The sequence below is a fragment of the Pedobacter sp. AC163 genome (assembly GCF_979258665.1).
Genome location: NZ_OZ409872.1, coordinates 3,633,303 through 4,094,675, shown reverse-complemented (window position 1 = coordinate 4,094,675; position 461,373 = coordinate 3,633,303). Strand labels below are relative to the sequence as shown.

Annotated in this window: 373 protein-coding genes, 6 tRNA genes, 1 pseudogene and 1 riboswitch (2 of these 381 running past the window's edge); of the genes and pseudogenes, 134 read left to right on the top strand and 246 right to left on the bottom strand. The window is 37.8% G+C overall.

The window, feature by feature from the left end:
• The 4 genes in view from ACZZZK_RS17655 to ACZZZK_RS17640 are tightly spaced (at most 25 nt apart) and all read right to left on the bottom strand, a layout consistent with a single transcriptional unit that may run on beyond the window.
• Positions 1 to 1,900 carry the 5' portion of a polysaccharide lyase family 8 super-sandwich domain-containing protein gene (locus ACZZZK_RS17655; protein WP_463485261.1) on the bottom strand. The gene continues 185 nt to the left of window position 1, outside the view, so 1,900 of the gene's 2,085 nt are visible here — the first part of the coding sequence; it begins with the start codon at positions 1,898 to 1,900; the stop codon falls past the left edge of the window.
• A 25-nt stretch (positions 1,901 to 1,925) separates the two neighbouring features.
• Entirely contained in the window at positions 1,926 to 2,849 is a 924-nt protein-coding gene (locus ACZZZK_RS17650) for a DUF5017 domain-containing protein (RefSeq protein ID WP_463485260.1), read from the bottom strand.
• Between the two features lie 18 nt (positions 2,850 to 2,867).
• The gene (locus tag ACZZZK_RS17645) at positions 2,868 to 4,772 is read right to left on the bottom strand and encodes a RagB/SusD family nutrient uptake outer membrane protein (RefSeq protein WP_463485259.1); all 1,905 of its coding nucleotides are present in this window, start codon (positions 4,770 to 4,772) and stop codon (positions 2,868 to 2,870) included.
• Between the two features lie 20 nt (positions 4,773 to 4,792).
• Entirely contained in the window at positions 4,793 to 7,990 is a 3,198-nt protein-coding gene (locus ACZZZK_RS17640; RefSeq protein ID WP_463485258.1) for a SusC/RagA family TonB-linked outer membrane protein, read from the bottom strand.
• 233 nt (positions 7,991 to 8,223) lie between these two features.
• Between ACZZZK_RS17640 and ACZZZK_RS17635 the strand changes: the two genes are divergently transcribed.
• On the top strand, positions 8,224 to 12,258 hold the full coding sequence (locus ACZZZK_RS17635) for a two-component regulator propeller domain-containing protein (protein ID WP_463485257.1): 4,035 nt from the start codon (positions 8,224 to 8,226) through the stop codon (positions 12,256 to 12,258).
• 14 nt (positions 12,259 to 12,272) lie between these two features.
• On the opposite strand, the gene ACZZZK_RS17630 is transcribed toward ACZZZK_RS17635, so the two are convergent.
• Both ACZZZK_RS17630 and ACZZZK_RS17625 read right to left on the bottom strand, forming a co-directional pair.
• A complete protein-coding gene (locus ACZZZK_RS17630; RefSeq protein ID WP_463485256.1) occupies positions 12,273 to 13,019 on the bottom strand; it encodes a LytR/AlgR family response regulator transcription factor in 747 nt (248 codons plus the stop codon).
• Between the two features lie 10 nt (positions 13,020 to 13,029).
• Entirely contained in the window at positions 13,030 to 14,952 is a 1,923-nt protein-coding gene (locus tag ACZZZK_RS17625) for a tetratricopeptide repeat-containing sensor histidine kinase (RefSeq protein WP_463485255.1), read from the bottom strand.
• A gap of 318 nt (positions 14,953 to 15,270) precedes the next feature.
• Between ACZZZK_RS17625 and ACZZZK_RS17620 the strand changes: the two genes are divergently transcribed.
• The 5 genes from ACZZZK_RS17620 to ACZZZK_RS17600 all read left to right on the top strand — a co-directional run bounded on the left by ACZZZK_RS17620 (position 15,271) and on the right by ACZZZK_RS17600 (position 20,220).
• On the top strand, positions 15,271 to 15,609 hold the full coding sequence (locus tag ACZZZK_RS17620; RefSeq protein WP_463485254.1) for a hypothetical protein: 339 nt from the start codon (positions 15,271 to 15,273) through the stop codon (positions 15,607 to 15,609).
• A 60-nt stretch (positions 15,610 to 15,669) separates the two neighbouring features.
• Positions 15,670 to 16,008, top strand: coding sequence for a hypothetical protein (locus tag ACZZZK_RS17615; RefSeq protein WP_463485253.1), 339 nt, complete (start codon positions 15,670 to 15,672; stop codon positions 16,006 to 16,008).
• A 51-nt stretch (positions 16,009 to 16,059) separates the two neighbouring features.
• Entirely contained in the window at positions 16,060 to 16,899 is an 840-nt protein-coding gene (locus tag ACZZZK_RS17610) for a GLPGLI family protein (RefSeq protein WP_463485252.1), read from the top strand.
• A 10-nt stretch (positions 16,900 to 16,909) separates the two neighbouring features.
• The gene (locus tag ACZZZK_RS17605) at positions 16,910 to 19,582 is read left to right on the top strand and encodes a carboxypeptidase-like regulatory domain-containing protein (protein ID WP_463485251.1); all 2,673 of its coding nucleotides are present in this window, start codon (positions 16,910 to 16,912) and stop codon (positions 19,580 to 19,582) included.
• A 119-nt stretch (positions 19,583 to 19,701) separates the two neighbouring features.
• Positions 19,702 to 20,220, top strand: coding sequence for a hypothetical protein (locus tag ACZZZK_RS17600; protein ID WP_463485250.1), 519 nt, complete (start codon positions 19,702 to 19,704; stop codon positions 20,218 to 20,220).
• Between the two features lie 182 nt (positions 20,221 to 20,402).
• Here the strand turns inward: ACZZZK_RS17600 and ACZZZK_RS17595 are convergent, their stop codons facing one another.
• From ACZZZK_RS17595 to ACZZZK_RS17580, 4 genes are read right to left on the bottom strand one after another with little or no spacing between them, the layout of a single operon-like run.
• Positions 20,403 to 21,461, bottom strand: coding sequence for a hypothetical protein (locus tag ACZZZK_RS17595; protein ID WP_463485249.1), 1,059 nt, complete (start codon positions 21,459 to 21,461; stop codon positions 20,403 to 20,405).
• 16 nt (positions 21,462 to 21,477) lie between these two features.
• On the bottom strand, positions 21,478 to 22,947 hold the full coding sequence (locus ACZZZK_RS17590) for a hypothetical protein (RefSeq protein WP_463485248.1): 1,470 nt from the start codon (positions 22,945 to 22,947) through the stop codon (positions 21,478 to 21,480).
• 17 nt (positions 22,948 to 22,964) lie between these two features.
• Complete coding sequence (locus ACZZZK_RS17585; RefSeq protein WP_463485247.1) at positions 22,965 to 23,810, bottom strand: XAC2610-related protein; 846 nt, start codon at positions 23,808 to 23,810, stop codon at positions 22,965 to 22,967.
• 22 nt (positions 23,811 to 23,832) lie between these two features.
• On the bottom strand, positions 23,833 to 25,935 hold the full coding sequence (locus ACZZZK_RS17580; RefSeq protein WP_463485246.1) for a WG repeat-containing protein: 2,103 nt from the start codon (positions 25,933 to 25,935) through the stop codon (positions 23,833 to 23,835).
• 334 nt (positions 25,936 to 26,269) lie between these two features.
• Between ACZZZK_RS17580 and ACZZZK_RS17575 the strand changes: the two genes are divergently transcribed.
• Positions 26,270 to 26,710: a hypothetical protein gene (locus ACZZZK_RS17575; protein ID WP_463485245.1), complete on the top strand. Its 441-nt coding sequence runs from the start codon at positions 26,270 to 26,272 to the stop codon at positions 26,708 to 26,710.
• A 243-nt stretch (positions 26,711 to 26,953) separates the two neighbouring features.
• Here ACZZZK_RS17575 and ACZZZK_RS17570 read toward each other — a convergent pair whose 3' ends face one another.
• The 3 genes from ACZZZK_RS17570 to ACZZZK_RS17560 all read right to left on the bottom strand — a co-directional run bounded on the left by ACZZZK_RS17570 (position 26,954) and on the right by ACZZZK_RS17560 (position 32,787).
• Positions 26,954 to 27,859: a glycerophosphodiester phosphodiesterase family protein gene (locus ACZZZK_RS17570; RefSeq protein ID WP_463485244.1), complete on the bottom strand. Its 906-nt coding sequence runs from the start codon at positions 27,857 to 27,859 to the stop codon at positions 26,954 to 26,956.
• A 106-nt stretch (positions 27,860 to 27,965) separates the two neighbouring features.
• The gene (locus ACZZZK_RS17565) at positions 27,966 to 29,489 is read right to left on the bottom strand and encodes a RagB/SusD family nutrient uptake outer membrane protein (protein WP_463485243.1); all 1,524 of its coding nucleotides are present in this window, start codon (positions 29,487 to 29,489) and stop codon (positions 27,966 to 27,968) included.
• 31 nt (positions 29,490 to 29,520) lie between these two features.
• Positions 29,521 to 32,787, bottom strand: a complete 3,267-nt coding sequence (locus ACZZZK_RS17560; protein ID WP_463485242.1) for a SusC/RagA family TonB-linked outer membrane protein — start codon at positions 32,785 to 32,787, stop codon at positions 29,521 to 29,523.
• A gap of 303 nt (positions 32,788 to 33,090) precedes the next feature.
• On the opposite strand from ACZZZK_RS17560, the gene ACZZZK_RS17555 reads away from it, so the two are divergent.
• Complete coding sequence (locus tag ACZZZK_RS17555; protein WP_463485241.1) at positions 33,091 to 34,395, top strand: peptidoglycan DD-metalloendopeptidase family protein; 1,305 nt, start codon at positions 33,091 to 33,093, stop codon at positions 34,393 to 34,395.
• Between the two features lie 8 nt (positions 34,396 to 34,403).
• A complete protein-coding gene (locus ACZZZK_RS17550) occupies positions 34,404 to 34,826 on the top strand; it encodes a secondary thiamine-phosphate synthase enzyme YjbQ (RefSeq protein WP_463485240.1) in 423 nt (140 codons plus the stop codon).
• Between the two features lie 105 nt (positions 34,827 to 34,931).
• Here the strand turns inward: ACZZZK_RS17550 and ACZZZK_RS17545 are convergent, their stop codons facing one another.
• The 3 genes from ACZZZK_RS17545 to ACZZZK_RS17535 all read right to left on the bottom strand — a co-directional run bounded on the left by ACZZZK_RS17545 (position 34,932) and on the right by ACZZZK_RS17535 (position 38,648).
• Positions 34,932 to 35,909 carry a YihY/virulence factor BrkB family protein gene (locus ACZZZK_RS17545; protein WP_463485239.1) on the bottom strand — a complete coding sequence of 326 codons (978 nt, stop codon included), beginning with the start codon at positions 35,907 to 35,909 and terminating at the stop codon, positions 34,932 to 34,934.
• A gap of 581 nt (positions 35,910 to 36,490) precedes the next feature.
• Positions 36,491 to 37,810: an alpha/beta hydrolase gene (locus tag ACZZZK_RS17540; protein WP_463485238.1), complete on the bottom strand. Its 1,320-nt coding sequence runs from the start codon at positions 37,808 to 37,810 to the stop codon at positions 36,491 to 36,493.
• A 421-nt stretch (positions 37,811 to 38,231) separates the two neighbouring features.
• Positions 38,232 to 38,648, bottom strand: a complete 417-nt coding sequence (locus ACZZZK_RS17535) for a VOC family protein (RefSeq protein WP_463485237.1) — start codon at positions 38,646 to 38,648, stop codon at positions 38,232 to 38,234.
• Between the two features lie 235 nt (positions 38,649 to 38,883).
• Between ACZZZK_RS17535 and ACZZZK_RS17530 the strand changes: the two genes are divergently transcribed.
• Entirely contained in the window at positions 38,884 to 39,870 is a 987-nt protein-coding gene (locus ACZZZK_RS17530) for a GlxA family transcriptional regulator (RefSeq protein WP_463485236.1), read from the top strand.
• A gap of 208 nt (positions 39,871 to 40,078) precedes the next feature.
• Here the strand turns inward: ACZZZK_RS17530 and ACZZZK_RS17525 are convergent, their stop codons facing one another.
• The 22 genes from ACZZZK_RS17525 to surE form a co-directional block, all read right to left on the bottom strand.
• Positions 40,079 to 40,468 (bottom strand): LiaF transmembrane domain-containing protein, encoded by a 390-nt coding sequence (locus ACZZZK_RS17525; RefSeq protein ID WP_463485235.1) that lies wholly within the window; start codon positions 40,466 to 40,468, stop codon positions 40,079 to 40,081.
• A gap of 150 nt (positions 40,469 to 40,618) precedes the next feature.
• Positions 40,619 to 41,299 (bottom strand): ribose-5-phosphate isomerase RpiA, encoded by a 681-nt coding sequence (gene rpiA / locus ACZZZK_RS17520; protein ID WP_463485234.1) that lies wholly within the window; start codon positions 41,297 to 41,299, stop codon positions 40,619 to 40,621.
• Positions 41,300 to 41,723: 424 nt separating this feature from the next.
• Positions 41,724 to 44,012 (bottom strand): GH92 family glycosyl hydrolase, encoded by a 2,289-nt coding sequence (locus ACZZZK_RS17515; protein WP_463485233.1) that lies wholly within the window; start codon positions 44,010 to 44,012, stop codon positions 41,724 to 41,726.
• Positions 44,013 to 44,114: 102 nt separating this feature from the next.
• Positions 44,115 to 44,786 (bottom strand): basic secretory protein-like protein, encoded by a 672-nt coding sequence (locus ACZZZK_RS17510; RefSeq protein WP_463485232.1) that lies wholly within the window; start codon positions 44,784 to 44,786, stop codon positions 44,115 to 44,117.
• 199 nt (positions 44,787 to 44,985) lie between these two features.
• Complete coding sequence (locus tag ACZZZK_RS17505) at positions 44,986 to 45,657, bottom strand: basic secretory protein-like protein (protein WP_463485231.1); 672 nt, start codon at positions 45,655 to 45,657, stop codon at positions 44,986 to 44,988.
• A 4-nt stretch (positions 45,658 to 45,661) separates the two neighbouring features.
• Positions 45,662 to 46,642, bottom strand: coding sequence for a basic secretory protein-like protein (locus ACZZZK_RS17500; protein ID WP_463485230.1), 981 nt, complete (start codon positions 46,640 to 46,642; stop codon positions 45,662 to 45,664).
• Between the two features lie 164 nt (positions 46,643 to 46,806).
• The gene (locus ACZZZK_RS17495) at positions 46,807 to 48,639 is read right to left on the bottom strand and encodes a RagB/SusD family nutrient uptake outer membrane protein (RefSeq protein ID WP_463485229.1); all 1,833 of its coding nucleotides are present in this window, start codon (positions 48,637 to 48,639) and stop codon (positions 46,807 to 46,809) included.
• Between the two features lie 10 nt (positions 48,640 to 48,649).
• On the bottom strand, positions 48,650 to 51,853 hold the full coding sequence (locus tag ACZZZK_RS17490) for a SusC/RagA family TonB-linked outer membrane protein (RefSeq protein ID WP_463485228.1): 3,204 nt from the start codon (positions 51,851 to 51,853) through the stop codon (positions 48,650 to 48,652).
• A gap of 28 nt (positions 51,854 to 51,881) precedes the next feature.
• Complete coding sequence (locus tag ACZZZK_RS17485) at positions 51,882 to 52,442, bottom strand: discoidin domain-containing protein (protein ID WP_056848621.1); 561 nt, start codon at positions 52,440 to 52,442, stop codon at positions 51,882 to 51,884.
• A 785-nt stretch (positions 52,443 to 53,227) separates the two neighbouring features.
• Complete coding sequence (locus ACZZZK_RS17480) at positions 53,228 to 54,115, bottom strand: ROK family protein (RefSeq protein ID WP_463485227.1); 888 nt, start codon at positions 54,113 to 54,115, stop codon at positions 53,228 to 53,230.
• 57 nt (positions 54,116 to 54,172) lie between these two features.
• Positions 54,173 to 56,440, bottom strand: coding sequence for a GH92 family glycosyl hydrolase (locus ACZZZK_RS17475; RefSeq protein WP_463485226.1), 2,268 nt, complete (start codon positions 56,438 to 56,440; stop codon positions 54,173 to 54,175).
• A 369-nt stretch (positions 56,441 to 56,809) separates the two neighbouring features.
• Entirely contained in the window at positions 56,810 to 58,987 is a 2,178-nt protein-coding gene (locus ACZZZK_RS17470; protein WP_463485225.1) for a hypothetical protein, read from the bottom strand.
• Positions 58,988 to 58,995: 8 nt separating this feature from the next.
• A complete protein-coding gene (locus ACZZZK_RS17465) occupies positions 58,996 to 60,162 on the bottom strand; it encodes a glycoside hydrolase family 76 protein (protein ID WP_463485224.1) in 1,167 nt (388 codons plus the stop codon).
• Between the two features lie 106 nt (positions 60,163 to 60,268).
• A complete protein-coding gene (locus ACZZZK_RS17460) occupies positions 60,269 to 62,089 on the bottom strand; it encodes a RagB/SusD family nutrient uptake outer membrane protein (protein WP_463485223.1) in 1,821 nt (606 codons plus the stop codon).
• Positions 62,090 to 62,101: 12 nt separating this feature from the next.
• Positions 62,102 to 65,287, bottom strand: coding sequence for a SusC/RagA family TonB-linked outer membrane protein (locus ACZZZK_RS17455; RefSeq protein ID WP_463485222.1), 3,186 nt, complete (start codon positions 65,285 to 65,287; stop codon positions 62,102 to 62,104).
• Between the two features lie 91 nt (positions 65,288 to 65,378).
• A complete protein-coding gene (locus ACZZZK_RS17450) occupies positions 65,379 to 67,823 on the bottom strand; it encodes a glutaminase family protein (protein ID WP_463485221.1) in 2,445 nt (814 codons plus the stop codon).
• Between the two features lie 204 nt (positions 67,824 to 68,027).
• A complete protein-coding gene (locus ACZZZK_RS17445; RefSeq protein ID WP_463485220.1) occupies positions 68,028 to 69,029 on the bottom strand; it encodes a LacI family DNA-binding transcriptional regulator in 1,002 nt (333 codons plus the stop codon).
• A gap of 204 nt (positions 69,030 to 69,233) precedes the next feature.
• On the bottom strand, positions 69,234 to 70,877 hold the full coding sequence (locus ACZZZK_RS17440; protein ID WP_463485219.1) for a RagB/SusD family nutrient uptake outer membrane protein: 1,644 nt from the start codon (positions 70,875 to 70,877) through the stop codon (positions 69,234 to 69,236).
• Positions 70,878 to 70,887: 10 nt separating this feature from the next.
• Positions 70,888 to 73,989, bottom strand: a complete 3,102-nt coding sequence (locus ACZZZK_RS17435) for a SusC/RagA family TonB-linked outer membrane protein (protein WP_463485218.1) — start codon at positions 73,987 to 73,989, stop codon at positions 70,888 to 70,890.
• A gap of 249 nt (positions 73,990 to 74,238) precedes the next feature.
• Complete coding sequence (gene lpxB / locus ACZZZK_RS17430; protein ID WP_463485217.1) at positions 74,239 to 75,348, bottom strand: lipid-A-disaccharide synthase; 1,110 nt, start codon at positions 75,346 to 75,348, stop codon at positions 74,239 to 74,241.
• Between the two features lie 100 nt (positions 75,349 to 75,448).
• Entirely contained in the window at positions 75,449 to 75,721 is a 273-nt protein-coding gene (locus tag ACZZZK_RS17425; protein WP_463485216.1) for a stationary phase survival protein SurE, read from the bottom strand.
• Positions 75,722 to 75,740: 19 nt separating this feature from the next.
• The gene (gene surE, locus ACZZZK_RS17420) at positions 75,741 to 76,586 is read right to left on the bottom strand and encodes a 5'/3'-nucleotidase SurE (RefSeq protein ID WP_265798956.1); all 846 of its coding nucleotides are present in this window, start codon (positions 76,584 to 76,586) and stop codon (positions 75,741 to 75,743) included.
• Between the two features lie 205 nt (positions 76,587 to 76,791).
• Between surE and ACZZZK_RS17415 the strand changes: the two genes are divergently transcribed.
• Entirely contained in the window at positions 76,792 to 79,725 is a 2,934-nt protein-coding gene (locus tag ACZZZK_RS17415; protein ID WP_463485215.1) for a M16 family metallopeptidase, read from the top strand.
• 346 nt (positions 79,726 to 80,071) lie between these two features.
• On the opposite strand, the gene ACZZZK_RS17410 is transcribed toward ACZZZK_RS17415, so the two are convergent.
• From ACZZZK_RS17410 to ACZZZK_RS17380, 7 genes are all read right to left on the bottom strand, one after another.
• On the bottom strand, positions 80,072 to 81,787 hold the full coding sequence (locus ACZZZK_RS17410) for a hypothetical protein (protein ID WP_463485214.1): 1,716 nt from the start codon (positions 81,785 to 81,787) through the stop codon (positions 80,072 to 80,074).
• Positions 81,788 to 81,839: 52 nt separating this feature from the next.
• Positions 81,840 to 83,126 (bottom strand): MFS transporter, encoded by a 1,287-nt coding sequence (locus tag ACZZZK_RS17405; RefSeq protein ID WP_265798959.1) that lies wholly within the window; start codon positions 83,124 to 83,126, stop codon positions 81,840 to 81,842.
• A complete protein-coding gene (locus ACZZZK_RS17400) occupies positions 83,116 to 84,174 on the bottom strand; it encodes a glycoside hydrolase family 130 protein (protein ID WP_463485213.1) in 1,059 nt (352 codons plus the stop codon). The genes ACZZZK_RS17405 and ACZZZK_RS17400 overlap by 11 nt, the downstream gene beginning before the upstream one ends.
• Positions 84,175 to 84,283: 109 nt before the next feature.
• Entirely contained in the window at positions 84,284 to 85,768 is a 1,485-nt protein-coding gene (locus ACZZZK_RS17395; protein WP_463485212.1) for a RagB/SusD family nutrient uptake outer membrane protein, read from the bottom strand.
• Between the two features lie 20 nt (positions 85,769 to 85,788).
• Positions 85,789 to 88,863 carry a SusC/RagA family TonB-linked outer membrane protein gene (locus ACZZZK_RS17390; RefSeq protein WP_463485211.1) on the bottom strand — a complete coding sequence of 1,025 codons (3,075 nt, stop codon included), beginning with the start codon at positions 88,861 to 88,863 and terminating at the stop codon, positions 85,789 to 85,791.
• 115 nt (positions 88,864 to 88,978) lie between these two features.
• Positions 88,979 to 93,109: a hybrid sensor histidine kinase/response regulator transcription factor gene (locus ACZZZK_RS17385; protein WP_463485210.1), complete on the bottom strand. Its 4,131-nt coding sequence runs from the start codon at positions 93,107 to 93,109 to the stop codon at positions 88,979 to 88,981.
• A 151-nt stretch (positions 93,110 to 93,260) separates the two neighbouring features.
• Positions 93,261 to 93,446 carry a CsbD family protein gene (locus ACZZZK_RS17380; RefSeq protein WP_056848604.1) on the bottom strand — a complete coding sequence of 62 codons (186 nt, stop codon included), beginning with the start codon at positions 93,444 to 93,446 and terminating at the stop codon, positions 93,261 to 93,263.
• 197 nt (positions 93,447 to 93,643) lie between these two features.
• Here ACZZZK_RS17380 and ACZZZK_RS17375 point away from each other — a divergent pair, with 197 nt between their 5' ends.
• Entirely contained in the window at positions 93,644 to 96,649 is a 3,006-nt protein-coding gene (locus ACZZZK_RS17375; RefSeq protein WP_463485209.1) for a SusC/RagA family TonB-linked outer membrane protein, read from the top strand.
• Between the two features lie 20 nt (positions 96,650 to 96,669).
• Positions 96,670 to 98,040 carry a RagB/SusD family nutrient uptake outer membrane protein gene (locus tag ACZZZK_RS17370; protein ID WP_463485208.1) on the top strand — a complete coding sequence of 457 codons (1,371 nt, stop codon included), beginning with the start codon at positions 96,670 to 96,672 and terminating at the stop codon, positions 98,038 to 98,040.
• Between the two features lie 68 nt (positions 98,041 to 98,108).
• On the opposite strand, the gene acs is transcribed toward ACZZZK_RS17370, so the two are convergent.
• Positions 98,109 to 100,019: an acetate--CoA ligase gene (acs, locus tag ACZZZK_RS17365; RefSeq protein ID WP_463486302.1), complete on the bottom strand. Its 1,911-nt coding sequence runs from the start codon at positions 100,017 to 100,019 to the stop codon at positions 98,109 to 98,111.
• Positions 100,020 to 100,224: 205 nt separating this feature from the next.
• On the opposite strand from acs, the gene rpmB reads away from it, so the two are divergent.
• The 6 genes from rpmB (at position 100,225) to rimO (ending at position 103,823) form a co-directional block, all read left to right on the top strand.
• A complete protein-coding gene (rpmB, locus tag ACZZZK_RS17360) occupies positions 100,225 to 100,458 on the top strand; it encodes a 50S ribosomal protein L28 (RefSeq protein ID WP_010599806.1) in 234 nt (77 codons plus the stop codon).
• A gap of 44 nt (positions 100,459 to 100,502) precedes the next feature.
• Complete coding sequence (gene rpmG, locus ACZZZK_RS17355) at positions 100,503 to 100,685, top strand: 50S ribosomal protein L33 (RefSeq protein ID WP_010599807.1); 183 nt, start codon at positions 100,503 to 100,505, stop codon at positions 100,683 to 100,685.
• 82 nt (positions 100,686 to 100,767) lie between these two features.
• Entirely contained in the window at positions 100,768 to 100,923 is a 156-nt protein-coding gene (locus tag ACZZZK_RS17350) for a DUF4295 domain-containing protein (protein ID WP_010599808.1), read from the top strand.
• Between the two features lie 82 nt (positions 100,924 to 101,005).
• The gene (gene ftsY, locus ACZZZK_RS17345) at positions 101,006 to 101,968 is read left to right on the top strand and encodes a signal recognition particle-docking protein FtsY (RefSeq protein ID WP_463485207.1); all 963 of its coding nucleotides are present in this window, start codon (positions 101,006 to 101,008) and stop codon (positions 101,966 to 101,968) included.
• A 65-nt stretch (positions 101,969 to 102,033) separates the two neighbouring features.
• Positions 102,034 to 102,408: a GxxExxY protein gene (locus ACZZZK_RS17340; RefSeq protein WP_463485206.1), complete on the top strand. Its 375-nt coding sequence runs from the start codon at positions 102,034 to 102,036 to the stop codon at positions 102,406 to 102,408.
• Positions 102,409 to 102,491: 83 nt separating this feature from the next.
• The gene (gene rimO / locus ACZZZK_RS17335; protein ID WP_463485205.1) at positions 102,492 to 103,823 is read left to right on the top strand and encodes a 30S ribosomal protein S12 methylthiotransferase RimO; all 1,332 of its coding nucleotides are present in this window, start codon (positions 102,492 to 102,494) and stop codon (positions 103,821 to 103,823) included.
• A gap of 66 nt (positions 103,824 to 103,889) precedes the next feature.
• Here the strand turns inward: rimO and ACZZZK_RS17330 are convergent, their stop codons facing one another.
• From ACZZZK_RS17330 to ACZZZK_RS17315, 4 genes are all read right to left on the bottom strand, one after another.
• Positions 103,890 to 104,231, bottom strand: coding sequence for a hypothetical protein (locus ACZZZK_RS17330; protein ID WP_056848597.1), 342 nt, complete (start codon positions 104,229 to 104,231; stop codon positions 103,890 to 103,892).
• A 201-nt stretch (positions 104,232 to 104,432) separates the two neighbouring features.
• Positions 104,433 to 105,431, bottom strand: a complete 999-nt coding sequence (locus ACZZZK_RS17325; RefSeq protein WP_463485204.1) for an NAD(P)H-dependent glycerol-3-phosphate dehydrogenase — start codon at positions 105,429 to 105,431, stop codon at positions 104,433 to 104,435.
• A gap of 172 nt (positions 105,432 to 105,603) precedes the next feature.
• A complete protein-coding gene (locus ACZZZK_RS17320) occupies positions 105,604 to 106,944 on the bottom strand; it encodes an efflux RND transporter periplasmic adaptor subunit (RefSeq protein WP_463485203.1) in 1,341 nt (446 codons plus the stop codon).
• Between the two features lie 134 nt (positions 106,945 to 107,078).
• On the bottom strand, positions 107,079 to 108,491 hold the full coding sequence (locus tag ACZZZK_RS17315; RefSeq protein ID WP_463485202.1) for a TolC family protein: 1,413 nt from the start codon (positions 108,489 to 108,491) through the stop codon (positions 107,079 to 107,081).
• Positions 108,492 to 108,511: 20 nt separating this feature from the next.
• On the opposite strand from ACZZZK_RS17315, the gene ACZZZK_RS17310 reads away from it, so the two are divergent.
• The 3 genes from ACZZZK_RS17310 to ACZZZK_RS17300 all read left to right on the top strand — a co-directional run bounded on the left by ACZZZK_RS17310 (position 108,512) and on the right by ACZZZK_RS17300 (position 114,841).
• Positions 108,512 to 109,168, top strand: a complete 657-nt coding sequence (locus ACZZZK_RS17310) for a polysaccharide deacetylase family protein (RefSeq protein WP_463485201.1) — start codon at positions 108,512 to 108,514, stop codon at positions 109,166 to 109,168.
• A gap of 437 nt (positions 109,169 to 109,605) precedes the next feature.
• Positions 109,606 to 112,371: a bifunctional aconitate hydratase 2/2-methylisocitrate dehydratase gene (locus tag ACZZZK_RS17305; protein WP_463485200.1), complete on the top strand. Its 2,766-nt coding sequence runs from the start codon at positions 109,606 to 109,608 to the stop codon at positions 112,369 to 112,371.
• 190 nt (positions 112,372 to 112,561) lie between these two features.
• Complete coding sequence (locus ACZZZK_RS17300) at positions 112,562 to 114,841, top strand: aconitate hydratase (protein WP_463485199.1); 2,280 nt, start codon at positions 112,562 to 112,564, stop codon at positions 114,839 to 114,841.
• A 204-nt stretch (positions 114,842 to 115,045) separates the two neighbouring features.
• Here ACZZZK_RS17300 and ACZZZK_RS17295 read toward each other — a convergent pair whose 3' ends face one another.
• Positions 115,046 to 115,459, bottom strand: coding sequence for a putative signal transducing protein (locus ACZZZK_RS17295; protein ID WP_463485198.1), 414 nt, complete (start codon positions 115,457 to 115,459; stop codon positions 115,046 to 115,048).
• A 111-nt stretch (positions 115,460 to 115,570) separates the two neighbouring features.
• Positions 115,571 to 116,908, bottom strand: a complete 1,338-nt coding sequence (locus tag ACZZZK_RS17290; RefSeq protein ID WP_463485197.1) for a GH1 family beta-glucosidase — start codon at positions 116,906 to 116,908, stop codon at positions 115,571 to 115,573.
• A gap of 97 nt (positions 116,909 to 117,005) precedes the next feature.
• Between ACZZZK_RS17290 and ACZZZK_RS17285 the strand changes: the two genes are divergently transcribed.
• Positions 117,006 to 119,552 (top strand): PKD domain-containing protein, encoded by a 2,547-nt coding sequence (locus ACZZZK_RS17285; protein WP_463485196.1) that lies wholly within the window; start codon positions 117,006 to 117,008, stop codon positions 119,550 to 119,552.
• A gap of 1 nt (position 119,553) precedes the next feature.
• Here ACZZZK_RS17285 and ACZZZK_RS17280 read toward each other — a convergent pair whose 3' ends face one another.
• Positions 119,554 to 121,368, bottom strand: a complete 1,815-nt coding sequence (locus tag ACZZZK_RS17280) for a MutS-related protein (RefSeq protein WP_463485195.1) — start codon at positions 121,366 to 121,368, stop codon at positions 119,554 to 119,556.
• A gap of 43 nt (positions 121,369 to 121,411) precedes the next feature.
• Here ACZZZK_RS17280 and rlmH point away from each other — a divergent pair, with 43 nt between their 5' ends.
• Together rlmH and ACZZZK_RS17270 are read left to right on the top strand one after the other, a co-directional pair.
• Entirely contained in the window at positions 121,412 to 121,885 is a 474-nt protein-coding gene (rlmH, locus tag ACZZZK_RS17275) for a 23S rRNA (pseudouridine(1915)-N(3))-methyltransferase RlmH (protein WP_265798984.1), read from the top strand.
• 68 nt (positions 121,886 to 121,953) lie between these two features.
• Positions 121,954 to 122,076: a hypothetical protein gene (locus ACZZZK_RS17270; RefSeq protein ID WP_463485194.1), complete on the top strand. Its 123-nt coding sequence runs from the start codon at positions 121,954 to 121,956 to the stop codon at positions 122,074 to 122,076.
• A gap of 55 nt (positions 122,077 to 122,131) precedes the next feature.
• Here ACZZZK_RS17270 and ACZZZK_RS17265 read toward each other — a convergent pair whose 3' ends face one another.
• Complete coding sequence (locus tag ACZZZK_RS17265; protein WP_265798985.1) at positions 122,132 to 122,674, bottom strand: DUF5606 family protein; 543 nt, start codon at positions 122,672 to 122,674, stop codon at positions 122,132 to 122,134.
• A gap of 73 nt (positions 122,675 to 122,747) precedes the next feature.
• Positions 122,748 to 123,206, bottom strand: coding sequence for a peptidylprolyl isomerase (locus ACZZZK_RS17260; RefSeq protein ID WP_010601314.1), 459 nt, complete (start codon positions 123,204 to 123,206; stop codon positions 122,748 to 122,750).
• Positions 123,207 to 123,440: 234 nt separating this feature from the next.
• Here ACZZZK_RS17260 and ACZZZK_RS17255 point away from each other — a divergent pair, with 234 nt between their 5' ends.
• Together ACZZZK_RS17255 and ACZZZK_RS17250 are read left to right on the top strand one after the other, a co-directional pair.
• Complete coding sequence (locus ACZZZK_RS17255; protein WP_463486301.1) at positions 123,441 to 124,622, top strand: asparagine synthetase B; 1,182 nt, start codon at positions 123,441 to 123,443, stop codon at positions 124,620 to 124,622.
• 238 nt (positions 124,623 to 124,860) lie between these two features.
• On the top strand, positions 124,861 to 125,568 hold the full coding sequence (locus tag ACZZZK_RS17250) for a porin family protein (protein WP_463485193.1): 708 nt from the start codon (positions 124,861 to 124,863) through the stop codon (positions 125,566 to 125,568).
• 82 nt (positions 125,569 to 125,650) lie between these two features.
• On the opposite strand, the gene ACZZZK_RS17245 is transcribed toward ACZZZK_RS17250, so the two are convergent.
• Genes ACZZZK_RS17245 through lpxK form a run of 3 tightly spaced genes read right to left on the bottom strand, consistent with a single transcriptional unit; the run spans position 125,651 to position 129,498 of the window.
• Positions 125,651 to 127,663: a putative porin gene (locus ACZZZK_RS17245; RefSeq protein ID WP_463485192.1), complete on the bottom strand. Its 2,013-nt coding sequence runs from the start codon at positions 127,661 to 127,663 to the stop codon at positions 125,651 to 125,653.
• The gene (locus tag ACZZZK_RS17240) at positions 127,650 to 128,465 is read right to left on the bottom strand and encodes a purine-nucleoside phosphorylase (protein WP_463485191.1); all 816 of its coding nucleotides are present in this window, start codon (positions 128,463 to 128,465) and stop codon (positions 127,650 to 127,652) included. Before ACZZZK_RS17240 ends, ACZZZK_RS17245 begins: the two co-directional genes overlap by 14 nt.
• A complete protein-coding gene (gene lpxK, locus ACZZZK_RS17235) occupies positions 128,437 to 129,498 on the bottom strand; it encodes a tetraacyldisaccharide 4'-kinase (protein WP_463485190.1) in 1,062 nt (353 codons plus the stop codon). The genes ACZZZK_RS17240 and lpxK overlap by 29 nt, the downstream gene beginning before the upstream one ends.
• Positions 129,499 to 129,925: 427 nt before the next feature.
• Here lpxK and ACZZZK_RS17230 point away from each other — a divergent pair, with 427 nt between their 5' ends.
• The 9 genes from ACZZZK_RS17230 (at position 129,926) to pruA (ending at position 138,279) form a co-directional block, all read left to right on the top strand.
• Positions 129,926 to 131,065 (top strand): sterol desaturase family protein, encoded by a 1,140-nt coding sequence (locus tag ACZZZK_RS17230; RefSeq protein WP_463485189.1) that lies wholly within the window; start codon positions 129,926 to 129,928, stop codon positions 131,063 to 131,065.
• Positions 131,066 to 131,141: 76 nt separating this feature from the next.
• Entirely contained in the window at positions 131,142 to 132,272 is a 1,131-nt protein-coding gene (locus tag ACZZZK_RS17225; protein ID WP_463485188.1) for an NAD(P)/FAD-dependent oxidoreductase, read from the top strand.
• Complete coding sequence (locus ACZZZK_RS17220) at positions 132,272 to 132,985, top strand: methyltransferase domain-containing protein (protein ID WP_463485187.1); 714 nt, start codon at positions 132,272 to 132,274, stop codon at positions 132,983 to 132,985. Before ACZZZK_RS17225 ends, ACZZZK_RS17220 begins: the two co-directional genes overlap by 1 nt.
• Entirely contained in the window at positions 132,982 to 134,034 is a 1,053-nt protein-coding gene (locus ACZZZK_RS17215) for a type III polyketide synthase (protein ID WP_463485186.1), read from the top strand. Before ACZZZK_RS17220 ends, ACZZZK_RS17215 begins: the two co-directional genes overlap by 4 nt.
• A gap of 1 nt (position 134,035) precedes the next feature.
• Positions 134,036 to 134,482, top strand: a complete 447-nt coding sequence (locus ACZZZK_RS17210; RefSeq protein ID WP_463485185.1) for a 3-hydroxyacyl-ACP dehydratase FabZ family protein — start codon at positions 134,036 to 134,038, stop codon at positions 134,480 to 134,482.
• Positions 134,475 to 135,755 carry a beta-ketoacyl-[acyl-carrier-protein] synthase family protein gene (locus ACZZZK_RS17205; RefSeq protein ID WP_463485184.1) on the top strand — a complete coding sequence of 427 codons (1,281 nt, stop codon included), beginning with the start codon at positions 134,475 to 134,477 and terminating at the stop codon, positions 135,753 to 135,755. Before ACZZZK_RS17210 ends, ACZZZK_RS17205 begins: the two co-directional genes overlap by 8 nt.
• Positions 135,748 to 136,008 (top strand): acyl carrier protein, encoded by a 261-nt coding sequence (locus tag ACZZZK_RS17200; protein ID WP_463485183.1) that lies wholly within the window; start codon positions 135,748 to 135,750, stop codon positions 136,006 to 136,008. Before ACZZZK_RS17205 ends, ACZZZK_RS17200 begins: the two co-directional genes overlap by 8 nt.
• The gene (locus ACZZZK_RS17195) at positions 135,998 to 136,546 is read left to right on the top strand and encodes a 4'-phosphopantetheinyl transferase family protein (RefSeq protein ID WP_463485182.1); all 549 of its coding nucleotides are present in this window, start codon (positions 135,998 to 136,000) and stop codon (positions 136,544 to 136,546) included. Before ACZZZK_RS17200 ends, ACZZZK_RS17195 begins: the two co-directional genes overlap by 11 nt.
• A 98-nt stretch (positions 136,547 to 136,644) precedes the next feature.
• Positions 136,645 to 138,279, top strand: coding sequence for an L-glutamate gamma-semialdehyde dehydrogenase (gene pruA / locus ACZZZK_RS17190; RefSeq protein ID WP_463485181.1), 1,635 nt, complete (start codon positions 136,645 to 136,647; stop codon positions 138,277 to 138,279).
• A 262-nt stretch (positions 138,280 to 138,541) separates the two neighbouring features.
• Here the strand turns inward: pruA and ACZZZK_RS17185 are convergent, their stop codons facing one another.
• The gene (locus ACZZZK_RS17185; RefSeq protein WP_463485180.1) at positions 138,542 to 138,778 is read right to left on the bottom strand and encodes a hypothetical protein; all 237 of its coding nucleotides are present in this window, start codon (positions 138,776 to 138,778) and stop codon (positions 138,542 to 138,544) included.
• A gap of 666 nt (positions 138,779 to 139,444) precedes the next feature.
• On the opposite strand from ACZZZK_RS17185, the gene ACZZZK_RS17180 reads away from it, so the two are divergent.
• Positions 139,445 to 139,705 carry a hypothetical protein gene (locus tag ACZZZK_RS17180; protein ID WP_463485179.1) on the top strand — a complete coding sequence of 87 codons (261 nt, stop codon included), beginning with the start codon at positions 139,445 to 139,447 and terminating at the stop codon, positions 139,703 to 139,705.
• A gap of 53 nt (positions 139,706 to 139,758) precedes the next feature.
• Here the strand turns inward: ACZZZK_RS17180 and ACZZZK_RS17175 are convergent, their stop codons facing one another.
• From ACZZZK_RS17175 to ACZZZK_RS17165, 3 genes are all read right to left on the bottom strand, one after another.
• The gene (locus ACZZZK_RS17175) at positions 139,759 to 140,415 is read right to left on the bottom strand and encodes a carbonic anhydrase (RefSeq protein WP_463485178.1); all 657 of its coding nucleotides are present in this window, start codon (positions 140,413 to 140,415) and stop codon (positions 139,759 to 139,761) included.
• A 5-nt stretch (positions 140,416 to 140,420) separates the two neighbouring features.
• Positions 140,421 to 142,025 carry a SulP family inorganic anion transporter gene (locus tag ACZZZK_RS17170; protein ID WP_463485177.1) on the bottom strand — a complete coding sequence of 535 codons (1,605 nt, stop codon included), beginning with the start codon at positions 142,023 to 142,025 and terminating at the stop codon, positions 140,421 to 140,423.
• Between the two features lie 125 nt (positions 142,026 to 142,150).
• Positions 142,151 to 142,453 carry a hypothetical protein gene (locus tag ACZZZK_RS17165; RefSeq protein WP_463485176.1) on the bottom strand — a complete coding sequence of 101 codons (303 nt, stop codon included), beginning with the start codon at positions 142,451 to 142,453 and terminating at the stop codon, positions 142,151 to 142,153.
• Between the two features lie 418 nt (positions 142,454 to 142,871).
• On the opposite strand from ACZZZK_RS17165, the gene ACZZZK_RS17160 reads away from it, so the two are divergent.
• The 5 genes from ACZZZK_RS17160 (at position 142,872) to ACZZZK_RS17140 (ending at position 147,962) form a co-directional block, all read left to right on the top strand.
• Positions 142,872 to 144,413, top strand: coding sequence for an acyl-CoA carboxylase subunit beta (locus ACZZZK_RS17160; protein WP_463485175.1), 1,542 nt, complete (start codon positions 142,872 to 142,874; stop codon positions 144,411 to 144,413).
• Positions 144,414 to 144,508: 95 nt separating this feature from the next.
• Positions 144,509 to 145,672 carry an MFS transporter gene (locus tag ACZZZK_RS17155; RefSeq protein WP_463485174.1) on the top strand — a complete coding sequence of 388 codons (1,164 nt, stop codon included), beginning with the start codon at positions 144,509 to 144,511 and terminating at the stop codon, positions 145,670 to 145,672.
• A 16-nt stretch (positions 145,673 to 145,688) separates the two neighbouring features.
• Positions 145,689 to 146,273 carry a hypothetical protein gene (locus tag ACZZZK_RS17150; RefSeq protein ID WP_463485173.1) on the top strand — a complete coding sequence of 195 codons (585 nt, stop codon included), beginning with the start codon at positions 145,689 to 145,691 and terminating at the stop codon, positions 146,271 to 146,273.
• Positions 146,274 to 146,275: 2 nt separating this feature from the next.
• Positions 146,276 to 146,689, top strand: coding sequence for a GNAT family N-acetyltransferase (locus tag ACZZZK_RS17145; protein ID WP_463485172.1), 414 nt, complete (start codon positions 146,276 to 146,278; stop codon positions 146,687 to 146,689).
• A gap of 136 nt (positions 146,690 to 146,825) precedes the next feature.
• Positions 146,826 to 147,962, top strand: a complete 1,137-nt coding sequence (locus tag ACZZZK_RS17140; RefSeq protein WP_463485171.1) for a M42 family metallopeptidase — start codon at positions 146,826 to 146,828, stop codon at positions 147,960 to 147,962.
• Positions 147,963 to 148,160: 198 nt separating this feature from the next.
• Here ACZZZK_RS17140 and ACZZZK_RS17135 read toward each other — a convergent pair whose 3' ends face one another.
• The 4 genes from ACZZZK_RS17135 to xth all read right to left on the bottom strand — a co-directional run bounded on the left by ACZZZK_RS17135 (position 148,161) and on the right by xth (position 153,725).
• Positions 148,161 to 149,285, bottom strand: coding sequence for a PKD domain-containing protein (locus ACZZZK_RS17135; RefSeq protein ID WP_463485170.1), 1,125 nt, complete (start codon positions 149,283 to 149,285; stop codon positions 148,161 to 148,163).
• 21 nt (positions 149,286 to 149,306) lie between these two features.
• Positions 149,307 to 150,416: a YncE family protein gene (locus ACZZZK_RS17130; RefSeq protein ID WP_463485169.1), complete on the bottom strand. Its 1,110-nt coding sequence runs from the start codon at positions 150,414 to 150,416 to the stop codon at positions 149,307 to 149,309.
• A 6-nt stretch (positions 150,417 to 150,422) separates the two neighbouring features.
• A complete protein-coding gene (locus ACZZZK_RS17125) occupies positions 150,423 to 152,456 on the bottom strand; it encodes a TonB-dependent receptor plug domain-containing protein (RefSeq protein ID WP_463485168.1) in 2,034 nt (677 codons plus the stop codon).
• Positions 152,457 to 152,553: 97 nt separating this feature from the next.
• A riboswitch (cobalamin riboswitch) is annotated at positions 152,554 to 152,747 on the bottom strand.
• Between the two features lie 195 nt (positions 152,748 to 152,942).
• On the bottom strand, positions 152,943 to 153,725 hold the full coding sequence (xth, locus tag ACZZZK_RS17120; protein WP_463485167.1) for an exodeoxyribonuclease III: 783 nt from the start codon (positions 153,723 to 153,725) through the stop codon (positions 152,943 to 152,945).
• 193 nt (positions 153,726 to 153,918) lie between these two features.
• Here xth and ACZZZK_RS17115 point away from each other — a divergent pair, with 193 nt between their 5' ends.
• From ACZZZK_RS17115 to ACZZZK_RS17100, 4 genes are all read left to right on the top strand, one after another.
• Positions 153,919 to 154,362: an RNA polymerase sigma factor gene (locus ACZZZK_RS17115; protein ID WP_463485166.1), complete on the top strand. Its 444-nt coding sequence runs from the start codon at positions 153,919 to 153,921 to the stop codon at positions 154,360 to 154,362.
• Positions 154,352 to 154,855 (top strand): hypothetical protein, encoded by a 504-nt coding sequence (locus ACZZZK_RS17110; protein WP_463485165.1) that lies wholly within the window; start codon positions 154,352 to 154,354, stop codon positions 154,853 to 154,855. Before ACZZZK_RS17115 ends, ACZZZK_RS17110 begins: the two co-directional genes overlap by 11 nt.
• Before the next feature lie 73 nt (positions 154,856 to 154,928).
• Positions 154,929 to 155,510 carry a DUF1543 domain-containing protein gene (locus ACZZZK_RS17105; protein WP_463485164.1) on the top strand — a complete coding sequence of 194 codons (582 nt, stop codon included), beginning with the start codon at positions 154,929 to 154,931 and terminating at the stop codon, positions 155,508 to 155,510.
• A gap of 78 nt (positions 155,511 to 155,588) precedes the next feature.
• A complete protein-coding gene (locus ACZZZK_RS17100) occupies positions 155,589 to 156,176 on the top strand; it encodes a DUF4142 domain-containing protein (RefSeq protein WP_463485163.1) in 588 nt (195 codons plus the stop codon).
• Positions 156,177 to 156,220: 44 nt separating this feature from the next.
• Here ACZZZK_RS17100 and ACZZZK_RS17095 read toward each other — a convergent pair whose 3' ends face one another.
• Complete coding sequence (locus tag ACZZZK_RS17095) at positions 156,221 to 157,939, bottom strand: FAD/NAD(P)-binding protein (protein ID WP_463485162.1); 1,719 nt, start codon at positions 157,937 to 157,939, stop codon at positions 156,221 to 156,223.
• Between the two features lie 114 nt (positions 157,940 to 158,053).
• Positions 158,054 to 158,452 (bottom strand): LytR/AlgR family response regulator transcription factor, encoded by a 399-nt coding sequence (locus tag ACZZZK_RS17090; RefSeq protein WP_463485161.1) that lies wholly within the window; start codon positions 158,450 to 158,452, stop codon positions 158,054 to 158,056.
• A gap of 142 nt (positions 158,453 to 158,594) precedes the next feature.
• On the opposite strand from ACZZZK_RS17090, the gene ACZZZK_RS17085 reads away from it, so the two are divergent.
• The 7 genes from ACZZZK_RS17085 to ACZZZK_RS17055 all read left to right on the top strand — a co-directional run bounded on the left by ACZZZK_RS17085 (position 158,595) and on the right by ACZZZK_RS17055 (position 167,537).
• Positions 158,595 to 159,011 (top strand): DUF1810 domain-containing protein, encoded by a 417-nt coding sequence (locus ACZZZK_RS17085; RefSeq protein WP_463485160.1) that lies wholly within the window; start codon positions 158,595 to 158,597, stop codon positions 159,009 to 159,011.
• Between the two features lie 983 nt (positions 159,012 to 159,994).
• Positions 159,995 to 162,412, top strand: coding sequence for an alpha/beta hydrolase family protein (locus ACZZZK_RS17080; RefSeq protein WP_463485159.1), 2,418 nt, complete (start codon positions 159,995 to 159,997; stop codon positions 162,410 to 162,412).
• 160 nt (positions 162,413 to 162,572) lie between these two features.
• Positions 162,573 to 163,460: a DnaJ C-terminal domain-containing protein gene (locus ACZZZK_RS17075; protein ID WP_463485158.1), complete on the top strand. Its 888-nt coding sequence runs from the start codon at positions 162,573 to 162,575 to the stop codon at positions 163,458 to 163,460.
• Positions 163,461 to 163,465: 5 nt separating this feature from the next.
• Positions 163,466 to 163,762 (top strand): chaperone modulator CbpM, encoded by a 297-nt coding sequence (locus tag ACZZZK_RS17070; RefSeq protein WP_463485157.1) that lies wholly within the window; start codon positions 163,466 to 163,468, stop codon positions 163,760 to 163,762.
• A 104-nt stretch (positions 163,763 to 163,866) separates the two neighbouring features.
• Entirely contained in the window at positions 163,867 to 165,438 is a 1,572-nt protein-coding gene (locus tag ACZZZK_RS17065) for a helicase HerA-like domain-containing protein (protein ID WP_463485156.1), read from the top strand.
• A 135-nt stretch (positions 165,439 to 165,573) separates the two neighbouring features.
• Entirely contained in the window at positions 165,574 to 166,473 is a 900-nt protein-coding gene (locus ACZZZK_RS17060; protein WP_463485155.1) for a nucleotidyltransferase family protein, read from the top strand.
• On the top strand, positions 166,464 to 167,537 hold the full coding sequence (locus ACZZZK_RS17055; protein ID WP_463485154.1) for a phosphotransferase enzyme family protein: 1,074 nt from the start codon (positions 166,464 to 166,466) through the stop codon (positions 167,535 to 167,537). The genes ACZZZK_RS17060 and ACZZZK_RS17055 overlap by 10 nt, the downstream gene beginning before the upstream one ends.
• 64 nt (positions 167,538 to 167,601) lie before the next feature.
• On the opposite strand, the gene ACZZZK_RS17050 is transcribed toward ACZZZK_RS17055, so the two are convergent.
• The gene (locus ACZZZK_RS17050; RefSeq protein WP_463485153.1) at positions 167,602 to 168,093 is read right to left on the bottom strand and encodes a hypothetical protein; all 492 of its coding nucleotides are present in this window, start codon (positions 168,091 to 168,093) and stop codon (positions 167,602 to 167,604) included.
• Between the two features lie 378 nt (positions 168,094 to 168,471).
• Positions 168,472 to 170,376, bottom strand: a complete 1,905-nt coding sequence (gene dnaK / locus ACZZZK_RS17045) for a molecular chaperone DnaK (protein WP_056848543.1) — start codon at positions 170,374 to 170,376, stop codon at positions 168,472 to 168,474.
• Between the two features lie 729 nt (positions 170,377 to 171,105).
• Between dnaK and ACZZZK_RS17040 the strand changes: the two genes are divergently transcribed.
• The gene (locus ACZZZK_RS17040) at positions 171,106 to 171,468 is read left to right on the top strand and encodes a DUF1304 domain-containing protein (RefSeq protein WP_463485152.1); all 363 of its coding nucleotides are present in this window, start codon (positions 171,106 to 171,108) and stop codon (positions 171,466 to 171,468) included.
• Between the two features lie 229 nt (positions 171,469 to 171,697).
• Here ACZZZK_RS17040 and ACZZZK_RS17035 read toward each other — a convergent pair whose 3' ends face one another.
• Entirely contained in the window at positions 171,698 to 172,885 is a 1,188-nt protein-coding gene (locus ACZZZK_RS17035) for a class I SAM-dependent methyltransferase (protein WP_463485151.1), read from the bottom strand.
• Positions 172,886 to 173,165: 280 nt separating this feature from the next.
• Between ACZZZK_RS17035 and ACZZZK_RS17030 the strand changes: the two genes are divergently transcribed.
• The 3 genes from ACZZZK_RS17030 (at position 173,166) to ACZZZK_RS17020 (ending at position 177,040) form a co-directional block, all read left to right on the top strand.
• The gene (locus tag ACZZZK_RS17030; RefSeq protein ID WP_463485150.1) at positions 173,166 to 174,902 is read left to right on the top strand and encodes a GMC oxidoreductase; all 1,737 of its coding nucleotides are present in this window, start codon (positions 173,166 to 173,168) and stop codon (positions 174,900 to 174,902) included.
• A gap of 11 nt (positions 174,903 to 174,913) precedes the next feature.
• The gene (locus tag ACZZZK_RS17025; RefSeq protein WP_463485149.1) at positions 174,914 to 175,546 is read left to right on the top strand and encodes a gluconate 2-dehydrogenase subunit 3 family protein; all 633 of its coding nucleotides are present in this window, start codon (positions 174,914 to 174,916) and stop codon (positions 175,544 to 175,546) included.
• Between the two features lie 75 nt (positions 175,547 to 175,621).
• The gene (locus tag ACZZZK_RS17020) at positions 175,622 to 177,040 is read left to right on the top strand and encodes a TlpA family protein disulfide reductase (protein ID WP_463485148.1); all 1,419 of its coding nucleotides are present in this window, start codon (positions 175,622 to 175,624) and stop codon (positions 177,038 to 177,040) included.
• Here the strand turns inward: ACZZZK_RS17020 and ACZZZK_RS17015 are convergent, their stop codons facing one another.
• The 34 genes from ACZZZK_RS17015 to ACZZZK_RS16850 all read right to left on the bottom strand — a co-directional run bounded on the left by ACZZZK_RS17015 (position 177,041) and on the right by ACZZZK_RS16850 (position 196,734).
• Positions 177,041 to 177,910: a glycoside hydrolase domain-containing protein gene (locus ACZZZK_RS17015; protein ID WP_463485147.1), complete on the bottom strand. Its 870-nt coding sequence runs from the start codon at positions 177,908 to 177,910 to the stop codon at positions 177,041 to 177,043. It lies immediately after the preceding gene.
• An 86-nt stretch (positions 177,911 to 177,996) separates the two neighbouring features.
• Positions 177,997 to 178,530 carry a 50S ribosomal protein L17 gene (gene rplQ, locus ACZZZK_RS17010; RefSeq protein ID WP_265799048.1) on the bottom strand — a complete coding sequence of 178 codons (534 nt, stop codon included), beginning with the start codon at positions 178,528 to 178,530 and terminating at the stop codon, positions 177,997 to 177,999.
• A gap of 119 nt (positions 178,531 to 178,649) precedes the next feature.
• The gene (locus tag ACZZZK_RS17005) at positions 178,650 to 179,642 is read right to left on the bottom strand and encodes a DNA-directed RNA polymerase subunit alpha (RefSeq protein ID WP_056848536.1); all 993 of its coding nucleotides are present in this window, start codon (positions 179,640 to 179,642) and stop codon (positions 178,650 to 178,652) included.
• Positions 179,643 to 179,727: 85 nt separating this feature from the next.
• The gene (rpsD, locus tag ACZZZK_RS17000) at positions 179,728 to 180,336 is read right to left on the bottom strand and encodes a 30S ribosomal protein S4 (protein WP_056848535.1); all 609 of its coding nucleotides are present in this window, start codon (positions 180,334 to 180,336) and stop codon (positions 179,728 to 179,730) included.
• Between the two features lie 61 nt (positions 180,337 to 180,397).
• On the bottom strand, positions 180,398 to 180,787 hold the full coding sequence (gene rpsK / locus ACZZZK_RS16995) for a 30S ribosomal protein S11 (protein ID WP_010599885.1): 390 nt from the start codon (positions 180,785 to 180,787) through the stop codon (positions 180,398 to 180,400).
• 151 nt (positions 180,788 to 180,938) lie between these two features.
• Complete coding sequence (gene rpsM, locus ACZZZK_RS16990) at positions 180,939 to 181,316, bottom strand: 30S ribosomal protein S13 (RefSeq protein WP_010599886.1); 378 nt, start codon at positions 181,314 to 181,316, stop codon at positions 180,939 to 180,941.
• Positions 181,317 to 181,386: 70 nt separating this feature from the next.
• Positions 181,387 to 181,503: a 50S ribosomal protein L36 gene (gene rpmJ, locus ACZZZK_RS16985; protein ID WP_010599887.1), complete on the bottom strand. Its 117-nt coding sequence runs from the start codon at positions 181,501 to 181,503 to the stop codon at positions 181,387 to 181,389.
• 1 nt (position 181,504) lies between these two features.
• Positions 181,505 to 181,723, bottom strand: a complete 219-nt coding sequence (infA, locus tag ACZZZK_RS16980; protein WP_010599888.1) for a translation initiation factor IF-1 — start codon at positions 181,721 to 181,723, stop codon at positions 181,505 to 181,507.
• Between the two features lie 71 nt (positions 181,724 to 181,794).
• Entirely contained in the window at positions 181,795 to 182,580 is a 786-nt protein-coding gene (map, locus tag ACZZZK_RS16975; protein ID WP_463485146.1) for a type I methionyl aminopeptidase, read from the bottom strand.
• Between the two features lie 99 nt (positions 182,581 to 182,679).
• Positions 182,680 to 184,020: a preprotein translocase subunit SecY gene (gene secY / locus ACZZZK_RS16970; RefSeq protein WP_056848533.1), complete on the bottom strand. Its 1,341-nt coding sequence runs from the start codon at positions 184,018 to 184,020 to the stop codon at positions 182,680 to 182,682.
• Between the two features lie 7 nt (positions 184,021 to 184,027).
• On the bottom strand, positions 184,028 to 184,474 hold the full coding sequence (gene rplO, locus ACZZZK_RS16965) for a 50S ribosomal protein L15 (protein WP_056849255.1): 447 nt from the start codon (positions 184,472 to 184,474) through the stop codon (positions 184,028 to 184,030).
• Between the two features lie 136 nt (positions 184,475 to 184,610).
• Positions 184,611 to 184,790, bottom strand: coding sequence for a 50S ribosomal protein L30 (rpmD, locus tag ACZZZK_RS16960; protein ID WP_010599892.1), 180 nt, complete (start codon positions 184,788 to 184,790; stop codon positions 184,611 to 184,613).
• 4 nt (positions 184,791 to 184,794) lie between these two features.
• The gene (gene rpsE / locus ACZZZK_RS16955) at positions 184,795 to 185,313 is read right to left on the bottom strand and encodes a 30S ribosomal protein S5 (RefSeq protein WP_056848532.1); all 519 of its coding nucleotides are present in this window, start codon (positions 185,311 to 185,313) and stop codon (positions 184,795 to 184,797) included.
• Positions 185,314 to 185,330: 17 nt separating this feature from the next.
• Positions 185,331 to 185,684 (bottom strand): 50S ribosomal protein L18, encoded by a 354-nt coding sequence (rplR, locus tag ACZZZK_RS16950; protein WP_025145211.1) that lies wholly within the window; start codon positions 185,682 to 185,684, stop codon positions 185,331 to 185,333.
• A gap of 5 nt (positions 185,685 to 185,689) precedes the next feature.
• Complete coding sequence (gene rplF / locus ACZZZK_RS16945) at positions 185,690 to 186,247, bottom strand: 50S ribosomal protein L6 (RefSeq protein ID WP_056848531.1); 558 nt, start codon at positions 186,245 to 186,247, stop codon at positions 185,690 to 185,692.
• Positions 186,248 to 186,265: 18 nt separating this feature from the next.
• Positions 186,266 to 186,664, bottom strand: coding sequence for a 30S ribosomal protein S8 (gene rpsH / locus ACZZZK_RS16940; RefSeq protein WP_025145213.1), 399 nt, complete (start codon positions 186,662 to 186,664; stop codon positions 186,266 to 186,268).
• 148 nt (positions 186,665 to 186,812) lie between these two features.
• On the bottom strand, positions 186,813 to 187,082 hold the full coding sequence (rpsN, locus tag ACZZZK_RS16935) for a 30S ribosomal protein S14 (RefSeq protein WP_025145214.1): 270 nt from the start codon (positions 187,080 to 187,082) through the stop codon (positions 186,813 to 186,815).
• Positions 187,082 to 187,648, bottom strand: coding sequence for a 50S ribosomal protein L5 (gene rplE, locus ACZZZK_RS16930; RefSeq protein WP_086547740.1), 567 nt, complete (start codon positions 187,646 to 187,648; stop codon positions 187,082 to 187,084). Before rplE ends, rpsN begins: the two co-directional genes overlap by 1 nt.
• Positions 187,645 to 187,986 (bottom strand): 50S ribosomal protein L24, encoded by a 342-nt coding sequence (gene rplX / locus ACZZZK_RS16925; protein WP_029282701.1) that lies wholly within the window; start codon positions 187,984 to 187,986, stop codon positions 187,645 to 187,647. Before rplX ends, rplE begins: the two co-directional genes overlap by 4 nt.
• A 1-nt stretch (position 187,987) precedes the next feature.
• Positions 187,988 to 188,356, bottom strand: a complete 369-nt coding sequence (gene rplN / locus ACZZZK_RS16920) for a 50S ribosomal protein L14 (RefSeq protein ID WP_010599900.1) — start codon at positions 188,354 to 188,356, stop codon at positions 187,988 to 187,990.
• A gap of 1 nt (position 188,357) precedes the next feature.
• Complete coding sequence (rpsQ, locus tag ACZZZK_RS16915; RefSeq protein ID WP_010599901.1) at positions 188,358 to 188,612, bottom strand: 30S ribosomal protein S17; 255 nt, start codon at positions 188,610 to 188,612, stop codon at positions 188,358 to 188,360.
• A gap of 13 nt (positions 188,613 to 188,625) precedes the next feature.
• Positions 188,626 to 188,838 carry a 50S ribosomal protein L29 gene (gene rpmC / locus ACZZZK_RS16910; RefSeq protein ID WP_025145217.1) on the bottom strand — a complete coding sequence of 71 codons (213 nt, stop codon included), beginning with the start codon at positions 188,836 to 188,838 and terminating at the stop codon, positions 188,626 to 188,628.
• A 71-nt stretch (positions 188,839 to 188,909) separates the two neighbouring features.
• Positions 188,910 to 189,332 carry a 50S ribosomal protein L16 gene (gene rplP / locus ACZZZK_RS16905; protein ID WP_010599903.1) on the bottom strand — a complete coding sequence of 141 codons (423 nt, stop codon included), beginning with the start codon at positions 189,330 to 189,332 and terminating at the stop codon, positions 188,910 to 188,912.
• 40 nt (positions 189,333 to 189,372) lie between these two features.
• The gene (gene rpsC / locus ACZZZK_RS16900) at positions 189,373 to 190,218 is read right to left on the bottom strand and encodes a 30S ribosomal protein S3 (RefSeq protein ID WP_056848530.1); all 846 of its coding nucleotides are present in this window, start codon (positions 190,216 to 190,218) and stop codon (positions 189,373 to 189,375) included.
• A 9-nt stretch (positions 190,219 to 190,227) separates the two neighbouring features.
• Entirely contained in the window at positions 190,228 to 190,587 is a 360-nt protein-coding gene (rplV, locus tag ACZZZK_RS16895) for a 50S ribosomal protein L22 (RefSeq protein WP_056848529.1), read from the bottom strand.
• 7 nt (positions 190,588 to 190,594) lie between these two features.
• Positions 190,595 to 190,861 (bottom strand): 30S ribosomal protein S19, encoded by a 267-nt coding sequence (rpsS, locus tag ACZZZK_RS16890; RefSeq protein ID WP_010599906.1) that lies wholly within the window; start codon positions 190,859 to 190,861, stop codon positions 190,595 to 190,597.
• Positions 190,861 to 191,685 carry a 50S ribosomal protein L2 gene (gene rplB / locus ACZZZK_RS16885; protein ID WP_056848528.1) on the bottom strand — a complete coding sequence of 275 codons (825 nt, stop codon included), beginning with the start codon at positions 191,683 to 191,685 and terminating at the stop codon, positions 190,861 to 190,863. The genes rpsS and rplB overlap by 1 nt, the downstream gene beginning before the upstream one ends.
• 20 nt (positions 191,686 to 191,705) lie before the next feature.
• The gene (rplW, locus tag ACZZZK_RS16880) at positions 191,706 to 191,996 is read right to left on the bottom strand and encodes a 50S ribosomal protein L23 (RefSeq protein WP_056848527.1); all 291 of its coding nucleotides are present in this window, start codon (positions 191,994 to 191,996) and stop codon (positions 191,706 to 191,708) included.
• Position 191,997: 1 nt separating this feature from the next.
• Entirely contained in the window at positions 191,998 to 192,627 is a 630-nt protein-coding gene (gene rplD / locus ACZZZK_RS16875) for a 50S ribosomal protein L4 (RefSeq protein ID WP_010599909.1), read from the bottom strand.
• 4 nt (positions 192,628 to 192,631) lie between these two features.
• Positions 192,632 to 193,249, bottom strand: coding sequence for a 50S ribosomal protein L3 (gene rplC / locus ACZZZK_RS16870; RefSeq protein ID WP_056849254.1), 618 nt, complete (start codon positions 193,247 to 193,249; stop codon positions 192,632 to 192,634).
• Positions 193,250 to 193,421: 172 nt separating this feature from the next.
• Positions 193,422 to 193,817: a DUF1634 domain-containing protein gene (locus ACZZZK_RS16865; RefSeq protein ID WP_463485145.1), complete on the bottom strand. Its 396-nt coding sequence runs from the start codon at positions 193,815 to 193,817 to the stop codon at positions 193,422 to 193,424.
• Between the two features lies 1 nt (position 193,818).
• Positions 193,819 to 194,652: a sulfite exporter TauE/SafE family protein gene (locus ACZZZK_RS16860; RefSeq protein WP_463485144.1), complete on the bottom strand. Its 834-nt coding sequence runs from the start codon at positions 194,650 to 194,652 to the stop codon at positions 193,819 to 193,821.
• A 244-nt stretch (positions 194,653 to 194,896) separates the two neighbouring features.
• On the bottom strand, positions 194,897 to 195,478 hold the full coding sequence (locus ACZZZK_RS16855) for a hypothetical protein (RefSeq protein WP_463485143.1): 582 nt from the start codon (positions 195,476 to 195,478) through the stop codon (positions 194,897 to 194,899).
• Positions 195,478 to 196,734, bottom strand: coding sequence for an NAD(P)-binding domain-containing protein (locus ACZZZK_RS16850; RefSeq protein WP_463485142.1), 1,257 nt, complete (start codon positions 196,732 to 196,734; stop codon positions 195,478 to 195,480). The genes ACZZZK_RS16855 and ACZZZK_RS16850 overlap by 1 nt, the downstream gene beginning before the upstream one ends.
• A gap of 173 nt (positions 196,735 to 196,907) precedes the next feature.
• Here ACZZZK_RS16850 and ACZZZK_RS16845 point away from each other — a divergent pair, with 173 nt between their 5' ends.
• A complete protein-coding gene (locus tag ACZZZK_RS16845; RefSeq protein ID WP_056848522.1) occupies positions 196,908 to 197,519 on the top strand; it encodes a hypothetical protein in 612 nt (203 codons plus the stop codon).
• A gap of 65 nt (positions 197,520 to 197,584) precedes the next feature.
• Here ACZZZK_RS16845 and ACZZZK_RS16840 read toward each other — a convergent pair whose 3' ends face one another.
• Positions 197,585 to 198,928 (bottom strand): deoxyguanosinetriphosphate triphosphohydrolase, encoded by a 1,344-nt coding sequence (locus tag ACZZZK_RS16840; RefSeq protein WP_463485141.1) that lies wholly within the window; start codon positions 198,926 to 198,928, stop codon positions 197,585 to 197,587.
• A gap of 114 nt (positions 198,929 to 199,042) precedes the next feature.
• On the opposite strand from ACZZZK_RS16840, the gene ACZZZK_RS16835 reads away from it, so the two are divergent.
• On the top strand, positions 199,043 to 199,405 hold the full coding sequence (locus tag ACZZZK_RS16835) for a hypothetical protein (protein ID WP_463485140.1): 363 nt from the start codon (positions 199,043 to 199,045) through the stop codon (positions 199,403 to 199,405).
• Positions 199,406 to 199,415: 10 nt separating this feature from the next.
• Positions 199,416 to 199,610: a YtxH domain-containing protein gene (locus tag ACZZZK_RS16830; RefSeq protein WP_463485139.1), complete on the top strand. Its 195-nt coding sequence runs from the start codon at positions 199,416 to 199,418 to the stop codon at positions 199,608 to 199,610.
• A gap of 263 nt (positions 199,611 to 199,873) precedes the next feature.
• Here the strand turns inward: ACZZZK_RS16830 and ACZZZK_RS16825 are convergent, their stop codons facing one another.
• The gene (locus ACZZZK_RS16825; RefSeq protein ID WP_463485138.1) at positions 199,874 to 200,143 is read right to left on the bottom strand and encodes a hypothetical protein; all 270 of its coding nucleotides are present in this window, start codon (positions 200,141 to 200,143) and stop codon (positions 199,874 to 199,876) included.
• A 308-nt stretch (positions 200,144 to 200,451) separates the two neighbouring features.
• On the opposite strand from ACZZZK_RS16825, the gene ACZZZK_RS16820 reads away from it, so the two are divergent.
• Positions 200,452 to 201,111 (top strand): response regulator, encoded by a 660-nt coding sequence (locus ACZZZK_RS16820; protein WP_463485137.1) that lies wholly within the window; start codon positions 200,452 to 200,454, stop codon positions 201,109 to 201,111.
• A 3-nt stretch (positions 201,112 to 201,114) separates the two neighbouring features.
• Here ACZZZK_RS16820 and ACZZZK_RS16815 read toward each other — a convergent pair whose 3' ends face one another.
• The 10 genes from ACZZZK_RS16815 to ahcY form a co-directional block, all read right to left on the bottom strand.
• Positions 201,115 to 201,360 (bottom strand): hypothetical protein, encoded by a 246-nt coding sequence (locus ACZZZK_RS16815; RefSeq protein ID WP_463485136.1) that lies wholly within the window; start codon positions 201,358 to 201,360, stop codon positions 201,115 to 201,117.
• 228 nt (positions 201,361 to 201,588) lie between these two features.
• Positions 201,589 to 201,894 carry a 30S ribosomal protein S10 gene (rpsJ, locus tag ACZZZK_RS16810; RefSeq protein WP_008244591.1) on the bottom strand — a complete coding sequence of 102 codons (306 nt, stop codon included), beginning with the start codon at positions 201,892 to 201,894 and terminating at the stop codon, positions 201,589 to 201,591.
• A 140-nt stretch (positions 201,895 to 202,034) separates the two neighbouring features.
• Entirely contained in the window at positions 202,035 to 204,149 is a 2,115-nt protein-coding gene (fusA, locus tag ACZZZK_RS16805; RefSeq protein ID WP_056848516.1) for an elongation factor G, read from the bottom strand.
• A gap of 131 nt (positions 204,150 to 204,280) precedes the next feature.
• On the bottom strand, positions 204,281 to 204,748 hold the full coding sequence (gene rpsG / locus ACZZZK_RS16800; protein WP_056848515.1) for a 30S ribosomal protein S7: 468 nt from the start codon (positions 204,746 to 204,748) through the stop codon (positions 204,281 to 204,283).
• A 17-nt stretch (positions 204,749 to 204,765) separates the two neighbouring features.
• Positions 204,766 to 205,179: a 30S ribosomal protein S12 gene (gene rpsL / locus ACZZZK_RS16795; protein WP_010599925.1), complete on the bottom strand. Its 414-nt coding sequence runs from the start codon at positions 205,177 to 205,179 to the stop codon at positions 204,766 to 204,768.
• Positions 205,180 to 205,370: 191 nt separating this feature from the next.
• A complete protein-coding gene (locus ACZZZK_RS16790; RefSeq protein ID WP_463485135.1) occupies positions 205,371 to 205,781 on the bottom strand; it encodes a RidA family protein in 411 nt (136 codons plus the stop codon).
• 419 nt (positions 205,782 to 206,200) lie between these two features.
• Positions 206,201 to 206,659, bottom strand: coding sequence for a hypothetical protein (locus ACZZZK_RS16785; protein ID WP_463485134.1), 459 nt, complete (start codon positions 206,657 to 206,659; stop codon positions 206,201 to 206,203).
• 92 nt (positions 206,660 to 206,751) lie between these two features.
• Positions 206,752 to 209,565 (bottom strand): TonB-dependent receptor, encoded by a 2,814-nt coding sequence (locus ACZZZK_RS16780; protein ID WP_463485133.1) that lies wholly within the window; start codon positions 209,563 to 209,565, stop codon positions 206,752 to 206,754.
• A gap of 135 nt (positions 209,566 to 209,700) precedes the next feature.
• Positions 209,701 to 210,036 (bottom strand): DUF6370 family protein, encoded by a 336-nt coding sequence (locus ACZZZK_RS16775; protein ID WP_463485132.1) that lies wholly within the window; start codon positions 210,034 to 210,036, stop codon positions 209,701 to 209,703.
• A gap of 342 nt (positions 210,037 to 210,378) precedes the next feature.
• Positions 210,379 to 211,695, bottom strand: coding sequence for an adenosylhomocysteinase (ahcY, locus tag ACZZZK_RS16770; protein WP_463485131.1), 1,317 nt, complete (start codon positions 211,693 to 211,695; stop codon positions 210,379 to 210,381).
• A 318-nt stretch (positions 211,696 to 212,013) separates the two neighbouring features.
• On the opposite strand from ahcY, the gene ACZZZK_RS16765 reads away from it, so the two are divergent.
• Positions 212,014 to 212,442: a CBS domain-containing protein gene (locus tag ACZZZK_RS16765; RefSeq protein ID WP_463485130.1), complete on the top strand. Its 429-nt coding sequence runs from the start codon at positions 212,014 to 212,016 to the stop codon at positions 212,440 to 212,442.
• A 147-nt stretch (positions 212,443 to 212,589) separates the two neighbouring features.
• On the opposite strand, the gene ACZZZK_RS16760 is transcribed toward ACZZZK_RS16765, so the two are convergent.
• The 4 genes from ACZZZK_RS16760 to ACZZZK_RS16745 form a co-directional block, all read right to left on the bottom strand.
• Entirely contained in the window at positions 212,590 to 214,038 is a 1,449-nt protein-coding gene (locus ACZZZK_RS16760; protein ID WP_463485129.1) for a M20/M25/M40 family metallo-hydrolase, read from the bottom strand.
• Positions 214,039 to 214,571: 533 nt separating this feature from the next.
• Positions 214,572 to 214,799 (bottom strand): hypothetical protein, encoded by a 228-nt coding sequence (locus tag ACZZZK_RS16755; protein WP_463485128.1) that lies wholly within the window; start codon positions 214,797 to 214,799, stop codon positions 214,572 to 214,574.
• Between the two features lie 300 nt (positions 214,800 to 215,099).
• Entirely contained in the window at positions 215,100 to 216,149 is a 1,050-nt protein-coding gene (locus ACZZZK_RS16750; RefSeq protein WP_463485127.1) for a TerC family protein, read from the bottom strand.
• Entirely contained in the window at positions 216,149 to 217,120 is a 972-nt protein-coding gene (locus ACZZZK_RS16745) for a polyprenyl synthetase family protein (protein ID WP_463486300.1), read from the bottom strand. The genes ACZZZK_RS16750 and ACZZZK_RS16745 overlap by 1 nt, the downstream gene beginning before the upstream one ends.
• Before the next feature lie 282 nt (positions 217,121 to 217,402).
• Between ACZZZK_RS16745 and ACZZZK_RS16740 the strand changes: the two genes are divergently transcribed.
• Together ACZZZK_RS16740 and ACZZZK_RS16735 are read left to right on the top strand one after the other, a co-directional pair.
• The gene (locus ACZZZK_RS16740; RefSeq protein ID WP_463485126.1) at positions 217,403 to 218,434 is read left to right on the top strand and encodes an alpha/beta hydrolase; all 1,032 of its coding nucleotides are present in this window, start codon (positions 217,403 to 217,405) and stop codon (positions 218,432 to 218,434) included.
• A gap of 23 nt (positions 218,435 to 218,457) precedes the next feature.
• Positions 218,458 to 219,270, top strand: coding sequence for an alpha/beta hydrolase (locus ACZZZK_RS16735; RefSeq protein WP_463485125.1), 813 nt, complete (start codon positions 218,458 to 218,460; stop codon positions 219,268 to 219,270).
• Here the strand turns inward: ACZZZK_RS16735 and ACZZZK_RS16730 are convergent.
• The 8 genes from ACZZZK_RS16730 to ACZZZK_RS16695 all read right to left on the bottom strand — a co-directional run bounded on the left by ACZZZK_RS16730 (position 219,267) and on the right by ACZZZK_RS16695 (position 231,447).
• Positions 219,267 to 220,175 carry a YpdA family putative bacillithiol disulfide reductase gene (locus tag ACZZZK_RS16730; protein ID WP_463486299.1) on the bottom strand — a complete coding sequence of 303 codons (909 nt, stop codon included), beginning with the start codon at positions 220,173 to 220,175 and terminating at the stop codon, positions 219,267 to 219,269. The genes ACZZZK_RS16735 and ACZZZK_RS16730 overlap by 4 nt on opposite strands.
• 274 nt (positions 220,176 to 220,449) lie before the next feature.
• Positions 220,450 to 221,862 carry an MBL fold metallo-hydrolase gene (locus ACZZZK_RS16725; RefSeq protein ID WP_463485124.1) on the bottom strand — a complete coding sequence of 471 codons (1,413 nt, stop codon included), beginning with the start codon at positions 221,860 to 221,862 and terminating at the stop codon, positions 220,450 to 220,452.
• Positions 221,863 to 222,194: 332 nt separating this feature from the next.
• Positions 222,195 to 223,214, bottom strand: a complete 1,020-nt coding sequence (locus ACZZZK_RS16720; RefSeq protein ID WP_265799077.1) for an asparaginase — start codon at positions 223,212 to 223,214, stop codon at positions 222,195 to 222,197.
• Positions 223,215 to 223,715: 501 nt separating this feature from the next.
• Positions 223,716 to 224,483, bottom strand: coding sequence for a TatD family hydrolase (locus tag ACZZZK_RS16715; protein WP_463485123.1), 768 nt, complete (start codon positions 224,481 to 224,483; stop codon positions 223,716 to 223,718).
• A 121-nt stretch (positions 224,484 to 224,604) separates the two neighbouring features.
• Positions 224,605 to 227,532 carry an excinuclease ABC subunit UvrA gene (gene uvrA / locus ACZZZK_RS16710; RefSeq protein WP_463485122.1) on the bottom strand — a complete coding sequence of 976 codons (2,928 nt, stop codon included), beginning with the start codon at positions 227,530 to 227,532 and terminating at the stop codon, positions 224,605 to 224,607.
• Positions 227,533 to 227,644: 112 nt separating this feature from the next.
• Positions 227,645 to 228,553 (bottom strand): hypothetical protein, encoded by a 909-nt coding sequence (locus ACZZZK_RS16705; protein ID WP_463485121.1) that lies wholly within the window; start codon positions 228,551 to 228,553, stop codon positions 227,645 to 227,647.
• Between the two features lie 759 nt (positions 228,554 to 229,312).
• Positions 229,313 to 230,356, bottom strand: a complete 1,044-nt coding sequence (locus ACZZZK_RS16700; protein ID WP_463485120.1) for a 2Fe-2S iron-sulfur cluster-binding protein — start codon at positions 230,354 to 230,356, stop codon at positions 229,313 to 229,315.
• Between the two features lie 308 nt (positions 230,357 to 230,664).
• Positions 230,665 to 231,447 (bottom strand): lytic transglycosylase domain-containing protein, encoded by a 783-nt coding sequence (locus tag ACZZZK_RS16695; protein WP_265799082.1) that lies wholly within the window; start codon positions 231,445 to 231,447, stop codon positions 230,665 to 230,667.
• Positions 231,448 to 231,712: 265 nt separating this feature from the next.
• Here ACZZZK_RS16695 and ACZZZK_RS16690 point away from each other — a divergent pair, with 265 nt between their 5' ends.
• The 4 genes from ACZZZK_RS16690 (at position 231,713) to ACZZZK_RS16675 (ending at position 235,495) form a co-directional block, all read left to right on the top strand.
• Entirely contained in the window at positions 231,713 to 233,311 is a 1,599-nt protein-coding gene (locus ACZZZK_RS16690) for a pseudouridine synthase (RefSeq protein ID WP_463485119.1), read from the top strand.
• 137 nt (positions 233,312 to 233,448) lie between these two features.
• Complete coding sequence (locus ACZZZK_RS16685) at positions 233,449 to 234,558, top strand: lactonase family protein (RefSeq protein ID WP_463485118.1); 1,110 nt, start codon at positions 233,449 to 233,451, stop codon at positions 234,556 to 234,558.
• A gap of 4 nt (positions 234,559 to 234,562) precedes the next feature.
• Positions 234,563 to 235,057, top strand: coding sequence for an SRPBCC family protein (locus tag ACZZZK_RS16680; protein WP_463485117.1), 495 nt, complete (start codon positions 234,563 to 234,565; stop codon positions 235,055 to 235,057).
• A 141-nt stretch (positions 235,058 to 235,198) separates the two neighbouring features.
• Complete coding sequence (locus ACZZZK_RS16675) at positions 235,199 to 235,495, top strand: GIY-YIG nuclease family protein (RefSeq protein WP_463485116.1); 297 nt, start codon at positions 235,199 to 235,201, stop codon at positions 235,493 to 235,495.
• Between the two features lie 172 nt (positions 235,496 to 235,667).
• Here ACZZZK_RS16675 and ACZZZK_RS16670 read toward each other — a convergent pair whose 3' ends face one another.
• From ACZZZK_RS16670 to tilS, 7 genes and pseudogenes are all read right to left on the bottom strand, one after another.
• Complete coding sequence (locus tag ACZZZK_RS16670) at positions 235,668 to 236,114, bottom strand: KTSC domain-containing protein (protein WP_463485115.1); 447 nt, start codon at positions 236,112 to 236,114, stop codon at positions 235,668 to 235,670.
• Between the two features lie 237 nt (positions 236,115 to 236,351).
• Positions 236,352 to 238,232 carry a glycoside hydrolase family 35 protein gene (locus ACZZZK_RS16665; RefSeq protein ID WP_463485114.1) on the bottom strand — a complete coding sequence of 627 codons (1,881 nt, stop codon included), beginning with the start codon at positions 238,230 to 238,232 and terminating at the stop codon, positions 236,352 to 236,354.
• Between the two features lie 247 nt (positions 238,233 to 238,479).
• Positions 238,480 to 239,622 (bottom strand): N-acetyl-alpha-D-glucosaminyl L-malate synthase BshA, encoded by a 1,143-nt coding sequence (bshA, locus tag ACZZZK_RS16660; protein ID WP_463485113.1) that lies wholly within the window; start codon positions 239,620 to 239,622, stop codon positions 238,480 to 238,482.
• 244 nt (positions 239,623 to 239,866) lie between these two features.
• Positions 239,867 to 240,265 (bottom strand): annotated as a pseudogene (locus tag ACZZZK_RS16655) (GxxExxY protein).
• Positions 240,266 to 240,305: 40 nt separating this feature from the next.
• Positions 240,306 to 240,764, bottom strand: coding sequence for a hypothetical protein (locus ACZZZK_RS16650; protein WP_463485112.1), 459 nt, complete (start codon positions 240,762 to 240,764; stop codon positions 240,306 to 240,308).
• A 135-nt stretch (positions 240,765 to 240,899) separates the two neighbouring features.
• Positions 240,900 to 241,388, bottom strand: coding sequence for a hypothetical protein (locus ACZZZK_RS16645; RefSeq protein WP_029282618.1), 489 nt, complete (start codon positions 241,386 to 241,388; stop codon positions 240,900 to 240,902).
• A complete protein-coding gene (gene tilS / locus ACZZZK_RS16640; RefSeq protein ID WP_463485111.1) occupies positions 241,389 to 242,720 on the bottom strand; it encodes a tRNA lysidine(34) synthetase TilS in 1,332 nt (443 codons plus the stop codon).
• 65 nt (positions 242,721 to 242,785) lie between these two features.
• Between tilS and ACZZZK_RS16635 the strand changes: the two genes are divergently transcribed.
• Positions 242,786 to 245,101 (top strand): OstA-like protein, encoded by a 2,316-nt coding sequence (locus tag ACZZZK_RS16635; RefSeq protein ID WP_463485110.1) that lies wholly within the window; start codon positions 242,786 to 242,788, stop codon positions 245,099 to 245,101.
• A 193-nt stretch (positions 245,102 to 245,294) separates the two neighbouring features.
• Here the strand turns inward: ACZZZK_RS16635 and ACZZZK_RS16630 are convergent, their stop codons facing one another.
• Positions 245,295 to 245,870 (bottom strand): non-canonical purine NTP diphosphatase, encoded by a 576-nt coding sequence (locus ACZZZK_RS16630; RefSeq protein ID WP_463485109.1) that lies wholly within the window; start codon positions 245,868 to 245,870, stop codon positions 245,295 to 245,297.
• Positions 245,871 to 245,929: 59 nt separating this feature from the next.
• Positions 245,930 to 246,586, bottom strand: a complete 657-nt coding sequence (locus tag ACZZZK_RS16625) for a hypothetical protein (RefSeq protein ID WP_463485108.1) — start codon at positions 246,584 to 246,586, stop codon at positions 245,930 to 245,932.
• 167 nt (positions 246,587 to 246,753) lie between these two features.
• Here ACZZZK_RS16625 and ACZZZK_RS16620 point away from each other — a divergent pair, with 167 nt between their 5' ends.
• The 4 genes from ACZZZK_RS16620 (at position 246,754) to ACZZZK_RS16605 (ending at position 250,243) form a co-directional block, all read left to right on the top strand.
• Positions 246,754 to 247,278, top strand: coding sequence for a hypothetical protein (locus ACZZZK_RS16620; RefSeq protein ID WP_463485107.1), 525 nt, complete (start codon positions 246,754 to 246,756; stop codon positions 247,276 to 247,278).
• Positions 247,279 to 247,329: 51 nt separating this feature from the next.
• Positions 247,330 to 248,697: a peptidylprolyl isomerase gene (locus ACZZZK_RS16615; RefSeq protein WP_463485106.1), complete on the top strand. Its 1,368-nt coding sequence runs from the start codon at positions 247,330 to 247,332 to the stop codon at positions 248,695 to 248,697.
• A gap of 5 nt (positions 248,698 to 248,702) precedes the next feature.
• The gene (locus tag ACZZZK_RS16610; protein WP_463485105.1) at positions 248,703 to 249,665 is read left to right on the top strand and encodes an AAA family ATPase; all 963 of its coding nucleotides are present in this window, start codon (positions 248,703 to 248,705) and stop codon (positions 249,663 to 249,665) included.
• 377 nt (positions 249,666 to 250,042) lie between these two features.
• Positions 250,043 to 250,243, top strand: a complete 201-nt coding sequence (locus tag ACZZZK_RS16605) for a hypothetical protein (protein ID WP_463485104.1) — start codon at positions 250,043 to 250,045, stop codon at positions 250,241 to 250,243.
• 107 nt (positions 250,244 to 250,350) lie between these two features.
• On the opposite strand, the gene ACZZZK_RS16600 is transcribed toward ACZZZK_RS16605, so the two are convergent.
• The 3 genes from ACZZZK_RS16600 to ACZZZK_RS16590 form a co-directional block, all read right to left on the bottom strand.
• On the bottom strand, positions 250,351 to 251,235 hold the full coding sequence (locus ACZZZK_RS16600; protein WP_463485103.1) for a glycerophosphodiester phosphodiesterase family protein: 885 nt from the start codon (positions 251,233 to 251,235) through the stop codon (positions 250,351 to 250,353).
• Positions 251,236 to 251,457: 222 nt separating this feature from the next.
• Entirely contained in the window at positions 251,458 to 252,315 is an 858-nt protein-coding gene (locus ACZZZK_RS16595; RefSeq protein ID WP_463485102.1) for a DUF4440 domain-containing protein, read from the bottom strand.
• 80 nt (positions 252,316 to 252,395) lie between these two features.
• Entirely contained in the window at positions 252,396 to 253,376 is a 981-nt protein-coding gene (locus ACZZZK_RS16590; protein ID WP_463485101.1) for a M28 family peptidase, read from the bottom strand.
• A 15-nt stretch (positions 253,377 to 253,391) separates the two neighbouring features.
• On the opposite strand from ACZZZK_RS16590, the gene ACZZZK_RS16585 reads away from it, so the two are divergent.
• Positions 253,392 to 253,556, top strand: a complete 165-nt coding sequence (locus ACZZZK_RS16585) for a hypothetical protein (RefSeq protein ID WP_463485100.1) — start codon at positions 253,392 to 253,394, stop codon at positions 253,554 to 253,556.
• A gap of 21 nt (positions 253,557 to 253,577) precedes the next feature.
• Here ACZZZK_RS16585 and cysS read toward each other — a convergent pair whose 3' ends face one another.
• Positions 253,578 to 255,038, bottom strand: coding sequence for a cysteine--tRNA ligase (gene cysS, locus ACZZZK_RS16580; protein ID WP_463485099.1), 1,461 nt, complete (start codon positions 255,036 to 255,038; stop codon positions 253,578 to 253,580).
• A 335-nt stretch (positions 255,039 to 255,373) separates the two neighbouring features.
• The gene (msrA, locus tag ACZZZK_RS16575; protein ID WP_265801735.1) at positions 255,374 to 255,973 is read right to left on the bottom strand and encodes a peptide-methionine (S)-S-oxide reductase MsrA; all 600 of its coding nucleotides are present in this window, start codon (positions 255,971 to 255,973) and stop codon (positions 255,374 to 255,376) included.
• Positions 255,974 to 256,219: 246 nt separating this feature from the next.
• Here msrA and ACZZZK_RS16570 point away from each other — a divergent pair, with 246 nt between their 5' ends.
• The 5 genes from ACZZZK_RS16570 to ACZZZK_RS16550 all read left to right on the top strand — a co-directional run bounded on the left by ACZZZK_RS16570 (position 256,220) and on the right by ACZZZK_RS16550 (position 260,212).
• Entirely contained in the window at positions 256,220 to 257,182 is a 963-nt protein-coding gene (locus ACZZZK_RS16570) for an isopenicillin N synthase family dioxygenase (protein ID WP_463485098.1), read from the top strand.
• Positions 257,183 to 257,281: 99 nt separating this feature from the next.
• Positions 257,282 to 258,124 carry a DUF6929 family protein gene (locus ACZZZK_RS16565; protein ID WP_463485097.1) on the top strand — a complete coding sequence of 281 codons (843 nt, stop codon included), beginning with the start codon at positions 257,282 to 257,284 and terminating at the stop codon, positions 258,122 to 258,124.
• Positions 258,125 to 258,137: 13 nt separating this feature from the next.
• Positions 258,138 to 258,731 (top strand): Crp/Fnr family transcriptional regulator, encoded by a 594-nt coding sequence (locus ACZZZK_RS16560; protein ID WP_463485096.1) that lies wholly within the window; start codon positions 258,138 to 258,140, stop codon positions 258,729 to 258,731.
• Positions 258,732 to 258,798: 67 nt separating this feature from the next.
• Positions 258,799 to 259,518: a sterol desaturase family protein gene (locus ACZZZK_RS16555; protein ID WP_463485095.1), complete on the top strand. Its 720-nt coding sequence runs from the start codon at positions 258,799 to 258,801 to the stop codon at positions 259,516 to 259,518.
• A 91-nt stretch (positions 259,519 to 259,609) separates the two neighbouring features.
• Positions 259,610 to 260,212, top strand: a complete 603-nt coding sequence (locus ACZZZK_RS16550; RefSeq protein WP_463485094.1) for a tetratricopeptide repeat protein — start codon at positions 259,610 to 259,612, stop codon at positions 260,210 to 260,212.
• A 109-nt stretch (positions 260,213 to 260,321) separates the two neighbouring features.
• Here the strand turns inward: ACZZZK_RS16550 and ACZZZK_RS16545 are convergent, their stop codons facing one another.
• Positions 260,322 to 262,139, bottom strand: a complete 1,818-nt coding sequence (locus ACZZZK_RS16545; RefSeq protein ID WP_463485093.1) for a serine hydrolase domain-containing protein — start codon at positions 262,137 to 262,139, stop codon at positions 260,322 to 260,324.
• Entirely contained in the window at positions 262,126 to 263,760 is a 1,635-nt protein-coding gene (locus ACZZZK_RS16540; protein ID WP_463485092.1) for an amidohydrolase, read from the bottom strand. The genes ACZZZK_RS16545 and ACZZZK_RS16540 overlap by 14 nt, the downstream gene beginning before the upstream one ends.
• A 275-nt stretch (positions 263,761 to 264,035) precedes the next feature.
• Here ACZZZK_RS16540 and mutL point away from each other — a divergent pair, with 275 nt between their 5' ends.
• From mutL to ACZZZK_RS16510, 6 genes are all read left to right on the top strand, one after another.
• Positions 264,036 to 265,871: a DNA mismatch repair endonuclease MutL gene (mutL, locus tag ACZZZK_RS16535; protein ID WP_463485091.1), complete on the top strand. Its 1,836-nt coding sequence runs from the start codon at positions 264,036 to 264,038 to the stop codon at positions 265,869 to 265,871.
• Between the two features lie 175 nt (positions 265,872 to 266,046).
• Positions 266,047 to 266,751, top strand: coding sequence for a rhomboid family intramembrane serine protease (locus ACZZZK_RS16530; protein ID WP_056848468.1), 705 nt, complete (start codon positions 266,047 to 266,049; stop codon positions 266,749 to 266,751).
• Positions 266,744 to 267,598: a rhomboid family intramembrane serine protease gene (locus tag ACZZZK_RS16525; protein ID WP_463485090.1), complete on the top strand. Its 855-nt coding sequence runs from the start codon at positions 266,744 to 266,746 to the stop codon at positions 267,596 to 267,598. The genes ACZZZK_RS16530 and ACZZZK_RS16525 overlap by 8 nt, the downstream gene beginning before the upstream one ends.
• Entirely contained in the window at positions 267,598 to 268,704 is a 1,107-nt protein-coding gene (locus ACZZZK_RS16520; RefSeq protein ID WP_463485089.1) for an endonuclease/exonuclease/phosphatase family protein, read from the top strand. Before ACZZZK_RS16525 ends, ACZZZK_RS16520 begins: the two co-directional genes overlap by 1 nt.
• A gap of 113 nt (positions 268,705 to 268,817) precedes the next feature.
• The gene (locus tag ACZZZK_RS16515; protein WP_056848465.1) at positions 268,818 to 269,450 is read left to right on the top strand and encodes an NAD(P)H-dependent oxidoreductase; all 633 of its coding nucleotides are present in this window, start codon (positions 268,818 to 268,820) and stop codon (positions 269,448 to 269,450) included.
• Positions 269,451 to 269,622: 172 nt separating this feature from the next.
• The gene (locus ACZZZK_RS16510; protein ID WP_463485088.1) at positions 269,623 to 272,349 is read left to right on the top strand and encodes a carboxypeptidase regulatory-like domain-containing protein; all 2,727 of its coding nucleotides are present in this window, start codon (positions 269,623 to 269,625) and stop codon (positions 272,347 to 272,349) included.
• A gap of 895 nt (positions 272,350 to 273,244) precedes the next feature.
• On the opposite strand, the gene ACZZZK_RS16505 is transcribed toward ACZZZK_RS16510, so the two are convergent.
• The 8 genes from ACZZZK_RS16505 to ACZZZK_RS16470 all read right to left on the bottom strand — a co-directional run bounded on the left by ACZZZK_RS16505 (position 273,245) and on the right by ACZZZK_RS16470 (position 283,247).
• Positions 273,245 to 274,204, bottom strand: a complete 960-nt coding sequence (locus ACZZZK_RS16505; protein WP_463485087.1) for a 2-hydroxyacid dehydrogenase — start codon at positions 274,202 to 274,204, stop codon at positions 273,245 to 273,247.
• A gap of 49 nt (positions 274,205 to 274,253) precedes the next feature.
• Complete coding sequence (locus ACZZZK_RS16500; RefSeq protein ID WP_463485086.1) at positions 274,254 to 275,054, bottom strand: DUF4249 domain-containing protein; 801 nt, start codon at positions 275,052 to 275,054, stop codon at positions 274,254 to 274,256.
• 4 nt (positions 275,055 to 275,058) lie between these two features.
• Entirely contained in the window at positions 275,059 to 277,383 is a 2,325-nt protein-coding gene (locus ACZZZK_RS16495) for a TonB-dependent receptor (protein ID WP_463485085.1), read from the bottom strand.
• A gap of 52 nt (positions 277,384 to 277,435) precedes the next feature.
• Positions 277,436 to 278,098 carry a GDSL-type esterase/lipase family protein gene (locus ACZZZK_RS16490; protein WP_463485084.1) on the bottom strand — a complete coding sequence of 221 codons (663 nt, stop codon included), beginning with the start codon at positions 278,096 to 278,098 and terminating at the stop codon, positions 277,436 to 277,438.
• Positions 278,099 to 278,190: 92 nt separating this feature from the next.
• On the bottom strand, positions 278,191 to 278,556 hold the full coding sequence (locus ACZZZK_RS16485; protein ID WP_463485083.1) for a hypothetical protein: 366 nt from the start codon (positions 278,554 to 278,556) through the stop codon (positions 278,191 to 278,193).
• Between the two features lie 111 nt (positions 278,557 to 278,667).
• On the bottom strand, positions 278,668 to 281,115 hold the full coding sequence (locus ACZZZK_RS16480) for an outer membrane beta-barrel protein (protein WP_463485082.1): 2,448 nt from the start codon (positions 281,113 to 281,115) through the stop codon (positions 278,668 to 278,670).
• A 45-nt stretch (positions 281,116 to 281,160) separates the two neighbouring features.
• On the bottom strand, positions 281,161 to 282,897 hold the full coding sequence (locus ACZZZK_RS16475; RefSeq protein ID WP_463485081.1) for a PspC domain-containing protein: 1,737 nt from the start codon (positions 282,895 to 282,897) through the stop codon (positions 281,161 to 281,163).
• A 14-nt stretch (positions 282,898 to 282,911) separates the two neighbouring features.
• The gene (locus tag ACZZZK_RS16470; protein WP_056848457.1) at positions 282,912 to 283,247 is read right to left on the bottom strand and encodes a PadR family transcriptional regulator; all 336 of its coding nucleotides are present in this window, start codon (positions 283,245 to 283,247) and stop codon (positions 282,912 to 282,914) included.
• Positions 283,248 to 283,749: 502 nt separating this feature from the next.
• On the opposite strand from ACZZZK_RS16470, the gene ACZZZK_RS16465 reads away from it, so the two are divergent.
• Together ACZZZK_RS16465 and ACZZZK_RS16460 are read left to right on the top strand one after the other, a co-directional pair.
• Positions 283,750 to 285,183: an amino acid permease gene (locus ACZZZK_RS16465; RefSeq protein ID WP_056848456.1), complete on the top strand. Its 1,434-nt coding sequence runs from the start codon at positions 283,750 to 283,752 to the stop codon at positions 285,181 to 285,183.
• Between the two features lie 191 nt (positions 285,184 to 285,374).
• Complete coding sequence (locus ACZZZK_RS16460) at positions 285,375 to 285,539, top strand: hypothetical protein (protein WP_463485080.1); 165 nt, start codon at positions 285,375 to 285,377, stop codon at positions 285,537 to 285,539.
• Positions 285,540 to 285,552: 13 nt separating this feature from the next.
• Here the strand turns inward: ACZZZK_RS16460 and ACZZZK_RS16455 are convergent, their stop codons facing one another.
• The 7 genes from ACZZZK_RS16455 to recO all read right to left on the bottom strand — a co-directional run bounded on the left by ACZZZK_RS16455 (position 285,553) and on the right by recO (position 289,970).
• Entirely contained in the window at positions 285,553 to 286,449 is an 897-nt protein-coding gene (locus ACZZZK_RS16455; RefSeq protein ID WP_463485079.1) for an NAD(P)/FAD-dependent oxidoreductase, read from the bottom strand.
• A 67-nt stretch (positions 286,450 to 286,516) separates the two neighbouring features.
• Positions 286,517 to 287,143, bottom strand: coding sequence for a class I SAM-dependent methyltransferase (locus tag ACZZZK_RS16450; RefSeq protein ID WP_463485078.1), 627 nt, complete (start codon positions 287,141 to 287,143; stop codon positions 286,517 to 286,519).
• Positions 287,144 to 287,164: 21 nt separating this feature from the next.
• Positions 287,165 to 288,076, bottom strand: coding sequence for a UbiA prenyltransferase family protein (locus ACZZZK_RS16445; protein ID WP_463485077.1), 912 nt, complete (start codon positions 288,074 to 288,076; stop codon positions 287,165 to 287,167).
• A 104-nt stretch (positions 288,077 to 288,180) separates the two neighbouring features.
• Entirely contained in the window at positions 288,181 to 288,456 is a 276-nt protein-coding gene (locus tag ACZZZK_RS16440) for a GIY-YIG nuclease family protein (protein ID WP_463485076.1), read from the bottom strand.
• A gap of 182 nt (positions 288,457 to 288,638) precedes the next feature.
• A tRNA-Val gene (locus ACZZZK_RS16435) sits at positions 288,639 to 288,713 on the bottom strand.
• Between the two features lie 49 nt (positions 288,714 to 288,762).
• A tRNA-Val gene (locus ACZZZK_RS16430) sits at positions 288,763 to 288,837 on the bottom strand.
• A 407-nt stretch (positions 288,838 to 289,244) separates the two neighbouring features.
• Entirely contained in the window at positions 289,245 to 289,970 is a 726-nt protein-coding gene (recO, locus tag ACZZZK_RS16425) for a DNA repair protein RecO (RefSeq protein ID WP_463485075.1), read from the bottom strand.
• A gap of 121 nt (positions 289,971 to 290,091) precedes the next feature.
• On the opposite strand from recO, the gene ACZZZK_RS16420 reads away from it, so the two are divergent.
• Complete coding sequence (locus ACZZZK_RS16420; RefSeq protein ID WP_463485074.1) at positions 290,092 to 292,443, top strand: efflux RND transporter permease subunit; 2,352 nt, start codon at positions 290,092 to 290,094, stop codon at positions 292,441 to 292,443.
• 68 nt (positions 292,444 to 292,511) lie between these two features.
• Complete coding sequence (locus ACZZZK_RS16415) at positions 292,512 to 293,117, top strand: transposase (RefSeq protein ID WP_463485073.1); 606 nt, start codon at positions 292,512 to 292,514, stop codon at positions 293,115 to 293,117.
• Positions 293,118 to 293,144: 27 nt separating this feature from the next.
• On the opposite strand, the gene ACZZZK_RS16410 is transcribed toward ACZZZK_RS16415, so the two are convergent.
• Positions 293,145 to 293,417, bottom strand: coding sequence for an isoleucyl-tRNA synthetase (locus ACZZZK_RS16410; RefSeq protein ID WP_463485072.1), 273 nt, complete (start codon positions 293,415 to 293,417; stop codon positions 293,145 to 293,147).
• A 268-nt stretch (positions 293,418 to 293,685) separates the two neighbouring features.
• On the opposite strand from ACZZZK_RS16410, the gene ileS reads away from it, so the two are divergent.
• The 4 genes from ileS to ACZZZK_RS16390 all read left to right on the top strand — a co-directional run bounded on the left by ileS (position 293,686) and on the right by ACZZZK_RS16390 (position 298,859).
• Positions 293,686 to 297,117: an isoleucine--tRNA ligase gene (ileS, locus tag ACZZZK_RS16405; RefSeq protein WP_463485071.1), complete on the top strand. Its 3,432-nt coding sequence runs from the start codon at positions 293,686 to 293,688 to the stop codon at positions 297,115 to 297,117.
• 30 nt (positions 297,118 to 297,147) lie between these two features.
• On the top strand, positions 297,148 to 297,531 hold the full coding sequence (locus ACZZZK_RS16400; RefSeq protein ID WP_056087634.1) for a TraR/DksA family transcriptional regulator: 384 nt from the start codon (positions 297,148 to 297,150) through the stop codon (positions 297,529 to 297,531).
• Positions 297,531 to 298,205 carry a lipoprotein signal peptidase gene (locus ACZZZK_RS16395; RefSeq protein ID WP_463485070.1) on the top strand — a complete coding sequence of 225 codons (675 nt, stop codon included), beginning with the start codon at positions 297,531 to 297,533 and terminating at the stop codon, positions 298,203 to 298,205. The genes ACZZZK_RS16400 and ACZZZK_RS16395 overlap by 1 nt, the downstream gene beginning before the upstream one ends.
• Positions 298,206 to 298,340: 135 nt before the next feature.
• Positions 298,341 to 298,859 (top strand): DUF4269 domain-containing protein, encoded by a 519-nt coding sequence (locus tag ACZZZK_RS16390; RefSeq protein ID WP_463485069.1) that lies wholly within the window; start codon positions 298,341 to 298,343, stop codon positions 298,857 to 298,859.
• A 118-nt stretch (positions 298,860 to 298,977) separates the two neighbouring features.
• Here ACZZZK_RS16390 and ACZZZK_RS16385 read toward each other — a convergent pair whose 3' ends face one another.
• The 4 genes from ACZZZK_RS16385 to ACZZZK_RS16370 form a co-directional block, all read right to left on the bottom strand.
• Entirely contained in the window at positions 298,978 to 299,337 is a 360-nt protein-coding gene (locus ACZZZK_RS16385; RefSeq protein ID WP_463485068.1) for a ribosomal maturation YjgA family protein, read from the bottom strand.
• Positions 299,338 to 299,616: 279 nt separating this feature from the next.
• Positions 299,617 to 300,846: a 2-oxoglutarate dehydrogenase complex dihydrolipoyllysine-residue succinyltransferase gene (gene odhB, locus ACZZZK_RS16380; RefSeq protein ID WP_056848445.1), complete on the bottom strand. Its 1,230-nt coding sequence runs from the start codon at positions 300,844 to 300,846 to the stop codon at positions 299,617 to 299,619.
• 105 nt (positions 300,847 to 300,951) lie between these two features.
• Complete coding sequence (locus ACZZZK_RS16375; RefSeq protein ID WP_463485067.1) at positions 300,952 to 303,750, bottom strand: 2-oxoglutarate dehydrogenase E1 component; 2,799 nt, start codon at positions 303,748 to 303,750, stop codon at positions 300,952 to 300,954.
• Between the two features lie 262 nt (positions 303,751 to 304,012).
• On the bottom strand, positions 304,013 to 305,287 hold the full coding sequence (locus ACZZZK_RS16370) for a DASH family cryptochrome (protein WP_463485066.1): 1,275 nt from the start codon (positions 305,285 to 305,287) through the stop codon (positions 304,013 to 304,015).
• A gap of 175 nt (positions 305,288 to 305,462) precedes the next feature.
• Between ACZZZK_RS16370 and ACZZZK_RS16365 the strand changes: the two genes are divergently transcribed.
• The 3 genes from ACZZZK_RS16365 to ACZZZK_RS16355 all read left to right on the top strand — a co-directional run bounded on the left by ACZZZK_RS16365 (position 305,463) and on the right by ACZZZK_RS16355 (position 309,548).
• Complete coding sequence (locus ACZZZK_RS16365; RefSeq protein ID WP_463485065.1) at positions 305,463 to 307,070, top strand: DUF4139 domain-containing protein; 1,608 nt, start codon at positions 305,463 to 305,465, stop codon at positions 307,068 to 307,070.
• 241 nt (positions 307,071 to 307,311) lie between these two features.
• On the top strand, positions 307,312 to 308,217 hold the full coding sequence (locus ACZZZK_RS16360; protein WP_463485064.1) for a TIGR01777 family oxidoreductase: 906 nt from the start codon (positions 307,312 to 307,314) through the stop codon (positions 308,215 to 308,217).
• A gap of 32 nt (positions 308,218 to 308,249) precedes the next feature.
• Positions 308,250 to 309,548 (top strand): cryptochrome/photolyase family protein, encoded by a 1,299-nt coding sequence (locus ACZZZK_RS16355; RefSeq protein WP_463485063.1) that lies wholly within the window; start codon positions 308,250 to 308,252, stop codon positions 309,546 to 309,548.
• On the opposite strand, the gene ACZZZK_RS16350 is transcribed toward ACZZZK_RS16355, so the two are convergent.
• From ACZZZK_RS16350 to ACZZZK_RS16310, 9 genes are all read right to left on the bottom strand, one after another.
• Positions 309,545 to 310,468: an FKBP-type peptidyl-prolyl cis-trans isomerase gene (locus tag ACZZZK_RS16350; protein WP_463485062.1), complete on the bottom strand. Its 924-nt coding sequence runs from the start codon at positions 310,466 to 310,468 to the stop codon at positions 309,545 to 309,547. The genes ACZZZK_RS16355 and ACZZZK_RS16350 overlap by 4 nt on opposite strands.
• On the bottom strand, positions 310,469 to 310,960 hold the full coding sequence (locus ACZZZK_RS16345; RefSeq protein ID WP_265798401.1) for an FKBP-type peptidyl-prolyl cis-trans isomerase: 492 nt from the start codon (positions 310,958 to 310,960) through the stop codon (positions 310,469 to 310,471).
• A 174-nt stretch (positions 310,961 to 311,134) separates the two neighbouring features.
• The gene (locus tag ACZZZK_RS16340) at positions 311,135 to 312,928 is read right to left on the bottom strand and encodes an acyl-CoA dehydrogenase family protein (RefSeq protein ID WP_463485061.1); all 1,794 of its coding nucleotides are present in this window, start codon (positions 312,926 to 312,928) and stop codon (positions 311,135 to 311,137) included.
• A gap of 153 nt (positions 312,929 to 313,081) precedes the next feature.
• Positions 313,082 to 314,257, bottom strand: coding sequence for an acetyl-CoA C-acyltransferase (locus tag ACZZZK_RS16335; RefSeq protein ID WP_463485060.1), 1,176 nt, complete (start codon positions 314,255 to 314,257; stop codon positions 313,082 to 313,084).
• Positions 314,258 to 314,435: 178 nt separating this feature from the next.
• Positions 314,436 to 316,841 (bottom strand): 3-hydroxyacyl-CoA dehydrogenase NAD-binding domain-containing protein, encoded by a 2,406-nt coding sequence (locus ACZZZK_RS16330; RefSeq protein ID WP_463485059.1) that lies wholly within the window; start codon positions 316,839 to 316,841, stop codon positions 314,436 to 314,438.
• Positions 316,842 to 317,017: 176 nt separating this feature from the next.
• Complete coding sequence (locus ACZZZK_RS16325) at positions 317,018 to 317,452, bottom strand: MarR family winged helix-turn-helix transcriptional regulator (protein WP_056848431.1); 435 nt, start codon at positions 317,450 to 317,452, stop codon at positions 317,018 to 317,020.
• Between the two features lie 133 nt (positions 317,453 to 317,585).
• Complete coding sequence (locus ACZZZK_RS16320; RefSeq protein ID WP_056848430.1) at positions 317,586 to 318,902, bottom strand: OmpA family protein; 1,317 nt, start codon at positions 318,900 to 318,902, stop codon at positions 317,586 to 317,588.
• Positions 318,903 to 318,995: 93 nt separating this feature from the next.
• A complete protein-coding gene (ggt, locus tag ACZZZK_RS16315; protein ID WP_463485058.1) occupies positions 318,996 to 320,717 on the bottom strand; it encodes a gamma-glutamyltransferase in 1,722 nt (573 codons plus the stop codon).
• Positions 320,689 to 322,464 carry an AMP-dependent synthetase/ligase gene (locus tag ACZZZK_RS16310; protein WP_463485057.1) on the bottom strand — a complete coding sequence of 592 codons (1,776 nt, stop codon included), beginning with the start codon at positions 322,462 to 322,464 and terminating at the stop codon, positions 320,689 to 320,691. The genes ggt and ACZZZK_RS16310 overlap by 29 nt, the downstream gene beginning before the upstream one ends.
• 269 nt (positions 322,465 to 322,733) lie before the next feature.
• On the opposite strand from ACZZZK_RS16310, the gene ACZZZK_RS16305 reads away from it, so the two are divergent.
• Positions 322,734 to 323,198, top strand: coding sequence for a hypothetical protein (locus tag ACZZZK_RS16305; RefSeq protein ID WP_010600581.1), 465 nt, complete (start codon positions 322,734 to 322,736; stop codon positions 323,196 to 323,198).
• A gap of 119 nt (positions 323,199 to 323,317) precedes the next feature.
• On the opposite strand, the gene ACZZZK_RS16300 is transcribed toward ACZZZK_RS16305, so the two are convergent.
• Positions 323,318 to 325,099 carry a M61 family metallopeptidase gene (locus tag ACZZZK_RS16300; protein WP_463485056.1) on the bottom strand — a complete coding sequence of 594 codons (1,782 nt, stop codon included), beginning with the start codon at positions 325,097 to 325,099 and terminating at the stop codon, positions 323,318 to 323,320.
• A gap of 410 nt (positions 325,100 to 325,509) precedes the next feature.
• Here ACZZZK_RS16300 and ACZZZK_RS16295 point away from each other — a divergent pair, with 410 nt between their 5' ends.
• The 6 genes from ACZZZK_RS16295 to htpG all read left to right on the top strand — a co-directional run bounded on the left by ACZZZK_RS16295 (position 325,510) and on the right by htpG (position 334,791).
• Positions 325,510 to 326,607: an efflux RND transporter periplasmic adaptor subunit gene (locus ACZZZK_RS16295; protein WP_463485055.1), complete on the top strand. Its 1,098-nt coding sequence runs from the start codon at positions 325,510 to 325,512 to the stop codon at positions 326,605 to 326,607.
• Positions 326,608 to 326,609: 2 nt separating this feature from the next.
• Positions 326,610 to 329,720, top strand: coding sequence for an efflux RND transporter permease subunit (locus ACZZZK_RS16290; protein ID WP_463485054.1), 3,111 nt, complete (start codon positions 326,610 to 326,612; stop codon positions 329,718 to 329,720).
• Position 329,721: 1 nt separating this feature from the next.
• Positions 329,722 to 331,032 carry a TolC family protein gene (locus ACZZZK_RS16285; protein ID WP_463485053.1) on the top strand — a complete coding sequence of 437 codons (1,311 nt, stop codon included), beginning with the start codon at positions 329,722 to 329,724 and terminating at the stop codon, positions 331,030 to 331,032.
• Positions 331,033 to 331,049: 17 nt separating this feature from the next.
• A complete protein-coding gene (locus ACZZZK_RS16280) occupies positions 331,050 to 331,943 on the top strand; it encodes an N-acetylglucosamine kinase (RefSeq protein WP_463485052.1) in 894 nt (297 codons plus the stop codon).
• Positions 331,944 to 332,025: 82 nt separating this feature from the next.
• Entirely contained in the window at positions 332,026 to 332,418 is a 393-nt protein-coding gene (locus ACZZZK_RS16275; RefSeq protein ID WP_056848422.1) for a response regulator, read from the top strand.
• 486 nt (positions 332,419 to 332,904) lie between these two features.
• Entirely contained in the window at positions 332,905 to 334,791 is a 1,887-nt protein-coding gene (htpG, locus tag ACZZZK_RS16270) for a molecular chaperone HtpG (protein WP_463485051.1), read from the top strand.
• 127 nt (positions 334,792 to 334,918) lie between these two features.
• Here htpG and ACZZZK_RS16265 read toward each other — a convergent pair whose 3' ends face one another.
• Positions 334,919 to 335,407, bottom strand: a complete 489-nt coding sequence (locus ACZZZK_RS16265; RefSeq protein WP_056848421.1) for a type I restriction enzyme HsdR N-terminal domain-containing protein — start codon at positions 335,405 to 335,407, stop codon at positions 334,919 to 334,921.
• 389 nt (positions 335,408 to 335,796) lie between these two features.
• Between ACZZZK_RS16265 and ACZZZK_RS16260 the strand changes: the two genes are divergently transcribed.
• Positions 335,797 to 336,540 (top strand): LytR/AlgR family response regulator transcription factor, encoded by a 744-nt coding sequence (locus tag ACZZZK_RS16260; protein WP_056848420.1) that lies wholly within the window; start codon positions 335,797 to 335,799, stop codon positions 336,538 to 336,540.
• Between the two features lies 1 nt (position 336,541).
• Here the strand turns inward: ACZZZK_RS16260 and ACZZZK_RS16255 are convergent, their stop codons facing one another.
• The gene (locus ACZZZK_RS16255; RefSeq protein WP_463485050.1) at positions 336,542 to 336,685 is read right to left on the bottom strand and encodes a hypothetical protein; all 144 of its coding nucleotides are present in this window, start codon (positions 336,683 to 336,685) and stop codon (positions 336,542 to 336,544) included.
• Positions 336,686 to 336,825: 140 nt separating this feature from the next.
• Between ACZZZK_RS16255 and ACZZZK_RS16250 the strand changes: the two genes are divergently transcribed.
• Positions 336,826 to 337,947, top strand: coding sequence for a sensor histidine kinase (locus tag ACZZZK_RS16250; RefSeq protein ID WP_463485049.1), 1,122 nt, complete (start codon positions 336,826 to 336,828; stop codon positions 337,945 to 337,947).
• Here ACZZZK_RS16250 and ACZZZK_RS16245 read toward each other — a convergent pair.
• The 4 genes from ACZZZK_RS16245 to ACZZZK_RS16230 form a co-directional block, all read right to left on the bottom strand.
• Positions 337,937 to 340,723, bottom strand: coding sequence for a lantibiotic dehydratase (locus tag ACZZZK_RS16245; RefSeq protein ID WP_463485048.1), 2,787 nt, complete (start codon positions 340,721 to 340,723; stop codon positions 337,937 to 337,939). The genes ACZZZK_RS16250 and ACZZZK_RS16245 overlap by 11 nt on opposite strands.
• A 116-nt stretch (positions 340,724 to 340,839) precedes the next feature.
• On the bottom strand, positions 340,840 to 342,840 hold the full coding sequence (locus ACZZZK_RS16240; RefSeq protein WP_463485047.1) for an OmpA family protein: 2,001 nt from the start codon (positions 342,838 to 342,840) through the stop codon (positions 340,840 to 340,842).
• A gap of 9 nt (positions 342,841 to 342,849) precedes the next feature.
• The gene (locus ACZZZK_RS16235) at positions 342,850 to 343,851 is read right to left on the bottom strand and encodes a PorP/SprF family type IX secretion system membrane protein (RefSeq protein ID WP_235527259.1); all 1,002 of its coding nucleotides are present in this window, start codon (positions 343,849 to 343,851) and stop codon (positions 342,850 to 342,852) included.
• Between the two features lie 41 nt (positions 343,852 to 343,892).
• The gene (locus ACZZZK_RS16230) at positions 343,893 to 357,401 is read right to left on the bottom strand and encodes an Ig-like domain-containing protein (RefSeq protein WP_463485046.1); all 13,509 of its coding nucleotides are present in this window, start codon (positions 357,399 to 357,401) and stop codon (positions 343,893 to 343,895) included.
• Between the two features lie 216 nt (positions 357,402 to 357,617).
• Between ACZZZK_RS16230 and ACZZZK_RS16225 the strand changes: the two genes are divergently transcribed.
• Positions 357,618 to 360,194, top strand: coding sequence for a tetratricopeptide repeat protein (locus ACZZZK_RS16225; RefSeq protein ID WP_463485045.1), 2,577 nt, complete (start codon positions 357,618 to 357,620; stop codon positions 360,192 to 360,194).
• Positions 360,195 to 360,250: 56 nt separating this feature from the next.
• Here the strand turns inward: ACZZZK_RS16225 and ACZZZK_RS16220 are convergent, their stop codons facing one another.
• From ACZZZK_RS16220 to ACZZZK_RS16105, 24 genes are all read right to left on the bottom strand, one after another.
• Positions 360,251 to 361,090: an OmpA/MotB family protein gene (locus ACZZZK_RS16220; RefSeq protein ID WP_463485044.1), complete on the bottom strand. Its 840-nt coding sequence runs from the start codon at positions 361,088 to 361,090 to the stop codon at positions 360,251 to 360,253.
• Between the two features lie 92 nt (positions 361,091 to 361,182).
• Positions 361,183 to 361,845 carry a DUF2461 domain-containing protein gene (locus tag ACZZZK_RS16215; RefSeq protein ID WP_463485043.1) on the bottom strand — a complete coding sequence of 221 codons (663 nt, stop codon included), beginning with the start codon at positions 361,843 to 361,845 and terminating at the stop codon, positions 361,183 to 361,185.
• A 102-nt stretch (positions 361,846 to 361,947) separates the two neighbouring features.
• Positions 361,948 to 362,343, bottom strand: a complete 396-nt coding sequence (locus tag ACZZZK_RS16210) for a hypothetical protein (RefSeq protein WP_056848411.1) — start codon at positions 362,341 to 362,343, stop codon at positions 361,948 to 361,950.
• A 2-nt stretch (positions 362,344 to 362,345) separates the two neighbouring features.
• Positions 362,346 to 362,621 (bottom strand): hypothetical protein, encoded by a 276-nt coding sequence (locus ACZZZK_RS16205; protein WP_265798424.1) that lies wholly within the window; start codon positions 362,619 to 362,621, stop codon positions 362,346 to 362,348.
• 581 nt (positions 362,622 to 363,202) lie between these two features.
• On the bottom strand, positions 363,203 to 364,006 hold the full coding sequence (locus tag ACZZZK_RS16200; protein ID WP_463485042.1) for a DUF4302 domain-containing protein: 804 nt from the start codon (positions 364,004 to 364,006) through the stop codon (positions 363,203 to 363,205).
• 12 nt (positions 364,007 to 364,018) lie between these two features.
• Positions 364,019 to 364,924 (bottom strand): zinc-binding metallopeptidase, encoded by a 906-nt coding sequence (locus ACZZZK_RS16195; protein WP_463485041.1) that lies wholly within the window; start codon positions 364,922 to 364,924, stop codon positions 364,019 to 364,021.
• A 2-nt stretch (positions 364,925 to 364,926) separates the two neighbouring features.
• A complete protein-coding gene (locus ACZZZK_RS16190; protein ID WP_463485040.1) occupies positions 364,927 to 366,516 on the bottom strand; it encodes a RagB/SusD family nutrient uptake outer membrane protein in 1,590 nt (529 codons plus the stop codon).
• 15 nt (positions 366,517 to 366,531) lie between these two features.
• Positions 366,532 to 369,906: a SusC/RagA family TonB-linked outer membrane protein gene (locus tag ACZZZK_RS16185; protein ID WP_463485039.1), complete on the bottom strand. Its 3,375-nt coding sequence runs from the start codon at positions 369,904 to 369,906 to the stop codon at positions 366,532 to 366,534.
• 261 nt (positions 369,907 to 370,167) lie between these two features.
• Positions 370,168 to 370,704, bottom strand: a complete 537-nt coding sequence (locus tag ACZZZK_RS16180) for a DUF420 domain-containing protein (RefSeq protein WP_463485038.1) — start codon at positions 370,702 to 370,704, stop codon at positions 370,168 to 370,170.
• Between the two features lie 56 nt (positions 370,705 to 370,760).
• Entirely contained in the window at positions 370,761 to 371,456 is a 696-nt protein-coding gene (locus ACZZZK_RS16175) for an SCO family protein (RefSeq protein WP_463485037.1), read from the bottom strand.
• The gene (locus tag ACZZZK_RS16170) at positions 371,456 to 371,812 is read right to left on the bottom strand and encodes a cytochrome C oxidase subunit IV family protein (protein WP_463485036.1); all 357 of its coding nucleotides are present in this window, start codon (positions 371,810 to 371,812) and stop codon (positions 371,456 to 371,458) included. Before ACZZZK_RS16170 ends, ACZZZK_RS16175 begins: the two co-directional genes overlap by 1 nt.
• Before the next feature lie 24 nt (positions 371,813 to 371,836).
• Positions 371,837 to 372,544 carry a cytochrome c oxidase subunit 3 gene (locus ACZZZK_RS16165; protein ID WP_056848400.1) on the bottom strand — a complete coding sequence of 236 codons (708 nt, stop codon included), beginning with the start codon at positions 372,542 to 372,544 and terminating at the stop codon, positions 371,837 to 371,839.
• A gap of 31 nt (positions 372,545 to 372,575) precedes the next feature.
• The gene (locus ACZZZK_RS16160; protein WP_463485035.1) at positions 372,576 to 373,142 is read right to left on the bottom strand and encodes a cytochrome c oxidase subunit 3; all 567 of its coding nucleotides are present in this window, start codon (positions 373,140 to 373,142) and stop codon (positions 372,576 to 372,578) included.
• A gap of 15 nt (positions 373,143 to 373,157) precedes the next feature.
• Positions 373,158 to 374,066, bottom strand: a complete 909-nt coding sequence (gene cyoE, locus ACZZZK_RS16155) for a heme o synthase (RefSeq protein ID WP_463485034.1) — start codon at positions 374,064 to 374,066, stop codon at positions 373,158 to 373,160.
• An 11-nt stretch (positions 374,067 to 374,077) separates the two neighbouring features.
• A complete protein-coding gene (locus tag ACZZZK_RS16150) occupies positions 374,078 to 375,136 on the bottom strand; it encodes a COX15/CtaA family protein (RefSeq protein WP_463485033.1) in 1,059 nt (352 codons plus the stop codon).
• A gap of 82 nt (positions 375,137 to 375,218) precedes the next feature.
• A complete protein-coding gene (locus tag ACZZZK_RS16145; protein WP_463485032.1) occupies positions 375,219 to 377,096 on the bottom strand; it encodes a cytochrome c oxidase subunit I in 1,878 nt (625 codons plus the stop codon).
• 23 nt (positions 377,097 to 377,119) lie between these two features.
• Positions 377,120 to 378,358, bottom strand: a complete 1,239-nt coding sequence (locus tag ACZZZK_RS16140; protein WP_265798438.1) for a cytochrome c oxidase subunit II — start codon at positions 378,356 to 378,358, stop codon at positions 377,120 to 377,122.
• A gap of 66 nt (positions 378,359 to 378,424) precedes the next feature.
• The gene (locus tag ACZZZK_RS16135) at positions 378,425 to 379,645 is read right to left on the bottom strand and encodes a hypothetical protein (RefSeq protein ID WP_056848394.1); all 1,221 of its coding nucleotides are present in this window, start codon (positions 379,643 to 379,645) and stop codon (positions 378,425 to 378,427) included.
• Positions 379,646 to 379,660: 15 nt separating this feature from the next.
• Positions 379,661 to 380,284 (bottom strand): c-type cytochrome, encoded by a 624-nt coding sequence (locus ACZZZK_RS16130; protein WP_265798439.1) that lies wholly within the window; start codon positions 380,282 to 380,284, stop codon positions 379,661 to 379,663.
• A complete protein-coding gene (locus ACZZZK_RS16125; RefSeq protein ID WP_265798440.1) occupies positions 380,256 to 380,792 on the bottom strand; it encodes a DUF3341 domain-containing protein in 537 nt (178 codons plus the stop codon). Before ACZZZK_RS16125 ends, ACZZZK_RS16130 begins: the two co-directional genes overlap by 29 nt.
• Before the next feature lie 2 nt (positions 380,793 to 380,794).
• Positions 380,795 to 382,267 (bottom strand): NrfD/PsrC family molybdoenzyme membrane anchor subunit, encoded by a 1,473-nt coding sequence (gene nrfD, locus ACZZZK_RS16120; RefSeq protein WP_265798441.1) that lies wholly within the window; start codon positions 382,265 to 382,267, stop codon positions 380,795 to 380,797.
• Between the two features lie 26 nt (positions 382,268 to 382,293).
• A complete protein-coding gene (locus tag ACZZZK_RS16115; protein WP_463485031.1) occupies positions 382,294 to 385,323 on the bottom strand; it encodes a TAT-variant-translocated molybdopterin oxidoreductase in 3,030 nt (1,009 codons plus the stop codon).
• Positions 385,324 to 385,371: 48 nt separating this feature from the next.
• Positions 385,372 to 386,670, bottom strand: coding sequence for a c-type cytochrome (locus ACZZZK_RS16110; protein ID WP_463485030.1), 1,299 nt, complete (start codon positions 386,668 to 386,670; stop codon positions 385,372 to 385,374).
• A gap of 254 nt (positions 386,671 to 386,924) precedes the next feature.
• Positions 386,925 to 387,905 carry a deoxyhypusine synthase family protein gene (locus ACZZZK_RS16105; RefSeq protein WP_025144047.1) on the bottom strand — a complete coding sequence of 327 codons (981 nt, stop codon included), beginning with the start codon at positions 387,903 to 387,905 and terminating at the stop codon, positions 386,925 to 386,927.
• 727 nt (positions 387,906 to 388,632) lie between these two features.
• Here ACZZZK_RS16105 and ACZZZK_RS16100 point away from each other — a divergent pair.
• Positions 388,633 to 389,760, top strand: a complete 1,128-nt coding sequence (locus ACZZZK_RS16100; protein WP_463485029.1) for a BamA/TamA family outer membrane protein — start codon at positions 388,633 to 388,635, stop codon at positions 389,758 to 389,760.
• An 89-nt stretch (positions 389,761 to 389,849) separates the two neighbouring features.
• Here the strand turns inward: ACZZZK_RS16100 and ACZZZK_RS16095 are convergent, their stop codons facing one another.
• The 5 genes from ACZZZK_RS16095 to ACZZZK_RS16075 form a co-directional block, all read right to left on the bottom strand.
• Complete coding sequence (locus tag ACZZZK_RS16095; RefSeq protein WP_463485028.1) at positions 389,850 to 392,159, bottom strand: outer membrane beta-barrel protein; 2,310 nt, start codon at positions 392,157 to 392,159, stop codon at positions 389,850 to 389,852.
• A gap of 80 nt (positions 392,160 to 392,239) precedes the next feature.
• Positions 392,240 to 393,790 (bottom strand): N-acetylmuramoyl-L-alanine amidase, encoded by a 1,551-nt coding sequence (locus tag ACZZZK_RS16090; protein WP_463485027.1) that lies wholly within the window; start codon positions 393,788 to 393,790, stop codon positions 392,240 to 392,242.
• On the bottom strand, positions 393,787 to 394,155 hold the full coding sequence (locus ACZZZK_RS16085; RefSeq protein WP_463485026.1) for a BlaI/MecI/CopY family transcriptional regulator: 369 nt from the start codon (positions 394,153 to 394,155) through the stop codon (positions 393,787 to 393,789). Before ACZZZK_RS16085 ends, ACZZZK_RS16090 begins: the two co-directional genes overlap by 4 nt.
• Before the next feature lie 327 nt (positions 394,156 to 394,482).
• Complete coding sequence (locus tag ACZZZK_RS16080; protein WP_463485025.1) at positions 394,483 to 395,142, bottom strand: DUF1345 domain-containing protein; 660 nt, start codon at positions 395,140 to 395,142, stop codon at positions 394,483 to 394,485.
• 10 nt (positions 395,143 to 395,152) lie between these two features.
• Complete coding sequence (locus tag ACZZZK_RS16075) at positions 395,153 to 395,941, bottom strand: O-methyltransferase (RefSeq protein WP_463485024.1); 789 nt, start codon at positions 395,939 to 395,941, stop codon at positions 395,153 to 395,155.
• Between the two features lie 44 nt (positions 395,942 to 395,985).
• Between ACZZZK_RS16075 and ACZZZK_RS16070 the strand changes: the two genes are divergently transcribed.
• Complete coding sequence (locus ACZZZK_RS16070; RefSeq protein WP_463485023.1) at positions 395,986 to 396,849, top strand: transglutaminase-like domain-containing protein; 864 nt, start codon at positions 395,986 to 395,988, stop codon at positions 396,847 to 396,849.
• Between the two features lie 12 nt (positions 396,850 to 396,861).
• Entirely contained in the window at positions 396,862 to 397,974 is a 1,113-nt protein-coding gene (locus tag ACZZZK_RS16065; protein ID WP_463485022.1) for a glycoside hydrolase family 18 protein, read from the top strand.
• Positions 397,975 to 398,016: 42 nt separating this feature from the next.
• Here the strand turns inward: ACZZZK_RS16065 and ACZZZK_RS16060 are convergent, their stop codons facing one another.
• From ACZZZK_RS16060 to ACZZZK_RS16030, 7 genes are all read right to left on the bottom strand, one after another.
• On the bottom strand, positions 398,017 to 398,847 hold the full coding sequence (locus ACZZZK_RS16060; protein WP_463485021.1) for a hypothetical protein: 831 nt from the start codon (positions 398,845 to 398,847) through the stop codon (positions 398,017 to 398,019).
• Positions 398,848 to 398,929: 82 nt separating this feature from the next.
• On the bottom strand, positions 398,930 to 399,859 hold the full coding sequence (locus tag ACZZZK_RS16055) for an alpha/beta hydrolase (RefSeq protein ID WP_463485020.1): 930 nt from the start codon (positions 399,857 to 399,859) through the stop codon (positions 398,930 to 398,932).
• Entirely contained in the window at positions 399,852 to 400,250 is a 399-nt protein-coding gene (locus tag ACZZZK_RS16050; RefSeq protein WP_463485019.1) for a type II toxin-antitoxin system VapC family toxin, read from the bottom strand. Before ACZZZK_RS16050 ends, ACZZZK_RS16055 begins: the two co-directional genes overlap by 8 nt.
• Positions 400,232 to 400,432, bottom strand: coding sequence for a hypothetical protein (locus ACZZZK_RS16045; protein ID WP_463485018.1), 201 nt, complete (start codon positions 400,430 to 400,432; stop codon positions 400,232 to 400,234). The genes ACZZZK_RS16050 and ACZZZK_RS16045 overlap by 19 nt, the downstream gene beginning before the upstream one ends.
• Before the next feature lie 69 nt (positions 400,433 to 400,501).
• Positions 400,502 to 401,576 (bottom strand): peptide chain release factor 2 gene (gene prfB / locus ACZZZK_RS16040; RefSeq protein WP_463485017.1). Its coding sequence is split into 2 segments (ribosomal slippage): positions 400,502 to 401,515 and positions 401,517 to 401,576, totalling 1,074 coding nucleotides; the frame shifts between segments, so codons are not numbered across the junction.
• A 63-nt stretch (positions 401,577 to 401,639) separates the two neighbouring features.
• Positions 401,640 to 402,944: an amidohydrolase gene (locus ACZZZK_RS16035; RefSeq protein WP_463485016.1), complete on the bottom strand. Its 1,305-nt coding sequence runs from the start codon at positions 402,942 to 402,944 to the stop codon at positions 401,640 to 401,642.
• Positions 402,945 to 403,124: 180 nt separating this feature from the next.
• Positions 403,125 to 403,649: a hypothetical protein gene (locus ACZZZK_RS16030; RefSeq protein ID WP_463485015.1), complete on the bottom strand. Its 525-nt coding sequence runs from the start codon at positions 403,647 to 403,649 to the stop codon at positions 403,125 to 403,127.
• Positions 403,650 to 403,807: 158 nt separating this feature from the next.
• Between ACZZZK_RS16030 and pgi the strand changes: the two genes are divergently transcribed.
• From pgi to ACZZZK_RS16010, 4 genes are all read left to right on the top strand, one after another.
• Complete coding sequence (gene pgi, locus ACZZZK_RS16025; protein ID WP_463485014.1) at positions 403,808 to 405,454, top strand: glucose-6-phosphate isomerase; 1,647 nt, start codon at positions 403,808 to 403,810, stop codon at positions 405,452 to 405,454.
• Positions 405,455 to 405,653: 199 nt separating this feature from the next.
• The gene (locus ACZZZK_RS16020; RefSeq protein ID WP_463485013.1) at positions 405,654 to 406,967 is read left to right on the top strand and encodes a M16 family metallopeptidase; all 1,314 of its coding nucleotides are present in this window, start codon (positions 405,654 to 405,656) and stop codon (positions 406,965 to 406,967) included.
• Between the two features lie 29 nt (positions 406,968 to 406,996).
• On the top strand, positions 406,997 to 409,078 hold the full coding sequence (locus tag ACZZZK_RS16015; protein ID WP_463485012.1) for a M16 family metallopeptidase: 2,082 nt from the start codon (positions 406,997 to 406,999) through the stop codon (positions 409,076 to 409,078).
• 149 nt (positions 409,079 to 409,227) lie between these two features.
• The gene (locus ACZZZK_RS16010; protein WP_463485011.1) at positions 409,228 to 409,758 is read left to right on the top strand and encodes a DUF4251 domain-containing protein; all 531 of its coding nucleotides are present in this window, start codon (positions 409,228 to 409,230) and stop codon (positions 409,756 to 409,758) included.
• Between the two features lie 822 nt (positions 409,759 to 410,580).
• On the opposite strand, the gene ACZZZK_RS16005 is transcribed toward ACZZZK_RS16010, so the two are convergent.
• The 12 genes from ACZZZK_RS16005 to ACZZZK_RS15950 all read right to left on the bottom strand — a co-directional run bounded on the left by ACZZZK_RS16005 (position 410,581) and on the right by ACZZZK_RS15950 (position 423,708).
• Positions 410,581 to 411,663, bottom strand: a complete 1,083-nt coding sequence (locus tag ACZZZK_RS16005) for a glutaminyl-peptide cyclotransferase (RefSeq protein ID WP_463485010.1) — start codon at positions 411,661 to 411,663, stop codon at positions 410,581 to 410,583.
• Positions 411,641 to 412,006, bottom strand: a complete 366-nt coding sequence (locus ACZZZK_RS16000) for a YraN family protein (protein WP_463485009.1) — start codon at positions 412,004 to 412,006, stop codon at positions 411,641 to 411,643. The genes ACZZZK_RS16005 and ACZZZK_RS16000 overlap by 23 nt, the downstream gene beginning before the upstream one ends.
• A gap of 109 nt (positions 412,007 to 412,115) precedes the next feature.
• The gene (dnaG, locus tag ACZZZK_RS15995; RefSeq protein ID WP_463485008.1) at positions 412,116 to 414,104 is read right to left on the bottom strand and encodes a DNA primase; all 1,989 of its coding nucleotides are present in this window, start codon (positions 414,102 to 414,104) and stop codon (positions 412,116 to 412,118) included.
• Between the two features lie 145 nt (positions 414,105 to 414,249).
• Complete coding sequence (locus ACZZZK_RS15990) at positions 414,250 to 414,909, bottom strand: SGNH/GDSL hydrolase family protein (RefSeq protein ID WP_463485007.1); 660 nt, start codon at positions 414,907 to 414,909, stop codon at positions 414,250 to 414,252.
• A 16-nt stretch (positions 414,910 to 414,925) separates the two neighbouring features.
• Complete coding sequence (locus tag ACZZZK_RS15985) at positions 414,926 to 416,503, bottom strand: serine hydrolase (protein WP_463485006.1); 1,578 nt, start codon at positions 416,501 to 416,503, stop codon at positions 414,926 to 414,928.
• A gap of 57 nt (positions 416,504 to 416,560) precedes the next feature.
• On the bottom strand, positions 416,561 to 417,502 hold the full coding sequence (locus ACZZZK_RS15980) for a hypothetical protein (protein ID WP_463485005.1): 942 nt from the start codon (positions 417,500 to 417,502) through the stop codon (positions 416,561 to 416,563).
• A gap of 57 nt (positions 417,503 to 417,559) precedes the next feature.
• Complete coding sequence (locus tag ACZZZK_RS15975; RefSeq protein ID WP_463485004.1) at positions 417,560 to 418,744, bottom strand: M20 metallopeptidase family protein; 1,185 nt, start codon at positions 418,742 to 418,744, stop codon at positions 417,560 to 417,562.
• Positions 418,731 to 419,174 carry an SPOR domain-containing protein gene (locus tag ACZZZK_RS15970; protein ID WP_463485003.1) on the bottom strand — a complete coding sequence of 148 codons (444 nt, stop codon included), beginning with the start codon at positions 419,172 to 419,174 and terminating at the stop codon, positions 418,731 to 418,733. The genes ACZZZK_RS15975 and ACZZZK_RS15970 overlap by 14 nt, the downstream gene beginning before the upstream one ends.
• A gap of 136 nt (positions 419,175 to 419,310) precedes the next feature.
• Positions 419,311 to 419,586 carry a Txe/YoeB family addiction module toxin gene (locus tag ACZZZK_RS15965; RefSeq protein WP_463485002.1) on the bottom strand — a complete coding sequence of 92 codons (276 nt, stop codon included), beginning with the start codon at positions 419,584 to 419,586 and terminating at the stop codon, positions 419,311 to 419,313.
• A 3-nt stretch (positions 419,587 to 419,589) separates the two neighbouring features.
• Positions 419,590 to 419,853, bottom strand: coding sequence for a type II toxin-antitoxin system Phd/YefM family antitoxin (locus ACZZZK_RS15960; RefSeq protein ID WP_463485001.1), 264 nt, complete (start codon positions 419,851 to 419,853; stop codon positions 419,590 to 419,592).
• A 115-nt stretch (positions 419,854 to 419,968) separates the two neighbouring features.
• Positions 419,969 to 423,271, bottom strand: coding sequence for a preprotein translocase subunit SecA (gene secA / locus ACZZZK_RS15955; protein ID WP_463485000.1), 3,303 nt, complete (start codon positions 423,269 to 423,271; stop codon positions 419,969 to 419,971).
• A 137-nt stretch (positions 423,272 to 423,408) separates the two neighbouring features.
• Positions 423,409 to 423,708: a hypothetical protein gene (locus tag ACZZZK_RS15950; protein WP_463484999.1), complete on the bottom strand. Its 300-nt coding sequence runs from the start codon at positions 423,706 to 423,708 to the stop codon at positions 423,409 to 423,411.
• A gap of 247 nt (positions 423,709 to 423,955) precedes the next feature.
• Here ACZZZK_RS15950 and ACZZZK_RS15945 point away from each other — a divergent pair, with 247 nt between their 5' ends.
• From ACZZZK_RS15945 to ACZZZK_RS15920, 6 genes are all read left to right on the top strand, one after another.
• Entirely contained in the window at positions 423,956 to 424,459 is a 504-nt protein-coding gene (locus tag ACZZZK_RS15945; protein ID WP_463484998.1) for a hypothetical protein, read from the top strand.
• A 2-nt stretch (positions 424,460 to 424,461) separates the two neighbouring features.
• Positions 424,462 to 425,148, top strand: coding sequence for a pirin family protein (locus ACZZZK_RS15940; protein ID WP_463484997.1), 687 nt, complete (start codon positions 424,462 to 424,464; stop codon positions 425,146 to 425,148).
• Positions 425,149 to 425,391: 243 nt separating this feature from the next.
• Complete coding sequence (locus ACZZZK_RS15935) at positions 425,392 to 426,489, top strand: vWA domain-containing protein (RefSeq protein WP_463484996.1); 1,098 nt, start codon at positions 425,392 to 425,394, stop codon at positions 426,487 to 426,489.
• Positions 426,490 to 426,566: 77 nt separating this feature from the next.
• Positions 426,567 to 428,054: a magnesium chelatase gene (locus ACZZZK_RS15930; protein ID WP_463484995.1), complete on the top strand. Its 1,488-nt coding sequence runs from the start codon at positions 426,567 to 426,569 to the stop codon at positions 428,052 to 428,054.
• Positions 428,055 to 428,093: 39 nt separating this feature from the next.
• Positions 428,094 to 428,840, top strand: coding sequence for an AAA family ATPase (locus ACZZZK_RS15925; RefSeq protein ID WP_463484994.1), 747 nt, complete (start codon positions 428,094 to 428,096; stop codon positions 428,838 to 428,840).
• Positions 428,841 to 428,894: 54 nt separating this feature from the next.
• Complete coding sequence (locus ACZZZK_RS15920; RefSeq protein WP_463484993.1) at positions 428,895 to 430,139, top strand: metallophosphoesterase; 1,245 nt, start codon at positions 428,895 to 428,897, stop codon at positions 430,137 to 430,139.
• 90 nt (positions 430,140 to 430,229) lie between these two features.
• Here the strand turns inward: ACZZZK_RS15920 and ACZZZK_RS15915 are convergent, their stop codons facing one another.
• The 3 genes from ACZZZK_RS15915 to ACZZZK_RS15905 form a co-directional block, all read right to left on the bottom strand.
• On the bottom strand, positions 430,230 to 430,919 hold the full coding sequence (locus ACZZZK_RS15915) for a response regulator transcription factor (protein ID WP_056848356.1): 690 nt from the start codon (positions 430,917 to 430,919) through the stop codon (positions 430,230 to 430,232).
• A 143-nt stretch (positions 430,920 to 431,062) separates the two neighbouring features.
• Complete coding sequence (locus ACZZZK_RS15910) at positions 431,063 to 432,736, bottom strand: sensor histidine kinase (protein ID WP_463484992.1); 1,674 nt, start codon at positions 432,734 to 432,736, stop codon at positions 431,063 to 431,065.
• A gap of 3 nt (positions 432,737 to 432,739) precedes the next feature.
• Positions 432,740 to 434,626 (bottom strand): S9 family peptidase, encoded by a 1,887-nt coding sequence (locus tag ACZZZK_RS15905; RefSeq protein ID WP_463484991.1) that lies wholly within the window; start codon positions 434,624 to 434,626, stop codon positions 432,740 to 432,742.
• A 267-nt stretch (positions 434,627 to 434,893) separates the two neighbouring features.
• Between ACZZZK_RS15905 and ACZZZK_RS15900 the strand changes: the two genes are divergently transcribed.
• Complete coding sequence (locus tag ACZZZK_RS15900; RefSeq protein ID WP_463484990.1) at positions 434,894 to 436,717, top strand: tetratricopeptide repeat protein; 1,824 nt, start codon at positions 434,894 to 434,896, stop codon at positions 436,715 to 436,717.
• A gap of 65 nt (positions 436,718 to 436,782) precedes the next feature.
• Positions 436,783 to 437,289, top strand: coding sequence for a GNAT family N-acetyltransferase (locus ACZZZK_RS15895; RefSeq protein WP_463484989.1), 507 nt, complete (start codon positions 436,783 to 436,785; stop codon positions 437,287 to 437,289).
• Between the two features lie 3 nt (positions 437,290 to 437,292).
• Here ACZZZK_RS15895 and ACZZZK_RS15890 read toward each other — a convergent pair whose 3' ends face one another.
• The 3 genes from ACZZZK_RS15890 to era all read right to left on the bottom strand — a co-directional run bounded on the left by ACZZZK_RS15890 (position 437,293) and on the right by era (position 440,306).
• On the bottom strand, positions 437,293 to 437,802 hold the full coding sequence (locus ACZZZK_RS15890; protein ID WP_463484988.1) for a GNAT family N-acetyltransferase: 510 nt from the start codon (positions 437,800 to 437,802) through the stop codon (positions 437,293 to 437,295).
• Positions 437,803 to 437,979: 177 nt separating this feature from the next.
• The gene (der, locus tag ACZZZK_RS15885) at positions 437,980 to 439,281 is read right to left on the bottom strand and encodes a ribosome biogenesis GTPase Der (protein ID WP_463484987.1); all 1,302 of its coding nucleotides are present in this window, start codon (positions 439,279 to 439,281) and stop codon (positions 437,980 to 437,982) included.
• A gap of 128 nt (positions 439,282 to 439,409) precedes the next feature.
• Positions 439,410 to 440,306: a GTPase Era gene (gene era, locus ACZZZK_RS15880; protein WP_463484986.1), complete on the bottom strand. Its 897-nt coding sequence runs from the start codon at positions 440,304 to 440,306 to the stop codon at positions 439,410 to 439,412.
• A 114-nt stretch (positions 440,307 to 440,420) separates the two neighbouring features.
• Here era and ACZZZK_RS15875 point away from each other — a divergent pair.
• The 4 genes from ACZZZK_RS15875 to ACZZZK_RS15860 all read left to right on the top strand — a co-directional run bounded on the left by ACZZZK_RS15875 (position 440,421) and on the right by ACZZZK_RS15860 (position 440,963).
• Positions 440,421 to 440,496 (top strand) — tRNA-Met (locus ACZZZK_RS15875).
• A gap of 80 nt (positions 440,497 to 440,576) precedes the next feature.
• A tRNA-Glu gene (locus ACZZZK_RS15870) sits at positions 440,577 to 440,648 on the top strand.
• An 86-nt stretch (positions 440,649 to 440,734) separates the two neighbouring features.
• Positions 440,735 to 440,807 (top strand) — tRNA-Met (locus tag ACZZZK_RS15865).
• 84 nt (positions 440,808 to 440,891) lie between these two features.
• Positions 440,892 to 440,963 (top strand) — tRNA-Glu (locus ACZZZK_RS15860).
• 62 nt (positions 440,964 to 441,025) lie between these two features.
• Here ACZZZK_RS15860 and ACZZZK_RS15855 read toward each other — a convergent pair.
• Genes ACZZZK_RS15855 through ACZZZK_RS15845 form a run of 3 tightly spaced genes read right to left on the bottom strand, consistent with a single transcriptional unit; the run spans position 441,026 to position 443,555 of the window.
• Positions 441,026 to 441,265 (bottom strand): hypothetical protein, encoded by a 240-nt coding sequence (locus ACZZZK_RS15855; RefSeq protein WP_463484985.1) that lies wholly within the window; start codon positions 441,263 to 441,265, stop codon positions 441,026 to 441,028.
• A gap of 10 nt (positions 441,266 to 441,275) precedes the next feature.
• Positions 441,276 to 442,277 carry an SPFH domain-containing protein gene (locus ACZZZK_RS15850; protein ID WP_463484984.1) on the bottom strand — a complete coding sequence of 334 codons (1,002 nt, stop codon included), beginning with the start codon at positions 442,275 to 442,277 and terminating at the stop codon, positions 441,276 to 441,278.
• A 3-nt stretch (positions 442,278 to 442,280) separates the two neighbouring features.
• On the bottom strand, positions 442,281 to 443,555 hold the full coding sequence (locus ACZZZK_RS15845; protein WP_463484983.1) for a hypothetical protein: 1,275 nt from the start codon (positions 443,553 to 443,555) through the stop codon (positions 442,281 to 442,283).
• Between the two features lie 230 nt (positions 443,556 to 443,785).
• Between ACZZZK_RS15845 and ACZZZK_RS15840 the strand changes: the two genes are divergently transcribed.
• The 4 genes from ACZZZK_RS15840 to ACZZZK_RS15825 all read left to right on the top strand — a co-directional run bounded on the left by ACZZZK_RS15840 (position 443,786) and on the right by ACZZZK_RS15825 (position 446,031).
• Positions 443,786 to 444,229 carry a GNAT family N-acetyltransferase gene (locus ACZZZK_RS15840; RefSeq protein WP_463484982.1) on the top strand — a complete coding sequence of 148 codons (444 nt, stop codon included), beginning with the start codon at positions 443,786 to 443,788 and terminating at the stop codon, positions 444,227 to 444,229.
• A gap of 342 nt (positions 444,230 to 444,571) precedes the next feature.
• Positions 444,572 to 444,796 (top strand): hypothetical protein, encoded by a 225-nt coding sequence (locus ACZZZK_RS15835; protein WP_463484981.1) that lies wholly within the window; start codon positions 444,572 to 444,574, stop codon positions 444,794 to 444,796.
• 127 nt (positions 444,797 to 444,923) lie between these two features.
• Entirely contained in the window at positions 444,924 to 445,316 is a 393-nt protein-coding gene (locus ACZZZK_RS15830; protein ID WP_463484980.1) for a winged helix-turn-helix transcriptional regulator, read from the top strand.
• Between the two features lie 127 nt (positions 445,317 to 445,443).
• Positions 445,444 to 446,031, top strand: coding sequence for a hypothetical protein (locus ACZZZK_RS15825; RefSeq protein WP_463484979.1), 588 nt, complete (start codon positions 445,444 to 445,446; stop codon positions 446,029 to 446,031).
• A 254-nt stretch (positions 446,032 to 446,285) separates the two neighbouring features.
• On the opposite strand, the gene ACZZZK_RS15820 is transcribed toward ACZZZK_RS15825, so the two are convergent.
• The 6 genes from ACZZZK_RS15820 to ACZZZK_RS15795 form a co-directional block, all read right to left on the bottom strand.
• Complete coding sequence (locus ACZZZK_RS15820) at positions 446,286 to 447,173, bottom strand: glycoside hydrolase family 16 protein (RefSeq protein WP_463484978.1); 888 nt, start codon at positions 447,171 to 447,173, stop codon at positions 446,286 to 446,288.
• A gap of 52 nt (positions 447,174 to 447,225) precedes the next feature.
• The gene (locus ACZZZK_RS15815; RefSeq protein WP_463484977.1) at positions 447,226 to 448,629 is read right to left on the bottom strand and encodes a PKD domain-containing protein; all 1,404 of its coding nucleotides are present in this window, start codon (positions 448,627 to 448,629) and stop codon (positions 447,226 to 447,228) included.
• Positions 448,630 to 448,640: 11 nt separating this feature from the next.
• Positions 448,641 to 450,149 carry a RagB/SusD family nutrient uptake outer membrane protein gene (locus tag ACZZZK_RS15810; RefSeq protein WP_463484976.1) on the bottom strand — a complete coding sequence of 503 codons (1,509 nt, stop codon included), beginning with the start codon at positions 450,147 to 450,149 and terminating at the stop codon, positions 448,641 to 448,643.
• Positions 450,150 to 450,159: 10 nt separating this feature from the next.
• Positions 450,160 to 453,516, bottom strand: a complete 3,357-nt coding sequence (locus ACZZZK_RS15805; protein ID WP_463484975.1) for a TonB-dependent receptor — start codon at positions 453,514 to 453,516, stop codon at positions 450,160 to 450,162.
• A gap of 212 nt (positions 453,517 to 453,728) precedes the next feature.
• Positions 453,729 to 454,901: a FecR family protein gene (locus ACZZZK_RS15800; RefSeq protein ID WP_463484974.1), complete on the bottom strand. Its 1,173-nt coding sequence runs from the start codon at positions 454,899 to 454,901 to the stop codon at positions 453,729 to 453,731.
• A gap of 357 nt (positions 454,902 to 455,258) precedes the next feature.
• Positions 455,259 to 455,837, bottom strand: a complete 579-nt coding sequence (locus ACZZZK_RS15795) for an RNA polymerase sigma factor (RefSeq protein ID WP_463484973.1) — start codon at positions 455,835 to 455,837, stop codon at positions 455,259 to 455,261.
• Positions 455,838 to 456,013: 176 nt separating this feature from the next.
• Between ACZZZK_RS15795 and ACZZZK_RS15790 the strand changes: the two genes are divergently transcribed.
• From ACZZZK_RS15790 to ACZZZK_RS15775, 4 genes are all read left to right on the top strand, one after another.
• Positions 456,014 to 456,316 (top strand): ArsR/SmtB family transcription factor, encoded by a 303-nt coding sequence (locus ACZZZK_RS15790; protein ID WP_056848339.1) that lies wholly within the window; start codon positions 456,014 to 456,016, stop codon positions 456,314 to 456,316.
• Between the two features lie 11 nt (positions 456,317 to 456,327).
• Positions 456,328 to 457,428 carry an NADH:flavin oxidoreductase gene (locus ACZZZK_RS15785; protein ID WP_463484972.1) on the top strand — a complete coding sequence of 367 codons (1,101 nt, stop codon included), beginning with the start codon at positions 456,328 to 456,330 and terminating at the stop codon, positions 457,426 to 457,428.
• Positions 457,429 to 457,817: 389 nt separating this feature from the next.
• Positions 457,818 to 458,708: a pirin family protein gene (locus tag ACZZZK_RS15780; RefSeq protein WP_463484971.1), complete on the top strand. Its 891-nt coding sequence runs from the start codon at positions 457,818 to 457,820 to the stop codon at positions 458,706 to 458,708.
• A gap of 1 nt (position 458,709) precedes the next feature.
• Entirely contained in the window at positions 458,710 to 458,991 is a 282-nt protein-coding gene (locus ACZZZK_RS15775; protein ID WP_463484970.1) for a GNAT family N-acetyltransferase, read from the top strand.
• Positions 458,992 to 458,996: 5 nt separating this feature from the next.
• On the opposite strand, the gene ACZZZK_RS15770 is transcribed toward ACZZZK_RS15775, so the two are convergent.
• Both ACZZZK_RS15770 and greA read right to left on the bottom strand, forming a co-directional pair.
• Positions 458,997 to 459,395, bottom strand: a complete 399-nt coding sequence (locus ACZZZK_RS15770; protein WP_463484969.1) for an HIT family protein — start codon at positions 459,393 to 459,395, stop codon at positions 458,997 to 458,999.
• Positions 459,396 to 459,470: 75 nt separating this feature from the next.
• A complete protein-coding gene (gene greA / locus ACZZZK_RS15765; protein ID WP_029276724.1) occupies positions 459,471 to 459,944 on the bottom strand; it encodes a transcription elongation factor GreA in 474 nt (157 codons plus the stop codon).
• A gap of 287 nt (positions 459,945 to 460,231) precedes the next feature.
• Here greA and ACZZZK_RS15760 point away from each other — a divergent pair, with 287 nt between their 5' ends.
• A protein-coding gene (locus ACZZZK_RS15760) for a M1 family metallopeptidase (RefSeq protein WP_463484968.1) crosses the window boundary here: on the top strand, positions 460,232 to 461,373 show its 5' portion. The gene runs 739 nt beyond the window's last position; 1,142 of the gene's 1,881 nt are visible here — the first part of the coding sequence; it begins with the start codon at positions 460,232 to 460,234; its stop codon lies beyond the right edge, outside the window.

Genomic DNA, 461,373 nt, shown 5'->3' with positions numbered 1-461,373 from the left:
TGCAGGGCTTATCTACCTTCACCATTATACCATTATAACTAAGCTCCCCGGCCTGGTAAAAAACGACTTGTAACATGCTCAATCTGCTATGTATTACCGCTTGGATAGCCTTTGTATTTTGGATAATTTTAATCGCATCGAGCGGATACTTTTGCACAGCGGCTGCTCCAATACCAGGAACCACAACGTAGGCAAAACTCGCATCATGAGGTTGTACACCATGATTAAACCAGCTTTTAAAAACCTTCCCCGAAACTTCCTTTCTGTTTTGAAACTGATTGATGCGATACCAAGTTCCGACCTGGTTTTGTTGGGTAACTTTTACATCTCCACCAGCAGGAAAAAAATAGCCAATACTATCATGAAGCAAGTAATTTTTATCCTCAATAACCTTTCCCCGCAACCAGGATTGATTAATAGTTGTTATAATGGCTTGTGAAGAAGCGCTATTAATCCCGGCGCCAAGGCAAACAACTTCTTTATCGAAGAAAAACCAGGCCTTTTTTGCCTGCACACTATCATAGTCCAGATCATAAGCAGAAGCGCCATACACACCATCGCTTACCCCGCCTACAAATTTGGTTGTTCCAGGAATCCCCCATTCTTTTTTGATGGTTGACCCCTTATCGTCAGCATAATCTCTGCTTGTAGTTCCTGGAATTTTATCCCATTCCCATAGCGGCATAATGTTGGCATATTCTGATCCGCTTCGTTGAATATTTGTTGCACCATCCGACAAGAATTTACCAAGTACATTTTCATTATTTCCTCTTTCGGTACGTAAGGTTCTTACAGAAGCCGTTTGTACACTAAAAGTATATGGAGAGCGAACTTGCAGGGTATAACCGCTTTTCCAATAAACCGTATTCGACGGGTCGATTTGATAGGTCGCCGGGCGTTGATGCGAAGTTCTCAATACTGAAGCTTCCCAATAGGCAGCATTTTCCCTGTCGAACATTTTTATTTTGTTCACCATTCCAGATACAAAGGCATTTAACGAATCCTGCCGACTGATTCCTCTTCCCCTCACATTAAAATCGTAAAAAGAGCCTCGAATGGTTTTCAAAAAAGTATCCTTTAGGTAATTCACCAAAATATCGAGTTGGGCTTTTGGTAAAGCATATTCCGTATCCCTCAAATAATAGGCTGCGTTGACCGAATTACCGGCAAATACCCGTCCGTAACTCGCGATGGCCTGCTGCTTACCATGCTGATAATAACTTCCATCTGCCTGAACACCTTCTTTACCATCTTCAACCGCAATGGGTTCAAAAAGATATTTTGCAGCCGAATCCAAAGTGTTTTTATTTTGCGTTAAACAAGCACGGTACAAATAATGTAAAGCTTCATCTGATGTATTGGCTCCATCGCCAACTTTTAGTTTGCGAACCATTCTCTGGATTAGAGCTTTTTCCAGCTCAACTGGCAGCTGAGTTTTGGCATTCCTCATCAGAATTAAGGTTTGTCCGATAGCCTGCGGATAAAAAATATCATTGTACCACCAGTTTTTATTTTTTGGATTTCTATCCAGCCAATTTTGAAGCGCTTTGGTTATTGCACCATAAATTTCTGTGTTTCCATAAAATTTATTGGCCGGACGGATATAAGCCATAGCCATTTCTTTGATTCTTTTCAAAGGATCATATTGTGCATCGGCATAATTGATATCTGTCCAGCTTCCATCGGCTTTTAATTTTGTCAAATCCTTTGCAATCCTTTTTGCTAGAAAGACATCATTAATACCGGTCTGTAAATCTGCGCTGATGCGCTTTTCTATAGTTGAAAAGGGTTCTTTCTGCGCAAAAGCTGATACACTAATCATCAATAAAAACATGAGTAAAAGTTTTCGCTTTAGCCAAAGCAGATTAACCGGTAATAAGGAAGGGATCATTTTGTTCATAAGTGATGAGATACAACTCTTTCGGTTACAAAATAACTTTAACATTAAATTCTTTCAGCACCATTTGGCTGTCGTTTGGTGTGGTATTATAACTTGCAAACGTAATTTTGTACCTGCCAGCAGCCGCGTATTTATAAGCGTAGGCAGACAATGCCGAAGCGGTAATATTTTTTACAGTTGCCGTTGGAATATCTGGAGCGATTCTTCCGACAAAGATTGGTTTACTGATGATCCAGCTCATATTGGATGGAGCGGTAGCCGCACCACCAACAATAGTTAACGCCGTAGTTGTAGCCACCCACCTCGAGCTGGCAGGCGACCAAACATTTCCGAATCTAGTCCAAAAAGCATTATCTGCCGCCAATGAACTTAAATTGTAAGTATAATCGCTAAGCACATTATTAACCAGAAAATTAGTAATGGTCCAGGTTCTTTGTGTTGATCCGGTAAGGCCCGTATATTTAAAGGCGATAAATAAACTATCATTGGCATCACTAACCAAATCGGACAGATTTACCTGCCCGGTGTTAACTGCTGTAGCGCTTGTTGCAATGGGTGTTCTTGCTGTGATATTGGTCCAGGCTGCATTTACCACACTTGCCGAATCTTTGGCTGGCAGTTTATTGGTAGCCAAAACCTGGAGCGTATTATTTTGAGCACCAAATTGCGCTGTACTGGTAAAAGATAAGGTGGGTGTTCCAAATGCGGATGAACGGGTTTTAAATTCGTATTTATTACCTGGCGTTCCTGCCCAGAAAACAACGTTATCTGCATAACCACCAAAGTTGAATTTACAGGTATCGCCCAGTTTAAAAACCAGCGTATCGCCAATTGTGGAACGGGCATTTGTTAAAGCAATATCAACCGTTGGTACATCAGTGGTAAGATCTTTTTTGCAAGCTAAAAAACAAGTGCAGGCAATTAAGATAACATAGAATGAATTTTTCATTTCCTAATAATTTAGTGATTAATAACCTGGGTTTTGTTTCAGTGCTTTATTCAGATTTAGCTCGTATGTTGGTTTTGGCATCAGGCTATATCTAGGCGTTACGGTAATCAAACCCTGGTATCCGTTGATATTTCCATTGCCTGCAGTTACTCCATTGGCGGCCGCATAATTCCCGAAAGCCTGTAAATCGCCAGCGAAATTTCCCCATCTTACCAAGTCGTACTTTCTGGAGGCTTCAAAACACATTTCACGCATGCGTTCATCACGAAGTGCCAATTGGAAATCTGCTTTATTTAAACCCGGAGTTAGCAAATGTTCCGATCCGTTAGTAATGGTTGCGGTAGCCGTTGCCGTAACCCCTGTAGTTGGTGCCGCGATAGTAACTGTAGGTACTGAGGTAAAATAAGGACCGGCAGTTGTTAGGTTTCCGCGGGTCGTTAGTTTAATTCCTGTTACCACACCTGCGGTTGAAACCACTGCTGTAGCGGTTGCTCCTGCCCCGCCACCGCCGCTAATGTTAACCACGGGTGGATTAGCTGCTGAATAACCTGAACCCCCATTAACTACCGAGATATTTTTAACAATATTGCCGTACATGGTTCCATAACCGCGTTTGCGCACTTGGTTAATGGCATCGTAAGCAGCGGCGTTTGGTCCGTTCACCTGGTTTTCAGCTTCAGCTTTAATTAACAATACATCTGCATATCTAATTACCGGCCAATTGGCATTGTAAGTTCCGGTATTACGCATTTCTGCTGGTGCATATTCTCTCCTAAATTTGCCCGTATTCATTTGCCAGGGCGCTGAGCGATCTGTTTTTATCCTCGTTCCGGCTGATGCATTGGTTGTCCAGATAAAATCCGGGCAATTCCAATCTCTCCTGGTATCAAGCGAAGCTTTATTAACCAATGTGCTGCTAGGTTCAACTTCATAGCTATCAAATAATTTCTTAGTAATCCGTACCCAACCAGCCGCTGAATATGAATTTTGTTCAAAAGTTCCGTTTATCAACAGAATAGCTGAAATGATTCCATTGAAATTACCGATATCATTACCTGTTTTATTGGTTACTCCGGCAGCGGCTCCTGCAGAACCCCACTCTAAAATATCTTCTTTTAAATCGTACTTATCCTGAAAAAGATTGATGAAAACTTGTTTATAATCTGGATTCAAAGCATGCTGACCAGAAGCAATAACCTTATCGGCATACGTAATCGCATCAGCATATTTACTGGTATCGTTAACCGGATAACCCGCCCAATAGAGGTAAACTCTAGCCAACATGGCTTGTACTGCTGTAATGGTAACCTGATCATTGTAACCTAAACTGGCTGCCGTGCGACCCTGTAATAAGGTTTCTGCTTCTTTTAAATCGGAAACAATCTGGGTGTAAATGGCCGGTTGAGACGCCGCCGGAATGTTAACTTCAGAGATACCTGGCTGATGCAATACCAACGGAACTTCGCCAAATTGAATGGTGAGCAAAAAGTAATTGTAGGCTCTCAAAAATAGTGCTTGTCCCTTGATATAGCCACGCTGCCTTTCATCCATGCTGGGTTTAGTAATATTATCAATTAAAACATTGGCGTTATTGATGGCGATGTAAGGATATTGCCAGCAATCCTGAACGTAAGAGTGCCCGGCGTCATAAGTGTAATACAACCCACGGGTTTCATTGCTGGTCGCCCGATCGGGCAACATTTCGTCAGTTGTACTTACAAAGTTAAAGTGATGCACCTGTCCGTACATTCGCTCCAACATCATGGTGCTATAAACACCGTTCAAAGCGACCTGTAGCTGATCAGCAGTGCTGTAGAAATTTACGGGCGAATAAAAATCAGTTGGTTCGGTATCAAGAAATTTTTTGCATGATGACGATAATCCCATCACGAATAAAAAAGCCAAAATATATTTATGTTTCATTGTCTTATTTTTAATGATGATTAAAATGTTGCGTTTAAACCAAATGTTACGGTAAATGATTGCGGGTAAGTGCCATAATCAAAACCTGGCGTTAAGTTACCCGGACGGGCAGAAGCTTCGGGATCCAAACCTGAATAATTGGTAAAAGTGAGTAAATTTTGTGCTGAGGCGTTTAATCGTAATCTAGACATGCCAATGCTTTTTACCAGTTTATTGCTGAAGTTATACCCAAGCTGAACGGTTTTCAATCTTAAATACGAACCATCCTCCACAACTCTTGAAGAATAATTGGGATTCACAAACCGCCCTGCTTTATAAAGTTCGTTACTTGGGTTGGTTGGCGTCCAACGGTTCTCGTAAGTTGCGTATTGGTTAAGGGTGAAATTTCTTACAATTCCGCCTTCAAAAACATAACGGTTGGCGTTGATGATATTATTGCCATAACTCCACTGCAGGAAAACACCCAGATCCCAGTTTTTATAGCTGAAGTTATTGCTAAAACCACCTGTGTGGATCGGTAATCCCCTACCGATGATGGTATAATCATTTGCGTTAATGGTTAAATCGCCATTTAAATCTTTGTACTTAATATCACCAGGTTGAACTGCTGCACCATTATTCGGGATATTGGGTTTAAGCGAATAAGTGCCGTTTGGCATCCGATCAAAATCGCTGTACTGGTAAATGCCATCGAAAATTAAACCATACATCTCTCCTACCGAGCGACCTTTTACCGAAATGTATGGCGATAAACCTCTAAAACTGGTATCGAAGAAAGTTCCCGAGCCTGAAAGTAGTGAATTCTGCCCCTCGGTTAATTCCAGAATTTTATTTTTATTAAAGCTGATGTTAAAGTTGCTGCTCCAACGGAAGTTCTTGGTCACAATATTTGTACTGTTCAACGTAATTTCCAATCCCCTGTTCTCTAAACTTCCAATATTTTTGAAACCCGTTCCACTTTGCACACCATTTGCGAAAGGCAGATTTGCATTCAACAATAAATCGTTGGTAGTGCGTTTGTAAACATCAAGCGTTAAACCCAAACGATTTTTAAGAAAGCTAAGGTCTAAACCGATATTCGTTTGCACGTTGGTTTCCCATTTTAGATCGTAGTTTCCGGCAGCGGTAATTACCGAACCTATGGCTACAGGTTTGCCATTAAAAGAGTACCAGTACTGTGTATTCGCTAAATTTAATTGAGGCAAATAGGCAAAGTCGCTTACCCGGTTATTTCCTGATTCGCCATACCCAATACGGAGCTTAGCATCCGACAGCCATTTCTGATCTTTTAAAAAGTTCTCCTGACTAAATCTCCAGCCTATACTTGCTGATGGAAAATAACCCCAACGGTTAGCTGGCGAAAATTTCGAAGATCCATCCGCCCGGAAACTTGCTGTAACGAGGTATTTTCCTTTAAAATCATAATTTAACCGACCTAAAAACGACATCAGTGTCCAACGAGAACTGTTTACAGAAATCACCGTATTCGCCGCCGGAACAAGATCAAGGGCATCGAGTCCTAAACTTTCGTTGGCTACCTGCGTAGCATAAATTGATCGAAATGAACTTTTATTTCGCTGTGCGGAATAACCCGCCAAAACAGTTAAATTATGATCTTTGTTAAAGGTATTTTTATACGTTAAGGTATTATCACTTAACCAATTAAATACCGGACTACTGGAAATAGTACCATTTGGGCCTGATGAATTCCATTTACTGCCCGATTGCGTTTGGGAGTTATTGAAAATATTGGTTTCATTCACATTATTATTTATCCCGCCGGCTACTCTTAATTTTAATTTTGGCGTAAAAGCATATTCTGCATAACCATTGGCTGCAAGGTTGGTTGTTTTGTATTTTGTTTGTTGGTTTGATAAACTGATCAATGGATTTACCCGGTAATCTTGTGCCGAATTTCCTTCATTTGCCGGATCGTACAAACCGCCTAATAAATCAGAGTTAGCATCCTTTCCAGATAAAGCATTGGTTGGGCGATATCCCCAAACCGAATATAATAACACGGATGAAGCATAAAAATTGGTGGCAGAAATTGGCGTACCGAAGCTTTCGCTGTAAGCATAATTTACATTGATACCTGCTTTAAGTTTATCGTTTACCTGCTGATCCAATACAAATCTGCCCTGGTAACGCTTAAATCCACTATAGATAATAATTCCTTTCTGATCGTTAAAATTCCCGGAAATGGAATAAGTAGTTTTATCGTTTCCGCCACGTAAAGCAATATCGTGATTTTGGTTTTGCCCGGTTTGATAAACATAATCCTGCATATCCAAACCCTGCACATTTCTGTAATCGTTTAGTGTTGTTCCACCTTTAAGATAAGTAGAATCTGCAATCGCCTGATCGAGATCGCGAAGATATTTCACGTATTCATAAGGCCCCATTACCGGGATTTTTTCTGGTGCCTTTTGCAAACCATAATAAGCATTATAGCTGAGTTGAGGTTTGCCAGCTTTTCCTTTTTTAGTAGTAATCAAAATTACGCCATTCGATCCACGGGCACCATAAATAGCTGTTGCAGAAGCATCTTTTAAAACATCAATGCTTTCGATATCTGATGGATTGATGGAATTTGAATTCGCGTTTTCAGAGGGAAAACCATCAATTACATAAAGCGGAGAATTATCCTGAGAAATTGATCCCGCACCGCGGATCACAATATTTGCTGTAGCGCCAGGCTGACCATCACTGGTGGAAACCTGAACCCCGGCAACACGACCTGCTAAAGCCTGATCGAATGATTTTACTGGCGCCTGTTCCAAATCCTTCATGTTTACCGAACCAATTGCCCCAGTTAAATCGGCACGTTTGGTGGTTCCATAACCTACTACAACCACATCGCTTAAACCCGTGACTGCTGATTTCAAGGATACATTAAGGATGGTTCTGTTGCCAACGGTTATGGTTTGCGAGGCATAACCTACATAGTTAAACACCAGTTGATCAGTGCTTAATACCTGAATTTTGAACCTTCCGTTTCCGTCAGTTTGCGTGCTGGTTTTAGTGCCCTTTACCGAAATGGACACACTCGGCACAGTTTGATTGGTTTCATCTGTAACCACACCGACAATGCTTTTGCTTTGCGCAAAAACGGTTGAAGTGCCCGTTAAAAAAATCGCAATGACTAACAATAGTGTTGAATAATGAGGCAAACGCTTCCGCATGTTCTCCTTACCCTGATTGTAGAGTTTATTCATAATTAATAGTTTATATTGGTTATTTCTTGCTTTCGCACAACCCAGTTAAGATTGCGCTTCTTGCTTGAACAAACATAAGCGGAAAGCCATTTTAAGGAGGGATAAATTTCTAAATAAATAGGGTGAATTTTCTAAAAATTTGGCAGAAATGCTTTTAAACCATACTTTTAAGGGATCACAACCAAATTCACCAATTATTCCTTATGTTTTCGAATTCCTTTAAAAACTTGCTATTGGCAATCTTATTTTTTGGAATTACTTTTTCTGCAAAAACACAACAACCTATTTTATTTGATCATCTGGGAGTAGAGAAAGGATTATCGCAAACTTCAGTACTCTCTATTAGCCAGGATAAGAATGGCTTTATGTGGTTTGGTACACGTTACGGCCTAAACCGTTACGATGGTCATCATATTAAAATTTATCAATACGCTGAAAGCGATAGCAATTCGCTATCTAACAATTATGTAACCTCTATATTCTCCGATTCAAAAAAAAGGCTTTGGATTGGAACCAGCGTAGGCTTAAATCTTTACGATGAAAGAAATGATGCCTTTAAAAGAATTGCAAGCCAGCCGAAAACAGCAAAAGGTTTAAGCAGTCATGTTATTAATTGCCTTACTGAAGATAGCAAAGGGAATATTTGGATCGGAACATTGAATGGATTGAACCTGTTAACAAACGGTAAATTATCTGTTATCACAAAGTTCTTCAACACTAAGAATGGCGATGGTCTTTTCCATAATGTACGGTCAGTGAAGGAAGATCATCAAGGAAATATTTGGGTAGGCACTTCAAATGGTCTACTTAAAATGGTGCTGATAAAAGGCAAATATCAAACTACTGTTTTTAAAAACAACGGAAGCCCTGGAGATATCAGTGCGAATTACATTTCAAACATCACCGAAGATAAAAACTATAGAATTTGGGTCAGCACACAAAGTAACGGACTAAATTTATTCGATCCTGTAACTCAAAAATTTAAACGTTTTGAATTTTCAGCTGCCAATAAAAATACAATCGTGAGCAATACCATTCGGAATATGGTGATTGACGATGCAGGCAAGTTATGGATTGGCACACTGAATGGGATTAGCATCATGGATACCCAAAAGTTCACTTTCCAAAATCTGCAATTTGATCCTGACAATAAAAAAAGTTTAAACCAGAACTCTGTTCACAAATTATATAAAGACAATAATGGATCGATCTGGGTGGGTACTTATTTTGGAGGCATTAACATTAATTATCCCTACACCACAGCCTTCACCGTTCATGATAGAAGCCGAAGTAAATCGAGCATTAACAACAATGTAATTAGCGGGTTTGCGGAAGACCAAAACAAAAATTTATGGATTGGTACTGAAGGCGGCGGGATTAGTTTATATAACAAATCGACTCAAACATTTAAAGCCTATCAAAATACTGGCGGTTCAAATGCCCTGAAATCCAACCTGGTTAAAACAGTTTTGTTTGCCAGCGATGGAAAATTATGGGTTGGTACGCATTCTGGAGGCCTAAATGTTTTAGACCCCAAAACCGACCGTTTTAAAAGCTTCAATTTCAGCAATCAAAATGAAGACGTACCCGATGAAATCAGTGCAATTGTTGAAACCAAATCTCATCGTTTAATTGTGGCTACACAACGCAATGGCATCAAAATCTCCAATCCAGATAAAACCGAATTTAAAGATTTGAGGCTACCTGCTTCTATTCCTTCCTCTACGAAAGTAAAAGCTTTAATGGTTAACGATGCTAAAATCTATTTCGGTACAACAAATGGTTTTTTTATTTATGATGAAAATACGAATAGATTTTATTCCGTTCTTGATCATCAGTTGAATAAACCGCTCAATTATTATGTAAACTGCATATCAAAAACCAAAGCGAATGAAATTTTTCTTGGCACTTACAATAGTGGACTATTGTTCTACGATCAGAAAAAAAATTCCATTAAGTCTTATACCAGCAGAAATGGTTTGCCCCACGATAACGTTTTGGGCATGATAGAGGATGACCAGGGAAACCTTTGGATTAGCACAGCCAATGGACTTTCCATGTTCAACCGATTGAAAAAGACTTTTAAAAATTATACGGTGGCCGATGGTTTACCAGGCAATGAATTTAATGCAAATGCGTTTTTTAAAAGCAGCAGTGGCGAACTGTTTTTTGGAGGATACAACGGTTTTATAAGCTTCTTTCCTGATCATATTCAGAGCAATGATAAAGCATCCAAAGTGATCATCACGGAATTGAAACTTCAGAATAAAACGGTTAAAATTAATGGTAACGACGGGCTACTTGATGAAAACATCAGTTTGAAAGATAAACTGATTTTTGAAAGTGATCAGAATACATTTAGCTTAAGCTTTGCGCTTTTGAATTTCATTAAACCAGAAAAAAACAGATATGCCTATAAGTTAGATGGCTTTGAAAAAAGCTGGAACGAAGTAAGTATGCCAACAGCAACCTACACTAATCTGCCTGCTGGAAGCTATACTTTTCTGGTTAAAGGCATTAATAACGATGGTGTTTTAAGCGCCAATACCGGAAAAATAAAAATCATTGTAAATCCTCCGTTTTACCGCACCTGGTGGGCATATTTATTTTATTTCTGCATGGCTGCCGCCGTGCTGTTTGTAATTGCCCGCTATGTTTTGATCAAGGCACTACTCAAAAAAGAGAAGGAAGTGAATGAACACAAGCTGGAATTTTTCACCAATATTTCACACGAAATCCGAACTCCATTAACGTTAATTGTTGGGCCATTGGAGCAATTGATTGAGAACGCAAAAGATAACCCCACATTAAACCGCGATTTACAACCGATTAAAAACAATGCCGATCGTTTGATGAATCTGGTAACAGAACTGCTCGATTTTAGAAAGGCTGAAAGTGGTAAAATGGCACTTCATGTGAGTCCCGGAGATTTTGTAAAGTTTTGCAAGGAGATTTTTATGGCCTTTCAAAATATGGCATTATCAAAAGAAATCGACTACACTTTTCAAGCGGCAAGCCCTCAGATAGAACTGTATTTTGATAAAGTACAACTGGAAAAGGTATTGTTCAACTTACTTTCAAATGCTTTTAAGTTTACGCCAAACGGTGGAAAGATCAGTTTGGAAATCTCTCAGGAAAATGAGCTGGTTACCCTTAAAATTTGTGATAATGGAAAGGGAATTCCTATGGAAAATCAAGCCAATTTATTCAACAATTTTTACCAGGCAAATGCCAATACCACCATTGGCACTGGTTTGGGTTTATCTTTTTCGAAAAGCATTGTAGAATTGCACCATGGTAAAATTTCATTTCAAAGTTTGCCGGCAAATGGTAGTCAAAACGACCAAACCTGTTTTAGCGTAAAACTGAAAACGGGAAAGGCGCATTTTAATTCTTCGGATTTTATTACAGATTACGTGTATTACGATGATGCCGTAAATTACAATTTACAAGAAAGGTTTGAACCTCAACCCGAAGAAACGACACCCGCCTTTCAGGATAAAAAAAGATATACGCTTTTGCTGGTGGAAGATAATGCCGAGGTAAGGAGCTTTATTAAAAATGCTTTATCTGCAGAATATAATATCCAGGAAAGTGAAAATGGAATGGAAGGATTGGAAAGCGCTATTGAACTCATCCCCGACCTTATTATTAGTGACGTGATGATGCCCGTGATGGACGGGTTGGAGCTGTGCCGCAAAATCAAAACCGACGAAAGAACCAGCCATATCCCTGTTATTTTATTAACCGCCAGATCAGCTTATGTTCATCAAATTAATGGTCTTGAAAATGGTGCAGATGCCTATATCATGAAACCTTTTAATTTAAAAATGCTGGAACTGAATATCAAAAACACATTAACAGCAAGAGAAACCATTAAACATAAGTTCGCCCAAGTAATTACGCTTGAACCCAGCAATCTGATCATCAATAAAACTGAAGAAGGTTTCCTGATGAAGATTATGCAAATCATCGAAAATCACATCTCCGACCCCCAGTTTGATGTACCTACCTTAGCTTCAGAGATTGGCATGAGCCAGCCCATATTGTACAAAAAAATCAGGGCACTTACTGATCTTTCGGTAAACGACTTCATTAAATCTTTAAGGATTAAAAGGGCAGCACAATTATTGAAACAAAACGCTGGTAATATTGCCGAGGTAGCTTACGCAGTAGGCTTTAACGACCGGAAATACTTTAGTTTGGAGTTTAAGAAACATTTTGGTAAAACGCCAAGCGAATTTATACAGGATGAAAAATTCATTTAAGTTGAAATAACCTATTAAGCAATATTCTCCAGATAGCGCAAAACCTCTTCTTTCTTCCTGCTTGAAACCAGGATGTTTTCCTTATTTTCCATTTGCAAATAACCTTCCCGATAATATTTTTTTACGTATTTAAAATTAACCAGATAGGATTGATGACACCTTAAGAAGCCAAACGGCGTAAGCAAACTCTCATATTCCTTCAGGCCTTTTGATACCACAATTTCACGCCCGTCATTTAGAAAAAAGCTGGTATAACCTTTATCGCTTTTGCAAAACATGATGTTTTCTATCGCTACCACTTCAATATATTCGACACTTTTTAAAGCAATACGCTTGCTTGCCCCTACACCTTGTGCCAAATAATGGTCCTTCGCAATGGCCAATTGTTGCTGACCGAAACTTTCATGCTCCCGGTGGTGGTAACATTTGTTTAAAGTGGTGGTTAGTGATACCTCATCAATGGGTTTAAGCAAATAACCAAAAGCACCCAAATTTAGAGCCTGAATGGCATATTGATCATAGGCCGTGAGAAAAACTACCTGAAAATCGTTTATTCCAATGGTATGAAACAGATTAAAACTGTCACCATCCTTTAAGCGGATATCAGCTAAAATAATATCTGGCTTTAATTCAGGAATTTCCTTTTCGGCCACTGCTATTTCAGCAGCAAATCCAACTACTTCCAAATAATCTATCTTTTTAACAATTTGCAAAATATGTTGCAAAATGCGTATTTCATCTTCCAAAATATAAAGTTTCATATCAATCTTTTTAATCGTTAATAACTGGTATTGTAATTTCGACGCTAACACCCCTCCAACCATGTGCTTTTTTGTCTTTTACTTCAAATGCTGCATGTTGGTTATTTGATTTAAACAGTAATTCAAACCGTTCTTTTAATATAATTTGAGCCAAGGATTGTTTTTTCGGCGTATTTGCTGGCTTTTCTACCAATCCACTACCATTATCATCCACCTCAATCAACAATAAATCACCCTTTAATTTAAAAGAAATCAGGAGCAAGCCTTTATAGGCAATATTTCGGAAACCATGCTCAATGGCATTTTCAACGAAGGGTTGAATCAACATCGGCGGAATGAGTGTTTCGTTCACATCAAGTTGCGGATCTACATCAATTTGATAATCGAATACACCTGCATAGCGCATTTGCTGCAGTTGGATGTAATTGTTTAACGAAGTTACCTCTTCAGCTATTTCAATAAAATCTTTCCTGTTTTGTTCTAAAATGCCACGTAGCAAACCCGAGAATGATTTAAGATAGCGTACCGATTCATCAATATGTCCTGATGCTACTATACTTTGCAAATTGGCAATGGCATTGAAAATAAAGTGCGGATTTAACTGAGCTTGAAGCATTTTTTGCTCCATGTTAAGGCGTTGATTTTCTGATTTCAATAAATTATTTTTCGATTTCAGTCGCTGCTGGCGATAGATAATAAAAAAGAAAGAAATTACCCCTATAAAAATAAGTACGAGTAAAAACATCGATGAACGTTGTTGCTTAATAATCGTTTCATTCAGTTTATTCCGCCCTTTTAATTCTGCAATATTCCGATCTTTTTTTTCCGTTTCGTACTGCTCATGCATTTCTGCAACCTTAACAGCTTCGATGGCTTCATTATTTTTAAGTTCAATTCTGTGCGATGCTTGCGCAGCTTCCAATGCTTTGGCATATTCTCCCTTTGATTTATACGCATCAATCAGCCCATTGTAATAAACGCTTTTTTGCTTTCCAGATAAATCATTTTTTTCTAATGCAATACCTTCTTTGTAATACTTGATGGCCGAATCGGGTTGATTGTTCCTGGTAAAACTCGTGGCCAAATTGTTAAAAGCAATATCGTTGAGGTTATCGGTTCTCTTGAGATAGTTAAAATATCGTTTACTGGAAGCCACAGCTTTTGCCGATAGGCCTTGCTGACTATAAATCTGCGCCTCATTATCGTAAGTGCGGGCCAGTGCTAAGCTATCGCCAATTTGCCTGGCCAATATTCGAGCCTGATTGTTGTAAAACTCCATTTTTTTGAAGTTTGCCAACCGGGAAGCCAATAGAAAAGAGATATCAAAATAGCGTTGTTTAACTGCCGGATGAGATTTAAACGGATGATTATTAAAGTAAACAGCTGCATATTCCAACGATTTTTTTGCGTTCTGATTTTGGAAGTAAGCCTGTGCCAGCAAATCGTAAAAACGATAAGTTAGTCGGCTATTTGCACCTTCTGCTAATTTCATGGCAGCAAATATTTTGCTTGTCAACGCAGACTCAACCATTGAGCCATTACCCATGTTTTGTGCCAGAATTCCATAGGTTTTTAAAAGCGCTAATTCATCATTCGGTTTGGTCGATTTTATCTTTTGATATTCGTTTATGGCACTATCGCGTTTTTTTTCCATGCCATATTTTCTGGCTTTGAAATAGTGATAATATGGATTAGCGGCTTTATTTGCAGAATTACTTAATAGACTATCCTCCTTAAAAATCATTTTTTTAACCTTAAACGCCGGGAGCGTATCTAGAGCAATGATGAACGATAAATAATCTTTTTTACCAATAACAACCTGATTGGCCTTTTGCTGGCCGTTGCTTTTATCATCCCTATTTCTGCAAGAGGAAATAAAAAGGAAACTCAAGATAGCGCAAATGGCTAATGCAGTTCTTGCAGTGATATTCATTAATGCGGAGGTTGACTTCTTTAAAATCTGTAAATATTCTCTAAATATATAAATAGAAATTTCGCTAAAAGAATCAGTTGAACATTCGCAGTTTTTCATTCCATATCCGTATTACTTCAATACTTATTTGATTTTTCAAGGACCTTATTCAACTCGAACAGCAGAAATAGAAAGAAACCAAACGAATATCAGTTGCACATCAGCGGCTATAGGTTAGTCGTTTTTTTGAAACACATTTCTCTACAAATTCAAATCGGAAATAAGAAACCATCCTCTGATTTCTAAAAACTATTAACCATTTACTTAAAACAAAAAATCATGAAAAAACTATTCTTTGCATTGATTTGCACCGCAATTGGCTTTAGCGCTTCAGCTAATAATTTAATATCAAAAAGAGATGCAACTACAGAAACTAAAATTGAAGCTACACCAACATTTAAAAGGAATAACAGCATTGAAACTGGAAAGCTAAGCGCAGAAAAACTGGGTTTCTTTCGCAGACAAATGAATTTCACTTTTACTGATGCCTGTGGCAAATCATACGTGGTATACGTTTCTGGTCCGAGTAGCGCATCTAACTACTCATTATGGGAAACCGCAAACATTCATTTTCGTGGAAATGTAATGGCTGACTATTGGGGTTGCTACAGAATGTAATCGTTTTTAAGGTTACCTGCCAACAAAATAGTATTCAATCACAAAATTAAATAAACAATCATGAAAAAAATATTAATCGCACTGGCCTTTGCCATGCTAGGAACTGCATCATTCGCCAGTGATGCTAAACCCGTGAAAACAACATCTATCATCAATAGTACCGCTGAAACAAGTTCATTATCTACAAAAATATTGAAAGTAAATGTTGGAAGTGAAACCAGCGCTCTATTGCGCAGAGAGAAAGTTTTCCTATATACGGATCCCTGTGGTGTTAAATGGCAAATTCACGTATTTGCTCCCGACGGTACCGATAACCTGAGCATGTTCCTGGTTGGCAACAACTTTTTTTGGCAAGGCGTTAATTCAAGTTCTGACGGTTGCTACCATAACCAACCATAATTTGTAAAAATTAAATAAAGTAAGAGGATGGTTTCTTTAATTAAAAATAAAATGAAAAAATACTTCAAGTTTATATTACCGGCATTACTATTAGGCGCTTTATATTCCTTTAAATATAAAAGCAGCGGGCAAGAAGATCAACCTACCGCAATGGCTTACTATCATTTTTACCACATTAAAGATAGTACCCAAACGGGTAGATTATATAGTGAAGATTTTATCCTGGCTTTTAATTCCCAAAAAAGTGTTTACAGTAGTCAAACCCGAGTTAAGCAAGATTCTACCGTTCAGGCTATTTTAGCCGCAGCAGAAGCCAAAAATAGCGACGTAGTTGATATGGGCACCTATTTACCCGTCACCGAAGATGATATCTACGCCAACAATGGTAAGATTTCAATTGTAAAAAATACTCCCCAACAACGTTATTTAATTACCGAAATTCCTGATAAAATTGATTGGAAGATTGATAAGGAAACTAAAGATTTACTGGGTTACACTTGCCAAAAGGCTACCGGCATTTGCAAGGGCAGAAAATATACGGCCTGGTTTACAACAGATATTCCGGCGAGCTTTGGCCCATGGAAACTACAAGGTTTACCCGGATTAATTTTAGAAGCTTATGATGACCGTCATTTCATCAAATTTACCTGTACAAAATTGGTCACTCAAGAGAATCTGCAAAACGTTAAACCAATCAATATTCCAGCAGATGCAATTTCAACAAATATGAAAGAGTATGAGCAAATGAAGAAAGCACAGGCTGATGGTTTTAATATGTTCGGCAATGATAGCGGAATTACCGTTGATAAGATCACTTCAAGCGGAGGAAATGGTAATGCTGCCCCAAGAAAAAAGTTTACCATTAATTATCCCTTGGAATTAACCGATTAAGCTCAAAGATTTGTTAACGAAAGGCTTCCTTTTATTTTTACCACTATTATTTTGTGCGGTATTTTTATCCGCACAAAATACAGTATCTATAAGTGGTTCGGTAAAAGATAGTATCGGCAATCCCGTTGCTTCGGCATCAATAGCTATCGTAAACCAAGCTGGGGCAGGCGTTACCTTTGGTACAACAAATGATAAGGGTTTGTTTAAATGTGATTTCCAAAGCGGTAATGAAAGCTACTCTATAAAAGTAACCGCAATGGGTTTCCAGCAGTTTTACCAGGCCATTGAACAAAAGAACAACGAGCTGGTAAACGTGGTGCTTAAGCAAAAAAGTTATAAACTTGCAGAGGTTACCATCAAATCAAACGCTAAAATCAGCCTATCGAGTGATACCTTGAAATACAACGTTAAAGGTTTTCAGGAATCTAACGATCGGGTAATTGGTGATGTGATCAACCGCTTACCAGGAATTAAAATCGATGAAAATGGCGCCATAAGTTACAACGGAAAGCGCATTACCAATGTTTATATAGATGGTGATAATTTATTAGATGGCCGATACAAAATGGCCACCAATAATGTTCCTGTTGGTGCTGTAGAGCAGGTGCAGGTGATAGAACGGGATCAACCCGTAAAGGCACTGAATGGTTTTGTAAGCAGCAATAATGTTTCGCTAAACATTAAACTTACCGATAGTGCCAAAACGATGATGGTGAATTCGGCTTATCTGGGTGCAGGCAATAAGGCTTACGTGGCCGAGCTAAATAACCTAATCTTCAATAAAAAAATTAAAGCCATTAATACCTTTAAAACCAACAACATTGGCGAAAATCTCGAAGCCGAACAAGCGGTTTTAGGGCAGTCTTTTAATAATGAAGTTTCATTAAAACTACCTAAAACCTTCCTATCAATGGAAAGTGAAACCCTGCCTAACCTGAAAGAAAAGTATTATTTATTGAATAATGACTATGCTGGCAGCCTAAATGCTTTGATAAAAATGAAAGCCGATTGGGGCTTGCGCTTAAATTTATCTACACTCCAATTGAAACGAAAATTTCAATACAATAACACCGTAAATTATTTTCTAGGCAATACCGATACCATTCGGTTTAATGAATTTCAAGACAACGTTTACAAATTAAATCAATGGCACGCCGAAGCGCAACTTGAAAAAAACAGCAAATCCATTTATTTGAAATCAATTACAAAATTCGAAATTCCAAAATGGAAAAGGAATGGCAGTACCATACAAAATGAGCAAGATTTCGGGCAGAGCCAACCTACAAATCAGTTATCCATTAGTAATGAAACCAATTTGGTAAAGGCTTTAGGCGTGAATAACATTTTGCAATACAATGGTTTGGTACAATATTATAAAATAGATGAAAACCTGAAAATTGCGCCAGGCATTCAGCAAGAGATTGTAAATGGTCGTGCTGACTACTTAGCGTTAAACCAGCAAGCCAGCACTAAAAACATATTCATCAATCAATCTGCCACTTTTAAAACCAAGTTTAATCGCTTTGTTTTATCGGCAGCAGCCGGTGCTTCTTACGAACATAATCGATTAAACAGCCAACTATATAAAACCGATAGCACCAATAATATCACATCGGTTGGGAACCAATTTAAAAACGATATTGGGTTTGATAATTTAGGCTTATATGGACGAATTTCGGTACTTTATCTTTTGAAAAAAGGATCAATTAATTTGGAGGCAAGTCCAACTCTTAACAACATCGATTATTCCGAGGCAGAGAAAAGCACTGCTAAAAAGAACACGTATTTTGTGTTGAACCCAATTATTGAGTTTAGAAAAAACCTGGGAAAGTATAGTGAGCTGAATGCAAGATTTGCCCAACAAACGCAATTTGGACAAGTTAACGATGTTTACAATGGCACCATCTTAGTGAACTACCGGCAATTTAATTTTAACGACACACCTTTACCGAAAACAGATCTGACTAACATTAACTTCAGATATTCTTACCGAAAGCCACTAAAAATGCTTTTTTACAACCTTATGTTCGGCTTCGACAGAACAAATCAAAACTTTATCAATTCTTATACTTTGGATAGCGGACTGACAAAATCAGTGGCTATCGATTTCAGGAATACTATCGATCAGTATTCCTTAAATGGCAACATTTCTAAATACATCTTTCCACTCGAAATAAATATTGCTGCAAATGGAAGCCTAAGTATGCAAACAGGAAACAATTTTTATAACGGTGAGATTACGCCCTTTAAAAGCTATCAATTGAACACGGGATTAAGTCTAAGAAAAAAGCTGTTTTCGAAAGTTACACTATCGTTGGCCGGAGACTTAAGCAGATCATTAAATAAACAGGAAAGTTTAAGCGGACCAATTGAAAATGAATCGGCAAACGAAAAAATAAAGGGCGAATGGCTACACAATTTGAGTTCAGCGCTTTCTTATGCCCTAACTTATAATTTCGTTTCTTACCGCCAGTTTTCGCAAGAACCCATCCGCAATCAGTTTTTAGATTTCAACTTAAAATATGCCCCCACCAACTGGAAAAGCTTCTTCGAATTTCAATGCGTCAACTTGATTAATCAGCGAGCCTACCAACAAATCACTTCTTCTGCAAACCAATTATCAACTTACCAAATGCCATTGCGACCAAGAACTTTTCTAATCAAGTATTCATTTACTTTTTGAGTAAAAATTTTCAAATAATCGTAAAGAACGATTAAATAATAATGTAGGGATATCAAATATAAACCTTTGGCTTTTGTAGCGATGATTAGTACTACATTTAAATTTAAATCAGAAAAAATATGAAAACCTATAATTACCTGGAAGTAAATCAAGGCAAGGGCGTTGGCTTTGCATTGGCATACATTGCCCTAATAGTTATAATTTCATCTGTGGTTTTCGGAGGTTTTGGAGCCCTTGCAGATGCTGTAAATAATTTTGGCAGCAGTAAGGTGTTGGGATTTTTGGTAGGTATAGTGCTCATTCTACCCATTTTCTTTCTGATCAGGTTGATTTATCCAAAAGTAAGCATTCACACCAGTACGACTATGCTGACCATCGTAAAGAAAAATCAGCCAGATTTACTTATTCATTACAATGAAATTTATGCAGTTGCACTTAATGCACAAAGTTTAAATACACTTTCGCTTTACGGGAAATCGAACGACGTGCTATTCCATATCCAGCCATTTAACAATCACCAGTTGATGCCTGAATTGGTTAATGAGATTACGAAAAGCAATACGTTCAGGAAATCGGTTACACAAAAGAGACTGTTAAACACCACCTACGATATGATCGTTTATCAACGCAGTTATTGATTGTAAAGAAGTTCGCCACACCTCTAAAATCGACTACCATACTTTGAAAATTTAGCCAGAAAGATTGGTTAACATCGAAACCAATAAACGACACACCAAAACCCATTAGCATTAAAATTAGCCCAATTAAAGTAGCCCTAACACTAGATAAATAATAAATTTTTTCAGGCATATTTCTCATGCTATTGCCTTACTTTAACCAGATACAATAATTTGGCACTTGGCGAGTAAAAGGAAAATCCATTTGGCGAATGATAAAATGCCGGATTAAAAAGATCAGTGGCAGAACCAGCTTCCTCAACAGTAAACAAACTTGGTTTAAAGCCATTGTGCCGTTCTTTTTCTACAACCAGCTTTGGAACCATAAATTCAAATTTTTTCCCGGCAATTTCAGTTTCAAAAAAACCTTTCCCTCGCCAATTATATACGCTAAAACCGCCATCGCCACCACCAATAACATGATAATATTTCATCTTCTCCTCTTGGTAAAAGTATAAAAGCTTTACATCTTTAGGGATCTGGAAATCGACCTCTCCACTCCTGAAAACCTCTTTTCGATACCTAAATGGGCTCTCTTCATCTGGCACATTAAAATATCCCGGCAGTTGTTGCCACAACAACTGCCACTGTTTATCCTCATAAAAATACGTCTGAAGATACCATACATCCTGATTTACGAGTGAATTAGAAAAATGATACTTTCCAGTTGCCTTTATCGCTTTCATTTTAGCTGATATTCTTTCGTTCGTCCAGCTATTATCTTTATTCCATTCAATCACTTCATGTCTGGTAGTATCGCCATCTAATGGCCAGGAATTATAATAGCCACCTTTATCGCTGGTGTACACAATAAATTCCCCTATAAAGTTGCCCCAATGTCTACTATAAGCAACATAAATAGAATCTAAAACTTTGCCGGCCTTATCTATTTTATAATATCGATTATCATGTTTGGTATCTTCATCAACCTTGGCGTCACAATCAACAATTAGCTGATCATTTACCGATTCGAAAATCCGAATAGGGTTGGGTGAAGCGGCGCTCGATACCACTACCCGGGCCATCAGTTTTACGTCAAAAACAGCAGAGCGATAATGTTCGTTGATCTCTTGAAATGAAGCATATTGTCCTTCTAGAAGAGTGTCGTTGCGGTCGATAATTAGCCTGTTGTTATAATAATATAGCGATACCGCCAAACCAATTGGCAGTGTAATACCAATCCCCAGCCACATCTTTTTCATTTATTAAAACTGAAAATTATTTAAAAAACGTATAAACAACCTTAATTTCATTTGGTGTGGAATAACTATCATCGCCTCGTTTTTGAACACTTTGGAAAGCTTTAATGATCCCGTTTTCGAGTTGATAAACCATTTTAGATGATTTATATTTGTTTATATTTTCAACCACCAATACTCCTTCGTTGTTCATGGTAAAGGTCTTCGTTTGAGAATCTCCACCATAGCTTTCGGTCACGGCTAGTGGTAAAGTAAATTGGTTGTTGCTGTAACAAACACTAGAATTTCGCTCTGCATCGCTATAATCCAAACAAGTCTGGCCGTTTCTCGCTTTAATTTTATAGGTTTGACCACTATTAATTTTCATTTCTTCGTAATCTGCCTTTTCGATCGAGTATCTATCAGATTCAAGAAACAACCTGCCAACCATCTTGAAAGTCTCCAACCTGTAATCATCCTTCGTAATGATCACATCCTCCTGATAAAATAAGCGGGTTTTAATCTTTCCATCTCGGGAAATAGTTTGAGGCAAATTACTACTGTATTTTATGATTAGATGCTCATCACCTTCATCAATATATTCTGTCAACTGTCCCATCTCGTTAAACTTAAAAGTAAGTTTTTCCTTTCCGTTAGGCAACAAGGAAATGCTGCTCACATTTTTTAGATTGATAAACTGAAAAGGTATAATGTACTCTCCTAATATTTCCTGTTGCAAAAAGGCATTGATATTGGGCTCAACATCTTTGGCCGCACCGGTAGTTTGCATCAGTTTTTCAACCGTTAAGCTGTCTTTTTTAAAGCTGGCATAATAAGATGATGTTTTATTTACGTTCGCAGCTTTCCCAATTTGCTCTGTTAACTTAACCATTTGGTTGCCCTTCAAAATTTCGGCTTCAGGCTTTCCGCTCCAATAAATAAAACCTTCATGGCGCAACTGCCTGTCAAGAAGATTCAAATCTTGCTTACTATTGTTGGCTACTTTGATAAAAGTATTTCGGTAAACATGGTGGTAATTGACTTCGCTTTCGGGAAAATTTTGATGCAATTCATCCCATTCCCTTTTAACCAAACCACGCATGCTATAATAATCCGTACTTAAATCGGCGGCCTTTGGCTGACTGCGATAAGTTCTGCTTTCGCGATCTGCCATCCATTTCACATCATAAATAACAATCTGAGGTTTTCCTGCTTCCAACACCAAGGTATCACAGTCGGTACAAATCTTTTCTTTTTCAAATTTAGCTTCTTGCGGAGAAACCATAATCATCGGAGGTGCAGCATATCCTGGTTGTTTACTGTCAGAAAGTGAAGGCGGAGGTGGAGGTACTTCAACAACGTCTTTAACAATGGGTGGCGGCGGTCCAAAATATTTCCTAACCGTTTTTACAGCTTTTTTCTTTACTGTTTTCTTTTGAGCAGCAGCTGTTCCTACTACTAATAAAGCAGTCATCATAAACAGCATTCTTCTTAAATATTTATTGAGCATAGCTTCTATCTTTAGGTTTATTTACTTAGATCTTTTGAGCGAACCCACACAAGCTTATTATTCGGTGCGAAACGATATACATCCTGCCACCACCTAGCTCCTCCGCGACAAGCCGTAAACAACAATTTCTTTTTTGGATCTAAAGTCACATCGCAAAGGCAATTGCATTTGGCGTTGGAGTTGTCGGGTTCCAATAATTTTTCGAAACGCTTAGAATTTTGGTTGTATAGAAAAATGCTAAACTCCTGGTATACGCCCATTCCCGCATCAGGGATCGAGAAAGCGATATCGTCATATCCATCAAAGTTATAATCGGCAATGTAGCTTCTACGGACTGGATTAGGCGAATCCAACGCCGGAAGGAGTGTATTGAACAACTTACCATCAGCATATTGGATGCTTAATTTATGATGATCAAAATGATTAAAACTGATTAGCGCACCATGCAAAAGATATCGGTCGTTCTCCAGTGTCCCCTTCCCTTCCAACTGAACGAGATTAAACTTCTTGGCATCTTTCTTTCTCCAATACGAAGCCTTTTCTACAGCGTTTATATTATGCATCAGCGTGTAAGTTCCATTCACTTTACCATCAATCATTTCATCCCAGATAAAGGTTTCATCATCTGGCTGCCCATCACTCCTGCCGCTGGTGTCTCTTTTATAGCTTTTGATTCGCAGGGCGATATTTCCTGTTTGGCCCACATATTTAACAAAAGCTCCTTTACCTTGATCGCCGAAGTATAGATTTAATTGAAATGGCTTTGCTAAACCCACAGATTGCAGGATGTAAGGCTGAGCATTGCTTTTACAAAAAGCAAAAACGATTAAACAGATTAATATTGTAGAACATTTGTTGAGCATGAATTCTGATTTTTAAACGCTTTTAAAAGGAAGTATATTCTACCTGTTCACCATACTCATTGTAGCTGGTTCTATCTTTAAATTTGATTCGCGTTTTTTTGTCAGCGCTTTCCCTGTCTAAATCGTATAATTCGCTATCAAAGCGTTTTACTACACTACCCTTTTTATTAATAAGCGCATATGAATTATCTTTCATTTGTACCAGAGCGAGTTTTGAAGTGGTGAAGAAGCTATGTGCATATTGAAATTTAAAAGGAATAGCCAGCTGCCCGGCTGGGTTGATATATCCTTTTTCATTATTGCTATTTTCGACCAAAGCAAGGCCTTCGCTAAAGGGTTTTGCATCCTCCCAGCCTTTGGCCTCTAAATTAATGCGGATATTGTTCTGTTTATCTACAAAATAATATTTACTATCGGTATTGCCGTTTGGCTCTTTTTTGGCTTTTCGCACAAGTAGTAAACCGCTGTTATAACCACCGTAAATATCGTCGTACTTGTTCTGCGTTAAATTCGTTCCGTTTAGATCAAAAACATTGATTTTGTTATTGCTCTTGGCCAGGAAAGAAGTTCCATCTATCTCAACATCGTCATACCTAAAAGGCAGTACTATTTTGAAATTCCTGTCCAACACACCCTCCTTTCCATCCTCTGTCTTTCCCCACCAAAATTTCGAGCTTGTAAATTTTAAATTATCGTACTCCATCGGAAGAACAATTTTTCCGGTATTAATGTCAGCTACTCCGTTTAGCCCATTTGTTCTGGGTTCTATCTTCACATACCTACCATCAAAAATCTCCGTATCATCTATTTTATAAGCGACCTTTTCAACCGTTTGTGTTTTATAATTTATCCAGTAAGTGTTGTCAACATCTCCATATTGATCCCAGTAATAATAGCGGTTTAACTTACGGAAATGCTCGTTAAACTGTGGCTGAATTACCCACTTGCCTTCTTTATTTAAAAAACCAGCCTTTTGTTTAGCAAAATCCATTGCAAGAAAATATTCCCCTGGCGCTTCGTCATATTTAAAGGTATAGTCAACATCGAAATTTTTCATTTGAGGCACACTATCGCTCACGGAGAAGCCAACGCTACTTACCGGACCTGCAAAGGTATAGATTGCCGTTTTTCTACTTCCTTTTTCAGCATCTGATAAAGCTGCCGGTGCCTGTGCTTTAAGCCATTTATCGAGGTCCTTTTCAGTTTTAATCTCGTCGGCTTTAACCCCATCTTTTGCTTTCTCTAGTATCTTAATATAATTTTCGTAAAGCTTTCTTTTTGCCGGCGTAATTTCGGTATTGCTGCTGCTTCCTTTTTCCGCTAAAACCCTTCCATCTTTATAATAGGCTTGTATTTTGATATCCCGATCGTTCTCTACATCAGGTAAACTACAATGTACCTGATTGCCAACAATGGTATCTAACCGGATGATTCCATAAGGCGTTTTCACTTCAGGACTGTTCAGTGAAACTTTGTAGAGTGTTTTGCTGGCCACTGGAAGGCTTATTTTGTATTGAATACTCCGGATCGGTTTTGATGACATCAACGCAATATTATCGTTGAAGCTACTGGCCTTGTAAATGTATTTCTCCAGGGCATTCATTCCTCCTTCATCAATAAACTCATATTCTTCGCCCTTATCTTTCTCTATTTTAGTATGTTTTTTACCGATACTGTCGAGCGTCAAATAACCCTTATTCGTTTCAGTTCCATCCATAAAAACAAATTTTTGAGGGGTAAAAACGGGTTCCATATCTGCATTATGCATGAAATAGCTACTCTCCTCACCCATTAAAGTCAGCAAATCATATTCATCTTTATCTAATGAAATCATATTGTAGGGATACTGCAAGCTAGTACTCACTTCTAAATTTTTGAAAAAACGATAGAGTGCGCTATCACTAACGGCTTCTGTCCGTGTTGACTGGAAATTACTGGCTTTCTCTGCTGAGAATTTCTCAGTAGTACCAGCGGTAATCATAATCCTGGTATCGCTTAGCTTGATAATGCCTTTCAAATTATTAATATCATCATCTATTTTTGCCAGCAAATCTTTTTTCGATTGCGCCATACAGGAACTAAAGAATACAACACTTAAAACGAGCAGGTATTTGTTGATTTTCATGATACAGGATTAAATAAGACGATGCAAGATAGATTTTGGAGCATGCATCTCTACGAATTTATCAATCTTTAAGAAGTGAAAAAAAAGCGATTAGAATTCGTAGGGGTTGGGATGATATCTGGTGGGTTTTGGCTATTATTTGTATAGTAATTTGCAGGTGAATGACATAAATCTAGCTGTATATCAATCTATCAATCCTTTCAAAACAATTCTGCCGATTCTCTGCTTTTATAAATATGAAACCATCATGATTTTTCGACCCATATAGTGGGATGAATAAATCTGATACCTGCTTGTAATAGCAGCGTTTCATCACTCATTAAATTTATAAAAGATGAAAATTCTAAAAGCAATTTTGGCTGGCTTCGCTGGCGCAGCCGCCTTAAATATATTACACGAAACGGTTCGCAGGCTTGATGCCGATGCACCAAGAGTGGATTTGGTTGGAGAAGAAGCATTAACCCGCTCCATGAACAGCCTCAACCTCGAAGCACCAACAGGCAAAGATCTGTATGCCGCTACTTTAGCCGGCGACATTGTTAGCAATACCATCTATTATAGTGCAATTGGTATGGCTGGAAGTAAAAATGTTTATTTAAAAGGAGCGCTTGCTGGTTTAACTGCTGGCCTGGGCGCCATTAAACTCCCGAAAGAAATGGGTTTAGATGATGAACCTGTAACCAAAACAGATAAAACCAAGTTGCTCACTGTAGCATGGTATTTAATCGGTGGCTTGGTAACCGCAGCGGTATTGGATCAGTTTAAAAAGAAATAACCGTAGAACGGCTACTCTTCGTTCGAGACAACATTACACGTTGTTAACCCGTTGCTAACCCTTTCTATACCTATCGTTAACCCCTTTTTAACCCTTTGCTTACCCAAATAGCTAACCTAAACACTAGAAATGGAAAACTTTAGGTTATTAAGTGTTAACCTCATCATCCTCCATCGCTTGCCCATTGCATGCCTATCCCAATCGTAGGGCATCATGATTGCATTTTAACGCATCTATAAATTCCTATTGATGCAGTTTTCGTTCCTTTAGATATTTGATTAAATCTGCCGGGCGATCGCTTTGAATAAACACAGGGTTAAAATCTAGTAACCAACCCCAGCTATCGGGTTTTTGATTTTGCTCCACTGCCCGATCATCATCGTGACCGCCATTGAGTGATGGCCACAAGCTATTAAGCCAAACGATTTGATTTTTAGCAATCTGCGGAAGTTGTTTGAGATTAGATAAGGTATCTGTATTAAAAATCGGTTGGATAACACTTTTCCTTGAACCTGCATAACCTTCTATAATTTTTAAAGCGTCAGGATTGGTCATATTAACCACCACCATAATGTAAGCTTCAGCAGGGATTTTCTCTGTTGAAATCAGTTTTTCATAAGGAATATTGTCGCCAACATTTACAACTGCTTGCTTTAGGGTTCCGGTTTCCTGCAAAACCTTAAATACCTCTGGCAAGTGATCGTTGCCCTTATCCACATTAATCAGAATTTTATCTTTCGCTACCATCATCAACTCTTTAAAGGTAGGAATTGGGTTTGCGGTTACTCTGCCTAATCCATTTCTCAGCTTAAATTTTCTAATTTCTTCTAATGTAAAATCACTCACTTTACCTTTTCCATTGGTGGTACGATCGATTGTATTATCATGCATCACCACCATCTGGCTATCTTTGGTCATTTTTACATCAAGCTCCATCATATCGAAACCTTTATCAATGCTATTTAACAAAGCATGCAGCGAGTTTTCAGGCGCATTTCTCCAGTCGCCACGATGCGCTACCACCAGAATTTCTTTATGGGTACGATTAAAAACCTGCTCCAGTTTTTGGGCAGGATTTTGCGCAATAGCAGAAGTTAGATTTATCGCACCCGCGAAAAACACAAGAAAATAAAATCTGATTTTCATCATTTAATTTTGATAAAAAGCGCCTGTATCACCATTTTAATCCTTCGAAAAGCTCAGGATGAAAACCTTAAATGATGATACAGGCGCTAATGTTTGCTAATAAAAATAATTAATATCCTGGGTTTTGGTACATTTTTGCAGGATCTAACTTGAACTCATCAAAAGGAATAGGGAAATATCTATCTTTTGTGGTGAAATTACTCAACTTGGCATTGCCAAAGTTAGCTTGAGATTTTGCTCTGAAATAAGTAACCAGTTCAGCAGTGGTAAAGTTACGCAGCAAATCAAACCACCTTTGGTTTTCAAAAGCCAACTCTACCCTACGCTCATGTAAAATTGCCAGTTTTAGTGTTGGATATTTGGAGCTATAAGCCGTGTTGTTACGGGCCGCAGCGTACAAAGGCACACCAGCTCTTGCCCTAACCATATCCAAATATTGTATCGCAACCGCATCATTGCCTTGCAACATATTCACTTCAGCCAACATTAAAATAACATCTGCAAAACGCATTAAAGGGAAATTATTTCCGCCGTAGCCGTTAACCGTTGCCGCTTCACTTGCGTCGCGGTATTTGGTAATAAACCAATCCAGCACCCTGGTATCAGCAGCATATTTAATAGAAAAATCTTTACGTGGATCGCCGGTTTCATAATCTAAAACTAAATCAGGCGTTACGTTGCCTCCAACTCCCGTTGGTGCTCTTCTCGAATTAATGGTTTCGCCGAAAGCTTGGTTATTTGCGGCGATGCTTGAAGCGTAAGTGATGTTTCCCTGAAGGTTTACTATTTCGAATATCACCTCTGGATTATTTGTTTTCTTCGTTACATCAAACACATCTGCATAAGAAATACCTGCAAGCGTGTTGAAAGTCTTCAGGTTGTACGCTGCTAATAAGTATGTATTTGCATTGGTTAAATTCTCTGCTTTGCCATTTTCTAACGTAGTGGCCATCGTTAAATAAACCTGACCTAGCAATCCATTTATAGCAGCTTTAGAAGCTCTGCCTGCTAGAGCACCCGTAGCCAAATTTGGAAGATTACTATTTAATGCATCTTTCAAATCAGTTACAATTTGTGCATAAACCGTTGCTTGTGGTTGTCTGAAAGTATTTTCAACCACTTCATTGTTACTCGTTAGTTGTTTGGTTACCAATGGCACATCGCCCCATTTTCTTACCAAATGAAAGTAGATTAATGCCCTAACAAATTTCGTCTCCGCCAAGTATTGGGCTTTCAAATTGGCATCAGTAAATGGCACTTTATCAATATTCGAAGTAATTACATTACATCTGGTAATTGTGGAATAGAGACTTACCCAATGGTTTTTTAAATAAGTGTTACTGGGTAGAATACTAAAATCTCCAAATTGGAAAGGCTCTCCTGCATTCGATTGATTATCGTTTATACCGGTATTATCTGAACGTTGCTCGGTATATAAATTGCTGCTTTCTCCAATGTTGTTGCTGCTTCTTAATGATTGATAAACGCCATTTACTGCAAGCAAAACATCATTTGGCGAAGTGAAGAACTGTTCAACCGTTACCGCATTGGGATCGGTTTGTTCAAGGAAATCTTTTTTACAGGCTGATAAAGAAATCAAGCCTACAAAAATTAAGAATATACTTTTTTTCATTTTGATCTATTTTAATGATTTCAGGACTAGATTAAAAAGTTAATTTAATACCTAGGTTATAGGCTCTGGCCAATGGATAATTACCGTAATCTACGCCAGGGGTTAAGTTTGCACCAGCATTATAATCTACTTCAGGATTGTAACCTTTGTAATCGGTAATGGTAAATGCATTATCAACACTTCCAAAAACTCTTATATTTTCTACATGAAGGGTTTTGGCAACCATTTTCGGGAAATTATAACCTAATGTGATGTTTGTACACCTTAAATACGATCCATCCTGTACATAAAATGAGGACAAACGCGTACTGTTACTTTGCGTACCTGCACGGGAAGCACGGTAATTTAAACCGCTCCCGGGATTTGCTGCATTGCGGTAACGATCTGCAACTTCTGCGTACTGATTGCCTGATCCTTCAAAGTTATACAGGTAATAATCCTGACCATCCAACACATCGTTACCTTGCGATCCATTGAAAGAAGCCCTGATATCAAATGATTTATAATTTGCATTTACTGCGAAACCGTAGGTAAAATCCGGGTAAGGGTTACCAATTACTTTCTTATCAGCATCGTTAACCACGCCATCGCCATTGGTGTCTTCAAAATATAAATCGCCTACCTTGTAAGGATTAGATTGTGCAGAAGATGGTGCAACTTTACCTAATAATTCTGGTGTTACCCTACCGGCAACCTGGTAACCATAAAACATACCAATCGATTGACCTTCTTGTGTAATATGCGTAATGTACTGTCGCTCTGCACCCACACTAAAAATGGTACTGTTTCCACCCAAATTAAGTACTTTGTTGCTGTTAAAAGAGATGTTTCCGCTTAAACCTAAGTTGAAATTATCAGTGCTGACAACACGACCGTCCAATTGGAAATCGAAACCTTTATTTCTGACTTTACTATCTCTTAAATTAGTTAAGATGCTTGATGAGCCAGAAATTGCAGAAATAGGCTGGTTGAATAATAAATTGTAAGATAAACTGTAATAGTAGTTGGCAATAAATGAAAGGCGACCATTGAAGAAACTTAAATCCGTACCGAAATTGTATTGTGATGTAGACTCCCAACCTAAGTTCTGATCTTTAATACCGCCAGCCCAAACTGCAGTTGCAATCGCATTTCCAAATACAACACCACCTGGGCTGCTCATGGTTTGCGTATGGTTGTTATCTCCAATATTGTTGTTACCGCTTAAACCCCAACTTGCTCTTAATTTAACGGTAGAACCGTTACCTAGGAAGTCGTTATACCAGCTTTCCTGAGATAGATTCCAGCCTGCCGCTGCTGATGCAAAAGCACCCCATTTATTGTTCGGACCAAACCTTGATGAACCGTCCATACGGAAAGTACCACTCAAATAGTATTTGCTATCGAAATTGTAGCTGGCACGACCAAAATACGACAATAAGGTGGTGGCGTATTTATTTGCCGAATTCAGCACAAAATCTGTATTCGCGGCACCTTTATCAGATATTTCACCGATTTTATCGCTTGTAAAACCCGTTGCGGTTACCCTTACTAAATCACTTGTGGTATGTTGAGCAGAATATCCACCCAAAATATCCAGATTATGTTTGCCAAAAGTTTTGTTGTAATCCAATGTAAATTCGGCCAGCTTATCTACCTGCGTTAAGTTTTGTGCTACTGCATTTGCAGCCGCAATTGATGATGGAGAACCGGGTGCATTTCCGCCGCCGTTACTTAAGCTGGTGGGGCGATAATAATCATACTTTTCACTGTAGTTGTTCGTACCTAAATTGGCTTTGAAGTTTAAACCAGTTAAAATTTCGAAGTTAGCATAAGCATTATAAGTGTTTCTGTTTCCAAGACGATTTACTTTCGTTTCATTAACCGTTGCTACCGGATTTTCTAAACCTTGATAACCAAATTGATTGGCCAAAGCAGACATGCCGTATTTTATCGGGTTACCGTTTGCATCTCTTGCAGGCAGGTATGGCAAGTAAAGCAATGCCGACATCATCGGACTGAAGCGACCTTCTCCAACCTCTTTATTATTGGTTTGCGTAAGCGAGATATTGGCGCCTACTTTTAATTTCTTACTGACCTGCCCTTCAATATTCGAGCGGAAATTTAAAGCCCGCATAGCGGTATTGGTTACAATACCATCTTGATCCTGGTATCCACCACTTACAAAGTATTTAATGTCTTTGTTTCCGCCAGAAAAGGCCAGGTTATGGCGCTGGAAAAATGCGTTTCGATACAATTCATCCTGCCAGTCGGTATTAAATGCAGGTGCCTTTGCCGTTTGACTAGCAAAATCATAAATATCTTCGGGTATACTTACCGATGATCCATTACCGACATTCGAAGTTCTGGCGGTATTATTGTCAGAAAACATCGAATCATTCCAAGGTTTGCCAGCATTTACTACTAAATCTTTATAAGCATTGTTTCGGCCATCAATCATCAGTTGAATAAACTGTGATGCATCCAATAGCTTCACCTTTTTATGCAATTGAGTTACCCCAGCTTGCACATCATATTGGAAACGGCCTTTACCATCCTTACCTCTTTTGGTAGTAATCATCACCACACCACCAGAAGCCCGAGAACCGTAAATAGCAGCAGAAGCCGCATCTTTCAAAATATCAATGGTTTCAATATCTTCAGGATTGATGAATACATTATTTCCAGAAGGATAACCGTCTATTACATATAACGGATTTGAACTTGCATTGATTGAGCCTACACCCCTAACCCGAATTTTAGTTCCAGCGTATGGTGCACCACTGGTTTGCGATACCTGCACACCAGCAACCTTACCTACTAAAGCTTGACCAACAGTTGGCGCACTTAGATTCATTTCGCTTGCCTTTACACTGCTAATGGCTCCTGTTACATCCGATTTTCTAATCTTTTGATAACCGATTGCCACTACCTCATTTAAAGTATGGTTACTTTCTTTTAGTTTAACATTAATCGTTTTACCTCCTGACACTAAAATTTCCTGCGTTTCGTACCCTATAAATGAGAAAACCAAGGTCGCACCATTCGCCACATCTATCGTAAATCTTCCATCGCCATCGGTTGAAGTTGTTCTTTTAGTTTGTTTGTCATAAATGCTAACGCCTGGAAGTGGCTGGCCTTTTTCGTCAGTAACTGTTCCGCTAATAGCAGCCAGGCGAATGTTTAATTTAACGATTGAAGAATTTTCGCCAGAAATAACGGCAAAGGCTGTGGAATTGCAAAGAGCCAATAAACCAATGGGCACAAGCATTTTCCTACAGGTATGTTTAATACCCGCTGCTGAAAAAAATGATATCATCTTTTTTGTATTAGTTTGTTTTTAGAATTTAATATTTGTTGATGTTTTGAAGGGTTGTAAGCTTTAATTTACATAGGCTAATTATTTTGGCAAAAGCTATTCGGAGCGCCTTTTACGGACGCAAAACTAGGCGTGTACTTTTAACACTATGTATGGAACATATTAACTCTACAATAACAACAGCCGGGCATTGTTAAGCCTGTGTTAAATAATTTTCAATCGATAAAATTAAGCTGCTGAACGGGAGTAAGATGATGAAAACTTGTAGTGCGAAATTTTGTTTCCTTAAGTAAATCATCCGGTATGCAGCTACGTTTTATATTTATTTTCTTCGTCTATATCTCGCTCGTTTCTTGTAAATCAGGCACTGTAAATTTATTTAAAGCGGCTAGTCCGCATGAACAATATAAGCGCAAATTAGAAACCGCAGGCCTGGATAAAACCGCCATGGGATTAGCCTGGATTAATGCCTCATCGGCCAGTATGCAGAAAGCACTGACTATCAAAATTCCTTACAAGGAAACGGGTTATTTTGACGCCGGAAAAATTCCAGCAGCCGCTTATCAGTTTTCAGCCACAAAAGGACAAAAACTCACCATCAGTTTGGAGAAAAAACCTGCAGCATCAGCGCTTTATTTGGATCTGTGGTACCTCGCCGATATCAACAACCCAAAAAGAATCGCTTCGGCTGATACCCTTAACAGTCCCATCCAGCATGAAATTGAGGATACCGGAAATTATTTGATCAGATTGCAGCCCGAACTATTACAAAGTGTGGAATACACGATAACCATTACTACTGGCCCATCGCTGGCTTTTCCGACCACATCAAAAAGCAAAAGTATTGGCAGTTTTTGGGGCGATGGACGAGATAACAATGCCCGTAAACATGAAGGTGTTGATATTTTCGGACCGGCGAGAAGTCCGGTTTTAGCGAGCGCCGATGGAACCATCACCCGGGTAAATGAGAATAATTTAGGTGGAAGAGTGGTATGGTTGCGCCCAAAAGGAAAAGATTACACCCTCTATTATGCGCATTTGGACAAGCAAATTGCAGTGGAAGGCCAGGAAATAAAACTAGGAGATACCTTAGGTTTAATGGGGAATACAGGGAATGCAAAAACTACCGCTCCTCACCTTCATTTTGGCATTTACACTTTCGGTGGTGCAATAAATCCCTTACCGTTTATCGATCCGGTGACCAAAACCCCAGCTAACATTTCTGCCGCCATTTCAAACCTGAACAAAACTTTGAGAACATCATCAAAAAGTACTTTCTATAGCTCCACCCAAAAAAGTGGCACTATCGCAACGCTAAATTCGGGTACAATTATTAACATTAACTCCGCAACAGAAAATTTGTATAAGGCGGAACTGCCGAATGGGACGACTGGTTTTATCGACAGTAAATCACTTATTCAAACTACCAAACCATTAAAAAAGATAAGAATAAATATGAGCCAGCAAAAAGTGTTCGATCAGCCAGACAGCCTTGCAGCAGTGAAGCTGAATTTAAAAACTGGAGCCACGGTAAATGTTTTGGGTAATTTCAACAGCTATCAATTAATCAGCGATGAAAATTCGCAAATTGGCTGGATAGTTAAGTAATTTTGGGCATGAAAATATTTCAGCAAGCCTTTGCGCTTCGAGAGAGAAGACGTGGTTTCCATATCATTACTGACGAAATAGAGGATGCTCTTCCCGAAATTTTGGAACTAAAGGTGGGCATTTGTCAGGTATTTATTCAGCATACTTCCGCTTCGCTAACGATAAATGAAAATGCAGATCCAACGGTTCGGATGGATTTTGAAATGTTTTTTAATAAAACAGTTAAAGAGAACGATCCGGATTATGAACATGATTACGAAGGATCGGATGATATGCCAGCGCATTTAAAATCGGCACTTTTGGGAAGTTCGGTTACAATTCCTATCCGTAATGGAAGATTGGCGTTGGGTACCTGGCAAGGTGTTTATCTTTGTGAACACCGAAATAGAGGCGGCCAGAGAAGATTAGTGGTAACATCCTGGGGCGAATAGAACAGGCTCATCATTGCGAAGCCAATTCTTCATTTGGCTGTGGCAATCTCATTTACAAAATCCTAAACCATATTACTCAATTGTGAAATGAGGAATTGATAGAATCTATTTGTCTTCTTCTTTTTTTACCTGCTCTACTATCTCGGGATGATTATCCTGAATCGATTTTCTGGTTGACTCCACCTCCACTTCTTTTGTGGTAACAGCATAGTGTGCCGGGTAAATTTCCGATCCGTAGGCAATGGCATAAGCTTTAGTAAATTCTGCTCCGAAATATAAAATGATGGAAGAATAATAAGTCCATAAAAGCACAATAATTAATGAGCCTGCTGCACCATATGTACCCCCAACATCGCTTTGACCAATATAAACCGATATGGCAAACTTGCCAATCATAAAAAGCACAGCCGTTACAACCGCTCCGGCCAACACATCTCTCCATTTGATAATGGCATCTGGCAAAACCTTAAATATAACTGCAAAAATTAAAGTAATTACGCTCAAGGTAACCACCAGGTTAATCACATAAAATACGTAAAAAGAAACATCGGCAAAACGGGCTTGGAGCCTGTCGCTAAATCCATCTAAAACTGATGATATCGCTAAGGAAACCAATAGTACAAAGCCCAAACTGATAATAACTGAAAAAGATAAAAACCTATTTTGTAGCATTTTCACCCAACCATGTTTTGGCTTGGCTTTTAAGCCCCAAATGGTATTAATTGAATCTTGTATATCGCCGAAGATAGTGGTAGAACCAATAAGCAAGGTCACAATACCAATGATTAGGGCAATAGTACCTTTGTCATCCAAATAGGCATTTTTAATTAGTTCTTGTAGTGAGGTAGCTGATTCGCGACCTAGAAAACCAACCAATTGTTCGTAAACCTTACCTTCTGCAATTTCTCTACCTAAAAAGATGCCGCATAGCGAAATGATCACAACCAATAGCGGAGCCATAGAGAATACGGTATAATACGCAAGAGAGCCACTTAGTTTGGTTACTTTATGATCGCCAAAGCCAGTAAATGATGCTTTTAATACGCCCCAAATTCCTTTTAATGTTACCTTTTGCTTTGCCATAAATACGTAGAGTAAGATGAATGATCTAAACTCTAAACCGCATATATTTTGAATTGTTTGTATTTTATCGATTTATCAAAAGAGGAATGAGATATCCGGCCACTTATACTTCTGCCATGGAGATGCTCAAACTAACATTCAAAACATTCTTTCTAACCGATTTACAAATGATGATTCAAGCGGTTTTGAATATAGCAGATAAGATTGTGCTGAAATTCTAAGTAAAAATAAAAGAGGCTGTATCATAAATAGGAATGTCATCCTGAGGGTTAATTTATTTCTTAAAAATCAATATAAATGACGTTTTGAGGCGGTTTGTCATCCTGAGGCACGAAGGATCTCTAACCGATTAGCACAGTCTCCGCATTTTCATGTTCGTTGTTTGTGGCATTTTAACGGAAGGTTTGTATAGCTTGCAGATTCTTCACTGCGTTCAGAATGACACAAAACGGGATAACGTCAATGGTAGCCTGTCGAAGGACTTGCGAAATACGCCTTTGGGCGTTTCGACAAGCTCAACGTGACAAAATTCAAAGATAAACTGATTTATGAGACAACCTCTTGGTAACGAGTATTTTTATCTATTTCACCTTTATCCAAACGGCCAGGTCATTTACCAAACCTTCGGATACATTTACTGGTGTTTGATATTGGCCCATACTACCTTTTTCTGTTTGCGGACTTAACAAGTGATTCAAATCCGGATAATATTTTAGTGTGACATTCTTTTTCTTCGATAACGCCGAATTCCATAAATCGAAATCAGTTTTGCTTACCTGGAAATCATTTCCACCTTGCAGCACGTAGATCTTTTTAGTTAAACTTTTAGCGGTATTCACCTGATTGTAGGTGTTTAAATCGACCCAATATTTAGCAGGCAAACCTAATATAGATGAATCTGGTTTAATGGTTGTACCCAACTGTGTGATTCTGCTTTTATTGATTTGTACGATGGCATCATCCAGATATTTTTTGTTTTCTGCAGTCGTATCCTTCGACAAATCGAACATATATTTGTTTTGTTCTGCAATAATATCACTCAACTTTCTGGCAGGGGCAGCGGCCAATATAATTCCAGCCACATCTGGAGAGGTTGCTGCAAGTTTTGGTGCCAACATGCCACCTAAACTGTGGCCAAAAACATAAATGCTTTTAGGGTTTGCACCCACAATGGCTTTAGCAGCTGCAATTGCTGCTGCTGCATCGTCCAAAACCTCTTCTTTTACAGTGTAAGGTTTCGAAAATTCATTAGGATATACTAGAGTTCTTTTTACATAACGAACAGAACCAATCCCTTTGGAGGCCAAACCGCCTGCTAAATCTTTAAAAGGCTTATTGGCACCTATAGTTTCGTCCATATCGCTGGGGCCCGAACCATGCACAAAAACCACCATCGGAAAGTTTTTTACATTCTTAGGCGTGGTTACTATTGCCGCTAACTGCTTGCCGGCAACACCTACATACACCTGTTTCTCGCTATATAAGTTGGTATCGGCATAAACCGGTTTAGCATAAGCCACATTACTTTTAGCTGGCGCAAGAAAAATACCAACAATTTTTTGTGCTTTATTAAACCCAAGGATAAAGTTTTGTGCGCCGTTTGCAAATTTTCCTTCAACAGTTACTGCGAAAAACTGACCTTGTGCTTTACTTTGAATGGCATCGAAACTTTCTGCCTTACCATATTTGGTACCAATATCAAACCAGAGTTTCTTTAAATTATCTTCACTGAGTTTCGTTTTTAAGGTATCATCAAAAAAAGCATGCGCATCAGCAAATTTTTCTTCCTGTAGCACCTTAAAAAAATCGTTTGCACTGTTAAACAATTGTATTACATTCTGAGAAAATGCTGTGGTGGTAAATAGCAATGCAATAACAAATAAAATACTTCTCTTCATCATAAATCTTGTGTCGGTTTGGAATTCACAAGTATCAAAGTTAAGAATATTTGCCTTTTAAAAAGGGATTAATGAAGGGAGAATAGCTTTTAACGTTTTTTAACATTTCACCTCTCTACCATAAAGTTAGCCGTCAAATACAATCCTAAAACACGCTTTGTTTTTTTTGAAATTTATAGGTGACTCATTTGTAAAAAAATCGGGCTGTAGGATCTGTTCAGCACCAAATGCACCTGGCTAGAGTATTGCCGTTTAACGCCCCACGTTAAAAAACAGTACAATTTTGGCCACTTAGCCCTGGGCGAAGCGGTACCCTGCAGCAAGGTGGGGAAACCACCGAAGCGAAGCGTACAAGCAAAGCACAGGAAGAAAGGAAATGACTAGAACAAGTTTTGCGCTTCACAAAAATGGGAATCAAACGTTTTTAAATATACTTTTTATCGAAATTAATTAACCAGGTATTGCCAAATCGATCTACCAAATCGCCAAACAAGGCGCCCCAAAAAGTTTTCTGTAATGGATTTACTGGTGTCCCTCCTTTTGAAAGTTTTTCATAAATGGCTATTGTTTCTTCTTCCGAATCGCAATTTAACATCAGTGAAACCGCATTGCCCTTAACCAAACCAGCATCAACCACCAAATCGGTTCCCATAATTACGATCTCGTTGGAGGTAAGCATAGCATGCAAAATTTTATCTGCCATAATTCGAGGCATATTGCCTGCCATTGGCGATTCGCCGATGCTTTGGAGTATTAATTCGCCACCAAGGCAATCGTGGTAAAAGCGCATGGCCTCTCTACAATTTCCGTTAAAAGTTAAATATGAGTTGATGTTAGCCAATTTAATTCCTCCTTTTAATCTCCAACCATGCAGCGCAAATCGCGACTCTGTTGATATTGTTCTCTTCCATACTCAGGCACCATACTTTTAGCTTAAACAAAAATAACTGCTTGGTGTAAGATCAGAAGAAGAAGAAACGACAAATATTGGGTTTGTTTACGACAAAGCCCATTGTTATATTTGTTTAGTCGAAACCGATGAAAACCAAGTAGATAACCAAATACAAGAAAATTGAATGAAACACGTATCGATTTTAGTTCCGGAAACTGCTGTCATTGAGGCCATCGCGGATCCTAGATATTTATTTACTGCAGTGAATGAATTTTTACAGGCATCTGGAAAACAACCTCTTTTTAAAGTGGAGCTTGTCGCCGCATCAAAAGAAGTAAGATTAAACAATAATCTATTTTCGGTCCACCCAGATAAGCTTTTAGAAGATATAGATCAAACTGACTTGATTTTTATACCTGCCATAAGCGGAAACGTGAATAATGCAATTGAATCAAATGAAATCCTTTTTCCATGGATTGTAAAACACCACGCCCGGGGTTCGGAGGTGGCATCACTTTGCATGGGTGCATTTTTATTGGCATCTACAGGTTTGTTAGACGGTAAAAAATGTTCTACCCATTGGTTATTTTCCAGCCAGTTTAGATCCATGTTTCCGAATGTAGATTTGGTTGATGGAAGTATTATTACCGAATCGCAGGGAATCTACTCCAGCGGAGGCGCCAATTCGTACTGGAACTTACTTTTGTACCTGGTAGAGAAATATACGGACAGGGATACCGCGATTTTAGCAGCTAAATATTTTGCGATAGATATTGATAGAGAGAGTCAGCTGGCTTTTATGATGTTTCAAGGCCAAAAAGGCCATGAAGATGAAAAGATAAAAAAAGCCCAGGAATTTATTGATGGCAATTACCAGGAAAAAATTACGGTAGACCAATTAGCCGATCTTCTGGCTTTGGGAAGAAGAAGTTTTGAGCGCCGTTTTAAAAGTGCCACGAAAAATACAGTAATCGAATATATTCAACGGGTTAAAATAGAAGCCGCCAAACGGAGCTTTGAATCGAACCGAAAAAACATCACTGAGGTGATGTTTGATGTGGGCTATACCGATAATAAATCTTTCAGAGATGTTTTCAAGAAGATTACAGGTTTAACCCCGATTGAGTATAGAAATAAGTATCATAAGGAAGTTCCGGTGTTGCAAGCTTAACTTTTTTTCAAAAAAAAGATACCACCATACAATAATTTCAATTCTCAGCGTTTATGTATGTGAGAGCGTTAATTTAGATGACGGGGACACTGCCTTAATGGTGGGATCCCCGTTTCTTTTTGCACTAGTTTTTTAGAAATTATAGGGCATGAAAAAAGGGACAATTTTATAAAATGTCCCTTTTTGATATATGATGGAGGTAAGAATTTTAATTGTTCACATCAGAAAAATCAGCTGTTTTCTTTTGAGTATAATCATTAACACTTTTCAACCTTTTTGGTTTTAATATTAAGTATAAACCTACTCCAATAAAGGCTAAAGCCGCTGTAATTCTGGAGATTTCAAAATCGAAAACAACAATATGCTTTAACGTAAATATTGCGCCGATAACAGTTAATGCCAACCAGCTACTGCCTTGATAATTTTTGCGGTAACCGAGCCATAAGCCAGCGCCCAACATAATGGTATGCCAACTCAAAATCCAATGAGGAATATCTAATCCTGAATTTCTTAATAAGAATACTGATCCGATAGCGACAATTAAAATGCCCAACCCTAATTGTTTATCTGCTTGATTGTTTTTGAAGAAAGTTTCCATAACCGTTTTGTTTTATGATTCAAATGTATCACAGAAACAGAAGTTGGGAAATGGCTTTCCTTTGAATAAGTTTAAAACGTCGGTAAGTGAAATAAAACCGTCGGTTAAAATATTTTTATTTTTTTGAAGGAGGTTATTTTCTCGGTAAAATTATTCGAAAATGATGATTTCATCACCTTTACTCATGATCACAGTAGAAGTAAGGTCAATGAAAAGCCCGTGAGCGAGCAAACCATCAATTTGATTAAGTTCATGGCTTAATTGAGCTGGATTATTGATGAGCCCGAAATTTGCATCGATAATAAAATTACCATTGTCGGTGATGAAAGGCTGACCATTTTTACTTCTTTTATTTCCTTTACCCCCTAGTTTTTCTATTTGATTAAAAACGTATCGGTAAGCCAGCGGAATCACCTCGATTGGAACGGCAAAAGCACCAAGTAAAGTCACTTTTTTTGAAGCATCGGTAACAATGATTGATTTCTTGCTTAAGGATGCCATAATTTTTTCGCGGAACAAGGCTCCTCCTCCACCTTTAATCAAATCGAGCGATTCGGTAAATTCATCAGCACCGTCGATACTAATATCAATAGATGATAAATCTCCAAGTGGTAGAATTTCGATACCAAAAGATTTAGCTAATTCTTCGGTATGAATAGAACTTGCAGCAGCTTGAATTTTAAAGCCATTTTGTACCATTTTACCGAGTTCTTTTATAGCAAATGTTGCCGTAGAGCCCGTACCTAAACCAACTAAATCTCCTTCTTTTACAAATTTTATTGCGGCTTTAGCTGCAGCTAATTTTTCAGCATCTTGTTGAGTGGTTTCCATGGAAGTAAAAATAGAGAATTATGCGTTTTTGTAGCCACAGATTTGCAGATTATTTTTATGCTATTACTATTATTTTAAGCGATTAAATCGCTTTGCTATTAATTCGCTCGTTAGAAACGAGCGCATGCAAGAATTTTGGGGATGCTCACGCTCGATTCTAAGGAGCGTGGAATAGTTAATCGTGTTTTACGATTGTTTAAAGCGTTTAAATCGCTGTTATCGATGCACTCGTTAGAAACGTGCGCAGGCTAAAACAAAAAAATTATTGCTGTTAAGCAATAATTCCTTTTTCTAACGTTTATATAATTGAGAGCGTTAATTTAGATGATGGGGATTCTGCGATAATGTGGAATCCCCATTTCTTTTAGATCTTATTTTTGGGTTAAAAATCGGACTGTAGGTAGCAAGCTTCAGTCCGATTTTTTTATTTCTCCGTAGACATAGAGTAAGGGAAATCAGCAGGTTTTGAACCTCTAACTTTATTTGGAGTTGCTCCCATGCTAAAGTTTAATACTGCTCCCTTTTGCAATCCACTGTGGCTGATCCAATTTTTAGAATATGGCTTACCATTCATTTGCAGCGACTGTACATAACGGTTGCTATCGCTGTTTGCAGCAGCATTTATAACCACTTGTTTACCGTTCTCTAGTGTTAGCGTTACCTTTTTAAATAATGGCGCACCCAACACATATTGATCAACCGCAGGCGTTACCGGATAAAATCCCATGGCTGAGAAAACATACCAGGCAGAAGTCTGTCCGTTATCTTCATCTCCGCAATAACCATCTGGCGTAGCTTTGTACATTCTATTCATCGTTTCGCGAACCCAATATTGTGTTTTATAAGGCGCACCACCATAGTTGTACAAATAAATCATGTGTTGAATCGGTTGGTTTCCATGTGCATACTGACCCATGTTTGCAATCTGCATCTCACGAATTTCGTGAATCACACCCCCATAAGCACTTTCATCAAACACTGGAGGCATAGAGAAAACTGAATCCAGTTTGGTTACAAATTTATCGTGACCACCCATCAGCTTCGCTAATCCGTCAACATCCTGGAAAACCGACCAGGTATAGTGCCAGCTATTTCCTTCTGTAAATGCACCACCCCATTTAAAAGGGCTAAACGGACTTTGGAAAGTTCCATCCTGATTTTTGCCTCTCATTAATCCCGAAGCCGGATCAAAAAGATTTTTGTAGTTCATTGCTCTTTTTTTGTAGATATCAATCTCTGAAGCTGGTTTACCTAAAGCCCTACCCAACTGATAAATTGTAAAATCATCATAAGCATACTCCAAAGTTTTAGCTGCATTTTCGTTTTTCTTTACATCAAATGGCACGTAACCTAATTCGTTGTAGTACTTCACACCATCACGACCAACGGCTTCCACCGGACCTTCATTATTGGCACCATGTTTTAGTGCATCCCATAAAGTTTGAATATCGTAGCCACGCAAGCCTTTAATGTAAGCATCAGAAACTACCGAAGCCGAGTTGTTACCCACCATAATGTTTGCATAACCTGGGCTGCTCCATTCTGGCAACCAACCACCTTCTTTATAATCATTAATTAATCCTTCCTGCATCTCTTTGTTAATGGATGGATAAACCAAGTTTAAGAAAGGATATAATGCCCTGAATGTATCCCAGAAGCCAGTTCCAGCGAACATATAACCAGGAAGTGTTTTTCCATTATAAGGGCTCCAGTGTACAACTTTGTTACTCGCATCAACCTCATATAATTTATTCGGGAAGAATAATGTACGGTATAAGCAAGAATAAAAAGTACGCATTTGATCAATTGAACCACCTTCAACCGCAATTTTGTTTAACGTTTTGTTCCAGATTGCTCTGCCTTTAGCTTTTGTAGCATCGAAGCCATCGTTCGCCAATTCTCTTTTTAGGTTCAAATCAGCTTGCTCAAAACTGATAAATGATGAAGCTACTTTAGCAGTAACCTGCTCACCCTTTTTAGTACTGAAACCAATGATGGCACCGCTATGGTCGCTTTCCAACTCGAGCTCATTATCTTTAAGATTTTTCCCACTCCAGGTTTTTGCCAGTTTGAAATCTTTATTGAAATAAACTACAAAGTAATTTTTAAAGTTTTTCGGTAGCGGACCACGGGCATATTTAGTTGTGTAGCCAATAATCTTGCGTTCAGCAGGAATAATTTTAATGTACGATCCTTTGTTTAAGGCATCTACAACTACGTAAGAACTGTCCGTTTTAGGAAAGGTAAATCTGAATTGAGCAGCTCTTTCCGTAGGGGTAATTTCAGTAGTTACATCTGCATCAGCCAGATAAACACTATAATAATAGGGCTTGGAAACTTCTGCTTTATGGCTAAACCAGCTCGCACGGTCGTCTTCATTGAACCGTAATTTACCAGTAACAGGCATAATGGTAAAAGCCGCGTAGTCGTTCATCCATGGCGAAGGCTGGTGCGTTTGTTTAAATCCACGGATTTTGTCAGCATCATAAGTATAGGCCCAGCCATCGCCCATTTTGCCGGTTTGTGGCGTCCACATATTCATTCCCCATGGTAAACCGATGGCAGGATAAGTGTTTCCGTTTGATAAACTAGGTTTAGATTGTGTTCCCATTAAAGGATTGATCCAATCTACCGGATCGGTAATTTTGCCAACTGTTTGCGCAAAACCAGCAGTAGCTGCAAAGCTTAACAGAGCGATAAATAACTTTTTCATTTATTTGGTGTGTTTGAGATAATATTGAGATTATTGTTAACAGTCGCTGACCGTACATTTGCTGATGCAATAATCATCATTGATTTGTATGTTGATATGGGTTTAAATTTCTGGGTTTTTGATGTAATCTGACCAAAGCGTATCTAAATCTTTACCTGTTAATTTAGTCCAAATGTCAGCTTTATAGCTATGATCTCTTAATGATGCATCGACAGCCTTGATGGTTCCAGCTTTTACATTTTTCTCTATCCAGGCAAAAAAGCGAGCTGTAATTCTATAGCTGTTTTTGTAGGTGTGCTCTGGTTTTAAAGCAGGCAGTGTCCAGTTAGCACCAGCATTGTCTACACCAAATTTATATCGGGCATAATCTGCAATGCCTTCGGTTAACCACCCTGGCCCTACACTGCTACCATAATCCTGAACAATATGCATCACTTCGTGAGTAACTACATCAATATCTTCCGGGTGTTTTACCATCCAAATAGAACTGTAAGTTACCACGCCATTGGCCGTTGCGGCAACACCTTTGTATGCAGTATCAACGAAGAACTTAACAGTTTTCAACGTTTTAGGATTATATTCCTTTGCTAATTTAGGATAGACCTCAAAAAAAGTTTCGATCATGCGTTTTTTTAGTTGTGGATCGAGTGCAGCAAAGTTACTTTCAAACGTTAAAGTATAGCCTTTACGCTTAATGATTTCTTGTGCTTTTAAATGAAATAACGAGGCGCTTATTATGGTAAATAATAATATCAGGACTGATGTTTTTTTCATTGGATATCTAAGTTTTTGTTGTGGTTAGCATTATTATCCTGCAAAATAAAAATAATATGTAAAACGTTTTAGTAAACTGCTATTTATTTTTATAACATTTTCGATTGGGAGGATTTAAAGGCTAAAAAAAACCTCAAACGATAAAAGAGCCATCGAGTATTAAATCCGTTGGCTCTTACAAATTCATTTCGAGATAAAACTAATCTATGTCCTTATTTGTAAGATATAAGGCCCATAATTCGTCAACATTCTTCCCAGTAATTTGCTTCCACGATTCGGATGTGTAGATATTATTTTTAAGTTGTGTATTAAGCTGAGCAATGGTATTTGGCTTCTGGTATTTATCCACCCATAGTAAGAATCGGGCAGTTACCCTATAGCCCATTCTGTAATGTTGGCGAGGATCAACTGGGGGTAAACTCCAATCTGCTGCAACATTATTAAGTCCATACTGAAAACGGCCACAATCTGCCAGGCCTTCTAAAAGCCACTCCGGACCCATCGCTTTAAAATCTTGCACAATATGCATCAGCTCATGGGTAACCAGATCGGTATCTTCCTGATGCTGCGATAGCCAGTTGGCACCAATCAATATTTTGCCCTTGCCTGAAATAGCCACTTTTTTATAATTGGTATCAATAGAAAGGATAACCGTTTTGGTGGCATCAGGATTAAAAGCCTTAACCATTTTAGGGTACACCTCGAAGAAAGTATTGGCTAGTTTTTGCGTCAGTTCCTCTGTTATAAATGTGGAGTTATCTAAAAATTCAAGGGTATATTCCCCACGTTTGATCCGTTGATCACCTTGTGCAAATGTTTTTGAGTTTAGTAGAAAAACAATGAAAGAGAGTATTAAGATAGATTTTTTCATATGATTAATTTGATTTTTTGTCGCTGTATTTTAATTCCACCTGATTCGGGTTTTTACTGTAATCTTCCCAAAGTTGATCAATAGTTTTATCCGTTAAGTTTGTCCAGGATTCTCCCGTATATTGGTGGGCTCTTAACTGCTGATCCAATGCCGCAATTAAACCCGGTTTCACATTTTGTTCCAACCAGGCGAAGAATCTGGCTGTAATCCTGTAGCTATTGGTATAGCTCTGTTTATCATTAAATGCAGGCAAACTCCATTTTGAACCCACATTGTCTACGCCATATTTGTAACGAACGTAATCGGCAATTCCTTCTGTTAACCATACCGGACCAGCTGAATAGCCGTAACCCTGAACAATATGCATCGTTTCATGTGTAACCACATCAATATCAGTCGGATGTGCCTTCATATACCCTGCGCTAAACAAAATTCTATTACCGCTGGCTTCTGCAACCGCTTTATAAGCCGTATCAACCACAAAAAGGACGTCTTTAGTTGATTTATTATTGAAGGTCTTAACCAGGGTTGGATAAATTTCAAAATAAGTATCGATTAGATTTTGTCTTACCGTTGGATCAAGATTTGGATCTTTGCTAATGAACGTAAGCTTATAACCTTTCTTCTTTTTGGTACTGTAAAAAGACCAGTTTCTGGTTAGAGCTACCTGCAACTCCTTATTAATCTTTTTTAAAGATTTTCCCTTAACCCAATCGCTGTTTACTTTAATCTCTCCTGCTTTCGCTTTAATCGTTTCTGTTTCGCCATTGGCGATTTCTAGCACTACATCACGTTTCGTTCGGTAACCATCAGCTGATGCAAAATAAGGGTATTGCATATTGAAAGCTAATGTTAAATGGCTTTTCGTTTCAGTACTTAATAAATTTGAAGGATCGGTGATTGTAATGGCAAATTCTCGTTTTTTCTGAGCCAATGCACCTAAGGAGCAGGAGATCAGAACGAAAAGCAATATTCTTTTTATCATTATTTTTGTTTTTATTTTAACTACCACCATTCGAGGTATCATTTATTGATGATTTGCATTTAAAACATCAATAGAATTTAAGTTGAATGAAGTTATCGAACTAATATTATATTATTATTGTTCATAAATAAAAAAACACCGGGCCTAAACCCGGTGTAAATTATTTACCAACCTGTATTTTGAACAATTACAGGAACTTTTTGAATTTCTCCATTTGGTATTGGCCACAGATAGTGTTTCTTTTGAAATACCCTATTTTCAACCACCACCGGAGTAAAAAATCCTGGTGCATTTTGCGAAATGTTTAGGCCTCTAATTTGAGTATCAGTTGTTTCTGCAATCTTCCATTCTCTGGTATAGAAATAACGATCCCACTCAAAAGCTAACTCAACACGTCTTTCTCGGCGGATAGCTTCTCGCATATTTGCAGGAACTGTAATTGCTCCTGCGCCGCTTCCATAAGGGGCTATGCCCGCTCTTGTACGGATTCTGTTTAGGTACACCAGAATATCTGGATCAGATGGATTGGATTCTTGCAAGGCTTCAATATAATCCAGATAAATTTCTGCCAATCTGATCACAGTGAAAATCGGTCTACCAGTTGTCCATCCTGCAACAGTAAGATGCTTTCTTGATGTGTAACCCGTTTTTGTATAGTCATTATTCGCAATAGCACCTTTACCAGCATTACCGCTATTGGTAAAATCTGTAATGATGTTTGATTGAGGATTGATCCATTTACGGCCACTATAAGTAATGCTCGAGTAGAAACGAGGCTCGCGATTTACGAACATATTGCTGATTGACCTGGTCGCATTTTGATCATTGGGATCAGGCGCCTGATAATTAGAAAATCCGTTAGCAGTATAGGTTGGATCATTTTCTATCGGTAAACCATTTGCTGTAAAAAATGCATCAACCAGTTGTTGCGATGGAGATAAAAATGAGCCGCCTTTATCACCTCCGGATGCACCGTTATGATTCGGTGCCAAAGAATATTGGTAAAGCGTTACATCACCACCTCTACCAAAGATGATTTCTGAATTCCATCCATTTAAAAACACATCTCTTGTAGCGATAAAAGCCCTATTGAAAGCTGTGTTTGGTAACCCAGATGGCGTTATCGAAATATTATAAAGTGCATAGCTAGAGTAATTTGGGTTATCTAAAAATGCTTTGGCAGCAGTAGCCAATCTGGTCCATTTGGCTACACTATATGTTTGATTGATCAATTGTTTTCCATCTTGATTTCTCAAACCAGCGTAATCTGCGTTTCCATTAAATAACGGACGAGCAGCCGTTAGTAGTGTTTTGATTTTATAAGCATCGGCAACTGATGCTGTGATGTGACCAAAATCTTCATTTGCCTGTGGTGTAGCTGGAAGACCAGCAGCTGCAGCTGTTAACTCGCTTACCACATAATCTACACATTCATCCATCGAGTTACGCGGCTTACTAATGGCCTCAAGCGGTGCATCCGATTGAATTGGCTCATTACCCAATAAAACCACAGGGCCGTATTGTCTGATTAAATGGTAGTAATAGATCGCTCTAAGTGCTCTAGCTTCATTTAAATAACGGGTTACCAAATCGATACCGCCAATATTACAATCGGTACATTTGGCAACATTGGCCATAAATGTACTAGCCGCCTGAATACCGCGGTAATAGTTTTGCCAATGATAATTCACTTGTCCACTGGTTGCATCCCATGCACCGGTATTAACATTTTCGGTGAAATTTGGCAAGGTGTAATCTGCTTCATCAGATGCGGCTGTCCAAGGACCACTATTGCCCAATGCACTTGGTGAACGATCTTGATTTTGATCAGGTAAAGTTGAATAAACGTTTGCTAAGGCCTGATCTACAGTGCTTTTTCGTTGATACTGTTGTTCGAATGTCAACCGATCATCAGGCACTTGATTCAAAAATTTCTTACAGCCGTAATTACCAATGATCAGTAAAGTTCCAACTGTATATATAAATATCTTTTTCATGCTGTTATTATTAAAAATTAGCGGTTAAACCCAAAGAGTAGTTAGACGTTAGTGGATAACGGGTACCATTATTTGTGTTAAGCTCTGGATCCCAAAGTTTAAATTTACTGATGGTAAACACATTGTATCCCATGCCGTAAATTCTTAGGCGTTTGATACCTAATTTTTTGATGCCTTCTTTTAGGGTGTAACCGAAATCTGCGTTTTTCAATCTAATGAAACTGATATCGCGAAGCCACCAAGTACTCGACTGATAGTTGTTGCTATTTGTTCCACCGTACGATAAACGAGGATAAACAGCATCTTGACGAGGGTTGGTTGGCGTCCAACGATCTGCTGCAACCGCTAACATATTGCCTAAACCACCAGAGTTTGCGAATGAAGGAATGTTTAAAAGAATATCGGCATTATCCTGACCTTGGAAGAATAATCCGAAATCGAAGTTTTTGTACGTCAACGAGAAACCAAAACCATAGGTAGTACTTGGAAGGTCTCCTCTACCAATAATTGTTCTATCAAATGAATCGATTTTACCATCGCCATTTAAATCCTTATATTTTATATCACCTGGCATTAGGGTACCAAACTGCGTTGGACTTGCATTGATTTCTGCCTGACTATCGAACAATTTCTCGGCGATATAACCTACACGTGTAGCTGCCAACACATTAAATCCACGTTGTTCCATCCATGGGTAAGCTTGTGGTGCCTGATCGTTTTCAATTACTTTATCTTTATTAAAAGTAACGTTAGCTCTTAAATTTAAGCCCCAATCTTGCCCCAACTGTGCATCATATTGAATCGTTCCATCGATACCTTTATTTTCTACCACACCGAGATTTCCAATTGGCGTGTTCGCCAGGCCAATGTAATTTGGCACTGTTCCCCTGGTAATGAATTGATTTTTTCTCCTCTCCTGAAAGAAATCGACAATTAACGATAGGTTATTGTTAAATGTTTTTAACTCGAAACCTAAATCCTGTTTACGTGTTTCTGCCCAGGTTACATCTACACCGTAAGCCGTTACACCTAAACCACCCGGAGAAATGCCTCCATTTTGACCGAAAGTATAACCGCTTGCACTGCCTACCTTGGTTAAATAATAAAAACGTTGACTTTCATCAATTACATAGTTTCCGCCACTGCCTCCACTACCAACAATACCATCAGAATAGCGGAATTTAACCATTTGGATTGCATCTTTTAATGGCTCAAAGAATTTCTCGTTTGATAATAGCCATCCCAAACCAAATGCGGGGAAAAATCCGTAGCGTTTATCTGGCGCAAAGTTTTCAGAACCGTTGTAACCCACGTTTGCTTCAAAGAAATACTTATCATCATAAGCATAAGTAGCACGACTGGCAATACCTTGTAAACGATATGGGAGCGAAAGCGTTAAATTACCTGCAAATGGCGTAGTATTATCATTTTGGTTATACAACAATAAACCCGTTACGGCATGTTTACCAAAAGTACGGTTGTAATTAATGGCAGCCTCCACATATATTTTCTTATCTCCACCATTACCAATACCATAATTTAAAAATTCCTGGCCTTGAAGGATCAACCCATATTTGTAGCCCGAAGCTGGATTTCCAGGTACGATATATGGATCGTTAGGATTAATTCTATACAAACTTTCTCTTCTGGTTCTGTTCACCGAACTATTGGTATTCACATCAAACGAGAACATGGTTGTAGCTGATAAACCCGGAGTAATTTCTTTTAAATCCTGAGTTAAACGGATGTTCGAATAAAGCTGAGTACTGTATCCTACTCTATATCCATTTCTGGTTACATCACCATAAGGGTTACGTTGATCGGCCTGTGGACTGATTCCTGGCAAACTTCCGTTTGGATATAGTATCGGGAATGAAGTTGGATTGATTAAAAACGCCTGATTAAAAATATCTTGTGCCAGCAAGTTACTTGGATAACTGGTTTGGGCCAAAATCCCTTTAATCCCTAGATCTAACTTAGTAGTACCGGTAATATCCCAGTTTAAGTTAGCACTTACATTATAGCGTTCAAAATTTTGTTTAGCAGCATCATTTACGGCTTCATCGGTTTTAAATAAACCATTTTCTCCATAATAACCTAATGAAACATAATATTTTGCATTACTTACACCACCAGATAAGTTGGCGGTAACCGATCTGTTTCTACCAAAATCTCTGTAAATGGCATCGAACCAGTCAACATTTGGATAGAGAATTGGATCTGCGCCCGATTGCGTTTTTTGGATGGCATCAATGGAGTACGCTGGCGTAAAAGCACCTGCAGCACCAGCTCTTAAATAGTCAGAATATTTGGCTTCGTTGGCTAAATTCATATAATCTACCCCATCAATCAAATCTGGTTTTTTAGTGAATCTGCTAATGCCTTCGTAATACTCCACATTAATACGAGGGGCGCCAATTTTACCTTGTTTGGTATTGATCAAGATTACCCCATTTGCACCACGAATACCGTAAACGGCTGTTGCAGCAGCATCTTTTAATACAGTGAAGTTTTCTACATCATAAACACTGATGTCATTTAGGTTACGGTTTGGAACCCCATCAATAATTACCAGCGGGCCTCTATCGTTTGCGGTTAAAGAGGATACTCCACGAATAAAAATATCTGAGCCGGTAGCACCAGGCTCACCATTTCTTGATACGTTTACCACACCCGGAATACGACCAGCCAATAATTGACTCATACTAGAAACTGGTTGTCTTAATTCGGAAGCTTTAACAGAAGACTGTGCACCAACTAAACTTTCCTTTTTCTGCGTACCAAAACCTACAATTGCAACCTCTTGCAAATCAGCTCCTGTAGTTTCTTTTAAGCGAATATCTAATACTGTCTGGCTTCCTACTGTAATTTCCTGGGTATCGTAACCCACATAAGTAATAATAAGTACAGCATTTTGATCTGGTACTGTTATCGTAAAGGCACCATTTACATCGGCTGCAGCACTAATAGATGCACCCTTTACTTTAACTCCTGCACCTGGTAATGGTAAACCAGCAGCATCTTTAATAATACCACGGATCACGATATCGGCTTTGGCCTGCGATAGCAAAACCGAACTATTTATTTTAATAGCAGATGCGTTGGCTGTAGCATAAAAACCGCTGCTCAAAGCCAATGCAACTGCAATAGCCTTGGAAGCAAAATTTTTAAACCTGAGCTTACCCTCCGTTAAATTTGTAAGTTTTTTCATCATAATTTTTTGTTAGTATAAATTGTTCAGGTTATTGTTGTTCTTCAGGTACTTCAATTAAACGCCATTCTGATAGCTGGAAAAGCGAACCACTCCCAACAGCAGAAATGCTGATGCGATAATGGTTGTAAAGCACTTTGTTCTTAAAGCTGTAAGTTTTCGTCAGATTACGACCAGAAAATGTTTCGCCAGTTCTGGTGTCTAAATCAACCCAAGTGGTTCCATCTGTAGATCCACTAAACTTCCAATCTTTCGGATCTCTGCCGGGTGCATCACCACCCGATGTTAAGGTGTAAGAAGCCACTTGTTGGGGTGATGGAAAAGATAATTGCATGTAGAAATTAGTCTGGTAGGGATTGATTAAAAATTTCGAATTGAAATCGTTATCAATCACTTTTGCAGATCCTTCGCCTCCTGAGGATCCGGCGCCATTTTCGATGTTTACCGATAGTATTGCTTTTGCGGTAACATCTACTTTGGCCTTCCAGGTAAAAAGATCGACGGTAGGATATTCCTCCTTACCACACCCAAGAAGCAGGGTAAATACTGCAAGAAGGCAGAAAGCTTTCTTGGCATTTTGTAAAAAAATCATAATTAATAAATTAAAATTGTTAGTTGGTTGCGTTTGAGAATACAGCAGATAAAACCTTTTGCAGAATTTTTAAGAATTTAGCACGCAAACTTCGTCCACATGAATACATTACGTGGTTCTTTAGCTTTATTGCTATTTCCATCGTAAAAAGTATTCACTCAAAAATTACTTACCCTAATATCAAGTACCTTGATGATGATTTTTCTTGTTAGTCAAATCCATTTGGCTCTACTTGTCAGGCAGCTTATTTTAAGGATTAAGATATACCATAACATCACTAATCTTTTACTATTAATGAGTCTTGATAATTATTGAATTTCTGTAGTTCGTTTGGTAACTTCTCTAATAAGAATCTGATTTAGGTAATTTAATCGCCATATCATTCGAGATGTTAGTTATGCATCTCTACAATCCTTCTTGCTGGAAAAAGAATTGCGATCGTTCATCCTTATCAGGGAAATGGTGTGAGTTTGGTTTTTTTCATATTGGTTGGCTTAGGTTGTTGGTTAAATTATATTAAGCTTATTATTGGAACAGGGATACATGTTAAAGAATACATACTAAAACATGCTAAAACGTTTTAGTATAAATCTCTAAAAAAAACCCGCACATTGGCGGACATTTAAGAAATCGAAAAATGCTAAAACGTTTTATTACCCAATAATAAGCACTTTAAGAGTTTTTGCAAAGTCAAAAATTTGTTACAATGAAAAAATAAAGCTTTAAATCAGATTTTACCTAAAAAAACCTCCTGAAGTTGTACTATTTACTTGTTCTTCCAAGGTTTAAGAACTAATAGAGTTAAATTTTTCATCGCAACAGCTTGCTGCGCCAATTAATGCTGCATGCTCTTTCAATTCTGAAATTTTGATTGCTGCATGAATACCATTTCCTTTTAAAGTTGCAATAAGTTCTGGCGAAAATTCATTAAATGCCTGAGCAATATTTCCTCCAACGATTACCGTATCAATTTTATTTTTATTGATAATTGGAATTAAGAATTGTGCAAGATTATAACCAAACTCCATAAAAACCTGAGTAGCCAGATGATCAGTCTTAACTGCTTCTACCAGTTCCTTTACGCCATCTAGATTAGTTCCACTCAAATGTTTGTACCTTTTTACAAACCAACGGGTTGCCAGATAATCTTCTGCAATACCATCTAAAAATGATGAGTTCCATAAATCAGCATCGGTTGCTTTCTGGTTGATACAAATGGATGAACCTAAGCCAGTACCTAATGTTAGGCCTAAAACATTTGCGTTACCTTTGGCTGCTCCCGCAAATACTTCGCCCTGCAAAAAGCCTGCAGCATCATTAATAAAATGAATATGGTCACTTGGGATATCAAGACGGCCAGCTAATTCATCTTTCACATTTATTTGATAAAGCGACTTAAATTTATCCTGATCTTTTATAAGTGAAATGCCATTCTCATAATCAAACGGCCCTGGCATCGCAATTCCAACAAACCTTGAATCTTTTGCAACACCCTCAAAAGCATCATTAATAATTTCTACCCAAGCCTTTAATATAACTTCTTTACCCTCTTGTGAGTTGACAGCACTACGTTTAATTGAATTCGTAATTAAGCTTCTCGTTTCTAAATCTATCAGTGCGGCCGTAATATGCGAACCGCCAATATCGACACCTAATGCCACAGGCTTTTCCATTCTTTTCTCTATATTTCTGTAAAAATAATCATTTCTAGCTATTACTAAAACGATAAACTAATTAGTTAACGAAAATGGCTTATCAGCCTTCAATAAACCTCTATTTAAATCAGGCTTGTTGCTCATTTCCAGTTTTAATGTACCCCCATTAATTAAATCCTGGTGTGTTATAAAATTTCGGGTGTATGTTTTACCATTTAACGTTGCCGATTTGATATACACATTTTTTGCGCTGTTGTCTGGCGCTTCAATAATAAATTGCTTGCCATTCTCCAGGTTAATAGTTGTTTTCTTAAACATCGGACTGCCAAAAACATATTCGCCTGTTCCCGGTGTAACACTGTAAAAACCCAGTGCACTTAATACATACCAAGATGAGGTCTGTCCCTGATCTTCGTCGCCCGGATAACCATTTTCAGTTGCATTGTAAAGCTTGCTCATCACCTCACGGGCGTGAAACTGTGCTTTCCAAGGCTGGTTGGCATAATTATACAGGTATACCATATGCTGAATGGGCTGGTTGCCATGCGCATATTGGCCCATGTTTGCCATTACCATTTCTGTCATTTCGTGAATCATACCGCCGTAAGTACCCACCTTTACATCATTAGGCTGCGAAAATACGGAATCTAACTTAGCAACAAAATTTTCATTTCCGCCCATCATGTTGATCAGGCCTTTTGTATCTTGAAAAACCGACCATTGCCAGTGCCAGGCATTACCTTCGGTAAAAGGCCCACCCCATTCAATAGGATCAAAATTTGGTACCCAGTTTCCATTTGAATCTTTGCCTCTCATAAACCGGGTGGCAGGATCGTAAACGTTTTTATAATTATACATCTGGCGCTCAAAAATATCCATGTAAAACTTATTTCCCGTCATTTTAGCCAGTTCATATCCACAATAATCATCGTATGCATATTCTAATGTTTTAGCAGTTGCTTCGCGATATTTTGGATAAGGCACATAACCCAATTGATAGTAGTCACGCCAACCATCACGGCCATTTGCCGGCCCCCAAGGCCCTTTATTGGTAGCTTCGTGCAGGTAGGCTTCCAATGCTTTTTTCGGATCGAAAGTGCGTAAACCTTTGGCCCATGCATCCGCAAATAAAGAAATGGCATGGTTCCCGATCATACTTCCAGCCTCACTTGGAAAAGACCAGGAGGGCAACCAACCACATTGTTCGTGAGCTTCAATCATAGCCTGCATGTATCGGCCATGCATTTCAGGATGAAGTAAAGTATTTAGCGGGAACTGCGCCCTGAAGGTATCCCAAAAACCCGTGTCGGTGTACATATAGCCTGCATGTACCGTTCCATCGTAAGGACTAAAATAATGCGGTTTGCCACTTGCATCTATCTCGTAAAATTTTCGTGAGAAAAGGCTGGCACGGAAAAAACACGAATAAAATGTTTCCATATCGGCTTGCGTTCCACCTTCTACAACGATTTTCCCTAGCGATTTATTCCACACCGCAGCTCCTTTTGCCTTTGTTTGCTCCAAAGTTTTGTCGCCACCTAATTCGGTTTTTAAGTTTAACTCTGCTTGCGCTAAGCTGATATAAGACGAAGCCGTTTTAACCTGCACCTTGGCGCCTGCTTTAAATTCTATATAGGCGCCTTTGCCTAATCCATCAGCAAACGTCGAATCTGCTTTAACCGTATTCCCTTTATTTTCCCAAGTGCCATACGCTTTTATCGGCTGATCAAATTTTAATACGAAATAACTTTTCCAGCCTTTTTTAAAGCCTTCGCCATTGTTTACATAACCGGTTATTTTGTTTTCCTTCGGATAAATCTGAACCCCGCTTAACCTGGTGTAGCCATCAAGAATTAAAAAGCTTTTTTTGCCTTTTGGATAAGTAAAACGTAAATGTGCCCCACGTTCTGACGGTGAAATTTCAGTTGTGATTTTGTTCTCAAACGTAACTTTGTAATAATTTGGCTTTGCAATTTCATCCGCATGAGTAAATTTTGTTTCACGCTTATTTTCATCAACAACTAACTCATCTATAATCGGCATCAAAGAAAAAACCGCATAATCTCTACTCCATGAACTGCATTGGTGTGCTTGCTGAAACCCCCTTATTTTATCTTTAAAATACTGGTACTTCCATCCATCGCCATTTCTACCGGTTTGAGGCGTCCACGTATGCATGCCGAAAGGCAAAGCCGTGGTTGGATAAGTATTGCCTCTTGTTAATTCGTGCCTGGAATTGGTTCCTTGCAGGGTGTTTACATAATTAACCAAATCTTTTTGCTGTGCCAATAACCCTTTGGCTGCAAGGCAAATTAAAATGGTAGTTAAAAATTTAAGTTTCATTTGTGTGTGTTTGTTTTTACTAATTACCTCGTACGAAATCAATCTTTAATTATCTATCGTCATTTCGAACGAAATTAATTTTCGCTCTTTTCTCGTCATCTCGAACGAAATCAACTTTCATTGATTGAGGAGAGATCTCACTTCAAAAAATCAATCCTTCTAATGAGATTTCTCAATCGCGAAAAGCTCATTTCGAAATGACGACCTAAGGAAAAACTGTCATCGTGAATAAATAAATCTTCACTCAATAATCGTCATCTCGAACGAAATCAATTTTTCATTGATTGAGGAGAGATCTCACTTCAAAAATCAATCCTTCTAATGAGATTTCACAATCGCTAAAAGCTCAATTTAAAATGTTTATTCTGCTTACCAGCTGATGTTAACCTGTACACCTTCACTGAAATTCGCAAAGCCCAACAGCAGTGTTTTTGATTTTTCATCCCACTCATTTTTGGTAAGGGATAATTCTTTTCCGCTGGAGCTTGCCGTAACTTTTGTTGGTTTATTCGCCAAAAGAATGCGCATGATGTTATTGGTTTTTGAAGGGCTTTTAGTTAAAAATTGATAAGATTTTTTTGTCGAAACCTCATCTGTTACCCTTGCCGCCGCAGCCAAAACCTGAGGTTTGCTTTTATTCTCTGCTTTATTTACATCAAATAAATAAGCCTGTGAATTGGGCTTAATGGCTTTTGTATTCAACACAGGAAGTGTCGGATCGAAAAGATCGATAAAAGTTCCCGTTAAGGTTACTGGCAATTTGCTTTGACTTTCATCCAATACTGCGGCAATAACAAATGGTCCACGTTCTAAAACAAAGTTGTTTTTTAAAACCAAATTTCCTGCTTTCGCATCATCTTCATAAGCTCTTTTAACTGTAGCCATAAATTCCTCATCACCGCTCTTTTTCATAATCAGCTCTTTTGGGTCTTTGCGTACCAGGTAAACTTTGCCTTTACCCACTTCATAAATCCCGCCACTTTCGCTTAAAGGTACACCCAATAAGCCGAATAAATGCTCTGATGGGGCTTTGAAGGTGTTTCCATTGCTATTCCACCATTCTTTCACATTTTGGAATGGATCGTTATCTCTACCGTAATAAAGCAAAACGCCGCCCGCTTTTACCCATTTGCTTAACTCCTGGTGGAAATCAGCAGAAAGCGGTTTCATATTAGCGTAACTCATGATCAAGACCTTAATATCTTTTAAAGTATTTTTATTAGCGAGGTTTTCAATATGAACAGTTTCTACCGGAATGCCTTGTTTAAGCAATGGAATGGCCATTCCATAAAAGTTAGACAACTGGGGATCATCGTAGCCCTGATGAGTTGGAAAACGTTGAAACATCATCGAGTTGGAAAGTAAAACCCCAATACCATGGCTCCCATTCAACGTATTTTTTGAAAGTGGCATTTGGTTTAACGAGTTGACCATAATTTGCATTTGAGTGGCGTAGGCTGGGGAAATCGGCTGACGCTCTTTCATTCCTTCCACCGGAAACTTACCTCTATAAATGCGGTTTGGCCATGGCATTACTTCGTAATTATCGACCATTGGATACAATAATTCAGCAGTGAATGTAGCCTCATAATTCACTTTGTAGTCATCCCACGATCTTGCTCTATCTTCAATCGGATCTGTCAAAAAATAAATTTTCCTACCAGTTGGTGCCGTCATCGAAACCATAGAACCATACTCCAAAAATGCATTTTCAAATACCCGTTCTTTCATCAATCCATCGTAATAAATCGGCTCCCGAGAGGTACCTGTCCAGACCTGAGCAATGTATCCATCCATTCCATCTAAATTAGCCAAACTTGCTTCCGGACTTACAATTTGCCATGAGGAATAATTAATGAGCGAGTGCGTTGGCACGAAACACTTTACTCTTTTTCCTTTGCTTTCGCTATAGGTTTTTACATAGGTAAACACTTCTTTTAATGCATTGAAATAGAGTTGATATTTAAGTTTGGAAGATAAGTAAGTGGCCTCAGGCGATTCATGCTGGGCCATCCAGGGGAAACCGTAGTATTTTTGCCATTCATTTTTGAAGGTTTGGCTATAACCTGCACGGGCCCAAAACTCGGGTTCTTCCAAATAAATCGCAGTTACACCGGCATCAATGGCCCGCTTTACATGGCTCTTCATATAAGTTAGAAAACTCGCTGTAGGAACGATATAGGGCACATCTTTTCCATGCCAAATGGTTTCGCCATTATGCATCATCTGGCCTTCATCCAAGTGGTTTTTTCCGTCCCATTCGCCTAAGAAATAATCTTTGTACTGGCCCCAGGCAATACCGGTCATAAATTGTACTTCATAACCTTTATCGCGATAGCCTTTCACCCGTTCTTCAAATTTCCCGCCATCATCGTTAATGCCGTAAACCATTGCAATGTCCGATCGTACATCGTAATCCGGGCTCCATGGTGCCGAAACTTGAAATGAAGTTTTCTGCTTCGATTTGATTTGGGCAAATACATCGCCTTGCGAAGTTAAAGCAGTCGCCAATGCCGAAAGAGCCACATAAAACTTGAGGTTTTTCATATCGATGTCTAGTTAGCAGGAGCGAATAATTGCATGAAAGTCACCGCACTACTCGATTCGTAAGATTGAACAATGCCTGTTGGGCAGGGTGCTTTGTAATTGCGGTGCATAATCCCACGACCGAAATCGCGGTTTCCCCAGGCGGTATTGGCGTTAAAAATTGCCCATTTTGCGTAATCACCTGCTGGATAAGCTTTGGCCAGATCGGATAAATATTGGGCAAAAATTGCTTTTAGTACCCCTTGCTCATTCCAATCTCCTTCGGCAGGCAGAATACCACTCGGGTCGCTCATGGTATTTTTGGTATAATTGGCGGCGATTTTTGCATCGTCTAAATAACTTTGCGTATTGGTATTTTTATACAATAAAACCGCAGCGCCAATGAGCGTTCCCTGGTTGTAAGTGTAATCTTCGAAGCCAGGGTTGCTATCGCCAACCTTATGATCGGCTACTCTGCCTTTGGCAATATCAAACAGATTTATTCTAGACCATGCGTAAATTTCTTTCGCTTTGGTTAAATAAGCTTCTTCTTTTGTGACATTATACAATCGCATGGCCGCAATTACGGTAGGGAAATTTATGCAGGCATTTTTGCCACTGTGCTTAAAATCCCAAAACATACCGCCTTTAACCGGATCGTAAGAACCGCTCCACACTTTAGCAAAGCCAGATTTAGCCTTGTCAAGGTAGGCTTGATTTTTGGTGATTTCATAAGCACGGGTAAGCGACATAATCCACCACATCATGTCATCATAAATAAACCACTCAACCGAGTTATCCCAATTGTAATTATCGTAACGTTTAGCCCCTCCGTCGTACATATCAGTAATCAATTTGTAGTAAGCGGGGTCTTTAGTACGCTCGTAAATATTCATTACGTTGTCCCAGTAAATGGCTTGGGTCCAAATGGCGGCTAAACCTTTTTTTTCGGTAGTGCTGTAATAAAGTTTATCCGCGGGGCTATAGTAAATGGTATTGAAAGAATTGAAGGCGATAGTGGCTTCGGCAGCAGTAAAACTTGTTGGGGTGGGTGGCGGTAAAGTTGGTGGTTTTGTTGCAGGCTCTTCAGTGCCTTTTTTGCTACAAGAGCTGATTGAAATTGCGATAGTTAAACTTAAAAACGCAATCAGTATTTTAAGTTTGCGAAGATTTTTAGGTAAAGATTTATTTTCCATAATATGTGGTTCTTATGGCATGAAAAGAATATCAGGGCGGCACTTACATAGGTAAATCATGTAAGCACCACCTGATTTTAGTTATTTTGATGTTTCATTTCTGAAACTACCAACCTGGATTCTGCACCATTAAATCATCAGAGTTAACGTCTTTTGCAGGGATTGGGAATAAGTAATGCCTCTTAGTGAAAGTTCTGGTTTCGAAAGGAATCACCGTTAAAAAGTTTGGTAAATTTTGAGTGATATTTAAGCCATAGATTGGTCCATTATCTGTAGTCTCAGCAATTTTCCATCTTCTGGTATCAAAATATCTTACGTTTTCGAAAGCTAATTCCGATCTGCGCTCATTTCTGATGGCTTGTCTCATTGCAGCCTGATCTGCCGGAGCAGGAATTTGACCAGTACCTGAACCATATTGAGGAATACCCGCTCTTTGTCTGATTTGATTTAAATAATTTAAAATATCAGGATCGCCTGGAGTAGCTTCATTTAGAGCTTCTACATAATCTAAAAATAAATTACCTACACGATACAGGATACCAGCACGGTTACTCTCATTCCAGTTGCCTAAACCCATTGCTTTTCTAACCGCATAACCAGTAACAGTATAATCGTTACCACCAGTGGCCTTACCAGAGTTACCATTGTTATTGAATTGTGTGATCACATTACCAAACCTGGTATTCAGCCAAACACTGTTATGGTAGGTAATATTTACATAAAAACGTGGTTCACGGTTAACCCATTGGTTATAAGTTTCTGTTGCAATCGGACTCCCTGGCGCTTGATAGTTAGTAAAACCAGAAGTTACGTAACCTGATAGCGGATCGGTAATGCTACGACCATTTGCAGTAAAAAAAGCGTCTACCTGATTTTGGGTTGCGCCTAAGCCTGCAGATCCCCTTACTTCAGAGTTTGAACCACTGTGGTAAGGTGTCATTTCATATTGCCTGCCACCAATTGAAGCATCCAATCTGGACATGATAATTTCACTATTGAATTTATCTAAAAAGACATCACGACAAGATAAATAAGCATTTAAGCTTCCATCTGCATTGTTTTTTCTATACAAATTGTAAGTTCCAGGAACAAATTGAGTAATGTAAGCTTTATAAGCATCAGATGCCCTTTTCCATTTTGTTGCATCGTAGGTTTGACTAATCAGTTGTTTTCCGTCTTTGTTTTTAAGGTTAGCTAAATCGGCGTTGCCATTGAAAAGTGGACTTGCTGCCAACAAATAAGCTTGTAAGCGATAGGCTAATGCTTGTCCTTTGGTAATTCTTCCATAATCCCTGTCGTTACCTGCTGCAACTGGTAAATTATCTGCAGCACTTTGCAATTCAGAAGTGATATAGTTGATGCATTCATCAAAGCTATTTCTAGGTAAACGGATACTTTCAGTTGGCGCATCAGGTTCGATTACATTTTCGCCTAAAATGATTACCGGACCGTAAATACGAACTAAATAAAAGTAATAAATTGCTCTAAGTGCTCTTGCCTCATTTTTGTATTGATTGATTAACTGAGGCGTGATATCCTGGCTAACTTTATCAATGTTTGCCATAAAGAAACTCGCAGAACGAATACCTCTGTAAAAATTGTTCCAATACCCATTAACGAAGCCGGAGTTTGCATCCCAACTACCAATATTTACGTTGTTGGCCTGGTTAAAGCCCCAAACGAATTCAGCTTCGTCTGATGCGCCTGTCCAAACACCAGCGCTTCTACCTACATCCGGATTTCTTTGACCAAATTCATCAGGAATTAAACTGTAAACGTTTGCTAAAAATTTCTCTGCCGTAGCACGGTTAGTAAAGGTTTCTTCGAGGGTTAGCCTATCATTAGGCACCTGATCTAGAAAACCTTTTTTACAAGATGTAGCCAAAGTTAAGCAAGCTACAAATGCAATAAATATGTATTTTTTCATGATTTCTGATTCTTAAAATTTAACATTAATACCTAAGGACAATGTTTTGGTGATTGGATACTTCGAACCATTTGCTCTTCCGCCAGTATTTAACTCCGGATCCCATAGTTTCCAATCACTGAAGGTTAACAAGTTGTTTCCAATCAAATAAATGGCTGCATTTTTTAGATAAATTTTCTCAGCAAATTTTGTTGGAAGATTGTAGCTCAATTGAGCTGATTTTAAACGCAAGAAGTTAACATCTTTAACCCACCATGAGCTCTCTAAAGTATTGTTAGTATTGTCAGCTTCACCATAAGCTAAACGTGGATAAAAAGCATCTTGTCTTGGACTCGATGGTGTCCATCTGTCGGTTGCAATTTCATAAGCATTACTTAAACCGCCACCACCATTAAATGGAAAGATACCTGATCCACCTAACATAATGTCAGCACCGTGAGTACCTTGGAAAAACGTGCTTAATGCAAAACCTTTGTATGATGCACTTAAGCCAAAACCATAAACTTTATTTGGAACATCACCTCTACCGATTTGAGTTTTATCATAATCGTTGATTAATCCATCACCATTTAAATCGCTGTATTTGATATCACCAGGACGTAGATTGCTTTTTGATCCTGGCGCTGCACTTGCATCGATCTCGGCTTGTGTATCATATAATTTCTCTGCAACGTAACCAAATCTTGATAATACATTCGTTCCAACACGGTTCATCCATGGATAAGGTTGTGCAGGACGATCATCAGCAATAATTTTATCTTTATTATAAGTAAAGGTTCCTCGTACACCAAAATCAACTTGACCCACTTTAAAGTTATACTCCAAAGTCGCATCGATACCACGGTTATCCACTTCACCTAAATTACCATAAGGCTGATTGGTTAACCCAACATAACCTGGGATAGACTGACGCTGAAAGAAAATACCGGTACGTTGCTCTTTAAATAAATCGACAATTAAATAAAGATTGTCTTTCAATGTTCTGATTTCCATACCTAAATCTTGCTTACGCGATTCGGCCCAAACTACATCAACACCATAATCAGTTACGTTAATTCCGCTTATTCCGTTATCGTAGCCTTTACCATATTGATATCCGGCAGCACCATCAGATACTAACGTCAAATAAGCAAATCTTCTTCCAACCAAATCAGCATTGGAGATTTTACCAATACCGGTTATACCATCAGAGTACCTAAATTTTAAGAATGAAATGGTGTTTTTCATGCCTTCCCAAAATTTCTCGTTTGATGGAATCCATCCCACTCCGAAAGCTGGGAATGTACCGTATCTGTTATCTGGCGAAAATAATTCTGAGCCGTTGTATCCAAAGTTGGCTTCTACAAAATAGCGGTCATCATAAGAATATGTACCACGAGCGGCAACCCCAATAAATCTTTCCGGAATTGAAGCGGTAAAATCGCCTGCAAATGGATTGGTATAATCCTGTGTGTAAGCTAAAATCAAACCTCCAACGCGGTGTTTTCCAAAGGCTCTATCATAGTTTACGGCACCTTCCGTATAAAACTTTCTGTTCCCACCTCTTGATGGCTCGAAACTTAAATAGTTACCCCCACTGGTAAACGATTGAAATAAATCTAAACTTCCATCTGCTTTGTAAGGATTATTAATATCTCTAATGAAGTAAGTACTCTCTCTTTTTGATCTTCTGATAAAGTTTTCATTATAGTTATCAAAAGCTACCATTGCAGTTGCAGTTAAACCTTCAGTTACCATCTTCAAATCCTGAGTTAACCTCATGTTGGTGTACAATTGATTTCTAAATTCTGTACGATAACCTCTTCTGGTTAAATCAGCATAAGGATTTCTAAAACCTCCGTTAGAAGAACGACCTGGAATTAAACCACCTGGATAAATTTTTGGATATTCTACTGGAGATACATCCAATGCTGATGTAAAGATACTTTCGGTATTTTCTCCAGGATAATTACCCGTTGAAACATAACCTTGGATGCCTAAATCCAATTTGGTGGTATTAGTCAGCTTTAAATTTAAATTACTGGTGAAGTTGTAACGGGTATAATTTAATGCTGAATTATATTGGGCCAAATCATCCGTTTTTAAGAAACCACCTTCGTTGTAATACGCTAAGGAGACATAATATTGGGCATTATCAACACCACCACTTGCATTTAAGTTTGCTCTTCGAGTACTGCTATATTTATCAAACAACTCATCCATCCAGTTTACATTAGGGTAAACCAACGGATCTACACCTGAAGCCGTTCTGTTAATATAGTCTTGCGAATATTTTGCAGCCTGACCTCTTCCCGTCAAGGCTTCATTCGCAAGATTCATGTAAGTAACACCATCTAAAGCTTCAGGATGTCTAACGAATGTACTTAAACCTTCGTTATAATCGAAAAAGATGGCAGGTTTACCCACTTTACCAGTTTTAGTTTTAACAATGATTACCCCGTTTGCACCTCTAACTCCGTAAACGGCTGTACCAGATGCATCTTTTAGAACGGTAAACGACTCAATATCTTCTGCATCAATTGCCGAAATCGAACGTTCTACTCCATCTACCAAAACTAAAGGCGCACTAGAACCACTAAAAGTTGCAATACCACGAATCCAGATATCTGCGGTACTTCTTCCCGGCTCACCAGATCTTTGTACTCCAACTACACCCGCAATTCTACCTGCTAATGATTGAGTTACGCTTGCTACGGGTTGCTTTAATTCTTTTGAATTGATGGTAGATTGTGCACCAATCAAGGAAACTTTACGTTGCGTACCGAAACCCACAACAGCAACTTCTTCAAGGGAATTAGAACTTGGAACCAGTTGAATCGCAAGATTTTTCTGACTACCTACAGTTACTTCTTTTGGTTCGTAGCCTACATAAGAAATGATCAATACAGAAGATTCTGAAGGCACACTAATGCTAAATGCTCCATTTATATCAGTAGCCGCAACAGCTAAAGATCCTTTGACCTTCACACTGGCACCTGGAATCGGAGTTCCGGTTTCATCTTTAATAATACCTCTGATTACAATGTCGGCAAAAGGTGTTTTTAGTTCCTTTGTTGCCTTTGGCGATGTATTAATATTTATCGCATTTGCCGATGCATTAAATGTTAATCCGAGTGCCAAGGATAGTGCACCTAACTTGCAGGCGCTCTCCTTCGTCATAAGCGTGAGCTTAATGAGCCTAGTAAATTTTTTGTTCATATTGGTTGGTTTTGTACTTGGTTAGTTATCTTTTCAGATGGGTTTGTTAGTTTTTTTGTTCGTTTATGTATTTAGTAAGTGAATAATTTGTTTATTTATTAGCCCAGTGATCAGCAAGCATTTTGATGAAGTATCCGCCTACCACACTCCTCGCCTGAAAACCCGCTTTTTTTCCGCTGATGGTTTCATGCCAATCGCTTAATGGCACCTTATCCGAAGTTTCACTGGCAAATTTGTGTATGGGTTTGATAAACTTTTGAAATTCCTGCTGATTGTCGCTCAAGGTTGCTGTCCACATAATCCAATCAGATTTTGTATAGGCTTTGCGACTATCAAGCGGTAAACCAAAAGCATTTTGCTTGGTTAAATAGTAGTTGATTTCTTTGCGGTAAACATCATTCGGAAATAAATTCAGTTTCAATAATTTATCCCAAATCAGGTTATATTTCTGGCTCCAGGTATTTTTATCATTGAAAGTTAATGCGTAATGGTCGCCGGCATCGGCATGTTTTTGCCAATTTTTGGCCATATCCAATGCAGCGTTTCTATACTTCAAGGCTACATCTGTTTTGCCCAACTGCTGCGCAAGCTGTGCATAAACACCCAAGCCAACAATTGCTTTTACCGATAAATTCGCATTTCGAGCCAAATGACCAGCGAAATCATCGGTGCATAATTGGTTCTCTGGATCGAAACCTTCTTTCAAAAGATAGTTAGCCCATCTCGACATTTCTTTCCAGTGCTTCTCTGCATAACCGGCATTACCTTCAGCTTTGGCAATGGCACCCACCAAAATGATCATATTTCCGGCTTCTTCCACTGGCATATCTTCGCCATAAATTTGTCCGTTGGCTATTGGATATGTGCCTATATCATGTGCAGGATAATCTTTGTTCCATTTTCCGCTTTCTGAATAGTAGAAAATTCCATTGAGCATTCCTTTTAATAATTCAGGGTTGTAAAGCAAATATTGCGGTGCCGATGGATAAGTAACATCTACCGTATTGATAAAACCGCCGCTGAAATTTTCCTTCGACAGAAATAAAATATCGCCATTTGGGGCATAGACAATTTTGTGCGCTGCAATACTTTGGCGATAAGCCAACTTGCACATATCGGCATATTCTTTACCACCAGCTTTAGTTGCATCAGCCACTAATTTGGCATCAAAAGCCTTTGTTTTAACTTTAAGTGTTGAGTAATCGTTGTTAGCTTGCGTAAGTTGGCTCTCGAAAGTGCTTGATGGAGAAGTTCTCCAAATAGGCAACAATTGATCTCCAAAATATTCAATTGACTTTAAGTCATCATAACCCAGCATCACATATTTTTCTACCGACTTTGCGCCAACCGAACCAAAAGGGATAACAGTGCTCAAATCTTGTGTTTTAACATTTACAGCTTGTGAAGCTTGCGGGTATTGACCAGACTTAAAACTATTTAAATTCGCAATTTGATTACCGATGAACTGTTTTGCACCAAATTTAGTTGGAACAGCAACATACATGTACCCCCAGTCAATTCGTAAATCATCATTTTTCTTTTTTAGAATCGGTTGTTCTACCGTACCTGCTTTTAAAATGGATAAATTATTGTTGGTATTTTTCCAAACGGAAACAGCCTGATTAGGCGTATTAACGGCTAAATTGGATGAAGCACTAAAATAGATATCAACCTTGTGTGCTTTCCCATCAGCAGATTTTGCAGCATAGCTGATGTAGCTGATCGGCCTTGCCGTTAATTTGATATCGTTTAATAACAGTGGCGAAGTGAAAGTTACTTTTAAGTTTACACCACCGCATTTAAAATCGTAAATGGTATTGGTGGCTTCAACGGCTACATTGGTTTGTGTTGCTTTTAATACTTGAGAACCATTCGGAATTTCTTCTACAATTCCTGCGTCAAGATGCCTTCCCCCTGCTGTATTTTTACAGTTAATAGCTAAAAGGTTTTCGCCAGGATTTAAAATGCCCTCTTCAATAGGAATATAAATGTATTCGTGTACCCAACCGTCTTTCTCATAAATCGTTTTACCATTTAGATAAACGATAACATTGTCATCATGACTAAGTTTTAAATATTTTTTAGCTGATGAAGATTTCCTAACTGAAAACTTTCTGCGATAATAAATTTCATCTGTATTCCATTTTGTCTTGGCCGTATTATCGTCGCCAAATGGAGCCTCATTCTTTTTCCAATCGCTGTCATCAAAACCTAAGCTGTTCCAACCTGTTGCCGGCTTTTTAAATGTATAACTAGCCTGGTAACCGGTTTCATCGGCAGCTGGCAAAATTGTTTTATAGTTTTTCGATTCAGCACCTAGAAAACGATAAAACTTGCCATCAACTTTAGCCACACCTAAAAGCGATTGTTCTTTGCCTGTCCAATGTTTGGTTACCGAATTGTTTAATCCATCGCCAAAAGACCAAATGCTTAAATAGGTATCGTGAGCAATTAAGGGATAAGCTGGAGCCTTATCTTGAGCTTGAACATTAAAATGTAAGATGCAGCAAAACGCAAAGAAGTATAGTTTTCTCATAAACAGAATATTTGGTTACGTTAAACGTTTTACTAATCTGACAAATCACTTCCTTTTAATTTAAGTTAAAAGAAAAAAATTAAATATTGATTTGAGATTGACCTAGGCCTTAAAACATAAAACGTTTTACTAATTCAATATTAAAGAATTAAATTCCATATTAAAATAGCGAATTCGCAACATTTTAGTTACAGGAAACAGAAACTATCTTTCAATGAGTTTTGCAGGAATAATCACCTTTTGATTTTCTGCTTTGGCTTTAGAAGAGAGCTGATTTAGAATGAGTTGTATAACAGTTTCGGCAATTTCTTCGAGGGGTTGTTGAACAGCAGAAATGCTAGGCGTATGAAGTTCGAAAACCTCATGATCATCATAGGCAATAACCGAAAAGTCATCTCCAATTTGCTTGTCAAGTTGTTTTAAGGCTTTTAAACCACTAATGGCTAAATAATTGGTAGCAAACAGCACCGCATCAATTTCTTTTGAAAGAAAGAGGTTTTTCATTTCTTCAATCGTTTCCGTTTCATCCTGATTGAAATGAATTTTGAGTACCAACTCCTCCGAATAGGTAATCTGGTGGTCGATCAAAGCTTGTTTATAACCATCAAAACGCTCCACAATTTGTTCTACATCGATATCGGTTGTTACAAGTGCGATTTTTCGCTTACCATTTTTGATGAAACTTTCTATAGATTGATAAGAGGCTTTAAAATGATCGGCACCTACATAATGAGTTTCCACATCCGATAAATTTCTATCGAACAAAATCACAGGTTTATTATCCGCCAGTAAAGCATTAATATCTTCTTCGATTCCTTTTGTAGGTGAGATGATATAACCATCAACCTTCCTCGATTTAAACATGTTGATTAAGTCTTTAGCCTTTTCAACATCATTTTCGGTACTGGAATAAATGATTTTATAGCCCTTTTTATACGCTTTATCTTCTATTAAGCGAGCAATACGGGAAAAGAATGAGTTGGAAATATCTTCAATAATTAATCCGATAATGTTCGAGTTACCTGTACGTAAACTCCTGGCAATTTGATTGGGTTTATAACCACTTTCTTTAATAATCTCTTCCACTTTCTTAATCACAGCTTCGCTAATCGATTTCTCTTTTGCTTTACCATTTATGATAAATGAAACTGTTGTGATAGATACACCTGCCTTAACGGCGATATCTTTTATGGAAAGGGTTTTCATTTTTTAGCGCTTCAGATAATGTATTGTGATAAGTCTCCCGTATTTATACCGGGATTTTTCAATTTTTGCTAATATAAAGCATCTTGATTAATATTTTCTTAATATTAATGGATTTAGGTTCTGCGGTTTTGTAAAATATTCATACCTGATTGTTAAGGTTTAGTTAAAACAGAAAAGGCACATTTAAGTGCCTTTTCTGTTGAATTAATAACCTGGATTTTGTTTTAGGTTTGGGTTAAGTGCAATTTGTTGCTGTGGTATTGGATATAATTGTCTGTTTGCATTGGTTGGCTTATGATCCCACCAATCCGTTGTTGCAAATTTTCCAAAACGTATCAAATCGTCGCGACGGAATCCTTCAAAAATGAACTCACGTCCACGCTCTACCAACAATTCATCTAAAGTTAACGTTGTCGTTGTATATTGATTTGCAGGCCAATCTGCTGCTGCAAAAGCTCTTACTTTGCAATCGTTAATCAACTTTACCGCCTCCGCAGTGGCCGTGCCCCCATTTTTACGCATTAAAGCTTCTGCTTTGGCAAAATAAATCCATGTTAAACGATAGATGTTCCAATCCGTATTGTTATAAACATTACTCGGTTGTGTAGTTGCGTTTGCAACTTGATTACCCAGTTTATATTTATTAAAACGTACACCGCTGTTTTCTTCACCTTCGCTCATGTTAGAAACAGTAGATCCAGTTTTATTTTTCTGTATATTATCCACAAACTCCAACTGCTTACCATCATATTCATTTCCACCAGTTGCAATTAGTGGTTGGCCGTTATCAAAACGTGTCATTTTACCTTCCAGTAACCATGTTCTTTTTCTTAAATCGGCATCAACATACTTGGTAAAATTTCCTGGCACAACTACAATACCATCATTACCATTTCTACTTCCGCCATAAATAAACTGCTGATTAAAGTGGTAAAAATCGCTTGGAAAACCTGGTTGAAAATTAGCTCTCTGAAATTCGTATGCTACAGAGAAAATAGTTTCTTTACTTAAATCATTATCAGGTTTAAACTGATCGGTGATATTAGGATCCAAAGCCATGTTGCCGTTCATTCCACCAGCTTGGTTGGAAATTATTTTATCCGCAGCTGCGATGCAATCATCCCAACGGGCAGTGCCTGTCCATGCTTCAGCATTTAAGTAAAGCTCTACCAGCATGGCATAACCTCCAGCCTGGCTCATTCTACCTAACATGGCTTTTGATAGTTTTGGCGCTTTTTCTATATTATCCTTAATTTCTTTTTCAATGAAATTAAACACTTCAGTTCGGCTCATTGTAGATGGCCTAGCTGGCTCTCCAACCACAGTAACTACCGGGATGTTACCAAACAAATCCATCAATTTTAAATAATGATAAGCCCTGAACAACTTAAGTTCGGCTAGAAAAGCATCCTTCTCCTGTTGAGTAATTCCCAACTGTCCAGCATCCCGTTTTTCTAAATTTTCGATTGGCACGTTACATAAACCCACACCCCAATACATAAGCGACCAGGCATTATTTATTCCACCTTCATCAACCGTCCAGGTGTGGTAATGTAGTCTTTTCCATTTACCACCATCCTCACCGTGGCGACCTTTGGTTGGCCAGGCAAGTTGATCGGCAGAAAGCTCGGCTAAGCGCCACCAGCCATCCTGCCCTGCTGAAGTTCCCCATGCATTTGCATGCGTATATGGCCTCAAAACAGCAGAGATAATTTCATTTTTGTTGGTGTAAAAATTCTCACTACTAATGGTATCATACAAATTCTCATCTAGTTTTGTACAACCGTTTGCCGTAATTAACAGCATTGCTGCTAAACACGATGAATATATTTTATTTAATGTTTTCATGTTATTCAGTTTAAAATCCAAAGCTTACACCTAATAAGAAAGATGAGGTGCTTGGGTAAGGCCCTCTACCATCTACACCTAAAACACCATCGTTTGCTGGTTGGCCTAAGCCTGTATCCTTAACAAAATCCGGGTCGTTACCTGTGTATTTTGTAAAAGTGGCCAAGTTTTGTCCAGTGATATAAGCTCTCAAATTTCGGATGTTTTTCGATTTCAGCTTGAAAGTATATCCGAAGGTTACCTCGTCAATTTTTAAGAAACTACCATCCTCGATATAATAATCGGAGTACATGTAGGTATCATTAATCTGAGCATACTTATCAAATGCAGAACTTAACAAATTGGTACCCGAAACTTTGTTACCGTAAGAAAGTGCAGTAGTATTTAAAATTTGGTAATCAAATTTACCTCTTAAGAAAACACGCAAATCGAACTGTTTATAATTAAAGCTATTGGTTAACGATAAATAATATTTTGGGATAGCATTACCGATCACCGCCAAATCTGTTTGATCTCTATTAAATGAGTTATTGATTTGGTCATTCCTCACCGGCTGACCATTTCTATTAAAGAATAACCATTTTCCATCGGCAGTAAAGCCAGCGAAGCGTTTACCCCAGAAATCGCCAATCTTACCGCCTTCGTAAATACGGATGGAGTTACCTAAATCTCCAAAACCGCCTATCCCAGATGTAGAAAGATAATCTCTTTTATATTCGCTATTTGAATAAGAATCTAATTTATTGCTTGTGGTACTTGCAGCTAAATCAATGTTGTATTTAAAATCTTTTCCCTTAACGGCTTGATAGCTTAATGCCAGCTCAATACCTTTTGCAGAAATCGATCCTACGTTTGTATAAATCGACGAACGCACAAATGGCGGTTGTGGTGAATCGTAATTATCCAATAAATCTTTGGTTACGCGTTTAAACAAATCTAATGATCCGGAAAGACGGCTCGAAAAAAGCGTGAAATCTAAACCTAAGTTAATCTCTTGTTTCTTTTCCCATCTCAAATTTGGATTTGGGTTGGTGTTCGGACCATAGGTTTCGCGATATTGGCCATCAGGATAAAGATAAACTCCACCGGTACCTAATGTTACCAAAGATGCATAGTTCGAAATACCTGAATTACCAGTTTCGCCATATCCAACTCTCACTTTCAAATTATTCACCCATTTCACGTTCTCCATAAATTTTTCTTCGGTAACTGTCCAACCGGCAGAAACGGCAGGGAAATTTGCCCATTTATTATTTACACCAAAACGTGATGAGCCTTCTCTACGCAAAATGGCTTGTAAGTAATACCTGTTTTTGAAGGTGTAGTTCACCCTTCCGAAAAAAGCAATTAGCGTATTGTCATTTTTAAAACTTCCTAGAAATGCTTTACCAGCAGACAATTGATTACCTGCATTTAAATTATTTTCTTGGAACTGGTCGTTTAAGAAACCTAAGTTTCCGGCGTTAAAACCCTCATTAACTTCATAGCGGTAACTATAGCCACCAATTGCGGTCAAGCTGTGGTCGTCGCCAAATGTAGTTGCATATTGTAAAGTTGGCTCTACGTTAAAATTCTGCTCCAAAACAGTTGACCTGGCGGCATAACCTCCATTTTTATAAATGTCATTCTCTAAGGAATATTCGCCAAATACCGAGCGATATGATCCATCAATGTAGCTGTTGCGTTGAACGGCACCAAAAACGGAAGCTTTGAAACCTTTAAAAATCTCGTATTCTGCTTTAGCATCAATAGAGCTGGTTTGTTGTTGTCTTTTGTTGGTTTCTTGCTCTAACCTGGCCAATTCGTTGGTTGCATTCGGATCAAAAAACCAGCTCCCGTCAGGGTTGTAATAAGATTGGGTAGGGTTCCTGGTTAACTGATTTTCCCAGCCACCGCCGCCCAGCAAATCTCCTTTATTAAAATTGGTCGATAAGTTTACCTGTGTAAATAATTTATCGTCAAGACCTTTAGAGTTTAAGTTCAATCTTATCCCGTATTCCGTACGACGATTATTTTTTGCAAAACCCTGTAAATCGCGATAGTTGATACTGGCCCTGTAACTTGTCTTTTCAGAACCGCCAGACATAGAAAGGTTATGGTTCTGACTTAAGTTTTCCTTATTCACTAAATCATTAAATGGATCAAGCGAAGCACCATAATCCTGGCGATCGAACTGTCCACTTCGGATTTTCTCTCTGAATTCATCTACAGTTAAAAAATCTGGTCTTTGATACAAATATTCTTTACGCAAATAGCCTGAATAATCGAAACGTGCTGGCCCTGCTTTACCTTTTTTAGTGGTAACTAGAATTACGCCGGCATTTGCCCTTGTACCATAAATTGCGGCACCCGAGCCATCTTTAAGCACACTAAATGATGCGATATCATCTTGCTGCAAAAGATCTAAATTTCCTCCCGGAATTCCATCAATAACAATTAGCGGACTTTGGCTACCCGTTACAGATGTTACCCCACGAAGCTGCACACCTACACCTGAATTTGGGTTAGATCCGCCCGTTCGGGTAATTTGCAAACCTGCAACTTTACCTTGTAATAAATCCAGCGGGTTTCGCGACCCACTTTGCCTAAATTGAGAAGTATCTACCGTGGCAATTGCCGATGTTACCTCTTTGGCCTTTAGGGTACCATAACCCACTACTACCACTTCATCCAATTTTTGCGAAGCTGATGGTACAAGATTGACTGTTAATGGTGCTGTACCATTACCAGCAGGAATAGATTTGGTTTGATAACCGATATAACTGAATACTAAAACATCAGTTGGAGCAGTAACAGCTATAGAAAATCGCCCATTTTCTTGAGTCACAGAACCGCCGGTTTTACCTTGAATTTTGATTCCAACTCCAGGTAAACCGATTTTTTTTTCGTCTAAAACCACGCCGGTAATTGTCTTTTGTCCGGCGGCACTGGCTGGTGCAGTAGCGGGGCCATCTTTTGGCGGTGCTGCCTGCACCGGACTTGCACCACCTAATGGATTTACCGGTGCCTTAACAGAATCTGCAGGTACTGGCGTTGGGACCTTTTTAGTAGTGTCTCTTTTTGTGGTGTCTTGCTGAAAATAATAATGATTGAAACTTTTGGTTTCTCCCATCGATTTAGCAAACAACAGGGGGCTCGAAATTAGGAACAGGCATAGGAATCCTGCAATCCTGAGTAGAATGTTTCTCATTGGCACTCATTAGTTTAGTTTATAATTAGTTACGCTATGCGTCTAACTTTCTCTTAATTAACGAGGGCGAGGGATGATTAATTAGGTACGATTAGAATTACGCAAAACGATTTAGTAACGCTTAAAAGAGACATTTGTTTTAAAAAAAATGAAAAAGTTTTTTTTGAGAAACTATTTTTTCGATGAATATTGATAAATCAGCTTCGCGGTTTTGGCAGATGCGCCCGGTTTTCCCATCAAACGGAGTAACTCCTGGTAGTTGTGAAGCATTATTTCTCGGCCATCGCCTTCCACAATAATTTGAAGCTCTTCGCCCACTTTTTTAGTGTTACAATCTTCCTGAATAAGCTCGGTTACAATCTTTTTATTCACGATTAAATTTACCAGGGAAATGAATTTAATTTTCACTAACATCCTGGCGATAGCAATAGAAATTGCCCCTCCACGATAAACCACCACCTGCGGAACTTTAAACAAAGCAGTTTCTAAGGTAGCTGTGCCCGAGGCCACAATTGCAGCATGGGCATGATGCAATAAGTTATAGGTGTTATTAAATAAAAGTTTAACTTTTTTGGAGCCTATAAACTGCTGATAATAACGTTCATCGAAAGTTGGTGCGGCAGCAATGGCGAATTGATAGGCGGGAAATTGATCTGTAATGCTGAGCATTACCGGTAATAAACGCTCAATTTCTTGTTTTCTGCTCCCAGGCAATAACGCAATGATTTTCTGTTCAGCTAAATTGTTTTGGGAGATAAAATCTGGATCAGGAGAAAAGGCAGCTTGCTCATCCAAAAGTGGATTTCCAACATAATCCACTTTCATACCCCATTCTTTATAAAAATCTACCTCGAAAGGTAAGATGCAAAACATATGGTCAACAACCTTTTTGATTTTAAGCACCCGCTTCTGATTCCAGGCCCAAATTTTTGGAGAGATATAATAACAAACCCGGATGTTATTTTCTTTGGCAAATTCAGCTATTTTTAAATTGAAGCCTGGAAAATCAATTAGGATCAATACATCGGGTTGCCAGCCTAAAATATCAGCTTTGCACTTTTTAAGGTTTTTAAAAATTGTTCTTAAATTCAACACTACTTCCGTAAAACCCATAAAGGCCATATCAGCATAGTGCTTTACTAACTCGCCCCCTTCGGCCTGCATTTTATCGCCGCCAAAATAACGAAACACAGCCTCACTGTCTTCGAGCTTTAATGCCTTCATTAAGTTTGCACCATGTAAATCGCCTGATGCTTCGCCGGCTACGAGGTAGTATTTCATTTTGGTATATCACTTATCATCATTGTGAGGCACGAAGCAATCTTAAGGCGGATGTACTTCATGAGATTGCTTCGTGCCTCGCAATAAACGGTTATATTTATTAAAAAACCTTGTAGGCGAAGAAAATAAATGCACACAAAAATGTTGCAGCTAAAATTCCTCTGCCAATATTAAGCTTATTGTATTTAAAAAAATGTTGCATCGCGTAAGCATTAACAGCAATGCCACCGATGTAAAGCAAATCGGCCTTAGCCAGCGATGCCACGTGATGAATGATATACCAAGCCAGTCCACATAAAATGGCTGGTAATATTAAACCTATCGCCAGACCAATCCAGACAGAATCAGTGAGTTTCCTTAACTTATCGCTCATACTTATGTAGAGATTAAGATTAGCCTAAATTGATTCCATCAGGAGCAGAAATAGTGGTTTTTCCTTGATCGGATTTCGAAATATCACCATCAATAAAATTCCATCCATTTAAAGTTTGAATGGCATGATGCGCCGTTAAATCGAACTGTACTGGCACAACTGAAACATAGCCATGTTCCAATGCCCAAACATCTGTATCTTCACCCTTATCAAAATTTTCAAAAACACCTGTTAACCAATAATATGGTCGTTTGTATGGATCAACACGCTCATCAAATTCCTCCATCCACTTAGCATTAGCTTGCCTACAAACTTTTACGCCTTTGAGTTGATCACCCTTCGGAAAATTTACGTTTAACAAAACGCCTTCTGGCAAACCATTTTCAAGCACCTGGAGACAAATATCTTTAATGTACTTTTTGGTATGACTAAAATCCGCATCGGCAGCAAAATCATCCATTGAAAACCCAATAGAAGGGATTTTTTCGATGGCACCTTCAACCGCGGCAGACATGGTACCTGAGTATAAAACATTAATGGAGTTATTTAAACCGTGATTAATACCCGAAACGCAAAGATCGGGCTTCTTGCCCTTGAAAATTTTATTTACTCCAAGCTTTACACAATCTACTGGAGTGCCGCTACATTTGTACATCTCCACACCATCATAAAGATTTACTTTATCAAAACGAATGGGTTTACCGATAGTAATTGCATGCCCCATTCCGCTTTGTGGACTATCCGGCGCAACCACAACCACATGTCCAATTTCCTGCATTACCTCCATCAAATTTTTAATTCCGGTAGCGGTAATACCATCGTCATTTACTACTAAAATAGTTGGCTTTGCTTTGTGCTTTGTCATGCTGGTAAAAATACAGATTATAAAATCAAGGCACAATAAAGCGCTATTTTATCTGCGAAAATCATTTATTAACTATCTAAAAGAATATATTTTTTAAAGCATTTCATTCGATGCCGGAAAGCATATATATTTGATTAAACAACTTATTAATGTGAGGATTGGATTTAAAAGTTCAGTACTTCAATCACTATCATAAACCAAACGAATGAAAATCAAACTATTTACATTAGCTTGTTTTCTTGTTGCAAGTTCGGCGGCTAAGGCCCAAACTGCTTACCAATGGAAAACAGGAACCTCAGGCGGTTACAGCTATAAATACGTAACCAACGATCCTACAAAATCTCGCTTCTACACGCTAAAAAACGGACTTACTGTAATTTTATCGCAGAATAATAAAGAACCAAACATTACTTATAAAATGGCTGTAAGGGCTGGTAGCAATACAGACCCGAGAACAAATACCGGCTTAGCCCACTACTTGGAGCACCTTCTATTTAAAGGGACCGATAAATTTGGAACCCTAAACTATGCGAAAGAAAAACCTCTGCTAGACAAAGTGGAGGCACTTTACGAAACTTATAACAAAACAACTGATCCGGCTAAACGCAAGGAGATTTACAAAGAAATTGATAAGGTTTCTGGCGAAGCATCTGAATATTCTATTGCAAATGAATATGATAAAATGATGAAAGCCATTGGCAGTAACTCTACCAATGCGCACACCTCAGTCGAGGAAACAGTGTACGAAGAAGATCTTCCATCGAATAATATTGATCGGTTTTTATCTCTTCAGGCAGAGCGTTTCCGTGCCCCAGTTTTCCGTATTTTCCACACCGAATTGGAAGCCGTTTACGAAGAGAAAAACATTGGTATGGACAACGATGGGCGTAAAATGTATGAGAAAATGCTTTATGCCCTATTTCCAACACATAACTACGGCCAACAAACCACAATTGGTACTATTGAGCATTTAAAAAACCCATCGCTGGTAGAAATCAGAAAATATTACAACAAATATTATGTGCCAAATAATATGGCCTTAATCATGTCTGGAGATATTAATTATGATGATTTGATCAAAAAAATCGATAAGAATTTCTCTTATATGGTTTCGAAGCCATTGGCACTGTATAATCCAGCACCAGAGAAACCACTTACTCAGATACAAAAGGTTGATATTTATGGTCCGAGTGCAGAAAACCTTTACATTGCTTACCGCGGTTATGCCCAAAATACCCGTCAAAGTTTGCTATTGGATTTAATCGGCAGTATCCTATCAAACGGAAAAGCTGGTTTAATGGATATCAACATCAATAAACAACAGAAAATGTTGAGGGCTAACGCGGGTTATAATTCAATGAAAGATTATGGCGTTTTCATTTTATCAGGTTCGCCAAAAGCCGGACAAACTTTAGAAGAGGCTCAGAAACTGTTATTAGAACAAGTAGATCTACTTAAAAAAGGTGAATTTGATGAAAGCTTAATTAAGGCTACTGTTGCCAACATTAAATTAGCTGAATTGCAAGGTTACGATAACAACGATGTTCGAGCTGATGCCACAATGAATTCGTTTATCCAAAACCGCGGTACAGAATGGGACAAAACGCTGGCCTCTACCGATGCAATGGCAAAGGTTACCAAAAAGGAAATTGTTGATTTTGCCAACCAGTTTTTCATCAACAACTATGCGGTTCTTCTCAAACATAAAGGAGAAGACAAAAGCATCATGAAAGTAGAAAAACCGACGATTACTGCTGTAAAAACTAATGCAAACGAGGTTTCTCCTTTCACAAAAACAATTATCAGTTCTCCAATTAAACCCATTGCACCTAAATTTTTAGATTACAAAAAGGACTTAAATTTTGGTAAAGCTGGCATAGCTGATGTAATCTCTGTGCAGAACACAGAAAACGGTATTTTCCGAATGGGCTATCGTTTTGAAATGGGTTCTTATAATTACAAGTTATTGCCTTACGCGGCTCAATATTTTGCTTTTTTAAGTACCGATAAATATTCGGCAGAAGATATTAGCAAGGCTTTTTATAACTTGGCCTGTAACTACAATATTAATGTTGGTACAGAAGTGACAACTGTTTCTTTAAGCGGTTTGCAAGAAAACTTTGATAAAGCTGTAGCCCTTTTAGAAGATGTTTTAGCGAATTGTAAGCCGAACGAAAAAGCACTCGAAGATTTAAAAGGCCGTTTATTAAAATCAAGAGAAAATGCGAAATTAAATAAATCATCAATTTTAGGTGGCTTGATGAGCTACGCCCAATATGGTGCGGACAATCCTTTTAACTATGGATTAAGCAATGATGAAATCAAAAACCTGAAATCGTCTGATTTGATTTATTTGTTGCACAACCTAACCAACTACAAACACACGATTACTTATTTCGGTCCGAAGGCTTTAGATGCCTTCTCGGCAGACATAGCGAAGGTTCATGCTTTGGGTAAGGATTTTACTCCAGCAGCACCAATGAAAAAATTTGTTTATACCACGACAGATTCTAACAAAGTTTACTTTGCAGATTACGATATGGTACAGGCAGAAATTCGCTGGGTACGCAATGCGGGCTTATACGATCCTACCAACGCAGCTAAAATTGGCCTGTTTAACAATTATTTTGGTGGTGGCATGGGCTCTATCGTGTTCCAAACCATTCGCGAATCTAAAGCCTTGGCTTATTCTACTTTCGCGGTTTATTCTTCACCAAATAGCAAAGACAAAGAGAATAGCATGGTGGCTTATGTGGGTACGCAAGCCGATAAAATGAATGAAGCCGTAGCTGGAATGAACGAACTTTTAACGGTATTGCCGGAGTCGGACAAATCTTTCGATCTTTCGAAAAACAACTCTTTAAATGGAATTGAAACTGCAAGGATAACCAAAGATGGCATTATCTATTCCTATTTAGCTGATAAAAAATTAGGTTTCGATCATGATTCTCGTATTGATGAATATGCTGCGTTGAAACCCTTAAGCTTCGCAGATGTAAAATCATTTCACAATGGAAATATCTCAGGCAAGCCTTACAACTATTGTGTGGTAGCCTCAGAGAAAAAAATTAACATGGCCGATTTAGCCAAATATGGCGCTGTTACTAAATTAAGTTTAGAGCAGATATTTGGATACTAAGAAAGGTTGAGGGTAAAAAGGCGGAGGGTTTAAGGTAAAAGCCCAAGGTCCTTAAATAATTGAAAGCGTTCTGGTATAAAAGCCGGAACGCTTTTTTATTGGCCATTTTTATAAAAAAAGCGAACAGTCTATCTATCAAGAACCACAATAGATTCAAAGTGATATGCGGCTCAATTTGAAAATGACTGTGCAGTAGACTATGGATAAAGCAGTCCCACTATCCGCTGTAGTCCCGCTTGAAAAAATCGGGAGCTGCCGCTTCTATTGGGTTTAATAACATTGTTGTGTGCAAAAAAAGCACCACCGAAAGGCAGTGCTTCACCAGGAATGAGCGTTATTGAAAACCTTATTTCTTCATATAATCAATCACCACGCCATTTGCCATTAGCTTTTTGTTCGCACTTGCTAACTTACTTCCTGCAGGTGTTTCTACAATTAAAACGGATTGATTGCCAGCAATAGAAATACTACTCTTGGAGGTTACGTTTTTGGCAATAAATTTTTGCGAAATGGCATCATATAGATCTACTTTTTTTGTTCCCTTTACTTTGTAAACAAGAGCTTTATTTTGGGCATAAGGGTTGTAAATCAAATAGGTTGGGTAAGCTTTGTTTTTATAGAAATCAGTAGCTAGAACATCTAATTTTAAAATGGCTTCTACATTTGTTTTTTCTACAATTGCACCAAATATACCTACGTGGCCGCTTCCATAAACACTAAATTGAGAAACATCAGGATTTTTGCCTGGCACCCACTTCGGTCCATCGCCTTGTGCCACCGGACCTTTTTTATCCATGTAAAGCGTATCGAAAGTAGAAGTTTTGGCAAAACCCTCATAAGCAATTACACCTTTCGTAACTGCTACTTTCTCAGGAATAGTTTGCCTATCGGCAGGAATATATTGCGGATAAAAAAATCGCGAAGCATTTACCGCATTCAACATCCATTTTCCAATGGCGTTGGCATATGCCGGATCATAGCGAACAGTTGGCACCAATGGCCAGGCCGCATCGAATGTATTCATCAAAAAGCCATAACCACCATGATCTACCGTGCTTCCTACCACACCAGAAATATCGTAGCCATTCCATTTCCCAGTCAAAACGCCCCAACCTTCGCGGCAAACCGCGGTTCCATCAAACGTCCAGCCTAATAATTTTTGAACATCAAAATTTGTTCCTTGCTCAACGTTCATCCTTGCCGCCAAATAGGCTCCGAAAGGCATCAGCAGTTCGTAAGTTGGATTAATCTTATTGCTTTCCAGCGCTGTCATCGCACTAATGGCACCTTTCAAGTATCTTTTATCGCCAAACTTTTTATAAGCCGAATACAATACCCAGGCATGGCCAGCAGCGGCATCTTGTTGTGCACAAATCTGGTTTTTCATGGGCTTCATTGCTGCATAATCAAAATACGAGTAGTTGTAATCGCCTTTCAGAATAGAATCTGCCTTGTAAAACTTCTCAGCAATACTTTTGGCAATCCAGTCGAAATCTTTTTCATTAGGATATTGCTCGTAAACAGCATAAAACAACACATTCGGGTAAACGTCATACCACCAGTCTCTACCATAACCGCCACCTAAAAGTGCCACTTCCGGAGCAGTATTATTCATCATAATATTCCACTTGGTATCGCGGTTAAAGTAGTTTTTCAGCATGGCGGCGTAGTTTACTCCGTTCTGTTTACTCTTATCAATCCCGATTAAGCTGGCACCCATCACCGCACCCATGTTGGCCAAAGCCTCGTGAAACATGCCTTTGTTGTTCTTCCCCTGACGAACGTCACCAACAGCGGTATAAATCCCCATCACTGGCTGATCGAAATTTTTGCGGGTGCTATCCATCCAAATCATTGGCCAATATTCGCCTTTGGCATTGAGATCGTAAACGGTTTTATCGAAGTTTTGGGCCATCAATTTCCAATCAATAATTTTTAATGGCTGAGGCAGATTTGCCATCTCTTCTACCCTACTCAACTTAAGCTGTTTTACTTGTGCTTGCGCTACGCCATAACTCAAGGCAAGCGACAATGCGAAAAGAATTTTGAAATTAAATCTCATATTTTCTGTATTTCGGTCGGTGAAAATACCGACTAAGATTGATCAATTTATTTTATATGGGAGCAACCACACCAGGTTCTTCATTACTTAAAATGGGTGCTTCTTCTATATTTTCTATTTTGCCCTGCTTAATAATTCCTTTTGCTACCCAATAAGAGGCTAACTGTAAAATTGCTACAATAATAATGGCATAACGCAGAGCAATTTCAACAGAAAAACAATAAGCTAAGATCAAAAATGTACCCGCTCCTGTTAATCGGCCAATATAAAGACCTGCTTCATGATTTAAGATATAAGCAAATTCGCTTCTTTTCTCTTTCTTGGTCAAGATATCGATTACACTAAACTGAATGGGGAAATACGCTAAATCCAGCAACGGTTTGGCCAGTAACAAGAACAACATAAAAAGGATTACCCCCAGGCTGCTGTACAAAACCCCGTTAATTACCGCAGCAATTGCAAAGAGCACCAAGCCTGTCCCAAATATATAAAGACGGTGTTTAGCCGAAGTATTTCTACCTATAATGTACATCGCTATCGCAGCAATAATGGCACCGATAGATTGCGCCGTACCTAACGCACCTTCTTTACCAACTAAAAGCATAATTAACATGGCAGGTGCGGTTACCAAAAAGCCTTGAACCAACCCTTTTAAAGTAGCCAAACGCAGTAATTTATACCAATACGGATCGAATTTAAAATAAACAAATTTCTTTTCTGTAGGATTTTGAAAGTTGCCTCTGAAACACATGATGGAAGCCAGAATCGTAATCACGAAAACCATTCCCGTTACAATTTTGTAAGCCAAATGTGCGCCACCAGTTACAGCATTAAATTCGATAAACCACCCAATAAGTACGGGAATCACCACCGCGATAATGGTGTAGAAAAAGGTTTCTAAACCATAATAATAGTTTCGGTTTTCATCATTGGTAATGGCTAATGCAAGGAAATCTCGGTTGGCCCAATAAAAACCGAACGACATGCCCATAATCAATCCTGCAATACCAATTCCGGTATTATCCAAAGTGGTTAACGACATCATCACCATCATCGAAACTCCACTTAACATCATACCCAGGGAATACAATGTTTTAATAGAGAATTTACTCAGCAAATAGCCATTCAAGAAAAACGTAATTGGAATACCGGTATAAATTGTCAATTGATAAATTACAACTTTAACTGGATCGTTGGAACTTCGCATTACATAAGCCGCCACAAAAATATCGATTACAGGAAGTACAATACTGTAAATCAAGTTGGTTAAAGTAAGTACCCTGAAATTGTACGACTGATTTTTGAAGTGCGCAATTTCTGATTTTAGTTTAGTTAGCATGGCTATATTTTAATTGCGATAAAATATCTTGAATAGAAAACTTGGCACCGCACACAAATTCATCGGCAGCACCGTAATAAATAGTGAGTTCATCACCATTGATGGTATGGCCGTTTGTAAAAACCACCTGACCGAAAAAGCCACACATTTCATACTCGGCCGTCGGACGCATTATCGGTTCATCCGTTTGTGCCAGTACTTTCGAAGGATCGTTCAAATCCATCAAAAAAGCGCCTAAACAATATTGATGTTCGGCATTTGCGCCGTGGTAAATTTCCAACCAACCTTTATCAGTTTTAATTGGAGCCGCACCTGCACCAACCCGTTTGCTATCCCAATTATTTTTGCGGGTTTTGATGATACATTTATGGTTTCCCCAATGGATTCCATCAGGAGATTCGGCCAACCAGATGTAGTTACCCCCCAAATCTACACTGCTAGGGCGATGAAGGGTATAAAATTTCCCATTGATTTTTTCTTCGAAAACGGCACAATCCTTATTATGGGGAGGAATAATCATCCCATGTTTTTCAAAGGTTTTCCAGTCTTTTGTGGTTCGCATCCCCACACCCACGCCATGCTCGGAAACGGCGGTAAAAGTTAAATAGTAAGTACCATCAATTAACGCTACGCGACAATCCTCGATACCAAAAGCTTCATCAGGGCCTTCACCTTGTAACAAAGGGTAGCCTTCTGGCTGATAAAAATTAATGCCATCATCGCTACAAACCAAACGCAAATGCGAAAGGGTGGTTAAATAATCTGCTCCTCTATAATTGATTACCCGAGGATCATCAGCTACCAAATCGGGATCATTTTCTTTTATTGCAATAATCTCAATACCATTGCCTTTTAAAACCGGAAATGATATAATTCCATTTTTTTGCTCGGGCCTTTCCGCTACGCGAATGAGTAACCAGGTTTTATTTTGGAACGTAAAAACTCCGGGATTAAGCAAACAAGCAATCTCTAATCCTGGTATACTTGGAACTAAATCCTTTGGAGATAAAATAGGGTTCTGCAGAAATCTTTTAGCACTATCTGTCATAATATTAGTGAATAGTTATCCATTAGCCGATAAAAAACCGACTTGAATAGCGTTTGAAAAAATTAATTGTTGCCTGCCAAATCAATAACAAACAACAATTAATTAACGGTTAGTAACCTGGGTTTTGTTTTAGTGTCCCTGCAGAAGCATCTACCTCAGCCTGTGGTAGCGGATATAGATAATGCTTATCCTGGAAATTTTTGCCTTTACCAGTCATTACCGTTTTCGCTAATTTCCAGCGTTTAAGATCCAACATTCTTTGCGATTCGAAACCCAATTCGACTCTGCGTTCAGAGACTATCCAGTTTTTGATAGTTGCTTTGTCGCTTGAGGCAGCACGATCTGGCAATGTACCTGCTGGTGGCATTACACCTAAAGCACTTACACTTGTTCTTGCTCTTGCCCTAATTTGATTAATAATGGTTACTGCATCAGCATATTGACCCAATTCGTTTTGAGCCTCAGCTTTCCATAGCAATACATCAGCATATCTGATGTAAATTTTGTTGTTGGCAGCATCATCGTTTCCTTTGTTCGATCCATTTGTACTACCCAATAACTTATTTACGTTTTGATTTGGCACATCAACCGTATAAAGTTTTCTTGGATCGTTGGCCTCAAAAGCATTTAGAAAATCGGTACTCGGAGCGAAGAAACCCCAACCCAATGGCGCACAAATACCATTGCCTTTTAGTGGATTTTGATTTGACTGATGATCGTAAACAAAGATATTTTCATTTTCGGCGAACTCTTTCGTTTGATTAAAGCTATCGAAATAATTTGCGTTTAAGCTATAAAAACCTAATCCTTGAAGTTCATTTACACTCGTTACTACATCAGCCCATTTTTCGGTATATAACGCTGATTTTGCCAACAGTGCAATAGCCGACCCTTTATTTGCTCTCCATCTCTCAGTTGCCGAGCTGTATTTTGCATTTGGCAATAAACCTTTTGCTAAATTTAAATCAGCTTTAATTCTATCCCAAACTAAGTTTTTCTCTGCCCTAACAGCAACTTCAAATGCTTCCTGGTATGTACTTACTGGTTTTAAGATCAATGGCACATCGCCAAAATTGGTAACCAATGAGAAATAATAATACGATCTTAAGAAATAAGCTTCTCCAAGGAGCTGGTTTTTACGAGCTGTGGTTATTCCTGTAATCGCCTCAATATCGGTTTTAGTTAATAATTCGATGGCGATATTTAATCTTTTTATCCCTTCATAATCATATTTCCATAAACCATTAGGTCCGCCATTGGTAGATGTAAATGTGAAATTGTTTACATCATCCATCCAAGGCTGATCACCATCTGGATTCCACTTCTTCTCCATATCATCTGAGGCAATATCCTGCATCACCAAATCGTTTTGAAAAACTAAGCCTCCTGCCCAATCCCATTGCGCTAAAATATTTAAGCGGTTAGATAATAACTGATAGGCAGAGTTAACGGAGTTTTCTACTGTTCCAAGTGTTGGGGTGGTATTTACCTGTTCTAAGGTAGTTAAACCTATCGCTTCGGTAGTAAGTTGCTTTTTGCAACCCGCAAATGTTAATACACTAAACACTGCGCTTATAAATAATATTCTTTTCATAATACTTGTGCAAAAAAGGTTTATAAACTAATTTTTAAACCAACAATAAATGCTTTCGATTGTGGGTAAGTGCCTTGATCAATTAATGAGGTCGACTCTGGATCTAAACCTGTATAATCTGTTACTGTTAATAAATTCTGCCCTGATGCATACAAACGCACATTTCTAACGCCAATCTTCTTCACATCGAAAGTATAACCTACTTCGATGTTTTTCAGTCTTAAGTACGACGCATCTTCTACAAATACGCTGGAAACGTTACCACCACCATTGTTATTGAAGGTTACTCGAGGTAAAGTATTACTCGTACTAGGTCCGTTCCAGCTATCCAAAACCGATGTCATCGAATTAAACGGACGGCTGTCGAAGTTGATAATCTGTTTTAAATCGTTATAGCGATCTACCCCTTGTACACCTTGTAATAAGAATGAGAAATCGAACTTTTTAAATGATGAGGAGAAAGCAAATCCGTAAGTCAATTTTGGAACCGGATTTCCGATAAATGTTCTATCATCAGCATTGATCTGACCATCGCCATTCAAATCTTTGAATTTGATATCGCCTGGCAAAGCACCATTCGCATTCGAATATAAATAGCTGCTTACTTCTGCTGGTGTTTGATAAATACCATCGAATACTAAACCAAAATATGAATTAATTGGCTGTCCAGTTTCTGTTCTGGTATGTGTTCTATCATCGTTGATGTTTTTTACAAACTCTTGCAGTTTATTAACTCGGTTTGTTAAAGTAGCAATGTTTGCATTCACGTTGTATTTAAAAGCATGTTCCTGGTTTCTAAAATTTAAACCAAACTCAAAACCTTTATTGGTCACTTCGCCTGCGTTTACGTAGGTACGATCGATAACACCAACAGACACCGCTGGCAAACCAACCGTTAATAAGATATCATCCGTTTTCTTTACAAAATAATCTGCAGTAAATGATAGTCTGTTTTTAAGCACTCCGAAATCGATACCGAAGTTGGTTTGTGTTGTGGTTTCCCATTTCACATCCGGATTACCGTAACGTACTACATTCACGATGCCTCCAGATTCTGAAACCAAAGTTTGATAAGTGTTATTTGGAATTTCCTGGTTACCAGCCTGGCCCCAGCTTCCTCTCAGTTTTAATTCAGAAATCCATTGCGCATCTTTCATAAACTCCTCGTTGGAGATAATCCATCCGGCAGATGCCGATGGAAAATAGCCCCACTTGTTTGTTGGACCGAAACGGGATGAACCATCAGCCCTTAAAGTGGCCGTAGCAAAATATTTATTGTCGAAATTGTAAGTTCCGCTACCGAAAAACGATACCAAATTAAACTCACTTGCCGAACCTGAATTGTAAATATTAGTCAAGCTTCCATAATCCAAGTACTGAAAACCCGATGTGCTTTTATCAAAATTCTGTCTGCTGCCACCAATTGCAGACGACTTGCTGGAAATATTTTCAGCACCTAGCAAGAAATTCACATTATGCTTTTGCGCAAAGGTTTTTACATAATTTAAGGTGTTTGTAAAAGTAAAGTTCATTACTTCACCTCTGTTTTCATCTAAATTATTAGGCTTATTGTTTCTGCCCTTACCAGGGTAAAGCTCATCAGGATTGTTGTCGTTATCATCTCCATAATTTTGAGCGAAGTTTTTATTGTGGGTAAAACTGATATCTACACCTACACTTGACCTGAATGTTAAAGATTTATCGCTTAAGAATGCATATTCGGCATAGAGGTTTCCAAAAGTTTGGAAGGTTTTACGTTTATCGTTGGTAAAATTCACGATAGCGATAGGATTTGAACTGAATTCGAAATTTTTATCCCAACCATTATTGTTGCCCGTATAAAAGGGTAAATCGGTGTAGGGATTTGCTGCCGAATAAGTAGGATCGGTTACACGTTTATATACCCCCAAAACTGGCGGACGCAATAATGCATGGCGAATAACCCCTGGTACATCACCACTTGAAGACAATTTATCCTGCTTAGCAAAGCTTAATTGCAGGTTTGTGCCCACTTTAAAACGATCTGTGATATTGGCATTTACATTTGATCTGAAATTAAAACGTTCGTAACCATCATGATCCTGAACCACAATACCATCTTGCTTGTAATAGCCTGTTGAAATTAAATACTGAACCTGATCGGAGCCCCCATTTACAGAAGCCTGAAGATTTTTCGATTTTCCAGTTTCGAATAATTCCCCTAACCAATCTGTATCGGATAAATCATTCCTACTTCTGGCAGCCTGATATGGACTTACTGCATTTGCTGCATTGCCTAAAGTATTGTGCCATGCTCTGTCTTTTATTGTTAAGTATTGATCGGCATTAAGCATTTTTGGCAAATTAGTTGCCTGATGAAAGCCTGCAAAATACTCCACGTTGATGTTTGCCTTTCCTTTACTGCCACTAATAGTTGTAATTACAACCACACCATTAGCCGCACGAGATCCATAAATAGCACCTGCAGCAGCATCTTTTAAAACCGTCATCGATTTTACATCGCTCTGGTTTAGAAAAGAAATGTCGCGGGTAGGTACCCCATCAATTACATAAAGTACATCGTTGTTACCCAAAGTACCCTCGCCCCTAATTCTAAGTTTTATACCATCACCTGGAGCACCTGTATTTGCAGCTACAAATACACCTGCAACCTGACCTTGAAGTGCCTGAGCAACATCAACAATTCTCGTTTTCTGCAAATCGTTCATATCAACCGTTGCAACTGAACCTGTAATTGACGCTTTCTTTTGAGACGTATAGCCAACTACCACTACATCGTTTAATGACTGTGATGACGGTTTTAAAGAGATGTTCAAACTTCCGCCTGTCGGCGATAAAGTGGTGGCGTTGTAGCCTATATAAGTAAAAGTTACTGTTTGAGTTGAACCCGGCTGAAGGGTTAAAACATATACTCCATTTCCATCGGTAGAAGTTTTGTTTTGTGTGTTGGTTTGCATCACCACAACACCAGGCAAAGGCTGATTAGTTTCATCTGTAACCTTACCTGTTATTTTAGTTTGCGCATAACTTGTAAAACCCGTAACGGCTAAGAACAAGAAAACCAACGATGCATAGATACGTCTGTTTTTTTTCATAAAGATTTATATTTGATTGAGAGCAAATATAGCCTGGAAGCTGTGCAACAATAGTGTACTATAATAACATTTTAGTTCACTATTATTGCAAAAGAGCGTTTTGAAGGCATTTTGCTTAAAAAATTTCTGTTGGGCTTGTTCCCTCGTGCTGTTTCTGACGGTATTCGTTTGGGGCCAAATGATAGATCTTTTTAAACTCCCTAAAAAAGTAAGATTTATTGTTGAAGCCTGTTAAGTAGAAAATTTCGGACACATTCAGTTTCGAATTTTGGAGTAAAACCGCAGCATGTTTCAACCGAATTCTTTTGATGAATTCAGAGGGTGTCATCCCAGCCAAAGTTTTTAATTTTCGATACAATTGCATTTTGCTGATGCATAAAATATCTTCCAGCTTCGAGGCATCTAGATCTGGTTCTGCTAAATTGTCCTCCACCGCTTTTACCAACGCATTTAGAAATTCTTTATCACCCTGCTCCAAATCAACATCCACAAATTGGTTGTTTATATTTCGGTCTTTAATTAAATGATTCATGCGGTTTCGGTAGTCTAAAAGTTTCCGCACCCGCATTTGTAAATAGTTTACATGGAAAGGCTTTGAAATATAGGCATCCGCCCCAGTTTCATAACCTTCAATTTTGCTTTCTTCCGTACCTTTGGCCGATAACATAATAAAAGGGATGTGACAGGTTGAAGGTGCTGTTTTAACGTGCTTGCAGAGTTCTAGCCCATCCATGTCCGGCATCATTACGTCGCTAATGATGATATCCGGCGTATTGTTTTTTAGAAATTCCAAGGCCGACCTACCGTTCTCGGCTTCGTAAACAATGTATAAATCTTTCAAGATGTTTCTAATCAAGAATCGCAAGGAAGCATCATCTTCAACAACTAAAATACTCGATGGGGCATAGCCTTTTAAATCATCAATTAGAGCAATTTTATTAATTTCTTCGGCAGTTTCTTCGTTGTAGGGCTTCAGTATCGATTCAAATAAATAAGATGGAGCCGAGGCTACAACCTCATTTTCTTTACCTTCTATAGTCTGTTGAAGTTTAAGTTTGAAATTGAAATATATCCAATCGTCTTCTAAATAGACATGAATGTTCCCGTCCATAATCGAGATCAGTTCTTTTGTAAAGGCTAAGCCAATGCCTGTGCTTTGTTTTTCAAACTGATTGCCACCACCGATGTAGAATTCTTTAAAAATATGCTTTAAATCTGCCTCTTTAAGTTGGCAGCCAGAATTGCCTACAACGATTTCCAAATCCTGGGTTTCGGAATCAAAATTTGCTTTAAAAACAATTTCCTGCTCCTTACCTGAATGTTTAAATGCGTTCGAAAGCAAATTAAAAAGCACTTTTTCAAACTTATCTTTATCTATAAATCCAGCAATTCCTTGTTGAATATCGCGGGCAAATTTTTGTTGGTTTTTTTCTGCAGCAGGCACAAAAAGTTGAGTTAAGCTATTCAGTAACTTGCTAATATCGAAATAATCGTCGCTACGTGTTAAATAGCCGGCTTCAGCTTTTCTAAATTCTAATAATTGCTGCACCAAATAAGTTAAGCGGGCGGTGTGTTGATGCACAATCGAGAGAAAATAATTCTTATCAATTGATTTATCTAGCGTATTACGCTTTTGCATGAAATGCTCTACAGAGCCTAGAATGAGCGTTAAAGGGGTTTGAATTTCGTGGGCTATATTGGTAAAGAAATTAATTCGTTGTAAATGCACTTCTTCATCTTTTTGCCTGAACAGATACTCCCGCTCCAGCTTAAATTTCATTTCCAACCTGTTTTTTCGGTATACATGAAAGGCATATCCACCAATAATTAACAGGAACAGATAAAATGCATAAGCTGGATAGGTTAGCCAGAAATATTGTCTTACATCTAGCCTAAGCGCAACAACGTCCTTGGTCCAGATTCCTTCGCCATTACTCCAACGCACCAACAGTTCATATTTACCCGGAGGGATATTGTAGTAGGCGATTTTTCCATCGGTACCGGTATAACGCCAGTTTTGATCAAGGCCTTGAAGTTTATAGGCAAACTCATTTTTGGATGCACTAAAATAGTTGAGCGCATTAAAAGAGAATTGGAAGAAATTGCTTTTACGCTCCAACTCGAATGTTGGAGCGCTTTTCTGTGTACCCTTAACAATAAGGTACTGATTATTTTGAAATTCCTTTCCACCAAGCTGCAAATCAGAAATCAACAAGTTGGGCTGTTTGGTGTTTTCGACAATATTTTTTGGCAAGAAATAATTAAATCCATAAATCCCCCCAAAGAGCAGGTTATTATTTGCTGTTTTAAAAGCTGCTCCATCGCTAAACTCATTGCTTTGTAAACCATCGCTTTCCTGATAGTTGGCTATGCTGTTGTTGGCTGGATTTATTTTGGCCAAACCTTTATTGGTACTTAGCCAAATATTTCCCATCACATCTTCCTGAATGGCATGGATCGTGTTATTTGGTAATCCTTTATCGGTTGTTATTTTTATAAATTTCGGTTTATCTTTTAAAGATTCGTCGTACGATAAATAATTAAGGCCATAACTGGTACCAATCCATAGCCGGTTTTTACGATCATAAAATAGTGATAAAACATCACTGTGCGACAAGCTCCCTTCATAGCCAAAAGCCTTATAGGTTTTAAACTTTCCGGTTTTTTTGTTCAATACGCTTAATCCCCCATACCTACAAGCAATCCATAAGCGATTGTCCTTTCCTTGAGCCAAGGCATAAATAATATCATTTACGGGTCCATTTTTTTCCACTGATGAAGACGAGTATTGCTTAAAATGCTGAATGGAAATCGATTGATCCGGATTTCGAACGAGCTTGAGGTGAACCAAACCATAACCACTGGTTCCCATCCAAATAGAACCATCAGGATCTTGAATAATAGCATAAACCGACTTAAACTCAGGAAGCTTGTTAGTATTGCGAATATCTTTCCAATTGAATAGTTTATTCAACTTTAAATCAAACACAGAAAGTCCTTTACCATCAGTACCTATGTAAATAAATTGGTTTGCACCTTTTTGAATTGCAAAAACGGAGTTGTTTTCTAACCCGGAGTTCACATCAATTTTTTTCGGCTTGTTAGTTGCCCTATCCTCCGACCAAAAATTGTTAAAAATTAAAACACCGTTTCCTTTGGTCCCAACCCATAAATTTCCACCCTCTTCTGCAAAAGCTCTTATGGGTTTATTGATATTGGTACCGTTTACTTTGGTTAATAAGCCGAAAAAATTTTCTTTTGGGTAAATCTGAACCAAACCATTCCCGTCTGTACCTAACCATAATATCTGATCGGTACCTACATTTAAAGCGGTAATTTTAAGGTTGTCGACAGCAGCAACTTCATTTTTTAAAAAACTTGATGCTTTGAAGTCTGAATCAAAAACACTCAAGCCCTGGTTTTCCCATGCAATTATATAATGAGATTTATAAAACGAAACTGCTTTGATCTTTTTTTTTGGCCAGTCAATGGGCACTTCAGCAAAGTTTTGATCAAGTAGAAATTGGCTTTCGGTAGTAGTTGTGAAAATAATTTTACCATTGATGATAAAGAAATTGCTTATTCCCTTAGGATTGGTGAACCTTTTTTCAATCTGTAAAGTCTTCTGCCCAACTTTGGCCAACTTAAGTTCTCCAGATTTATTAAGGTAACAAAGTTGATTGCCCACAAAATTCATTTTAACAATGACTTCATGGCTCTTGAATTGTTGAAAGGCTATGAATTGGTCTATTTCAAAATCGTATCTGCTTAAAACTCCATTTGCTGAAAAACAAAAAACCATCCCATCATTGCTTATAATAAGGTCGTATTCATTCTCTCTTATTTTCTGTGGTGAGGTATTTTTATAAAAATAACGGCTAAACTTACCTGAAACTTTATTGTAGCGAGAAATACCACCGATGGTATTTATCCAGATATTATTTTTTTGATCTTCTTTAATGGATAAAATTACATTGCTCCCTATGCTGTTCTCTATTTTATCAATATTATGGTTGTATACAGTAAAATTAGCTCCGTCATACCGGTTTAAACCATCCCAGGTGCCAACCCATAAAAGCTGGTCTTTATCTTGAAATATTGAATTAATTGAGCTGTTTGATAATCCATTTCGATTATCGAGCTGGCGATAATAGAAAGAAACTTTCGGCTTCACATCTTCCGCATAAATATGCTCTAACGAGATAAATCCCATCAAAAACAAAAAGACAACAAACGCTTTACTCATAGTAGGCTTGCAATTAAAAACTTGTTGGTTGGCTATAAACTTGGGATGATTAAAACTACTCAAAAAAATTGAATTAGCCGGACAGAAATATGCTTAAACGAAAACAGGCGGTCAAATTTGACCGCCTGTTTTTCATCATCATAACAAATGATTATAAGGAATTAATCCACTTTACCAGTTCGTCTCTTCCTTTACCTGTTTTTTGCTGAAGTCTCCCTAATAACTCATCATCTTGCCCCTCATCGTGCTTCAAATCATCATCAGTTAAATCGGCATAAGCTTGTTTAACTTTTCCTTTTATTTCGTTCCACTTTCCTTTAATTTCTAACTTATCCATTTTGAGTTTTTTTTTAAGTAAATCAAATTTTAATCTATTTTATCAACAACCATCTCCAATTTTTGTTTCGAAATGCGCTTTTGAAACGATATTAAATGTTAAAACCAATCATTCTTAAATGTTTTAAATAAAAATTTTGTTACATTGATTTATCATTCCTCTAACTATAAACCATTATTAACTAAAACTAAAATTTGATGAAAAAACTACTATTAAGTATGATTTTATCTTTCGGTTTGATTTCGCTTGCTTTCGCACAAGATAAAGTCATAACCGGGAAAGTTACCTCTAACAGTTCAGGGCCTTTGCCTGGTGTTAGTGTGTACGTAAAAGGAGCCGCTTCAAATGGTACTCAAACCGATGCAACTGGTTCATACAAACTAAGCGTACCAGCAAACGCAAAAACATTGGTTTTCACATTTATCGGATTTAAAACCAAGGAAATAGCTATAACAGGCAGCACAGTCAATGCCAGTTTAGACGAAGAAAATACCACCTTATCTGATGTGGTGGTAGTGGGTTACGGGACGCAGAATCGTCGAGATGTAACAGGTTCGATCGCCAAAATTACATCTGCAGATTTGAAAGATCGGCCCCTTGCTACTATCGAAAGTGCATTGCAAGGAAAAGCGCCAGGTGTATTTATAAATTCAAGCAGTGGCAAGTTAGGCCAAGCGCTTCAGATTAGGGTTAGAGGAATATCATCTATTTCCGCTAGCAACCAACCCTTATTTGTAATTGACGGTGTCCCAATTGTTAGTGATGCCTTAGGAACTTACACTGAGGCAGACAATCCACTTGCAGCTATTAGTCCTGATGATATAGAATCAATGGAAGTACTAAAAGATGCGGCTTCTGCGGCTATTTATGGGGCAAGGGGTTCAAATGGAGTTGTTTTAATTACGACCAAAAAAGGTAAACAAGGCAGAACCAATATTGACTTTGGATATTATGCAGGCTTTAGCGATCCGACGAAAAAAGGCGAATTTTTAAACGCTGCACAGTATAAACAATTAATGGAAGAATCATTCAAGAACGTTGATTACGATGGTTATGCTAATTCTTCTGAATTGTGGGCAGATTATACAGGAACAAATGATTGGGATGGCACTGCAGATGCAAATTGGGTAGATGCATCCTTTAGAAGAGGCCATGTACAACAATATAACTTGAATATTAATGGAGGTGATGCCAAAACTCGTTTTTTAATTTCTGGTAATTACAGTAATAATGATGGTATCATTGTGAGCAACAGATATGTTCGTACTGGCGGTAGAATGAGCCTAGACCATACAGTTTCAAAATTTCTTGATATTGGTGGGGCAATAAACATATCAAAAGTAGATAATTATCGTATCCCTACAGACAATGCATTTTCAAATCCTTTGCAATTAAATGCGCTGCCTCCAATACAACCTATTTACGATGCATCTGGTGAACTAAATAATAATACAGTTTATTATAACTCATTAATTGATATTGCAAACGGCAGTAACCTATCTACCACATACAGAACATTTGCAAATGCTTACGCCAGTTTAAAAATTACACCTGATTTGGTTTTTAGAAGCGAATATGGTTTCGATTTCAACAATTTGGAAGAAGAGCAATATCTTGGCTCAAAAACGCAAGATGGTGGTAGTACAAGTGGGTATGGAAATGATTACAATGCAAAATCGATTAACTTTAATACCAATAATACATTAAACTATACCAAAGTATTTAATGAAAAACATAGCCTAAACGTATTAGGTGGTTTTACTTTTCAAGATACCAAATTTAGATATGGCACAGTAACCGGAACAGGCTTTCCGTCTGATAGGTTTGTTAAAATTGCCAGTGCAGCAACAATTTCGGCAGGAAGTTCTTTTGAAACCGAATACTCATTTGTTTCATATCTGGCTAGAGTAAATTACAAATATGATGACAAATATTTAGTAAGTGCTTCGGTTAGAACAGATGGTTCATCAAGATTTGGGGCAAACAACAGGTATGGTACTTTCCCGGCAGCATCATTGGGATGGATTGCAACAAATGAAGACTTTTTAAAAACAAGCACATGGCTGAGTTTATTGAAAGTTAGAGCAAGTTATGGATTAACTGGTAATGCGGAAATCGGAAATTTCGCATCGAGAACATTGTATGGCGGCGTTAACTATGCAGGTACTGCAGGAACTCTTCCAAATCAGCTTGGCGATCCTAACTTAACATGGGAGAACACATCAAACTTTAACATCGGTTTAGATTTTGGTTTCTTATCAGATAGAATTACAGGTACTATTGAAGCGTATAAGAAAAAAACCACAGATTTATTACTTAATGTTCCAATTGCAGCAACCAATGGCTTTACTTCAATTACACAGAACATTGGCGATATGCAGAATAAAGGTTTGGAATTCTCATTAAATACCAGAAATTTTGTAGGCGAATTTAAATGGACTACTTCATTTAATATTGCATTTAATAGAAACAAAATTCTACGTTTGGTAGATGGCCAGCCAATTTTTACTGGCGGAAGATTTCTGGGCAGAATTGCAGAGGGTGAACCATTTGGATATTTTTATGGGAAAGCTTACGCTGGTGTAGATCCAAATAATGGTGATGCTATTTATTATATCGATGCAAGTAGAACTGCAACCACAAATAGCTACAATACAGCACAAAACCAAAAAATCGGCGATCCAAATGCAAAATATTACGGGGGATTTGGAAATCGTTTTTCATACAAAAATTTTGATTTAGATATTCAAACCCAATTTGTTCAGGGCAATGATATTTATAATATGGCTGGTGGTTTTCAATCTGCCAATGGAGATTATTTTGACAACCAAACAATTGATCAGCTAAATTATTGGACAACCTCAAATAGAATTACATCTATACCACAACCTAGATTTGATTCTGCAAATGGTACAAGACCATCTTCGAGGTACATTCAAGACGGTTCTTATTTAAGGGTTAAGAGTGTCATTTTCGGTTATAATTTACCAAAAGAATTTATAACAAAATACAAATTACAGAATGTTAGAATTTACGCTTCGGCACAGAATTTATTCACAATCACCGGATATAATGGATATGATCCCGAAGTAAATACGCCTGCGGGTTCATCTCTACAAACCAATAATATCCAAATAGGACACGATTTTTATACACCTCCACAAGCCAGAACAATAACTTTTGGTGTAAACATTGGGCTTTAATGGATATAAATATTAGAAATATGAAAAATTATTATAAAAGTATATTGGCCGCTAGTATTATTATACTAACTGCTTCCTCTTGTAAAAAGCAATTGGAAATCGAGCCAAAGCAATCAATTTCATCTGATGTGGCGCTATCTACAACAGCTGATGTTCAAAACGCATTAATAGGTGCATATACAGTATTAGCAACTGGAGATTTATACGGCACTAACCTTGTTTTTCTTCCAGATATATATGCCAGCAATGGATATTTGAACTGGACAGGTTCATTTAGTACCTACAGAGATATCTCAAATAAAGCAATTATCTCTACTAATGCTGATGTATTAAGAACATGGGTATCTGCTTATAGGGCCATAAACGTAGCAAATACAGTTTTATCAGCTTCGAGCGTGGTTAGCAATGCAACAACCAAAAATAATATTGAGGGCAAAGCTCTATTCATTAGAGGAATTATGCATTTTGAACTCGTAAGATTATATGCGCAACCCTTTGATGCTGCAGGAACAAACAATGGCCCAGGTGTACCAATTATTACGAAAGCAGTGCAAAGCACAAGTGATGTTGTTACTAATGTACCAAGAAATACTATTGCAGATGTTTATACAGCTGTCGAAAATGATCTTAAATCATCAATTACAAAACTTGAAGGTGCCGATGAAAAGTATGCTTCAATGGCGTTTTTGGCCAGAGTATATCTTCAAGAAGGAAAATATGCATTGGCTAGAGATCTTGCTAATGACATTATTAACAACAGTTCGTATTCGTTAATAATTACATCTTTAGAAGCTCCATTTAGAACCAGAAATTCAAGTGAAGGTATTTTTGAAATCGCTCAAAATGAGCAGAGCAATGCAGGCTCATCAAATGATGGATTAGCCACTTTCTATGCAAGTTATGAAAATTCAACTGGCGGCAACGTTGGTCGTGGAGATGCAAGTGTTAACACTGCTTTTTATAATGCATTCGAAACTGGCGATAAAAGACAAACAGATTTAATTTATACAGGTACAGGTGCAAAAAACGGTTTATTCACTAAAAAATGGTATGATTATTTTGGAAACATTCCTGTTGCCCGCATTACAGAACAATACTTAATTAGAGCAGAATGCAACTTTAGATTAGGTACAGTAATTGGAGCTACACCAGCTGCTGACATCAACAGATTAAGAACAAGAGCTGGCCTAGGTAATGTGGTTCCTACACTTGCCATAATACTAAATGAGCGTGAAAAAGAATTAGCTTATGAAGGATTTAGATTGCATGATTACAAACGTACAAAGCGTACACTAGGTACCTTTGTTTATAACGATCCTAAACTTGTTTTCCCTATACCAGATCGTGAGTTATCTGCTAATAAAGGTTTAGTTCAAAATCCAGGATATTAACCACAATTTATTAAACCAAAAATGCCGATCAAATGATCGGCATTTTTTGTTACTTTGAATGTTTAAATCTATTTCAGCGCTTTAGAAGCCGCTATAATTTCTTCTACCACGCCTGGATCCAACAAAGTTGAAGTATCGCCTAAATTAGCGGTATCACCCTCAGCAATTTTTCTTAAAATTCGACGCATAATTTTACCCGAACGTGTTTTTGGCAAGCCAGACACGAAAAGGATTTTATCTGGTTTGGCAATGGCACCAATTACCCGGGTAACCGTTTGCAAAATATCTTTTTTAGTCAGTTCTGCTTCACCATGCATTTCTGGATTAATTACGAAAGCATAAATTCCTTGTCCTTTTACATCATGCGGATAGCCTACCACTGCACTTTCAACCACGCCAGCATGCATATTGATGGCGTTTTCTACTTCCGCAGTACCAATTCTATGACCAGAAACATTCAAAACATCATCAACCCTACCAGTGATTCTATAGTATCCATCCTCATCGCGTAAGCAGCCATCTCCAGTAAAATATAAATTCTCATAAGTGGAAAAATAGGTTTGCTTGCATCTCTCATGATCGCCATAGGTGGTACGTAACATTCCAGGCCATGGAAACTTAATACAAAGATTTCCACTTACGCCATTGCCTTCAATTTCTTTACCATTTTCATCTACCAAAATAGGCTGAATACCTGGCAGAGGCAAAGTGGCGTAACTTGGTTTTGTCGGCGTTACCGTGGCGATTGGCGAGATCATAATTCCTCCGGTTTCGGTTTGCCACCAGGTATCAACAATTGGTGCTTTACCATGTCCAATTTTTTCGTCAAACCAATGCCAGGCCTCTTCGTTTATAGGTTCTCCTACAGAGCCGAGCACACGAATAGAACTTAAATCTTTTCCTTGTAACGGTTCCTCGCCAAAGCTCATTAATGAACGTATAGCAGTTGGTGCGGTGTATAATGTATTTACTTTATGTTTTTCTACAATATCCCAAAAGCGAGAAGCATTAGGGTAAGTTGGAATCCCTTCAAATAATACAGATGTTGCCCCTTGAGAAAGCGGTCCGTAAACGATGTACGAGTGCCCTGTAATCCAACCGATATCAGCGGTACAGAAATAAACTTCTCCTGGTTGATAATTGAATACATTTGTGAAGGTATAACCAGCATAAACCATGTATCCGCCGCAAGTATGTACCACGCCTTTTGGTTTACCTGTAGAGCCCGAAGTGTACAAAATGAACAACATATCTTCTGCATCCATCTCTTCGGCTTCGCAGATATCATTAACATGTTTAACTTCATCCTCCCACCATACATCTCTACCCTTCAACATGGAAACCGGCGTACGCACATGCGTAAGCACAATACATTTTTCTACGGTAGGGCAGCCGATGAGCGCATCGTCAATTACATCTTTCAACGGAATTTGTTTATTTCCGCGATAGGCACCATCTGCAGTAATTACCAATTTACATTGCGAATCGTTAATCCGATCGGCAATGGATTTAGCAGAAAAACCACCAAAAATTACCGAGTGAACGGCTCCTATTCTGGCACAACCCAGCACTGCAATTGCCAGCTCAGGAACCATAGGCATATAGATGCAAATCCGGTCGCCTTTTTTTGCTCCGTTACGTTTTAAAACATTGGCAAAACGGCACACTCGTTCGTGCAACATCTTATACGTTAGGGTAACACTTTCTTCTTCAGGATTATTGGGCTCCCAAATGATGGCAGGTTTATCACCGTTCTTTTCTAAGTGACGATCCAGGCAGTTTTCGGTGATGTTTAGTTTGGCGCCCTCGAACCATTTAATGTCTGGCTCGTTAAAATTCCATGATAAAACTTTAAACCAAGGTTTTCTCCACTGAAAGTTCTGTGCAACCTCGCCCCAAAATTGTTCTGGGTTTTCGATACTTTTTTTATAATCTTCTTCGTATTGTTTAAAAGATGTAATTTGCATGGTGCTCGTTATATATTTGGGATTACTAGCGGCTAATTTAAATAAATAATTATTAGCGCAAATATTCAAATCGTATCAAAATGGATATGGCCAATGAAAATTGAAAAAATATAGAAAATATTTACAGCCCCTCTTGTTGTTTACAATTATTATTCAGATATTTGCACACTCTTAAAAAAATTAAGCGACGATATTTTAACAACTATATTTACAAGTCATGTCAAGAGTTTGTGATTTAACAGGAAAAATGGCAATGAAAGGTAATAACGTATCACACTCGAACGTTAAAACCAAACGCAAATTTTATCCTAATTTGAAACTTCAGAAATTTTATATCCCTGAAGAAGACCGTTGGATTACGTTGAAAGTTTCTACTTCAGCGATTAAAACCATCAATAAAGTGGGTATTAGCGAAGCGATTAACCGTTTCGTAAAAAAAGGATTTTTGTAAAAAACATTAACTGTTGAGATTAACAGTTTACAATTAATATTAAAATGGCAAAAAAAGGTAACAGAGTTCAGGTTATTTTAGAATGTACTGAGCACAAAGAAAGTGGCATGCCAGGTATGTCTAGATATATTTCTACGAAAAACCGTAAAAACACTACTGAGCGTTTAGAATTGAAAAAATTCAACCCGGTATTGAGAAAAGTAACCGTACACAAAGAAATTAAATAAGATTGGTGATTTATAATAGAAGGTTAGGGTGAGGAACCCCCATTCTATCAATCTATCATTCAATCATTAAAATTATAAGAACATGGCAAAGAAAGTAGTTGCAACCCTTAAAACAGGTACAGGTAAAGAATATTCGAAAGTGATCACAATGGTTAAATCACCAAAAACTGGTGCTTACTCATTCAAAGAACTTATCGTTCATAACGACCACGTAAAAGATGCTATCGCATCTAAATAAGGTTAATATTTTTTAATCAGAAAATATTAAAGGCCGTTCCGTTTTAACCGGGAGGGCTTTTTTTGTTATAGCAAATTTAGATATGGGCTTATTTGATTTTTTCAAAAAGAAGGAAACTGCTCCAGAGGCTCAAGAAGCTTTGGATAAAGGTTTAGAAAAAACTAAAGATGGTTTCTTTAATAAAATTACCAAAGCTGTTGCCGGAAAATCAACAGTTGATGACGAAGTACTCGATAATCTCGAAGAGGTTTTGGTTACTTCTGATGTTGGAGTAAGCACCACGTTAAAAATCATCAAACGGATTGAAGAACGCGTTTCTAAAGACAAATACCTTAACACGTCTGAATTAAATTTCATTTTAAGAGATGAAATTCAATTACTACTTTCTGAAAATAACAGCAACGATTTCCGTCAATTTGAGTATGGCGACCACAAACCCTATGTAATTATGGTGGTTGGTGTTAATGGCGTTGGTAAAACAACCACCATTGGCAAGTTGGCTCACAAGTTAAAAGAATCTGGCCTTAAAGTTGTTTTAGGTGCTGCAGATACTTTTAGAGCTGCTGCTGTAGATCAAATTAAACTTTGGGGAGAACGTGTTGGTGTAAGAGTTGTTGCCCAACCGATGGGATCTGATCCTGCCTCTGTTGCTTTTGACACTTTACAATCGGCTGTGGCCAATGGCGAAGATGTAGTAATTATTGATACTGCCGGACGTTTACACAATAAAGTCGGCTTAATGAATGAGTTGGGCAAAATTAAGCAGGTGATGCAAAAGGTTGTTCCGGGTGCGCCACATGAAATTTTGCTTGTATTAGATGCTTCAACCGGGCAAAATGCTTTTGAGCAATGCAAACAATTTACCGAAGCTACCGATGTAAATGCTTTAGCGATTACTAAATTAGATGGAACGGCTAAAGGTGGTGTGGTAATTGGCATTTCCGATCAGTTTAAAATTCCAGTAAAATATATTGGCGTAGGAGAAAAGATAGTCGATTTGCAGCTTTTTGATAAGAAAGAGTTTGTGAATAGCTTGTTTAAATAATGAATGCACTTCGTGTTTGATTACACCGATTCAATGATTACACTGATTTTTGTGTAAATTCACTAATGGAGGAATATGAAAATCACGAGCTAACACAAACTATAATTGGATGCTGTTATAAGGTGCATACGTATCTAGGTCCAGGCTTTCTGGAAAAGATCTATGTAAATGCCCTTAAAATTAAATTACAGCAGACCGGATTAAAATTCGAGATAGAGAAAGAATATATAGTGTTGTTCGAAGATCAGATAATAGGTAAGTTTAGATGTGATCTTATAGTGGAAGAAAAAATCATCGTAGAGCTTAAATCAGTAACTGGTTATCAACCAAAATTATTTCAAAATCAATTGATCTCTTATCTAAAAGCGAGCAAAATTAAAACAGGTTTATTGATCAATTTTGGAAACACCAGTTGTGAAGTCAAAAGAATATCGGTATAATCTTTCAAATAAATACACGCTAAAATCTGTGAAATCATAGAATCTGTGGAATCAACCCGCAAGGAAGCGTAAATAATAATATTATGAATACCAAAATAGTAAAAAGTAAAACCGCAATTAAACAACCCAAAATAAACGTAATTACTTTGGGTTGCTCTAAGAATATATACGATTCGGAAGTATTGATGGGGCAGCTACGTGGAAATAACTTAAACGTTGTTCACGAGTCTGATAAGATGGGGAAAGATGATATTGTAGTAATCAATACCTGCGGTTTTATTGATAATGCTAAACAAGAATCTATTGATACCATTCTCCAATTCAGCGAACTAAAGGAAGCAGGCAAAATTGGCAAAGTGGTAGTAACAGGATGTTTGTCTGAACGTTACAAACCAGAACTAGAATCGGAAATTACCAACGTGGATGCTTTTTTTGGCACCAACGATTTACAAAATATACTACACGAGTTAGGCGCAAACTACAAACATGAACTTATTGGCGAACGTTTATTAACTACGCCATCTCACTTTGCCTATTTCAAAATAGCCGAAGGTTGTAACCGTCCTTGTTCATTTTGTGCTATCCCGCTGATGCGTGGAAAACACATGAGTAAACCGATGGAAGAGCTGGTTAATGAAGCCAAAATTCTAGCTAAAAACGGCACAAAAGAGTTGATTCTAATTGCACAGGATTTAACTTACTACGGCTTAGATCTGTATGGCGTTAGAAAGTTAGATGAGCTTATGCGTCGTTTATCTGATGTTCCTGGTATTGAATGGATTCGTTTACAATACGCCTACCCTTCTGGTTTCCCGATGGAAATTTTGGATGCCATGAATGAGCGTGATAATATTTGCAAATATCTGGATATGCCGCTTCAACACATTACAGATAATATGTTGAAATCAATGCGTCGTGGTACAACGAAACAAAAAACCATTGATTTGGTGAACCAAATTAGAGATAAGGTGCCTAATATTGCGATGAGAACTACTTTAATTTGTGGTTATCCGGGCGAAACAGAACACGATTTTGAGGAAATGAAACAGTGGGTTGAAGAAACCAAGTTTGATCGTTTAGGTTGTTTTACCTATTCTCATGAAGAGAAAACTCATGCACACACCCTAGTTGATGATGTTGCTGATGAAGTTAAACAACAACGTGTAGATGAGATCATGGAAATACAGCAAGGCATTTCATATGATATTAACCAGGAAAAGGTAGGGCAGACTTTCAAAGTTTTGGTTGACAAAAAGGAGGGCGATTTCTTTGTTGGAAGAACAGAATTTGATTCACCGGAAGTAGATAACGAGGTTTTAATCGATGCTGCAACAGGTTATGCTGCAAATGGCAGTTTTGTAAATGTTAAAATAGACAGAGCTGAAGATTTTGATTTATACGGAACAATAGTTTAAAAAATTTATAAAATAAAAAAGCCTCGGTTTGAAATTTTCAACCGAGGCTTTTTGCTGTTCATTATTTTAGTTCTTTTTTTCTACTCTGGTTTTGATTTGACTTGGTTTTAACCAAATTTTTGCACCTTTTGAGTTTACGTAATACTTTTCGTTTTTAGCATTGATGTAAACATCAGAACCATCTGGTGCCATTTTGCCTTTCCAGGTTTTATCCGCTACTTTCGAACCGCCTTTCACTGCAACTTCGGCAGTTTTATTACCAACCGATTTTGCACCTTTTCCAATGGCTTTACCGGTTTTATCTAGTGCTTTACCAACATCTGTTTTTTTCTCTTGTGCATTAACACTTAAGCTTACACCGCCAAATAATGCGAGTGTTAATAATCCTATTGCAAATTTCTTTTTCATGACAGTTATTTTTTATTTAGTGTAGAACGCAATAACAGCCAATTTGTTTTAATTAGGATTACTATAAAATGTTAAATAAACCTTATTGAAGTGATATCCTTTTTGGCGCAAAAATTTTAATCCCAGCAGTATCACAAACAAAAAGATAAAACGAAAAAAAGGACTGCAGTAACCGATTAACAGTTCATTGCTTTACAGCTATTAATTTATTTTCTCGGCAAGTAACTTCATCTCCATTTGAGGCGATCGGTTTTCATATAAAATATTGTGAACGGCTTTACTAATTGGCATATCTACATTAAATTCAAGGTTTTTAATGTGCATACATTTGGCCGCATAATAGCCCTCAGCAATCATATTCATTTCTAGCTGCGCTGATTTTACAGTATAACCCTTGCCAACCATATTGCCAAAAGTACGGTTGCGGCTAAATTGAGAATAAGCTGTAACCAATAAATCGCCCAAATAGGCAGATTCCATAATGTCGCGGTTGATGGGGTGAACGGCATCAACGAAACGTTTTATTTCTCTAATGGCATTGCTAATTAATACCGCCTGGAAGTTATCGCCGTAACCTATACCGTGACAAATTCCGCTGGCTACAGCATAAATATTTTTTAAAACAGCAGCGTATTCTGTCCCGAAAATATCATCAGAAACGTTGGTTTTGATGTAATGGGTATTTAATAATGACGCAAAACCTGAGGCCTTTTCAATATCTGTACAGGCAATAGTGAGGTAAGATAGTTTTTCGAAAGCAACCTCTTCGGCATGGCAAGGGCCGCTAACCACCAAAATATCATGATATGGAATGGCGTAACGCTCATGTAAAAATTCTCCAATAATCAGGTTATCTTCTGGTACGATACCTTTAATCGCAGAAACAATCTTTTTCCCTTTTAGATCATCACTAGTAATTGCCGAAAGCGTTTCCTTTATGAAGGCGGCAGGTACGTTTAGGATCACAAAATCAGCAGCGCTAATAATTTCTTTTACGTTTGAAGACAAGTGGTCATCTGCCAATTTTATCTCAACAGAACTTAAGTAGTGTGGGTTATGCTTAAACTTTTTAATGTGATCGATAGCCACTTCATTGCGCATCCACCAATAAATTTCTTTTTCGGATAAATTATCAGAAAGCATTTTAACAATGGCAGTCGCCCAGCTCCCGCCCCCTATCATCGCTATTTTAGGTACCATGTTATAAAAAAGGTTTTAAGGTAAAAGGTGTTTCAAGAAAAAGATGTAAGGTAAAAGGTGTAAGCCTTAAGGTATAGACTTGATGTCTCTAAACCTTAAACCTTACACCCCTAACCTTGGTTTACAACTTAAACCATTGCGCAAGTTACTATTTCTTGCGATTAATTATAAACTACTTCTTGCCGTCTTTGTTAAACAACTGGTCTTTAGCTGTTTTTTCTACAACCATACCGTCTTTTAACTTATTTTGGATTGCTGAATAAGGACCTGTTACAATTTCCTGGCCAGCTTTTACACCCGATTTAACGATGATAAACTGATCATTCTGGATTCCTGTATTCACTTCAACTTTCTTCACCTTTTTCGTTTTGGCATCAAAAGTATATACGAATTGTTTTATTTTCTTATCGGTTAATTTCGACTTCTGCTTATCGGTATTTTCCTGATTCCCGCTATTTTTGTCGCCTTCGCCAGCCTTACCACTTTCGGTGAATACGGCCTGAATTGGAACAGCTAAACCATTAACGGTTTCGCTTTCAATGTCAACAGTGGCCGACATTCCCGGGCGGAAAATAGATTGTTGTTTGCCTTCCATTACTTCTGTAATTCTGATTTTTACAGAGAAATTTGTTACCTGATCTACTGATGTTGAAGTAGTTGTTCCAACCGCTGTTGATGAACTTGCGATTTCTGTTACCACACCTCTAAATTTTTTATCAGCAAAAGCATCAACCTCAATAGAAGCTTTATCGCCCACTTTAACACGGGTAATATCGTTTTCATTTACATCTACATTTACTTCCATTGATGAAAGATTGGAAATACGCATAATTTCGGTACCAGCCATTTGCGAGGTTCCCAAAATACGATCGCCCAATTCGATTGATAGTTTTGAAACTACACCATCTGCCGGAGCATAAATGGTCGTTCTTGCTAAATTTGCCCCTGCTTCCTTTACATTTGCACCTGTTTGCTCTAAAGTAAATTTAGCACCAGTTACATTTTCTTTTGCACTGGCTAAGGTTGCTTTAGCTGTTAAATAGGCAGCTTTGGCGGCATCAAATTCTGATGCTGATATCACTTTTTTATTAAACAATTCTACATTACGTTTATACGTAGCTTCTGCATTAACGAAATTAGCTTGATTTTGAGCTAATTGTTGTTGTGCGGCAGCAACACTTGCTTTCTGAGCGTTATATGAAGCCACTGTACGCTCATAACCCGATTGCAAAATATCTGGACGAACTTTACAAAGTAATTGGCCGGCTTTAACAATATCGCCTTCTTTAACTTTCAGTTCTACCACTTCTCCCGATACCTCAGAACTTAATTTAACTTCGGTTTCTGGTTGAATTTTACCACTTGCAGTTACTGTTTCTACCACAGTTTTATCTGATGCTTTATCTACAGTAACTTTTTCAATTTTTTCGCCACCTATAACGCCAGTTACCGCCAACACGGCTAAAATGGCAAGAATGACACCAATGGTAATTAATATGTGCTTCAGTTTCATAATTGTTTAATGTATTTCGTTGTTTTATTTTCGCTTCGCGGATGATTACACTGATTTAGTGATTTCACAGATTATTGTGTTTTTTTACTTTAGTTTTAGATCTTTATTCTTTGATCCTCATTCCTTGCTCTTATTTAAAAAGTAATTTGTTTCCCCAGGTAATAGTCAATTACTTTTGCTCTAAATAAAAGATCGTATTTGGCTTGTATAAAATCGATCTCAGCTTTGTTTCTATTTGTTTGTGCAGTACTGTAATCCAGTGAGTTTACCAATCCGACATTGTAACGTTGTTCAACCACATAAAAAGCATCTTTCTGTGCATCAAATGCGTTTTGAGTCGATCTATAACGACTTTCAGCTGCTCTTAAGTCTGTTGTAGCTTGAAAAATAACTTTGTTAAGGTTGTTTTTTGCCAGCTGCTCAGATGTTAACGAGTTCTGATAAGTAATTTTCGCCCGACGAACACTTGAGCGGGCAGAAAACCCATTAAATATTGGAATTTGCAAGCTCATACCTATACTCTGCCCCAAGCGCTGATTGATTTGATCGGCAAAAGATGACTGGGGAAATTGGCCAGCATAATTAAATTGGTAAGAATAAGATGTATTTAAACCTGCTCCTAAACTTAACGATGGATAGTAAGCACCTTTAGCTACCGCAATTGCTTGTTTGGCCGCCAATGACCTCAGACCCGCTAATTTAATATCTGGAAATATACTTAAGGCATTATTGTAAATTTCTTCTGCGCTGGTATTCGTTACTGCTGCTTTAACATTGTCAATCAATGGCGCCTGCACAACAAAACGTTGGTTAGGTTGCATTTCCATCAATTGTCCAAGTGTTAAGTAGGAAATGGAAAGTGCGTTTTGTGCATTTGTAAGGTTTAACTCTGCAGTTGCCACTTGAGATTTTGCTTGAGAAATATCTGCCAGAGTTTTATTACCTGCATCCAATAAAGCATTTTCTCTTACTAAAGTTTTATTGGCAATATCCAATTGTTCTTTAGAAGCTTTTTCTAAATCTGAATTATACAAAACCTGAAGATAGGCGGTAACAACATTTAAAATCAAATCATTTTTGATTTTTTCTACGTTACTCTTATCCGCCTCCAAAAGCGTTTTGTTTTGTTTAATCTGGTTAATTTTTGTTAACCCCTGAAATAAATCGACATTGGTACTTAAATTACCACTCGTAAATAATGAGGTTTGGTTGGTAACCTGAAATGTAGTTTGATCCAAACCACGACCAAAAGTTAAATTTGGATTTATACTGGCATTCAAATTTGGATAAAGTGCATATTTAGATTGTGTTAAATTTTCTTCACTCAGCGCCGCACTAAAAGCAGCTTGTTTAATGTTTAAGTTATTTTTCAGCGTATTTTCAACCGCTTGTTCAATGGTGATTACTTCTTGCGCCTTAACATTTTGACCAAAGCTTAGTGCTAATAACAATGCAGATCCGGTAAGTAACTTATTCTTGGTAAACATTTTCATAATTTGTTTCAAATCTATATAAACAACTTTAATAATTTCAATCTGTACAGGCATTTACTAACTTTGGTTGTAAAATGTACCTGATCAAATCGCCGCTTCTGCTAAAATGGTATTATCCATCATTGTTATGGAATAAATCCCGCACCGAAAAAGTTATTTATTTGACCTTTGACGATGGACCTATACCCAATGTTACAGATTTTGTTTTAAAAACTTTGAAAGCTTTTAACGCAAAGGCCACATTTTTCTGTATTGGCGATAATATTGTAAAACATCCCGAAGTTTACGCTCGTTTAATAAACGACGGACATGCCATCGGAAACCACACTTTTAACCATTTAAAAGGATGGAAAACCGACAATGAAACCTATATCGAAAATATCCTTAAGTGCCAGGAAATCACCCAAACCCATCTTTTCAGGCCTCCTTATGGAAGGATAAAAAAGTCTCAAGTCAAAAGTCTGCAGTCATTAGTTCTCAAAACGCAATCCGACTCAAGACTAAAAACTAAAGACTCTGGACTCAACATCGTAATGTGGGATGTACTCAGTGGCGATTTTGACATTAATCTTTCGCCCGAAAAGTGCTTCCAAAACGTGATCAAACACACCGAAAATGGTTCGATAGTGGTATTTCATGATAGTTTGAAAGCTTTCGATCGTTTGGAGTTCACATTGCCAAGGGTGTTAAAATATTTTTCGGATAAAGGTTTCACTTTTTCAACGCTGTAGCCTTTAGCCAATCCTGTGCCATAGAAAATTAGCGTCGTTAGTTCCCTGTATAAGGTTATAATAGCATGAATGCATTTCAAGATACGTTCGTAAATGAACATTAATGTTCGTTTATGGACAGTTATATAACTTATACTAAAAGGTATAACTGAGGGGTTATTTAAATTTATTCTTTGAGCTAAATGAAGAAATAATTACTACGTTTTCATGACTTCATTTTCAATCATTTACAGTAATTTAGAACAATTCCAAATTACTTAATAGCCTGCCCGAATTATATTTAAGGGTTATTTTTGCTATTTTTGTTTTGACCAAAATATTGAGCTTAATTGGCTTAATAACACAAATTAATTTACAACAACATATTCTTTTTCACACGACAGGAAATAAGCATTTTCGCTACCTAAACCTACAAGAAAGAGAATAAAATATCTAAGATGAGTATTTATAACGATTATATCCAGGAGATTGAAGACAGAAAAGCTCAAGGTCTTCACCCTAAACCTATTGATGGCGCTGAGCTGCTGAGTGAAATCATCACGCAAATTAAAAACGTAAATAATTTTAACAGAGAAGAAGCTGTTAATTTTTTCATCTACAATACTTTGCCCGGAACCACTGGCGCAGCAGTTGTAAAGGCACAGTTTTTAAAAGAAATAATTTTAGGTGAAGCGGTAGTTGCAGAAATTACTCCAGATTTTGCTTTCGAACTGCTATCGCACATGAAGGGCGGACCTTCTATCAAAGTTTTATTAGATATCGCTCTGGCAGATAATGGCGATAAAGCCCATAAAGCTGCTAATGTGCTTAAAACACAGGTTTTCTTATACGATGCAGATACAGATCGATTAAAAGAGGCTTATCATAATGGAAATGAGATCGCTAAAGAGATTTTGGAAAGCTATGCACAGGCTGAGTTTTTCACAAAACTCCCTGAGGTAGCCGAAGAAATTAAAGTAGTAACGTTTATTGCTGGTATTGGCGACATTTCTACAGATTTATTGTCTCCAGGAAATCAGGCGCACTCCCGTTCTGACCGTGAATTGCATGGAAAATGCATGATTACGCCAGAAGCTCAGGAAGAAATTCAGGCTTTACAGGCACAGCATCCGGATAAAAGTGTGATGTTAGTTGCTGAAAAAGGTACGATGGGCGTGGGTTCTTCTCGCATGTCGGGAGTAAACAATGTAGCCCTTTGGACAGGTAAAAAATCTAGTCCTTACATTCCATTTGTAAACATAGCGCCTATTGTTGGTGGTACTAATGGCATTTCCCCAATTTTCCTTACCACAGTTGATGTAACAGGTGGTATTGGTATCGACCTTAAAAACTGGGTAAAAAAGATTGATGAAAATGGCAACGTGATCCGCAATGAAAACGATGAACCTATCTTGGAACAGGTTTATTCCATTGAAACAGGCACTGTACTGACCATCAATACCAGAACAAAAAAATTATATAACGGCGAGTTTGAATTAATTGATATTTCAAAAGCGCTAACTCCGCAAAAAATGGAGTTTATCAAAGCTGGCGGTTCATACGCTATTGTGTTTGGTAAAAAAATCCAAACCTTCGCAGCTAAAACTTTGGGTATTGAAGCTCCAATCGTTTTTGCCCCAGCTAAAGAAGTTTCTATTGCAGGCCAAGGTTTAACTGCTGTAGAAAAAATCTTCAACAGAAATGCTGTGGGTTTAACTCAAGGTAAAATTTTACACGCTGGTTCTGATGTTCGTGTGGAAGTAAACATTGTTGGTTCTCAGGATACCACCGGTTTGATGACCGCCCAGGAGTTAGAGGCAATGGCTGCGACTGTCATATCACCAATTGTTGATGGCGCTTACCAATCGGGTTGCCACACGGCATCTGTGTGGGATAAAAAAGCCCAAGCCAACATTCCTAAATTGATGAAATTTATGAATGAGTTTGGTGTAATTACCGCCCGCGACCCTAAAGGTGAATACCACGCAATGACCGATGTGATTCATAAAGTACTGAATGACATTACCATTGACGAATGGGCAATCATTATCGGTGGCGATTCGCACACCCGTATGTCTAAAGGCGTGGCTTTCGGTGCCGATTCTGGCACTGTGGCACTAGCGCTGGCAACTGGTGAGGCTTCAATGCCAATTCCTGAATCGGTTAAGGTAACTTTCAAAGGTGCCATGAAAACGCACATGGATTTCCGTGATGTGGTACACGCGACCCAATTACAAATGTTGCAGCAATTTGATGGCGAAAATGTATTCCAGGGTCGTATTATTGAAGTTCACATTGGAACTTTATTAGCCGATCAGGCTTTTACTTTTACCGATTGGACAGCAGAGATGAAAGCAAAAGCATCTATTTGCATTTCACAGGATGATACTTTAATTCAATCTTTAGAAATTGCTAAAAATCGGATTCAAATCATGATAGACAAAGGTATGGACAACCATAACCAGGTGCTACAAGGCTTAATCAACAAAGCAAACAAACGTATTGAGGAAATAAAAACAGGCATCAAACCTGCTTTAATGCCAGATGATAATGCGAAATATTATGCAGAGGTAGTCATTGATTTGGATTTAATTGAAGAGCCAATGATTGCCGATCCGGATGTGAACAATGTTGACGTTTCTAAACGCTACACCCATGATACCATCAGAGATTTAACTTTCTACGGAGGCGATAAAAAGGTAGACCTTGGCTTCGTTGGATCTTGCATGGTTCACAAAGACGATTTGAAAATCGTTTCGCAAATGTTAAGAAATGTAGAGCAAAAAACAGGAACAGTTTCTTTCAAAGCTCCGTTAGTGGTTGCTGCCCCTACTTATAATATCATTGATGAATTAAAAGCGGAAGGTGATTGGGAATACCTGCAAAAGTATTCTGGATTTGAATTTAGCGATGCATTGCCGAAAAGTTCAGCCCGTACAGAATATGAAAACATCATGTACTTAGAGCGTCCAGGCTGTAACTTATGTATGGGTAACCAGGAAAAAGCAGCAAAAGGAGATACCGTCATGGCAACTTCAACCCGCTTGTTCCAGGGCCGTGTGGTAGAAGATAGAGATGGTAAAAAAGGTGAGTCTTTATTGGCTTCCACTCCTGTAGTCGTTCTTTCTGCAATTTTAGGTCGTATTCCAAGTATTGAAGAATATAAAACTGCAGTTGAAGGTATTAACTTAACCAAGTTTACCCCTGTTTCTACCAAATTATAAGAAACAAAAATCTGCATTTATTGTTATTAAATTAGAGGCTGTCTGACTTATCAGATAGCCTCTTTAATTATGCAAAAACAGCATAGAATGTTTTTAATTAGATTTTTTGACAAATCATAAAAATAAGTCTGTCAAAAAATGTTTAATTTAGTTTGTATTGAAATTGATAATAATTTTTAAAAAATAAAGTATGGCTTTCGACATAGACATGATTAAGAAGGTTTACGCAAATTTCGGCCCGCGTGTAGATGCGGCCCGTAAAATTGTAGGCAGACCTTTAACATTATCAGAAAAAATATTATACGCCCACCTTTGGGATGGCGATCCTAAAAAATCATTTTCTCGTGGAACTGATTATGTAGATTTCGCTCCAGACCGTGTAGCAATGCAAGATGCTACCGCACAAATGGCACTTTTGCAATTTATGCAAGCTGGTCGTCCACAAGTTGCTGTTCCATCAACGGTTCATTGCGATCACTTAATTACTGCTAAAGAAGGTGCAGCGATAGATCTTCCTCATGCAAGGACAGAAAGTGCAGAAGTTTTTGATTTCTTATCTTCTGTATCCAATAAATATGGAATCGGTTTCTGGAAACCAGGTGCAGGTATTATTCACCAGGTAGTTTTAGAAAATTATGCTTTCCCTGGCGGAATGATGATTGGAACCGACTCACACACCGTTAATGCTGGTGGTTTGGGCATGGTTGCAATTGGTGTTGGCGGTGCCGATGCTTGCGATGTGATGGCGGGTTTACCTTGGGAACTTAAATTCCCTAAATTAATCGGTGTTAAGTTAACCGGTAAATTAAACGGTTGGACCGCAGCAAAAGATGTGATTTTAAAAGTTGCAGGTATCTTAACCGTAAAAGGTGGTACCGGTGCAATTGTGGAATATTTTGGTGATGGTGCAATCAACTTAAGCTGTACAGGTAAAGGTACCATTTGCAATATGGGGGCTGAAATCGGTGCAACCACATCTACTTTCGGTTATGATGAAAGCATGGAACGTTACTTACGCTCAACTGATCGCAATGAAGTAGCTGACGAAGCCAATAAGATAAAAGAATATTTAACTGGTGATGCTGAAGTGTATGCTGACCCTGAAAACTATTTCGATCAGGTAATCGAAATTGATTTAGATACATTAGAACCCTACTTAAACGGTCCGTTTACGCCAGATTTGGCTACTCCGGTTTCGCAGATGAAAGTAGAGGCAGAGAAAAACGGATGGCCTTTGAAAGTGGAATGGGGCTTAATTGGTTCTTGTACCAATTCTTCCTACGAAGATTTGTCAAGAGCTGCATCCATCGCTAACCAGGCTATTTCAAAAGGTTTGGTAACGAAAGCTGAGTTTGGCATCAATCCTGGTTCTGAGCAAGTACGTTACACGGCTGATCGTGACGGTTATTTAAAAACCTTCGAAGATTTGGACGCTACAATTTTCACCAATGCCTGCGGCCCATGTATTGGAATGTGGGATAGAACCGGTGCAGAAAAGGCAGAGAAAAACACGATCGTTCACTCGTTTAACAGAAACTTTGCAAAACGTGCCGATGGTAACCCGAACACTTACGCCTTTGTTGCATCGCCAGAAATGGTTGCTGCCATTGCAATTGCGGGTGATTTAGGTTTTAACCCATTAACAGATACGCTTACAAATGATAAAGGTGAACAAGTTAAATTAGACCCTCCTACCGGCTTTGAATTACCTACTAAAGGTTTTGCTGTTGAAGATGCGGGTTATCAGGCGCCAGCAGAAGATGGTTCAAAGGTAGAAGTTTTAGTTTCTCCGACCTCTCACCGCTTGCAATTGCTTGATCCATTTACACCTTGGGAAGGCACAGATTTAAAAGGCTTGAAACTTTTAATCAAAGCAAAAGGCAAATGTACAACAGATCATATTTCAATGGCTGGTCCGTGGTTAAAATTCCGTGGTCACTTAGATAACATTTCGAACAACATGTTAATCGGTGCAGTGAATTACTTCAACGATAAAACAGACAGTGTTAAAAATGAATTAACAGGAGAATATGGTCCTGTTCCGGCAACACAACGCGATTATAAAGCAGCAGGTTTCGGATCGATCGTTATTGGTGATGAAAATTATGGCGAAGGCTCATCACGTGAGCATGCCGCGATGGAACCTCGTCATCTTGGAGTTCGTGCAGTTTTAGTAAAATCTTTTGCCCGTATCCACGAAACCAACCTGAAAAAGCAAGGAATGTTAGGTTTAACTTTTGCTGATAAAGACGATTACGACAAAATTTTAGAAGGCGATACAGTTGATATTTTAGGGTTGACAGAGTTTGCTCCAGATAAGCCACTCACTTTGGTTTTACACCATGCAGATGGAACTGAGGAATCTTTCCCGGTTAATCACAGTTATAATGCACAGCAAATCGACTGGTTTAAGGCCGGCGGTGCGTTAAATATCATCAGAGCTGAGGCTGCAGCGAAAGCTGGACTTTAGTTAGTCTTGAGTCTTCAGTCAGAAGTCTGCAGTTTACATATTGTAAATCCCGCTTTGAGCAAAATCAGGGCGGGATTTTTTTATTTGGAAAGCAGATGCAGTGATTTTTTTAACGGTTCGGTCCCGCTAATGCTACAAGCCCCGAAGAAAATCGGGAGCTTTTCGCGAATATCGGGTTTAGGTACTTAGACTGTTGCGAAAAACCTACTCAAATTCATGACCACAATCAAGGCATCGGATCACTTCTATTTTCGGTAGCCGATAATTAAATATTCCGAATAGGTTAAATTTGTTATACCTTTTTTCTGATCGGTGAAGATTTTTAGATCCGCATTTTGGACAAATGACCAACTCTTCAGCCATGGGGTTTTCCTCCACTTGGCTGTCAATATCTTCAAGCTGGTGATCTTCTATCAACAGCTTATTAATCGCTTCAAAGTCCCTTTCAAAAACGATAAGCTTAATACCTCCTATGGCCTGATTGTAGAGCGGGTTGATCGTGGCCACATTTTCATCGGCAAGGAAACACGCAAAACCCGAATCTTCTAGTCTAGCCCTGATAATATTGGCTTCCATTGGATCGTAGTAAGTACTATAAACTATGGTCTTGTCGTTCATGAGTTCAAGATAATCATATTTCTAACAGATCTAAAAAAGATAAGACCGCAGATTCTCTCCGATTTTTTAAATCTGCGTTTCTTATCTGCGAAGATCTGCGGGAAAACAGCCTTAGTTTTTCAAAAATTCCTGCCACCAATAACCCGAATACTTGATGGTGCGTTTCAATGTTTTAAAATCAGTGTGAACAAGCCCAAAGCGGGCGTTGAAGCCTTCAGCCCATTCAAAATTGTCCATTAATGTCCAGGCCATATAACCCGTGATGTTAATTCCATCGCTTTTTGCCTTAAGTAACGCCTCCAGATATATCTTAAAATATTCAATCCGCTCTGCATCTACAATATTGCCATTGTCTACCTTATCATGGTAGGCGGCTCCATTTTCGGTAATCATCAAATTCTTAATGTTCGGATAGGCAGCAAATTGCTTAATGATATTGTAAAAACTATTGGCATTAATTTCCCAACCCATTGCGGTATGTGGTTTTTTACGGCTTTTGGCTTTTACCTCCCAGGCCTGGATTACTGGAATAAATGCATTGTATTTAATTGTTAGTGGAAAATAGTTCTGCAAACCAATAAAATCGAAATCAAATTTCATCCTATCCTGCAAACGCCAGGTTCCATATTCCATTTGAAATTTCTCCAAAACTTCCCAATCTCCAGTTGGAAAGCCCAAACCTTGTGCCGGCTCTACAAAAAGTCTATTCATCAAACAATCTACTCGCTTGGCAGCCAGTAAATCGTTATCGCTATGCGTGTGAGGAATAATCTCTGAGCAAGAATAAGTGGTTCCGATATTGGCATTACTGACCTCTGCCCTCAAGATTTTCCCACCCTCAGCCTGTGCTAGAGCAGTATGTAACACAGCAGGAAAAAAATTGCTTAATCCGGTTTTTCCTGGTGCATGGATGCCTAGCATGTAACCCAGTGAAGTGTAACCAAACGGCTCATTCAACACGATCCAATTTTTGACTTTGTCGCCATATTCGAGCGCACAAATACTCACAAATGCATTGAAGGCTGCATTAATACTGAAACTGGTCCATCCACCCTCATCTTCCAAAGCCTGAGGCAAATCCCAATGATAGAGTGTGATATAAGGCGTAATTCCATGACTTAAACATTCATCTATTATACGATGGTAAAAACGTAATCCCTCTTGGTTAACCTCTCCTCTGCCAGCAGGTAAAATCCTCGACCATGCAATGGAAAACCTGAATATCTTAAAACCTAATAATTTCACCAAAGCAATGTCTTCCTGATAACGATGATAAAAATCGCAGGCAACATTCATCTTATGACCATTTTTAATTTTCCCATTTCGATTGGAAAAGTTATCCCAAATGGACGGCCCCTTACCATAAGAACTGGTAGCGCCTTCAATTTGTGGTGCCGCTGTAGCTACTCCCCATAAAAAGTCCGATCCAAAATCACTTGCTTTAATCATAGTCTTATCTTACTGCCTCAAGTTGCAACTTTAATATTAACAAAACATTAACTTACATTACAGCACAAAAAGAAAACATTTTTTAATAGTTTTACTGATGCGCTTTTCATTAATTCTCTTTTTATTCTTAATATTTTGCTCGAAACTTTGGGCAAATTTTTCTCCGCCAATAAATGATGAATTAGTAAATGCAGTAAACATCCCAAACACTACCGGATTCTGTAGCGTTGATGCGGCCTATAGTAATGTTGAAGCCACCGCATCGACTATTTATAATAAACCTACAAGTTGGGTAGCAATCGGAAAAGATGTTTGGTTTAAGTTTACCGCTACAAAATATGATGTTAATATTTCAGTAAGTGGCCAGGTTAATTCGAGCAGCACCAATACACTATTAAATCCCCTAATAGCACTCTATACCTTTGACCCTCTTAGTAACGCTGTATCAGAAATACCTGTTTCAACAACTCCATCAAATAATGTAAACGTATTATACAAAGGAGGTTTAAAACTTGGCGAGATATATTACATTAGAGTTAGCGCACAGAATGATAATACAGGAACTTTTAAACTTTGTGTAGACAATTATTTCCCACCCCTTCAGCCTGGACAAGATTGCGGTACGTTTTCAATACTCTGCAGCAAAGAAACTTTTACTCAACTTAATGTAGCAGGTGGAGGTAACAATCTGAGTGAAACTGTTGGCACTTGCCTGGATGGTAATGAAGCCAACACCGCCTGGTACATGTTCAAAGCTTCTAAAGCAGGTAGTTTCACTTTTACAATTACACCAACCGTTACTACCAACGATATTGACTGGATATTTTATGATTTGGGATTGAATGGAAATTGTGGCAACATGAATCCTTCAACTGCGATAAGATGTGCTGCCGGTAGTGGGGTTACCTGTACACCAAGCTATTTCAAAACTGGACTTAGTTTAACTGAAACGGATTTAACAGAGCAGAGCGGGTGTGGCTTAGGACAAAATGGTTTTTTGAAATATGTTGATTTAATTGAAGATCATGTGTATGCTATTCTGATTAATAATTTTGATCAGGCGAACAATGGCTTCACTTTAGAATTTGGGGGAGATGCAGATTTAGCAGGACCAAGTGCTGAAATAGCTGTAGAGAAGTTAAACCCGTGTACAGATAGCCAGGCGTATGTATTTGAAAGTATTGCCGCTAATTATGCAGACTTAAAATGGTCATTTGGTGAAGGTGCAAGTTTAGCAACCGCAGATGGCATTGGCCCCTACACCATCACTTACAACACACCGGGAGAAAAAGTTGTTGTGCTCGAAGCCAAAGGGAGCAATGGTTGTAGTGTGATAACCACAAAGAACTTTATCGTCGCTAAAACGCCCGATAAACCCACTATCACAGCATCTGATTTGACCTTATGCCAAGGCGATGTGCTGCAACTTTCAACACCATTTCTGAACCTTGCTACTTACCACTGGAGCGGACCAAATGGCTTCACTTCTACCGAACAAAACCCGGCTATACCGAACGTGGGTCCTGAACATATTGGAATTTATAAACTATATGTACAAGTTGGAGACTGCATTAGTGAAGAAAATTCATTGGAAATTCTTTCCGTTGATTTGAAACCAGAGGCGGCATTCTCTATTGTAGTAAATAACAAATGTGAAGCGAATCAGAGTTTTTCATTCGTGAATGCATCTAAAAATTATACCAAGCTTAAATGGGATTTCGGTTTATCAGTGCGAACAAATACCGATGCTGCAAACAACGGTAAAGTAATCACTTTTGATACGCCAGGACTGAAAACGATTACTTTAACCATTGAAACTGACAACGGCTGTGTAGCTATCGCTACCCAAGAAATTCTGGTAGAGTTGAAGCCTGAAATTCCAGAAATTTCGATCAACAAACCAGCTTTCTGCATAAACGATTTAATAAGACTTTCCGTTCCCCAACAGGAAAACATGAGTTACCTGTGGACAGGCCCAGACAATTTTACGGCAACCAACAGTAGCGTGGAAATACCGGTAGCTAATTTCAACAAAGCCGGAGAATACAAAATTGTACTCACTTTAGGAACTTGCAGCTCTGATCCTACAAGTATAATTGTACCTCCAATCGCCAGAATCCCGATAGCGGGTTTCTATACCGAACCTTCTTTTAATGTCAAGTTTTCAGTGCCTGCCCCAATCGTTTTTACAAATACTTCTCAATTTGGAGATTATTTTGAGTGGCACTTTGGTGATGGAACTTTTTCCTCTGAAAAAAGCCCTACACATACCTTTCAAACGGATGGGACTTTTAAGATTACTTTGACGGCATTTTCAAATAATGGTTGTTGGAATTCGATCACTCAAGGCGATTTGATCGTAAGAAAAGAAGCTTCAATATTTACACCAAATGCATTTTCGCCAAACGGCGATGGTGTAAACGATGAATTTGTAGTAGGCATTACTAATCTAAAAAGGTATAGAATTCAAATTTATAACCGATATGGCAATCAGTTATTTTTTACCGATAATATTTTCGACAATTGGAAAGGAACCTTTAAAAATACCGAGCTACCAACAGGTGTTTATTATTATGTAATTCTCGGAACTCATTTAAACAATAATACCGTTAAATATACAGGATCGGTTACGCTATTGCGATAAATTAATCTAAGCTTAAGCCGATCTGTTTCAATAAAATTGCGGCATTAAAGGTAGAACAAGGTCCCTGTTTCAGTTTATAATCGAACTCCATTTCTCCGTTTATGATTTGAATATCAAAATGAAAGTTTCTTAAAGTAGTAGAATGATCCTCTTTCAAATCGGCCAATTGTAAATCGTGTGTGGCAAATAAACCTGGCGTTTTTTCTGCAATCAGCTTTTCTACAAAAACCTTCGACCCTAAATATTTGTCCTTACTATTGGTTCCACGCAACATTTCATCAATAAGTACAAACGTATTTTTGTCTTGTTCGATATTCTTTAAAATCATTTTCAAACGATCTAGCTCAGCTTTAAAAGTGGAGGTACTTTCATTTAAAGAATCTTTAATTCTCATATAGCTGTTAATGGAAAAAACAGATAATCTTAATGACCTGGCGCAAACAGGACCGCCTGCATAAGCTAAAACCATATTGATGCCGAGCGTTCTCAGAAAAGTACTTTTCCCTGCCATATTTGATCCGGTTACAATGTCGACTGTTGGCTTTGTTTCAAGGTAAAAATCATTGTTAACCCTTCGCTCAACAGAAATTAGCGGGTGCCCAATTTCAGTTCCGCTCAATTGAAAACCTTCATCGATTGAAGGAAAAACCCAGTCTGGCTGGTTATGAGCTAAAGTGGCCAATGAAATAATTTCTTCGAAATCACCCAAATGGTTGAGTGCCGAAATAACATCTTTTGAAGAGCTTTGGTACCATTTATCCAGACTGATACAACATTGCAAATCCCACAGAAATAATCCATTCAAAAAGCCTCCAACAATCAGATTTAGCCTTGCATCAAACTTCTGAATTACTTTTGATAATGTCTTGATTTCTTTACTTACCGGAATCTTTGAGGTAAATAACTGCAGAATATAGCTGCTTTTCCATGGTTGATTTTCGGTCCACTTTATGGCCTCGGCGTAACTGTTTAATAATCCTGAACCGCCACCAAAACTGTAAAAAACCAGATTAATTTTTGAATTTAAAAAGATATTTATGCCTAAATGAATAAAAACAAAAAGCCCTAAAATATTTCCAGATAAACCGCCAATAAAAATGGAGGATAAAACTAAGCCAAAGGTAATATATGGAGCAACGGCAACGTAAACCCGCAGCAATTTTTTACGGACAAAGGCAAGTTGCAGTCCCAAATCTCCTGCCAATTGCGTTTTAATCTGTTCAATTTTCTCAATATTATGACCGTGTAAGTTGGCTCTAAAATCAAATGTTTCTTCAATTTTTTCCTGTACTTCTTTAATGGCTTCTTGTCGGGCCAAAATTTCAGCTTTGATTGATTTATGCGATAAACGCTCTGCTAACAAATCTTTGCCGGTTTTAGTATAACATCTGTTTACCAAAGAAAATAGCGAGGCACGGCCAAAAATATCTAAGTCTGATGAATATGGATGAGATTCAGATTCAAACACACTCCCATCCTCATAACCATTTAGTTTGCCATTCAGTTGGTTCCATTCGTTTTGGTAAACCCATAATAATTGCTTTTGATAGTCAATTTCACGGTCTAATCTTGCTTGTTTCCTTACCACAAATACAAACCCTATCACCGGAAGCAGCAACGCAAATTGGATCAATGTTCTGCTGTTATCATCGGCAGAATTTAACAGTGAAACAAAGAACAATATTTCAGCTAAAAATAGACCTATTCGTACCAGCGAAAGCTGATCGATAAGCTTTTTTGTTGCTTCAATCTTAGTTGTAACCTCATTAATTTTTTGGCTATAGCCAGATATAATTTGTGCTTGTGTTTTTAACATTATCTTTGAATGGCAGAAAATTCTAAAGATAGCAAAATATTAAATGAAGATTACTTTAATCGCCATTGGCAAAACGGAGGATAAGTATTTAATTGAGGGGATTGAAAAATACATCAATAGATTAAAGCACTATATAAACTTTACATTTTTGCCTTTGCCTGATGTGAAAAATGTTAAGAATTTAAGCGAGGCGCAGCAGAAAGCAAAAGAGGCTGAATTGCTGCACAAACAAATTAATAATGGCGATGTTGTTATTCTATTGGATGAGAAAGGTAAAAAATATTCTTCAATCGAGTTTTCCAATTACCTGAATAAGCAAATGATTGGCAGTGTTCAACATTTAATTTTTATTATTGGCGGGCCATACGGATTTGACGAAACCATTTACAAGCGGGCAAATGGGCTTATTTCCTTATCTGATATGACTTTTTCACATCAAATGATCCGCTTGTTTTTTGTAGAGCAGTTGTATCGAGGATTTAGCATTTTGAAAGGTGAACCCTATCACCATGCATAACCTGAAGGAGAGAAACGAGAGGTAAAATATGGAATCGGCATTCCAAAAACATCATAAAATAAAAAGATATGTTAGATAAATATAAACGCAATTACCGATATAGAAGTAACCAGAGTGGCAACAATAAAATGCTTTGGATCAGCATTATCATTTCATTAATTATTGTGGTAATCCTGTATTATTTCTTTTAAGGCAAAAAAAAACACCAAGCTTTTGCCTGGTGTTTTAGATAACATTTAGAAAAAACTAAACGCCTTTTTTACTTGTCATGCTTGCTTTTTTAGCAGGAGCAGATGTTTTTGTAGTTGCTTTCGCGCTTCCAGATGCTTTTGTAGCAGTTGATTTTGTTTTCTTATCAGCAGCAACTTTTTCTTCAGCCAATTTAACCTCAGCCGGAGAACCTGGAGTATCAGGTGTATCTTCGGTAAACAAAGGTAAATCTTTCAATAAGTTATACCAGGTGATGATTTTCTTCATATCAGAAGCGTATACTTTTTCCTGATCGTGACCTGGAGCCACTTCCAAAAAGTACGAACGTAAATCACCTTTTAAATCTGGAGTAGATCCTTTTTCAGAAATTTTAGCAAAAATATCAGCCAATTTAATTTCTTCTTCCTCACCATAAACCGTAATATCTTCTAACGAAGCTAACTTAGTATTGGTAATATTAGCTACAACTTTAGTTTTTTGGGCATCTAAACCCTCCAAAATGTAACCTACTTTATTTTGTCCAACCAGCTTAAATAAACCTGGTCTGCCAGATACGGCAACAATTCCTCTTAAATTCATATTCTATTTTGTTAAGCGGTTAGCGGTTGGGGTTTAGCGGTTTAAACGCTTATCGCCAAACGCTCAACGCAATTTAATCTTCAATAATTTCAATTCCTAAAATTTTATCTCCCTGGCGGATATCGTCCACAAGGTCAACATTTTCAACTGCTTTACCAAAAACAGTGTGGTTGCGATCTAAGTGTGCAGTATTTGTTCTGCTATGGCAAATAAAGAATTGAGAACCCCCGGTGTTACGGCCAGCGTGTGCCATTGATAACACACCACGATCATGATATTGGTTTTCGCCAGTTAACTCACAATCTATTTTATAACCCGGACCACCTGTACCTGGCATTCCTGTTGCACCATCTTTAGAATTTGGGCAACCTGTTTGAACCATGAAATCAGGAATTACGCGGTGAAAAGTTACACCATCATAGAAACCTTCGTTTGCTAATTTTTTAAAGTTTGCAACTGCTTTCGGAGCATCTTGTTCAAAGAACTCAACAGTCATATTTCCTTTTTCAGTTTTTATTATTGCTTTACTCATATCAATTGTGTGTACTGGTTTTAAATTTTGATCACCTTAAAAACTCCGTGTTTTTAAAAGTAGAGGGCAAAAATAGCAAAATTGTAGAACTCATACAGCATTAAATTTTTCTAAACAATTTAAATGAGGTATTTTAGTGTTTTACACTCCATCGATTTGAAAAATAAATATTATATCTTACTCATTTGCCTGTTAAGCAGTTTTGTTGCTCATGCCTCATCGTTATTGGTTTATATGGATGAAGATCAAAAAAACCACCTTAAAGCTTACGGCATTGCCTACTGGACCATCAGCAAACAGGTGGAAGTAGATTGGCTTTTGAACTATCGTGGCGGAAGTTTTCTAATCAAGTATAATAAAACAGTTGAAGACGAGCTTAAAATCAGGGGCGTTTCTTATGAAGTAATGTCTGATGCTAAAGTGGTTAATCTTTTAAACGAAATTAGCGATCCATCAGTTAATATGGAGATGGTAAAACTGGAGAAAACACCTAAAATTGCCGTCTATTCGCCTAAAAGCAAATTACCCTGGGATGATGCCGTGACACTGGTTTTAACTTATGCGGAAATACCATACGATGTAATTTACGACGATGATATTCTACAGGATAAACTTACCAAATACGATTGGCTCCATTTGCATCACGAAGATTTCACTGGACAATATGGTCGCTTCTGGTCTTCATTTCGATATGCCACCTGGTACCAGGAAGATGTAAAAAACCAGGAAGCGTTGGCTAAAAAATTGGGCTTCAAAAAAGTTTCAGAAATGAAACTTTCAGTAGCCAAACACATTAAAGAATATTGTGCCGGTGGTGGCTTTATGTTTGCCATGTGCTCCGGAACGGATAGTTTTGACATTGCCCTAGCTGCAGATGGGGTTGATATTTGCGCCCAAATGTTTGATGGAGATGCTGCTGACCCAAATGCACAATCGAAATTAGATTTTAATAAAAGCCTGGCTTTCCAAAACTTCAAACTGGATAACAACCCGATGAATTATGAATTTTCGGATATTGATGTTACCCAAAACCGATCGCTTAATCAGAGCAATGACTACTTTACATTATTTGATTTCTCTGCCAAGTGGGATTTGGTTCCAACCATGCTTACCCAAAACCACTATAAGGTAATCAAAGGTTTCATGGGTCAAACGACAGCATTTAAAAAATCGGTTGTGAAACCAAGCGTAACTGTTTTAGGGGAAAACAAAGGTGCCGCAGAAGTACGTTATCTTCACGGAGAAATAGGCAAAGGGCAATTTACCTTTTATGGAGGGCATGATCCTGAAGATTACCAGCATGCCGTTGGCGACCCACCTACCGATTTAAATTTACATCCAAATTCTGCAGGTTATCGGTTAATCTTAAACAATGTTTTGTTCCCCGCGGCAAAAAAGAAACCCCAAAAAACATAATCTAACAGCTAAGTTTGTCTCCTATCAGCGAATATTCCTGTTCTGTATACAAAATAAAACATTGAGTAGTCAGTCATTACTATACAACTTCGAGTGATAAAAATCAAATAAAAACCACTGTTAACCAATTATTTATACTGATTAAGCGATCAGCAATATATAGTTTGGCACAGCTTTTGGAAAGTGGCAGGTAATTAACATTGAAAACAAAAATTCTTTTACCTAAAGAAAAAATATCATGAAAAAGTTATTACTAAGCGCCTCTGTAGTTTTATTAGCAACAGGTGCATTTGCCCAATCAACAATGACAGGATCTGACGCAAGATTTGGAATAAAAGCGGGTGTCAATTTATCTAAATTCCGTGCAAGCGATTTTAATGGCAGCAAAGAATTTAACGATAACGTACAAAACAATGTAGGATTTAACGTTACAGCTTTCGCCGATTTTGGAGTAGGAAACAATTTCTTTATTCAACCAGGAGTATCGCTTCAAAACAAAGGTGCTAAGTTTGAGCAGACTAATACTATTGCTGGGGTTACCAATACTACTTCAAACAAAGTAAATTTAATGGCTATTGAAGTGCCTATCAATGCAGTATTCAGAATTCCTACAGGTGATGCTGGAGCAATCCAGATTTCAGCTGGTCCTTACGTTGGTTTTAATATCTCTGGAAAAAACAAGTTTGAAACAGTAACTACTGGTGGTAATGCTGCAGGAACAGTTTCCGATGAAAATGATTTAGAATTTGGTAGCAGCACAGATAAAGATTACGCTTCAACAGATTTCGGTGCTAACTTTGGTTTAGCATATCGTACTAACTCTGGCTTCTTAGTAGGTGCAAATTATGGTTTAGGTTTATCAAACCTGGTTCCTAAAGATTCAAGATCTGGTGATGGTAAATTAACTAACCGCGTATTAGGTTTCTCAGTTGGTTATTCTTTCTAAGCCTAAGTAATTAATAAAAGCTTAAAAAAAATGGCATTCTGGTTTCTTCAGAATGCCATTTTTTTATGCGAGTAAGTTTTGGTTAATCATAAAAATTCCAGCTCACTCCGAACTTCAACAAAGCATCTTGCATAGGATATCGATTAACGGTATAATAACCTGGAGAGAACAATCCCTGGTTAACATAATCGTATTTAATAAACAGATTCGCCCGTTTTAAATTTGCTTTGATGTATACGTCTATAACAGGTTCTGATTTGAAAACGCGATCGCTCCCCACATAAAATTGGGCTGTGGCTGGAGAATAAGAGTAATTAGCATATTCAGAATTGTACCTCACATCAAAACCTATATTCGCTTTTAATACTTTGAAAAAGGTTTGATCCAGATAAAAACTATTGTAGGTATAAAACTCTGGTGTTCTCAAAATCGCATTTTTATCTGTTTTTTGGTAAGCGATGTAATTTTCTAAAACAAACTTTCCAAAACGCCATTTCTTGGATAGATCGAATCTGATTAAACTGATATCTTCCCCTTCCTGCACCGGCTTAATCGCAGTTGTTCCATAAGTATTATCTGCAGCGAAATACAAATAGTTACTGGTTAAAAAATATTTGGCACCAGCTGTGAAACCATATTTATCATTAATAAAATTGAAAGAAGCATTGGCTACTTTTGTATTCTTAAAGTTCTGGTTATCCCATCTGTAGTGATTCCCGTGATAATAATTAAATATTGCAGCGGGCGATTGATTTTGCGCATAAGCACCTAACTCAATTCTCCCAACTGATTTACTGAGCAATATTCTACTCTTAGCTTCATATAAATAGTCGCCTGCATTTTCACCTTGCAGTATTTGTTGCACATCTAAATTTAAATCGATATTCGATGTAAAACGATAACCTGCGGCTCCTAAAATAGTGATGTTTTGATAAGCAAACTGACTTTGTTCATACGCTGATCCATCTTCTTTATTTCCTAAATATTTGTGTTGATAATAATCGTGGCGAATACCTGCATCCACTTTTAGTTCATTTTTAATAACAGTTGAATTTTTCGGACGAAGGAAAAAGCTGTAAAGAAATTCATTTTTTACATGTTGAACATGCGTTGAATCGTTGGTAAAAGTTTGACTTGCAAACCCTTCCGGCAATACGCCGTAACTGTCGGTTTCATTTTTAGCAAAATCGTAACTGTCGTTATTGTATTCAACCGTGTAGGTTACTTTGTTGGTGGGTAAAACAGCGCTGTTGAAATTTGCAGAGGTATCTATCCGGCCAACGTAATAGGTTTGTTTTAAAAACACTGTATTCTTTCGATACAAATTCCTTGCTGTGGTTAACTTCACAGTTTCTGCATCTCTGCTGATTTTATTATAGCCCGGATTGAAGATAGTCGAATCTAATGTTGATCCGTTTTCGTAAGCCCGCATGGTGTTAAAAATTGCAGAAGCCCACATATTATAGCGTTTGCTGGGCGATTGATACCAGGAAAAAACGGCAACATTTAAGTTATCTCCCCGCTGTCTGCTGTAAAATCCCCTCGAATCTCCCCTATTGAAATTGACGCCGGCATTCCAGTTTTTCTTAATATTTTGGCTGTGAATGGCTTTAAAGAGCTGCTCCTTTTGTCCAGCACTAACTAAGTACAAGCTAGTATATGGTGAGCGTGCCTGATAATAAATAATATCTTCAGGGGTTAGTGCATAGTAATCCAACGAATGAAAACCAGCATCGAAACCAATGCGTTTGCTGGGTTCGTAAAGTAAAGGGCGGGCTGCCAAACCCATGTTCCCATTATTTATGGTTGGATTTTGCGGTTGTAGCAGTGGACTGTAGTTCTGAATATTCCTCGTCGACGTATCTAGCGGCAACAACACAATACTATCCCTACTTAAACCGAGTTTAGTAAAGCGAATGAATTTTGCCGTAAAAACGACAGAATCCTTTGCATCAAGTTTTTTTCTAATAGAATCGGCTTCTGATTTATCGTTGATATTTGTTTTTAAATCTTGTGCAAAAGATTTTTGAAAACCCGAAAGCAACAAAATAATAAAGCAGAATTGAGCAACTTTAAGCATCTTATAGTTCAGCAATTAAGCGGGTTAAAATTTCGGTCATTTTAGGTTCAGCTTTAGCCGCAGCTTCTAAAATTTCATCCAGGTTAAAGGGTTGCAAATCTTCAGGAAAACCTTCATCAGTTAAAACCGAAATAGCAAAAACCGGCAAACCGGCGTGGTTGGCTACAATAACTTCTGGCACGGTACTCATCCCAACGGCATCACCACCAATCAAACGCAAATATTTATATTCAGCCTTGGTTTCCAAATTCGGACCAGAAACAGCAACATATACCCCTTTGTGGCATTTAATGTCTAAAGTTTTTGCAATATTTAAAGCTTTCGCAGTTATCAAACGGTTGTAAGGTTCGCTCATATCAGGAAAACGAGGTCCCAAAGAGCTTTCAATTAAACCCCTTAATGGATTATCAGGCTGAAGATTAATGTGATCTTCAATAATCATTAAATCGCCCTTTTTAAACTCAGGATTTAAAGAGCCCGCAGCGTTTGAAACAATTAGGTTTTCTATGCCTAAACCTTTCATTACCCTAACAGGAAAAGTGATTTGCTGCATACTGTAACCTTCGTAATAATGCAAACGACCCTGCATGGCCACAATTTTTTTCCCGTTTAGAGAGCCGAATATGAGTTTGCCGCTATGAAATTCTAAGGTAGAGATAGGGAAATTTGGAATGTTTGAATACATCAACTGATGTTCTACTTCTATCTCCTTTACTAAACCGCCTAATCCGGTTCCTAAAATAATGCCTATTTCTGGCGCAAAGTTTTCAGTTTTACGTTTTATATACTCAACGGTTTCTTCTATTGCTCTTAACATAGTTTAAAATAAGTTCATCAAAGGTAATCTTATCTTCTTCAAATAATTCAACCTCGATGGGTAAAAAATATACTGGTAAATTTATCAGTAAATTTTCAAATCCCGCAGCTTTTAAACGTTTGCTATCCTTTTCTGTTGTGATGATAATTTTTTCTTTTTTCTCCTCCGCATCAAATGCCGCCTTGAATTTCTTTATATCATCTGTTTTGAAAGCGTAATGATCTGGAAATTCTTCATGTTTAATCGTTTTGGAATACTTCTCAAGCTCTTCAATTAGCGGGGCAGGATTTGCGATTCCAGTGAGTAAGAAGATTTGAAAATCTTTTATATCATCCAACGAACGACTTTCATTGTGATATAAATGTTCTAGCTTGCCGTATTTTAAATAAGAATGCAAAACTTTTTGAGTCGAGTTAGGTTGCAGCTCGTTGATAGACGCCTGCTGCGCAACATGTAACAAAGGCACCGGGGCTTTGGTTACCAATAGAACATCTGCCCGTTTACGTGATGCAAAAACATCTCTTAAATTTCCTGCCGGAAGAAGAAACTGAAGGGTACCCAATTTTCTGAATTCGAACAATAAGATATTGAAACCGGCCATTACTGCCCGATGTTGGTAAGCATCATCCAAAATGATTAAATCGTGGTTTTCTTTTAACTTTTCTATTCCAGCTACCCTATCTTCGCAAACAGCTACAGTAACATTTTCGAATTTTTGAAAATACTGTAGAGGTTCATCCCCAATGGTTTCGGCAGTTGCACTTGCATCCGCCAAGATAAAACCTTTCGTTTTGCGGCCATATCCCCTACTCAAAATTGCAATTTTATAGTCGGCCAAAAGCCTTACCAAATATTCTGTAGTTGGCGTTTTCCCCGATCCGCCAACGGCTAAATTGCCTACGCAAATTACGGGAAGATCGAATTTGACAGCACGCATAATGCCCCAATCGTACAACTTTTTACGAAGCGTAATTGCCATTCCATAAATCAGTGAAAAAGGAAGAAGTAAAAGACGTAGATATTTTAGTAACATAGTTGTGCTTTCAAAAGTAGGGAATATTTAAAAATATGAGGCATTCTTGGCAAACCTGCCCTATAAGGCAACCTCTAAAACACAAAAAGGTTTGTTGGATTTTGATAAGAATTTTTTAAACTCGGAAAGCAATACCTGCCTTTCAATTTTAGTTAATCGGGCTTTTTGCTAAATCTTTTATTAGTAAAGTTACTAACTCTAACAGGCGATGCGCTTATTGGAGTTAGTAACTTTCAAATCCTTTTTTGTAGTAAACGATCATAGCAAATCTAAATAGCAACAAGCAGATCCAGATATTGCAAAATAAAAAGTATTCACATTTACGTTCAACTGGCTGAATGAAACTTTAATACACTACGAATATAAATTCAGTTTCTGATAAATACTTAAAATTCAGTATCATTGTTGATTAACAATATATAATTTAATGTCTCGAAATAAGCGTTTAGTAGTCGGTCAAGGCCAAATCAGTGGCTATATTTCTATTTTTTTAGCAGTCTTAGCATTGTTAGGGATTTTGTGTTTCCACTACCCTGAAAAACTGACCACTCCAGAATTTCGTGAAATTTACACCAAAAACAGCATGGAAGCGCTGATGCTTGGTGGCGTTATAGCTTCATTCTTTTTTGCCGCTTTAAGTATCATTCTAAGCAAAAAACTTAAATACGGCTGGCCTGGTTTTGCTTTGGCAGCACTGGCGGTAATATTAGGTGCCTTAAGCGTTGAAGGTAGAGATGTTGCTAAATCCAGCTGGCATTTTGGCTTAGATTGGATGATCCTGGATCTTCTATTGATGGTCGCCATTTTTGTTCCTTTAGAGTTGTTTTTCCCGAAAAATAATGATCAAACTAAATTCCATGAGGAATGGCGTACTGATTTAACCTACTTTGTAATCAGTCATTTATTTATCCAGTTTTTCGGCATCGTCACTCAAAAACCGGCTGTGTTATTCTTTGGCTGGATGGGACTAGATAAATTACATACCTGGATTCAAGGCTTGCCGTTTATTGTGGCACTTTTCTTAGCCTTTTTTACCACAGATTTATTCCAATATTGGGCACATCGTTTTTTCCATACACGTGTTTCTTTGTGGCGTTTCCACTCTATTCATCATTCTACCCAGAACATGGATTGGCTGGCAGGAAGCAGAACTCATTTTATTGATATTTTCTTTACCCGGGCCATGACCTTCATCCCGTTATACATTTTGGGTTTTTCTTCTACAGTATTTAACGTCTATATCATCTTCATTGCCATTCACGCTGTTCTTATTCATGCCAATACAAGAATAAACTTCGGTCCGCTGAAGTATATTTTTACCACACCCCAATACCATCATTGGCACCACTGTGAAGATCCTAAATATTATGGCCATAACTTCGCATCAATATTTCCATTTATTGATATGATATTCGGAACCTATTATTTACCAGGCAAAGAGTGGCCTGCAGGAACTGGGGTACATGAGGCAGAATACCCGAAAGGTTTTGTAAAACAAACGATTTATCCATTTACAAAAAGTCCCTTTGATACTGACCTGAAAATGGAAGAAAGAAGTGACCGATAGCTTCACATAAAATGCCCTAACAAATTTTGAACAAAGGACAGATATAAAGTGTTACCTTGTATATCTGTAATCCTTTATGCCACTTAAAACAGAAATCTTAATTATTGGAGGTGGCTTAGCTGGCTTAACGGCGTCGCTCCACCTTAATAAATTGGGTTTTGACGTTACCTTAATTGAGAAATCTACTTATCCTCACCACAAAGTTTGCGGAGAGTACATTTCAAACGAGGTTCTACCTTATTTTAATTGGCTTGGCATTGATATCGAAAATTTCTTCCCACCTCAAATTACCCACTTACAGTTTACCTCTATCTCCGGGAAAGAGATTAATACAGCGCTGCCTCTTGGTGGTTTTGGCCTGAGCCGCTATACGCTTGATTATCACTTGTACAAATTAGCGATCAACAGAGGGATAAATGTGATCGAAAATACGGTATCAAATGTGCTTTACCTTAAAGATGAATTTCTGGTAGAAACAATGTCTGGAGAAAATTACAGTGCTGCGTATGTAATAGGTGCTTATGGAAAACGTTCGTCAATCGATGTAAAACTAAATCGAAACTTCATCAATAAAAAATCTCCCTATTTAGCAGTTAAAGCACACTACAACTGTGATTTTCCGAATAATACGGTTAGTTTAAATAATTTTGATGGGGGCTACTGTGGCGTTTCAAAAGTCGAAAATGATCATCTAAACGTTTGCTATTTGGCAAATTACGAAAGCTTTAAACGACAAAAAAATATATTGGCTTTTCAAGAAAATGTACTGTATAAAAATAACAATCTAAAAAAAATTCTTCAAGGAGCAGAGATGCTTTTCGATGCACCGCTAACGATCAGTCAGATATCTTTTGCAGCAAAGGAACCAATATTAAACCATATTTTGATGATTGGCGATACTGCCGGTTTAATTCATCCACTTTGTGGAAACGGCATGGCAATGGCAATCCATAGCGCTAAAATAGCAAGCGAATTAATCGCAAAGCAAATTGCAAATCACTCACCAAGAGCCATTCTGGAAAAAGAATATACGGCAGCATGGCAAAAACTCTTTAAAAATAGATTAGTGTTTGGAAGAATTTTAAGCCATATTTTAAAAACCAATACTTATGAAAATGTAGCCATGATTTCCTTACATGCAATGCCATTTATACTGAACAAGATAATTAAACATACCCATGGACAACCAATTACAATAAACAACTAATGTCTATAAATACAAAGTTTAGAAGTACTGCGCCAGAATTAATGGATGACTTTGAAATGAAAGGAGACATTCTGCGTGATGCATTAGACAAAATTGCCAGTATTAACAAGCTATTAGGAGGCAATAAAGTTACCCTCGATGGCATAAAAACATTACTAAAAAACAAACCGAAAACCCAATTGCTGCGTATTACTGATATAGGTTGCGGCAATGGCGACATGCTGAGGACGTTGGCAGATTATGCGGATAAAAATAACTTGAATTTTAGTTTAACCGGAATAGATGCGAATCAGTTTACCATCGATCACGCAGAAAGTTTATCAGAAAACTATTCCAATATCACTTATCAGTGTAGAGATATTTTTGATGATACGGTTACAGAAGAATACTGTGACATTTTTATTTGTACACTAACCTTGCACCATTTCAAAGATGAAGAAATAATTCACCTTTTAAATCGGTTTAAATCTTCTGCTAAAGTTGGTATTGTGATCAATGATTTGGAAAGAAGCGCTTTAGCTTACCGGCTTTTTCAAGCCTTGTGTTTTGTATTCGGCTTAAATCACATGTCAAGAGAAGATGGCTTAGTTTCCATTCTCCGTGGTTTTAAGCGGGAAGATTTAGAAAACTATACGAAAGAATTGAATTTTAATTACAGCTCAATCAAGTGGAAGTGGGCTTTTCGATATCAATGGATTATTAAGACAATATGAGCGTAGTTGTAAAAGCAGTAGCCAAAGCCTTACCCGACTTTTGGCGAGAAACAGCAGATATTATTCCATTTTTAGATGGCTGGCTAAAAGATCATGATGAACGCTTTGTTAGAAAAGTAAAAAAGATTTTCGAAGGCGCTGCCGTTGATAGACGTTATTCATTTATGTCGCCGGAGGAGGTTTTTAGTGATTTAAGTTTTGAGGAGCGGAATAATATTTATGCAAGAGAAGGTATAAAACTTGGAAGCCAATGTTTAAAAAACGCACTTGAAAAGGCAGCGTGGCAACCAGAAGATTTAGATTATATCATCACCGTAAGTTGCACAGGGATTATGATCCCATCTCTTGATGCCTACCTGATCAACAACCTGAAGCTCCGGCAAGATATTGTGCGGCTGCCAGTAACCGAAATGGGTTGCGCCGCAGGTGTTTCAGGAATGATTTATGCCAAAAACTTTTTAAAATCCAATCCAGGCAAACGGGCAGCAGTTGTTGCAGTTGAATCGCCAACATCAACCTTTTTGCTGAACGACTTTTCGATGGCCAACGTTGTGAGTGCAGCCATTTTTGGTGATGGCGCCGCTTGTGTATTGTTAAGCTCCCACGAAAATGACGAAGGGCCAAAAATTTTAGCTGAGGAAATGTATCACTTTTACGATGCTGAAGAAATGATGGGATTCAAATTGACCAATTCAGGACTTCAAATGGTTTTGGATATTGAAGTTCCGGAAACAATTGCTTCCCATTTCCCACAGATTATCCATCCCTTCTTAACAAAAAACAATCTTGAAATTAAGGATATCGACCATCTCATATTTCATCCCGGAGGTAAAAAAATAATTCAGGTTGTGGAAGCTTTGTTTAGCGAACTAGGGAAAAACATCAATGAAACCAAGGAAGTATTACGGCTTTACGGAAATATGAGTAGCGCTACTGTTTTATATGTCCTGGAACGGTATCTTGATAAACAACCTGCACCAGGAGAAAACGGATTAATGTTAAGTTTCGGGCCAGGATTTTCTGCGCAACGAATCCTTTTACAATGGTGATATGACCGCGACGGAAATACTTGCAAAAATGCCCTATGGGAAAGATTTCCTTTTCGTTGATGAAATATTAAAATTCGACGAAAATGGAATTACCGGCACTTATTTATTCAAAAGGGATTTGGTCTTTTATGAGAGCCACTTTGAAAATAATCCAGTTACGCCAGGGGTAATATTAACGGAAACGATGGCACAGATTGGCTTGGTTTGTTTTGGAATTTATTTGTTAAAAGATCAGGAGGCTAACGCCAAACCGGCTTTTGCTATGACTTCTAACTCAATAGAATTTCTGAAACCTGTTTATCCGGGAGAGAAAGTTTGGGTAACGAGTGAAAAAATATACTTCAGGTTTAATAAACTAAGCTGCAAGGTTGTGATGAAAAATTCGATCGGCGAAATATTGTGTAAAGGAACTATTGCAGGCATGCTAATTCAACAGGGTAATGGATAACAACAGAGTAGTGATAACAGGCTTAGGTGTTTGTGCTCCGAACGCTACCAACATCCCCAATTTTGTGCATGCGCTTAAAAACGGCATCTCCGGCATTACACATCAAAGCGATTTAGAAGCCTTGGGATTTTCATGCCAAATAGCAGGCAAACCTCCAATTACAGAAAATAGAATTGCACAATATTTCAGTCCACTCGAATTAAGAAACCTTAACAGTACCGGCATAGTTTACGGTGTAATTGCGGCTTTAGATGCATGGGAAAATGCCGGCCTGAAGCTTAGCGACACCAATGAACCAGATTGGGATAGCGGAACCGTTTTTGGCACCGGCACCTCCGGGATCGATAAATTTCGATGGGCTATTAACAAAATCGATGATATGGAAATACGAAAGCTTGGTAGTTCTGTAGTGGTGCAAACGATGGCTAGTGGCGTAAGTGCATTTATTGCAGGCAAAATTGGCCTGGGTAACCAGGTGAGCACCAATTCATCTGCCTGCGCAACTGGTGTGGAAAGTATTTTACTGGCTTATGATCGAATTAAATCGGGAAGAGCAAAACGGATGCTTGCAGGAAGCACCAGTGATAGCGGCCCTTACATTTGGGGTGGCTTTGATGCCATGAAAGTTTGCAACTACAAACACAATGCTGAGCCGGAAAAAGGTAGCCGGCCAATGAGCGCAACTGCCAGCGGATTTGTGCCTGGAAGTGGCGCTGGTGCACTCGTACTGGAGTCCCTTGAAAGCGCATTGTTACGTAAAGCACCAATTTACGCTGAAGTTTTAGGAGGCGATTTAAACTCTGGCGGCCAACGTGGCCTAGGCACCATGACTGCGCCAAACCCGGTTGCCGTACAAAGATGCATCAAAAAAGCTATTGATAATGCTGGCATTCGGGCTGATGAAATAGAGGTGATAAACGGGCATTTAACTGCTACCACTAAAGATGCGCTGGAGATTGAAAATTGGAAAGCTGCCCTAAATACATCCAAAGATAAATTTCCCTATATTAATTCACTTAAAGGTTTGGTTGGCCATTGTATTAGCGCAGCCGGAAGCATAGAAACCGTAGCTTCTGTGCTCCAGTTAAGCGAAGGCTTTATCTTTCCAAACGTTAACTGCGAAGATTTAAATCCGTCCATAGCTGATTTAATCGACGAATCTCGAATTCCACAGCAGTTGATTAACAAACAATTTAATTACCTGGCCAAGGCAAGTTTCGGTTTTGGCGATGTAAATGCATGTATCATCCTTAAGAAATACAATTATGAGTAAAGAAGAAATTATTGCAGAACTTAAAAATATCATTAAACCATACAGCGAAGAAACTATCGCTTTGCAAAGCATTGATGATGAAACTGATTTTTTAAAAGATCTAAAAATAAATTCTGCCAACCTGGTTGATATTGTGCTTGATATTGAAGATCGGTTTAATATCGAAATAGATAACGATTCAATGGCAAAAATGCTGACAGTTAAAGCCACAGTAGATATTATTGAGAATAAAAGTCAGGATAATGCTGGGTAATGATATTGTAGATCTGAAGTTTGCAAAGCTTCACTACAATTGGCGGAGAAAAGGTTACCTCAATAAAATTTTTTCCGCCAGTGAGCTACAACTTATAAAAAGTTCCAGAAGCGAAGGTACAATGGTGTGGCTATTATGGAGCATGAAAGAGGCAGCCTATAAGTGTTATAACCGGTTAACTTCCGAAAGGCTTTTTAATCCAAAGGCTTTCGAATGTGCACTTTTCAGTTCTTGCAATAATCGTGCGAATGGCGTGGTAAAACGAAATGGTCAATCTTTTTTTACAAAAACCGAAATAAGCAAAAATTATGTTCATACACTCGCTTATTCTGGCACGTTGATGCTGGATCATTTATCTGTCCATCATCATCAAAACGATGCAGCATATTCAGTTGCTTTTGCACACTCCACCAACTGTTCATTACAAAAAGACAGAAACCAACTCCCCGAGGTAGTAGATAAAAAAACACAGCAAAAACACATGGCTTCGATTAGCCATGATGGCCGGTATTTATGCATCGCTTTTTTAAAAGTTTGACAGTCTAAAACGGGAATAATCCCCTATTTTCTTTACAGAATAATAGAATTGCATCCCTCAAAAAGCCTTATCTTTGTTTAAATCATAAAAAATAAAATATGCTTAAAGGATTTTTTAACGTACCCACTCCGGTAAACGAACCTATATTAAATTATGGCCCAGGCAGTAAAGAACGCGTACTTCTAAAGGAAGCGCTTGCCGAGGCTCGCTCACACCAACAAGACATTCCGATGTACATTGGCGGCAAACAAGTTCATACCGATAAAAAAGGTAAAGTTGTTCCACCACATGATCATCAACATATTTTAGCCCAATTTAGCATTGGCGATAAAACACACATTACACAAGCAATTGATGCAGCTTTGGCTGCAAAACAAGATTGGGAAAACCTTTCTTGGGAACATAGAGCAGCAATATTTTTAAAAGCTGCTGATTTAATTGCGGGCAAATACCGTTATAAGCTAAACGCTGCGACGATGTTAGGTCAAAGCAAAAATGCTTATCAGGCAGAAATTGATGCCGCTTGTGAGCTGATTGATTTCTTACGTTTTAACGTAAGCTACATGGCTGATATTTACAAACAACAACCTCCGGTTTCGCCTCGTGGAAGCTGGAATAGAGTGGAACAACGCCCACTTGAAGGTTTCGTTTTTGCTTTAACACCTTTCAACTTCACCGCTATTGCGGCAAATTTACCTGCCTCGGCAGCGATGATGGGAAATGTTGTGGTTTGGAAACCTGCCGATACACAAGTTTATGCGGCTAACCTTTTAATGGAAATTTTCCGTGAGGCTGGCTTACCCGATGGCGTTGTGAATTTAGTTTACGCCGACGGACCAGAAACAGGCGAGGTGATTTTTAATCATCCTGATTTTGCGGGTATTCACTTTACTGGTTCTACAAAAGTGTTCCAGGAAATCTGGAAAACGATTGGAACCAACATCCATAAGTACAAATCTTATCCTCGTATTGTGGGCGAAACCGGTGGAAAAGATTTCATCCTAGTTCATCCTTCTGCACAAACTGACATCGCAAGCACAGCCATTGTTCGTGGCGCTTTCGAATATCAAGGGCAAAAATGTTCGGCTGCAAGTCGTGTTTATATTGCTGAAAGCCTTTGGCCAGAAATTAAAGAACAAATGCTTCGCGATATCGCATCGTTTAAAATGGGTGGAACCGAAGATTTTACCAACTTCATTAACGCCGTTATTGATGAACGCTCTTTTGATAAGTTGGCTAAATACATTGATCAAGCGAAGAAAGATACAGGCGTAGAAATTATTGCCGGCGGTAATTATGATAAGAGCAAAGGTTATTTTGTTGAGCCAACCGTTTTAGTGGTCGACGACCCGAAATACACCACCATGTGTGAAGAGTTGTTCGGTCCTGTTTTAACAGTTTACGTATATGCTGACCAAGATTTTGATTCCATTTTGGAAGTGATTGATACAACCTCGCCATACGCTTTAACAGGTGCATTAATTGCACAAGATCGCTATGCGATTGATAAGGCAAGTCATGCTTTACGCAATTCGGCTGGTAACTTTTACATCAATGATAAATGTACCGGAGCTGTTGTTGGTCAGCAGCCATTTGGTGGCGCCAGAGGTTCAGGCACTAATGATAAAGCGGGATCGATGATTAATTTATTACGTTGGGTTTCTCCACGCACCATTAAAGAAGTTTTCGAATCGCCAACTGATTATCGTTATCCGTTCTTAGCTGAAGATTAATATTTTTCATGCTGGGCTTGTCTAAGCATTAATATATTTTAAAACCCCTGAGCAATCAGGGGTTTTTCTTTTTAAAAGGATTTAGAAAGCAAAGGCAGGCGAAACTTTAACGACAGTCGGGTTTTTATAAAAGGTACAGTTTGTTAATTTTTAAACCCGACAATAGCGAAAATCCTCTTTGTTGCTGTTTAAAGTTACTAACTCTAATTTGCACATGCATATTTAGAGTTAGTAACTTTGCAAACATCTATCTTACTGAGGGTTAATTTATTTCATAAAAATCAATATAATGAGGAGAAGAGCGGTCGTCATTGCCTGCCTGCGGCTGGCAGGCGACGCACGAAGCAATCTCCTTTAATAAAATAATACCACAAATGAGATTGTGCCAAAGGCATTCCTCGGGAGCTCTCCCGATAAAATTAGTATCGCCTGCCTGCCTGCCTGCGGCAGGCAGGCGTGGAAAGTTAAAAATGTCAACGGTAGGATGACGGCTGTTCATGGTCGGTGAGACACCGACCATTATGGGAAGCTTAAGATGACGGCCATTTATAAAAATCTTTCATGATTTGGAACCAGCAAGCATTAGCGTACAGCCACCTCGTCATTCCCGCGTAGGCGGGAATCTTAAAGCGCTGTAAAGGAAATAAGAATAAGATCCCCAGGCAAGCTGAGGATGACGACCGTTTATAGAAGCCGTTCATGGTTTGTAGAGCTAACAAGTAGCAGAAAATGTGGTCGTAATTGCCTGCCTGCCGCAGGCAAAGATGGAAAGTTAAAAATGTTAATGGTAGGAACAAAACATCTGTCTCAGCGGTTGCAGATACTTCGTTCCTCAGCATGACAGCATATCCAGAGTTGCTGCAACAAAAAAACATTTCGCTGCAATGTCGTTTACTTACAAAATGTTTCGCAACTATTTAGGGCTGCAAGGTGTAAAAGCCACTTTTTTTAATTTTTAAACCCGACAATAGCGAAAATCCTTTTTGTTGCTGTTTAAAGTTACTAACTCTAATTTGCACGTGCATATTTAGAGTTAGTAACTTTGCAAACAAAAAGATTGGAGCGAATGGCGGGGCAACAGTATCCACAAAGTGCGAAACATTCATTTCCAAATCCCGCAAAACTATCACAGGGTTTAACTGTTCTATAGATAAATAAAAATACCATGGAAAATCAGGAAGAAAAAAACTCGAATTTAGGAGATAAAAATATTGATAATTCAGCAGAGAGATCTAATATGCCCGATCAACAAGTTCCACGCCATCGTAGTGATGAGCAGAGCGATAAAAACAAGATAAAATCTGATGCAGGGCACTTAGGAAGAGATTTCGGAAGAGGTGATTTTGGATCGGAAGAGGCACGTGCAGATGCAGAAAAAGGCAATAAAGGAGAAGCTGGCAATATGCCAAATACCGAAGAAAAATAAAGCCCCGGTTTTACCAGGGCTTTTAAAACTAATTATACTATCGGCATGTGTTTTTAACCCACCTTAAACGCAGGCGTAACATCATCAAGGCAGCTACAAGTAACTTTCATATCTTTAATGATGCCTGTTTTAAGGCTGTAAACCCATGCATGTACCGCTAAATCCTGACCGTTGGCCCAGGCAGCCTGTACAATGGAAGTATTCATAATATTTGATGCCCCTTCAATGGCGTTCAATTCTACCAACCGATCAAAACGTTGATCGGGATCTTTAATGGTTGCCATTTCACGCTCATGGGTACGATAAACATCGCGAATGTTTCGCAACCAGTTATCAATAATCCCTACTTGTTTATTGCCCAAGGCGGCCTTTACCCCACCGCAACCGTAATGACCACAAACAATTACGTGTTTTACTTTTAAAACATTTACTGAATAATCCAGTACCGAAAGCATATTCATATCGGTATGTACCACTACATTGGCAATGTTTCTATGTACAAAAATGTCGCCTGGTTTGGTATTTGTAATCTGGTTTGCCGGAACCCGACTGTCTGAACAACCAATCCATAATACAGGTGGGTTCTGGCCTTCAGATAGTTTATCGAAGAAATTCGGATCACTATCAATCTTATCCTTTACCCAATCTCTGTTTCCTTGCAAAAGGGTTTCGTAACTGATGTTTTCTGTCTCTATTGTTTTTGCGCACATGGCTGTTATTTATTAATATCCTCTACTACTTTATTGGTTAATTTCGGTACAGTATAATGTTTCTGTACGTTCTCTAATGTTACAATAATACCCTTGGTATAGGCATTATGCTTGTAATTGAAAATGGTTTCCAATACATCCGGGTCGATGTACCTGGCGTTTGAACCATCGATTATTACATTTGTTTCGCGAGGTATATTCGTTAAAACTACTTGTATCGCTGCTTTATTTAAGAAAGAAACTTCTTCTGCCAGTTTAATTCTGATGTTCTTTTTATCGCCTTCGTTGGTAATTCTGTAGAAGTAAGGATTACGCATGTTTGTACGCAACAGATAAAAGATCGACACCAACATGCCTATCGCAACGCCCTTTAGCAAATCGGTAAACAATACCGCTACAACCGTAACTACGAAAGGCACAAACTGGTCCCAACCTTTGTGGTACATGTGTTTAAATAACCCGATTCTGGTGAGTTTATAACCCGTTACCAATAAAATTGCCGCCAGACATGACAGGGGAATCATATTAATAATTTTCGGAATAAACAGCAATGAAAGCAGCAGCCAAATGCCATGAAAAATTGCCGACATTTTAGTTCTACCACCAGAGTTTACGTTTGCAGAACTTCTCACTATTACGGAAGTCATTGGTAAACCACCAACCATACCGCTGGTAATATTGCCAATTCCCTGAGCAATTAACTCTCTGTTTGTTGGGGATACACGTTTAATGGGGTCAATTTTATCTACCGCCTCTATACTCAGCAGCGTTTCCAAACTGGCTACCACCGCAATGGTTAGTGCCACAATGTAAACATTTTTGTTGCCTAGCTGATTAAAATCGGGCATGGTAAACAACCCTAAAAATCCGTTGAAACCATCTATCACTGGAATTTTAACCATCTGATCGGCCCTTAACGGATACGCAGTACCTGCAAAAATCATCGTTCCGATTACGCCGATTATTACTACAATTAACGGTGCAGGTACAATGGCCAATTGCCTTATTTTCGGCCAGATGATTAGTATCGCAATGGACAATAAACTGATGGCAACCGCAGCGAGACTAAAATGACTGATTGCTGCTGATATAGCTGAAAATGTATTTTCGTGGTCTTGCTGAAAAAAACCTTCATCACCACTGAAATCGGTATCAACACCTAAGGCATGCGGAAGCTGTTTTAAAATTAAAATTAAACCGATAGCGGCCAGCATTCCTTCGATAACACTTGAAGGAAAATAATTGCCGATGGTACCTGCCTTTATTAATCCTAAAATTAACTGGAAAACACCAGCGAGCACAACGGCTAACAGGAATGTTGGATATGGGCCCAAAGATGTGATGGCTCCAAAAACGATTACGGTTAAACCCGCGGCTGGTCCGCTTACACTGAGCTGAGATCCACTTACAGAAGCAACAACAATCCCTCCGATTATACCGGTAATAAGGCCGGCAAATAACGGTGCACCCGAAGCTAGTGCAATACCTAAACAAAGTGGCAATGCCACCAAAAAAACAACAATACTTGATGGAAGATCTTTCTTTAAATTCTTGGCAAGAAAATATTTCTTCACGTCCGAACCTGAAAAGGCCGGGTTAAACTTTTGCATAACGATATAATTATCTAGTAAATTTTAACGAATAAATCGCGGGGAAAGGTGTTGTTGAACCTGTTGAGTATTTGCTCAGCAGCTTAAACATGTTTGCATATTAAACCTATCCCAAAAAGAAAAAACTAGATAAAATTTGGTGGCGGTGTTGGAACTGTAGGGTGATATGGGTCTACATACCGCTTGAAATGCTCAATAAAACTGCTCTTCAAAAAGAAATGACTGGAAGAGAACTCGTAAGAAAAGATGGGATGGTTTAGCTCGATAAGCTTGAAATCGGAGAATTTTGCAGTGTCTTTGGCGGAGTCTTTACCGCCTTCATGCTCTAACTCGATTTGCATGATTACAGCGTTCATAATTTCCTTATCGATACTGGAACAAAACACAGGCGCACCAGAAATAGCCATCTTCGCGGAGAAGATTAGCATAAATGCTGCAACGATTGTGTATTTGTATTTTCTCAAAAACATTTTTTCTAATCTTATTCTAATGTTGTTTGCAAAAATAAACGGATAATTGGTTTTTCAGCACAATGGGTTGTAAAATATTTGTAATACGACAATTTATTCGCTAATTAAACCCGTATTCTTCTGATATTCAATTTAGTAAAATAGTTTTAAAGCATCAAGCTAACAAGCCTTTAATTAAATTTCCAGGTTCAAGGAGCGCTTTATGTATGGATTACTTACGCTATAATTATGCATAGAATTAAAAGTCCCATCAGTTTTCGTTTTATAGACATTAAACTATAAGTGGAAAGATGAAGACCCCTCTCTTACAAACTTCTCCACTTAAGCTTGCATTACCGTTGTTAATTTTTAATTTTAAATCCACATATTATCAGCAATGGATAAGAAAATAGCATTACTTCAAGATAAAATTAACCAGGCAAAGCTTGGTGGCGGCCAGGCTCGAATAGATAGCCAACATAAAAAAGGTAAACTTACGGCCCGGGAACGCATTCACTTTTTAATGGATGAAGGTAGTTTTGAAGAAATTGGTATGCTCGTTACCCATCGCAGTACGGATTTCGGGATGGAACGCGAAAAATTTCTGGGAGATGGTGTAGTCACCGGCTATGGAACCATTAACGGCAGGCTTACCTATGTGTTCTCTCAAGATTTTACTGTTTTTGGAGGATCGCTTTCTGAAACGCATGCAGAAAAAATTTGCAAGTTAATGGATTTGGCCATGAAAAATGGTTCACCTTTAATTGGCTTAAACGACAGCGGAGGTGCCCGAATTCAAGAAGGAGTAGTTTCTTTAGGCGGTTATGCTGATATCTTTTATAAAAATGTTCAGGCCTCGGGTGTTATCCCGCAGCTTTCTGCTATTATGGGGCCATGTGCCGGAGGTGCGGTATATTCGCCTGCCATTACCGATTTCATTTTGATGGTAGAGAACACTTCCTACATGTTTGTAACCGGGCCAAATGTAGTGAAGACGGTAACGCATGAAGAAGTAACCTCGGAGGAATTGGGTGGAGCAACTACACATGCCACAAAATCGGGTGTGACACATTTTGCCTGCGCCAATGAAATTGAAGCCATTAACCATGTTAAGCAACTTCTAAGTTATATGCCTCAAAATTGCGAGGAAATACCCACTCAACTTCATTACGAAAGTAGCGACGAAAGCAGAACTGCGTTAGATACTTTTATGCCTCAAAATGCATCTCAACCTTATGACATTCGCGAAATTATTGCAGAGGTTACTGACGCAAATAGTTTTCTGGAAGTTCATAAAGACTTTGCTGAAAATATTGTGGTTGGTTTTGCCCGTTTGGCTGGAAGGAGCATTGGTATTGTAGCCAATCAACCTGCTTATCTGGCAGGCGTTTTAGATAGCAATTCTTCAACTAAAGCGGCTCGTTTTGTTCGTTTCTGCGATTGTTTTAATATTCCTCTACTGGTTTTTGAAGATGTTCCAGGTTTTTTACCAGGAACCGATCAGGAATGGAACGGCATTATTACCAACGGCGCAAAATTGCTTTATGCTTTTAGCGAGGCTACTGTGCCACGAATTACTGTAATTACCAGGAAAGCTTATGGCGGTGCTTACGATGTGATGAACAGCAAGCACATTGGCGCTGATATGAACTATGCGTGGCCAAGTGCTGAAATTGCGGTAATGGGTGCGAAAGGAGCTGCAGAAATTATCTTTAAAAAGGAAATTACTACTGCAGAAAATCCTCAGGAGAAATGGCTGGAAAAAGAAAAACTGTATTCGGATATTTTTGCCAACCCTTACCGTGCCGCCGAACGTGGCTTTATTGATGAAGTTATCGAACCTTCTCAAACCCGGATAAAACTAATTAAAGCTTTTAAAATGTTGGAAAATAAAGTGGTTAACAGTCCTCGTAAAAAACATGGAAATATACCTTTGTAAAAGGAGTAAAGATAAAAGAGCAAACATTAACCTTTAGCTACCGTCGTCCCCCGCACTTTCAACTTTTAACTCTTTACTTTAAATTTTTCCTTTAGATGCTAAAACGCATAGACATCCTCCTCATGGCCTTCTGCACCGGCCTCATTGTCGCCAATATTTATTATTGCCAACCATTAGTTATTTTAATTGCAGAAGAGTTTAAATTAACCGAAACTTACGCAGGCAGAATTACCTACATCACTCAGATTGGTTATGCTTTTGGTTTGTTTTTACTTGTGCCGCTTGGCGATATGTTTGAGCGCAAAAAGCAGATTTTGATTATAACAGCTATGGCTATTTTGGCGCTGTTAACAGCAGCCGTTTCACATTCTTTTTTCTTATTGGAAATCGCCTCGCTGCTTATTGGCATCTCCTCCATTGTACCTCAATTAATACTGCCTTTAGCCGCCAACCTGAGCACCGATGAAAATCGTGGCGCCAACATTGGCATGATTATGAGCGGTTTGCTGGTAGGTATTTTGGCCTCTCGGGCTGTAAGCGGAAGTATTGGTTTCTGGCTTGGCTGGAGGGCGGTTTATTATATTGCTGCAGCCATTTGCTTATTGCTTATTGCCTTAATGGCGAAACGTTTTCCTCAAAGCTTTCCGGCTTTTAAGGGAAGTTACAAGCAATTAATGAGCTCGATGTTTGGCTATATTAAATCTCAACCTGTGCTCCGCGAAACTTCCATTATCAACTTTTTGGCCTTTGCTATTATAAGTGCTTTCTGGACAACCATGGTTTTGTTTTTAGCCAATCCCCCATTTAATTTTCAAACCTTGCAAATTGGTTTGTTTGGCATTGCCGGTGCTGCTGGTGCTTTAGCTGCGCCGCTTGTAGGGAAGCTAAGCGATGGCAACAATCCTCGGAAAAATTTAATGATCGGGTTTATCCTACAACTCATCAGTGTAGCTTTATTTTACTTCACTGGCAACCACTTATACCTTTTTGTGATTGGCATTGTACTCATCGATATCGGTCAGCAAGCCATTCACGTAACCAACCAAACCCGAATTTACACCCTCATACCCGAGGCGAGAAATCGCTTAAATACGATTTTTATGTCGGTTAGTTTTATTGGCGCCAGTTGTGGTTCGGCATTAGGCTTATGGCTTTGGGCACAAGGCGGCTGGGTTATGTTTTGCTACGGCATGACGGCAATTATCATCATTAACATTTTGATTTATCTATTCTACGGCAGAAAACAACAATCGATCTAAACCGCTATCACACTTTATGAAATTTAAATTCACTGCTCCGCTACTTTTCATCATTTCATTTAGCATCTGCTATACTAAGACCATTGCACAAGAAAAAGCAAATGAATCACCGACCGTGACATCCCTAAATAAATTTAAGCTCTATCTGCTGGGGATAGGCCTAGAACGCGAACAGAAAATATCAAAACAATCAAGCTTATATTTTAGTGCAGCAATTGAAAGTGTTGTACCTTTTTATCCGGAGCAACCGAGCAATGATAGTGATGTAATTCGAATAGATTATGCTATCAATTTTGCTCCAGTACTCGGTTTAGGATTCAGAAACTATTTTAACTTATCAGAAAAAGAAAATTTAAAAAAGAAAACAACAACCAATAGTGCAAGCTATTTGGGAATAGAATATAATTTAATAGCACCCATTTTAATAAATCAAAGATATACAACAAATTATATCCATTCTATTTCTCCTCTTTGGGGTCTTCAGAAAAACACATTAAAAAACACAAACATAGAATTGGCAATCGGACCATCGTTTCAAACAGACTTTGATCGTAGCCGGTTTTCTATATTGGCCAGAATTGGCTTCAGTTATTTACTATAATCATGTCCCTAATCCAAATCGAACAAATATTCCCTTCGCTTACCTGGCGCATCCGTCATGAAGTGATGTATCCAGAACTTCCTTTTGAGGCTGTAAAACTTCCAGAGGATTTTGATGGACTTCACTTTGGCTTATACGCTGATCACAAATTAACCGGCGTGGTTTCATTATTTCATGATGGCGATGTTTACCAATTTAGAAAACTCGCTATTTTAAACGAAGCACAAAAATCCGGTTATGGATCGCAACTAATGGAATATATCTTGGATTTTTGTAAAATTCAGAAAGCGAGCAAGCTCTGGTGCAATGCAAGGGTAAATGCTAAGGAATTTTATTATAAATTTGGATTCCGTGAAACCGACAAAACATTTTTCAAAGATGGTTATGATTTCGTAGTAATGGAGAAAGAATTTTAGATTGTAGATTGACGAATGACGATTTAACACCTTGCCTATTGGAATTTGTAAAGCTAAAATCATAAATATAATCTGATTGATGACTGGGTCTGCTACCTGCAAATCCAAAATCGTGAATCTAACATCATAAATAAATATGGCTAAGAAAAAAGAAGACGCTAACCTGCCAAAAACGGAGGATAAGAAAAAACATGTAACTGTTGTAACCAAAAAGTCGTTACAATTTTTAGAAGAATACATTAACAATCCTGCTCCAACAGGTTACGAATGGGAAGGCCAAAAATTATGGCTAAACTATTTAAAACCATACATTGATGAGCATTTTGTAGATAATTACGGAACTGCAGTCGGTGTAATTAACCCGAAAGCTCCTTACAAAGTGGTAATAGAAGCGCATGCCGATGAAATTTCATGGTATGTAAACTACATCACCAGTGATGGTTTAATTTATGTTATCCGTAATGGTGGCTCTGACCATCAAATTGCACCATCGAAACGTGTGAATATCCATACGGAGAAAGGCCTGGTTAAAGCAGTTTTCGGCTGGCCAGCTATCCATACGCGTCATGGCGAAAAGGAACAGGCGCCAGAATTGAAAAATATTTTTCTGGATTGCGGTTGCACTACAAAAGAAGAGGTAGAAAAATTGGGCATCCATGTAGGCTGCGTAATCACCTACGAAGATGAATTTATGGTATTAAACGATCGCTATTACGTTGGCCGTGCTTTAGATAACCGTGTTGGTGGTTTTATGATTGCCGAAGTTGCCCGTTTATTGAAAGAGAACAAGATAAAACTACCTTTCGGTTTATACATTGTAAACTCTGTACAGGAAGAAATAGGCTTACGTGGAGCAGAAATGATTGCGCAACGCATTAAACCAAATGTGGCCATTGTAACTGATGTAACCCATGATACAACCACGCCAATGATCAACAAGAATACGCAAGGCGATTTATCAGCAGGTAAAGGTCCGGTGGTTTCTTACGCTCCGGCAGTTCAAACCAATTTGAATAAATTACTAATCAAAACGGCTGAGAAAAACGAAATTCCATTCCAACGCCAGGCTTCTTCACGCTCAACGGGAACGGATACCGATGCATTTGCTTACTCAAACGGTGGGGTTCCTTCGGCTTTAATATCTTTGCCTTTACGCTACATGCATACCACAGTAGAAATGGTGCACAAAGAAGATGTTGATAATGTGATTAGCTTAATTTACGAAAGCTTGTTGAACATTAAAGACGGTCAGGATTTTAGAGAATTTAAATAAAAATTGAGGAAAAGCAGACTAGCTGACCAACCTTTTCAAATTTTAGTCTCATTGAGCTTGTCGAAATACATCATTGTAATTTCGACAAGCCTTTCGACGACTGTTAACAACCTTTCGGAGGCCGTAGGTTCTTCAAAACAAAAGCGCTACAAATGTTTCCATAAGCAGCGCTTTGTCATTAGTGAGAAACGTAAAAAATTATTTGATATTTAGGTCGGTTGCGCCCTTGACATCGGTAGATATTTCACCCAAAATGCCAGCATTTACATTCTGTGCGGTGTAAACTTTAACAAAATCAATTGTACTTAAGCTAACCTTTTTACCTGCGCCATCAACCGCCCAGGCAATATCGAAACTATTGTACAATTTGGTTTTATAATCATCGCCAGTTGAATAGCTATCGGTGTATCCCAAATCGAACGCAGCATTGGTTACAATACCCGAAGTACTGAGCGTTGACGGCAATAATGTTCCTTTGAACGTAATCTTATCTTGATTGGAAGCAAACAAAGGATAAAAATTAATGCGTTTAGCACTGTTATTTACCACACCACTATTTCCTTGGTTATCTGTCCAGGCTACATTTGCAGCAGCTTTTGGGTTAGTGTAAGTAATTTCATAGTTTTTAATAGTAGTTGCCTTTTCGTATTCGCTCCCCGCCAGTTCAAACCACTCATCATCTGGTAAACCATTGCCGTTTTTATCCTGACTTACCATTACAATACCTGGCTCGGCAAAAGCATACGGTGGACCAAAAGGATTTCCGTAGATGGCCAAATCGGCCCCGTTTTGGTTAACAACAGAATGGTCGAAGCCGAAAACAATGTAACCGCCAAAACCACCCAAAGAAACCATGTTGTTTATACTCCCAATCAATTTTTGTGCTTGTTCTGGCGAGCCTAAACTTGCATTGTTAATGTGCTGACCAGGTGCTGGCGCATACTCGAAAACTTTACTGATAAATTTGCTACTGGTTGGTGTTACTGCAATTACAGGTACAGGAACATTAATGGTATAAGTATGCGAAAAACTGCCCGCCCCATTATAACCTTTGTATTCGATAACATATGTACCAGAAGTGGTAGGCGTAAAAGCGAAATTATAAGCGGTACTTACCACTTTTCCATCCAATTTCCATTCGTGCTGGAAGCCTCTGCCGTCATTTGAAACTGCATATAATTCCGTTTTCGCATTCACTTTTCCAGTGAGGGAATTTTCAGTGATCCCCATTTTTCCATCAGGAGCAGTTTCTGCATCTTTTTTGCAACCGAAAAATAGGGTTGCAACCAGTAATACTGCAACTAGGTAATTGTTAATTTTCATTATTATATATTGATTGTTAAATTATTTAGTGTAGAAAACCAGGTGAGCAGGAATATCTCCTGTGGATACCGAAAACTTCTTTTTACCATTATTATCGATGGAATATAAAGTTCCTGGCGTAACATAATCCTTTGCATCGGTGATGTAAACGCCAGATGAGATGGGGTCAACCGCGATTCCATAAGGCATTACAATTTCTTTATCAGTGCCATCACTAATGAAGCCGCCTGGAATAATGGTTTCATCTTTTACATTGATTTTTGAATAAGAAATTACATTAGACATGGTTGCGTTGCTCCAGGCGGTGCTAATGATGTAAGCAAAATCTTTGTCAATTGCGAAATTGCTGGCTTCAATATCAAACTTCTTTTTTACCGCTTCCGTCTTCGTATCAACCACATACAAATTCGATTTTATATCACCATAATTTCCTCTGGAAGTAACATATAAATCACCATATTGATCTGCTTTTACACGGTGAAGGTTGATGGCAACATCAATGCGCTTAATTTCTTTATTGGTTGTCAGATCAACGACAGATAAGGTTCGCTCGTAATTGCTGCTGGTATAACCTCCAGAATTGGCTACATAAAGTCTATCGCCAACAACGGCCATTTCTTCTGGCTCACGGCCTACTGTAATTTTAGCATCCAATTTATAAGTTGCCGTATCTACAACAGCAACAAAACCCTCGTAAGCAGTTACATATGCTTTGTTTTTATAAAATGTAAGGTATCTACAGTTCGAAATATCTACCTGAGCTAGTTTTTTTGCTGTTTTAACATCAAGGATTTCCAATTTTCCAGATCCATTTACAACTACATAAAGCTTAGAACCATAAATTTTAATGTCATTCCCTACATCACCAAGCCCTAATGTAGCAGATGGGTTTACTTGTCCGTAAATATTTTTTCTATAAACGCCAGTAGTATAATCATAATAATCTATTGAGGCTTTATTCGAACCCCAATTTCCTTCGTTTAAAACATATAGCCCATTTACAGCTGTAATTCCCTGTCCGGGAAGTTGAGTTTGTTCTTCAGGAGTAACGCCTTTATCTTTCCGGCAAGACCACAAAATTGTAGTGAAGCAAAGTGCAGTTAATACTTTAATTGATAGCGATTTTTTCATTTTATGTTAATTAAATTTCGTGATGAGTGTGATCCTGAAATTTCTTCCAGGCATTGGATAATTGAGTACCACATCGTAATATTGATTAAATACATTATTCACTTCTGCAGCGATACTATAATTGACTTTTGCGTAATCAAAGGCAAACCTGACAGCTAGATCATGCGTGTACCAGGGTTGTACATAGTTTACAGGGATGTTTGCCTTTTGGCTATAACGTTCGCCAGTGTAGATATAACTGTAATTGAAACTGATATTTTTATAGTCTAAGCCCAGCATTAAAGCGCCACTATTCAATGGGATGTAAGGAATCTGCTGACCGTAAACTGTACTATTCTCAGTAATATCAATGGCCTTTTCATAGGTATAATTAAATTTTGTATTCAAATTGAAACCATTAAAATTCCAGTTGCTTTGGATGTTGGTTTCCAAACCTTTGATTTCTACTTTACCCAGGTTAACCATGCTCCACCTGAAGGGGCTAAGCGTAGGAATGGCAATGATTTTATCGCGTACGGTGTTGTAATAAATATCTGTTTGGATAGAAATTTGAGTGAGCTTTACGGCCTCAAAGAATTTGGAATAAGTGAAACCTAAATCGTATTGCTTGGTATATTCTGGACTTAAATTACTGTTCCCAATCAGCGTGTAGTACAAATCGTTAAAGGTTGGCATCCTAAAAATGGATTTGTAAAAAGCCCTTAATCGGAAATCGTTATTTTTAAAAGGCTGCCACGAAGCCATCATTGTCGGTGTATATTCTGTTTTATCGCCAGCTGAGGAATTGGTTTTCACCTGATCATTAACCAACGTTGCCAACACGTTACCTTGGATACTCAAACGTTGCCAGTTTAATTTTGAAGCAAGAGCGATTAAAGCAGTCTGCCTTTTAGGATGGGCAAAGTTTTCCAGATTGGCATCTAATTGCTGATAACTGTAATCGGTTGATAAGGAAATATCCCAAAATTTAAGAATCTGATATTGATTGGCTAACGATAAATATATTTCTTGCTGGGCATAACGATTGTCTAAAGCGCCAAAGAGTGAAACCCTTTCCGGATCGAGATAGCGGATAAAATCGTAAGCATATTTTGCATTTGCCAAGAATTGAAATCTTTGATCTGTCTTGCTTTGATAGGAAGATTGAACAAAGAAACTATCATCCCATTGGCGCTGGCTAAAATCAAACTTATTGGCCACAATAGCGCCGGGCAGACCCCTCTCGCTATCGTAATTATAAATCCTCAGTTGCCATTTACTGCTATCGGCGGTATTGCCAAACAGCGCTGCTTCAAATCTTTTAGCAAGAATATCACCGTTGTGCCTTACTACTGTAGTATCATAAACACTGTTGGTGTATAGATATTTGTATTTTCCATCCGCATGAATCAATTCTGCGTTTAGGCTTAGCGATAAACGGTCAGTTAAACGTTGATGAAAAATAACCGATGGATTGAATAAACCAAAGGAGCCGCCCTTTAAACTTAACTTCAAACTTCGGCGTTGGCCAATATCGAATACAGGGCTTTGCGTTTTTAAATAAAGCGAACTGGCAGAGGCGAATGCTTTTGCTGGCATTAGCAGTTCACTTTTCTGACCGCTATAAAGTGAAATTTCTTCGAGGTTATCCAACGAATATTTACCCAAATCTACCTGCCCGTTTTGTGCATTTCCTAATTGTATCCCATCATAAAAAACTGCTGTATGGTTGCTACCCATGCTGCGAACGTTAATGGTTTTTAAACCGCCAATGCCACCGTAATCTTTTAGTTGAACCCCCGAAAAATATCTGATGGCATCAGCAACAGAGAGTGCATTTAATTTTTTTAATGCCGTTCCGCTTAATATTTGCAAAGGTGTTGGCGAAATATTTTGTAATAATTTTCGCTGATGCTTAATCTCGACTTCTTTTAAAATATTTGCTTTTAATGAGTCAGTTTGGGCAAGGGCAGATTGAGGCATAAGAATGCCTGTCCAGAAAATGAACGATAGGAAAAGATAATATTTTATGCCATTAAAGGCATGTAAAAACCTAAACATTTTGTTGTGAGTTTAATCCCCACAGCAAACAGAATTACAAGAAATGAAAATACGGAATACCGAAAGTACCTCATCTCTAGCTTCAATCCCCGAAAGCTATGAAATATTGCAAGAGGCAGGTCTTCTGACTTACTCCCGGTTTTCTTGCCTTCCCACCTCGAAATCGGGGCAGTGGCTTAAAGAATAGAAAATCCGTTAATGGAGCTTACAGCTGCGGGACAGTTTTGGATTTACACCAAATTCCCTTTTAATTCCGGGTGTTAACCGGAAACCAAAAGCATGGCAAAGGTAGCCAATTTTTTAAAAGATTTTAGAAAAGTTTAGCCGCTGTTTAAATTTCTTAGAAAGTAAATATTTCTTGCGGTTGTGGAAACTCACCTACTCGAGGCACTAGCATTTGATGCTAGCATAAATTTGAGCTTTTAAGCTTTGTTAATTAATCAATTTTAACAAGCTCAAAAATTCGCAAAGCTATTTTGCTGATGCTTATTGTTCTACATCACTAATTTCGATCCATACCGGGCAATGATCGCTTGTTTTTTCCCAGCCCCGAACATGCCTATCTACTCCAGCGCTTAAAAGTTTACTTTCTAGTTGTGGACTCAGAAGAAAATGATCAATGCGCAAACCGGCGTTACGGCCGTAGGCATTTCTGAAATAATCGAAAAAGGTATAAATCACTTCTTCGGGATACAGCTTTCTAATGGCATCTGTCCAACCCTGTGCTACCAGGTTATGGAAAGCTTCACGCACTTCCGGCCTGAAAAGCGCATCGTCAACCCATCGTTCCGGTTTATAAACGTCCAATTCAGTCGGCATCACATTGTAATCTCCTGCAAGCACTACGGGTAAATTAAATTCTAAAAGTTTCGCTGCATGGAGTGTTAACCGTTCAAACCAAGCCAATTTATATTCCAATTTTGGCCCAGGCGCAGGATTTCCATTTGGCAAATACAAGCAACCCACCACAACCCCATTGATCATGGCTTCAATATATCTACTGTGTAAATCTTCAGGATCACCAGGCAAACCGCGTTTAAGTTCCTTTATTTCATGTCCACGAGATAAAATAGCCACCCCATTCCAGCTTTTTTGTCCATGCCAGATAGCGTTGTAGCCGGCTTCGAGAATAGCCTTTTCGGGAAATTTCTCATCAGGCGCTTTTAATTCCTGTAAACAAACTACATCAGGCTTCGTTTCTTCGAGCCATTTTAATAAAACTGGTAAGCGCCCATTTACGCCGTTTACATTGTAGGTTGCTATTCTCATCGCTATAAAAAATTGGTGAGGCTAAATTAATGAACAAATTTTTCCCCACAAGTTAAAACGAAATTAAAATTCAAGTCGTTTTGACTTTACAACATCTAAAAATCACGAAAAACTGATTAATTTTTCATTTATTGAAAGCATTTGTAATTTTTGCGCTTATCTTGCAATTATATTTAATCACTCCCGTTAGTAAATGTCTGAAGTTGCAATAAACATCCCAAAAGGTAACCAGAAGGATATTCATCAGTTATATGATAAGTATGCTGGAATGCTTTTAGGTTTTATAAGAGGTACGGTTCAAGATCATCTTAAATCAGAAGAAATTTTAGTTAAAATTATCTCTGCATTTGTATTGGAAACAAATGGCCAGCCTACTTCCTGGTTGCAGTTAAGGCAATTTGCAAGATTTAAATTGCCCGAATTTTCTTCTATAAATAATGAAAAACTAAGCGGTAATCACACGAATAATGAGTATTTAAATCTGCTGGATGAGGAGGAGCAATATATTTTCCAAATGGTTTATTATCAAGGAAAATCTATCAATCAACTTGCAGATTTGTTAAATAAGAGTGAAAATATATTGCGTACCCAGTTGAAATCATCAATAGATAAAATCAGGAAAGCTCGTGGAAATTAAACAACTGATAGATAGCGGCCTAATGGAAACCTATGTTATGGGAGTGGCCACCGACGATGAAATTCAGCAAGTTTTGCGGGCAAAAAAACAGTTTCCAGAATTTGCCGAAGCGTTAACAAAGTTAGAAATGGATATGGAAATCCTTGCGCAAAGTATGGCTGTTCCGCCTCCAGCCAATGCATTATCCAAAATCGAACAAGAAGTAAATGAGATTATACTTCGTGAGCAAAATTTAAAGCTATACACTGAAACTGAAAGCAAGTTTAAGCATGCGGAACAAGAAAAAGTAAAACAAGACCGCTATATAGAAGTTGAGTCCGAATCGAACCAAATGCGCATCAGCAAAGCCTGGAGATGGGTTTTTGCGGCTGTTTTTGTTTTGGGCAAGATATTTTTAGGATTCGCGATCTACTTTTATCTCGAAAACAGACAGGCACAAGAACAGATTAAAGATTTGAAATTAGAGATTAACCAAATCAAAACTGTTAAGTAATCTATAGTGATAAAATATTATTTCCTAAAACGATAACAGGGTTTGCTGGTTATAGTTAATATAATTTAGCAATATGAACAATCAGTCATCAGAAAACGGAAATCCCAAGTTATATATGTTACTGTTGGGCTCAAAGGCGCCCAAAAGAAATGTGGAGCAACACGATTATTTCTTCGGCATTGCCAATTCATTAAAAGAATTGGTGCCAGAAATTAAAGCATTTTGGCCTGAGGCTGGCAATAGTATTCATATCGATGGCTGGCGTGAGGTAAACCAGGTTGATGGTTTTCGAATTGAAGTTAAGCCTCGAACGGCTGACCATTCATCCGCTCCCCATAAACTATTTTTTATCAACCTCGGTGGTTATCAATCCGGGAAGTTAGAAGAACAACATTATATCGTTCTTGGCGTAAAAGATGATCGGGCCTCGGCCATTCAGGACGCAAAGAAAACTGTTTTTTTTAAGACTAATTCAGTTAAAGGCGCCAACTCCCATATTGATGAAAAATATGGTATCGACATTGATGACATTTACCGGGTTGAGGATATACTAAGTCCGCAGCATAAAGAAAAATACCATATTAAGATTACACCAGACGCTACCCTTCCTGATGATGAGATTCATTTAGGTTATTTTAAACTCGATAAAATCTAGAAATACGTACTCCTTAAATATCTAAGCTAAACCTTTCTAAAAAAAACATGTTATTAGTTTACAACAAAAACCAATAATATGAAAAAGTTAGTTTATTTGATGGCCGTTTCCGTTTCGGCCTTAGCATTTCAAGCATGTGGCGGTGGAAATAAAGACGCCAAAGAAACAGCTGATAGCTTAAACATGAGTAAAGATACCACAAGCAACACGGCTGCAACTGGTGGCATATCAGTTGACAATGAAGATGCAAAATTTGCAACACAGGCAGCAGTAGGCGGAATGGCAGAAGTTGAAATGGGCAAACTTGCCCTACAAAAAAGCAGCAATGCACAGGTAAAAGAGTTTGCTACCATGATGGTAAATGATCACGGAAAAGCAAATACCGAATTAATGGAAATTGCAGCTGCTAAAAATATCACTTTACCATCGACTGTTGATGATGACCACAAAAAGAAAATGGACGATTTAAGTAAAAAGTCAGGATCTGATTTTGATAAAGCTTATGTTGATGCCATGGTTGATGGACATAAATCGACTTTAAAATTGATGGAAGATGAATCGAAAGATGGCGCTGATGCAGAACTTAAAGCTTTTGCTACCAAAACGGCTCCGGTAGTACAAACGCATTTAACTATGATCAATAAAATTAAAGATGGAATGAAATAAATTTCCATCCCAATAAAAAAATCGAGGCAGACGCCTCGATTTTTTTATGCACTTAGTTTTTTCATTACCTGTTCGGATGCCGCCTCGCAGAAGTCAATCCCCGAATAATCAGGATTATACCCACCTATGTAGGGAACGGCTAAAATATAAACACGTTCACTGGCAGTACCGTCTTCATCCACTACCTGAAAATAATCGTTAATGGTAATCCCTGGAACACGGAGAGAGAAATGCCCATTCTCAGTTTTCTCTACTAATTTATTCCCTTTTTTGTACGCTTCACTTCCTTTTTTAATATCCTTAAAGTTCAATTTTGCAGGGCTAACAATGCCCCCATCAATTAAACCTTGAAAAGGGAAATCTTCAAAAGATAAATGAGGCTGCCCTACACAATCGATAAACATTTTATAATGCTCGGCAATTGGCTTCCCATTTTCGTCTTCATAGTGGTAAGTAGCACCTCCTTTAGGATTTGGCTCTACCCTGCTATCTTCGCCAACAGATACAATATCGAGCACCCCGGCATCGTGGAGCGCCATTAAATCGCGACAAGAACTTTGAGGAACAAATGCAATTACAATTGAAATGAGTGGCATTAATACTTTTTGAAGCCTTTGCATATCTTCAGCAGGAAGATATTTTGCAGGGTAATTCATGGCAAAACTCAATACTGCCAAAACCTCTTTCCAATAAATTGATTCTCTTTTTTCGATCGATTTTTCTGCTTCCGCATATTCTTTCTTAAACAAATCGAATGGCGGCAATTTCTCCCGATAATCCATCATGGCCTCTACGAATGTTTCAAGATCCATATCTTTTATCCGTTCGTAAAACTTCGGCTCTTTCTTTTTAAATTGTTGTTTAAAGTTTCGGTCAAAAACAAAATCCAGGGATATAAAACCTCCATTTTTCTTGATATGATCTTGTACCTGCTTTTTGGTGAGCGTATTATCTTTTCCTAAATGGCTATCCTCCAAATGAAACCGAATGGCTGGTAAAAGGCCATTTCTGGAGTGCATGATAATTTTAAATTTACTGCTATCAGCATCCAATTTGAAAAGATAGGTCCCATCGTCATTCTGTGTAAACGTCCCGTTGCTTCGGGCAAGTGTTCGTATAGCGTCAACCGCGGTAAGAGATGATCCTTTAAGTGCTATAGAATGGTTACAACGTAAAGCCAACTTTTTTGGTGGGTATGGCGAATCGAAATAGTTCGGAATTTTCCCTTCATGTCTTTTGGGCCAATTGTGACCGGTACAAATTATAATTTCATCAAAAATCCCATCCTCTTTTCCATCTACTTTTACCGTAACTTTTTTTGTGCCTTTATCATCCAGAACATCCGTTATGGTGGTGTTTAAATGAACTTTTGTAATGATAGATTTCTTTTCTGCTTGTTTGATCAGCAAATCGAATTGTGCAGAAAGGTATTCTCCAAAAAATAATCGAGGCAAAACCTTGTATTCATTAAATTTTTCAGAATCGATGTCGAACTTTTTTAAAATACTTTTTGGGGCAATTTTAACCCAATCTTCTATAGAATTGAAAATAATGGGTATTTCATTATCAGATACATTTGTAATATGTTCTACTTCTGCACCTTCACTACTGTAAGGCATACCGGAGCCAAGATGTGCTTTCCGTTCAAAAATTTCTATCTCCAGATTTTTTAGTTCAGACTCAATAAGTCTCTTATACATAAAAAGGCCACTGGGGCCTCCACCAAGTATAGCAATTCTTTTTTTAGTAGTTTTTAGGCTCATTTAATGATGTGAAAAGGCGATATAATTAAAAAGTTTCTTTGAATTATAAAGAAACCTTTCTTACAATCATTAAAAGCGAAAATTGTTTTGATGCAATGTTAAAAACCAGCTCGCTTAGCGCATCACCTTTTGACGGTTTTCTCGATGCAAAACCTCATTAATTGCGGCCTGAAGTTTAGAAAAGATCACCGGCTTCACTAGAAACATGTCTCCGTTAGCTCCAAAGGCCTCTAAAGCGTATTGATCGTAGGAGGTTACAAAAAATATAAACCTCACTTTATCGCGAAGTACCTTTGCAACATCCAACCCACTGATATCCATTTTAATATCTAAAAATAAAAAGTCGATCTTATCTTCATCTTTAATGTTAATAATAGCTTCAGCTGGTTCGGTATAAGTTTCGGTTACATGCAGCCCTGGTATTTGATCTAGGAAGTTGGCGAGAACATCTATGCTGAGTTGATCATCATCAACGATTACACATTTATATAAAGTATTTTTTGAGTAGTCCATTTAGATTTTTTTACGATAGGAGCAAACCATAAGCCAAATATTGCGTTACAACCTGTAGTTTTTTGACTACATCGATGTTTTCACTTCTTTATCATCGAAAACCTTCTTGATTTAATTATAGTTATAAAAACAATAACGAGCTATGGCACGATTAGAAAGATTTCTTTCGGCACAGGAAAACGACCATGAACTAGCGCTTTCAGAAATAAAGAGAGGAAAGAAAACCAGTCATTGGATGTGGTATATATTTCCTCAAATTATGGGCCTAGGCCACAGTGAAACCGCTAAATTTTATGCATTACGCGATTTAAAAGAAGCCCAAGATTTTTTGGAGCATCCAATATTAGGAAAAAGATTAATAGAAATTACAGCGGAAGTGATCAAACATAAAAACAAAACTGCCCATGAAATTTTTGGATCTCCTGACGATTTGAAATTTCACTCATCGATGACATTATTTTCTTTGATACCTGGAAGCGATGCATTATTTAATACCGCATTGCAGACCTTTTTCAGCGGCAGGCCAGATATAAAAACAATTGAAATTTGCACGCAATAATTTGGATAGATTAAAACCAATGTGCTAATTTGCTGTTTCAATTATAATTCATTCATGTTTGAGCGCATGTTTGGGTTTAGATATGGGATAGGCTTAATGCCTATCCTTTTTTTGTTCTATCTATATTAAAAGATCGACAAATAAAATATTGAACTTCTACAGACTTCAATTTCTGTACAATTTCACTATATGAAACTGATGCAAACAGATTAGCCATACTCGCTAGTAGATATTTAAGATTGGCCTTTGAGTTATCAACATTTATTTCGTTTTGTGTAAAATTATTTTTTTCAACCAAACTAACATTTCACTAAATTGTTTTCCATAAACAAGAGACAAAAAAAGTCCTGTGAGCGGGTGATCCGCGGAGGGCAGGCACACCATAAAAAGGGAAATCCTTTTAAAAAAAAGATAGCCACTTATTTCAAAATGAGTGGCTATTCTTATTTCTACTGATCTAAGTCGTTTAGCCTATCTACTTCAATGCTTAATGGTTGATTGTCAAAAGCATAATAATTATTTTGAAATCATTTATTAAATTAATCCTTCAATTATCTACCATTGACATTATTATTTCCGTCATTGCCTGTCGACGGCAGGTAATGACGACTATCTTTTTTAATAATTTTTATATCCAAAAACCGTGAACGGTCGTCATCCTCAGCATGCCTGGGGATCTTAATCCCATTCCTTTATACTGCTTTAAGATTCCCGCCTTCGCGAGAATGACGAGGTGTCTGATAAAGAAGAGCTGCTTTCGCAACTTGGAAAACATAAAGCGGCCAAATCCTGCGTTTATGTAAAAAAACTGGGAGATATTAATATAGAAGTATTAAAATTAGTTATAAAAAACTCCATAACTTCCATCCAAAATCAGTATCCGGCGTTAACGAAATAAACATTGTTGTAAATAAGAAGTTACGCTTAATAAAATTAAATTTTCCAATATTTGAACTTCTCATATTTCAACTAAAACCAAGGAAATGATTAAAAAACTACGATTTTATTTTTTAATAGCAGGAGTGTGCATTTCAATTCATGCAAATTCGCAAGATGCTATTAGTTATCAAACTCCCCCAAAAGAAATAGCCGATTTATTACTGGCAAAACCTACTCCGGGTGTAAGTATAGATGGTAAAGCCGAGTGGATATTATTTAGCGAACGCAACTCTTATCCTTCTGTTGAAGAGTTGGCGATGCCAGAATATCGTATTGCGGGATTAAGGCTAAACCCCAACAACTATTCTCCCAGCAGACAGAACTATATAAACAATTTCAGTCTGAAAAACATCAAGTCAAACCAAACTTTTCAGGTTACCGGTTTGCCAAGTCCGCTGTATGCAGGCAACATTAGCTGGAATCCGGCGGAGAATAAAATTGCTTTTACAAACACTACACAGAAAGGTGTTGATTTATACGTGATTGATATGGCGACAAAAAAAGCCATGAAAATTAACAAAGCATTTTTAAACGTCGTTTTAGGAAGTGGCTTAACCTGGTTAAATGACAATACCATTGTTTATCGCACGGTTACTAAACCAGCAAGTGCAGCACCAACAAAACCATTGATGCCAAAAGGCCCAACCATCCAACAAAATTTAGGAAAGGCTGCCCCAAGTGCTACCTACCAGGATTTGATTAAATCTCCTTTTGATGAGCAACTGTTCGAATTCTTTGCGACTTCGCAACTGGTTAAAAATACTGCTGGTGTAGAAACACCTATTGGCAAGCCAGCCATTTATCAACGCGTAAATATCTCTCCAGATAAAAACTACATGATGGTAGAAACCATTCGCAAACCGTTTTCTTACCTGGTTTCGGCTTTTGGCTTTCCATCAACAGTAACCATTACCGATTTAACAGGTAAACCGGTAAAAGTTATTGCCGAATTACCATCATCAGAAGGAACGCCATCAGGTTACGACAACACACAAAATGTGGCTCGCGGCTTTGATTGGAGAGATGATGAACCTGCAACCATCGTTTGGGCGAAACCGCTTGACAGTGGCTTAATCAAAAAGAATGTACCATTCCATGATGCGGTTTATGCTTTAAGTGCTCCATTTACCGGAACAGAAAAAGAATTGTTTAAAACGCAAACTCGTTTCCGTGGAGTACAGTGGGGCGATGCAAACCTTGCCTTAATTATGGAAGGCTTGAGAAGCAAACAAACTTCTAAAGTGAGCAGATACAACCCAGCAACCGGAGCTGTTGAAGAATTATATAGCCGCAACCAAACAGATGCTTACGGGAATCCAGGCTCGCCTGTTACGGTAAAAAACAAGTTTGGTCGTCAGGTAATTAAAACTGTTGATAACGGCACAAAATTATTGATGAATAATCCTGTGGGCTCATCAGAAAAAGGTGATTTACCTTTCTTAGCTAAATTTGATTTATCAACCAAAAAGAATGAGATCATTTGGCGAAGCGCAGAAGGAACTTTCGAATATGTGAGTGACGTAATTAATCCTGATAAATTGGTTTTACTTACCCGTAAGGAAAGTAAGAAATTGGTCCCTAACTATTTTATAAAAAATTTAATGCTTCGGATAGCAGATCAGCCAATCACTGATTTTGCAAACCCATATCCTTCGCTAGACGGCATTACCAAAGAAAAAATATCTTACAAACGTGCCGATGGTGTAGATTTAACTGGCGACTTATATTTACCAAAAGGTTATAACAAAGAAAAAGACGGACCATTACCAACATTGATTTGGGCTTACCCACGTGAGTTTAATTCTGCAGCAGATGCTGCCCAAATTCGGGGCTCGAAAGATAAATTTACCGCCATTAGTTGGGGTTCACCAATTTATTGGGTAACTCGGGGATATGCCATTTTAGATAATGCAGAAATGCCAATCGTAGCAAAAGATGGTAAAAAGCCTAACGATACTTTTATAGAACAGTTAAAGTTAAATGCAGAAGCTGCAATAAAAAAGCTATCTGATTTAGGTGTTGGAGATAAAAAACGGATGGCTGTAGGCGGCCATAGTTATGGTGCTTTTATGACCGCTAATTTATTGGCCCACACCGATCTTTTTGCAGCAGGAATTGCCCGAAGTGGTGCTTATAACCGAACTTTGACGCCATTTGGCTTTCAAAATGAGGAACGCACATACTGGCAGGTACCACAATTGTATTATGAGATGAGTCCTTTTAGTTATGCAGACAAGATAAAAACACCGCTTCTATTAATTCACGGTGATTCTGATGATAACCCAGGAACATTCCCAATTAACAGTGAGCGTTTGTTCAATGCCATAAAAGGTGCAGGCGGAACTACACGTTTTGTATTCTTGCCTTATGAAGCGCATGGATACCGTGGTAAAGAAAATATCCTCCACACCCTTTGGGAAGAAGACCAATGGCTGGAAAAATATGTTAAAGGCAAAAAATAATTTCTCTTTATCGTTATAATTTAAAAGCTCCGAAATTTTTCGGAGCTTTTTTTATGCCCAATGAATTCCGAATCATTTTTTATTCCAAAAATTCTGTCATTTAGACTTACATTTATCTCATCAAAATTGAACATTACAACTACTTATTTGTTTAAATGCCATGGACTATATCGATTACTATAAAATCCTTGATTTAAAAAAAGATGCCTCAACTGATGATATCAAAAAAGCATATCGAAAGTTAGCCAGAAAACATCATCCCGATTTAAATCCAAATAATGAAGAGGCCAACAAAAAATTCCAGCAGATAAATGAGGCCAATGAAGTTTTAAGTGATCCTGATAAGCGGAAAAAATACGATAAGTACGGAAAAGATTGGCAGCACGCTGATCAGCTAGATGCACAGGAACAACAGCGCCGGCAATATCAGTCTCCAGGTGGTGGTAGCAGTTACTCTGGCGGTTTTGGCGGAGAAGACTTCTCTGATTTTTTTTCATCCATGTTTGGCGGCGGTGGCGGTCGCAGCAGTCGCAATTCTCCATTTAAAGGGCAGGATTATAATGCCGATTTACAGCTTAATTTAGTAGATGCTTACACTACGCACAAGCAAACTTTGACGGTTAATGGAAAACAAGTTCGTATCAGCATTCCAGCTGGAGTAGAAAATGGACAAAAAATTAAATTGACAGGATATGGAGCGCCAGGCGTAAATAATGGCCCTCCCGGAGATTTATACATCAAATTTAATATCAGCGACCATCCCCGATTTAAAAGAAAGGGCAATGATATTTATATACAGGAAGAGGTAGATTTATACACTGCAATTTTAGGAGGAGAAAAAATTGTTGAAACCCTTAACGGAAAAGTGAAATTAAAAATACCCGAAGGTACCCAACCTGATACCACCTTACGTTTAAAAGGAAAAGGTTTTCCTATTTACAAAAAAGAAGATCAATTCGGTGATTTATATGTAAAGTGGCAGGTTAAGTTGCCGACCAATCTTAATCCTGAACAAAAAGAATTATTCGAAAAACTTTCCAAAAGCTAACCAATATGGAAAACAATCTGATATCAATTGAGGATGTTTGCGTACATCATCAGGTACAAATAAATTTTATTCAGTCTTTAGAAGACTTTGGTTTGATTCACACTACAGTAATCAAAAAAAGCATTTGGCTGGATAGTGATGAACTTTCAAAGCTGGAAAAATATCTGCGTTTGAGCCACGATTTAGACATTAACCTGGAAGGCTTGCATGCTGTTGCTCATTTATTAACTCAGTTAAACGATATGCAGGAAGAGATTCTATCTCTCAGAAACGAACTAAATTATTATAAGCAAATCAATTAATTAGCAAAGACAATCGTTTGTGCAAAAATTTGCCGTAAAAGCAGCGACCAAAACGCATTCTTTTTAAGATTAGTTTCTTAAATTGGCAATCTAATTTTTAAAAAATGAGTGATTTGTCTTCCAGGTTCATCGAAAAAATAAAATTATCTTATGCACCAACTGGCTCTTATATTTATTTAGGAGCAGGAATGTTAGATGGGGAAGTTTACGGAGCTGCAGAAGTAAACCTGTCTTTAAAGATGATGAATAGACATGGGCTCATTGCTGGTGCTACCGGTACCGGAAAAACAAGGACACTACAGTTACTTGCGGAGCAACTTTCAGATGCGGGTGTTCCGGTTTTCATGTTGGATGTAAAGGGTGACTTATCGGGTTTAAACCAAGCGGGAACCATCAATCCAAAAATTGAAGAACGATCTCAACAGCTAAATAAAGCTTTTTCTCCTTCGGGATTTCCATTAGAAATATATTCTTTGTCTGGCAAAATGGGTGCTCAAATGAGGGCTACCGTTTTGGAGTTTGGGCCTACCCTTTTATCAAAGGTGTTGGATTTAAACGATACGCAATCGGGCGTAATGGCAGTAATTTTTAAATATGCCGACGACAATAAAATGCCGATTATTGATTTAAATGATTTAAAAAAGCTGGTTTCTTATCTTTCTGAAGGTGCTGGTGCAGCAGAAATTAAGGAAAGTTACGGCAGCATTTCTACCTCAACATCTGGCACCATTCTTCGAAAAATTGTGGCCATTGAGCAGCAGGGTTTAGGCGGAATGTTTGGAGAAAAATCATTTGATATCCAGGATTTATTTGAACGTGTAGATGGAAAAGGAATAATTAGTCTGTTAAATATTTCAGATGTTCAAAACCAACCCGTTTTATACTCCACCTTTTTATTGAGTTTATTAGCAGAGTTATTTAATACAATGCCCGAGGTTGGCGATTTGGATAAACCAAAACTCGTGTTCTTTTTCGATGAAGCCCATTTATTATTTAAGAATTCATCGAAGGCTTTTTTAGAGCAAATCGAAACCATAATCAGATTAATCAGATCAAAAGGAATTGGCGTTTTCTTTTGTACACAAGCGCCAACAGATGTACCCGAAAGTGTGTTAGGACAGCTCGGCAACCGAGTGCAACATGCTTTGAGAGCATTTACACCAAACGATGTGGATGCACTTAAGAAAACGGTAAACACTTATCCAAAATCAGAATTTTACGAAATCGATAAGGTATTAACTTCGCTGGGTACTGGTCAGGCATTAATTACGGTACTGAATGAGAAAGGAATCCCTACAGAAGTTTCGGCAACCATGCTTACCCCTCCGCGGGCATTGATGGGTCCGTTGACTACTGCAGATTTTGATAAAGTGATTCAATCAAGTCAGATGTATGCGAAGTACAAAGACGCGATCGACCCGGAGAGTGCTTATGATATTTTAACCAAACGAATTAACGAACAAACTGCCGCGGCCGAACAAGAGAAACAAGAAGTTGAGGCAAAAAAACAAGAGGAAGCCGAAAACAAACCAAAGCCTGGTGAAAAAAGTATTGTTGAACAGGTAATGGGCGCTACAATTACACGCCAAATTGGTAAAGAAATTGTAAGAGGAATTTTCGGTATGCTAACAGGGAAAAAAACAAGAAGTAAAAGCGGTGGCTTCTTTGGTTTTTAAGATAAATTTAATGCAATAGTACAAAACACCTATATAATAATTAACGCTCAAAAGAGTATTTTCGCGATGTAATGTTCTCTAGCTACTGATATTAATTGTAGCAAAAGAGATTAGATCATAAAAAAAAGATAAAGAATGAAACCTACCTTATTAATACTGGCAGCTGGAATGGCAAGCCGTTATGGAAGTATGAAACAAATTGATGGCTTTGGCCCGAATGGCGAAACCATTATTGATTATTCAATCTACGATGCTATTAACGCTGGCTTTGGTAAAGTTGTATTTATCATTAAAGAAGAATTTGTAGAAAATTTCAAAGCTATTTTCGAACCTAAACTCCAAGGAAAAATTGAAACAGACTATGTTTTTCAAAACTTCGACTTAAAGCAGTTTGGTATCGAGGAAGAAATTTACAGAGAAAAACCATGGGGAACAGCTCACGCTATTTTATCTGGCAGAGAAGCAGTTAAAGAGCCATTTTGCGTAATTAACGCTGATGACTATTATGGCTTTGATGCTTTCAAAAAGATGGCTGACTTTTTAAATAACGAAGCTACAGATAGCAATTTCTCGATCATTGGTTATGAAATAGGAAAAACACTTTCTGAGTTTGGAGCCGTATCAAGAGGAGTTTGTAAAGTAGATGAATCGGGCAACTTAACCGAAATTGTGGAACGTACAAAAGTTTACCCTAAAGATGGAAAAATTTTCTATGAGGAAGATGAAGAAGAATTTCCATTAGATTTTAGCACACCAGTTTCAATGAACTTCTGGGGCTTTACTCCTGCTGTTTTCAAAATTACTGAAGAATTATTTGTTGAGTTTGCAAAGGCAAACAAAGATAAACCTAAAGCAGAATTTTTTATTCCTTTAATTGGCGAAAACCTGGTTAAAAGTAATACCGCAACTTTTAAAGTAGTACCAACTTCTAACAAATGGTTTGGTGTAACCTATAAAGAAGATAAACCTTTCGTTCAGGATTCTATTGATCAATTGGTTAAAAACGGAACATATCCGACCAAATTATGGAGCTAGATTTAGACTCTGAAGTTTTAAGCGCATACGGATATACCAAAGAAAATATTCAAATAACACAAATAGGTACGGGTTTAATTAACCGTACTTATTTGCTTTCGCCCCTATCGGAAGACAAAAAGTATATCCTTCAAAACATTAATACTTCGGTTTTTAAAAATCCACAAGCAATTGCCAATAATCTCAAAGCAATAGCTGATTATTTATCAAAAAATTACAAAGATTATCTATTTATTAAGCCAATTTCTACCCTAAGTGGCGAAGAAATGGCTTTAATTCAGAACGAATATTGGAGGATGCTGCCATTCGTTTCTAATACAGTTTCGCTTGACGTATTAAGTGATCCGAAACAAGCTTATGAAGCAGCAAAACAATTTGGAAAATTAAGCAGGTTATTAAATAATTTCAATACCACCTCACTTAAACCTACCATACCAGGCTTTCATGATTTGGGTTTGCGTTATGAGCAGTTTATGCTGGCTTTGAACCAAACCAGCAAACAATTTAAAGGCTTGGCGAAGCTAGAAATAGACAGTGCGCTCCATCACCGCTATATTCTTGATTATTACAATTCCTATGCGCATCGTGGCGACTTTCCTGATCGTGTAATGCATCACGATACAAAAATCAGCAACGTACTTCTAGATGCCGAAACTTATATCGGTGTTTGCGTAATCGACCTTGATACTATTATGCCTGGGAAATTCATTTCCGACTTAGGCGATATGATGCGTACTTATCTTTGTGCTTATTCGGAAAATGAAACTGATTTAAGCAGAATTAAGATCAGGCTCCCTTATTTTGAAGCCATGGTTAAGGGTTATTTATCAGAAATGAAAAGCATCCTTACTGAGACTGAGAAAGAACTCATTTTATTTTCAGGAAAATATATTATATACATGCAAGCCCTGAGATTTTTGACCGATTATCTCAATGGAAACGTGTATTATACTATCTCATACCCTACACAAAACTTAGATAGAACAAAAAATCAATTTAAGCTACTAAGCGAACTGTCTGAAAATGAAAAAGTTTTACAGGGAATGATTGAAGAGTGTTTATAATCTATATTCGGTTTGCTAAGCCAACTGGCGATGAAATTGATTAATGATTTCACATAGCTAACAGCTATTTTTTGGATTTGGTACTAGGATCAATCTCATCTATTGCCTTGCCCGTTATTTGGGATGATAGCAGCATAATAATTTCCGAATAATCTGATTCATATTCTTCAATTTCAAGTAGAACACCAAATTCTTCATCCTTTATCCTTACTCCATTGTCACTTACACCACTTCTAATCAATTTTCCATTATCATAATATTCAAAGGCAAATGTCATTGACGTTTCGCTTATTAAAAACTTTAATACCTTTCCATGTTTATGGAAGTTTTCTAGTTTTAAATTATAGACTATTAAAACGTCACTAAAGGTTAATAAAGTTCCGCTTAAAATTTCAGTAACAAACATTTCGTCATCATTTTCAAAACTACTGGTTGCATTCTCAAAAGCAAAATCACCATTAACTTCGGTAACAGTAGAAATATTTAACTGTTGTGCTCCTCTTAAAACATTTGATATTTTAGCGCCAATCGCAATTCCGTATACATTTAATCCCATAATGAGTTACTTTGATAAACTTTCAGAAAAGGTACTAAACTCTATTCTAATTATTCATTTTTAGCAAAAGCTATTCTAAAATACCTAATCGTATTATCCCTAAACCCGATTGTAGTGGCATACTTTTGGTTTTTTCTGCCAAAAGATAAAGCGGGGCTGCAGTTTCCGAAAAGTACCGAACCGTTCATTTCCCCAAAAAAAAAGTCGTCATTGCGAGGTACGAAGCAATCCTACAACTTTAGATGAAATAACAAGCGCATTAAGATTGCTTCGTACCTCGCAATGACGACTTATAATAAAAGCGTCCCGATTTTCACATCGGGACGCTTTTATTTTATACTCCCAAGACTTTCGCCTCAGGACTGAAGACTCAAAGACTTATTTCTCTTCTTTTACTTCTTCGAAATCAACATCAGTAACATTGTCACCGCCACCTTGAGGCTGACCATCAGCTTGTGGTTGCTCACCACCTTGAGGCTGACCGCCATCTTTGTACATTTCTTCAGAAGCTACGTTCCATGCTGCTTGCAATTCAGCAGAAGCTGCATCGATATCTGCGAAGTTACGAGATAAGTGAGCTGCTTTTAATTTCTCTAAACCAGCTTCGATTGGCGCTTTTTTATCAGCAGATAATTTATCACCAAACTCTTTCAATTGTTTCTCAGTAGAGAAGATTAAAGCATCAGCACCGTTGATTTTATCAGCTTCTTCTTTTTGCTTAGCATCATCTGCTGCATTAGCTTCAGCTTCTTCTTTCATTTTTTTGATCTCAGCATCAGTTAAACCTGAAGATGCTTCGATACGGATTTTTTGCTCTTTACCAGTAGCTTTATCTTTTGCACTTACGTGTAAAATACCGTTCGCATCAATATCAAAAGATACTTCTACTTGAGGCACACCACGAGGTGCTGGTGGAATACCATCTAAAATGAAACGACCAATTGTACGGTTTTGGCCAGCCATTGGGCGCTCACCTTGTAAAATGTGGATTTCTACTGAAGGCTGGTTATCAGCTGCAGTTGAGAAAGTTTCCGATTTTTTAGTTGGGATAGTTGTGTTCGACTCGATTAATTTAGTCATTACACCACCCATAGTTTCGATACCTAATGATAAAGGTGTAACGTCTAATAACAATACATCTTTTACATCACCAGTTAACACACCACCTTGAATAGCAGCACCAATTGCTACAACCTCATCAGGGTTAACACCTTTACTTGGCTCTTTACCGAAGAAAGCTTTAACAGCATCCTGAATTGCAGGGATACGAGTTGAACCACCTACTAAGATAATTTCGTCGATATCGCTTGTGCTTAAACCAGCATTTTTCAATGCAGATTTACAAGGCTCGATAGTACGTTTAATTAAGCTATCAGCTAATTGCTCAAATTTAGCACGAGATAATGTACGTACTAAGTGTTTAGGGCCGCTAGCATCAGCAGTAATATACGGCAAGTTAATTTCTGTAGAAGTTGTGCTTGATAATTCAATTTTAGCTTTCTCAGCAGCTTCTTTTAAACGTTGTAATGCCATTGGATCTTTCGCAAGGTCCATGCTGTTTTCTGATTTAAACTCTTCAGTTAACCAATCGATAATGATGTGGTCAAAGTCGTCACCACCTAAGTGCGTATCACCATCAGTAGATTTTACTTCGAAAACGCCATCACCTAATTCTAAAACAGAAACGTCATGTGTACCACCACCGCAATCGAACACAACAATTTTCATGTCTTTGTGTGCTTTATCTAAACCATAAGCTAAAGCAGCTGCAGTTGGCTCGTTAATGATACGTTTTACAGTTAAACCTGCAATTTCACCTGCTTCTTTCGTAGCCTGGCGTTGTGCATCATTAAAGTAAGCTGGCACAGTAATAACTGCTTCAGTAACTTCCTGCCCCAAGAAATCTTCAGCAGTTTTTTTCATTTTTTGTAGAATCATTGCAGAAATCTCCTGTGGAGTATATTTTCTGTCGTCGATTTCTACACGAGGTGTGTTGTTATCACCTTTAACAACTTTATAAGGTACACGTCCAGCTTCTTTCGCACTTTCGTCGTAGCTGTTACCCATAAAGCGTTTAATCGAATATATCGTTTTTGTTGGGTTGGTTATAGCCTGACGTTTAGCAGGCTCGCCAACTTTACGCTCACCGTTTTCTGCAAAAGCAACAATAGACGGTGTAGTACGTTTACCCTCACTGTTCGCGATAACTACAGGCTCATTGCCCTCCATTACGCTCACGCAAGAGTTTGTTGTTCCTAAGTCTATTCCAATAATTTTTCCCATTGTATTTTTGTTTTCTCTTTTTAAAGTATTATAATTTCTACAGCTATTAAACAATGCTTGTGCCAATTGGGTTTTGGCAGAAATTATTGCTAAAAGACTGATAAAATGTAAAAAATGATGTCTTTTATTACTGACAGCATGACAGAAAGAAGACTAAAGGTTAAAGCTGAAAGACTAAAGTGAAAGGCAATTTAAATAATTTGAAAACGAACAGTAGTAGTTCTTCGGAATCACCTGTCCCGCTGTACGTTTCAATCTTTTATTTGTAGAGTTGACAACTTTCTTCCTTATCAGCTATTAAAGTTGTCAACTCTCAAAACAAATAAAAGTATTTTCACTCCCATCGGGTTTATGAACGCAGTTTGTAGCTTTTGGGATCGTTTCCCCTACCACAACCTTTCAAAGTAGCAAGAATTGGCCTCAGCCTGAGTGGCGAAAATCGTTGAAATCGTTATCAAATCCTTTTACAAACCACAAACTAAAAGAATTTGCAGGCTGTGTAGTCGATTTAGAGCAAAGGCAAAGCCCTCAAATTAGTTTCAAAACGATTTGACGCCTTTTTACCCAATCAGGCGCAAGCCTTGATTAATTATTAGTGTCTATTTTTTTAATGGTATTCATGAGCTCGCAGAAAAGCTCGGTTTTTGTTTCTTTTTATCAAGAAAAAGAAAAATGCCTGTCTGGCCAAGACAGAATTTATTGTACCTTCAATTACCAAATCAAATTATCATGCAATTAGCAGCACAAATCATCATTGGCCTGGTGGCCGCCATTCACATTTATATTTTATGGCTAGAAATGTTCGCCTGGACAACTAAAGCCCCAAAAGTTTTCAAAAGCATCCCTGAAGAATTATTCCCAAAAACAAAAACCTTGGCCGCAAACCAAGGCCTGTACAACGGTTTTTTGGCGGCCGGTTTAATTTGGTCGCTCTGCATTACCGATCATCACTGGAGACTATACGTCGCGATATTTTTCTTAACCTGTGTAATTATCGCAGGTATTTACGGCGCCACAACAGCAAGTAAGAAAATTCTTTACGTACAATCTATTCCAGCTTTGGTAGCTATGATTTTATTGCATTTGAAATAATTTAATAACATCGGCATCTAACCATATAAGACATTTAAGTTCCATTTAAGTGCTCGGCTTATATTTTCTTACATTTCTTATATGGTCATTTTTCCTAAACAAGCTCTTGAATAAAAAGTTCGTTGAAACGGTCGTCATTGCGAGGCACGAAGCAATCTCGCTACTACGGGTTTTAATAGTGAATGCATCAAGGTTGCGTCGTGCCTCGCAATGACGAAATCGGTAAATCCTATAGATTTAAAAGTCGTTCCAAATGATGATAACCAATTCCAAAGTAGGCTTTACTTGCTTTAATTTTCTCGAGGATTTCTTCTTTATTCTTTGCTCCTTTATCCTTACTCTTAATCCCTACAACCAGTACATTCTTTGGCGTGTGTGCATCAGAAATAAATTCGAAAACTTTCGTTTTATAACCGAAGTATTCCAAAATTAAAGCACGAATACCATCGGTCACCATTTCAGCCTGACGTTCTAAGAAGATGCCGTACTTCGTTAAAAATGAAACATCGTTTTTCACTTTGTTTTGCTCAATTTCTTTTCTGATTTGTTTATGGCAACATGGTGCAACAACAATTAATTCAGCATTGGCTTTGATGCCTTTATATATCGCATCATCCGTGGCGGTATCACAAGCATGGAGTGCAATGAGTAAATTCACATCTTCAGCGTTGTAATCTTCAATGGTTCCCTGAACAAAATTAAGCTGATCGAAAGCAGATTTCCTGGCAACTGAATTACACAAATCAACCATATCTTGGCGATACTCTACCCCGACAACTTCAGAATTTAATTTTAAAACTGAATGTAAATAATCATACAAGGCAAAAGTTAAATAACCTTTACCCGAGCCCATATCAGCAACTTTTTTAATGGTTCCCTCAGGTAGTTCCTTAATTAACGAACTTAAAATTTCAACGTAATGGTTAATCTGACGGAACTTGTCCTGTGCATTTTTAAAAACCTTTCCATCAACATCAGTAATCTTTAGTTCTGTTAAATAAGGTTTTGACTCCGATTTTATCAATCTCGATTTTTCTTTATCATGATTCTCTGTCGGAACTTTTTTCGTTGAAGCTTTAGTTTCTCTCAAAACAATTTTACCATTATTCAGCTCTTCAAGAATTAAGTCTCTCTCTGTGGTAAAAAGCGTTCCGATTTTAAAACCAGTAGTCAAGTATTCAGAAACTAAATTAATACCTTCATTCAAATCAAGATTCTTCACCACATCACGGGTTTTGTACCGAAATGTGAAAGCCAATTTACTTTCTCGTTTAATCAAAACCGGGCGAACCAGAATTTGCTTTAGCGCTTCTTCATTTCCTTTGTAATTACCCAGGGAAACTTTCACAAAGTTTTTAGAAGATAAGCTTAAGTCTAAAGCGGAAGTAAATTGTTCAATCTGTTCTGAAAATACCATCTATAATTAATAAACCACAAAGATAATTCATTTTATTTGGAGAATAGCGGCGTATAAATAATGTAACAATGAAGCGACTATTTTAGCTTACCACTTAATTAGCTGATTAAGTATGAGATCAAATATCCGTCTCTAATCAAATGAAGCAAAATATTTTCCTAATACGATTTAGTTCATACTAAAATGAAGTTTACTCACAAATCATCTAAATTGAACAATTGCTTTTATTTCCTAAAAATTAGCTTTAGATTAGGATATCATTTAATTCTAACCAAAACAAATGAGTGAATTTCAAATAAAAAAATCGCCAACGGTGTATGATGCTATTATTGTAGGATCTGGAGCTGGTGGTGGAATGGCGGCATATGTTTTAGCCAATGCCGGACAAAAAGTTTTAATGCTTGAGGCAGGGCAATATTTCGATCCAAGAATAGATGCCCATCAACTGAAGTGGCCTTGGGAATCTCCACGAAGAGGAGCAAGTACGGTTCGTCCGTTTGGCGATTTTGATGCCTCATATGGTGGCTGGGAATTGGAAGGAGAACCCTACACTACCAAAGACAAAACGGAATTTGAATGGTTCAGATCTCGAATGCTTGGCGGCAGAACGAATCACTGGGGAAGAATATCGCTCAGAATGGGTCCTCTGGATTTTCAGGCAAAAGATGGTTTAACAGATGATTGGCCAATTACCTACGATGATGTTAAACCATTTTACGATAAAGTTGATCGCTTGATTGGCATTTATGGCACTAAAGAAGGACTACCAAACGAGCCTGATGGAATCTTCATGAAACCACCAAAGCCACGATTAACTGAATTATTTATCAAAAAAGGAGCAGATAAAGCAGGCGTTAAAGTGATTGCTGGTCGTGGATCGGTATTAACAGAACCGCTACCTAATAACAGCGATAGGGCTCCTTGTTTTTATTGTGGCCAGTGTGGAAGAAGCTGTAAGGTTTACGGCGATTTCTCTTCTTCTTCTTGTTTGGTTATCCCGGCTGTAAAGACTGGGAATTTAACGGTTATTACTGATGCCATGGTGCGTGAGGTGATTACTGATAAAGATGGATCGGCGAAAGGGGTTTCTTATGTAAACAGAAAAGATTTACAAGAATATCAGGTAAATGGAAAAATGGTTATCCTTGGTGCCAGTGCTTGCGAATCTGCCCGTATTTTATTGAATTCGAAATCTTCGTCACATCCTAATGGCTTGGCAAACAGCAGTGGCATTGTGGGTAAGTATTTACATGATTCTACCGGCGTAAGTGTTTCAGGTTTCCTTCCGCAGTTAATGGATAGAAAACGTTATAATGAGGATGGTTTAGGAAGTGTACACATCTATTCGCCATGGTGGCTGGATAATAAAAAACTCAATTTTCCTCGGGGATATCACATCGAGTATTGGGGTGGTATGGGCATGCCAGCTTATGGTTTTGGTGGCGGCGTAACGCAAATGAATGGCATGGTTCCAGGTAGAGATGGGAAAATGAAAGATGCTGGCGGCTACGGAAAATCATTAAAAGATGATTACCGTCGTTTTTATGGCACCACCGTTGGTATGGCAGGCCGAGGAACCGCAATAGCCCGGGAAGATAACTATTGCGAAATTGATCCAAATGCAGTTGACAAATTCGGAATTCCAGTTCTCAGGTTTCACTATAAATGGGCAAAGGAAGAAATTCTACAGGCTAAACACATGCAGGATACTTTCCTTCACATGATGAAAGAAATGGGTGGCGTGGTTACGTCAGAAATCCAGGGGCCAGAAACCAATTATGGTTTATTACCTCCTGGAAAAATCATTCACGAAGTGGGTACTATCCGCATGGGCGATGACCCGAAAAAATCAGCACTGAACAAATATTGCCAGGCACACGATTGCAAAAATCTTTTTGTTGTTGATGCAGGTCCATTTGTACAACAAGGTGATAAAAACGCAACCTGGACTATTCTTGCGCTCTCCATGCGTACGGCAGAATACATTTTAGCGCAAAAGAAAAAACAAAACATTTAAAGAATTACAACATGAACAGACGTGATTCCCTAAAAGCAATTGGCTTAACAGCAGTAAGTACTGCAGTGTTATTAGAAGCCTGCAAGCAACCCGAAAACACCGGCGACAAACCTATTCCACAAGAAACGAAAGCAGAGGCTGGACGTGAACAGTGGGAAATAGACCGGGATAAAGAACTAAAAGCGGAAACTTATTTCACTAAACATGAAATGGCAACCATAACTGTTTTAGCAGATATTATAATTCCTAAAGATGATGTCTCTGGAAGTGCCTCTGATGCCAAAGTACCAGAGTTTATTGAATTTATTGTAAAAGATATCCCCGAACATAAAGTGCCTATGCGTGGTGGCTTAAAATGGCTGGACGTTTATTGCTTCAATAAATTTAGCAGATCTTTTGTAGATGCTTCTGCAGAACAGCAAATTTCAATTATTGATGAAATTGCCTATCCAAAAAAGGCGAAACCTGAAGTTCGGGCAGGCGTTACTTTTTTTAACCGAATGAGAAGCTTAACGGCTTCTGGTTTCTACACTACAGAAATCGGTGTGAAAGATATTGGTTATGCAGGAAACGCACCAAACCAATGGACTGGTGTACCAGCTGATGTATTGAAGCAATATGGAATGGAAAATGTAAAAGTTTAATTTTCCTCTTCAGTGAAGCCAGAAACCCAATTCTGGCTTCTTTAATTTAATAAGCTAAATAACCTCAATTAAAAAATGAAAAAATTAACCCTGTTATCTTTCCTTGTGTGCATAACCTACAGTGTATTTGCACAGAATAGCCCTAGCCAACACGCCAACTATTTTAATGGTTTCCAACGCACAAAAGATACAAATCCTGATTCAGCGATTTACTTTCTCACCAATTTGGCAATGCTTGAATCAAATGCAACTGATGATTTGTTGCACAACAGTTTTGCTCAAAGTTTTATGCTCGGATCAAGAGAAGAGTTATTGAAAGATCCCGAATTCCTTGCTCACCTCAAAAAATTCAACGTTACGGTTGATTCTGCCCGACGTAAGTTTGCTGAAGAGCAATTTAATGCTTACATCATTCTCGACAAAACAAAAAACAGTGTAAATAAACAGATCAAGGAAAATATCTATCCTATTTGGAAATGGGTTGAAGCTATGAAAAATAAAGACAATGCCATCGAACTACAAAACATAGGTAACGAATATCTATCCTACCTAAATGAAGATTCTGACTTTTACAATCAAAGGAAAGCAAGATACGGTTTGATGATTTCGGGTATAATGAATAAGAGTGATCAGCTGAAGCCTCTGGCGGTTAAATTACAAGATTTGATTTACGATAATCTAAAACAATATATAAGTACTCACTCTACACAAAACGAGCTGTCGCGAGAGGAAAAAATGGACCGGGCATGGTATAGATACATGTTCGCTTCCATAAATTTTATTTCTGCAGGCAACACGATAGATAAAGCCGATCAAATTAAGTTCTTAAAATTGGCTTCTGAATTCAGCCCTGATGCGCTAGACAACACCGTTAAATATGCCTATTTTTACGATATGTTTTTTCTTTTTAACAAAGAGAAATATTCTTTCGAAGAAGACTATTTAGCTACGATAGCAAGCGATGACGACAAGCTTAAAATGGTTATGGCCATGTCTATGAAAGATCCAAAATATAAAGCAAGTGCCAAGGCCTTATACAAAGAACGTGGCAAGTTTGGTGAATATTGGTTAACTGAATTCAATAAAAACGGCAAAATTGCCCCTATATTTTCGTTGGCGAAATTGGATGGAAGCTTATATCAGATGGTAAACAACAATAATCAATGGACATTAGTAGACTTTTGGGGTACTTGGTGTTCGCCATGTAGGAAAGAGCATCCCGATTTGCAAAGCACGTACCAAAAAACTCAAGATGGCAAATTGCCGAACCTAAATATTATCACTATTGCAAGTAATGACAACGAACAGGCTGTTAGGGCTTACATGAAAGAGTTTAGTTATACTTTTCCCGTTGCTATGTCAGATAATCAAATAGAAAGTGCGTACAAAGTCGCTTCATGGCCATCGAAATTTTTGGTTAGTCCGCAAGGAAAATATGTGGTAATCCCCTTTGGTGTAGATTGGCAAAAATATATAGCTGATTATATTAATTGATCATGGTCTACCTTTTTTAGAGAAAAGTTGAGAGTCTATTACCTCGGTTTTATAGGCTTTAAATCTTTTCTCTAATTTTTTCTTCCCGTCTTTAATATCCATTGGTGATACTAATATGGTAAAATCAAAAACCAATATTTCACCTTTCTTACACTTCACTAATCCTGTAGAGAAATCAGTAAGCATTGAACTTCCCTTAATATTAATTTGCAATACATCTTTATCTTCATTTCGCCAGCCATTTCTAATATGGTGGCTATCTGCATTTTTATACTGATCAAAACTTATAAAAAGCGCCGCATTATCATTTCCAATTAAAACTTCTGGCTTAACTTTATCTACCATTTTCCAGCTCCACTTTACGGTATCTGGTCTTATATTTCCGTCGTTTCCTAATCCCACTAAGTACTTTGAGGCATTTTTTTCAAATGGAATATGGAAGTTAATATTTGAAAAGTTAATATCATTTAAAGCTTTCAGTTCTACATGAAACTTAGCAATCCCATCTGCATTCATTACAGCCTGTACGTGGTGTAACATATTGGCAGAAGAGCTTGTAGCATCCCAGGAAATGGAATTTGAACTTTCGGATAATATGTTAAATGTGTTTGCAACTACCTTCTCCTGTATTTTAGAAGATGTAAACAGATGAAAATGTATGGGCTCATAAAACAAGTTGGTAGATTTATCACCGAAAGCTTTTAAATCAGAATCATAGTAGGATTGGATTTGCTTTGGAAAACCATCAGTATTAATTTCTAATTTTCTACCGGAAATAGATATTACTTTATCAGCAACAGATATTACTTTCTGCTGAGCTATACTTGAAAAGCTCAAGAAAAGTAGAATAATGAAGAATGACTTGTTCATTTTAGGGGTTACAATTACAATCCAATATAAACAAAAAAGTCCTGCTCTTTCGAACAGGACTTTTTAAAATTTTAAAGCAGAATAAATTATTCTCCTTTTGGTTCTTCAGTAGCAGGAGCTTCTTCAGTAGTAGCTTCTGGAGCAACTTCTTCAGCAGTTTCAGCTTTCGCTTCAGCAGCTTTAGGAGCAGCAGCAGTTTTACTTCTACCACGACGAGTAGTTTTCTTCTCTTCTTTAGCCTCTACATCTTTACCGTAAACTTCGTTATAATCTACCAATTCAATTAAAGCCATCTCAGCGTTATCACCTAAACGGTTGTTTAATTTAATGATACGAGTGTAACCACCTGGACGATTTGCAACTTTCTCAGCTATTTCGCGGAATAAAATAGTTACTACTTCTTTATCTTGTAAGTAAGCAAATACAGTACGACGTGAGTGAGTAGTATCATTTTTTGATTTAGTGATAATTGGCTCAACATAAGTACGTAAAGCTTTTGCTTTAGCTAAAGTTGTTGTAATTCTTTTGTGCAAAATAAGTGATGATGCCATATTGGCTAACATCGCTTTTCTGTGACTTGCAGTTCTACCTAAGTGGTTTACTTTTTTACCGTGTCTCATTGTTTTTTTATAAAGTGTATACCGTCTCTGTCTCAGAGGGAATTATACACAGTGAATATTATTATATTTATAGAAGAGTTTGGATTCAAGACTAATGACTCCGAACTCTAGACTATTTTTTATTCTTCGTCTAATTTAAATTTAGACAGGTTCATACCGAAAGATAAACCTTTTGATTTTACTAGTTCTTGAATCTCTGTTAAAGATTTCTTACCGAAGTTTCTGAATTTCAACATATCAGCAACATCGTAAGATACTAAATCAGCTAAAGTACGGATATCAGCAGCTTTTAAGCAGTTTAATGCTCTAACTGAAAGATCCATATCCACTAATTCAGTTTTAAGGATTTTACGCATGTGTAAAATTTCTTCATCCACTTCTTTAGTTTCTTCTTTTGCTTGAGATTCTAATACCAAGTTCTCATCAGAGAATAACATAAAGTGTTGGATAAGAATCTTAGCCGCTTCTTTTAATGCTTCTTCTGGATGAATTGAACCATCAGTTGAAATATCTAATACCAATTTCTCATAATCCGTTTTTTGTTCAACACGGAAGTTTTCAATTGTGTATTTAACATTTTTCATTGGTGTGTAGATCGAATCGATCGCGATAACACCTACAACAGCATCAGCAACTTTATTTTCTTCAGCAGGTACATAACCACGTCCTTTATTGATGGTTAATTCCACTTCTAAAGTTACAGATTTGTCCATGTTGCAAATAACATGCTCAGGATTTAAAACTGTAAAGTTGTTAGAGAATTTAGTGATATCACCAGCTTTGAATTGATCTTGGCCGTTAACAATGATGAATACTTTTTCAGCATCACCAGAATCACCAGTTTTCTTAAAACGAACTTGCTTTAAGTTTAAGATGATATCAGTTAAATCTTCTACAACACCTTTCATGGTAGAAAACTCATGCGAAACGCCTGAAAAACGAATAGTAGTAATAGCATAACCTTCTAATGAAGAAAGTAATATTCTTCTTAAGGCATTACCAATTGTTACACCGAAACCGGGCTCTAAAGGACGAAATTCAAATGTGCCATCGAAATCTGTTGATTTCTGCATGATCACTTTATCAGGTTTCTGAAATGCTAAAATTGCCATTTATAATTTTTTAAATTCGTTATTGAATATATAGTAACAAGAAAAAAGTTAATTACCCTTTCGAGGTAATTAACTATCTTATTTATTACTTTGAGTATAACTCGATGATTAAGTTTTCCTTAATGTTTTCAGGAATTTCATCACGTTGTGGGTAGGTTAAGAATTTACCAGTTAATTCACCAGCATTCCACTCTAACCAAGAGAACTTATTAATTGTTCTACCTGCAACTGAGTTACTAATTGATTCTAATGATTTTGATTTCTCACGAACCGCAACAACATCACCAGCTTTTAACTGATATGAAGGGATATTTACAACTTCACCATTCACGGTTACGTGTTTATGGCTAACTAACTGGCGTGCACCAGAACGGGTTGTTGCAATACCTAAACGGTAAACTGTGTTATCTAAACGTGCTTCTAATAATTGAAGTAAGTTATCACCTGTAATACCAGCACGTGAAGATGCTTTTTTAAACAAGTTACTGAACTGCTTTTCTAATACACCATAAGTATATTTTACTTTTTGTTTCTCCATTAACTGGATTGCATACTCAGATTGTTTTCCTCTCCTTTTTGAAACGCCATGTTGGCCAGGAGGATAATTTTTTCTGTCTAACACCTTATCAGGACCGAAGATTGGTTCTCTGAATTTACGGGCGATTTTTGATTTTGGGCCTGTATATCTTGCCATTTTTTTCTGTTTTTAAAGTACCATTCAGCCTGTAACTGAAGATTCTTAGCTTTAAAATTAATTAAACTCTTCTCTTTTTAGGAGGACGACATCCGTTGTGAGGAAGTGGAGTAATATCTTTGATAGATGTTACTTCGATACCTGCTACTTGCAAAGTTCTGATTGCAGATTCACGACCTGAACCAGGACCTTTTACAAACACTTCAACTTTACGTAAACCTAAATCAAATGCAACTTTACCGCAATCTGAAGCTGCTTGACCAGCTGCATACGGTGTGTTCTTTTTAGAACCTTTAAAGCCCATTTTACCAGCAGAAGACCATGAAATAGTCTGTCCGTTGTTGTTGGTTAACGTAACGATGATGTTGTTGAAAGTAGCATTGATATGTGCCTGACCAACAGGCTCAATTACAACGATACGTTTTTTTGTTACTTTTTTACTCTTAGCCATGTTATCTTTTAGATTTTAGATATGAGACTTGAGATATGAGACTTTCTCTACCCCGATACTCAATATCCTACTTTTTATCTTTTGTTCCAGATTTGAGCAGATTAAATAGACATGATACTCACATCTAAAACCTCAATCTCCTATCTATCTATTACTTAGTAGCTTTTTTCTTGTTAGCAACTGTTTTTCTCTTACCCTTACGAGTACGTGAGTTGTTTTTGGTACGCTGACCACGAGAAGGTAAACCTTTTCTGTGACGTAAACCACGGTAACAACCAATATCCATTAAACGTTTAATGTTTAATTGAACCTCTGATCTTAAAGCACCTTCTACTTTAATTTCATCGTTAATCATTGTACGGATTGCTGATAACTCATCATCAGACCAATCTTGCACTTTCTTGTTTAGATCGATACCTGCAGTAGTTAAAATACGTTGTGCAGTAGTTCTCCCAATACCATAGATATAAGTTAAACCAATCTCTCCTCTTTTGTTTCTTGGTAAATCAATACCTGAAATCCTTGCCATATTTATTTATCTTTTGAAGTAATTCCGAACGGCGGGCCACCGTTGTGCGGTACATTACAATGTTTTTTAATTACCCTTGACGTTGCTTGTATTTAGGATTTTTCTTGTTAATAACGTAAAGTTTACCTTTACGGCGAATAATCTTGCAATCAGCGCTACGTTTTTTAATTGATGATCTAACTTTCATTTTATTTGTATCTATAGGTTATGCGCCCTTTTGTTAAATCATAAGGCGACATTTCCAGTTTTACTTTGTCACCAGGAAGAATTTTGATGTAGTGCATCCGCATCTTTCCTGAAATATGAGCAATAATCTCGTGTCCGTTCTCAAGTTCTACTCGGAACATCGCATTCGATAATGCTTCTCTTATTACTCCGTCTTGTTCAATTGAGGCTTGTTTAGCCATATTTTGTTGATTGTTACTTAATTAGCTGCTTCTAAACAGGGTTGCAAAATTAAATAAAAAATTTTAATTATTTATTTTTTTTGTTGTAAAACTTCTTCAATTAATGAAAACGTTGATAAAACGTCTGCTTTGCCCTTTTTTATCGCCACCGTGTGTTCAAAATGTGCTGATGGTTTATTGTCTTTACTCGTCACCGTCCATCCATCATTGTGAAACAGTACGCCAGCAACACCGGCATTGATCATCGGTTCAATAGCAATCACTAATCCTTCTTCCAGTTTCGGACCAACACCGCGTTTCCCATAATTTGGAACCTCTGGTTTTTCGTGAAGCTTTACACCAACACCATGCCCTACTAACTCTCTTACCACACCAAAACCGTGAGCTTCTGCATGCTGCTGAACAGCAAAGCCGATATCTCCAACACGCATTCCGCTTACCGCCTTGTCAATTGCTAAATCAAGGCAATGTTTGGTTACCTCAACTAACTTTTGTTTTTCGGCATCAACTTCTCCAATAGAAAATGTATAAGCCGAATCGCCAAAGTATCCGTTCTTGATCACACCACAATCCACCGAAATTAAATCACCCTCTCGTATGATGTATTCGCTCGGGAAACCATGAACAACATGTTCATTTGGCGATATGCATAAAGAGTAAGGAAAGCCATTATAATTTAAAAATGCAGGTATCGCACCATGATCATTAATAAACTCAAATGCCAGCTTATCTAAGGCTAAAGTGGTGATGCCTGCCTTGATTACCTTTGCCACTTCAGCCAAAGTTTTTGAAACAAGCATTGAACTTTCTCTTATTAACTCAATCTCTTCAAGAGACTTGTAATAGATTCTAGACATTCATTTTAAGTTTCGAATGCGTAAATTGTAAATGAGTGAAGAGCTGTTGGGCCATTCACTCATTCTATCATTCAAAAGTTTTAATCAATTTTGTTCAGCCTACAAAGCTGCGTTGCTACTTGCAGCAGGTACGCCTGTTCTGCCAGTAACTCTACCAGTTTTCATTAATCCATCGTAATGACGCATCAATAAATAACTTTCAATTTGTTGTAAAGTGTCTAAGACAACACCCACTAAAATCAATAGTGATGTACCACCAAAGAAATGAGCAAATTCTTGTTTAATACCAAATTTCACCGCAATTGAAGGTAGTATAGCAATAATCGCTAAAAATACTGCACCTGGAAAAGTGATTTTAGAAATTACATCATCAATGAAAGTCGATGTTGCAAAGCCTGGCTTAACGCCTGGAATAAAACCACCATTTTTCTTCATATCGTCACTCATTTGAGTTGGATTTACTGTAATAGCAGTATAGAAGAAAGTAAATGCGATAATTAAAAATGCGAAAGTTAAGCTATACGCTAATGAAGTAGTATTGCTAAACTGAATTAACCATGAACCTTGCAATGAAGGAACGAATTGTGTTAAAGCACCTGGAATAAACATCAAAGCCTGAGCAAAAATGATTGGCATAACACCGGCAGCATTTACCTTTAATGGAATGTATTGACGAACACCACCAAACTGGCGGTTACCAACAATTTTCTTTGCGTATTGCACTGGTACCTTACGTACACCTTGTACAATTAAAATGGTAAACATTACCACTGCAAACAAGGCAACAATCTCTAAAACTAAGGCAACCGGGCCTCCACCTTCACTGGCAGAACCTACACGTGCACTAAACTCTTGAGAAATTGCAATAGGTAAACGAGCAATAATACCAACCATAATGATTAGTGAAGTACCGTTACCAATACCTTTATCAGTTATTTTTTCACCTAACCACATTACAAATAATGTACCTGCCGTTAATACAAACGTAGATAACACTAAAAATAAGGTATTTGGTAATAAAATAGCTTCTGCCGGAACCTGCGTTTTAACGTAACCTACAGATTGAACGATTGTAATCGCTACCGTAAGGTAACGAGTGATCTGGTTCATTTTCTTTCTACCACTTTCGCCTTCTTTCTGCATTTTTTGGAAAGAAGGAACAGCAATACCTAATAGTTGCACCACAATGGATGCAGAGATATAAGGCATTACCCCCAATGCTAAAATAGACACACGAGAGAACGAACCTCCGGCAAACATATCCAGAATGCCTAAAAGTCCTGATTTTTCGTTAGCGCCTAAAGCAGTTGGATCTACACCTGGCAAAACCACGTGAGATACAAAACGGTATACCAAAAGAATTAAGAGCGTAAACAATATACGCTCTTTTAATTCTTCAATTTTCCAGATATTACTTAAAGTAGTAAATAGCTTCTTCATTTAATAATTACAATTTTACAATTGAACCACCTGCAGCTTCAATAGCTTTTTGTGCGGTTGCAGAAAACGCATGTGCAGTTATTTCTAATTTTGCTTTTACTTCACCACGACCTAAAATTTTAACTAAGTCGTTTTTTGAAGCTAAACCATGCGCTTGTAAAGCAGCGAAATCAATAGTTGTTAAGTTATGTTTTTCGGCTAATGCTTGTAAAACATCTAAGTTAACACCAACATATTCGGTACGGTTAATTGGTTTGAAACCAACTTTAGGCACACGACGTTGTAAAGGCATTTGACCACCTTCAAAACCGATTTTGGTTTTGTGACCAGAACGAGAACCCGCACCTTTGTGACCACGGGTTGAAGTACCACCACGACCAGAACCTGTACCACGACCAATTCTTTTGTTGTTTTTTGTAGAACCTACTGCAGGTTTTAAATTACTTAAATTCATTTTTTTGAATTTGTGTTGCCCTTCGCTTTCACTAAACAGGTACAACGATAAATAAATAATGATTGAATTTTGAATGATTGAATGTTAGCAATTTGCCTATTCATTCACTCAAAACTCATTCATTTTGATAATTGTCTTAAATTGCTTCGATAGCTACTAAGTGGTTCACTTTGCGAACCATACCAATAATTTGTGGTGTAGCTTCTACCTCAACACTTTGATTCATTTTAGATAAACCTAAAGCTTGAACGGTTCTTTTTTGGCGCTCGCTTCTGTCGATAACGCTTTTTACTTGTGTTATTTTGATCTTAGCCATGATATTATCCGTTAAATACTTTGTTTAAATCTATACCACGAGTTTGAGCTACTGTATAAGCATCACGCATTTTTGTTAACGCATCTACAGTTGCTTTTACCACGTTGTGTGGGTTTGATGAACCTTTAGATTTTGCTAATACGTTATGAACGCCAGCACTTTCTAATACAGCACGCATCGCACCACCAGCAATTACTCCGGTACCTACTGCAGCTGGTTTGATTAAAACAAAACCACCTGAGAATTTACCGATCTGCTCGTGAGGAACTGTACCGTGTAAAATTGGAACTTTAACTAAGTTCTTTTTAGCATCATCCACACCCTTAGCGATTGCTTCTGTTACTTCTTTCGCTTTACCTAAACCGAAACCAACAACACCGTTCTCATCTCCAACAACAACAATTGCTGAGAAGCTGAAAGTACGACCACCTTTGGTTACTTTGGCAACACGTTGTATACTAACCAAACGATCCTTTAATTCGATATCGGTGGTTTTAACTCTTTTTATATTGATAGTTGACATCTTACTTTTTCTTCAGATTAAAATACTAAACCAGCTTCGCGGGCACCCTCTGCCAACGATTTTACACGACCGTGGTATAAATAGCCATTTCTATCGAAAACAACTTCTTTAACACCAGCAGCGATTGCTTTTTCAGCAACTAATTTGCCTACTGCAACTGATTGGTCGCTTTTGTTACCTGTTCCAGAAAAATCTTTTGATAAAGATGATGCTGAAGCTATTGTAGTACCGGTTACATCGTTAATTACCTGCGCATAAATCCCTTTATTGCTTCTATATACAGATAACCTTGGACGCTCTTCCGAACCGGTAAGTCTTTTTCTGATCCCTTTTTTAATACGATCTCTTCTTGATAATTTTTTACCTGCCATGATTACTATTTTTTAGACGCTGATTTACCTGCTTTTCTTCTTAACACTTCACCTACAAACTTGATACCTTTACCTTTGTATGGCTCTGGTGCACGTAACGAACGGATTTTCGCTGCTACCTGACCGATCAATTGTTTGTCAATACTTTCTAAAATGATTTTAGGAGTTTGACCTTTTTCTGAAGATGTAGTTACTTTAATCTCTTCTGGTAATTGAAATACATAATGGTGAGAATAACCTAAAACTAGATCTAGTGTATTACCTTGGTTTGTAGCACGGTAACCAACACCTACTAATTCTTGAGTTAATTTATAACCTTCTGTAACACCAACAACCATGTTGTTAAGCAATGAGCGATATAAACCGTGTAATGCTTTATGTTTCTTTTGTTCTGATGGACGTTGAACTGTTAAAATTCCATCTTCTTGACTTACAGTGATATCTGAATCTACTGCTTGTGTTAATTCACCTTTAGGGCCTTTTACACTTACTACGTTATCTTTCGATACAGTAATGGTAACACCTGCAGGGATTGTAATTGGGGCTTTTCCTATTCTTGACATTGTGCTGTTCTCCTAATATTAATAAACGTGACACAATACCTCACCACCAATGTTTAATTTGGCTGCTTCTTTATCAGTCATTACACCTTTAGAAGTAGATAAGATTGCGATACCTAAACCGTTTAATACTCTTGGCATATTTTCAACACCAGCATAGTTTCTCAAACCTGGTTTACTTACTCGCACTAATGTACGAATAGCAGGAACTTTAGTAATTGGATTGTATTTCAATGCAATTTTAATGATGCCTTGAACTGTTGTATCTTCAAACTTGTAGTTCGCGATGTAACCTTTATCGAAAAGAACTTTAGTAATTTCTTTTTTAAGGTTTGATGCAGGAATTTCTACAACACGGTGGTTGGCCTTAATGGCATTCCTTACTCTTGTTAAATAATCTGCTATTGGATCTGTATTCATTATTTATTGTTTTTGATAGTGGTTTCCTTCTGCTACTCAGCTGTGGGACCTGCTATCGGTTAAAATTCTTTTTTAGTATATATACAATAGTATAAAGTATAAAGACCAATTGATCTAAATACTTTATACTAATTACTTTATACTTTTATTACCAAGATGCTTTTTTAACACCTGGTATTTTACCGTCTAGTGCCATTTGGCGAAACGTTACCCTTGAAATACCAAAGGTACGCATATAACCACGTGGACGACCAGTTAATTTACAACGGTTGTGTAAACGTACTGGAGATGAGTTTTTAGGTAATTTATCTAAACCCTCGAAATCTCCTGCAGCTTTTAATACTGCACGTTTTTCAGCGTATCTAGCTACCAATTTTTGGCGCTTAACTTCGCGTGCTTTTACACCTTCTTTTGCCATTATTCTGCTGTTTTTTGATTTTTAAATGGTAATCCGAATTGTTTCAATAACTCAAGAGCCTCAACGTCAGATTTTGCCGAAGTTACGAAAGTTATATCCATCCCTAAAATTTTATTGATTTTATCTATATTAATCTCTGGGAAGATGATTTGCTCAGTTACACCTAATGTGTAATTTCCTTTACCATCAAAACCTTTATCGTTAATACCTTTAAAATCACGGATACGTGGTAAAGCTACAGAAATCAAACGATCTAAGAACTCATACATATTGTTATCACGTAATGTTACGCGTACACCTACTGGCATACCTTTACGTAATTTAAAGTTAGAGATATCTTTCTTAGAGTTAGCCGGAACCGCTTGCTGACCAGTAATAGTAGTCAACTCAACGATTGTGGTATCCATAATCTTTTTATCAGTAACAGAAAAACGACCAACACCCTGATTGATACAGATTTTTTCCAATTTAGGAACCTGCATTACAGTTTTGTACTGAAATTTCTCTTTTAATGCATTTACAACTTCTTCTTTGTATTTGCTTTTTAATCTAGGTGTAGCCATTATTTAATTTCCTCCCCTGAAATTTTAGCAACTCTAACGATTTTACCATCAGCGTTAAGTTTACGACCAACGCGAGTGGCTTTACCAGATTTTGGATCAACCAACATCAAGTTAGAAATGTGAAGAGCAGCTTCTTTTTTAATAATACCACCGTTCGGATTTGCAGCATTTGGTTTAGTATGTTTAGACACTAAGTTAACGCCTTCTACAATGGCTCTGTTTTTATCTATTTGTACTGAAAGTACTTTTCCTTGTTGACCTTTTGAATCGCCAGCAATTACTTTAACTAAATCTCCAGTGCGGATTTTAAGTTTTGATGGTGTATTTACTTTGTTTCCCATTTTATAATACCTCCGGTGCTAATGATACAATTTTCATGAATTGTTTTTCACGTAGTTCTCTCGCAACCGGGCCAAAGATACGTGTACCTCTTGGCTCATCCTGTGCGTTCAATAATACAGCAGCATTATCGTCAAAACGGATATAAGAACCATCTTTACGACGGATTTCTTTTTTAGTTCTTACAACAACTGCTTTTGAAACTGTACCTTTTTTAATATTACCTGACGGTAATGCGCTTTTTACGGTAACAACTACTTTATCACCAATTGAAGCATAACGTTTGCCGGTTCCACCTAGCACGCGAATTACTAATACTTCTTTTGCGCCGCTGTTATCAGCAACGTTTAATCTCGATTCCTGTTGTACCATCTTATTTAGCTCTTTCTAAAATTTGTACCAATCTCCAGTTCTTGTTTTTACTCAAGGGACGAGTTTCCATAATCAATACTGTATCACCGATACCGCATTCGTTTTTCTCGTCGTGAGCCATAAATTTGGTAGTTTTCTTAACGAACTTACCATAAATCGGGTGCTTTACTTTACGTTCCACGCTCACTACAACAGATTTATCCATCTTGTTGCTTACCACTAATCCCGTTCTTGTTTTTCTTAATTGTCTTTCCATGTCGACTCTCAAATTATTTAGTTTCAGTAGCTGACTCAGTGTTTTTCACTTTAGTCAACTCAGTGTTTAAACGGGCTATGTCTTTCCTTACTTTCGCAATACGCGAAGGATTTTCGATAGCTGAAATAGTGTGTGCGAACTTTAATTTTGATAAGTTCTCTTTTTCTTCCGCAATCTTAGCTACTAATTCTTCTTTTGAAAGCCCTGTGATTTCTGAATTTTTCATTTTTCTTTTTTTTAAGTTGAGTGTAGCGGTTATAATAAACAAGTATTTACAACATTCACCTCAACATTTTACTATGCTTCTACGTAATCTCTACGTACTACGAATTTGGTTTGGATTGGTAATTTCTGAGCTGCTAAACGCAATGCTTCTTTAGCTACTTCTAAAGGCACACCTTCAGCTTCGAAAATTACGCGTCCAGGTCTAACAACTGCTACCCAATACTCAGGAGCACCTTTACCTTTACCCATACGTACCTCAGCAGGTTTTTTAGTTACTGGTTTGTCCGGGAAAATTCTGATCCATACCTGGCCTTCACGTTTCATGAAACGGGTTACCGCGATACGAGCAGCCTCTATCTGGCGACTTGTAATCCAAGTTGCTTCTAAAGATTTGATACCGAAAGATCCGAATGCTAATTCAGCTCCACGAGAAGCTAAACCCTTCATTCTGCCTTTTTGCATCTTCCTGAACTTCGTTCTTTTTGGCTGTAACATTTTATTTTGTTCTAATCGTTAAACGATGTTAATAAATCAATTATTTACGAGGACCTCTGTTAGCGCCTGCGCCACCACCTCTGTTTGCACCACCTTGGCCTGGACCACGACCGCCGCCTTGGTTTCCACCACGTCTGTCGTTACCACCGCCACGGTTATCTCTTCCACCACCACGGTTATCTCTTCCACCGAAAGCTGGTTTATCTGATGCGCCTTTTGGACCGTTGTTTGTTGAACCGATGTTTGGAGACAAATCACGTTTTCCATAAACCTCACCTTTACAGATCCATACTTTAACGCCGATTTTACCATAAGTGGTTAAAGCTTCAGCTAAAGCATAGTCAATATCAGCACGGAATGTATGCAAAGGCACTCTTCCTTCTTTGTACTGCTCAGTACGTGCCATCTCAGCACCACCTAAACGACCAGAAGTCATGATTTTGATACCTTCAGCACCCATACGCATGGTTGATGCGATAGAAGATTTCATTGCTCTACGGAATGAGATCCTTGCTTCTAATTGTTTTGCAACACCTTCTGCAACTAATTGTGCATCAAGTTCTGGGCGTTTAATCTCGAAAATGTTAATTTGAATTTCCTTTTTAGTCAATTTCTTTAACTCTTCTTTGATTTTATCAACCTCAGCACCTGCTTTACCGATTACGATACCTGGGCGAGCTGTGTGGATTGTTACCGTGATACGTTTTAACGTACGCTCGATAACCACTTTAGCAACACCACCTTTAGCGATACGAGCAGAAAGGTATTTTCTTATTTTCTCATCTTCAACTAATTTATCGGAGTAGTTGTTGCCACCGAACCAGTTAGAATCCCATCCTTTGATGATACCTAACCTGTTACCTATTGGATTTGCTTTTTGTCCCATTTCCTAAAATTAGTTTTGAGTTGTTTCTGTACTTTTACTATCTACAATCAGCGTAACGTGGTTTGAACGCTTACGAATTCTATATCCACGGCCTTGAGGTGCTGGACGTAAACGTTTAAGTTGACGACCACCATCTACCATAATGGTTTTAACAAATAACTCACTTCCATCAGAAGTTTTGCCATTTTTAGCTTCCCAGTTGTTGATAGCAGATAATAATAATTTCTCAACTCTTATTGCTGCTTCTTTATTGGTAAACTTTAAAACACTTAATGCTTTTTCTACACGTTCACCTCTGATAAGATCTACAACCAAACGCATCTTACGCGGTGAGGTTGGACAATTGTTTAATTTTGCTATTGCTTCCATTGTCTAATTATTTTTTCTTTTCAGCGTGTCCTCTGAATGTTCTGGTTGGAGCAAATTCTCCCAACTTGTGACCAACCATGTTTTCTGTAACATACACAGGGATAAATTTATTACCATTGTGTACTGCAAATGTATGATTAACGAAATCTGGTGAAATCATTGATCTACGAGACCAAGTTTTGATTACAGACTTTTTGCCTGAATCATTCATAGAGTTTACTTTTTTCTCTACGTTATGGTCAATATAAGGTCCTTTTTTTATCGAACGAGCCATTATTTCTTCCTTCTCTCTATGATGTAACGATTAGAATATTTTTTAAGTTCTCTGGTTTTGTAGCCTTTAGCTAAAACGCCATTTCTTGAACGTGGGTGACCACCTGATGATCTACCTTCACCACCACCCATTGGGTGATCGACAGGGTTCATCGCTACCGGTCTAGTTCTCGGACGACGGCCCAACCAACGTTTACGACCAGCTTTACCTAATACTTCATTTGCGTGATCTGAGTTAGATACCGCACCGATAGTAGCAAGACAAGTAGTCAAGATTAAACGGGTTTCGCCTGAAGGCATTTTCAAAGTAGCATATTTACCATCGCGGGCAGCTAATTGTGCATAAGCACCTGCACTACGAGCTAATTGTGCTCCTTTTCCAGGGTGAATCTCCACGTTGTGGATGATAGAACCTAATGGAATGTTCGATAATTTTAAAGTGTTACCTACTTCTGGAGCTGCTGTTTCGCCCGATAATAATACCGAACCAACTTGCAAACCTTCTGGAGCAATAATGTAACGCTTCTCGCCATCTGCATAATGTAATAATGCGATGCGGGCAGTACGGTTTGGATCGTATTCAACAGTAGCTACTGTTGCAGGAATATCGAATTTATCGCGTTTGAAGTCGATTAAACGATATGATTTTTTATGACCACCACCCATGTAGCGCATAGTCATTTTACCTGTGTTGTTACGTCCACCAGACTTTTTTGATGATACAACCAATGATTTTTCGGGCTTGGTTGCTGTAATCTCCGTAAAACTAGCACCAACTCTGAAGCGGGTACCTGGAGTAACTGGTTTAAATTTTCTTAAGCCCATAGTTATAATTAATTATTAAATTAAAGAGTTGCGTAATAATCTATTGTTTCGCCGTCTTTTAACGTTACGATTGCTTTTTTGTATTTCGGGCTACGGCCAGAAACAAAACCTGCTTTAGTGTAACGAGATTTCGCTTTTCCATCAACAACCATGGTGTTAACTGCAACGATGGTTACACCGTACAATTTCTCAATAGCCGCTTTGATTTGGATTTTGTTAGCCTTGTGGTTAACAGCGAATGTGAAACGGTTAGATTTTTCAGTTAAAGCTGAAGCTTTTTCGGTTAATATTGGTTTTTTTAAAATTTCCATATTACTTGGCAAATGCCTCCTCCAAAGTTTTAACAGAATCTGCAGTTAACACAAGTACACCAGCGTTTAATACATCATAAGTATTTAAATCTGCTGCCGAGATTACTTTAGTTTTCTGAACGTTTCTGCTTGATAAATAGATATTATTATTTTGTGCAGGTAAAACCAATAAAGTTTTTTGAGTACCTACGTTTAACGCAGCCAATAAACTTGTATAGTTTTTTGTTTTAGCTGTATCGAAGTTGAAATCTTCTAAAACTACCACGCTGTTATCTTTTGCTTTATAAGCTAAAGCAGATTTACGTGCTAATGATTTTAATTTCTTGTTCAATTTAAAGCTATAATCACGTGGTTGAGGACCGAAAACACGACCACCACCGTTAAATAACGGAGATTTAATGCTACCAGCTCTGGCACCACCTGTACCTTTTTGCTTGTATAGTTTACGAGTTGAACCAGCAATCTCATTACGTTGTTTAGATTTATGAGTACCTTGACGTTGGTTAGCCAAATACTGTTTTACATCTAAATAAATCGCGTGGTCGTTAGGCTCGATACCAAATACCGATTCAGGAAGTTGCACCTTGGCACCTGTTTCTTTACCTGAAATGTTTAATACTTTAACTTCCATCTGATTACTTGTCTAAGATTACGTAAGAACCTTTAGCTCCTGGAATGGAACCACTAACTACTAATAGGTTTTGCTCAGCATAAACTTTCAAAACCTGTAAGTTTTGAACTTTTACTCTGTCTCCACCTGTTCTTCCTGCCATGCGCATTCCTTTGAATACACGTGAAGGGAATGATGATGCTCCCAATGAACCTGGGGCACGTAAACGGTTATGCTGACCGTGAGTCTGCATACCAACACCGGCAAATCCGTGGCGTTTTACAACACCTTGAAAACCTTTACCTTTTGAGGTACCCACAACATCAACAAAATCGCCTTCTGCGAATGCATCAACGGTTACTACATCACCTAAATTAAGTGAAGTTGTAAACGAATCGAATTCAACAAGTTTGCGTTTCGGAGTTGTGTTTGCTTTCGCGAAATGGCCTTTTAACGGTTGAGTTGTGTTTTTCTCTTTTTTTTCATCGTAACCCAATTGGATTGATGAATACCCGTCTTTTTCTTCGGTTTTCACTTGTGTAACTACACAAGGCCCAGCCTCGATTACCGTACAAGGAATGTTTCTTCCTTCGGCATCAAAGATACTGGTCATTCCTACTTTTTTTCCAATAATTCCTGACATTTTATCTTTTCTTTTTAACACCCATCGAAGCAGTAGGGCTTCGTTCAAGGTGGTTGTACATCCCCCGAAAGGGACGGCAAAGATAGACAAGAATTATTAATTTTCAAATAGTTAGCCAAATATTTTTTCAAATAAATTGTTGATATGTTGGCTTTTAACTTTTAACCAGATGTTAATGTGCCAAACCACCATTTAAACTGATGGTTATGATGGCAAGGATGATAAATCCGATAAGAACATAGAGATAATCTTTCTCTATCAAAAAGCTAAATATGGCAAAAATGATGCGGGCGATTGGGGTAAAAATGAGCATTAGGATACCAAACTGAACAATGGCATCGCCATGAAAGCTCGATAAGCCTTTAAAAATCTCACCAATAGATGAAAATTTTGAGAGTTCTGGTTTAAAAACTTTATAATCGGTTATTACCCCTTTGTTATGGATAAGGAAAATGACACCACCAATCAGTACAATACTCATCGATATGATTACACCAGCACGCAGAAGCGTACCCAATACAACCTGGATATCCTTATCGCTAATATTTTCGTTTTTCTCTTCGTTCATTTTACAAGCCGCTAATTCCTTTGTAAATCATTTGTAGTGCTAAAAAAGTAACTACAACTGCAAAAACAATTTTTAGTTTGTCGGTCTTAGTTCGCAACAAAACTTTCGATCCAATCGAAGCGCCGGTTAAAACTCCAATACAAACGGGCATTGCAATTCCAGGATCTATCTGACCGCGATGCAAATAAACAATCGCACTTGCAGCTGCCGTTACACCCATCATAAAGTTACTCGTGGTTGTAGAAACCTTAAAAGGCAAACGCATTATGTTATCCATCGCAATTACTTTTAAAGCACCGCTGCCAATACCTAAAAGACCAGAAAGCGTACCAGCAAAAAGCATCATCGCAAAGCCAGCAGGCACATTTTTAACTGCATAAGGATGATCTACGCCTTTATCAGGATAACTACTGTTAAGTTTGAAAAATTTTGCCCATTTATCAGTCTTGTCTAAAGTGGTATGATCGATCTTTTTCTTCAACGTCATGATGGCGGAGAAAATTAAGATGCAACCGAATATGATGGCGATATAATTTGCATTGAGATAAACGGCTACTACTGCGCCAGAAATGGCTCCTATCGTAGTGGCAATTTCGAGAAACATACCAATTCGAATATTTGTAATTCCTTCTTTTACATAGGCGGCCGCAGAACCCGATGAAGTGGCTATTACCGAAACAATTGATGCACCGATGGCATAATGGATATCAACCCCTAATGCTAGTGTTAATAGAGGGATAATAATTACACCCCCACCCAAGCCTGTTAATGAACCTAATAAACCTGCCAAAAAAGCGCCTAACAAAACGATGATGGTAAATAACAAAACCGACATGCGGGCAAATATAAGGGACAGTTTTTGGCTAAACGAAGGATTTATGGAATAAAATAAAGTCTATATATTATATGGATGATATAAATTGGGACCTGGTAATTAAAATTTATCAACGTGTTACAGGTGTTAGCTACGCTCTATTCTCACTCTCTTTTTAACGACCGTGTTAGCAGTTATTAATTTCAATCATGCTGTAGTATAACTATAGCATACGTCGAAAACAGGTGCAAACTGAAAATTTAACTCAGGATTTTTGATGAAGCTTACTCTCCTTATTGATATCCATATTTTTGAAAGTCTCAATGAGTTCGTAAGCAATTTGCCTAACCGTTGCTGGTATTGGATTGATTGTATTTTTGTTTACATGAGCATCAGTAAGCTTCCATCCTGATGTATCTATAACTATTTGATCATTCCCGGCTAGCGCTTTTGTGATTTTAGCTCTCGTAAATGCAATTGAACTGGAATCAACTATTATCTTTTTGTTGTTCCACCAGTTTTCTAACGATACTCTAATCAGATTAGACTGCTCAAGCTTCGGCAGATAATCCCAGCCTGCTCCTTTTGTATGCTCCAGCTTTAACAAGCCAATAAAGTTGTTTATACTTTTCGATTGATAAGTTTCTGAACTACAGCTAAGCTGAATGTGATTAAGCTTTAATTTAGTAAGTAATGATTTGGATTGTTCAGCATTCTGGAATAGGATCAAAACTCGTTTAGCAATTTGAGAAACCACCTGTTTATTTCCCAAATCATATTCCTGGCATAAACTTTCAATATCAGCCAAATGAGTTTGCAATTCAACAACTAATTCTGATTTTCCCACTACTTCCCTAACCTCCTAATCATTTCCGCACTCAGGTCTCTCCCATCATTCAATCGATTGGCAAAAAATGATTTTGCAGCCTCAAAATGTTCCTTATATCCTTTCAAATCACCGTATCCTATTATCGATGCCCATTCATGAACAGCGGTATGAAATTCCAAATCGTCGCCGCGGATAGATTTATCGTATAAAGCGGTGGTGATCGATTCTTCCAACATCTCCTCATTTTTGAAAAGATACTCAGCTATGCCAAGCCTCAATTTAAAAGGAGGGGTTTGACAAATTAGGTTATCATAAGGATTTACGCCCATTTTATACCAGGCATAAACCATACTTAGCAAACTTAAGTGCGAATTTGGCTTTTGTTTATGATTTGCATCAGAAAGGCTAAATTCTTTCATAATGTTGTCATCAAGGAGCAGAAGCGTTCTGCTCTCATGAAATACAAAATCGCGGGCAGCATAAATTTTCTCCCTAAATTCAATTTCATTTTCACAAATCATCAGCTTATATAATTCAGATTCTGCCTGAGCGTAGTATTTCACCTGCTTCTGGGCATAAGGATTCAATATTGCTAAGCCAGCATAAATATGTGATTTGTAACTAAAAATTCTGAGCGTGGTTAAGATTTTCACATTATCTATTCCGCCAGCATAAGCTGGGTTATCCCATGGAAAGAAACCTGCATTTTTCCATGCTGAACCCATACTCTCGAAGCCCATGTGGGTAACGGCTTGTGTATCGGCCACAATACGGTCATGCTCACGATAATCGTCCATTTCGATAATATTCGATTTAAGCGAACGGTAAACGGCTAAAGCTTTAGCATAAACTTCATCGGAAGCCCGGTGGCGAACGACCACCAGCGTTTGCCCTTCTGGACTAAAAGCAGGCCCGTGTAAAGAGTGGCAGGTTACAATCTGTGTATCATCTGGAAGATGTTTCTCAAAAGCTGCAATTTCCGGATGTTTAACAGAGGTTTGTCCGGATACAATTGCGCCGAACTTTGTAGAACGGGCAAACGTAGAAACTACTTCATCAATCTTTTCTGCTTCCACACAGTAAATTATAAAGTGTGATTTGCGGGCCACTTCATGACCATCAATTAATACCTCGATTCCTTTCGGCTCTAATTCATTTTTTAAATCCGAAAACCTTAAAGGCATATCTGCCCCGCATACTTTATAACCTTCGCTTGCAAACGACAGCGCATATAATTTGCCCATATCGCCCAAACCGATAATTCCTATTTGCATGAGGCAAATGTAATCTATCAATAAGTAAATTATAATAAAACGTAGATAAAATTGTTATTTAACAGATAACGAAAACGCACAACAATTAAAATCTATAAAGCCATTAGTTAAAAATTATTAACTAGGAAATAGATAAAAATGTAGTTTTACACTCAAACACCTATATTTAAACTATGCAGAAAATTAAACACACCCTATTGTTTTTAGGCGCTATGCTATTTTTAAACATTGCTTTTGGTCAAACTTTGCCAGATACAACAAAAAACACCGATCCATCGCTAAATGGCCAGTATCAGTTTATGTTAAAAAAATCTAAGAGTTTATATGGCGCAAGGCTGATTAACCCTTCAAGATTATCTGGAGTGTGGAAAAGTGTAAACGATACCTTGAGGAAAGAACGCAAACAACTGCAAGAGGCAAAACAAGAAATTAAAACACAGGCACAAACCATTTCTACATTGAAAGGCGAAGTTTCTGGAAAAGAAAACTCATTGGCAGATGCCACAGCTTCCGTTAATGAAATTAAATTTCTGGGGATATCTTTTAACAAAGGAACCTATAACACCATCGTTTGGGCAATTATTATTATTCTGGGCGCTGGCTTGGCAATAGTAATTTTTCAATCTGGTAAATATAGAAAGGAAGCGACTTACAGAACACAGCTTTACCAGGAAGTTGCAGATGAATTCCAGGCACACAAGGTTAAAGCGAAAGATAAAGAAATGAAGTTGGCTCGTGAACTTCAGGACGAAAGAAATAGATGGGATGATTCTCGAGGAAGATAGTTGAGATTGAGATCAAGATCAAGGTTGGGGCAAAAATCTCAACCTTGATCTTGATCTCAACCAAATTAGGTTTCAGATGGAAATGAAATTCCTTTAATATTTCGATATAAATCTACAGCATAAAGATCAGTCATCCCCGAAACAAAGTCTAATACACTTTGGGTGCGGGAGTAAATATCAGGCAAATCAGTATGGTATTGCTTTGGTATCAGTTTTACCAACTTTTTATAATAGTGCGTGTTGTTATTTATCAAAGCTGGCACAAACTCCTCCAGTAAACCCGCCATAATTTTGTAACCTGCAACTTCTTTTTGAATCACTGAAGAGAAATTGTAAATGCGTTCAATAGAAACTTTCTCAATTTCTTTCCACGCAGAGCGATATGGTTCTGGTATCAGATCTGTAAGGCTATTATTCAAAGTTCCCTGAAGCAAACTTTCTTGTTCACGATAAAAAATGTCTGCGCAAATGTTGGTTAATGTATTTATTGCCTTCGCTCGAAGAAGACCAATTTTGGCATCATCATCCTCATAATCATTTTTAAGTCTATCTTCGATAGTTTTTGAATTCGCGAAAGGCAGCAAATAATTTTTCACCTCCTCGTAAGAAAGAATTTTTAAACGATGTGCGTCTTCCAAATCAATAATGCTATAACAAATATCGTCAGCAGCTTCTACCAGATAAACCAAAGGATGGCGTTTGTAAATTAAATATTCGTTTTCTTCTTTCTCAAGGTGAAGCTCATCCGCAATTCTTTTAAACGTTTCTTCCTCTGACTGGAAAAAACCATACTTTTTCCGGTGCAACAAACCTTTTTGTTTGCCTGCAATAGAAGCGCAAGGATACTTTGCAATTGAGGCCAGTGTAGAATAAGTAAGTGCATAGGCATCATTACCTTTGCCCTTTAGGGGATGAGTAAGAATCCTGATCGCATTCGCATTGCCCTCAAAATTTATCAAATCATGCCATTGCGATTCATTCATTTTATTTTGATAAACCTTGCCATCTCCATCAGTAAAATAACGTGAAATCGCAGCTTCTCCAGAATGCCCGAAGGCAGGATTTCCTAAATCGTGAGCGAGCGATGCAGCTGCAACAATATTTCCAACTTCATTTATAAGTGGAACATCTTTTATTAACTGAGGATTTTTTTCCTCCAAAGTATTCAGGAAAATATTCGCCATGGAACGAGCAACGCTTGCTACTTCCAAACTATGAGTTAAACGGTTATGAACAAAAACGCTTCCAGGTAATGGAAATACTTGAGTTTTATTTTGCAAACGTCTAAAAGGCGACGAAAATATTAATCTATCGTAATCTCTTTGAAAATCCGATCTTGCTTTATCTCTATCACCCGTCCAACTTTCTTGGCCAAATCGTTTATTTGAAAGTAAATTTTTCCACTCCATTTTTAAAATTTGGCGCAAGTTAGTTAAAAGCAGAAAATCCCATCAATAATAATTTAGAGAAACTTGACTTAAAACCATTTTTGCTTAAAGCTGTTCTTAATAAAAAATACAATTATGAAAACGAGTATTTATAATAAGGAAGAGCATATTGAAGGTTATGTTAGCAATGGTGACGATAGCACTAAATCAAAGCTTCAAAAGGAATACGAAAAAGGAAATGAGGGCAACGAAGTAACCAGTTATGGACAAGAAAGCGATGCAATAGCAGGCAATATAGCTGCTAAGGATGGCTTTGATAACAGCGGAACGCAGGGGAAGGATTCTTTAAGTGATGATGCTTATAATAGTAAAGATAAACACCCCACAGTTGAAAGTTCTGCAAGTAAGACTGGAAGTTCTTCGGATGATTTTGATTCGCCAAGCCAAAAAGAAATTAACCAAAGAGATGAAGATGATGTTTTAAATACTGGAATTTAAGAGGCTTATTATGGGATTACTAAAATATGTTGTAATTGGGGCGGTGGCCGTTTACGGTTTTAAATATGCCAGCAAAAAAAGAGAAATTGACGGAAAATCACTATTGGATGATTTAAAAGATGGTTTGAACGATGCTTTTTGTCAAGCCAAGGAATACAAAAACAGATTAGCGATGGACTATAATCAAACTACAAAACTTTACTGACATCAACAACTACTTTATACTACAAAATTTGATTTATATCAATTACTTTTAGGACTGAAAATTTGCAATAAGTTTGTTTAATTAGCAAATTTGCAAACACATTAGCACTCGCAGCCACATCTTAATCATCCTAAGGCTAAAACTAATTTATTGGGCTATAAAAATGGCTACTTTAAAAAACATCTAGCTGTTGAGTACTATCAGAATTATTCCTCTACCGGAAAAATCATTAACTATAAAGAGGGATTTTAACGAATCCTTCTTTATAAATCTTTCCCACCCAAACCTTTCTCATCGATACTATTTCTACTTCCAATATCTTCACCTTGACTTAGATTTTCGTTCTTTAAATTATCTATTGTATTGGATTCATTTTCTGTATTAGAAATATGATCCTTACTTGGCGTGTTTTTACGCTTAAACTCAGAGTCGCTAATGGTATGGCCATAAGTTGCCTCTCCATTATCCCATTCTATATTACGATCAGTATTTTCATTTTGATCATTTCTGTTATTATCAAGCTCCTTGTTCATCACACCTAAAAATTTAATCCGTTAATATGAATAACACCTAGATGGTTAATAAGGTTTAAACAATTTACAAATACGTTAGATTACCTAATCTCACTAGCTAAAGTTTAGCGGATAATTATTCAGGTGTAATTAAATACACTATTTCAAGAAAGAATTTGCACCTCCGTTCCATTGTGATAAAGGTAGTTAACAATGATCAGCGCTGCCATAAAAAAGGCGTATAAATACATCGCTTTTACGTATTTAAACAGAGATTATGGACGCTTGATTATATCGATATTTGATTTGACTATCCAACAACCTCAAATTTGAAAATCCCTATAAAGGTAATAATAGCCGATAACCACCCCATTATTAGAAACGGTATCACATCGTTAGTTGGAACCCAGGATAATATCGAAGTTATTGCCGAAGCTTCAAAGGGCTTCGAGGTAATCGATTTTTTGGAGAAAGGGAATCTTCCAGATATACTTATAACAGATATTGAAACGCCCGACTTGGATGGAATTGAATTGACCAAATTGATCAAAAGTAACTATCCACAAATTAAAGTCTTAATCTTAACGTCTGTTGATCAAGAAAAATTAATTACTAAATGCTTTGATGCTGGTGCCGATGGTTACTTGTTAAAGAATGTGACTACATCAGAAATTGTGTTCGCAGTTGAACAACTTAACGCAGGTTACAAATACCTCAGCACTTCAATTGGGATGAAATTACTGGATCCAGTTCAGAAAAAATATTCGGTAGAAGCAGGAAGCATGAAACGGAGTGTTCAGTTTTCGAAACGAGAAATGACAATACTAAAGCTCATTGCCGAAGGCTTTACCAATACTGAAATTGCAGATAAACTATTTACAAGTAAGAGAACAATAGAGGGCAATCGACAAAATTTGCTACATAAAACAGGCAAAAAAAATACTGCTGAGTTAATCGGTTTTGCAATTAGAAATGCAATTATTGATTAGCTTTCAATCCACTCCTTTACTTTGGTCAGATTTAACAGGAACATCTGTATCCTTTATACTTGATCCATTCTCATCTCTATGTTTAGGTGGATTGTCCATTCTGCTCTCCTCCAATTCTGAAAAATCGCTTCCTTTCTGATTTCCAACTTCCCCATGCGAAGAGGGTTTTTCCTTTAATTCTTCTTCAGGATTGGCAAAATCCTGACCCTCGATAGGAAGATTTTCTTCCTTTTTAGTTGGTTTATTCATATCATTTAAACGAATAAAAACCTAATTTGTTTAACGGCTAGTTTAAACATATTTGCCGCCAGAGAATCCGTGATTTATTACGCTAAGCTTCTCTTAAATGCTTATTGAAATCCCATAATGGCAACCAAAAACATCCAGGTCAGAAACTGCTATTCCATACGCCTCACAAAAAATAGGGCAAAAAAAAATCCTGACTTTCATCAGGATTTTTAATCTTTTTAAAATCAATTAAACTTTGATTTCAACCTCAACACCGCTAGGTAATTCAAGTTTCATTAAAGCATCAACTGTTTTAGAGTTAGAGCTATAAATATCTAATAAGCGTTTGTAAGCGCATAATTGAAATTGCTCTCTAGCTTTTTTGTTTACGTGTGGAGAACGCAATACAGTAAAGATTTTTTTCTCTGTAGGAAGTGGAATTGGACCACTTACAACTGCACCCGTAGGTTTAACAGTTTTTACGATTTTCTCAGCAGATTTATCTACCAAGTTGTAATCGTAAGATTTTAATTTAATTCTGATTCTTTGGCTCATCTTATTTTTAATTATGATTTCCTGTTAGAGCTATTAACAACAGAAATCGGATTTATTTTTTTAGTAGCAAGTATTTAGTATCGAGTATCAAGACCGATAATCCATCTTGATACTTGATACTTTTATCTTAATACTAAGAATTAGTCTTCAGATTTTACTCTTCCTTTTGATTTAGCAATTACTTCATCCTGTACGTTTTTAGGCGCTGCTTCGTAATGGTCAAATTCCATTGTAGAAGTTGCACGACCTGAAGTGATAGTACGTAACTGCGTTACATAACCAAACATTTCAGAAAGAGGCACAGTTGCTTTAATTACTTGGGCACCGTTACGTGTATCCATACCTAATAACTGACCACGACGACGGTTCATATCACCGATTACATCACCCATGTTTTCTTCAGGGGTTAAGATTTCGATTTTCATGATTGGCTCCATCAAAGTTGGTTTACATTTAGGTAAAGCTTCACGATATGCCATTTTAGCTGCAAGCTCAAATGATAAAGCATCTGAATCGACTGCGTGGAATGAACCATCAATCAAACGTACTTTCATATCAGGAAGTGGATAACCTGCTAACACACCGTTAACCATCGCTGCTGCGAAACCTTTTTCTACTGAAGGAATAAACTCACGTGGAATTGAACCACCTGTAATTTCATTTACGAATTGTAAACCACCTTTTTCGAAATCAGCATCGATTGGCGAGATAACCACTTGGATATCGGCAAATTTACCGCGACCACCAGATTGTTTCTTATAAGTTTCACGGTGTTGAGTAGTACCGAAAATAGCTTCTTTGTAAGCTACTTGTGGTGCACCTTGGTTAACTTCAACTTTAAATTCGCGTTTTAAACGGTCAATTAAAATATCTAAGTGTAATTCACCCATACCAGAGATAACCGTTTGACCAGTTTCCTGATCAGTTTGAACTCTAAAAGTAGGATCTTCTTCAGCCAATTTAGCTAAGCCCATACCCAATTTATCAACGTCAGCTTGAGTTTTAGGCTCAATAGCTAAACCAATAACTGGCTCAGGGAAATCCATAGATTCTAAAACGATTGGGTGTTTCTCATCACATAGTGTATCACCAGTTTTGATATCTTTAAATCCAACTACAGCAGCAATATCACCCGCAGCCACGTTTGGCACTGGGTTTTGCTTGTTAGCATGCATTTGGAAGATACGAGAAATACGCTCTTTACTTTCAGAACGAGCATTGTAAATGTAAGAACCAGCTTCTAAGTTACCCGAGTAAACACGGATAAAACATAAACGGCCTACAAATGGGTCAGTTGCAATTTTAAATGCTAAAGCTGCAAATGGCTCATTAATGCTTGGTTTTAATAAAACTTCTTCGTTAGTATCTGGATTAGTACCAATTACACCTTCGCTATCCATAGGTGAAGGCAATAATTCCATCACATAATCAAGCATAGTTTGTACACCTTTGTTTTTAAAAGATGAACCACAAACCATAGGAACAATTTTAGCATCTAAAACAGCCGCACGTAAAGCATCTAAAATTTCACGTTCAGTAATTGAGTTAGGATCTTCGAAGAATTTCTCCATCAAAGTCTCATCATAATCAGCTACTGATTCCAGTAATTTTTCTCTCCACTCAGCAACCTCATCTAACATATCATCAGGAATTGGCACTTCAGTAAAGGTCATACCTTTATCATGCTCATTCCAAACAATACCACGGTTGTTAATTAAATCAACCACACCTTTAAATGCATCTTCAGAACCGATAGGTAATTGCAATGGAACTGCATTACTACCTAACATATCTTTAACCTGCTTAACAACTTTTAAGAAGTCAGCTCCAGAACGGTCCATTTTGTTAACGAAACCAATACGAGGAACCGCATAATTGTTGGCTAAACGCCAGTTGGTTTCTGATTGAGGCTCAACACCATCAACTGCAGAAAACAAGAATACCAAACCATCTAATACACGTAACGAACGGTTTACCTCTACGGTAAAATCCACGTGACCTGGTGTATCAATAACGTTTACATGATATTTTTGACCTCTGTAATTCCAATCAACAGTAGTTGCAGCAGAAGTAATGGTGATACCACGCTCTTGCTCTTGTGCCATCCAGTCCATTGTTGCAGCACCTTCGTGCACCTCACCAATTTTATGACTCACACCAGCATAATAAAGGATACGCTCTGTTGTTGTAGTTTTACCTGCATCAATGTGAGCTGCAATTCCAATATTTCTTGTAAATTTTAAATCTCTTGCCATCTTATGTTTTTGATTTATCTGATTTTAAATGATTACACCGATTATGTAAAAACAAATCGGTGTAATTTATCTAATCAGTATAATCTTCTAATTAAATCTGTGTAATCTTACTAATCTGTTAATCCTAATTACTAGAATCTGAAGTGAGAGAACGCTTTGTTAGCCTCAGCCATTTTGTGCGTATCTTCTTTCTTCTTAACAGCAGCACCTTCACCTTTAGCAGCAGCTACCATTTCACCAGCTAATTTCTCTTTCATGGTTTTTTCGCCACGTTTACGAGCGTATGAAATTAACCATTTCATACCTAAAGCTGTTTTACGTTCTGGTCTAACCTCAGTTGGAACCTGGAAGTTAGCACCACCAACACGACGAGATTTAACCTCTACAGCTGGCATAATGTTAGTTAAAGCACGTTTGAAGATCTCTAAACCGTTTTCGCCTGCTTTTTTCTCAGCAATTTCAACAGCATCGTAAAAAATAGAGTAAGCGATAGATTTTTTTCCATCGTACATCATATTGTTTACAAAACGAGTTACTTGAACATCGTTAAATTTTGGATCAGGAAGAATAATTCTCTTTTTTGGTTTTGACTTTCTCATTTCTTATTTCCTCCCGATTATTTTTTCTTTCCTTTAGCAGGAGCTGCAGCAGCTTGACCTGGCTTAGGACGTTTAGTACCATATTTCGAACGACGTTGGTTACGACCAGCAACGCCTGATGTATCTAATGCACCACGGATGATGTGGTAACGTACACCTGGTAAATCTTTCACACGACCACCACGAATCAAAACGATTGAGTGTTCCTGTAAGTTGTGACCTTCCCCAGGAATGTATGCATTCACCTCTTTACCGTTCGTTAAACGAACACGGGCTACTTTACGCATTGCTGAGTTTGGTTTTTTAGGGGTAGTGGTGTACACACGTGTACATACACCTCTTCGCTGTGGACAGCTGTCCAACGCTGGAGACTTACTCTTGAACTCCAGTGCTACTCTACCTTTTCTAACTAATTGTTGAATAGTTGGCATTGTGCTTTTTTAATTTTTTATTTAATTATTTACCGCTCCCCCGGCATCCTCGCAGATAGCCCATAAAACGGACTGCAAAAGTAGAACAATTCTTTTTATAAATCAAGGGGTTAGCGCAAAAAATTTAGCGTGTTGAGTTTTTAGTTTGGAGTTGAAGATTAAGGGGTTGCGAATTTAAGCGGAAACCAAATTTACCTGCCCACAGCGGTTACATCGATTTCTATCTGCATCCCATCTAATGCTAGTCTCGAAACTGGTATTAGAGTATTCACGGGAAACTTCAAATCAGGCCATATTTTTCGAGATGCAGCAATCAAAATTTCATGTTTACTTGAATCATAGTCAACCACAAGTGTGGTCAACTTTACAACATCACTCCACAGCAATCCTTCACTTTTAAGTGCGATCTCAATATTTTCAAACACAATATCTACCTGTACCTTGAAATCATTACTTAAAACGCCATCCATATTGCTACCACCTTGCCCAGCTATAAATACCATTTTACTATTGGAGTTAACGGTTGCAATATGAGAGTATCCATGAGGTTTTGGATCATATAATCCTTCTGGATTTTTTATTTCGAAATTCTGGTTTTTCATCTGCTATATTTAAAGGGGGAAGATAAACAGACTGGATTCCTTAATAGTCAGCGAAACGTAATAGCTGATTTGATGTGACAACGAACTTAAGACAGTTAACCTAGCACGAGGGATGAAAATTAATTTACTGTACTTCTGGGGTCGAATTAAAACAAATGTATTCTATCCCACAGTTTGTGCTCCAACCAATTGTTCTAATCTAATTTTATGGTTTCTCTTGGAGACGGTAGCAATTTTATATTCAGATTCTTCATAATGCTCAATTGATAGTGTAAGCAATTCAAGTTCATCAGCTTGCTTAGAGTCTAGCACAATATCATTTCGTACTAACCAATAGGCCTTTTTAAAGCTAACTCATACTCTTCCTGTATTTTAACTATTTTTAATATCGCTAATTTCCACCTCATAATGAGTTTCATTTAATTACAATCCTTAAAACCATCTTTTAGAACTTTCAATTTAGCGGCTGCAGCCTCCAATTCTTTTGGTGGTTTGCCATAATCATAAGTGATTTTATGAGTTATCCCATCTGCTGTTACCGAAATCCATTCCGCACCTCCATCGGCACAATCTGGGCAACCAATCACTTCAGGCAAATTAGCAATCTGGCTCGCATCTAATAAATCTTTAATTGAATTTACTTCTTCATCAGAAATGTTTTTTGAACAAGTTTTTGTATCAGGTGTTTGTCCATGTTTGCTCTTTGTAAAAGTAAGTTTAGCATCACTAATTGAAATACTTTGAACACAATATCCACCGCACATTCCAAAAGAAGTACCATAACTAATACTATTTAAATTTTTGATTTTTCCCTTTTTACAGGTTGAGAAAAGTAAAACACTCAAAACACTCACCATAAATATTAGATTCGTTTTCATACACAGATTGGATTATATTTAAAGATAATATTTATCCTTAATAAAAAACCGCGAAAACTTAGGGAGTCTTGCGGATTAAATCTATTTACTTCCTAATTCACCGTACTTCTCGGATTACTTTTCTCACTTTTAGAGCCAACTTTTGTAATCTTATAATTCAACGAAACATAAAAATATCTGGTGATCGAATTAAAACGAATGTCTTCTATCCTACTGCCATTTACAGTTCTATCGATATTGGTATTTTGATTTAAAATATCAAATCCTTTTAAGCTTAGTGTTATTCTGCGCTGCATAAAATATTGATCTAAACCAGCATTGAGCAGAAATACATTGTTATTAAAGCCATCGGCTCTACCGGCAGCCCCATTGTGGTTTAGTTCTGTATTGATCCTCGTATTTTTAATAAACTCATAGCTTAGGCTAGCACTATTTGAGAAATTAAAATATTTATTATCCAGCGCACTTGGCTGCGAATTATTTACCTTGCTATACTGGACTCCAATATAAATTCCGGCGTTTAATTTATCATCAATATCATAGCTAAAGTTTGCATTCGGTCCAAAATTATATCGATTGGTAATATTTCTTTCCTGGTTAATAAATGAAGTGTTGTGCGAAAGTGACAGATTGACTCCATACCCCATTCTTAGTCCCTTTAACTTAGTTGGCTGCCCAAAATAAGTACCGGTATTGATGTAATAGTTACCATCTACATTAACGGGCTGAACATATTGTACACCATCTACATAATTAATGCTGTTCCCAACATCATCCAGGGCATAATTCACTAAAAAGTAACCATTCCAGTATTTATTATTGTCGGCACTGAACGTATTAAAATTAACTGACATGCGGTGACTTTTTCTGGCCTCCAACTCTGGATTACCTATCCTTTGATAAAGCGGATTGCTGTTATTTTGAACAGGCTGCAAATCATTTACCGAAGGAAGATTCACGTTGGCGTTATAATTCAACTGTAAAGTGTGCTTATTCTTATTCCTGAAACTAATGTTTAATCGAGGCAAAATATTGTAATATTTCTTATCTATATTATTAGTGTTTACACCAGAACTGCTAAAAGTTGAGGCATCTAACCCTGTTTCCTGAAATCCCAAACCAAAATTGTAAGTCCATTCCGTGCGGTTATAAATGAGCCCTAGCCTGGCGGTTTGTGTCCATGTTTTGTTCTCGAGTGTATTCGAAAAATCTGGAACAACAGCATCATAAGTGTTATTTAATGGATTGTAACTTAAAGTTAACTGCTGCGCATCTACTTTACCCTCGTTGCGGATATAAGCTATATTGCTATTCAATTTTTTATCCACAATTGGGCGAATGTAATTTACTGCAACACTATAGTTTTGCGACTTATTTTCCTGCTCTGCCTGCTGGTTTAAATCGGTTACATCGACAACCCCCGCTCTATAATTGTTTATTAGCGATTTATTTAGCCAATTGGAGTTGAAAGTATTTTGCGAACCATTTAAACCAATAATAATCGATCCTTTCTTTAATCGCCTTGTGGCAGAAAGCTCTCCAAAAAAAGCAGGGGTAGAATTTCTTTGGTCCAGGAGCTGACTACCTTCATTAATTTTTCCAGTGAGATCAAAAGCAGAATTGAAATTTCTATTATTGATATTGGTGGTGTAATTAAGAATTGCATTTGAGCGAAAAGTTAGATCGGTAAGCGAATCTGGATGGTATTCTACTTTGAAATTGAATCGATGCGCTTGGTTATCAGAATTGCGGTTTGAAACTTCGTCAGTTCTAAGTACATCATCTTGATTAATATCCTGAACGTTCGAAAACCGATTACCTAAACCTTTGCTGAAATATGTGAAGTAGCTGCTACTTAAAGTCAATTTATCCTTCGCACCCCAGCTGTTACTAAAGTTTAATCCGCCACTGTGCGTAGTTACTTCGCCAATGGCACTATTATCAAAAACACCTGAACCGCCAATGGTTGTTCGTCCGTTATTTACGTTGATGGAAAATCCTCCGCCTCCGGGAGGGGCAAAAAGGTTACCAATGTTTCCACTGGTAAAACTATTTAAATCTTCGTATTGAAAACTGGCATTACTTACATTATTGCTCATCCCTAAAATGGCGAACTGCATTTTTTTAGTGAAGTGGTTGGCGCTTAAATAGCCGCTATACCGATCGGTAGTGCCGCCAGATAAATTGGCATTGCCGAACCACCCATTCTTTTTATCCTCTTTAATGGTGAGGTTGAGGACTTTTTCCCGCTGTCCATCATCAATCCCTGTAGCTTTTGCCTCTAAGGTTTTGGCATCTATCAACTGAACTTTTGCGATCACATCGGCTGGTAAATTTTTGGTAGCTGTCTTTGGGTCGGTACCAAAAAAATCTTTTCCATCAACGGTTAATCGGGTTACTTTTTGTCCTTGCACTAAAATGCTACCATCTTTATCAATGGTTACGCCAGGGAGTTTTTTTAACAAATCTTCAACTGCAGCATTGGGTTGCGTTTTATACGCATCGGCATTAAACTGAACGGTATCTTTTTTCACAGTTGCCGTGGCATATTTTCCTGCTACCGAAACATCTTTTAAAGCTATCGCATCTTCTTTCATTTTCAATACCCCTAAATCAATATTCTTTCCTGAAAATGTGAGGGTTTTTAAAATTGGATTATAGCCCATTGCGGATATTTTCAAGGTATAATCGCCCTTACTAATATCTTTAAAAAGGAACTCCCCTGCTTTGTTGGTAACCACGCCAACTTTTTTATTTGAATCAATTTTGCTTGACAAAATAATGCCGACATACTCAAGCGCTAAGTTTGTTTTACTATCAATAGTTTTTCCGGTGATGATAGTATTCTCCTGTGCGAAGACTTTCGTAGATAAAAGGAATAGCAAAATCAATAAATAAGGTTTCATATCTGAGTTTGTTTTTTTGTTTCGTATTGAGAAGTTAGGCTCAATGTTCAGATATAAGACGCAAGAAAAATTAAAGTGTGACAGTCGACGGTTTATTTTTAATAAAAACAGTTAAAATGTTAGCCCAACATCAACCTACTTAGTAAGCAATTTGATATTTGTGGCTTTGAATCTGTTATTTACAATTTTACCAGATACTTCGGCTTTGCTTACAGCGTTACAGAAACCGTGTTCGCCATGCGCATCGCCAAAATCATCTATTCCTTTTCCATCAACAAAATAAGACTTGCCATTTATTCTAATGGCTAATTCACAATCTTTACCTTTCATTTTAAACTGGCATTCGCCACATGCAATTTCTACCACCTGGTTAGTGATCAATTGATTTGATGCCTGTTTTTTAGAGTCAGTTTGGGCTTTTAAACCGAAACTGAATAGTGTAAAAAGCAAAAGGATAGCTACAGTTTTCATTACGTCTATTTTTTTCAAATGTAGGTTTTGTTGGCAAAGGAATCACAAGTCTATGTAAAATAAACCTGGTAGCAGCGAACACATATCCCGATATTTCATCGGGAGGAGTAAAGCGCTAGCCTGCCCGGGCAGGAATAACAGAACTGATATTTCCGAAGAAGTACTGAAGTAGCGTTTTCGATGTCTTTTTTTGCCACGGAAACACAGAAAACACGGAAGTTTAAATGTTTCGAAAAGCTCAGGATGACATGGTAAAAAACAACAAAGGGATATGCAAATTGCACATCCCTTTTAGCAGCTCATTAATGAGATTGCTTCGTTCCTCGCAATGACGAGGAGCGATTAGTAACGATATTCGTCTGATTTGAATGGACCTTCAACCGGAACGCCAATATAATCAGCCTGGTGTTGATCTAAAACATCTAATTCTACACCGATTTTTTCTAAGTGTAAACGAGCAACTTTCTCATCTAAATACTTAGGTAAAACGTAAACCTTGTTTTCGTATTTATCTGTGTTAGTCCAAAGCTCTAATTGCGCTAAAGTTTGGTTGGTAAATGAGTTACTCATTACGAAACTTGGGTGACCAGTTGCGCAACCTAAGTTTACCAAACGACCTTCGGCCAATAAGATGATATCTTTACCTTCGATAGTATATTTATCTACCTGAGGTTTGATTTCTACTTTGGTTGAACCGTATTTCTCATTTAACCAGGCAACATCAATTTCATTATCGAAGTGACCGATATTACAAACGATGGCTTTATCTTTCATAGTTAAGAAATGCTCGCCACGAACAATATCACGGTTACCAGTTGTAGTGACAATAATATCTGCTTCTTTAACGGCAGTAGCGAATTTTTTAACTTCGTAACCTTCCATTGCAGCTTGTAAAGCACAAATCGGGTCAATTTCAGTTACAATTACACGTACACCTTGTGAGCTTAAAGATTCTGCAGAACCTTTACCCACATCGCCATAACCGCAAACAACGGCTACTTTACCAGCCATCATCACGTCAGTTGCACGACGAATTGCATCAACTAATGATTCACGACATCCGTATTTGTTATCAAATTTAGATTTAGTTACAGAATCGTTAACGTTAATTGCAGGCAAGTGCAATGTTCCGTTTTTCATTCTTTCATATAAACGGTGAACACCAGTGGTTGTTTCTTCTGATAAACCTTTAATGCCAGCAATTAATTCTGGGTATTTATCAAAAACCATATTGGTTAAATCGCCACCATCATCCAAAATCATGTTTAGTGGTTGTTGCTCCGGACCAAAGTGTAAAGTTTGCTCAATACACCAGTCGAATTCTTCTTCATTTAAACCTTTCCAGGCATAAACCTGAATACCAGCAGCGGCAATTGCAGCAGCAGCATGATCTTGTGTTGAGAAAATATTGCAAGATGACCAGGTAACTTCAGCACCTAAAGCCACTAACGTTTCAATTAGAACAGCCGTTTGAATCGTCATATGCAGACAGCCTGCAATACGAGCACCTTTTAACGGTTGCGTTGGGCCGAATTCTTTACGTAAACTCATTAAACCTGGCATTTCTGCTTCGGCTAATTCGATTTCTTTACGGCCCCATTCTGCCAGTGAAATGTCCTTAACTTTGTAAGGGATATAAGTTGTCTCTACTGATGACATATTTTATTTGTTTTAAATGTGGAACAAAGTTACGGCATAGCTTTGTGAAAGCCAAATAATTAAAAGAGCAAGCTGGTTTATAGAATGTAAAATAAAGGGGTGTTTTTAAAAAGATTTTGGAAACCAAATTCAGTGTATTTTGGGCTATTTCAGTCCCGCCATACACTGTAGCTCCGATAAAAAAAATCGGAGGCTGCCGTTTCTGCCGGGTTTAGGTTACTAATACCTGTATCACTTTTGTAAAACTGCATGATGCAAAACAAACCCTTGATTTTCAGTTTATTATTTCTTAAATTGATTCAACCAAATAAATCAATTATGAAAACAGTAAAACACCTTCTCGATACGAAACAAGCAAGAGTGATATCAGTACCCGAGAATATTTCGGTATTAGATGCGCTCAAAATAATGACAGAGAAAAACATAAGTGCCATGCTGGTGATGGAAAACGAAAAACTTACCGGTATTTTTACAGAACGCGACTATGCCCGCAAGATCATCCTTCAGGGTAAATCTTCGAAGGACACCCTAATCAAAGAAGTAATGACTGCTGATCCGATCACCATTAATACCAGTGATTCCATTGACCATTGTATGCAACTCATGACGGAAAAGCACATTCGTCACTTACCTATTGTTGTAAACAACGAAGTAAAAGGAATGATGTCAATTGGCGATGTGGTAAAATTTATTATTGCCGACCAAAAGCAAACGATATCGCAGTTGGAAAGTTATATTAGTGGATAAATAGAAAATGAAAAGTTGAAGGTGAAAAGTTTAAAGCTGAAAGCCTCGAGCATAAACTTAAACCCTATCATTCCGACCGGCTAAATTCAGCATTTTTGCCTCGCTTCGTTCGGAATGATAGGTTTAATCTTAAACTTTTATGTCAGACTATTTCCACCGCCATTCGCCAGCAATGGTTAACGGCTCCTTTAAGTTTTGCGATTCTAGAAACGTTTTTAATTCTTCGTCATCTTGTAAACCCACTGGAATTTTGGGCGTATTGGCTAAAGCATAAGTTAGCATAGCACTATAACGAACGGTGTTTTTTAGTTCTTGCTCATCAACCAGTTTGAAAGAGTCTCCATCAGAATGATAAAAAGGACCGGAGTTATTTGGCAACTTTCCGCCAAAGCCACCGCCTGTCGGAATTCCTTCTAACATGAATGGTTGGTGATCGCTATGTAAACCTGCGCCAGCATTGAACAGATTCTTGAAGCCAGTGTCAATTTTTACAATATCAGCGCCCCAAGCGGTAAATAAATCTTTCATTTCAGCACGAGAGGTCGAAAACCCTTTGGGATCATTGGTCATGTCGTAATTCAGCATGAACTTAACTTGACCAAGGTTTTTATCTTCTTTAGCCTGATCAATATAGGCTTTAGAACCTAGTAAACCCTGCTCTTCGCCCATAAACAGCACAAATTCCACTGTTCGTTTCGTTTTTAAGTTTAACTTTTTAAAGGTACGGGCCATATCCATAATGGCAAACGAGCCGATCCCGTTATCAATTGCTCCAGTAGCTAAATCCCAGCTATCTAAATGCCCACCAACAACAATTTTATCTTTTGGTATTTCGGTTCCTTTGAAAATAGCGATCACATTTCTTGCCTTGATTAAACCTGAAAAATTCATCATGCCAATATGCGCCATTTGCGTTTTGCTTTTTAGTTTTTCTTTGAGTGCCATCCCATCTTCCAAGCCAATGCAAACCGCAGGAATTGGAATAAGTTTACCTGTAACAGATGCTGTGCCCGTTAACAAAACACCATCTTTTACGGTGTTAACGATAATTACCCCAATGGCACCATATTTAGTAGCGATGGCAGTTTTTTCTGAACGGTGCAATGATTTTGTTCCGGCGGGAGAACCTGGCAAAACACCAAGGTAAATCAAAGCAATTTTCCCTTTAAATTTTGAAGGATTGGTTTGGTAATCCTTTTCCAACCCATTTCCGGCATCAACAATTTCTCCTGTGATATTTGCACTAACAGGAGAATGTGCCAAAGTAACGGCCTTAACTGCAGCTAAGCTATTTTTGTCTGCGCCAATTTCTACAGTGATTGTTTCTCTCGCCCAACTTTCCACTTCAAAAGGTTGGAACTTTACTTCGCAACCGTAAGATTTTAATAAGTTGTATGCATATTGCTCTGCCTTTGCTCCATTAGCTGAACCCGTTAACCGGTGACCGATATTTTCAGTTTCGTACTTAAGTGTTTGATATGCTTTGGAATTTTGTTGTACTTCGGTATTGATTTTCGCGAAAACGCCTCCAAATTGATCTTGAGCATTTGCGAATAAAGCACTACAAAGAAGTGCCGCTGATAAAAAGTATTTCATGAATATGGTTTGCTGATTGATGGGTTGAAAGTACAAATTTTACGGTTAGCTATTAAGCTGTAACGTTTATTTTGCTTATGGATTAGTGGATTACTCTTAAAATTCTGCGAAAATCAGCGTGATCTGCGGGAGACCATGGTGCAAATACAAATGAATATTATTGGTTTTAGCGAAAAATATTTCCCGCAGATTTAATAGAATTTTCACAGATTTAAGTGCTTAACTCTGCAAACATTTGCGGAATAAATAAATCATCATTCTACAGAAAGGGCCCAGAAAACAAGCAACTCAATTCGGTCTTCAGTAAAACGATATAAAAACGAACAATTTTTATGAAGAATCCCTTTTCTCACATCTTTTCCCTGATAAATATTTTCAAATAATTGAGGATTCAACGAAACTAATTTGAAAATTTTATTTGATCGGCCTATAAAATGATTTACGTATTTCTGGCCCCAAAATTCATCCAAATATTCAAGAATATAGATGTAAGTTTCTCTAGCTGTGGGAGTCCAAATGATTTTTCGAGCCAATTATTTTACGTATTTCGTATTTACGTACTCCATAAAATCTTCATGCAAAACGAAATTTTCATTGTCAGCTTCTGTTAAAAACTTATTAAGCAATTGTGATATATGACTTGGTAAAGGGGTATTGTCAATTTCCTTTATTGGCTCCATTTTTACATTCAAAGCATCCAAAGCATCTTTTACTGCTTTGGTTTGTGCTGTACTTTCAGTCTGAATTATAAATGTTTGCATGATCAAATATAATGAATAATTCTTAGGATTTTTCGATGTTGATATCAGCGGAGGATTGGCGCTGTTTCAATACAACAGGTATATAAACCTGATTTAAATGGCAGCCCCCGATTTTCTCGGGGCTATAATGAAAAGCAGGACTACCGTTAAAATGAAATAGCGCCTTTGCTTTCCCAAACCTCTGTAATCGCACACGAAATTTCAGCTTTAGAGCAATGCGCTTAATTACCTTGCATTTTTGATCTGAATAAGCTATACCATAAGAAATGTAAGGGGATATAAGATTTAGCGCTGGGGAAACTATTGATGCGCTGCTTTCTTCTTCGGGAAAACCAGTGATGCCACAATACTGATCACCAGAATACTCAAAATTACAATTAATGAATGTTGCGTGGTGAAACCCAATTTCTCTAAATAAACGTGACCCAACATTTTTACCCCAATAAATGCCAATAAAACAGCCAAACCAGCCTTTAGATAATGGAATTTATGGATAATGTTAACCAGTAAGAAAAACATTGACCTCAAGCCCATAATGGCAAAAATATTGGAGAAAAACACAATATAAGGGTCTTTAGTTACTGCAAAAATTGCGGGAATAGAATCGACAGCAAATAATAAATCGGTAAATTCTACTATGAGTAAGACCAAAAATAATGGCGTAACGAATCTTTTATGGTTAATGGTGACGAAAAAGTTCTTGCCCTCGTATTTTGGATGGATAGAGAATATTTTCGAGGCCCATTTCACCACCGGATGATTTTCTGGATCTATCTTTTCTTCTCCTTTGCTGAAGAACATTTTTATACCGGTGAAAACTAGAAACGCACCAAACAGATACAAGATCCATGCAAACTTAGCGATCAACGCTGCACCAACGAAGATAAAAATGAAACGCATGATAATAGCGCCCAGGATACCCCAGAATAAAACGCGGTGATAATACTTTTCTTCCACTGCAAATGCAGAAAATATCAATACAATAACAAAGATATTATCAACAGATAAGGCATACTCAATTACATAACCAGTTAAAAATTCCAATCCTAAATTTTGCCTGTAAGTAGAGAGACTGGCCTGGAAATCATTAGCATTTAAGGTTATATGGTGTTGATGCTTGGTTACAATTTCCTGTAAATGGGCAAAATCCCTTATTCCATGCAGCTGATGACCTTCGGTAAGTAGAAGAAAGTAAAAACCGATGGCTAAACCTACCATGATAACACTCATGATACCTGCCTGTTTCAGGCTGATTACATGTTCCTTTTTGCTAAAAAGACCCAAATCTAAAGCCAGTACCAGCACAATAAATAAAAGGAAACCTAAACTGAAGAGTAATTCGCTGCTCATTATTTTTTACGTTCGGTAGTGTAAAGTACTAATTGTTCTAAGCCAGTTCTGGCTTCTCCTGCATCAAATTGATGCAAAATATCAAATGCAGCATTCTGGTATTCCAGCATTTTTTGGTTGGCATAATAAACACCTTGTTGTGCATTAACAAAATCGATAATCTGTTGAATCTTTAACGGATCATCCTGATGATTTTTCACCAGATTGATTATCCGTTTTCTATCTGCTTTGTCAGCCTTATTCAACGCGTATATTAGTGGCAAAGTCACTTTTTTCTCTTTAATATCAATTCCTAAAGGCTTGCCTACGTCATCCGTACCAAAATCAAAAGTGTCATCTTTAATTTGAAAAGCAATTCCAACTTTTTCACCAAATAGGCGCATCTTTTCAATTATTTCATCACTTGCACCAGCAGAAGCTGCTCCTGCAGCACAACAGGAAGCAATTAAAGAAGCTGTTTTCTGCCTAATCACATCGAAATACAACTCTTCCGAAATATCCATCTTTCGCACTTTTTCCACCTGCAACAATTCACCCTCGCTCATTTGCTTTACTGCTTCTGATACAATTTGTAACAATCTGTGTTCGTTATTGTTTACGGAAAGTAGCAATCCTTTGGCCAATAAATAATCGCCGACTAAAACAGCAATTTTATTTTTCCATAACGCATTGATGGAGAAAAAGCCCCGGCGCTCGTAAGCATTATCAACTACATCATCATGTACAAGTGTAGCTGTGTGCAAAAGCTCCACCAAAGCAGCACCACGATGGGTAGATTCGGTAATTCCGCCGCACAGTTTAGCTGCAAAAAACACAAACATCGGTCGCATTTGTTTGCCCTTTTGCTTTACAATATAATGGGTAATCCTATCCAGCAATGGAGCATCGCTGTGCATAGAATCTTTAAAGGTTTTTTCAAACGCTTTAATATCGGCTGCTATAGGTTTTTTTATCTGATCGATTCCCGGCATTAAGTCGAAAAATTTTGATTGCAAACTTAAGCTAATTTCCCATAAAAAGTGAATCAATAACGTTAATATTAAGGATTTGAAAAGCATCGGAAGTGCCATAAACTGCTTCAGTCCTGCGCTCCGCTTTACTTCTCCCAATGAAGAATTGGGATTCGTGTTCGCTCCGATCAGGTTTAACAACATCAGTCTCTGCAATAAATCCCCTCGAAAGCCAAACCATTATTTAATATATTCTTTGTTATTTCGGCTAAACCGCTACATTTAATGCAGTAATTTGTTAGAATGAAAAGGCGTTACAAAGTTCTATTCGGGGTTTCAGCACTGTTGGCGATCAGCTATTTGCTTGGCCCAAAACCTAAAAAACCATTGTATAACGCAGCGTTAATACAAGTTCCGGAATTGAACGAGCTGGAAGGCTATGTTCAAAATATTGAGCAACTCAATAAAATTAAACCGGGCAATGAAGCAGAAATTATTTGGGCTAATGGCGCACAGCAGCAAACCGAATATGCAGTAGTTTATTTACATGGATTTTCTGCATCAAAAACTGAAGGAAACCCGGTTCACCTAAATTTAGCGAAGGCGATTGGCGCCAATTTATACCTATCACGATTAGCCGATCACGGTATTGATACCATTGCACCTATGCAAAATTTTACTGCTGACCGATTGTGGGAGAGCAGTAAACTGGCCTATGCCATCGGTAAAAAACTCGGAAAAAAGGTAATTCTAGTTGGCACTTCTACGGGTGGTACGGTTGCGTTAAAATTAGCGGCAACCTACCCAGAGATTAATAGTTTAATCTTACTTTCTCCGAATGTGGCCATAAACGATAAAAATGCCTGGTTGTTAAATAATCCATGGGGCTTACAAATTGCCAGAAAAGTTGTTGGAGGCGACGAAAGAAAAGTGGAGGGTAGAACTGACGAATATCGAAAATACTGGTACACCAATTACCGGATAGAATCTTTGGTAGAACTACAGGAATTTATTGAAGGAACGATGACCAGAAGTACCTTCCAAAAAGTAAAACAACCTTTGCTGATGTTGTATTACTACAAAAGCTTAACAGAACAAGATCCGGTTGTACGCGTAGATGCGATGTTAAAAATGTTTACTGAGTTAGGAACACCAGATCATTTGAAACGGAAAATAGCCATTCCAGGAGCCGGAAATCATGTTTTGGGTTCGTATCTTACCTCAAAAGATTTACCTAGTGTAGAAACTGCTATTCATAATTTTGTAGAAAATATTTTAAAACTACAGCTGAAACATCCTTTACCTATCGCTGAGGAAGAAATTAATCCCGTATAATTGACGCCTAAAGCCATAAAATAATGAGATTTCTTCTTTCAATCCTTTTTCTTTTTACTGCGAATTGTGTTTCTGCACAAAACACAAAGCCCAATCAATCTTTCGAAATTGGTACAATCGAAGAAATTCATTCGGCTATTTTAAATGAAACCAGAAAATTAAATATTTATCTGCCGGTTGGATATTCGGCAGATACGTTGAAAACATGCCCTGTAATTTATCTTTTAGATGGATCTGCGAATGAAGACTTTATACACATCGCCGGCCTCGCTCAGTTCTTAACTATGATTGAGAAAATGCCTCCAACCATTGTTGTTGGTATTGCTAATGTAGATAGGAAGCGTGACTTCACCTTTCCAACAACTATTAAAAAAGATCTGCTGGATTTTCCAACCACAGGTTTTTCAAGCAAATTCATCTCTTTTATTGAGAAGGAACTACAACCCTTCATCCATTCTAAATACACTACAAGTAGCTCAAAAACTATTATAGGGCAATCGCTAGGCGGATTACTGGCTACAGAAATTTTGTTAAAGAAACCGCAGCTTTTCTCCAATTACCTGATTGTAAGTCCGAGTCTTTGGTGGAATAATGAATCGTTGCTCCGCAACCCATTAACAGAAATAAATAAAACTGATGGCAAAAAAGTTTATATAGCTGTTGGCAAAGAAGGCCAAAAGATGGAAGATGATGCTAAAAACCTAGCTGACTTGATTCGTATGAATAAAAAAATATCAGTGAAGTTTAATCCTTTACCAAAAGAGAGTCACCTCACTATTTTGCACAACAGCGCCTATCAAGGTCTGGAATTCTTATTTGATGCTAACGCAAATTAATTGATGATATTGCGGATAATCATTTCGGCATGAACTCTTGAATTTTCGATAAAGAGTTTGTGTGTATCCAATCCTCCACAAACCACACCGGCCAAATAGAGACCTTTGACATTGGTTTCCATGGTTTCTTCATTATAGACCGGACAAAGACTTTCCGGCAAATCAATTCCGAACCTTTTCAACATCGAAAAATCTGGCTGGTAACCTGTCATAGCGATTACAAAATCATTGGCAATTGTTTTAATACCATCAGGCGTTTTAATATCAACTTCGCCTTCTCTAATTTCGAGTAATTCTGAATGGAAATGAGCAGTGATTGCTCCTTCTTTAATCCTGTTTTCAATATCTGGACGAACCCAATATTTTACGTGAGGACCCATTTCGCCGCTGCGAACCACCATTGTAACATTTGCCCCTTTACGGTAAGTTTCTAAAGCAGCATCAACGCCAGAATTGTTTGCTCCAACTACTACCACATTTTGAAAAGCATACAAATGCGGATCTTTGTAATAATGAGTCACTTTGGGCAAATCTTCGCCAGGGATATTCATTAATAATGGAACGTCATAAAATCCTGTAGCTACCACTACATTTTTTGCAGTATAACTTGCCTTTGTCGTACTAACTTCAAAGTCCTCACCTTGTTTCAAAACCTGTTTAACTGTTTCAAAAAGGTTGATTTTTAAATCGAACTTTTCAGCAACTCTACGATAATATTCAACGGCTTCGTTGCGATTTGGTTTCGGGTTGATGGTAACAAAGGGCGTATCACCAATCTCCAGCTTTTGAGACGTGGAAAAGAATGTCATGAAAACCGGATAATTAAAAAGGCTGTTTACTAAAGCACCCTTTTCAATAATCAGGTAGCTCAAATTAGCCTTCTGCGCTTCAATTGCACAAGCCATTCCAATCGGCCCAGCGCCAATGATGATGATATCGTATTGAGTAGATTTTGTCAATTTTAATGATTTAAAAGATAATAGAGATTTGGAATAGGAGAGTGCTTATTTATACGGAAATTGGGAATAGGAAATAGATAAGTACTTACATCAATTTACTTCTCAATAGAAATTTGCGAATAGGTATTGATCAAATGTTTTAATCAACCGCATTAATAATAGATATGCGTTTTTCTATTTCCAAATTTTCTATTTCCCATTCACTACTTTCCACTTCCTGCTAAACTTTCATCGCCTTACTCGGGCAAGCAAAATCGGTTCTTTTTAAACCTGTATTCTTAATAGCCCCGTAACCACCAGCGATATCAATTACATGCTCTACGCCACGAGATTTTAGAATAGAGGCCGCAATCATCGATCGGTAACCGCCCGCACAATGAATATAATAAGTTTTATTTGGGTCAATCTCTCCCATCCAATCGTTAATAAAATCCAAAGGGCGACTTAAAGTAAATTCCAAATGTTCCGATTCATATTCACCCGGTTTACGAACATCAAGGGCGATTATTTCTTGTTCTGTTACGGCTTTTTCAAAAATTTCTGCTGAAATGGTTTCGATAGTATCAATTTCTTTTCCGGCATCAGTCCACCGTTCAAAACCACCATTCAGATATCCAATTGTACTGTCATAACCCACACGAGTTAAGCGGGTGATGGTTTCCTCCTCTTTTCCTCCATCAGTAATCAACAAAATGGGTTGATTTAAATCGGTAATTAGTGCGCCAACCCAAGGGGCAAACTGCCCATTCAGGCCGATGTTAATGGCATTAGGAATAAATCCTTTTGCAAAGACTTGTGGGTCGCGGGTATCGAGCATAATTGCTCCGGTTTGGTTCGCGGTATCTTCAAAAGCTTGTGGCGTTAAAGCATTTAAACCTTTTTCATAAATGCCATCAATACTTTCTACACCGCCTTTATTTATCGCAGCATTTTTAGCAAAATACTGTGGAGGAGGCATAATACCATCCGTAACTTCTGATATAAATTGTTCTTTGGTTTGTGCCTTAAGTGCGTAATTCACTTCTTTTTGATGACCTAAGGTATCAAAAGTTTCCTTGCTCATGCTTTTTCCGCAAGCAGAACCCGCACCATGTGCAGGATACACTATCACATCATCGGCTAAGGGCTTGATTTTTTCATTTAGAGAATCGTAAAGCATTCCTGCTAAATCTTCCATGGTTAAATTACCTTTCTGCGCTAAATCCGGACGACCAACATCTCCTATAAATAGCGTATCGCCACTAAAAATACAATGATCTTTTCCATTCTCATCAGTTAATAAATAAGTGGTCGATTCTAAGGTATGACCAGGCGTATGCAAAGCCGTAATGGTTAAATCGCCTATTTGGAACTTCTCGCCATCTTTAGCAATGTGCGATTCAAATTCTGTTTTGGCGGTTGGTCCGTAGATAATTTTAGCGCCAGATTTATCGGCTAAATCCACGTGGCCAGAAACAAAATCTGCATGAAAATGGGTTTCAAAAATATACTTAATTATTGCGCCAGCTTTCTCAGCTTTCTTCAAATAAGTTCCAACTTCTCTCAGTGGATCTATAATCGCAGCTTCGCCGTTACTTTCAATGTAATAAGCGGCCTCTGCCAAACACCCAGTATATATTTGTTCTATTTTCATGATTTATCTGTTTGTCACCCTGAATCTATTTCAGGGTCTTATTGAATAGATGCTGAATCAAGTTCAGCATGACGGATTTATTAACAAAAATAGTGCTAAATACGAACAACCGAAATGATGGTGCTCATAATTGCAGAAGTTTTACTTACCGAATTTCTTGATGAACCCTTGTTTGATGTTTTTTTGCAGTAATTGGCCACCTAAGCCCGATAGTAGTGAAATACTTTTTGTAGCTCAACCGATGGGAGTTGCGAACACATTGACAAAAAGATTAAACGGATAGCGGGAGTTGCCTTAAAAAATGCACCTGCATTTGCCTTTCAAACCAATAATTAATCTTTTGTTAATTCACCACGTAATGATTCATCCATTAACTTCCGGCTTTCTTCTAAAGGTAAGCCGAGGCCTAAAACATACATTAGTTTAGTTACCGCAGCTTCAAAAGTAAGGTCGTAACCACTAATAATGCCCATTTTTAATAACTCGCGACTGGTTTCGTACCTACCTAAGTGCACCGATCCCTTTTTGCATTGAGAAATATCGATGATGATTTTACCGTTTAAAATAGCCTTGCGAAGACTATCTAAAAACCATTGGGCAGTAGTGGTATTGCCAGATCCAAAAGCTTCTAAAATGATGGCGTCGACTTTAGAATCGGTAATCGCTGACACAGCCTGAGGCGTTATGCCTGGATATAACTTTAACACACCGATGTTAGAATTAAAGTTGGTATTGAGTTTAAGTTTCCCATCTGGCGCTTTCATTACATAATTGGTGTTGAATTGCAAATGCACACCAGCTTCGGCCAAAACAGGATAATTTGGTGAACGGAAAGCCTCAAACTTTTCGCTATTGTATTTTATAGAACGATTACCTCTGAATAACTGAGCGTCGAAATAAATGCAAACTTCCGGAAACAGTGATTTTCCATCCTCTTTTGTCGCTGCGATTTCCAACGCAGTGATGAGATTTTCCTTTGCATCTGTCCTGATTTCGCCGATGGGCAGCTGAGAACCTGTTAAAACAACAGCTTTACCTAAATTTTCGAGCATAAAACTGAGCGCCGAGGCCGTAAAAGCCATGGTATCTGAGCCATGCAAAATAACAAAGCCGTCATAAAGATCATATTTGGTGTTAATCAACTCTGCCAAAGTTTTCCAAATCTCTGGATCCATGTTAGAAGAATCTAATACAGGAGTGAACGAGTGAACATCTAAATGATAATCTAAACGACTTAATTCCGGAACATTTTCTTTAATCTGTTCGAAATTGAAAGGAATTAACATTCCGTTTACGGGATCGTTTACCATACCGATGGTACCACCGGTATAAATTATTAGAATCTTTGTCATTTGGTTGGTTTTGGTTGCTCAACGCAAAGAAACTAAAAATTTAGAGATGAAAATAGTTATTTTTAATATTGATAATTATTTAGGCGAATTTGGCATTTTATTTATGAGATTGATTATATAGCTAAACAAAAATGAAATATTAATTATAACTGTTAATACAACGAATATAATTGAGTGATAGTTTTGCGCTGATACTGGTCGGAATTGAGATTGAGAAGGTGGCTAAACTGAATTGTTTGAATGAACGATCTACAGGAAGAACTCGGGATGAACGATCCGCATGAGCGATCGTCAACCTGAATTTATTTCAGGATCTTAATGGTTATGCTAAAAACGAAGAAAGGAAAAATCAGTATAAGCTGAGAAAAAAATCAACAATCGAAGCGATCCATGGCAAAAAATCTGCGAAATTTGCGGCATCAGCGGGAAAAATCAAATCGACTCAATTAGAAACGAAAATCTCCCGCAGATTAAGGTGATTTACGCAGAAACTACCGTGATTTAAACACCAAAAATCTTTTTTGAATTTTCAGTAGTTACATCGGCGATCGCTTCCACCGAAACACCATAAATATCAGCTAATTTTTGAGCAATGTAAATTAGATAACTGCTTTCATTTGGTTTTCCACGAAAAGGAACAGGCGCTAAATATGGTGAATCAGTTTCAAGAACTAAATTTTCCAAAGGAATTTCCGACAAAACAAGATCTAGTCCTGCTTTTTTATAGGTTACTACGCCTCCAATGCCTAAATAGAAATTTAAATCGATGGCTTGTTTAGCTTGAGCTAAATTGCCGGTAAAGCAATGAAATATTCCCCGCAGCTTTTCGTCACGCTCGCTTTCTAATACCTCAAAAACTTCATCGAAAGCCTCACGACAGTGAATTACGATTGGTAAGCCGAGTTTTTTTGCCCAAGCAATTTGTTTGCGGAAGGCGTCTTGCTGAATAGTTAATGTGGTTTTATCCCAATATAAATCAATTCCTATTTCACCAATGGCATAAATTTTTCTGCCAGCAATGCTTTGGTAAATTTCATCTAAAACTGACAGATAATCTTCCTTCACATCACATGGATGAAGACCAGCCATTGCAAAACAATTCTCTGGATATTTGCTTACCAAATCATCAATCATTGCAATCGATTTGACATCAACATTGGGAAGAAAAAGTCTATTTACATCATTTTCAAAGCAACGTTCCATTAACTGGCTTTGCTTTTCAGCATCTTGCTCATAATATAAATGGGTATGGGTATCGGTAAAAATCATTTCTTTAGTGTAAAATGGATGATGTATGAACTGGCCGTCATTGCGAGGAACGAAGCAATCCTAATCCCCTATTGGCAACCTTATGTCATAAGATTGATCCGTGCCTCGCAAGGATGAAAGCCTAATCTTTTTGCTTAACTTTTTTGATGACCTTCTCTTTTTTGACTTCGGACTTTTGACTCACGACTTCAGACTGATGACTAAACTCCCACTCCATTTCCTTTTTCAAAAATTTTCCGGTCAAGCTAATTGGGTTTTGGATCAAACCTTCGGGCGTACCCTCGAAAAGAATTCTTCCCCCTCCGGCTCCGCCTTCTTCTCCCAAATCAATTACCCAATCGGCCACCTTAACTACATCCAGGTTGTGCTCAATCACTAAAATGGTATTTCCTTTATCTACAAGCTCCTGCAGAACTCCCAAAAGCACATTGATATCTTCAAAGTGAAGTCCTGTAGTAGGTTCATCTAAAATATAAAAGGTTTTTCCGGTGTCTTTCTTCGAAAGTTCAGTAGCCAACTTAACCCGCTGTGCTTCACCACCAGATAAAGTAACCGATGATTGTCCTAAAGTGATATAACCTAAGCCAACATCCTTAAGGGTTTTGATCTTACGATAAATGATCGGAATATTTTCGAAAAACACGCAGGCGTCTTCTATACTCATGTCCAGCACATCACTAATAGATTTTCCACGGAAACGAACTTCTAAAGTTTCTCTATTGTAGCGCTTTCCACCGCATTCTTCGCAAGGAACCTGAACGTCTGGTAAAAAGTTCATCTCTATTACCTTCAATCCAGCGCCCTGGCAAGTTTCGCATCTTCCTCCTTTTACATTAAAAGAGAAACGGCCAGGTTTATAACCCCGAATTTTCGCTTCAGGAAGTTGTACAAATAGATTTCTGATATCAGAAAAAACACCCGTATATGTTGATGGATTTGAACGTGGCGTTCTCCCGATTGGAGCCTGATCAATTTCAATCACCTTATCTATTTCTTTTAAACCAGTAATTTTTTCGTAAGGAAGCGGTGTTTTCTTCGCTCTAAAAAAATGGTGATTTAAAATTGGATACAGCGTTTCTGTAATCAAACTCGACTTCCCTGATCCTGAAACCCCAGTTACCGCAATAAATTTGCCTAAAGGAAAATCTACAGAAACTTCTTTCAGGTTATGACCTGTAGCTTTAATGATGGAAAGTTTGTGTCCATTCCCTTTTCTACGAACCTTCGGCGTTTCTATCTTTTTCTCGCCATTTAAGTATGCCGCGGTTAAGGTTTTCGATTTTAAAATTTCTTTCGCAGTTCCTTCAGCAACTACTGTTCCGCCATGAATCCCTGCTCCTGGCCCAACATCAATCACCCAATCGGCTTCCAAAATCATATCCTTATCGTGTTCAACAACCAAAACGGTATTACCTAAATCACGGAGATTTTTTAACGCATTAATCAGGCGCTCGTTATCTCGCTGGTGTAAACCGATACTTGGCTCATCCAGAATGTACATTACATTCATTAGTTGCGAACCGATTTGAGTAGCCAAACGGATCCGTTGTGCTTCTCCACCAGAAAGCGTACGGGCAGTACGATCTAACGTTAGATAAGTTAGACCAACATCGGTTAAGAAACCAATCCTCGCTTTTATCTCTTTTAAAATTTCTTTTGCGATAATATGCTGGCGATCAGAAAGCCGGTCATCAACATGCTCAAACCAGGCATGAAGATTATTGATATCCATCGAAGCAAGCTCAAAAATATTTTTGCCATCAACCTTGAAATGTAAACTTTCCTTTTTCAAACGAGCACCATGGCACTCCGGACAAGTTTTCAATTTCCGAAAAGCATCCATATCATCAGATGCAGATTCGCTTCGCTTCTCGTTCTGCTCCTCTAACATTTTAATTATACCATCGAAAGTGATGTTATAATTCTGAACATTCCATTTGTTATATTCTACTTCAACTTTGATCAGATCATGAGAACCATTTAAAATAATATTGATCACCTCATCACTCAATTTATCAATCGGTGTAGATAAAGAGAAACTGTATTTTTTTGCCAAAGCTTTTAATACCTGGAACATCCAGATATCGCGATATTCGCCAAGTGGAGCCAAACCACCATTTAAGATGCTCAATTTTGGATTCGGCATAACCGATTCCTTATCCACAACGAAGATATATCCCAAACCATCACAACGTTCGCAAGCACCATAAGGTGAGTTAAACGAAAAACTATTTGGCTGAGGCTCATCGTAAGAAATACCGGTAGTTGGGCACATCAGGAATTTACTGAAGTGAGCGACATTATTATCCTTATCACTGATTTTGATGACGCCTTTACCCATTTTCATGGCCGTTTGAACCGAATCCAAAAGACGCTTCTTGTCTTTATCATCAACAATTAAACGATCAATAACCACTTCAATATCGTGGATTTTATAACGATCGACCTGCATTTTGGCCGTAATATCTTTGATTTCTCCATCAACGCGAACTTTAACATAACCTTGTTTACGGATTTGTTCAAAAAGCTCACGATAATGGCCTTTTCTACCCTTAACTACAGGCGCCAGAATGTTTATAGCACTCCCATCAAATTTATTGAAGATGTTTTGCAGAATCTGATCTTCGCTCATGCGTTCCATTTTCTCACCTGTATTGTACGAGTAAGCATCGGCTACACGGGCGTAAAGCAAACGCATAAAATCATAAATCTCAGTGATGGTTCCAACGGTAGAGCGTGGATTCTTACTGGTGGTTTTTTGTTCAATGGCAATTACCGGACTTAAACCAGATACCTTGTCTACATCAGGGCGCTCCATCCCCCCCATAAACTGTCGGCTGTAAGCACTAAATGTTTCCATGTAGCGGCGCTGGCCTTCTGCGTAAATGGTATCAAAAGCTAAGGATGATTTCCCACTTCCACTTAAACCGGTAATCACTACCAGTTGGTTTCGGGGGAAACTTACATCTATATTTTTTAAATTATGTACCCTCGCACCATATACTTCTACATCTTTTTGCTCGCCGAGGTCGACAGATTTATTGCTCATATTTTGTTCAAAAGTTGGGATGAAATTCAGGCTGAAAACACACTAAATTTCAATCCGCAAAAATGCTAAAAATTTTATCAAAAAGAAAGTCTAAACCAATCTGTATTAAGGATTAATTGTCATAATGTTTACTCCTGTTTCGCAGAAAACCTGACGAAAAACCGAAACGCAAATAGCCATAGTGATCCTGGAAGTAAATGTTATAATTATCTTCTCCATAATAACCAACTGCAGCCATCAGAAACACGTTATTCATAAACGGAAAACTGTAATTGAAGTTAACTTCAGCATTTAACCGCTTCTGTAAATTCATTAGATTTTTCGATGGAATTTTATTCACTGCGTAAGAAATCTCACTATTTAAACGCCAGGTTTCCTTCTCGGTTTTAACATTCGCTTTGTTTCTGGCTTTTTTTTCAATATCATCGTATTTTCTCAAGGAGAAATTATAGACGATCCTTGTAAAGCCAAAACCCAAATCCAGGGCAGGTTCATATCTAAAGAATTTATGCCATTGCAAGCCTACACGATGATTAACGGAATAATAATTTTCATCGGTGCGGCCTGGAATAAGATGACCAAATCGATATGATGCGGTTAAATAGTTGGCATTAAAATTCCCCGTAAGGGTGTTGACCGTTCCATCCGGATTAATCGCCTCTTGGTCCTGCCCATTAGAATGGTGCGTAAACGCCATCTCTGCATACTTGTAATTTTCAGGATTGGTATTTAAGCGAGCATATGCAGCAAAACCTAAACGATAACTCGGCGTTCGAACGCCAGCAGAAAATTCATTTCTAACCCTTACGGTAAAATCGGGAATAATTGCGAACGCTATTGGTGATTTATAACTGCCCAAAAGCATATAAGTTGTAGTTAACCTGCCATTGATTACATATTTTGATGGCGCACCGAGTTCGCCTGCAGGAGAAGTATAGGAAAAATCGGCGTTTTCTTTGTATAGATTTACGTATTGTTTATTTGCAACTTCTCTTTTGATGGAGAGTGAATCTTTATCCATACTTTGCGCAAAAGCAAATAGGCAGGAAAGATTAAAAAAAATAAAATAAAGAAAATGTTTTTTCATCAATCAATAAACGTCGGTTTTTGACTCTTGGTTTTTGGGCAACGGGTTTTAAAGGAGTTAATAGTTGAGCCAAACTCTTATATTCGCTTAAAGATGTTTAAAACGAAATGGGTTGCGTAAAGCTAGCGGTTGACTGCAACTTTACCAACAAGCTGACTATAACCAATGACAACTAAGGAGATAATTATAGTGCTGGTAATCCATGTCATTCTCCCGTTGATAGGACTTTTATATTTTTTGATGCTAATTAGGCAGATAAAAAATGAAGAGATATTGAATGCCCCGATACCAGAACTACTTATGGTTTTTGTAACTTATGGAGGACTTTTACTTGTTGTACTTACGACATTACTTTGGAAATGGTCAGGAATGGCTTCTGTAGGGAGTTTGTATTTAACTCTTGTAGCACCAATTTTTATGGGGCTAATTGCTTATAGACATCGGCTGACAAGGACAATCTCCAAGTATCATAATTGGACATACATCTCAGGAATTTTATATTTTATAATTGCACCTCTGACATTCGGACTACTATTTCTTGCAAGAAAAAACTAAACAGCGTAATAAAACTGTAGGTAACAATGATTTGATAAAGTCCGAAAATCTTTTCTTCAAGCTCTCCATGCTTCTAGTAATTTCACTCACTCCCACATCTCCAAGCATTATAACGTTACATTAACAAAGTCTCATCCTTTACCACTCAATCGTCGTTCCATTTTCTGTCGGGCGACCGGTACACACCAAAACCCTACCCCGCTCAATCTCTTCATCAGTTAGCACTTCGTTGTAATCCATCCGGACATTGCCTTTAGTACAGTTGGCTACGCAAGTACTGCAAACACCGCCGCGACAACTGTAAGGAAGTTTAATTTTATTCTCCAGTGCCACATCTAAAATTCGCTTTGGCCATGGAATATCGAGGTTGTAACGTGTACCCTGAAAACATAAAATTACAGAGTAGCTATTTTTATCAACCACTTTCTCCGTACTATCATCTTCATCAACTTCATCTTCTGGCAATACAAAAGTTTCTCTTTTAATCTGCTTGATATCAAAACCCATCCCTAACAAAGTAATTCTACACAAATCCATATAAATAATTGGCCCGCAAGTATAGAATAAAGCATCCTCTCTTTTGAAGTGCAAATGTTCTTTGAGTAACTTTTCGATATAAAATTTGTTCAAACGGGCAGTCATCAGGTTTTTGCTATTGCTAAATACCCAAACAATTTTTAATCTTTCGGGATATTTTTGCTGCCACTCGTTAAGTTCATCGTAAAACAGCGCATCTTCTTTTGATCGGTTACTATATATTAAAGTGATCAAGGAATATTTCTCTCTTACCAAAGCGGTTTTTAAAATGGAGAAAAGCGGCGTAATGCCAACTCCGGCTGCAAAAAGAAACAGATCTCTTTTTAATTGCTCCTCAGGCAAATAACTAAACAAACCCTGGGGTTCTTGTGCATAAAGAATATCATTAAGCGCTGTTTTATGGTGCAAAAACCTGGAAATCTCTCCATTCTCTACCCGCTTAACGGTAATCGCAAGCGGCTCATCTACATCTGGTGAGCTGTTAAATGAATACGACCGACGCACTTCTCTGTTTTTACCTTCAAAAATCAAGGACACAAACTGACCAGCAAGATATTTTGGATAATTGCCTTCTACATCCTCAAATTGGAATGTAATGTTATCTCCGGGTTGATTGATGATATTGTTAATGCGAAGTTTGAACATAGTTAGGATCAAAGATAAAGGAACAAGGATTAAAGAACAAGGAGCAAAGATTAATACCCTAAGAAGAGTCCAAGATCTCCCATCACCATATAAAAAAGGAAAACTGAAAATGTGTGACCAAAAACAACTGGATGAAATTTAAAAGCACAGAAACTAAAGCTGGAAGACTGGGCAAAACGAACGCTCATCGTCTATTTAATAAAGATATCTGTTAATCTGCGGCCAATGATGAAATCATCTGCATAAAAAAAGCGTCCAGAATTAAATCCGGACGCCTTACCAAATGCTTTGTTTTTACCTTAATAATGTTATTCGCCGTTATAGGCCAATAATACTCGCTCTTTTTTGTATCCGTAGCGTTTCGGATGTTCCATAATCTGCTTCATCGAAATTACTTTATAAACGTAGCCACCGGTTTCGCGGTTTAACTTCATTTTGTAATAATTGTCTTGATTTTGATTATTGATCTGCTTACGCAAGCGGCCATCGCCTACGTTATAGGCTGCAGCAACTAAAGTCCAGCTCTCTAAACCTCTATACATTTCTTTAATGTATTTACAGGCAGCAACTGTAGATTTTCGCAAATTATAGCGTTCATCAACACTGCTGTTTACCTTTAGGCCGTAAGTACGGGCTGTACCAGGCATAAATTGCCAAATACCAGCAGCACCTTTTGGCGAAACACCCATAGCCGTTCCAGATTCAACCAGAGCTAAATACTTGAAATCATTAGGGATTCCGTAAGCAGCAAGAATTGGTTCAATTACCGGGAACCATTTGGCTGCTTTTTGATGCAAAACATTTGTTTGCATGTGCTTGAAATTGTGTGCGGCAAGAATTTTTTTCATTTTTCTCTCTACCTTTTTATCGCCTAATGGCAAGGTTTCATCCGCGAAGTTTAACTGAGCCATTAACGACTGAGGTTTGGCTACCTCTACAACTTTTACGCTGTCAGTTTTTGTTATTGTAGTGTTTAAATTTGCTTCTTTTGAAAGACTTTTTGGTACTAAGGGCATTTGGTAAGTGAACACTTTTGCCAAGATAAATAGTGTTGCCACTACCGCAAATGGTACGCTGTGTTTCTTTAACATCTTCCTCCTTTTTTTGGTGAACTTATATAAAAACGTCGGCAAAGCTAAAAAATAATAACCACATTATCAAATAGTTACAGAAATACCCTCTGAAATCGGCGTCTAAAGTGCTTTAAACGTGGATTTTAAATTTTGATTTTTCGATGCTTTTTTCTATTTTAGAGGCTATTTTTTGATTAAAATTTTCGCTACTCAACAATTGTAATGTTCATCAATTTTTCATAAATTTGCAGCCCGCATTTTAGGATGCGGCTAAAAGCGTATCATGATAAATAAAGACAACAGGAACAGTCGGGATGACAAGTCCAAATCGGGAAACCGGAGAACAGAAGGCAGAAGCAATGATGCCGGATCTGATAGAAGAAAATCAGACGACAAAGACAGTAAATTCAAAAAATCATCCGACTCAAGAGATAACTTCAGACCTAGAAGTTCAGACAATAAAGATTTCAAATCAAAATCATTCGGAGACAAAAAAGATTTCAAACCTAGATCAGGAAGCCGCGATTTCAAATCGAAAGATTCGGAACCACAAAGTTTTAAATTTGGCGATCGTGAATTCAAATCGAAAGATTCTGGAGCAAGATCAGAAGAACGTAGCTACAAATCAAAAGATGGCGGATCAAGGGATTACAAATCAAAAAGTGGCGATCGCGACTTCAAGCCGAGAGAAGGTGGATCAAGAGATTACAAACCAAGAACAGGAGATAGAGATTTTAAATCAAGAGAAGGTGGCTCAAGAGATTATAAACCAAGAACAGGAGAGCGTGGAGAGCGTGATTTCAAATCTAAGGATGGAGATTCGAGAGATTTTAAACCGAGAACTGGCGACCGTGACTTCAAACCAAGAGAAGGTGGACCGAGAGATTATAAACCAAGAACCGGCGAACGCGATTTCAAATCGAAAGATGGTGGATCAAGAGATTTTAAACCAAGAGAAGGTGGTTACAAGGATTTCAAATCCAAAGGCAAATCTGATGGATTCAGACCAAGTGCTGGAAGTTCAAGAGATGTAAAACCAAGGGAAGCAAGAGAAGGCGATTCTCGTCCGTTTAGAAAACGCGAAGAATCGCAACCTAGAGATACAGAGTTTAACCGTCCGGAAAGAACAGTAATTGCACCTGCACGAAAAACAAACGAAGATAAAGGCCTTATTCGCCTTAATAGATATATTTCAAACGCAGGCATTTGCTCTCGCCGTAAAGCTGATGAGTTAATTGCTGCAGGCGTAGTAACAGTAAATGGCGAAGCAGTTACAGAATTAGGCCATAAAGTTGATCCAGCAAAAGATTTAATTCGTTACAATGGCGAATTACTTAAGCGGGAGAAAAAAGTTTATGTGTTGTTAAACAAGCCGAAGGATTACATCACAACAACCGATGATCCTCAGGAGCGCCGTACCGTAATGCAATTGGTAGATAAAGCTAGTCGTGAGCGCATTTACCCAGTTGGCCGCTTAGATCGTAACACAACTGGTTTATTGTTGATGACAAATGATGGTGATTTAGCGGATAAATTATCGCACCCAAAAAATGGCATCACCAAAATTTACAATGTTGAGTTAGACAAATCATTATCTCAGGGAGATTTAAATAAAATCGCTTTCGGTTTAGAGCTTGAGGATGGTTTGATTAAACCAGACAATATCTCGTACGTTGCTGGTGGAACCAAAAAAGAAATCGGTATTCAAATTCACAGCGGTAAAAACAGAATTGTTCGTCGTATTTTCGAACACCTGGGTTATAGCGTTGAGAAATTAGATCGCGTAGTTTATGGCAACTTAACTAAAAAAGATTTACCTCGAGGAAGATGGAGATACCTGGAAGATCATGAGTTAATCCAGATTAAACATTTAATCAAATAATATTTAAAGGCAATCGAACGATTGCCTTTTCTGTTTGAGCACAACTCGTTACCGATCATTTTCTGAATCGCTAACCCCCATACTTAAATTGCAGCAAACTTTTTTTTCGCCATATTTGTTCTATAACAGTCATCATCATGAAAAAAAACATCATCATATTTTTAATGTCACTTCTATCAACCATTGCTTTTGCACAGAAAACCAATTATAATCTGCTGGTAGGCACATACAGCGCACCCGGTAAAAGCGAAGGAATTTATACCTACAACTTTAATACTGCTACCGCAGTATCGAATTTAAAGCAGATTGCAAAAGGGATTGCCAATCCAAGCTATTTGGCAGTTTCGCCCGATAACAAATTCGTTTATGCCGTAAATGAAACTGGAAATACCAGCACCGTTAGCGCATTTAGTTATGATCAAAAAACCGGATTATTAAGTTTTTTAAACAAAGTTGATAGTCATGGCGCTGATCCTTGTTTCGTTACTGTTGATAATAAAAATGTAATTGTAGCGAACTACAGTGGCGGTAGTTTAGCGGTTTTTCCACGCAGTGCCGATGGCTCTTTAAGCGAAGCCAGCCAGGTGATCCAGCATACCGGAAAAAGTATCGATCCGAAAGGCAGACAAAAAAGTGCTCATGTTCACATGGTGAAATTTACGCCTGACAAAAAACATCTTGTCGTTAACGACTTGGGAGAAGACCAGATTTATATTTACAATTATAATCCGACAGGTAAAGATAAAACCCTTACCGAAAAAAAGGTATTAAAAACAAATGCCGGAACCGGACCAAGACATATCACTTTTTCTCCAAATGGAAAGTTTGCCTACCTGGTACATGAATTTAATGGAAGCATTACTGCTTTTAGCTATTTGAACGGAAACCTAACTAAACTACAGGACATCGGAATCACTTCTAAAAATTTCTCAGGATCGGTTGATGCGGCTGATATCCACATCTCTGCAGATGGAAAATTCCTTTATGAAACCAACCGTGGCGATGCAAACAGCATTTCCGCATTTTCAATTCTTCCAACAGGTAAACTCAAATTTATAGAGACAGTGAGTACATTAGGTAAAGGACCACGAAATTTCACCATAGATCCAAGCGGCAAGTACTTATTAATTGGCCATCAATACACCAATAACATTGTCGTTTTTAACCGGAATAAAACGACTGGAAAGCTTACCGATAGTGGTAAACGAATTGAAGTAGGTGCGCCTGTTTGTCTTGTCTTTAATTAAAAAAATGGAAGATTTCGACTGGACCAGCTTTACCTTGAAGATCGCCATCAAAGCAAAGCTGGAGGATATCTATGACGCCTGGACCAAGGCAGGAGAAATTGAAAAATGGTTCTTAAGCAGTTCGCAATTTTCTGACGAGAACCATCTGCAGTTGAGCAAATCGCAAAACGTACTTAAGGGTGATTTATACCAATGGATCTGGTATTTGTATGATGATGTGGAGCACGGGCGAATAACCGAAGCAAATGGTAAAAATCATTTTCAGTTCACCTTTGCTGGCGATTGCGTAGTAGATATTCTCCTTCGGGAAGAATACGAATATGTAATAGTTGAACTCACTCAAAATAATATTCCAACTGATAATCAATCGAAGCGAAATATTCGGATTGGCTGCCACGGCGGCTGGAGTTTTTACTTAGTAAATTTGAAATCGGTTTACGAGGGCGGCTTAGATTTGCGCAATAAAGACAATCGCTTTAAACCAATGCTGAATAATTAAAAAAGGAAAAAGGTTTAAAATATAATCTTGAACATCGTCATCCTGAACTTGTTTCAGGAACTAAATAAGAAAAGGTCTAAATGTTTGGGATAAAATGAATAAGAGGCAAAAATATCTTTATATTCAATCAAAATATCTGTCATGGAACGAGGTGGATGTGCTTATATTATCACAAATTCAACTCACACCGTATTGTATATCGGCGTTACCTCTGATTTGTATTCAAGAATTTTTGAGCATCGAGAGAAAAAATATCCAGAATCCTTCAGCGCAAGATACAATTGCTATAAGCTTGTTTATTTTGAACAATTTATTTCGATTGAAGAAGCTATCGCAAAGGAAAAGCAATTAAAGAATTGGAAAAGAGCTTGGAAAATTAATTTAATTAATGGAATCAATCCTAATTGGGACGATTTATATTTTACGCTTAATTGTTGATACTTTTCCTAAAATGACAAATAGCAATTCGCAAACATCATTCCCAACAGGAAAGGTGCTGAAATGAATTCAGCATGACGAGGCGGCTATACCATCGCAGCAAAACCTTAAATAAAATACAAAAAAAAAAGACCTGCTAAGCAAGTCTTAAATTTATATTTTTATTTAAAAATTACGCAGGTTCTGCTACCCTTGCAACATTACGATAAGGATATTCATTAAAAATATGTCTACGGGCAAAGCGACCTGGAGAATCTGCGTTAACTAATTTAACATAGATTGCTTTTGGCACATCAAAATATTCGTATGCACTACCATCATAAAACTGAATGTTTAATACTTGTTGCTTGTATTCAAAATCCTGAATGTTTGATAAAGTGGTAGTTTGGGTATAGGTTTCTATATTTTGCTCGCGGGTTTCTGGCGCAATACTTACTAAAAAGTGGTAAGCTTCGATAATCTCCTTACTTCTTGCTTCTGCATCTAATTTCTCTTCTTCTTGCTGAAATTTGTCTGGGTGACAATCTTTCATTAACGTACGGTATATCGATTTAAGATCCTTTAATTCAGCCTCTTTATCTACGTTCAAAAGCTTTCTGTAATCAACTATTTTTTTCATTTATGCTAACCTATTTTTATTTTTTCAAGAAATCAGTTTTCATTTTGTGTGATCGATGATTTCGAAGGCGCAAAGATACAATTTATAATCGTTTGATTTTGAGAAAGTTTAATTTAATTACCTACGGTCATTCGGAAAGGAAATACAGGCAGCAAAACTTCTTAAATCGACATCTAACATCTGCGAAGTCACCTAAAAACCAGCGGGTGACTTCGCTAGACAAACAGGAGATTAAAATTATTTTGTTAAACCATTCTCAGGCTTCAGTTCTTCCAAAATGGGTGTCGTTAAAGATTTAACTGACTTCTGCATCACATCATTTTTTTGCTCAAAAATAACAATCTCATTTTTTCCAATTTTTAACCAACAACCAGGTACATATAAAGTTTGTTGTGGGCCAACGCTCCAATAACGGCCAATGTTTATTCCATTAATAAACACGATGCCTTTGCCAAAAGAGCGCATATCTAAAAATGTATCTCCCGCTTTAGCTAGCGTAAAATTCCCTTGGTAAATTGCTGGTTTGCCCGCAGTAGCCGTGTTTTTAGCCGATGTGATATTTGGTACCACATCCATAGGCAATTTATACATATCCCAGTTTCCGGTGATGGTTTGGCCATTGATGATTACGGGCGAAACAATTCCCTTAAAGCTGTTCACGATCTTAGCACCGTAGTTGATGCGTCCCATATTCTCCACAATAATATCCAACGTCGCATTAAATGGAATGTCAATTTCGCAGTCGTATTTTTTATAATAACTATTCAATTCTGCCACTTTCGTCCCATTCACATAAACAATGGCATAATCGCGAAGGCCAGCTAATTCCAATTTGCCACTTATAGGCTGATTGAATTTTTTACTGTACCAAACGTAACCATGTCCTTGGTTAAGTTCTTCAAACGTCAACGGCTTATCGTCATTAACTGGAACAACTTTGTTTCTAATATCCTCTAAATCTACTGCCTTAGTTAATGCAATAGTCGAAATTGAAATAACAGGATTTTTTGCTGGTACCGCAGGAGTTGTAGCGGTCTTAAGCATCGAGCGTAAGGTGTCGTACTTTTTGGTTGCCCAGCCGGCTTCGCTAATAGGTGCATCATAATCGTAACTGGTTAAATCGGGTTGAATATCATGCTTGTTATCATAATTGGCTCCTGAGGTAAAACCAAAATTTGTACCTCCGTGAACCATATAATAATTAAAAGAAACACCAGCGTCCAAATATTTCTGGGTCTGTTTGGCTGTACTTTTATAAGAAACCTTTGGAAAAGGTTCTGCCCAATGGTCTAGCCAACCCGGATAAAATTCGGCAACCATGTAAGGGCCTTTGCCTCCATTATATTGATTAACAATTTCTTTCAGCTTAGTGACATCATCTTCACCATTTGCAGTTGGTAATGCGCCAGGTAATGCGCCGCCTTCAAAAAGCCAGCTGCCATCAGAAGTAAAGAAAGGTATATCAAAACCAATGTCTTTCAGTTGCTGAAACACGGCAGCGCTATATTTTTTATGATCTTCGAGACTAATATCTTTCCGTTGCGCTACGTAGGATCCAAATTCATTTTCTCCCTGAACCATTACAATTGGCCCACCGTTGCTAACCAAAAGCGGTTTAACCTGACCATATAAGGCTGTAAAATATGCTTTCGTTGCTGCTAAATATTGTGGATTATTCCCTCGAATTACCATTCCAGGAACTTTGGTTAGAAACCATGGATAGCCGCCAAACTCCCATTCGGCGCAAACATATGGCCCGGGGCGAAGGATTACGAACAGCCCCTCTTCTTCAGCAATTTTGATGTATTCGGCTATGTCTTTGTTTCCCGATTTGAAATCCCAAACGCCAGGTGCAATCTCATGATAATTCCAGAAAACATAGGTTGCTACTGCATTCAAACCCATTGCTTTCATCATTTTCAAGCGGTGGCGCCAATAAGGTTTCGGGATTCTCGAATAGTGCATTTCGCCACTATGAATTTGGATCGGCTTTCCATCTAAAAGGAAATTTCCATCTGCAATAGCGAAGGTGTGTTTTACAGCTGCCTTTTTAGATTGGGCATGTACTGCTACCGCAATGCCCAGTAGCAGTGCAAGCATAAAAATTTTTGCTCTCATACGTTTATTAAAAGTTTCATTTCTAATCGGAATCAACCGAATAATAGGCACATATTTATTCAAAAATAATTCACTTAAAATTTAAGTTCTCTTAAAAAGAGCAAGTTTCTGCCATTTTTAAAGGATTTTTTTCAGACTTAAGTCAAACGTTTGATTGCGTTCAACTTCGCGGAACCGAATATTTTTTTCTATAAATAATATGCCCAAACCTTTAAATATAAGCGTTTAGGCAATAAAAAACCAAATTTTAGTATTTCGCCTGCAGCGAATTTTCAATCACCTCTTTATAATAATCAACATAATAAGGTAGGATTTTTTTCAAATCAAAATCCTGCGCTCTTGTAAATGCATTTTCCTTAAAATATTTCAGCGTTTCATCATTACTTAAAATGGTTATCGCTTTATTAGCCATGTCTTCAACATCACCAACATCGCACATGTAACCACAATAATCATCAATATTTAATTCAGGCAACCCACCAGCATTTGAAGTAATTGCAGGCACTTTGCAAGCCATTGCTTCCAGGGCAGCCAAACCGAAACTTTCTGATTCTGAAGGCATCAAAAACAAATCAGAAACCGATAAAATTTCCTCAACTGCATCTTGTTTACCCAAGAAACGCACATGATCGTCAATCCCTAAAGATCGGCAAAGCTGTTCATCGTAAGACCTTTCCGGACCGTCGCCAACCATTAAGAGTTTTGATGGAATAACAGCCTGTACTTTTTCGAAAATCCGAATCACATCTGAAGTGCGCTTCACTTTCCGGAAATTTGAAGTATGAATTAAAATACGTTCATTATTGGGCGCAATCGCCTTTTTAAAGTGATCTTTTGCCTGCAGGCTAAAACGACTGAAGTCGATAAAATTCGGAATCACCTTAATTTCTTTAGTGATTTCAAAATGATTATAAGTATCCTCTTTTAAATCTTGAGAAACGGTTGTTACACCATCGCTTTGATTGATTGAAAAGGTTACTACAGGCTTATAGGTTGGATCTTTACCTACCAAAGTGATATCAGTACCATGCAAAGTGGTCACAACCGGAATATGAATGCCATAACTGGCTAAAATCTGCTTAGCCATGAAAGCTGCAGACGCGTGTGGAATGGCATAATGCACATGCAAAACATCCAACTGCTCAAAACGAACCACATCTACCAGCTTGCTCGCCAAAGCCGATTCATAGGGTGCATAGTCGAAGAGTGGATAATCCCTTACAGAAACCTCATGATAAAAAAGGTTTGCAGAAAAAAAGTCAAGCCTGGCAGGCTGACTATAGGTAATAAAGTGAACCTGGTGACCCTCGTTGGCGAGTGCTTTTCCAAGCTCCGTTGCAACTACTCCACTACCACCAAAAGTGGGGTAGCAAACAATTCCTATCTTCATCTGTAAATGTGTTGTTAACAACACAAATGTAGCCCATTTTTAGCTGAAATGCATGTCGGGATATTGCAATAAAAACTGAGTTATGGAGATAAGTTTTGGAGCTCTAGAGAAATAAGTGATAAGGCGAGCTTGTTAAGGTGGGACGCAGATTCGCAGATTTGCTTTTTAACTAAGTGTAACTCCAAAATCAAGAAGCTGAGACTAGCACTTAAGGTATTCTATAGGACCGAGAAAGACTTAATTTCTATTTACTATTGATTATTCTTTTGTGTTGAAGAGATTTGTCAGTAAAATTAACAAGTAAGCCTATCTGCAAATTCGAGATCATTAAATAATTTAAAACTTGAGCATAATGCTCGTCAACTATTATACTGCTGGATTTCACCTCAAGAATTATTTTATCATCAATCACAAAATCAGCATAAAATTTATGCTTAAGGATGACCTCCTTGTAATTAACCAAAAATTTTTTCCCCTTTCATCAGAAAATACATTTAGATAATAGCTCATATTCAAATGCATGTTTATATACTCTTTCAGAAAACCCTTTTCCAAGGATCCGATGAATTTCCATAGTAATCCCTATTATTAAATGACATTCTTCTTGAAAAGGATAATCATCTCCATTGTAATAGGTGCTCATAATAATTAATCCTAAAAAATCTGCGAATCTGCGGCTAACACTATTTGTAATCAAAAATAATCTGCGGTTTTTTATACCCTAGTTTGCGTTCCTCGCCTTGTATTTGAGTACGAATGTCTTCTACTTTCGCAATTTGTTTATTGTATCGCTCCAAAGCCTTTTGTGCATCATCAGCATCTCCTTTGGCTTTTTTCGTCAATTTTTCTGCAGCTTTTTGATCAACCATCGTTCCAGATTTGTTGATATTTTCACCATGCTTTTCAGAAGAAGCTTTGGCATTTCCATTTGCTTCCAGAAGCTTCAATCGCAATTTTTCTACATCAGCCTCTTCTTCCGCTTCTTTAATTTTAAGCTCTAAAACCTTCATACTCATTTTCAATACCTCAACTCTGGTATTTAAAACCCCTAATGAATCTTTCGAAACTTTCGCGTTATACGTTTGCGCCATAGCCGGAATAGATGCAAATCCTAGCAAACCAGCAAATATTAATTTCTTCATAACAATCATTTATCGATTGCATATTTCAATTAAAATGCCCAATGCAAAAAAACACCTTCAACCTATAGCTGTGGCATTAAATGAATTATAGAGAAATTTTAGATGCTGATTTTTGAGAAAATTTTTACCCGGAAATTATTTCAGGTTTCTCATTTCCTCTTTAATCACAAGGAAAAGTTCGTTTGGTCTTTGTGTGCCGATGAAATATTCCAGGCCATCCCGATCCGTTAAAACAACGGCATCTTTACCTGAAGAATAAAAACGAATGGTGCCTTTAGTATGAAGATTATAAACCGGGTTATTAAAAAAATAACGGCTGTAAGTTGCCTTACGAACATCAACAATGCTATTTAAATCAATTTTAACGCGTTTTGTAGTCCAAAGGCCATCTAAGATCATACTGCCATTATCAACTACAATTTTATACTGGATTAAGAAAAGCAGTAACATGGAAACACCGATAATGCCGAAGCCAACCACCAGAAATAAGTCTTGGGTGTTATCGCGATCGCGTTCGTAAACATAAGCTGCAAAACAGAAAGCGGCCATTATTAACCTGATGAAAATGCGAACATAATCACGACCGATGTATTGTTTTTCGATGTAGGCGTATTTGCTTTCCACTTATTTTTTTTTGAGTTCGAATATAGCAACTTTTTTTGTTGCTGCGGTTAATTTGTATCGATTATCCTGACGCATACCCACAATCCAAACGATATCGCCATTCCCGTTTACTAAAATCGGTGTGGTGGCTTTTAAATGAATTGGCACCTTTTCATCAATAAAATAATCGCTCACCTTTTTGGGCTGTCGCATACCCAGGGGGATAAACTTATCGCCATTCTGCCAATTTCTTACTATCAGCGGAAAAATTAATTTATCCGCATTTATGAAGGCTTTGTAATGATCAACTTCGAATTTGATTTCAGAAGAAAACGAAAGTGTTATTTCATCCTTCCCAAATAGGATATTTTGTGTTGATGGGTGAATGAACTGATTGAAGACTGAGTCGACATTCTTTTCGGCGATTACCAGATAATCTCTATTGATAATAGCCTGATGAGTTGAGCTGAAAAAATGCGTACCACTCAATGAATTTAAATGACTTAAAATTTCCTGAACAACCGATTCTGTAAATCCATAAGGTTTTAGCAATTCAAATAATAGCAGCCGCTGCGGATTAAGCTTTACTATTTCATCTATCGCGATGTAAATGCCGTCAGCTTTCTTTTGAAGAATTTTTGCAGCTAATTTTTCCACCTCTGTATTTAGAAATGTCTCTACTTCGGCAAATCGAACGGCATTTTCTATAAAGGTTTTTTCCAAATCTGGATTGATCTCTTTAAGTTTTGGAACTACGCCTAACCTAATTTTATTTCTGGTATAGTGTGTACTTTGATTCGAACTGTCTTCAACGAAATCTAAATGATTTTTGTCGATTATTTCATCAATCTCATTTCGATTTAAAAACAATAATGGCCTGATTAAATGTTGTCGCTTTGGTAAAATGCCGTGTAAGCCACTTATTCCTGTACCACGAGTAAGGTTGATTAACATGGTTTCTACCGTATCGTTTTGATGGTGTGCCGAAGCAACCAAATCGTAACCGTATTTTATCCTAATTTCTTCGAACCACTGGTAACGCAAATCTCGGGCAGCCATCTGGGTAGAAATTTTATTTTCTGCGGCATATTTTTTGGTATCAAAATGCGTTAGGTAAAAAGGAACATCAAGACTTGCAGAAAGCATTTTAACAAAATTTTCATCACGTTGCGCTTCATCACCTCTTAAGTTAAAATTACAATGCGCCACACCTATATTAACGCCTATTGCCTTAAACAAATGCAACATTAAAACCGAATCTTTCCCGCCGCTTATGGCTAAAAGAATCTTATTATCCCTGGCAAACAGCTCATGCTGATTAATAAAATCCTGAAATTGTTTTAAGGGTAACATCCACCAAAAATATTTAATTTTAACTGGTATTCCGAACGTTCGGAACAAAAAACTAACTTTGTAAAGTGCAAAAACTATTTGTCTTTTTATTTTTAATATTCTTTCCGGTATATCTTTTTAGCCAACAAAAGGCAACAAAGATCAAAATTGTTTCGTTTGCGAAAATAAGTGGCGATACAAAAAATAAGATCAGCTACTTACGCTTTCCCGTTTTCCAGCAAGATAACGCAACACTAACCTGCGATAGTGCTGTATTTTACAGTGAGCGAAACTATTTCGAGGCCTTTAAAAATGTTCACATTAATCAATTAACAACTGATATCTACTCTGATCAATTGGAATATGATGGAAATAAAAAGCAGGCACACTTAACCGGAAATGTGAGAATGGTCGATCCGACATCGGTTTTAACAACAAATGTTTTGGATTATAATACCTTGAGCAAAATCGGGACCTACACCAGTGGAGGAAAAATAGTAAATCAAGATGTAACGCTTACCAGTAAGAATGGTTACTATTTTAGCACCTCTAGCGATGCTTACTTTCGCTACAATGTAGTTGTAGTTACGCCTCAAGTAACCATCAAATCGGATACATTGCGTTACAATACCCAAACCAAATGGACATATTTTTACGGTCCTACCAACATTAAAGGAAAAGACGATAACCTTTACACAGAAAATGGCGCCTATAATACGGCGACAGAAGATGCCTATTTTGGGAAGAAAAATTTATATACGCAAGGTACAAGATCTTTAAAGGGGGATAGTCTTTATTATTTTGGAAAAATAGGTTATGGCAAAGCGGTTAAAAACATTGTTTTTTCAGATACGAAGGACAAAATGAAAATGTTTGGCGATTTAGGTTATTACTACAAAGCCGATCAACGGACACTCGTAACCCGAAATGCTTATTTAGGTATTGGTACTGAAGATTCGGTTTTGGTGAAAGGAAAAAAACGCCCGGATAGTTTATGGATGGGTGCGGATACCCTGGAAACCCAAATGGTATTACAAAAAACCTTAAAGTTGATTCCAAAAATTTCTATCAAAGCAGATAACGAAGTTGGAGAAGACGATGAAGAAGATGGCGGAACTAAAGAAAAGAAAGAAAACCCAAATCAGCAAACACCAACAAGAGGCGCTGATAAAGTAGTTGGAGAAAAGGTTAAAAACGATAAAAAAGCCAAAAACAAATCGAAGAATGAGGCTAGTCCAAATGATGAAAAGAGTTTATCCGTTAGTAAATCTACAGACAGTTTAAATATAGATTCTTTAAGTAAAATTCCACCTAAAATAAAGGGGGATAGTACAATAAATCTGCTTAAGGCGAAAGCAGATTCTATTGTTAAAAATCAGCCGAAATTAAAGCAGGATAGCTTAACCAAAAAACTTACTGCAAAGGCTGGCGAGATAAAAAATATTAATCCATTAAAAGTGGATAGTTTATTGAAGCCTGCCTTGAAAGTAGTAACCAAAGATGGCTTAAATAAAACCTTAGCCGGTTTAAAAGGTGCCCTAAAAAACGATACCGCAAAATTCAATCCGGCAGATACCGTTCAGGCCAGGATAATTAAGGCTTATCACGGCGTGAAAATTTTCAAAACAAATATTCAGGCTAAAACCGATAGTTTATTTTACACCAGCGCCGACTCTACCCTTCGTTGTTTTCTAAATCCGATTATTTGGTCAGAAGGATCACAGCAAATTGCAGATACGATTTATGTTCAGTTTAAAAACAAGAAGTTAAACAACCTGCAAGCCATTAAGAATGCTTTCTTAGTGAATACACCAAAAGATTCTTTGCGTTTTAACCAAATAAAAGGCAGATTAATGACTGGCTTTTTTAGAAATGGCAAGCTCAAAACCATGTACGTTGATGGTAATGCTGAAAGTATTTACTACACGCAGGATGATAGTACAAAGGTTTACAAAGAAATGAATCAAACTTTGAGCAGTAGGATTAAATTTATTTTCCAGGATAATGAAAATGATATTGAAGACATTGTTTATATTAAAGGTGTAGAAGGTGCGCTAAACCCAGAAAATAAGGTTGCTAAAGATAACGTGTTAAAAGGCTTTTCATGGAAACCTAAAGAAAGACCAAAAGCTAAGAAAGATGCCGTTGGCTCATCGGGCAAAACGAAATCAAAAAGTAAAACACCTCCCGCTAAAACTAATTTGGCAAGCAAGGGTACCGTTCCAGCTCAAAAAAATGTTAACAAGATTCCTGCTAAAAAGGTAACACTACCCAATGGAAAAGTAAACTTTAATTTGAACAAAAATGTGCCTTTGGCTAACCCTTTAGATACAGTTAATTTCGGTATTAAACCTATTTTGCCTAAAGTAGATACATTAAAGAAAGCGATAAAGAAGTTGTAAATTATTGCAACGGCGTTTCACAAGCACTTGGAACGTCCTTGCGAAAACATTCTCCGATTCTTCATCGGTAATGTTTGTGGCAATCTCTAACATAGCGTAACCTTCCAATCGTCATTGTAGTTCTCTTTTTTTGTTGTTATTTACCTCAATAAGATTGCCACGCCCGATGAAAAATCGGGACTCGCAATGACGTTTAGCCGGCTTTCAAAAACTTAATCATTTTTTTTAAAGCAATAGCTCTATGGCTAATCTTGTTTTTTTCAGCCATATCCATTTCAGCAAAAGTAATGGAATAACCATCAGGTTGAAAGATTGGGTCGTAACCAAATCCTTTTGATCCAGTTAAGTGTTGAGTTATCGTACCTTCAATCGTTCCTTCGAAAATATGATTAACTCCATTCAGCATTAAAGAAATAACGGTTTTAAACCTTGCTTTACGATTGTGTTGTCCTTCCAGTTTTTTCAAAACTAGTTGCATATTTTCCAAGCTATCTCTACTCCCACCGTATCTGGCAGAAAAAACGCCAGGCTCATTATTTAAGGCTTCTACCTCTAAACCACTGTCATCAGCAAAGCAATCTAAATTAAAATTCTCTACAACATATTTACTCTTTAAACTGGCATTCCCTTCAAATGTGTTAGCAGTTTCGGGTATATCTACATTACAGCCAATATCATTCAGATTTAAAACCTCATATTCTCCAGCCAATGCCAAGCGGATTTCTTCTGTTTTATGTTGATTATTGGTGGCAAAAACAAGCTTCTTCATGCTGTTAGATGGAAAATAGTAAATAGGTAATGGGATAAACAGATTCTGATATTTAAAATCTATAACTTAATTTTTTGCAAATTTCCCCAAAGTAATTTCTTAGCGGTTAAATCGCTATCCAATTGATGAAGGTTGGGTGCGAAGATGATTTTTGTACTTTCATGCTGAATAATTTCATTCTGCCAAACCAGATTCAGTTTCAGATCAGAAATTTCTACCCCAAACGAAAGCATAATTGCCGGCTTAAAAAACTCATGGAAATCAACATAGTCGGTTCCCATATACTGTGCATAATTCACTACCGCAAAGTCGGGCGTACTCAAATCGACTGCCTTAACAATCTTGCGCAGCAATTCCCTTCCCTCGGGAGTGCTTACATCATTCAGTTTATCATTCACTAAAATCAAAACCGACTTTTTATTTCCGCCCAAAAATTTAAAGGTTTTTGGCAATTTTGGTTCAGCCAAAACACGAGGAATTTCTACTTGAGGGGTGTAGCTCTTAGCAGATTCTTCACTCGTTTCTACTGAAATTGCCTCACTTTTAGGTTGTAAAACTTTTTCTTCAATTAAATCAGTCTCAGATACAATCGGGTTACTAACAGGCTTTTCGTTATCAACAAGTGCGATTTGAACAGACTCATCCTTCACTAAAAAAATATCTTCAGTAAAAAATAAGCGTAAAGCATTCGCATTGTTGGTAAGCTGGTTTTCCATTCGTATTTTTGTAGGATAATAATTTCTGTTAAAATTAGTTAAATATCTTATAATAGCGCCGCTAATTGTTACTTTTATCCCTTAAAATTTATAGAGTGCTCTGCTTAAAAAAGGCTTGTTGCTTATTTATTTTTAGTATTATTTTCGGTTATTCGTTTGCACAAAACGTGGCTGCAATCAATGGTAAATCAATAAGTAGCAAAGAATTTTTATGGGCTTATAAAAAGAGTCATAATGGTATTTCTAGTACGGATTATGCCAGTTTGGAAAACTATTTGAACTTGTATATAAATTTTAAATTGAAAGTTTTGGATGCCAGAGAAATGGGTTTAGATAAGAATTCCATTTATCAGGAAGAGATTAAAACTTACGAAACTGCACTGGTAGCACATAAAAAGGCTGATGCAAGACATAAGGATCAGGATTTTTTGCTCAATGAATATAAAGAAGGCGTTTTGATGTTCAACATCTCCGAAAAAAAGATTTGGAACAAAGCGCAAGACGATGAGCAAGCATTACAGGAATTTTATAATAAAAACCAACAGAATTACAATAAGCCATTGAGTGATGTGAGAGGCCAGGTAATTGCCGACTATCAGCAAAGCCTGGAGGAAAACTGGCTGAAAGGGCTCAGACAAAAACACCAGATCAAGATTAATGAGCAAGAGTTAAGAAAACTCGCAAAACAGTAACTCTATTTTGGTAAAAGATTAGTATTAAATTTGCAAAATATAACACAAAGAATGAAGAAGTTTTTTTTAGTAGCAACAGCATTAATTTGCGCATTGTTAAACAGTTATGCCCAACCAGGGAAACATAACATCGATAAAGTTGCTGCTGTGGTAGGTAATAATATTATTTTACTATCAGATTTGAATCAGGAGTATACGCAGTACCTATACCAGGGAAACCCTCCAAATGAGAGCATAAAGTGTAAAATTTTACAAAACACCTTGACCCAAAAACTGCTGAAACAACAGGCAGAAATCGATTCGGTTATGGTAGAAGATGGCCAGGTAGACGATGAGGTTGATAAGCGGATGCGTTCGATGATGCAACGTGCCGGTGGACAGGAGCGTTTAGAGCAATTCTTAAATAAGTCGGTATTGCAATATAAGGATGAGATGAGACCAACGATTAAAGATGGTTTAATCGCTCAGAAAATGCAAGGTAAAATCACCGAAAATATTAATGTTACACCAATGGAAGTTGAAAAATACTTCAAATCGTTGGGTGATAGCATTCCAGAATTTAACACAGAGGTTGAAGTTGGAGAGATCATTCTGGATCCAAAATTATCAAGAGCTGAAAAGCAAAGATTTAGGGATAAAATTGAAGCGTTACGTTTAAGAATTAAAGGTGGCGATGATTTTGGAGTTCTGGCTAAAACATATTCTGAAGATCCGGGATCATCTGCAGATGGTGGAGATTTAGGTTTCTTTGATAGAAGTATGATGGCAAAGGAATTTACAGCCTGGGCTTTTAAACTTAAAGCAGGAGAAATTTCTCCGGTATTTGAAACTGAATTTGGTTTCCACATCCTTCAGGTAATTGAGCGTCGCGGAGAGCAGGTTCACGCCCGTCACATCCTGGTAAGACCCGCAACAACACCAGAAAGTTTAACCCGTTTAAAACTTCATGCCGATAGTGTTTACAACAAAATCATCGCTAACAAACTATCTTTCGCAGCTGCGGCAAACTTATATTCAGACAATAAAGAATCGAAGTATAATGGCGGTATGATGCTGAACGCAGAAAATGTTCAAGCCAGAACTACTTTTATCCCTATCGATAAATTAGATCCATCCGTATTTTTGGTAATCGATACCATGAAAATTGGCGGCATTTCTAAGCCTGATTTATATACTGCAGCTGATGGCAAACAAGGCTATCGCTTACTTTATTTAAAATCTAAAATTCCGCCTCACAAAGCGAACATGGCACAAGATTTTCCAAAAATTAGAGACGCCGCTCAAAGTGATAAAATAAATCGTACTTTAAGCGAATGGTTTGAAAAACGTCGTGAAAGTACTTACATTAAAATCGACGACGAGTTTAATACCTGCGATGAACTAAAAATTTGGACTAAGACCACTACAGCCGCAAAATAACACGAATGCAGTACAAAAACGAAGTAGAAGCCGTTGACGCACTTCATCACACTTTCAACAAAATTAAAACCGATATTAGTAAGGTTGTTGTTGGACAAGATGATGTCATTAAATCAGTTTTAATCGCCATTTTTAGTAACGGACATTGTTTGTTGGTTGGCGTACCCGGATTGGCTAAAACTTTACTCGTTCAAACTGTTGCCTCGGTTTTAGATCTGGATTTTAATAGAATTCAATTTACCCCCGACTTAATGCCAAGCGATATCATTGGCGCAGAGATATTAGGAGAAGACAGGCACTTTAAATTTATTAAAGGTCCTGTTTTTTCGAATATTATTTTAGCTGATGAGATTAACCGTACTCCGCCAAAAACGCAGGCCGCTTTACTAGAGGCCATGCAGGAAAAATCGGTTACAGCAGCTGGCTTAACCCATACCTTACCAAAGCCGTTCTTTGTGTTGGCTACGCAAAACCCAATTGAACAAGAAGGGACTTATCCCCTACCCGAAGCGCAACTTGATCGTTTCATGTTCAATATTCAATTAAATTATCCGGCATTTGCCGATGAGCTGAATATTGTTAAAAATACTACAAGCAATAAAACCATAGCGCTCGAGAAAATTATTCAAGCTGATGATATTCTGTTTTTCCAAAAGCTGATTCGCGATATTCCAGTAACGGATAATGTTTTGGAATATGCGGTAAAGCTGGCTTCTAAAACCCGACCAAATAGTGAGTTTGCAACAGAAGCGGTAAACAAATATATTAGCTGGGGTGCCGGGCCAAGAGCATCACAATTTTTGGTTTTAGGTGCAAAATGCCATGCGGCTATTTCAGGAAAATATGCTCCAGACATTGAAGATGTTCAAGCGGTAGCAGAACCTATTTTACGCCACCGTATTGTTAGAAATTACCGTGCTGAAGCAGAAGGATTATCAATAGAAAAGATCATAAAAGATCTGTTATAGAAGTTCAATCCAATTTAGAAGAGGTTGTCTTATAAATCAATTTATCTTTGAATCTTGTCACGTTGAGCTTTTCTAAACTCCCCAAAAGGCATATTTCGCAAGTCCTTCGACAGGCTCAGGATGACATTTCTTATTTGTCATAAAGCCTCTTTTGTAACACCTATGTAATCGGCTTTCTGAAATAAGATAGAAGAGCAGGTTGTATCATTTTAATCAATGATCGAATACGCCTGTTGCCATTTTAAATGTGAAAGATAGATTGGAAAAGCAATCAAATAATTTAACCTACAGCAGATGGTTACTTTATAATTTAGGATAATTGTTCTTATCTTTATGCCAATTAAAAAGCAAAATTTTTCAAATCAAAAATATTTAACATGTCAGCTCACGATTCACACGCACCAGTTCATCAAACAAAAGGCATTTGGGCATTGCCATTAACAGCTTGGATTATTGTTTTAATCCTTCTTGTAGCCTTTACCAGACCAATTTTCGTTGACGCACCAGAAGGATCTGGTCACCATGAAACAGAGAAACCGCATTCAAAAGCAGAAGAGGCTGAATCATCACATCACTAGGATTAAGGTGAAGGTCAAAAATTAAAAGTTTATACCGACTAGTTCAGATAGCGATAGAAAAAAGCGTCCCGAGGTTAAAATCGAGACGCTTTTTTTGTAGTTCAAATTTATTTCAGCTGCCCCATTAAGTTCGGGAAATCGGTAATTACACCATCAACGCCCAGACTCATAAAATATTTAATTTCCTTTAAACTATTCACCGTCCACGGAATAATTTTGATGCCCATGGCATGGCAGCGATCTACCAATCCTTTACCTACTAAAACCGAATATGGACTGTAAATGGTAGGCTTGAAACCTAATTTTTCAATATAATCTTCGAAGGGTTCTTTTTCATCAATCAAAAGCGAAGTTTGTATTTTAGGATATTTCTCATGCAAATACTGGAGCGTTCGCATATCAAAAGATTGAATAATTACCCGTTTCGAAATCTTTTTTGCGTTGACCACTTCCATAATCAATTCTACAAACTCAGCAGGCTCAGGATGAAAATCGTTATCTCCATTTTTAATTGTTTTCGTTTCAATACTATAAACAGGCTTTTTTAACCTTTTTTCTTTCACATAAGTTTCTACCGCGTCAATCGTCTCACGAAGCAAAGGCTTATAGGCTTTAAACTTCACCTGACCGGGAAAACGAGCATGAACTTTACTTCCAACATCAAACGTCTTCACCTCCTCGTAATCCATTTTGTAAATGTTGTATTTCTTTTGGTCTTTCAAAGAAATCGGTTTACCATTCGGCATTAAAGAAATTTCATTGTTAAAATAGGGCTCTTGAGATAGCACAACTTTTTTATCTTTCGAAATAACGGCATCCATCTCGATGGTCGTTACCCCTAAATCGAGGGCTTTAAGCATACCTTCAACTGTATTTTCGGGCATTATTCCACGTGCCCCAGCTTTACCCTGTAAATCAAATTTTTGCTTTTGAGCCGAAACCTGTAAAAATGTAAGCGAGAGCAGAAGTATGATCTGTAATCTTTTATTCATGAACTTAAAACGTAAAATGATTTGTTATTATATTTTCTGGAGCGCATAAACAGTACTATTTTTAATGTTGTTCCCGCTTTTCGCTTTACTCTCCCTAGAAAACCGCGATTCGTGCCCGCGTCAATCGGGGCTAAAAGGAAACGAAAGTGCAAAGAACAGCTCTATAGCACATAAAAAAAGGGCTATCTTTTTAGGAGAGCCCTTGTAATTCACGTTGTAAATTTATCTTTCTGCAGGTACAAAAGCCTGAACAATTAAGTTCCAACTGGCATCTGCAGCTTTTTCATAAACAAAAACGTAGTTAAAACTTTCGCGTAAATCGGCTTTATAATCTATTGTGGCCACGCCATAAGTATAAGCCAAATCACTTCCAATTGCCTTATCAACACCAGTTGTTTTTAAGTTAATTTTACTAATCATTCCGTTATAAAAAGAAATGATTTTGCCTTTTCCGTTAATGGCTTCGTTACCTGGAAATAACAGACGGGCATCTTCTGTTAAAAAGCCACCAAAAGCGGCAATACCATGTGTTTTCAAAAGCGTGTTCAAAGTTTTTTCAGTTGTAGAAATGATATCCTTTCCAGCCTTTAATTGTTTCTCATTCAAGAATTTTGGGGCAACATGGTCTTTTGGTTCAATAAATTTCGGAGCAGATTTATCTAAAGGTTTATTGCTCGATGTGCCTAAATCAATGGCTAATTTCCACTTGCCATTCTCCGATTTCCAAATGGATAGATACTGACCATATTTTTTCTCCGAACCACTCACCGCGTAAGGGCCGGTAGTGAAACCTAAATCGCCACTACGGGAAACCTTTGCTAAATTTGGTTCCCAGGTAACGGTATTTTCATCTGTTTTCTTTGCATTGTAAAACGTTCTAACATTTACCGGATTCGGCCTGAAAACCAACGCACTTGCTAGTGAATACTCCAGATAAGCATCTTTATCTCCATTTTTTGCAATAGATTTTGCGAAATCTTTTTCTGCACTTACCAATGACTTCGTGGTTCCATCATTTTTTTGTGCCCATGCACCAATTGCCAAAAGTGATAATATTGCAGTTGAAAATAATTGTTTCATTATAAATTTTAGATATATGTTTGGCGAATATAGAATTTTTTAGATACCGTCTTTTCAAAAGTAATTAACAATTACACATTTTATTTTTCACGATAAATCGTTTCCAGAACAGTCTGCCCGGTTGCTTTAAGGGTATTTTTGTCAATATTTGCGAGGTTATCCAGTTGGGTATGCCAATTGATATAGAAACCACTGTTATCGTTATAGTGAATAATATCAATGGATGGCACTCCAGCTTTGTTCATCCAGAAATGATCATCAACAATTTTCCCGCTCGGAATGCGGGCAAAGTACGATGAATAACCAATTTCGTTACCAATATCCCAAACCCTGTTCACTACGTCAGGCGCTGCCTGCCTCGAAATTTCATCTTGCGTAAACTGGGCATTCCCACCACCAACCATGTCGAGATTAATCCCGTAACCAGCTTTATAGCCTGCAGCAATCGCATTTTTTGCCCAAAATTGTGAGCCTAAACACCAGGTTACCTCGTCGGGCGTTTCATCATTTGCTTTACCATAGTCTTCCAAATCCCACAATACAAAATCAATACCTACGTTTGGCGATTTTTTCTGAATTTGCCTTGCAATTTCAAGGATCACACCAACACCACTGCCCCCATCATTTGCCGCATCGAAAGGCTTATTGTGGTTTGCAGGATTCGAATCCTGATCAGAAAACGGACGGGCATCCCAATGGGCCGTAATTAAAACCCTTGTTTTATTTTCAGGATTAAAACTGGCCAAAATGTTTTTCAGTTGGAAGGTCTTGCCATCGTAAGTTTGCGTTTTCTCTCCTTGAATTTTGACCTCAGCACCAAATGACTTCAATTTATTAACCAAATATTCTGCACATTTTTGGTGCGCCAAAGTACCAGGAATTCTTGGTCCAAAATCAACCTGTGCTTTCACATAAGCATAAGCACTATCTGCATTAAATTCTGGCGAAACTAAAGTTATAGCTGCATTTGTCTCGGTATCGCTAGCCTTATCTGATTTATTTTTACAGGCCTGAAAGCTCAGTAAAGCAATTAGAGGCCAAAATAAAAGTTTTTTATTCATTGTTAATGTTAAATTATGAAGGAGATTGCCACGAATATTACCGATGAAAAATTGGAGAATATTCTCGCAAGGACGGAAGAGCGGGGTATCAAAAAAATCAAGTCCATCAATAAGTTCGTCATTGCGAGTCCGGATTTTTCATCTGGACGTGGCAATCTCATTGATGCTTCTAATTATTAAACCACAGGATCCTCACTAAACCTAAACCTTACTCCAGGTCGTTCCTTCTTTGCTATCCTTTAGTTGAATCCCCAACTCCTGTAATCTAATTCTAATTTTATCTGAGGTAGCATAATCTTTATTGGCTTTCGCTTCAGTACGAAGATCGATCACCATTTCCAAAACACCATTTAAATCGTTGCTGCCAGCATCTTCGTCTTTCAAACCTAAAATATCGAAAACAAAATCGTTCACTAATGCTTTCAGCTGCTCAAGAGATTCAGCTGAAATCTTCGCCTTTCCATCGTAAACTGTATTAATAATTCTTACCGCCTCAAACAGCTCTGCAATTAAAATCGGACTATTAAAATCATCATTCATTGCGGCAATGCACTTCTCTTTAAGGGCAACAATATCGAAATCATTTTGATCAGAAACGGCTAATTTGTCCAGCAAACTCACTGCAGCCATCAACCTGCGGAAACCTTTTTCAGAAGCATCAAGCGCATCATTAGAAAAATCTAAAGTACTGCGATAATGTGCCTGAAGCATGAAAAACTTAACCGTCATCGGGCTATAACCTTTTCGCAAAAGCGGATGGGCACCGGTAAATAATTCCAGCGGCAGAAAACCATTGCCAGCCGATTTAGACATTCGCGTTCCATTTACGGTAAGCATATTGGTGTGCATCCAATAACGGGCAGGTTGTTTGTGACTGCAAGCTTCAGATTGTGCAATTTCATTGGTGTGGTGCGTAGCGGCTAAATCCATCCCTCCACCGTGAATATCAAATTCATCGCCCAGGTATTTTGCGCTCATGGCAGAACATTCGATATGCCAACCCGGAAAACCTAATCCCCAGGGCGATTGCCACTGCATTAAAGTTTCAGGCTTCGCTTTAATCCATAAGGCAAAATCCAAACGCCCACGTTTCTCATCTTGTCCGCCTAACTCTCGGGTATTATTCAACATATCCTCTAAATTGCGATTGGTGAGGATAGTATAATTATATTCTTTACTGTATTTTTCTACATCAAAATAAACATTTCCGCCCACCTCATAACCATAGCCATTGGCAATAATTACTTTTATCATCTCAATTTGTTCGATAATGTGGCCAGTGGCTGTTGGTTCGATGCTCGGTGGCAAGGTATTAAACATCCGTAACACATCATGAAAACCCAGAGTGTACTTTTGTACAATTTCCATAGGCTCTAACTGTTCCAGCTTCGCACGTTTTGCAAACTTATCATCACCTTCATCCCTATCTCCCTCCAAGTGTCCTGCATCGGTTATATTACGCACATAACGAACTTTAAAACCTAAATATTTCAGGTATCTGAAAATCAAATCGAAAGAAATAAATGTACGGCAATTGCCCAAATGCACATCGCTATATACGGTAGGTCCGCAAACATACATGCCCACATGAGCAGCGTTTAACGGTTGAAAAAGTTCTTTTTTACGCGAAAGGGTATTGTAAAGCTGTAAGCCAGTATTCATACTGCAAATGTAATATTTACCAGCGTAAAGTTTTAAGAATGCTTCATTGTTTAACTGACCGATGAGATAATTGACAATTCTTAAATCAAAAGAAGCATTTTTTAGAAAGGTACTGTAGTGCTATTCGGGTAATGCAGTCCGCCTTTTCCTGCCCGACCGGCAGGCGGGAGCTAATTCCCCGATGAAAAAAGAATCGGGGGATACCGCTTCAATGCGGTTTAGAAACTATGTTTTGAGCCATTACTCATTCTACTAAGTACAACTGCTGTGGCTATATCAATTTTTTTAGTCAATCGTCATTCCCTTGAAGTCAGGAATGACGATCGTTCTAATGATTAATTCTTCAACTTATCTTTAAATATTTTCTCCAGTTTTTGCATTTTTGGCAAAATTACCGCTCTGCAATATGGCTCACTGCCATTTTTCAGGTAATAGTTTTGATGATAATTTTCGGCTACATAAAAAGGTTTCGCAGCCTCGATAGCAGTGACCACAGGTTTGCCAAAAGCGTTTTTCTTGTTCAATTCTGCTTTATACTTAGAAGCTAAATCTTTTTGTTCAGCGTTATGATAAAAAACTACCGATCGATACTGTGTACCCGAATCTGCACCCTGGCGGTTTAGTGTAGTGGGATCATGGCTTTTCCAAAAAACTTCCAACAACTCATCGTAAGTAATCACCATTGGGTTATAAGTAATCTCTAAAACCTCTGCGTGTCCTGTTGCACCTGTACAAACTTCTTCATAAGTTGGGTTTGCTAAGCGCCCTCCTTCATATCCAGATTTTACAGCGGTAACACCTTTAAGCCTTTGAAATATGGCCTCTGTACACCAAAAACAACCCATTCCAAATGTGGCCTTCTCAGTTTTTTTCCCCTGCGCCTGAACTTGGTTCAATGCCAGGATTGATAATAAAATTAAAATTATTTTTTTCATTTTGTGTGTTAGTTATTGAAGCAGCTTTCATTTGCATTCGTTAATAATATTACGAAAATAAAGTGCAACTAGTTTGTGTGGACACAATAATGGATTTTGAATGACAATCGCAACAAATTGTTAACTCATCTGTTAATGTTAATAACTTAAATTACTGGTAATTAAATTTTTATAGCTACAATTTTAGCCACGATCGCACTTATTAACAATTCTTTTTTAAATTCGTATCACATTAAAAATAAATTTATGTCTACACCGTATATTCCTTGTTTGGATTTAGGTTCTTATATCAACGGAACTGAAGAAGAACGTAAAAAATTCTCTGATGAGTTGGGCAGAGCCTTCAACGATTCGGGGTTTGTAACCATCACCAATCATGGTTTAAGTCAGGAATTGATTGATAAGCTTTATGACAATATTAAAGCTGCATTTTCACTTCCTGTAGAAACCAAAAGGAAATACGAGAAGCCAGAATTGGCCGGACAACGCGGTTACACCAGTGCCGGTAAAGAAACAGCAAAGGGTGCTAAAACACCAGATTTGAAAGAGTTTTGGCAAATTGGACAGGAAGTTACCGATGGCGACCCAGTGAAAGAGGAATATCCGGACAACGAAGTGTTAGAAGAGCTTCCAGAATTTAACAAAGTAACTGGCGATATCTACAAAAAACTCCAGGAAAATGGCACACACTTATTACGTGCCATTGCTACTTACCTGGAATTGCCAGTTGATTATTTTGACAAACATGTGCATAACGGAAATTCGATTTTAAGAGGCATTCACTACTTTCCTATTGAAAACCCGGAATTAATTCCTGATGATGCCGTTCGTGCCGGCGCACATGAAGACATCAATTTAATCACCCTTTTAATTGGAGCCAGCGCAGACGGCTTGGAGGTTTTAACCCGCAGCAATGAATGGTTGCCAATTAAAGCACACCACACCGATATCGTTGTAAATGTAGGCGACATGCTGCAACGTTTAACCAATAACAAATTAAAATCAACCACACATAGAGTGGTAAATCCACCTCGCGAATTGATGAAAACTTCTCGTTTCTCAGTTCCATTTTTCTTACATCCACGCAGTGATATGGATTTGACAAGTCTGCCTTCAACGATTGATGCCGAACATCCGAAGGCTTATAGCGACATGACAGCTGGCGAATATCTTGATGAAAGACTTAGAGAAATTGGGCTGAAGAAATAAAGCCTCACCTAAATCCTCCCCCAAGGGAAGGACCGCGACAGGCTCAAATTTGAATAAAAGCACCGATTAATTCGGTGCTTTTTTTGTTACTTTAAAATTATGTATTCAATCAATTTAGAAATTTTTAAGGAAATACAAGGAATTGGTTCTGCTTCGGGCATTATTTCTAAGCTGGATTTGCTTTACATTATTGGTGATAACAGCGGTTACCTGAATGAGTTCAATATCAAAAGTGAAAAACTACGAAAAATTCAAATCTTACCTGGTAGTGAACTAAAAGGCTTAGAAAACATTCCTAAACCACAAAAGCCAGATTTCGAAGTGCTTTGTCAAAATGCCAATCAGTTTTATATTTTAGGATCAGGGTCTACCTCAAAAAGAAATTTGATGGTAGAATTTGACACTAAATCACAACGAATCCTAACAAAAGACTTGACAAGTATCTATCAAAAAATGAAGGTCATTGCAAAAATTAACGATGAAAATTTCAACATCGAAGGAGCAATTTTTAACGGTCGGTTCTGGTTGCTTTTTAACAGGGGAAATGGCAACGATGGCAAAAACGGAATATTCCGCATCCTTGAAAAAGATTTAGCAAAGGCTGAAAAAATAGCTTTTACCAGTTTGAAGCTCGCTAACATTAACCATGTAGAATCTTCGTTTACCGACGCAGTACTTGTTAATAACGATGTCTATTTCATCTCTACGGCCGAAGATACCAAATCAACTTATACCGATGGAGATATCCTGGGCAGTTTTATCGGCAGTATAAATCCAGAAAGTTTGAAACTCAACTTTTCCTACAGGATCCCTGGCTTACATAAGTTTGAAGGGATTTCATTATTCAGGAAAACGGCAAGTACACTTGAATTTTTACTCTGTGAAGATAGAGATACGGATGAACTGAAAACCACCGTTTATAAATTGCGATTATCCGTATAATTGATAAATTTTTATGGCTAATCAGTTATTTCTAAGAGATTATCAAAATCTCTTCAACCTTTTTGATAATATTTATCCACTAAAGGATGAAATAAAATCGGCCATCATTGCCAACAGTGAGGTTATTGAAGTTGCAAAAAAAACAAAACTTTTAAGTGTTGACGAGCGCAGCAACACCATTTACTTTATTGTAAAAGGAGCCGCTAGAATATTCTATCTCGATAAAGAAGGTAAAGAAACAAATACCTGGTTTTTATTCGAAAATCAACTTCTCATTTCTGTCTACAGCTTTTATACAGGCAATCCGAGTTTTGAATACATTGAAACTTTAGAACACTGCAAACTAATTGCTGTAAAAAGAGAAAAACTGGATGAACTATACTTAAACTTTATGGAATTTAACTTTTCAGGCAGAAAGTTAACCGAATTTTACCACATGCGGAACGAGATACAAGCAAACGAACTGCGTATGTTGAGCGCAAAAGAACGGTATCAAAATTTACTGGAAAGAAATCCTCAACTCTTTCAAAGGGTATCTTTAGGACACATTGCTTCATATTTGGGGATCTCTCAAGAAACCTTAAGTAGAATTAGAAAGCAAAAATAATTTTTTGACTTTTGTCAAAAGCCAGCAGACTAACACACCATAGATTTGAGCAATAAATTTTAAATCTATGTTAATCATCATTTTTATCGTATTTGGTTTTTGCTTTTTACTCGAAAGGATTAAACCTGGCTGGAAATTGCCAAACGTTTCCACATGGACCATCAGGGTTTTAGGAGTTAACTTCATTCAGTTAAGTATAGTTGTCTTAGCTGGATTTACCTGGGAAAAATGGCTCTCATCTATCTCCGTTTTTCAACTCTCTCATTTTGTTCCCAATTGGCTCGGCGGTATTATTGCCTATTTTATTGCCACATTTATTTTTTATTGGTGGCATCGCTGGAGGCATACTGTTGATTTTTTATGGCTGGGTTTTCACCAAATTCACCACAGTCCGCAACGCCTAGAAGTGATTACCTCATTCTACAAACATCCCTTAGAAATGACAGTAAATTCGATTATTGGAAGTCTTTTGGTTTACACATTATTAGGGCTCAATCCTGAAGCCGGAGCCATCTATACTTTATGCACAGCACTTGGAGAATTTTTTTATCATACAAACGTGAAAACACCACAATGGATTGGGTACATTTTTCAGCGACCAGAAATGCACCGAATTCATCATCAATATGAAAAACATAGCAATAATTATGGCGACATTGTATGGTGGGATATGCTATTTGGCACCTATGAAAATCCAAAGGAATTTAAAAGCACCTGCGGATTTGATGATGAAAAGGAGCAAAGACTATTGGAGATGATCAAATTTAAAGATGTGCATGAACATTAAGTCATTTTCGATTGTTTTATCGGCTGGTGTCTACACCAGCCGAATTTAAATTCTAGTAGCATAATGCTTATCTTCATCAAAATTTTAATCTATGAAAAAACGCTTCTTGACACTTTTATTTCTGTTATCCGCTACGCAGTTCGCCTTCTCACAAACTCAAGATATTAAAGACCTCTACTGGGACTTTTTGCAAATCAGATTGGAGGTAAGTGAAAAAAGCAAAGCCATTAATTTAGCAGAAGCATTAATTAAAAGATCATCCGAATTAAACCAAAAACAATTGGGTAGTGTAACCTATCACCTGGCAAGGCTTTATGAAGAAACCGATCAAATGAATCTTGCGATTCCATATTATGAAAAAAGTATCAAAATAACGCCTGGATATTACGTGCCTTATCTTGCTTTAGGAAATCATTATTTTAAGGACTGCCAGGCGATGATTAAAAAGATGAATGCCGCAGTTGATTCAAAAAGCGTTGTCATTTATGGCAAATTGGTAGAAGATTATAAAAAACTATCGACAAAAACCGCTGCATATTTAGAAAAATCTTACGCCTGCGACCCGGATGATTCGACTAAAGGTATCATCACTTATCTGTATCAAACATCTAAAAACAATGAAGCGCTTAAAACATTTGATACACGAATAAAGAAACTTTCTGATAATTGCATCACCTTATTGGATGATGAATAATTGAAATATTCGTCAGTGCGGGGTACGAAGCAATCTATTAAGCTTCAATCGCTTTGTACCTTGCAATGACGTGATTCTAAACTTAGCAATAACGAATATTAACCCTATTCTATTTCTTCGATTCGTCAATCGCTTTGTTAATTACATCTTGAATCCGTCCTCTGATTCTTAAGTTCCCAAGCTTATCGCTCACGCTTGGATTAACCCTATTGGAAAGGAAAACATATACCAAACCTCTTGATGGATCTACCCAAACACAAGTGCCTGTGTACCCGGTATGCCCATAAGTTTGCGGTGAAGCCAGATTGGATGGGTAGTGTTTTGTACTATCCGGGTCCCAACGATCGAAACCTAAACCACGGCGGCTCACATTTGATTGTTTTGATGTAAACATATCAACCGTTTCTGGTTTAAAATATTGCGTACCACCATAAGTTCCACGGTTTAGCAACATTTGGTAAATAATGGCCAAATCATTGGCACTGGAGAATAAGCCCGCATGACCAGAAACACCGCCAGCCAAGGCCGCACCCTGATCGTGAACATAACCTACTAAAAGCGTTTTTCTAAAATAGGTATCCTGCTCCGTAGGGATAATTTGATCTCTACCGAAACGATTTCTAGGTAAAAATCCGGCCGTCTGCATCCCCAAAGGTTTGTAGAAGTTTTCGTATGTATATTGGTTTAACGGTTCCTCACTAATATGCTCTACAATATCTTTCATAACGTACATACTAATGTCGCTGTAAACATATTGCCCTCTGGTTTTAATAGGCGAATTGAGCATTTTTGGCCACATGAAATCCTTAAAAAAGTCTTTTTTGATATAATAACCATCGGCAACCTTTGTTGGGAAAGCAGCAGAAGAATCTACGCTGTAATCGCCTGTTTTTACGTAATTGTGGAATGGAATATAGGGAATAAAACCAGCCTGGTGCAGCATCACCTCTCGAACTTGAATGTTGTTCATAGGTGTGGTTCGGGCTTTCGGAATATAGGCGCCGATATTAGTATCCAATTTCAACTTCCCCTCCTCGAACAAACGCATTACCGAAGGTGTGGTGGCTGTAACTTTCGTTACCGAAGCCAAATCGAAAATATCGGTAACCTTATCAGGAAGATTAGTATCATAAGTGTGTGTTCCGTAAGCCTTATTAAAAATCACTTTCCCATCCTTCGCCACCAAAACCACCAAACCTGGGGCTGCCTTTTCTCTAATGGTTTCCTCGGCAATCGCATCAATTTCTTTTAGGTTATTAGAGTTTACACCAGCATCTTCTGGCACAGTATATTTCAACCGGGTTTTGTCAGTTGTAAAGCCAGAGCCTATGGTATATTTTGCAGAATAGGCTTTAGTTAATTTATTTACCGCTGCAATGCCACCAAAAATATATTGCGGAACAATGGCCGCCGCGTCTGCAGTATTTTCTCCCGTCCAAATAATGGGCGACTGGAGTAAATCAAACGATTTTAATGCTGTTCCATTTCCAAAAAGGGAAATGATCACCTTTTTTGTTTTGCTTAAACTGTTAATAAAATTGATGTATTTGGCATTGTTGGTTTGCTGATCATCAATGGCAATCAGCACAACGTTGAAATACTTAAGGTCGTCTTCCAGATCATTCAAGTTTACGCTATCCTTATATTTATCTGCAGAAAACGATGTAATTTTATCATATTTGTTAGCTAAACTATCAAAAACTAAGCTGTAAGAAAACCCCAGACTTACTGAGGCAATGTTTATTTTATCGAGAGATTTTAAGGGTATAACAGCATCTTTATTGTTCAGCAAAATGGTTGAACTGGTAATGTTATTGGCAACAGAAAGCTTTTTTTCGTTTGTAGCATGGTCTTGGGCACAAGCCATTAAACATAAAACATTAAAGAAACTCGCTACGGCCAGAATGACTAATCTATTTCGCTTCATATACTTTTTCTCCGTTCAAATAGGTTTTTAAAACTTTGGTTTTTAATATGTTTTGTGGGGTTGATGTTAAAATATCATGATCAAGAATAACAAAATCGGCAAACTTACCTTTTTCTAAACTGCCTTTTTCCTTTTCTTCAAAATTCGCTTTTGCGGCCCAAATGGTCATTCCACGTAAAGCTTCTTCTGGTGTAAGCGCATTTTCCATTTGAAAACCGCCTTTCGGAAAACCCTTTCCATCTTCTCTTACTGTTGCAGCATAAAACGTTAATAATGGATTAATGTTTTCCACCGGAAAATCAGTTCCCAGGGGTATCCAGCCATTTTGTTTAAGGAGTTGTTTATAGGCATAAGCATCTTTAACCCGCTCTGGCCCCAATCTTTCTCCAGCCCAATACATATCCGAAGTAGCGTGTGTTGGCTGAACGGAAGGAATAATATTCGCTTTTCCAAAAAGAGCGAAATCATTTGAGTTTACCACCTGAGCATGCTCAATTCTCCAGCGTTTATCGTTTTTGCCTTTGAGCACTTTATTATAAATGTTGAGCATTAACCGGTTGGCAGAATCGCCAATGGCATGGGTGCACATTTGAAAATTATGCGCTGCAATTTTTGCAGCTACCTCCTCAAAATGCTTCTGATTGCTCAACAAGAAACCGCTTTTCGCTGGCATATCGTTGTAAGGATGCAATAAACATGCTCCTCTTGATCCCAAAGCGCCATCAGCATAAACTTTAAATGAGCGAACATTTAGTCGATCGGTTTTTATCGCTCCGCGTTTAAACAGGTAATCATAATTTTGTTCAGCATCGGATAACATGACATATAAACGCATTTTCAACTTTCCGTTCTTTTGCATTTTTTCGATAAAATCTACCGCTTGGAAGGGTAAGCCACAATCATCGATCGTTGTTAAGCCAGCGGCAAAACAATTTGTTTGCGCATCGGTTAAAATTTTAGTTGCCAGTTTTTCATCTGGGGAAGGAATTTTGCTATCTACAAGGCCAACCGCATTATCAATTAAAACTCCCGTCAATTTCCCGTTTGCGGTAAGCATATCACCACCCACTAATTTCTGCTCGCCTTTTATCCCAGCTTCATCGAAGGCTTTTTGATTAACCACAGCAGCATGTCCATCTACGCGATTTAACAATACTGGCCGGTTTGGAAACAATTCCGTTAATTTTTCATTGGTGGGGAAAGCTTTATGTTCCCAATCATTTTGATCCCAGCCATTGCCAATTAACCAACCATCCGGATGGGTTTTAGCGAACGCTTTCAATCTCTCCAAAATCTCGTCCCAGGATTTGGTATCCCTTAAATCTGCTGTTTGCAGGCTTTGTCCGTATCCAAAAAAATGTGCATGTGCATCAATAAAACCTGGGTAAACAGATTTTCCATCGGCATCAACTTCTTCTTTAGCCTCGTATTTTGACTGAATATCTTTTGAAGAACCTAAACTTAGAATTTTTCCATCTTTAACGGCAAAAGCTTCAACTTTTTCGAATTGATCATTAACAGTATAAATAGTGGCATTATAAATGATCAGGTCAGCTTGTTCTTTTTTCCCGCAGGAAGAAAAAAACAACGCCAAAGAAAGGACGCAGAGAAATGATTTCATGTTGTTAAAGATAGAAAATTGAAATGAATTGGCTTTGTAAAATGCCGATTACGAAATTGGTTAGCTCTTAAATTCGGCTGGCGATCATTAATATTTTCTTATCAAGATTAAAAGGAGATGCACAATTGATAGGTGATGTTCAAGTCAAAAGACTTAGGACTTCAGACTGTTGACTTTGGACTTTTTCGAACCGTCATTTACATGTTGAGTTTTAAACAAAGCCAAATCCTTAAGCTTATTTTGCATAATTTAGCAAATTCACTTTGCCCTAATACATGACTGATATTATTCACTTATTGCCTGATGCTGTTGCCAATCAAATTGCTGCCGGAGAAGTTGTTCAACGACCTGCTTCTGCTGTAAAAGAATTACTTGAAAATTCAATTGATGCTGGCGCAGATAAAATTCAATTGGTGATAAAAGATGCCGGAAAAGCACTCATTCAGATCGTTGACAATGGTTGCGGCATGAGCGTTACCGATGCCAGAATGTGTTTCGAGCGCCACGCCACCTCAAAAGTAAAAAAGGCCGAAGATTTATTTGCTATTCGTACAATGGGTTTTCGTGGCGAAGCGATGGCTTCGATAGCTGCAATTTCTCAGGTAGAAATGAAAACCCGCCGCCATGAAGACGAAATTGGTACCTGCATTTCTATTGAAGGTGCTGTAGTAACAGCACAAGAACCGGTGGCGACGCCTGCGGGCACACAGATTGCCATTAAAAATTTGTTTTACAATACCCCTGCCCGTCGTAATTTTTTAAAGAGCAATCCGGTAGAAATGCGTCATATTATTGATGAATTTACAAGGGTGGCACTAGCACACCCGACCGTATTTTTCAGCTTGCATCATGACGGAACAGAAATTTTTAACCTCCCAAAAGGGAACTTGAAACAACGTATTGTCCACATTTTCGGCAATAATTACAACGAGCGATTGGTTCCTGTAGAAGAGGAAACAACCATCATTAATTTAAAAGGCTACATCGGAAAACCGGCTTTCGCCAAGAAAACCCGTGGCGAGCAATTCTTTTTTGTAAACAATCGATTTATTAAAGATCCGTATTTAAATCACGCTGTAAGTTCGGCTTTTGAAGATCTTTTGCCAGATGATAGCTACCCGTTATACGTCCTCTTCATTGAAATTGATCCTTCAAAAATTGATGTAAACGTTCACCCTACCAAAACGGAGATTAAGTATTTAGATGAAAAATCTATTTATGCGATTATGAAATCGGCGGTTAAGCGTTCTATTGGCAGATATAACATCTCTCCTACTTTAGATTTTGATCAGGAAACGGGTTTCAGCAACATGATTACGCAAAAAGCAGTGGAAGATATTGTTCCGCCTAGTATTAATTTCAATCCCGATTTTAATCCTTTTGCCAGCGACAGCAGTTCCACTTCGGGATATGCCACCTCATCAAGAAACTATGAAGCAAAACCGAGTGCTAAAAACTGGGGCTCGCTTTATGAAGTGGTGGAGCAACCGGTGATCGAACAAACATCGTTTTACAACGACGAACCGGTTTTTGAAACGAAGCAAAAGCAATATATGCAATTGCATAACCGTTACATTGTTTCGCAGATTAAATCGGGTTTAATGGTTATCGATCAACAAATGGCACACGAGCGTATTCTTTATGAACGATTTCTAGTACATTTAGACGATAGGAAAGGCGCATCGCAACAAAGTTTATTTCCGCAAACCATTACCCTTAACGCCAACGATTTCGAACTGGCCAAAAGTTTATTGGACGATATAAAGAGTTTAGGCTTCGATGTACGTGAATTCGGAAAAAATACGTTGGTTGTAGAAGGTGTTCCGGTTGATTTAGGAAGCAGCAATATTAATGAAACACAGCTATTTGAGCAACTAATTGAAGGTTTTAAAAACTCTCAGCAGGAATTAAAGTTAACTAAAAGAGATAGCCTGGCTCGAACCCTGGCAAAAAACAGTGCTATAAAAGCGGGAACCGCATTAAGCCAGGAAGAAATGAATACGCTAATTGATGAACTTTTTGCCTGTAAAACTCCTAATTTTAGCGTGAGCGGAAAACCAGTAATTCAAACCATAACCTTGGGAGAATTAGATAAAAAGTTTGAAAAGTAAGGGCGAAGATTAAGGAATAAGGAGCAAGGGACAAAGAGCAAAGAGCCTGGAGCAAAGAGCAAAGAGCCAGGAACAAAGAGCAAAGATTCCTGAATAAAGAAAATAGAAAAACATAACAATAACGCTTTAAACTCCTCCCTTCTGGGGAGGTTGGGTGGGGCAAATAAATTCATAAATGAACAACCTGTATATCCCTCCAATAGTTAAAAACCTACTAATTATTAACATTCTCTTTTTTGTGGGAACTTATTTTTTAAGTTCTACCATTAATTTGGAAGATATGTTAGCGGTTTATTATTTTGACTCTCCCAAATTTGGCGGCTGGCAAGTAATCACTTATATGTTTATGCATGGTGGTATTGCTCACATTTTCTTTAATATGTTTGCGCTTTACTCCTTCGGTAGTTTATTGGAAACGCGTTGGGGAGGCAAAAAATTCCTGATATTTTATTTGATAACTGGCCTGGGCGCTTTATTACTCCAATGGGCAGTTCAAGCCATAGAGGTTAACCAAATTATTGGCCATTTTACGCTGTACGAAGGCTGGCAAAATCAAATAAAAAGTCAGGCAGATTACCAAACCATAGGACAAATTTACGGTGGAGGCATGTTAGGAGCATCTGGAGCAGTATTCGGGTTGTTAGTAGCTTTTGGAATGTTATATCCAAATGCTGAACTTTATATTATGTTTATTCCGGTACCGGTTAAAGCCAAATATATCATCCCATTTTATATTTTAGTTGAATTATTTTTAGGCGTTAGTCGTTTCGAAGGCGATTCAATTGCACATTACGCACACTTAGGCGGTGCTTTAATCGGCTTCATCCTGGTTAAAATTTGGAAAGATAAGAACACAAACTTTTATACTTACTATGAATAATACGGTTAAAGATTTAAAGTTTAAGATTTTTCAATCGGGCAATCCGCTATTTCTATATATAGGAATAAACGTGATTATCTTTTTGGTTACCGCCATTATTGCTGTATTCTTATTTTTAGGCAGAACCGATTTCATCATTGGAGATTGGATTAGAGAATATTTTGGCGTACCGGCTCAAATTACCGCTTTGCCAACCCGATTCTATACCATTTTCACCTACATGTTTTTCCATGATGGCTTTCTACACCTGCTGTTTAACATGCTTGGTTTATTCTGGTTTGGTAATATCTTTATGAACTTTTTGAAGTCCCGTCAATTTCATTTTGTTTATCTCGCAGGCGGGTTAGTTGGCGCTTTAATTTATATCGCCGGGTTAAATATCATTCCTGCCTTTGCTGATGGAATAATAAACAGAACTGTTGTTGGTTCTTCGGCTGCGGTAATGGCTATCATTGTGGCCACGGCTACACTGGTACCAAACTATAGCATTATGCTCTTGCTTTTTGGAGAAGTAAAAATAAAATGGGTGGCCATTGTATATTTCCTGTTGTCGTTTTTAGGCTTATCGTCTGCTAATGCAGGAGGGAATTTAGCGCATATCGGAGGCGCACTTCTGGGTTTCATCTTTATTAAAAGTTTGCAAAAAGGGAGCGACTGGAGCAAGATCTTCGAACGCAAACCTAAACTAAAGGTTGTACGCAATGAAAAACCTACTCCGAGAAAACCGGTTTTTAATGAGGTTTCTCAACAGGAAATTGATGCCATTTTAGATAAAATATCTTCATCAGGTTACGATAAACTATCTGCTACAGAGAAAGAAAAACTTTTTAAAGCAAGCAAAGATTAATGGCGAAAAAGAAATACAATTTCTTCGATAAACTTTTACTACCTGTTGCAGTACTACTGGCAATTGCTTTAATACTTGGTACTGTTGCCGGCAATATGGATCCACGCAAACATGCATTAATTGCATTTTTTGGTCTGGCTTATCCCTATGTATTATTTTTTCATATCATTTTTTTGGCTTGGTGGTGCATTAGTAAAAAATGGGTTTTTGCTATTGTAAGCATCATTGTTATTGCTTTTGGTTTTAAAACCTTAAAGGCAACTTTTTCATTTGGCGGCGATAAAGGTGGCCCGGAAAAAGTAGAGAATAGCATCAGAATGATGACCTACAATGTGCATACTTTTAAACTTTATGGAGGCGAAAATGACGAATCGGTAAAGGAAAAGATGCTTAAAGTAGTGAAAGATCAGAACCCTGATATTATCTGTTTCCAGGAATTTTATACCCGCTTTAAAGGCAACTTTGATATTATCGATAGCTTAAAAACGGTTTTAAAATTAAAGCATTTCTATTTCGTACCGACCAATAAGAACGACTTCGAGGCTTACGGGCTGGCTATTTTCACTAAATATCCGATAGTAGGTAGTGGTAAAATCCCTTTCGTAGATGGTTACAATGGCAACATGAGCATCTATGCAGATTTAAATATCTCGGGCAAAACACTTCGGGTGTACAATGTTCACTTCCAATCTATTTCGTTTGAAAAACAGGATTACGAATATTTGGACAAGGTTAAAGAAATGAATACCCAGCTTCAACCTTCAAAACGAATTTTGCGTATGCTTAAAAGTGCGTTTCTAAAACGCAGCGGCCAGGTAGATTTGATGAAAAAGGAAATGGCGTCATGTAAAACCCCCTATTTAATCGCCGGAGATTTCAACGATACTCCAGCATCGTATGTGGTTACTCAAATTACTGAGGGCTTAAACAATGCTTTCGTTAAAAAAGGCTCAGGTATGGGCAAAACTTACAATGGTAAATTTCCCAACTTTCAAATCGATTATATTTTAACCTCAAAAAATCTCGAAGTGTTAAACTATAACATCACGGAGGCGAAACTATCGGATCATTTCCCAGTAAGAAGCGACTTAAAGTTTGCCGAATAAACGCTCAAATTTGTTTATCACCTTTTCTATTACCGATTGCTTTCTTACCATACATCAACAAAACAGGAATTTGTAATGATGATATTTGACGCACAAAATTGAAAGAAAATATCATGAGCTTAATAGATGCACTAAACTGGCGTTACGCAGTTAAAAAAATGAATGGTCAGCCTGTAGAACAAGATAAAGTTGATCAAATTATACAAGCAGCTTTATTGGCACCAACTTCTTCGGGCTTGCAGCCGTTTAAAGTTATTGTAATTACCAATCAAGAATTGAAAGAAAAAATTGCTCCCATTGCTTATAACCAATCACAGATTATTGATTCATCACATCTATTGGTTTTTGCAGCGCAAGAAAATTATACTGACGAAGGTATCGATAAAGTGTTCGACAGAATGAATACGGAACGTGGTTTACCTTTAGATACAACTGATGCTTACAAAAACCAGTTGAAAGGGATGATCTTGTCGAAACCAGCAGAAGAAAACTTTCACCACGCTGCTAAACAAGCTTACATTGCCTTTGGTATCGCACTTGCTCAAGCTGCCCTTTTAAAAGTAGATTCTACTCCAATGGAAGGTTTTAATGCTGCAGAATTAGATGAATTATTAGGCTTGGATAAAAAACAATTAAAAAGTGTAACTTTATTGCCATTGGGCCATAGAGACGAAGCCGGAGACTGGTTGGTGAACATGAAAAAAGTACGCACACCTTTAAACGAATTCGTAATCGAATACAAATAAGAAATTCACATCCAAAGGTATAACGGAACAAGCTATTTAAAAGTAGCTTGTTTTTTTTTGCCTTTTTTTTTTCCTAACTTCTTTTATGTAAAAAAATGTTAAAGATGCATACAATTTAGGTGCTCTATTTTTAATTGGATATATTTACCTTTTAGTATTTAATTTCCAATTCATGAAGATTTTTAGATTACCGTTTTTAATATTTTCAATCTTATCACTCCTAAATTTATCTTCGTCGGCACAAACTGATACCGTTAGCATCAATACTTTAATAGCGACAACCAGTAAAGTTCTAAACGATTATCCTGCCGAAAAAATTTATCTTCATTTCGATAAGCCTTATTATGCCATTGCCGATACCGTGTGGTTTAAGGCTTATGTAACGGAAAATCAAAATTTCTTATCGGGCATAAGCAAAATCGTTTATGTTGATGTGATCAACCAAAAGGATTCGCTTATCCAAACCTTGAAATTGCCTATTGTAGGTGGCGTGGCGAACGGAAGTTTTCCATTAGATCAGGTAAACTATAAGCAAGGAAATTACCATATTCGGGCTTACACCATGTGGATGTTAAATTTCGACGACCCGAGTTATTTCAACAAGACTTTTTACGTGGGTGAGGCGATAGACAAAGAAGTTAAAACGCATATCACTTACAAGAATACCTCAACAGACAAGCTGGAGAAAATTGATGCCCGTATCCAGTTCAAAGATGCAAATAATAAGCCTTATGCAAATAGAAACGTAAGCTGGCAGGTGGTAACAAGCTTTACGGTGATTGCAAAAGGCAGAGGAACTACCGATGCGAACGGCTACCTCACCGTCGCCATGACTGCCAATCAAAAAGCCGAATATCAGCTTAAAAAAGGTGAACTGATTACCTCCATTAATACTACCGAGAAAGATCTGGTGAGCAATAGTTTTCAGCTGGAGAATGCCATCGTTACTAAAGATTTTCAACTTTTTCCTGAAGGAGGAAGTCTGATTGCTGGCCTAACCAATAAAGTCGCCTTTAAAGCTATTAAAAGTGATGGTTTGGGGATTAATTCAAAAGGTACCATAACCGATAATGATGGCAAACAGGTTGCCACATTTACGGCACAAAGGTTAGGAATGGGAAGCTTTAATTTGTTTGCCGAAAGTGGAAAAACTTACAAAGCCAATGTAACCTTTGCAGATGGAACGACACAAAGTTATTCGCTACCAGCAGTAAACGAATCAGGCATTTTAGTAAATATCGATAATAGCAATACGGAAAATGTTGCGGTTAAAATTATTTCAAATGATACTTTTTTCCAGCAGAACCAAGGCAAGAAATTTTACCTGGTTGCACAAAGCAAAGGCGTTATTTGTTACGGTGCCCAAACTGCACTTTCTTCCAAAGAATATAGCACCACTATTTTGAAATCTAAATTCCCAATGGGAATTGCCCAGTTTACCTTATTTACAGATGCAGGAAAGCCCTTAAGCGAGAGATTGGTTTTCGTACAGAATAAAAACACATTGAATGTAGCACTATCAACGCCCACACCAACATCTGGAATTAAGAAAAAGGTAAAGGTGAATATCGCCGCCAAAAAAGATGGTGTTCCGGTAGAGGGCTCATTTTCCATTGCTGTTGTTGATGAGAGCAAAGTTCCCTCTAGTGAAGATGGTGCTACAACCATTTTAACTGGATTACTTTTAAGCAGCGACCTAAAAGGATACATTGAAAAACCAAATTATTACTTCAACGCACCCGATGCGAAGAAAAATGCCGACCTGGACGTTTTGTTGCTTACCCAAGGATATCGATCTTTTAAATACACTGACATTTTAAGTAACAAATTGCCAAAAATCAGCTTCTTGCCTGAACAAGGTATCGACCTTACGGGTGTTTTAAGAATGAATAATGGTATTCCTGTAAGAAAGGGCACGATACTGGTAACCATACCAGATAAGCGTTTCAATTCGCAGGTGACTACAGATCCGGTAGGTAATTTTAAAATACAAAATCTAGTGTTAAATGATTCATCAAAAGTAACCATCTCGGCCAAATATAATGTGAACTATAAAGCCATGACGATTAGTTTAAATGGATCGCCAACGCCTGCCTTAACCAGAAATTTTAGTGCGGCAGAAGAGGTTTTAAATATCGATAGCGCATTAACCACTTACTTAGATAATAGTAAAAAACAGTATGCTTATTTACACACTTTAAAAGATGTGACCATTAAAGCGGCTACAATACCAAAGGTGAGCCACAAAGATTATCCTGCTTTAAGTGGTTTAAGTCAAATTGCCGACCATGAGATAACAGGCGATAGATTACAAGGCTGTAATTTGCTGATTAACTGTTTGCAAACGATGATGGCTGGTGTAACTTATATGGATAATAATTTTTATGTGAGCAGAGATTATAACCAAGGAAACAGAACGCCAATGGGCATTTTCATCAATGGAATGAATGTGGATGTAAATCAGATTAATACCTTAAATGCATCAGAAATAGAATCGATAGAAATCTTTTTAAGGGATGAGCTCGGCTTGGTAAACAGAGCAAACAATGTAAACGGGGTAATCGTAATCAATCAGAAAAAAGCACCGAAAGGACAGAAAATATCGAAAGCACAACTTTTGGATATGTTGCCTAAAAACTACGAGCTTACCTTCTCTCCGCAGGGATATAATAAGGAAAAACAGTTCTACTCGCCACGTTATGATGTACCGGCAAATATGAACAGAAATGATCTGCGCACCACTATTTATTGGAATCCAAAAATTGTAACAGATGCCACTGGAAATTCTTCGGTAGAGTTTTATAACGCCGATGGTAAAGGGCAATATAAAGTGATTATAGAAGGTATTGACGCCAACGGAAATATTGGCCGATCGGTAATGAAATATTTGGTGAAGTAGAAAAGCAATATTCGCATGATAATTTGATCGGAATCTTGAAGCGCTTTTTACCTGTCGCTTCAAGATTTTCGAATTTTCGTGACCATTTATGATGATTTCTTTAAAACATTGAAACACCAACTATCATCATCTCGAACGCATTATTTCACTGCGGAGAGATCTCTTCCGATACATAGCAAGTAGATTTCTCAATCGCGAAAAGCTCATTTTGAAATGACGGCGATCAATACAAAATAACTTTAAAACAAAGTATTGTTTGAAGGATAAGCGTGATTCTTCGAAAATTCAACACCAACTGTCGTCATCTCGAACGCAGTTTTTCACTGCGGAGAGATCTCTTCCGATACATATCAAGTAGATTTCTCAATCGCGAAAAGCTCATTTCGAAATGACGGCGATCAATACAAAATAACTTTAAAACAAAGTATTATTTGAAGGATAGGAATGATTCTCCAAAAAATCAACACCAACCGGCGTTATCTCGAACGCATTATTTCACTGCGGAGAGATCTCTTCTGATACATATCAAGTAGATTTCTCAATCGCGAAAAGCTCAATCCGAAATGACGGCGATCAATACAAAATGACTTTAAAATAAAGTATTATTTGAAGGATAAGAATGATTCTCCAAAAAATCAACACCAACCGGCGTCATCTCGAACGCAGTTTTTCACTGCGGAGAGATCTCTTCTGATACATATCAAGTAGATTTCTCAATCGCGAAAAGCTCATTTCGAAATGACGGCGATCAATACAAAATAACTTTAAAATAAAGTATTATTTGAAGGATAAGAATGATTCTCCAAAAAATCAATACCAACCGGCATTATCTCGAACGCATTATTTCACTGCGGAGAGATCTCTTCCAAAAAACTCTTTTAAGTAAAAACAAATACTAATAAATTGGATAAGGAATTTGCTCTCCCTTTAAGCCAGCCAAAATGTTTTCTACAATTAACTCCGCCATGGCCGCTCTGGTTTCTTCGGTAGCAGAGCCAATATGGGGTAAAACGGCAACACTTTCCATAAATAATAAAGGATTATTTTTATCCATTGGCTCCGGATTGGTAACATCCAAACCTGCACCCCAAATAATCTTTTCTTCCAAAGCTTGGATTAAGTCTTTTTCATTATGGATGCCGCCCCGAGCTGTATTAATAAAAATAGCATTCGGCTTCATTTTCTTGAATACATCAATCGAAAATTTACCTTTAGTTTCCGCAGTCAAGGCAGTATGAACGGTCAATACATCACTTTGGTCCAAAAGTTCATCGAATGAAACATATTTGGCATCAAGCTCGTTTTCGGCATCCTCGTTTCTAGATCGGTTATGGTAAATTACCTGCATGCCGTATGCAGCTTTGCATTTCTTTGCCATTTCCAAACCAATTTTACCTAAACCAAAAACACCAAGCGTTTTCCCGCTAATTTCAATACCCAGTTCCGTTGCAGGCTCGTATTTCTCCCACTTGCCATCTATAATTTTTCTGTACGAAAAGAAAGCTTTTCTCGATACCGCTATCATCAATAAAAAAGCAGTTTCGGCTGTTGCGGCACTTAAAACGCCAGGTGTGTTTCCAACAGGAATATTTAATTTTTTGGCAGTTTCTACATCAACCTGATCAAAACCCACCGAATGAAGTGCGACTACTTTTAAATGTTTACTGGCATTTAAAAAATCAGCATTAATTTTATTCGGACCAACACTTATAAACGCATCTTGATCCTTACAGGCTTCTATTAGCTCTTCAGGTGTAATTTGTCGTGTTTCTTTCCACTGGGTAATTTGTATATGATGATCTTCCAATTGCTGCAAAGCAACAGACGCAATGTATCCACTTATAAATACTTTCATACTCTTGAAACAGCAAATAATTATGGGTGTTTTAGCAAAAAAATATTAGTTATTTAACCTCAATGCTCAGCTTTTGATAGGTGTGTGCGCTGAAATATCCTAAAGCATTGTTCGAAATATTTGACGGTGGATTAGCAGGTGTAGTGCCTTGATTTGGCCCACGGCCAGATTGCTGGCTTAAGGTATACCAATAATCAAAAATATTAGAATCAATACTTTCGGCCTCTACGCTAATTTTATCTCCAGATTTCAATCCATCATCGTCATCATCATCCGATTCGTAAAAAAGCTGGATGCGCAATTTATTTCCATTAGTCAAGCGATCATTATTTACATATACTCTCCTTGAAAATAGATTATTTACGTATAAATTGAAGTGGTAAAAATTAGTTTCGTTAACAGGATCAACTAAATAGGCGGCTGCAGTTTTACGTTCATTGCCAAAGAAAGAATTGCTAACTACGCCTATCGAATCCAATTTTACCCGATTTGGCATTTTAGAAATTGCGGTATAAGTTTTACCTTCTACACTTACATTTAAGCTATAGGTATTACCAGAAATGCCACGCATCGCCTGTACATAAACGCCTGGCGTTTTTTCCATAAAGGTATATCTGCTTCCTTTATCATCAGTTACCATAACAATGGCGCCAGATACTTTCGGATAAATGCCCTTCTCATCATAGCCAACAGTTTTACTAATCACGATCTGCTGATCAATGAGCTGATCGGTAATATTGCCTTCGATTACAATTTGCGCTGCTGCGTTATTGGTATCCACTTCAATAATCTTTTTACAGGAAGTAAGGCAAAAACTTAAAACAGCTATATATAGAATAAATTTTTTCATGGTTTTAAAATTTAAAGTTCCAGGTTACCGATGGAATAATACCGAATAATGAGGTTTGTTCGGCCACAGTTTTACTTGGATCAGTCGGATCGTTAATAAATTCGACAGAATAAGGATTTTTTCTACCCAAGGCATTATACACGCCAAAATTCCAGCTCGATTGAAATCTGCCTTTATTTCTACCTTCAAGCGTTGCGCTTAAATCTAACCGCATATTGTAGGGCATTCTACCGGCATTTCTTTGGGTGTAATAATATACGGTTTGGCCGCCGACATTGTATTTCCCTGCCGGATAAGTCACCGCATTTCCTGTGCTGTAAATTAAGCTCGAAGAAAAAGTCCAGCGTTTATTTAAATTATAAATCCCCACAAACGATACATCGTGGGTACGATCTTGCCTGGATGGGAAATAATTGCCATTGTTCAATTCTGCAAACTTTCTTTCTGTTCTTGATAATGTGTAGCCCACCCAACCATTCAATTTCCCAAACTTCTTTTTAAAGAACAATTCCAAGCCATAAGCCCTGCCCGTTCCATATAAAAGTTCTGATTCTACGTTTGAATTGCCCAACAGTTCAGCAGCATCTCTGTAATCAATTTGATTTTGCATCCATTTGTAATACACTTCGCCAGAGAATTCATAGTTATTTTCAGCAAAATTTCTGAAATAACCAACAGCAACCTGATCTGCAATTTCTGGTTTAATGTTATTGCTACTCAAAACATATTGATCTGTTGGCGAGCTCGAGGTAGCATTGGTTAAAATGTGGATATTCTGCGTATTTCTGTTATAAGAAGCTTTAACAGAATTTTCTTCATTGAACAAATAGCTCAACGAAAAACGCGGCTCGAGATTTAAGTAATTCTTATAAAACTTACCGCTTTCTACTTTATCTGATGATAAAATATTGCCATCAGGATCGTAACTACCGAAATTACCCGGCCCTAATAATGAAAATGCAGCCAATCTTAATCCGTATAATAAATTCAGTTTTTCGGTTACCGCCCATTCATCAGAAACATATACGGCACTTTCTAAACCATAGCGTTTTTCTTGCGTAAGCGGATTAACCTGCGATTTCTGACTGGTGGTAATGTCAATTGGAGAAATGCGGTGGTGCGTGGCATTTAATCCAAAACGCAAAGTGTGCTTGTTGCTGAAATATTGAAAATCCTCTTTAAAGTTGAAATCCCGCACTAATGAGGTCGCCTTGAAATTGGTTACATCATTTAACAACCTCACCGTATAATTGTAGTTATTGTAAATTAATGAGGTATTAGAAAATAAACGATCATTAAAAATATGATTTAAACGGATTGTTGTGGTTACATTTCCCCAGTTATTCTCAAAAAGATCTTTAACCCCAATATTATCTTTACCAAAATAACCTGAGATATAAATGGTGTTTTTATCGTTGATTTTGTAGTTGGCTTTGGCATTGATATCGTAGAAATTCAAAGTACTGCCATTTATTGAAGAATCTGGCGAAGCCCTTAAAAACAAATCAATATAAGTTCGTCGAAAGCTCACCATAAATGAACCTTTATCTTTTACAATCGGCCCTTCTGCTTTCAATCGCGAAGCGATCAACCCAATTCCACCCTGAAACTTAAATTCCTTGTTATTCCCATCGTCCATTTTAACATCTAAAACCGACGATAACCTACCCCCATATTGCGCTGGCATACCGCCTTTGTATAGACTTACATCTTTAATGGCATCGGCGTTAAACGTGGAGAAGAAGCCCAATAAGTGCGATGAATTGTAAACCACAGCCTCATCTAAAATAATTAAATTTTGATCGGCAGCACCTCCACGAACATAAAAACCCGTATTTCCTTCGCCTCCGGATTTTACACCAGGCAAAAGTTGAATAGTTTTCAAAACGTCCTTCTCACCCAATAAAACAGGAATAGAGTTTAACGATTTCATATCAATACGCTCTAAACCCATTTGTGCGCTTTTTACGTTTTCATTTTTACGGTTATTGGCACTCACCGTAACTTCGGCTAAATCATTTGCATCCTTTAATTCTTCGTTAACTTTTGTATCCTTATTCAGATTGATAGTTTTTATAACACTTGCAAACCCCGTGTAGCTTATTGTTACGGTATAAATTCCTTCTGGTTGAGTAAGGGCAAAATAACCGTAATTATTGGTTAGCGTACCTGCTGAAGTTGCACCAGTAATTTTAACCGTAGCGCCGATAAGTGTTTCGCCAGAACTCGCATCGCGAATAGTGCCACTTAAAGTAAATTTATTTTGTGCGAAAAGGGTTAAACTAAAAAAACTAAGGAAGAAAATGAGCAAATACGGTTTTAACGGCATGTTTAACTGATCTGATTTTTAAGATGTTTTCAAATGTACGAATTTGAACCGTCTATCTTTTTATCAAATGCTTTTCAACAGCCTTTTTCCAAATGGCGTAACCCGCAGCATTCATGTGCAACATATCGCCCACAAACAATTCAGGACGGTTTTCCCCATCCCTGGTAAGCATTAAAGGATAGATATCTACATATTTGGCATCAACCTGTTCGCTTATAAATTTTTTGATCAGTGTATTGGAAGCAACGGCCTTTTCTCTAAATTTATCTCTACTCGGACTTGGTTTTATCGAGATATAAACGATGGGCACGTTTGGCAATTTGGCTCTGATGGAGTTAAATAATTTTATGGTTCTGTTGAGTACGCTATCTGCAGTAGTTTTGGGGTCTGGAAGATCATTTTCACCAACATACAATACAATTTGGCGTGGATGGTAAGGGAAAACGATATCGTTTAAATAGTAAGTAATGTCGTTGGTTACTGCGCCGCCAATACCACGGTTCAAAGCGTTGTATTTTGCAAAAACCTGTGTTAAATCATCCCATTTTCTAATTGATGAACTGCCTACAAACAAAACCGGGTTAACCGGCGGTTGAAACATTTTATCGTACTTTTTAATTGTCTGTACATCATCCCAAAATGGAGGCTTCGATTGGCTGAACGCAGTAAGTAAAACCAGTTGTGAGAGCAGTAGTGTAAAAAATATTTTTTTCATATCAATCGTCATTGTTCAATTGCACAATATAACAATCATCAAATGAAATTTATATAAAAAGACTGTGACTGACTGGCCACGTGATTAATTAGCTATTTCTTGGTCATTATTTCCTGGATTCCTTCTGTCAGCTTTTTAACTTTCACATACCCAGCCATAGAGGTATTTCTTTTATCGAAGTTAATTTCGAGCCATCCAGAGTTAGCTTTTAAATTGAATTTATCCTCTCCATTCAAATTCACTAACAAATCGATATTTTGCTCGAGTGGTAGTTTATTGTTTAATGCACTGTCTAAATATTCGTTTAATTGGCGGGTTTTAGCTTCATCAAATTTTGCTGTAAACTTAAATCCTGTATTGGTATCTACAGTTTTCAGGGATAAATTTCCGTCCTTCGTTTTGCAGCCTAAGCTAAAAGATGCCAATAAAATTGAAGTAATGTATAATAATATTTTCATGTTGATTTGTTTTAATTACTGATTAATAATTGTTCAATTGCTAATCCAGGCAAGACTCAAGACTGTGGACTTTCTACTTTGGGCTCCAAACTCTCAACTCCAAGCTCCAATCTAAGAACCAGCTCTGTTTTTAATATCCTCGGTAGCCGTATTTCTTGATCTGGCCGACTTCACATTTTGGTTTCCGAAACCATAGCTAATGCTAAAATTCGCTCTTCTGCTGGTGTAACGATTGGTAACGGTCATGTTTACATTCTGATAAATCAAGCTGCCTGCCCAGTAATTCGTCAGAAATATATCGTCCATATTTAATCTAAGCTTAAGTTTTTTATTGAGCATGCTTTTCTGAATCCCAGCGTTAAAGGCATATTGCGTAACTGTGGTTCGCTCTACACCAGAAACACGCGGCGTATTTAACCAAAAATTAATTTCTATGCTGAAGTTTTGGGGTAATGTAAAAGAACTGGAGCTGTATAAATTTACTGCTGCCTGGCCTGCGCTGTATGCTCCGCCTTCTAGATTGCCATCTTCAAATTTGCTATAATAAACGCTGGCGTTATTTTGCATGTTCCACCATTTAGCAATCTTAATCGGTACATATACACCAGCAGAAAAATTCTGGAAACGACCTAAGTTTTGCCTGATCACACTGATCACCCTGGTTTCATCATTTTGCTGACTAATTTGGGTAATCATATCTCGTGTATCTGAGTAACCCAATGTTAAGGAAGCTTCCTTATAGCTATAATTAATTTCGAAGCTATTTGTAAATTGTGGTTTCAAATATGGATTTCCCTGATCCAAAGCTAATGGGTCCATATAAAAAACAAATGGGTTGAGCTGTTGATAATTAGGACGATCTACCCTGCGGCTGTAGGAATAACGAATATTATGCTTTTCGCTGATTTTTTGGTTAACAAATGCAGTAGGAAACAAGGAAAGGTAATTTCTGTCAACCTCTTTATTATCCGTAATCGAATTTCCGTTCGAGTGTGTATGTTCGGCTCTTAAACCAAGCTGAATTTGCCATACCTTCCACTCTTTAGAGAAGTTGGCATAAGCTGCATTGATATTTTCTTTGTAAACGAAATTGTTCGATTTCCCTAAATCATTTTGCCAAACGCCTGATGAAAATTGTTCAGATAAAAAATCATTATTGGTTACCACATAACTACTTTTCAAGCCAGTTTCAATTTTCATTGTTTTAGAAAGTGGAAGCGTTAAGTCAGTTTTAGCGGCGTAAACATTAATTTTTGCATCAGTAGTATTACGCAAAGTTGTTTTATTGTCCGAGTTTCCACTGGCATTTAAATAGTTAGCCAAAAAGTTCTCTTCCTTTTCATTGCTAAAGCCTGAGTAATCTGCATCGAAAGTTAAGCTCTTCCCATTTTTATCGAAATCGTGCTTAATATTAAAATTTGCCGTTAAATTGCTGGCTGGCGAAGTAGAATAAGCATCTTGCAGAATAGCACTTAAAGTGGATATTCCATTTTGCATTGCATTGATATTTGTATTACTAAAATTGGTAAGCTTGGTTTTAACCGTATTGGCATCCAGCATTACGCCGAAAACAGTTTTCTCTGATGCATAATAATCCGTACCCAATTTGCCTTGAAAACCTAAACCCTTATTCTTGCGATCGAAATTTTGAGTGAGCGAACTGGCCAAACCATTGGCTAAAGTGGTACGATTTAAGAATATATTATTGAAGTTGGATTTTCTGGCCATGGCGCCGTTGCCAAAAACATTCCATTTTCCTTGCCTATGATTTAAATTCAAATTCACTCCGGCACGGTATAAATCAGTTGGCGAATTGGGCATTAATGCTTGTCCGCCATTAAAAGAAATTGTTCCGTTTGTACCATAAGCTTTGTTTCTCTTTAGTTTGATGTTAATAATTCCTGCGTTTCCGGCAGCATCATACTTTGATGAAGGATTGGTGATCAATTCTATGGTAGAGATTTGTTCCGCACTCATATTGCTCAACAATGCGGTAACATCTGCCCCTGATAAGAAATTGGTTTTTCCATCTATCATAATCAAAACTCCCGAATTATTGTTGAGCTTAATTTGTTCACTTTGCCTATCAATTTGCACGCCTGGTGCTTTCTCCAAAACGTCCAGGGCTGTCCCGTCAGTTGCGGTGATACTATTTTCTACGTTTAAAACTGTTTTATCAATTTGATGCTCAATAAATGGTTTTTTACCTGAAATACTTACTTCTTTCAATTGCTTGGTTAAACCTTCCAATTTAATACTGGGCATTTTTAGATCAGCTGTTAATAAAATTCGATCCGTTTTTAAACTTTTATAGCCTACAATAGAAACTGACAAAAGATAACTTCCACTCCTTAACTGGGTGATTTCGTAATCTCCATCTTGATTGCTGGAAATGCTTTTTACCACACTTGTATCTGCAAAGTTCATTACTCTAATGATGGCAAAAGGTAAAGCTGTCTCTTTTTCATCAACAATTTTCCCTGTTATTATATAGAAATTTTGGGCAAAGGAAACCCCACACACCATTAGGCATGCCATTAGCACTAGTAACTTTTTCATGATTTTTTCTTAATGCCTTTTGAGGCGATTTGAAACGCTGATGGTTTAATTATTGTTTAGGCCAAGCTCTTCTTTAACTTCTTTGATCCTGTTCGATATTGAATCTTGATAAAGGCTATCTGCAGTTCTATCTTTCTGCGCAAATTCCAGATCGATCAGTTCCTTCTTCAACTTTTTATTTTTTATAGCTTCCTCTTTCAATTGTGCAACACATTTCAAACCATCTTCGGTCATCTTCCATGTGCTGTAATCGTTTTTATCATTTTCAATTTCGCCACAATCCCAGGTTCCATAATTGTTTAAGTATCGGTAAGTATCTTCTTTTAGAATCACCTTTGTACCCACCGGAATCTCTAGTTTTAGTCGAACCTCTTGGTTTCTCCAAATGGTTCCTTTTCTTAATTGAAAACGAGGATTGAAAACAAGATTAGAGTCTTTTAAAACATATTTATAATCGATATTCTGCGCATTTTGTAAAGCACTTTGAAAAGTTTTCCCTTGAGATTCATATTTCTGCGTTAAGCGGGTAGCCAACGTTGCACTTTTTTCAATATCAATACGGATGTTATTTGGCATTACAAAAGGTCCGTTCTCAAAATCTTCGGTAACAATTTGTCTTCTTTGGTTTGCATCAATACGGTAAGTCACACTATCTTCCTTACTAAAATATTTGCTTCTATCAATATCAATTATATAGGTTTTATAAGATTTTAAATCGGCAGTTTGCGCCAATTCTGCATGCTGTTTAAATTCTGAAGAAATTTTAGCTGCGTGGTAACCAGCCATTGCTACACCAACCAGCCAAATAATTAACAAAGCGAAAGAAAGTGTTTTATTAATAGCCTGTTTGTTAAAAGCCACACGGATAGAAAACAATACCAAAGCTAAAATGGGTACAAAAAATACGATAAAAGCGCTAAATAAGATTACGCCTCTATTGCTTTCATCTACAATAGAGAATGGAAAATATTCGTATACACTCGAATCCCAAAATCCTTGAAATGCGGCAAAACCTACAATTAACGATAGCAAGAATACGACTCCAAATAGTACAATAAAACCTGCTACAACCTTAAAAATAATTTTTCCTGTTCCAGAAATAAATCGCCCAAACCAATCGAAAAATTCACCGATAAAAATGCCAATTTGTCCAAATATCGACCCGGTGTGCTTACCAGCAATTGCTAAACCTTGTTTAACGGCTAGCAATTCCTCATCCAAATTCTTTTGAAAACCTTGCAAGTTGGCTGGTTCGCCTTTCATTTCCATACGCTCGATACGTGATTTTGCTTTTGGCATAATAATCCAAAGGATTGCATAAATCAAAAAGCCTGCGCCACCTAAAAACAATGTAAGCAAAGCCGCTACACGAATCCATTTTGCGTCGGTATTTACATAGTGCGCAATACCTGCACACACCCCTGCAATCACCCGTTCATCCATATCGCGGTATAACTTTTTCTCAGCCTGAAACTGATAATTGGTATTCGCAACCGGCTCTTCGTCGTTTTCTTCTACCGTATCAAAATCCTGTACACGACCCATTTGGGTAATCACTGCATTTACATCAACCGAGCTAACCACTTGTTTTTTCTGTTCTTCCAATTGCTCTGTTAATAACTCTGCAATTCGATTTTCGATATCCGTTACAATTTCTAAATCGTCAGCGTGGTTAACGAAATGTTGCTTCACTTCGTTTAAATAAACCTTTAAGAGTTCGTAGGCACTTTCTTCAATATGAATAATCGTATTCCCAATATTTATGATGATGGTCTTTTCCATTTCTTTTTTACTATTTATGAATTGGCTCCTTTTTGTGAAACACCTACAGCATAAGCCAACTCTTGCCAGGTTTGATCTAATTGTGATAAAATATCCTTACCAACTTGGGTTAAGGTATAATATTTACGGGGCGGGCCTGAGGTAGATTCTACCCAGTTGTAGCTTAACAAACCATTGTTTTTAAGCCTGGTTAATAATGGATATAATGTGCCCTCAACTACCAATAGTTTTGCCGTCCTTAATTCGGCAATAATATCCGAAGCGTAAATTTCGCCACGTGAGATGATTGATAAAACACAGTATTCCAGAATTCCCTTCCGCATTTGTGTTTGCGTATTTTCTGCTATCATAATACAAAGATATATGTTTTATATTGTACTATGCAATACATAGTACTAAAATAAATATAAATATAAATTTAATTAGTTGATTTAAAGCACTTTAATTTTTTTTAATAATTTATAAGTTTTTAATATTGATGTGAAATCACTAAATTTTATGGAAAGCAATGACAGTAATTCTTCGGTTTTAGCAGTCCCGCTATCCTTATAGTCCCAATTTTGGAAGAAAAACTGGGAGCTATTTGGCTCTATCGGGTTTAGTTTGGTTAGGTTCGTGCAAGAAAAGCCGATACAACTTCATCAAAAAAACCTAGCATCAAAAATCTTCTCTGCAATAATAAGTCGTCATTTCCATTACGGTAGAAATCTTAAATCGATCATTCTTTCTACAATATTTCATTTACAACTAAACCAAGGCTGTCTATCAAATCCAATAATAAAGACAAACAATCACTATAAACAAGGTAGATTTAATATATTTTAATAATTTTGTGGCATATTAACTTTGTTCATGAAAAAATCTATTGCCAGCATTGTTGCAGAGGCAAACGAAAGTGGAGAGGGCTCACTTAAAAGAACCTTAGGTCCGATTAACTTAATACTTATAGGCGTAGGTCTAACACTTGGTGCCGGACTATTTTCTATTACAGGTTTGGCAGCAGCCAATCATTCTGGTCCGGCGGTTACCCTTTCTTTTGTAATTGCAGCTTTAGGTTGTGGTTTTGCAGCTTTGTGTTATGCAGAGTTTGCGTCTATGATACCTGTTGCCGGTAGCGCCTACACCTACTCTTATGCTACGATGGGCGAGCTTTTTGCCTGGATTATTGGCTGGGATTTAGTGCTCGAATATTCAGTTGGTTGTGCAACGGTAGCCATTAGCTGGTCTCAATATTTAACCCGCTTTTTGGGCAGTTTAGGAATTTATTTGCCGCCACAGCTTACCCTCTCGCCTTTCGAGACGGCTAAACTTGCCGATGGATCTACGGTTAATGGAATTATAAATATCCCTGCTGCACTAGTGGTGGTTTTAATGACTGCAATTTTGATCAGAGGTACCAAAGGATCGGCAATTGTAAATGGAATCATCGTATTTTTAAAGGTGGGCGTGGTTTTGGTTTTCATTGCGTTAGGCTGGCAATATATCGATCCTGCAAATTATCATCCATACATCCCAGAAAATACAGGCACTTTTGGGCAATTTGGATGGAGCGGAATTTTACGAGGGGCAGGATTGGTTTTCTTCGTTTTTATTGGCTTTGATGCAGTAGCAGCTTCGGCCCAAGAAACTAAAAACCCAGGAAGAGATTTACCGATAGGCATTATTGGTTCGCTGTTAGTCTGTACAGTTTTATTTGGTTTATTCGGACATGTAATGACAGGCTTAGCCAACTACAAGGAATTTGCCAACAGTGGCGCACCAGTGGCCATAGCCATCGAAAAAACACCTTATGGCTGGTTAAGTCAGGCGATAATATTGGCGATTTTAATCGGTTACACTTCGGTTATTCTAATTGATTTAATGGCGCAATCGCGGATGTTTTATTCCATTAGTAAAGATGGTTTGTTACCCAAAATGTTTTCTGATGTTCACTCGAAATTTAAAACCCCGTGGAAATCAAACATCATTTTATGTATTTTCATATCCCTTTTCGCCGCATTTGTACCGATGAATGTGGTGGGCGAAATGACAAGTATCGGAACATTGCTTGCATTTTTGATGGTTTGTGTAGGTATTCTAATCTTACGGAAAACTGATCCGGAAGCGAAACGCCCTTTTAGGGTTCCTTTGGTACCACTAATTCCTATTTTAGGTATTTTAACATGCGTAGCGATGATGATATTTTTACCCGCCGACACCTGGATTCGGCTTATCGTTTGGTTAGGAATTGGTTTAGCTATTTATTTCTTTTACGGAAAAAAGCATAGCAAAATACGGGCAAAATAACACACAACCTAATTATGGTTTGTTGCTTTTTATCTACAATTGTAATTGATTGTAAAACAATATCTTGACAATTCGCAGCTAAAATCGGAAGTAGCTAACAAATAATAAGAAGTTATCCACAATTTATTAAAATATATAAATCGTGGCTTAGGATTTGAAATAGAAAAAATACCTATTTAAAATATTTTCCTATGATACTTAAATTAGACACTTCCGTTTTTAAACTCAGCAGACATAAAGCTGAAACCATTGAAAAAGTGGCAACTCCGCTAACAAAACAACAGTGGGTTACTGCCGACAGAATAGTAATGGCAGCCATGTTTATTTTTACAGCTCTTGGTGCTATTTTATTCTAGTTTCTGATGATTCTTAAAAATCTTCAGCAATCAATTCTTTATTTATCATTACAGCAGCCAAAGTTCCACTTGCTGTTATTACAGAAAGCGACCTAAACAAGGTTGTACAATCTCCTGCGGCATAAACACCCTTAACAGTTGTTTGCTGTTGCTCATCAATTTTTACTGTTTTCAGTTCTGTTAGCTCAAAGCCCAATTGTTGATCAAAATTTATATGCTGATCCACCTCTGGCCTCATATAGATGGCTTTCAATTTCAGCTCATTCCCGTTTTTAAACCTTACAGTTTCTAAGATTCCATCAGTATGTTCCAATTCGTCAATTTCATCTTCAACAATTTTAATTGATTTTGACAGTAGCTTATCGGTTTGCTCAAGAGTCAACGCTGATTTTCCATTGGTTAATATGGTGAGGTCTTTATTCCAAAGGTTTAAATTTTTTGCCATTTCAAAAGCATGATCTCCATTCATGAATAAGCCTATTTTTTCATCTTTAACTTCAAAACCATGGCAATATGGGCAATGAATAACCGAAATTGCCCAGCATTCTTTTAAACCTGTAATATCAGGTAAGTTATCTTTTAAACCGGTTGCCAAAAGTAATTTCCGGGCAGTAAAACGATTACCGTTCTTAAGTTCAATCTGAAACACATTCTCAATTTTTTTAGCTACCAACACCTCCCCATCTAAAAATTCTACGGTTGGATATTTAAGGACTTCAGCCTTAGCTATCGAACTGATTTGAGCAGGAGTTTGCCCATCGTGGGTAAGAAAATTATGTGAATGCGGCGTCTGTTTATTGCAAGGTTTGCCACCATCAATTACCAAAACCTTTCTGGTTGCCCGTCCTAAAGTAAGTGCAGCCGACAAGCCTGCATAACTACCTCCGATAATAATTACATCATAATCCATATCTTTTATTTTGATCAAAAATGAAAATAAATAAACATAAATGCAATATTGTTGCATTAAATATTTGTCATTTTTTATAAACCATAGCTTTAATAAAATGGCCGTAGTAAAAGCGTTGTTCGATTATCTCATATTGGTGGTTTTCAAAATAGGTATTCATATCTACTAGTTTCTTTGCCTCCACATTGCTAATTACACTAAAAAACGTATACATCGTTTTTAGAAAAAGTTGCTGCCACCATTTGCCATTAGTGGATTGAGTTACAAAGTCGGCCATCAGCCATAAGCCGTTATCCTTAATAGCTGAATTCAGTTTTCTAAAAACTTCACTGCATCTTTCTGGCGAAAAATTATCGAATAAAAATGGGGTCATGATGACATCGAAATATCCATCGGCACTAAACTCTTCAACGCCAGAATGCACAAATACCACATCGTTATCGCCACATTTTCTAGCTTTGGAAAGCGTGATCATTTCTGAAGATATCTCGACATAGGTAATTTTCAAACCTGATTGCTGGCGTTTTGCTATTTCTTCTAAAATCCATCCAGTGCCGCCGCCAACAATTAAAAGCCTACTATTTGGGGTAATATATTTGAGCTGATTTATTTGAGCCTTGACCTGTGATTTTCCAAATACCAGCCGGCTTAAGAAATCGTAATATTTTGCAATTCTATCGTAGTTATTGATCATTGTAATTGGCTACAAAAATAATTAATGCACAAATTGCATTCCCAATATGCCGCAAAGTGCTTTGATTAAAATTAATCCATCTATCACCATTAAATAGTAAAGAATATTTTTACGCTTGTGCATAGAATATGCCACATAAATGGTTAGCAAAAATGGAAAAACGTTGCACAGCACCTGAGGAAGGCCAAAATCTTTGTAACTGGCAAAAACTCCAAGAGAAATTAAGCCAACCAACAATAGGGGAATTAAAATACTAAAAATCGTTTTACGCAAGCCGTAACGCACCACAAAAGTTCTTAAATGCTTATTGGCATCGGTAGGATAATCTTTGATATCAAATATAATGGCGTTAACAGTACAAAACATCCAATTTTTAACGAAAAGCCAAGTCCATAGCACAGAATCATGATAATCAATACCAGTTTCTATTTTGAGCATAATGAGCGGGAGCACATTTGCACAACACGCCCAAACAAATCCAATAACAAATGCCTTTAACCAACCAGTGTTTCGAAGATTAAATTGCAAAAAAGACTTTGGCAATAGGCCATAATAGAGTGCAGCAGCCACCACAACAGTTATAATAGCGGCCCAATAGATCGCCGGAAGTGTTAAAAAATGTTGTGAATTTTGATAAAGTAAATTTACCGCCAAAATAACGCAGAGTACAAAAAGCAATAACTGACTGATATTGATTAGTTTTTTGTGTTCAAAGTACCACTGTGTTCTTGGGTTTGTAGTTGACGGTTGAGTGGAAACTTTATTATAAGCATATGTATAATAAATAGTTGGAGCTAGAAATAATAGCAGATAATAATTTAATGAATTAAAGGGCAGCCTCAATTGAAAAGTGGCTTCCAATGTTAACGCTACAGCAAGAATGCCGACGAAATAGTTTCCGAAAAAGATAAAGCGGATTATTTTAGTTGACATCAGCTTTCATTTTGCATGTGGCAATTTCGGATATAATATTGACTTAAAATATAAAATCCATAAAAAAAGCCTCTCATTTTCCTGAAAGGCTTAGTGATGGTTTCTTAAATTCCAGATTGATCTAATTGCCTTAATTCAGTTGAAAAAATTAATTTTTCTATCAGCTTTTTGCTTTTCCAAGATTTAATTTGCTTTTCCATCTTAAAGGCATCGCTCTTGAAATTGAAACTTCGCGTCCAAACAATCTTCCAGTCACCTGTGTGACCAGTAAAACCAGAGTGATTTGAATTATGTGTTTTTAATCTAGATTCGATATTACTAGTTGAGCCAACATAGTATTTATCACGAATTTTCGAATACAATATATATGTTGAGAACATTTTTAAAGGTATGCAAAATCTCAACTAATCAAAAAAGCCTCTCAGTTTCCTGAAAGGCTTAGTGTGGGAAATGAGGGGTTCGAACCCCCGACCTTCCCGAATGATAATGTCGGGATGCTCTGAACCAGCTTACCCAGTTTCATTAAATAAAAAAGCCTCTCAGTTTCCTGAAAGGCTTAGTGTGGGAAATGAGGGGTTCGAACCCCCGACCCCCTCGGTGTAAACGAGGTGCTCTGAACCAGCTGAGCTAATTTCCCTTTGAAAAAAGGCTTTATTATTAATCTTTCAAATCCTTGAAAGTAGGTGTGGGAAATGAGGGGTTCGAACCCCCGACCCCCTCGGTGTAAACGAGGTGCTCTGAACCAGCTGAGCTAATTTCCCTTTATTTCAATTTGTCAACCTTTGTAGTCCCCGACCCTCCCGACTGATAACGTCGGGATGCTCTGAACCAGCTGAGCTAATTTCCCTTTATTTCAATTTGTCAACCTTTGTAGTCCCCGACCCTCCCGACTGATAATGTCGGGATGCTCTGAACCAGCTGAGCTAATTTCCCTTTATTTCAATTTGTCAACCTTTGTAGTCCCCGACCCTCCCGACTGATAACGTCGGGATGCTCTGAACCAGCTGAGCTAATTTCTCTTTATTTCAATTTGTCAACCTTTGTAGTCCCCGACCCTCCCGACTGATCACGTCGGGATGCTCTGAACCAGCTGAGCTAATTTCCCTTTCCTTTTGGGAATGCAAATATAGTGCTATAATATTGTTTCGCAAATCTTTTTTATTTTTTTTCAGCTCAACAAAGTTTCCAATATTTTATGCGATTGTACTTCGCCAAAAGAAGAAGTATGTAAGGTATAGAAAACCAATATCTTATCCAGTAGAAACCGCCGCTGATTGTTGCTCATCTTGATCTCTGAAATTTTTTCTAGTGAGGTTTCAAATAATAGAACAAACCCTAATGCGTCTTCTAACTGAAGATAATTTGCATGAATGGGCACCCTAGAAACGAACTCCCCTTCCTGTAAATCGAAATAAAGCTGATCATTTCTCCGCTTTGCATTTGGCGAAAAGCCTAAAAACCGGGTTAATTTCAAAAGAAAGGACAAGTGGAAATTTGGATTTATTTCTTCAGCTTCATCAAACCAGGCTATAGCGTTAAAAATATAATCAAACAAGTTTTCATCAGCCGATTGCTGTCGGATACTTTTGTAAAGCACTTCATTTAGAAAAATAACAATGCTGGTTTTAATAATATCATAAGGAATACTTTTAAAAACTGGTGTCTGCCTCACTTCCGAAACCCGTTGAATATTGGTGTTTGCCTTATGATAGACAACCATATCAAGCAAATGAAGGGATTGCAACATATTCATTTTAACCTTAGCTTTTGGCTTTTTAACACCGTTTATAAGGTAAGATTGCATACCAAATTTATCGGTTAGCACTTGTACAATTACACTGCTTTCGCTGTAATTGGTCGTCTTTAAAACTATACCCCTCACTTTATGCAACATGCTGCCCAAACATTTTTTTCAAAAGTATGTTATTTGTGCAAAATAAATTGAGCAAAAAAACACTCCAATTTGTAAATAAGATTAGTTTTGCCCTTATCATTAAAATTAAACTAGATAACACATGTGGGTTAAGCTATCAAGGTTTATTCTTCAGAACCGTATTGCAATCATAATATTTTTCGTATTGGGTACAGTTTTTATGGCCTACCAAGCCAAAAATGTAAAACTTTCCTATACGGGAAGCAAAATTTTGCCTGTTACTGATAGCGCATTTATAAAATACAATAACTTCAAAAAAACTTTCGGAGAAGACGGAAGCGTAATGGTGGTTGGGATCCAATCGCCCAACATATTTAAGAAAGATGTTTACAATCAATGGGTTCAACTCTCCAATGAAATCCAGAAATTAAAAGGTATAAAAGCAGTTTTATCTTCCGGACGGATATTCCAATTAGAGAAAGATACCGTTGCGCAAAAGTTTGTTTTAAAAGCTCTTCCAAATGGTGCGGTAAAAACCGATTCGGAAATGGACTCGATAAAAAAGGCCTTGTTTAATACGCCATTTTTCGAAGGATTGGTTTATAATAAACAGAATGCCACCTTAATGGCAATTACCTTTGATACCAAAATATTAAACTCTGCTGAACGAAACCCCATTCTAAAACAGATTGAAGAAAAAGCTAAAGCTTTTGAATCAAAAACTAAAATTCAGGTACATATTTCGGGCTTACCTTACATCCGTACCGCCGTTAGCAAATTGGTTAGTAATGAGTTTGTTTTGTTTTTGGGGCTATCGATTTTAGTATCTGCCATTATTCTACTGATTTTTTTTAGGAAATTCTACGCTGTTTTCTTTCCAATCTTAGTGGTAGTAATGGGCGTAATTTGGAGCATTGGTACTTTGGTATTATTCGGCTTCGAGTTAACGATTTTAACAGGATTAATTCCGCCGCTGATTGTAATTATCGGAATACCAAACAGTATTTTGCTGCTTAACAAGTATCAAAATGAATTAAGAAAAGGTATTTCAAAAGAACAGGCATTAAGCGTTACCATTGAAAGGATTGCGGTTACCACACTCATTGCCAATATTACTGCCGCCATTGGTTTTGGCGTGTTATACTTTACAGGAAGCGAATTACTGATGCAGTTTGGTAGCGTTGCATCGATAAATGTAATGATTACCTGGTTGATGTGTCTATCCTTAATTCCGATTATTTTCAGCTATTTGCCTGCGCCAAAACTGAAAGCCCAAAACCATGTTGAAGAAGGTTTTCTACATAAATTACTGGTTAAAACAGATCAGGTTGTTCAACATAAAAGCAGCTTAATTTATATCGGCACGATTGTAATCTCCATTATTGCTATTATAGGAGTGATGAAAATTAATGTGAATGGATATGTTGTAGATGACTTACCGAAAAGCTCAACAATTTTAAGCGATTTAAAATTCTTTGAGAAAAATTTTGAGGGGATTTTGCCACTTGAAGTGAGCGTAGACACCAAGAAAAAGAATGGTGTTTTCAACCTGACGAATTTGAAAAGAATGGAAAAAATGGAGAAAATGATTGCTGCCTATCCAGAATTTTCGCGTTCGATTTCAGTTAATATGGGGCTAAAATATGCTACACAAGCTTTTTACAACAACGATACTGCATTTTTCCGTTTGCCGGATAATATGGAGAAAAACTTTATTCTCGCATACATTGCCAGCGGAGGAAAAGGAAACGCAAGCTTATTAACCAATTTCGTGAGCAAAGGCAATCAAAGTACCAGGATTAGTTTTCAGATGGCAGATGTGGGGTCCAAACGTTTAGATGCAATAATGGCTGAACTAAAACCACGTATTGATAGCATTTTACCTCCCGATAAGTTTGATGTGGAATTAACGGGTTCGAGCATTATCTTTTCTAAGGGAACGGATTACATGTTGAAACATTTATTTGAAAGCATTGGCCTGGCAATTGTATTGATCTCACTTTTACGTCTAGCGCAATTCAAAAGTGTTGGCATTATGTTTATTTCTTTGCTACCGAATATCGTTCCATTGATTATTACCGCTGGAATTATGGGCTATTTTGGGATTTCCCTTAAACCCTCAACCATTTTAATTTTCACCATTGCTTTTGGATTGGCATCAGATCAAACCATATATTTCCTAACTCGTTACCAGCAAGAACTAAACTTGACTAACTACTCTGTTCCGAAAGTAATTACCAATACAATTACTGAAACTGGGGTAAGCATGACACACATTGCGTTGATTCTGTTCTTTGGATTCGGCATTTTTACGGCCTCCACCTTTGGCGGCACAGTAGTTTTGGGGTTACTGCTTTCAATAACATTATTTGTAGCCTTGATTTTTAACCTTACCTTATTACCTGCTTTGGTGTTGTGGCTGGACAAAAAGAAAGTTAGAAAAGTAATTTCTGATGAAGAATCGGCGAAAAATGCTGATGAGTTTGACCATTAGGAAATTTCAAACCTTATAGGTTTTTAAAACCTATAAGGTTTATTTACTATATTGAGGTAAAAATTGACATGAAATATTTAGATAAATTTCATCCCGACAATTTTTACCACATCTTTAATCACGCTGTTGGCAAAGAAAATCTTTTCAAAAATCACGATAATTATATTTTTTTCCTTTCGAGGCTCGATAATTATTTATCGCCGATAGCAAAAACTTTTTGTTATTGCTTGATGCCCAATCATTTTCACCTCCTCATTCAAATCAGAGACGAAAATACAATAAGAATTTCAGCAAACAACTATGATGAAAGCTTTGATTTTCATAAGTTTATCATGCAAAAACTGAGTAATTTCCTCAACAGTTACGCCAAAGCATTTAATAAGGAGAGCAATAGAAAAGGTGCACTTTTCTTAGATTTTACTAAAAGAATTAAAATTAAAGATGAATCGTACTTCACTAGATTAATAAATTACATTCATCAAAACCCTGTGCATCATAATTTTTGTAAATTCCCAGCAGAATGGGACTATTCATCTTATAATTCAATTATCTCAATAAACAAATCTTCAAAGTTAGAAAGAAAAGCAGTTTTCGATTGGTTCGGCGGGATTGAAGAATTTGTAGCTTTTCATCAAAAAGAAAAATTTACTGAATTTGATTTTCCAAACCTATAAGGTTTTAAACTCTATAGGTTTATCCCGCTACTCCTTTACAGTTTTTTCCTCCTCATCATCAACAGGAACTTCCACCGTCGGGTCGGTAATAATTTCTGCGTTCCCGTCTTTGTCCTGCTTTGCAAACAATACCGGATATAACATCCATAATGCACCAACCATTACCAGTATGCCGGCAAGGATTTGAAAATAGCGAGCCCAGCTTACTTCATTCGCACTCAAAATTCGGTAAGCGACAAATGACAATACACCAAGAATAAGAACTAAAACGGCTTTTTGTAATTTCAGGAGCTTGATCATGGGGAGTTTCTTTTGTTTTGGATAATATGGACTAAAACAAAGATGAGTCCAATAAGTTCGAGCAGGCCACAGAAATAAAATGCGAACAACATAAAATCCCGGTTGGCAGGACTGATAATGGCAACAATAGGCAGTGCAATTACAGCCATAATCATCAACGAAAGCCCGAAATTAAATAATTTCACATTAAAAGTATTTACATCAAAACTACCAAAATTCAGCCAATTTTTTTAACTTTGCATCCTTAATTTTTTGAGGTACTTAATTGATGTATAGCGAATTTAAACAATTGGACCTTGCCAAAATAGGGCAAGAAATACTGGATTTTTGGAAAGAAGAAAACATCTTTGAAAAGAGCATTTCGTCTCGTCCGAAATCTAATCCGTTTACTTTTTACGAGGGACCGCCGTCTGCTAATGGCATGCCGGGCATTCACCACGTAATGGCTCGTGCTATTAAGGATATTTTTTGCCGCTACAAAACAATTAAAGGTTATCAGGTTAAAAGAAAAGCGGGTTGGGATACACATGGCTTACCCGTTGAGCTTGGCACCGAAAAAGAATTAGGCATTACTAAAGAAGATATCGGCAGAACGATCTCTATTGAAGATTATAATGAAGCCTGTAAAAAAACAGTGATGCGTTACACTGATGTGTGGAACGACTTGACTGAAAAAATGGGCTATTGGGTAGATATGGACGATCCATACATTACATACAAATCGAAATACATGGAATCGGTTTGGTGGCTTTTAAAGCAGATTTACGATAAAGGATTAATTTACAAAGGCTACACCATCCAACCCTATTCTCCAAAAGCAGGAACAGGCTTAAGTTCGCACGAGGTAAACCAACCAGGTGCTTACCGCGATGTAACTGATACCACAATTGTTGCGCAATTCAAGGCTTTACCTGATACTTTGCCTTCCTTTTTGAAAGAAGCTGGAGATATCTATTTGTTGGCTTGGACCACAACTCCGTGGACTTTACCATCGAACACGGCGCTAACTGTCGGACCGAAAATTGACTATGTTTTAGTTAAAACTTTTAACCAGTATACTTTCTTGCCAACAAATGTAATTTTGGCGAAAAGCCTGGTTGGGAAACAGTTTGGTAAAGGTTTTTTTGAAAGTAACGAAGCTGAAGATTTTGCTAATTTCAAAGCTGGTGATAACCTGCCTACCGGCAAGGCAGGAAAAATTCCTTACCAAATCCTTGCCGAATGCAAAGGAACCGAACTGGTTGGCATTAGGTACGAACAACTTTTAACTTATGCTTTACCATATAATAATCCTGAAAATGCTTTCCGCGTAATTTCTGGCGATTTTGTAACTACAGAAGACGGTACCGGTATTGTACACACCGCACCAACGTTTGGTGCTGATGATGCTAAAGTTGCCAAAGAAGCTGTTCCAGAAATTCCACCAATGTTGGTGATGGATGATAATGACATCCTTGTTCCGTTGGTAGATTTGCAAGGAAAATTCACTAAGCATGTAGGCCCTTTCGCTGGCAAATATGTAAAGAATGAATATTACGATTCTGGCACAGCACCTGAAAAATCTGTTGATGTAGAAATTGCAATTTTATTAAAGGAAGAAAATAAGGCCTTCAAAGTAGAAAAATATGTCCACAGTTACCCACATAGCTGGAGAACTGACGAACCACTTTTATATTATCCTCTAGACTCTTGGTTCATCAAGGTTACTGATGTTAAAGACAGAATGTTCGACCTCAACGAAACCATCAACTGGAAACCAAAATCTACAGGTGAAGGTCGTTTTGGCAATTGGTTAAAAAATGCCAACGATTGGAATTTATCGCGTTCGAGATATTGGGGAATTCCTTTGCCAATCTGGAGAACAGAGGATAAAAAAGAAGAAGTTTTAATTGGCTCTGTTGAAGAGCTTTATAACGCCATCGAAAAATCAATCGCAGCAGGTTTTCAAAAAGAAAATCCGTTTAAAGGTTTCGAGGTTGGCAACATGTCTGAAGAGAACTACAACCTGATCGACTTGCATAAAAATGTAGTGGATCAAATTACTTTGGTATCTCCATCAGGCAAACCAATGACTCGTGAAAGTGATTTAATTGATGTTTGGTTCGATTCTGGTGCTATGCCTTATGCACAGTGGCACTACCCTTTCGAAAACAAAGAAAGCATTGATGGAAACGAAGATTTTCCGGCAGATTTCATTGCCGAAGGTGTAGACCAAACCCGTGGTTGGTTTTATACTTTACATGCCATTTCTACATTGGTTTTTGATAAGGTAGCCTACAAAAATGTAGTTTCAAATGGCTTGGTATTGGATAAAAACGGGCAGAAAATGTCTAAACGTTTGGGCAATGCTGCTGATCCTTTCCAAACTATTAACGAATATGGTGCTGATGCTACGCGTTGGTACATGATTTCGAACGCAAACCCTTGGGATAATTTAAAATTTGATATCGAAGGAATTGCAGAAGTTCGCCGTAAATTCTTTGGAACACTTTACAACACTTACGCTTTTTTTGCTTTATACGCTAATATCGATAAGTTCGAAATCGACAAAAACAATTTAAGCAATGTGGCAGATAGAACGGAGTTAGACCGGTGGATTTTATCGTTGCTGCAAACCTTAATCAATGAAGTGGATGAGGCTTACAATGCCTACGAACCTACTAAAGCTACCCGTGCTATCCAGGCTTTTGTTGATGAACACCTAAGTAACTGGTACATCAGATTAAGTCGACGCCGTTTTTGGAAGGGTGAAATGACTGATGACAAACGTGCCGCTTATGAAACGCTTTACACGTGTTTAGAAACTTTAGCACAGCTGATGAGTCCGGTAGCACCTTTCTTTGCCGATTGGTTGTACAGAAACTTAAGTATCAACGATAAAAATGCCGAACAATCTGTTCACTTAACATTGTGGACACCAGCAGACGAAAGCTTAATCGATACAGATTTAAATGAGCGCATGGTTTATGCTCAGGATATTTCTTCGATGGTTTTATCATTGCGTAAAAAGTCGAGCATCAATGTTCGTCAGCCTTTAGAAAAAATCTTAATCCCTTCTTTAAGTAGTGATTTTGAGCAAAAAATTTCGAAAGTTGCTGATTATATCCTTTCAGAAACCAATGTTAAACATATCGAATTTATCACTGATACACATGGCATTGTAAAGAAAAAAGTTAAACCGAACTTTAAGGTTTTAGGTGCGAAAGTGGGTAAAAGCATGAAAGCCGTTGCAGATGCAATCAACAATTTCAGTCAGGAGGATATTTTCACTTTAGAAAAAGAAGGACAAATAAATATCTCAACTGACTTTAAACTCGGTGACAGTATTTCATACGATGTACAACTTTTAGATGTTGAAATCATTGCAGAAGATATTCCAGGATGGCAGGTGACTAATTTAGGTAGCTTAACGGTTGCTTTGGATGTAACTATTTCTGAAGAATTAAAACAAGAAGGAATTTCCCGTGAGCTGGTGAACAGAATTCAAAATTTACGTAAAGAATTAAATTTTGAAGTGACAGATAGGATTAAAGTGGCTTTACAAAATGATAACCTGGTTAGAGCAGCAGTTGCAAAAAACAAGGCCTACATTTGCGCAGAAATTTTAGCCGACGAATTAGAATTAACAGATGGAGCGTTTAGCTCAAACAAAATCACTATAGACGATGTTGAACTAAGCATTTCAGTAACTAAAATATAAATCCATATCTTAGAAAACTAAATTAAAAAAATGGAAAACAGTAACAAAACACGCTACTCAGACAGTGAACTTCAAGAATTTAAAGAACTGATTCAAGATAAATTACGCATTGCGAAAGAAGAACTTAATGCATTAACATCATCATTAAGTAACCCTAACGCTAATGGAACGGAAGATACTTCAGGTGCTTACAAAACTTTAGAAGATGGTTCGGCAACCATGGAAAAAGAGCAAATCAATCAATTAGCTGCCCGCCAGAAAAAATTTATCGACAATTTGGAGAATGCATTGGTGCGTATCGAAAACAAAACTTATGGCATTTGCCGCGAGACTGGGAAATTAATTCAGAAAGAACGTTTACGTGCGGTTCCACATGCTACTTTAAGCATGGAAGCTAAATTAAAGCAAAGTTAATGAAAGGCTATACAAAACCTTTATTAGTTATCTTTTTAGTTTTACTTGCTGACCAAGCGCTTAAAATTTGGGTAAAAACCAATATGGAGATTGGCCAGGAGATTATATTTTTTGGAAAATCTGGCTTGCATTTTACTGAAAATCCTGGAATGGCATTCGGAATGGAGTTTGGTGGCGAATTCGGTAAATTAGCTTTATCAATCTTTAGAATTATTGCCGTTGGCGGAATCGGTTACGGCTTACATTATCTGATCAAGAAAAAGTATCATAGAGGATTGATATTAAACGTCTCCTTAATTTTCGTTGGCGCATTGGGCAACATTATCGATTGTGTATTTTATGGCGCAATATTCGATAAAGGAATGGTTTACAATGCTTCATTTAATGATTACTCCAGATACGAAGGTCTCGCTAAATTTTCATCCGATGGATATTCTTCGTTTCTTCACGGAAATGTTGTAGATATGTTTTACTTTCCTCTATTAACAGGTCATTTTCCAAGCTGGATACCTATTTGGGGCGGTGATGAATTTGTATTTTTCAGACCCGTTTTTAACCTTGCTGATGCTGCAATTTCAGTCGGGGTAATACTGATCCTTATCTTCCAGAAAAACTACTTTAAAGAAGATGTTAAAGATGAAGTGGGGATTAATAGTGAGATTGTTGAAGATTAGTATTTCAAAGTCGTCAACTTTTTAGCGATAGCGCTATTAAAGTTGATAACTTTAAATATTTATAAGCCCATTTCTTAATTGAGATGGGCTTTTTTGTCCAATGCCCCGTTATGAGTAGCAAAGCGCTGATTAAAAATGATAAACTTTCTTGATATATCTTACCTGAAACTTGGAAACGACAAGCAGCAAAAAGCCTATCAGGTTATAACTGATCATGCCATTTTGGAAAAGCTTGCTCAATACAATCCGATTTTGGTTGGCACGATTCCTATCAACATCGACATAGAGAAAAGCGATTTAGATATCATTTGTTATGCTAAGGATAGAGAAGAATTTAGGAAGAAGTTGGTGCATCATTTTCATTATATGAAAGGCTTCATCATTTCTGAAAATCAGAAGCTACAGTCAGTGAAAGCAAACTTCTTTATTAATGATTTTGAATTTGAAATTTTTGGTCAAAATATTCCTACCGAACTACAAAATGCTTATCGCCATATGCTCGTTGAGCATAAAATACTTCAAGAACTAGGGGAGGATTTTAGAACCCGAATTATTGAATTAAAAAGACAGGGTTACAAAACAGAACCTGCATTTGCTAAATTGTTAGCGCTAAAAGGAGATGCTTATGAGGAACTTTTGAAGTTGGAGATATAGTTACTCCCCTATTCGTCATTTCGACTGAAGCACGGCGGAATGGAGAAATCCTTCTAATGAAGCTTGCGTATTAAAAGATTTCTCCACTGCGGTCTAAATGACGACCAAATCAATAACCTCAATCCCCAAACAACAAACAAATCAAGTAACCAACAAAGTAAGCGAGCAAATCATACACGCTAAAATAAGTTCCTAATACTACACTCCAAAACTTGTTATCCTGTAAGCCCAACCAATTTACATAATGAAAGAGTTGCAAGAATTCGATAACGAAAGAGAAAATTAACACACCTAAAGCAAGCTTCTTATAGTTTGTTTTGAGAAATATCATCAGGAAAGCATAGATCAAAACTACCACCAATACATCGCCACCGAAAGGCCGTATGTAAGCGTCGTGCAAGTATTTTGCAATTAAAATTTCGACAATAAATATTCCGATGAATATGAGCAGGAATTTCAGATTGAACGTTAAATGCATTTTCAAATATATCGATTACATTAATTCATTAACAACCCTCCTGTTAAGAAACCTCATTTGCCATCATACATAAACGGTCGTCACCCTGAATTTATTTCAGGGTCTTAAGGGCAAAGCGGCTTAGCATTAAAGATGCTGAACTAAATTCAGCATGACGAGACGGCTAACAAAAGTATTATAATCAATGCTTCGTGCCTCACAATGACGAATTTGTTGGAAATCAAAAAAGCCTCAACAAAATGTCAAGGCTTTATATTTTAAAAGAATAATATTAGCGATTTAAACGCCTAACAACAATCTCGCTGGATCTTCTAATAATTGTTTAACACGAACTAAGAAACCAACAGACTCACGTCCGTCAATAATTCTGTGATCGTATGATAAAGCAACGTACATCATCGGACGAATAACCACCTCACCTTTTTCGGCAATAGGGCGCTCAATAATGTTGTGCATACCTAAAATTGCAGATTGTGGTGCGTTGATGATTGGTGTAGACATCATTGAACCAAATACACCACCATTAGTAATGGTGAAAGTTCCACCTGTCATTTCTTCGATCGTTAATTTGCCATCGCGGGCTTTGAGTGCTAAAGCTAAAACAGATTTTTCAATCTCTGCTAAGCTCATACTTTCAGCATTACGAATTACAGGAACAACTAAACCTTTCGGCGCTGAAACTGCTATAGAAACATCAGCGAAGTTATTATAAACAATTTCTTCACCATCAATGCGAGCATTAACTGCTGGAAAATCTTTCAGCGCTTCTGTAACCGCTTTGGTAAAAAAGCTCATGAAACCTAAACCTACACCATATTTTTCTTTAAAGGAATCTTTATATTTTCCGCGTAGATCCATAATCGGCTTCATATTAACCTCGTTGAAAGTGGTTAACATTGCAGTTTCATTTTTAACCGAAACCAAGCGTTTCGCTACTGTTTTACGCAGTGGCGACATCTTCTCACGACGTTCGTCACGAGCGCCTGCCGGAGCTGCAGCTGCAACAGGGGCACTAGCTTTAGGAGCCTCTGGTTTTTTACCAGCTTCTGCTTTTACAGCATCATCTTTGGTAATGCGACCATCAACACCTGTACCTTTAACAGCACCAGCATCAATACCTTTTTCAGCAAGAATTTTTCCAGCTGCAGGAGACGGGGTTCCAGTAGCATAGCTCTCGCCAGATGCTTTCTCAGCAACAGGTGCTGATGTTTTATCTTCAGCTACAACGGCTTTATCTTCTGCTTTTGGAGCCTCTGCCTTCGCAGGAGCTGCGCCACCATCTTCAATTTTACAAACTACTGCGCCAATAGCTAAAGTATCGCCTTCAGCAGCTATGGTTTTTAAAGTTCCAGCTTGTTCTGCGGTTAATTCGAAAGTAGCCTTGTCTGATTCTAATTCAGCAATAACTTCATCCATTTCAACAACATCGCCATCGTTTTTTATCCAACGTGATAAAACAACTTCGGTTATCGACTCACCAACTGGTGGAACCTTTATCTCTAAACTCATATTTTTAAAATTGTAATTTTTGTTGTTATATGTTTAAGATTGCAAAGTTGAAATGTTTTAGATGCTAAACCCTCTACGTTAAACCCTGCAATCCTTTACCTCAAATTAATCGGCTTCTGCCATCTTTTTGCTCGCTTTTTTTGCCGCTTCTTTAACTTCTTCTTTTTTAATCGGAAGTTCTAAAGCTTTAGCTAAAATATAAGCCTGCTGGTTGGCATGTTGTTTAGCAAAACCTGTTGCAGTACTGCTACTTTCTTTTCTAGAAATTACATCAATACCTTTCAATTCAGTTTTATATAATCTGCGGAATAAATATGGCCAGGCACCCATGTTCTCTGGTTCTTCCTGAACCCAGAAAATTTCATTGGCATTTTTATATTTTTTCTTAATAGCTTCCATTTGATCAATAGGTGTAGGATATAATTGTTCTACACGAACTATTGCCACATGTTTAACCTGATCAGCCTGTTGTTTTTCTAATAATTCGTAATAGATTTTTCCACTACAGAAAACGATTCTGGTTACCTCCGCAACTTTAACGTTTACATCATCTATTACTTCTTTAAAACCGCCCTCTGTAAATTCCTCAAGTTTCGATACACAAGCAGGGTGACGTAACAAACTCTTAGGTGTAAATACAACTAATGGTTTACGGAAATCGCGTTTAAACTGGCGGCGTAAAACGTGGAAGAAGTTTGCAGGTGTTGTACAATTTGCTACTTGCATATTATAATCTGCACAAAGCTCCATAAAACGTTCGATACGTGCCGAAGAGTGTTCTGGTCCCTGACCTTCATAACCATGAGGCAATAACATTACCAAACCGTTTTCGCGTTGCCATTTTGTTTCCGCACTGGCGATATATTGATCGACAACAATTTGTGCTCCGTTAAAGAAATCTCCAAACTGTGCTTCCCAAATGGTTAATGCATTCGGATTGGCCATAGCATAACCATATTCAAATCCTAATACACCATATTCTGATAAGTGTGAATTGTAAATATCAAATGTTGCCTGCTGATCTGAAATATTAGCTAATGGTACATATTCTTCTTCGCTATCTTCCAATGTTAAAACCGCATGACGGTGTGAGAAAGTACCACGCTCAACATCCTGACCACTTAAACGAACCCGTTTGCCTTCTGATAACAAAGTACCATAAGCCAACTGCTCGCCCATTGCCCAATCGAAAATATTAGTTTCGTTAACCATTTTGGTCCGTTCCGAAAATAATTTTTCAATTTTTTTGAAGAACTTTTTATTTGATGGTAAAGTGGTAATGCGCTTCCCAATTTCTAGCAAGGTAGATTTTTTAACTGCCGTAACCGGCGATGTTAAGAAATCTTTAGGAGTAGCCATACGTAAATCGGCCCAGGCACCACCAAATTTGATCTCAGCGTTTCCAGCAACATATTCTTTCGCTTCGTTTAAGCGTTCCTGCAAAATACCACGGAAATCTTTTTCCAATTCTTTCGCTAAACCCGCTTCTAACTTGCCTTCTTTAGTAAGTTGCTCGATATAAATTTCCCTTGGATTAGGGTGTTTTTCAATTGTTTTGTAAAGTAACGGTTGTGTGAATTTCGGCTCATCAGATTCATTGTGACCGAAACGACGATAACATAAAATATCGATAAAAACATCATTTTTATATTTCTGACGATATTCCATTGCCAGGTTAATTGCATAAACCAAAGCTTCAGGATCATCTCCATTTACATGGAAAACTGGCGATAAAGTAACTTTTGCAATGTCGGTACAGTAAGTACTTGTACGGGCATCTTTATAATTTGTGGTAAAACCGATTTGGTTATTAATCACCAGATGGATGGTTCCACCGGTTTTATAACCTTCAAGGCCTGCCATTTGAATTACTTCGTAAACAATACCCTGACCGGCAACTGAAGCATCTCCGTGAATCAAAATCGGTGCTAAACGAGAGTTATCGCCACCGTATTTGAAATCGATTTTCGAACGACTCATGCCTTCTACAACACCATCTACAGTTTCTAAGTGAGATGGATTTGGGCAAAGACTTAAGTGAACGCTTTTGCCTGCAACCGTAGTTACATCAGTAGAATAACCTAAGTGATATTTTACATCGCCACCAAAAGGAGTTTCTGGGTTGTAGCTTTTGCCTTCAAATTCAGCAAAAATATCTTTATAAGTTTTTTGCATAATATTAGCCAGCACGTTCAAACGACCGCGGTGCGCCATACCGATTACAAACTCCTCAATTCCTAATTCAGCACCTTTTTCGATTACCGAATCTAATGCTGGAATCAAAGCCTCTGCACCTTCTAAAGAGAAACGTTTCTGACCTAAAAATTTTGTACCTAAGAAATTCTCGAAACTTACTGCTTCATTTAATTTTCTAAGAATGCGTTTTTTTTCGTCAATTGAAAAATTAGGCGTATTACGTGCACTTTCCATTTTCTGTTGAATCCAGTTCAACACTTCAGGCGTACGTAAAAATTTATATTCTGCTCCGATTGAGCTTGTATAAGTCTGTTTTAAGAAAGCAACAATATCTTTCAGTTTGGCAGCACCGATACCAATTTCAACACCTGAGTTAAAAACCGTTTCTAAATCTGCATCAGATAAACCGAAATTTGCAAGGTCTAATGTAGGTTGGTGTTTGCGTCTTTCGCGAACAGGATTGGTATGTGTAAACAAGTGACCGCGGGTTCTGTAACCATCAATCAAATTTAAAACACTAACTTCTTTTAAAAATTGTTCCGGAGTTTCGGCTGTAACCGTTGGGGCTTCAGAACCTCTTCCGAAATCAAAACCCTCAAAAAACTTTTGCCAACCAAACTCAACTGATTCAGGATCTTGCTGATACGACTGATATAAAGAATCTATATATTCGGCGTTTTCGCCACTAAGATATGATAAACTACCCATTATTTACTGTTTACTATAAGCATTACAAAATTAGAATTTTACCTTATATAAATGGTAAAAAACTGGATTAATTGCACAAAAAAATATATTTAGAAACATTCTGACTTTCAGGCGAATTTATATCGCAAGGAATTAAAATAATTACTGCTCATGGTTAAGCAAAAGGCAAGCCAATAATTAATTAGTGAATGAGAGAATTAGCGAAATGAAGGAATGATAAAATAATTCGATTGGAAAACAATGCTTCAAAATGCATAATTAGCTACGAGGCCCAGGTTAAAGCATAATTCCCTTTCGGATCAAGATTTTTGATGTTTTTATCGAGATCAAAAACGCTTTTCGATTTTTGATCGTTTCCAACGCCGGCAACATTTGCCCAATTGCCCCAATTACTCGCAGGATTATAATCGATTAGTTTCTCTTCAAAATATGCCGCACCAAAAACCCAGCTCACTTCTAAATTATTTATTAAATAAAGTGCGGCTGTTTGTCGTGCAATATTTGAAATAAATCCAGTCTGGTTAAGCTCTGTCATCACTGCATCAACAACTGCAAAACCAGTCTGACCGTTTTTCCATTTCGTAAAATTCTCCTGTTCATTTTCAACATCAACTAAACCCTGGCTACCAAAACCATTCGGGTTAAAGAAGGTGTTACCGTATTTTTTGAACATAAAACGGAAATAATCCCGCCAAAGTAATCCTAACAAAACATGATTGAACATGGCTTTTGTATTGGGCATTCCTTCCATTTTTTTTATTTCCCAATATACCTTTCTAGGTGATAAACAACCCATGGCCAGCCATGCGGAAAGCTTTGAAGCAAGAATTAAGTTTTTAGAAGTAGCAGCTTGTTGCATAGCCACAGTCACTTTTTGAAGATGCGCTAATCCTTCAGCTTCGCCACCGGCAAACTCAAAATCAGCACGTTGATCTTTCTCTTGTGGAAGCAGATTCAGTTCTTCTAATGATAAAAGTGTTCCCCAATCGATAACTTCGGCAACATTGATCCGATCTGGCGCTGGTATACACGGCTTAATAATCGAGTCACGTTCAATTTTCTTTTTGAATTGATTAAAAGCATCGGGAATATCTTTGATTGGAAAAGGAAGATCTTCTTTATTATATAAAGTATGGCCGATGAAATGTTTCAGGTTGACACGTAATTTCCAAAGGGCATTTTCTACTAAAGTAGAAACATGGGTTTCTTCTCTCGCTACTTCGCGATGATGATACACTTCGGTAATTTCATATTCCTGAACCAATTGAGGAATGATGTCCTCTGGGTTTCCTTCAGCTATTAAAAGGTTGCCACCAATTTGTTTTAGTGAAGAGCGAAGTCCTAAAACACTTTCTAAAATGAATTGAGCCCGAATGTTGCCAGTTTTAAGTGTGTCATATTTAGTTTCACCAAATTGACGGTGATCTAAAATATAAACTGGCAAAATCGAATCAGACTTAGCAATAGCCTCCACCAGCATTTCATTATCATGCAAACGGAGATCATTTCTAAACCAGACTAAAATTTTTTTGGACATCTTAATATTTCGAAAAGGGTGTTAAGAACGTAATCACAAATTTATCTTATTTTTTGTCGGCATCAAAAACCACGAATTTTCTTTACAAATACTCAACAAAAATTACCGTTATGGAAAAATAGAAAATCGTACATCCTGTATTCAGCATCCATTTCTAATACATAATAAGAAAAAAATGAAACGAATCCTAATTGCACTATTATTTCCTTTTGCTGCTTTTGCTCAACAACAAATTAAAACTAAAGCCATTTTACAAAGTGTAACGGTATACAATAACGGTGCGCAACTCACGCATTCAGGCAAAGTGAGTCTTCCAGCCGGAACATCGGAAATTGTAATCAACAATATATCTGGACGGGTGAATGAAAATTCTATTCAGGTTGGGGTAACTGCGGGCGTAACGATTTTGGCGGTGCAATTCAACAAAGATTTTTTGAATACTGATGCAGCTAACCCAGAGATTAAAAAATTGAATGATAGTTTGAAAATCGTTTCCGGAGAGTTGACTAAAATTAAAAATGCAAAAACTATAGAAGAACAAACTTTAGTTTTATTGGATGAAAACCGAAAATCGGGCGGTACAAACAACGGCACGAACGTATCAGAGTTGATTAAATTAGCCGAATATTACCGTACTAAAAGTGCTGAAGTGAGGGCGGCTATTTCTGCGCTGGCATTAACTGAAGAAAAACAAAATCAAAAACTTACTGCTTTGCAACAACAAATTGCAGAATTAAGAAACAGCCCAAATCAACAATTAGGACAACTTGTTTTACAGTTAATGTCTAAAGATAGTGCCGAAGCCAGCTATAACGTGTCATATGTAAGCCCGGCTGCAAACTGGTTAGCCAGTTATGATATTAAGTCGATGAGTACAGCAAAACCACTTGGCATAGTCTATAAGGCTGCGATTACACAAAGTACAGGTTTGGATTGGAAGAAAGTAAAGCTTTCCTTATCAACCGGAAATCCTAATTATAATATCACTGCACCTAATCTAAGTCCGTGGTTTGTATCTACCAATCAACCACAAATACGGATCAGAGGCATGGCCTCCCCAATTATGAGAGAGGAAAAAAGCCTTTATGAAGTGGTCGTAACTGATTATTCGAATGCAAAAAAGTCAGAAGCAGCTGTATCAACTATCAACAACTACACATCGGTTAACGAAACTCAACTTGGGGTTACCTTTGATATTGATATTCCATATGATGTAAATAGTGACAACAAACCACATACGGTTTCATTTAAAGAATATGAGGTACCTGCTAAATACAAATATTACGCAGCACCAAAATTAAGTGCCGACGCCTTTTTACTGGCTGATGTTATTGATTGGGAGAAGTTGAATCTTCAAGCGGGAAATGCCAATATTATTTTTGAAGGCACCTACACCGGAAAATCATTTATCAACCCTGCGAATATTTTGGATACGCTGAGTTTGAGTATGGGGAAGGATAAAAAAATTATCATCACTAAAGAAAAACAGGAAGATTTTAGTAGCACTAAATTTATTGGGTCGAACAGAAAACAACTTTTCACGTATTTAATCAAGATTAGGAATACTAAGAAGGAGGCGATTGATCTAACATTGAAAGACCAATATCCGTTATCTTCTGAAAGTGATATTGAAATTGAATTATTGGAAAGCAACGGCGCAGAAGTTAATAAAGAAACAGGAATGCTTTCATGGCAATTGACAATTGCGCCAAATGAAACCAAAACCATTAAGCTAAGCTATTCTGTTAAGGCACCAAAAAATAGGATAATTGCAGGGTTGTAGATTTATTTTCGGCATTAAGATCCCCACTTATGCAAGGATGACGGACTTAACGAAATTAGTTCGGTTCCGTCATTCCCAATTTAATTGGGAATCTTAAAGCACGAGAGTAGCGCTCGATCGTTGTAAGATCCCCGCATACGCGAGGATGACGGACTTGCGGTTGGACCTCCAAACCCCCAACTCTAAACTCCGGACTTCCTACTAAAAACAAACCCTTTTGTATCTTTGGTGTTTTACACACATGGCAAAAAAGATTCTGATAACTGGAGCAACTGGACTTGTGGGCAAGGAACTCAAAACCCAGCTTTTGAATAAAGGATACGAGGTAAATACGCTATCCCGAAAAAAGAGTTCCGATCCGAATAATTTCGTGTGGGACGTTTACAAAGGAACAATCGATTCCAGATGTATAGAAGGTGTAGAGTCAATTATTCATTTGGCCGGCGAACCCGTAGCAGAAAAAAAATGGACTGATGAGCGCAAAAAACAGATTATTGATAGTCGGGTAAAATCAACGGAATTACTTTATCAAACCATTCAAAACAAATCTGATCATCAAATAAAATCATTTATTTCAGCATCGGCGGTGGGCTTTTATGGCGATTGCGGAGATGAAATTTTGACCGAAAACAGTGTCAATGGTTATGGCTTTTTAGCTGAATGTTGCAAACTTTGGGAAGATGCTGTTAATAAAGGCAAGAAACTGAGCTTACGCATTGTTAAACTTAGAACTGGAATCGTTTTAAGCAATGAGGGCGGTGCACTACCACAATTGGATAAACCTATCAAGCTTTTTGTAGGTTCGGCTTTAGGAACTGGTAAACAGTGGACGCCCTGGCTGCATATTGATGACATGGTTGCCATGTATGTTTACGCCTTGGAAAATGTTAAAATGGAAGATTCATACAATGCCTGTGCTCCATTTCCCGTAACCAACATTGGTTTAACCAAAGCCATTTCGAAACATTTGAACCGCCCTTTTTGGCCAATAAAGGTTCCGAAAAAAGTAATAGAATTGTTGTTGGGCGAACGAGCAGAAGCGGTTTTGATGAGCAATAACACATCAGCTCAAAAAATCCTGGATGCTGGCTTCAAGTTTAAATTTACAGATTTAGATGAAGCACTTACCAGTCTCTATCATAAATAATCTTATTTTAAGCCCTCAAAGCATATTCTTAAATGAAGACACCCATCACCATTTTTTGGTTCCGCCGCGATTTGAGACTAGAAGATAACGCAGGCCTTTATCACGCCTTAAATAATGGCACACCTGCACTTGCGCTCTTTATATTCGATAAAAACATTTTAGATAAATTATCTGAAGATGATGCCCGGGTTACTTTCATTTTTCAAACTATCGAAAGTTTAAAAAAAGAACTACAACAACACGGATCAGACTTATTAGTGAAGTACGGAACTCCAGAAAAAATCTGGCCTCAAATTTTAAAAGATTATAAGGTTGAGGAGGTTTATACCAATCATGATTACGAACCTTATGCCCGTGAACGCGATGATAATTTGGCAGAATTTTTAACCAGTGAAGAAATCGCTTTTAGAACCTTTAAAGATCAGGTGATATTTGAGAAAGATGAAATTTTAAAAGGCGATAAAACTCCATACACCGTATTTACGCCCTATTATAAACAGTGGCAGGCAAAGCTCGATGATTTTTATTTTAAGGCTTATCCAACAAAAAAGTACTTCAAAAACCTTTTTCAGACCGAACATTTAGTGCTGCCCACACTAAAAGAAATGGGATTCAAAGCGAGTAACCAGGAATTCCCAAAAATTAATTACAAAAATAAACTGGATGACTACGCAGAGGAACGAGATTTCCCTGCTATGGAAAGTACAACCAGAATTGGTTTGCACCTAAGATTTGGTACTGTAAGTATTCGTAAGGCCGTAAAAGATGCTGTAGAGGCAAAATCAAATGTTTGGTTATCTGAATTAGCCTGGAGAGAGTTCTACATGATGATCCTCTGGCATTTCCCGTATGCTGCCAATGATTCTTTTAAAAAGCAGTACGATAAAATAAAATGGCGCAATAACGAAACAGAATTTAAAGCTTGGTGCGAAGGAAACACGGGTTATCCGATAGTGGACGCCGGAATGCGACAGCTCAATGAAACTGGGTTTATGCATAACCGTGTGAGGATGGTTGTAGCAAGTTTTTTATCGAAACATTTATTAATCGATTGGCGCTGGGGTGAAAATTATTTCGCCGAAAAGCTTCTTGATTATGAAATGGCCAGCAACGTTGGTGGTTGGCAATGGGCTGCGGGCTCAGGAAATGATGCTGCGCCGTATTTCCGCGTTTTTAATCCTGAATTGCAAACCAAAAGATTTGATCCAAAATTTGAGTACATTAAAAAATGGGTGCCAGAATATGGGACAAAAAAATATGCCCAACCAATAGTTGAGCATACATTTGCACGAGAAAGAGTGCTTAAAGTATTTAAAGAAGCGTTATCTTAATTGGTAACGCTAACGATTTCAATATCAAAATCTAAAGACGTATTCGGGGAAATAGTATTAAATCCTGAACGACCATAAGCATATGCCGATGGCAAAATCATTCTGAACTTGGTTCCAACTTTAAATTTTGGAATCATAATTTGCCAACCCGATACCAAACCGGATAGTGTAAGTGAGAGACCATCTGCAGATGAATCAAATACAGCGCCATCTAATGTTCTTCCTGTATATTTAACGTTGACTGTACTTCCAATACCATTAACAGCCTCTCCTGTTCCTAAAGTATTTACAATGTAATAAATTCCACTAGGATCTTTCGTTGCAGTAAGCCCTTTAGAAGTTAAAAAAGTTGTAATGCGGTTGTCATCTAATAATGCCTGCTTTTGGTAAGGATAGGTTGTCACTATTAAATCGACAATTTCGTTTGATGGAATATTTCCAGCACCGTTTCTTCCAAAAGCCAAATAAGAAGGCAAAAGTATTCTTGCCACTCCACCAGGCTTTAGCGCCAATAAAGCAGTTCTTATCGCAGGAATAGAATAAAAACCCTGTGGATTTGAAGTTGTAACTAGTGATGAATTATAAAACTGATCGGTATAACCTACAAACGTGCCTAAGTTCGATAATAGTGGAGACTGTAAGTATGTAGACCCTGTAGATAAAGACTTAACCGTTAAGTTATAAAGAACTGAATCTGGATTTTTAAAATTATTGCCTGTTCCAGGTGAAGTTACCTGATAAAAGAATCCTGATTTATCCGGATCGGGCAACATTACAGCACTTAAGTTATTTTTTGATATGTATGAAGCTATTGTTGCACTCTCTGTAGCCTGAATAGTTTCATACTCTTTCTTACATGCAGAAAGGAAAACAACAGTCAGTAAACAAGTTAAGAAACTTAGTTTGGTAAATTTATTCATTTAGTTTGTAACGTCTGTAAGTGTTATATTGAAATCGAGGATAGAATTAGCTGGAACTAAAGATGATGGAGATCTTGTTCCATATGCATAATATGATGGGATAATCAATCTGATTTTACCACCTTTTTGTATTTTAGGAATACCGAACTGCCAGCCTGTAATTACGCCACCTAACGAAAATTTTATTGGAGTACCTTTTGAACTGTCGAAAAGTGTGCCGTTGAGCAGTTTGCCTTCATAATCTGCAGTAATCTGCGTTGAAGTGGTGTAAGTAATACTACCCGAACCAGGTGCAATAATTTGGTAAAATATACCTGAAGGATCTTTTATCCCTGATATGTTATTTGCCTTTACGAAAGCGCCAATTGCAGCAGTATCGGCTTTAAACTGAGGTAGTGGATCGTAATCCTCTACCGCCTCATCTTTTTTACATGCAGCGAAGAACCCAACAACGCAAAGCAATAATAATATATACTTGAATTTTAGCATCATCCGCAAAAATAAGCTTTTAATACGGATGCTACAATTTTTAACCAAATTTAACATTCAAATCAAAAGTTGTAGGTTATAGGTTATAAGTAGAATTTATGAACAAGCAAAACTAAATCTATTACCACTCGACTTATCGACATCCAAACTTATAACTTACAACCTATAACATACCACTTAAAAAATATACTTATTCGCCTCAATCAATTGCTGTGCAACTCTTTGACGGGCATCTTTAACATTAAAAGGTTCAACTTTGGTGAAACGACGTAAGCCAACCAGCATCATGCGCTGTTCATCGCCTTCTGCGAAAGCCCAAAGCGCTTCTTTACCAGCTTTGGCAATACCATCAACAGCTTCAACCATATATATTCTCAATAAATCCAGCTGACCATTAATTGCGGCTTCACCTTTTGTAGCAGCCAGTTTTTCGGTTCTCAATAAAGCGGACTCGAAAACATAAACATAACTCGCCATATCTGCGATATTCATTAAAATTTCCTGCTCCTTGCTCAAAGACATCATTAATTTTTGAACCGCAGCACCCGCAACCATCAAGGTAGCTTTTTTCAGATTGGCAAGAACTTTTTTCTCAGCAGCAAATAATGTGGTGTCTTCTTCGCCAAAATCTGGAATGCTCATTAACTCTGCAGCAACCGCCGTGGCCGGTGTCATCAGATCAAGCTCACCTTTCATGGCTCTTTTCAGCATCATATCAACCGTTAACAAACGGTTAATCTCGTTCGTACCTTCAAAAATTCTGTTGATACGGGCATCACGGTAGGCTCTATCCATTGGTGCATCGGCACTAAAACCCATTCCTCCATAAATTTGAACCCCCTCGTCTACCGTATAATCCAATGCTTCGGAACCCCAAACTTTTAAAATGGCACACTCAACAGCAAACTGTTCTACCGATTTTAACCTGGCCTTTCCAGATTCCATTCCGCCAGCAACCAATTGCTCATAGGTGTCATCAATGTTTTGTCCGGCACGATAATTAGCTGCATCAACCGCGTAAAGTTTCGAAGCAATTTCTGCAATCTTAAAGCGAATGGCACCGTATTTCGAAATCGGGCGACCAAATTGGCTACGTTCATTTGAATAGTTAATGGCCGTATTTAAAGTTGCTTTTGATGCACCAATTGCTGCCGCTGATAATTTTATGCGACCGATATTTAAAATGTTAACCGCGATTTTGAAACCATTCTCCCGCTCGCTTAACATATTTTCAACCGGAACAAGGCAATCGTTAAAGAAAACCTGACGCGTAGAAGAACCCTTGATACCCATTTTATGCTCCTCTGGATTCATGGTGATGCCACCGAAATCTTTCTCCACAATAAAAGCAGTTAGGTTTTTATCATCATCAATTTTGGCAAAAACGATAAAGATATCTGCGAAACCCCCGTTGGTAATCCACATCTTTTGCCCGTTAATGATGTAATGTTTGCCATCATCGCTCAACTTGGCTTTTGTTTTTCCGGAGTTTGCATCCGAGCCCGAATTCGGTTCTGTTAAGCAGTAAGCTGCTTTCCATTCACCAGAGCCTAGTTTAGGAATATATTTCGCTTTCTGTTCTTCGTTTCCATAATAAAGGATAGGCAATGTACCAATTCCGGTGTGTGCTGACAGTGCTACTGCAAAAGAGTGACCAGCGCCAACGACATCAGCAACTAACATAGAGGTATTAAAATTTTTGCCAAAGCCCCCATATTCTTCCGGGACAGAAACCCCAAGAATACCCAATTCGCCAGCTTTTGTTAAAAGCGTTGGCATTAATTCAGGATCTTCCTGTTTATCAATTTTATCTAAGTTTGGATAAACCTCAGCTTCCAGAAAATCGCGACAAGTTTGCGCAATCATTTGTTGCTCTTCATCAAATTCTTCAGGAATAAATACATCCTGGTAAGCCGTTTCTTTAATTAAGAATTCGCCGCCTTTAATTGTTTTCTTTTCAGTTGTTTCCATCTTTGTAGTATCTAGTAGCGACACATTGAAAATCGCTTAATTTTTATTTTTTCATTTTGCCTAACACGGTCGTCATTGCGAGGCACGAAGCAATCCAATTCGCGAGTGAGATTGCTTCGTGCCTCGCAATGACGATGTGCCTAAGTCAATCTCCTATAACATCTCAAAAATTCCTGCTGCTCCTTGTCCTGTACCAACGCACATGGTAACCATGCCATATTTCTTGTCTTGTCTTTTCAGCTCATTCATCATTTGCACCGAAAGTTTTGCACCTGTACAACCCAGAGGGTGACCCAATGCAATGGCTCCACCGTTTACGTTAATGATATCTGGATTTAAATCGAGTGTTCTGATGATGGCTAGAGACTGCGATGCAAAAGCTTCGTTCAGTTCAATTAGATCGATATCATCTTGTTTTAAACCTGCTTGTTTTAATGCTTTTGGGATGGCCTCAATTGGACCAATTCCCATAATTCTTGGTGGAACTCCAGCGATGCCATAACTTACTAATCTTGCTATTGGTTCAACATTAAGTTCCTTCATTTTTTTTTCAGAAACAACGAGAACAAAGGCTGCGCCATCAGATGTTTGTGACGAATTACCAGCGGTTACACTTCCTACAGCATCAAAAACAGGCTTTAATTTTGCCAGTTTCTCTAACGTGGTATCTGCTCGCGGACCTTCATCAGTATCCACGACATAAGAACGCGTTTTCTTTTTAAGGTTCTCATCCAAATAATTTTCGTTAACCGTAATTGGCAAAACGCCATCTTTTAAATAACCGTTTTTTATGGCATGAATAGCTTTCTCATGAGATTTCAAGGAAAATGCATCCTGGTCTTCGCGACTCACATTGTATTCTTTCGCAACGGCTTCGGCAGTTAGTCCCATTCCCCAATACCAATCGGGATTGTTTTTCGCAACCTCTGGATTTGGAACGAGTTTCCAACCTCCAAACGGCATTCCACTCATTACTTCTACCCCACCAGCGATAATACAATCAGCCATTCCGGCTTTAATTTTCGCTACTGCAGTGGCAATTGTTTCTAAACCAGATGCGCAATATCGATTTACGGTAACACCCGGAACCTTGTCCGTATTCAAACCCATTAGTGAAATCATCCGGCCAATATTTAAGCCTTGTTCCGCTTCGGGCGTGGCGTTACCCACAATTACATCGTCAATTTGTTCTTTATCTAAATTTGGAACCGATGCCACTAAAGCGCTTATCACTTCAGCTGCTAAATCATCAGCTCTGGTAAAACGGAATACGCCTCGGGGTGCTTTACCCACTGCTGTGCGATATCCGGCTATAATATATGCTTCCATTTTATCGAGTATTTTGATGGCTATCCGCCAATATTATCTTTTTATTATACGCACTTCCCTTACTATTGCCGTCATTGCGAGGCACGAAGCAATCTTAATGCTATAGAAAACCCTTAGTTGTAAGATTGCTTCGTACCTCGCAATGACGAAGTGGCTAAGCAAATCTCCCATCTATTTGTTAATTCCTTAACGGTTTCCCTTTTGTTATAATCGACTGAATTCTTTCCAATGATTTTCTTTCTCCTGCAAGAGATAAAAATGCCTCTCTTTCCAAATCCAATAAATATTGTTCGCTTACTTCTGTTGGGGAGGATAAATCGCCACCACACATGACGTAACCTAATTTTTCGGAGATTTTTTTATCATGTTCAGAAATAAAATGACCGGCGTACATGCTATTTGCTCCCGCATACACAATTCCTAAACCTTGTTTTCCCAACACTTTAATATCTGTCCGCTGAACAGGTTTGGTATAACCTGCATCTGCCAGTTCAATCGCTTTTGCTTTAGCATCGGCCAGTAAACGGTTGCGGTTCATCGAAATTGAGAATTTATCCTTTTGCAAATAGCCCAACTCGTAGGCTTCATAACCTGAAGTCGATACTTTAGCCATACCAATGGTTAAGAAACGATCTTTCAATGCATTTTGAACAATCTGGTCGTCTTTATATTCATCCGATGCCCGCAGCGCAAACTCTTTTGTTCCGCCGCCACCGGGAATAACGCCGACACCAAACTCCACCAAGCCCATATAAGTTTCTGCTGACAATTGAACATGATCGGCATGTAAGCTAAACTCGCAGCCACCACCCAAGGTTAAATTGTGTGGTGCAACCACAACCGGGATGGAAGAGTAACGAATACGCATCGAAGTGTTCTGGAACATTCGGATAGCCATATTCAACTCATCCCATTCCTGCTCTACCGCCATCATGAAAATCATCCCCACATTTGCGCCAGCAGAAAAGTTTGCACCATCATTACCGATTACTAAACCACGATAATCTTTCTCTGCCATATCAATGGCTTTGTTAATTCCTGAGATTACATCGCCACCGATGGTATTCATTTTGGTATGGAATTCTACATTTAAAATGCCATCACCTAAATCAATGATAGAAACGCCAGAATTTTTCCAAAGTGTTTTATTCTCGCGGATGTTATCTAAAATGATAAATTCATCCGTTCCTGGTAAGGCTTTGTAAGATTTTGTTGGAATATCATAGTATTTTTTAACGCCGCTTTCTACCTTATAAAAAGAAGTATTTCCTGCATCAAGCATTTCTTGAACCCAAGCGGCAGCTTTATTTCCATATTGCTCCATTCCCTCAATTGCTTCTTTCAAACCTACCGCATCCCAAAGCTCAAAAGGTCCAAGCTCCCAACCAAAACCTGCACGCATCGCATCATCAATGCGGTACAATTCATCAGAAATTTCCGGAATCCTATCAGATACGTACTCAAATAATCCAAATGAAGAATGACGGAATAACTCGCCTGCCTTATCTTTTCCTTTCGCAAAAATCTTCATGCGTTCGCGAAGATTTTCAACTGGCTTGGTCATTTCTAATGTAGCCGATTTAACTTTTTGCTGAGGTTTGTATTCTAAAGTTTTCAAATCCAAGGCAAGGATTTCGGTTTTGCCGTCGGCAGCTTTAGTTTTTTTATAGAAACCCTGTTTGGTTTTATCGCCAAGCCATTTGTTCTCCTCCATCTTTTTAACATAGTCAGGAAGTTTAAATAACTCATGTGCTTTATCATCAGGACAATTATCGTAAAGTCCTTTGGCTACTTTAATCATGGTATCCAAACCAACCACATCAGAAGTACGGAAGGTAGCCGATTTTGGTCTACCCAAAGCTGGACCGGTAAATTTATCTACCTCTTCGACTGTTAAATCCAATTTTTCGACCAAATGCAATAAGGCCATAATTGAATATACTCCAACTCTATTGGCAATAAAGGCTGGCGTATCTTTACATAAAACGGTGGTTTTACCTAAAAATTTATCGCCATAATGCATTAAGAAATCAACTATTTCCGGTTTGGTATACGGCGTTGGAATAATTTCCAATAGCTTTAAATAACGCGGCGGATTGAAAAAGTGTGTTCCACAGAAATGTGCTTTAAAATCATCGCTTCTGCCATCGGCCATTAAATGAATGGGGATACCGGAAGTATTCGAGGTAATTAATGTACCTGGTTTGCGAAATTGCTCTACCTGCTCGAAAACTTTTTTCTTGATATCAAGATTTTCAACAACTACTTCAATTACCCAATCAAAGCCAGCAATTTTCGACATATCATCTTCGAAATTCCCGGTTTTAATTTTATTCAATACTTTTTTAGAATAAACCGGCGATGGATTTGTTTTGACAGCCGTTTGCAAAGCCGTATTAACAATCCGGTTTTTTACCACTGGTTTGTCTAACGTCAGTCCTTTTGCCTGTTCTTCTGGAGTAAGTTCTTTTGGGGCGATATCTAAAAGTAAAACCTCAACCCCAATATTGGCAAAATGGCATGCAATACGCGAACCCATAATCCCCGAACCTAAAACAGCAACTTTATTAATGCTTCGTTTCATCAGTTTTTGTCTATTATATTATTTGTCTGATGGAGCTTACACTGATAAAATTTTAGCATTTTATCAGTGACGGTTCATCAGTCATTATTTATTTTTCTTTTGGTCTGATGGAACCTACTTCAAAACCTGAGCCCATTGGTAAACTCATGCAAAGCAGGTTTCATCACAAAATATATTTAATCAACAGTATATGCTACCGTAATATCATTAAGTTTTATTAACAGATTAATGAATGTTTCTTTCTCTTTTTTAGAGAAGTGTTCATCCAAATATTCATTAAATTTTCGCACAACCCCTTTTGCCAGGTGCTTCTTTTCTTTTCCGAAATCGGTTAAAAAAACCTTCACCGAACGTTTATCGCCTATGGAGGTTTCGCGGTAAATAAGCTTAGCTTCTTCCATATTATTTAACATTCTGGAAAGGCTGGTCGCTTTTACGCCAAGCAAGGCAGCCAAATTGGAAACGGCAGTACCCTCTTCATCATTTATGTTTATCAGCATATAACCAATAGCCTGTGTTATGCCAAAAGTAGAGGCCATTTGATTATACTTGTTAAACATGTTTTGCCATGCAAACTTCACGTGATAATCTATTGTTTGCTGTTGTTTCATTTTAATAATTTATTATGCTTGCATAACAAAGCTAATGAATGTATTTTATTATTCCAATAGGGAAATTGAAAATTTTTTGTCATAAAAAAAGCCCCCGATTTTCATCGGAGGCTCTCAAAAATTTATTTACCTACTAGTATAAAGTAAACTCTACACGACGGTTTTGTTGACGACCAGCTGCAGTTTTGTTAGTTGCAATTGGTTGACCCATTCCGTAGCCAGTAGCTTCGATACGAGATGCATTTGCACCTTGAGAAACTAAATAAGCTTTTACAGATTCTGCTCTTTCTTTAGATAAACGTAAGTTTAATTCTTTAGATCCAGTGTTATCAGTATGACCTGCTAATTTTAAGCTGAAGTTTTTCTCTACTAATAAAGCTGCTACTCTGTTTAACGAAGCATAAGATTTAGAGCGGATAGTTGCTTTACCTAAATCGAATTCTAAGTTTTTAATCGCTTCATTAACTACTTTACGATCTTCTTCAGTAACTATTGTTACTTGTGGTTTCGGAGCCACTAACGGACAACCAGAACCATCAACAACAGTACCAGCAGGAGTACCTGGGCATTTATCTAATTTATCAGCAACACCATCACCATCTGTATCTTTTAACAGATCATTCATTTCTGAACGTAATTTTGCATTTTCAGCTTTTTGAGCATCTAAATCAGATTTCAAAGCATTTGCTGTATTTTTTGCAGCCAATGCCTCATCATAAGTTGCAGCTACTGGGTTGTGGAAAGCCAATTGTTTTCCAGTACCCAATGCAAATTCTAAACCAGCGTAACCATAGTTGTATTTATCATTAGCCGGGCCTCTGTGTAATCCATCAAGATTATCTCCGTCAACATAGTTGATTGTCCAACCTAAATCGATATTAATTCCATCAGATACTTTGAATTTTGCACCAACACCTACAGGGATGATTAATTCTTTGATTGTTTTACCACCAGCAAATTCAGTTGTTCCTGCTGCAGTAGTAATAGTTGGTTTGTAACCAGCTAAACCAGCACCAACTGAAGTATATAATTGCAATGCGTTTTCTTTTTTGAACATATCAATATTGAACATATTCACAACTGCATTTAAACTTCCTGAATACTCTAATTGAGTTTCAAATGCTGTTACCGGAGAACTATTTACCAATCCACTTTCAAAAGGCTCTGAATTATCAGCCTTTAATTTACCTCTTACTCCATCTAAACGCAATGAGAAATACGGCGTGAATTGTTTTTTGATGTAAAGACCATAACCAAAACTGGTTTTGTTATTACTAAAATCATTTTTTCCACCCAATGGCGATAGCGGAGTCAATGCACCAGCATTAACACCAATAGACCAAGTTCTGAACTGAGACGTGGATGTTGCTGGTTCCTGAGCCATTGCTACAGTACCTGCAAATAATCCGGCTAATACAACCGGTAGGGACTTGATTAAATTTGATTTCATATTTTTTAATATAACGTTGATATGCGTTGCCCAGCATACACAATTGCTATACCAAAAAGAGAAAATTTAAAAAATACTTATCCACTTTAACACTTAGTAACCCAGAGCGGTATCATCTCCCCGTGGATCTGCACCCGCTTGGTAAGCGCCCCATTTGGTTCTTAAAATAGCATCGACCCTTCCAATTGCACCACGGTTGATGATTTTATAGCCTTTAGCTTCCAACTTTTGTGTTGATAAACTATCTATTGCATCCTTTTCTACATAAACTTCATCTGGCAGCCATTGATGGTGAAATTTTTTAGCAGCAACAGCAGCTTGCATATTCATGTCAAAATCGACTACATTAATGATGGTTTGAAAAACAGAAGTAATGATCGTAGATCCACCTGGGGTACCCACAACCATGAAAAGTTTTCCCTCTTTTTCTACAATAGTTGGAGTCATAGAGCTTAACATCCGTTTATTTGGTGCAATAGCATTGGCTTCGCCACCCACCAAACCATACATATTTGGCGCTCCTGGCTTAACCGAGAAATCATCCATTTCATTATTCAATAAAAAGCCACCACCTTTAACCACAACCAAGGATCCATAAGAGCCGTTTAAGGTTGTTGTTATCGAAACTGCATTTCCTTCATGATCCACAATAGAAAAATGCGTGGTTTCTTCGCTTTCTTTACCTTTGATTACTCCGGCTAAAATTTGATCGCTAGGTGTTGCGGCGGCCCAATTAAGGTTCGCCATTCTTCGTTTATTGTAAACAGGATCTAACAATTCTTTCTGAGGAACGCTATAAAAATCCGGATCGCCAAGATGGGTGGCCCTGTCAGCATACACTCTTCTTTCTGCTTCAACAATAACCTGTACTGTTGAATCTGAGTTATGTCCCCATTTTTTCAATGGAAATGGCTCAACCGATTGTAGCAATTGAATAAGCGCTATGCCACCGCTAGAAGTTGGCGGCATTGTAATAATTTTATAACCCCGATAACTCCCTATTATAGGTTTGCGCCAAACCGCCCGGTAGTTTTTTAAATCTTCTTTGGTAATTAAGCCTTTTCCACGCTGCATTTCTGCCACGATAGAATCAGCAACCGCTCCTTCATAAAAGCCTGCCTTACCTTTTTGTTGAATAAGCTTTAAAGTATTCGCTAATTCGGTTTGCACTAATAAACTGTTCTCTTGCCAGGTGCTTTCCAGGTTAACCAAAGCAGTTCCGTTAATATTAATATCCATCAATTTTCGGTGCAAGCCGTTCAGTTCAGCGGATTGGCGCTTGGTAATTTTGAAACCATTCTCTGCCAAATCAATTGCTGGCTGAACAACCTCTTTCCAGGAAAGTTTACCATATTTTTGATGAGCCTCTACCATACCGGCAACCGAACCCGGAACCCCTGCGGCTAAATGCCCGAATAAGCTTTTATCAACAATTGGATTCCCTGCAGAATCTAAGTACATGTCTCTGCTTGCTGATGAAGCCGCTTTCTCGCGAAAATCCAGTGCATTCACTTCGCCCTTTGCAGAACGATAAACCATAAAGCCGCCACCACCAATGTTTCCAGCATTTGGATACACTACAGCTAACGCAAATTGAACAGCAACAGCCGCATCAACAGCGTTGCCGCCTTTTTTTAAAATATCAATACCAACTTTTGATGCTTCGGGATGTGCCGTAACAACCATCCCATTTTTAAATTCCCCGCTGTTGTTTTTCCCGAGCTGACCGCTTACACAGCTGGCAAAAACAATGACTAATACGATTAGTGTTGAACTAATTTTAAGTTTAGTTAGGCGCTTTATAGTTCTCTGCATCTTTATATATTTTTTCGATGATATTGGCATTTTTTTCGGTAATAACTTTTCGTTTCAAGCTTAGTTTTGGCGTTAACTCGCCGCCATCAATACTCCATTCTTTTGGAAGTAAAGCAAATCTTTTCACTTGCTCCCACTTGCCAAAATCTACGCTGGCAGCCTCAATTACCTCATTGTATTTTGCTAAAACCTGATCGTTTTTTATAATCTCTTCATTTGTAGTAAAAGCGATTCCTTTTTTGCCTGCCCAGGTTTTTAATGTTTCGAAGTTAGGAACAATTAACGCAGATGGAAATTTTTTATTCTCACCCAAAACCATAATCTGCTCAATAAAAATCGACTCCTTATATTTGTTTTCCAACATTTGAGGTGCAACATATTTTCCACCAGCGGTTTTAAACATTTCCTTTTTACGATCGGTAATTTTGAGAAAACGACCATCCACTAACTCGCCAATATCGCCAGTATGGAACCATCCGTCCTGGTCAATAGCTTCTTCTGTTAAATCGGGGCGATTATAATAACCTTTCATCACCTGATGGCCACGGGTTAGCACCTCGCCATCCGAAGCGATTTTCACCTCAACACCCTTAATCACCTCCCCAACAGTGCCGAACATGGTACCGCCAAAATGATTTACCGTAATTACAGGCGAAGTTTCGGTTAAACCATAGCCTTCGAAAACAGGCATCCCAGCAGCCCAGAAGATCCGGGCCAAACGCGGATTTAAAGCGGCGCCACCAGAAACAATTACCACGATCTCTCCACCAAGCGCCTCCTGCCATTTCTTAAAAACCAATTTCCTGGCAATGCCCAATTTCAAATTATACCATGCACTTGCGTCTGTGGTATATTTTTCGGCCAACGCTACCGACCAAAAGAAAATCCCCTTCTTAATACCAGTAAGCGATTTCCCTTTCTCCATTATTTTATCATAAACTTTCTCAAGCAAACGGGGTACGGTTGAAAATGCATTTGGTTTTACATGTTGAATATCGGCAACTATGGTATCCATGCTTTCGGCATAATAAATACTTGTTCTATTATATAAGTACAAATAAATAATCATGCGTTCGAATATGTGCGAAAGCGGTAAAAAGCTCAAACTCTTATTTACACCTTCTGGCATCACGACAGATGAATTTACAAAGTTGGCCACCAGATTATGGTGCGTCAACATTACTCCTTTCGGGGTGCCCGTCGTCCCTGATGTATAAATGAGTGTTAATATATCTTCAGGTTCTACTTTTGATCTATATTCGTCGAGGTTAATTGCCTGGCTGTTTTCCCCATCAGCAATAAGCGTTTTCCATGATTTAACGCCTTCAACATCGCTAAAACTGAAAATTTTTATATCTGGGTTAATGGCATCTGCACATGGCTTTATTTTTTTATATAAATCACCATCTGATACAAATACTATCGAAATTTCTGCATCCTTTAAAATAAACTGAATATCGTGTTCTGCTAAAGTAGGATAAAGCGGGATCTGGTAGGCCCCAATTTGATTAGCTGCAAAATCGGCAATATTCCATTCTGGTCTATTATGAGACATTACCGCAACCCTTCCACCCTTTGCAATACCAAGATTAATTAATCCACGACTTAAATTGTCTACAGTAGCAGAAAAATCTGCAGTACTGTAATTAACCCAATTGCCATTAATTTTTCCATTGATAAACTCTTGCTTCGGATCTTCCAGGTTATATCGTAGGAGGTCGAATACCCTTGTAATTTCTGCAGCCATATCTTTTTATTATTATTTGGTTAAGTTAAAAAAATCAAACATAAAGATGTGCTAGCCTTATGTTTTTGATCGATAAAATTTTGCATTTATGAGTGAATCTTAAAGCAACTTCTACATCGAAAAATTTAAATAAACTTAAGAAATCAAAAATTACTATGCAAGCATTGTTTTTTATAGCTTTAAAATTTTTACCGTAAAAACATAAACGGCATTAAAGTTGTTAAGCTGATTAAATATTTGAAAAACGTTATTTACTTTAAAATTTGATTATGAAAAAGCTATTTACAATTTTAGGATGCATTGCATTATTTGCATTGACGACAACGAGTGTTAAAGCACAGAATTACAAAACAGGTTTAGGATTAGGAATAGACTTTGGAGACGGCGCAACATTGGTTGGCCCATCTGTTAGACACCATTTCAGCAGAAGTGCAGCTTTACAAGGTGAAGTTTTATTTGGTGGTAACTCTACAACCTTACAAGCATTTTTACAATATAATGCTTCAATTCCTGGCGCAAAAGGCTTAGATTGGTATTTAGGTGGTGGTCCATCAGTACAATTGTATGATGGTGGTTCTAACTTTTATTTAGTACCAATGGTTGGTTTAGATTATAAAATTAGCGGTGCACCGTTAGCAATTGCTTTAGATTGGAGACCAAGATTATATCTAGGTGATGGCGATAGCGATTTTAACGCTGGAAGATTTGGTTTAGGCTTCAGATATACTTTTTAAGCAAAAAGCTTAAATAATAAAGCGAAAAGCTTGATACGAAAAAAGCCGCTGGAAAATTTCCAGCGGCTTTTTTATTGACTTAATTTTGAACTCAAGACCGATAACTCGAGAATCTAAAATTATTTACCTGTCCATTTTTTGAACACCGCTTTTTGTGCCGGCGTTGCATTCTGATTAATGGTAGCTTTTAAACGTACGCTAGGGTTTTCTTTCAAAGTAAGTGAAATCTCTTTCTCCAAACCATCACGTTTAATTTTAAGTTTCAATACATCGCCGATATTTTTTCCTGAAACAACAGGTAAGGTTTCTAATGATAACATTGGGCTTTTTAGTCTGATATTGGCCAAAGCATCGTTCACCGAAATATTGTCTAACGAAATGATTTCATCATTAACATTCAAACCAGCAACCCATGCAGCAGAATTTCTAGTAATTGAAGAAACTGAAATCGTACCATTATTGGTTAACTGGCCTGCGGCACCGCTTACTGGTTTATTAGGCGTTGCATTTTCAGTAGTCATATCAACTCCGGCGTAACCTAAATATTTCACATATTCCGCATCATCTACACCATTAACATATTTAGCCCAAAAATTGGTAAAACTAATACCCGAAATTTTTTCGACCATTGCTTTAAATTCAGCATCGGTATAACCACGTTTTAGAGTTTTGCATTGTAAATACATGGCTTTCATTACATCATCTAAACTTTTGGCACCCTTTGTTGCATTGATAATTTCCAAATCCATCAATATTCCGATTACTTCACCTTTACTGTAATAAGAAATGGAATTATTTTTGGAGTTTTCGTTCGGACGGTAACCAATAATCCAGGCATCGTAACTAGAAGCAGCAGCTGATTGATATTTTGCTCCAGGCGTATTAATCACCGTACCGATGGCGCCAGCAAGATCGTTCACAAAAGTAGCATCATCATTAAAACCCGCTCTGTGCATGTATTTATTTTCATAGTATGAAGTAAATCCTTCAGCCACCCAAAGGTTGGTGGTATAGTTTTCGTTATCGTAATCAAACGGACCTAAAGCAACCGGGCGTAAACGCTTAACGTTCCATAAATGGTGATACTCATGGGCAACCAAAGCTAAAAAGCCTTTGTAACCTGCTTCGGTGTTGTAAGCATTTCGCGTAGCACCTAAAGTAGTAGAGTTTAAATGCTCTAAACCGCCGCCGCCTCTTAAAAAGTTGTGAACGATGAATGTATAATGTTTGTTAGGATTTTCGCCATAAACCGCAGTAATTTCTTCTACAATTTTAGCCATATCCACTTTCAATTTCTCTTTATCATAATTACCGCCGCCATACATCGCAACCTCATGACGAACGCCAGCTGCATTAAATTCGAAAATGTCCTGGTTACCTACCTCTATCGGGCTATCGTATAAAATATCGAAATCGCTTGCACGGTAAGTAAACTGCTGGCCAGCAACCGGCTCTAAACCTGTAGAAACTTTACTCCAGGTATTGAATGGAACAATTTTCACTGTACTTGGTGATTTAATCATTCCATCAGGATGCATAAAAATTCCTGTTGATGATAGAAAGGCATGAGATTCATCAATGAAAGGCGTACGTACCGAAATTTCGAAAGCGTAAACACGGTAGTTAATTTTTATCTCAGCAGCTTTAGCAGAAAATATTCTCCAGGTATTTTTTCTCACTTTTTCAACACGGGCCTGCTTACCTCCAGCCGTTGCCTTAAACTCTTCTACACTTTTCTCAAACTCGCGAACAAGATAAGAACCTGGAGTCCACACTGGCATTTTTACATCAACATAATCTTTTGCCAAACCAGAAATATTCATCTGAACTTCAGCATAATGTGCTTGTGGCTCTTTAAAAGAAACCTCAAAAGCAATTTTTACTTGTGCATTTGCTGCCATAAAACATGTTAGTATTAAAACTAAACTTAAAATTGATTTTTTGATTAACATATTGGGGTATTTTGTCAGCAAAAATATGGTAATTGATGAAGTTTTTGAATTTTAAACGAAAATTAGATCGAGCCGAGGCATATAAAACTCCGAAGTCAGCCGTGATAAGTCTTTAGATATAATCTATAAACCATAGCCTTTGTAATGAAAGTTGATTTAAAAAGTATGGCAACTTATTCAAAAAGGCATTTTATTAAATTAACAATCCATACTTTGAATTATAGACTAAGACCTTAGAATTAACTTGGTAACATCCTTAATACAACAAATTTAGGACTAAACTATTTGAATATTTTTACACTCTTATTCTTACGTTAATTCAATTTTAACGTTCAGATAAGCAAGACACAAATATAAACATGAAGAAAAGGTATATTTTTTATGCTGTTTTTGCTATTGGCTTGGCCTATTTAGTATACTACAGAATTAACGCAAACAAAAAACTAGAAGGTAAAGGCGGGGCTGCTGGTGCTTCTGCTAAAGGTGGGGCTGGCAAAGGTGGAGCTGCAGGCGCACCCATGGTAGTTGATGGCATTGTGGTAAAACCAACATCATTTAATAACGACCTGGAAGTAACCGGAGCCATTGAAGCCAATGAATCTGTAGTGCTCAAAAGTGAGGTTGCCGGTTTGGTAACTGGAATTTATTTTAAGGAAGGAACTAATGTAGCTAAAGGCTCAGTATTAGTTAAAATTAACGACAGAGATATTCAGGCACAATTACAAGAAGCCTTAACCAAACAAAAACTATCTGGCACTACCGAAAACAGGTCGAAACAATTGCTGGAAAAAGGCGCAATCAGTCAGGAGGAGTACGATATTTCACTTGCCGATTTGAGATCGCTACAATCGCAAACCCAATTAATCAGGGCGCAATTGGCCAAAACAACTATCCGTGCTCCATTTTCGGGCAGAATTGGTTTAAGAAGTATTTCTGCAGGAACCTATTTAACACCTTCTACAGTCATCGCAAACCTGGTAAACACCAATCCGGTTAAAGTTACGTTTTCGGTGCCTGAAAAATATGCAGGGCAGATTAACCTGGGCTCATCAATCGCATTTACAACCGATGGATCTTCAAAACAAAATACAGGGAAAGTATATGCCATAGAACCGGGAATAAATACAGCCACCAGAACATTGCAAATTAGGGCATTGGCGCCTAATGCAGATAACAGCTTGTTACCAGGCTCATTTGCCAAGATAAAGCTTGCGTTAAACACCCTTCAAAATGCCATCCTTATTCCTAACCAGGCCATTATTCCGGTTTTGAAAGGCAAAATCGTTTACATCAAGAAAAACGGAAAAGCCCAGGAAGTAAAGGTAGAAGCTGGAACCCGGACAGATGAAAACATTGTAATAACTTCTGGTCTAAAAGCTGGCGATACGGTTTTAACTACTGGCTCAATGGCCTTGAAAAAAGATGCTCCTGTGAAAGTAAATCTGGTTAAAGAATAATTATGAGTATCTCTACAACGAGCATAAAAAGGCCTGTTCTTGCCATTGTAATGAACCTGCTGATTGTCCTTTTCGGGATAATTGGTTATACATTTCTGGGCGTAAGGGAATTTCCTTCTATCGATCCGACCGTGGTTTCGGTGCGAACCTCGTACCCTGGAGCAAACTCTGATATCATTGAATCGCAGATTACGGAGCCGCTGGAAAAATCGATCAACTCAATTGATGGGATTCGGAATATTTCTTCCTCCAGTAACCAGGGAACAAGTAACATTACAGTAGAATTTAACCTTGATAAAAATATTGAGGAAGCGACAAATGATGTTCGCGATAAGGTTTCTCAGGCAGCAAGAAATTTACCCCGCGATATTGATGGTTTGCCCATTGTAAGCAAAGCTGATGCAAACTCTGATCCTATCCTTTCGATGACGATCCAGAGCGATAAACGCAATACCTTGCAGCTTAGTGATTTTGCGGAAAATGTGATTGCCGATCGGATCCAAACCATCCCTGGCGTAAGTAGTGTACAAATTCAGGGGCAACGGAAATATTCCATGCGGATTTGGATGGATCCAAATAAGTTAAGTGCCTATGGACTCACCTCTCAAGATATTGTTACAGCACTAGATAATGAAAACGTAGAGCTTCCTTCAGGAAAAATTACAGGCGAAACAACCGAACTTACCGTGAAAACTTTGGGTAAACTGGTTAACGAAGAACAGTTCAATAATCTTATTCTTAAATCAGACAGCAACCAGGTTGTTAAACTGAAGGATGTTGGTTATGCAACTTTGGGCTCAGAAAATGAAGAAACAGTGTTACGTGAATCTGGGAAGCCAATGGTTGCCGTAGCTATCATTCCTCAACCTGGAGCCAATTATCTCGATATTAGTAAAGAATTTTATAATCGTTTTGATAAATTAAAGGCAGATATGCCTGATGATATCAAGCTGAATGTTTCGCTGGATAATACCTTATTTATTAAAAGGTCGGTAACAGAGGTGGCTGAAACCATTGGCCTATCCTTAGTTTTAGTAATCTTAATTATTTATCTTTTCTTCAGAGATTGGGGAATTGCTTTCAGACCGCTCATTGATATACCGGTATCCTTAATTTTCACTTTTTTTGTGATGTACGCTTTCGGGTTTTCGATTAATGTTTTGAGTTTACTGGCGATTGTTTTAGCCACAGGTTTGGTGGTTGATGATGGGATTGTAGTTACTGAAAACATTTTTAAAAAGGTTGAGGAAGGGATGTCGCCATTTGAAGCTGCGATTAAAGGCTCAAATGAAATTTTCTTTGCGGTAATATCCATCTCCATCACACTTGCAGCTGTTTTCTTACCGGTAATTTTTTTACAGGGATTTGTTGGGAGATTATTTAGAGAATTTGGAGTGGTAATTGGGGCCGCGGTGTTAATTTCTGCCTTTGTATCGTTAACATTAACTCCAATGTTAAATGCCTATCTGATGAAAAAAGGTGGGCATAAACCTTCTAAATTCTATAACTGGACAGAGCCTTATTTTATTAAACTTAATGATGCTTATGCATCCAATCTGAATAAATTTTTAGATAAACGATGGCTTTCCATTCCCATTATTGTGGTATGTATGGGCTTGATTTTCTTATTTTGGAAGTTGTTGCCTAAAGAAACCGCCCCTTATGATGATCGAAGCGCCATCAATATGACTGCAACTTTGCCCGAGGGTGCATCATTTACTTCGACAGATAAATTCATCATGAAATTAAATCAAATGGTGATCGATTCCGTTTCAGAGAAGAATGTAAATATTACCATTACAGCACCTGGTTTTGGTGGTGCGGGCTCAACAAATATGGGTTTCGTGAGGATGGGTTTGGTTGACCCTGAAAAACGTGAACGTTCGCAGAAAGAAATTGCTGACATGCTCACGAAAATCACAAAAAAATATACGGAGGGTAAAGTAATTGTCAACCAGCAGCCTACAATTTCTGTGGGTAGACGAGGCGGTTTACCCATCAGTTATATCATCCAGGCGCAAAACTTCGAAAAGTTAAGAGAGAAAGTACCATTGTTTATGGAGGCTGTTGCCAAAGATCCAACTTTTACCGTATCTGATGTTAACTTAAAATTCAATAAGCCAGAAATCAACCTGACTATAGATCGTGATAAAGCGAAAAACCTTGGTGTATCAATTTCTGCCATTGCACAAACCCTAAACCTTGGTTTAAGTGGTCAAAGGTTCTCTTACTTCTTTATGAATGGCAAACAATATCAGGTAATTGGTCAGTTTGACCGGGGCGATAGGAAAGATCCTTTGGACTTAAGTTCAGTTTACGTTCGTAGTGATAAAGGCGAATTAATCCAGCTTGATAATTTGGTTACAGCAAAAGAAGAAAGCAGTCCACCGCAATTATATAGAAACAATCGTTTTATTTCTGCAACTGTTTCAGCAGGTTTAGCGCCAGGTAAAAGCATTGGCGAAGGGATAGATGCCATGGATAAAATTGCAGCCAGCGTTTTAGATGAAACTTTTTCTACCGATTTAAGCGGCGAATCAAGAGATTTTAAAGAAAGTTCTTCAAATACATTCTTCGCTTTTGGCTTGGCATTGTTGCTAGTCTATTTAATTCTATCAGCTCAATTTGAAAGTTTTAAAGATCCTATCATTATCATCTTAACTGTTCCAATGGCAGTTGCAGGGGCATTTTTATCGCTTTGGTTGTGCGGTCAAAGCTGGAATATCTTCAGCCAGATTGGAACCATTATGCTAATTGGCTTGGTAACCAAAAATGGTATTCTGATCGTGGAGTTTGCCAATCAGCTAAAAGAAAAAGGTATGGCCATACCGGAAGCCATTCGCGAAGCATCGGTTTCTCGTTTACGTCCTATTTTAATGACCAGTTTGGCCATTGCCATAGGTGCACTACCAATTGCCCTGGCTTTGGGCGCTGCAGCAAAAAGCAGAATGAGTATGGGAACCGTAATTGTTGGAGGAACTTTGTTTTCGCTGGTATTAACGCTTTTTGTAATCCCAGCCATTTACTCGTATTGGGCAAAGCCATACAATCCAAATAAACAACTAAAAGATGCTGACCGTTTTGAGCATGAAGCAACACATATAGCAGAATAAGATGAGTAAGCAACTAACCATATCCATACTTTTTCTGTGTCTATCCATTTCTGGGTTTGCACAAGAAAAACTCAGCTTGCGGGAAGCCATTACCATTGCGCTTCAAAATAATTACGACATAAAAATAAGCAAGAACGAAATAAAGATTGCGCAAAACAACGCTAACATTGGCAACGCAGGGATGCTGCCCACCATTGAGGGGGTTTACAGTAACGGTGGAAGTATTCAAAATACAAGGCAAACACCCGTAACCGGAGAAGACAGAGTGATCCGCGGAGCGAGAAGTACCAATAACAGTTATGGCGCCGATTTAAACTGGACGATCTTTGATGGCTTCACGATGTTTGCGAACTATGATCGTTTAAAAGAATTGCAGAAACAGGGAGAAATAAACACCCGGCTTACCATTCTAACCACCGTCTCCGATGTAATTACGGCTTATTATGATATCGTAAGGCAACAGCAATTACTGGTAGCCGCTGATAGTGCAATTGATGTTTCCGTGTGGCGCAGCAATATTGCTAAAACTAAATTACAACTGGGCCGAGGGTCGAAATTAGATGTGTTAACAGCCCAGGTAGATTATAATACCGACACTTCTAACTACATTCAAATTAAGAATTTTCTTCAGGTCGCTAAGGTTCGTTTAAATCAATTATTAGTTAGAGATATTAGCACTGGCTTTACAGTTGTAGACAGAATAGACGTTGATAAAGGCATTTTATTTAGCAAACAGGCAGAAATTGCGGAGCTTCAAAATCCAAACGTCCAGAATGCGTTTATCAATCAAAAAATTTCTTCATTAAACCTTAAAGCCATTAAAGGAGCCAGATACCCGGCAATTAGTTTAAACTCTGGTTACAGCAGGGCCAAAAGCACAAGTCCGACTGGATTTAACCAGCGTTTTGCGGCGAATGGATTTACCTATGGCGTAACGGCAAGTTTAAATTTATTTAACGGTTTTTTGCAGCGACAGCAAGAGCGCAATGCCAAAATTGATATTGAAAATTCATCACTTAATTTGAGTAAAACCAAGCTTGATGTAAATTCGCAACTATTAACGGCCTATCAAAATTACGCTACGTATCTCGATTTAATTAAACTGGAACAACGTAACGTAGATATTGCGAAAGAGAATTTAGATATCACCATGGCGAAATATAAATTAGGAAGTATTGCCCCGCTAGAGCTTAGAGAGGCACAACGCAATGCCATTGACGCTCAAAATCGATTTATCGAGATGCAATATCAGGCTAAAATTGCAGAAACCACGTTGAAAGAGATTAGTGGTAACATAGATTTATCCAATTAATTTTTATATTTATTCCTATGATACTTGTTGCAGATAGTGGCTCTTCGAAAACAGATTGGATGGGCTATCTTAATGGCGAAACCATAAAATTTAACACCCCCGGAATAAATCCTTACTTTTTAAGTGAGCAGGATATTAGCAAGCTCATTTCGAAAAATGAAACGGTGATGCAATATGCAGAACAGGTAAAAGAAATATACTTTTTTGGTGCAGGTTGTTCGTCGCCTGATAAGCACGAAGTGGTATCGAATGGCTTGTCGGAGATATTTAAAAATGCTTTCATTTCAGTAGATCATGATCTTTTAGGATCCGTTTATGCTACTTGCGGCAACGCAGAAGGGTTAGATTGTATTTTGGGCACTGGCTCAAACATTTGCTATTTCGACGGTAAAAAAATTCACGATGGCCATCATGGTTTAGGTTATGTTTTAGGAGATGAAGGCTCTGGAACATTTTTCGGCAAGAAAGTATTACTTGCTTATTTATACAACAAAATGCCATCTGGTTTAGCCGCAGAGTTTAAAAAAGCTTTCCCTACAGAAAAAGACCAGATTATCACTAATGTATACCAGAAAGCTTTTCCAAATATTTATTTGGCCAGCTTTAGCCGTTTTATGGCTAGTCATAAAGAACATCCTTTTATTCAGGACATTCTAAGAACAGGCTTTCAGGAATTTGTTGATACCAATATAAAAGATTATCCAAAGCATCAAGATGTTCCTTGTCATTTTGTAGGCTCTATAGCTTTTTATTATCAAGAGGAGTTGGTAGAAGTTTTGCAAGCTAACGGAATAGAACCAGGCAAAATTTTACAAAAACCAATAGAAGACTTGTTTAACTTCATTCTTCAAAAGGAAGGAATTGTACAGCAAGCTGGAGAAAGCGATAGCGTTATTTCTAAAATAAACTAAACGTTAAATTTTTTTGAAGATTTTAAACATAACAATATACATTTTGTTATAATTTTAAGGGCGCATAAATTGCTTTAAATATATGAAGAGAATATTGGTAGTTGACGATGACATTGAGGTTTTAGAAACCATACAGTTAATACTCGAAATTGGTGGCTTTAAAGTTTCGGCACTAAACGATGGCGAAGAAGTTTTTAACAGAATTGAGAGTTTCAATCCAGATTTAATTTTACTTGATATTTCTTTGGGCCATATTGATGGCAGGGTATTGTGCGAGCAATTGAAATCAATAGAAAGCACTTCGAAAATTCCAATCTTGTTGATTTCTGGTTTATATGATCAGAAAGATTTTACAACATTAAATTATGGTCAGGATGACTTTTTATCGAAACCTTTTCAAATGGATGTTTTATTAAAGAAGATTACCAAAATATTAAGCCTGGAAGAAAACGAACCAAGCTTTCTGTTGAATTAAAAAGAGAGATTTAAAAATATAAAGCCAAGGAGACAAAACTACTTGGCTTTTTTTATTGCAGCTGATGACTAAGATCCCCAGTCAGGCTGAGGATGACGATCGTTCATGAAAATCGTTTCAGGTTTCAGGCGGTGCGGTCACCGACCGATAGGATAAGGAGACAAAACTACTTGGCTTTTTTTATTGCAGCTGATGACTGAGATTCCTTGTGAAGCTGAGGATGACGACCGCTCATGAGAATCGTTTCAGGTTTCGGGCGGTGAGGACACCGACCGATAGGATAAAGCTGATGATGACGACCCTCCATAGAATCGTTGAGAAATTGGTATCCACCAATCGATAATTAACATCCCGAATGAGATTGCCGCAGCCAATGAAGAATTGGCTGCGCAATGACGACGAAAAAACGCTGTCAATTTGGCAAACAAAAGGCTTTGGAACAAGCCTTGATATGCAGGATGTAGATTAAACAATTTATTTACATATATGAGCATACAGGAAAAAGGAAATATCTCGATACATACAGAGAATATTTTCCCGATAATTAAGAAGTTTTTATACTCTGATAACGAGATTTTTCTTCGTGAGTTGGTTTCTAACGCAGTAGATGCGGTTCAGAAAATTAAAAGACTAGGTTCATTAGGTCAGTTTAACGGCGAAGTTGGTCAACCTTTGGTACAGGTTGCGGTTGATAAAGACGCAAAAACCATTACCATTAGCGACAATGGTTTGGGTATGACGGCCGAAGAAATTAAAAAATACATCAATCAAGTTGCATTTTCTGGCGCAAGTGAATTTGTAGAAAAATTTAAAGATGCTAAAGATGCAAACGAAATCATCGGAAAATTCGGGTTAGGTTTTTACTCGGCTTTCATGGTTGCTGATTTAGTTGAAATTCAAACCTTATCTTACAAGGATGGTGCAGAACCAGCTCGTTGGGTATGCGATGGAAGTACTGAATTCGAAATTACTGAAGGAACTAAAACTACCCGTGGCACTGATATCATTCTTCATGTAAATAAAGATTCTGAAGAGTTTTTAGAGGAATCGAAATTGCAGGAAATCCTTGATAAATACGCTAAATTTTTGCCTGTTCCGATCAAATTCGGCACTAAAAGCGAATCTGTTGAAGACGGTGAAGATGAAGAAGGCAAGAAAAAATATAAAGATGTAGAAGTTGATAATATCATCAATACAACTAATCCAATCTGGACAAAAGCGCCTGCAGATTTGTCAGATGAGGACTATTTAAACTTTTACCGCGAATTGTATCCATTTAGTGAAGAGCCATTATTCTGGATTCACTTAAATGTAGATTATCCATTTAATTTAACAGGCGTATTGTATTTCCCTAAGTTGAAAAACGACTTCGAAATGCAACGCAACAAAATCAAATTATACTCTCGCCAGGTATTTATTACCGATGAGGTGAAAGATATTGTTCCTGAGTTTTTAATGTTGTTACATGGTGTAATCGATTCTCCTGATATTCCATTAAATGTATCGCGTAGCTTCTTGCAAGCAGATAGCAACGTTAAAAAAATCAACAACTATATAACCAAAAAAGTTGCTGATAAATTATCGGAGCTGTTTAACAAAGACCGCAAATCGTTCGAAGATAAATGGAAAGATATCGGTTTGTTTGTTAAATATGGTATGATTAGCGAAGAGAAATTTTACGACAAAGCTAAAGATTTCGCATTGGTTGGAAATACCAAAAATGAACTATTCACTTTAAACGAGTACAAAGAAAAAGTTGCTCCGTTGCAAACTGATAAAAACGGAACAGTAGTGTATTTATATTCGAACGATGCTTCGAAACAGGATGCTTTCATTCAATCGGCCAACAAAAAAGATTATGATGTATTGGTTTTAGATTCACCAATTGATAATCACTTTATTCAGCAACTAGAGCAAAAGCTAGAAAAAACCTCTATTAAACGTGTTGATTCGAGCGTTGCTGATAAGTTAATTGAGAAAGACGAAGTTAATGAACATGTGTTAAGTGAGGATCAGGTAAAGGAAGTGACCACGATTTTTGAAAAAGCAATTACCAAACCAGGTATGCAGGTAGAAGTTGTAGCGTTAAATCCTGATGAATTACCGGTAACTATAACCATGGACGAATTTATGCGTCGGATGAAAGACATGGCTGCAATGGGCGGTGGAATGGGCTTTTATGGCCAAATGCCTGATAGCTATAAAGTGGCTATTAACGGCAACCACAAGCTGGTAAGCAAAATTTTGAAAGCAGAAGGCGAAGAGCAAAGCAATTTGGCTAAGCAAGCTGTAGATTTAGCTTTATTGGCGCAAGGCATGTTAACGGGTGCAGAATTAACAGCATTTGTGAGCAGAAGCGTTGAACTAATTTAATTTACAATAACCATTATTTAAAAGGGAGAAGCCGAAAGACTTCTCCCTTTTTTTGGGCATAAAAAAAAGCCCTGTAAAAGGACTTTAGTTCATCTAGAATTTCGGGACTCTTAGATTAAATAATATATTAACTGGCTACAGACTTTTGCTCAACGTTGAAGTAATCTTTATGTTCTTCAATTAATTTTGCAATTGTCGCCGCTTTAGTATCAGTAATTTTAAACTCAAATAATGGCTCCTGATTTTTTTTCGATTTAACCATTTTCTCAGTATAGAAGCGATAAACCAAACCATTTGTTAGCAAACCGTATTTTGCCTTAGTTTTACGGAAATACTTTGATAAACGAGAATCGTGGATATCAAGACTATCTTCATGGTGCTTGCACTCCACCAAAATAGTTGGCTCACCATCTTTCATAATAGTGTAATCTACTTTCTTACTTTTTTTAACACCAAAATCCAAAACTGCTTCAGATTGAACTTCTGAAGGATCAAATCCTAAAATTTGAATAAATGGCATTACCAATGCGTTCCTGGTTAAGTCTTCATTTTGAACTTGAGGAAGCATCTTCTTAATTCTTACTGCAAACTGACCAATTTCGTCTTTAAGTTCCATGTTGAGTATTTGTAATTTCTATGTTTTTCATTTGTGCTGTGCCAAATTCACTTACCACTATTAGCTGATCCCAGTATTGTATTGCCTGTTTTTAATTTTCTTATCCACAGGCTACACAAGCTTGGGTAGGCAGATGTAAAGGGTTAATTAATCTATTTACTTTTTAAAGGCAAATCAATTAATTATCTGTTTTTGGCAAACAGTATAAAGATTATTAAAAAGAAATGAGTACGTTATTTTTTTACATCAACCATGTGGATTATTACACGAAACCAAGTTTTTCTTGTAGTAAGAAAATGGCAACAGGCTTTTTTTTAGGCAAGAAGTAATTTGATTATATTTTTCTTTAACTTGCATTAAAATCATTCCAAACTCATATTTATCATATCATGAATCTAAAATGCGTTGTCATCGATGACGAACAACATGCGATTGAGGTACTTACGGACCATATAGCAGAAATGCCGGGACTAACAGTATTCAAGACTTTTACAAGTCCAGTTCAAGCCTTAACCGAAATTAGCATTGACGACGAGATAGATCTCCTCTTCATGGATATTGATATGCCTGGAATTAATGGCTTAGAACTCGCCAAAAATATCCGAGAGAAAGCTAAGTATTTAGTTTTCACTACCGCACATCCTGACTATGCTTTACAAGCTTTTGATGTTCAATCAGATCAATATCTATTAAAGCCGATTTCATTTGCAAAATTTGCTTTAGGTATTGATAGAATTTTGAAGAAGGAGGCAAATAATGCCAAAGCTACTTCAAAAGATGCCGAACAGGTGGCGGCACTTTATATTAAAGGCGACCACAAATATGCTTTTTCCAATATTGCTATTGATGAAATACTTTACATAAAAGCACTTCAGAATTATATTCAAATCATTACCAAGGGTGAAACGCACACCACCTACCTTACATTAAAGGAGATTGAAAAAGCTTTAGAGAACCACGCATTTATTAGAGTTAATAAATCGAATATAGTTGCTAAAGCAGCAATCAAAAAGGTAGATGGAAATATAATCCGTCTTGTAAATAATGAAATGATTCAGATTGGCGAAGGCTATAAAGAAGCTTTCTTCGCCTACGTACAAAGTAGTTTATTGAAATCGAACAGAAGTCAGTAGACTATAAATCTACGATGTAGCTAGACATAACAGTTGCATGACTCATATCGCCAGTTGGGTTAGTAACGTAGTTATTTTTAGCTTTGATGTTTTTATAAACGAATACAGTTTTTTTAGTGATTTTTGGAGCCATTTGAGTTTTCATGATATTATAAATTTAAGGTTTAATATTATTGCTATTTATTTCTGTAAAGTTGCAACGTAAATATTACCTTCTATACTTTTTTACACAAACACTCGGTTTCAGGAGATAAAAACCCTAAATTAATAGATCAAACCACAAAAATGACGCTAATTCATCTAAAATCATTTTTCAAAAAGCACAAGCTTCACTTCCTTATTTGGGGACTTTATATCTTATATGAGGTTTTTATTTTAGGATTAGTAACCGGACAATTTCGTCCAATTGGTGCATATATATTAATATATGTAACTAACATATCAGTATTTTATTCTAATGGTTATCTTTCTGGAAAAGCTTTGAAAAGTGATGATAACATTCCATATTATATTAAACTTCCCCTAATCATCCTTTTTTCACTTTTTGCATATATTTTAGCGTCATTCATATTAGTGATGTTTTTTGGAGTGATCGGTCTTGTGGAAAAACAAACGCTTGAAACTTTTGATAGAAAGTTTGTTTTAGCGTGTATTTATCGATCCTCACTATTTATTGGTTATTCAATAGGATACATTTATATTCTAAAGTATCTTGAAGATAGAAAAAAGGTGGAGGCTTTGGAACGCCAGAGTCTCGTTACACAAATAGAAAAACAGGCTTTAGAGAATGATTTGGTTCAATCCCAAAATAACTTTCTTCGCAGCCAGATTAACCCTCACTTTCTTTTCAATACCTTAAATTTTATATACAACGACGCCCGTAAAAAAGCGCCAATGGCCGCCGATGCTATTATGAACCTGGCGGAAATGATGCGTTATGCTTTAAAAAGACCAGAAGCTTCGGAAATGGTTCCATTAAGCGAGGAAGTAGAACAAATTGAACACTTAATCAACCTTCATCAACTTAGAACAGCAAATGCTATTAATTTAAATTTAGAGGTTAATGGCGATTTGTTCGGTTTAAGGTTTCCACCACTTATTTTATTAACCCTGGTAGAAAACATATTTAAGCATGGTAATGTAACCCACTCCACTCAACCGGCTATCATTAAAATTGATTATGAGAACAATAATTTAAACATCAGCACCATTAACATGGTGAATGACAATAAAGGAAAAGAACATGAAAGTCACCACGTTGGTATCGACAACATCAATAAAAGGCTAGCCAATTTTTACAAGGATGATTATATTTTCAGATACTACAAAGACCCCTTAAATCGATACATAACCGAAATAGATGTGCAGGTAATTAATCCAATGTCTAAATTAAACCTTAACCAATAGCTCTTCTGCGCTGAAGGTCCTTAAGTAAAAAATAATACATTACCATTTCATTCGTCCGTTGATCTTTGTTGAACAATCGGTTAACATGCATGTGCATTAGATCAGTAAAGAGTTTTACTTTTCTGTTCCCGTCAGTTAATTTAAGTACGCCGATAAATGATTGCTTAAAACGGTCGAAATTTTCGTTTTGTTTTGGATCAAAATTTGGCGCAGTTTTATATTGTTGATATTGCTGGTTGAGTTTTTTGAAATCTGTCGCTTCCAAATGATGCTCTTTATTGAACGAATCGGAAATCATGCTTGTTACTTTTAACATCACTTCAGAGTCGAAAACGACAGCTTTCAACAGTTCATCTACCAAATAAGAACACCATTTATACTTGGTAAAAGCATCTGTTTGCTGCTGCAACTGCGATAGAACAAAATCACTATCAACAGAGAAATGATTTTCAACATCCGAAATGATTTCTGCCCCATATCTTTCCAACTCTCGTTTGTAGGTTTTTAACTGAAAATCTGAAACCAAACCACTCGCGATATAATCCTGCAGATAATCCGCTAACGCAGAAACCAATGCTTGTCCGTCTTCGTTGTTGTGCAGTAAAATCCTCAAACGTAAATGGTTCCCATTTTCGTTGTACCTGATAAAGAACCACGATTTTATCTGCGGTGAAAATTGATCTAAAAAAGATGGGATCACCCCAATTAACAATTCATCGGAACGTTGTTGATGACAATAAATTTCGAAATATAGCCACTCCTTTCCAGGAAGAAATACCTTCTGAACAGGAATTGCATTATTATTACTGCTAATTTCAATATTTTTGTAAATGCTATTGTTATGATACAGGTTTAAAATAAACTGACTTACATAAGGCTTTTGAGCCTGATCTACAATAACATCATTTTTGGGCAAGATGACTTCCTCTAAATATAATTTATTCTGCTTTTGGATAAATTGAAGAAAAGCATTCAAATCCTCATCACTATCTAAACCGAAGCATAAAGTTTGATCTGATAAACCCGCTTTAAAGTACTTGCTAACCCCGATTTGTGTAAGATAAGAACGGCAATCTTCAATAGAGACGGCTGTTTTATTGGGGTAGAATTGTGTTTTGCTTACTCGCCATTTTGCACCGCTTAATACAATATTATGAAACTGAAAGCGTGGATAAAAATCCAGATCGGGAAAAATGCTATCAAGGGATAGTGACAATGAAGTTTGCAGACCCTGATGCTGCAAATCGCACAAGAGTCTAAACACCGACAAATCTGACCGGGTGTAATTATAAGCCGAAGCCATTCGGGGAATAAGCCTTTTATTTAAGCTCTTAGATCTAAGAATGACTTCGTTATTACTCACCGAAATTTGAATATCACCTAGTGAAAGAGGTGCTGATGATGTATCGAAATTCAGTATGGATAACTGATGCCCGTAAATCTGCTTTCTACGATTGATATTATCCACATTGGTTTCAACGAGGTAAGCAACATCAAAAAAAAGTACTTCGGGATTTGCATTTTGCTCAATTGCCGATGTTTCCTTGCAAAACTGTTCTACAGCTTTATCGGCGATAGAAAACCGCCCGGTTAAGGCATTTGCGGTTACACCGCCAATTTGATCAACAAAAATTAAATCATCCGCTAACGACATTAAAAGGCTAAATGAATTTGGCAGAATACTTTCACTTTCATTTGTTTCAAACGCTAGTTTATTCAAATAAATAGGTTCCTTGTTTTCAAAATCAGCTACAGAAAGTTTTGTTTTTAAGATTGATTTTAGATCTTGTTTGTCTTCAGCATTCTTTTTCTTCGAATTAAACTGCGCTACAAAATCATCTTCGCTTACCTGCTCCAATTCATCGTAGCCTACACCCATTTCAGGGTCGAGTGCTATGGAAAGTGGAACTTCCTGCTGATCGAACTTATTTTTAAATCTCGAAATAAAGCTTTTAAGCGCTTCACGCTCATCAGATTTCAATATTTTTGATAAAAGATCGATCATTGTCGGTATCGGCTTCAATAAACGTTCATCTAAACCACCTGCAATTACTTTTCTTTCTGCAATTAAATATTCTGGGAGATTGCTATCATCGATTCCAATTCTTTCGAAATAATCTTCCCCTATCACATTAGGATCAAACTCCGTAAAAAGAAGTTGGATGGAGTGCATCTCATGAAGCAATTCTAAAAATTCGACCTTACCCGCTTCATCTACACCCAGTGTGTTAATCAAATCATTTAATGCAATCGGTTTGGCACAAGATTCGAGAATTTGCATTACAGATTCATTTTGATCAATCTCTGCCAGTTCGAAAACCCCATCCGTACAGGCAATATACCTGATGCTGTTGAGTGTTGAATAATAGCTAGTGTTGCTGAACAGTTGAACGTTATCAGCCATCAATTTTTCGAAATCAAACTGAAGTTCATTGCGATATGGCCAATCGATAAACTGATGAACGATCTGCTCATTGTTTACAATGATTTTGCTCTCGCTTTCATTAAAGGCATCTGCCAAAAAGCTGAAACTTGCAAATGTGCCGTAAGGTGTTGAGCGATATTTTGCCCGGTTGAAATATTTCCATATTGTGAAGAAAATTTTTGATGGCAGCTTTCTCAGTTCATGGGCTTCTACGTCTTTTATGGTTTCGTAAAAGGAAGATGATGAAATAGAAATGGCTTTTTTAAGTTCATCCCAACTACTTTCAAGATCAGCTTGATGTGAAAATTTCGGCGTTCTGAAAATAATGGAGGGATGAATCAGGGGTTTCATAGCGATATTTTATTGGGCGAAAATTACAAAGATTAATATTAAAACCCACATGGTATATCAAGTAAAAAGCCATCTCCAAAACTGAAGACGGCTTTAAGAAGAGACATAATTAAATTTTATTTCTTTGTAACTTTAAATTCTGTACGCCTGTTTTTGGCTCTTCCATCTGGATTATCTTTTTTCTTCTTGCCCTTTCCAATCTCGTTTGGTGCAATAGGCATCGATTCTCCATAACCTTTAGATGTTAACCGGGATTCGGAAATTCCTTTGCTAACCAGGTAATCGACGCAAGATTTCGCCCTTTGGTTTGATAAATTTAAATTGTATTCATCGGTACCTATATTATCGGTATGCGAACCCAACTCAATCTCCATCTCTGGATTATCTTCCAAAATTGGGATAAGAAAATCCAGTACTTTTTTAGATGGCTCCGTAAGTTCTGCACTGTTAAACTCGTAATAAATATTATCTAAGGCAATTGGAATTCCTAGTTTAAAAGGACTTAGACAATAATCTTTATAAATCATAGTATCGGCTTTCGCAAGCTCCTCGTAAGAGTAATTTTTGGTGATGGAGAAATAATTATCCTTCGCAAAAAGCAACTTTACAGGCCGTTTTGAATCTGTTCTGAACGTATATTTACCATCTGTGCCAGTGGTTTGTTTTTGATTGTTTTCTATGTTAGAAAAAGTCACTGTTGCTCCTGCCAATGGCAATTTTGTTTTGCAATCGGTAAGAATGCCGCTGATGTTGAAAAACTCCTTTTTAACTTCGAAAACCTCTAAACAGCATGATGATTCCCTATCAGAACTAATGTAACCCTTTGTGCCTTGATCATCAATTGCGGTAAAATAAATATCATCTTTCGAGGAATTGAATGGATAACCCAGGTTTTTAGGCACGGTCCAGGTAATTAAATCTCCTTCGGCTTCGAAAAAATCCAAGCCACCCAAGCCCACTCTTCCATCGGTACTAAACAACAATTTTCTGGTTATGGTATTGTAATATGGCGCACGTTCATCATCTTCTGTATTAATGGTTGGCCCCATATTTACTGCCTGACCTAAAGTTCCATCTTCGCGGAGCGCACAGTACCATAAATCGAACTTTCCGTAGCCTCCACTTCTATCAGACGAAAAAAGTAAAAATTTTCCATCTGCCGTTACATATGGCTGGCTCGAGTTAAAGTCTTTACTATTGATCTCTAATCCTACAGGTACCGGATCAGACCATTTATTATCCATTTTTGTTGCGGTATAAATCGCATATTTCTCCCGTTCTCTCCAGTAAGTAAAATACACCCTGTTTCCATCAGGGGTAAAGCTTGCCGCAGCAACTTCTATGCTTTTCGGCAGATTGAGGTCCATCATTTTAACCGAAATATCAGATACCTTTAAATCGCTTTTGGTAGTATACAGGTTGTTAATGAACGGATTTGCCTTTGTGGAAATTTGCACATCGCCGGCATCGGTTTTCACAACATCCTTTTTTCCCGTAATAGATACAGGACGAGAAGATGTAAAATAAAAATCATTGCCCAATTTAACTGGAGCATAATTAGATCCTAATCCATTTACATTATTGGCCAGCTTTCTAACCTCCACCATTCTCGGAAAGCGCATTTCCTCAAGTGCAAATTTGCAAGAGGCAATCTCCTTGTTTGCGTTTTTAACTAATGGATCGTTTGGATTCTTCGAGATAAAAGTTTCAAAGGCCTGAATAGCAGGTGTGAATTTTTTATTGGCTCTTAAACATTCCGCGTAATAAAATTGAGCCTTGCGGTAACGTGTATTGGCAAAGGTTATCGCTACTGCATAATACTTTTCTGCCTCCGCATATTCTCTATATAAACGACTAGATTCTGCAAGGTTATAAATTGATTCTTCATAATCTTCCATCACTTTATCATCCTTTGCAGTTTTTCTCTCTGTACCATAAGGCAAGATGGCCTGTGTGCTATCGCCAGTAATTTTTAATGCCTTTTTGTAAAAGGTTGATGCCGCGTAATAATCTTTGTTCTCGAAATAAGTATCAGCAACTCTTTTGTAATTGACTACAAATTGAGCATTTGCATAGCCAAAAGATGCTAAAAATAAAAACAGTAGTATTCTTTTCATTTTAAATTATTATAAACGTGGACAGAAGAAATTTGGACCGATGATGCCATTTCGCCCAATAAGCGAGATAGACAATTCAAAACCGCCGTTACTGTTTGAAGCTCTGCTGAAATTTGAAGTATTAACATCATAACTTAGTCCGAAAACCATATTTTGCAATTGCAAGCCTACAAAAGCTATGGCCGCATCTTTTACACGATAATTACCACCAAAAAGAATATTTGATGATGGATTAATATTCAACTGTGCGTATGCCCCTAAAGAAATTTCATTGGTGTTTCCCTGATACATGACCAATGCATTTGGAACGATATCTAACAACTCCGACGCCCGGATCCTGGCGCCGCCATGCCCGGTAAAACGTACCGGAATGCGAGAATTTGAACCGGAAAAACGATCAACAGGCATGGTGAGGTGGGCAGCACTTGCACCAACGAAGACATTTACACTCTTATTTGGGTTACCATCAAAGTACATAATACCTGCATTTACATCGGGCACTAATGAAGATTGAGACTGGAAGGTTTCGCCGCTCATCATGCCGCCATCATAGCCAGAAATTGGATTAAACTGGTTACCAAAGCGGCCCTGTGAAAAATCGAAGCTTCTGTTGATAATCCCAGCCTGCAAACCGAAACTAATCATTTGCAAACCCTCGAAACCGAACCTCAAACGATACGAACCAGACACAAGAGCCGTTAGATAATTGAAATCCAACTCACCAGCTCTTTGGTTTAATACTGTAGCGCCAAAAGCAAGGTTTTTCTTTGGCGCCATATCAAAAGAAGCCCCGCCAGTAAGGAACGAGCTATTTAGGGCTCCCCACTGCTGTTTAAAATTTAAACTTGCCCTGTAATCTCCATCAACCACCCCCGTTAAAGCCGGGTTTAGCCAAAGAGGGTACGCATAGTACTGAGAAAAATGTGGATCTGTTTGAGCAAATGATTTAGCTGTGCAGATAACCAAGCCCAAAACAGCTACATATACTTTTAAATTCGAAATTATTTTCATGGAATTTGATTTTTTCTGTTTATAAATTAATCTGCACATCGTTATCTCAATAAAGTAACTGTTCCTTTTTTAATCACAGTTGATCCATCCGTTAACTGAACCTCTACCATAAATACATATACACCGATTGGTTGATTAACACCTTTGAAAGTTCCATCCCATCCGTTAGCAACGTTATCAGATTGGAAAATTAATTGGCCCCATTGTGTATAAATAGACATTTTGGCACTTGCTATGGTATTTCCATAAATTAAGAACACATCATTTTTACCATCGTTATTCGGTGTAAATGCATTCGGAATATAAATCTGGTTACCCAATGGATTACTTGCTTTACCGGTTACCGGGGTAGAATTTGCACTGGTTTGGCAATCTAACTGGCCTTTAGCTCTAACAATTATGGTAACAGCCTGATCTGGTTTTAAACCTGAAGCCAGGTAACCTGTTCCTACTGCAGCTTGCCAGGTTAAACCGTTATCCGTTGAAACCTCGTAGCCTGTTGCGCCATTAACCGCCGCCCATGCAAACGTTACACTATTTGGTGTAGTAGATTGAACGACAACCGAAGGCGAAACTAACACTGGTAGCACAGTTACAGTAACCGCTGTTCTTGTTGGGCTTGCACAACCACCCACCGCAATACTTTCCACATAGAAAATAGTGGTGGTAGTAATGTTAGGTGTAGTAAATGTAATGCCCTCGCCAATCGAACTTCCGTTTGAACTGGTTGTGTACCATCTGTAGATTAAACCTGATACTGGATTGTTAACGGTTAAGATGGTATTGCTTCCCGCACAAATAGTCGCATTTGCGGCAGTAACCGAAGCAGGCGCCACTGGCACTGGTAACGCAACCACATTTACCGGGGTTCTTGTTGATGATAAACAAGATCCATTTGCACCTTCTACATAATAAGTAGTGTTGGTTGTTATTGCCGGTGTTGTGAAAGAACTTCCCGTTCCTGCAATTACACCTCCAACCGGTGTGTTATACCAATTGTAAACCACATTTGCTTGTGGATTTGAAACGGTTAACACTGCCGAGTTTCCAATACAAATGCTCACATTTGCTGATGTAACCGTTGGAACATTAGGTTTCTGATTAACCGTTACGGTGACTTTTACTCTTCCACCATTATTATTACATCCTCCAGCGCCCACTGCTTGTACATAATAATCGGTAGTGGTATTGATTACCGAAGTGGTGTAAGAAGTACCAGTGAACAATAAACTACCACCAGTTGAAGCAGTGTACCACTCATAGGTTACACCTGTTTGTGCATTTGTAACCGTAAGTGTGGTTGGCTCGCCAGAACATATACTGGTTCCTGCCGTTGCCACTATAGGACTGTTAGGAATAGCACTCACTGTGATCGCTATTGCAACCGCATTTGAAGCTACATTTTCGCATTTATTATCTCCCCTCACGGTTACATAATAGGTGGTATTGGAAGTTAATGCAGGTGTAGTGAATGATGCACCTGTAAAGACTACCGATGTTAGCGCTGCATTGCTATACCAGGTAAAAATTGGATTAGTAACCATGGTGCTCGTTGCAGTTAATGTTGTTATGCCACTGGTACATACTGTAGTTGTTCCGCTAACAGCCAGATCAGTTGCTAAAGCTCTAGGGTTTACAATGATCGTTACCGGTTTAGCGTTTGCAGCTGTGTTCTCACATTTATTACTTCCTTTAACAGTTACATAATAAGTGGTAGTGGTGCTTAAAGCTGACGTTGTAAAAATCGGACCAACAAATGCCACGCTGGTTAACGAAGCATCGTTGTACCAGGTAAATACCGGACTAGTTACGGTTGTAGAACTTGCATTGATTGTTGCTGTTCCCGAACCACAGATTACTGTTGGATTTGATAGCGTGATATCTACTGCCGTAGCCACTTCGTTTACCGTTACCGTAACTACTTTCGCTGTTGATGCAGAACTTTCGCATCTGTTATCGCCCTTAACAGTTAGGTAGTATCTTGTTGTTGCGGTTAGTGGCGATGTATTAAATGTTGCGCCTACAAATGCAACCGAAGTTAAGGCCGCATCGTTGTACCAGGTAAATACCGGGTTGGTAACCGTTGTAGTTGTTGCCACTAACGCTGCAGATGAACCTGCACAGATTGAAGCATCGCTGGCAGTAACATCACTTGCACTGGCGACTGTAGTTACAATTATCGCTACTGCTTTTGCACTGGCTGCCGAATTTTCACACTTGTTATCTCCTTTCACCGTTACATAATAGGTAGTATTGGCTGATAATACCGATGTTGTAAATACTGCACCTGTAAATACTACATTATTAAGTGCCGCATCACTATACCAGGTAAATACCGGATTGGTAACAGTAGTGCTCGATGCGGTTAAGGTTGTGCCCGAACCGTTACATATTGACGTTGTTCCTGTAGTGGTAATATCACTTGCTACCGCTATTGGGTTTACAATGATTGTTACCGGTTTAGCGCTCGCAGCTGCGTTCTCACATCTATTACTTCCTTTCACAGTAACATAATAAGTGGTAGTGGTGCTTAAAGCTGGCGTTGTAAAAATCGGACCGACAAATGCCACGCTGGTTAAAGAAGCATCGTTGTACCAGGTAAACACCGGACTAGTTACGGTTGTAGAACTTGCATTGATTGTTGCTGTTCCCGACCCACAGATTACTGCTGAATTTGACAGCGTGATATCTGCTGCAGTAGCCACATCATTTACCGTTACCGTAACTACTTTTGCTGTTGATGCAGAACTTTCGCATCTGTTATCGCCCTTAACAGTTAGGTAGTATCTTGTTGTTGCGGTTAGTGGCGATGTATTAAATGTTGCACCTACGAATGCAACCGAAGTTAAGGCAGCGTCGTTGTACCAGGTAAATACCGGGTTGGTAACTGTTGTACTTGTTGCCACTAACGCTGCAGATGAACCTGCACAGATTGACGCATCGTTGGCAGTAACATCACTTGCACTGGCAACCGGTGTTACAGTTATGATTATCGCTTTGCCATTTCCAGCAGCGTTCTCACATTTATTATCCCCTTTAACAGTTACATAATAAGTGGTATTTGCTGATAATACCGGTGTGGTAAAGGTACTGCCCACAGCAGAGATGTTGGTTAAAGCTGCATCACTGTACCAGGTAAATTGCGGGTTGGTTACATTTGGCGAACTGGCCGTAAGTACAATTGAAGATCCTGCACAAGCCGTTGTACCGCCCGTTACAATAATATCAGTAGGTGTAGCAAGCGGGTTAACCGTCACCACAACAGTTGTAGCATTCGCCGCAGTATTTTCACATCTGTTGGTTCCTTTAACTGTTACATAATAGGTGGTAGTTCCTGTTAAGTTATTTACAGTAAAAATTGGACCGGTAAATGCTACGCTGGTTAATGATGGATCATTATACCAGGTAAATACAGGATCAGTAACAGTTAGGCTCGAAGCTACTAACACAGTTGATGAACCCGAACAAATTTGTGTATTGGCCACTGTGATATCGGCTGCAGTTCCAAATTCTTTAACTGTTACCGTGATCACTTTAGCTGCATTAGGCTGATTTTCACATTTGTTATCGCCCTTCACAGTTACATAATAAGTAGCGTTATTGTTTAAGCTACCCGTATTAAACGATGCTCCGGTAAACACTGCATTTGATAATGCGGCATCGCTATACCAGGTAAATATCGGATTTATGATTGCGGCAGCTGAAACGGATAATAATGCACTTTCGCCCTTACAAATTGAGGTGATGCCATTTACATTAATATCACCAGCTGTAGCGTATGGGTTTACCGTAATCGTAATCGCTCTTGCTGTGCTCGCTGTGTTTTCACATTTATTATCTCCCTTAACCGTTACGTAGTAAGTTGTATTAGCCGTTAAAACAGGGGTAGTAAATTGTGAAGTTGTATTGACTACGGTAGTTAAGCTTGCATCGCTATACCAGGTAAACACCGGATTAGTTACTGTAGTGCTTTGGGCATTCAGGGTAACTGATGCTCCGCCGCAAACCGATGTTGGTCCGCTTAGAATGATATCTGTTGCTACTGCTACAGGATTAATGTTAACCGAAACCTCTCTTCCATTACCAGCAGTGTTCGCACATCTGTTGTCGCCGCTAACGCTAACATAAAACTTAGTTGGGGCGGTAATTGCAGGAGTAGTAAAGGTTGCGGTATTACCAGCCAATAACTGGGTTAAGGCAGCATCGCTATACCAATTAAACACGGGATTAGGGATGGTACTTGTTGCGGTTAATACAGTAGTTCCGGTTGCGCAAAGCGATGTATTGCCGGTTACGGTAATATCGCTGGCTAAAGCCGCTGGATTTACAGTAACCGAAATTTTCGTTCTTGTTGGGTTGGCGCAAGCATTAGCACTAACTGCCTCTACATAATAGTCATACGTTCCAACTGATAAATTTGCTGGCGTTGTGAATTTATTATTATTGGTTACCAAGAGGTTACCATTTACAGGTTGATCGTACCAATTATAAGTGATACCCGTTACAGCAACCACACTTAACTCAACCGGTGTATTTAAACAAGTTGTTAATGGATTACCTGTAGAAGGAACTGGTGGCGTTGGCGGAGCCAGAACGGTAACCGTTGCTTTTACTTTAACTGTTTCGCAACCATCAGCACTAGCAGTTACAGCATATTCATAAGTACCTGCTGCTAACGTCGGGTCGGTTGTGAAGGTCGCCCCATTTTTTCCTGTATATGTTGTTCCTGCATACCATTTGTAAGTAATTCCTGCCTGAGGATTTTGAACACTTAGTGTTGCAGCAGAACCCTGACATACACTTACAGTATTGGTAGTTAAAGTAGGTGTAACGATGGTTTTTTGTGCATAATCAAAATTTATGGTTGTTAAAGCACCAAGTAAACCGGCATTTAATCTCAACTCCACTTCATCAAAACGACTTGTTGGAACAATGGTTAATATTCCCGAGTTGCTACCAGCTAATAACCTCAAACTAATTAATGGGTTTGATACTGCAGTAACATCGCCATTACTGTTTCCATTTAAATAAGTGGTTACAGTAACGTTTGGTAATAGGCCCAATGATAATAACTGACCTGGAGTGGTAATTTTTAGTCTTAAAGTATCACCAACATTTGAAATAGATGAGAATTTTAATCTTTGATAAACTGACGATCCTAATAATCCGACAGGAATAACTAATGTTGAGCCCGTATTTATATTGCCATCAATTGCACTATTTGGATTAATTACACCTGCTCCTACGCTTATACCTCCTGATACACCATTGGTTTGTGATATCGCAGCACCACATGGAGTAGGCACTGGTGAACCATTAGGAATTACTGTTACATCAACACGTGCTCTAGTTGCAGAAGTACATCCGCCAGGGATGGTGGCTTCAACAAAATAAGATGTGTTTCCTGTGAGTGGTGGTGTAACAAAATTACTTGTTGCAGAATTTGTAGTGCTGAAAACCGGAGTTGTTCCCGTTTCGGTGGTGTACCAGTTAATCGTTACTCCTGCTGTGCTCGAAGTGGCAGTTAAAGAGGCTACCGACCCTTCTGTAATGGTCACAGCCGATGGAGTTACAACAGGAACTTCAATGTTACCGATGGTAATGGTTGCTATAGCTTTATCAGATGTTGAACCGCAGCTATTCACTGCTTCAACACGATAAGTGCTGTTTGCAATAACATTAGAAACCGTAAAGGTTGGTCCATCGAAACCTGCCTGATAAACATCTGCACTATTGTACCATCTGTAGGTAGTTCCAGCAATAGGATTTTTAACCTGGAATATAACCGAAGCATTTAGACAGGTTTCCACGTCTGGTGATAATAATTCTGGTTGCAATGGCGCCGGAGTAACGGACACATTTACTGCCGTCCTGTAACTCACACAACCCGATGCAGATACAGCTGCTACAAAGAACTTAGTATCGGCAGTTAAAGTTGGAGTAGTAAAAATAATGCCATCCTTGCCTGTAAGGTAAGTACCGGCAGCATCATACCATCTATAGGTTAAATTTGATGATGGATTGCTTACTGTTAACTGAGTAGTTTGACCTTCGCATGCGGTTACATTTGCAGAAACAACTGTTGGTGCAACCAGAATGCGCTGTGCATAATTGAAGTTTAACGAGGTTAATGCAGAAGCAATTCCTCCGTTTAATCTCACCTCAACCCCATCAAATGTTGCCGTCGGCACAAACGTAAGTAAAGCTTGAGTATCTCCACTTAGTAACTGAACATTTAATAACCCACTATTTACTGTTCTCGAATCGCCGTTGCTGGTGGTTCCAAGATAGGTGGTGATTTGTGTATTACCCAAAACACTTAATGAAAGCAATCTTCCAGGCGCTGAAACCAACACCCTCACGGTATCGCCTAAAGTAGATACCGAACCAAAACTTGCCCTTTGGAAAACCGATCCGCCTAAGGCGCCCACTGGTAAAATTAATGAAGATCCTGTTTGGGTATCATTATCAATGGCTAAACCGGGGTTAAATACACCAGCCAGCAAGCCTAAACCTACAACACCGTTGGTTTGTGCTATTGCCGCTTCGCAAGGAACAGGATTAGGAGCTCCTCCCGTGTTCACGGTAACCGTAATCTGAGCCCGAGCAGTTGAAGCACATCCATTTGCAGAAACGGCTTCAACATAATAAGTGGTGGTAGTGGTTAATGCTGGCGTAACATAAGTTGGACCAACATAAACCGGAGTAGTAGATGCTGCTGAATTATACCAATTGAAAGTAACATTTGCTTCTGATGAGCTAGCTGTTAAAATTGCAGTTTGCCCTGGTGCTACTGAAGACGAGCTTGTTGCCAATACAGGTAACGATGGTGCAGGATTAACCAGAACCAATACTGTCGCCCTGCCTGTGCTCACGCAACTTCCTTGTGAGGCCTCTACGTAATACGTGGTGTTAGCGGTAAGTGCCGGAGTAGTTACCGTTGCACCTGTTAAAACCGGAGTTCCACCAGTTTGAGTACTGTACCAATTGTACGTTACCCCAGCAATTGGATTGCTTACAGATAATGTAGCCGGGCTACCTGCACAGCTCGCAGCAACCGTTGCTACTGTAGGTACAGCCAAGGCTGGTGTTACCGTAACCGTTACCGGAATACGGTTTGGATTTGCACAAGTACCTCTTGATACCTGAATGTAATAAGTTGTTGTAGCGGTTAACGCTGGAGTGGTAAAAGTAGCTCCCGTGGCAACTTCATCGCCAGCGGCATTATACCAGGCTATAGTTGTACCTCCATTTGCCGTTGCGGTTAAAGTAGCAGTACTACCTGCACAAATGGTTTGTGAGCCAGCAGTAATAGTTGGATTTGGATATACGATTGTTGCGCCATAAACATCTAAACTAGTTACAGCAGAAACTACACCACCGAAACGTATCTCTACCCGATCAAATGGTGCGCCAGCTAAAATGCTTGCGGCAAATCGGCTTCCACTTAAAAGTTGAAGATTAACAAGTGACGACCCCAACTGTACTGTTCTTACAACAGTAGTTCCGTTTAAAATGGTTACGGTTGTATTATTAAGGAGCTGAAGATCCAATAAACCGCCTGGCAAAGCCAAATCCAAGCGAACACTATCGGTAGCGGTACCCGCTATTGGAAATCTTAATTGTTGATATCCGCTTGATGCGACACCAACCGCTAAAGTGATTCTTGTAAAATTATTCGGATCGGTATCTGTAGAGTTCCCTGCTCCGGAAATTCCGCACAACAAGCAAATGCCAGTAATGCCACTGCTTTGACTATTGGCTGCATTACATGCGGTGCCAGTACCAACAGGAATAACAGTTACGGTAACCGGAACCCTGCTTGCACTTACGCAACCATTGCTATTGGTGGTTTCAACATAATATGTTGTTGTAGAATTTAACGCTGGTGTAGTAAATGAAGTTCCAGATCCAACTTGTGTACCGCCAGTAGCTGCATCAAACCAGGTAATGGTATTACCTGAATCAGCTGTTGCCAATAAAGTAGTTGATTGATTTGGATTGATGACCTGGTTATTAGTAGATACAGTTGCTAAAGTTGCCGGCGGATTTATTGAAACCGTTACCGCTGTTCTGGCACTTACTGCAGTTCCAGAAACCGCCTCAACATAAAATACAGTTTGAGCAGTTATTGCCCCTGTTGTAAATACACCAGTATTGTTGGTTGCCAACGGTGTGGAACCTGTTGCTCCGTACAAATTATAAGTGACACCAGCAATTGGGTTGCTTACAGTTAACGTAGCTGGCGAACCAGAACAAACTGCAACATTCGCTACCACAGGCGCATTTACCGTTACCGTGATGCTGTAACCTGTTGTGGCTACATTACCATTGGCATCTCTTGCAGTTAGCGAGACGGTATAATTGCCTCCCAAAGTTGGTACGCCTGTAATTTCCCTGGTATTGGTATTAAAATTTAATCCAGGAGGAAGATTGGTTGCAGTATAAGTGTAAGGGCCTGTACCTCCTGTAACTTCCGGAAGTGTTTGTGTTGGATAGCTGGTACCTACTACGCCATTTGGCAATGTTGCTGAAGGCAAGTTTAGTGCACCTATTACTTTCAGTGCATAATTATTACTTGCGGTTCTACCCTCGCTATCAACAACGCTTACAGTTACCACATAATTTCCAGCTTGTGTTGGAACACCAGTAATTTCGCGTGTGCCAGGGTTAAATTGTAATCCTGCCGGAAGATTGGTTGCCGTATAAGTATATGGACCAACGCCGCCAATTGCAGCAGGAATAGTTTGAGCAGGATAATTTACGTTTTCATTGCCGTCTGCCAATGTTGCTGGCGGCAGCGTTAACGGATCGATAACTGTAATAGAATAAGTTGTAGTAGCCGTTTTTCCTGTAGAATCAGTTACTGTAACTGGAATTGGGAAAGTACCAGATTGTGTTGGCGTTCCAGAGATTTCTCTTGTAGCCGGGTTAAATGTTAATCCCGTTGGTAAACCTGTTGCTACATAGCTATATGGCATTGTTCCACCAATTGCAGACGGAATGGTTTGGGTAGGATAAACTAATCCATTTGTTCCGTTTGCCAGGCTTGCTGCCGGTAATGATAATGGATCGGTTACTTTTAAAGTATAGTTTGAAGTGATGGAATATCCATTAGCATCAGTAACTGTTACCGGGATAATATAATTCCCAGGTTGAGTAGGTGTACCCGTAATTTCTCTGGTTGTTGGATTGAAACTTAATCCAGGAGGAAGACTTACAGCAGAATAAGTTAATGGCCCTGTACCACCAGTTGCGGCAGGGATGGTTTGTGTGGGATATAATGTTCCGGTTACGCCATCAGGTAACGCAGCGCCTGCCAAAGCCAATGCTGGCGTTATTGCGAAATTAAATGTTGCCGTTGCCGAACAATTTTTAGTATCTGTAGCAACTACTGAAAATGTTGGATCTCCTGCGGAAGTTGGTGTGCCCGTGATTAATCCTGAACTAGATAAGGATAAACCTGCCGGCAAAGTGCTTCCCGATGCTAAGGCATAAGTGAAGCCCGGTGTACCACCTGTGGCTAATGGTAATTGTTGATTGTATGGGAGCGAGATGCTTGCATTTGTTAATGTACTGCCATTAAATACAATAGTAGGATTTACAGTTATGGTAATCGGAGTTCTGGTTGGATTTGAACACAAAACACCGTTGATCAATTTATTAACCTGAAGGTAATAAGTTGTATTGGATGAAAGCGCTGGTGTTGTAAAATCACCACCGTCAGGATTTAAAACAGTTGCACTTATTGGGCTATCGAAATAGTTCACAGTAGTTCCTGTTACCGGTGTAACAGACAATTTAGCTGTAGTACCAGCACAAATAGATTGAGCACCAGAGATAATGGTTGGATTTGGATAAATAACCGTTGCACCATAAATATCTAAGCTGCTTACTGCTGAAACTACACCTCCGAAACTTACCTGAACGCGGTCATAGGCTCCGCCTGCAACTAATGTCGAGGCAAATCTTCCTCCACCCAAAAGCGTTAGCGATAACAATCCTCCATTTATCTGAACTGATTTTACAACTGTTGTTCCATTTAAAACCGTTAAGGTAATGTTATTCAAAACGCCAACGTCGGCCAAACCACCTGGCAAACCTAAGTTTAACCGAATACTATCTGTGGCCACACCTACATTTGGAAAAATAAGTTGTTGCACACCTGTTGCTCCAACCCCCACACCTAATGTTAATCTGGTAAAGTTATTTGGATTAGCATCAGTAGAATTTCCTGCGCCTGTTATGCCACATGCAATACAGATTCCGGTAATTGCTGTGTTCTGGCTTCCAGCAGCATTACATGCCGTAGTACCTGAAGTGGGAATAACCGTAACGGTAACCGGAACACGAGAAGTGCTTGGGCAACCCGCTGAACTGGTGGTTTGAGCATAATAAGTTTTATTTGCCGATAGCGCTGGTGTAGTAAATGAAGCACTGGTGCTTACCGGATTTCCACCTGTTGCAGCTTCATACCAGGCAATGGTATTTCCTGCATCAAAAGTAGCTGTCAATGTAGCTGTTTGACCAGCATTGATAGCAATATTACTGCTTGCGACTGTAGGTAACGTTGCCGGTGGATTTACCGAAACAACAACCGAAGTTTTTGAACTTACCGCGGTACCAGAAACAGCATCGATGTAAAAAGTAGTTTGAGTGGTTACTACTGGTGTATTAAATATTCCAGTTGTATTAGTTTGTATTGGCGTATTGCCAGTTGAATTGTATAATCTATAATTGATGTTTGCCCCAGAGATAAGATTGCTTACCGATAAGGTTGCACCCACACCCGAACAAACCGTGGCAGATGCAACTATTGGCGCATTAATATTGACATTAAGCGTATAGGTTGTTGTGGCACTGTTACCACCAGCATCTGTTGCGGTTAAAGATATCCCAAAAGTTCCTCCTTCAGTTGGGGTACCTGAAATTTCTCTTGTGTTCGGATTAAAAGTCATTCCTTGCGGCAAACCAGTTGCTGTATAGGCATAAGGTGAAGTTCCTCCAGATACTGCTGGTAAAGTTCTGGCTGGATAAGCCGTTCCAACCGTTCCATCTGCCAATGTAATTGATGGCAAATTGAGGGTTCCAATTACTGTTAAAGGATAAGATCTGCTTGCCGTTCTTCCACCACCATCGGTAACCGTAATTAAAATAGAATAGTTACCTGCTTGTGCTGGCGTACCCGAAATGCTGCGGGTGCTCGGATCAAAAGTAATTCCTGTAGGAAGATTTGAAGCAACATAAGTGTAAGCTCCTGAACCTCCAGTGGCTGGAAGAATGATTTGTGATGGGTAAACAGTTTTTTCAGTTCCATCAGCAAGGCTAGTTGGCGGCAATACCAGTGGATCCAATATGGTAATAGAATAAACAGTTGTTACCGTTTTACCATCAGCATCCGTAGCCGTAACAGACACTGGATAGGTACCTGCCAAAGTTGGCGTTCCCGCTATCGCTCTGGTGCCAGGTGTAAATGTTAATCCTGCCGGTAAACCTGTAGCTGCATAAGCATAAGGTCCTGTACCGCCCGTAGCTGCAGGGATAATTTGTGGAGTATAATTTGTTCCGGTTGTTCCATTTGCTAAAGTTGCAGGTGGCAGAACGAATGGATCGGTTACTTTAAGTGTATAATTGGATGTTACCGTATTGCCGTTTGCATCGGTAACAGTAACCAGAACAGTATTATTGCCTGGTACCGTTGGCGTTCCGGTAATTTCTCTTGTTGTTTCATTAAAGGTTAAACCAGCAGGAACGTCGGTAGCTGCATAAGTGTAAGGACCTGTACCGCCTGTAGCAGCTGGAATAATCTGAGTAGGATACGAAACATTAGTTACTCCGTCTGGCAATGCACCTGGAACCAAAGTCAAGGGCCCTGTAACGGTGAGAGTGAAAGTTGCGGTTGCACTACAGCCCTTCGTATCCGTTGCAACTATAGAAAAGCTATAGTTATTGGCAACAGTTGGCCTGCCAGCTATATCTCCAGTTGTAGAAAGTGTTAATCCGGCCGGTAAGGTGCTACCCGCAGCTAAAGCATAGGTAAAACCTGGCGTTCCACCTGTAGCAGGCGAAATTTGTTTATTATAAGTTGAACCACTTGTTGCATTTGTAAGCGTGACACCAGCAAAATTAATGATTGGATTTACCGTTACGGTCACTGGAACACGTACAGATTCTGCTGTACAGCCTGCTCTAAGTGAGGCAACATAATAAGTTTTATTTGCCGTTAATGCTGGCGTTGTAAAAGTGCCATTATAAGTCTGTGTTGATACAGCATTTCCTCCATCGGCAACGTCATACCATATCAACTGATTTCCGAGCGCAGTGGTAGCTTGTAAGTTAGCGCTTGTATTGTAACAGACATTAACTGCATTTGAAACCGGTGCCGTAAACGTTGGAAATGCAGGGCTTCTACTAATGTCATAAATCTCTACATACTGAGTAATATTAGCACTTACGAGTGTCGATAATCTCACTGAAACCCGATCAAAAGCAACCCCCGGAGCGAATGGTACTGTTACGGCCTGACCACTATTTAACAAGCCCAGCAAATCTAAGCCCAGTAAGCTGGATGCCGCAGCACTGTAAACGGGCGTATTTCCGCGGTAAGCAGTAACCCTTAAATTATCGAACAGCTTTAGGTTTACCAAAGCAGGCGAAGTTCTGAAACGTAAATTTATATTATCGGTTGTATTTGACAGTGTAGGAAAGTAAACGTTTACACTTTTTGAGGCCGCTACGCCCAACACGCCTGTGCTTAGGTTATAGAAACTATTTTTATCATTATCTATTACCTTTTGAAAATCGAAATTTTCTGCTCCAGCCAGGTTCAATGCATCTAACGAGATGCCCTCTGCATCAAAATTTGCATAGGTATTTACATCGCAATTATCATTTCCATCGATAGTGTAGGCATAATAAACATTGGTTTTGCCAATAGTAGTAAGTAAAAGACCAGTGGTTCTGTCAACAACATAAACCTGATCGTAAATTTCATTTGGGGTGATGGCAATAAAAGTGTAGCCATTCTTATCTTTAACTATTTTAATATTTGAGTTATTATCGAAACCTGAAGCACTCGATCGACTTAAAATAGTGGTTCCATTGGGACGTAGAGCTCCAACCTCAAATTGATGGTTTCCGATAACCAGCGTTCCAACAATGTCTGCTACGAGCCCTCCTAATGTTCCTCCTAACAAGCCGTTTAGGGCCGATTGATCGAAATCAATTCTGATATAGGTGGTTTTATTTGCCGCAACGCTGCTTGGAAATTTTAAATTTATTCCGCCAGAATAGGAACCTGCGCCCAACGCTACCCCCCCATACGAATTAAGTGTAGCAAAATTAGCATCACTGGTACTGATCGCATTGTTGATATTATCTACACGGGATGGACTAAATGAAAAAGGCTTAATTTCAGTAACTGAATTTGCATAATTTTTTGTTTGCGCATACGAAACAGAACCGAAGAACGTTAGTAAAGTGATGATTGCGAATGCAAGCGCACAGCGAATTGTTCCTTTATGGGAATGAGAGGTAAAGATTTTCATCATGTCAGGCGTAATTGGGGATGATTGATTGTGTTTAGTACTCGTACATAAACATTTCAATGACAAATCTACATTTCGCATGAACATGCTTTCTATCCATTCTTGTTCATTATATTTTCGAAATTTTCATTCATTTTGTTCATCCGTTCAATTAACATTTATTTAATTTCCTGCATTGTGAAATTATGATGACATTAGCGAAGTCATCCCTGTAAATTAATGAATACTAACGAACTCCTCTCTGAACTCAGGAAGTTTGTACTTATAAAGTCGGGATTAAAAAATATAGATCCTTCTCACTGTAAGCTTATTTCTGAGTATATATTTCAAGAAACTAAAAACTATGTTAGTGAAACCACTATCAAAAGGTTTTTTGGCTTCGCAAACACGCAACACAAATTTTCTTTGTTTACTTTGAACAGCTTATCACAATACATAGGCTATTCAGACTGGAATACATTCTGTAAGGAAAAAGAAACTCAGGTTTCAGCTGAACAGAGCACCTGGGAAACACTCAAACTAAAAGCGAAGTATATCAGTGACATTGCGTTGGTTTCAAAGAAAAATAATTCAGGCATTCCTTTCGGGTACACGGCCAATAGGAGTTTCTATTATCCTGATTTCGATTATTTTTTAAATAACGATTATCAGTTTACCACTTTGAGTGCATTGCCTGGCCAAGGTAAATCTATCCTACTGGCACATTTGGTTCATCACTTTTTTTATTCGGAACAAGCATTGTATAAAAATGATATTGTTTTGTTAATGAACGTGAATAGTATCAATACGATTATCCGAAATGGACTAACGTTAAAACAATGGTTTTTAAAGGAGTTTAAATTTGAAAGCGTTAACGATTTAATTAGTTTTTTCAAAGTTCATCCAGAAAAAAAAGAGGGCCGGTTTATATTAATCGTTGATGGAATTGACGAATTTCTCACCAAGACAGAATATTTACAAACATTTATAGATTTTTTATACAGTATAGAAGAAAACAACTTCTTAAAAATGGTATTTGGTTTACGAACCAATAGTTGGATTAATCTGCAGCCTGTTATAACAGGCTCGGCTTTTTTAACAAAGAGTTGGTATAATGGCTTGTTTTACGATCTTGATGTACTTAGCAATGTTCCTCCTTTAAGTACCGAAGAAATACTGAATATATTAAGCCAGCTTGAAGATAAAACGGTTATTCAAGATGAAGTGAGCCCTGCCCTCTTGACCCAATTTAAAACGCCGTTTTGGTTGCAAGTATATTATCAATTAAAAATTGATAATCTTGCCCTCGAATTAAATAATACGCTTCTATGTTATGAGATTATTAATTATTTCTTAGAAAAGAAAATCTTTTTAGCTAAAAAAAGTACCGAGAAAATATATCTCCTAAAAAAAATAAGCGGACGTATATCTAAAGGAAATAAAGGTCTTCGTGTGGCTAAAGAAGCTATTCTTGACATTGTAAATCAGTATCCTGACGCTTATCAAGATTTGTTGTACGATGGTATTCTAATTGAAGAAAAGCGGCTTAGCACTGCAATACCCACAGAAATTGTTCGCTTTTTGAACGATGATATCTATACTTATTTCATTTTTATTCAAATCACCGAACGCTTTGATTACAAACCAGGCAAGGAATTTTTTGAATACATTTTAGCAACCTTTCTGCCAGGAACAGTATTAAGATATCACATTTTAAATTGGGCTATACGCTTCTGTATCAACAGAAATGAAATTTCTGAGTTAAAAAACATCTTGAAGCTATCATTTACGAATGAAGAAAAAAACATGTCGTTTGATTTCATTTGCAATGTTTCGAAATATGAGCTAAGTAAGCCCAACTCCAACTTCAATAAACAAAGTATCGACTTAAATTTTATTGATATTTTGGCTACAGGCCGAACAATGAGTAAACTTTATAAGGAAACCATCAAAACTATTTCGGATAATGTATTAAATGAGGATGTCCAGATTATGCTATTGGTTATCGAATGCAATATCGCTTTAATCGACGTAGACAAAGCTTCGTTGATTAGCGCAATGCATGCACTTAAACGCCATTACAAAAGATTAAATGAGTTATTCCCCATAAACCCTTACGACATCCTTTTATATTTCATGAATAACCTTACGGGAAAACCACATGAAAGTAAAACACTGGAAGATAAGATCATCAGGCTCTGCCAAAAAATTGATAAGAGTGAACCTTTAAGCAACAAACTAATTACTACACCCGAAATTCTGGCCTATCGATTGGTTTTATTGGCTTTATTCGCACAGAAAAATTATGCTGAATGCCACCGTTTTATTATGGCTATTCTAAATAAATATCCTAATATCTTTAATGTACGCCATTCGGTCTTCTCTCCATTTCTATTGCTACAATTAGGGCATACCTATCTTAAACTCAACTATTATAAGAAGGCTAAAAGAGTTTTAGAATTTATGGAGAAAGTGATAGAATGCGACTATACTTACTACACCAATTTTATTAGCGTAGGTTTTAGTTTATTCAAGGCGAGCTTTTATAACTGCACAGACAATTATGAGCAAGCAGTTACCGAGATAGAAGCAGGCTTAAAAATGGCTTTCAAAAACGATTTTAGAGTCTATGAAGTTTCGTTGCTTTTGTTAAAAATAGATGCATTAAAGCATTGTGATAAACCCGAAGAGGTATCAAATGCAATAAAAGAATTATTTAAATTTATATCGATAAACAAAATTTCGATGCCGGAGTATGCCAACTTGAATAATTTCGAATTCGAACAATCCTTTAAGATTTTAAAGTCTTATAAATAAGAAAATGCCCTTATGATTAATCAAAAGGGCATTCTTATTTATTCAATGTGATTAGATTATTTGATCAAGTTATAAAGTTCATCCAACTTAGGAGAAAGTACAATTTCGATTCTTCTATTTTTGCTTCTTCCATCTGCACTTGCATTTGAACCGAGCGGCTGAAATTCTCCTTTACCTGTGGCCGTCATTCTAACGCTTTCTACCTTCTCATTATCTGTTAAATAACGTACCACCGAAGTTGCCCTTAACACACTTAAATCCCAATTATCTTTAATTTGACCTAAGTTGTTTATTTTTTGATTGTCGGTATGGCCTTCTACAGCAATGTTAATTTCTGGTTGTTGCTTTAAAACATTAGCCAACTGTGTTAGTGCCTGCTTCCCTTTTTCATCTATGATAATACTACCTGATGGAAATAACAATTTATCTGTTAGCGAAACATAAACCTTTCCATTTTTAATTTCTACAGTTAAGCCGCTTTTGGCGAAGCCGAGCAGTGCTTGTTGCAACTTCTCTTTTAATGAATTGGTTGCTTCATCGCGTTTACGCAAAACCTCTTCCACCTCTTTTAAACGCTTTTCCCGGGCAGCCAGATCGCCAGATAGCTTTGTAATTTCGGTGGTCGAATTATTCTTTAGCTTTTTATAGTTTGCATCTACTTCATTGTAACTGCTTTGCAAATCTCTTAATTCTTCAGCCATCAAAGTGGTGTCTTTCTTAAGTTTCGCAACCTCTTTCTCTAAATTTTCAATTTTTACCAAGCCCTCATTAAAGGCAGTATATAAAGAATCTTTGCTACCCAATAAAGCTTTATATTTTTTTGGCGATAAAACCACGCATGAGGTAAAGGATGAAATGAATAAAAGAATGACAAAAGCTAAGAAGGTATTTTTCATATTATAGAATCAAGATTTTAGTATCAAGTACAAGTCCTATCAAGGGTTAAACATTAACTGTTGGTTATTTTGAGTGTTGAATTAAAAGTTGATTATTGCTCAATGGCATTTCGTAAAAATGCAACTAATGGTTGTATTGTTGCAAAAGAACTTATCAACTTATTAACGAGATCAGCTTTAAAAAAGTCTTCATCTTTTAGTGGCATGGTCGCCTCAAAGCTTTTTAACTTTAAAAACTCGATGTTTGGATCTGCAGGATCATAGCCCTTCGGCGCATTTTTTAGGGCATTTGTTGTGCCCAATGTGAAATTTGCTTTGAATGCTTTGGCTTCGATAATGCTTTTGAACTCATCAATATTGTAATCTATTTCCTGGCGGATAAGTTTAACATGTGGTGCTTCGGGCATCCAATAACCGCCTGCAATAAAGCTTTTACCCGGTTGGATGTGTAAATAATAACCAGGTTCATTACCGCCTTTGCTCTTGGCAGAAAACCAAATGCCAAAGTTATTTTTATACGGGTCTTTATTTTTACTGAAACGCACATCACGATAAATACGCATTAAGCTCTTCTTCGCATCAGTTTCTGAGGAAATTAAGGGATCTACCTTGGCCAGCTCCGGTATAAGCGCTGCTACAAGTTTCAGAGTATCTTCTTTCGCTTCCTCGTATCTAGGTTTATTTTCTGCAAACCATTCGCGGTTGTTATTTTCCGCTACCTCTTTGATAAATTTTAAGGTTTCTTTTTTTAGCATATAGATATGATTAACCGGATAAGCCGTACAACAGCCATCCAATTTAGAATCTTCAATAATTAATATATCGTGTTAAACACTCAAACTTAAAACTCCTGACTTTTATTGATCGTAATAAGCTTTATACTTAATATTCGGCGACAATACATGAAGCAAAATAATACGTGAGTAGCGGTAATTAAAAGGATAAAGAATAAAACAACCAGCAAAAATCGCAATCAAATAATGCCAAAAAGTTGCATCAGTTAGTGGACCGAAAAACAGGTAGGTAATAAAGCTTACAAGGAGCATTTCGATTACATTCATGGCATAACTAACGTACATGGCCGCATAGAAATATCCAGGTTCAATTTCTATCCGCTGCGCACAATAACTGCAAATTTCTTTGGTATGCTGAATGTTCCAGCCATACATACTGCCCGTAAATATATCTCCCCTGCGACAGTGTGGGCATTTGCAGTTTACGATTGCAGAAAGCTTGGAAGTTTTACCAGACATGTTTAGTTTAAATGAAAAGGTTCTTTTTTCATATTTAACGCCACATTTTTCTTGCGGTATTTCTTATACCAAATCACCCCAATTACTATTGCCATAATGTAAGGAATGGCCAGTAAATATAAAACACCCGTATTTAAACCAGCCGAAACGGTATTGCCATTTTTTACCCCCTGCTCTGCATTGATGCTACACATGGCGCATTGTGCTTGTGCATTAGCAGTGAAAAGTAAAATGCAGGCAATTGAAAATAAGATAAAAGTGAATGTCTTTTTCATCATTGCAAATATAAGATTTAACGTGTGAGGGGTAGCAAAAATTATGTCATAAAAAAACCCCGCTGATGAGGCGGGGTTTGTGGGAGAGAGAAAATTTTTAAACTATTAAGTGATTACTTCATCTTTACTTAATTGCCTTTTCCAAAAAATAAAGACTATTAATAAAACCACATTAATTGCGATAAACAAATACGAACCTTCAAAAACCCAAGAAATAAGGTTTAACACAATAAGCATGGTACAGCTTATTTTAAACTGTCCTATTTTTTTATAATGAATTTTATAGTCATATAGGCCTGATAAGACAAAAAGAATAGCCAGAATTAATCCTAGCATTTTCACCTCAAAAGAATAAACTTTCTCGTTAATTAATATAAAACATACATGGTTCGACAAAAAAATCAAATAGCCTAGTATTTGCCTTACAATGATTTGCATTGGAGATTTTATAAATGATTTATAATAAAGATATGCACAGTTAAATTCGCCTTATATTTTAAAATTAACATCGATTTTTAAACTAAAAAATTTACAGAAAACCCCGCTGATGAGGCGGGGTTTAAATGAGATCTCTTAGATAAAGTTTAAAATATCGGCACTAATTTTAACGTCCCAGCGGCATTGTCATAATATCCATTAGGATAACCTACTGCTGCCGGCTTTCTCGTCAATACCTTAACTGTGATGCCATTAACGGTTACAGGTTCTAAAAACTCAATACCTGTAGGTGTAACCCTAAAAGAGTACACGTCTGTAAGCGACTCTAATTCCATAAACCAACCAAAAGTAAGCGGAATATTACCAGTAGAAGTTTCAAATCTATAAGAGTTTGGTGCGTAGTAAATTTGCCATGCAGCTTTGTAACTGGCGATTACTGTAGCAGGATTTGCTGGCATAGGTACCATTACAATACGAGTGCCTCTTTTTCTACCTTTTAAAATTACAGAATCAGCGTCAGCTTTCGTTACTAAAAACTCTAGATCGCCACCCAAGCCACCATCGTTACTTACTAACCCCGTAATCGCTCCAGGTGCAGCAAAATAAGCTAAAATTGAGTTGTAGGTATCAAAAGTTAATATCGGACCAGCACCAGGATAAACCTTATAAGAACTGGTTACATTACTTGCCGTGTAATCTCCTTGTACATTTACATCCGTAGCGGAGGTGAAATTAACAAATAAATTAACCCCACCATAAGGCGCATCTGTTCCTGGATAATATTGCATAATCCAGCCATTTGGCTTACTTCTCAAAACGGTTTGTGCATTAGCAACCGCTGCGTTTAAGCGAACTGTTGGGCTATCCTCAAATATTCTATCTTTCTTTTTATCACAAGCAGCAAAAAAAAGAAGACTAGCCATTAGTAATAAATAATAATTTCTTTTCATAATATAATAAGCTTATAATGATGTTTGATCAAAAGTGGCCAAATTGGCTTTTCTATTTACAATGTTAGCTCTTAACACATCCATATCTATATTCCAAACCGTTAACATGTAGTTTTTTACTGCTATAAGTTTGTTATTGATAATTGTTCTTCCAGCAGCTGTACTTCCAGTTACATTTAACATCGCGTTAAATTGAGTCGCAGATAATGTAATATAAAATGAATAGAGTTCAGCAAAATCTTCTTTAGCAGAACTACTCGCATAAGGGGAAATAAAACCAGCAGCAAGTGCTGCACCATTACCAGCCGCTCCTGTGCCCCAAACGGTACTCCAAATGTCATCAACATACGTATTTCCAGATATTGCTTGGAAACTGGATGGGAAATCGGTTGTTTGATTTAATATATGTTGAAATTCATGATGAATGGTATGAAAATAACTATCAGTCAAGAAATCAGGATTAACACCTGTTGTTGCATTTAGTGAATTCACCTCATATAAGGTGATTTTCTTAGCACCTTCAGCAGTACCTAAAATTCTGGTTCCATTGTTATTATAGGCCGCTGAACCAATAAAATTAATCAATTTAGGAAAATATTTTTTAATGAATATTTTACTTCCAGTAACCTCATCATAAGGCTCAAAGCCTAAATATTTAAACAACTTGGTTAAGCGAATAGAGCTAGTATAACTCGCCGGAAGCAAATTATAGTTCAAACTTGACTCTTTATCAACATATTTATATAAAATATCTACATTATAATTTAATACATAGTTATTATAGATATAATTATCTAGTGGGTTTTTTTCAATGGTTGAATCGACGAACACACTGTTCGCATCCAACTTTTCTTTTTTACAGGCGCTCAATACTAGTGTGCTTGCAAAAAGAATTAAATAAATATTTTTAAATTTCATGTCTATCTTGGATTAGGGGTTAAACCAGAACTGATTACATCTTGAGGCAATTGTAATGCTCTTCTATTATCTCTAACTACTAAAGTATTTGAACTAATTGGGCCAACTGCTCCTGCTACAATTGTACGCCTTGTAATTTCAATACCATAACGTTTTACATCAAACCAACGCAAACCTGTTAGCAAAGTTTCTGCTCTTCTGTAAAACAATAGTGCATGTAACATATTTTCCTGTGTACCAGCTTCAATCACAAACTCTGCATTAAATTTCTTTTTCGGAGTTGAAACTGCTGGTGTAGAATAGGCAAATCCGTTAGCCCAAGCGTTAATAGAAGCCTCGGTTAACACAGGTGTTGCTACCGTATAAGTATTGTTCACAAAAAGTTGCATATCAGCAATAGCAGGAGCGTAGTTTTTTAATTGGATATTTGCTTCAGCTCTGGTTAGCAACGCTTCTTCTGCAGTAAATGGAGTAAAAACACTATGTGTATAACCGATACCTGCTACAGGATCTGTGTATTCAAACTGGTAAGAAACATGTGGTAGCAATACTTTATCCAAATTTGCCCCTGAATAAGTATAGGTTCTAACTCTATAGGCCGGAAGAGCCGTTCCATAATTGAAATGTGGAGTTCTGGTTGTTAAGATAGATTCTTGTCTGGCAATATAATTTCCATGAGAATATCTGCTTCCAGTGTAATAGTTACCAAATGCTAATGCAGCAGCAGATGCTGGCGTACTAATTAAAAAGTTAGCTTTGATCGTACTGGCATTGTATTCTCTGGTGGTATTTGCAAAATTTGCAGAAAAAGTAGAGATATATGACCAATCACGAAGATATGCTGCAGGAGAATTGTTAAAAGATGCTGTTGCATAACTTACAGCTTTTGCCCAATCACCTTTATACAAAAATAGTCTTGCGGCAAAAGCATTTGCTGCAGACTTATTAAAGTGATATTTGGCTACATTGGCATTAGAATAAGAAGCATCATTAATTAATGGTACCCCAGCTTCTATATCCTTGATCATTAAATCGTATACCTCTGCAACTGTGTTTCGCTCATACTTTGGATTAAGGGTAGTTTCCGATTTTGTCATATAAGTGATACCCAAATCAGTGGTTGATTTTGTTGGAGAATAATGCTGAGCAAAAACATTTACCAATATAAAGTGGCCGTAAGCTCGTGCTACCAAAGCTTCTCCTTTAGCAGCAGTTAATGATGCAGGATTACCTTGTTCTTCTATGGCAGCAAGGGCAGCGTTTGCACTAGCTATCGCACTATAACAGCCGCTCCATAATCTATCGATACCATCATTATTGGTTTCAGTTATATCCTGCCAATTAAATGCCTGAGTCGAAAACCTATCGCTGTAAGGATTTGTATCACCATAATCGTCAACATTATCTGAAGACAGTTCGGTTGGTAAAACATAAGAATTTTGAGGGTAAGCAGAGACCAACATCTTTGATATTTTTTCCGTACTGTTTAGTTCCGCTCTATTGTCAGGCAATTCATCCAAATATTTCTTACAAGAAGAAATGTTTAAGATAGCGATTGCACTAATGGCTATGAATAAAAATTTATTTTTCATCTTTAATTTCTTTAATTAAAATCCAACTCTTAAAGTTAAAGTATATTGTTTTGGTATTGGCAATGCCACACCACCAGCATTTACAAACTCCGGATCTTGTCCGTTCAGCTTCTTATCTGCATAAAGCAGCCATAAATTAGTGGCATTTAAACGTAAGCCTAAGTTTGCTAATCCTAATTTAGCCAGTTTTGCTTTAGGGAAATCGTATCCCAAAGAGATATCTTTTAATCTAATAAAATCACCTTTAGCAACATTTGCCGAAGAGTAATTGTAAGAATTATAAGCAATACTGTAATCACTGTCATTCCTTAGGTATCTTGTGTCTAGAATTACTGGTACGTTAGTTCTTAATTCATCACCAGGAACAGTCCATGCATCAAAAAATTCTCTTGTATTAGCATCTAAATCGGTGTAACCCGTTCTAAATGCTGGATCTAAACGCACTACGTTCCCGTAAGAATAAGTTACAAAAACATTCAGTTTGAAGTTTTTGTAAGCGAAAATATTTCCAAAACTACCTAAATGTGTAGGCTCTAACGTTCCTTCATATTTTAGGAAATCCACTTTATCTCTATTTTGAAGGTAAACTCCTGATACCGTCTCTGTTCCATCATCATTGATAAATACTGGAAGACCATCATTTTGTATTCTTACAAAAGGAATTGAAAATAATGAACGAGCTGGGTAGCCTTTCAAACCATAACCTGTTCCCGTAATATAATCAATTACTCTAGCGTTATTTTCTGATTCTGTTACCTTATTGGTTGCATGAGTGTATATAAAATTAGCTGTCCACGAAAAATCTCCCTTTTTCAAAACTGTACCAGCAATACTTACCTCGATACCGCTAGACTTCATTGCTGCCACATTACCATATTTAGTAATTTCACCACCTAAGCCTTGAGTATTTACAATACCAATTAGATCAAAGTTGTTTCTTTTGTACCAATCTACATCTATGGCCAACCTATTTTTAAACAAACCTAAGCTTGCACCTAAGTTTAACTCATGTTTCTTTTCAAAGGTTAAATCAGAATTCTCTAAATTATCAATTTGTAAACCTGTTTCCCTGTCGCCTGCAGTTGGTCTCCAAGGATTATAACTGCTGTATATTGCTTGTGAATTGGTTACATAGCTTGGTCCTCTGTTAGCTGATAAGCCATAAGATCCTTTCAAAGACAGGTTAGAAAATGGTGTATTCAATTCCTGAAAGAATTTTTCTTCCATTACATTCCAAAGCCCTGACACACTCCAGGTAGGTAACCACCTGGCTGAAGTTGATCTACCCAAACGGTTTGAACCTTCATATCTTCCTGTTGCCTTTATGGTATATCTATTATCGTAAGTATATGCTCCTTCACCAAAAAATGCCACTTCTTTACTTCGGGTATTTCCTACCCTGAAATATTCTGTATTTTCTTCAGCACCTCTCTTAAACACGCGGTAATCAGTAAAAGGAATTTCTCCTAATCCATACTGCAATCCCCAACCTCTATTCCAATTATTATTTCTCGATATCTCACTTAATGTAGATCCACCAACAAAATCAACTGTATGCTTGTCTGCAAATGTCTCATTATATTGTGCTGTAAGGCGAAAATCATTACTAGTCATTTTATAATCAGTACGATTGTAGATACCTCCTGAAGGTAAAATAGATACAGGAACCGCATATAATATACTTGGATCAGTATATAAATATGGATTTGCATCTCTTATGATTGTTGTACCCATGGCACGGTATGCCATTGCCTGATTGGATTCATCTTTTATATAATGTTGTTGAGATGTTTGTTGATATCTAGTAGATGCGAGAAAGCCAAAGTCTAACGTTTTTAAAGCTTTCCATCTTAACTCACCTTGAAACTTAACATCCGCAACATTTACATCCATGTAATTGTTCTCCATCTCTTTTAATATATTAAATGGAGCATAATTTCTGGTATAGGTTTCGTTCGGATCTAACGTCCTAGATGAGTTTAATGCATAAGAAAAAGGATTGATATCAAAATCTCGACCAACTGTTCCAAACACCACATCAGTAGATTGTCCCAAAGTACCAGGCGCTCTTTGATCTCTATAAGATCCATTAGAGAGTATGGTTAATTTCAAATTATCACGCAAATTATAAGTAGCGTTAAAATTTGCAGTATACCTTTTAAACTTACTTTGTTTAGACCATCCTGGATCAGAAATAGCACTTAAAGAAGAGAAATATTGTGCTTTTTCTGTTCCAGAACTCATGCTGATCGAATGATTTTGAGCAATGTTCGTACTAAATAATTCATCAAACCAATCGGTATTTCGGTATTCTGCCTCTCTTAGATAAGCATTTTTTGCCTCTTGCGTATTTAGTAATTGACCCGAATTAATCAATTGATACATTTTTCCGTAAACTCCGCTATTCGGCGCATTTGATACGCTTGAGTTATTTAACCAACCTCTTTGCTCCAACATTTGGTAAACGCCCATTTGTTCCTGGGAGTTCATGATGTTAAAGTTATTATATGAAGGTATTGCACGTGTAGTGAATTCAGAAACATAATTCAACGAATTCACACCCACTCTACCTCTTTTGGTTGTGATTACAATAACACCACCCATGCCTTTTGCTCCGTAAATTGAAGTTGCGGCACCGTCTTTTAAAATCTGAAATGACTCAATATCATTTGAGTTTAATCCACCTACTGCAGAACTAATTAAAGTCAGTGCGTCACCTGACGATAAGGCATCAGAACTTATGTCGGCCACGTCCTCTAAAATAACACCATCAACAACCCAAAGAGGCTTTGAACTACCGTAAATAGAAGTTGCCCCACGCACTCTAATTTTAGGTGCTGTACCAAAGGTTCCTGTAGTATTTTGAACAACAACTCCAGCAACTTTTCCATCTAACATCCTACTAGGATCTGGTAAACCACCAATTTCTGCATCCGATACTTTTAATCTTGATGTAGCACCAGTAAATGTTCTTTTATCTACCTGAGTACCCATACCTGTAACTACTACATCATCTAGCTGACCTGCATCTTCCTGCAAAGAAATATCAATAGTATTCCTTCCATTAACTGCTACTTCCACCGTCTTATAGCCAATTGATGCAAAAGATAACGTTGCGCCATCCTGAACGGTTATTTGGTATTGTCCTTGACCATTCGTGGATATGGCATTGGAAGCCCCTTTCTCTTTCACACTTACACCGGGCAATGGCGATCCGTCTTTTTTGTCTCGAACAGTACCTTTTACTGTAATCACTCTTTCGGATTTGATAAGCTTAGCACCATCTTTTGTTGTGGACCTAGCTTCTACTGAAGGAAGAAAGGTACAGCAAAAGAGCCCCAAAAGGCAATAGCTGAGTCTCCCTACATGTTTTTTGTAGATTTTCTTCATAGAAATTAATTGATTAGTTTATTTAAGTTTTAATGCGAAACGCCTTCAGTCTTCACAAAAAGCGAAAACGAGGAATTTATAATTAATAGTTAGTTTGTTTGTTTTTAAAAATTATTTGGGGATAATTTTTACTAATATAAAAATTATTTAATAAAAAAGTAGTTTCTGGAATAAATACAGATTACAAATTTTTAAATAGTATCGAAATGAAACGAAAGTTAAGAATGAATGCGTAGTACTAGTTGGGCAATATATGTAAAACTAGCTATAATAAGGTGATATCATCAAATAAACGATTACCCCGGTTACAGCAACATAAAGCCACATCGGGAAAGTAATCCTTGCAATTTTTCTATGCTTGTCAAAACGTTCGGCCAGTGCCCTAACAAAAGTAACTAATACAAAAGGAATGATAATTACCGACAGGCAGATATGAGTGATGAGAATAAAATAATAGATGTATTTAATAGCGCCCTCACCTCCAAATTTTGTCGAATCAGCTGTCATGTGATAAGCCACATACATCCCTAAGAAACCTACAGATAAGCCAATGGCTACTTTCATCAGGTTCTCATGAAGCTTTTGTTTGCCGTTTTTTATTGCCCAAACGGCAATTACCAATACAATGGCTGTTATACCATTTATCGTGGCATAGATTGGTGGCAAAAAAGACAGCGGCTTTACATCGTAACCAAGTTTCCTTAAGTTAACTCCGAACAACAATGCAACTACCAAAGGTATGGCGATTGACAATACAACAATCCACTTATTATATTTCGTTTCAACTGATGACTTCATTTCTACTTGTGCCCTTAAATGCTTTTTATTTTAAACTTTTCGCTTTCAACTTTAACCTACCTGCCATCCTTCAAATTGCGTAGATATTCTGCTATAAGCACTTTTATCTCATCCTCTAATCTACTTTTGGCTTCGGGATTATCAATTTCATACATGCCTCTGATTCGATGTTGAACATCTATCAATAATATTTTGTTGCCAAATATGAAATTGGGTTTATCCTTTGATTCATCTTTAATTACATCAAGCAAAAGCCCTTTTCGTATTAAAGGATAGGTAGTTGCTGTATCTCCGATAAGCAAATCCCATTTACCAGGCTTGGCCTGAAATTGATTGGCATAATCAACAACTTTGTTTTTATCATCTGGATTTACAGAGATACTTAAAAAGCGGACCAGTGGCTTTTTAGTGTAACCAGCTGACAACTCACTGATGTATTTAGCCACATCTCTACTCATCGCATCAGCAAAGAAAAGATTAAGAACAATTATTTTATCCTTTACAGAATCGAGATTAATAATTGCACCTTGTTGATTGACGAGGCTAAAATCAGGAATTTGGTGATAAATGGTATCTGGAATTTTTTTCCCTTTAACGGAATGAAACGTAGATGCTACTACCTTTTCTCCGAATATGGGCAAGCTCTTATACCTGTTTTTAGCAAACTGTGGCAATAAGTAAAAAAACAAAAATCCTGGTATAGCCAATATGCTTACCAGGATTAATACCTTTTTAATTGGGCTTCTTTTCATTAATGGCTCATCATGTGGATGTTAAGAAATCCACCCTCAATTAACATTAAAACGATGAAGTAAATAATGAAAATGAACGATACTGTTAGTGATAATTGTAGCCCGAGTTTCTCATACTTTAAGTGCATAAAGTAAGCCACAATATAGAATGCCTTTACCAGCGTTAACGCAATGTATAAGAAGTTTCCAACACCATGAGAAATGTATCCCTTTGGTAAAATCACCAACGCGATAATAAATTCAATTACCGTAATCAATAATAAGATACCGAATACCTGCCAAATTTTTCTTTTGCTTAGGCCTGCGTGTTCTTCGTGTTCGTGTCCTTCTGTTGTATGTGAATGATGTTCTGACATGATAATATTTTTAGATATGATAAATTAAACCAAATAGAAGAATGTAAATACAAACACCCAAACTAAATCTACAAAGTGCCAGTACAAACCAACCTTTTCAACCATTAAATAGTGACCTCTTTTTTCGAAAGTTCCGTTAATAGTCATGATTAAGATAATGATATTGATTAACACACCACTAAATACGTGGAAACCGTGGAAACCTGTAATAGTAAAGAAAAGGTTTGAAAACTGTTGCGCTGCTACCAAAGAAACATCACCAGAAAACAAATGTTTTAATTCTTCCGCTGATGGAATTTCTCCCCATCCAAATCCTTCGTGGAATAAGTGAGTCCATTCTAAAGCCTGACAGCCCAAGAACATGAAACCACCAATAATAGTAGCCACCATCCACCAGATTACTTCTTTTTTAGAACGTCTGTGTCCTGCTTCTACGGCTAATACCATCGTTACAGAACTCATGATTAAAATGAAGGTCATGATACCCACAAATACTAATGGATAACCACTATCTGCAAGACCAGGTACGGATTGGAAAACCAAATCAGGATCTGGCCATGTTAATTTTGAAAAACGCTGAGCGCCATAATAGATCAATAGCGATGAAAAAGTAAAAGCATCTGACAAAAGGAAAAACCACATCATGATTTTACCATATTCTACCGACCACGGAGAACGACCACCATTCCATGGTCCGGTTTTAACTTGATCTAATTGTGATACTGAATTCATTTGGAAATAGTATAATAGTTTGTTAACAAATTTAACGGTTCAAAAGTAAAAAAACATACAGATATATCCATAATATATCTATAAAATGCCAAAAAATAGATGCGATTTCCATGCGATATTGGCTTTTTGCTAATGGAATATTTCTGTAGCTCCCCACTAAAGCACTAATTATTAATAAAGCGCCAGCTATAATGTGTAGCAGGTGAATAAAACTCACCACATAAATAAACGAAATTGCTGCATTATTACCTACCAGGGTTGCACCTGTTTTGATCATACTGCCCCATGCATTAAACTGCATCACACCAAAAGCAATAGCCAATAGCACAGTCACCAAAAGCAAATTTCTTTGTAAGCTGAAATTTAATTTACGCAATGCCCTTGATGCTAAGAAAAGCGTAATACTACTGCCAATAATCACCAGACTAGAATAGATAAAGGCATCGGGCAAAACTAAACCATGACCTTTTCCCTTGGATGCAGAAAACACAAGATAATAACTTGTAAAACCACCGAACATAATTGTTGATGATACTACAAATAACCATACTATAAATTTTCTTGGCTTTGGATCAAATGTATCTTGGATATTTTCCATTGTTAGAACCATAAATTATTTTGCTATAAAATTTAATAATAAACCCAACTGTACGGCCGGGATGTAAAAAAACGAACAGAACATTACTTTTTTTGCATCAACTAATTCTCTGTTTAATAAAAGTTTTAAAGCTAACCAGCTAAAAATAAGCCCGGCTATTAGCGATAAACCAGCGATGTAATAACCACCGAAGCCGTAAAAGGTCGGCAATAAACTTACCGGAATCAAAATTAACGTACTTACAAAAGTTAATAAAGCAGTCGCCTTATCGCGTTTTTTAGTAGGTAAAAGTCTGAAACCAGCTTTTTTGTAATCATCATCCAACACCCATGCAATTGCCCAAAAATGTGGAAACTGCCAAACGAATTGGATTAAAAATAATATTCCTGCAATGTAATAATCAATTTCATGAAACATCTCCGCTTTCAAACTTCCGAATGCTGCCAGGTAACCGATAAGTGGTGGCAATGCACCAGGTATAGCTCCAACAAAAACCGCAATCGGTGACTTGCGTTTCAAAGGTGTATAAGCAAACGCATAAAGCAAGATCGAAAACACAGATAGTAGTCCAGTCTCTAAGTTAAGTCTTCCAAGTAACCACGTTCCTACGAAAGCCATAAACACGCCCAAAATTAAGCCCTGTCCGGTTGTCATTCTCCCTGCAGGCATTGGTCTATCTTTGGTACGAGACATGAGTTTATCTAAGTCTTTCTCAATAATTTCATTGAAACAATTTGCAGCTGCTGTTACTAAAAATCCACCAGCGATTAAAATGCCCCAATTTCCCCAATCAATAGACGGAATATGGCCTCTGCCTACTTGCATTTTCTGACCGATCAAAAATGATATCGATGCAGAAAATACTACCGTAAACGATAGCCTGAACTTGATAAGTTTAGAAAAATCAGAAATAACTTGTTTCAATTTTCTTTTTATTATTGCTTATAAGTACTTGTACGGTAAACCAGCAAGTACAAATAAAATTGTAAACTAAATAGCAGCGTAGAAAACAAAATGTGTATGGCTTGCGCTGCCGGTGGAAATGCGATATAAGCTAAAGCAAAGCCACTTAAAATTTGTATGAGAAGCGTGATTAAAATAAAACGGGCAGTTAACAATGGGGCTGCTTTTCCGCTGAAGCGATCAATAACCATTTTATAAACGATCGCATTTGCAACTACTACTAATATGGCCAAGTCGCGATGATATGAAAAAACAGAACCCACTTTTGCTATCCAACTTCCTCTGAGATTGTAAGAAAGTGATTTAGCAATTACATCCACCGACTCTCTTACCTCAGTACCTAATATGATTTGAACAACACTAACAATCAAGGTGAAAAGCAAAAATCCTTTTAGCCATAATATGCGGTACATGATTACGGATTGTGGTTTGTTCAGCTGTTTCGCATAGTTATAAGTATATATCGAAATGGCTAAAATTACAATGGCCAATAACATGTGTACGGTAACTACCCACTGTGCTAGGTTTGTCGAAACCACAATAGAACCAAGCCAGGCTTGATATCCCACTACTAGAATATTTAGGATACTTAAAAAAATGATCCTCTTTGCTGATTTTCTATAGGTAAAAGAGTATACCGCTGTCAAAAGCAAAAATATTCCTGCAACAACTCCCGTTAAACGGTTAATATATTCTACCCAAGTTTTTGCCGGATTGAATTCTTCAGGCAGAGTAATACTTTTATCGTTCCTGATGCTATCCGCCAATTCAACTTTGCCCATACTCTCTAGGTATTTAGCAAATTTTTCGTTCTTTTTTAATCTTCCGGCAACATACTTCTCTTTATAATCGGCAGGAAGCTGAGATACGTCAGTAGGTGGAATATAACGGTCAAAACATTTTGGCCAATCAGGACAACCCATACCCGAGCCGGTACTGCGAACGATACCGCCGGCAAGTATAACCAATAGCGTAACTATAATGGTTATGAAATTGATCCTAATAAAACGTTGTTCTGATCTGCTGACCATATATCTTTTAAGATGAAAAGGGTATCCGGATAAGCAGAAACTTAATCAGATACCCCTTTTAAAATTGTAATAAAGCTAAAAGCTAGTGATTCTTTTTTACAGGATTAGCTATTTCCCAATCTTGTTGAATTTTCTCTGCTTCAGCATTTCCTTCAAAATCATGAGGCAAGTTTGAACTCATGGTTTGAGAGAAAGGAACCGTTTGTGGGATAAAATCCACATCATGTCCTGGTTTGCTATAGTCATAAGGCCATCTGTAAACTGTTGGAATTTCTCCTGGCCAGTTACCGTGGATATGTTCAACTGGTGCAGTCCACTCTAAAGTATTTGATTCCCAAGGATTTTGAGGAGCCTTTTTACCTTTGAATATTGAATAGAAGAAATTGAACAAGAATGCTACTTGAGCCAATGCTGCCATAATAGCTGCCCATGTTACAAAAACGTTTACTGTTAACCATTTTTTCATGAATTCGAATTCAGTGAAAGCATAGTAACGACGAGGTACACCATCTAAACCTAAGAAGTGAAGTGGGAAGAATACCAGGTAAGCCGCGATGAAAGTTAACCAGAAATGTAAGTAACCTAATTTAGCATTCATCATTCTACCAAACATTCTTGGAAACCAGTGATAAACACCAGCAAGCATACCAAAAATTGCTGCAGAACCCATTACCAAGTGGAAGTGGGCAACTACAAAATAAGTATCGTGTAGATTAATATCCAATGAAGCGTTACCTAAGAAGATACCGGTTAAACCACCAGAGATAAAGAATGATACTAAACCAATAGCGAACAACATGGCTGGAGTGAAACGGATATTACCTCTCCATAGCGTAGCTAAATAGTTAAATGTTTTTACTGCTGAAGGTACGGCAATAATCAATGTGGTAATCATAAACACACCACCCAGCAGCGGGTTCATACCAGTTACAAACATGTGGTGACCCCATACGATGAATGAAAGTACGGTAATACCAATTAATGAATAAACCATCGCGTGGTAACCAAAGATTGGTTTACGTGAGTTTACCGAGATTACTTCAGATGAGATACCCAAAGCTGGCATAATTACAATATACACCTCAGGGTGACCTAAGAACCAGAACAAGTGTTGCCATAAAATTGGAGAACCACCTTCATTTGGTAAAATATCTGTACCTAAAACAATATCAGATAAATAGAAACTTGTTCCAAAACTACGATCGAATACCATCAATACCACCCCAGCTACAAGAACAGGGAAAGATAAGATACCTAATATAGCCGTTAAAAAGAAGGCCCAAATGGTTAACGGCATTTTCCAAAGGTCCATACCTTTAGTACGCATATTTAAGATCGTACTCACATAGTTGATACCCCCCATTAACGATGATGCCACGAAAAGTACCATACTAATTAACCATAATGTCATCCCCATACCAGAACCTGGCATTGCCTTCGCAACTACAGATAAAGGAGGATAAACGGTCCAACCACCAGAAGCAGGTCCTGTTTGGATGAAGAACGAAGACATCATGATCACACAAGCCATAAAGAAGAACCAGTATGAAAGCATATTTAAGAATGGCGAAGCCATATCTCTTGCACCAATTTGCAATGGAATAAGTAAGTTACTAAAAGTACCACTAAGCCCTGCAGTTAACACGAAGAATACCATGATGGTACCGTGAATGGTAACTAATGCTAAATAAAAGTCAGGTTTGATACGACCGCCTTCAGCCCATTTTCCTAAAAAAGTTTCTAAGAATGGAAAGTTTTGATCTGGCCAAGCCAATTGAATACGGAATAAAATTGATAAGCCCATTGCAATTACGGCCATAATGATACCCGTAATTAGGAATTGCTTAGCAATCATTTTGTGATCCATGCTGAAGATATACTTCGAAATCAACGTCTCCTTGTGGTGTCCGTGATCAGCGTGGTCGTGATTGTGTTCGTCGTGTAATGCTATTGTTGACATATTCTTTTCGCTCCTGCTTAATATTATTTATTTAAAGCCATTTGGTTTCCTTTCACAGCTGCCGAATCGGTTGCTGATGAATCTCCCTCTGCTGCTGGTTTAGCAGGTGCAGGTGCCACAGGCAAATTAAATTGTTTTCTTAAATCGTCGTTTAAGTATGTTTTTTGTTCTGCAATCCATGTTTTGTATTCAGCTTCTGATACTACACGTACATCTTTTTGCATGTTATAGTGACCAGATCCACAAATTTTAGCACAGTAGAAAAGGAACTTAAAATTAGGATCATTGGTTTCCTCCTGCATTTGACGGGTAGTCTTTGTTGGAGTAAATTCAAAAATAGTTTGCATACCTGGTACAGTATTCAACTGAACTCTGAAGTGAGGCATGTAAAAACTATGGATTACATCTTTACTGTTTAAGATCAACTTAACAGGCTTACCAACCGGGATAACCATCTCGTCAGCCATTTCGTCATCACGAGAATTCAAATCTTTAAAATCAATACCTAAAGTATTTGATGCAGTTGTTAATTTATAGTTTTTCTTTCCTACAATACCATCAGCACCTGGGTAACGGATAGACCATTTAAACTGCTCAGATGTTACTTCGATTTGAAGTGGTTTGTTATTAGGATCTTCAACTTTGAAGAAGATTGATCTCCACGTTAAGAAACCCATCAACACTAAAACTGTTAATACTAAGGCTGGAACGATTGTCCAGATCTTCTCAATGGTATTATTGTGTGGATAGTAGTAAGCTTTTCTTTTTGCCGAATACTTGTAGATGTAAGCGAAACCAAATAATAAAATGTGCGTAGCAATGAATACAATGGTGGTGATGATTAATGTTAAGTTAAACATTTCATCAATCTTCTTTCCATGTTCTGATGCAGCATCAGGCAATAACATAGAACCATGAACGGTATATTCCCAATACACACCGTACAAACCTAAAACCAAGAACAATGCAAATAAGCTTGCATGTACCCCGTTCCAGTTGATACCAATTGGCTTACCTTGCGCTTCGCGGCTTAATTCATATACTTTTATTGCTTTACCAATAATAGCGATGAATACACATACGGCAAGAAATATCAGCGTATAAAAAATTACTGATTTGTAAACCTCTCCCATATCAACTTTCGGTGCCGCTGCAGCACCTGCTGCTGCCTCTTGCGCAAAAGCGCTGGTGTTTGCAAAAACAGTAAGTAATACTGCCAAAGCCGCGGTCGTTTTATTCGTGATAAACTTTCTTAAACTCATTTCCTTAAAAGTAGTACGCTGTACTTCTATAATAATAATTAAATATTTGCTCTATACTATCACCTATTAAAGCTGGTGATGCAAACTTTCTTGTAATAACGGATGATTCTTTGCAATTAAAGGTTTCTTGCTTAAGTTGCTTAGAACGGTAAAGGTAAACAATCCTACAAAACCTAAGGCAGTACCGATTTCAACAATACCGAAACCATTGTGTCCATCTTCTACAGCACCTGGCATAATCATTTGGTAGTAATCTACCCAGTGACCTAACAATACTACGATCGAAACGAATAACAACTTCGCATCTGTTCTCTTGTTGTCTCTATCCATTAATAATAAAACCGGAGCCAAGAAGTTCATCGCCAGGTTTAAGAAAAACCAGAATTTGTAATATTCAAAGCGTTTGTAGAAATAAACAGTTTCCTCTGGCATGTTTGCATAGTAAATTAATAAGAACTGTGCGAACCATACGTAAGTCCAGAAGATAGAGAAACCGAAGATAAATTGACCTAAGTTATGTAAGTGGCTATTGTTAACCCATTGCATATAACCAGCTCTTCTTAATAAGATGATGATGATTGCGATAGTAGCTAAACTACTCACCCACATTGCGGCAAAGTTGTACCAACCGAACATGGTTGAGAACCAGTGCGCTTCTAATGACATGATGGTATCGAAAGCAAAAATCGGTGTAGTAAAACCGTAAATTACCAGGAAGATACAAGCATTTTTAAAGCTCTTTCTGTATGAAGCTAATCCACCAGCTAAATCTTCATTATATGAAAGTTTAGTAAAACTGATTGCAAATGCACTGTAAACACCCAAAAATACTACCATACGACCTAAGAAGAATGGTACATTCAAGAATACGGCCTTACCTGCGATTAATGAATCGTAATTAGGGCTATTTGGATCAGTTAATCCATCAGCATGCCAGTGATGGTATAAATTATGTGTATATAACCCAGCAGAAATAATCACGATCAGGATTATAGAAGCAATAGGCAAGGTTTTGGCCAATGCCTGTGGTACACGTAAAATTGAAGCAGACCATCCTGCTTGCGCAACAAATTGAACGGCTAGGAAAAACATACCTGACATACAAACGCATGCAAAGTAATATCCCATAAGCAACAGGTTAGCAAAAGTACGCTCATGCATTACTTTATCACCAGTAAAACCGTAACCAATAGCAATAGCACCTAATATGATACCAACAATGCTCAAGGTTTTTACTTTACCTGTAAACTCAAACTGTTCACTAAAATTAATATTGTGAGTTCCCATTTATATTCTGCTTTACTATTGTCCTTTTTGTAATTGTTGAACATACATCACTACTTTCCAACGATCTGTTGGCGTAATTTGTGAAGCATGCGAGCCCATGTTATTTACACCGTAAGTAATGGTGTGGTATATTTTACCTGCAGTAAGATCTACCATATTACCACCACGAGATGATGCTCCTGTTTGGTATGCCGGTACACCGCTAAATTTCTCAATTTTTACCAAATGACCTTGTCCATCACCTTTTTCGCCGTGACAAGGGCTACAGAAAACATTGAATAAGTGTTTTCCTTGTGCCAAATTAACGGTATCAACAGGCAATGGATTTACCATACTTACACCCGCCGCTTCGTAACCTTCTTTAGTGTTAGGAAATTCGTCGTACTCTGTAAACCCAACAGGTTTTGTGTTTGCTGGTGGCGTTTGTGCAGCCTGACCTTTAAAACTAGCCAGTAATTTATTAGCCGTATCAACAGGTTGATCCGGGTTTAATGCTAATGCATCATACATATTTCTGGCATATTCTAAACCAGTACTGCGTTTATCTTTACAAGCGGATACTGTAGCTGCGAAAGCGATAGCTAAAAACGCTGTATAAACAAATTTATTCTTATTCATAGCTAATGTACTTCCTTTCATTATACTTTACTTCTAAAGCACCTGCATCTTTTAATAAACCATCAATAACAGTATGCGCTGCGTTATCTTTTGCATCAACAGCGATTACAAAACGATCGTCTGTTGCACGAAGATCCATTACTCTTGGCGCTCTTCCTGGAAACAAATGCGTAGAAGCATAATAAGTTAAAACCATACCGAAAGCACAAAACAATACAGTAAGCTCGAACATTATCGGAATAAAATCCGGCAATGCAAATGATGGCTTACCACCAATGTTTACTTTCCAATCGATTACTGCGCAAAAATAAATTAATGCAAAAGCTGCGCAAGTTCCAGTGATACCAAAGCAAAATGCTGCAATATCAATTCTCGATCTTTTAATCCCTAATTTGGCTTCTATTCCGTGTATAGGCATTGGCGTATAAACATCGTAAATGCTTACACCATTTTCCTGAAGCTTTTCGATGCCATGCATCATTTCATCAGGATCACCAAAGCTGCCTAAAATATATTTGATATCACTCATTGTTATATTTTTGCGTAATCTTCTTGTTTAACACTATCAAATTTCTGTAACGACTCTACGTATTCTGCTACGTATTCTTTGTTCTCATGTCCGTCTTTAATCTGTTTCATTTTCGCTTGCTCACTTGCAGATTTTAATAATAATTTAACTTCTGCGATCGCGATTGAAGGCAATACCCTTAAGAATAATAAGAATAAAGTAAAGAACAAACCGATTGAACCTACGAACACACTCACATCAACCCAGGTTGGATAAAACATTGCCCAACTCGAAGGGATATAATCACGGTGTAATGAGGTAACGATAATTACGAAACGTTCGAACCACATACCTACGTTTACTACGATTGATAAAATCCAGGTAGCTTTAATGCTTAAACGGATCTTTTTGAACCATAACAATTGAGGAGAGATTACGTTACAGGTCATCATCATCCAATACGACCACCAGTATGGACCAGTAGAACGGTTGATGAAGGCATATTGCTCATACTCAGAACCTGAATACCATGCAATGAAGAACTCAGTTAAGTAAGCCACACCCACAATTGATCCTGTTAAGATGATGATTTTATTCATCGACTCAATGTGGAACATGGTGATGTAGTTTTCAAGACCCAATACTTTACGTGCTACCAACAATAATGTTAACACCATTGCAAAGCCTGAGAAAATCGCTCCCGCTACGAAATATGGAGGAAAGATTGTGGTGTGCCATCCTGGAATTACTGATGTTGCAAAGTCCATTGATACAATAGTGTGTACCGAAAGTACTAATGGAGTTGAAATACCAGCGAGGATTAATGATACCGCCTCGAAACGTTGCCAGGTTTTAACACTTCCACTCCATCCGAATGAAAAGATAGAATAGATTTTTCTGCGTGTTCCTACTGCACGATCACGAATAGTTGCGATATCTGGCAACAAACCTGTGTACCAGAATAATAATGATACCGAGAAGTAAGTAGAGATGGCAAACATATCCCAAACCAATGGTGAGTTAAAGTTTACCCAAAGTGAACCGAACTGATTTGGCAATGGTAAAACCCAATAAGCCAACCACGGACGCCCCATGTGTGATACGACGTACGTTGCTGCACAGATAACGGCGAAAATTGTCATCGCCTCTGCAGAACGGTTAATGGAGTTACGCCAGTTTTGACGGAAAAGCAATAGTACCGCTGAAATTAGCGTTCCGGCGTGGCCGATACCTACCCACCATACGAAACCGGTGATATCCCATGCCCATCCAACTGTTTTATTTAAGCCCCATGCACCGATACCATTCCAAAAAGTGTAACTCACAGCTACAACCCAAAGTAAAGCACCTAATGCTGAAACGATGAAACCAATCCACCAAGCCTTGTTCGGCTTGTTTTCTACCGGTCCTAAAATATCATCCGTAATTTTTGCATACGTGATATTATCGCCGGTAATTAATGGTTCTCTAAGTATTGATTCGTTATGTCCTGACATAATTTGTATTTTCTTTATACTAAAGCTTACGCTTGTACTGTTGTATCTGTGTTTCTAATTTTTGTCATGTATCCGATACCTGGTTTCACGTTGATTTCTTCTAATACGTAGTAGATACGCTCAGAACGTAATGCTTTTGAAACCTCTGAATTTGGATCGTTTGAATCACCAAATATGATTGCATTTGCTGAACAAGCTTCCTGACAAGCCATTTTGATATCGCCATCTTTTAATGGGCGTTTCTCTAATTTAGCTTGTAACTTTCCACCCTGAATACGTTGGATACACATTGAGCATTTCTCCATTACACCACGAGAACGGGTAGTAACATCAGGATTCAATACCAATTGAGTAAACTCATTATTTAAGTAGTTATCGAAACGTGAATCATTCCAGTAGTTAAACCAGTTAAAACGACGAACTTTATACGGACAGTTATTCGCACAGTAACGTGTACCTACGCAACGGTTATAAGCCATATGGTTTAAACCATCACTTGAGTGTACAGTTGCCAATACCGGACAAACTGTTTCGCAAGGTGCGTGATCACAGTGTTGACACAACATTGGTTGGTGAACCACAGAAACGTGATCTAAATCTTCCAATTTAGCAATCTCTTTTTCTTTGGTTACATCACCATCTTTGGTTTCGTAGCTATAGTAACGATCAATACGAATCCAGTGCATTTCACGACGACGGCGAACCTCATCACGACCCACTACAGGAATATTATTTTCTACATTACAAGCAACAATACAAGAACCACAACCTGTACAAGCATTCAAATCGATTGCCATTACCCAGTTGTTACCTGGTTTCTCATAAGCATCCCAAAGATCATAATCTTTGTGTTCACCTTTGTGGTTACCAGCAGAAGCATCTTTCAAATATTCTTTGAATGTAGCTTCTTTGATTACAGCACGACCTTCGAAAGAGTGGTGAGTTTGTGTTTGAGCCAATTCATAGTAACCGCCTGTTGGGGTAATGGTTACATTGCTGGCATATTGCATTGTTCCGTTTAGGAAAGAGATAAAAGGGAAAGCATTTTTACCTACCTCGTTACCAGCTTTACCAACTTTAGTACGGCCATAACCTAACGCGATAGATGCTGTTCCTTGTGCTTGTCCTGGCTGGATCAATACCGGAAGATCTACAGAATGTCCATTGCTACCTTTTACAGTAACTACATCAAATTCCTTAACCTTTAATTTTTCCGCGAATTTTGGTGCAAGTGCAACATAGTTATCCCAGGTTACTTTTGAAACCGGATCTGGTAATTCTTGCAAAAATGCATTGTTGGCGTTTTTACCATCACGCATTGGAACACTTTCGTAAACCTGCAATTCTACCTGGTCGCCACCTTTTGCTAAAGCTTTGCTGGTGCTTACGATTGACGTAGCAACTTGCGCTAATGATTGAGTGAAAGAATAACTACCAGCTGCTTTTGGAGCTACTGTAACTACACCTTTCTCTAAAACATCATTCCATTTTAAACCAATTGCTGGCAACATTTTGGTTTCCCAGTTGTTGCGAACAAATTGATAGTAATTTTTAACAGGAGCATCAGCCCAAACCAATAAACTCTCTTCTGCCTGACGGCTGTTGAAAACTGGATTGATGGTAGGTTGAACAATTGAATAATATCCTTCGTAAGCATTTGCATCACCCCACGACTCTAAATAGTTATGGTTAATTGCAATGGCATCACAAAGTGAAGCTGTTTCATCAGCTCTATCTGAGAAAGAGATTTTTGCAGGAACTTTAGCTAAAGCCTTAGTAAATGCATCAATATTCATGAAATCGTAAGCAGGGTTACTGTTTAAAAATAAAACAGCACCAACTTCACCACGACTCATTTCGGCAACTAGACCGTTAAATTCAGCATCGTTACCTGCATATAAATAGCAAGGATTATCTAAATCGATTGTAGTGCCATAACTTCCGATAGCGGAGTTAATAGCATTTACTAAAATTTGAGTAGAAACATCGTTAGAACCGCACACTACAAGGCCTTTACCTTTGTTTTGTACTAATTCTTTTGCTACCAATTTAATTACTTTATCAGCAGTGGTGTTGTTTCCAAGTGTACCTCCAGCTAAAGACTGACCAGTAATTGCATTATATAAAGCGATTAAAGCAGGTCCTTCTTCTGATAATTTAATCGGAACACGCGTATCAGCATTTGTACCCGTTAGGCTCATTCCACTTTCAAATTGAATGTGGCGGCTCATTTTTTTGTTTTCTAACGATTTGTAGTTACGGTTAGAAGTATATTGAGCTGTAAACTCTTCTCCGCTAATCCAGGTTCCTAAGAAATCGGCAGCGAAACTTACAATTAAGTCAGCTTTATCGAAGTTATATTTTGGCAATACTGCTTTACCAAAGCTGTTTTGGTTAGCCTGAATAATTCCGGTATAAGAAACCGCATCATACTGAACTAATTTAGCCGCTGGATATTTTGTAATAAACTGCGCTAAAACAGCATTTGTTGATGGACTGTTAACTGTAGAAGCAACTACGCGGATTTTCTTACCGCCTGCCTGTGCTTTTGCCAATTCGCTTTTTACAAAGCTATCTAACTTAGCCCAGGTAGTTTCTTCGTTTTTAAGAACTGGCGCTTTTAATTTCGATACATCATAAAGATCTAACACAGAAGCTTGCGCTCTTGCATCAGTACCGCGATAAAATTCGCCTGCATTAGGGTTTGGTTCAATTTTAATCGGACGACCCTCTCTTGTTTTAACTAAAATACTTTGGCCGTTAAAGCTCGAAGTATAATAGTTAGGAATACCAGGCGTAACCTCTTCAGGTTTTACCAGGTAAGGAATAGATTTATGAACCGGGGCTGTTTGACATGCTGCCAAAGTAACTGCACCTAAACCAAAACCTAACGCCTTTAAAAAGTCGCGGCGTGGGGTAACGGTACTTAACCCTGCTTCATTTAAAACATCTTCTATTGGAAGTGGCTCGGCGAATTCGTTTTTGCTATTCTTAACAAAATCGGGTGTATTATTATACTCCTCTAAGCCTTTCCAGTATTTTTTGTTGCTTTCCATTTAAGCTATATTACTGTTTATTCGAACGTTCTTACTAAACTCTATCTATTAATAGTGGCATTTACCACACTCTAAACCACCCAATAACGCTGGGGTAACTTTCTCGCCTTTTTTAATTTTCTCATGAGCTTCGATAACCTTAGCATAGAAAGCATTATTTTTCTGACCAGAAATATCTGTTTCCTTGTGACAGTTAATACACCATTTCATGGTTAATGGAGAATATTGGTAGATCTCTTCCATTGTATTAACCGGACCGTGACATGCGAAACATACAGGCTCTGTTGGTTGTAATCCTTTTGCTTTACGAATAGCATCTTCTGCAACTACTACGTGTTGAGAGTGGTTGAAGTAAGCAAAATCCGGAAGGTTGTGTACACGTACCCATTCCATTGGTTTCTCTTTGCTCTTATCGTATTGTTGTGTCTCAGGATCGTAACCTAAAGCATTGTAGATTTTTTTGATCTCTGGAGAAATCTCACCATCATAATTATCTCTTGCCTGAACAGCTTTGTGGCAGTTCATACAAACATTTAGTGATGGAATAGTAGCATTCTTAGATTTGAAAGCACCATTGTGGCAATACTGACAGTCGATTTGATTGATACCAGCGTGTAGCTCATGTGAGAATTTAATCGGCTGAACTGGTTGATAACCGGTGTGAACACCTGTGTTCCACATACCCATCCAACCCCAAGATCCTAAAGCAATTACCAAACACAAGATGAAGAACATCACGAACTTCTTGTTTTTGAACATTTTACGAACACCTACCTTTAACGGCACATCTTCTTCAATTTCAATACCTTGTTTCTGTAAGATTAAACGCTCTAGCAATTTAGATGCACGACCTAAAATTACCAGGATTAGAATACCTACCAATACAATAGCAACGATACCAGCGATCGATAAGCCAGATGTACCGCTTTCTCCAGCACCAGCTTTTGGCGCATTTGGATCAACAGCAGCTTTAGGCTCGCCTTCTTTGATGTATGCTAAAATGCTTTTAACTTTTTCCTCATCTAACTCAGGGAAAGAAGTCATCGCAACTTTACCATTTTCGTTAAATAATTTAACTGCTTCCGGATTGCCGGCAGCAATCATCCCTTGCGAATTAGGAATCCATTTTAATAAGAACTCTTCAGAGTGGCGATCACTCACCCCTGTTAAAGCAGGACCTACCAATTTGGCATCTAATGCATGGCATGATGAACATTTAGCTCTGAAAAGCGTTCTCCCCTCTTTAGCATCCTGAGCACTAACGGTTGAAACCGCCATTACAGTAACTGCTGAAAACACGAATAACGACTTCCAAACGCTTTTTAAAATCATCGAGATATCTCTCATAATGAACACTTTATACTTATTTAATTTACTTTTTGTTGTGAAATTGATGCCTGAACTGATGTAGCTCCACCAAAACTTGAACAAAAGTATAACTTATTAATAAATCCCATGACATAATAGTGACCGGAAATACAATTTATAATCATTCTAAACAAATGATGTTTCAGGCCACTCAGGCAATAAAAATGCCCATTTTTTGATCTTTATCTAAAATGGGCATCAAGCTTCAATTTTGTTTTATCAAAATGTTATTCTTATTGCTTTAATATCCAGGCAAACATCAGCGGTGCTACAATTGTTGCATCACTTTCTACGATGAACTTTGGTGTATTGATATCTAACTTACCCCAGGTAATTTTTTCATTCGGAACAGCTCCAGAGTAGGAACCGTATGAAGTTGTAGAATCAGAAATCTGGCAGAAATAGCTCCAGAAAGGAATATTTTCCATTTCCATATCTTGATATAACATTGGCACCACGCAGATTGGGAAATCACCAGCAATACCACCACCGATCTGGAAGAAACCAATTCCTTTACCACCGCTGTTTGCGATATACCAATCGGCTAACCAACCCATATATTCAATACCACCTTTTACAGTAGTCGCCGTTAGCTCTTTTTTCATTACGTAGGAAGCAAAAATATTGCCCATAGTTGAATCTTCCCATCCTGGAACCACAATTGGAAGATTTTTTTCAGCAGCAGCTAACATCCACGAATTTTTTGGATCAATTTCATAATATTGCTCTAAATCGCCACTTAAAAGCATTTTGTACATAAACTCATGCGGGAAATAGCGTTCGCCTGCTGCTTCAGCGTCCATCCAGATTTTTTGAATGTGTTTTTGCAAACGACGGAAAGCCTCTTCTTCAGGAATACAAGTATCAGTAACGCGGTTGTAATGGTTTTCTAATAAATCCCACTCATCCTGCGGACTCAAATCACGGTAGTTAGGCACACGTTTATAATGCGAATGCGCTACCAGGTTCATTATATCCTCTTCCAGATTAGCTCCTGTACAAGAAATGATAGATACCTTATCCTGGCGGATCATTTCTGCAAGCGAAATACCCAATTCAGCAGTACTCATTGCACCGGCTAGGGTAATCATCATTTTACCACCTTCATCCAAATGCGTTTCGTAGCCCTTAGCCGCATCCATCATCGCCGCAGCATTAAAATGGAGATAATTACGCTCCATAAACTGAGATATTGGTCCTCTAGTATTGCTCATTTTGTTATGTATTATTTTTCGCAAAAGTAGGCATTTAGCCCGAAAGGATAAAACATTAAAAGTATTTGGAGCTAGGAGTCAAAAGTTTGAAATTCATTGTGACACTCGTTAACAGTAATTCCGAACATCAAAAAAGATTAACGCAGAAACAATCAGCGATAATCACCTTAATCTGCGGGAGAAATTATTCCGCTTATAAGAATATAGTCTTTTTCCCATGGTCGGTGTCCCCACAGACCATTATCTGTTTGTCAGCGTTTCGGTCTGTAAAGACACAGACCGAGGCGTTAAAGTCCGTTTTGCTTAAAATTACAGCTTTGGTTGCTATTTTGGATAACAAAATCAATACTTATAACTTATTTTCCTTTCCCATGGTCTGTGTCCCCGCAGACCATTTCCTGTTTGTTTGCGTTTCGGTCTGTGAGGACACAGACCGAGGTGTTGAATTGATCAACCCTGTCTGCCGCAGGCAAGCAATGACGGAAATTAAAAACGTCAATGGTTAGCATGCCGAAGTATTTTTTTTGAAAAGCAGATGCTGCAATATTATTAAAGGCAGTCCGGCTTTTTGGTACAAGGCCCAACGAAAAGTTGGCCGCTTTCCCCGTTAATCCGGTTTAGGTGGCCCAGGCCTTGCTACTATTAAAAAATCCCAAGCCACTGTCATAAAACAGCTATCGCCCGTCAGTAAATAATTCTTAATAAAAAAATGAGTTAATTTGCGGCAATGAAAAAAGTTTATTTTCTCCTGGTTTTTGTGTTCCTATCTGGAAGTTCATTTGCTCAAATGAAATTGATAAAAAAGTTGCTATCAAACGAAAAAGATACTTTACGCAAAGCAAGCTTTTTGCCCATTCCTTCCTTTGGATATGCCCAGGAAACCGGTTTTCAGTTTGGTGTTGGTGCAATTGTGGGTTTTTATGCTGATCGGTTGGATACCACAAATCGTCCATCATCTTTAACCTTAAATCTGAACTACTCTACCTTGAAAGCTTACAATATGAGTTCGCTCATTGATATTTGGGGAAAAGGAAATAAGCTCCATTACATTGGCGAATTGCGTTTCAAACGCATGCCTTTTAATTTTTATGGCATTGGCAACAGCACCGAAGAAGCTAATGAAGATAAATTGATCCAGCAGCAGATTAAAGTTTTGCTTCAGGCAGAGAAACAGTTATTGCCAAAGGCCTATACCGGGGTTTCGCTAGGTTTTGAAAACTACAAATATAAGGATGTAGTTGCCGATGGAATTTTTAACAGCGACCCATATTATAATAATAGAACTGGTAGCGTTTTATATCTAGGTGTTTCGCAAAGTTATGACGCCAGGAATAATAACAACTACACCACCAAAGGCTTTTTCATCAGAGGTACGTATCAATATGCACCTGATATTTTTTCGGAGGGCAATTTTACAGGTAGCCAGATAAAAATTGATGTAAGGAATTTCTGGCGATTGAACAAAAGCTTCGCAGTAGGCGTACAAGGATTGTATAATACCGTGTTAGGCAGCAATACACCTGTTTATCTGTTACCACAAATTGGTAACGACGAAATGATGCGTGGCTACTATGGCGGGCGCTATCGCGATAAAAACTTATTGGCGGCGCAGGCGGAATTAAGGTACCGTTATAGCAGTCGTTTCGGCGCTACGCTATTTGGCGGAACCGGAACCGTTTGGGGTGTTGATGATTTCTCTACCGATTCTTTCAAGCCAAATTATGGCGCTGGACTTCGGTATTTCTTCGATCCGGAGAAAGGAATCAGCGTTCGTTTAGACTACGGAATTGGCGAGAAAAGACCAAATGAAAAGCGTCAAAGTGGATTTTACATCAGTATCGCGGAAGCGTTTTAATTGACCAACACATCTTTACGAGGAGGAACGACGCCGCAATCTAATTCAGCAACTGCAATTGTGGCAATGACTTTTGGTCAGTAATAAGTTTAATTGCTCCGCCTTCGCTCCTCTTCATTTCCTGATTTACGATCCGTTTGTTTCAGTTTCTCATTTCCGAAATTAAATCGGGCAGTGATTCGTAACTGTCTGGCATCGTAATAATTATTGTAATCTTGTTTAATGTTATTGATTAAACTGCTAAACCGATACCTATTGGATTTCAGCAAATCGTTTGCGCTTAACGATAGCTGAAGTTTTTTATTGAGCAGCAAGGTCTTCACTCCAAAATCTAAATTATACTGGCTTTTAATTTCATTTAACCCTTCAGCTGTCGGAAATTGAAACCAAAAATTAACATCTGCCAAAACAGTTTTGCTTTTATTTATGGTAAATTGATTTGAAGTAGAAAAGTATGCGCCCATTCTGCTCAAATTTGTTTGTGTTTGCAAAATTGCCGACTTCGATACATTGTAAAAAACATCAAACTGATTAATGGTTTGCCAATTTTCGAATGGGTTTGACACTAGAGAATTACTAAACTGGTAACTATATCCGGTGATGAAGTTTACGGGTTTAGTGGCTTGGGTATTTGAATTTACATCGATAAAATTCACATCAGCAAAACCATTAGTGGCACCGCTAAACGATAAAGTACTGGTGAGAGAACTTTTGTAAGTGTGCGAAAGCTCGATGTTGTGATTATAAGACGGCTGCAAAAACGGGTTACCTTCAGTATAAACATATTGATTGCTGTACCACCGAAATGGATTTAACTTGCGGTAGGCAGGTCGGTTAATTCTACGCCCATAATTAATGCTCCATGCACTTTGATTGCCAGCACGATAAGTTGCGTAGAAAGTAGGAAACAACTGCAGATAATTAGACTTTATTTTTTGATTAACTGAATTTCCATTTATCTGGGTGTATTCCGACCGCAAGCCAAGTTGAAAATCCCACTTTTTAATGGTCTCATTCACATTAGCATACAAGGCCTGAGTGTTTTCATGATAAATAAATAAATTGCTTTGATTCAAATCGACTTCATAAATATCATTCCGTTTTCTATAAAAAGCAATATCGCTTTCGTTCGTGATAAAACTAAGTTTGGTACCGAACGAAACTTTAAAATTTTTATAAGGCAAATCTACATCTGCTTTTAGCGTATAAAGTGCAATTCCTTGTTTGCTCGTTGATAAATATTCTGCAAATGATCCCGGTATTATAGCACCATCGCCGAAAAAACTCTGGTTATTGAAAGCCCGATTTTTATCGTCGGCAAAGGTAAACCAGTCAGCATTTATGGTAAGCTGTTTGCCTGTTGAATCGAAATTTTGTTTCAAAAACAGATTTGCAGAATGATAATGGGAGCTGATTTCTGCATTTGCATCAGAATTTAGGATAGAATCTAGCTGTTGATTGACGTTAGACACCCTGGTTTTTATATTCTCTTCCGAATGAAAATCTGTATAACCGCCATTGTACGCAGCACCAAGCATTGTTTTTTTGGAAATTTGATAATCCAATCCAATTTGCCCGCTTGGTACCGTTCTGAAATTCCGATCTTTGTTAACTACGTTCCAGCTTTGCGAAGGGTAGAAAATAGTACTTTGTTCAAATGGTACAATGGAACCTTTTCTGATGTTGAAGGTTGAATTAACGGCAATTTTATCTTTTCGATAACTCACATTTCCACCCATGGAAGCCGTTTGATGTGAAGCTTGCGTAAAAATCGTATTAACGGAACCTTTTAAACCTTCAGCTGTTGTTTTTTTTAGTACGATATTAATCAAGCCGTTATTCCCCTGTGCATCATACTTTGCCGGAGGATTGGTAATCACATCTATTTTCGAAATTTGATCAGATGGAATAGATTTGAGATAATTAGATAAGTCATCCTGACTCAGCTGTACCAATTTATCATTCACCATCACATTAACACCACCTTTGCCCACGAGTGAAACCTGATCATTTACTACCCGAACGCCTGGAACTTTGGACAATAATTCAAGCGCATCGCTACCGATTGCAGTCACGCTATTTTCTACGTTAAATATTGTTCGATCAATTCTTTTTTCCAATAAAGGCCTTTTTGAATTGATTTGAACATCGGCAAGCTCATTCGAAGCTGTTTCTAGTTTAACGTTAATGGAAGTGTCTCTTGATAATTGGATACTTTTCTGCTGTGTATTAAAGCCAACTGCCGAAAAGGTGATTAAATACTCGCCGCCGCTGATGTTTAAAAAAGAATAAATACCCAAGGTATCTGATTGGGTATATTTTAGCCTTTTAGCCACATCTATTAATTTTATCGAAACATTCGGCTGTGCATTGGTTTGTTCGGTTTCAATTTTACCCAATAAATTAAATTGGGCTTTTGCTTGAAAAGCAAACAAAGATAGAAGACCACTGAACATGAAATTTCGAACTAGCATAATCTTTAACAACCTCGTTTTGAGAACATGACAAACCCATCTAATATTAAATTACTGATTTTACGAAGGTTGCTTTCCTGAGTGATAAAATCCAGACTTTTTTGATCGGTAATATTCCCTAATTCAATCAAAACTGCTGGCGTTTTGGATTCTCTTAACAACAACAAACTTGCATCTTTAAGAGAATCTTGAACTGGCGTCCCCTTCACTTGTTTAAGTTTTTCTAAGATATTTGCGCCTAGTTCTTCTGCTATTTTAATGTTCTTATTTAATTTCGAAACATAAACCTCTATGCCGCCGAAGGCCACGGGACCATTTTTAGGCATTGCATTATGATGAATAGATATAAAAGCAGTAGCAGGTTGAACAGGTAATCGATCGCGAAGCGATACATACTCATCACTACTTCTGGTTAACCGAACTTTGATGCCTCGTTTGGCAGCCTCTTCTTTTAAAATGTTTACGGCTCTCAAATTCATGTCTTTTTCCCTTTGCCCATCCAGGGCAACCGAAGCTGCATCTCTGCCTCCATGTCCTGCATCAAGAACCAATACCACTTCTGCTTCGTTGAATGCAGATTTCGCATTTGGATCTAAAACTATTGCTGTTTTGAAATAATCTTGCTTGTAAACCTTAACATGAGTAAAATAATTTCCATTTTCTGCCACATTTTTTGTTACAATAACTTCTTTACGGTTTACAAAGGCTAATAAGCAAAGCGCAATTATTGGAATAAATGAAAAGTAAATGAGCTTTTTCATATTGGAGTTTGGTTTTTTGTAAAACATCATAATTCTTTTCTTTAATGGCAGTTTACTAAAACTATGCGCCAACAGCGTACTTGAAGGCATGGCCAAATTCAACAATAAAGATGCATAAGCCTTTTTATCAGCGGTTTTTAGTGTTTCCTGATCAGCCAAAAACTCGTGATTATGATCGATCGCATTTCTCCAGAAATAAATGATGGGATTGAACCATAAAATACAGACTGCTAAATTTACCAGGATCTTGTCTACAGCGTGGCCTTGTGTTACATGAGCCGACTCGTGCTGAACTACCAAATCTCTTTCATTTTCTATTAAGCTTTCATCGATAATGATTTGATTTAAAAAGGAGCAATTTTTTATTTGTGCATCAGGTTTAACCAGAATAAGTTTACCATTTTGAAAGGATTTGTATTTTGTGATAGAACGCTGAACGATACCCATCATAATAACCATTCGTAAAATTAATGCCAGCAAAACGGCACCATACACATAAGATACTAACTGACTCCAATGAATTGGCAAATCACTCATTGGCTGATTATCATCAAAATCTTGTTCAAAAGCAGCTTCATTGCTATAAGCTACCTTAACTGGTGTTTCTTGCTGATTGATCGAAATTTCCCTTGTACTTTCTACTGTTAAAGCCGGAATGACGAAACTAAAAAGCAATGCAGTTAATAAGAATAAACGGTTAAGTTTAAAGAAAGTAAGTTTCGATAACAAAAAATGATAGGCTATGAAGAGGATAACCGTACAAGCCGAAACTTTTAGTAAATACAGTAAAATCATGATTTTTGATTTTGGTGAATGATCTTTTGGATTTCTTCTATATCGCTTTCACTCAATTTTTCTTCTTTAACCATAAAGGATAATAAACTGGCTGGTGAATTATCAAAATAGCCAGAAAACAGTTTAGAAAATGTTGTCTTGGCATAATCATCTTTATCGATGGCAGGAAAATACTCATAGGTTTTTCCATAAGCTTTATAGTTTACATAACCTTTCTTTTCTAAAAGCCTTACGATAGATGAAATAGTATTATATGGTGGTTTTGGTTCGTCATCCAGCTCATCGATAATATTTTTTACGAAAGCTTTCTTTAGCTTCCATAAAACCTGCATAATCCGCTCTTCCGTTTTGGTTAATTCTTCCATACCCAAATTTATAACTTATTTTTCAGTTATACAACTATAAAATAAGTTATATTATTGATTTATCAGTTTTCAACTTGACTATCACAGGGTAAAATATACTAGGTCAACCTATTATGGCAAAAATTAAAATGAATTACCCTAAAGTTTTGAGAAGGTATTACACTAGATGAATAGCCAATATGCAGCTGTCTTTGTTTTTAAACCCGATCGAAGCGAGATGTTCCCCGATTTTTTATCGGGAGCAGAAGCGGGAACGGGACAGAAAGCCGCCACGAAACAGAGGACTGATCATTTCCAAATAATTGATCGGCAAAATAACTTCTGAAATTAGTGACTTAATCCAGCCAATGCATTAATGGTTAAAGCCACAATTACCGTGTTGAAAATAAAAGCGATTAAACTGTGCAGCAATGAAAGCCGACGAATTTGACGGGAAGAAATTTCGACATCGGAAACCTGAAAAGTCATTCCTAAAACGAAAGAAAAGTAGGCAAAATCAACAAAATCTGGCGATTCATTGCCGGGAAAATCCAATCCTGAGCCTTTTCCATTTTCGTTATCGCCATAAAAAAGATGCGCATAACGCATGCTGAAAGTGGTATGCACCAGGAACCACGACAAAAACATTCCTGACAAGGCAATAACCAATGAGAGCGGTTTGATATCTTTATTGATTAACAGAAGAATTACAGCCAACAAACCGGCGAAGGTAGAAACCAAAACAATTGCAAAAATCTCTTCCTTAGTTTCATCTTGAATTTTTGCTTTTAAGCAGGTTTCGATAGGTGATGTTTTGAAAAACATGAACCAGTGCAGTGATATCAGCATTAAACTAAAAATATCCCAGCCAAACATCACGTGGGTGAGCATGTCAGTTTTTAAGAGCAACGAGCCGAAAAAACCTAAAACCCCCACAAAAAAGCTAATTAGCAAAATATACAATGCCGATAACTTCTGGATACCTTCAAGTTTGGGTTCGATTTTCATACTGGTTTGTTTACTGATTAAATTTCAGCTTGAAATGCTCTTTGGCTTGTCCTTTTTTGAAATAAACCAATCCAATCCAAAACAAATCAACTGTTACTGTTACTTCTGGATGGTTTTTGATCTCTTCCCAAGCTTCCTTCATTCCCTGGCTCCAGTAAATATCATCAAAAATGAGCAAAGAATTTTCGGTAACTTTTGGCAAACACCATTTAAAGTAATTTAAGGTAGCATCTTTGCGGTGGTTGCCATCAATATAAACGAAATCGAGGCTTGGCTGCTTAGCAATAATATCGGGTAAAATGAGGTCGAAATTACCTACATGAAGCTCAATGTTATTTAGATCGAGATCCTGGAAATTTCTCTTTGCCACCTCGGCCGTTTGAGGACAGCCCTCTATAGTAATAATTTCAGCTTCGGGACAAGCTTTCGCCAAGTATGATGAGGTAATTCCTAAACAAGTGCCCAGTTCGATTGCTGTTTTTGGATTAGTGTTTTCTGCTAGCCGATAAATAAGTTTAGCTAACCGCGGACTTTTAAGTGCATTTTTAGCGATTTCACTAATCTTCTTTGTTCGGTTCTTATTAAGATGAGAACCTGCCCCCAGATCTGTGACGGTGATTTTGGAATCGTCAGAAAAAAGTTTTTTTCTTTGCTCTTCTATATTTTTGTATTGAGATTTCTCGCTAAAATCGTAAATTACCGCATCAGCTAGCTTGTATACGAATGGTGAATGCGTTCCATGACGGGTTTTCGCTGTTAAACGATGTTTAATGTAATCGGTAATAAATTGAAATAGCATAATATTGCAAAAGTAATTAAACGCGGCAAACGTGTGTATGTTTTATGGAAAATATCGGAGAGATAAGCGCATTAGTTAAATTATTGGATGATCCGGATGAAGAAGTTTATCAGCATGTTGAGCAAAAACTGCTCGAATATGGTGGTGAAGTGATTCACTATCTGGAAAATGCCTGGGAGCAATCTTTTGATGGGCTTTTGCAGGAACGAATTGAAAACATTGTTCACCAAATCCAATTTAAAACGGTTAAAGAAGATTTGAATTTATGGTATTTGAGCGGTGCTTTCGATTTGATGCAGGGTGCGCTCATCATTAACCGTTATCAATATCCTGATTTGGATGAACAAAAAGTGATTAACCAAATAGAGGAAATTAAAAGAGATATCTGGCTGGGCTTACAATACGAAATGAGTTCGGTAGAAAAGGTAAAATTGATTAACCATGTTTTGTACCAACAATATGGTTTTGGTGGCAACACAAAAAATCACCACGACCCTCAAAACTCTTATTTAAACCAGGTTTTGGAGAGCAAAAAAGGCAATCAAATATCGTTAGCCATCATTTACTCTACCCTTGCCCAGAAATTGGATTTGCCAATTTATGGTATTAATTTGCCTCAGCATTTCATTTTGGGTTTTATAGATGAAAGTAAACAAGAAGGAACTGAATACGGCGTGTTGTTTTACATTAATGCGTTTAACCGAGGAAATATTTTTGGCAAACATGATGTTGATCAGTTCCTGCGCCAACTAAATTTAGAATCACTCCCAGAATATTACAGGCCATGCAGCAATACAGATATCATTCGCAGGGTAATTAGGAATTTGATTTCTGCTTACGAAAATGCCGGTGCAACAGAAAAAGTGAGAGAACTGAACGAACTGCAAAATATTATTGCCGAACCTTAAACATCCTAAAAATTGAAAAAAATCTCCCCTCTGTCTTTTTCTTCATTTATTATTTTCGCAGGATTTATCTGCTTTGCAAATAATCTTCAAGCACAAAAAATAGCTAAGCCAAATGTAATAGCCTATTACACTGGTGGCGGCGAAACTTTAATAGACAGCTTCCCTGTAGAGAAACTGAGCCATTTAATTTACAGCTTTGGGCATGTTAAAGGCGATAGCCTGAACATTAAAAGTGCTAAAGATTCGGCTTTGATTTCGAAAATGGTGGCATTAAAGAGCCGCAATAAAGATTTGAAAGTGATGATTGCCATGGGAGGTTGGAGTGCTTGCGAACCCTGCTCGGAAGTATTCAGCAGAAAAAACGGACGGGAAACTTTTGCCAAAACCACTAAAGAACTATTGGATTATTTCCATGCAGACGGAATCGATATCGACTGGGAATATCCTGCAGTAGTGGGTTACCCAGGCCATAGATACACAGAAGCTGATAAACACAACTTCACTCTATTGATTCAGGAGTTGCGCAAAAAACTGGGCAAAAAAGCCGAGATTAGTTTTGCTGCCGGAGGTACAAAAAACTGTATAGATTCTTGTTTTGAGTGGCAAAAAGTAATGCCTTTAGTAGATCGCGTAAACTTAATGAGCTACGACCTGGTAAGCGGTTATGCCACACAAAGCGGGCACCATACACCACTTTTCTCTACGCCGCAACAACAACTTTCTGCAGATTGGGCCATAAATGAAATGATTAAAGTAGGCGTTCCACCCCAAAAAATTGCTTTAGGTGCAGCTTTCTATTCAAGAATTTTCCAAAACACTACGGATGCCAACCATGGGTTATATCAACCAACAAAATTCTTAAGTGGCGTTTCTTATAAGAATTTCCCAGATCAGTTTACGGTAGACAAAGGTTTTCAATACTATTGGGATGATGTAGCCAAAGCGCCATATTATTACAATGCCGCTTCAAAACAACTTGTTACTTTCGATGACCCAAAATCAATTGCTTTAAAAACCAAATATGTAGTTGACCATAATTTAAACGGTATTATGTTTTGGGAGTTAACGGATGATGCTTATTCCAATGGACTGGTAGATGTTATAGCTGAAACTTTAAAGAAATAAAAAAGCCGCAAATTAAATTGCGGCTACTCAATATTTCCATTGCTATTTACAGTCCCAGGTTAAGGTATTCGATATTTGATATTCATCGGTTAAAATAAGTTTACCAGACTCATTTTGATAACTTTTGGTAGCTAAAATAATTGATGTGGCATTCCCTTTTGCATCGAACTGATATTTATGATCAACAACATCCTGTGCGGATATAACGCCATTTGTTGGATTAACATGTGAAATAGTCGATTTGATCAATACGTTTTTAGATTGGATGCCGTAGTATTTGCCCGGAAAATAATCTACATGGCCTGTAAGCGGATCGGCCATTTCATAAGTATTCACCGCAGCCGAACCTGAATATTCGTAAACAGTAATCTCCTGTTCGCCACCACTTGCAAAAGTTACGACTGATTTAGTGAGGTTACCACCAGTGTAAGTAATTACATCTGTAGAATTTAATTCTCCATTTACATAGTTCTTTACCATAGCAAGGTAACCCTCTGCATTGTAGGTATAGTCCCTCTTGATATCGTAACTTATTCCGTTAATCTGAATATAATCTGGAGACGAACTGCTCACTGCTCTTCCGTTTGATAACGAAATTTCACTAACTTTTCCGTCCGGATCAGTTGCAGTAATTTTATTCATTGAGTAAGCATAATTGAGAATTTCATCATTACTTACTCCCTTGATTACCTTACCAGACGCATCGTAAGTAAAACTGAGATTGAAATCTCCAAAACCAGGCAATGTTAAAACCAGATTGCTCAGCTTACAGTTGTTCCCATTCGGGTCGTTATAATTGATTTCCTTTTGACAGCTTGCGATAGAAATAATGGCAATAACAGCCACCATTGCAAGTTTAATTTTATGATTCATTTGGCCAGATTTAGAGCGTAAATTGTTGGCTACAAATATATTAAAATTATTCTTTCCAGAAACTATTGGCTTTTAGCCCAGATTAGAAATTTCCTTTTACTTTAAATTTTTGAACTTTTAACCATCCGGCCATCAGGCTAAACCAGTCGGTGGTGCTCGTTTTGTTAATTAGCCCGAAGCCATGACCGCCTTTTTCAAAATAGAAAAGGTTACTTGGAACTTTAGCAGCAAGTAATGCTTTATGCATTAATTCGCTATTTGCTACAGGTACGGTTTTGTCATCTTTAGCGTGTACGAAATAAGTTGGAGGTGTTTTTTTAGTTACATTTTCATTTGCAGAAAAGTACCTTTTTAACGAATCTGGCGGATTTGGCCCTAATAGATTTTTCATCGTCCCTGTGTGTACCGATTCTTCGAAACTAATTACTGGATAAACCAGCACACCGAAGCTTGGTCGTAAATCTATTTTTTCCGGGTTCGCTATTTTTAAATCGTTATAATGTGTTTCTAAGGTAGAGGCGAAGTGTCCACCTGCCGAAAAGCCCATTATCCCTATCTTATTGCTTTTGATATTGTATTGTTTAGCAGCCTTTCTTACTAAATAAATGGCTTGCTGTGCATCCTGAAGCAATGCGTAAGTTTTATCAACCATGATTTGATCACTCGGCAAACGATATTTTAAAACAAAAGCGGTTACCCCAATGGCATTGAAACGTTTGGCTACATCTGTTCCCTCATGACTAAAAGCAAGCGCTCCATAACCACCCCCCGGGCAAATAATTATTGCTGTTCCGGTGGCGATATCTTTTGGCGCTTCAAATACCGTAAGTGTTGGTATCGAAACCTTCGTAACGCTTAATGTACCATTAGATCTTACCTCGGTATTTTCGACATAAGTTGAGGGTGTAGGCTTTGCCCCTGGAATGCTATCAGTATACAAAGGAATTACTTCTTGTGCTTGCATCGAAAAAAAACAAAAGAGCATCATTAAGGTTAGTAATATTTTATTCATTGGAAAAGTTATTTGGATTTAAGCAACTCAATTGCTCTACTCTGGCGAAATCTTTATCATTATCTGCTATTAATATTAAATCGTGCACTAAAGAGGTAGCTGCTATCAACGCGTCAGGTAACTTTAAATTATAGTTTTTTCTTATTCTAATTGTTTCTGTAATAACCCCATTTTCTAAACCCAATATCAGCGCACCAGATACAAATCTTTGATAGATGATGATGTCATCAGGATTTTTGGGTTTCCACACTTGCAACTCTATTTCTGAAATGAATGAGATTACCGCTTCAGTATCAACAACGTTATCCATGAAAGTTAAGCCATCAGATGGGAAGGTACCATTAAGATACTTTATAGCCGCTGAGGTGTCAATCAAATATCTCTTTGCCATTCACCACGCAAATCATTAAGCTGAGCATCGATTGCTCCTGCGCTCATAGGTTCTTTAATTTGATTTCTTAACGCAGATATTTTCACAGAGTTTTTTAGAACTTTTATAAGTTTTAGTTCCTCTAGCTCTTTCAAAATTTTATAAGCCTTTTCGTTTGTTAACTCAATAGTCAGCGTATTCATAATAATATGGGGATTAAATAAAACTGTCCGCAAATCAAATATACAAAAAGTAAAATTTAGATGTGAGTTTTAAAATTCCATTAAATAAGCTTTCAAAAAGTCGTTGATATCACCATTTAAAACGGCATCAGGGTTAGAGGTTTGATAGTTGGTACGGTGATCTTTAACCCTTCGGTCATCGAGCACATAACTTCTAATCTGCGAACCCCATTCTATCTTTTTCTTCGATCCTTCTACCGCAGCAATGGCTTCATTGCGTTTACGTTCTTCAATTTCATATAATTGAGATTTAAGTAAACGAATAGCATTCTCTTTATTCTGCAACTGCGATCTCGACTCCTGATTTTTGATGATGATACCCGATGGTTTGTGGTACAAACGAACAGCGGTTTCCACTTTATTTACGTTCTGTCCACCGGCTCCACCTGCTCTAAAAGTTTCAAATTCAATATCTGCCGGATTGATGTCAATCTGAATGGTATCATCAACCAACGGATAAACGTAAACCGATGCAAAAGAAGTATGGCGACGGGCATTCGAATCAAACGGAGAAATACGCACCAGACGATGAACGCCGTTTTCCCCTTTCAAATAGCCATAAGAAAAGTCGCCATCAAACTGAAGCGTAACCGATTTTATTCCTGCAATCTCCCCTTCCTGACTATCTTGTTCGGTAATTTTGTAACCATTTTTATCGCCCCACATCATATACATCCGCATGAGCATGTAGGCCCAGTCGCAACTTTCGGTTCCTCCAGCACCGGCCGTAATTTGCACCACGGCGGAGAGTTGATCTTCTTTGTTACGGAGCATATTTTTGAGCTCCAGTTCTTCTACTGAAGTTTTGCTGATCTCAAATTGCTCTTGGAGTTCTGTTTCTGATGCATCGCCAGATTGAAAAAACTCAAACATCACTGCTGCATCTTCTACCGCATTATTGGTTTGATTAAATCCATCTGTCCATTTTTTCTTTGAACTGATTTCTGCTAATATTTTTTCTGCTTTTTTTGGGTCGTCCCAGAAATCGGGCGCCATCGTTAATTTTTCCTCTTCACGGACGGCGTATAGTAGCTCATCGACGTCAAAGATGCCTCCTCAGAGACGTTACTCTGTCTCTTAAATCCTGAATCTGTTCTTTGGTCATAATGGCAAATATATAAAATTGAGTTGATTTAACTGACCAGATCGATTGATTTAAAACTCGTTCTTACTTCTTCATCCCCATATAATCCAGCGTTAAATTGGATAATAATTTTACGCCTAACACAAAGCCACTTTCATCCAAATAAAAATCAGGGGTATGATGAGAAGCCGTTTTTAAAGGATCTTTACCCTTTGGCATGCCACCAAGAAAGACAAACAAGCCTGGTATTTTTTCCTGAAAAAATGAAAAGTCTTCAGCGCCAGTAACAGGCGGCTTAAGCATTACATTGTCGGCTCCGGCAGTTGCTTTCATACTTGGAAGCATTTTTTCTGTTAATGCGATATCATTGAATGTTACCGGATAATGATTGCTATATGGAATTTTAACTTCTGCAGTTCCACCACCAGCCTCGGCTGTTTTAGTGGCAATGGTTTTAATACGCTCGATGAACATCGCTTCATCTTCTTTGCTGAAATTACGAACCGTTCCGAGCATTTCTACCTTTTCAGGAATGATGTTCGAACGAACGCCACCATTTATAGCGCCAATAGTGACCACTCCTGGGTTTTCCGTAACATTTAAATTTCTACTAACGATGGTTTGAAGATTGTTTACAATTTGTGCTGAAATGACGATTGGATCAATACTGCTCCAAGGGTAAGCACCATGCGCTTGCCGGCCTGTAACCGTAATTTTCATATCATTTACCGCGGCCATTGTTCCACCCGGGCGATAGGTTACTTTCCCAACTTCTGTTTGTGCATTGATGTGTAAGCCAAAAATAGCTTCAACTTTTGGGTTTTCCAGTACGCCTTCCTTAATCATCAAAGCGGCACCGCCTTCTTCTCCTGCCGGAACACCTTCTTCTGCGGGTTGAAAAATGAATTTTACTGTACCAGGGATATCCTTTTTCATAGATGCCAGGACCTCTGCTACGCCCATTAAAATGGCCATGTGGCTATCATGACCGCAAGCATGCATTACACCAACTTCTTGTCCGTTATAATGTGTCTTTACTTTTGAAGCGAAAGGAATATTTACTCGCTCGGTAACAGGCAGGCCATCCATATCCGCCCGTAATGCAACCACCGGACCAGGCTTACCACCTTTTAAAATGCCAACCACACCAGTTTTAGCAACGCCCGTTTTTACCATTATGCCCAACGATTCGAGATGCTTTGCAATGATTTCCGCTGTTCTGGTTTCGGTATTGCCCAATTCAGGATGTTCATGAAAATCTCTTCGCCAGGCGATTACTTTTTGTTCTAACGCATCAGCTTTTTTGGCAACAGATGAATGTAAATCTGATTGCTGAGCAAGGCTGGCTAACGAAATCAGCAGAAAAGGGATGATGTATAATTTCTTCATAGGAGATGATTAGTTGAATGGCTAATTTAACAAGAAAAAGCTGTATCATATAAACAATCTGTTATTTTCAGCCTGTCGAATTACTTATTAAAACACCAATTAAGGCGTTTCGACAAGCTCAACGTGACAAAGTTGAAGATGTTTAGATTTATGATACAGCTTCTTTCAATTTAAAAATCGCTAATTAAACATGCCTTTCAGCTTATCTAATATCCCACCTTCGGCAGGATTTTCATCATTTTGGTTAGCTGCAGGCGCTTGTCCGCCTCCGTTAAACATCCCAATTACATCGCTCACATCAAATTTACCATCACTTCCACCAGCCAAACTGCCCAGTACATCTTTAATATTGAACGAACTATCATTTGGATCGGCAGTTTTTTGGGTTAGTTTTCCAATGATTACGGGGATTACCGTTGCAGCCAATTTTTTAGCTGTTTCTGCATTTATGCCTAAACCCGCTAATTTATCTGTAAAACTTCCAGCTGCCTGCTGTGTAACCGCTGATCCTTCTGCATTTCCAGAATTAAAAATTTCGGCTAATCCACCTACATTTCCAGAGGAAATTTGATCTTTTAACGTATCAAAAATGGAACCTGAAGCCGCTTGAATTACCTGTTCATTTTGCTCATTTGGAATTTCGCTGTTATTTACAACGCTGTCCTGTACGTTTTCACGCACCAATTCATTTAAATTTTCTAACATATCGTTTGTTATTTATTTTATTGTTGGGTGCAAAATTTCAACGGGGACTAATATTAAAGTTACACTATAGATTCAACAATAAAAATTCTTATGGATTTTTGAACATTAAAAGACAGAATTAAAAATTTGCTTTATTACTTTTACAAAAAACAAAGACTATGCTACCAAAAATAAATTTTACTGAAACCGAGGCATATAAATACCTGGCCGATCATTTTATAGATATTAATCAAAAAAGCATTAAAGATCTTTTCGCAGAAGATGCAGATCGTTTCAACAAATTTTCTGTTTTTTTTGAAGATATCTTGCTAGACTACAGCAAGAATAGAATTACAGATGAAACCTTGGCTTTGTTAATTCAACTGGCCCGCGAGTGTAAATTAGACGAAGCCATTAAAGCCATGTACAATGGCGATAAAATTAATGAAACTGAAGATCGTTCTGTACTTCATATTGCACTGCGTAATTTAAGCAATATACCCATTTTGGCTGATGGCAAGGATGTAATGCCTGAAGTAAATGCCGTGCTTGCCAAAATGGAAAAATTTAGCAACAGCATTATCAGTGGTGAATGGAAAGGTTATACAGGAAAAGCCATTACCGATATTGTGAACATAGGAATCGGAGGTTCAGATTTAGGACCTGTAATGGTTACCGAAGCCTTGAAACACTACAAGAACCATCTGAATATTCACTTCGTTTCTAATATTGATGGAACGCACATCGCTGAAACCCTTTCAGGATTAAACGCAGAAACGACTTTGTTTTTGGTGGCTTCGAAAACATTTACTACACAAGAAACCATGACCAATGCGCATTCTGCCCGCTCGTGGTTTTTAGAAAATGGTGGTAAAGAGAATGATATTGCCAAACATTTTGCTGCCTTATCTACCAATGCTAAAGATGTTTCAGCTTTTGGAATTGATACCGAAAACATGTTCGAATTTTGGGACTGGGTTGGCGGCCGGTATTCTTTATGGAGTGCAATTGGTTTATCTATTTCATTAAGTATTGGCTTCGATAATTTTAAAGAACTTTTAGCTGGTGCCCATGCAACAGATAACCACTTTAAAACCGCAGAATTTGAAAGCAACATTCCTGTAATTTTAGGATTATTAGGCGTTTGGTATATTAATTTTTACAATGCAGAAACGCAGGTAATTTTACCTTACGATCAATATATGCATCGCTTTGCAGCGTATTTCCAACAGGGAGATATGGAAAGCAACGGCAAACATGTAGATAGAAATGGCAACGAAGTTGATTATGAAACAGGGCCAATTATTTGGGGCGAGCCTGGTACAAATGGGCAGCATGCATTTTATCAACTGATCCATCAAGGTACCAGAATTATTCCTGCTGATTTTATCGCTCCGGCTCAAAGCTTAAATCCACTGGGAGACCATCACCCGATTTTACTATCTAACTTTTTTGCGCAGACCGAAGCTTTAATGAACGGTAAAACCGAAGAAGAGGTTACCGAAGAACTGAAAAAAGATGGCAAGTCGGCAGAAGACATTTCAAAAATTGCTCCGTTTAAAGTTTTTGAAGGAAACAGACCAACGAACTCTATTTTATTGAAAAAAATTACGCCATACACTTTAGGGAGCTTGGTAGCTATGTATGAGCACAAAATTTTTGTTCAGGGTGTCATATGGAATATTTTCAGCTTTGATCAGTGGGGTGTGGAGTTAGGTAAACAATTGGCTAAAAAAATTCTTCCAGAGTTGGAAGGTGATGAGAAAGTGGCGAGCCACGACAGTTCGACCAATGGTTTGATTAATCAATATAAGACTTGGAGGTAAAACCTACAGGTAGTTTTGGCTTTTGAAAAGAAAATCAAACAAAGTTTAGCAAAAAGCGAGTTTTATACTCGCTTTTTCTATTTATAATCAATATTTTAGGGCACCCTTAGCCAAGTGGCAAATCCAAATTAACTTATTAATGAAATTTTCTCTCGCTTCTCGCCTTTGATTGTTTCTAATCATTAAAAACAAATTACGAATGAAAAAAAGATTTCTTTTTGCTTCGGCCCTTTCCATTTTATGTTTAAGTGCCTCTGCTCAAAAAGTACAATTTACGGAGTTCGACCTTGACAATGGTCTTCACGTTATTTTACATCAAGACAAAACCGCACCTGTAGTAGCCGTTTCTGTAATGTATCATGTTGGTTCGAAAGATGAAGAAACAGAGCGCACAGGCTTTGCACACTTTTTCGAGCATTTATTATTTGAAGGATCGGATAATATCAAACGCGGTGAATTTATGAAATTGGTGAGTAGCAATGGCGGGCAGAACAATGCAAATACCTCTCAAGATCGTACTTTTTATTATGAAGTGTTCCCCTCAAATCAATTGGAATTAGGCCTTTGGTTAGAAAGTGAAAGAATGTTGCACCCTGTAATTAATGAAGTTGGCGTAAAAACCCAAAATGAAGTTGTTAAAGAGGAAAAACGATTGCGAATTGATAATGCGCCTTACGGAAAGTTTACCGAAAAAATATTCTCACAGTTGTTTGCTGGCCATCCTTATCGTTGGCAGCCAATTGGCTCAATGGAACATTTAGATGCTGCAAAACTTAGTGAATTCATTGCGTTCTTTAAAAAATATTATATCCCTAACAATGCGGTTTTAACTATTGCTGGCGATTTAGATATCGAAAAAACCAAAGGTCTGGTTAAAGCTTATTTTAACGAGGTACCAAAAGGAGCACCGGTTGTTCGCAAGGAGTTCAAGCTACCAGAAATCACCAAAGAGATTATCGATACCGCTTACGATGCCAATATTCAAATTCCGGCAATATTTGCAGCGTATCGCGTACCGGGAATGAAAAGCAGAGATAGCAAAGTATTAGGTATGATCAGCTCTATTTTATCGGGTGGCGGAAGCTCAAGATTGAGTACTAAAATGGTTGATGAAAAGAAAACAGCCTTACAAGTAGCGGCTTTCAATTACAGTTTAGAGGATTACGGTGCTTATATCACTTTAGCCCTACCAAATAAAAACACCCCACTAAACGATTTATTGAAAGATATCGATGAAGAAGTATCGCGTTTACAAACGGATTTAATCAGCGAAAGCGATTATAAAAAGTTGCAGAATAAATTTGAAAACGATTACGTAAGCGCTAACAGCAGAATGCTCGGAGTTGCCGAAAATTTAGCTGCAGGTTACACCTTCCACGATAAAGATACAAACGACATCAACAAAGAATTAGAAATAATAAGATCGATTACCCGTGAGGAAATCAGAGACGTTGCTAAGAAATACCTAGGCAAAAATCAACGAGTTGTTTTGTATTACTTACCTAAGAAATAAGTGCTTTATATCTTACATTATTTAAAATCATGAAAAAATTATTCATAATAGCTGCAATTTCCTTATTGGCTCAAGGTATTTCGGCACAAACTATAAATCGCAGTCAAAAACCAAAACCTGGTCCGGCGCCTGTAATTACTATTGGCGATCCGGTAATTTATAAACTGGCCAACGGCATCACTGTTTTAGTGGTAGAAAATCATAAGTTACCGAAAATCTCAGCGAGCTATAGTATCGATGCTGGTCCGATTACCGAAAGCACTAAAGCTGGCGTGGTGGGCTTAATGGGAAGCATGTTAAATGAAGGAACAACCGCTAAAACCAAGGTCCAATTCGATGAGGCGGTAGATCAATTAGGTGCCGATGTTGGCGCTAGTGCATCGGGAGGTTCGGCTTCAGCTTTAACCCGTTATTTTCCTCAGGCTTTCGCTTTAATGGCAGAAAGTATTAGAAAGCCCGCATTCCCTGAAGCTTCTTTTGAAAAGATAAAATCTCAAACAATCACGGGGTTAAAATCAAACGAAAAAAATGCCAAAGCAATATCTTCACGTGTGGTAGATGCCCTGGCTTATGGAAAAAATCATCCTAACGGAGAATTTGAGACGGAAGCATCTATTAACGGTTTAACTTTGGCTGATGTGAAAAACGCTTATGCCAAATACATCACTCCATCTAGAGGTTATTTAACTTTTGTTGGCGATATTAAACCAGAAGCGGCAAAAGCGCTTGCAGAAAAAGCATTCGGCGATTGGAAAGGCGCAACATTGACTTTACCTACATTAGCAAAAGTGAGCAATCCTGCTAAAACTGAAGTTGATGTAATCAATGTAAGCAACGCGGTACAATCTGAAATTACGGTGGTAAATTTAATCGACTTACCAATGAGCAATCCTGATTACTTTCCACTTCTATTAGCTAATCAAATCTTAGGCGGAGGTTCGGAATCCAGATTATTTATGAATCTACGTGAAAAACATGGCTTTACTTATGGCGCCTATTCTAGCACAGGCGCCGGACGATTTCAGTCGAAATTCTCCGCTAACGCAGCCGTTAGAAATGAAAAAGTTGATAGTGCCGTAGTTGAATTTTTGAAAGAGATAAATACCATCCGTACGGCAAAGGTATCTGCGGAGGAGCTGCAAAATGCAAAAAACCTTTATAATGGAAGCTTTGCATTAGGCCTCGAAAACCCTGCCCGTATTGCTGGCTTTGCTAGCAGTATTTTGATTAATGATTTACCTAAAGATTTTTACCGTACTTACTTACAAAAATTAAATGCGGTAACAGCTGACGACATTTTAAGGGTTGCCAAAAAATATTACAATCATGACAATACCCGTGTAGTAATTGTTGGAAAAACGGAAGCTTTTATTCCAGGCTTAAAGAAAGCTGGGTTTACAGTCAATCAATTTGATAGTTACGCAATGCCTGTTACAGCTGCCGCTACTACTAGCACAGCCACTACAAAAGCTGCTAAAGATGTTATAGCAAGTTACATTGCAGCAATAGGTGGAGAAGCAGCGATTAAGAAGATCACGTCGTTACAACAAAATGGTGAAATGGACATGCAGGGCAACAAGTTAACTGTAACCATGAAAAACATGGCGCCGAACTCAAATAGCATGGAAATATCTATGATGGGACAAACTGCAATGAAACAAGTTTTTAATGGAACCACGGGATATGCCACGCAAATGGGGCAAAAGAAAGAATTAACTGGAGATGACCTGACAGAAAAGAAAGAGGAAAAAGGTTTGGTAAGTCAATTGTACTATGCCACTGATGGCTGGAAAGTTGAATCGGCGGGAACAGCAAAAGTAGGAACAGCCGACGCTTATAAGTTAGCAATTACTTCACCATCTGGCAAAAAGAAAACTGAATATTATGATGTCAAGACTGGTTTGCTTTTGAAAGATGAAAAAACGGTAACAAAGGGCACTGTAGAAATTAGTCAATCGACGGAGTATGGTGATTACAAGAAAGTAGAAGACCTATTATTTCCTCATTCATTGACGCAAAGCGTCCAAACTCCACAAGGCTCGCAAGAGTTTGCCATTATAATTAAGGAAATTAAAGTGAATCCGCCCCTAAAAGCAGAAGAATTTAATTAACGAGTTATTTTGAAGATAGAAAGCCGTTGCATTTAAAATGTAACGGCTTTTTATTTTTGGTGACTATCTCTACTTTTTCATCATGATCATTTATGGAATGTTTGAAACTTGCACATCTTTAAATTGTTATACTTTAAAACACACAAGTTATGAAACAATTAAGATTAATACTGAGCTTGGTTTTGGTGAGCTCATCATTATCATTATTCGCACAGACAGATAAACAAACCACAGAAAAAATAATTAAAGAGCAGAACTATACATTTGTAGCCAATTCTGCGATCCCGATGGCTAATATGGATGTTTCAAGAGTTTTGGAAAGAATGCCCGGAAATCCAAGTGGATCTTACATCAATTTATCAGGAAGTAACTACGACTTAACAGTAACTAAGGATAGCATTATTGCTTACTTACCATTTTATGGAAGAGCATTTAGTGCACCATATAACCCGAATGAAGGCGGAATAAAGTTTACTTCAAAAGATTTTACTTACAAGCAAACTGTGAGTAAAAAAGGTGCCTATACTGTTCAGATAAATACGAAGGATGTTAAAAGGGAAAATTATAGGTTTACGTTAAATGTTTCTACAAGTGGATACGCTACTTTAGTTGCCTCGGGAAACAATAGGCAACCGATTACTTTTAATGGGGTATTGCAAGAGTCGAAGAAGAAAGATTAAAATTTATAAGAAGGAGGTGGAAATCTAATCCTGTATTGGGCATTAAGATCCCCAGTCAAGCTGAGGATGACGCCCGTTTATACAAACCGTTCATGATTTGGAATAAGCAACCAGTATCGCACAGCCATCCCGTCATTCCCGCGTAGGCGGGAATCTTAAAGCGACAAATACGTAAATATGATAAAGATCCCCAGGCAAGCTGAGGATGACGGCCGTTTATACAAAACGTTCATGGTTTGGAATCAGCAAGCAGTATCGCATAGCCACTTCGTCATTCCGCGTAGGCGGGAATCTTAAAGCGACATGTAAGAGGTAGGATTAAGATCCCCAGTCAAGCTGAGGATGACGGCCGTTTATACAAAACGTTCATGATTTGGAATAAGCAATCAGTATCGCACAGCCACTTCGTCATTCCCGCGTAGGCGGGAATTTTAAAGCGATAGATAAGAAATTGCGTTAAGATTTCCAGGCAAGCTGAGGATGACGGCCGTTTATACCGACCGTTCATGGTTTGAAATCAGCGAACAGTATCGCACAGCCATCCCGTCATTTCCGCGTAGGCGGGAATCTTAAAGCGATAGATAAGAAATATGAGTAAGATCCCCAGTCAAGCTGAGGATGACGACCGATTATGCGAAACGTTTATGATTTGGAATTAGCAAGCATTTTTAGATATGGCAAGCTGAGGATGACGGCCGTTTATAGCAGTCGTCTTTGCCTGCCTGCAGAAGGCAGGCGAGGCAAAGACTTAGATTAAAAACATTAATTTTAGAATGAAGACTGTTCGTGGTCGGTGTTCTACCGACCATTTGAGAATTATCTTTACTTCTTTACCAACTGAATCTGATAAATATGGGGCCATTTTTTACCCGTTACAAACAGGCTTTTTGTTGCTTTATCGTAGGCAATCCCGTTCAGCACATTGTTCGCCTTTTCGTCTTCGGTTTTGAAATTATCTGCAGAAAAAATCCCTGCCAAATTGATACGTGCTTCAACAGCGCCATTATCTGGGTTGATGATCAAAATATCGTTTGTGGTGTAAACATTAGCGTAGATTTTTCCATCGATAACTTCTAATTCATTAAGATTTTGAATTGGCCCTTTATTGTCATAAACATCAATAGAACCGATGCGGTTGTACTTATCTTTATCTAAAAAGAAGATTGTATTTGAACCATCTGTGTTAAGCACCTTTTCTCCATCAAAAGCTAAACCCCAACCCTCTCTTCCGGTAGTGTAAGAAAATTCTGAAAGTTTTTTCATGGTAGCTTTGTCGTAAACAAAACCCACTTTTTCACGATAGGTAAGTTGAATGATTTTATCACCAATAACCGTGATTCCCTCTGCAAAATATTGTTTATCAACCGGTGTTGATTGAACTATTTTACCTGTTGATGGTTCTACTTTGCGCAGACTCGAATGGCCGTAATCGCCAGCGCTTTCATAAAAAAATCCATCATGATATTCTAAACCTTCCACGTATGAAGCAGTATCGTGAGGCAGTGTTTTAATTACTTTGTAAGTATATTCCACTGGTGCCTGTGCAGCCAATACATTAATATTGGTCGTTAGCTCTTCAGCTTCTGTACCTTCGTAAATTTTGGCAGTTAAAATATGGCTTCCCAGCTTCAATCCTGCTGTTTTAAGCTTAACGACCGAAGTGTCCGTTTTAGCGATAACTTTAGCTGTATCAATTAAATAGACAACAGAATCTACTCTCTTGTCCTTTCCAAATTGAACTTTAACTTCAAATTCATTTCCAACAGGAACATTTAAGCCAATCATCGGCGATAAGAAACTTCTATATTCCCCTGGTTTATCATCCTTGCATGAGCTGACAAATACAACGATAATTGCGATGAAAAGTGAGTTTTTGATTTGGTTATTCTTCAGGCCAAAAAGCATCTTCAATGTGATTTAGGTTATAACTTTTATTTTTTGTAAAGGTAATCGCAATTATATCAAAACGAATATCATTTTGATGATTCATAATTTCTATATATTCAGTTGCGGCCAGCTCCATTTGTTTCCGCTTTCCATCATGTACAAACTCCTCCGGCTGGCCAAAGGCAACAGATGTTCGGGCTTTTACCTCCACGAAAACCATAATTCCATCTTTATACACTATTAAATCTATCTCCGATTTACCATGCGTCCAGTTCTCGTCCAGCACTTCGTAACCTTTACCCTCTAAATATTGTTTTGCAATACTTTCTCCTTCTCTCCCTAAATCGTTATGAATTGCCATTTTGATGAATTATTGAATAATCGATTTTTGAATGAGTGAATGATACCTGTATGAAGAAATGAATAAACTGCCCTGATCTAAAAATCCCTAAGTCTTGTTAATTCTGATCCTATTTCACAATTACTGAACCTAAGAACTTAGATATTTCCCGTTCCACTCCTTTAATTACACCGTAACGCTGCATTAAAATCATTTGGTTATCTGCATCCTTTTCGTCTTTGATTTCTTTTAACAAATTGGTCAAAATCTTATCAACCTTTCTTTTCTTCAGATGAAAGATACCTCCTAAAATGGTTGCTTTGAGGTTCATACTTTCATCTTTAACGTAAATCAGGTGTTTATTAAGCCAGTTTTCACTTAAAGCATATTCTGATGTAGAAAGCGTGATAGCTAAATCTGCAAGGTCGCGATCTTCATGTTTTATAAAATGATTTGCAGTCGGTAATCTTCCGTTGTCAATCTCCGTTTTATAATGCTCGATAATCCTTTTACAAAGCGAATTCTCAAAGTCGACGTCTGCCAGGTTTTGCATAATAAACGAACCGATATACATGTCATCGATTTTGTCCCAATTTACAAATTCATGCCCGTAAGTTAACAACAAGCGTACTATTTCCTTCTCCTGAATTTCGTCTGTTCCCGAAGCTGTTTGTTGGCTATCCGGGCCAGCATTGTCATCCCAAAAATCGTCTGGCGGCCCTAACGGCTCAGGGGGACCAGAAGAATAAGGATTACTATTGTTGTTTGAAAAATTACTTTGAGCCCTTTGATTGCTTTCGAAGTTTTTCTTCACTTTGTTTGAGCGCATTTTATTCAACTCGCTCATCAAAATCTTTTCTTCAATTTCAAGCAGGCTGCTCGATTCACGAACAAAAACCGACGCCTTAATTGGGTCAGGGATTTTCGCAATACTTTCTACAATATCGCGGATAATTCCAGCCCTCTTTATCGGATCATCGCCAGCATCCTTCAATAAAACATTGGCCTTGTAAAGGATAAAATCTTTTCGATTTTGCTCTAAATAAGTCTTGAAAGCGCCAGCACCTACATGATGCATATAGGAATCGGGATCATGCCCATCGGGAAATGAAACGATCTTAACGTTTAGTCCCTCTTCCAGAATCATATCCAAACCACGCAATGAAGCCTTTATCCCGGCGGCATCACCATCAAATAAAATCGTAATATTTTGCGTGAAACGACCAATAAGTTTAATCTGTTCAACAGTTAAAGAAGTTCCGGACGAAGCGACAACATTTTCTATACCTGCCTGATGTACAGAAAGTACATCGGCATATCCTTCGGCCAGATAACAGTTATCCAAATCTCGAATTGCCTTCTTCGCATGGAACAAGCCATAAAGAACATTCGATTTGTGATAAATTTCGCTTTCGGGAGAGTTTACATATTTAGGTACGTTTTTATCGGTTTTGAGGGTTCTGCCACCAAAGCCAATTACCCTGCCTGTAAAACCATGAATAGGAAACATCACCCGGCCACGAAAGCGGTCGTAAATTTTCCCATTATCGTTTTTGATAGATAATCCGGTAGATTCTAAAAACTCTAGTTTATGACCTGCATTGGTAGCGCTTTGAGTCAGTGCATCCCAAACATCGGGCGAATAACCTACTTCAAATTTCCTAAGGATATCTTCCCGAAAACCACGCTCTTTAAAATAGCTGAGTCCAATTCCTTTCCCTTCATCTGTTTCCCAAAGTTGTTTTACAAAAAATGTTGATGCAAATTGAGATACGATGTACAAACTTTCTTTGGCGCTTTGTGCCTCGGCATCTTGCGGCGTGAGTTCAGTCTCCTCAACCTCAATATTGTATTTGTTGGCTAAAAACTTAAGCGCTTCCGGATACGAATATTTCTCGTGATCCATGATAAAACGCACCGAATCGCCTCCTTTTCCGCATCCAAAGCATTTGTAAATCCCCTTGGTTACCGAAACGTGGAAAGAAGGGGTTTTTTCGCCATGGAACGGGCAATTGCCAATTAAACTAGTTCCGCGTTTTTTTAAGTGCACAAAATCCCCTACTACCTCCTCAATTCGGGCGGTATCCATTATCTTATCTATCGTTTCGCGGTTTATCATAACCCCAAACCCCTAAAGGGGCTTTTCCTTTCTTTCGTTTTAATACCTATTCCCAAAACTTTGTTTTTATATCGCTTTATGGAATTTTACGTTTATCATACTATTTCATCCTTGCCAGTAATTGCCCCTCTAGGGGACTAGGGGGTTATTTCACCAAAGGCAATAACTGATCAGCCACCAATTTATTTCCAACCTCGTTTAAATGAACACGATCTGTAGTTAAAATACCTTTATCTTTGTCCTCAGGGTTGTTTTTCGCTTCGTACTCTGTGAAGATTTTCCTCAAATCGCAGACTGGTAAATTGTTTTTTGCAGCCAGCTTTCTTATCCCTTCAGCATATTTATTTAAGTCTGCATCAAGTTCATTGGTTCCGTCTTTCTTTTCTCCCACAACAGATGGAGTAACTAAAACCACCTTACTACCAACACCCTGAATTTTGTTAATTAAGGCTTGATAAAACTTTAAATATTTATCATAATCAGTTCCGGTATGTGATGATTGTTTGTGCCAAACATCATTAATCCCCACATAAATAACTACCAGATCTGGTTTTTTATTTAGTACATCATCTTCTAAGCGCAGATACAAATCGTACACTTTGTTGCCACCAATACCAGCTCCTGTAACAGCATACTTGGTAGAATCTAAAGCTTTTTTTATTAGGGTAACATAGCCATTTTTCGAAACGCCTTGCTGCGTGATAGAGTCTCCAAAGAAGATAATATGTTTTGGTTTAAATGTCATTGAAGTTAATGCAATTAGGCAAAAGCTTAGTAAAATGCCTGTTCTGAATAAATTTTTCATTGAAATATAGGTTTGATTATTTTTGATCAATCTTTTTTAGATCCAGATCCTGAAAATCGAAACTAAAATCGGTTAATGGAGAAATTGCCTCCATTTTAAAGCCTGTAGGTTTTCCTTCGCTATCAAGCGAAAAGTTCACAAATGCATCCGCATCCATACTTCTATCGTACCATTTAACAATGAAGGTATTGCCTTTGTAATACACCATATCGCCGGTTAACTTCTGGGAGTTTTTTGCCTGGAAATGCATTTTCCCATTTACATTGCTAATGGTGACTACACCAAACCAAACATCGTTGTAAGTACCGAAATAATTTTTTAAGTCTGGCTTATTAGTACCGTCTTTTTGAGCAGAGGCGATATCAGCCCAAATTTTATCAGTCACTTTTTTAGCGCCTTCCTTATCTTCTTTCTCACTGTCGGTTACTACTTTAACTCTGTCTTTGCCCTTGATACCGAAATAGCCATCCTTAATGGCTTCAGTAATTGCAGTAAAAGCGCCTCCAGATTGTTGATTCGTCAGCACAATAATTCCCAATTTCAAATCTGGTATTAAAGTTACTTCACTTACCATTCCGGCCAGACCACCGGTATGCTCAGCCACCATATAACCTTTTTCATCACTCAAAAACCAACCTAATCCATAACCAAAGAAATGCCTGTTATAATCGCCTTTTCCAGCAGGAATGATGCTATGCAAGGTCCACATTCTGTTCTGCGAAGCTTTGCTAAATAAGGTTTTGTCTAACTTCTCGCCATACTTCCCTCCGTTTAATTGCATAATCGCCCATTTGCTTAAATCTGCTACGCTCGAATTCATTCCACCAGCGGCATTGCTATTCTCGGAGAAATCTTTTGGGATGACCGACACTTTCCCGTTAACAGGCGCATGTGCATCAATAATATTCGTCTTATCTTTTAATCGATTAAAAGAAAGCGCAGTACTATTCATGCCTAATGGTTGCGCAATTTTTTGCTCAATAAAATCTTCATATTTCATTCCAGAAATCCGTTCGATTACTTCGCCTGCCACGATGTAAAGTAAGTTATCGTAATCCCATTTGGTACGGAAACTAGAGACAGGTTTGAGATACCTTAAGTTGTGAATGATTTGTTTTTTCGAAACCGTGGAAGAATCAGGCCAAATCATTAAATCACCGGCACCTAGACCTAAGCCACTTCTATGCGAAAGTAAGTCGCTGATGGTAAACTCAGAAGTAACATATGCATCGTATAATTTAAACTCAGGAATTATGTCAGTTACTTTCGTGTCCCAGGTAATTTTTTTTTCATCTATCAGCATGGCTAAGGCTGCTGCTGTAAACGCTTTGGTGTTCGAGGCAATACCGAAAAGGGTATTTTCATCAACCTTTAAATTGTTTTTTAAAGACCGAACCCCATAACCTTTGGCGTGGATTACTTTTCCATCTTTTACTACTGCTACCGCAATACCAGGAACGTTTAAAGCCGTTATGGTTTTTTCTGCAACACTGTCGATTTGTTTAGATGTAAGTACCTGAGCAGACAGATTCGTACTGCAAAAGATCAGTAGAAAACTCACCTGTATAAGGATTTTTTGAAAGGATAATTGCATGGAATTTGGGTTTAAATATCGCTTAAAGATAATAATTCTTTCAGGAGCATTTTTCGCCTACTTATCCTTTTCGAGCTTATAATCTTTATGTACAATAAGGAAGCTTGCCCGCTCTTCTTTTTTGAAAGGGTAGTCCCAATTTCCCTGATACGTAATCTTTGTAGGGAGTTTATCATCGCCGAAATAACCCATTTCAATATTCATCTGAACATCAAAATCAAACAGCATGTTGCCATATTTCATATCAACATAACGCCCCAAAATATTGAAATTTCGTTTATCAAAAATGGTAACCAGTTCTTTGATCATGATACCATCTTTTGTCCAACTGGAGATATCTGGTTTGACAGAAACTTTAAAGCGATAAACAGGAATGGAATCTAAATAAGTTCCACTGGTAAAGGCATAATCATAATACTGGCGCATATTTGCCGAAAAAATTTCTGTTTTACTGCCAATAAATGGCACTTTAACCGGCCGACCGGGATTGAAGATTAGCGTTTTTAACTTGTTTTTGTAGCTCTCATTGGTACCACCTTTTCCGTCAGCGGCTGGTGCATTGGGCACAAAATCGGTATTATAGGCATTCATAAAAATGTAATCGAACATTTCTACCGTATACAGTTGATACTTACCGTTTTTCTTATAAAGATTACCACTTTCTTCTTTCACCAAATACTCCATTTTATACTGGCCGGCGTTGTTGTGCTTTATTTTCCGATAAATTTTTCCATCAACTTTGTTTTTCTTGTTATAGCTGAAGATTCTGTTTTCAGCTATGAAGCTGTAGCGCTTCATGTCTCTGAATGATTGATAAAAAGATGTATCATTTACCACTTTATTAATGAAGGTTTCGATGTTTAATCGCTCCGCCTTGATATTCACCACAGAATCTAAAGTAATTGTTTTAATCGTATCGGGATTAAAACGAGGAATTTCTTGAGCAAAACCACTAAAAATGAAAGCGGATAAAATGGTAAACAAAAATAATTTCTTCATGTATAATGGTATAAATATGATGATGTAAGTGAGATCTTGATTGTTCCACTACATCAATTAATTTCCGAGCTGCTTTAGGGCGATATAAGCCATTAAACCTGTAGAAATTTTAAGTGCATCCTCGTCGATATCAAACTTTGGCGTATGCACAGAATACTGCGTATCCTTTGCTGCGTTACCAGTACCTAAACGATAAAAACAAGCATCTGTTACCTGTGAGTAGAAAGAAAAATCTTCAGCAGCCATCCAAATGTCTAAATCAATTACATTTTCTTTGCCTAAAAATTCCTCAGCGAATGATCTGGCATTAGCCGTTAATTTTTCCTCATTGATAAGGAAAGGATAGCCCTTGTGGATATCAAAATCAGAACTTCCGCCCATGGCTTCGGCAATACCTTCGGCCATTTTTTTCATGCGTTTATGTGCCTCTGCTCTCCAATCTTCATCTAAAGTTCTAAAAGTACCTTCAATTTTAACTTCATTTGGAATGATGTTGGTTGCGCCATTTGCTGTTACTTTACCGAACGACAAAACCGATGGCAAACGCGGATCGGCATTACGGGAAACGATTTGCTGTAAGGCAATAATGATATGTGAGGCAATTAAAACCGGATCTATATTTTGGTGCGGCTGTGCGCCGTGACCACCTTTCCCGGTTACGGTCACGTATAACTCATCGGTTGACGCCATATAAATACCTGAACGAAAACCAACCTTTCCTGATTCTATTAAAGGCATCACATGCTGACCAACGATGTAATTTGGCTTCGGATTTTCAAGAACGCCTTCCTTAATCATGATACTCGCACCACCTGGTAACAGCTCTTCTGCAGGTTGGAAGATCAATTTGATAGTACCACCAAATTCAGCCTTCAATTGATTTAGGATATAAGCTGAACCTAAAAGTGAAGAGGTGTGTACATCGTGACCACAGGCATGCATTACGCCTGGATTCTTAGACGCATATGGTTTATCGTTCGCTTCCAGAATTGGCAAGGCATCCATATCAGCACGTAAAGCAATCACCTTATCTGATGCTAAATTTCCTTTAATTAAACCTACAACGCCTGTGTTTGCGCAATCGGTAAATTCGATTCCCCAAGCCGATAGCTTGTCTTTGACAAATTTTGAAGTTTCGAACTCTTGATAAGATAATTCAGGATTGGCGTGAATATGTTGACGGTAACCCACTACATCATTAAAAATAGAGGCAGCAAGTTCTTGGATTTTATTTTTGATCATCAGTGATAGTCGTATCTAATTGTGGCGCATTAATTTTTTCCCTAAAAATAAACAATGTTGGGAAAGCAGGTCGGATTTCATTCATCAAACGTTGTGCTTCTAAACGTGTTCTAAAATCGCCCACTCTAATGTAATAATTAGGCTCCTTGTAAATAAGGTAAGTATTAAATTTTGGGTAGAGACTTTTAAATCGGGCCTGTTGATTAAACACTTCTCTCCTATCCGAACCGTAAAATATTTGCACCCGATAGCCATAAGAAGAGACAATTGGCTTACCTATTTTCACTTCACCAGTAGTTTTGTAAACTTCGGAACGCTTTGCGATCAAACTATCGATGAGTGGATCTTTTATAACAGTTACTTCGCCTCGCTGAGCAAAAGATGCTGAAAACAGAAATAAGCTTAGTATTAGCGTGAGTATTATCTTCATTTGTAATTAACCATGATCATTCCAGAATTGTTTAAAAACAAGAATGCCGAATTCTTCGCAAAAATCGGCATTCTTTATGGGTTGTGCAAATGGTAGTTTTATTCTTCGTAACTGTCTAAAATCAGGAAAATGATATTTATTTATTATAATGAAACCGACATTGAATTACCGCACACTGTTGATCTTTACCTTTAGTACCCGAAACTTGATATACTAAACGATGTTCACCGGTAATACGCCGAGACCAAAACCCCTTTAAATTATGTTTCAAAGGCTCCGGTTTACCTAAGCCATGAAATGGAGTTCTTTTGATGTCTTTAAGCAAGTCCCTAATTTTTTTCTCAGCTTCAATATCATTATCTCTCCAATACTCAAAGTCTTCCCATCCTTCTTCTGTAAATACAATGTTCATATATTATACTTCGTCATCAAGTATAAAGTGTTTCACATTACCTTTTTTCACGCTTTCAATCGAACTTTCTAATCGTTTACGATTAGCCTCTGTCGACATTAAATGTGCTGTTTCTGTCAGTGCATTATATTCCTTAATAGAAATTACAACTACAGCTTCATCCTCATTATTATTGCGAGGAACAATTAAAATATCTTCTGTTGAACACACCTCATCAAAATAGCTCTTCATGTTATTCCTCAGTGAAGAAATTGTTACAGCTTTCATAAAAACAATTTTAGTACTTGCAAATGTACACCAAATTGTACGTTGTTGCAAATTACCAAAATAAAAAAAGCCTTAGCGAGTGCTAAGACTTTAATATTCATGATTAAAAACTCCTTTACAAATTCGCTCCGTGGCAGTTTTTAAACTTTTTGCCACTTCCACATGGGCAAGGCTCATTACGTCCAACGGTTGCTTCTTTACGAATCGGTTGTTGCGGAACGGCCTCGCGGGTATCGCCAAATTCTACACCTGGCTGCTCAGCACCAAACTCTTGCTTAGTAGTCTGCAATTTCGGTTGTTTAACAGGTGCGGGTGCTTCTCTAACCTCATCAGCTTCTTGCTGAACAGGAATACCGCCTTTATACAAGAAACTTACTACTTCTTTATTCACTGCGTTAAGCATGTTTTTAAACAAGTTAAAAGCTTCCATTTTGTAAATCACCAATGGATCTTTCTGCTCATAAACTGCATTTTGAACAGATTGCTTCAAATCATCCATTTCACGTAAATGCTCTTTCCAGCTATCATCAATCAAGGCCAGAACAATTGTTTTTTCAAATGAACGAATAACTTCTTTTCCCTTATTATCAATTGCTTTCTTTAAATCAACAGCAACCTGAATTCCACGGATACCATCGGTAAATGGAACTACAATTTGCTCTATGTGCTCACCACGTTCTTCGTAAACCTGAGTTAAAACGGGTAACGACTGGTGAATAATGGCTTCTGACTTACGAGCGTAAAATGATTCAGCCTCTTCAAATAAACGCTCTGTTAATTGCGCTACATTGGTAGACGAGAAATCTTTCTCTGTAATTTCAGTGTCCAAAGAGAAGTTTTTAATTACTTCCAGTTTAAAACCATCGTAATTTCCTTCTTGTTTATACTCATTAACGATATCTTCAGCAACATCATAAACCATGTTGTTCATATCTACATCTAAACGCTCGCCAAAAAGGGCATTTTTACGTTTAGCATAAATAACAGTACGTTGAGAGTTCATCACATCATCGTACTCCAGCAAACGTTTACGGATACCAAAGTTGTTTTCCTCTACTTTCTTTTGAGCACGTTCGATAGATTTGGTAATCATCGAATGTTGAATCACTTCGCCATCTTCGATACCCATACGAACCATAATGCTTGAAATTCTTTCAGAACCGAATAAACGCATTAAGTTATCTTCTAACGAAACGAAGAATTGTGACGAACCTGGATCGCCCTGACGACCAGCACGACCGCGTAACTGCCTGTCTACACGACGAGACTCATGACGCTCAGTACCCACAATTGCCAAACCACCAGCTTCTTTAACACCTGCGCCTAATTTAATATCGGTACCACGACCAGCCATGTTGGTTGCAATAGTTACTGTTCCTGCTTGACCAGCTTCTGCAACAATATCAGCCTCTTTTTGGTGCATTTTTGCATTCAGTACGTTGTGCTTAATTCCCCGAAGCTTCAACATACGGCTCAATAATTCGGAAATCTCTACCGATGTTGTACCTACAAGCACTGGTCGGCCTGCTTCAGTTAATTTTACAATCTCATCGGCAACGGCATTATACTTCTCCCGAACAGTACGGTAAACATAATCCTGCTGATCCAGACGTGAAATGTTTCTATTGGTGGGAATTTCAACCACGTCTAATTTATAGATCGACCAGAATTCGCCTGCTTCCGTGGTTGCTGTACCCGTCATACCGCAAAGTTTGTGGTACATACGGAAATAGTTTTGCAGCGTTACAGTAGCATAAGTTTGAGTTGCATCTTCAACCTTAACATTTTCTTTAGCCTCAATAGCCTGGTGTAAACCGTCAGAGTAACGACGGCCATCCATAATACGACCCGTTTGCTCATCAACAATTTTAATTTTCCCTTCATCGATGATGTATTCCACATCAATTTCGAACAAAGTATAGGCTTTTAATAATTGATTTACCGAATGAATTCGCTCTGCTTTAACAGAATAATCACGCATTAAAGCATCTTTTTGAACAACCTTTTCTTCTAAAGGCATATCAGATTTTTCCAATTCAGCTACTTCAGTACCAACATCTGGCAATACAAAGAAATGAGGATCTTCCCCAGATTGAGTAATCAATTCGATACCTTTCTCCGTTAACTCTACCTGATTGTTTTTCTCATCTATATAGAAATACAATTCCGAATCAACCTTAGGCATATTCTTAGATTGATCAGCCATGTAGTAGTTTTCAGTTTTCAACAACAAACCACGAACACCGCTTTCACTCAAAAATTTAATTAATGCTTTATTCTTTGGCAAACCGCGGTAAGCACGTAATAGCGCCAAACCACCTTCACCTTCTTCGGTACCGGTGTTACCTGCATTGATTAACTTTTTAGCCTCATTTAAAGCAGAAGAAACATAAGCTTTCTGGGCATTTACCAAACGCTCAATACGAGGTTTTAATTCATAAAACTCGTGCTCATCTCCACGAGGAATAGGACCTGAAATAATTAATGGTGTACGGGCATCATCAATCAAAACTGAATCGACCTCATCAACCATGGCAAAATGTTGTTTACGCTGCACCAATTGATCAGGTGTTTGCGACATATTGTCACGCAGGTAATCAAAGCCAAATTCGTTATTGGTTCCGTAAGTAATATCTGCCGCATAAGCTTTTCTTCTCTCCTCAGAGTTTGGCTCATGCTTATCAATACAATCGACACTAATTCCGTGGAATTCGAATAGTGGACCATTCCACTCACTATCCCTACGGGCCAAATAATCATTCACCGTTACAATGTGAACACCTTGACCGGCAAGCGCATTTAAATATGCTGGCAAGGTAGAAACCAAAGTTTTACCCTCACCAGTAGCCATTTCGGCAATTTTACCACTGTGCAAAACAATACCACCAATTAACTGGACATCGTAGTGAACCATGTTCCATACTACTTCGGTACCCGCGGCATCCCAGCGATTAGCCCATTGAGCTTTGTCGCCAACGATTTTCACATTGCTTTTACGAGCAGCATAATCTCTATCAAACTGTGTGGCCGTTACTTCTAGATAATCGTTCTCGCTTAAACGACGAGAAGTTTCCTTAACTACAGCAAATGCTTCAGGAAGAATCTCCAATAGCACTTTTTCCAATTCAGTATCACGCTCTTTACCTAAAGCATCAACCTGATCGTAGATGGCAGTTTTTTGATGAAGATCCAAACCATCTCCTTCAGCATCAGCTTTTAACGCAGCAATTTTACTATCGATATCAGCTAAAAAAGAAGCTATTTTTTCTTTGAATTGGATGGTTTTCCCACGTAATTCGTCGTTACTAAGTACCGATAGTTTACTAAATTGTTCATTTATGGCAACAACCAATGGCTGAATTGCCTTTATATCTCTCTCTGATTTACTTCCGAAAATCTTCGCTAAAAATCCTAACATTATTATATTTTAAATCTTATTTATTATTAAAAAAGGGTTGATTCCAACAACCAGAATATTGACTTGTAGTAAGTCAATTGGGCTGCTGAGGGTTTAAATGGGAATAAAATCTTTTAAAAAGATCCAGAAAAACGAAATTATGGACTATTGTTCTTTGGCTTTTTACGGATGGTCAAATCAGAGATTAACTGATTTATGCATACATATTTAAGAGTTTTTGATGGAGCTTGAGTACCGCTTAAAGCAAGCGCCGTGTAAGATAATAAGTAAGGGTTATGCTCCTCATTTAACTGAACGGAAGCTTTCCCGGGGTTATTTACACTAATTTTGTGCTCACTACAATATTCGTTCAATATTCTTAGCCCTTCAACACGCTCGGCTTTTGCCAAGTGTGTTAAGCTAAAAAATACAAGAGATATGGTAACGAGGTGTTTCATTAATTTGCGGCAAAGCTAGTTTTAATCTTTTACAAAATGAAATTACACCTACTCAAAAACTATACCCCTAATTTCGAATCCTTTATTTGACACCTTTTTTTGCTACAAAGTAAGAAGAATTCATTTTCATGAATTAATTACTGACAAAAAACACTACAGATGACATACATTCAAAGTAAAGATGTTCCATCATTTTTATTTGCAAAAGAGGTTAGGAAATACTGACGTCCTTTTTTAATTTTATACCATGCCGCAAAAAGTAATTACGATAGGTTACCGGAAGATAATTGATGATTCAAGCCTAAACCATTGGGAAAAGTTTATACATGAAGACAGTTTTTTAGAGTTCCAAATGCAATCGCAGCTTTTCAATCAGGAAGAAAAGTACAGTACATTTGCCGAGCTAATTTTAAATGTACCAGAGGCAGATAAACTTCACTTTTTAGTAAGTGCAGCTATTACAGGTTACCTAAGACAACTGAATGGCATTATTCCCGATATTTTGGATAACCTTGGAAGAAAATTTTTACCATTCGAAAATTTTAAATTTGAGATTATTAACTCCGACATCAATGATATCGAACAGCATAAGGTTGCTATTAATTTTTTTTCTAAACCCATGATCTGGCATGATAGCCTTCATCACTATTTATTGCTCTCGCCATACAGCGAGGTAACCGAGCCGGAGGTGTTTACTCATCTCCTTCAAATTCAACCGTTTGTAAGTATTCATTCTATAAAAACTATTTGATAATGGGGTTAACACCTGACAAATTATTCCTTGCTGATGAACGTGGCCTAAAAACAACGGATACATTAAAAAGATATAGCACATTTAACTTTGAACATTTTTTTAGCGAGCAGCATGCCATCGGAAATTTATTTATCTGCAATGATGATTCTATTGCTGCTGGCAAAATGATCTTTTTTCTTTCCAAGGAAGACTCTTATCAGTTATTTTTTCCCATTACAGGAAGAATAGATATTGTTCAGGGAGGGAAAGAATTTGGAGTTGAGACTGGTGAAGTACAGGTTTTAAATTTAGGTAAGGGTGAGGTTTTAGAAATCAGTAATCCTTATCCAACTAAGGAAATCAATTATATCCAGCTGGGAATTACCACCGATCTGTTCTTGCTTAGGGCAAGCGAAATGTTATTTAAATTCGATTTTGAGGAAGATAAAAACCATTTCATTGAAATTGTTAATCATGCGAAACTTCCGTTCAAGCTACATGCAGGTAGTTTTACCGATGCCCAGGAGTTGATTTATAAGCTTCAAAGCAAAGATCACAAACTATTTTTCTTTGTAATTGATGGCACCTTTGAAATTGAAGGAAGAATATTGAAATCCAGGGATGGTTTGTCGCTATGGGATTTAGAACAAGTTCGCATTTTATCATTGAGCGATAACGCAGTCATTTTAGTATTGGAACATCAATAGCAAATATGTTCCAGCTGAATCACGACTAAGTCTTTCGATAAATTATGCACCTGAAGAATGCAAGCTGGCAGATGTCCATTGCTTTCGACGTTTTGAATCCAACGTTGCTATTCAAACTTTTCTCGCTAGTGTTTTTGATTTCATCCGCTCTCGCTATCTTTCTGCATTCACCCAAATATGACACCCCGCTTAAATTAATCCAAATCGAAACTTTTACCTTTAATAATCCGTTAATACACATACATGAGAGGTTTTCGTTTTTCTGATTATAAGCCTGGCGATACGCCACAAGGTGGGTTTGATGAGTTGCTGAAATTGTTTAGCGAACTGCTTAACTATACAGCAGGTGATGCGGCAGAGGCTTTAAGCTGGCTCAATGAACTCGACAAGCAATACAATTTAACAAATAATGATTATGGCATCGGGAATTTCATCGATGACCTGAAAGAAAAAGGCTACCTGACTGAAGACAATCAATCGGGAGAGTTTAAAATTACCGCCAAAACAGAACAAACTATCCGAAAATCGGCCTTGGACGAAATTTTTGGAAAGCTAAAAAAATCTGGCAGAGGGAATCACAATAGCAACCAATCGGGTATTGGTGAAGAGAAAAATGCCGATAGACGCGAGTATAGTTTTGGCGATAGTTTGGACCAGATCGATATGACTGCCTCTATCCAAAACGCTCAAATCAACCATGGAATTGGCGATTTTACCCTAACTGATAGAGATTTAGAGGTAGAGGAAAAGGATTTTAAAACACTTACCTCAACCGTGTTGATGATCGACATTTCGCATTCCATGATTTTATATGGGGAGGACAGAATTACTCCCGCCAAAAAAGTGGCAATGGCCTTAGCCGAACTTATTAAAACGAAGTACCCAAAAGATACTTTAGATATCGTGGTTTTTGGTAATGATGCCTGGCCGATTACTGTTAAAGATTTGCCTTACCTTCAAGTTGGCCCCTATCACACCAATACTTTTGCTGGTTTAGAGTTGGCTACAGATTTACTTCGCCGCCGCAAAACACATAATAAGCAAATTTTTATGATTACAGATGGCAAGCCAACCTGTTTGAAAGAAAATGGAAAGTACTACAAAAACAGCATGGGCCTTGACAGAAAGGTGATTAACAAAACCTTAAATATGGCTGCACAATGTAAGCGATTGAAAATTCCAATCACCACGTTTATGATTGCAAAAGACCCCTACCTTCAACAATTTGTTCGCCAGTTTACCGAAATTAATGGTGGAAGAGCTTTTTACAGCTCTCTAAACGGATTAGGTGAATACATTTTTGAAGATTACATTAAGAATAGAAGAAAGACTGTAAAATAGAAATAAGAACAAAGATAAAAGAGCAAAGATTATATTTTCACAATTATAACTTTAATCCTTTATCCTTACTCCAATATATGCAAAACACAACATTAGGCCAGTTAAAGGCAACAAATTATAAATCTCGGAGTGTAAAAGAAGAACTTAGAGAGAACTTAATCAAGGTACTTAGAGATAAGAAAACGGAATTCGAAGGAATTATCGGTTACGATGAAACGGTGATTCCGGAGTTGCAAACTGCAATTCTTTCCCGTCATAATATTTTACTTCTGGGTTTACGCGGACAGGCTAAAACACGTATTGCCCGTTTAATGGTAAACCTATTAGATGAATATGTTCCGTACGTTGCTGGAAGTGAAATTTTCGATGACCCATTGAACCCTATTTCATGGTATGCGAAAAACGAAATTGCTACTAAAGGTGATGAAACCGAGATTGCCTGGCTACACCGCAGCGAGCGTTATACGGAAAAATTGGCTACCCCTGATGTTACCGTTGCCGATTTAATTGGTGATGTCGATCCGATTAAGGCCGCTACTTTAAAACTGACTTACAACGATGAGCGTGTTATTCACTTCGGTTTAATTCCAAGAGCGCACCGCAGTATTTTCGTTATTAACGAATTGCCAGATCTGCAAGCTCGCATCCAGGTGGCTCTGTTTAACATGCTCCAGGAAAAAGATATACAAATTCGTGGTTTCAAACTCCGTTTGCCTTTGGATATCCAATTTGTGTTTACGGCAAATCCGGAAGATTACACCAATCGGGGAAGCATTGTTACACCGTTGAAAGATAGAATTGAAAGTCAGATTTTAACCCACTATCCGAAAAGCATCGAAATTTCCCGTAAAATTACTTTTCAAGAAGCCAAGCTCACCAGCGAGCAACGTGATAATATTGAAGCGGATGGGTTAGTTAAAGATTTAGTGGAGCAAATTGCTTTCGAGGCACGTAAAAGCGAATACATTGATCAGAAATCTGGGGTATCGGCAAGACTAACCATTTCAGCTTATGAAAATTTAATAAGCACAGCCGAAAGAAGGATGTTAATTTCTGGTGAGAAAAACACTTTTGTTCGTTTATCTGACTTGGCTGGGATTATCCCTGCTATTACCGGTAAAATAGAATTGGTTTACGAAGGTGAATTGGAAGGACCTGCACACGTGGCAACAACTTTAATTGGTAAGGCGGTTAAAACCTTATTTGCCCGCTATTTCCCTGATCCTGAAAAGGCGAAGAAAACAAAAACGGCTAATCCATATACCGAAATTACCGAGTGGTTTACTGAAGGAAATAATATCGATGTTACCGATACCTTGACCAATGCACAATACAAAAAGGCATTGATGCTGGTTCCAAGTTTATATGATACGGTAAAGAAATTTCATCCTAAATTAAGTGAAAACCAAACTCTTCTTTTAATGGAATTTGTGTTGCACGGCCTCGCAGAATATTCTCAATTGAGCAAAAACTATTTGAACGGAGGTTTTGGATTCTCAGACATGTTTGGCAGTTTATTTAATGCCGAGTTTGACGAAGAAGAAGATGAAGACGATTTTAGGTAGTAATTAATGAAAGATTTAATAACTTCTAGAATAAATTAAATGGAATTTAACGGATATCTTTTATCGCTGAGGCTAAATCGGCAAAATCTTCCAGAAAGATATCCGTTTAATATTCCTTGTTTAAAATCTTTTGAAGAACTGGTTTTTCATCCAAAAGTAACGTTTCTAACTGGTGAAAATGGAGTTGGCAAATCGACATTAACTGAGGCAATCGCCGTTAATCTTGGTTTCAATGCTGAAGGAGGAAGTAAGAATTTCAATTTCAAAAGTACTGAAACCCATTCCGATTTACACAACTATTTAACAATAGCCAAAAGTTTTAAAAAACCAAGAGATGGTTTTTTCTTAAGGGGTGAAAGTTTTTATAATGTTGCCAGCGAGATTGACAAACTTGATGAAGAAGTTGGAGGACCAAAAATCATTGACTCTTACGGTGGGCTTTCGTTGCATAAGCAATCTCATGGGCAGTCATTTTGGTCACTGTTTATGAATCGATTTAACGGAAATGGTGTTTATATTCTGGATGAACCCGAATCGGCACTTTCTGCGACAAAGCAAATTGCAATGTTATCCAAAATTAACAGCTTGGTTAATCAAAATGCCCAATTTATCATTACCACACATTCTCCAATATTGCTGGCATACCCAAATGCAGCAATTTATGAAATGGCTGACGAAGATATAACGAGGGTGAGCTATGAGGAAACTGAAGTTTATCGGGTTTACAAATCCTTTCTAGATAACCCTAACAGAATTCTAAACAGTTTATTGACTGCAAATACTTAATTTAGCAGGCCAATAGAGTACCCAAATTTTTAATTTAAATCGAACAACCCGAGTATGGGAAGACTTCCTTTCATCATCGTTGCCTGTATATTTATTATTGCATTCGATATTTATTGCTACAAAGCAATTGTTTCTGTTTTTAAAAACTTGAAACCACGCACCAAAAAGGTTTTTGGAATTTTATATTGGTCTTATAGTATTCTTTTAATTGTTGGCGTTTTCGCGGGAATTTATTTAAACCTGTTTCTTACTTTAAGAGCTATCATTTTAGTGGCTTTCTTTCTCACAGTAGCCTGCAAATTTGCAATGTTGCCATTTTTAGTGCTCGATGATTTACGAAGGTTATTCATAAAGATTTTCAGAAAAAAACCTATAGCAGAAGACCAGCCAATAAGCGAAGCAGAACCGATTTCACGTTCAGAGTTTCTAGTTAAAGCTGGTTTAGTAGCAGCAGCAGTTCCTTTAACTTCCTTAAGCTGGGGCATTATCTCTGGTGCTTACGATTATCAGGTGAGAAAGGTAAATCTAATTCTACCTAATCTTCCAAAAGCTTTCGATGGAATTACAATGGCCCAAATTTCCGATATCCATTCCGGTAGTTTTTATAACAAAACCGCGGTTAAAGGTGGCGTAGAAATGCTGATGGAAGAAAAACCTGACTTTGTTTTCTTCACCGGAGATTTAGTTAATAACCTCACCAATGAAGTTAAAGATTATCAAGATATTTTCGCAAAAGTGAAAGCGCCATTGGGCGTATATTCTTCTTTGGGTAACCATGATTATGGCGACTATTATTTTGGCAAAACATCATCTCCTGCAAAGGTTAAAAACCTAAAAGATATGGTTGATGTACATAAAATAATGGGTTACGATTTGTTGATGAACGAACACCGCAGGTTAAAAGTTGATGGTGAAGAAATTGGTATTTTAGGTATAGAAAACTGGGGAATGGGCCGTTTTCCAAAATATGGTAAAATGGAACTGGCCGTTCGAAACACTGATGACCTGCCAGTGAAATTATTGCTCAGTCACGACCCTTCACATTGGCGGGGTGAAGTGCTACAAAAATACCCGCAAATTGATGCAATGTTCAGTGGCCACACCCATGGAATGCAGTTTGGCGTTCGCTTAAAAGAATACCAATGGAGTCCGGTGCAATACATATATAAAGAATGGGCCGGATTGTATCAGGAGCAAAAACAACAGCTTTACGTTAACGTAGGCTATGGATTTTTAGGCTATCCGGGAAGAGTTGGAATTCTGCCAGAAATAACGGTATTTACTTTGAAAAGAGCGTAGAGAATTTTGAATTAGAAAATTGATGGAATGAGAGAATGTGCGATAACCTAAAACATTCTCTCATTCAAAACTCAATCATCCAATCATTTCTTATCCCGCATTAAAACGATAACCCACACCGCGAACGGTTTGCAGCAATTGCGGATTATCAGGATTCAATTCAATTTTTTTACGCAGGCGAACAATGTGCATATCCAATGTTCGGGTGTTAACATCAGAATTGTAACCCCAAACCACCAACATCAACTCATCGCGATTAATTACTTTTCCAGGATTGCGCAAGAAATAAAGCAAAATCCGGTTTTCTAAAATGGTAAGCTCAATTTTCTTTCCATCTCTAAATAAAGTATGAATATTCGGATGATGCTCCATGTTACCGAAACGGTGAATTTCTGCGGTATCTTTATTTACGATGAATTTTACTTTGCTTTCCAGCATCGCAACCAAAACATCCATATTAAATGGCTTGGTAATGTAATCTGATGCGCCAAAGTTATAAGCATCAATTTTATCAACATCCTGTGCCTTAGCCGTCATCATAATGATTAGATTTTCGAAACCTTGTTTACGAACACTTTCACAAACCTCGGCACCTTGCTTTCCTGGCATCATCCAGTCCAATAAAACAATATCTGGCTGGTCGGCTATAATCATCCGCTCACCCGATTCGCCATCATTGGCTTCTAAAACATTATAGCCTTCAGTTTTTAAACGATGTGCGACTAAAAAGCGAAGATTTTCATCATCCTCAACAATTAATATTTTTACTTCTTTAGACATTTTTGTGTGTTTATATGTTGTAAAGTTCAAAGGTTGAGATGTTAACCATGGCAAACAAAATCACAACATTCAGACTTTATAGTATTTTAATTTTCAATGCATTAAGCTCAAATAGCCTCAATCGCATTTCTACTTTTAACTTTCTACTTTGAACTATTGTAAGGCAGCACAATTTTAAACTCCGTGCCATTCCCCACTTTGCTCTTAACCGAGATTTCTCCCTGCATAAAGTTAACCAGTTCTTTACAAAATGCCAAACCTAAGCCTACACTTCCCATTTGGTTGTATTCATTCTGTATCCTGAAAAACTTTTTAAATATATTGTTTAATTCAGATGCCGGAATACCAATTCCTTTATCCGCAAACCTAAAAACCAAAACACCCTTAATTAGCTTTGCGCTAATGTGAAGTATCTTGTGAGCAGGTTTAGAATATTTATAAGCGTTTTCTGCTAAATTATCGAAAAGGCTTCCTAATAACACCGGGTCTGTAATAAAGGTTTTAAACCCTACAACTTCATAAGTAATTTTAAAATCAGGATGTTTTAACGTGTGCGATTCAATTGTACTTTCGATGAAGTCTTCAATATTTACCTGCTCCTGGTTAAGCTTTATGGCTTTGTTTTCAATTTGAGTAAAAGCCAGTAACTTGTTCATTAAGCCATTGAGTTTATCCGCTTCTTCATCTAAAATTTTTCCATAAAGTTGCTGTTCTTTTTGACTTAATGCAGTTGCACTTTTAATGTTGTTGCCTGCAATTTTAATTACACTAACCGGTGTTTTAAACTCATGGGTAAGGTTGTTGACAAAATCATATTGAAGCTTAAACATTTTACTGTTGATGTTGAGATTACGATAGATTAGAAAAGCTACCAACAACAATACGCCATACACCAAAAGCAATACTAAAGCAATCGGCATAAAGTAAATAAATATCTCTTTTTTGATATATGATTTTGACGAGGTGAAATATAATTTGAAATCAGAAAATGCACCCGGCAGCGCAATTTCAGTAGTCATATTCTCATCAGAGGTATCAATTGGGTCATAGGTTAATGGCTCAACTTCAATCTTTTGATACAACAATGGTCTTGTATTAATTACCTTGATCTTATTTGGGTCAAGTTGAAATACCAACATATCCTGCTGATAAACCGGCAAAGGGTTCAGCTTATGGCGCATCATATCCTTGTAGATTTTTAGATCTTCGCGTCGGGGAATGTTTAGGTAAGTGATTTTATTTGATTTTACCACAGAAAAATTCGTGAAAAGTTCTTCCTGGGTGGGTACAGCTGCAGTATCTAATAGGTCTACAAAGGTTACCAGCTTGTAAGCCATTGCATTAAAATCATCTCCAACTTTAAAAGAACGTGTATCATATTCAGAAAACAGTTTTACCGAATCTGGTGCTACGGTTTTACCAAATTGATAGATGGATTTCGGTCCGATGGATAGATTACCAACGTTCATCCCGTCTTTCACAGCAACGTTTTTTACCTCAGTATCATAAAAAGTAACTTTCGAGATAAATGGATATTTAATCGTTACCGTATCTACAAATTTTGCCGCAGTTGCAGAATCCAAAAAGCCATTATAATATGAAATTTCAGGCATTTTGTTCTGAAAAAAATCGTTATAAGCTTTAATGCTTTGCTCTAAAACGTTTACTTTTTCTGATACAAATTCGTTTTCAATAGACTTTTTACTGAAATTAAAAGCCAAAAATAATGATAGAATAAATAGAATCGAGATGAGAACAATAAAGGTAACGCCAAGCGAGAAATTTTTGCGATAACCACTTTTTTTGTCGAGGGCCATAATTTATTTCTTGCTCAGATTTGTTTTTAAAAACTCTTCCAACGCTTTATACAATGCAGTTCTTCCTTGCTGGCGTAATACAGGGTTTGGCCCTTCTTCTTTCTCAATATAGGTAACTGGCACATTTCTCTTTTTCAATTCCTTAATAAACTGAACACCTTCTGCTACATTTACCCGTGGATCTTTAGGGTTTTGCGCAATAAAAACCGGCGTTTTAAAACGATCGGCATGGAATACGGGTGATGCAAAACGCATATAATCTGTATCGGTTACCGGATTGCCAACAATTTCATAATACATTTGCAGGTTCGATTTTAAAAACGGAGGAATGGTTTTCAGATAACTAAACAAGTTAATTACTCCAGAATTTGATCCGCCGCAGCTGTAAAGATCGGGATTTTTATACAAACAGTTTAATGCAATATAACCACCAAAACCATTCCCATAAATAGCCACTTTTTTAGGATTTGCGATTTGCTTTTCGATTAGCCAACGCACACCATCGTTTACATCTTCCTGTATCTTATCGCTCCACTGCTTAAAACCAGCTGCATAAAATGATTTACCATAACCCGTCGATCCTCTGTAGTTTACCTGCAAAACAGCATAACCCCGACTGGCCAAAAACTGTACTTCAGCATTATAACCCCAACTATTTCTTCCCCCCGGCCCATTATGCGGCAATACCACAACAGGCAAATTTGTTGCTTTTTTGTTTTTCGGGAGCGTGAGGTACCCATTAATGGTTAAACTATCGCGACTTTTGAAACTAATCGGCTTCATATCGCACATCATCTCTTCTTTAATGGAAGAATTGATATCAGTGAGTTTTTTTAATTTATTATCACCTGCAGTGTATAAGTAGTACGAACCTGGGCTTTTATCGGTAAAAGTTCTAATTACAAAAACTTTTTCCTGCTTGTCTTTATCCATTATCCGCCATTCGGAGCCTGGCAAATTTAAATCAATTTTACTGTAGGTATCTCTAGAATCGCTATCCAGATAGTATTTTTGCTTCTTCCAGGTTTCGCAGGTTACAAACAGCATTTTCTTTTTTGCCCGTGAATATCTCGCATCCACTACATTCAAAGTGTCGTTTGCAAACAGCACTTTCTTTTCTTTACCTGTTTTCAAATCAAGAGAAACTAGCGCATTTTTATCCCTATTCACATTCGATATCGCATAAAGCACATTTGGCTCTTGCTCTGAAAATGCCACAGGTCGGAAAGTGGTTTCAAAATTGTTGCTGAAAACCGGCTGAAACGACTGATTTTCATTTTCGCGATATAAAAGTGTTTCGTTTACACCATCACTGGCGATAGCAATTTTTAAGACACCTTTATTATCAGTCATCCATTCGGTAATATTCCCTGGATTTTTAGCCGCGATATCCATTTGGCCATTCCTCACATTTAAACGATAAACATCAAACACTGTAGAATCTCTTTTATTGGATGCAACAATGATATATTTATCATCAATAAGCTGATCTTCAATAACCTTTAGACGTGTTTTTTCATTTGCACTAAGTTGTACCTGCTTGCTTCCATCTTTGTTAATTACAAAAATATCCGAACGCCGGTCTTTAGATTCATCTTCAGTGTAATAGATCAATTCATTATTGCTTGTCCAAAAATGAAAACTGATTGTTTTTTCAGTTAAATGCGTCAGCTGAACACTATTTCCAGTGGCCAGATCTTCAACAAAGAGATCGAGTTTCTTATCCTGAAGTTTCAAGTACGATAAACTTTTACCATCCGGAGAGATGTGATAATAAGCTTTATCAAACGTTTTAAAAAAATCATCTACAGGTATAGTCTCCCCCTTTTGCGGATTCTTACATCCCCAAACTGAAGCTATTAAAACAAATAGAATAATTCTTTTTAACATAAATTAATTTCTCACGGGATGACAAAAATAAGGAACCCTGTTAGTTTACTATGCTTTACACCAACAATGTTACTTATCAAAATGAGATGCCAACGGGCTCAATTTAGTATTTAAAAAATAGAGACAAAATAAATTGCAGGTAACATTATTATTGGAATTAATAAGCCTTTGCCTTAGCTTTCAACTAAATCCATTTAGTTAATGTTTACCAATCGGGTTTTTAGCTTTCAGCCTTTTTAATTACTTTTAAACCTTATAATTGGCATAATGAATAGACTAATCGTATTTGTATTTTTCTTGTTAACATTAGGTGCTAATGCGCAAGTTTTACGGCTAAATCCACCTATTACTGCCGATAATACGTCGTTAATTATTCAATATTATCGTGATGGGGAATATGAAAAAGCTGTCGTTTTATTAGAGAAAGTTTTTGCCAGCCCAAATAATGAAGGCTATTTTGATATTTATTTCAATTCTCTTTTAAAATTAAAACGTTACGATGTTGCCGAAAAAGCTGTAAAGAAGCTCATTCGCCAAAGTCCAGAAAATGATGCCTATCCTGTTGCATTAGGCAAGCTCTATCAAGAAAAGTGCGATATTCAGGCAGCTAATAAAATTTTTAATGAGGTTATTAATAAATTACCGAAGGATGAGTTTAAAATCCGTAGTCTGGCCAATAGCTTTTATAGATTTGAAAATTATGATTTCGCTGTTCAAACTTTTAAACAAGGCAGGAAAATACTGGGTAATGATGAGTTTTTTGTTTACGAGCTTTTAAACATCTACCGTTTTAAAAAGGATAAACTCATGCTCATGCAGGAATATCTAGATGCATTGGCCACACTCCCACAGTTACTGCCACAAGCGCAAGCCATCTTGCCTGTAATTTTTGATGACAAGGCCGATTATCAAACCTTTCAGACAGGTATTTTAAAAAAGATTCAAAGATTTCCAGATGCAGAGGTTTACATCCAGTTATTAACCTGGAATTACATTCAACAGCAAGAGTTCGACATGGCTTTGCGCCAGCTGATTGCTTTTGATAAACGCACTAAGGCCGATGGCGGCACTTTGTTTAATGCGATATATACTTTCGTTGATAATAGCGCTTATGAAACTGCTATCAAAGCTTATGAGTACCTGCTCACTAAAGGTAAGGATAACCCATACTATTTACCATCCAAAATTGAACTGTTAAATACCAAATACAATATCCAAACTACTGGCAAACCAATTTTAGCAGACCTTAATTTATTAGCCAAAGATTATCAAACTCTGCTAGATGAAAATGGAAAAAATAAAAACACTTTATTCGCGATTAAGAAATTAGCGAATCTGCATGCATATTATTTAAATCAGGCTGAGAAGGCCGAAAAAGGTTTAGAAGAAGCTTTGCAAATGCCAGGATTAAGTAGCCAGGATCTTGGCCAGCTGAAACTTGATTTGGGTGATGTTTACATTCTTACCAACCAACCTTGGGAGGCCTTTTTGGTATATGAGCAAGTGAGTAAACAGTTTGAAGGTCAATCCATAGGAAACGAGGCTCGTTTTCGAAGTGCAAAACTTTCCTTTTATCAGGGTAATTTTGAATACAGTAATGGCCAATGCCAGGTATTAAAGGCTGCGACCTCACAATTAATCGCTAACGATGCTTTGAATTTAAGTCTATTAATTTCTGATAATATTCAAACCCCTACAGATAGTAATGCTTTGAAAATGTACGCTGATGCAGAGATGTTGATTTTTAGAAATTTACCGGCAAAAGCAGTCAATAAGCTAGATAGTATAGCCATTGCTTATCCGCAAAATGGCCTTGCTGATGCAGTCATGATGACCAAGGCAAAAATCTTTATTAAATCAAACGAATTCCAAAAAGCTGCAGAGATTCTAAAAAAAGTAAGCGAAGATTTTAAAGATGGTATCTGGACTGATGATGCGCTGTTTACACTTGGCGATTTGTACGAGAAAAAACTGAACGACATTGTACAGGCTAAACTTTATTTCCAAAAACTGATTACCGATTATCCCGGCAGCATGTTCAGTGCAGAAGCCCGCAAAAGGTTTAGAAACTTACGGGGAGATGGGGTTTAATGCAGCATTAGTTCGAAAAGATAATCAACAAAAACCGTAAATTAACTTCTGTTTAATGCTCCACTATGATAGAAACCGATCGGCTTATTTTAAAACCATTGCTTCATGATCAACTATTAAAATATATTCTCGATGATCATTCCCTTGAAAAAGAATTCGGACTTTTACCTACCAAAAAAAATATTTCGAAATCGTTACACGATGCACTTCAGCAAACTATTTTACCCAACGTTTTCGATAAAGATAAAGACTATCTCTATCACACCTTGTGGGTAATTATTTCTAAATCAGACCAAAAAATGGTTGGCGATATTTGCTTTGTTGGCGAACCCGACGCTGATGGAGAAATTGAAATTGGCTATGGCACTTACGAAGATTTTAGGGGCAAAGGCTTTATGACCGAGGCAGTGGGCAGAATAATTGAATGGGCAAGAGAACAACCAAAGGTTAAATCAATTTATGCTGCTACTGAAAAGAGTAATGTAGCCTCCTATTCCATTCTGGAAAAAAACCATTTTGTAAATATTGGTGAGGTAGATGATATGTTAAGTTGGGAAATCGAATTAAAATGATTGCTAAACGACAATCTCGAAGAGACTTAAACTGATTCCCTCATAGTGTTTAGGCAAACCTTCCGATTTTTCGAGTGTAACTACGCCAACATAATCAAAACCGCAGCCAGTATAATATGCTAAAAGCTTCTCATTATCAGCCCAGGTATCCATACGAATATATTTGATATCGTTTTTGGCTGCATAACCTTTTGCCCACTTGATAATTTCTTTTACGAAAGAACAACCACGATAAGCAGGGTGCGTAACGATACGATGAATGTAAATTGAATCGTGGTCGCGGTCGCCCCAAATGAGTTGATCATTAAAGGTTACTGCAAATACACAAGCTACTTCGCCATCAACTAAAATTTTAAATTGGCGGTTATCTGTAATTTCCGTTTCTACCAACTCCCTGCTAAAGCCTTGCCAGTGTTTGTTAAATACTTTTTTTTGATGAGCAACGGCCATATCGTAAAAGTCGAAAATGGTATCTATATCTAAAAGCTGGCTATTTTTTACTTCGATTTGCATGGTGTAAATGTAAAAAGATTGATTTTGGCTTGCAGTAATTTGAAAAATATCTCTTTGTGATTTGTTTCTAACTTCACCATGATGGTAAAAAAACAGGGGCCGTTTTCCTATAGAATGCGACCCCTGCTTATCTTATCATAACTTTGTTATACTTCTGTTAACCTCAGTCTTTCCTGCTTATTTCTGTCGGAAAAATATTTGAATTGGCGATCCTGAAAAATCAAAATTCTCTCTTAATTTATTCTCAATGAAACGTTTATATGGATCTTTAATATATTGAGGCAAATTACAGAAGAATGCAAACATTGGCGAGGTACCGTTAATTTGCGTAATGTATTTTATTTTAATGTGTTTACCTTTCAATGCCGGAGGGGGAAACTTTTCGATCAACGGCAACATTACATCATTTAATTTCGATGTAGGAATTTTCTTTCCACGGTTTTTGTAAACCTCTAAAGCAGCTTCAATTGCTTTGAAAATACGTTGTTTATTTAATACCGAAGTAAATACAATAGGCACATCGGTAAACGGACGAATACGCTCGTGAATTTGCTCCTCGAAAGCTTTCATTGTTTGTGTATTTTTCTCAATCAAATCCCATTTGTTGATTAAGATTACGATACCTTTCTTATTTTTTTCAGCAAGGTGGAAAATATTAATATCCTGACTTTCGATACCTTCTACCGCATCAATCATCAATACCACTACATCAGCCTCTTCCAAAGCTTTGATGGTACGCATTACCGAATAAAATTCTAAGTTTTCTTTAACCTTGGTTTTTTTACGCAATCCCGCAGTATCAATCAGCATAAATTCATGCCCAAATTGGTTATAATGAATTTTGATCGAATCGCGGGTGGTACCAGCATTTGCAGTTACAATATTGCGTTCTTTCCCGATTAAAGCATTAACCAAAGATGATTTACCTACATTTGGGCGACCAGCAATGGTAATTTTTGGCAGTTGATTTTCTTCTTCAGGGATATCTTCGAAATTTTTAACGATTTCGTCTAACAACTCACCCGTACCGGAACCAGTCATTGATGATAGTGGATACACTTCGCCTAAACCAAAGCCATAAAAAGTATGGATTTCATTGTACAGTGCAGTATTATCTACTTTGTTTGCGCAAACAAAAACAGGTTTCTTACTTCTGCGTAAAACCTGGGCAATATCATCATCCAAATCGGTAATGCCTGTCGTTACATCAACCATGAATACTAAAATGCTTGCTTCTTCAATAGCAATCATTACCTGCTCGCGAATGGCCGCTTCGTAAACATCTTCAGAATTGGCTACGTAACCACCGGTATCAATTACGGTAAATTGCTTGTCCGTCCACTCGCCAACGCCGTAGTGTCTGTCGCGGGTTACGCCGCTCATATCATCTACAATTGCCTTGCGACTTTCAGTTAATCTATTAAAAAGGGTGCTTTTGCCTACGTTTGGCCTGCCTACGATGGCGATAATATTACTCATTTTGTATTTATGATTGTAAATTTACGATTGTAGATTTTCTATCACAAACGTAAAAATTGTTAAGTCTATATCAATTAGCCATTGATTATCAACTCCTAACCGATTTATTTCGGGCTGCAAAGGTACGGTTAATTATCGTAACCAAAGCTCTTTAGGTAATTCTTTTTGCTTCTCCAATCAGGAATTACTTTTACAAACAACTCTAAAAACACTTTCGAATCCAAAAATTTCTCTACTTCCAAACGGGCTTCTGTACCTACTTTTTTAAGCATGCTGCCACCAGTACCAATTAAAATATTTTTTTGTGAGTCGCGTTCTACCACAATCTCAGCCATGATCCGAACCATGCTACCTTTACCGTTTTTAAGTTCTTCTTCCTTAAAACTTTTAACAATTACCTCGGTACTGTAAGGAATTTCTTTCTGGTAGTTCAAGAAAATCTTTTCGCGGATGATCTCCGAAACGAAGAAACGCTCCGAGCGGTCGGTCAATTCTTCCTTATCATAATAAGCCGGATGTTCAGGCAATAACTGCAAAACATGATCTAAAATTCCATCTACATTATGTTTATGTAAGGCCGAAATGGCATAAATAGAAATGGGATTTAGCTTTTCTTGCCAATAAGCAATTTTTTCATCAACCTGCTCTTGCAACGCTTTGTCGATTTTATTAATCAACACGATTGTAGGAATATCACGGTTTAGTATTTTCTCTAAAACATCATCTTCATCATGCGTTTCGTTGATGTCTGTAACGAATAAAAGTACATCGGCATCGGTCAAAGATCCGTTCACAAAGCTCATCATACTCTCTTGCAAAGAGTATTTTGGCTTAATAATACCCGGAGTATCAGAAAAAACGATCTGATAATCTTCCTCATTTACGATACCTAAAATACGATGTCTTGTGGTTTGCGCTTTAGGAGTTATGATGCTAAGTCGCTCGCCAACAAGCACATTCATTAGGGTAGATTTGCCAACATTGGGTTTACCTATTATACTAACAAAACCTGCTTTATGCGCCATAGAAATATTTTTAAAAAAAAATTTGCAGCACAAAGAAACGAATTATATCTTTGCATTCCAATTCGGAAACAGAGTTAAGGATTTAATTCAAGTGAAAAAACGAGTTGTATATAATGCGGGGTGGAGCAGTTGGTAGCTCGTCGGGCTCATAACCCGAAGGTCGCACGTTCGAGTCGTGTCCCCGCTACCAAGTAGTCTGAAGTCGTCAGTACCAAGTCCGAAGTCTTATTGACTCAAGACTGAGAACTAAAGACTCAAGACTGATTTAATGGCCCGTTCGTCTAGGGGTGAGGACGCCAGATTTTCATTCTGGAAACAGGGGTTCGATTCCCCTACGGGCTACGAAACCGCTTAATTAAATGGCGGTTTTTTTATCAGTTTCAACACTGCAAAATTGAGGTTGGTAATACCGTAAAAATACAATGTAATGCGGGGTGGAGCAGTTGGTAGCTCGTCGGGCTCATAACCCGAAGGTCGCACGTTCGAGTCGTGTCCCCGCTACTAAGTAGTCTGAAGTCGTCAGTACCAAGTCCAAAGTCTTATTGACTCAAGACTGAGAACTAAAGATTCAAGACTGATTTTAATGGCCCGTTCGTCTAGGGGTGAGGACGCCAGATTTTCATTCTGGAAACAGGGGTTCGATTCCCCTACGGGCTACAGAAAGCGATTTGTTCATTCAAATCGCTTTTTTATTTTGAGCACTAATTCTTTCCCAACCTTCAAACTTTAGGATGCGCCCGATTACCAACAGACTTATCATAATCTTTTGAATTATCCTTAAAATAAAATCCATAGCTGATAATCAGCACCACGATTGCGATGCCTAATATTAACAGGGTAGCACTGCTTTTTATTACGGTTTGCAGGCTCACCACTTCGATATTCCAAATTCTTAAACCCAATATGCCTACAAAGGCGATAACAAGAAGAACAATAAAAATTCCAATAATCTTTTTCATAACGGTTTCTTTAAAACTTATTTAGCCATTCTGTTTTCTTTTGATCAAACTCCTGTTGCGTAATAATACCCTCATCTAAAAGAAGTTTTAGCTGTTGCAATTTCGCAACCGGGTCGGCAGCAGAATTGTCAATCTGTTCGTTGCGTATAGTATCGAAAGTTTTTCCAATCTCCATACCTACCCCAAACTGTAAACCTGCTCCTGCCAAACCGCCTTCATTCCGGGCGGCATCTCTTAAGGCTCTTAACTTTTCAAGCTCTACATAAGTTAAACCACCTTCTCCTGCAGCCATAGCATCGGCAGTAATATCTGCAATCTTTCCAATTCGTTCTTTTGTGGCCTCATCAAACACTGTCCCATTAAGTTTGAAATCCGTTAAAACGAAACCCAGGTTACTTACCTCATTATTAATCTGATCTTTTATATTTTGCGAAAGCAGTGGCAGTTGCGCATCAATGTTTTGATAAGATACGCTACCTTGTGCTAGTGAAGAGGCAATGCCTTGCGGAAAACGACTTTGGAGCATTTGCCTTGCATCAAGAACAGTGTATTGATCTGACGAGCCAATTACATTACTGAATAAATGTTTTGCATCAGCTATCTTAAACGAAAACGAACCATTTGCACCAAGCTCAACTGGAATCTTATAAACGGGATCAATGTATTTAATCGCTTGAACGGTACCCCATCCCTGGTTTACATTTTCTGATGTACGGTAGAAATAAATTTTCAGTTTGTGTTCACTTTCAAAAGCAGTACGCAATTTCAATAGCGTGGTAATGAAAGGATGGTTATCAGTTTCCAGATCATAAATGCCCTCTGCTGTAATTTCATCGGTTAGCTTCCCTTCGTAAACCAACAAGGCACCCTGCCCTGGCCCTAGAATTAATTTACTGGCATTTTTAAGTTCATCGTTACCAGATGGAAATTTGTATACTAAAATCTCTGGATTTTGATTATCCCACTCAATTACCTGAGATAGCTGGTTTTTGAAAAAGTTTATTATTCCCATGGTTTACCTTAATTTAAATTCTTTAATTAATTTTCCATCCATCCCAATAGCGAGGAGGAAATTGCCTGCTCTGACCACAAATCCATCTTTATACCGAATGCCATCAAGGAAATTTTCATGAGTTGGAACTGGATAGCTAAAGATTAACTTACCGTTTTTTGCATCAATGCATTGAATATTAGTTGGTGATTTATCTGCCGGGGTTTTATCGGTAGCGATAACTACATAGTCGTTATCACTAAATAGAATTTTAGGATCAAAATACACCCTGCCTGGGGTGAGATCGGTGTAAGAACGGAGGACATCCCAAAGAAAATAGTTGAGTATTTTTTTACCTCTATAATTCATCCAGCTTAAATGCACATAATAATCAGGTCCGCCCTCATTATCTTTCATGGTATATTTAAACAATTGTATTTTCTCTTCAGGGTAATCATCACTATGCAACGAAAACTTATATTGTGTTTTTAGCTTTTCATTTATTTCTTCTTTCTCAAAAGCAGGTTGGCTGGCGCTCATTTCATCTTTGTTGTAAATTTTATCAATCAATGGGAAAAAGAAAACATTTATACCCTCGTTACTCATTAAGTTAAAGGCTTCCCCGTTGCTATCATATGCAAACTCTGCGTTTGCAATACCACTTGCCAGCGCTGTATGATTTTTAAATAAGCTTTGCGTTACATCAATTGGTGAATAATTTTCTTTATCGATTTTATAGATGGTTGTTTTATTGACGATGGCATATAAATCGCCGTTGCTAAATTGTTTTAATTTAAAATTGTTACTATTCGAAATACTAAAAGTCCCTATTTTTTGTGTCTTAAGTTCTTTATCTGATATCAAATCGTAAAAACTAATATATGTACCTGTTTCATTTTCATCATCATTACCCGAATACCTGCGGGCGCCAACAACAACAACAATGGGCTGTCCATTTTTATCAGCATAAGCCAACTGCTCTTGAGAATACCAATTAAATTCTGGCCGAACATATTCGTTAACATTTTTGCTTTTTTTGCCTACAAAAAGTAATGGAACTATCAATGCAACAACGAAAAATGCAGCGACTACCGAGCCAATGATTAGACCGATTTTTTTACCTCCTCCTGTATTAATTTGAGGGGTATTGTAATTTATATTGTGGTTAATGTTGATGTCGTCATTATCCAAAAAATATTCGGTGTTGCAACTGCTGCAAATAAAATGATCAGCCTTGATTTCTGTTTTACCTATGCTGCCACAGTGCGGACATTTAATTGCTTTAATTTGTTTTGCCATTTATGGTAAAATATTTAATTCGTTCCACATCAATGTTCAATATTAAAGCCATCATCGTTATGTTTGTTTCCAAAATGTATATGTGTTTATATCTGTTTATTATTTGTGAGGTATGTATTGATATTCGTTTCTGATGTTCAGCTTAATGGCTTGCTATTTATTAGAAATGTGGTTTCCGATCTAGATTTCGTCTGAAAATAACTACATTAACAATCCATCAATTACCTGGTATGCGAAGAATTAATATCATCGAGGCAACCCAAAACGATTATGAAATATTGATCAAAGTATGGGAAGCATCCGTAAGGGCAACACATCATTTTTTAAGCGAGAGGGATATTCTAACTTATAAGCAACTGATTTTATCCAAATATTTCGATCTAGTTGATCTATTTTGTTTCAAAGCGCATGATGTTATCCTGGGATTTTTAGGTTTATCAAATGATAATATTCAAATGCTATTTATTGATCCAAGTGCAAGAGGCAAAGGAATTGGTAAAGAATTGATGAAATTTGCGATCGAAGAAAAGAAGGCAACAAAGGTGGATGTAAACGAGCAAAATGAACAAGCGGTAGGCTTTTATAAACATTTGGGCTTCGTTATAATGGAACGCTTTGAAAACGATGATGCAGGTAAACCGTACCCTATTTTAGCTATGGAGTTAGCAAAATAAAATTGTTTGATAAACGGTCAGCAATTACCTGTTGGCGTTTACTATTACCAAATTATTGCTGAAGGAGGTAGTAAAAAATTATCGGGTAGTGTGCTTATTGTACGATAGCCAGAAAGAAAATATCTTCAAAAGCTTCTAAACTTGGTTTAGAAACCACAACTTTTAACAGCCACGCCAAAGATAAAGTACCATCCGTTTTCAATCTGAAAATCTGTGACTAATTTTTCATTATTGGCGGATCTCCTCATTTGCTTAAGCATTATTTCATTGAAATATAGTCAGGCCCTTAGAACTTTCAATCCTGTAGAATGTTGTTATTCATATTCATTTAATAAGAAGATAATGGCAAAGGAAAAGAAGAAAAAGGACAGCAAGAAAAAGGGCGGAAAGAAGAAAGACAAAAAAACAAAGAAAAAAGGTCAGAAGAAGAATAAGCTTGGCGTAAAAAATTCGTTGGTTAATAACATCAATGCCCGTAAAAAGAAGGGCAAATCCCGCTCAAAAAAGAAATCGAAGATTAGCAAGAAAGCTTATAAAAAAATGCAAAATGGCTGGAAGAAAAAGTAAGCTAAAAGAATTGTACCAAATGATTTTAATATAGCGCTAAAAAAGTGAAAATCTACACCGATATCAAAAGGGTATTACTTTCCCAAAGGATAGCAGCATCCTTTGTGAAAGTTATTAACTTTATACCATGGCTTTTAACAGAGAAATTCACACCCGGGAAACTTGTAATACCAGTTTAAATGCAGTACGAGATGCCCTTTATGTTTTAAATGGAAAATGGAAGTTGCCATTGATATTAACTCTTCAGGATGGCCCGAAACGTTTTAATGAAATTCAAAAGTCGTTAGGTGATATTACCCCTAAAATTTTATCGAAAGAATTGAAGGAATTGGAACTGAACGAATTTGTACTGCGTAAAGTGTTCGCTACCACTCCTGTGACTGTTACTTACGAACTCACTGCATACAGTGGATCTTTAGATAAAGTGATTGACGAACTTAGAAATTGGGGAATGCAACACCGCGAAAGATTAGTGGCCAGCAGAAAGACTGATGGTATTTTAGAAGAAGTTGAAGCTTAAATGAACAGGATAAGTTTCATACTCTCCACCCCAATAAAACTCTCCTCTTTTCGGACTTATAAAAGTTTAAATTCCCTATTTACATGATTATCTGTAATATCGGTTATCTTTGCCCAAAATAAAAGCGATGGCGGTATTACATAAAAAAGAAGAAAAAATTCAGGCAGTGCTGGGTAGGTTGCCTAAAAAATATACAGACGAGCAATTTGTAGAGATGTTTATCAGACTTTATTCGAAGGATTGGGGCAAAATTAAATCGGCTTACATTAAACAATCTCAAGATAAAGAACCTGGCCACATCATTAATATGCCAAAGCCAGAGGTTTATTTAAGACAGATTTTAGTTAACTACTTACAAAATGTAGATGCTCCTAAAGCTGCAGAAGCCAAAGAAGAAATGAAAGTTGAGGCTCCTGCCGTTGAGCGTAAAGCACCAGCTAAGAAAAAAGACGTGACAGCCGAAGAAGCTATTGCTGAACCAAAAAAAGCTAAAGCACCTGTAAAAAAGAAAACAGAAGTTACTGATGAAGAAATTGTTGCAGCACCAAAGAAGGTTAAAGCACCAGCTAAGAAAAAAGAGGTTGCAGAAGAAACAGTTGCAGAAGTAAAAAAAACCAAAGCGCCAGCTAAGAAAAAAGTTGTGGTTGAGGAAGAAATAGTAGCTACTGAAAAGAAACCTAAGGCGGCAGCAAAGAAGCCCGCAGCAAAAAAATAAAAATATTTTCTGCTCAATATAATAAATCGGCTTTTTAGCTGTTTATATATTTGAGAGCGTTAATTTAGATGACGGGGATAGGTCGGTATGATTTATCCCCGTTCTTTTTTAACAGGATTTTTTTTACTCGTTCCGCTGAATTTATTTCGGCATTTTATAGCATGAAAAATGCTAAAACACATTCCCATTGCCGACTAAACAAAAAAAAAGCCGTCCCGAATGGAACGACTTCAACAATTAAACTAACCTGCAAATTACTTATCAATCATTTTATAATAACGAACATAATCTACTTCCATTTTTTGTGGCCAGATGGAAGCATCTACACCTTGAGCTCCTCCCCAATCGCCACCAACAGCAATGTTTAAAAGCAAATGGAATTTTTTATCGAAAGGCCAGGTTTTGTATCCCGTTCCCTCATTGGCAAACTCGAAAACTTTAACATCATCGAAGTAGCCTCGAATGGCATAGGGCGTCCAATCAACACGGTATAAATGAAAGGCAGTGCTCACGTCATCAATTTTCTTAGTACTCGATTTTTGGGTGTTAATTTTAAAATAATAAGCTTCGGTATGCGTAGTAAAATGAACCATATCCTGGTCGTAACCTACATGCTCCATAATATCAATTTCTCCCGATTTTGGCCAATCTCCGTAGAAACGGTCGGTGGGTAACATCCAGATGGCTGGCCATGTTCCTTTTCCAAAAGGCAGCTTCGCTTTTATTTCGAAACGCCCATATAAAGCATCCAGCTTATTTCTGGTTACCATTCTAGCTGATGAATAATCTCTTCCACCCATACTTTCTTTCTTCGCTGTGATGGTTAGAAGCCCGCCCGCCACATTGGCATTATTGGTAGTGTTGGTATAAAACTGGAGTTCGTTGTTGCCCCAGCCACTTCCACCGGTATCGTAATCCCAATTGCTTGTCAACGGTGCTCCGGTATTCGTAAATTCATCGGCCCAGGTTGGTGAGGTTTCAAACGTCCATCCTTTATCTACCGGCGGCCCCGCAGGTGTTGGCGGAACATATACCAAACCATTATCATCAGTGCCTTTAGAACATGAACTTAACCCAATTACAGCAAAAGCAAATGCAGCAAAAATCTGTTTCGTGAAATATTTTCTTGTCTTGATCATCATATCGATATATAAAGATCAGCTGGCCTTAAAATCCAACTGATCTAGCACAATTTTATTTGAATTCGAAGTCATCTATGTAAAAGAGCCCTGGGTTTGGATGCCCTTCTCCACCAAGCTGAACCACAATTTTATCGTAGAGCGTTTGCCCGCTGATACCTGAAAAATCGAACTCTAGTTGCGTCCATGTATTATATTGAACAGCCGTTAATGTTTTCACAATTTCGGTTTGAGTTTGCCAGGCATTGCCACCCAGCAAAGAGTTTTGTAGTTTTACTGAAACGGTTGCTGGTGTTTTAGTAAAATCATTTCCGCCAGGGAAGAAAACTTTTAACCTCACCTTATTTGTAGTGGCTAAGTTAAATCGATATGGCAGGGTTACGTTTAAATTCCCATACTGACCATCGCCTCCGGCTTTTTTCTCATAATAACCCACTTTTGCAGATGTATTTACTGGGAACTTGGCAGGATTATCATAAGGCCTAACAAAATCTACATTCTCTGCAGTCCAGGTAAAATTTGCCGTAGTTTGGAAATCATCACTTAAATTGGCCGCTTGCAATGGTTTTTGAATTATAGGCCGCACATAACCTTTTTTAACGAGTTTCAAATACCAGGCATTTCCAGCATTTGCTTTATCTAAACAACGCAGCCACATTTCATTCTCGTTTAACGATAAAATTTGATATTGAGATACGCCCAAATAATAACTGATAAAACCTCCGCCAGAAATAGTTAAGTATTTTACTCCATTGGTTTCTGTTACCAACCAGGTTAAGTTAGTTGCCGGCGTATAGTTTACCGTTGGATCATTTGATCCAGCCGGGCCACCAATTCCAGGCGCATTTGCAGCATTGGCAAAGGTTGTTCCTTTATTATCGTAGGTATATTTTAAGGCATTCATGTTAAAGGTCATCTCGTCGTCGTAAAAACCCTGTCCGTTTTTTTCATCTGCCGCAGCCTGATACCAATCGGGTGCTTGCGAAGTAATTGGACCAACACCTAAATGACCTGCAGATTTTTGATCAATAACCCAGGTGAAACCTGCAGCATTGGATAAGCCACCAGATAATGTGGTAAAGGCTGGATCAGTAAGCATAGCAGGATTTGTTGCTGCAATCACTACCGTTTTGGTACTCGAAACAGAACCTCCTGCAGTTGCAATTGTTAATTTTACGGTGTAAGTTCCGGCGAGCGGATAAGAAGCAGTCACCGTATTTCCATCAGCTGTAGCGCCATTGCCAAGATCCCACAGGGCCTTAAAACCAGGAGATTGATTGACTAATGTAACCACATTGGCATTTGTTGTGGTTGGCGTAACCGTAAATTTCACTTGATCTGCCGTTGGTGCAGCATCCAGCTCTTTATCGTTATTTTCTTTTTTGCAAGCGCTAAAGCTTAGCACAAACAGCAGGCTTAAAAACCCAGCTGTTTGTTTAATGATATAATTTAATTTCATGATATACCTAATTAATTATAGCCTGGATTTTGTTTAATTACGCCTTTTGTCAAGTCGATTTCTTGTTGAGGAACTGGCAGTAATTCGCTTTTGCCCGCTTTGAAACCCAATGGACCCAATACGGCAACAGCTCTGTTTGTACGTACCAAATCGAAAAAACGATGTCCTTCAAAAGCCAACTCAAGTCTGCGCTCATTGTAAATATTATCAAGTGTTGCAGGTACCGGGGTTAAACCTACCCTGGCCCGAACGGCAGTTAATAATTCCAAAGCTCTCGTTGCATTGCCTCCTGATCTTACTAAAGCTTCTGCTTCCATTAAGTACGTATCTGCTAAACGCATTTCAATTTCATCTATTGGCCAGTTTAGTTCGGCAACCCCGCTATTTGAACGATATGCCTTTAATGGCGCATATTTTTTAATAAAATAATTGGTATTCTGATAACGAGCGGTATAAGTAGCACCAGCAGCTTTTAGCGCAGTACCGTCTATAATAGAAGTTGCAAAACGTGGATCAGCTTTCATGGCATTTACTAAATCGAGCGTTACAGGGCAAAAGCCCCATCCTGCAGAGTAAGTATCGCCATTATAGCTATCCATGCCAATAAATTGGGGTGCAACATTTCCTTCGCCACCATTTACCCAACCCCAATCGCCCCAGGCAGATAAGGTAGAGTGAGGAATTTCTAAAATTACTTCTGAATTAAATTTATTATCAGGTCTGAAAATATCAGCATAATTTGGAAGCAAGGCATAACCATATTCATTTCCGGTTTTATTCACATCATTAAATAGCGTTGCGGCTTCTGCCAATTTGCTATTGTCATTTTGAAAAAGTAACACCTTGCCTAATAGTGCTTTTGCCGTTCCTCTAGAAATTCTACCTTTTTCATTAGCGGCTACCGTTGGTGGCAAACTAGGAAAGGCTTCTCTCAAATCTTTCTCTACTTGTGCATAAATTGCTGTAGGCGCCGATTGTGTTTGTGTGTAAAGATCGGCCGTTGGTATTTGTTTGGTAATTAACGGAACATTACCAAAAAACCGAACTAAATCAAAATAGAAGTATGCCCGTAAAAATTTAGCTTCTGCTGTTATTCTAGATTTAAAACCAGCACTTAAATTTGTGGCTTTCTCAATTTTATCTAAAATAATATTCGCCCTGTTTATTCCAGTGAAATTTTTAGACCATAAACCAACCTGCGGCCCCAACCTCGAATCCATATTGAAGTTATCGTATGCTACCCAGCCTGGCTGATCGGAAGCATTACCTCCACCTGCCCAGCAATCATCAGATGCAGCACTTAATAAGGGCTGCTTCATGGTGTAACCACCACTTGTGCCCCACTGCATCACATCGTAAACGGCAACTAAGCCCTGATAAACTTCGGTTTCATTGCGATAAAAGTTTTCTTCAGTCGCAGTTCCTTTCGGCGTTAACTCCAGAAAGTCTTTTTTGCAGGAAACCAGTAACTGCATGATGGCCAAAATGGCTATCGAATATTTTATATGTTTAGTTTTCATCTCTATATTATTAAAATCCAACATTTACACCTACAAAGAACGATCTTGCCTGTGGGTAGAAACCGCGATCGACACCTAAACTACCCCCACCAATTTCCGGATCGTAACCATTGTATTTAGTTAGCGTAAATAGGTTATTTGCCATTACATAAAATTTAAGGTTATCTAAGCCCACCTTATTCACAAGTGTTTTTGGCAAAGTATATCCAAGCTGAACGTTTTTCAATCTGAAATAAGCACCACTCTCTAAAAACAAATTAGAAACACGGCTATAATTTTTATTATCATCGGCCAATGTAGCCCGAGGAACCGTATTGCTTGTTCCCTCACCTGTCCAACGGTTTAAAATATTAGTGGTGTAGTTTGATGGACTTAAATCGAACCTTCTTAGTCCATTAAATATCATGTTTCCAGAAACACCCTGGCCAAAAATGGAAACATCAAAGCCTTTGTATTTAGCTGAAAATGTTAAGCCATAAGTAAAGTTGGGGTTAGATCTTCCTAAGAAAGTTCTATCCGCATCACTAATTACACCGTCGCCATTTAAATCCAAAAATTTAATATCGCCAGGTTTTGCATTTGGCTGAATTAATGCACCAGCACCATTTTTGTAATTGTTAATTTCTGCCTGGTTTTGAAATAAGCCAGCAGTTTGGTAACCGAAAAATGAATCGACAGATTGGCCAACCGCAACACGGGTAATTTCTAAACTTTGCGGCGTAATCGTTTGCCTGCTTGGTATGTAATCTTTATCGGCTCCTAACAGCGTTACTTCATTTTTGATGAACGCTGCGTTACCTGCTATACGAAAACTTACTTCGCCAACTCTTTTGTTCCAACCCAATTCGATCTCGAAACCGCGGTTGTATAAATCCGCTGTATTAGCATACGGACCAGAGTTGCCCACATAAGATGGAACCACTTGCTGCAACAACATGCCATAAGTTTTCTTATTGAAATAACTGGTTGATAAAGTAATGCCTTCAAACAAAGTCGCATCGAAACCTAGATCGAAAGATGAGGTCTCTTCCCACTTTAAATCAGGATTTGAAAGTGCATTCGGACTTACTCCATTGGTCAACGTCTGTCCAGATGCTGTTCCTAATGAGTAATTTCTTCCTCCGCTTACGGTTGCTAAGTAGCTAAAATCAGGAATGTTATCATTACCGTTAACACCGTAAGAACCACGGAATTTTAAAAAGGTTACGATGTTGTTTTTTGGCCAGAAATCTTCTCTCGAAGCTACCCAACCAGCAGATCCTGAAGGAAAATAACCGTATTTATTGTTTGGACCGAAGCGTGATGATCCATCTCTACGAATGATACCCGTGAACAAATATTTCTCATCATAATTGTAAATAAGCCTTCCAAAAATAGAGTTTAAGGTGTTTTGATATTCTCCACCATAAAAATCCGAATTGGTTCTGGCTACCGGAAATTGCAATGAAGCATCCCGAATGTTATCAACCGGAATACCCTCTTTAATACCACCATTTGTTTCGCCTTTGTTTTTCTGCGCCGAGTAACCCACTAAGGCGGTAATTACATGCTTTCCAATAGTTTTATCATAACTCAAAGTATTCTCTAATGACCAAAATAAACCGCGGTTACTATCTCTGGTGTAAGCGGTTAAAGTAGATTGATTGATTGAATTGAGGTAATAAATCGGACGGAATGATTGTCCACCCCAGAAAGCTAAATCCACACCACCTGTACTTCTCAGCTTCAACCCTTTTAAAAATTCAACTTCAACAAATGCATTTCCAACTACTTTATCGCTCCAAGAGTTACCTTGAGCAACCTGCAAAGCGGCTACCGGATTCAATATTTCCGATTGTGCATAGTCAGATATCCCATAAGGAAAACCTGCATCATTTCTAACCACCGGATTATTTAGATACTTTGGTAAACCATATTTTGCAGGATCAGTCTCCACAATTGGTGTAATTGGATCCATATTGATGGCACGGCTTAATGGCGAACCATACTCGGTATTGGTACTTACACCAATTGAATTGATTCGGGTATAACCGATTGAGTTTCCAAATTTGATATTCTTGGTGATTTTATGCTCGAAATTAAATCTGGCTGTAAATCTTTTAAACTTCGAATTTTGCGTGGCCACGATACCATCCTGATCGAAATAACTGAAAGAGCCGTAATAAACTGATTTATCATTACCCCCGCTCATGTTTAAATCGTGGTTTTGAATCATCGCTTTGTTGTTAAAAACAGCTTCCTGCCAATCCGTTCCTTCACCATACTGCGCCGGATTTGGGAAACGAACTCCTGTAACACCATCTGCCAATTGCGATTCATTATAAATGGTGGCGTATTGCGTGGCATTTAATAAATTTAACTTGGTAGAAGGAGCTTGCGTACCAATGTAATTATTGTATTCTACACGAATACGACCAGTATTTGAGCCTTTTTTTGTAGATACAATGATAACGCCATTTGCTGCACGGGTACCATAAATAGCTGCCGAAGCGGCGTCTTTTAAAACCTCAATCGATTCTATATCCGATTGATTTAAAAATTCGATCCCACCGTTAATCACTACTCCATCAACTACATATAAAGGATTAGCGTTATTAATATTCGCAATACCACGAATTCTAACTACGCCGCCATCTCCAGGCTGACCAGAGCTCGTAGTAACCGTTACGCCCGAAGCTCTACCTTGCAAAGATTGTTCAATACGCACCACAGGCATATCTTTCAAATCAGTAGCTTTTACTGAAGCAATGGCACCCGTTACTACGCTTTTCTTTTGCGTTCCGTAGCCGATAACAACAGCATCGGCCAGTAAACCTGCTTGTGGGGTAAGCGTTATCGTTAATCCATTTGAGGCCGTAACTTCCTTGTTTTCATAACCGATGTAAGACACTACTAAAATCGCACCTTCAGTTACATCTTTTAACGAAAATGCACCAGTTACATCCGTTACTGCACCAAGGTTAGAACCCTTTACCTTTACGCTGGCTCCTGCCATAGGCTGGCCGTTTTCATCCACTACCTTTCCTCGTATATCAACAAAAGATCGAATAATTAACGGCATGCCTTCAATAGGCTTACGGTGAATAATAATGGTATTATTTTTTATTGTGTAACCCAACGGTTGCTCGCTAAAAATGCGTCTTAAAGCTTCTTTAATATCGGTATTTTTAATTTCGATGGTTACCGGTTTTGCTTCTTTCAACACATCGAGATCATAGAGAAAGTTATAACCTACGCTTTTATTAAGCTTACGAAAAACATTCAAGAGCGAGGTATTTTTTTCTGATAGGGTTACGTTTTGTGCATTGGCAGCTCCGTAACTGAGCTGTAAAAAGGAAGTGATTAGTACGACAAAAGTCAATTTCATAATCAGCAGAAATTTAAACAGGCGCCCTTTAGGTTGGGGCAGCCATTCAGTATAAAAATTCATATATTTGGTTATTAGGTTTAGAATAGTTGTATCTCACAATTTTACGATTAGAATAAGGCCTTTATTATAGCTGGGAGCGTTGCCGCGCTTCCAGTTTTTTAGTTAAGCCGTACTCTAAAAACCATCAAAGATGATGAAAAGCGTATAGGTTATGGCATAACTAAAATCCTCCTTCCGTCAATTTTAAAATGTACCGCATCAGTTGTTTGAAGCATATCCAACACTTCATTTACGCTGTTGAAACGAGAAATCCGTCCGCCGAAAGTCTTGTTGATTTTTTTAACTCGATAGTCAATCTCTACATTGTACCAACGGGCAATTTTATTCATAATCGTTTCTATATTCTCTTCATTAAAGCTAAAGAAACCATCTTTCCAGGCTATCGCTTCCTCGGCATCAACTGCCGAAACCATTATTGATGGCGATGAAAGGCTGATAAGCGACTGCTGTCCTGGCTTAAGTAATGCTGATCTAGTGGATTGAATATTTTTGACTTTCACGCTACCTTCCAACAAAGTTGTTTTATTGCCTGGTTCATTGTTATAAGCGTTGATATTAAAATGCGTTCCCAACACCTCTACTTCCTGGTTTCTTCCAGAAGCTAACTCCGTTTTAACTGTAAAGGGAATTCTTTTGCTGTTGTTATCCAAACGTTTGGCCACTTCAAAATAAGCCTCGCCTTTTAATTCAACCAATCTTTTTGTCTGATCAAAAACCGTAGGATATCTTAACGATGATTCTGCGTTTAACCACACTTTTGTACCATCAGGAAGATTAATTTGATACTGCCCACCACGAGGGGTCTCAATGGTGTTATATAAATCTTTTTTTGCGCTTGAAGTCGAAGCAACTGTGTAAATTAATTCGCCATTTTTAGTTTTGATAATATTTATTCCGGCCTGGCTTGCAATTACACCGTTTGAAGCGTCGGTGAGTGAAATTTTCGATCCATCGGCTAGCGTTAGCGTTGCTTTATTTCCTCCTGGCTTAATAATTTTCTGTTCCGTTTTGTTTAAGGCTTGCTTGGTTTCCGTATTTTTTTGAACCTCCCGATTAACAACTACACCAATAAAGAAAAGCACTACTGCAGCAGCAGCAAGCTTTAGCCAAAGCTTTCTACCGTGCCCGGTTTTAATTTGGGTTTCCTCTTGAATGGCAGCCCACATTTGGTTGCGGGCATCTGCCAATTCTGAATGGCTTACATCAGCGTGTTTACCCGATAGCTCATTTAAGTGCCACGATTCTACCAAAGCTTTTTCTTCTTCAGTACAAAGGCCGGCGCTATATTTTTTTAAAAGTTTTTCAACTTCCTCTTTACTCATCACTTCAATATATTTGGCTAATTAAATACATGTAGGTTGAGGAAACCCTAGGTAGTAGATGAAAATGAAAATATTTTTATTTTTTTTAAAAATGTTTAGAAAAGCAAGTCCTGCATTTCATTTTCGCGTATGTTCCTGCCACATGCTCATACGCCTTCAGGCCTTAGCCACAAGGCCGGTATCCGCCATGTCAGGTTTAGAAATGAGGTGATGTGCACAAACTCAGGTTTCCTAAACGCGATTGTTGCGATAATACTTTTTGTTGCAATCATGTTAATGATTACCAACTTTAACAAAAAGATTAAAGCAAAAGCGGGACTGAAGAAACCGATAAGCAGAAATTTGCTTTCCAAAAATTTATTTGATCAATAAGATGGTTGCCAATAACAAAAATGAAGTTAATTTCAAGTGTAAAACTTTGAGCGCATTGCTCATTTGCTTTTTAACGGTTTTATCTGATAAATGAAGAATTTCTGCTATTTGCTTTTGACTCAAATGCTGTTGGCGACTCATTTCAAATATCTGACGCATTTTTGGAGGCAGCAATGAAACCTCCTTTTCTATTAAAGAGGCAAATTCCTTTTCACGAATATAATCGTCGGTTACATAATCGCCCTTTAAAGAAAAATCTTCCAGCGATTGTAAATAATTCGAACGCGATTTATTTTTATCCAACCAATCGAAAACTTTATAACGTACTGCGGTGTACAAATAGTTAGAGAGTTGAGATTTGATTTGAATATTTGGATTGCTCCACAGGTAAACGAAAATTTCCTGAACAATATCACGGGCATCTTCCCTGTCTGACACCATTTTACAGGCATAGATATACAACAAACCATTAAAGCGTTCGTAAATTTCCTCAAAGGCAAATTTATTTCCATCCTGCATGAGGATGAAAAGTTCGTGATCAGTTAATGATTTATAAGCAGGCATTTGGTTAGAATGATTAAACGAATGTAAGAAATTGTTTGGCTTAAATCCTAAATAAAATTGAACAACTCCTAGCTAACTTAAACGTTTTATTAACGCTTATTTGGTTATTATACACACTATTGTAAACTTCAATGTTTTAATTGGCATATCGGGAAAAGTCGATATACATTTGCATCATGGATCAGGTAGAAATTTTCAAAGCTTTATCAAACAAAACCCGTTTACAAATTCTAAACTGGCTAAAAAGTCCTGCCGAATACTTTCCAGAGCAACCAAATGCCGATTTTGAAAACGTTGGCGTGTGTGTAGGACAAATTCAAAATAAAGCCGGTTTATCACAAAGTACCATTTCCGAATACCTGTCTATTCTACAGCGGGCAGACTTAGTTTGCGCCACAAGGGTTGGCCAGTGGACCTACTACAAACGTAACCATGAAGGCATTGAAAAATTAAGCAAAATCATCAATACAGAATTATAAAAATTAATCATATGAACACAGATAGTTTATTTAAGCCATTTAGCTTAAAATCATTAAACATAAAAAATAGAATTGTAATGGCACCAATGACGAGGTCGTTTTCTCCGAATGGAATTCCGACTGATGCCGTTGCCGAATACTATGCAAAAAGAGCTGCCGGCCAGGTTGGTTTAATTCTTTCAGAAGGAACAGTGATTAACCGTCCATCATCCTCTGCCGATCCTAACATTCCTCACTTTTATGGCGAAAAAGCTTTAGCGGGATGGGAAAAAGTGATTAACGAAGTTCATACCGCTGGCGGACAAATGGGGCCACAAATCTGGCACCAGGGCGTCCATGCAAACCATGCTTCGGGCTGGTTGCCAAGTGCTCCTTTTGAAGGGCCATCAAGTTTAAACAGTCCTGGTTTTGAAAACGGTGTACCGATGACTGACGCTGCCATTGCTGATACAATTGCGGCTTATGGTCAAGCTGCCGCAGATGCCAAAGCATTAGGTTTTGATACCGTAGAAATTCATGGTGCTCACCAATACTTAATTGATCAGTTTTTTTGGGATGCAACCAATAACCGCACCGACATTTATGGTGGAAAAACTTTAGCTGAACGCACACGGTTCGCTGTTGAAGTAATTAAAGAAGTACGTAAACGTGTAGGTGAAGATTTCGCCTTAATTATTCGCTTGTCACAATTTAAACCTTCAGCATATGATTTTAAATTAGCCAAGAATGAATCAGAAATGGAACAATGGTTAACGCCAATGGCTGATGCGGGAATTGATATTTTCCACTGCTCACAACGCCGTTTCTGGGAAACTGAATTTGAAGGTTCTGATTTGAACTTTGCAGGCTGGGCAAAAAAATTAACGGGAAAAACAACCATCTCGGTGGGTTCTGTTGGTTTAAGTGGCGATTTCTTTGGTGCTTTCGCTGGTCAAAGCTCAGAGCCAAGCTCATTGGATGAATTGGTGCGTAGAATGGATTGTGGAGACTTCGATTTGGTAGCTGTTGGCCGCCCGTTATTGGCTGATCCAAACTGGGTTGAAAAAATCAAAAACAACCAAATGGATGAGCTGAAAGGTTTCAGCAAAGAAGCATTAGCAGAATTAGTGTAATTTTTCTTTCTGAATATATAATGGAAAACACCTCAGCAATGAGGTGTTTTTTTTAAACCATGATTTTGCCTGAGCTTGCTCGTTAGCGTTCAATGCCTGCGCTCGTTTCTAACGAGCGCAAAAGAGCTTAGCGATTACAATCGCACTTAGTAAAAACCAAATCCGTAGGTTTTTCCACTGCGGTCGAAAGGACGATGAGATCTGGTTCTCGACAAATAAAATTTTATGCCTGCGCTCGTTGCTAACGAGCGCAAAATAGCTTAGCGATTTATTCACGTTTAAATAAAACCAAATCCAAAGATTTCTCCACTGCGGTCGAAAAGGACAATGAGATTTTGTCTCGACAAATAAAATTTTCTTAAATTCACACCATAAACAAAGGAACTCCCATGTCAAACATATCCCTTATTATCGAAGAAAGACCGGCGAATATCGGCAACTTTATGGTAGGCAGACTACTTCCTTTCCGGGAAAAACGAATGGTTGGTCCATTTGCGTTTATCGACCATATGGGGCCAGCAGCAATGAGCGACCATGAAAACCTGGACGTTCCGCCTCATCCACACATCGGTTTATCTACACTTACCTTTTTGTTCGAAGGAGAAATAGAACATCGCGATAGCTTAGGAACGGATATTATTATTAAACCAGGGCAAGTAAACTGGATGACAGCCGGTAGCGGAATTGCTCACTCAGAAAGAACTCCGAAACATCTGCGACAAACCGATAAAATGCTTCATGGTCTGCAAATTTGGGTAGCGCTGCCTAAAGCTTTGGAACAAATGGATCCCGAGTTTTTCCATGTAGAAGAAACAAATATTCCGAGTTGGGAGCAAGATGGCGTTAATATTAAACTTATTGCAGGCGAGGCTTTTGGAAAAAAATCTCCGGTTCCGGTTTATTGCCCACTTTACTTTATCGAAATTAAAAGCACAACTAGGCAAAAGCTCAGTATTGGAAACGATCTTTTTGGCGAAAGTGCATTGTATATTTTAGAGGGTGGAATTGAAAGTGAAGGACATCTTTTCGAACCGCGATTAATTTTAATTGCGAACGATGCCAAGCTGTGTGAATTTACCATGCTCGAAAATACAACTGTCTATATTTTTGGAGGAGAACCTTTTCCTGAAGAAAGATTTATTTATTGGAATTTTGTAGCATCGGAGAGAGAATTGATTGAGCAAGCGAAACAAGATTGGTTAGAACGAAAATTTAAACCCGTACCAGGCGAAACCGACTTTGTTCCTTTGCCAAATCAAAACCCTTATCAGAAGAAATAATATGGAGATTAATCAAGTAAACAACGAAAAAAACGGCTATTTCGAAGCTATAGAAAATAATGTTCAGGCAGGCAAAATGAGTTATGTTTGGGCTGGCGAAACGAAAATTATTATCGATCATACAGAAGTTAATCCAGAGTTTTCGGGCAAAGGGATTGGCAAACAGCTGTTAATGGCTGTAGTTCAAAATGCCCGCGAAAATAAAATTAAAATACTTCCACTTTGTCCTTTCGCTAAAAGTGTGTTCGACAAAGACGAAACGATACGCGATGTTTTGTTTTAGCGAATTTATTCCTCTAACAAAGCCTGCTTAATTTTCTCAGCTGCTTCGGCCAGCTCTTCCTGGGTTGGCTTTAGCTTCTCCTTGGCAAAGTTCATATCGGCTACACTATTCATCGGTATTAAGTGAATATGAGCATGCGGAACCTCTAATCCAATAACCGAAACGCCAACTTTTTTGCAAGGAAAGGCGGTCTTCACTCCTTTTGCCACAATTTTGGCAAACATCCAAAGGCCAACATATAAATCTTCATCCATATCGAAAATATAATCTACTTCGATTTTAGGAATAACTAAAACGTGGCCAGCGGTTAAGGGCTGAACATCTAAAAAGGCTAAATACTCAACAGTTTCTGCAACAACATGCGCTGGTATTTCTCCTGCAACAATTTTTGAAAAGATAGTCATAAGTCAGTTGTGGGTTATCAGTTATGAGTTACAGGTTTGGGCTTACAACCTGTAACCCATAACTCCCAACTTCTTTTATCTAGAGATTTCTAAAACTTCGAATTGCATTTTACCTGCAGGCACTTCAATTTCGGCAAATTCGCCAACAGATTTACCTAACAAGCCTTGTGCAATAGGCGATTTTACAGAAATTTTTCCTGTTTTTAAATCGGCCTCCGTTTCGGCTACCAACTGATAAGTCATGGTGGCACCGTTTTTAACATTTTTAATTTTTACAATTGATAATGCCAATACCTTCGATAAATCCAATTTCGATTCATCAATCAGGCGGGCATTTGCCAATGTATTTTTTAATTTTGAGATTTTGGCCTCATGCAAACCTTGTGCTTCTTTAGCAGCGTCATACTCTGCATTTTCCGATAAATCACCCTTATCTCTCGCCTCAGCAATTGCTTTAGATATTAGCTGACGGCCGGTGGTAGTTAAATAATGAACTTCTTCTTTCAGTTTATCTAACCCCTCTTGTGTGTAATACGTTACCTCTGTCATTGCTCTATTAATTTTATTCAAACGCTATAAAAAACAAACAAGACTACATAGTTGGTTTGCTACATAGTCTTGCTTCAATTATAACGAAGATAAATTGTGGAAATTACAAAAGCAAATAAAAGATCAGGATTTTTAGATTTTAACATCGAGTTGCCACTAATCACCACATTAATAAACCTTCACTCCCTAAACCAATCTTCTTTCGCTTAAAATTAAAAAGTAACATTCAAACCGATACTCATTTAAAATTCATTCAATTATGATATTTTAGTCGAAATTATTTAAAAATGAAAAAGTTATTTTCTTTACTCCTCCTTGTCGGACTAGGAAGTTATACGCTTTCGGCGCAAGAGCTATATATGCCACGAAATATAAAGGCAGCTTACGATAGAGGAACCCGCTCTATGAACGGTAATCCTGGCGCCAACTATTGGCAAAATCATGGCAAATACACCATGGATATTAAAGTAGATGCCGCTACGAAAATGGTTAGCGGACAAGAAGAAATTTTGTACAGCAATAACAGCAACGATACGCTAAAAACCTTGGCTATTCGTTTTGTGAACAATTTACACAAGCCAACTTCTCCACGTGGAGGTGCTGTAAGCGAAGATTTTTTAACTACAGGCCTAAACATTTCTTCGTTTTCTGTTGATGGAGAAACGTATAAAGTAGATTCAAAAAACTGGGGAACAGTTGGCAATGTGCGTTTGAAAAAGCCATTAAACCCAAAGTCAAAAGTATCTGTTAAAATAGGATGGGATTATCCTTTATCAAAAGAAAGCGGTCGCGAAGGACAGATTGATCCAAACTCGTTCTTTGTGGCTTACAGCTATCCCCGTATTTCTGTTTATGATGATTACAATGGTTGGGACAGGATTCCACATACAGATAGAGCGGAATTTTACAATGATTTTAACGATTATGTTTTTTCAGTAACGGCACCAAAAAACTATGTAGTTTATGCTACCGGCGATTTTTTAAATCCTGATGAAGTATTGCAGCCGGAAATTTCCGCTCGATTGAAAAAATCATACGATACAGATGGAGTAATTAATATTGCCACTGCTGATGAATTGAAAAATGGTAAAGTAACGGTTCAAAAAGATTGGAATACCTGGAAATTTAAGGCCAATCATATTCCTGATGTAACTTTTGCCATGAGCAATCACTACGTTTGGGATGGTGGAAGTGTTGTGGTAGATTCAAAAAGCGGCCGCAGGGCAAGTGCACAGGCAGCCTATAACCCAACAACAGGAAAAGATTTTTTAAATTCGGTAAAATACAACATTAATGCACTGGCATGGTTTTCGAATAACTGGCCTGGCATCCCTTATCCTTACGCTAAAAGCATTGCTTTTCAAGGCTTTGCAGATATGGAATATCCGATGATGGTTAATGATTCTAACTTCGGCGATCCGGTTTTCGC

What these genes read in the sequence shown, in the direction of transcription:
- ACZZZK_RS17650 (WP_463485260.1), bottom strand. Translation starts at nt 2,849, where the DNA reads ATGAAAAATTCATTCTATGTTATCTTAATTGCCTGCACTTGTTTTTTA.
- ACZZZK_RS17645 (WP_463485259.1), bottom strand. Translation starts at nt 4,772, where the DNA reads ATGAAACATAAATATATTTTGGCTTTTTTATTCGTGATGGGATTATCG.
- ACZZZK_RS17640 (WP_463485258.1), bottom strand. Translation starts at nt 7,990, where the DNA reads ATGAATAAACTCTACAATCAGGGTAAGGAGAACATGCGGAAGCGTTTG.
- ACZZZK_RS17630 (WP_463485256.1), bottom strand. Translation starts at nt 13,019, where the DNA reads ATGAAACTTTATATTTTGGAAGATGAAATACGCATTTTGCAACATATT.
- ACZZZK_RS17625 (WP_463485255.1), bottom strand. Translation starts at nt 14,952, where the DNA reads ATGAATATCACTGCAAGAACTGCATTAGCCATTTGCGCTATCTTGAGT.
- ACZZZK_RS17620 (WP_463485254.1), top strand. Translation starts at nt 15,271, where the DNA reads ATGAAAAAACTATTCTTTGCATTGATTTGCACCGCAATTGGCTTTAGC.
- ACZZZK_RS17615 (WP_463485253.1), top strand. Translation starts at nt 15,670, where the DNA reads ATGAAAAAAATATTAATCGCACTGGCCTTTGCCATGCTAGGAACTGCA.
- ACZZZK_RS17610 (WP_463485252.1), top strand. Translation starts at nt 16,060, where the DNA reads ATGAAAAAATACTTCAAGTTTATATTACCGGCATTACTATTAGGCGCT.
- ACZZZK_RS17600 (WP_463485250.1), top strand. Translation starts at nt 19,702, where the DNA reads ATGAAAACCTATAATTACCTGGAAGTAAATCAAGGCAAGGGCGTTGGC.
- ACZZZK_RS17595 (WP_463485249.1), bottom strand. Translation starts at nt 21,461, where the DNA reads ATGAAAAAGATGTGGCTGGGGATTGGTATTACACTGCCAATTGGTTTG.
- ACZZZK_RS17590 (WP_463485248.1), bottom strand. Translation starts at nt 22,947, where the DNA reads ATGCTCAATAAATATTTAAGAAGAATGCTGTTTATGATGACTGCTTTA.
- ACZZZK_RS17585 (WP_463485247.1), bottom strand. Translation starts at nt 23,810, where the DNA reads ATGCTCAACAAATGTTCTACAATATTAATCTGTTTAATCGTTTTTGCT.
- ACZZZK_RS17580 (WP_463485246.1), bottom strand. Translation starts at nt 25,935, where the DNA reads ATGAAAATCAACAAATACCTGCTCGTTTTAAGTGTTGTATTCTTTAGT.
- ACZZZK_RS17575 (WP_463485245.1), top strand. Translation starts at nt 26,270, where the DNA reads ATGAAAATTCTAAAAGCAATTTTGGCTGGCTTCGCTGGCGCAGCCGCC.
- ACZZZK_RS17570 (WP_463485244.1), bottom strand. Translation starts at nt 27,859, where the DNA reads ATGATGAAAATCAGATTTTATTTTCTTGTGTTTTTCGCGGGTGCGATA.
- ACZZZK_RS17565 (WP_463485243.1), bottom strand. Translation starts at nt 29,489, where the DNA reads ATGAAAAAAAGTATATTCTTAATTTTTGTAGGCTTGATTTCTTTATCA.
- ACZZZK_RS17560 (WP_463485242.1), bottom strand. Translation starts at nt 32,787, where the DNA reads ATGATATCATTTTTTTCAGCAGCGGGTATTAAACATACCTGTAGGAAA.
- ACZZZK_RS17555 (WP_463485241.1), top strand. Translation starts at nt 33,091, where the DNA reads ATGCAGCTACGTTTTATATTTATTTTCTTCGTCTATATCTCGCTCGTT.
- ACZZZK_RS17550 (WP_463485240.1), top strand. Translation starts at nt 34,404, where the DNA reads ATGAAAATATTTCAGCAAGCCTTTGCGCTTCGAGAGAGAAGACGTGGT.
- ACZZZK_RS17545 (WP_463485239.1), bottom strand. Translation starts at nt 35,909, where the DNA reads ATGGCAAAGCAAAAGGTAACATTAAAAGGAATTTGGGGCGTATTAAAA.
- ACZZZK_RS17540 (WP_463485238.1), bottom strand. Translation starts at nt 37,810, where the DNA reads ATGATGAAGAGAAGTATTTTATTTGTTATTGCATTGCTATTTACCACC.
- ACZZZK_RS17530 (WP_463485236.1), top strand. Translation starts at nt 38,884, where the DNA reads ATGAAACACGTATCGATTTTAGTTCCGGAAACTGCTGTCATTGAGGCC.
- ACZZZK_RS17525 (WP_463485235.1), bottom strand. Translation starts at nt 40,468, where the DNA reads ATGGAAACTTTCTTCAAAAACAATCAAGCAGATAAACAATTAGGGTTG.
- rpiA (WP_463485234.1), bottom strand. Translation starts at nt 41,299, where the DNA reads ATGGAAACCACTCAACAAGATGCTGAAAAATTAGCTGCAGCTAAAGCC.
- ACZZZK_RS17515 (WP_463485233.1), bottom strand. Translation starts at nt 44,012, where the DNA reads ATGAAAAAGTTATTTATCGCTCTGTTAAGCTTTGCAGCTACTGCTGGT.
- ACZZZK_RS17510 (WP_463485232.1), bottom strand. Translation starts at nt 44,786, where the DNA reads ATGAAAAAAACATCAGTCCTGATATTATTATTTACCATAATAAGCGCC.
- ACZZZK_RS17505 (WP_463485231.1), bottom strand. Translation starts at nt 45,657, where the DNA reads ATGAAAAAATCTATCTTAATACTCTCTTTCATTGTTTTTCTACTAAAC.
- ACZZZK_RS17500 (WP_463485230.1), bottom strand. Translation starts at nt 46,642, where the DNA reads ATGATAAAAAGAATATTGCTTTTCGTTCTGATCTCCTGCTCCTTAGGT.
- ACZZZK_RS17495 (WP_463485229.1), bottom strand. Translation starts at nt 48,639, where the DNA reads ATGAAAAAGATATTTATATATACAGTTGGAACTTTACTGATCATTGGT.
- ACZZZK_RS17490 (WP_463485228.1), bottom strand. Translation starts at nt 51,853, where the DNA reads ATGATGAAAAAACTTACAAATTTAACGGAGGGTAAGCTCAGGTTTAAA.
- ACZZZK_RS17485 (WP_056848621.1), bottom strand. Translation starts at nt 52,442, where the DNA reads ATGATTTTTTTACAAAATGCCAAGAAAGCTTTCTGCCTTCTTGCAGTA.
- ACZZZK_RS17480 (WP_463485227.1), bottom strand. Translation starts at nt 54,115, where the DNA reads ATGGAAAAGCCTGTGGCATTAGGTGTCGATATTGGCGGTTCGCATATT.
- ACZZZK_RS17475 (WP_463485226.1), bottom strand. Translation starts at nt 56,440, where the DNA reads ATGAAACTTAAATTTTTAACTACCATTTTAATTTGCCTTGCAGCCAAA.
- ACZZZK_RS17470 (WP_463485225.1), bottom strand. Translation starts at nt 58,987, where the DNA reads ATGAAAAACCTCAAGTTTTATGTGGCTCTTTCGGCATTGGCGACTGCT.
- ACZZZK_RS17465 (WP_463485224.1), bottom strand. Translation starts at nt 60,162, where the DNA reads ATGGAAAATAAATCTTTACCTAAAAATCTTCGCAAACTTAAAATACTG.
- ACZZZK_RS17460 (WP_463485223.1), bottom strand. Translation starts at nt 62,089, where the DNA reads ATGAAAAAATACATATTTATTGCATTTGTAGCTTGCTTAACTTTGGCT.
- ACZZZK_RS17455 (WP_463485222.1), bottom strand. Translation starts at nt 65,287, where the DNA reads ATGAACAAAAAATTTACTAGGCTCATTAAGCTCACGCTTATGACGAAG.
- ACZZZK_RS17450 (WP_463485221.1), bottom strand. Translation starts at nt 67,823, where the DNA reads ATGAGAAAACTATACTTCTTTGCGTTTTGCTGCATCTTACATTTTAAT.
- ACZZZK_RS17445 (WP_463485220.1), bottom strand. Translation starts at nt 69,029, where the DNA reads ATGAAAACCCTTTCCATAAAAGATATCGCCGTTAAGGCAGGTGTATCT.
- ACZZZK_RS17440 (WP_463485219.1), bottom strand. Translation starts at nt 70,877, where the DNA reads ATGAAAACATTAAATAAAATATATTCATCGTGTTTAGCAGCAATGCTG.
- ACZZZK_RS17435 (WP_463485218.1), bottom strand. Translation starts at nt 73,989, where the DNA reads ATGGGAGAAACCAAAAGTTTCAATCATTATTATTTTCAGCAAGACACC.
- lpxB (WP_463485217.1), bottom strand. Translation starts at nt 75,348, where the DNA reads ATGAAATACTACCTCGTAGCCGGCGAAGCATCAGGCGATTTACATGGT.
- ACZZZK_RS17425 (WP_463485216.1), bottom strand. Translation starts at nt 75,721, where the DNA reads ATGAGCGATAAGTTAAGGAAACTCACTGATTCTGTCTGGATTGGTCTG.
- surE (WP_265798956.1), bottom strand. Translation starts at nt 76,586, where the DNA reads ATGACAAAGCACAAAGCAAAGCCAACTATTTTAGTAGTAAATGACGAT.
- ACZZZK_RS17415 (WP_463485215.1), top strand. Translation starts at nt 76,792, where the DNA reads ATGAAAATCAAACTATTTACATTAGCTTGTTTTCTTGTTGCAAGTTCG.
- ACZZZK_RS17410 (WP_463485214.1), bottom strand. Translation starts at nt 81,787, where the DNA reads ATGAGATTTAATTTCAAAATTCTTTTCGCATTGTCGCTTGCCTTGAGT.
- ACZZZK_RS17405 (WP_265798959.1), bottom strand. Translation starts at nt 83,126, where the DNA reads ATGCTAACTAAACTAAAATCAGAAATTGCGCACTTCAAAAATCAGTCG.
- ACZZZK_RS17400 (WP_463485213.1), bottom strand. Translation starts at nt 84,174, where the DNA reads ATGACAGATAGTGCTAAAAGATTTCTGCAGAACCCTATTTTATCTCCA.
- ACZZZK_RS17395 (WP_463485212.1), bottom strand. Translation starts at nt 85,768, where the DNA reads ATGAAAAGAATATTATTTATAAGCGCAGTGTTTAGTGTATTAACATTT.
- ACZZZK_RS17390 (WP_463485211.1), bottom strand. Translation starts at nt 88,863, where the DNA reads ATGAAAAAAAACAGACGTATCTATGCATCGTTGGTTTTCTTGTTCTTA.
- ACZZZK_RS17385 (WP_463485210.1), bottom strand. Translation starts at nt 93,109, where the DNA reads ATGAGTAAAGCGTTTGTTGTCTTTTTGTTTTTGATGGGATTTATCTCG.
- ACZZZK_RS17380 (WP_056848604.1), bottom strand. Translation starts at nt 93,446, where the DNA reads ATGGATAAGTTAGAAATTAAAGGAAAGTGGAACGAAATAAAAGGAAAA.
- ACZZZK_RS17375 (WP_463485209.1), top strand. Translation starts at nt 93,644, where the DNA reads ATGAAAAAACTACTATTAAGTATGATTTTATCTTTCGGTTTGATTTCG.
- ACZZZK_RS17370 (WP_463485208.1), top strand. Translation starts at nt 96,670, where the DNA reads ATGAAAAATTATTATAAAAGTATATTGGCCGCTAGTATTATTATACTA.
- rpmB (WP_010599806.1), top strand. Translation starts at nt 100,225, where the DNA reads ATGTCAAGAGTTTGTGATTTAACAGGAAAAATGGCAATGAAAGGTAAT.
- rpmG (WP_010599807.1), top strand. Translation starts at nt 100,503, where the DNA reads ATGGCAAAAAAAGGTAACAGAGTTCAGGTTATTTTAGAATGTACTGAG.
- ACZZZK_RS17350 (WP_010599808.1), top strand. Translation starts at nt 100,768, where the DNA reads ATGGCAAAGAAAGTAGTTGCAACCCTTAAAACAGGTACAGGTAAAGAA.
- ftsY (WP_463485207.1), top strand. Translation starts at nt 101,006, where the DNA reads ATGGGCTTATTTGATTTTTTCAAAAAGAAGGAAACTGCTCCAGAGGCT.
- ACZZZK_RS17340 (WP_463485206.1), top strand. Translation starts at nt 102,034, where the DNA reads ATGGAGGAATATGAAAATCACGAGCTAACACAAACTATAATTGGATGC.
- rimO (WP_463485205.1), top strand. Translation starts at nt 102,492, where the DNA reads ATGAATACCAAAATAGTAAAAAGTAAAACCGCAATTAAACAACCCAAA.
- ACZZZK_RS17330 (WP_056848597.1), bottom strand. Translation starts at nt 104,231, where the DNA reads ATGAAAAAGAAATTTGCAATAGGATTATTAACACTCGCATTATTTGGC.
- ACZZZK_RS17325 (WP_463485204.1), bottom strand. Translation starts at nt 105,431, where the DNA reads ATGGTACCTAAAATAGCGATGATAGGGGGCGGGAGCTGGGCGACTGCC.
- ACZZZK_RS17320 (WP_463485203.1), bottom strand. Translation starts at nt 106,944, where the DNA reads ATGAAACTGAAGCACATATTAATTACCATTGGTGTCATTCTTGCCATT.
- ACZZZK_RS17315 (WP_463485202.1), bottom strand. Translation starts at nt 108,491, where the DNA reads ATGCCTGTACAGATTGAAATTATTAAAGTTGTTTATATAGATTTGAAA.
- ACZZZK_RS17310 (WP_463485201.1), top strand. Translation starts at nt 108,512, where the DNA reads ATGTACCTGATCAAATCGCCGCTTCTGCTAAAATGGTATTATCCATCA.
- ACZZZK_RS17305 (WP_463485200.1), top strand. Translation starts at nt 109,606, where the DNA reads ATGAGTATTTATAACGATTATATCCAGGAGATTGAAGACAGAAAAGCT.
- ACZZZK_RS17300 (WP_463485199.1), top strand. Translation starts at nt 112,562, where the DNA reads ATGGCTTTCGACATAGACATGATTAAGAAGGTTTACGCAAATTTCGGC.
- ACZZZK_RS17295 (WP_463485198.1), bottom strand. Translation starts at nt 115,459, where the DNA reads ATGAACGACAAGACCATAGTTTATAGTACTTACTACGATCCAATGGAA.
- ACZZZK_RS17290 (WP_463485197.1), bottom strand. Translation starts at nt 116,908, where the DNA reads ATGATTAAAGCAAGTGATTTTGGATCGGACTTTTTATGGGGAGTAGCT.
- ACZZZK_RS17285 (WP_463485196.1), top strand. Translation starts at nt 117,006, where the DNA reads ATGCGCTTTTCATTAATTCTCTTTTTATTCTTAATATTTTGCTCGAAA.
- ACZZZK_RS17280 (WP_463485195.1), bottom strand. Translation starts at nt 121,368, where the DNA reads ATGTTAAAAACACAAGCACAAATTATATCTGGCTATAGCCAAAAAATT.
- rlmH (WP_265798984.1), top strand. Translation starts at nt 121,412, where the DNA reads ATGAAGATTACTTTAATCGCCATTGGCAAAACGGAGGATAAGTATTTA.
- ACZZZK_RS17270 (WP_463485194.1), top strand. Translation starts at nt 121,954, where the DNA reads ATGTTAGATAAATATAAACGCAATTACCGATATAGAAGTAACCAGAGT.
- ACZZZK_RS17265 (WP_265798985.1), bottom strand. Translation starts at nt 122,674, where the DNA reads ATGAATTTAAGAGGAATTGTTGCCGTATCTGGCAGACCAGGTTTATTT.
- ACZZZK_RS17260 (WP_010601314.1), bottom strand. Translation starts at nt 123,206, where the DNA reads ATGAGTAAAGCAATAATAAAAACTGAAAAAGGAAATATGACTGTTGAG.
- ACZZZK_RS17255 (WP_463486301.1), top strand. Translation starts at nt 123,441, where the DNA reads ATGGATGAAGATCAAAAAAACCACCTTAAAGCTTACGGCATTGCCTAC.
- ACZZZK_RS17250 (WP_463485193.1), top strand. Translation starts at nt 124,861, where the DNA reads ATGAAAAAGTTATTACTAAGCGCCTCTGTAGTTTTATTAGCAACAGGT.
- ACZZZK_RS17240 (WP_463485191.1), bottom strand. Translation starts at nt 128,465, where the DNA reads ATGTTAAGAGCAATAGAAGAAACCGTTGAGTATATAAAACGTAAAACT.
- lpxK (WP_463485190.1), bottom strand. Translation starts at nt 129,498, where the DNA reads ATGTTACTAAAATATCTACGTCTTTTACTTCTTCCTTTTTCACTGATT.
- ACZZZK_RS17230 (WP_463485189.1), top strand. Translation starts at nt 129,926, where the DNA reads ATGTCTCGAAATAAGCGTTTAGTAGTCGGTCAAGGCCAAATCAGTGGC.
- ACZZZK_RS17225 (WP_463485188.1), top strand. Translation starts at nt 131,142, where the DNA reads ATGCCACTTAAAACAGAAATCTTAATTATTGGAGGTGGCTTAGCTGGC.
- ACZZZK_RS17220 (WP_463485187.1), top strand. Translation starts at nt 132,272, where the DNA reads ATGTCTATAAATACAAAGTTTAGAAGTACTGCGCCAGAATTAATGGAT.
- ACZZZK_RS17215 (WP_463485186.1), top strand. Translation starts at nt 132,982, where the DNA reads ATGAGCGTAGTTGTAAAAGCAGTAGCCAAAGCCTTACCCGACTTTTGG.
- ACZZZK_RS17210 (WP_463485185.1), top strand. Translation starts at nt 134,036, where the DNA reads ATGACCGCGACGGAAATACTTGCAAAAATGCCCTATGGGAAAGATTTC.
- ACZZZK_RS17205 (WP_463485184.1), top strand. Translation starts at nt 134,475, where the DNA reads ATGGATAACAACAGAGTAGTGATAACAGGCTTAGGTGTTTGTGCTCCG.
- ACZZZK_RS17200 (WP_463485183.1), top strand. Translation starts at nt 135,748, where the DNA reads ATGAGTAAAGAAGAAATTATTGCAGAACTTAAAAATATCATTAAACCA.
- ACZZZK_RS17195 (WP_463485182.1), top strand. Translation starts at nt 135,998, where the DNA reads ATGCTGGGTAATGATATTGTAGATCTGAAGTTTGCAAAGCTTCACTAC.
- pruA (WP_463485181.1), top strand. Translation starts at nt 136,645, where the DNA reads ATGCTTAAAGGATTTTTTAACGTACCCACTCCGGTAAACGAACCTATA.
- ACZZZK_RS17185 (WP_463485180.1), bottom strand. Translation starts at nt 138,778, where the DNA reads ATGAACAGCCGTCATCCTACCGTTGACATTTTTAACTTTCCACGCCTG.
- ACZZZK_RS17180 (WP_463485179.1), top strand. Translation starts at nt 139,445, where the DNA reads ATGGAAAATCAGGAAGAAAAAAACTCGAATTTAGGAGATAAAAATATT.
- ACZZZK_RS17175 (WP_463485178.1), bottom strand. Translation starts at nt 140,415, where the DNA reads ATGTGCGCAAAAACAATAGAGACAGAAAACATCAGTTACGAAACCCTT.
- ACZZZK_RS17170 (WP_463485177.1), bottom strand. Translation starts at nt 142,025, where the DNA reads ATGCAAAAGTTTAACCCGGCCTTTTCAGGTTCGGACGTGAAGAAATAT.
- ACZZZK_RS17165 (WP_463485176.1), bottom strand. Translation starts at nt 142,453, where the DNA reads ATGCTAATCTTCTCCGCGAAGATGGCTATTTCTGGTGCGCCTGTGTTT.
- ACZZZK_RS17160 (WP_463485175.1), top strand. Translation starts at nt 142,872, where the DNA reads ATGGATAAGAAAATAGCATTACTTCAAGATAAAATTAACCAGGCAAAG.
- ACZZZK_RS17155 (WP_463485174.1), top strand. Translation starts at nt 144,509, where the DNA reads ATGCTAAAACGCATAGACATCCTCCTCATGGCCTTCTGCACCGGCCTC.
- ACZZZK_RS17150 (WP_463485173.1), top strand. Translation starts at nt 145,689, where the DNA reads ATGAAATTTAAATTCACTGCTCCGCTACTTTTCATCATTTCATTTAGC.
- ACZZZK_RS17145 (WP_463485172.1), top strand. Translation starts at nt 146,276, where the DNA reads ATGTCCCTAATCCAAATCGAACAAATATTCCCTTCGCTTACCTGGCGC.
- ACZZZK_RS17140 (WP_463485171.1), top strand. Translation starts at nt 146,826, where the DNA reads ATGGCTAAGAAAAAAGAAGACGCTAACCTGCCAAAAACGGAGGATAAG.
- ACZZZK_RS17135 (WP_463485170.1), bottom strand. Translation starts at nt 149,285, where the DNA reads ATGAAAATTAACAATTACCTAGTTGCAGTATTACTGGTTGCAACCCTA.
- ACZZZK_RS17130 (WP_463485169.1), bottom strand. Translation starts at nt 150,416, where the DNA reads ATGAAAAAATCGCTATCAATTAAAGTATTAACTGCACTTTGCTTCACT.
- ACZZZK_RS17125 (WP_463485168.1), bottom strand. Translation starts at nt 152,456, where the DNA reads ATGTTTAGGTTTTTACATGCCTTTAATGGCATAAAATATTATCTTTTC.
- xth (WP_463485167.1), bottom strand. Translation starts at nt 153,725, where the DNA reads ATGAGAATAGCAACCTACAATGTAAACGGCGTAAATGGGCGCTTACCA.
- ACZZZK_RS17115 (WP_463485166.1), top strand. Translation starts at nt 153,919, where the DNA reads ATGTCTGAAGTTGCAATAAACATCCCAAAAGGTAACCAGAAGGATATT.
- ACZZZK_RS17105 (WP_463485164.1), top strand. Translation starts at nt 154,929, where the DNA reads ATGAACAATCAGTCATCAGAAAACGGAAATCCCAAGTTATATATGTTA.
- ACZZZK_RS17100 (WP_463485163.1), top strand. Translation starts at nt 155,589, where the DNA reads ATGAAAAAGTTAGTTTATTTGATGGCCGTTTCCGTTTCGGCCTTAGCA.
- ACZZZK_RS17095 (WP_463485162.1), bottom strand. Translation starts at nt 157,939, where the DNA reads ATGAGCCTAAAAACTACTAAAAAAAGAATTGCTATACTTGGTGGAGGC.
- ACZZZK_RS17090 (WP_463485161.1), bottom strand. Translation starts at nt 158,452, where the DNA reads ATGGACTACTCAAAAAATACTTTATATAAATGTGTAATCGTTGATGAT.
- ACZZZK_RS17085 (WP_463485160.1), top strand. Translation starts at nt 158,595, where the DNA reads ATGGCACGATTAGAAAGATTTCTTTCGGCACAGGAAAACGACCATGAA.
- ACZZZK_RS17080 (WP_463485159.1), top strand. Translation starts at nt 159,995, where the DNA reads ATGATTAAAAAACTACGATTTTATTTTTTAATAGCAGGAGTGTGCATT.
- ACZZZK_RS17075 (WP_463485158.1), top strand. Translation starts at nt 162,573, where the DNA reads ATGGACTATATCGATTACTATAAAATCCTTGATTTAAAAAAAGATGCC.
- ACZZZK_RS17070 (WP_463485157.1), top strand. Translation starts at nt 163,466, where the DNA reads ATGGAAAACAATCTGATATCAATTGAGGATGTTTGCGTACATCATCAG.
- ACZZZK_RS17065 (WP_463485156.1), top strand. Translation starts at nt 163,867, where the DNA reads ATGAGTGATTTGTCTTCCAGGTTCATCGAAAAAATAAAATTATCTTAT.
- ACZZZK_RS17060 (WP_463485155.1), top strand. Translation starts at nt 165,574, where the DNA reads ATGAAACCTACCTTATTAATACTGGCAGCTGGAATGGCAAGCCGTTAT.
- ACZZZK_RS17055 (WP_463485154.1), top strand. Translation starts at nt 166,464, where the DNA reads ATGGAGCTAGATTTAGACTCTGAAGTTTTAAGCGCATACGGATATACC.
- ACZZZK_RS17050 (WP_463485153.1), bottom strand. Translation starts at nt 168,093, where the DNA reads ATGGGATTAAATGTATACGGAATTGCGATTGGCGCTAAAATATCAAAT.
- dnaK (WP_056848543.1), bottom strand. Translation starts at nt 170,376, where the DNA reads ATGGGAAAAATTATTGGAATAGACTTAGGAACAACAAACTCTTGCGTG.
- ACZZZK_RS17040 (WP_463485152.1), top strand. Translation starts at nt 171,106, where the DNA reads ATGCAATTAGCAGCACAAATCATCATTGGCCTGGTGGCCGCCATTCAC.
- ACZZZK_RS17035 (WP_463485151.1), bottom strand. Translation starts at nt 172,885, where the DNA reads ATGGTATTTTCAGAACAGATTGAACAATTTACTTCCGCTTTAGACTTA.
- ACZZZK_RS17030 (WP_463485150.1), top strand. Translation starts at nt 173,166, where the DNA reads ATGAGTGAATTTCAAATAAAAAAATCGCCAACGGTGTATGATGCTATT.
- ACZZZK_RS17025 (WP_463485149.1), top strand. Translation starts at nt 174,914, where the DNA reads ATGAACAGACGTGATTCCCTAAAAGCAATTGGCTTAACAGCAGTAAGT.
- ACZZZK_RS17020 (WP_463485148.1), top strand. Translation starts at nt 175,622, where the DNA reads ATGAAAAAATTAACCCTGTTATCTTTCCTTGTGTGCATAACCTACAGT.
- ACZZZK_RS17015 (WP_463485147.1), bottom strand. Translation starts at nt 177,910, where the DNA reads ATGAACAAGTCATTCTTCATTATTCTACTTTTCTTGAGCTTTTCAAGT.
- rplQ (WP_265799048.1), bottom strand. Translation starts at nt 178,530, where the DNA reads ATGAGACACGGTAAAAAAGTAAACCACTTAGGTAGAACTGCAAGTCAC.
- ACZZZK_RS17005 (WP_056848536.1), bottom strand. Translation starts at nt 179,642, where the DNA reads ATGGCAATTTTAGCATTTCAGAAACCTGATAAAGTGATCATGCAGAAA.
- rpsD (WP_056848535.1), bottom strand. Translation starts at nt 180,336, where the DNA reads ATGGCAAGATATACAGGCCCAAAATCAAAAATCGCCCGTAAATTCAGA.
- rpsK (WP_010599885.1), bottom strand. Translation starts at nt 180,787, where the DNA reads ATGGCTAAGAGTAAAAAAGTAACAAAAAAACGTATCGTTGTAATTGAG.
- rpsM (WP_010599886.1), bottom strand. Translation starts at nt 181,316, where the DNA reads ATGGCAAGGATTTCAGGTATTGATTTACCAAGAAACAAAAGAGGAGAG.
- rpmJ (WP_010599887.1), bottom strand. Translation starts at nt 181,503, where the DNA reads ATGAAAGTTAGATCATCAATTAAAAAACGTAGCGCTGATTGCAAGATT.
- infA (WP_010599888.1), bottom strand. Translation starts at nt 181,723, where the DNA reads ATGGCTAAACAAGCCTCAATTGAACAAGACGGAGTAATAAGAGAAGCA.
- map (WP_463485146.1), bottom strand. Translation starts at nt 182,580, where the DNA reads ATGTCTAGAATCTATTACAAGTCTCTTGAAGAGATTGAGTTAATAAGA.
- secY (WP_056848533.1), bottom strand. Translation starts at nt 184,020, where the DNA reads ATGAAGAAGCTATTTACTACTTTAAGTAATATCTGGAAAATTGAAGAA.
- rplO (WP_056849255.1), bottom strand. Translation starts at nt 184,474, where the DNA reads ATGAATTTAAGTAATTTAAAACCTGCAGTAGGTTCTACAAAAAACAAC.
- rpmD (WP_010599892.1), bottom strand. Translation starts at nt 184,790, where the DNA reads ATGGCTAAGATCAAAATAACACAAGTAAAAAGCGTTATCGACAGAAGC.
- rpsE (WP_056848532.1), bottom strand. Translation starts at nt 185,313, where the DNA reads ATGTCAACTATCAATATAAAAAGAGTTAAAACCACCGATATCGAATTA.
- rplR (WP_025145211.1), bottom strand. Translation starts at nt 185,684, where the DNA reads ATGGCAGGTAAAAAATTATCAAGAAGAGATCGTATTAAAAAAGGGATC.
- rplF (WP_056848531.1), bottom strand. Translation starts at nt 186,247, where the DNA reads ATGTCAAGAATAGGAAAAGCCCCAATTACAATCCCTGCAGGTGTTACC.
- rpsH (WP_025145213.1), bottom strand. Translation starts at nt 186,664, where the DNA reads ATGAATACAGATCCAATAGCAGATTATTTAACAAGAGTAAGGAATGCC.
- rpsN (WP_025145214.1), bottom strand. Translation starts at nt 187,082, where the DNA reads ATGGCAAAAGAAGGTGTAAAAGCACGCGAAGTTAAGCGCCAAAAATTG.
- rplX (WP_029282701.1), bottom strand. Translation starts at nt 187,986, where the DNA reads ATGGGAAACAAAGTAAATACACCATCAAAACTTAAAATCCGCACTGGA.
- rplN (WP_010599900.1), bottom strand. Translation starts at nt 188,356, where the DNA reads ATGGTACAACAGGAATCGAGATTAAACGTTGCTGATAACAGCGGCGCA.
- rpsQ (WP_010599901.1), bottom strand. Translation starts at nt 188,612, where the DNA reads ATGGAAAGACAATTAAGAAAAACAAGAACGGGATTAGTGGTAAGCAAC.
- rpmC (WP_025145217.1), bottom strand. Translation starts at nt 188,838, where the DNA reads ATGAAAAATTCAGAAATCACAGGGCTTTCAAAAGAAGAATTAGTAGCT.
- rplP (WP_010599903.1), bottom strand. Translation starts at nt 189,332, where the DNA reads ATGTTACAGCCAAAAAGAACGAAGTTCAGGAAGATGCAAAAAGGCAGA.
- rpsC (WP_056848530.1), bottom strand. Translation starts at nt 190,218, where the DNA reads ATGGGACAAAAAGCAAATCCAATAGGTAACAGGTTAGGTATCATCAAA.
- rplV (WP_056848529.1), bottom strand. Translation starts at nt 190,587, where the DNA reads ATGGAAGCAATAGCAAAATTAAACAATTGTCCAACCTCACCGCGTAAG.
- rpsS (WP_010599906.1), bottom strand. Translation starts at nt 190,861, where the DNA reads ATGGCTCGTTCGATAAAAAAAGGACCTTATATTGACCATAACGTAGAG.
- rplB (WP_056848528.1), bottom strand. Translation starts at nt 191,685, where the DNA reads ATGGGCTTAAGAAAATTTAAACCAGTTACTCCAGGTACCCGCTTCAGA.
- rplW (WP_056848527.1), bottom strand. Translation starts at nt 191,996, where the DNA reads ATGGAAATTTTAAAAAAACCAATATTAACCGAAAAAGCTTCAGCTTTA.
- rplD (WP_010599909.1), bottom strand. Translation starts at nt 192,627, where the DNA reads ATGGAAGTTAAAGTATTAAACATTTCAGGTAAAGAAACAGGTGCCAAG.
- rplC (WP_056849254.1), bottom strand. Translation starts at nt 193,249, where the DNA reads ATGTCAGGAATTATTGGAAAAAAAGTAGGAATGACCAGTATCTTTGAT.
- ACZZZK_RS16865 (WP_463485145.1), bottom strand. Translation starts at nt 193,817, where the DNA reads ATGAACGAAGAGAAAAACGAAAATATTAGCGATAAGGATATCCAGGTT.
- ACZZZK_RS16860 (WP_463485144.1), bottom strand. Translation starts at nt 194,652, where the DNA reads ATGTCGGTTTTGTTATTTACCATCATCGTTTTGTTAGGCGCTTTTTTG.
- ACZZZK_RS16850 (WP_463485142.1), bottom strand. Translation starts at nt 196,734, where the DNA reads ATGCAAATAGGAATTATCGGTTTGGGCGATATGGGCAAATTATATGCG.
- ACZZZK_RS16845 (WP_056848522.1), top strand. Translation starts at nt 196,908, where the DNA reads ATGCAGAAAATTAAACACACCCTATTGTTTTTAGGCGCTATGCTATTT.
- ACZZZK_RS16840 (WP_463485141.1), bottom strand. Translation starts at nt 198,928, where the DNA reads ATGGAGTGGAAAAATTTACTTTCAAATAAACGATTTGGCCAAGAAAGT.
- ACZZZK_RS16835 (WP_463485140.1), top strand. Translation starts at nt 199,043, where the DNA reads ATGAAAACGAGTATTTATAATAAGGAAGAGCATATTGAAGGTTATGTT.
- ACZZZK_RS16830 (WP_463485139.1), top strand. Translation starts at nt 199,416, where the DNA reads ATGGGATTACTAAAATATGTTGTAATTGGGGCGGTGGCCGTTTACGGT.
- ACZZZK_RS16825 (WP_463485138.1), bottom strand. Translation starts at nt 200,143, where the DNA reads ATGAACAAGGAGCTTGATAATAACAGAAATGATCAAAATGAAAATACT.
- ACZZZK_RS16815 (WP_463485136.1), bottom strand. Translation starts at nt 201,360, where the DNA reads ATGAATAAACCAACTAAAAAGGAAGAAAATCTTCCTATCGAGGGTCAG.
- rpsJ (WP_008244591.1), bottom strand. Translation starts at nt 201,894, where the DNA reads ATGAGCCAAAGAATCAGAATTAAATTAAAATCTTACGATTACAACTTG.
- fusA (WP_056848516.1), bottom strand. Translation starts at nt 204,149, where the DNA reads ATGGCAAGAGATTTAAAATTTACAAGAAATATTGGAATTGCAGCTCAC.
- rpsG (WP_056848515.1), bottom strand. Translation starts at nt 204,748, where the DNA reads ATGAGAAAGTCAAAACCAAAAAAGAGAATTATTCTTCCTGATCCAAAA.
- rpsL (WP_010599925.1), bottom strand. Translation starts at nt 205,179, where the DNA reads ATGCCAACTATTCAACAATTAGTTAGAAAAGGTAGAGTAGCACTGGAG.
- ACZZZK_RS16790 (WP_463485135.1), bottom strand. Translation starts at nt 205,781, where the DNA reads ATGAAAAACCAGAATTTCGAAATAAAAAATCCAGAAGGATTATATGAT.
- ACZZZK_RS16785 (WP_463485134.1), bottom strand. Translation starts at nt 206,659, where the DNA reads ATGAAAACGAATCTAATATTTATGGTGAGTGTTTTGAGTGTTTTACTT.
- ACZZZK_RS16780 (WP_463485133.1), bottom strand. Translation starts at nt 209,565, where the DNA reads ATGAAACCTTATTTATTGATTTTGCTATTCCTTTTATCTACGAAAGTC.
- ACZZZK_RS16775 (WP_463485132.1), bottom strand. Translation starts at nt 210,036, where the DNA reads ATGAAAACTGTAGCTATCCTTTTGCTTTTTACACTATTCAGTTTCGGT.
- ahcY (WP_463485131.1), bottom strand. Translation starts at nt 211,695, where the DNA reads ATGTCATCAGTAGAGACAACTTATATCCCTTACAAAGTTAAGGACATT.
- ACZZZK_RS16765 (WP_463485130.1), top strand. Translation starts at nt 212,014, where the DNA reads ATGAAAACAGTAAAACACCTTCTCGATACGAAACAAGCAAGAGTGATA.
- ACZZZK_RS16760 (WP_463485129.1), bottom strand. Translation starts at nt 214,038, where the DNA reads ATGAAATACTTTTTATCAGCGGCACTTCTTTGTAGTGCTTTATTCGCA.
- ACZZZK_RS16755 (WP_463485128.1), bottom strand. Translation starts at nt 214,799, where the DNA reads ATGCAAACATTTATAATTCAGACTGAAAGTACAGCACAAACCAAAGCA.
- ACZZZK_RS16750 (WP_463485127.1), bottom strand. Translation starts at nt 216,149, where the DNA reads ATGAGCAGCGAATTACTCTTCAGTTTAGGTTTCCTTTTATTTATTGTG.
- ACZZZK_RS16745 (WP_463486300.1), bottom strand. Translation starts at nt 217,120, where the DNA reads ATGCCGGGAATCGATCAGATAAAAAAACCTATAGCAGCCGATATTAAA.
- ACZZZK_RS16740 (WP_463485126.1), top strand. Translation starts at nt 217,403, where the DNA reads ATGAAAAGGCGTTACAAAGTTCTATTCGGGGTTTCAGCACTGTTGGCG.
- ACZZZK_RS16735 (WP_463485125.1), top strand. Translation starts at nt 218,458, where the DNA reads ATGAGATTTCTTCTTTCAATCCTTTTTCTTTTTACTGCGAATTGTGTT.
- ACZZZK_RS16730 (WP_463486299.1), bottom strand. Translation starts at nt 220,175, where the DNA reads ATGGCTTGTGCAATTGAAGCGCAGAAGGCTAATTTGAGCTACCTGATT.
- ACZZZK_RS16725 (WP_463485124.1), bottom strand. Translation starts at nt 221,862, where the DNA reads ATGAAAATAGAACAAATATATACTGGGTGTTTGGCAGAGGCCGCTTAT.
- ACZZZK_RS16720 (WP_265799077.1), bottom strand. Translation starts at nt 223,214, where the DNA reads ATGACAAAGATTCTAATAATTTATACCGGTGGTACCATCGGTATGGTA.
- ACZZZK_RS16715 (WP_463485123.1), bottom strand. Translation starts at nt 224,483, where the DNA reads ATGATTTTTACCGATACCCATACCCATTTATATTATGAGCAAGATGCT.
- uvrA (WP_463485122.1), bottom strand. Translation starts at nt 227,532, where the DNA reads ATGAGCAATAAATCTGTCGACCTCGGCGAGCAAAAAGATGTAGAAGTA.
- ACZZZK_RS16705 (WP_463485121.1), bottom strand. Translation starts at nt 228,553, where the DNA reads ATGGATAAAGATTCACTCTCCATCAAAAGAGAAGTTGCAAATAAACAA.
- ACZZZK_RS16700 (WP_463485120.1), bottom strand. Translation starts at nt 230,356, where the DNA reads ATGTTCAAACTTCGCATTAACAATATCATCAATCAACCCGGAGATAAC.
- ACZZZK_RS16695 (WP_265799082.1), bottom strand. Translation starts at nt 231,447, where the DNA reads ATGTTAAAGAAACACAGCGTACCATTTGCGGTAGTGGCAACACTATTT.
- ACZZZK_RS16690 (WP_463485119.1), top strand. Translation starts at nt 231,713, where the DNA reads ATGATAAATAAAGACAACAGGAACAGTCGGGATGACAAGTCCAAATCG.
- ACZZZK_RS16685 (WP_463485118.1), top strand. Translation starts at nt 233,449, where the DNA reads ATGAAAAAAAACATCATCATATTTTTAATGTCACTTCTATCAACCATT.
- ACZZZK_RS16680 (WP_463485117.1), top strand. Translation starts at nt 234,563, where the DNA reads ATGGAAGATTTCGACTGGACCAGCTTTACCTTGAAGATCGCCATCAAA.
- ACZZZK_RS16675 (WP_463485116.1), top strand. Translation starts at nt 235,199, where the DNA reads ATGGAACGAGGTGGATGTGCTTATATTATCACAAATTCAACTCACACC.
- ACZZZK_RS16670 (WP_463485115.1), bottom strand. Translation starts at nt 236,114, where the DNA reads ATGAAAAAAATAGTTGATTACAGAAAGCTTTTGAACGTAGATAAAGAG.
- ACZZZK_RS16665 (WP_463485114.1), bottom strand. Translation starts at nt 238,232, where the DNA reads ATGAGAGCAAAAATTTTTATGCTTGCACTGCTACTGGGCATTGCGGTA.
- bshA (WP_463485113.1), bottom strand. Translation starts at nt 239,622, where the DNA reads ATGAAGATAGGAATTGTTTGCTACCCCACTTTTGGTGGTAGTGGAGTA.
- ACZZZK_RS16650 (WP_463485112.1), bottom strand. Translation starts at nt 240,764, where the DNA reads ATGAAGAAATTAATATTTGCTGGTTTGCTAGGATTTGCATCTATTCCG.
- tilS (WP_463485111.1), bottom strand. Translation starts at nt 242,720, where the DNA reads ATGTTACCCTTAAAACAATTTCAGGATTTTATTAATCAGCATGAGCTG.
- ACZZZK_RS16630 (WP_463485109.1), bottom strand. Translation starts at nt 245,870, where the DNA reads ATGAAGAAGCTTGTTTTTGCCACCAATAATCAACATAAAACAGAAGAA.
- ACZZZK_RS16625 (WP_463485108.1), bottom strand. Translation starts at nt 246,586, where the DNA reads ATGGAAAACCAGCTTACCAACAATGCGAATGCTTTACGCTTATTTTTT.
- ACZZZK_RS16615 (WP_463485106.1), top strand. Translation starts at nt 247,330, where the DNA reads ATGAAGAAGTTTTTTTTAGTAGCAACAGCATTAATTTGCGCATTGTTA.
- ACZZZK_RS16610 (WP_463485105.1), top strand. Translation starts at nt 248,703, where the DNA reads ATGCAGTACAAAAACGAAGTAGAAGCCGTTGACGCACTTCATCACACT.
- ACZZZK_RS16605 (WP_463485104.1), top strand. Translation starts at nt 250,043, where the DNA reads ATGTCAGCTCACGATTCACACGCACCAGTTCATCAAACAAAAGGCATT.
- ACZZZK_RS16600 (WP_463485103.1), bottom strand. Translation starts at nt 251,235, where the DNA reads ATGAATAAAAGATTACAGATCATACTTCTGCTCTCGCTTACATTTTTA.
- ACZZZK_RS16595 (WP_463485102.1), bottom strand. Translation starts at nt 252,315, where the DNA reads ATGAAACAATTATTTTCAACTGCAATATTATCACTTTTGGCAATTGGT.
- ACZZZK_RS16590 (WP_463485101.1), bottom strand. Translation starts at nt 253,376, where the DNA reads ATGAATAAAAAACTTTTATTTTGGCCTCTAATTGCTTTACTGAGCTTT.
- ACZZZK_RS16585 (WP_463485100.1), top strand. Translation starts at nt 253,392, where the DNA reads ATGAAGGAGATTGCCACGAATATTACCGATGAAAAATTGGAGAATATT.
- cysS (WP_463485099.1), bottom strand. Translation starts at nt 255,038, where the DNA reads ATGAATACTGGCTTACAGCTTTACAATACCCTTTCGCGTAAAAAAGAA.
- msrA (WP_265801735.1), bottom strand. Translation starts at nt 255,973, where the DNA reads ATGAAAAAAATAATTTTAATTTTATTATCAATCCTGGCATTGAACCAA.
- ACZZZK_RS16570 (WP_463485098.1), top strand. Translation starts at nt 256,220, where the DNA reads ATGTCTACACCGTATATTCCTTGTTTGGATTTAGGTTCTTATATCAAC.
- ACZZZK_RS16565 (WP_463485097.1), top strand. Translation starts at nt 257,282, where the DNA reads ATGTATTCAATCAATTTAGAAATTTTTAAGGAAATACAAGGAATTGGT.
- ACZZZK_RS16560 (WP_463485096.1), top strand. Translation starts at nt 258,138, where the DNA reads ATGGCTAATCAGTTATTTCTAAGAGATTATCAAAATCTCTTCAACCTT.
- ACZZZK_RS16555 (WP_463485095.1), top strand. Translation starts at nt 258,799, where the DNA reads ATGTTAATCATCATTTTTATCGTATTTGGTTTTTGCTTTTTACTCGAA.
- ACZZZK_RS16550 (WP_463485094.1), top strand. Translation starts at nt 259,610, where the DNA reads ATGAAAAAACGCTTCTTGACACTTTTATTTCTGTTATCCGCTACGCAG.
- ACZZZK_RS16545 (WP_463485093.1), bottom strand. Translation starts at nt 262,139, where the DNA reads ATGAAGCGAAATAGATTAGTCATTCTGGCCGTAGCGAGTTTCTTTAAT.
- ACZZZK_RS16540 (WP_463485092.1), bottom strand. Translation starts at nt 263,760, where the DNA reads ATGAAATCATTTCTCTGCGTCCTTTCTTTGGCGTTGTTTTTTTCTTCC.
- mutL (WP_463485091.1), top strand. Translation starts at nt 264,036, where the DNA reads ATGACTGATATTATTCACTTATTGCCTGATGCTGTTGCCAATCAAATT.
- ACZZZK_RS16530 (WP_056848468.1), top strand. Translation starts at nt 266,047, where the DNA reads ATGAACAACCTGTATATCCCTCCAATAGTTAAAAACCTACTAATTATT.
- ACZZZK_RS16525 (WP_463485090.1), top strand. Translation starts at nt 266,744, where the DNA reads ATGAATAATACGGTTAAAGATTTAAAGTTTAAGATTTTTCAATCGGGC.
- ACZZZK_RS16520 (WP_463485089.1), top strand. Translation starts at nt 267,598, where the DNA reads ATGGCGAAAAAGAAATACAATTTCTTCGATAAACTTTTACTACCTGTT.
- ACZZZK_RS16515 (WP_056848465.1), top strand. Translation starts at nt 268,818, where the DNA reads ATGAGCTTAATAGATGCACTAAACTGGCGTTACGCAGTTAAAAAAATG.
- ACZZZK_RS16510 (WP_463485088.1), top strand. Translation starts at nt 269,623, where the DNA reads ATGAAGATTTTTAGATTACCGTTTTTAATATTTTCAATCTTATCACTC.
- ACZZZK_RS16505 (WP_463485087.1), bottom strand. Translation starts at nt 274,204, where the DNA reads ATGAAAGTATTTATAAGTGGATACATTGCGTCTGTTGCTTTGCAGCAA.
- ACZZZK_RS16500 (WP_463485086.1), bottom strand. Translation starts at nt 275,054, where the DNA reads ATGAAAAAATTTATTCTATATATAGCTGTTTTAAGTTTTTGCCTTACT.
- ACZZZK_RS16495 (WP_463485085.1), bottom strand. Translation starts at nt 277,383, where the DNA reads ATGCCGTTAAAACCGTATTTGCTCATTTTCTTCCTTAGTTTTTTTAGT.
- ACZZZK_RS16490 (WP_463485084.1), bottom strand. Translation starts at nt 278,098, where the DNA reads ATGAAAAAAATATTTTTTACACTACTGCTCTCACAACTGGTTTTACTT.
- ACZZZK_RS16485 (WP_463485083.1), bottom strand. Translation starts at nt 278,556, where the DNA reads ATGAAAATATTATTATACATTACTTCAATTTTATTGGCATCTTTTAGC.
- ACZZZK_RS16480 (WP_463485082.1), bottom strand. Translation starts at nt 281,115, where the DNA reads ATGAAAAAGTTACTAGTGCTAATGGCATGCCTAATGGTGTGTGGGGTT.
- ACZZZK_RS16475 (WP_463485081.1), bottom strand. Translation starts at nt 282,897, where the DNA reads ATGGAAAAGACCATCATCATAAATATTGGGAATACGATTATTCATATT.
- ACZZZK_RS16470 (WP_056848457.1), bottom strand. Translation starts at nt 283,247, where the DNA reads ATGATAGCAGAAAATACGCAAACACAAATGCGGAAGGGAATTCTGGAA.
- ACZZZK_RS16465 (WP_056848456.1), top strand. Translation starts at nt 283,750, where the DNA reads ATGAAAAAATCTATTGCCAGCATTGTTGCAGAGGCAAACGAAAGTGGA.
- ACZZZK_RS16460 (WP_463485080.1), top strand. Translation starts at nt 285,375, where the DNA reads ATGATACTTAAATTAGACACTTCCGTTTTTAAACTCAGCAGACATAAA.
- ACZZZK_RS16455 (WP_463485079.1), bottom strand. Translation starts at nt 286,449, where the DNA reads ATGGATTATGATGTAATTATTATCGGAGGTAGTTATGCAGGCTTGTCG.
- ACZZZK_RS16450 (WP_463485078.1), bottom strand. Translation starts at nt 287,143, where the DNA reads ATGATCAATAACTACGATAGAATTGCAAAATATTACGATTTCTTAAGC.
- ACZZZK_RS16445 (WP_463485077.1), bottom strand. Translation starts at nt 288,076, where the DNA reads ATGTCAACTAAAATAATCCGCTTTATCTTTTTCGGAAACTATTTCGTC.
- ACZZZK_RS16440 (WP_463485076.1), bottom strand. Translation starts at nt 288,456, where the DNA reads ATGTTCTCAACATATATATTGTATTCGAAAATTCGTGATAAATACTAT.
- recO (WP_463485075.1), bottom strand. Translation starts at nt 289,970, where the DNA reads ATGTTGCATAAAGTGAGGGGTATAGTTTTAAAGACGACCAATTACAGC.
- ACZZZK_RS16420 (WP_463485074.1), top strand. Translation starts at nt 290,092, where the DNA reads ATGTGGGTTAAGCTATCAAGGTTTATTCTTCAGAACCGTATTGCAATC.
- ACZZZK_RS16415 (WP_463485073.1), top strand. Translation starts at nt 292,512, where the DNA reads ATGAAATATTTAGATAAATTTCATCCCGACAATTTTTACCACATCTTT.
- ACZZZK_RS16410 (WP_463485072.1), bottom strand. Translation starts at nt 293,417, where the DNA reads ATGATCAAGCTCCTGAAATTACAAAAAGCCGTTTTAGTTCTTATTCTT.
- ileS (WP_463485071.1), top strand. Translation starts at nt 293,686, where the DNA reads ATGTATAGCGAATTTAAACAATTGGACCTTGCCAAAATAGGGCAAGAA.
- ACZZZK_RS16400 (WP_056087634.1), top strand. Translation starts at nt 297,148, where the DNA reads ATGGAAAACAGTAACAAAACACGCTACTCAGACAGTGAACTTCAAGAA.
- ACZZZK_RS16395 (WP_463485070.1), top strand. Translation starts at nt 297,531, where the DNA reads ATGAAAGGCTATACAAAACCTTTATTAGTTATCTTTTTAGTTTTACTT.
- ACZZZK_RS16390 (WP_463485069.1), top strand. Translation starts at nt 298,341, where the DNA reads ATGATAAACTTTCTTGATATATCTTACCTGAAACTTGGAAACGACAAG.
- ACZZZK_RS16385 (WP_463485068.1), bottom strand. Translation starts at nt 299,337, where the DNA reads ATGCATTTAACGTTCAATCTGAAATTCCTGCTCATATTCATCGGAATA.
- odhB (WP_056848445.1), bottom strand. Translation starts at nt 300,846, where the DNA reads ATGAGTTTAGAGATAAAGGTTCCACCAGTTGGTGAGTCGATAACCGAA.
- ACZZZK_RS16375 (WP_463485067.1), bottom strand. Translation starts at nt 303,750, where the DNA reads ATGGGTAGTTTATCATATCTTAGTGGCGAAAACGCCGAATATATAGAT.
- ACZZZK_RS16370 (WP_463485066.1), bottom strand. Translation starts at nt 305,287, where the DNA reads ATGTCCAAAAAAATTTTAGTCTGGTTTAGAAATGATCTCCGTTTGCAT.
- ACZZZK_RS16365 (WP_463485065.1), top strand. Translation starts at nt 305,463, where the DNA reads ATGAAACGAATCCTAATTGCACTATTATTTCCTTTTGCTGCTTTTGCT.
- ACZZZK_RS16360 (WP_463485064.1), top strand. Translation starts at nt 307,312, where the DNA reads ATGGCAAAAAAGATTCTGATAACTGGAGCAACTGGACTTGTGGGCAAG.
- ACZZZK_RS16355 (WP_463485063.1), top strand. Translation starts at nt 308,250, where the DNA reads ATGAAGACACCCATCACCATTTTTTGGTTCCGCCGCGATTTGAGACTA.
- ACZZZK_RS16350 (WP_463485062.1), bottom strand. Translation starts at nt 310,468, where the DNA reads ATGAATAAATTTACCAAACTAAGTTTCTTAACTTGTTTACTGACTGTT.
- ACZZZK_RS16345 (WP_265798401.1), bottom strand. Translation starts at nt 310,960, where the DNA reads ATGATGCTAAAATTCAAGTATATATTATTATTGCTTTGCGTTGTTGGG.
- ACZZZK_RS16340 (WP_463485061.1), bottom strand. Translation starts at nt 312,928, where the DNA reads ATGGAAACAACTGAAAAGAAAACAATTAAAGGCGGCGAATTCTTAATT.
- ACZZZK_RS16335 (WP_463485060.1), bottom strand. Translation starts at nt 314,257, where the DNA reads ATGGAAGCATATATTATAGCCGGATATCGCACAGCAGTGGGTAAAGCA.
- ACZZZK_RS16330 (WP_463485059.1), bottom strand. Translation starts at nt 316,841, where the DNA reads ATGAAACGAAGCATTAATAAAGTTGCTGTTTTAGGTTCGGGGATTATG.
- ACZZZK_RS16325 (WP_056848431.1), bottom strand. Translation starts at nt 317,452, where the DNA reads ATGAAACAACAGCAAACAATAGATTATCACGTGAAGTTTGCATGGCAA.
- ACZZZK_RS16320 (WP_056848430.1), bottom strand. Translation starts at nt 318,902, where the DNA reads ATGAAATCAAATTTAATCAAGTCCCTACCGGTTGTATTAGCCGGATTA.
- ggt (WP_463485058.1), bottom strand. Translation starts at nt 320,717, where the DNA reads ATGCAGAGAACTATAAAGCGCCTAACTAAACTTAAAATTAGTTCAACA.
- ACZZZK_RS16310 (WP_463485057.1), bottom strand. Translation starts at nt 322,464, where the DNA reads ATGGCTGCAGAAATTACAAGGGTATTCGACCTCCTACGATATAACCTG.
- ACZZZK_RS16305 (WP_010600581.1), top strand. Translation starts at nt 322,734, where the DNA reads ATGAAAAAGCTATTTACAATTTTAGGATGCATTGCATTATTTGCATTG.
- ACZZZK_RS16300 (WP_463485056.1), bottom strand. Translation starts at nt 325,099, where the DNA reads ATGGCAGCAAATGCACAAGTAAAAATTGCTTTTGAGGTTTCTTTTAAA.
- ACZZZK_RS16295 (WP_463485055.1), top strand. Translation starts at nt 325,510, where the DNA reads ATGAAGAAAAGGTATATTTTTTATGCTGTTTTTGCTATTGGCTTGGCC.
- ACZZZK_RS16290 (WP_463485054.1), top strand. Translation starts at nt 326,610, where the DNA reads ATGAGTATCTCTACAACGAGCATAAAAAGGCCTGTTCTTGCCATTGTA.
- ACZZZK_RS16285 (WP_463485053.1), top strand. Translation starts at nt 329,722, where the DNA reads ATGAGTAAGCAACTAACCATATCCATACTTTTTCTGTGTCTATCCATT.
- ACZZZK_RS16280 (WP_463485052.1), top strand. Translation starts at nt 331,050, where the DNA reads ATGATACTTGTTGCAGATAGTGGCTCTTCGAAAACAGATTGGATGGGC.
- ACZZZK_RS16275 (WP_056848422.1), top strand. Translation starts at nt 332,026, where the DNA reads ATGAAGAGAATATTGGTAGTTGACGATGACATTGAGGTTTTAGAAACC.
- htpG (WP_463485051.1), top strand. Translation starts at nt 332,905, where the DNA reads ATGAGCATACAGGAAAAAGGAAATATCTCGATACATACAGAGAATATT.
- ACZZZK_RS16265 (WP_056848421.1), bottom strand. Translation starts at nt 335,407, where the DNA reads ATGGAACTTAAAGACGAAATTGGTCAGTTTGCAGTAAGAATTAAGAAG.
- ACZZZK_RS16260 (WP_056848420.1), top strand. Translation starts at nt 335,797, where the DNA reads ATGAATCTAAAATGCGTTGTCATCGATGACGAACAACATGCGATTGAG.
- ACZZZK_RS16255 (WP_463485050.1), bottom strand. Translation starts at nt 336,685, where the DNA reads ATGAAAACTCAAATGGCTCCAAAAATCACTAAAAAAACTGTATTCGTT.
- ACZZZK_RS16250 (WP_463485049.1), top strand. Translation starts at nt 336,826, where the DNA reads ATGACGCTAATTCATCTAAAATCATTTTTCAAAAAGCACAAGCTTCAC.
- ACZZZK_RS16245 (WP_463485048.1), bottom strand. Translation starts at nt 340,723, where the DNA reads ATGAAACCCCTGATTCATCCCTCCATTATTTTCAGAACGCCGAAATTT.
- ACZZZK_RS16240 (WP_463485047.1), bottom strand. Translation starts at nt 342,840, where the DNA reads ATGAAAAGAATACTACTGTTTTTATTTTTAGCATCTTTTGGCTATGCA.
- ACZZZK_RS16235 (WP_235527259.1), bottom strand. Translation starts at nt 343,851, where the DNA reads ATGAAAATAATTTCGAATTTAAAAGTATATGTAGCTGTTTTGGGCTTG.
- ACZZZK_RS16230 (WP_463485046.1), bottom strand. Translation starts at nt 357,401, where the DNA reads ATGATGAAAATCTTTACCTCTCATTCCCATAAAGGAACAATTCGCTGT.
- ACZZZK_RS16225 (WP_463485045.1), top strand. Translation starts at nt 357,618, where the DNA reads ATGAATACTAACGAACTCCTCTCTGAACTCAGGAAGTTTGTACTTATA.
- ACZZZK_RS16220 (WP_463485044.1), bottom strand. Translation starts at nt 361,090, where the DNA reads ATGAAAAATACCTTCTTAGCTTTTGTCATTCTTTTATTCATTTCATCC.
- ACZZZK_RS16215 (WP_463485043.1), bottom strand. Translation starts at nt 361,845, where the DNA reads ATGCTAAAAAAAGAAACCTTAAAATTTATCAAAGAGGTAGCGGAAAAT.
- ACZZZK_RS16210 (WP_056848411.1), bottom strand. Translation starts at nt 362,343, where the DNA reads ATGTCTGGTAAAACTTCCAAGCTTTCTGCAATCGTAAACTGCAAATGC.
- ACZZZK_RS16205 (WP_265798424.1), bottom strand. Translation starts at nt 362,621, where the DNA reads ATGATGAAAAAGACATTCACTTTTATCTTATTTTCAATTGCCTGCATT.
- ACZZZK_RS16200 (WP_463485042.1), bottom strand. Translation starts at nt 364,006, where the DNA reads ATGAAAAGAAATTATTATTTATTACTAATGGCTAGTCTTCTTTTTTTT.
- ACZZZK_RS16195 (WP_463485041.1), bottom strand. Translation starts at nt 364,924, where the DNA reads ATGAAATTTAAAAATATTTATTTAATTCTTTTTGCAAGCACACTAGTA.
- ACZZZK_RS16190 (WP_463485040.1), bottom strand. Translation starts at nt 366,516, where the DNA reads ATGAAAAATAAATTTTTATTCATAGCCATTAGTGCAATCGCTATCTTA.
- ACZZZK_RS16185 (WP_463485039.1), bottom strand. Translation starts at nt 369,906, where the DNA reads ATGAAGAAAATCTACAAAAAACATGTAGGGAGACTCAGCTATTGCCTT.
- ACZZZK_RS16180 (WP_463485038.1), bottom strand. Translation starts at nt 370,704, where the DNA reads ATGAAGTCATCAGTTGAAACGAAATATAATAAGTGGATTGTTGTATTG.
- ACZZZK_RS16175 (WP_463485037.1), bottom strand. Translation starts at nt 371,456, where the DNA reads ATGAAAAGAAGCCCAATTAAAAAGGTATTAATCCTGGTAAGCATATTG.
- ACZZZK_RS16170 (WP_463485036.1), bottom strand. Translation starts at nt 371,812, where the DNA reads ATGTCAGAACATCATTCACATACAACAGAAGGACACGAACACGAAGAA.
- ACZZZK_RS16165 (WP_056848400.1), bottom strand. Translation starts at nt 372,544, where the DNA reads ATGAATTCAGTATCACAATTAGATCAAGTTAAAACCGGACCATGGAAT.
- ACZZZK_RS16160 (WP_463485035.1), bottom strand. Translation starts at nt 373,142, where the DNA reads ATGGAAAATATCCAAGATACATTTGATCCAAAGCCAAGAAAATTTATA.
- ACZZZK_RS16150 (WP_463485033.1), bottom strand. Translation starts at nt 375,136, where the DNA reads ATGGTCAGCAGATCAGAACAACGTTTTATTAGGATCAATTTCATAACC.
- ACZZZK_RS16145 (WP_463485032.1), bottom strand. Translation starts at nt 377,096, where the DNA reads ATGTCAACAATAGCATTACACGACGAACACAATCACGACCACGCTGAT.
- ACZZZK_RS16140 (WP_265798438.1), bottom strand. Translation starts at nt 378,358, where the DNA reads ATGAGTTTAAGAAAGTTTATCACGAATAAAACGACCGCGGCTTTGGCA.
- ACZZZK_RS16135 (WP_056848394.1), bottom strand. Translation starts at nt 379,645, where the DNA reads ATGGGAACTCACAATATTAATTTTAGTGAACAGTTTGAGTTTACAGGT.
- ACZZZK_RS16130 (WP_265798439.1), bottom strand. Translation starts at nt 380,284, where the DNA reads ATGAAAGGAAGTACATTAGCTATGAATAAGAATAAATTTGTTTATACA.
- ACZZZK_RS16125 (WP_265798440.1), bottom strand. Translation starts at nt 380,792, where the DNA reads ATGAGTGATATCAAATATATTTTAGGCAGCTTTGGTGATCCTGATGAA.
- nrfD (WP_265798441.1), bottom strand. Translation starts at nt 382,267, where the DNA reads ATGTCAGGACATAACGAATCAATACTTAGAGAACCATTAATTACCGGC.
- ACZZZK_RS16115 (WP_463485031.1), bottom strand. Translation starts at nt 385,323, where the DNA reads ATGGAAAGCAACAAAAAATACTGGAAAGGCTTAGAGGAGTATAATAAT.
- ACZZZK_RS16110 (WP_463485030.1), bottom strand. Translation starts at nt 386,670, where the DNA reads ATGAGAGATATCTCGATGATTTTAAAAAGCGTTTGGAAGTCGTTATTC.
- ACZZZK_RS16105 (WP_025144047.1), bottom strand. Translation starts at nt 387,905, where the DNA reads ATGAGCAATACTAGAGGACCAATATCTCAGTTTATGGAGCGTAATTAT.
- ACZZZK_RS16100 (WP_463485029.1), top strand. Translation starts at nt 388,633, where the DNA reads ATGAAAAAAGTTTATTTTCTCCTGGTTTTTGTGTTCCTATCTGGAAGT.
- ACZZZK_RS16090 (WP_463485027.1), bottom strand. Translation starts at nt 393,790, where the DNA reads ATGATTTTACTGTATTTACTAAAAGTTTCGGCTTGTACGGTTATCCTC.
- ACZZZK_RS16085 (WP_463485026.1), bottom strand. Translation starts at nt 394,155, where the DNA reads ATGGAAGAATTAACCAAAACGGAAGAGCGGATTATGCAGGTTTTATGG.
- ACZZZK_RS16080 (WP_463485025.1), bottom strand. Translation starts at nt 395,142, where the DNA reads ATGAAAATCGAACCCAAACTTGAAGGTATCCAGAAGTTATCGGCATTG.
- ACZZZK_RS16075 (WP_463485024.1), bottom strand. Translation starts at nt 395,941, where the DNA reads ATGCTATTTCAATTTATTACCGATTACATTAAACATCGTTTAACAGCG.
- ACZZZK_RS16070 (WP_463485023.1), top strand. Translation starts at nt 395,986, where the DNA reads ATGGAAAATATCGGAGAGATAAGCGCATTAGTTAAATTATTGGATGAT.
- ACZZZK_RS16060 (WP_463485021.1), bottom strand. Translation starts at nt 398,847, where the DNA reads ATGAATCATAAAATTAAACTTGCAATGGTGGCTGTTATTGCCATTATT.
- ACZZZK_RS16055 (WP_463485020.1), bottom strand. Translation starts at nt 399,859, where the DNA reads ATGAATAAAATATTACTAACCTTAATGATGCTCTTTTGTTTTTTTTCG.
- ACZZZK_RS16050 (WP_463485019.1), bottom strand. Translation starts at nt 400,250, where the DNA reads ATGGCAAAGAGATATTTGATTGACACCTCAGCGGCTATAAAGTATCTT.
- ACZZZK_RS16045 (WP_463485018.1), bottom strand. Translation starts at nt 400,432, where the DNA reads ATGAATACGCTGACTATTGAGTTAACAAACGAAAAGGCTTATAAAATT.
- ACZZZK_RS16035 (WP_463485016.1), bottom strand. Translation starts at nt 402,944, where the DNA reads ATGAAGAAATTATACATCATCCCTTTTCTGCTGATTTCGTTAGCCAGC.
- ACZZZK_RS16030 (WP_463485015.1), bottom strand. Translation starts at nt 403,649, where the DNA reads ATGTTAGAAAATTTAAATGAATTGGTGCGTGAAAACGTACAGGACAGC.
- pgi (WP_463485014.1), top strand. Translation starts at nt 403,808, where the DNA reads ATGCTACCAAAAATAAATTTTACTGAAACCGAGGCATATAAATACCTG.
- ACZZZK_RS16020 (WP_463485013.1), top strand. Translation starts at nt 405,654, where the DNA reads ATGAAAAAAAGATTTCTTTTTGCTTCGGCCCTTTCCATTTTATGTTTA.
- ACZZZK_RS16015 (WP_463485012.1), top strand. Translation starts at nt 406,997, where the DNA reads ATGAAAAAATTATTCATAATAGCTGCAATTTCCTTATTGGCTCAAGGT.
- ACZZZK_RS16010 (WP_463485011.1), top strand. Translation starts at nt 409,228, where the DNA reads ATGAAACAATTAAGATTAATACTGAGCTTGGTTTTGGTGAGCTCATCA.
- ACZZZK_RS16005 (WP_463485010.1), bottom strand. Translation starts at nt 411,663, where the DNA reads ATGCTTTTTGGCCTGAAGAATAACCAAATCAAAAACTCACTTTTCATC.
- ACZZZK_RS16000 (WP_463485009.1), bottom strand. Translation starts at nt 412,006, where the DNA reads ATGGCAATTCATAACGATTTAGGGAGAGAAGGAGAAAGTATTGCAAAA.
- dnaG (WP_463485008.1), bottom strand. Translation starts at nt 414,104, where the DNA reads ATGATAAACCGCGAAACGATAGATAAGATAATGGATACCGCCCGAATT.
- ACZZZK_RS15990 (WP_463485007.1), bottom strand. Translation starts at nt 414,909, where the DNA reads ATGAAAAATTTATTCAGAACAGGCATTTTACTAAGCTTTTGCCTAATT.
- ACZZZK_RS15985 (WP_463485006.1), bottom strand. Translation starts at nt 416,503, where the DNA reads ATGCAATTATCCTTTCAAAAAATCCTTATACAGGTGAGTTTTCTACTG.
- ACZZZK_RS15980 (WP_463485005.1), bottom strand. Translation starts at nt 417,502, where the DNA reads ATGAAGAAATTATTTTTGTTTACCATTTTATCCGCTTTCATTTTTAGT.
- ACZZZK_RS15975 (WP_463485004.1), bottom strand. Translation starts at nt 418,744, where the DNA reads ATGATCAAAAATAAAATCCAAGAACTTGCTGCCTCTATTTTTAATGAT.
- ACZZZK_RS15970 (WP_463485003.1), bottom strand. Translation starts at nt 419,174, where the DNA reads ATGAAGATAATACTCACGCTAATACTAAGCTTATTTCTGTTTTCAGCA.
- ACZZZK_RS15965 (WP_463485002.1), bottom strand. Translation starts at nt 419,586, where the DNA reads ATGAACATTGTATTTACAGAAGAAGGATGGGAAGACTTTGAGTATTGG.
- ACZZZK_RS15960 (WP_463485001.1), bottom strand. Translation starts at nt 419,853, where the DNA reads ATGAAAGCTGTAACAATTTCTTCACTGAGGAATAACATGAAGAGCTAT.
- secA (WP_463485000.1), bottom strand. Translation starts at nt 423,271, where the DNA reads ATGTTAGGATTTTTAGCGAAGATTTTCGGAAGTAAATCAGAGAGAGAT.
- ACZZZK_RS15950 (WP_463484999.1), bottom strand. Translation starts at nt 423,708, where the DNA reads ATGAAACACCTCGTTACCATATCTCTTGTATTTTTTAGCTTAACACAC.
- ACZZZK_RS15945 (WP_463484998.1), top strand. Translation starts at nt 423,956, where the DNA reads ATGCCGCAAAAAGTAATTACGATAGGTTACCGGAAGATAATTGATGAT.
- ACZZZK_RS15940 (WP_463484997.1), top strand. Translation starts at nt 424,462, where the DNA reads ATGGGGTTAACACCTGACAAATTATTCCTTGCTGATGAACGTGGCCTA.
- ACZZZK_RS15935 (WP_463484996.1), top strand. Translation starts at nt 425,392, where the DNA reads ATGAGAGGTTTTCGTTTTTCTGATTATAAGCCTGGCGATACGCCACAA.
- ACZZZK_RS15930 (WP_463484995.1), top strand. Translation starts at nt 426,567, where the DNA reads ATGCAAAACACAACATTAGGCCAGTTAAAGGCAACAAATTATAAATCT.
- ACZZZK_RS15925 (WP_463484994.1), top strand. Translation starts at nt 428,094, where the DNA reads ATGGAATTTAACGGATATCTTTTATCGCTGAGGCTAAATCGGCAAAAT.
- ACZZZK_RS15920 (WP_463484993.1), top strand. Translation starts at nt 428,895, where the DNA reads ATGGGAAGACTTCCTTTCATCATCGTTGCCTGTATATTTATTATTGCA.
- ACZZZK_RS15915 (WP_056848356.1), bottom strand. Translation starts at nt 430,919, where the DNA reads ATGTCTAAAGAAGTAAAAATATTAATTGTTGAGGATGATGAAAATCTT.
- ACZZZK_RS15910 (WP_463484992.1), bottom strand. Translation starts at nt 432,736, where the DNA reads ATGGCCCTCGACAAAAAAAGTGGTTATCGCAAAAATTTCTCGCTTGGC.
- ACZZZK_RS15905 (WP_463484991.1), bottom strand. Translation starts at nt 434,626, where the DNA reads ATGTTAAAAAGAATTATTCTATTTGTTTTAATAGCTTCAGTTTGGGGA.
- ACZZZK_RS15900 (WP_463484990.1), top strand. Translation starts at nt 434,894, where the DNA reads ATGAATAGACTAATCGTATTTGTATTTTTCTTGTTAACATTAGGTGCT.
- ACZZZK_RS15895 (WP_463484989.1), top strand. Translation starts at nt 436,783, where the DNA reads ATGATAGAAACCGATCGGCTTATTTTAAAACCATTGCTTCATGATCAA.
- ACZZZK_RS15890 (WP_463484988.1), bottom strand. Translation starts at nt 437,802, where the DNA reads ATGCAAATCGAAGTAAAAAATAGCCAGCTTTTAGATATAGATACCATT.
- der (WP_463484987.1), bottom strand. Translation starts at nt 439,281, where the DNA reads ATGAGTAATATTATCGCCATCGTAGGCAGGCCAAACGTAGGCAAAAGC.
- era (WP_463484986.1), bottom strand. Translation starts at nt 440,306, where the DNA reads ATGGCGCATAAAGCAGGTTTTGTTAGTATAATAGGTAAACCCAATGTT.
- ACZZZK_RS15855 (WP_463484985.1), bottom strand. Translation starts at nt 441,265, where the DNA reads ATGAAAAAGATTATTGGAATTTTTATTGTTCTTCTTGTTATCGCCTTT.
- ACZZZK_RS15850 (WP_463484984.1), bottom strand. Translation starts at nt 442,277, where the DNA reads ATGGGAATAATAAACTTTTTCAAAAACCAGCTATCTCAGGTAATTGAG.
- ACZZZK_RS15845 (WP_463484983.1), bottom strand. Translation starts at nt 443,555, where the DNA reads ATGGCAAAACAAATTAAAGCAATTAAATGTCCGCACTGTGGCAGCATA.
- ACZZZK_RS15840 (WP_463484982.1), top strand. Translation starts at nt 443,786, where the DNA reads ATGCGAAGAATTAATATCATCGAGGCAACCCAAAACGATTATGAAATA.
- ACZZZK_RS15835 (WP_463484981.1), top strand. Translation starts at nt 444,572, where the DNA reads ATGGCAAAGGAAAAGAAGAAAAAGGACAGCAAGAAAAAGGGCGGAAAG.
- ACZZZK_RS15830 (WP_463484980.1), top strand. Translation starts at nt 444,924, where the DNA reads ATGGCTTTTAACAGAGAAATTCACACCCGGGAAACTTGTAATACCAGT.
- ACZZZK_RS15825 (WP_463484979.1), top strand. Translation starts at nt 445,444, where the DNA reads ATGGCGGTATTACATAAAAAAGAAGAAAAAATTCAGGCAGTGCTGGGT.
- ACZZZK_RS15820 (WP_463484978.1), bottom strand. Translation starts at nt 447,173, where the DNA reads ATGATGATCAAGACAAGAAAATATTTCACGAAACAGATTTTTGCTGCA.
- ACZZZK_RS15815 (WP_463484977.1), bottom strand. Translation starts at nt 448,629, where the DNA reads ATGAAATTAAATTATATCATTAAACAAACAGCTGGGTTTTTAAGCCTG.
- ACZZZK_RS15810 (WP_463484976.1), bottom strand. Translation starts at nt 450,149, where the DNA reads ATGAAAACTAAACATATAAAATATTCGATAGCCATTTTGGCCATCATG.
- ACZZZK_RS15805 (WP_463484975.1), bottom strand. Translation starts at nt 453,516, where the DNA reads ATGAAATTGACTTTTGTCGTACTAATCACTTCCTTTTTACAGCTCAGT.
- ACZZZK_RS15800 (WP_463484974.1), bottom strand. Translation starts at nt 454,901, where the DNA reads ATGAGTAAAGAGGAAGTTGAAAAACTTTTAAAAAAATATAGCGCCGGC.
- ACZZZK_RS15795 (WP_463484973.1), bottom strand. Translation starts at nt 455,837, where the DNA reads ATGCCTGCTTATAAATCATTAACTGATCACGAACTTTTCATCCTCATG.
- ACZZZK_RS15790 (WP_056848339.1), top strand. Translation starts at nt 456,014, where the DNA reads ATGGATCAGGTAGAAATTTTCAAAGCTTTATCAAACAAAACCCGTTTA.
- ACZZZK_RS15785 (WP_463484972.1), top strand. Translation starts at nt 456,328, where the DNA reads ATGAACACAGATAGTTTATTTAAGCCATTTAGCTTAAAATCATTAAAC.
- ACZZZK_RS15780 (WP_463484971.1), top strand. Translation starts at nt 457,818, where the DNA reads ATGTCAAACATATCCCTTATTATCGAAGAAAGACCGGCGAATATCGGC.
- ACZZZK_RS15775 (WP_463484970.1), top strand. Translation starts at nt 458,710, where the DNA reads ATGGAGATTAATCAAGTAAACAACGAAAAAAACGGCTATTTCGAAGCT.
- ACZZZK_RS15770 (WP_463484969.1), bottom strand. Translation starts at nt 459,395, where the DNA reads ATGACTATCTTTTCAAAAATTGTTGCAGGAGAAATACCAGCGCATGTT.
- greA (WP_029276724.1), bottom strand. Translation starts at nt 459,944, where the DNA reads ATGACAGAGGTAACGTATTACACACAAGAGGGGTTAGATAAACTGAAA.